Annotated in this window: 415 protein-coding genes, 5 pseudogenes and 2 riboswitches (1 of these 422 cut by a window edge); of the genes and pseudogenes, 186 read left to right on the forward strand and 234 right to left on the reverse strand. The window is 72.0% G+C overall.

Going from position 1 to position 453,109, the window contains the following annotated elements:
* The coding region (locus ABUW04_RS19840) for a transposase (protein WP_380565998.1) at positions 1-215 on the forward strand (215 nt) is incomplete at its 5' end.
* Here ABUW04_RS19840 and ABUW04_RS19845 read toward each other — a convergent pair.
* Positions 158-1,705, reverse strand: coding sequence for a COR domain-containing protein (locus tag ABUW04_RS19845; RefSeq protein ID WP_380565999.1), 1,548 nt, complete (start codon positions 1,703-1,705; stop codon positions 158-160). The two genes, ABUW04_RS19840 and ABUW04_RS19845, sit on opposite strands and share 58 nt — an antisense overlap.
* A gap of 412 nt (positions 1,706-2,117) precedes the next feature.
* Here ABUW04_RS19845 and ABUW04_RS19850 point away from each other — a divergent pair.
* A pseudogene (locus ABUW04_RS19850) lies at positions 2,118-2,359 on the forward strand (helix-turn-helix domain-containing protein); the annotation flags it as partial.
* A 177-nt stretch (positions 2,360-2,536) separates the two neighbouring features.
* Here ABUW04_RS19850 and ABUW04_RS19855 read toward each other — a convergent pair.
* A complete protein-coding gene (locus ABUW04_RS19855) occupies positions 2,537-3,442 on the reverse strand; it encodes an ABC transporter permease (protein WP_380566000.1) in 906 nt (301 codons plus the stop codon).
* Positions 3,439-4,350 (reverse strand): ABC transporter ATP-binding protein, encoded by a 912-nt coding sequence (locus ABUW04_RS19860; protein ID WP_380566001.1) that lies wholly within the window; start codon positions 4,348-4,350, stop codon positions 3,439-3,441. Before ABUW04_RS19860 ends, ABUW04_RS19855 begins: the two co-directional genes overlap by 4 nt.
* Before the next feature lie 131 nt (positions 4,351-4,481).
* Here ABUW04_RS19860 and ABUW04_RS19865 point away from each other — a divergent pair, with 131 nt between their 5' ends.
* Both ABUW04_RS19865 and ABUW04_RS19870 read left to right on the forward strand, forming a co-directional pair.
* Complete coding sequence (locus ABUW04_RS19865; protein ID WP_380566002.1) at positions 4,482-5,735, forward strand: sensor histidine kinase; 1,254 nt, start codon at positions 4,482-4,484, stop codon at positions 5,733-5,735.
* A complete protein-coding gene (locus ABUW04_RS19870) occupies positions 5,735-6,412 on the forward strand; it encodes a response regulator (protein WP_380566003.1) in 678 nt (225 codons plus the stop codon). Before ABUW04_RS19865 ends, ABUW04_RS19870 begins: the two co-directional genes overlap by 1 nt.
* Positions 6,413-6,470: 58 nt before the next feature.
* Here ABUW04_RS19870 and ABUW04_RS19875 read toward each other — a convergent pair whose 3' ends face one another.
* Together ABUW04_RS19875 and ABUW04_RS19880 are read right to left on the reverse strand one after the other, a co-directional pair.
* On the reverse strand, positions 6,471-7,574 hold the full coding sequence (locus ABUW04_RS19875) for a sensor histidine kinase (protein WP_380566004.1): 1,104 nt from the start codon (positions 7,572-7,574) through the stop codon (positions 6,471-6,473).
* On the reverse strand, positions 7,571-8,233 hold the full coding sequence (locus ABUW04_RS19880) for a response regulator transcription factor (protein ID WP_380566005.1): 663 nt from the start codon (positions 8,231-8,233) through the stop codon (positions 7,571-7,573). Before ABUW04_RS19880 ends, ABUW04_RS19875 begins: the two co-directional genes overlap by 4 nt.
* Positions 8,234-8,365: 132 nt before the next feature.
* Here ABUW04_RS19880 and ABUW04_RS19885 point away from each other — a divergent pair, with 132 nt between their 5' ends.
* From ABUW04_RS19885 to ABUW04_RS19935, 11 genes are all read left to right on the forward strand, one after another.
* On the forward strand, positions 8,366-9,082 hold the full coding sequence (locus tag ABUW04_RS19885) for an ABC transporter ATP-binding protein (protein WP_380566006.1): 717 nt from the start codon (positions 8,366-8,368) through the stop codon (positions 9,080-9,082).
* Positions 9,079-10,080 (forward strand): hypothetical protein, encoded by a 1,002-nt coding sequence (locus ABUW04_RS19890; RefSeq protein WP_380566007.1) that lies wholly within the window; start codon positions 9,079-9,081, stop codon positions 10,078-10,080. The genes ABUW04_RS19885 and ABUW04_RS19890 overlap by 4 nt, the downstream gene beginning before the upstream one ends.
* 87 nt (positions 10,081-10,167) lie before the next feature.
* Positions 10,168-10,998: an enoyl-CoA hydratase/isomerase family protein gene (locus ABUW04_RS19895; protein ID WP_380566008.1), complete on the forward strand. Its 831-nt coding sequence runs from the start codon at positions 10,168-10,170 to the stop codon at positions 10,996-10,998.
* Positions 10,988-11,980: an acyl-CoA dehydrogenase family protein gene (locus ABUW04_RS19900; RefSeq protein ID WP_380566009.1), complete on the forward strand. Its 993-nt coding sequence runs from the start codon at positions 10,988-10,990 to the stop codon at positions 11,978-11,980. Before ABUW04_RS19895 ends, ABUW04_RS19900 begins: the two co-directional genes overlap by 11 nt.
* Positions 11,977-13,179 (forward strand): acyl-CoA dehydrogenase family protein, encoded by a 1,203-nt coding sequence (locus ABUW04_RS19905; protein ID WP_380566010.1) that lies wholly within the window; start codon positions 11,977-11,979, stop codon positions 13,177-13,179. The genes ABUW04_RS19900 and ABUW04_RS19905 overlap by 4 nt, the downstream gene beginning before the upstream one ends.
* Before the next feature lie 25 nt (positions 13,180-13,204).
* Complete coding sequence (locus tag ABUW04_RS19910) at positions 13,205-14,800, forward strand: FadD3 family acyl-CoA ligase (protein ID WP_380566011.1); 1,596 nt, start codon at positions 13,205-13,207, stop codon at positions 14,798-14,800.
* A gap of 10 nt (positions 14,801-14,810) precedes the next feature.
* A complete protein-coding gene (locus ABUW04_RS19915) occupies positions 14,811-16,007 on the forward strand; it encodes a CaiB/BaiF CoA transferase family protein (protein ID WP_380566012.1) in 1,197 nt (398 codons plus the stop codon).
* Positions 16,004-16,825 carry an enoyl-CoA hydratase/isomerase family protein gene (locus ABUW04_RS19920; protein ID WP_380566014.1) on the forward strand — a complete coding sequence of 274 codons (822 nt, stop codon included), beginning with the start codon at positions 16,004-16,006 and terminating at the stop codon, positions 16,823-16,825. Before ABUW04_RS19915 ends, ABUW04_RS19920 begins: the two co-directional genes overlap by 4 nt.
* Entirely contained in the window at positions 16,818-17,972 is a 1,155-nt protein-coding gene (locus ABUW04_RS19925; protein ID WP_380566015.1) for a thiolase family protein, read from the forward strand. Before ABUW04_RS19920 ends, ABUW04_RS19925 begins: the two co-directional genes overlap by 8 nt.
* 13 nt (positions 17,973-17,985) lie before the next feature.
* Entirely contained in the window at positions 17,986-19,134 is a 1,149-nt protein-coding gene (locus ABUW04_RS19930; protein WP_380566016.1) for an acyl-CoA dehydrogenase family protein, read from the forward strand.
* 16 nt (positions 19,135-19,150) lie between these two features.
* Positions 19,151-19,921, forward strand: a complete 771-nt coding sequence (locus ABUW04_RS19935; RefSeq protein WP_380566017.1) for an SDR family NAD(P)-dependent oxidoreductase — start codon at positions 19,151-19,153, stop codon at positions 19,919-19,921.
* Positions 19,922-20,078: 157 nt separating this feature from the next.
* Here the strand turns inward: ABUW04_RS19935 and ABUW04_RS19940 are convergent, their stop codons facing one another.
* The 7 genes from ABUW04_RS19940 to ABUW04_RS19970 are packed head-to-tail and all read right to left on the reverse strand — an operon-like array spanning position 20,079 to position 26,401.
* Positions 20,079-20,804 carry an enoyl-CoA hydratase-related protein gene (locus tag ABUW04_RS19940; RefSeq protein ID WP_380566018.1) on the reverse strand — a complete coding sequence of 242 codons (726 nt, stop codon included), beginning with the start codon at positions 20,802-20,804 and terminating at the stop codon, positions 20,079-20,081.
* Positions 20,801-22,108: an amidohydrolase family protein gene (locus ABUW04_RS19945; protein WP_380566019.1), complete on the reverse strand. Its 1,308-nt coding sequence runs from the start codon at positions 22,106-22,108 to the stop codon at positions 20,801-20,803. Before ABUW04_RS19945 ends, ABUW04_RS19940 begins: the two co-directional genes overlap by 4 nt.
* Positions 22,109-22,123: 15 nt before the next feature.
* Positions 22,124-22,444, reverse strand: coding sequence for a hypothetical protein (locus ABUW04_RS19950; RefSeq protein WP_030260279.1), 321 nt, complete (start codon positions 22,442-22,444; stop codon positions 22,124-22,126).
* Complete coding sequence (locus tag ABUW04_RS19955; RefSeq protein ID WP_380566020.1) at positions 22,410-22,850, reverse strand: hypothetical protein; 441 nt, start codon at positions 22,848-22,850, stop codon at positions 22,410-22,412. Before ABUW04_RS19955 ends, ABUW04_RS19950 begins: the two co-directional genes overlap by 35 nt.
* The gene (locus ABUW04_RS19960) at positions 22,847-23,554 is read right to left on the reverse strand and encodes an ABC transporter ATP-binding protein (RefSeq protein WP_380566021.1); all 708 of its coding nucleotides are present in this window, start codon (positions 23,552-23,554) and stop codon (positions 22,847-22,849) included. The genes ABUW04_RS19955 and ABUW04_RS19960 overlap by 4 nt, the downstream gene beginning before the upstream one ends.
* Positions 23,551-24,261, reverse strand: a complete 711-nt coding sequence (locus ABUW04_RS19965) for an ABC transporter ATP-binding protein (protein ID WP_380566022.1) — start codon at positions 24,259-24,261, stop codon at positions 23,551-23,553. Before ABUW04_RS19965 ends, ABUW04_RS19960 begins: the two co-directional genes overlap by 4 nt.
* Positions 24,242-26,401, reverse strand: a complete 2,160-nt coding sequence (locus tag ABUW04_RS19970; RefSeq protein ID WP_380566023.1) for a branched-chain amino acid ABC transporter permease — start codon at positions 26,399-26,401, stop codon at positions 24,242-24,244. The genes ABUW04_RS19965 and ABUW04_RS19970 overlap by 20 nt, the downstream gene beginning before the upstream one ends.
* 140 nt (positions 26,402-26,541) lie before the next feature.
* Between ABUW04_RS19970 and ABUW04_RS19975 the strand changes: the two genes are divergently transcribed.
* The 4 genes from ABUW04_RS19975 (at position 26,542) to ABUW04_RS19990 (ending at position 29,413) form a co-directional block, all read left to right on the forward strand.
* The gene (locus tag ABUW04_RS19975; RefSeq protein ID WP_380566024.1) at positions 26,542-27,033 is read left to right on the forward strand and encodes a pyridoxamine 5'-phosphate oxidase family protein; all 492 of its coding nucleotides are present in this window, start codon (positions 26,542-26,544) and stop codon (positions 27,031-27,033) included.
* Positions 27,034-27,102: 69 nt separating this feature from the next.
* On the forward strand, positions 27,103-27,516 hold the full coding sequence (locus ABUW04_RS19980; protein ID WP_232242497.1) for a nuclear transport factor 2 family protein: 414 nt from the start codon (positions 27,103-27,105) through the stop codon (positions 27,514-27,516).
* On the forward strand, positions 27,513-28,619 hold the full coding sequence (locus tag ABUW04_RS19985) for an acyl-CoA dehydrogenase family protein (RefSeq protein WP_380566025.1): 1,107 nt from the start codon (positions 27,513-27,515) through the stop codon (positions 28,617-28,619). Before ABUW04_RS19980 ends, ABUW04_RS19985 begins: the two co-directional genes overlap by 4 nt.
* A 2-nt stretch (positions 28,620-28,621) precedes the next feature.
* Entirely contained in the window at positions 28,622-29,413 is a 792-nt protein-coding gene (locus ABUW04_RS19990) for an acyl-CoA dehydrogenase family protein (protein WP_380566026.1), read from the forward strand.
* Positions 29,414-29,433: 20 nt separating this feature from the next.
* Here ABUW04_RS19990 and ABUW04_RS19995 read toward each other — a convergent pair whose 3' ends face one another.
* Positions 29,434-30,234, reverse strand: coding sequence for an enoyl-CoA hydratase (locus ABUW04_RS19995; RefSeq protein WP_380566027.1), 801 nt, complete (start codon positions 30,232-30,234; stop codon positions 29,434-29,436).
* A 58-nt stretch (positions 30,235-30,292) separates the two neighbouring features.
* Here ABUW04_RS19995 and ABUW04_RS20000 point away from each other — a divergent pair, with 58 nt between their 5' ends.
* The 3 genes from ABUW04_RS20000 (at position 30,293) to ABUW04_RS20010 (ending at position 32,879) form a co-directional block, all read left to right on the forward strand.
* Positions 30,293-31,300, forward strand: a complete 1,008-nt coding sequence (locus ABUW04_RS20000; RefSeq protein ID WP_380566028.1) for a TIGR03617 family F420-dependent LLM class oxidoreductase — start codon at positions 30,293-30,295, stop codon at positions 31,298-31,300.
* A 75-nt stretch (positions 31,301-31,375) separates the two neighbouring features.
* Positions 31,376-32,182: an acyl-CoA thioesterase gene (locus ABUW04_RS20005; protein ID WP_380566029.1), complete on the forward strand. Its 807-nt coding sequence runs from the start codon at positions 31,376-31,378 to the stop codon at positions 32,180-32,182.
* Between the two features lie 118 nt (positions 32,183-32,300).
* Positions 32,301-32,879 carry a TetR/AcrR family transcriptional regulator gene (locus ABUW04_RS20010; protein ID WP_380566030.1) on the forward strand — a complete coding sequence of 193 codons (579 nt, stop codon included), beginning with the start codon at positions 32,301-32,303 and terminating at the stop codon, positions 32,877-32,879.
* Here the strand turns inward: ABUW04_RS20010 and ABUW04_RS20015 are convergent.
* The 3 genes from ABUW04_RS20015 to ABUW04_RS20025 all read right to left on the reverse strand — a co-directional run bounded on the left by ABUW04_RS20015 (position 32,818) and on the right by ABUW04_RS20025 (position 35,359).
* Entirely contained in the window at positions 32,818-33,561 is a 744-nt protein-coding gene (locus ABUW04_RS20015) for an alpha/beta hydrolase fold domain-containing protein (RefSeq protein WP_380566031.1), read from the reverse strand. The two genes, ABUW04_RS20010 and ABUW04_RS20015, sit on opposite strands and share 62 nt — an antisense overlap.
* Positions 33,551-34,270: an enoyl-CoA hydratase/isomerase family protein gene (locus ABUW04_RS20020; RefSeq protein ID WP_380566032.1), complete on the reverse strand. Its 720-nt coding sequence runs from the start codon at positions 34,268-34,270 to the stop codon at positions 33,551-33,553. The genes ABUW04_RS20015 and ABUW04_RS20020 overlap by 11 nt, the downstream gene beginning before the upstream one ends.
* 90 nt (positions 34,271-34,360) lie before the next feature.
* Positions 34,361-35,359: a 2Fe-2S iron-sulfur cluster-binding protein gene (locus tag ABUW04_RS20025; RefSeq protein ID WP_380566034.1), complete on the reverse strand. Its 999-nt coding sequence runs from the start codon at positions 35,357-35,359 to the stop codon at positions 34,361-34,363.
* Positions 35,360-35,424: 65 nt separating this feature from the next.
* Between ABUW04_RS20025 and ABUW04_RS20030 the strand changes: the two genes are divergently transcribed.
* From ABUW04_RS20030 to ABUW04_RS20060, 7 genes are all read left to right on the forward strand, one after another.
* Complete coding sequence (locus tag ABUW04_RS20030; RefSeq protein WP_380566035.1) at positions 35,425-36,972, forward strand: AMP-binding protein; 1,548 nt, start codon at positions 35,425-35,427, stop codon at positions 36,970-36,972.
* Between the two features lie 29 nt (positions 36,973-37,001).
* The gene (locus ABUW04_RS20035) at positions 37,002-38,177 is read left to right on the forward strand and encodes an amidohydrolase family protein (protein WP_030260243.1); all 1,176 of its coding nucleotides are present in this window, start codon (positions 37,002-37,004) and stop codon (positions 38,175-38,177) included.
* Positions 38,177-39,634, forward strand: a complete 1,458-nt coding sequence (locus ABUW04_RS20040) for a FadD3 family acyl-CoA ligase (protein ID WP_380566036.1) — start codon at positions 38,177-38,179, stop codon at positions 39,632-39,634. Before ABUW04_RS20035 ends, ABUW04_RS20040 begins: the two co-directional genes overlap by 1 nt.
* On the forward strand, positions 39,631-41,226 hold the full coding sequence (locus tag ABUW04_RS20045) for a methylmalonyl-CoA mutase family protein (RefSeq protein WP_380566037.1): 1,596 nt from the start codon (positions 39,631-39,633) through the stop codon (positions 41,224-41,226). Before ABUW04_RS20040 ends, ABUW04_RS20045 begins: the two co-directional genes overlap by 4 nt.
* Complete coding sequence (locus ABUW04_RS20050) at positions 41,226-41,654, forward strand: cobalamin-dependent protein (protein WP_380566039.1); 429 nt, start codon at positions 41,226-41,228, stop codon at positions 41,652-41,654. Before ABUW04_RS20045 ends, ABUW04_RS20050 begins: the two co-directional genes overlap by 1 nt.
* A gap of 75 nt (positions 41,655-41,729) precedes the next feature.
* The gene (locus tag ABUW04_RS20055; RefSeq protein WP_380566040.1) at positions 41,730-42,686 is read left to right on the forward strand and encodes an LLM class F420-dependent oxidoreductase; all 957 of its coding nucleotides are present in this window, start codon (positions 41,730-41,732) and stop codon (positions 42,684-42,686) included.
* Complete coding sequence (locus ABUW04_RS20060) at positions 42,683-43,795, forward strand: CaiB/BaiF CoA transferase family protein (RefSeq protein WP_380566041.1); 1,113 nt, start codon at positions 42,683-42,685, stop codon at positions 43,793-43,795. Before ABUW04_RS20055 ends, ABUW04_RS20060 begins: the two co-directional genes overlap by 4 nt.
* On the opposite strand, the gene ABUW04_RS20065 is transcribed toward ABUW04_RS20060, so the two are convergent.
* The 3 genes from ABUW04_RS20065 to ABUW04_RS20075 form a co-directional block, all read right to left on the reverse strand.
* Positions 43,790-44,212: a hypothetical protein gene (locus ABUW04_RS20065; RefSeq protein WP_380566042.1), complete on the reverse strand. Its 423-nt coding sequence runs from the start codon at positions 44,210-44,212 to the stop codon at positions 43,790-43,792. The two genes, ABUW04_RS20060 and ABUW04_RS20065, sit on opposite strands and share 6 nt — an antisense overlap.
* Positions 44,213-44,322: 110 nt before the next feature.
* On the reverse strand, positions 44,323-45,153 hold the full coding sequence (locus ABUW04_RS20070; protein WP_030260225.1) for an SDR family oxidoreductase: 831 nt from the start codon (positions 45,151-45,153) through the stop codon (positions 44,323-44,325).
* Positions 45,150-45,638: a VOC family protein gene (locus ABUW04_RS20075; protein WP_380566043.1), complete on the reverse strand. Its 489-nt coding sequence runs from the start codon at positions 45,636-45,638 to the stop codon at positions 45,150-45,152. Before ABUW04_RS20075 ends, ABUW04_RS20070 begins: the two co-directional genes overlap by 4 nt.
* 433 nt (positions 45,639-46,071) lie before the next feature.
* Here ABUW04_RS20075 and ABUW04_RS20080 point away from each other — a divergent pair, with 433 nt between their 5' ends.
* Positions 46,072-47,427 carry a hypothetical protein gene (locus ABUW04_RS20080; RefSeq protein WP_380566044.1) on the forward strand — a complete coding sequence of 452 codons (1,356 nt, stop codon included), beginning with the start codon at positions 46,072-46,074 and terminating at the stop codon, positions 47,425-47,427.
* Here ABUW04_RS20080 and ABUW04_RS20085 read toward each other — a convergent pair.
* The 3 genes from ABUW04_RS20085 to ABUW04_RS20095 form a co-directional block, all read right to left on the reverse strand.
* The gene (locus ABUW04_RS20085) at positions 47,344-48,690 is read right to left on the reverse strand and encodes a hypothetical protein (protein WP_380566045.1); all 1,347 of its coding nucleotides are present in this window, start codon (positions 48,688-48,690) and stop codon (positions 47,344-47,346) included. The two genes, ABUW04_RS20080 and ABUW04_RS20085, sit on opposite strands and share 84 nt — an antisense overlap.
* A 179-nt stretch (positions 48,691-48,869) precedes the next feature.
* Positions 48,870-50,201 carry a salicylate synthase gene (locus ABUW04_RS20090; RefSeq protein WP_380566046.1) on the reverse strand — a complete coding sequence of 444 codons (1,332 nt, stop codon included), beginning with the start codon at positions 50,199-50,201 and terminating at the stop codon, positions 48,870-48,872.
* Positions 50,202-50,234: 33 nt separating this feature from the next.
* On the reverse strand, positions 50,235-51,038 hold the full coding sequence (locus ABUW04_RS20095; RefSeq protein WP_380566047.1) for a class I SAM-dependent methyltransferase: 804 nt from the start codon (positions 51,036-51,038) through the stop codon (positions 50,235-50,237).
* A gap of 1,071 nt (positions 51,039-52,109) precedes the next feature.
* Here ABUW04_RS20095 and ABUW04_RS20100 point away from each other — a divergent pair.
* Positions 52,110-52,475 carry an ATP-binding protein gene (locus ABUW04_RS20100; RefSeq protein WP_380566048.1) on the forward strand — a complete coding sequence of 122 codons (366 nt, stop codon included), beginning with the start codon at positions 52,110-52,112 and terminating at the stop codon, positions 52,473-52,475.
* A gap of 7 nt (positions 52,476-52,482) precedes the next feature.
* Here the strand turns inward: ABUW04_RS20100 and ABUW04_RS20105 are convergent, their stop codons facing one another.
* Complete coding sequence (locus ABUW04_RS20105; protein WP_380566049.1) at positions 52,483-54,054, reverse strand: endo-1,4-beta-xylanase; 1,572 nt, start codon at positions 54,052-54,054, stop codon at positions 52,483-52,485.
* A gap of 240 nt (positions 54,055-54,294) precedes the next feature.
* The gene (locus tag ABUW04_RS20110; protein ID WP_380566050.1) at positions 54,295-55,305 is read right to left on the reverse strand and encodes a LacI family DNA-binding transcriptional regulator; all 1,011 of its coding nucleotides are present in this window, start codon (positions 55,303-55,305) and stop codon (positions 54,295-54,297) included.
* A 196-nt stretch (positions 55,306-55,501) separates the two neighbouring features.
* On the opposite strand from ABUW04_RS20110, the gene ABUW04_RS20115 reads away from it, so the two are divergent.
* From ABUW04_RS20115 to ABUW04_RS20140, 6 genes are all read left to right on the forward strand, one after another.
* On the forward strand, positions 55,502-56,845 hold the full coding sequence (locus ABUW04_RS20115; protein ID WP_380566052.1) for an ABC transporter substrate-binding protein: 1,344 nt from the start codon (positions 55,502-55,504) through the stop codon (positions 56,843-56,845).
* The gene (locus tag ABUW04_RS20120) at positions 56,842-57,777 is read left to right on the forward strand and encodes a carbohydrate ABC transporter permease (protein ID WP_030260203.1); all 936 of its coding nucleotides are present in this window, start codon (positions 56,842-56,844) and stop codon (positions 57,775-57,777) included. The genes ABUW04_RS20115 and ABUW04_RS20120 overlap by 4 nt, the downstream gene beginning before the upstream one ends.
* On the forward strand, positions 57,777-58,595 hold the full coding sequence (locus tag ABUW04_RS20125; protein WP_380566053.1) for a carbohydrate ABC transporter permease: 819 nt from the start codon (positions 57,777-57,779) through the stop codon (positions 58,593-58,595). Before ABUW04_RS20120 ends, ABUW04_RS20125 begins: the two co-directional genes overlap by 1 nt.
* The gene (locus ABUW04_RS20130) at positions 58,592-60,976 is read left to right on the forward strand and encodes a beta-xylosidase/alpha-l-arabinosidase (protein WP_380566054.1); all 2,385 of its coding nucleotides are present in this window, start codon (positions 58,592-58,594) and stop codon (positions 60,974-60,976) included. The genes ABUW04_RS20125 and ABUW04_RS20130 overlap by 4 nt, the downstream gene beginning before the upstream one ends.
* A 108-nt stretch (positions 60,977-61,084) precedes the next feature.
* Entirely contained in the window at positions 61,085-62,845 is a 1,761-nt protein-coding gene (locus ABUW04_RS20135) for an RNA polymerase sigma factor (protein WP_380566055.1), read from the forward strand.
* A 119-nt stretch (positions 62,846-62,964) separates the two neighbouring features.
* Entirely contained in the window at positions 62,965-65,013 is a 2,049-nt protein-coding gene (locus tag ABUW04_RS20140; RefSeq protein ID WP_380566056.1) for an autotransporter-associated beta strand repeat-containing protein, read from the forward strand.
* Between the two features lies 1 nt (position 65,014).
* On the opposite strand, the gene ABUW04_RS20145 is transcribed toward ABUW04_RS20140, so the two are convergent.
* Positions 65,015-66,199 carry a glycoside hydrolase family 16 protein gene (locus tag ABUW04_RS20145; RefSeq protein ID WP_380566057.1) on the reverse strand — a complete coding sequence of 395 codons (1,185 nt, stop codon included), beginning with the start codon at positions 66,197-66,199 and terminating at the stop codon, positions 65,015-65,017.
* A gap of 3 nt (positions 66,200-66,202) precedes the next feature.
* A riboswitch (cyclic di-AMP (ydaO/yuaA leader) is annotated at positions 66,203-66,368 on the reverse strand.
* Between the two features lie 236 nt (positions 66,369-66,604).
* Here ABUW04_RS20145 and ABUW04_RS20150 point away from each other — a divergent pair.
* Positions 66,605-67,738, forward strand: a complete 1,134-nt coding sequence (locus ABUW04_RS20150) for an NADH:flavin oxidoreductase (RefSeq protein WP_380566058.1) — start codon at positions 66,605-66,607, stop codon at positions 67,736-67,738.
* Between the two features lie 32 nt (positions 67,739-67,770).
* Here the strand turns inward: ABUW04_RS20150 and ABUW04_RS20155 are convergent, their stop codons facing one another.
* Positions 67,771-69,063 carry an MFS transporter gene (locus tag ABUW04_RS20155; RefSeq protein WP_380566059.1) on the reverse strand — a complete coding sequence of 431 codons (1,293 nt, stop codon included), beginning with the start codon at positions 69,061-69,063 and terminating at the stop codon, positions 67,771-67,773.
* Positions 69,064-69,411: 348 nt separating this feature from the next.
* Between ABUW04_RS20155 and ABUW04_RS20160 the strand changes: the two genes are divergently transcribed.
* From ABUW04_RS20160 to ABUW04_RS20170, 3 genes are all read left to right on the forward strand, one after another.
* Positions 69,412-71,067 carry a cellulose binding domain-containing protein gene (locus ABUW04_RS20160; RefSeq protein WP_380566060.1) on the forward strand — a complete coding sequence of 552 codons (1,656 nt, stop codon included), beginning with the start codon at positions 69,412-69,414 and terminating at the stop codon, positions 71,065-71,067.
* A 131-nt stretch (positions 71,068-71,198) separates the two neighbouring features.
* Complete coding sequence (locus ABUW04_RS20165) at positions 71,199-72,602, forward strand: collagen-binding domain-containing protein (protein WP_380566061.1); 1,404 nt, start codon at positions 71,199-71,201, stop codon at positions 72,600-72,602.
* 149 nt (positions 72,603-72,751) lie between these two features.
* Positions 72,752-73,789, forward strand: a complete 1,038-nt coding sequence (locus tag ABUW04_RS20170) for a sphingomyelin phosphodiesterase (RefSeq protein WP_380566062.1) — start codon at positions 72,752-72,754, stop codon at positions 73,787-73,789.
* Here the strand turns inward: ABUW04_RS20170 and ABUW04_RS20175 are convergent.
* From ABUW04_RS20175 to ABUW04_RS20200, 6 genes are all read right to left on the reverse strand, one after another.
* Positions 73,774-75,168: a sensor histidine kinase gene (locus ABUW04_RS20175; RefSeq protein WP_380566063.1), complete on the reverse strand. Its 1,395-nt coding sequence runs from the start codon at positions 75,166-75,168 to the stop codon at positions 73,774-73,776. The two genes, ABUW04_RS20170 and ABUW04_RS20175, sit on opposite strands and share 16 nt — an antisense overlap.
* A 34-nt stretch (positions 75,169-75,202) precedes the next feature.
* Positions 75,203-75,883 carry a response regulator transcription factor gene (locus ABUW04_RS20180; protein ID WP_380566064.1) on the reverse strand — a complete coding sequence of 227 codons (681 nt, stop codon included), beginning with the start codon at positions 75,881-75,883 and terminating at the stop codon, positions 75,203-75,205.
* Between the two features lie 34 nt (positions 75,884-75,917).
* The gene (locus ABUW04_RS20185) at positions 75,918-76,361 is read right to left on the reverse strand and encodes a hypothetical protein (protein ID WP_380566065.1); all 444 of its coding nucleotides are present in this window, start codon (positions 76,359-76,361) and stop codon (positions 75,918-75,920) included.
* 128 nt (positions 76,362-76,489) lie between these two features.
* Positions 76,490-79,258 (reverse strand): phosphoesterase, encoded by a 2,769-nt coding sequence (locus tag ABUW04_RS20190; protein ID WP_380566066.1) that lies wholly within the window; start codon positions 79,256-79,258, stop codon positions 76,490-76,492.
* Between the two features lie 4 nt (positions 79,259-79,262).
* A complete protein-coding gene (locus tag ABUW04_RS20195) occupies positions 79,263-80,639 on the reverse strand; it encodes an ABC transporter permease (RefSeq protein ID WP_380566365.1) in 1,377 nt (458 codons plus the stop codon).
* A 2-nt stretch (positions 80,640-80,641) separates the two neighbouring features.
* The gene (locus ABUW04_RS20200; RefSeq protein ID WP_380566067.1) at positions 80,642-81,589 is read right to left on the reverse strand and encodes an ABC transporter ATP-binding protein; all 948 of its coding nucleotides are present in this window, start codon (positions 81,587-81,589) and stop codon (positions 80,642-80,644) included.
* 225 nt (positions 81,590-81,814) lie between these two features.
* Between ABUW04_RS20200 and ABUW04_RS20205 the strand changes: the two genes are divergently transcribed.
* Positions 81,815-83,908, forward strand: a complete 2,094-nt coding sequence (locus tag ABUW04_RS20205; RefSeq protein WP_380566068.1) for a SpoIIE family protein phosphatase — start codon at positions 81,815-81,817, stop codon at positions 83,906-83,908.
* Between the two features lie 39 nt (positions 83,909-83,947).
* Here ABUW04_RS20205 and ABUW04_RS20210 read toward each other — a convergent pair whose 3' ends face one another.
* The 5 genes from ABUW04_RS20210 to ABUW04_RS20230 form a co-directional block, all read right to left on the reverse strand.
* A complete protein-coding gene (locus ABUW04_RS20210) occupies positions 83,948-85,699 on the reverse strand; it encodes an RICIN domain-containing protein (RefSeq protein WP_380566069.1) in 1,752 nt (583 codons plus the stop codon).
* A gap of 87 nt (positions 85,700-85,786) precedes the next feature.
* On the reverse strand, positions 85,787-86,599 hold the full coding sequence (locus ABUW04_RS20215) for a carbohydrate ABC transporter permease (RefSeq protein ID WP_380566070.1): 813 nt from the start codon (positions 86,597-86,599) through the stop codon (positions 85,787-85,789).
* Complete coding sequence (locus ABUW04_RS20220) at positions 86,596-87,588, reverse strand: carbohydrate ABC transporter permease (protein WP_380566071.1); 993 nt, start codon at positions 87,586-87,588, stop codon at positions 86,596-86,598. Before ABUW04_RS20220 ends, ABUW04_RS20215 begins: the two co-directional genes overlap by 4 nt.
* A gap of 62 nt (positions 87,589-87,650) precedes the next feature.
* Complete coding sequence (locus ABUW04_RS20225) at positions 87,651-88,904, reverse strand: sugar ABC transporter substrate-binding protein (protein WP_030260152.1); 1,254 nt, start codon at positions 88,902-88,904, stop codon at positions 87,651-87,653.
* A gap of 70 nt (positions 88,905-88,974) precedes the next feature.
* Entirely contained in the window at positions 88,975-90,948 is a 1,974-nt protein-coding gene (locus tag ABUW04_RS20230) for a glycoside hydrolase family 127 protein (protein ID WP_380566072.1), read from the reverse strand.
* Positions 90,949-91,146: 198 nt separating this feature from the next.
* Between ABUW04_RS20230 and ABUW04_RS20235 the strand changes: the two genes are divergently transcribed.
* A complete protein-coding gene (locus tag ABUW04_RS20235) occupies positions 91,147-92,169 on the forward strand; it encodes a LacI family DNA-binding transcriptional regulator (RefSeq protein ID WP_380566074.1) in 1,023 nt (340 codons plus the stop codon).
* Positions 92,170-92,254: 85 nt separating this feature from the next.
* Here the strand turns inward: ABUW04_RS20235 and ABUW04_RS20240 are convergent, their stop codons facing one another.
* The 12 genes from ABUW04_RS20240 to ABUW04_RS20295 all read right to left on the reverse strand — a co-directional run bounded on the left by ABUW04_RS20240 (position 92,255) and on the right by ABUW04_RS20295 (position 103,878).
* Entirely contained in the window at positions 92,255-93,340 is a 1,086-nt protein-coding gene (locus tag ABUW04_RS20240; RefSeq protein WP_380566075.1) for a hypothetical protein, read from the reverse strand.
* Positions 93,333-93,797: a GlcG/HbpS family heme-binding protein gene (locus ABUW04_RS20245; RefSeq protein ID WP_030260143.1), complete on the reverse strand. Its 465-nt coding sequence runs from the start codon at positions 93,795-93,797 to the stop codon at positions 93,333-93,335. The genes ABUW04_RS20240 and ABUW04_RS20245 overlap by 8 nt, the downstream gene beginning before the upstream one ends.
* A complete protein-coding gene (locus ABUW04_RS20250) occupies positions 93,794-94,606 on the reverse strand; it encodes an alpha/beta fold hydrolase (RefSeq protein ID WP_030260139.1) in 813 nt (270 codons plus the stop codon). Before ABUW04_RS20250 ends, ABUW04_RS20245 begins: the two co-directional genes overlap by 4 nt.
* A gap of 4 nt (positions 94,607-94,610) precedes the next feature.
* Positions 94,611-95,021, reverse strand: coding sequence for a VOC family protein (locus ABUW04_RS20255; RefSeq protein WP_380566076.1), 411 nt, complete (start codon positions 95,019-95,021; stop codon positions 94,611-94,613).
* A complete protein-coding gene (locus ABUW04_RS20260) occupies positions 95,018-95,824 on the reverse strand; it encodes a fumarylacetoacetate hydrolase family protein (RefSeq protein ID WP_380566077.1) in 807 nt (268 codons plus the stop codon). The genes ABUW04_RS20255 and ABUW04_RS20260 overlap by 4 nt, the downstream gene beginning before the upstream one ends.
* A 15-nt stretch (positions 95,825-95,839) precedes the next feature.
* Complete coding sequence (locus ABUW04_RS20265) at positions 95,840-97,288, reverse strand: NAD-dependent succinate-semialdehyde dehydrogenase (RefSeq protein WP_380566078.1); 1,449 nt, start codon at positions 97,286-97,288, stop codon at positions 95,840-95,842.
* Entirely contained in the window at positions 97,285-98,247 is a 963-nt protein-coding gene (locus tag ABUW04_RS20270; protein WP_380566080.1) for a VOC family protein, read from the reverse strand. Before ABUW04_RS20270 ends, ABUW04_RS20265 begins: the two co-directional genes overlap by 4 nt.
* A 143-nt stretch (positions 98,248-98,390) precedes the next feature.
* Positions 98,391-99,320 (reverse strand): LysR family transcriptional regulator, encoded by a 930-nt coding sequence (locus tag ABUW04_RS20275; protein WP_030260130.1) that lies wholly within the window; start codon positions 99,318-99,320, stop codon positions 98,391-98,393.
* An 80-nt stretch (positions 99,321-99,400) separates the two neighbouring features.
* On the reverse strand, positions 99,401-101,005 hold the full coding sequence (locus ABUW04_RS20280) for a sugar ABC transporter ATP-binding protein (protein WP_380566081.1): 1,605 nt from the start codon (positions 101,003-101,005) through the stop codon (positions 99,401-99,403).
* A complete protein-coding gene (locus ABUW04_RS20285) occupies positions 101,006-102,235 on the reverse strand; it encodes a sugar ABC transporter substrate-binding protein (RefSeq protein ID WP_380566082.1) in 1,230 nt (409 codons plus the stop codon).
* Between the two features lie 69 nt (positions 102,236-102,304).
* A complete protein-coding gene (locus tag ABUW04_RS20290) occupies positions 102,305-103,297 on the reverse strand; it encodes an ABC transporter permease (protein WP_380566083.1) in 993 nt (330 codons plus the stop codon).
* A complete protein-coding gene (locus ABUW04_RS20295; protein WP_380566085.1) occupies positions 103,294-103,878 on the reverse strand; it encodes a carboxymuconolactone decarboxylase family protein in 585 nt (194 codons plus the stop codon). Before ABUW04_RS20295 ends, ABUW04_RS20290 begins: the two co-directional genes overlap by 4 nt.
* A 194-nt stretch (positions 103,879-104,072) precedes the next feature.
* Here ABUW04_RS20295 and ABUW04_RS20300 point away from each other — a divergent pair, with 194 nt between their 5' ends.
* Positions 104,073-104,483: a cupin domain-containing protein gene (locus tag ABUW04_RS20300; RefSeq protein WP_030260121.1), complete on the forward strand. Its 411-nt coding sequence runs from the start codon at positions 104,073-104,075 to the stop codon at positions 104,481-104,483.
* Between the two features lie 67 nt (positions 104,484-104,550).
* On the opposite strand, the gene ABUW04_RS20305 is transcribed toward ABUW04_RS20300, so the two are convergent.
* The 5 genes from ABUW04_RS20305 to ABUW04_RS20325 all read right to left on the reverse strand — a co-directional run bounded on the left by ABUW04_RS20305 (position 104,551) and on the right by ABUW04_RS20325 (position 111,040).
* The gene (locus ABUW04_RS20305; protein ID WP_232242472.1) at positions 104,551-105,609 is read right to left on the reverse strand and encodes an Ldh family oxidoreductase; all 1,059 of its coding nucleotides are present in this window, start codon (positions 105,607-105,609) and stop codon (positions 104,551-104,553) included.
* Between the two features lie 44 nt (positions 105,610-105,653).
* On the reverse strand, positions 105,654-107,339 hold the full coding sequence (locus ABUW04_RS20310; RefSeq protein WP_380566086.1) for a thiamine pyrophosphate-dependent enzyme: 1,686 nt from the start codon (positions 107,337-107,339) through the stop codon (positions 105,654-105,656).
* Positions 107,336-108,262: an amidohydrolase family protein gene (locus ABUW04_RS20315; RefSeq protein ID WP_380566087.1), complete on the reverse strand. Its 927-nt coding sequence runs from the start codon at positions 108,260-108,262 to the stop codon at positions 107,336-107,338. Before ABUW04_RS20315 ends, ABUW04_RS20310 begins: the two co-directional genes overlap by 4 nt.
* Before the next feature lie 95 nt (positions 108,263-108,357).
* Positions 108,358-109,572, reverse strand: a complete 1,215-nt coding sequence (gene lhgO, locus ABUW04_RS20320) for an L-2-hydroxyglutarate oxidase (RefSeq protein ID WP_380566088.1) — start codon at positions 109,570-109,572, stop codon at positions 108,358-108,360.
* Position 109,573: 1 nt separating this feature from the next.
* Positions 109,574-111,040 (reverse strand): aldehyde dehydrogenase family protein, encoded by a 1,467-nt coding sequence (locus tag ABUW04_RS20325; RefSeq protein WP_030260109.1) that lies wholly within the window; start codon positions 111,038-111,040, stop codon positions 109,574-109,576.
* A gap of 233 nt (positions 111,041-111,273) precedes the next feature.
* Between ABUW04_RS20325 and ABUW04_RS20330 the strand changes: the two genes are divergently transcribed.
* Positions 111,274-111,570, forward strand: coding sequence for a putative quinol monooxygenase (locus tag ABUW04_RS20330; protein ID WP_380566089.1), 297 nt, complete (start codon positions 111,274-111,276; stop codon positions 111,568-111,570).
* On the opposite strand, the gene ABUW04_RS20335 is transcribed toward ABUW04_RS20330, so the two are convergent.
* The 3 genes from ABUW04_RS20335 to ABUW04_RS20345 are packed head-to-tail and all read right to left on the reverse strand — an operon-like array spanning position 111,567 to position 115,419.
* Positions 111,567-112,655 carry an ABC transporter permease gene (locus tag ABUW04_RS20335; protein WP_380566090.1) on the reverse strand — a complete coding sequence of 363 codons (1,089 nt, stop codon included), beginning with the start codon at positions 112,653-112,655 and terminating at the stop codon, positions 111,567-111,569. The two genes, ABUW04_RS20330 and ABUW04_RS20335, sit on opposite strands and share 4 nt — an antisense overlap.
* Positions 112,655-114,208: a sugar ABC transporter ATP-binding protein gene (locus ABUW04_RS20340; RefSeq protein ID WP_380566091.1), complete on the reverse strand. Its 1,554-nt coding sequence runs from the start codon at positions 114,206-114,208 to the stop codon at positions 112,655-112,657. Before ABUW04_RS20340 ends, ABUW04_RS20335 begins: the two co-directional genes overlap by 1 nt.
* Positions 114,205-115,419 (reverse strand): sugar ABC transporter substrate-binding protein, encoded by a 1,215-nt coding sequence (locus ABUW04_RS20345; RefSeq protein ID WP_157623947.1) that lies wholly within the window; start codon positions 115,417-115,419, stop codon positions 114,205-114,207. The genes ABUW04_RS20340 and ABUW04_RS20345 overlap by 4 nt, the downstream gene beginning before the upstream one ends.
* Before the next feature lie 534 nt (positions 115,420-115,953).
* Here ABUW04_RS20345 and ABUW04_RS20350 point away from each other — a divergent pair.
* The 3 genes from ABUW04_RS20350 (at position 115,954) to ABUW04_RS20360 (ending at position 120,063) form a co-directional block, all read left to right on the forward strand.
* Positions 115,954-118,158, forward strand: coding sequence for an MMPL family transporter (locus tag ABUW04_RS20350; protein ID WP_380566092.1), 2,205 nt, complete (start codon positions 115,954-115,956; stop codon positions 118,156-118,158).
* Between the two features lie 109 nt (positions 118,159-118,267).
* Entirely contained in the window at positions 118,268-119,215 is a 948-nt protein-coding gene (locus ABUW04_RS20355; RefSeq protein WP_380566093.1) for a N(4)-(beta-N-acetylglucosaminyl)-L-asparaginase, read from the forward strand.
* Positions 119,212-120,063: a M55 family metallopeptidase gene (locus ABUW04_RS20360; protein ID WP_380566094.1), complete on the forward strand. Its 852-nt coding sequence runs from the start codon at positions 119,212-119,214 to the stop codon at positions 120,061-120,063. Before ABUW04_RS20355 ends, ABUW04_RS20360 begins: the two co-directional genes overlap by 4 nt.
* A 46-nt stretch (positions 120,064-120,109) precedes the next feature.
* Here ABUW04_RS20360 and ABUW04_RS20365 read toward each other — a convergent pair whose 3' ends face one another.
* Positions 120,110-122,080: a sigma-70 family RNA polymerase sigma factor gene (locus tag ABUW04_RS20365; RefSeq protein ID WP_380566095.1), complete on the reverse strand. Its 1,971-nt coding sequence runs from the start codon at positions 122,078-122,080 to the stop codon at positions 120,110-120,112.
* A gap of 274 nt (positions 122,081-122,354) precedes the next feature.
* On the opposite strand from ABUW04_RS20365, the gene ABUW04_RS20370 reads away from it, so the two are divergent.
* A complete protein-coding gene (locus ABUW04_RS20370; protein ID WP_380566096.1) occupies positions 122,355-124,037 on the forward strand; it encodes a xylosidase in 1,683 nt (560 codons plus the stop codon).
* Positions 124,038-124,074: 37 nt separating this feature from the next.
* Here the strand turns inward: ABUW04_RS20370 and eno are convergent, their stop codons facing one another.
* From eno to ABUW04_RS20405, 7 genes are all read right to left on the reverse strand, one after another.
* Positions 124,075-125,358: a phosphopyruvate hydratase gene (eno, locus tag ABUW04_RS20375; protein WP_380566097.1), complete on the reverse strand. Its 1,284-nt coding sequence runs from the start codon at positions 125,356-125,358 to the stop codon at positions 124,075-124,077.
* Between the two features lie 174 nt (positions 125,359-125,532).
* A complete protein-coding gene (locus tag ABUW04_RS20380; protein ID WP_380566098.1) occupies positions 125,533-129,006 on the reverse strand; it encodes a GH92 family glycosyl hydrolase in 3,474 nt (1,157 codons plus the stop codon).
* Positions 129,007-129,149: 143 nt separating this feature from the next.
* Positions 129,150-129,869, reverse strand: a complete 720-nt coding sequence (locus ABUW04_RS20385) for an alpha/beta hydrolase (protein ID WP_380566099.1) — start codon at positions 129,867-129,869, stop codon at positions 129,150-129,152.
* Positions 129,870-129,948: 79 nt separating this feature from the next.
* The gene (locus ABUW04_RS20390) at positions 129,949-130,764 is read right to left on the reverse strand and encodes a PhzF family phenazine biosynthesis protein (protein WP_380566100.1); all 816 of its coding nucleotides are present in this window, start codon (positions 130,762-130,764) and stop codon (positions 129,949-129,951) included.
* Positions 130,765-130,836: 72 nt separating this feature from the next.
* Positions 130,837-132,057 carry an LLM class flavin-dependent oxidoreductase gene (locus ABUW04_RS20395; protein ID WP_380566101.1) on the reverse strand — a complete coding sequence of 407 codons (1,221 nt, stop codon included), beginning with the start codon at positions 132,055-132,057 and terminating at the stop codon, positions 130,837-130,839.
* A gap of 131 nt (positions 132,058-132,188) precedes the next feature.
* Positions 132,189-133,052, reverse strand: a complete 864-nt coding sequence (locus ABUW04_RS20400; protein ID WP_380566102.1) for a hypothetical protein — start codon at positions 133,050-133,052, stop codon at positions 132,189-132,191.
* A gap of 44 nt (positions 133,053-133,096) precedes the next feature.
* Complete coding sequence (locus ABUW04_RS20405) at positions 133,097-133,354, reverse strand: hypothetical protein (protein ID WP_380566103.1); 258 nt, start codon at positions 133,352-133,354, stop codon at positions 133,097-133,099.
* A gap of 669 nt (positions 133,355-134,023) precedes the next feature.
* Here ABUW04_RS20405 and ABUW04_RS20410 point away from each other — a divergent pair.
* From ABUW04_RS20410 to ABUW04_RS20425, 4 genes are all read left to right on the forward strand, one after another.
* Positions 134,024-134,497, forward strand: a complete 474-nt coding sequence (locus ABUW04_RS20410) for a C40 family peptidase (protein ID WP_037596761.1) — start codon at positions 134,024-134,026, stop codon at positions 134,495-134,497.
* A gap of 82 nt (positions 134,498-134,579) precedes the next feature.
* Positions 134,580-135,287, forward strand: a complete 708-nt coding sequence (locus tag ABUW04_RS20415; protein ID WP_380566104.1) for a YoaK family protein — start codon at positions 134,580-134,582, stop codon at positions 135,285-135,287.
* Between the two features lie 94 nt (positions 135,288-135,381).
* The gene (locus tag ABUW04_RS20420; RefSeq protein ID WP_380566105.1) at positions 135,382-136,557 is read left to right on the forward strand and encodes an NAD(P)/FAD-dependent oxidoreductase; all 1,176 of its coding nucleotides are present in this window, start codon (positions 135,382-135,384) and stop codon (positions 136,555-136,557) included.
* Entirely contained in the window at positions 136,554-137,495 is a 942-nt protein-coding gene (locus ABUW04_RS20425) for an RNA polymerase sigma-70 factor (RefSeq protein ID WP_380566106.1), read from the forward strand. Before ABUW04_RS20420 ends, ABUW04_RS20425 begins: the two co-directional genes overlap by 4 nt.
* A gap of 12 nt (positions 137,496-137,507) precedes the next feature.
* Here ABUW04_RS20425 and ABUW04_RS20430 read toward each other — a convergent pair whose 3' ends face one another.
* Positions 137,508-138,782: an aminotransferase class I/II-fold pyridoxal phosphate-dependent enzyme gene (locus tag ABUW04_RS20430; protein WP_380566108.1), complete on the reverse strand. Its 1,275-nt coding sequence runs from the start codon at positions 138,780-138,782 to the stop codon at positions 137,508-137,510.
* 136 nt (positions 138,783-138,918) lie between these two features.
* Here ABUW04_RS20430 and ABUW04_RS20435 point away from each other — a divergent pair, with 136 nt between their 5' ends.
* Positions 138,919-139,365 carry a GNAT family N-acetyltransferase gene (locus ABUW04_RS20435; RefSeq protein WP_380566109.1) on the forward strand — a complete coding sequence of 149 codons (447 nt, stop codon included), beginning with the start codon at positions 138,919-138,921 and terminating at the stop codon, positions 139,363-139,365.
* 48 nt (positions 139,366-139,413) lie between these two features.
* On the opposite strand, the gene ABUW04_RS20440 is transcribed toward ABUW04_RS20435, so the two are convergent.
* The 10 genes from ABUW04_RS20440 to ABUW04_RS20485 form a co-directional block, all read right to left on the reverse strand.
* Positions 139,414-142,335 (reverse strand): glycoside hydrolase family 2 TIM barrel-domain containing protein, encoded by a 2,922-nt coding sequence (locus ABUW04_RS20440; protein WP_380566110.1) that lies wholly within the window; start codon positions 142,333-142,335, stop codon positions 139,414-139,416.
* A 101-nt stretch (positions 142,336-142,436) separates the two neighbouring features.
* Positions 142,437-142,751, reverse strand: coding sequence for a DUF6510 family protein (locus tag ABUW04_RS20445; RefSeq protein WP_380566111.1), 315 nt, complete (start codon positions 142,749-142,751; stop codon positions 142,437-142,439).
* A 4-nt stretch (positions 142,752-142,755) separates the two neighbouring features.
* Entirely contained in the window at positions 142,756-143,487 is a 732-nt protein-coding gene (locus ABUW04_RS20450; RefSeq protein WP_198037562.1) for a ferredoxin reductase, read from the reverse strand.
* A 2-nt stretch (positions 143,488-143,489) separates the two neighbouring features.
* Entirely contained in the window at positions 143,490-144,089 is a 600-nt protein-coding gene (locus ABUW04_RS20455; RefSeq protein WP_030260057.1) for a sulfite oxidase-like oxidoreductase, read from the reverse strand.
* Between the two features lie 120 nt (positions 144,090-144,209).
* Positions 144,210-144,413 (reverse strand): cold-shock protein, encoded by a 204-nt coding sequence (locus tag ABUW04_RS20460; RefSeq protein ID WP_134001919.1) that lies wholly within the window; start codon positions 144,411-144,413, stop codon positions 144,210-144,212.
* Positions 144,414-144,646: 233 nt separating this feature from the next.
* Positions 144,647-145,540 (reverse strand): YhjD/YihY/BrkB family envelope integrity protein, encoded by an 894-nt coding sequence (locus ABUW04_RS20465; protein ID WP_380566112.1) that lies wholly within the window; start codon positions 145,538-145,540, stop codon positions 144,647-144,649.
* A gap of 147 nt (positions 145,541-145,687) precedes the next feature.
* Complete coding sequence (locus ABUW04_RS20470) at positions 145,688-146,212, reverse strand: LeuD/DmdB family oxidoreductase small subunit (RefSeq protein WP_380566113.1); 525 nt, start codon at positions 146,210-146,212, stop codon at positions 145,688-145,690.
* Positions 146,212-147,459 (reverse strand): 3-isopropylmalate dehydratase large subunit, encoded by a 1,248-nt coding sequence (locus ABUW04_RS20475; RefSeq protein ID WP_380566114.1) that lies wholly within the window; start codon positions 147,457-147,459, stop codon positions 146,212-146,214. The genes ABUW04_RS20470 and ABUW04_RS20475 overlap by 1 nt, the downstream gene beginning before the upstream one ends.
* A 5-nt stretch (positions 147,460-147,464) precedes the next feature.
* Positions 147,465-148,334, reverse strand: coding sequence for an isocitrate lyase/PEP mutase family protein (locus ABUW04_RS20480; RefSeq protein ID WP_380566115.1), 870 nt, complete (start codon positions 148,332-148,334; stop codon positions 147,465-147,467).
* Positions 148,335-148,373: 39 nt separating this feature from the next.
* Positions 148,374-149,870, reverse strand: a complete 1,497-nt coding sequence (locus tag ABUW04_RS20485; protein ID WP_380566116.1) for an MmgE/PrpD family protein — start codon at positions 149,868-149,870, stop codon at positions 148,374-148,376.
* 76 nt (positions 149,871-149,946) lie between these two features.
* Here ABUW04_RS20485 and ABUW04_RS20490 point away from each other — a divergent pair, with 76 nt between their 5' ends.
* Positions 149,947-150,636 carry a GntR family transcriptional regulator gene (locus tag ABUW04_RS20490; RefSeq protein ID WP_380566117.1) on the forward strand — a complete coding sequence of 230 codons (690 nt, stop codon included), beginning with the start codon at positions 149,947-149,949 and terminating at the stop codon, positions 150,634-150,636.
* Positions 150,637-150,687: 51 nt separating this feature from the next.
* Here ABUW04_RS20490 and ABUW04_RS20495 read toward each other — a convergent pair whose 3' ends face one another.
* Positions 150,688-151,266, reverse strand: a complete 579-nt coding sequence (locus tag ABUW04_RS20495) for a TetR family transcriptional regulator (RefSeq protein WP_380566118.1) — start codon at positions 151,264-151,266, stop codon at positions 150,688-150,690.
* Positions 151,267-151,364: 98 nt separating this feature from the next.
* Between ABUW04_RS20495 and ABUW04_RS20500 the strand changes: the two genes are divergently transcribed.
* The 4 genes from ABUW04_RS20500 to ABUW04_RS20515 all read left to right on the forward strand — a co-directional run bounded on the left by ABUW04_RS20500 (position 151,365) and on the right by ABUW04_RS20515 (position 154,667).
* On the forward strand, positions 151,365-152,348 hold the full coding sequence (locus ABUW04_RS20500; RefSeq protein WP_380566119.1) for an aldo/keto reductase: 984 nt from the start codon (positions 151,365-151,367) through the stop codon (positions 152,346-152,348).
* Positions 152,349-152,439: 91 nt separating this feature from the next.
* Positions 152,440-152,820 (forward strand): VOC family protein, encoded by a 381-nt coding sequence (locus ABUW04_RS20505; RefSeq protein ID WP_030260033.1) that lies wholly within the window; start codon positions 152,440-152,442, stop codon positions 152,818-152,820.
* A gap of 114 nt (positions 152,821-152,934) precedes the next feature.
* A complete protein-coding gene (gene tmpA / locus ABUW04_RS20510; protein WP_380566120.1) occupies positions 152,935-154,068 on the forward strand; it encodes a 2-trimethylaminoethylphosphonate dioxygenase in 1,134 nt (377 codons plus the stop codon).
* The gene (locus ABUW04_RS20515) at positions 154,065-154,667 is read left to right on the forward strand and encodes a phosphonate degradation HD-domain oxygenase (RefSeq protein ID WP_380566121.1); all 603 of its coding nucleotides are present in this window, start codon (positions 154,065-154,067) and stop codon (positions 154,665-154,667) included. The genes tmpA and ABUW04_RS20515 overlap by 4 nt, the downstream gene beginning before the upstream one ends.
* Here ABUW04_RS20515 and ABUW04_RS20520 read toward each other — a convergent pair.
* Positions 154,644-156,017, reverse strand: a complete 1,374-nt coding sequence (locus ABUW04_RS20520) for a dipeptidase (RefSeq protein ID WP_380566122.1) — start codon at positions 156,015-156,017, stop codon at positions 154,644-154,646. The genes ABUW04_RS20515 and ABUW04_RS20520 overlap by 24 nt on opposite strands.
* Before the next feature lie 316 nt (positions 156,018-156,333).
* On the opposite strand from ABUW04_RS20520, the gene ABUW04_RS20525 reads away from it, so the two are divergent.
* Positions 156,334-157,662 carry an MFS transporter gene (locus tag ABUW04_RS20525; protein ID WP_380566366.1) on the forward strand — a complete coding sequence of 443 codons (1,329 nt, stop codon included), beginning with the start codon at positions 156,334-156,336 and terminating at the stop codon, positions 157,660-157,662.
* Between the two features lie 29 nt (positions 157,663-157,691).
* A complete protein-coding gene (locus ABUW04_RS20530) occupies positions 157,692-158,030 on the forward strand; it encodes a DUF6343 family protein (protein ID WP_380566123.1) in 339 nt (112 codons plus the stop codon).
* A 57-nt stretch (positions 158,031-158,087) separates the two neighbouring features.
* On the opposite strand, the gene ABUW04_RS20535 is transcribed toward ABUW04_RS20530, so the two are convergent.
* From ABUW04_RS20535 to ABUW04_RS20555, 5 genes are read right to left on the reverse strand one after another with little or no spacing between them, the layout of a single operon-like run.
* Positions 158,088-158,861 (reverse strand): ABC transporter ATP-binding protein, encoded by a 774-nt coding sequence (locus ABUW04_RS20535; protein ID WP_380566124.1) that lies wholly within the window; start codon positions 158,859-158,861, stop codon positions 158,088-158,090.
* 4 nt (positions 158,862-158,865) lie between these two features.
* The gene (locus ABUW04_RS20540; RefSeq protein WP_380566125.1) at positions 158,866-159,600 is read right to left on the reverse strand and encodes an ABC transporter ATP-binding protein; all 735 of its coding nucleotides are present in this window, start codon (positions 159,598-159,600) and stop codon (positions 158,866-158,868) included.
* Positions 159,597-160,583 carry a branched-chain amino acid ABC transporter permease gene (locus ABUW04_RS20545; RefSeq protein ID WP_380566126.1) on the reverse strand — a complete coding sequence of 329 codons (987 nt, stop codon included), beginning with the start codon at positions 160,581-160,583 and terminating at the stop codon, positions 159,597-159,599. Before ABUW04_RS20545 ends, ABUW04_RS20540 begins: the two co-directional genes overlap by 4 nt.
* A complete protein-coding gene (locus ABUW04_RS20550; protein WP_380566127.1) occupies positions 160,580-161,458 on the reverse strand; it encodes a branched-chain amino acid ABC transporter permease in 879 nt (292 codons plus the stop codon). Before ABUW04_RS20550 ends, ABUW04_RS20545 begins: the two co-directional genes overlap by 4 nt.
* Positions 161,459-161,465: 7 nt before the next feature.
* Positions 161,466-162,776 (reverse strand): amino acid ABC transporter substrate-binding protein, encoded by a 1,311-nt coding sequence (locus tag ABUW04_RS20555; protein ID WP_380566128.1) that lies wholly within the window; start codon positions 162,774-162,776, stop codon positions 161,466-161,468.
* Between the two features lie 145 nt (positions 162,777-162,921).
* Here ABUW04_RS20555 and ABUW04_RS20560 point away from each other — a divergent pair, with 145 nt between their 5' ends.
* Positions 162,922-163,938 (forward strand): LacI family DNA-binding transcriptional regulator, encoded by a 1,017-nt coding sequence (locus tag ABUW04_RS20560; RefSeq protein WP_380566129.1) that lies wholly within the window; start codon positions 162,922-162,924, stop codon positions 163,936-163,938.
* A gap of 4 nt (positions 163,939-163,942) precedes the next feature.
* Here the strand turns inward: ABUW04_RS20560 and ABUW04_RS20565 are convergent, their stop codons facing one another.
* From ABUW04_RS20565 to ABUW04_RS20575, 3 genes are all read right to left on the reverse strand, one after another.
* Entirely contained in the window at positions 163,943-164,788 is an 846-nt protein-coding gene (locus tag ABUW04_RS20565; RefSeq protein ID WP_380566130.1) for a DedA family protein, read from the reverse strand.
* 5 nt (positions 164,789-164,793) lie between these two features.
* Positions 164,794-165,036: a hypothetical protein gene (locus ABUW04_RS20570; RefSeq protein WP_030260000.1), complete on the reverse strand. Its 243-nt coding sequence runs from the start codon at positions 165,034-165,036 to the stop codon at positions 164,794-164,796.
* 174 nt (positions 165,037-165,210) lie between these two features.
* A complete protein-coding gene (locus tag ABUW04_RS20575; protein ID WP_380566131.1) occupies positions 165,211-166,659 on the reverse strand; it encodes an arabinofuranosidase catalytic domain-containing protein in 1,449 nt (482 codons plus the stop codon).
* Positions 166,660-167,081: 422 nt separating this feature from the next.
* On the opposite strand from ABUW04_RS20575, the gene ABUW04_RS20580 reads away from it, so the two are divergent.
* Entirely contained in the window at positions 167,082-167,927 is an 846-nt protein-coding gene (locus ABUW04_RS20580; RefSeq protein WP_030259996.1) for an SAM-dependent methyltransferase, read from the forward strand.
* An 84-nt stretch (positions 167,928-168,011) separates the two neighbouring features.
* Here the strand turns inward: ABUW04_RS20580 and ABUW04_RS20585 are convergent, their stop codons facing one another.
* The 3 genes from ABUW04_RS20585 to ABUW04_RS20595 all read right to left on the reverse strand — a co-directional run bounded on the left by ABUW04_RS20585 (position 168,012) and on the right by ABUW04_RS20595 (position 170,525).
* The gene (locus ABUW04_RS20585; protein ID WP_380566132.1) at positions 168,012-168,770 is read right to left on the reverse strand and encodes a tyrosine-protein phosphatase; all 759 of its coding nucleotides are present in this window, start codon (positions 168,768-168,770) and stop codon (positions 168,012-168,014) included.
* Entirely contained in the window at positions 168,767-169,333 is a 567-nt protein-coding gene (locus ABUW04_RS20590; protein ID WP_380566133.1) for a DoxX family protein, read from the reverse strand. Before ABUW04_RS20590 ends, ABUW04_RS20585 begins: the two co-directional genes overlap by 4 nt.
* Positions 169,334-169,457: 124 nt before the next feature.
* Entirely contained in the window at positions 169,458-170,525 is a 1,068-nt protein-coding gene (locus ABUW04_RS20595; protein ID WP_380566134.1) for an enoyl-CoA hydratase/isomerase family protein, read from the reverse strand.
* Positions 170,526-170,635: 110 nt separating this feature from the next.
* Here ABUW04_RS20595 and ABUW04_RS20600 point away from each other — a divergent pair, with 110 nt between their 5' ends.
* Positions 170,636-171,058: a DUF3052 domain-containing protein gene (locus tag ABUW04_RS20600; RefSeq protein WP_380566135.1), complete on the forward strand. Its 423-nt coding sequence runs from the start codon at positions 170,636-170,638 to the stop codon at positions 171,056-171,058.
* 9 nt (positions 171,059-171,067) lie between these two features.
* On the opposite strand, the gene ABUW04_RS20605 is transcribed toward ABUW04_RS20600, so the two are convergent.
* The 8 genes from ABUW04_RS20605 to ABUW04_RS20640 form a co-directional block, all read right to left on the reverse strand.
* A complete protein-coding gene (locus ABUW04_RS20605) occupies positions 171,068-171,382 on the reverse strand; it encodes an SHOCT domain-containing protein (protein WP_380566136.1) in 315 nt (104 codons plus the stop codon).
* On the reverse strand, positions 171,379-171,816 hold the full coding sequence (locus ABUW04_RS20610) for a DUF6325 family protein (RefSeq protein WP_380566137.1): 438 nt from the start codon (positions 171,814-171,816) through the stop codon (positions 171,379-171,381). The genes ABUW04_RS20605 and ABUW04_RS20610 overlap by 4 nt, the downstream gene beginning before the upstream one ends.
* Positions 171,817-171,913: 97 nt before the next feature.
* Positions 171,914-172,393, reverse strand: a complete 480-nt coding sequence (locus ABUW04_RS20615; protein WP_380566138.1) for a GNAT family N-acetyltransferase — start codon at positions 172,391-172,393, stop codon at positions 171,914-171,916.
* Positions 172,390-173,250, reverse strand: a complete 861-nt coding sequence (locus ABUW04_RS20620; RefSeq protein WP_380566139.1) for an SAM-dependent methyltransferase — start codon at positions 173,248-173,250, stop codon at positions 172,390-172,392. Before ABUW04_RS20620 ends, ABUW04_RS20615 begins: the two co-directional genes overlap by 4 nt.
* A 186-nt stretch (positions 173,251-173,436) precedes the next feature.
* Positions 173,437-174,897, reverse strand: a complete 1,461-nt coding sequence (gene tnpB / locus ABUW04_RS20625; protein ID WP_380566140.1) for an IS607 family element RNA-guided endonuclease TnpB — start codon at positions 174,895-174,897, stop codon at positions 173,437-173,439.
* Positions 174,894-175,232 (reverse strand): hypothetical protein, encoded by a 339-nt coding sequence (locus ABUW04_RS20630; protein ID WP_380566141.1) that lies wholly within the window; start codon positions 175,230-175,232, stop codon positions 174,894-174,896. The genes tnpB and ABUW04_RS20630 overlap by 4 nt, the downstream gene beginning before the upstream one ends.
* Positions 175,233-175,320: 88 nt before the next feature.
* Positions 175,321-175,647, reverse strand: a complete 327-nt coding sequence (locus ABUW04_RS20635; RefSeq protein ID WP_380566142.1) for an STAS domain-containing protein — start codon at positions 175,645-175,647, stop codon at positions 175,321-175,323.
* Positions 175,648-175,749: 102 nt separating this feature from the next.
* Positions 175,750-176,355 carry a DinB family protein gene (locus ABUW04_RS20640; protein WP_380566143.1) on the reverse strand — a complete coding sequence of 202 codons (606 nt, stop codon included), beginning with the start codon at positions 176,353-176,355 and terminating at the stop codon, positions 175,750-175,752.
* 129 nt (positions 176,356-176,484) lie between these two features.
* Between ABUW04_RS20640 and ABUW04_RS20645 the strand changes: the two genes are divergently transcribed.
* Positions 176,485-177,204, forward strand: a complete 720-nt coding sequence (locus tag ABUW04_RS20645; protein ID WP_380566144.1) for a hypothetical protein — start codon at positions 176,485-176,487, stop codon at positions 177,202-177,204.
* A gap of 27 nt (positions 177,205-177,231) precedes the next feature.
* Here ABUW04_RS20645 and ABUW04_RS20650 read toward each other — a convergent pair whose 3' ends face one another.
* From ABUW04_RS20650 to ABUW04_RS20665, 4 genes are all read right to left on the reverse strand, one after another.
* A complete protein-coding gene (locus ABUW04_RS20650; protein ID WP_380566145.1) occupies positions 177,232-178,248 on the reverse strand; it encodes a LacI family DNA-binding transcriptional regulator in 1,017 nt (338 codons plus the stop codon).
* A 55-nt stretch (positions 178,249-178,303) separates the two neighbouring features.
* Positions 178,304-179,299: an ABC transporter substrate-binding protein gene (locus ABUW04_RS20655; protein WP_380566146.1), complete on the reverse strand. Its 996-nt coding sequence runs from the start codon at positions 179,297-179,299 to the stop codon at positions 178,304-178,306.
* 69 nt (positions 179,300-179,368) lie between these two features.
* The gene (locus ABUW04_RS20660) at positions 179,369-180,367 is read right to left on the reverse strand and encodes an ABC transporter permease (protein WP_157623941.1); all 999 of its coding nucleotides are present in this window, start codon (positions 180,365-180,367) and stop codon (positions 179,369-179,371) included.
* Entirely contained in the window at positions 180,364-181,176 is an 813-nt protein-coding gene (locus tag ABUW04_RS20665) for an ATP-binding cassette domain-containing protein (RefSeq protein ID WP_380566147.1), read from the reverse strand. The genes ABUW04_RS20660 and ABUW04_RS20665 overlap by 4 nt, the downstream gene beginning before the upstream one ends.
* Before the next feature lie 138 nt (positions 181,177-181,314).
* Between ABUW04_RS20665 and ABUW04_RS20670 the strand changes: the two genes are divergently transcribed.
* Positions 181,315-182,316 carry a LacI family DNA-binding transcriptional regulator gene (locus tag ABUW04_RS20670; protein ID WP_332262559.1) on the forward strand — a complete coding sequence of 334 codons (1,002 nt, stop codon included), beginning with the start codon at positions 181,315-181,317 and terminating at the stop codon, positions 182,314-182,316.
* 18 nt (positions 182,317-182,334) lie between these two features.
* Here ABUW04_RS20670 and ABUW04_RS20675 read toward each other — a convergent pair whose 3' ends face one another.
* Genes ABUW04_RS20675 through ABUW04_RS20690 form a run of 4 tightly spaced genes read right to left on the reverse strand, consistent with a single transcriptional unit; the run spans position 182,335 to position 186,575 of the window.
* Complete coding sequence (locus ABUW04_RS20675) at positions 182,335-183,315, reverse strand: acetylxylan esterase (RefSeq protein WP_380566149.1); 981 nt, start codon at positions 183,313-183,315, stop codon at positions 182,335-182,337.
* A 23-nt stretch (positions 183,316-183,338) separates the two neighbouring features.
* Positions 183,339-184,184 carry a carbohydrate ABC transporter permease gene (locus ABUW04_RS20680; RefSeq protein ID WP_380566150.1) on the reverse strand — a complete coding sequence of 282 codons (846 nt, stop codon included), beginning with the start codon at positions 184,182-184,184 and terminating at the stop codon, positions 183,339-183,341.
* A gap of 5 nt (positions 184,185-184,189) precedes the next feature.
* A complete protein-coding gene (locus ABUW04_RS20685; protein ID WP_380566151.1) occupies positions 184,190-185,167 on the reverse strand; it encodes a carbohydrate ABC transporter permease in 978 nt (325 codons plus the stop codon).
* A 34-nt stretch (positions 185,168-185,201) separates the two neighbouring features.
* Positions 185,202-186,575 carry an ABC transporter substrate-binding protein gene (locus ABUW04_RS20690; RefSeq protein WP_380566152.1) on the reverse strand — a complete coding sequence of 458 codons (1,374 nt, stop codon included), beginning with the start codon at positions 186,573-186,575 and terminating at the stop codon, positions 185,202-185,204.
* A 207-nt stretch (positions 186,576-186,782) separates the two neighbouring features.
* On the opposite strand from ABUW04_RS20690, the gene ABUW04_RS20695 reads away from it, so the two are divergent.
* A complete protein-coding gene (locus tag ABUW04_RS20695) occupies positions 186,783-187,772 on the forward strand; it encodes a LacI family DNA-binding transcriptional regulator (RefSeq protein WP_380566153.1) in 990 nt (329 codons plus the stop codon).
* Positions 187,773-187,807: 35 nt separating this feature from the next.
* Here the strand turns inward: ABUW04_RS20695 and ABUW04_RS20700 are convergent, their stop codons facing one another.
* The 11 genes from ABUW04_RS20700 to ABUW04_RS20750 all read right to left on the reverse strand — a co-directional run bounded on the left by ABUW04_RS20700 (position 187,808) and on the right by ABUW04_RS20750 (position 197,415).
* On the reverse strand, positions 187,808-188,587 hold the full coding sequence (locus ABUW04_RS20700) for an ABC transporter permease (RefSeq protein WP_380566154.1): 780 nt from the start codon (positions 188,585-188,587) through the stop codon (positions 187,808-187,810).
* Entirely contained in the window at positions 188,584-189,540 is a 957-nt protein-coding gene (locus ABUW04_RS20705) for an ATP-binding cassette domain-containing protein (RefSeq protein WP_380566155.1), read from the reverse strand. Before ABUW04_RS20705 ends, ABUW04_RS20700 begins: the two co-directional genes overlap by 4 nt.
* Entirely contained in the window at positions 189,537-190,325 is a 789-nt protein-coding gene (locus tag ABUW04_RS20710) for a CatB-related O-acetyltransferase (RefSeq protein WP_380566156.1), read from the reverse strand. The genes ABUW04_RS20705 and ABUW04_RS20710 overlap by 4 nt, the downstream gene beginning before the upstream one ends.
* Positions 190,322-191,983: a class I adenylate-forming enzyme family protein gene (locus ABUW04_RS20715; protein WP_380566157.1), complete on the reverse strand. Its 1,662-nt coding sequence runs from the start codon at positions 191,981-191,983 to the stop codon at positions 190,322-190,324. The genes ABUW04_RS20710 and ABUW04_RS20715 overlap by 4 nt, the downstream gene beginning before the upstream one ends.
* A gap of 171 nt (positions 191,984-192,154) precedes the next feature.
* The gene (locus ABUW04_RS20720) at positions 192,155-193,471 is read right to left on the reverse strand and encodes a M20/M25/M40 family metallo-hydrolase (RefSeq protein ID WP_380566158.1); all 1,317 of its coding nucleotides are present in this window, start codon (positions 193,469-193,471) and stop codon (positions 192,155-192,157) included.
* The gene (locus ABUW04_RS20725; RefSeq protein WP_030259922.1) at positions 193,468-194,193 is read right to left on the reverse strand and encodes a GNAT family N-acetyltransferase; all 726 of its coding nucleotides are present in this window, start codon (positions 194,191-194,193) and stop codon (positions 193,468-193,470) included. The genes ABUW04_RS20720 and ABUW04_RS20725 overlap by 4 nt, the downstream gene beginning before the upstream one ends.
* A 66-nt stretch (positions 194,194-194,259) precedes the next feature.
* A riboswitch (SAM riboswitch) is annotated at positions 194,260-194,388 on the reverse strand.
* A gap of 98 nt (positions 194,389-194,486) precedes the next feature.
* Positions 194,487-194,855 (reverse strand): fluoride efflux transporter CrcB, encoded by a 369-nt coding sequence (crcB, locus tag ABUW04_RS20730; RefSeq protein WP_380566159.1) that lies wholly within the window; start codon positions 194,853-194,855, stop codon positions 194,487-194,489.
* Positions 194,855-195,256 carry a DUF190 domain-containing protein gene (locus ABUW04_RS20735; RefSeq protein ID WP_380566367.1) on the reverse strand — a complete coding sequence of 134 codons (402 nt, stop codon included), beginning with the start codon at positions 195,254-195,256 and terminating at the stop codon, positions 194,855-194,857. Before ABUW04_RS20735 ends, crcB begins: the two co-directional genes overlap by 1 nt.
* A gap of 68 nt (positions 195,257-195,324) precedes the next feature.
* Positions 195,325-195,858: a fluoride efflux transporter FluC gene (locus ABUW04_RS20740; RefSeq protein ID WP_063757614.1), complete on the reverse strand. Its 534-nt coding sequence runs from the start codon at positions 195,856-195,858 to the stop codon at positions 195,325-195,327.
* A 230-nt stretch (positions 195,859-196,088) separates the two neighbouring features.
* Positions 196,089-196,814, reverse strand: coding sequence for a class I SAM-dependent methyltransferase (locus ABUW04_RS20745; protein ID WP_380566160.1), 726 nt, complete (start codon positions 196,812-196,814; stop codon positions 196,089-196,091).
* A gap of 25 nt (positions 196,815-196,839) precedes the next feature.
* Positions 196,840-197,415, reverse strand: a complete 576-nt coding sequence (locus tag ABUW04_RS20750; protein ID WP_380566161.1) for a cupin domain-containing protein — start codon at positions 197,413-197,415, stop codon at positions 196,840-196,842.
* Positions 197,416-197,535: 120 nt separating this feature from the next.
* On the opposite strand from ABUW04_RS20750, the gene ABUW04_RS20755 reads away from it, so the two are divergent.
* From ABUW04_RS20755 to ABUW04_RS20815, 13 genes are all read left to right on the forward strand, one after another.
* A complete protein-coding gene (locus ABUW04_RS20755) occupies positions 197,536-197,946 on the forward strand; it encodes an RrF2 family transcriptional regulator (RefSeq protein WP_030259905.1) in 411 nt (136 codons plus the stop codon).
* Complete coding sequence (locus tag ABUW04_RS20760) at positions 197,943-198,842, forward strand: DsbA family oxidoreductase (RefSeq protein ID WP_380566162.1); 900 nt, start codon at positions 197,943-197,945, stop codon at positions 198,840-198,842. The genes ABUW04_RS20755 and ABUW04_RS20760 overlap by 4 nt, the downstream gene beginning before the upstream one ends.
* 500 nt (positions 198,843-199,342) lie before the next feature.
* Positions 199,343-200,872, forward strand: a complete 1,530-nt coding sequence (locus ABUW04_RS20765; RefSeq protein WP_380566163.1) for an ABC transporter substrate-binding protein — start codon at positions 199,343-199,345, stop codon at positions 200,870-200,872.
* The gene (locus ABUW04_RS20770; protein ID WP_380566164.1) at positions 200,869-201,900 is read left to right on the forward strand and encodes an ABC transporter permease; all 1,032 of its coding nucleotides are present in this window, start codon (positions 200,869-200,871) and stop codon (positions 201,898-201,900) included. The genes ABUW04_RS20765 and ABUW04_RS20770 overlap by 4 nt, the downstream gene beginning before the upstream one ends.
* Positions 201,897-202,787, forward strand: coding sequence for an ABC transporter permease (locus ABUW04_RS20775; protein ID WP_380566166.1), 891 nt, complete (start codon positions 201,897-201,899; stop codon positions 202,785-202,787). The genes ABUW04_RS20770 and ABUW04_RS20775 overlap by 4 nt, the downstream gene beginning before the upstream one ends.
* Entirely contained in the window at positions 202,768-203,793 is a 1,026-nt protein-coding gene (locus ABUW04_RS20780) for an ABC transporter ATP-binding protein (RefSeq protein WP_380566167.1), read from the forward strand. Before ABUW04_RS20775 ends, ABUW04_RS20780 begins: the two co-directional genes overlap by 20 nt.
* Complete coding sequence (locus ABUW04_RS20785) at positions 203,790-204,821, forward strand: ABC transporter ATP-binding protein (RefSeq protein ID WP_380566168.1); 1,032 nt, start codon at positions 203,790-203,792, stop codon at positions 204,819-204,821. Before ABUW04_RS20780 ends, ABUW04_RS20785 begins: the two co-directional genes overlap by 4 nt.
* A gap of 46 nt (positions 204,822-204,867) precedes the next feature.
* Positions 204,868-205,962, forward strand: coding sequence for an LLM class flavin-dependent oxidoreductase (locus tag ABUW04_RS20790; protein ID WP_380566169.1), 1,095 nt, complete (start codon positions 204,868-204,870; stop codon positions 205,960-205,962).
* A complete protein-coding gene (locus ABUW04_RS20795) occupies positions 205,959-207,143 on the forward strand; it encodes an acyl-CoA dehydrogenase family protein (RefSeq protein ID WP_380566170.1) in 1,185 nt (394 codons plus the stop codon). The genes ABUW04_RS20790 and ABUW04_RS20795 overlap by 4 nt, the downstream gene beginning before the upstream one ends.
* Positions 207,144-207,147: 4 nt before the next feature.
* Complete coding sequence (locus tag ABUW04_RS20800) at positions 207,148-208,335, forward strand: LLM class flavin-dependent oxidoreductase (protein ID WP_380566171.1); 1,188 nt, start codon at positions 207,148-207,150, stop codon at positions 208,333-208,335.
* Positions 208,332-209,087: an alpha/beta hydrolase gene (locus ABUW04_RS20805; protein WP_380566172.1), complete on the forward strand. Its 756-nt coding sequence runs from the start codon at positions 208,332-208,334 to the stop codon at positions 209,085-209,087. Before ABUW04_RS20800 ends, ABUW04_RS20805 begins: the two co-directional genes overlap by 4 nt.
* A gap of 75 nt (positions 209,088-209,162) precedes the next feature.
* Entirely contained in the window at positions 209,163-210,314 is a 1,152-nt protein-coding gene (locus ABUW04_RS20810) for an LLM class flavin-dependent oxidoreductase (protein ID WP_380566173.1), read from the forward strand.
* A gap of 49 nt (positions 210,315-210,363) precedes the next feature.
* Positions 210,364-210,867: a flavin reductase family protein gene (locus ABUW04_RS20815; RefSeq protein WP_380566174.1), complete on the forward strand. Its 504-nt coding sequence runs from the start codon at positions 210,364-210,366 to the stop codon at positions 210,865-210,867.
* A gap of 34 nt (positions 210,868-210,901) precedes the next feature.
* Here the strand turns inward: ABUW04_RS20815 and ABUW04_RS20820 are convergent, their stop codons facing one another.
* A complete protein-coding gene (locus tag ABUW04_RS20820) occupies positions 210,902-211,576 on the reverse strand; it encodes a TetR/AcrR family transcriptional regulator (protein WP_380566175.1) in 675 nt (224 codons plus the stop codon).
* Positions 211,577-211,726: 150 nt separating this feature from the next.
* On the opposite strand from ABUW04_RS20820, the gene ABUW04_RS20825 reads away from it, so the two are divergent.
* Positions 211,727-213,322, forward strand: a complete 1,596-nt coding sequence (locus ABUW04_RS20825) for an MFS transporter (protein ID WP_030259867.1) — start codon at positions 211,727-211,729, stop codon at positions 213,320-213,322.
* A 37-nt stretch (positions 213,323-213,359) separates the two neighbouring features.
* Here ABUW04_RS20825 and ABUW04_RS20830 read toward each other — a convergent pair whose 3' ends face one another.
* Positions 213,360-215,309 (reverse strand): ABC transporter ATP-binding protein, encoded by a 1,950-nt coding sequence (locus ABUW04_RS20830; RefSeq protein WP_380566176.1) that lies wholly within the window; start codon positions 215,307-215,309, stop codon positions 213,360-213,362.
* 237 nt (positions 215,310-215,546) lie between these two features.
* Between ABUW04_RS20830 and ABUW04_RS20835 the strand changes: the two genes are divergently transcribed.
* From ABUW04_RS20835 to ABUW04_RS20850, 4 genes are all read left to right on the forward strand, one after another.
* On the forward strand, positions 215,547-216,746 hold the full coding sequence (locus ABUW04_RS20835) for an NAD(P) transhydrogenase subunit alpha (protein WP_380566177.1): 1,200 nt from the start codon (positions 215,547-215,549) through the stop codon (positions 216,744-216,746).
* The gene (locus ABUW04_RS20840) at positions 216,743-217,060 is read left to right on the forward strand and encodes an NAD(P) transhydrogenase subunit alpha (RefSeq protein ID WP_380566178.1); all 318 of its coding nucleotides are present in this window, start codon (positions 216,743-216,745) and stop codon (positions 217,058-217,060) included. Before ABUW04_RS20835 ends, ABUW04_RS20840 begins: the two co-directional genes overlap by 4 nt.
* Positions 217,057-218,472, forward strand: a complete 1,416-nt coding sequence (locus tag ABUW04_RS20845) for an NAD(P)(+) transhydrogenase (Re/Si-specific) subunit beta (RefSeq protein WP_380566179.1) — start codon at positions 217,057-217,059, stop codon at positions 218,470-218,472. The genes ABUW04_RS20840 and ABUW04_RS20845 overlap by 4 nt, the downstream gene beginning before the upstream one ends.
* A 61-nt stretch (positions 218,473-218,533) precedes the next feature.
* Complete coding sequence (locus tag ABUW04_RS20850) at positions 218,534-219,106, forward strand: hypothetical protein (RefSeq protein WP_380566180.1); 573 nt, start codon at positions 218,534-218,536, stop codon at positions 219,104-219,106.
* A 13-nt stretch (positions 219,107-219,119) separates the two neighbouring features.
* Here ABUW04_RS20850 and ABUW04_RS20855 read toward each other — a convergent pair whose 3' ends face one another.
* The 4 genes from ABUW04_RS20855 to ABUW04_RS20870 form a co-directional block, all read right to left on the reverse strand.
* Positions 219,120-219,698 (reverse strand): HutD/Ves family protein, encoded by a 579-nt coding sequence (locus ABUW04_RS20855; RefSeq protein WP_380566181.1) that lies wholly within the window; start codon positions 219,696-219,698, stop codon positions 219,120-219,122.
* A 66-nt stretch (positions 219,699-219,764) separates the two neighbouring features.
* Positions 219,765-220,733: an ATP-dependent DNA ligase gene (locus ABUW04_RS20860; RefSeq protein ID WP_380566182.1), complete on the reverse strand. Its 969-nt coding sequence runs from the start codon at positions 220,731-220,733 to the stop codon at positions 219,765-219,767.
* Complete coding sequence (gene ligD / locus ABUW04_RS20865) at positions 220,730-221,623, reverse strand: non-homologous end-joining DNA ligase (protein WP_030259838.1); 894 nt, start codon at positions 221,621-221,623, stop codon at positions 220,730-220,732. The genes ABUW04_RS20860 and ligD overlap by 4 nt, the downstream gene beginning before the upstream one ends.
* A complete protein-coding gene (locus ABUW04_RS20870) occupies positions 221,623-222,678 on the reverse strand; it encodes a PHP domain-containing protein (RefSeq protein WP_380566183.1) in 1,056 nt (351 codons plus the stop codon). The genes ligD and ABUW04_RS20870 overlap by 1 nt, the downstream gene beginning before the upstream one ends.
* A 93-nt stretch (positions 222,679-222,771) precedes the next feature.
* Between ABUW04_RS20870 and ABUW04_RS20875 the strand changes: the two genes are divergently transcribed.
* The 3 genes and pseudogenes from ABUW04_RS20875 to ABUW04_RS20885 all read left to right on the forward strand — a co-directional run.
* Complete coding sequence (locus ABUW04_RS20875) at positions 222,772-223,665, forward strand: hypothetical protein (protein WP_380566184.1); 894 nt, start codon at positions 222,772-222,774, stop codon at positions 223,663-223,665.
* Positions 223,666-223,724: 59 nt separating this feature from the next.
* Complete coding sequence (gene ku, locus ABUW04_RS20880) at positions 223,725-224,744, forward strand: non-homologous end joining protein Ku (protein WP_380566185.1); 1,020 nt, start codon at positions 223,725-223,727, stop codon at positions 224,742-224,744.
* Positions 224,745-224,928: 184 nt separating this feature from the next.
* A pseudogene (locus tag ABUW04_RS20885) lies at positions 224,929-225,291 on the forward strand (ATP-binding protein); the annotation flags it as partial.
* 61 nt (positions 225,292-225,352) lie between these two features.
* Here ABUW04_RS20885 and ABUW04_RS20890 read toward each other — a convergent pair.
* Both ABUW04_RS20890 and ABUW04_RS20895 read right to left on the reverse strand, forming a co-directional pair.
* Entirely contained in the window at positions 225,353-225,520 is a 168-nt protein-coding gene (locus tag ABUW04_RS20890) for a hypothetical protein (RefSeq protein WP_198037559.1), read from the reverse strand.
* A 15-nt stretch (positions 225,521-225,535) separates the two neighbouring features.
* Positions 225,536-225,892, reverse strand: a complete 357-nt coding sequence (locus ABUW04_RS20895) for a PRC-barrel domain-containing protein (protein WP_030259828.1) — start codon at positions 225,890-225,892, stop codon at positions 225,536-225,538.
* Between the two features lie 139 nt (positions 225,893-226,031).
* Between ABUW04_RS20895 and ABUW04_RS20900 the strand changes: the two genes are divergently transcribed.
* The 4 genes from ABUW04_RS20900 (at position 226,032) to ABUW04_RS20915 (ending at position 228,507) form a co-directional block, all read left to right on the forward strand.
* On the forward strand, positions 226,032-226,541 hold the full coding sequence (locus ABUW04_RS20900) for a mycothiol transferase (protein WP_198037572.1): 510 nt from the start codon (positions 226,032-226,034) through the stop codon (positions 226,539-226,541).
* A gap of 96 nt (positions 226,542-226,637) precedes the next feature.
* The gene (locus ABUW04_RS20905) at positions 226,638-226,898 is read left to right on the forward strand and encodes a hypothetical protein (RefSeq protein WP_380566186.1); all 261 of its coding nucleotides are present in this window, start codon (positions 226,638-226,640) and stop codon (positions 226,896-226,898) included.
* 127 nt (positions 226,899-227,025) lie between these two features.
* Complete coding sequence (locus ABUW04_RS20910) at positions 227,026-227,979, forward strand: DUF2382 domain-containing protein (protein ID WP_380566187.1); 954 nt, start codon at positions 227,026-227,028, stop codon at positions 227,977-227,979.
* A gap of 132 nt (positions 227,980-228,111) precedes the next feature.
* On the forward strand, positions 228,112-228,507 hold the full coding sequence (locus tag ABUW04_RS20915; RefSeq protein WP_030259818.1) for a hypothetical protein: 396 nt from the start codon (positions 228,112-228,114) through the stop codon (positions 228,505-228,507).
* A gap of 19 nt (positions 228,508-228,526) precedes the next feature.
* On the opposite strand, the gene ABUW04_RS20920 is transcribed toward ABUW04_RS20915, so the two are convergent.
* Positions 228,527-228,997 carry a winged helix-turn-helix transcriptional regulator gene (locus tag ABUW04_RS20920; protein WP_232242450.1) on the reverse strand — a complete coding sequence of 157 codons (471 nt, stop codon included), beginning with the start codon at positions 228,995-228,997 and terminating at the stop codon, positions 228,527-228,529.
* A 90-nt stretch (positions 228,998-229,087) separates the two neighbouring features.
* On the opposite strand from ABUW04_RS20920, the gene ABUW04_RS20925 reads away from it, so the two are divergent.
* On the forward strand, positions 229,088-230,536 hold the full coding sequence (locus ABUW04_RS20925) for an MFS transporter (protein ID WP_380566188.1): 1,449 nt from the start codon (positions 229,088-229,090) through the stop codon (positions 230,534-230,536).
* A gap of 58 nt (positions 230,537-230,594) precedes the next feature.
* Positions 230,595-231,404 (forward strand): SAM-dependent methyltransferase, encoded by an 810-nt coding sequence (locus ABUW04_RS20930; protein WP_380566189.1) that lies wholly within the window; start codon positions 230,595-230,597, stop codon positions 231,402-231,404.
* 44 nt (positions 231,405-231,448) lie between these two features.
* Here the strand turns inward: ABUW04_RS20930 and ABUW04_RS20935 are convergent, their stop codons facing one another.
* Positions 231,449-231,889 carry an ATP-binding protein gene (locus tag ABUW04_RS20935; protein ID WP_380566190.1) on the reverse strand — a complete coding sequence of 147 codons (441 nt, stop codon included), beginning with the start codon at positions 231,887-231,889 and terminating at the stop codon, positions 231,449-231,451.
* A 126-nt stretch (positions 231,890-232,015) separates the two neighbouring features.
* Between ABUW04_RS20935 and ABUW04_RS20940 the strand changes: the two genes are divergently transcribed.
* From ABUW04_RS20940 to ABUW04_RS20955, 4 genes and pseudogenes are all read left to right on the forward strand, one after another.
* A complete protein-coding gene (locus tag ABUW04_RS20940; RefSeq protein WP_380566191.1) occupies positions 232,016-232,882 on the forward strand; it encodes an oxygenase MpaB family protein in 867 nt (288 codons plus the stop codon).
* A 68-nt stretch (positions 232,883-232,950) separates the two neighbouring features.
* The gene (locus ABUW04_RS20945; RefSeq protein ID WP_380566192.1) at positions 232,951-233,733 is read left to right on the forward strand and encodes a DNA-formamidopyrimidine glycosylase family protein; all 783 of its coding nucleotides are present in this window, start codon (positions 232,951-232,953) and stop codon (positions 233,731-233,733) included.
* A 132-nt stretch (positions 233,734-233,865) separates the two neighbouring features.
* The gene (locus ABUW04_RS20950) at positions 233,866-234,678 is read left to right on the forward strand and encodes a VOC family protein (RefSeq protein WP_051726029.1); all 813 of its coding nucleotides are present in this window, start codon (positions 233,866-233,868) and stop codon (positions 234,676-234,678) included.
* A 112-nt stretch (positions 234,679-234,790) separates the two neighbouring features.
* Positions 234,791-235,057 (forward strand): annotated as a pseudogene (locus ABUW04_RS20955) (type B 50S ribosomal protein L31); the annotation flags it as partial.
* Between the two features lie 295 nt (positions 235,058-235,352).
* Here the strand turns inward: ABUW04_RS20955 and ABUW04_RS20960 are convergent.
* From ABUW04_RS20960 to ABUW04_RS20970, 3 genes are all read right to left on the reverse strand, one after another.
* Positions 235,353-235,598 carry a DUF2630 family protein gene (locus ABUW04_RS20960; RefSeq protein WP_030259795.1) on the reverse strand — a complete coding sequence of 82 codons (246 nt, stop codon included), beginning with the start codon at positions 235,596-235,598 and terminating at the stop codon, positions 235,353-235,355.
* Between the two features lie 93 nt (positions 235,599-235,691).
* Positions 235,692-236,051, reverse strand: coding sequence for a hypothetical protein (locus tag ABUW04_RS20965; protein WP_380566193.1), 360 nt, complete (start codon positions 236,049-236,051; stop codon positions 235,692-235,694).
* Positions 236,052-236,106: 55 nt separating this feature from the next.
* On the reverse strand, positions 236,107-237,414 hold the full coding sequence (locus ABUW04_RS20970; RefSeq protein ID WP_380566194.1) for an MFS transporter: 1,308 nt from the start codon (positions 237,412-237,414) through the stop codon (positions 236,107-236,109).
* 78 nt (positions 237,415-237,492) lie between these two features.
* Here ABUW04_RS20970 and ABUW04_RS20975 point away from each other — a divergent pair, with 78 nt between their 5' ends.
* The 3 genes from ABUW04_RS20975 (at position 237,493) to pip (ending at position 240,242) form a co-directional block, all read left to right on the forward strand.
* Positions 237,493-238,053 (forward strand): TetR/AcrR family transcriptional regulator, encoded by a 561-nt coding sequence (locus ABUW04_RS20975; protein ID WP_380566195.1) that lies wholly within the window; start codon positions 237,493-237,495, stop codon positions 238,051-238,053.
* 107 nt (positions 238,054-238,160) lie between these two features.
* The gene (locus ABUW04_RS20980; protein WP_380566196.1) at positions 238,161-239,198 is read left to right on the forward strand and encodes a L,D-transpeptidase; all 1,038 of its coding nucleotides are present in this window, start codon (positions 238,161-238,163) and stop codon (positions 239,196-239,198) included.
* Positions 239,199-239,282: 84 nt separating this feature from the next.
* Entirely contained in the window at positions 239,283-240,242 is a 960-nt protein-coding gene (gene pip / locus ABUW04_RS20985) for a prolyl aminopeptidase (protein ID WP_380566197.1), read from the forward strand.
* 23 nt (positions 240,243-240,265) lie between these two features.
* On the opposite strand, the gene ABUW04_RS20990 is transcribed toward pip, so the two are convergent.
* Positions 240,266-241,591 carry a cellulose binding domain-containing protein gene (locus tag ABUW04_RS20990; protein ID WP_380566198.1) on the reverse strand — a complete coding sequence of 442 codons (1,326 nt, stop codon included), beginning with the start codon at positions 241,589-241,591 and terminating at the stop codon, positions 240,266-240,268.
* 300 nt (positions 241,592-241,891) lie between these two features.
* Between ABUW04_RS20990 and ABUW04_RS20995 the strand changes: the two genes are divergently transcribed.
* A complete protein-coding gene (locus ABUW04_RS20995) occupies positions 241,892-245,452 on the forward strand; it encodes a choice-of-anchor D domain-containing protein (RefSeq protein ID WP_380566199.1) in 3,561 nt (1,186 codons plus the stop codon).
* Between the two features lie 48 nt (positions 245,453-245,500).
* Here ABUW04_RS20995 and ABUW04_RS21000 read toward each other — a convergent pair whose 3' ends face one another.
* Together ABUW04_RS21000 and ABUW04_RS21005 are read right to left on the reverse strand one after the other, a co-directional pair.
* A complete protein-coding gene (locus ABUW04_RS21000) occupies positions 245,501-246,736 on the reverse strand; it encodes a PP2C family protein-serine/threonine phosphatase (RefSeq protein WP_380566200.1) in 1,236 nt (411 codons plus the stop codon).
* Positions 246,733-248,346, reverse strand: coding sequence for a sensor histidine kinase (locus ABUW04_RS21005; RefSeq protein ID WP_380566201.1), 1,614 nt, complete (start codon positions 248,344-248,346; stop codon positions 246,733-246,735). Before ABUW04_RS21005 ends, ABUW04_RS21000 begins: the two co-directional genes overlap by 4 nt.
* 239 nt (positions 248,347-248,585) lie before the next feature.
* On the opposite strand from ABUW04_RS21005, the gene ABUW04_RS21010 reads away from it, so the two are divergent.
* Positions 248,586-249,029: a response regulator gene (locus ABUW04_RS21010; RefSeq protein ID WP_037596724.1), complete on the forward strand. Its 444-nt coding sequence runs from the start codon at positions 248,586-248,588 to the stop codon at positions 249,027-249,029.
* Positions 249,030-249,053: 24 nt separating this feature from the next.
* On the opposite strand, the gene ABUW04_RS21015 is transcribed toward ABUW04_RS21010, so the two are convergent.
* The 4 genes from ABUW04_RS21015 to ABUW04_RS21030 all read right to left on the reverse strand — a co-directional run bounded on the left by ABUW04_RS21015 (position 249,054) and on the right by ABUW04_RS21030 (position 252,789).
* On the reverse strand, positions 249,054-250,442 hold the full coding sequence (locus ABUW04_RS21015; protein WP_380566202.1) for an NADP-dependent succinic semialdehyde dehydrogenase: 1,389 nt from the start codon (positions 250,440-250,442) through the stop codon (positions 249,054-249,056).
* Between the two features lie 8 nt (positions 250,443-250,450).
* On the reverse strand, positions 250,451-250,879 hold the full coding sequence (locus tag ABUW04_RS21020) for a DUF5709 domain-containing protein (protein WP_157623951.1): 429 nt from the start codon (positions 250,877-250,879) through the stop codon (positions 250,451-250,453).
* Between the two features lie 112 nt (positions 250,880-250,991).
* Positions 250,992-251,798 carry a hypothetical protein gene (locus tag ABUW04_RS21025; RefSeq protein ID WP_380566203.1) on the reverse strand — a complete coding sequence of 269 codons (807 nt, stop codon included), beginning with the start codon at positions 251,796-251,798 and terminating at the stop codon, positions 250,992-250,994.
* Positions 251,799-251,910: 112 nt separating this feature from the next.
* Positions 251,911-252,789: an RNA polymerase sigma factor SigF gene (locus ABUW04_RS21030; RefSeq protein ID WP_380566204.1), complete on the reverse strand. Its 879-nt coding sequence runs from the start codon at positions 252,787-252,789 to the stop codon at positions 251,911-251,913.
* Positions 252,790-253,003: 214 nt separating this feature from the next.
* Between ABUW04_RS21030 and ABUW04_RS21035 the strand changes: the two genes are divergently transcribed.
* The 10 genes from ABUW04_RS21035 to ABUW04_RS21080 all read left to right on the forward strand — a co-directional run bounded on the left by ABUW04_RS21035 (position 253,004) and on the right by ABUW04_RS21080 (position 261,148).
* Entirely contained in the window at positions 253,004-253,450 is a 447-nt protein-coding gene (locus ABUW04_RS21035; protein ID WP_380566205.1) for an ATP-binding protein, read from the forward strand.
* A 108-nt stretch (positions 253,451-253,558) separates the two neighbouring features.
* Positions 253,559-254,416 carry an STAS domain-containing protein gene (locus ABUW04_RS21040; protein WP_030259754.1) on the forward strand — a complete coding sequence of 286 codons (858 nt, stop codon included), beginning with the start codon at positions 253,559-253,561 and terminating at the stop codon, positions 254,414-254,416.
* On the forward strand, positions 254,413-254,808 hold the full coding sequence (locus tag ABUW04_RS21045; protein WP_030259753.1) for an STAS domain-containing protein: 396 nt from the start codon (positions 254,413-254,415) through the stop codon (positions 254,806-254,808). The genes ABUW04_RS21040 and ABUW04_RS21045 overlap by 4 nt, the downstream gene beginning before the upstream one ends.
* On the forward strand, positions 254,805-255,215 hold the full coding sequence (locus ABUW04_RS21050; protein ID WP_030259749.1) for an anti-sigma regulatory factor: 411 nt from the start codon (positions 254,805-254,807) through the stop codon (positions 255,213-255,215). The genes ABUW04_RS21045 and ABUW04_RS21050 overlap by 4 nt, the downstream gene beginning before the upstream one ends.
* A complete protein-coding gene (locus ABUW04_RS21055; RefSeq protein WP_380566206.1) occupies positions 255,203-256,231 on the forward strand; it encodes a SpoIIE family protein phosphatase in 1,029 nt (342 codons plus the stop codon). The genes ABUW04_RS21050 and ABUW04_RS21055 overlap by 13 nt, the downstream gene beginning before the upstream one ends.
* A gap of 7 nt (positions 256,232-256,238) precedes the next feature.
* The gene (locus tag ABUW04_RS21060; RefSeq protein WP_380566207.1) at positions 256,239-258,035 is read left to right on the forward strand and encodes an ATP-binding response regulator; all 1,797 of its coding nucleotides are present in this window, start codon (positions 256,239-256,241) and stop codon (positions 258,033-258,035) included.
* Positions 258,032-259,699: a SpoIIE family protein phosphatase gene (locus ABUW04_RS21065; RefSeq protein ID WP_380566208.1), complete on the forward strand. Its 1,668-nt coding sequence runs from the start codon at positions 258,032-258,034 to the stop codon at positions 259,697-259,699. Before ABUW04_RS21060 ends, ABUW04_RS21065 begins: the two co-directional genes overlap by 4 nt.
* A gap of 41 nt (positions 259,700-259,740) precedes the next feature.
* Positions 259,741-260,148: an STAS domain-containing protein gene (locus ABUW04_RS21070; protein WP_030259737.1), complete on the forward strand. Its 408-nt coding sequence runs from the start codon at positions 259,741-259,743 to the stop codon at positions 260,146-260,148.
* A 34-nt stretch (positions 260,149-260,182) separates the two neighbouring features.
* Complete coding sequence (locus ABUW04_RS21075; RefSeq protein WP_380566209.1) at positions 260,183-260,656, forward strand: ATP-binding protein; 474 nt, start codon at positions 260,183-260,185, stop codon at positions 260,654-260,656.
* A gap of 168 nt (positions 260,657-260,824) precedes the next feature.
* The gene (locus tag ABUW04_RS21080) at positions 260,825-261,148 is read left to right on the forward strand and encodes a DUF6296 family protein (RefSeq protein WP_380566368.1); all 324 of its coding nucleotides are present in this window, start codon (positions 260,825-260,827) and stop codon (positions 261,146-261,148) included.
* On the opposite strand, the gene ABUW04_RS21085 is transcribed toward ABUW04_RS21080, so the two are convergent.
* A complete protein-coding gene (locus tag ABUW04_RS21085) occupies positions 261,085-262,434 on the reverse strand; it encodes an FAD-dependent oxidoreductase (RefSeq protein WP_380566210.1) in 1,350 nt (449 codons plus the stop codon). The genes ABUW04_RS21080 and ABUW04_RS21085 overlap by 64 nt on opposite strands.
* Positions 262,435-262,470: 36 nt before the next feature.
* The gene (locus ABUW04_RS21090) at positions 262,471-263,496 is read right to left on the reverse strand and encodes an alpha/beta hydrolase-fold protein (RefSeq protein WP_030259724.1); all 1,026 of its coding nucleotides are present in this window, start codon (positions 263,494-263,496) and stop codon (positions 262,471-262,473) included.
* Positions 263,497-263,629: 133 nt separating this feature from the next.
* On the opposite strand from ABUW04_RS21090, the gene ABUW04_RS21095 reads away from it, so the two are divergent.
* From ABUW04_RS21095 to ABUW04_RS21105, 3 genes are all read left to right on the forward strand, one after another.
* Positions 263,630-264,010, forward strand: coding sequence for a hypothetical protein (locus ABUW04_RS21095; RefSeq protein WP_380566211.1), 381 nt, complete (start codon positions 263,630-263,632; stop codon positions 264,008-264,010).
* Between the two features lie 108 nt (positions 264,011-264,118).
* Complete coding sequence (locus tag ABUW04_RS21100) at positions 264,119-265,597, forward strand: MFS transporter (RefSeq protein WP_380566212.1); 1,479 nt, start codon at positions 264,119-264,121, stop codon at positions 265,595-265,597.
* Positions 265,598-265,671: 74 nt separating this feature from the next.
* Complete coding sequence (locus tag ABUW04_RS21105) at positions 265,672-266,298, forward strand: TetR/AcrR family transcriptional regulator (RefSeq protein WP_380566213.1); 627 nt, start codon at positions 265,672-265,674, stop codon at positions 266,296-266,298.
* A 47-nt stretch (positions 266,299-266,345) separates the two neighbouring features.
* Here the strand turns inward: ABUW04_RS21105 and meaB are convergent, their stop codons facing one another.
* The 4 genes from meaB to ABUW04_RS21125 all read right to left on the reverse strand — a co-directional run bounded on the left by meaB (position 266,346) and on the right by ABUW04_RS21125 (position 271,826).
* Complete coding sequence (meaB, locus tag ABUW04_RS21110) at positions 266,346-267,371, reverse strand: methylmalonyl Co-A mutase-associated GTPase MeaB (RefSeq protein ID WP_380566214.1); 1,026 nt, start codon at positions 267,369-267,371, stop codon at positions 266,346-266,348.
* Positions 267,368-269,593: a methylmalonyl-CoA mutase gene (scpA, locus tag ABUW04_RS21115; RefSeq protein ID WP_380566215.1), complete on the reverse strand. Its 2,226-nt coding sequence runs from the start codon at positions 269,591-269,593 to the stop codon at positions 267,368-267,370. Before scpA ends, meaB begins: the two co-directional genes overlap by 4 nt.
* Positions 269,590-271,449, reverse strand: a complete 1,860-nt coding sequence (locus tag ABUW04_RS21120; protein WP_380566216.1) for a methylmalonyl-CoA mutase family protein — start codon at positions 271,447-271,449, stop codon at positions 269,590-269,592. The genes scpA and ABUW04_RS21120 overlap by 4 nt, the downstream gene beginning before the upstream one ends.
* A 146-nt stretch (positions 271,450-271,595) precedes the next feature.
* Positions 271,596-271,826: a hypothetical protein gene (locus ABUW04_RS21125; protein ID WP_030259713.1), complete on the reverse strand. Its 231-nt coding sequence runs from the start codon at positions 271,824-271,826 to the stop codon at positions 271,596-271,598.
* Between the two features lie 157 nt (positions 271,827-271,983).
* On the opposite strand from ABUW04_RS21125, the gene ABUW04_RS21130 reads away from it, so the two are divergent.
* Positions 271,984-273,723, forward strand: a complete 1,740-nt coding sequence (locus ABUW04_RS21130) for a pyruvate dehydrogenase (protein WP_380566217.1) — start codon at positions 271,984-271,986, stop codon at positions 273,721-273,723.
* Positions 273,724-273,804: 81 nt separating this feature from the next.
* Here ABUW04_RS21130 and aspS read toward each other — a convergent pair whose 3' ends face one another.
* Positions 273,805-275,127: an aspartate--tRNA(Asn) ligase gene (aspS, locus tag ABUW04_RS21135; RefSeq protein ID WP_380566218.1), complete on the reverse strand. Its 1,323-nt coding sequence runs from the start codon at positions 275,125-275,127 to the stop codon at positions 273,805-273,807.
* 535 nt (positions 275,128-275,662) lie between these two features.
* On the opposite strand from aspS, the gene ABUW04_RS21140 reads away from it, so the two are divergent.
* The 3 genes from ABUW04_RS21140 to ABUW04_RS21150 are packed head-to-tail and all read left to right on the forward strand — an operon-like array spanning position 275,663 to position 277,922.
* Positions 275,663-276,931 carry an HNH endonuclease signature motif containing protein gene (locus ABUW04_RS21140; protein ID WP_380566219.1) on the forward strand — a complete coding sequence of 423 codons (1,269 nt, stop codon included), beginning with the start codon at positions 275,663-275,665 and terminating at the stop codon, positions 276,929-276,931.
* 36 nt (positions 276,932-276,967) lie between these two features.
* Positions 276,968-277,129 (forward strand): hypothetical protein, encoded by a 162-nt coding sequence (locus tag ABUW04_RS21145; RefSeq protein ID WP_380566220.1) that lies wholly within the window; start codon positions 276,968-276,970, stop codon positions 277,127-277,129.
* Positions 277,130-277,139: 10 nt separating this feature from the next.
* A complete protein-coding gene (locus tag ABUW04_RS21150; protein ID WP_380566221.1) occupies positions 277,140-277,922 on the forward strand; it encodes an MBL fold metallo-hydrolase in 783 nt (260 codons plus the stop codon).
* A gap of 42 nt (positions 277,923-277,964) precedes the next feature.
* On the opposite strand, the gene ABUW04_RS21155 is transcribed toward ABUW04_RS21150, so the two are convergent.
* From ABUW04_RS21155 to ABUW04_RS21165, 3 genes are all read right to left on the reverse strand, one after another.
* Complete coding sequence (locus ABUW04_RS21155) at positions 277,965-279,008, reverse strand: phosphatidylinositol-specific phospholipase C domain-containing protein (RefSeq protein ID WP_380566222.1); 1,044 nt, start codon at positions 279,006-279,008, stop codon at positions 277,965-277,967.
* A 227-nt stretch (positions 279,009-279,235) separates the two neighbouring features.
* Positions 279,236-279,430: a hypothetical protein gene (locus ABUW04_RS21160; RefSeq protein ID WP_030259707.1), complete on the reverse strand. Its 195-nt coding sequence runs from the start codon at positions 279,428-279,430 to the stop codon at positions 279,236-279,238.
* 154 nt (positions 279,431-279,584) lie between these two features.
* The gene (locus ABUW04_RS21165) at positions 279,585-281,303 is read right to left on the reverse strand and encodes a discoidin domain-containing protein (protein ID WP_380566223.1); all 1,719 of its coding nucleotides are present in this window, start codon (positions 281,301-281,303) and stop codon (positions 279,585-279,587) included.
* Positions 281,304-281,448: 145 nt separating this feature from the next.
* On the opposite strand from ABUW04_RS21165, the gene ABUW04_RS21170 reads away from it, so the two are divergent.
* Genes ABUW04_RS21170 through ABUW04_RS21180 form a run of 3 tightly spaced genes read left to right on the forward strand, consistent with a single transcriptional unit; the run spans position 281,449 to position 283,910 of the window.
* Positions 281,449-281,841 carry an ATP-binding cassette domain-containing protein gene (locus ABUW04_RS21170; RefSeq protein WP_380566224.1) on the forward strand — a complete coding sequence of 131 codons (393 nt, stop codon included), beginning with the start codon at positions 281,449-281,451 and terminating at the stop codon, positions 281,839-281,841.
* Between the two features lie 21 nt (positions 281,842-281,862).
* A complete protein-coding gene (locus ABUW04_RS21175) occupies positions 281,863-283,164 on the forward strand; it encodes an RNA-guided endonuclease InsQ/TnpB family protein (protein ID WP_380566225.1) in 1,302 nt (433 codons plus the stop codon).
* On the forward strand, positions 283,161-283,910 hold the full coding sequence (locus ABUW04_RS21180; protein ID WP_380566369.1) for an ABC transporter permease: 750 nt from the start codon (positions 283,161-283,163) through the stop codon (positions 283,908-283,910). The genes ABUW04_RS21175 and ABUW04_RS21180 overlap by 4 nt, the downstream gene beginning before the upstream one ends.
* Before the next feature lie 67 nt (positions 283,911-283,977).
* Here ABUW04_RS21180 and ABUW04_RS21185 read toward each other — a convergent pair whose 3' ends face one another.
* From ABUW04_RS21185 to ABUW04_RS21195, 3 genes are read right to left on the reverse strand one after another with little or no spacing between them, the layout of a single operon-like run.
* A complete protein-coding gene (locus tag ABUW04_RS21185) occupies positions 283,978-284,274 on the reverse strand; it encodes a DUF3349 domain-containing protein (protein WP_380566226.1) in 297 nt (98 codons plus the stop codon).
* A gap of 31 nt (positions 284,275-284,305) precedes the next feature.
* Entirely contained in the window at positions 284,306-284,581 is a 276-nt protein-coding gene (locus tag ABUW04_RS21190; protein ID WP_030259692.1) for a hypothetical protein, read from the reverse strand.
* On the reverse strand, positions 284,578-285,735 hold the full coding sequence (locus tag ABUW04_RS21195) for an inorganic phosphate transporter (RefSeq protein ID WP_037596712.1): 1,158 nt from the start codon (positions 285,733-285,735) through the stop codon (positions 284,578-284,580). Before ABUW04_RS21195 ends, ABUW04_RS21190 begins: the two co-directional genes overlap by 4 nt.
* Before the next feature lie 316 nt (positions 285,736-286,051).
* Here ABUW04_RS21195 and ABUW04_RS21200 point away from each other — a divergent pair.
* Together ABUW04_RS21200 and ABUW04_RS21205 are read left to right on the forward strand one after the other, a co-directional pair.
* A pseudogene (locus ABUW04_RS21200) lies at positions 286,052-287,194 on the forward strand (RNA polymerase sigma factor); the annotation flags it as partial.
* Between the two features lie 6 nt (positions 287,195-287,200).
* The gene (locus tag ABUW04_RS21205) at positions 287,201-287,605 is read left to right on the forward strand and encodes an RNA-binding S4 domain-containing protein (RefSeq protein WP_380566227.1); all 405 of its coding nucleotides are present in this window, start codon (positions 287,201-287,203) and stop codon (positions 287,603-287,605) included.
* Here ABUW04_RS21205 and ABUW04_RS21210 read toward each other — a convergent pair.
* Positions 287,559-288,605, reverse strand: a complete 1,047-nt coding sequence (locus ABUW04_RS21210; protein WP_380566228.1) for a terpene synthase family protein — start codon at positions 288,603-288,605, stop codon at positions 287,559-287,561. The genes ABUW04_RS21205 and ABUW04_RS21210 overlap by 47 nt on opposite strands.
* A 160-nt stretch (positions 288,606-288,765) precedes the next feature.
* Between ABUW04_RS21210 and ABUW04_RS21215 the strand changes: the two genes are divergently transcribed.
* Positions 288,766-289,866 (forward strand): AI-2E family transporter, encoded by a 1,101-nt coding sequence (locus ABUW04_RS21215; RefSeq protein WP_380566229.1) that lies wholly within the window; start codon positions 288,766-288,768, stop codon positions 289,864-289,866.
* 195 nt (positions 289,867-290,061) lie between these two features.
* On the opposite strand, the gene purB is transcribed toward ABUW04_RS21215, so the two are convergent.
* From purB to ABUW04_RS21230, 3 genes are all read right to left on the reverse strand, one after another.
* Positions 290,062-291,492, reverse strand: a complete 1,431-nt coding sequence (gene purB / locus ABUW04_RS21220) for an adenylosuccinate lyase (protein ID WP_380566230.1) — start codon at positions 291,490-291,492, stop codon at positions 290,062-290,064.
* Positions 291,493-291,580: 88 nt separating this feature from the next.
* The gene (locus ABUW04_RS21225; protein WP_380566231.1) at positions 291,581-291,961 is read right to left on the reverse strand and encodes a DUF3037 domain-containing protein; all 381 of its coding nucleotides are present in this window, start codon (positions 291,959-291,961) and stop codon (positions 291,581-291,583) included.
* The gene (locus tag ABUW04_RS21230) at positions 291,958-292,716 is read right to left on the reverse strand and encodes a HipA family kinase (protein ID WP_084714976.1); all 759 of its coding nucleotides are present in this window, start codon (positions 292,714-292,716) and stop codon (positions 291,958-291,960) included. The genes ABUW04_RS21225 and ABUW04_RS21230 overlap by 4 nt, the downstream gene beginning before the upstream one ends.
* Positions 292,717-292,869: 153 nt before the next feature.
* Between ABUW04_RS21230 and ABUW04_RS21235 the strand changes: the two genes are divergently transcribed.
* A complete protein-coding gene (locus ABUW04_RS21235; RefSeq protein WP_030259667.1) occupies positions 292,870-294,228 on the forward strand; it encodes an NAD(P)/FAD-dependent oxidoreductase in 1,359 nt (452 codons plus the stop codon).
* On the opposite strand, the gene ABUW04_RS21240 is transcribed toward ABUW04_RS21235, so the two are convergent.
* Positions 294,212-295,039 (reverse strand): FAD:protein FMN transferase, encoded by an 828-nt coding sequence (locus ABUW04_RS21240; RefSeq protein ID WP_380566232.1) that lies wholly within the window; start codon positions 295,037-295,039, stop codon positions 294,212-294,214. The two genes, ABUW04_RS21235 and ABUW04_RS21240, sit on opposite strands and share 17 nt — an antisense overlap.
* A 181-nt stretch (positions 295,040-295,220) precedes the next feature.
* Here ABUW04_RS21240 and ABUW04_RS21245 point away from each other — a divergent pair, with 181 nt between their 5' ends.
* Together ABUW04_RS21245 and ABUW04_RS21250 are read left to right on the forward strand one after the other, a co-directional pair.
* On the forward strand, positions 295,221-296,681 hold the full coding sequence (locus ABUW04_RS21245) for a glycoside hydrolase family 47 protein (protein ID WP_051726023.1): 1,461 nt from the start codon (positions 295,221-295,223) through the stop codon (positions 296,679-296,681).
* An 81-nt stretch (positions 296,682-296,762) separates the two neighbouring features.
* Entirely contained in the window at positions 296,763-297,674 is a 912-nt protein-coding gene (locus ABUW04_RS21250; protein ID WP_030259659.1) for a cation diffusion facilitator family transporter, read from the forward strand.
* Positions 297,675-297,683: 9 nt separating this feature from the next.
* Here the strand turns inward: ABUW04_RS21250 and ABUW04_RS21255 are convergent, their stop codons facing one another.
* Positions 297,684-298,130, reverse strand: coding sequence for a universal stress protein (locus ABUW04_RS21255; protein WP_449341753.1), 447 nt, complete (start codon positions 298,128-298,130; stop codon positions 297,684-297,686).
* 178 nt (positions 298,131-298,308) lie between these two features.
* Here ABUW04_RS21255 and ABUW04_RS21260 point away from each other — a divergent pair, with 178 nt between their 5' ends.
* Positions 298,309-299,154: a trypsin-like serine peptidase gene (locus ABUW04_RS21260; RefSeq protein ID WP_030259655.1), complete on the forward strand. Its 846-nt coding sequence runs from the start codon at positions 298,309-298,311 to the stop codon at positions 299,152-299,154.
* Here the strand turns inward: ABUW04_RS21260 and ABUW04_RS21265 are convergent.
* Positions 299,140-300,054, reverse strand: coding sequence for a DMT family transporter (locus ABUW04_RS21265; protein ID WP_380566234.1), 915 nt, complete (start codon positions 300,052-300,054; stop codon positions 299,140-299,142). The two genes, ABUW04_RS21260 and ABUW04_RS21265, sit on opposite strands and share 15 nt — an antisense overlap.
* Positions 300,055-300,171: 117 nt before the next feature.
* Here ABUW04_RS21265 and ABUW04_RS21270 point away from each other — a divergent pair, with 117 nt between their 5' ends.
* The 3 genes from ABUW04_RS21270 to ABUW04_RS21280 all read left to right on the forward strand — a co-directional run bounded on the left by ABUW04_RS21270 (position 300,172) and on the right by ABUW04_RS21280 (position 302,749).
* Positions 300,172-300,555 carry an ArsR/SmtB family transcription factor gene (locus tag ABUW04_RS21270; protein ID WP_051726022.1) on the forward strand — a complete coding sequence of 128 codons (384 nt, stop codon included), beginning with the start codon at positions 300,172-300,174 and terminating at the stop codon, positions 300,553-300,555.
* Positions 300,556-300,562: 7 nt separating this feature from the next.
* Positions 300,563-301,318: a DedA family protein gene (locus tag ABUW04_RS21275; protein ID WP_380566235.1), complete on the forward strand. Its 756-nt coding sequence runs from the start codon at positions 300,563-300,565 to the stop codon at positions 301,316-301,318.
* Positions 301,319-301,480: 162 nt separating this feature from the next.
* On the forward strand, positions 301,481-302,749 hold the full coding sequence (locus tag ABUW04_RS21280; RefSeq protein WP_380566236.1) for an alginate lyase family protein: 1,269 nt from the start codon (positions 301,481-301,483) through the stop codon (positions 302,747-302,749).
* Between the two features lie 84 nt (positions 302,750-302,833).
* Here ABUW04_RS21280 and lgt read toward each other — a convergent pair whose 3' ends face one another.
* Both lgt and ABUW04_RS21290 read right to left on the reverse strand, forming a co-directional pair.
* Entirely contained in the window at positions 302,834-303,838 is a 1,005-nt protein-coding gene (lgt, locus tag ABUW04_RS21285) for a prolipoprotein diacylglyceryl transferase (protein ID WP_380566238.1), read from the reverse strand.
* A 204-nt stretch (positions 303,839-304,042) separates the two neighbouring features.
* On the reverse strand, positions 304,043-306,340 hold the full coding sequence (locus tag ABUW04_RS21290) for a glycoside hydrolase family 6 protein (RefSeq protein WP_380566239.1): 2,298 nt from the start codon (positions 306,338-306,340) through the stop codon (positions 304,043-304,045).
* Between the two features lie 284 nt (positions 306,341-306,624).
* Between ABUW04_RS21290 and ABUW04_RS21295 the strand changes: the two genes are divergently transcribed.
* Positions 306,625-308,175 carry a cellulase family glycosylhydrolase gene (locus ABUW04_RS21295; RefSeq protein WP_380566240.1) on the forward strand — a complete coding sequence of 517 codons (1,551 nt, stop codon included), beginning with the start codon at positions 306,625-306,627 and terminating at the stop codon, positions 308,173-308,175.
* Between the two features lie 654 nt (positions 308,176-308,829).
* Here ABUW04_RS21295 and ABUW04_RS21300 read toward each other — a convergent pair.
* Entirely contained in the window at positions 308,830-309,237 is a 408-nt protein-coding gene (locus ABUW04_RS21300) for a Rid family hydrolase (RefSeq protein ID WP_380566241.1), read from the reverse strand.
* A 181-nt stretch (positions 309,238-309,418) separates the two neighbouring features.
* Here ABUW04_RS21300 and ABUW04_RS21305 point away from each other — a divergent pair, with 181 nt between their 5' ends.
* Positions 309,419-310,393: a zinc-binding dehydrogenase gene (locus tag ABUW04_RS21305; protein WP_380566242.1), complete on the forward strand. Its 975-nt coding sequence runs from the start codon at positions 309,419-309,421 to the stop codon at positions 310,391-310,393.
* 2 nt (positions 310,394-310,395) lie between these two features.
* Here the strand turns inward: ABUW04_RS21305 and ABUW04_RS21310 are convergent, their stop codons facing one another.
* Both ABUW04_RS21310 and ABUW04_RS21315 read right to left on the reverse strand, forming a co-directional pair.
* Entirely contained in the window at positions 310,396-311,373 is a 978-nt protein-coding gene (locus ABUW04_RS21310; protein WP_380566243.1) for a DMT family transporter, read from the reverse strand.
* Between the two features lie 231 nt (positions 311,374-311,604).
* The gene (locus tag ABUW04_RS21315) at positions 311,605-312,432 is read right to left on the reverse strand and encodes an enoyl-CoA hydratase/isomerase family protein (protein ID WP_030264794.1); all 828 of its coding nucleotides are present in this window, start codon (positions 312,430-312,432) and stop codon (positions 311,605-311,607) included.
* A gap of 103 nt (positions 312,433-312,535) precedes the next feature.
* On the opposite strand from ABUW04_RS21315, the gene ABUW04_RS21320 reads away from it, so the two are divergent.
* The 4 genes from ABUW04_RS21320 to ABUW04_RS21335 all read left to right on the forward strand — a co-directional run bounded on the left by ABUW04_RS21320 (position 312,536) and on the right by ABUW04_RS21335 (position 315,400).
* On the forward strand, positions 312,536-313,018 hold the full coding sequence (locus tag ABUW04_RS21320; protein WP_380566244.1) for a pyridoxamine 5'-phosphate oxidase family protein: 483 nt from the start codon (positions 312,536-312,538) through the stop codon (positions 313,016-313,018).
* Between the two features lie 72 nt (positions 313,019-313,090).
* On the forward strand, positions 313,091-313,999 hold the full coding sequence (locus tag ABUW04_RS21325) for an acyl-CoA thioesterase (protein ID WP_232242752.1): 909 nt from the start codon (positions 313,091-313,093) through the stop codon (positions 313,997-313,999).
* 152 nt (positions 314,000-314,151) lie between these two features.
* On the forward strand, positions 314,152-314,673 hold the full coding sequence (locus ABUW04_RS21330; RefSeq protein ID WP_030264784.1) for a Rieske (2Fe-2S) protein: 522 nt from the start codon (positions 314,152-314,154) through the stop codon (positions 314,671-314,673).
* Between the two features lie 109 nt (positions 314,674-314,782).
* Positions 314,783-315,400, forward strand: coding sequence for a TetR/AcrR family transcriptional regulator (locus tag ABUW04_RS21335; RefSeq protein WP_380566245.1), 618 nt, complete (start codon positions 314,783-314,785; stop codon positions 315,398-315,400).
* A gap of 46 nt (positions 315,401-315,446) precedes the next feature.
* On the opposite strand, the gene ABUW04_RS21340 is transcribed toward ABUW04_RS21335, so the two are convergent.
* The 17 genes from ABUW04_RS21340 to ABUW04_RS21420 all read right to left on the reverse strand — a co-directional run bounded on the left by ABUW04_RS21340 (position 315,447) and on the right by ABUW04_RS21420 (position 342,084).
* Entirely contained in the window at positions 315,447-317,150 is a 1,704-nt protein-coding gene (locus tag ABUW04_RS21340) for an AMP-binding protein (RefSeq protein WP_380566246.1), read from the reverse strand.
* A 110-nt stretch (positions 317,151-317,260) separates the two neighbouring features.
* Positions 317,261-319,174, reverse strand: coding sequence for a S9 family peptidase (locus tag ABUW04_RS21345; RefSeq protein ID WP_380566247.1), 1,914 nt, complete (start codon positions 319,172-319,174; stop codon positions 317,261-317,263).
* Positions 319,171-320,955: an N-acetylglutaminylglutamine amidotransferase gene (locus tag ABUW04_RS21350; RefSeq protein WP_380566248.1), complete on the reverse strand. Its 1,785-nt coding sequence runs from the start codon at positions 320,953-320,955 to the stop codon at positions 319,171-319,173. The genes ABUW04_RS21345 and ABUW04_RS21350 overlap by 4 nt, the downstream gene beginning before the upstream one ends.
* On the reverse strand, positions 320,943-323,489 hold the full coding sequence (locus ABUW04_RS21355; protein ID WP_380566249.1) for a glutamate--cysteine ligase: 2,547 nt from the start codon (positions 323,487-323,489) through the stop codon (positions 320,943-320,945). Before ABUW04_RS21355 ends, ABUW04_RS21350 begins: the two co-directional genes overlap by 13 nt.
* Before the next feature lie 188 nt (positions 323,490-323,677).
* Positions 323,678-325,297, reverse strand: a complete 1,620-nt coding sequence (locus tag ABUW04_RS21360) for a CehA/McbA family metallohydrolase (RefSeq protein WP_380566250.1) — start codon at positions 325,295-325,297, stop codon at positions 323,678-323,680.
* 149 nt (positions 325,298-325,446) lie between these two features.
* Entirely contained in the window at positions 325,447-326,436 is a 990-nt protein-coding gene (locus ABUW04_RS21365; protein WP_380566251.1) for a zinc-dependent alcohol dehydrogenase family protein, read from the reverse strand.
* The gene (locus ABUW04_RS21370; protein ID WP_380566252.1) at positions 326,433-327,320 is read right to left on the reverse strand and encodes a carbohydrate ABC transporter permease; all 888 of its coding nucleotides are present in this window, start codon (positions 327,318-327,320) and stop codon (positions 326,433-326,435) included. The genes ABUW04_RS21365 and ABUW04_RS21370 overlap by 4 nt, the downstream gene beginning before the upstream one ends.
* The gene (locus tag ABUW04_RS21375; RefSeq protein ID WP_030264759.1) at positions 327,317-328,282 is read right to left on the reverse strand and encodes a carbohydrate ABC transporter permease; all 966 of its coding nucleotides are present in this window, start codon (positions 328,280-328,282) and stop codon (positions 327,317-327,319) included. Before ABUW04_RS21375 ends, ABUW04_RS21370 begins: the two co-directional genes overlap by 4 nt.
* A 16-nt stretch (positions 328,283-328,298) precedes the next feature.
* Complete coding sequence (locus ABUW04_RS21380) at positions 328,299-329,669, reverse strand: ABC transporter substrate-binding protein (protein ID WP_380566253.1); 1,371 nt, start codon at positions 329,667-329,669, stop codon at positions 328,299-328,301.
* A gap of 120 nt (positions 329,670-329,789) precedes the next feature.
* On the reverse strand, positions 329,790-330,557 hold the full coding sequence (locus ABUW04_RS21385; protein WP_030264748.1) for a DeoR/GlpR family DNA-binding transcription regulator: 768 nt from the start codon (positions 330,555-330,557) through the stop codon (positions 329,790-329,792).
* Positions 330,558-330,804: 247 nt separating this feature from the next.
* On the reverse strand, positions 330,805-333,003 hold the full coding sequence (locus ABUW04_RS21390; protein ID WP_380566254.1) for an alpha-galactosidase: 2,199 nt from the start codon (positions 333,001-333,003) through the stop codon (positions 330,805-330,807).
* Positions 333,004-333,041: 38 nt separating this feature from the next.
* Positions 333,042-334,385: an ABC transporter substrate-binding protein gene (locus tag ABUW04_RS21395; protein ID WP_380566255.1), complete on the reverse strand. Its 1,344-nt coding sequence runs from the start codon at positions 334,383-334,385 to the stop codon at positions 333,042-333,044.
* Between the two features lie 121 nt (positions 334,386-334,506).
* Positions 334,507-335,481 carry an acetylxylan esterase gene (locus tag ABUW04_RS21400; RefSeq protein ID WP_380566256.1) on the reverse strand — a complete coding sequence of 325 codons (975 nt, stop codon included), beginning with the start codon at positions 335,479-335,481 and terminating at the stop codon, positions 334,507-334,509.
* Positions 335,475-337,949, reverse strand: coding sequence for a glycosyl hydrolase family 95 catalytic domain-containing protein (locus ABUW04_RS21405; protein WP_380566257.1), 2,475 nt, complete (start codon positions 337,947-337,949; stop codon positions 335,475-335,477). Before ABUW04_RS21405 ends, ABUW04_RS21400 begins: the two co-directional genes overlap by 7 nt.
* A gap of 8 nt (positions 337,950-337,957) precedes the next feature.
* Positions 337,958-338,896 carry a carbohydrate ABC transporter permease gene (locus ABUW04_RS21410; protein ID WP_030264734.1) on the reverse strand — a complete coding sequence of 313 codons (939 nt, stop codon included), beginning with the start codon at positions 338,894-338,896 and terminating at the stop codon, positions 337,958-337,960.
* A gap of 28 nt (positions 338,897-338,924) precedes the next feature.
* Positions 338,925-339,860 (reverse strand): carbohydrate ABC transporter permease, encoded by a 936-nt coding sequence (locus ABUW04_RS21415; RefSeq protein ID WP_380566258.1) that lies wholly within the window; start codon positions 339,858-339,860, stop codon positions 338,925-338,927.
* A 76-nt stretch (positions 339,861-339,936) separates the two neighbouring features.
* Positions 339,937-342,084 (reverse strand): fibronectin type III domain-containing protein, encoded by a 2,148-nt coding sequence (locus ABUW04_RS21420; RefSeq protein ID WP_380566259.1) that lies wholly within the window; start codon positions 342,082-342,084, stop codon positions 339,937-339,939.
* A 327-nt stretch (positions 342,085-342,411) separates the two neighbouring features.
* Between ABUW04_RS21420 and ABUW04_RS21425 the strand changes: the two genes are divergently transcribed.
* The 6 genes from ABUW04_RS21425 (at position 342,412) to ABUW04_RS21450 (ending at position 348,285) form a co-directional block, all read left to right on the forward strand.
* Positions 342,412-343,608: an ROK family transcriptional regulator gene (locus ABUW04_RS21425; RefSeq protein WP_030264724.1), complete on the forward strand. Its 1,197-nt coding sequence runs from the start codon at positions 342,412-342,414 to the stop codon at positions 343,606-343,608.
* 50 nt (positions 343,609-343,658) lie between these two features.
* The gene (locus tag ABUW04_RS21430) at positions 343,659-344,093 is read left to right on the forward strand and encodes a MarR family winged helix-turn-helix transcriptional regulator (protein ID WP_030264722.1); all 435 of its coding nucleotides are present in this window, start codon (positions 343,659-343,661) and stop codon (positions 344,091-344,093) included.
* Positions 344,090-344,557: a hypothetical protein gene (locus tag ABUW04_RS21435; protein WP_030264721.1), complete on the forward strand. Its 468-nt coding sequence runs from the start codon at positions 344,090-344,092 to the stop codon at positions 344,555-344,557. Before ABUW04_RS21430 ends, ABUW04_RS21435 begins: the two co-directional genes overlap by 4 nt.
* Positions 344,558-344,645: 88 nt before the next feature.
* Positions 344,646-346,052, forward strand: a complete 1,407-nt coding sequence (locus ABUW04_RS21440; protein WP_232242748.1) for an SGNH/GDSL hydrolase family protein — start codon at positions 344,646-344,648, stop codon at positions 346,050-346,052.
* 68 nt (positions 346,053-346,120) lie between these two features.
* A complete protein-coding gene (locus ABUW04_RS21445; RefSeq protein ID WP_030264718.1) occupies positions 346,121-346,729 on the forward strand; it encodes an acyl-CoA-like ligand-binding transcription factor in 609 nt (202 codons plus the stop codon).
* A 62-nt stretch (positions 346,730-346,791) separates the two neighbouring features.
* Positions 346,792-348,285 carry an FAD-dependent monooxygenase gene (locus tag ABUW04_RS21450; RefSeq protein ID WP_380566260.1) on the forward strand — a complete coding sequence of 498 codons (1,494 nt, stop codon included), beginning with the start codon at positions 346,792-346,794 and terminating at the stop codon, positions 348,283-348,285.
* 6 nt (positions 348,286-348,291) lie between these two features.
* Here ABUW04_RS21450 and ABUW04_RS21455 read toward each other — a convergent pair whose 3' ends face one another.
* The gene (locus ABUW04_RS21455; RefSeq protein WP_380566261.1) at positions 348,292-348,816 is read right to left on the reverse strand and encodes a hypothetical protein; all 525 of its coding nucleotides are present in this window, start codon (positions 348,814-348,816) and stop codon (positions 348,292-348,294) included.
* A gap of 220 nt (positions 348,817-349,036) precedes the next feature.
* Between ABUW04_RS21455 and ABUW04_RS21460 the strand changes: the two genes are divergently transcribed.
* Entirely contained in the window at positions 349,037-349,321 is a 285-nt protein-coding gene (locus tag ABUW04_RS21460; RefSeq protein WP_380566262.1) for a hypothetical protein, read from the forward strand.
* Positions 349,322-349,343: 22 nt separating this feature from the next.
* Here ABUW04_RS21460 and ABUW04_RS21465 read toward each other — a convergent pair whose 3' ends face one another.
* Together ABUW04_RS21465 and ABUW04_RS21470 are read right to left on the reverse strand one after the other, a co-directional pair.
* Positions 349,344-349,697 (reverse strand): MmcQ/YjbR family DNA-binding protein, encoded by a 354-nt coding sequence (locus ABUW04_RS21465; protein ID WP_037597990.1) that lies wholly within the window; start codon positions 349,695-349,697, stop codon positions 349,344-349,346.
* 776 nt (positions 349,698-350,473) lie between these two features.
* On the reverse strand, positions 350,474-351,451 hold the full coding sequence (locus ABUW04_RS21470) for an oxidoreductase (RefSeq protein WP_380566263.1): 978 nt from the start codon (positions 351,449-351,451) through the stop codon (positions 350,474-350,476).
* A gap of 119 nt (positions 351,452-351,570) precedes the next feature.
* On the opposite strand from ABUW04_RS21470, the gene ABUW04_RS21475 reads away from it, so the two are divergent.
* Positions 351,571-352,164, forward strand: a complete 594-nt coding sequence (locus ABUW04_RS21475; RefSeq protein WP_380566264.1) for a TetR/AcrR family transcriptional regulator — start codon at positions 351,571-351,573, stop codon at positions 352,162-352,164.
* A gap of 28 nt (positions 352,165-352,192) precedes the next feature.
* Here ABUW04_RS21475 and ABUW04_RS21480 read toward each other — a convergent pair whose 3' ends face one another.
* The 7 genes from ABUW04_RS21480 to ABUW04_RS21510 all read right to left on the reverse strand — a co-directional run bounded on the left by ABUW04_RS21480 (position 352,193) and on the right by ABUW04_RS21510 (position 360,345).
* Positions 352,193-353,011 (reverse strand): methyltransferase domain-containing protein, encoded by an 819-nt coding sequence (locus ABUW04_RS21480; RefSeq protein ID WP_380566265.1) that lies wholly within the window; start codon positions 353,009-353,011, stop codon positions 352,193-352,195.
* Positions 353,012-353,171: 160 nt separating this feature from the next.
* Positions 353,172-354,716, reverse strand: coding sequence for an NCS1 family nucleobase:cation symporter-1 (locus tag ABUW04_RS21485; RefSeq protein ID WP_380566266.1), 1,545 nt, complete (start codon positions 354,714-354,716; stop codon positions 353,172-353,174).
* A 123-nt stretch (positions 354,717-354,839) separates the two neighbouring features.
* On the reverse strand, positions 354,840-355,850 hold the full coding sequence (locus tag ABUW04_RS21490; protein ID WP_030264692.1) for a TIGR03842 family LLM class F420-dependent oxidoreductase: 1,011 nt from the start codon (positions 355,848-355,850) through the stop codon (positions 354,840-354,842).
* 41 nt (positions 355,851-355,891) lie between these two features.
* The gene (gene hydA, locus ABUW04_RS21495; protein WP_030264689.1) at positions 355,892-357,301 is read right to left on the reverse strand and encodes a dihydropyrimidinase; all 1,410 of its coding nucleotides are present in this window, start codon (positions 357,299-357,301) and stop codon (positions 355,892-355,894) included.
* A 50-nt stretch (positions 357,302-357,351) separates the two neighbouring features.
* Positions 357,352-358,683 (reverse strand): aspartate aminotransferase family protein, encoded by a 1,332-nt coding sequence (locus ABUW04_RS21500; protein ID WP_030264679.1) that lies wholly within the window; start codon positions 358,681-358,683, stop codon positions 357,352-357,354.
* Positions 358,684-358,690: 7 nt separating this feature from the next.
* Complete coding sequence (locus tag ABUW04_RS21505) at positions 358,691-359,566, reverse strand: nitrilase-related carbon-nitrogen hydrolase (protein ID WP_051726490.1); 876 nt, start codon at positions 359,564-359,566, stop codon at positions 358,691-358,693.
* A 143-nt stretch (positions 359,567-359,709) separates the two neighbouring features.
* Positions 359,710-360,345 (reverse strand): TetR/AcrR family transcriptional regulator, encoded by a 636-nt coding sequence (locus ABUW04_RS21510; protein WP_380566267.1) that lies wholly within the window; start codon positions 360,343-360,345, stop codon positions 359,710-359,712.
* An 83-nt stretch (positions 360,346-360,428) separates the two neighbouring features.
* On the opposite strand from ABUW04_RS21510, the gene ABUW04_RS21515 reads away from it, so the two are divergent.
* The 5 genes from ABUW04_RS21515 to ABUW04_RS21535 all read left to right on the forward strand — a co-directional run bounded on the left by ABUW04_RS21515 (position 360,429) and on the right by ABUW04_RS21535 (position 366,030).
* The gene (locus ABUW04_RS21515; RefSeq protein WP_030264668.1) at positions 360,429-361,232 is read left to right on the forward strand and encodes an acetoacetate decarboxylase family protein; all 804 of its coding nucleotides are present in this window, start codon (positions 360,429-360,431) and stop codon (positions 361,230-361,232) included.
* Positions 361,232-362,128: an SDR family NAD(P)-dependent oxidoreductase gene (locus ABUW04_RS21520; protein ID WP_380566268.1), complete on the forward strand. Its 897-nt coding sequence runs from the start codon at positions 361,232-361,234 to the stop codon at positions 362,126-362,128. Before ABUW04_RS21515 ends, ABUW04_RS21520 begins: the two co-directional genes overlap by 1 nt.
* Before the next feature lie 19 nt (positions 362,129-362,147).
* Positions 362,148-363,473 (forward strand): amidohydrolase family protein, encoded by a 1,326-nt coding sequence (locus tag ABUW04_RS21525; protein WP_380566269.1) that lies wholly within the window; start codon positions 362,148-362,150, stop codon positions 363,471-363,473.
* A complete protein-coding gene (locus tag ABUW04_RS21530) occupies positions 363,470-364,729 on the forward strand; it encodes an amidohydrolase family protein (protein ID WP_030264661.1) in 1,260 nt (419 codons plus the stop codon). Before ABUW04_RS21525 ends, ABUW04_RS21530 begins: the two co-directional genes overlap by 4 nt.
* Before the next feature lie 89 nt (positions 364,730-364,818).
* A complete protein-coding gene (locus ABUW04_RS21535; protein WP_380566270.1) occupies positions 364,819-366,030 on the forward strand; it encodes an SMI1/KNR4 family protein in 1,212 nt (403 codons plus the stop codon).
* Positions 366,031-366,200: 170 nt separating this feature from the next.
* On the opposite strand, the gene ABUW04_RS21540 is transcribed toward ABUW04_RS21535, so the two are convergent.
* The 3 genes from ABUW04_RS21540 to ABUW04_RS21550 form a co-directional block, all read right to left on the reverse strand.
* A complete protein-coding gene (locus ABUW04_RS21540) occupies positions 366,201-367,304 on the reverse strand; it encodes an intradiol ring-cleavage dioxygenase (protein WP_380566271.1) in 1,104 nt (367 codons plus the stop codon).
* Positions 367,305-367,564: 260 nt separating this feature from the next.
* Positions 367,565-368,053, reverse strand: a complete 489-nt coding sequence (locus ABUW04_RS21545; protein WP_380566272.1) for a carboxymuconolactone decarboxylase family protein — start codon at positions 368,051-368,053, stop codon at positions 367,565-367,567.
* Positions 368,050-369,129, reverse strand: a complete 1,080-nt coding sequence (locus ABUW04_RS21550) for an NAD(P)H-dependent amine dehydrogenase family protein (RefSeq protein ID WP_380566273.1) — start codon at positions 369,127-369,129, stop codon at positions 368,050-368,052. The genes ABUW04_RS21545 and ABUW04_RS21550 overlap by 4 nt, the downstream gene beginning before the upstream one ends.
* Before the next feature lie 118 nt (positions 369,130-369,247).
* Between ABUW04_RS21550 and ABUW04_RS21555 the strand changes: the two genes are divergently transcribed.
* On the forward strand, positions 369,248-369,619 hold the full coding sequence (locus tag ABUW04_RS21555; RefSeq protein WP_380566274.1) for a hypothetical protein: 372 nt from the start codon (positions 369,248-369,250) through the stop codon (positions 369,617-369,619).
* Positions 369,620-369,700: 81 nt separating this feature from the next.
* Here the strand turns inward: ABUW04_RS21555 and ABUW04_RS21560 are convergent, their stop codons facing one another.
* Entirely contained in the window at positions 369,701-370,381 is a 681-nt protein-coding gene (locus tag ABUW04_RS21560) for a hypothetical protein (RefSeq protein ID WP_232242745.1), read from the reverse strand.
* 223 nt (positions 370,382-370,604) lie between these two features.
* Entirely contained in the window at positions 370,605-374,630 is a 4,026-nt protein-coding gene (locus tag ABUW04_RS21565) for a hypothetical protein (RefSeq protein ID WP_380522050.1), read from the reverse strand.
* A 223-nt stretch (positions 374,631-374,853) separates the two neighbouring features.
* On the opposite strand from ABUW04_RS21565, the gene ABUW04_RS21570 reads away from it, so the two are divergent.
* Together ABUW04_RS21570 and ABUW04_RS21575 are read left to right on the forward strand one after the other, a co-directional pair.
* Positions 374,854-375,735, forward strand: coding sequence for a sterol desaturase family protein (locus ABUW04_RS21570; RefSeq protein WP_030261909.1), 882 nt, complete (start codon positions 374,854-374,856; stop codon positions 375,733-375,735).
* Positions 375,732-376,412: a lysoplasmalogenase gene (locus ABUW04_RS21575; protein ID WP_037597299.1), complete on the forward strand. Its 681-nt coding sequence runs from the start codon at positions 375,732-375,734 to the stop codon at positions 376,410-376,412. The genes ABUW04_RS21570 and ABUW04_RS21575 overlap by 4 nt, the downstream gene beginning before the upstream one ends.
* On the opposite strand, the gene ABUW04_RS21580 is transcribed toward ABUW04_RS21575, so the two are convergent.
* The gene (locus ABUW04_RS21580; protein WP_030261912.1) at positions 376,337-377,167 is read right to left on the reverse strand and encodes an exodeoxyribonuclease III; all 831 of its coding nucleotides are present in this window, start codon (positions 377,165-377,167) and stop codon (positions 376,337-376,339) included. The two genes, ABUW04_RS21575 and ABUW04_RS21580, sit on opposite strands and share 76 nt — an antisense overlap.
* Before the next feature lie 104 nt (positions 377,168-377,271).
* A complete protein-coding gene (gene ggt, locus ABUW04_RS21585; RefSeq protein ID WP_380566275.1) occupies positions 377,272-379,104 on the reverse strand; it encodes a gamma-glutamyltransferase in 1,833 nt (610 codons plus the stop codon).
* 191 nt (positions 379,105-379,295) lie between these two features.
* On the opposite strand from ggt, the gene ABUW04_RS21590 reads away from it, so the two are divergent.
* Positions 379,296-380,300 (forward strand): cytochrome c oxidase assembly protein, encoded by a 1,005-nt coding sequence (locus ABUW04_RS21590; RefSeq protein ID WP_030261917.1) that lies wholly within the window; start codon positions 379,296-379,298, stop codon positions 380,298-380,300.
* 158 nt (positions 380,301-380,458) lie between these two features.
* Here the strand turns inward: ABUW04_RS21590 and ABUW04_RS21595 are convergent, their stop codons facing one another.
* From ABUW04_RS21595 to ABUW04_RS21620, 6 genes are all read right to left on the reverse strand, one after another.
* A complete protein-coding gene (locus ABUW04_RS21595) occupies positions 380,459-381,241 on the reverse strand; it encodes an ABC transporter ATP-binding protein (RefSeq protein WP_030261919.1) in 783 nt (260 codons plus the stop codon).
* Complete coding sequence (locus ABUW04_RS21600; RefSeq protein WP_030261920.1) at positions 381,234-382,127, reverse strand: ABC transporter permease; 894 nt, start codon at positions 382,125-382,127, stop codon at positions 381,234-381,236. Before ABUW04_RS21600 ends, ABUW04_RS21595 begins: the two co-directional genes overlap by 8 nt.
* A 95-nt stretch (positions 382,128-382,222) precedes the next feature.
* Complete coding sequence (locus tag ABUW04_RS21605; RefSeq protein ID WP_030261922.1) at positions 382,223-383,116, reverse strand: glycosyltransferase family 2 protein; 894 nt, start codon at positions 383,114-383,116, stop codon at positions 382,223-382,225.
* Between the two features lie 50 nt (positions 383,117-383,166).
* Positions 383,167-383,898: a CDP-alcohol phosphatidyltransferase family protein gene (locus tag ABUW04_RS21610; protein WP_030261925.1), complete on the reverse strand. Its 732-nt coding sequence runs from the start codon at positions 383,896-383,898 to the stop codon at positions 383,167-383,169.
* Positions 383,899-383,989: 91 nt separating this feature from the next.
* Positions 383,990-385,057, reverse strand: coding sequence for an iron-containing alcohol dehydrogenase family protein (locus ABUW04_RS21615; protein WP_030261928.1), 1,068 nt, complete (start codon positions 385,055-385,057; stop codon positions 383,990-383,992).
* Complete coding sequence (locus tag ABUW04_RS21620; protein ID WP_030261931.1) at positions 385,045-385,800, reverse strand: phosphocholine cytidylyltransferase family protein; 756 nt, start codon at positions 385,798-385,800, stop codon at positions 385,045-385,047. Before ABUW04_RS21620 ends, ABUW04_RS21615 begins: the two co-directional genes overlap by 13 nt.
* Positions 385,801-386,077: 277 nt before the next feature.
* On the opposite strand from ABUW04_RS21620, the gene idi reads away from it, so the two are divergent.
* A complete protein-coding gene (gene idi / locus ABUW04_RS21625; protein ID WP_030261933.1) occupies positions 386,078-386,650 on the forward strand; it encodes an isopentenyl-diphosphate Delta-isomerase in 573 nt (190 codons plus the stop codon).
* Between the two features lie 147 nt (positions 386,651-386,797).
* Here the strand turns inward: idi and ABUW04_RS21630 are convergent, their stop codons facing one another.
* The gene (locus ABUW04_RS21630; RefSeq protein WP_030261936.1) at positions 386,798-388,909 is read right to left on the reverse strand and encodes a beta-galactosidase; all 2,112 of its coding nucleotides are present in this window, start codon (positions 388,907-388,909) and stop codon (positions 386,798-386,800) included.
* 61 nt (positions 388,910-388,970) lie between these two features.
* Entirely contained in the window at positions 388,971-390,395 is a 1,425-nt protein-coding gene (locus ABUW04_RS21635; protein WP_030261939.1) for a GH1 family beta-glucosidase, read from the reverse strand.
* A 374-nt stretch (positions 390,396-390,769) separates the two neighbouring features.
* Between ABUW04_RS21635 and ABUW04_RS21640 the strand changes: the two genes are divergently transcribed.
* The 6 genes from ABUW04_RS21640 (at position 390,770) to ABUW04_RS21665 (ending at position 397,953) form a co-directional block, all read left to right on the forward strand.
* Complete coding sequence (locus tag ABUW04_RS21640) at positions 390,770-391,774, forward strand: LacI family DNA-binding transcriptional regulator (RefSeq protein WP_030261941.1); 1,005 nt, start codon at positions 390,770-390,772, stop codon at positions 391,772-391,774.
* A 172-nt stretch (positions 391,775-391,946) separates the two neighbouring features.
* Positions 391,947-393,629 carry an ABC transporter substrate-binding protein gene (locus ABUW04_RS21645; RefSeq protein ID WP_030261944.1) on the forward strand — a complete coding sequence of 561 codons (1,683 nt, stop codon included), beginning with the start codon at positions 391,947-391,949 and terminating at the stop codon, positions 393,627-393,629.
* Between the two features lie 114 nt (positions 393,630-393,743).
* Positions 393,744-394,874, forward strand: coding sequence for an ABC transporter ATP-binding protein (locus ABUW04_RS21650; RefSeq protein WP_380566276.1), 1,131 nt, complete (start codon positions 393,744-393,746; stop codon positions 394,872-394,874).
* Positions 394,871-395,851, forward strand: a complete 981-nt coding sequence (locus ABUW04_RS21655; protein ID WP_030261949.1) for an ABC transporter permease — start codon at positions 394,871-394,873, stop codon at positions 395,849-395,851. The genes ABUW04_RS21650 and ABUW04_RS21655 overlap by 4 nt, the downstream gene beginning before the upstream one ends.
* A gap of 3 nt (positions 395,852-395,854) precedes the next feature.
* A complete protein-coding gene (locus ABUW04_RS21660; RefSeq protein ID WP_380566277.1) occupies positions 395,855-396,928 on the forward strand; it encodes an ABC transporter permease in 1,074 nt (357 codons plus the stop codon).
* The gene (locus ABUW04_RS21665) at positions 396,925-397,953 is read left to right on the forward strand and encodes an ABC transporter ATP-binding protein (RefSeq protein WP_232242683.1); all 1,029 of its coding nucleotides are present in this window, start codon (positions 396,925-396,927) and stop codon (positions 397,951-397,953) included. The genes ABUW04_RS21660 and ABUW04_RS21665 overlap by 4 nt, the downstream gene beginning before the upstream one ends.
* 116 nt (positions 397,954-398,069) lie before the next feature.
* On the opposite strand, the gene ABUW04_RS21670 is transcribed toward ABUW04_RS21665, so the two are convergent.
* From ABUW04_RS21670 to ABUW04_RS21680, 3 genes are all read right to left on the reverse strand, one after another.
* Positions 398,070-398,306 carry a hypothetical protein gene (locus ABUW04_RS21670; protein ID WP_380566278.1) on the reverse strand — a complete coding sequence of 79 codons (237 nt, stop codon included), beginning with the start codon at positions 398,304-398,306 and terminating at the stop codon, positions 398,070-398,072.
* A 176-nt stretch (positions 398,307-398,482) separates the two neighbouring features.
* The gene (locus ABUW04_RS21675) at positions 398,483-399,163 is read right to left on the reverse strand and encodes a DedA family protein (RefSeq protein ID WP_380566279.1); all 681 of its coding nucleotides are present in this window, start codon (positions 399,161-399,163) and stop codon (positions 398,483-398,485) included.
* On the reverse strand, positions 399,160-399,372 hold the full coding sequence (locus tag ABUW04_RS21680; protein WP_157624022.1) for a hypothetical protein: 213 nt from the start codon (positions 399,370-399,372) through the stop codon (positions 399,160-399,162). Before ABUW04_RS21680 ends, ABUW04_RS21675 begins: the two co-directional genes overlap by 4 nt.
* A gap of 154 nt (positions 399,373-399,526) precedes the next feature.
* Between ABUW04_RS21680 and ABUW04_RS21685 the strand changes: the two genes are divergently transcribed.
* Positions 399,527-400,666: an NAD(P)-binding domain-containing protein gene (locus tag ABUW04_RS21685; protein ID WP_380566280.1), complete on the forward strand. Its 1,140-nt coding sequence runs from the start codon at positions 399,527-399,529 to the stop codon at positions 400,664-400,666.
* Here the strand turns inward: ABUW04_RS21685 and ABUW04_RS21690 are convergent.
* On the reverse strand, positions 400,656-401,510 hold the full coding sequence (locus tag ABUW04_RS21690) for an SAM-dependent methyltransferase (RefSeq protein ID WP_030261970.1): 855 nt from the start codon (positions 401,508-401,510) through the stop codon (positions 400,656-400,658). The two genes, ABUW04_RS21685 and ABUW04_RS21690, sit on opposite strands and share 11 nt — an antisense overlap.
* 394 nt (positions 401,511-401,904) lie before the next feature.
* Here ABUW04_RS21690 and ABUW04_RS21695 point away from each other — a divergent pair, with 394 nt between their 5' ends.
* The 3 genes from ABUW04_RS21695 (at position 401,905) to ABUW04_RS21705 (ending at position 406,574) form a co-directional block, all read left to right on the forward strand.
* Complete coding sequence (locus tag ABUW04_RS21695; protein ID WP_051726271.1) at positions 401,905-403,071, forward strand: DUF5925 domain-containing protein; 1,167 nt, start codon at positions 401,905-401,907, stop codon at positions 403,069-403,071.
* A gap of 661 nt (positions 403,072-403,732) precedes the next feature.
* A complete protein-coding gene (locus tag ABUW04_RS21700) occupies positions 403,733-404,794 on the forward strand; it encodes a methyltransferase domain-containing protein (protein ID WP_380566281.1) in 1,062 nt (353 codons plus the stop codon).
* A gap of 70 nt (positions 404,795-404,864) precedes the next feature.
* Complete coding sequence (locus tag ABUW04_RS21705) at positions 404,865-406,574, forward strand: ATP-binding cassette domain-containing protein (RefSeq protein WP_380566282.1); 1,710 nt, start codon at positions 404,865-404,867, stop codon at positions 406,572-406,574.
* A gap of 55 nt (positions 406,575-406,629) precedes the next feature.
* Here ABUW04_RS21705 and ABUW04_RS21710 read toward each other — a convergent pair whose 3' ends face one another.
* Positions 406,630-408,102: an aminotransferase class V-fold PLP-dependent enzyme gene (locus ABUW04_RS21710; RefSeq protein WP_380566283.1), complete on the reverse strand. Its 1,473-nt coding sequence runs from the start codon at positions 408,100-408,102 to the stop codon at positions 406,630-406,632.
* Positions 408,103-408,179: 77 nt separating this feature from the next.
* Positions 408,180-410,126 carry a sigma-70 family RNA polymerase sigma factor gene (locus tag ABUW04_RS21715; RefSeq protein WP_380566284.1) on the reverse strand — a complete coding sequence of 649 codons (1,947 nt, stop codon included), beginning with the start codon at positions 410,124-410,126 and terminating at the stop codon, positions 408,180-408,182.
* A gap of 173 nt (positions 410,127-410,299) precedes the next feature.
* Here ABUW04_RS21715 and ABUW04_RS21720 point away from each other — a divergent pair, with 173 nt between their 5' ends.
* The 4 genes from ABUW04_RS21720 (at position 410,300) to ABUW04_RS21735 (ending at position 413,914) form a co-directional block, all read left to right on the forward strand.
* Entirely contained in the window at positions 410,300-411,391 is a 1,092-nt protein-coding gene (locus tag ABUW04_RS21720; RefSeq protein WP_380566285.1) for a thaumatin family protein, read from the forward strand.
* 108 nt (positions 411,392-411,499) lie between these two features.
* Positions 411,500-411,982, forward strand: coding sequence for a peroxiredoxin (locus ABUW04_RS21725; protein ID WP_380566286.1), 483 nt, complete (start codon positions 411,500-411,502; stop codon positions 411,980-411,982).
* Between the two features lie 109 nt (positions 411,983-412,091).
* Complete coding sequence (locus tag ABUW04_RS21730; protein ID WP_380566287.1) at positions 412,092-413,174, forward strand: aminotransferase class V-fold PLP-dependent enzyme; 1,083 nt, start codon at positions 412,092-412,094, stop codon at positions 413,172-413,174.
* A 35-nt stretch (positions 413,175-413,209) separates the two neighbouring features.
* On the forward strand, positions 413,210-413,914 hold the full coding sequence (locus ABUW04_RS21735) for an MBL fold metallo-hydrolase (protein ID WP_380566288.1): 705 nt from the start codon (positions 413,210-413,212) through the stop codon (positions 413,912-413,914).
* 12 nt (positions 413,915-413,926) lie between these two features.
* On the opposite strand, the gene ABUW04_RS21740 is transcribed toward ABUW04_RS21735, so the two are convergent.
* Positions 413,927-416,326 (reverse strand): terpene synthase family protein, encoded by a 2,400-nt coding sequence (locus tag ABUW04_RS21740; RefSeq protein ID WP_380566289.1) that lies wholly within the window; start codon positions 416,324-416,326, stop codon positions 413,927-413,929.
* 304 nt (positions 416,327-416,630) lie between these two features.
* Here ABUW04_RS21740 and ABUW04_RS21745 point away from each other — a divergent pair, with 304 nt between their 5' ends.
* Positions 416,631-417,833 carry a hypothetical protein gene (locus ABUW04_RS21745; RefSeq protein WP_380566290.1) on the forward strand — a complete coding sequence of 401 codons (1,203 nt, stop codon included), beginning with the start codon at positions 416,631-416,633 and terminating at the stop codon, positions 417,831-417,833.
* A gap of 30 nt (positions 417,834-417,863) precedes the next feature.
* On the opposite strand, the gene ABUW04_RS21750 is transcribed toward ABUW04_RS21745, so the two are convergent.
* Genes ABUW04_RS21750 through ABUW04_RS21760 form a run of 3 tightly spaced genes read right to left on the reverse strand, consistent with a single transcriptional unit; the run spans position 417,864 to position 418,847 of the window.
* On the reverse strand, positions 417,864-418,088 hold the full coding sequence (locus ABUW04_RS21750) for a hypothetical protein (protein WP_380566291.1): 225 nt from the start codon (positions 418,086-418,088) through the stop codon (positions 417,864-417,866).
* Positions 418,089-418,116: 28 nt separating this feature from the next.
* Positions 418,117-418,419, reverse strand: coding sequence for a hypothetical protein (locus ABUW04_RS21755; protein ID WP_380566292.1), 303 nt, complete (start codon positions 418,417-418,419; stop codon positions 418,117-418,119).
* Between the two features lie 56 nt (positions 418,420-418,475).
* Positions 418,476-418,847 carry a VOC family protein gene (locus tag ABUW04_RS21760; RefSeq protein ID WP_380566293.1) on the reverse strand — a complete coding sequence of 124 codons (372 nt, stop codon included), beginning with the start codon at positions 418,845-418,847 and terminating at the stop codon, positions 418,476-418,478.
* An 81-nt stretch (positions 418,848-418,928) separates the two neighbouring features.
* On the opposite strand from ABUW04_RS21760, the gene ABUW04_RS21765 reads away from it, so the two are divergent.
* Positions 418,929-419,558, forward strand: a complete 630-nt coding sequence (locus tag ABUW04_RS21765; protein ID WP_380566294.1) for a LysE family translocator — start codon at positions 418,929-418,931, stop codon at positions 419,556-419,558.
* Between the two features lie 35 nt (positions 419,559-419,593).
* Here the strand turns inward: ABUW04_RS21765 and ABUW04_RS21770 are convergent, their stop codons facing one another.
* Together ABUW04_RS21770 and ABUW04_RS21775 are read right to left on the reverse strand one after the other, a co-directional pair.
* Positions 419,594-420,337 (reverse strand): ABC transporter permease, encoded by a 744-nt coding sequence (locus ABUW04_RS21770; RefSeq protein WP_380566370.1) that lies wholly within the window; start codon positions 420,335-420,337, stop codon positions 419,594-419,596.
* Positions 420,338-420,408: 71 nt separating this feature from the next.
* Positions 420,409-421,383 carry an ABC transporter ATP-binding protein gene (locus tag ABUW04_RS21775; protein ID WP_380566295.1) on the reverse strand — a complete coding sequence of 325 codons (975 nt, stop codon included), beginning with the start codon at positions 421,381-421,383 and terminating at the stop codon, positions 420,409-420,411.
* A 328-nt stretch (positions 421,384-421,711) separates the two neighbouring features.
* On the opposite strand from ABUW04_RS21775, the gene ABUW04_RS21780 reads away from it, so the two are divergent.
* Positions 421,712-421,918 carry a hypothetical protein gene (locus tag ABUW04_RS21780; RefSeq protein ID WP_380566296.1) on the forward strand — a complete coding sequence of 69 codons (207 nt, stop codon included), beginning with the start codon at positions 421,712-421,714 and terminating at the stop codon, positions 421,916-421,918.
* A 208-nt stretch (positions 421,919-422,126) separates the two neighbouring features.
* A complete protein-coding gene (locus ABUW04_RS21785; RefSeq protein WP_157624025.1) occupies positions 422,127-422,300 on the forward strand; it encodes a hypothetical protein in 174 nt (57 codons plus the stop codon).
* A gap of 62 nt (positions 422,301-422,362) precedes the next feature.
* Here ABUW04_RS21785 and ABUW04_RS21790 read toward each other — a convergent pair whose 3' ends face one another.
* Together ABUW04_RS21790 and ABUW04_RS21795 are read right to left on the reverse strand one after the other, a co-directional pair.
* On the reverse strand, positions 422,363-423,229 hold the full coding sequence (locus tag ABUW04_RS21790; RefSeq protein ID WP_380566297.1) for an ABC transporter permease: 867 nt from the start codon (positions 423,227-423,229) through the stop codon (positions 422,363-422,365).
* On the reverse strand, positions 423,226-424,137 hold the full coding sequence (locus ABUW04_RS21795; RefSeq protein WP_380566298.1) for an ABC transporter ATP-binding protein: 912 nt from the start codon (positions 424,135-424,137) through the stop codon (positions 423,226-423,228). Before ABUW04_RS21795 ends, ABUW04_RS21790 begins: the two co-directional genes overlap by 4 nt.
* A gap of 132 nt (positions 424,138-424,269) precedes the next feature.
* Here ABUW04_RS21795 and ABUW04_RS21800 point away from each other — a divergent pair, with 132 nt between their 5' ends.
* Both ABUW04_RS21800 and ABUW04_RS21805 read left to right on the forward strand, forming a co-directional pair.
* Complete coding sequence (locus tag ABUW04_RS21800) at positions 424,270-425,490, forward strand: sensor histidine kinase (RefSeq protein ID WP_380566299.1); 1,221 nt, start codon at positions 424,270-424,272, stop codon at positions 425,488-425,490.
* Positions 425,487-426,176 carry a response regulator gene (locus ABUW04_RS21805; protein ID WP_380566300.1) on the forward strand — a complete coding sequence of 230 codons (690 nt, stop codon included), beginning with the start codon at positions 425,487-425,489 and terminating at the stop codon, positions 426,174-426,176. The genes ABUW04_RS21800 and ABUW04_RS21805 overlap by 4 nt, the downstream gene beginning before the upstream one ends.
* Positions 426,177-426,201: 25 nt before the next feature.
* Here ABUW04_RS21805 and ABUW04_RS21810 read toward each other — a convergent pair whose 3' ends face one another.
* From ABUW04_RS21810 to ABUW04_RS21820, 3 genes are all read right to left on the reverse strand, one after another.
* On the reverse strand, positions 426,202-426,816 hold the full coding sequence (locus tag ABUW04_RS21810; protein ID WP_380566302.1) for a DUF4865 family protein: 615 nt from the start codon (positions 426,814-426,816) through the stop codon (positions 426,202-426,204).
* A 23-nt stretch (positions 426,817-426,839) separates the two neighbouring features.
* Positions 426,840-427,391: a GNAT family N-acetyltransferase gene (locus ABUW04_RS21815; RefSeq protein WP_380566303.1), complete on the reverse strand. Its 552-nt coding sequence runs from the start codon at positions 427,389-427,391 to the stop codon at positions 426,840-426,842.
* A 115-nt stretch (positions 427,392-427,506) separates the two neighbouring features.
* Entirely contained in the window at positions 427,507-431,655 is a 4,149-nt protein-coding gene (locus ABUW04_RS21820; RefSeq protein ID WP_380566304.1) for a hypothetical protein, read from the reverse strand.
* Between the two features lie 160 nt (positions 431,656-431,815).
* On the opposite strand from ABUW04_RS21820, the gene ABUW04_RS21825 reads away from it, so the two are divergent.
* The 4 genes and pseudogenes from ABUW04_RS21825 to ABUW04_RS21840 form a co-directional block, all read left to right on the forward strand.
* Complete coding sequence (locus ABUW04_RS21825; protein ID WP_380566305.1) at positions 431,816-432,802, forward strand: helix-turn-helix domain-containing protein; 987 nt, start codon at positions 431,816-431,818, stop codon at positions 432,800-432,802.
* Between the two features lie 374 nt (positions 432,803-433,176).
* Complete coding sequence (locus ABUW04_RS21830; RefSeq protein WP_380566306.1) at positions 433,177-434,019, forward strand: class I SAM-dependent methyltransferase; 843 nt, start codon at positions 433,177-433,179, stop codon at positions 434,017-434,019.
* A gap of 172 nt (positions 434,020-434,191) precedes the next feature.
* The gene (locus tag ABUW04_RS21835) at positions 434,192-436,114 is read left to right on the forward strand and encodes an RICIN domain-containing protein (RefSeq protein ID WP_380566307.1); all 1,923 of its coding nucleotides are present in this window, start codon (positions 434,192-434,194) and stop codon (positions 436,112-436,114) included.
* 51 nt (positions 436,115-436,165) lie between these two features.
* Positions 436,166-436,600: pseudogene (locus ABUW04_RS21840) on the forward strand (RpiB/LacA/LacB family sugar-phosphate isomerase); the annotation flags it as partial.
* A gap of 184 nt (positions 436,601-436,784) precedes the next feature.
* On the opposite strand, the gene ppk2 reads toward ABUW04_RS21840, so the two are convergent.
* Positions 436,785-437,591, reverse strand: coding sequence for a polyphosphate kinase 2 (gene ppk2 / locus ABUW04_RS21845; RefSeq protein ID WP_380566308.1), 807 nt, complete (start codon positions 437,589-437,591; stop codon positions 436,785-436,787).
* 163 nt (positions 437,592-437,754) lie between these two features.
* Here ppk2 and ABUW04_RS21850 point away from each other — a divergent pair, with 163 nt between their 5' ends.
* Positions 437,755-438,036: a DUF3099 domain-containing protein gene (locus ABUW04_RS21850; RefSeq protein ID WP_037597310.1), complete on the forward strand. Its 282-nt coding sequence runs from the start codon at positions 437,755-437,757 to the stop codon at positions 438,034-438,036.
* Positions 438,037-438,054: 18 nt separating this feature from the next.
* Here ABUW04_RS21850 and ABUW04_RS21855 read toward each other — a convergent pair whose 3' ends face one another.
* From ABUW04_RS21855 to ABUW04_RS21865, 3 genes are read right to left on the reverse strand one after another with little or no spacing between them, the layout of a single operon-like run.
* Entirely contained in the window at positions 438,055-438,954 is a 900-nt protein-coding gene (locus ABUW04_RS21855) for an ABC transporter permease (protein ID WP_380566309.1), read from the reverse strand.
* The gene (locus ABUW04_RS21860; RefSeq protein ID WP_380566310.1) at positions 438,914-439,798 is read right to left on the reverse strand and encodes an ABC transporter ATP-binding protein; all 885 of its coding nucleotides are present in this window, start codon (positions 439,796-439,798) and stop codon (positions 438,914-438,916) included. Before ABUW04_RS21860 ends, ABUW04_RS21855 begins: the two co-directional genes overlap by 41 nt.
* A complete protein-coding gene (locus ABUW04_RS21865) occupies positions 439,795-440,268 on the reverse strand; it encodes a MarR family winged helix-turn-helix transcriptional regulator (protein WP_380566311.1) in 474 nt (157 codons plus the stop codon). The genes ABUW04_RS21860 and ABUW04_RS21865 overlap by 4 nt, the downstream gene beginning before the upstream one ends.
* A 175-nt stretch (positions 440,269-440,443) precedes the next feature.
* Here ABUW04_RS21865 and ABUW04_RS21870 point away from each other — a divergent pair, with 175 nt between their 5' ends.
* On the forward strand, positions 440,444-441,511 hold the full coding sequence (locus ABUW04_RS21870; protein WP_380566312.1) for a trypsin-like serine peptidase: 1,068 nt from the start codon (positions 440,444-440,446) through the stop codon (positions 441,509-441,511).
* Between the two features lie 28 nt (positions 441,512-441,539).
* Here ABUW04_RS21870 and ABUW04_RS21875 read toward each other — a convergent pair whose 3' ends face one another.
* Together ABUW04_RS21875 and ABUW04_RS21880 are read right to left on the reverse strand one after the other, a co-directional pair.
* Positions 441,540-442,118, reverse strand: coding sequence for a PadR family transcriptional regulator (locus ABUW04_RS21875; RefSeq protein ID WP_380566313.1), 579 nt, complete (start codon positions 442,116-442,118; stop codon positions 441,540-441,542).
* Between the two features lie 44 nt (positions 442,119-442,162).
* Positions 442,163-444,169: an oxidoreductase gene (locus tag ABUW04_RS21880; RefSeq protein WP_380566314.1), complete on the reverse strand. Its 2,007-nt coding sequence runs from the start codon at positions 444,167-444,169 to the stop codon at positions 442,163-442,165.
* A gap of 154 nt (positions 444,170-444,323) precedes the next feature.
* On the opposite strand from ABUW04_RS21880, the gene ABUW04_RS21885 reads away from it, so the two are divergent.
* Positions 444,324-445,235: an SDR family oxidoreductase gene (locus ABUW04_RS21885; protein ID WP_380566315.1), complete on the forward strand. Its 912-nt coding sequence runs from the start codon at positions 444,324-444,326 to the stop codon at positions 445,233-445,235.
* Positions 445,236-445,394: 159 nt separating this feature from the next.
* Positions 445,395-445,688, forward strand: coding sequence for a hypothetical protein (locus ABUW04_RS21890; RefSeq protein ID WP_380566316.1), 294 nt, complete (start codon positions 445,395-445,397; stop codon positions 445,686-445,688).
* A 13-nt stretch (positions 445,689-445,701) separates the two neighbouring features.
* Here ABUW04_RS21890 and ABUW04_RS21895 read toward each other — a convergent pair whose 3' ends face one another.
* The 7 genes from ABUW04_RS21895 to ABUW04_RS21925 are packed head-to-tail and all read right to left on the reverse strand — an operon-like array spanning position 445,702 to position 450,806.
* Positions 445,702-446,220: an NUDIX domain-containing protein gene (locus tag ABUW04_RS21895; protein ID WP_380566317.1), complete on the reverse strand. Its 519-nt coding sequence runs from the start codon at positions 446,218-446,220 to the stop codon at positions 445,702-445,704.
* On the reverse strand, positions 446,217-447,011 hold the full coding sequence (locus ABUW04_RS21900; protein WP_380566319.1) for an urease accessory protein UreD: 795 nt from the start codon (positions 447,009-447,011) through the stop codon (positions 446,217-446,219). Before ABUW04_RS21900 ends, ABUW04_RS21895 begins: the two co-directional genes overlap by 4 nt.
* On the reverse strand, positions 446,999-447,673 hold the full coding sequence (ureG, locus tag ABUW04_RS21905) for an urease accessory protein UreG (protein ID WP_380566320.1): 675 nt from the start codon (positions 447,671-447,673) through the stop codon (positions 446,999-447,001). The genes ABUW04_RS21900 and ureG overlap by 13 nt, the downstream gene beginning before the upstream one ends.
* A gap of 25 nt (positions 447,674-447,698) precedes the next feature.
* Positions 447,699-448,376, reverse strand: a complete 678-nt coding sequence (locus ABUW04_RS21910; protein ID WP_380566321.1) for an urease accessory protein UreF — start codon at positions 448,374-448,376, stop codon at positions 447,699-447,701.
* Positions 448,377-448,400: 24 nt separating this feature from the next.
* Positions 448,401-450,155: an urease subunit alpha gene (locus ABUW04_RS21915; RefSeq protein ID WP_380566322.1), complete on the reverse strand. Its 1,755-nt coding sequence runs from the start codon at positions 450,153-450,155 to the stop codon at positions 448,401-448,403.
* On the reverse strand, positions 450,148-450,459 hold the full coding sequence (locus tag ABUW04_RS21920) for an urease subunit beta (protein WP_380566371.1): 312 nt from the start codon (positions 450,457-450,459) through the stop codon (positions 450,148-450,150). Before ABUW04_RS21920 ends, ABUW04_RS21915 begins: the two co-directional genes overlap by 8 nt.
* A gap of 44 nt (positions 450,460-450,503) precedes the next feature.
* Complete coding sequence (locus ABUW04_RS21925) at positions 450,504-450,806, reverse strand: urease subunit gamma (RefSeq protein ID WP_030262098.1); 303 nt, start codon at positions 450,804-450,806, stop codon at positions 450,504-450,506.
* An 851-nt stretch (positions 450,807-451,657) separates the two neighbouring features.
* Here ABUW04_RS21925 and ABUW04_RS21930 point away from each other — a divergent pair.
* Positions 451,658-452,131: a C40 family peptidase gene (locus tag ABUW04_RS21930; protein ID WP_380566323.1), complete on the forward strand. Its 474-nt coding sequence runs from the start codon at positions 451,658-451,660 to the stop codon at positions 452,129-452,131.
* Between the two features lie 39 nt (positions 452,132-452,170).
* Here the strand turns inward: ABUW04_RS21930 and ABUW04_RS21935 are convergent, their stop codons facing one another.
* A protein-coding gene (locus tag ABUW04_RS21935; protein WP_380566324.1) for a Gfo/Idh/MocA family protein crosses the window boundary here: on the reverse strand, positions 452,171-453,109 show its 3' portion. 54 nt of this gene lie beyond the right edge of the window; only the last 939 of its 993 coding nucleotides appear in the window; its start codon lies off the right edge, out of view; the stop codon is at positions 452,171-452,173.

The raw sequence follows: 453,109 nt of genomic DNA on the forward strand, positions 1-453,109 counted from the left end.
GCATCAACCGCGAGATCAAACGCCGCACCGACGTCGTCCAGGTCTTCCCCAACGACGCCGCCCTGCTGCGGCTCGTCACCGCCGTGCTCTTCGAACTGCACGACGAATGGATCGCCTTCCCCCACCGCTACCTGCCCGAAGGCAGCATGGAAGAGCTTTACCCCACCGAACTCCCCAAAAGCGCCCCCGCACTACCCAACACCACCACCGACTGATCGGCTACACCACACCAAGGGACACGATCGGAGAGGTCGAAGCGCTCCATCATCGTCACGAAGTGACGGCGCATCTCAGGATCCAGGTCTGCCCAGATCCGACGCTGGTGGTCCTGGGTGAACAGGCCGTAGTAGCCGCGAACGTCGAGTTCCTGATCGTCTAGAACCCGGCTGATGTAGGAGGTGACCCATTGCGGCCGGAGCACGACCAGGTCCTCCAATCCGACCTCCTGCGGGTAGTACAGGATGTCTCCCAGGCTATGCAGGGCGGTCGCGAGCGCATCCTGGTGCACGGGGTCGGCCACCCCGCGCCCGCTCATGATCGCTCGCAGTTGTTCGACCGAAACATGGTTCTCTGGATGCTCTCGGACCGCGTCGGCTGCCTCCAGCCAGGTGCGTGGCCATCGCGTGCCCATCAGCGGCAGTTGGGACGCAACCGTCGCGACGACCGTGCGGAGTTCTGCCAACCCCTCACCTGTACAGCTGTCGACCGACAAGTTCTTCACCATCAGGCTTGGGTAGGCCAGGCGAAGATCGCTGAGGGGAAAGTCCGGCGGACGTGGCCCCAGGTGGGTGGCGACCAGCACCACCGGGGCCTTGGGCGAACGGGCTGCGATCATGTCCAGCCAGTAGTGAAGACGGCTTTCCTCCCACCCCACCTGCGCGTCCCACACCAGCAAGAACAGCGATCGCTCCGACAGGAAGAACTGATGCGTGGCGTGGTAGATGTCCTGGCCGCCAAAGTCCCACGTCGACAGCCGCATCCTCACGTCAGCATGCTCAGGATCCGGATGCGGCACCGCCAGCGTGCCCACACTCAGGCCATGCGTGCTGTCCTCCTGCGGATCAAACGCCTCGCCCCTCAAGGCTCTCAACAACGAGGTCTTTCCTGCCCTGCCTTGACCCACGACCAGGACCTTCGACGCCCACTGCTGCACCGGGTCCCGGGTCACACCGGCCAAAAACGCCACGACCGAGGCCGTCCCCGCCGCGATGATCTCCGGTGGCGGACTGACCAGTGGATTGCCGCCCAAGCGCAGGTCAGTGAGCTGTTCCAGGCGCCCCAACGACTCCGGCAGAGCGGACAGTTGGTTGCCGTTCACATACAAGGTGGTGAGCTGGGTGAGCTTCCCGATCTCCGCAGGTAACGCTCGCAGCCCGTTCCGGGTCAGGTAAAGGGTCGTGAGCTGGGTGAGCTTCCCGATCTCCGCAGGTAACACCAACCGCCCGTTGTGGCTCAGGTCCAGGTACGTGAGCTGGGTCAATTCACCGATCTCCGGTGGTAACACCATCCCGCCGTTGAAACTCACGTTCAAGGTGGTGAGCCGCGTGAGACGGCCGATCTCCGCCGGCAGCGTCGACAATCTGCCTTCGAACGGAGTCGTTTCCAACTTGTTGGAGCTCAGGTCCAAGGCGGTGAGCTGAGTCAGTTCCCAGACCTCGGGAGGAACACTCTCGAGTCCAAGGCTGCTCAAGTCCAGGCTTGTCACCCCCCGCATGCGGGCTTGTTCGATCCGCCTCTGGGCGTCTCGGGATGCATCCGCTGTCACTACTACCCCTGTCCTGCTGCCGAAGACTGTCCCCAATCGTGCTGCGGATCGATGTAGTCCGTCGCAAATCCTCCGATCGCCCCCAAGGATCACCGCACTCGTCCTAGGCTCTCCGTTCACGTCGCGGAGCGCGACGGTCGACGGGTCAGTATGAGCCTGGTTGACTGGATGCGTTCGTCGCCAGGCTCCATCGGACGGTGACGGTGGGGCAGTTGACCACGGTGGCGACGTCACCACCGGGGACATCGCCCCGCAGCCCCACCCGGCGGCCCGATACCGCGGTTGCAGAAGGTGGGCGCTCTCCTGGCAGCCCGCGGTACCGGTGGGCGTGAGTTGGACACAGTCAGTAGACGTTCCCTTCGGGCGAGCGATGATGCTGCTGGCCTCAGCCATGGGTATCGGGGTCCCGGTGATCGCGAAGCTGGTGTAGACCGACGAGGACACCGTCCGCGACGTGATCCACCGGTTCAACGGGATCGGTTTGGCCTGCGACCCTCAGCGGGCGGGAGTCCGTCCCCGCCTGCTCAGTTCTGACGACGAGGACTTCGCCGTTCAGACAGCCACCACTCCCCGACCAAACTTCGCCAGCCCTTCCCGCCTGTCAGCCCTGCCGCGACCCGCAACCTGAGCAGCGGAGCCGTCCTTACCCACCACCCACCTGACGAAGCACTGGAGCATCCGGCCACGCGTCAGCCTCGCCATGCCCAACCACCGAACCCCACTCTGGAGACGATCAGAGCGGCTGAATCAGCCCCAGCTGAAACGCGGAGGCTATACGTCCCGTCGTCTCACGACGACCAGGGCCACGACGGCGCTGATGAGGGCCCAGGTAGCCAGTACCGTCCAGGCTGTGGTGATGGTCGGGGCGTACTTGCCCAGGTCCTGGTGGAGGGCGGGGTCGGGGTCGATCTTCAGGCGTTCCAGGGCGGTGAGGGGCATGCAGTTGCCGATCTGCTTCAGCAGTTTGTAGCGGTCGCCGCCGAAGAACATGGGCAGCAGCAGGAGCACGCCGACCACGGCGATGACGGAGCCCGCCGCGTGGCGGATCAGCGCGGCCAGGGCCATGCCGACGACGGCCGCGACCGGCGCGATCAGCGCGAACGCCGCTACGGCCTGGAGCGCGCCGGGGCTGCCGATCGAGAGGCCGAGATGGCGGGAGGCCAGCATGCCCTGGGCGACGAAGAACGAGATCGCCGAAACCGCCAGCCCGGCGAGGGTCGTGACGGTGACGACGACGAAGAGCTTGGCGGCCACCACCGAACGGCGGTCGGGAACGGCCGCGAAGGTGGTGCGGACCAGCCCGCTGCTGTACTCGCCGAAGACCGTCATGGCGCCCAGGCTGCCGAAGGCGATCATCATCAGGTCACGGGCGATCTTGTTGAGGCTGCTGCCCAGGGGGTCGTACAGGACCCGGGAGGACGTGGTGGCCCCACGCAGGAGCTGCCCCCGTGGCACGAACGGATGGTCGATGTAGGTGAGGTCGTTGTGCACCGCGTTCACGTCGATCGCGATACAGGCGAGCACGGTGACCACGACGATCAGGTAGGTCGAGCGCAGGGTCCACAGCTTCACCCACTCGGCGGTCACCAGGTCGCGGAAGCGGGCTGCAGGCTCGGCGGGGGCTGCCGGCGTCGGCCGGTCCGGGGTCCGGTCCGGGGTCGTCAGGGTGCTGCTCATCGGGCCTCTCCTGCCAGGAATTCGACACTGTCGGCGGTCAGTTCCATGAACGCCTCCTCCAAGGAGGAGGAACGGACGGTGAGTTCGTGCAGCATGAACCGGTGCTCGAAGGCCAGCTCGCCGATGCGCACCGCGGTCAGACCGGTCACCCGGCAGGTACCGTCCTCCCCCGGCACCACCGCCGCGCCCTCGGCGGCCAGCACCGGGGCCAGCTCGACGATGTCGGGGCTGCGGACGAACACGCTCAGCCGGGAACCGCGGGCCGCGAACTCGGTCAGGCTCTCGGCCGCGATCAGTTCGCCCTGGCCGATGACGACCAGCCGGTCGGCGGTGTGCTCCATCTCGGACATCATGTGGCTGGAGACGAAGACGGTCCGGCCTTCCGCTGCCAGCCGGTGGAACAGCCCGCGCACCCACAGCACGCCTTCCGGGTCCAGGCCGTTGAGCGGCTCGTCGAACAGCAGTACCGGCGGGTCGCCCAGCAGGGCGGTGGCGATGCCCAGGCGCTGCTTCATGCCCAGGGAGAATCCGCCGACCCGGCGACGCGCGACGGCGGCGAGCCCGACCTCCTCCAGCACCTCGCCGACGCGCCGCTGGGGAATCCGGTTGCTGTGGGCCAGGGCGGACAGATGGGCCCGCGCGCTGCGCCCGCGGTGGACGTCGTCGGCGTCCAGCAGTGCGCCGACGTGCCGCAGCCCGCGCGGATGGCTCGCGAACGGTCGGCCGTCGATGGTGACGGTCCCGCCGCTGGGTCGGTTCAGGCCGAGGATCATGCGCAGGGTCGTGGTCTTCCCCGCGCCGTTGGGACCGAGGAATCCGGTGACCTGCCCGGACTGCACGGTGAAGGACAGGTTGTTGACGGCGGTGGTCGCGCCGAAGCGCTTGGTGAGGTCCTTGGCTTCAATCACCCGGACAACGCTGCCTGCCGCGACGCCGCGGAACATCTGACCGCGGTCCCTGTCCTCGGGCCCGGGCCCACCCCTGGTCATACGACCCTGGTCCACTGGGCAGCCGACCCGCCCGTGGATACGCTCGCCCCATGTCCGCCACACCGCCCGCGCCGTTGCTCACGCGGCTCTCGCCCGGCGCGTGCGTGGCGCTGGTCTGGGCCACCTTGCTGCCGTTCTCGCTGATCCGGTACTTCACCCTGCCGGACGGGTACCGCATCTACCGGCCCGGCGGAATCACGCAGACGGTCCTCGCCAGGACCGATCTGCTGATCCCGGGCCCCTGGAACTCGGCGTGCCTGCTGCTGTCCGTGCTCATGTCGGTGGCCGGCTGCATCCTGCTCCGGCGCAGACCCATGACTGCGCAGGCCCTGCTGCTGGCCGGGACGGTCCTGGAGGCGATGGGGCTGACCGAGCTCACCCTGCAGGAGTCGCTGGCCTCCTGCATCGCCCTCGGCTTCATCACCGTCAGCTGCCCGCGCCGCTCCTCACTCGCCGCTCTGGCCCTGACCATCGGGGTCGTCTACGTCTACGCGGCGGTGCGGCTGTTCCACGGGTGGGGCGTGGAGCAGTCGACGGAGCTGACGGTGGCGCTGACCGCCGTGGTCGCCTGGACCATCGGCAATTCGATCCGTCAGAACCGGGACCACGCCGAGACCGTGCGCACTCAGGCCATCGCCCGCGCCGTCACCGAGGAGCGGCTCCGGATCGCGCGGGAGGTGCACGACATGGTCGCCCACAGCACCGGCCTGGTCGCGCTCCAGGCAGGGGCCGCGAGCCGGGTCATCGAGACCCAGCCGCTGGAGGCCCGCAAGGCGCTGACGGCCATCGAGACCACCAGTCGGGAGACGCTGACGGGTCTTCAGCGGATGCTCGGACTGCTCCGTGAGGCCGGGCCCGGGCCCGGGACGGGGACGGGGACCGCACCGACGCCGGGCCCGGCACCAGGCCTCGCCGACGTCGAGCAGTTGGCCGCCACCACCGCCGACGCCGGCGTCCGCGTGGACGTGCAGTGGCGCGGAGCCCAGCGGAACCTGCCGGAACTGATCGAGCTTTCGGCGTTCCGCATCATCCAGGAGGCGGTCACCAACGTGGTGCGGCACGCCCAGACCCCGTCCTGCCGGGTCTCGGTGGACTACCGCGACGAGCACCTGGTCATCGAGGTCGTCGACGGCGGACGCGGCCACGGCGGACACGGTCACGGCGGCCCGGCGTCCGCGAACGGATACGGGATCGTCGGGATGCGCGAGCGGGTCGGTCTGCTGCACGGCGACTTCAGCGCCGGGCCGCGCCCGGAGGGCGGCTTCCGGGTGGCCGCCCGGCTCCCTGTGCCGGCGGCGGCCTGATGACGAGCGTCCGGGTCCTCCTCGTCGACGACCAGCCCCTGGTCCGGGCCAGCCTGCGGGTGGTCATCGCCGACACCGACGACCTCGAAGTCGTCGGTGAGGCGGGAAACGGCGCCGAGGCCGTGCGGCTCGCCCGGGAGCTGCGGCCCGACGTGGTCGTGATGGACATCCGCATGCCCGGCATGGACGGCATCGAGGCCACCCGCCACATCCTGACCGGCTCGGGGGCGTCGCGCGTGGTCGTGCTCACCACCTTCGACGACGACGAATTCGTCTACGGCTCGCTGCGAGCCGGTGCGTCGGGGTTCCTGATCAAGAACATGTCGCTGGAGGAGATCCTCGGCGGAATCCGCGTGGTGGCCGCCGGGGACGCACTGATCGCCCCGAGCGTGACCCGCCGCCTCATCAAGGAGTTCGCCGGCCGGACCGAACCCGCCCGGCCGCCACGCCAACTCGACGGCGTCACCGACCGCGAGCGCGAGGTGCTGACGCTGATCGCCCGCGGCCTGTCCAACGCCGAGATCGCCGACAGCCTGATCATCGGCATGGGAACCGTCAAGGGCTATGTGACCCGCCTGCTGGTCAAGCTCGGGGCACGGGACCGGGTCCACCTGGTGATCATCGCCTATGAGACCGGCCTGGTGACGCAGTCCGGGGCGGCCGGGCCGACCGGGTGACGCAGGCCCCCGCGCGGCCGACCTCCGCGAGGCGGCCAAGGTCTGAGGGCCGGGGTCGTCAGCCCGACGTCTCGAAGGTCACCCTGATGTCGAGGCCGCCTTCCGGGCGGGCGTCGGCGGCCAGGTCGGCGCGGTGGGCGCGGGCGATCGCGGCGACGATGGCGAGGCCCAGGCCGTGGCGGTCGCTGTCGGCGCGGTGGGTTCGCTGGGTGTCGAGGCGTTGGAACGGCTGGAAGAGGCGGGCGAGCTCGCTGGGTGGGACCACGGCTCCGGTGTTGCCGACGGAGACGGCTGCCCGGCCGTCGGCGTCGGTGCCGGTGCGCAGCTCTACCCGGCCACCTGGGACGTTGTGGTGCAGGGCGTTGTCCAGCAGGTTGGCGAGCAGGCTGGTCATCAGGCTGGGGTCGCCCGCCGCCGGTGCCGGGGCGAGGGTCGCGTCGATCCGGACGTCACGCTCCCCGGCTTCCTGACGGCGGGTCAGCAACACCGTCCCCGCCAGGTCGGCGAGGTCGAAGGGCTCCGGCTGGTCGAGCTCGCGTTCGCTGTCGGCCAGGGTGAGCAGGGCCTCGATCAGGCGTTGCTGCTGCCTGCCGATGGCCAGCAGATCCTGGCAGGTCGAACGCAGCGACTCCACGGTGGCATCGGGATCGTCGAGGGCCACCTGGAGCAGGGTCCGCTCCACGGTGAGCGGGGTGCGCAGCTCGTGCGAGGCGTTGGCGACGAAGTGCCGCTGCGCGTCGAACGACGCCTCGAGGCGGCCGAAGAGGTCGTCGAGGGTCGCGCCGAGTTCGTTGAACTCGGCGTAGGGGCTGTCCAGGGCGAGCCGTTCCTGCAGGTTGCCGGCCGAGATGCGGCGGGCCGAGGTCACCACGGCGCGGAACGGACGCAGCGCGCGGTCGGCCATCAGCCGGCCGAGGACAGCGGCCAGCCCCGCCGCTACGACCAGCGCGATGCCCGAGTACAGCAGCAGCTCATGGAGGTTGGAGGCGTCGGACCGGCCGGCGGTGGTCGGTGCGCCGGCCGTCCGCGGCGCCGGCTGCGCCGAGTTCACGTCCGCCATCGGCAGGTCGACGAACGCGATCAGCGCGGCGGCTGCCGCGAAGAAGAGCCCCCCGTAGAGCAGGGCCAGCCGGGTGCGCAGGGTGGGGTTCCCGGTCGTCATCCGGGTCCGATCCGGTAGCCCGCCTCACGCACCGTCTCGATCACCGGTGGATCACCGAGTTTGGCCCGGAGCCGGCCGATGGTCGTCTTGACGGTGTTGGTGAACGGGTTGGCCGCCTCGTCCCAGACCCGTTCCAGCAGTTCCTCGGCGGAGACCACCCGGCCCTCGTGGGTGAGCAGGCATTCGAGGACGGCGAACTCCTTGGGGCTGAGCGCGAGGCTGCGCCCCGCACGGGAGGCGGTCCGGCGGCCGGGGTCTAGAGTCAGGCCGCCGCCCTCCAGGACCGGGGGCAGCGAGGTGGCGGGGCGTCGGCCGAGCGCCCGGATCCGAGCCACCAACTCGCTGAAGTCGAAGGGCTTCGGCAGGTAGTCGTCGGCGCCGATGCCGAGACCCTGCACCCGGTCCCTGACGCCGGCGGCCGCGGTGAGCATCAGCACCCGGCTCTCCGGTCGCTCGGCCACCAGCGTTCGGCAGACCTCGTCGCCGTGCACACCGGGGAGGTCCCGGTCCAGCACCACCACGTCGTAGCCGGTGACGGCCGCGCGGTCGAGGGCGTCGCGACCGTCCAGGGCTATGTCGACAGCCATACCGGCTCGCCGCAGGCCGGTTCCGATGGCTGCGGCCAGCAGCTCGTGGTCCTCGACGACCAGCACTCTCATGGGGCCAAGGATGGCAGCCCCCGGGACACAGTGCGGTCACAGCCCGGTGTGACGGTGCTGTGACCCGCCGTCCCGTACTCCTTCTCCCCGTAGGCGACACCCGAAGACGGCGAAGGGCCAACCATGGAGACGGTGCTGCGAGCGAACGGGCTCGGCAAGCGCTACCGACAACGCTGGGCGCTGGCGGACTGCACGCTGGCGATCCCCGCCGGGAAGGTGGTCGGACTGGTCGGTCCGAACGGGGCCGGGAAGACCACCCTGCTGCAGCTGGCAGCCGGACTCCTGCGGCCCACCTCGGGAACCCTGGAGGTCCTGGGTCGGCCTCCGGCGGTCACCCCGGCCCAGCTCGCCCGGGTGGGGTTCGTCGCCCAGAGCACGCCCACCTACGCGTCGCTCTCGGTCGCCGACCACCTCCGTCTCGGCGCCTGGCTGAACCCGCGCTGGGACGGCCGGCTCGCCGAGGCCCGGATCGAACGGCTCGGGCTGGACCGGCAGCGGCGGGCCGGACGGCTGTCGGGCGGGCAGCGGGCCCAGCTCGCCCTCACCCTGGCCATCGCCAAGCGGCCGGAGCTGCTGATCCTCGACGAGCCGGTCGCCAGCCTGGACCCGCTGGCCCGCAGCGAGTTCCTCCAGGAGCTGTCCGCGGTCGTGGCGGAGCACTCGTTGAGCGTGCTGCTGTCCTCCCACCTGATCGCCGACGTGGAGCGGGTGTGCGACTACCTGGTGGTGCTGGTGGAGTCCCGGCTGCGGGTGGCCGGGGCGATCGACGAGTTGCTGACGGCGGGTCGGAGCCTGGAGGACCTGGTGCTCACCCACATGGCACAGCCCGCACGGGAGGCCCGGCCGTGATACGTCTCGCATGGCTCCAGTTCCGGGTGCAGGCCGCGGTCGGCTTCGGCGCGTTGGCCGTCCTCGCCGGCGTCCTGGCGGTCACCGGTCGTCACGACGACAGCCTGCGCCTCTGGCTGGGCGTCCTGATGATGGTGGTGCCCGGGCTCGTCGGGGCGTTCTGGGGGGCGCCGCTGGTGGCGTCCGAAGCCGCGGCGGGGACCCTCCCGCTGGCGTGGACCCAGAGCGTCAGCCGCAGACGCTGGCTGGGCGTCAGAATCGGCGTCACCGCCCTGGCCGCGATGACCGCGACCGGGCTGCTCAGTCTGCTGGTGACCTGGTGGGCGAGCCCGCTGGACCGGGCCGACCGCAGCGTGTTCGCCACCTTCGACCAACGCGGCGTCGTGCCGATCGGCTACGCCGCCTTCGCCCTGGCCCTCGGGATCACCGTCGGTGCGCTGGTCCGCCGGACGCTTCCGGCCATGGCGACCACCGCGGTCGTCCTGCTGGCCGCCCGTGCGGCCTTCGCCAACCTGGTCCGGCCGCACCTGGGCACGCCGATCACCAGGGACTTCGTGCTCACGCCCGCAGCCACCGGCTACGGCTCCCAGGGATCGCTGCTGTCCGTGCTGTTCAGCTCGGGCCGGAGCACCCTCGAAGCGACTCCGCCGACCGTCCCGGACGCCTGGACCACCTCGATCCGGATCGTCGACCGCTCCGGTCGCGGACTCACCGACCAGGTTCTCAGGGCCGACTGCCCCGACATCGGCCAGGGCGGATCCGGGGCGGGCGGCGGATCGGGCGGCGGCTTCTCGCACTCCCAGGTACCCGCCTCGGTCGCGCAGGCGTACGACGCCTGCGTCACCAAGGTCGCCGCCACCTACCACGGTCTGACGACCTACCAACCCGGCAGTCGGTACTGGGAGTTCCAGTGGTACGAGCTCACCGCCTTCCTCTGCGCCGCACTGCTCCTGGTCGCCCTCTGCCTCTGGCTGATCCGCCGTACCCCCGGTCGGTGATCCCCATTGACGCCGCTTCGGGCAGGCCTCTAGCATCTAGCGAGAATTGCATTATCGAAAATTAGAGATGGGGTTCTCATGGGCGACATGAACTCTGTCCTGACCGTGACGGCCGACGGTGGCGTCCGCATCGTCACGCTGAACAGGCCGGAACGGCTGAACAGTGTTTCCGAGGAGCTGCACCGGCGGCTGTCCGAGGTGTGGCGGGAGATCGCCGAGGATCCGCAGGCACGGGCCGTGGTGCTCACCGGCGCAGGTCGGGCCTTCAGCGCCGGCGGCGACCTGGACCATCTGCGGCGCCACCACACCGATCCGGAGCTGCGGGAGTGGTCGATCAACACCGACCGCAGCATCCAGACCCAGATGATGCACTTCCCGCTGCCCGTCGTCGCGGCCGTCAACGGCCCGGCGGTCGGGCTCGGCTGCAGCCTGGCCCTGGGCTGCGATCTGGTGCTGATGGCCGAGGACGCCTATCTGGCGGACCCTCACATCTCCGTCGGTCTGGTGGCCGGCGACGGCGGGGTGACCCTCTGGCCGCTGCACACCAGCATGCTGCGGGTGAAGGAGTACCTGTTCACCGGGGACCGGATCCCCGCCGCCACCGCCGTCGAACTGGGCCTGGCCAACCGCACCGTCCCCGCCGCCGAGCTCCGCGACCAGGCGCTGGCGCTGGCGCACCGCCTCGCGGCCCAACCCGTCGAGGCGCTGCGGGCCACCAAGCTGGCCCTCGCCGTGGTGATGGAGCAGCTCTCCCGGGGCGGCATGGAGGCGGCGCTGATGTCCGAGCAGCTGACGATGACCAGCCCGGACCACGTCCGGATCGTCGCCGAGCTGCAGGAGAAGACGGCCCGGCGGCACGCCGGCAGCGCATCGGCCGCGGGCCGGACCACGAACCAGGAGTCGGGCAGTGCAGGCTGAGGAGTTCATGCTGGTACGGGATCTGGTCCGGACCTTCGCCACCCGGTTCCGGGTGGAGTCGGCCGACCCCGACCCCTCGCACCGGGCCGCCGCCCAGAAGGCACTGGGCGAACTGGGGCTGGCCGAGCTGCGCGGCTCCTCGCCGCCGGCCGCGACGGTGCAGGAGTGCGCCCTGCTGGCCGAGGAGCACGGCAGCCGGCCGCTGACCACCTCCCTGCTGGGCACCGTCCTGCTGGCGCCGGAGCTGCTGCGGCTGATCGGCGACCAGACGTCTCCCGCCCAGGTGTCACCGGACGCCGGCCCGTCGCAGACCATCGCGCTCGCCGCGGACCTGCGGTTCCCGGGGCCCGCGGGCACCGACCTGGTCGCCTGGGACTGCGAGGGTGCCGACCGCGCCCTGCATGTCGCCCCCGACGGCACGGTGACCAGCCTGGCGCTCGGCCGGGCCGTCCCCAGCGCCGACCTGCTGCGCGGCATCCGCTCGGTGCCGCCGGACTCCCCCGCGGTGATCCTGGGCCGGCTGGACCCCGATCGGCTGATGCACTGGCAGGCCTACGCACTGACCCTGCTGAGCAGCGAACTCGTGGGAGCGGCACGGTCGTTCGTCGGGCAGAGCGTCGACTACGCCCGCGAGCGCCGGCAGTACGGTCGCGCGATCGGGTCCTTCCAGGCGGTGCAGCACCTGCTCGCCGACGCCACCGTGCTGGTCGAGGCCTGCACCAGCGCCACCCGGTACGCCGCCTGGTGCCTGGACCACGAACCGCCCGCCCGGGCGCTGACCGCGGCCAGGGTCGCCAAGGCCGAGGTGAACGCCTCCGCGCTGGACGCGGTCTCCATCGGCATGCAGGTCTTCGGCGGGATCGCCCAGACCTGGGAGCACGTGGCGCACCTGTACCTGCGCCGGGTCCTGCTGGGCTCCACCACCCTGGCGACCACGGCCGACCTGCTGACCACCCTGGCCGAACCGGAGCCCGTCCGATGACCGTGACCGTGACCGCTGCGACCGCGAGCGACACCCCGCTGGACTTCGGCGACCCCGCCGATCTGGACCAGCTGCGCCGGCGGTTCCGGACCTGGCTGGCCGAGCACCCGCTGCCCGAACGCGGCGCCGACGAGCCGCTGCCGGTGTTCCTGCACCGCTGGCACCGTCAGCTGCACTCCGGCGGCTGGGTCGGGCTGGACGTTCCGCAGGCGTACGGCGGGCAGGGCCTCAGCACCCTGCACCAGGTGGCTATCAGCGACGAGTTGGGGGCCTGCCAGGCCCCCGGCATCCCGCGGATCGGCTACCTCGCGCACGCCCTGCTGGAGTTCGGCTCCGAGGAGCAGTGCCGGCGCTGGCTGCCCCGGATGCTGTCCGGCGAGGACACCTGGTGCCAGGGGTTCAGCGAACCCGGCGCCGGATCGGACCTGGCCGGCATGGCCACCACCGCCACCCGGCAGGACGGCCACTACCTGGTCCGCGGACAGAAGCTCTGGACCAGCTACGCGCAGTTCTCCGGCCTCTGCCTGCTGCTGGCCAGGACCGAACGTGCCGACCGGGCGACCGACCCGTCGGCCCGGCCGCACGACTCGATCTCCGCCTTCGCCCTGCCGCTGGACCGGGCCGGGGTGACGGTGCGTCCGCTGCGGGCCGCCAACGGGGACGACGAGTTCTGCGAGCTGTTCCTGGACGACGTCAGGATCGAGGAGTCGGAGCGCATCGGCGCCGAGGGGACCGGCTGGCCGCTGGCGATGACCACCGTCTCCTACGAGCGCAACGCGCTCGACACCGGCCACATCTCCCGGTACGGGGTGCTGGTCGAACGGCTCCGCCGCTCCGCCCGCGACCGCCGCGGCGAACTGCCGGACGGGCTGCTCTCCGAGATCGGACGCTGCTACGTGGACTACCAGGTGCTGGTGGCCCACACCCGCCGCCGCACCGCCGAACGGCTGGCCGGACGCACCGCGGGGCCGGAGTCGTCCTACGACAAGCTGCTGATGACCCGCACCGAGCAGCGCCTGTACGAGACGGCGCTGAGGGTGTTCCCCGGCGAGTTCTTCGGTGAGGGCGAAAGCAGTGGAGCCGGCCCGCTCTTCGGCGACTACCTCTACTCCCGGGCCGCCTCGGTGTACGGCGGAACCTCGCAGATCCAGCGCAACATCATCGCGAAGCGGGTCCTGGGCCTGCCCTCCGCCGGGTGAGGAACCCTCAGAAAGGAGCCAGCGCATGCGGTACGACCAGACCCATCTGAGCATCCCCAACACCGTCCGGCTCGCCGCCGAACGCTTCGGGGACGATCCGGCCATCGTCGACGGAGAGCTGCGGTGGAGCTTCCGCGAGCTGGAGCAGCGGATGGTGGAGGCGGTGCAGGCCGCCATGGCGCTGGGCATCGAGCCGGGCGACCGGGTGGGGCTGTGCGCCCCGAACTCGGCGGAGTGGATCGTCGCCGCACTGGGCATCCACGGCGCCGGCGGTGTCGTCGTCCCGCTCAACACCAGGTTCAAGGCGCAGGAGCTCTCCTACATCCTGCGCAAGTCCGGAGCCAAGGCCCTGTTCGCCTCGCCGTTCCTGGGCAACGACTACATCGCCGAACTGACCCGGGCCGATCCCGAACTGCCCGCGCTGCGGCGAACGGTGACGATCCACGGTCCGCAGGGCACGGCCGGGCTGAGCTGGCGCGACTTCCTGCGCGCCGGCGCGGCCGTCCCCGTCTCCCGGGTCCGGGCCTCGATCGACCGGTTGACCCCGGACCACGTCTCCGACGTGATGTTCACCTCCGGGACCACCGGGCACCCCAAGGGCGTGGTTCTGACGCATGGTCAGACCCTGCGTGCCTACGGCTGGATGGCCGAGGAGTACACCTTCCGCCGGTCCGACACCTTCCTGGTCATCCCGCCCTTCTTCCACTGCTTCGGCTACAAGGCGGGCTGGCTCGCCTCCTTCGTCCACGGGGTGACGGTCATTCCGATGCCCGCCTTCGACGCCGGCCGGGCGCTGGACCTGATCAGCAGGGAACGGGTCAGCGTGCTGCTGGGACCGCCCACCATCTTCCGGGACCTGATCAACCATCCGGAGCGCTCCGACTTCGACCTCTCCTCACTGCGGGTCTCCATGACCGGCGGCACCACCATCCCCGAGTCGCTGATCCGCGCCATGAAGACGGAGCTGTCCTTCGACATCGTGCTCAGCGCCTACGGGCTGACCGAGTCCACGGCGCTGGTCAGCACCACCCGGATCGGGGACACCGAGGACGTGGTCGCCCGCACCACCGGGCGGACGATCCCCGACGTCGAGGTCAGGATCGTCGACGAGCAGGGCACCGAAACGCCGGCGGAGCAGCCCGGGGAGATCCTGGTCCGCGGCTACAACGTCACCCGCGGCTACTGGGACGACCCGGAGGCCACCGCCGCGGCCGTCGACCCCGAGGGCTGGCTGCACACCGGTGACATCGGGCAGCTCGACAAGGAGGGGAACCTCTCCATCGTCGACCGCAAGAAGGAGATGTACATCGTCGGCGGCTTCAACGCCTATCCGGCCGAGATCGAGAAGCTGCTGCTCGACTACGGGCCGGTCGCCGAGGCCGCCGTCATCGGCGTGCCCGACGAACGCCTCGACGAAGTCGGCTGCGCCTTCCTGGTCCTGAAGCCCGGTCAGCAGGCCACCGAGGCCGAGGTGATCGCCTGGGCGCGCGGCGCCATGGCCAACTTCAAGGCCCCGCGCCATGTCCGCTTCGTCGACCAGCTGCCGAAGAACGCCAGCCAGAAGGTGCTCAAGGACGTCCTGCGTGCCCGGTTCGACGGAGGCGCGCACGGTGGCGAGTGAGGCGAGTGATGTGGAACCAGCAGCCGGACCCCTGTCCGGAGTCACCGTGGTGGCGCTGGAACAGGCGGTGTCGGCTCCGATCTGCACCCGCACGCTGGGCGACCTCGGTGCCAGGGTGATCAAGGTCGAGAACCCCGAGGGCGGCGACTTCACCCGCTCCTTCGACGACGTGGTCAACGGCCTCGCCGCACACTTCGTCTGGGTCAACCGGGGCAAGGAGTCGGTGACCCTGGACCTGAAGACCCCGGCCGGGACGGCGGTACTGCACCGGCTGCTGGACAGCGCCGACGTGCTGGTCTCCAATCTCACCCCGGGGAGCACCGCCCGCCTCGGCCTCTCCCCCGGCGACCTCGCCGTCAGCCACCCGGACCTGATCGCGGTGGAGATCGACGGCTACGGCCCCGGCGGCCCACTGTCCCACAAACGCGCCTACGACCTCTTGGTCCAGGCCGAGTCCGGGGCCTGCGCGACCACCGGCTCCCCCGGCGCGCCGGCCAAGCCCGGACCACCGATGGCCGACGTCAGCACCGGCCTCTACGCCGCACTGTCGATCGTGGCGCTGCTCTACGGAAGGGAGCGCCACGGCGGCAGCGGACCCGCCTCGGTCGCGGTGAGCCTGTTCGACACCATGACCGAGTTGATGGGGTACTCGCTCAACTACACCCGCCACACCGGGGTGGACCAGCAGCCGCGCGGCATGGGCTCCCCCGCGGTGGCGCCCTACGGCGCCTACGCCACGGCCGACGGCCAGACCGTGGTGCTCGGCACCACCAACGACCGCGAATGGCAACGGCTCGCCCGGGAACTGCTGGACCGCCCCGACCTGGCGGACGACAAACGGTTCGCCCGCAACGCCGACCGGGTCGAGCACCGCGATCTCCTGGACACCGAGATCGCCGCCTGGTGCGCCCGCCACGATCTGACGCACATCCAGGACGGCGCCGACTCCGCCGGGATCGGCAACTCCCGGTTCAACACCCCGAGCGACGTCATCGCCCACCCGCACTTGGTCGCCCGGGACCGCTGGCGCGAGATCGACACACCCAACGGCCCGGTGCCGGCCCTGCTGCCGCCCCCGGTCATCTCCGGCTACGCGCCGCCCATGGGCGCGGTCCCCGCGCTCGGGCAGCACACCGACACGGTGCTCGCGGGGCTCGGGATCGACGCCGACGAGATCGCCTCGCTGCGCGCCGCGGGTGTGCTGTGACCCAGCAGCCGGTTCTGCTCTCCGACGACACCGGTGGGGTGCGGACCCTGACGCTGAACCGGCCGCACCGGAAGAACGCGATCGACCAGGAACTGTGGGACGCCCTGCGGCAGGCCTTGACCGCGGCCGGCAACGACCGCACGGTGCGCGCGGTCGTCATCACCGGGGCCGGTGGCGCCTTCTGCTCGGGCGCCGACATCTCCGGCGGCCTCAGCAGCGCCCACCCGCTGTACCGGATGCGCACCCTCACCGAAGTGGCCCTGCTGCTGCACGAGTTGCCGGTCCCCACCATCGCCAGGGTGTCCGGCGCGGCCGTCGGCGCCGGCTGGAACCTGGCCCTGGGCTGCGACTTCGTGGTGGCCACGCCGGAGTCGACGTTCTCGCAGATCTTCGCCCGGCGCGGACTCTCCCTGGACCTCGGCGGATCGTGGCTGCTGCCCAAGCTGGTGGGCCTGCAGCAGGCCAAACGGCTCGCCCTGCTGGCCGAGACGATCGACGCCGCGGAGGCCCGATCGCTGCAGCTGGTCACCTGGGTGGTGCCGGCGGCGGAGATCGACGGCTTCGTCGCAGACCTCGGCGCCCGACTGGCCGCCGGCGCGCCGATCGCACTGGCCCAGAACAAGGCCCTGCTGAACGAGGGCGCCGACCGAACGCTGCGCGACGCCCTGGCCGGCGAGGCACGCGCGCAGGCCGTCAACTTCGCCACCGGGGACGTGGCGAGGGCGTACGCCGCGTTCGCCGAGAAGCGCGAGCCGAGCTTCACCGGTCACTGGGCCGTACCCAGTCGGGACGAGAACGGGAGCAGCAACCATGCGTGAGGTCGTCATCGTGGAGGCGGTACGCACCGCCGTGGGCAGGCGCAACGGCGGACTGGCCGGCATGCACGCGGCCGACCTGTCCGCGGTGGTCCTGGGCGCGCTGGTCGAGCGGACCGGAATCGATCCGGCCGTCGTCGACGACGTGGTCTGGGGCTGCGTGGGCCAGGTCGGGGACCAGTCCAGCAATATCGGCCGCTACGCGGTACTGGCCGCCGGCTGGCCCGAGAGCGTCCCCGGCACCACGGTCAACCGGGCCTGCGGATCCAGTCAGCAGGCACTGGACTTCGCCGCGCAGGCGGTGATGTCCGGCCAGCAGGACGTGGTGGTGGCCGGCGGCGTCGAAGTCATGAGCCGGGTACCGCTGGGCGCCGCGAAGGCCGGCGGGACGCCGTACGGGCCACGGGTTCTGGCGCGCTACCAGGACTTCTCCTTCAACCAGGGGATCTCCGCCGAACTGATCGCGCAGAAGTGGGGGTTCGACCGCACCCGGCTGGACGAGTTCTCCGCGCTCTCGCACCAGCGGGCGGCGGCCGCGCAGGACCGCGGTGCCTTCGAGGCCCAGATCGTCCCGGTCCCCGTCTCGGCGGACGGAGCCACCGCCGTCACCGTCGACGAGACCCTGCGGCGCGGGACCACGGTCGAGGGCCTGGCCAGCCTCAGGCCGTCCTTCCTGGAGGACGGCCTGATCCATGCGGGCAGTTCCTCCCCCATCTCCGACGGGGCCGCCGCACTGCTGGTGACCACCCGTGAGAAGGCCCGTGCGCTGGGGCTGACGCCGATCGTGAGCTACCGCTTCGGCACGGTCGTCGGAGCCGATCCGGTGCTGATGCTGACCGGGCCGATCCCGGCGACCGAGCAGGTGCTGCGGAAGGCCGGGGTCGGCCTGGCCGAGGTCGGCGCCTTCGAGGTCAACGAGGCCTTCGCGCCGATACCGCTGGCCTGGCTGGCCGAGACCGGCGCCGACCCGGCGCTGCTCAACCCGCTCGGCGGAGCCATCGCGCTCGGCCATCCGCTCGGCGCCTCCGGCGCGGTGCTGATGACCCGGCTGGTGCACCACATGCGCGACCAGGGCATCCGCTACGGCCTGCAGACCATGTGCGAAGGCGGCGGCACCGCCAACGCCACCCTTGTCGAGCTTGCTTCCTGACGGAGGATCACCCGTGCGCCGCGACATCTTCACCGCCGACCACGAAGCGTTCCGGCAGCTGGTGCGGAACTTCGTCGCCAAGGAGGTGGTCCCGCACTACACCGACTGGGAGCACGCGGGGCAGCTGCCCCGTTCCGTCTTCGAGCAGTTGGGCTCGCTCGGGGTGCTGGGCATCCCGATCCCCGAGGAGTACGGCGGGGCGGGGCTGGCCGACTACCGCTACAACGTGGTGCTCCAGGAGGAGGCGGCCCGCGCGGTGGTCACCCTGGGTACCGTGCGCACCCAACTCGACGTGGTGCTGCCGTACTTCCTCGCCTACGCCGACGCCCCGCAGCGCGAGCGCTGGTTCCCCGGTCTGGCGGCCGGGAAGCTGCTGACCGCGATCGCAATGACCGAGCCCGGCACCGGATCCGACCTGGCCGGCATCCGCACCAACGCCGTGCGCGATGGGGACCACTACCTGCTCAACGGCGCGAAGACCTTCATCACCGGCGGGCTGCTGGCCGACCTGGTCGTGGTGGTGGCGCGCACTTCGCACGACCCGGACGACCGGCGGGCCGGGCTCACCCTGCTGGTGGTCGAGGACGGCATGCCCGGGTTCAGCCGGGGCCGCGTCCTGGAGAAGATGGGCATCAAGGTGCAGGACACCGTGGAGCTCGCGTTCGAGGACGTCCGGGTCCCGGTCGCCAACCGGCTCGGCGAGGAGGGGGCGGCCTTCGGCTATCTGGGCCACAATCTGCCGCAGGAGCGGATGACGGTCGCGGTCGGCTCGGTCGCCCAGGCACGGGCCGCTCTGGACACCACCGTCGCGTATGTGAAGGAGCGTCAGGTGTTCGGCTCGCCGCTCTCCTCGTTCCAGAACACCAAGTTCGAGCTGGCCGCGGTGGCCGCCGAGGTCGAGGCGGCGCAGGCGGTGCTCGACCGGGCCGTGCTGGAACTGGTCGACGGCAGGCTCTCCGGGGCGGACGCGGCCAAGGTCAAGCTGTTCTGCACCGAGGTGCAGGCCCGGGCCGTCGACCGCTGCCTGCAACTGTTCGGCGGCTACGGCTACATGCTGGAGTTCCCGATCGCCCGGCTGTACACGGACGCGCGGGTGGCCCGGATCTACGCCGGCACCAGCGAGGTCATGAAGGTCATCATCGCCAAATCCCTGGGACTCTGACTGTGAGGCACAGCGTATGAAGGACTTCTTCGGCCGCCCCGGCGCCGCGTTCGTCGCCGGCGGAAGCGGCGGCATCGGCGCCGCGATCGTCAGGATCCTGGCCCGGCGCGGCAGCGACGTGGCGTTCAGCTACCGCGCCAACCAGGCCGCGGCCGAGGGCGTTGCGGGCGAGGTCAAGGAGCGCGGACGCCAGGCCCTGGCGCTCCAGCTCGACCTGGAGGACGAGACCGCCACCGCCGAGGCCGTGGCCCGGGCGACGGGGGCCTTCGGCGGCCTGCACACCGTGGTCTACGCGGCCGGCCCGCACGTGCCGATGACGCACCTCAGCAAGGTGACGCCGGGTCAGTACCGGGCCCAGCTGGTCGCCGACGCGGCTGCCTTCTTCAACCTGGTGCACCCGGCCCTCCCACTGCTGCGGGAGAGCCGGGGCAGCATCGTCGCGGTCACCACGGTGGCCACCCGCCGGTTCCCGGTCCGTGACGGCCTGTCGTCCGGCACCAAGGGCGCGGTCGAGGCCGTCGCCCGGGCACTGGCGGCCGAGGAGGGCCGCTTCGGCGTCCGGGTGAACTGCGTGGCTCCTGGGATGCTGACGGACGGCATCGCCGCCCGCCTGATCGACTCCGGCGAGCTGGACGCGGCAGCGCTGGAGATCACCAAGCGCAACATTCCGCTGCGCCGCTTTGGCGATGCGGGGGACATCGCCGAAGCAGTGGCCTTCCTGGCCTCCGATGCGGCGGGGTTCATCACCGGGCAGGCGTTGGGGGTCGACGGCGGATACAGCGTGTGAGGTCCGGTTCGAGCTTGTGTTGCCGTGAGTGGGTGGCTTGTCGCGCAGTTCCCCGCGCCCCTAGCAATTGCAACTGACCGTTCGTTGCAATCACCCAGGGGCGCGGGGCTCTGCTTGATTAACTGCGTGCGCGCTCAGCCACCCGCTGCCGGCACGTTCACGCCCCGGTCCACACCGGCGGCCTCCGCTCTGCGAAGGCGCGCGCGCCCTCCGTGGCGTCGGCGCTGCGGAAGACTGCCGTCACCTCCTCAGGCTCGCCCCAGCGGCGTTCCCGCATCAGCTTCTTGGTCATGGCGACGCCCAGCGGGCCGTTCTCGGCGATCCGGCTCGCCAGGGCCAGGGCCTCGGTCAGTACCTGGTCGGCGGGTACGACCCGGTTCACCAGGCCGAACTCGCGGGCCTGCGCGGCGGTGACCGGGTCGCCGGTGAGCCCCATCTCCAGGGCCACGGACAGCGGCGCCCGCGACGCCAGCGTGGTTCCGCCGCCCGCCGCGAACAGCCCGCGCTTGACCTCGCTCATCCCGAGCTTCGCACCCTCGGCCGCGACGACCAGATCGCACGCCAGCATCAGTTCGAAGCCGCCGCCCATCGCCGAACCGTTGAGCGCGGCGACCACCGGGGTGGCGATGCCCTCGCGGAAGAACCAGACCAGTCCGTCGAACTTGCCGCCTTTGGTGAACGCCTTCAGGTCCATGCCGGCACAGAAGACCGTTCCGGCCCCGGTCACCACGACGGCCCGTACCTCCGGGTCGGCGTCGGCTGAGCGCAGCACGTCCGACAGGTCGTCGATCAGCCCGGGGCTGAGGGCGTTCCGCGCCTCCGGCCGGTTGAGGGTGGCGACCAGCACATTGCCGACCCGTTCGGTCAGCACCACGTCGCTCACTTGGCGGCCGCCGAGGCCGCCGCGGTCGCCGCGCGGGCCCGGGAGCGGTAGGCCTCCAGCTTCTCCTCCGGCTCGATCAGCCGGTGGCTGCGGGACTGGATCGACACGTCGTGGCCCTTGGCCAGCGCCCGCAGCGCTCCCACCGTGGCCTGCTCGCGCGGGACGTGCGAGAAGGGGGCGAAGGAGTACCAGCGCATGGCGTTCTCGTGGGTCATCTTGTTGATGTCCGAGTCGGGGACGTCGAAGCGGTTCATCACGCCGAGCAGCTCCTCGGGCGCCTCCGGCCACATCGAGTCGCTGTGCGGGTAGTCGCACTCCCAGGCGATGTTGTCGATGCCGATGTCGTGACGGAGCTTCACCCCCACCGGGTCGCTGATGAAGCAGGTGAGGAAGTGCTCGCGGAAGACCTCCGACGGCAGCTTCCCGCCGAAGTCCTGGAGGGTCCAGGCGGAGTGCATCTCGAAGGTGCGGTCCACCCGCTCCAGGAAGTAGGGGATCCAGCCGGTGCCGCCCTCGGACAGGGCGATCTTCAGGTCGGGGTAGTCCTTGACCGGCTGGGACCACAGCAGGTCGGCCGCGGCCGAGACGATGTTCATCGGCTGCAGCGTGATCATGACGTCGGGGGGCGAGTCGACCGCCGGGATCGCCAGCCGGCCCGAGGAGCCGATGTGCACCGACATCACGGTGTCGGTGTCCGACAGCGCCTTCCACAGCGGGTTCCAGTACGGGTCGTGGAAGCTCGGGTAGCCGAGCACGGCCGGGTTCTCGGTGAAGGTCAGCGAGTGGCAGCCCTTGGCGGACACCCGGCGCACCTCCGCCGCGCACAGTTCGGGGTCCCAGATGGCGGGGATGGCCATCGGGATGAACCTGCCGGGGTGGGCCCCGCACCACTCGTCGATGTGCCAGTCGTTGTAGGCGCGCACCAGCGCCAGCGAGAAGTCCGGGTCCTCGGTGGCGAACAGCCGGGCCGCGAAGCCGGGGAAGGACGGGAAGTTCATCTGGGCCAGGATCCCGCCCGCGTTCATGTCCGCGATGCGCTCGTTGACGTCGTAGCAGCCGGGCCGGATCTCGTCCAGGGCCTGCGGTTCCAGGCCGTACTCCTCCTTGGGCCGCCCGGCCACCGCGTTCAGGGCGGCGGTGCGGATCACCGTCTCGCGGAACGTCCAGGTGTCGGTGCCGTCCTCCTGGTGGACCAGCTGCGGCGCGTCGTCCTTGTAGCGCTGCGGCAGGTGGTTCACGAACATGTCGGGCGGTTCGATGATGTGGTCGTCCACGCTGATGAGGATCATGTCGTCGCGGTCCATGACACTGCCTTTCTCTCAGTCGGAGGCAGGCAGCGGCTTCGCTGCCTTGATGGTCATCGGGACGCCGTCGCAGCTCAGCGCGCCGGAACCGGAGACGGTGCAGAGCAGTTCGAGCGTCCCTGCGGCGTCGGTGTAGCGCTTGCCGATCAGCGTGGCGGCGTCGGCCCCGCCGGAGGGCGCGGGCCGGGCGGTCGCGGCGGCCGCGGCGACCATCGGACTGCCGCCGCAGGCGATCACCGGCTGCCCCTCGGCGGCGCGGATGACCACCACCCGGGTGCTGCAGACGGTGCTGGCGAGCTGGTCACCGGGGCGCAGCCTCGTTGCCGGTGAGGTCATGGCGGAGGTCCCTTTCGAGCAGGCGGTCGGCGAGGAGGGAGAGGTCGTAGGACTGGCGGGCCAGCCAGAAGCGGAGGAACCCGATCAGCGAGTACCGCAGGAACAGGGCGGCGCCCACCACGCTCGCGGTGATCCCGGCGAGCGCGACCGTGAGGGCGTCCCCCTGGGTGAGCGAGTCGGTGGTGCCGCGGGACATCAGATAGGCCGTCACCGCGAGCACCGGGCCGACCAGCATCAGGACGACTCCCAGGCGCAGCCAGAGCGTGGCTCTGCCGGCGGCCGGGTCCGGGATCTTCAGCGCCGCCAGGTCGCGGACGAATCGGTCCGCGCGCGTCTCGGTGGAGGTACCGACGGATGTCTCGCCAGTGCCTGTCTGGGCGGTGGATGTCGGACTGGTGGATGTCACAGCGGACTCCCCATGTAGAGGGCGGAAAGTTCGGCGCGCAACCCGCTGTCCGGGTGGCCCTGCCGTTGGACCCGGCCGCGCACCAGCACGGCCGCATGGTCGGCGATCCCCAGGACGGCCGCCGCGAACTGTTCGACCACCAGCACGGCCACGCCCTGCCGGGCGATCTCGGCCACCTGCTCGTACAGCCGGCCGACGACCAGGGGCGCCAGCCCCATGGAGAGTTCGTCCAGCAGCAGCACGGCCGGGTCGGTGGCCAGGCCGCGGGCGAGGGCCAGCATCTGCTGCTCGCCGCCGGACAGGGTGCCGGCCTGCTGCGAGGCGCGTTTGGCGAGGATCGGGAACCGCGCGAAGGCGATCTCCTCGATCTCGGCGCGGCTGCGGCCGGTGAAGGTCATCATCAGCAGGTTGTCCCGGACCGTCAGGTTGGGGAAGACTCCGCGTCCCTCCGGGATCAGGCAGACCCCGGCGCGGGCCAGCCGGCGCGGATCGGCTCCGGTCACGTCCCGCCCGCCGACCAGCAGCCGGCCTGACGCGGCCGGGTGGACCCCGGCGGCCACCCGCAGCACGGTGGTCTTGCCGGCGCCGTTCGGGCCGAGCAGGGCCACCACCTGACCGGCGGCGACCGCGAGGTCCACGCCGTGCAGCACATTGATCCGTTCATGGGCCGCACGGATGCCGCGCAGTTCCAGCAGTGCGCTCACGCGTCCCCCAAGTAGGCTGCCAGGACCGTCTCGTCGTGCCGGACCAGGTCGGGCGGGCCGACGGCGATGACCTTGCCGAGGTCGAGCACGTACACCTGGTCGCACACGCTCATCACCAGGCCCATGTCGTGCTCGACCAGCACCACGGCGGTGCCCTCGTCGGCCAGTGCGCGCAGCAGGGCGGCGAAGCGCTCGGTCTCCTCGCCGTCCTGGCCGGCTGCGGGCTCGTCGAGCAGCAGCACCTTGGGGCGCATCGCCAGCGCCCGGCCCACCTCGACCAGTCGGCCGACCCCGGTGGGCAGCGAGTCGGGTGAGCTGTCGGCGATCGCGGTCAGGCCGAGCCTGGTCAGCAGTGCGTCGACCAGCACCGCGGCCCTGCGCCGGTCGGGCCCCAACTCGGCGGCGACCAGCAGGTTGTCACGGACGCTCAGCCGGCCGAAGAGCTCCAGCCGTTGGAACGTCCGCGCCAGGCCGTGCCTGGAGCGGCCGGCGGGCCTGGACCGGGTGACGTCCCGTCCGTCCAGGAACACCCGGCCCGAGGATGGCCTGCGCAGTCCTGACACCACGTCGAACAGGGTGCTCTTGCCGGCCCCGTTGGGCCCGATCAGCCCGGTGACGTGGCCTGACTCGGCGGTCAGGCCGACCCCGTCCAGGGCCCGGTTGCCGCCGAAGGCCACCGTCACCCCGCTAACCTGCAGCGATGCCACGGGCGAGCACCTCCTCGTCCTCCGGGCGCCAGGCGCGCCGTATGCCCAACCACTCGACCGGGACCTCCTCCGGTGCAGCCGCTTCCGCTCCGGCCGAGTCGTGGACAGCGGCGGCGGCCAGGACGGCCCGCTGCCGGGCCGCCGCCCACCCCCGCAGTGCCAGCGCGAGGACCAGCGCGACGCCGCAGAAGACCCATCCGTCGATCACGTCGGCCAGCCGCAGCACCCAGGCCGCCGCGATGCCGACCACCAGGACCGGCAGCGCGATCCGGTCCCGGGCCACCGGTGCCCACTCGCTGCGCATGGTGGGCACCACCCCGTCGGGGTTGCGGCCCAGTCCCACCCCGGCCAGTCCGGGCAGCAGCGCCACGGCGTTCTGCGACCAGGGCGCGATGGCGATCAGCGCGTTGATCGGCCCGACGTAGGCCGTCCCGGTGAACAGGCCGCTGCCCACCGCGCCGAGGCCGCCGACCACCGCGACCAGGAAGATCGGCAGCCCGGCCACCAGATTGAACTGGGTGGCCGAGACGGACTGCAGCTGCATCCCGTACAGCGCCCCGCCGAGGCCGGCGATGCCCGAGGCCAGGGCGAACACCAGGGCCTTGGCCAGCAGCAGGTTGCCGCCGAGCGTCGCGTAGGCGGCCTCGCTGTCGCGCAGCGCGATCAGCCGCCGTCCGAACCTGCCGCGGCGCAGCGCCGCCACCCCGATGGAGGCGAGGGCCAGGCAGACCGCGGCGAACACCATCAGCTGCGACTCACTGTCCAGGTGCAGGCCGAACAGGTCCGGCCCGACCGCGGTGACCGAGCCCTGGTCGAACAGTCCGATCTGGACTCCGAACAGCTTGAACGTCGGCAGGGTGAAGATCCACTGATCGAGCACCACCGCGAACGCGGCCGTGCCGAGGGCCAGATAGACCCCGGAGAGCCGGAGCGCGGGCAGCGCGATCAGCCCCCCGGCCACGGCGGAGACCACGACCGCGACCAGCAGCGCCCACAGCTCCCCGTGCGCGCCGAGGTGCGCCCACACGACCGCGCCGATCCCGGCCATGCTCAGCTGGCACAGCGAGATCTGTCCCGCATAGCCGGCCAGTGGCACATAGGACAGCGCCACCACGCCGAGCGAGAAGATCGGGCCGTAGGTGATCAGGTCGGGGGCGCTCAGCACGGTGGCCAGGACCACCCCGAACGCCACCACCGCCAGCGCGAACAGGCCCGTACCGGCCATGGTCGGCACCGGGATCTGCCGCAGCCGCCGGTCGCGTCCGCGCAGCCGCCGGTGCGGGAAGGCCAGCAGCGCCGCGAACAGCAGCAGCGCCGGCGCGGCCAGGCGCAGGCCCGGGAGGTAGGCGTTCTGCGGCAGGTAGCCGGCCAGGTAGCTCTCCATGCAGCCGACCACGATCGCGCCGACGAAGGTCATCGGCAGGCTGCGCAGCCGGCCGAAGACGGCCGCTGTGTAGGCGCTGACGATCAGCAGGGAGAGCTGCGAGGCGTCCAGGGTGACCGTCGGGGCGATCAGGATGCCGCCGACGGCGGCCAGTTGGGTGCCCAGGATCCAGGCGACCTGGTTGGCGCGCACCGGCCTCGCACCGGCGAGTCCGACCAGCGCGCGGTCGTCGACGGTCGCCCGCATCTCCGCGCCGGTCCGGGTCCGGTACATCAGCACCCGCAGCCCGATCGCCACGGCCACCGCGACCGCCATGGTGATGGCCTGATGCCAGGTCACCGTGGCCGGACCGAGGTGGAACGGCTTCCGGTCGGCGAAGAACGTCGGCAGCGGCCGGGCGACGTTGGGGTCCCAGATCCACCGGGCCGCGGCGATCAGACCGCTCAGCATCGCCACCGTCATCACCAGGCGTTCGGCCTCGCCCAACGCCTGGACCGGTCGCAGCACGGCCCGCTCCACCAGCAGCGCGAAGGCCGGTGCGAGCACCAGCAGCACCAGCACCAGGGCGACCGGGACCGGCCAGCCCCAGCCGACGGTGAACTGCCAGTAGCAGAACGCGGCGAGCATGCCCGCCGCACCGTGCGCGAAGTTGAACACGCCGGTCGTGGAGTAGGTGAGCACCAACCCGCTGCCGATCACCGCGTAGATCGCGGCGGTGCTCAGGCCGACGATCCCGAAGGTGATGAACTGGTCCATTACTCGCCGCCAACCGGTCTGGGCAGATCCATGGGATGTCCTCCTCGTTGCAGACTCCAGCAAGTGAGTCTGCTCCTCTCCACAGATGGAAGCTATCTTCTCGCTAATGAAGAATCAATCATTCGGACCAAGGAGGAACCATGGCCAAGCAGCGGTTCGGCACCTCGATCGCGATGACCGACGACGAACGTGACGCGTTCCTGCGCACCCGGCCGGTCTGCCGGGTCGCGACGGTGGGCCCGGACGGGCGCCCGCACGTCAGCGCCCTGTGGTTCGTCTGGGACGGCAGCGCGCTGTGGCTCAACTCACTGACCCGCAGCAAGCGCTGGGCCGACCTCGCGGCGGATCGGCGCTGCAGCGTGATCGTCGACGAGGGCGACACCGACTTCATGGCGCTGTGCGGCGTTGAGCTGCAGGGAAGCGTCGAGGTCGTCGGCGAGGCCCCGCGTCGGGGCGAGCCCCTGGAGCAGCTGCTGACCCCCGAGAAGCTCTTCGCCGACAAGTACATGGGCGGCGGCGACTTCCGCTACGACGGCCGGCACGGCTGGCTCCGGCTGCTGCCGGAGACGGTGGTCAGCTGGGACTTCGCCAAGCTGCGGCAGCGTCCGTTGACGCCGCCGCCGACCTCGTGAGAACCTTCCATCCGTTCAGTGAGAATTAAATTCTCACACATGCCGGTGCCAGGAAGGGCGGTCGGGTCCTTGTCCACTGACGACCTGATGGAGATCCAGCAACTGCTGGCCCGCTACGCGGTGCAGATGACCCGCGGGGACATCGACGGCGTGATCGCCGTCTTCACCCCCGACGGCAGCTACAGCGCCTTCGGCGACAGCTACGGACTGGACGAGTTCCCGGCGCTGGTCGCCGCCGCCCCCAAGGGGCTGTTCCTCACCGGGACACCCGTGGTCGAGCTGTCGGGGGACAGCGCGACCGGCACCCAGCCGCTCTGCTTCGTCGACCACGCCAGCCACGACCTGCGGATCGGCTACTACAACGACACCTATCTGCGCACCGCCGAGGGCTGGCGGCTGCGGACCCGGGCGATGACCTTCATCCGCCGCAGCGGAGCGCACGACTCGGGCCGCCCGCACGCCTACCAGCGCCCGGACGCATGAGCAGCACGCACATGAACGTCGCCGACTTCCGGTCGGGCCTGCGGACCTGGCTGGACCAGCACGACCTGTCCCCCGGGCCGGACCACTCCCTCGACGGACAGGTCGCCCAACTGGCCCGGGTGCGCAGGGCGCTCTTCGACGCGGGCTGGATGCGGTACGGCTGGCCCCCCGACGTCCAGGGACTCGGGGGGCCGGCGGTGCTGCGCGCCGTGCTCGGCGAGGAGGTCGCCGAACGCGGCCTGGCCGAGCCGGGGATCTACTCGATGGTCGAGGTGCTGGTCCCGACGCTGATCTCGTACGCCCCGCCGGCACTGGCGGAGACCATGGTCCCGCGGCTGCTCAGCGGCCGCGAGCAGTGGTGCCAGGGCTTCTCCGAGCCCGGCTCCGGCAGCGACCTGGCCTCACTCACCACCCGGGCGGTCCCGCGCGAAGGGGGAGACTGGGTGATCACCGGTCAGAAAGTCTGGACCAGCCTGGCCCAGTACGCCGCCCGCTGCGTCCTGCTCACCCGCACCGGCCCCGGCCACGGCGGGATCACCGCCTTCTTCGTCGACATGGACACCCCCGGCATCACCGTCAGGCCGCTGCGGACCATGCACGGCGTGGACGAGTTCGCCGAGGTGTTCCTGGACGACGTGGTCGTCCCCGCCGACCGGATGCTCGGCCGCCCGGGCGACGGCTGGCAGCTGGCGATGGACCTGCTCCCGCACGAGCGCTCCACCTGCTTCTGGCACCGCATCGCCCACCTGTTCACCCGGCTGGACCGCTTGCTCGACGAGACCGGGGATCCGGACGACGACGCCCTGGGCGCCGCCTACCTGGCGCTGCACACCGCCCGGGCCCGCTCCCACACGACCCAGCGGCGACTGGCCGCAGGCGCCGTCCTCGGCCCGGAGACCTCGGTCGACAAGGTCCTGCTGGCCACCGCCGAGCAGCGGCTGTTCGACACGGCCCGGGACCTGCTGCCGGGCGTGCTGGAACTGACGGACTCCCCCTGGCGGGAGGAGTACCTGTACTCCCGGGCGGCGACCATCTACGGCGGCACCGCCGAGATCCAACGCAACATCATCGCCCGCCGGCTGCTCGGCCTGGGGAAGGACTGACCGTGGACCAGGCCGAACGGGAACTGCTCGCGGAGACGCTCCGCAAGACGATGACGGCGGCGTCGGGCCGCGCCCTCGACTCGGCCCTGGCCGACCTCGGCTGGGCCGAGCTGCTCGCCGAACTGCCGGACGTCGCAGTCCCCTTGACCTTCCGCCTGCTCGGCGAGACCGGCGCCCACGCCCCACTGCTGAACGACGTCCTGCTCCGCGCGGCCGGACGACCGCCCGGCGGCACCCCGGCACTGCCGTACACCGGCGGCGCGTGGGTGCGCTGGGAGCGGGACGACCGGGAGAGCACGGCGCTGGACGGGGACCTGCCGCTGCGCATCCTCCCGGCCGGGGAGCCGCTCACGGACCCGGCGCTGGCCGCCGGCCGCCGCGCACTCGGCTGGTGGCTGCTGGGCACCGGCCGGGCCATGCTCGCGCTCGCCCGCACCCATGTGCTGGACCGCACCCAGTTCGGCCGCCCGCTCTCCTCGTTCCAGGCGGTACGGCACCTGCTCGCCGAGACCCTGGTCGACCTGGAGGGCGCCGAGGCGACCCTGCTGGCCGCCGAGGACGGGCTCGGCTCACTGCTCGCCAAGGCGGCCGCCGGACGGGCGGCGCTGACGGCGGCCCGGCACTGCCAGCAGGTGCTCGGCGGGATCGGCTTCACCGCCGAGCACGGCCTGCACCGGCATGTCCGGCGGACCCTGGTGCTGGACGGACTGCTCGGCAGCGCACGGGAGTTGACCAGGGAGGCGGGAGCGCTGCTGCGGGAGACCGGCACGGCCCCCCGGCTGGTCCAGCTCTGACGTCACGTCAAACCCTGACCTCAGGCCCGGGTCTGCGCACGTCCGCGAGCGGTGACCTCGCGGCGCCGGGCGGCGACCTGGCTGGTCCCGGGCTGCCAGGTCTCGGCCATGACGCCCTCGATGTGGTGCGCCTCGTCGAGGGTGGCGGTGTTGGCCAGCTGACGGTAGTGCCGGAGCAGCCGGCGCACGCCGCGCTGGTCGTTGCTGACGATGTCGGCGGCCAGCCGCCGGGCGCAGGGAAGCAACTCCTGGTGCGGCACGACATGGTTGACCAGTCCGAAGTCCAACGCCTCGTCAGCGGTCAGGAAATTGCCGGTGAGTGACATCTCGACAGCCCGGCGCAGCCCGACGGACTGGGCCAGCAGCACGGTGGCACCGCCGCCCGGCATGATGCCGAGCCGGGCATGGGTGTCGGCGAACCTGGCCCGCTCCGACGCCACCAGGAAGGTGCACTGCAGGGCCACTTCGAGCCCGCCGGTCACCGCGACGCCGTTGACGGCCCCGATCACCGGCTTGCCGATGACCGGCAGGAACCGGTAGAGGCCGTTGCTGTCACGCTCGGGCCCCTGGCCCGATGCCCGGGGAGCCGCGGTGGCGGGTATCTCCCCCGACACCTCCTTCAGGTCGACGCCGGCGCAGAACGCGGGATCCGCTCCGGTCAGGATCACCGCATCGACGTCGGTGTCCCGCCCAGCCGCGGTGACCGCGTCCCACAGCGCCTGGGTGAGCTCCCGGCTCAGCGCATTGCGGGCCTCCGGCCGGTTCAGCGTCACCGTCGCGACGCGCTCCTCGATGTCGACCAGAACGACGGGCTCGGGCAAGGGACACCTCTTCGCAGAGAACTAGATTCTCACTGAATGCACATCATACTATCCATAAATGAAAATCGATGGTGGTATCACCGGCCTGGCCGGCGCCGCAGCACGGGCCCGCGCCCTGGAGGGCGACGGCTACGACGCCGCCTGGGCGGGAGAGCTCAACCAGGACCCCTTCCTCCCGCTCGCGGTCGCCGCCGAGGTGACCGACCGGATCGAGCTGGGCACATCCATCGCGGTCGCCCTGGCCCGATCGCCGATGACCCTCGCCTACACCGCCGACGACCTGCAACGGCACTCGGGCGGCCGACTGCTGCTCGGCCTCGGCTCGCAGGTGAAGGCCCATGTGGTGCGCCGCTACTCCATGCCCTGGGGCCGGCCCGCGGCGCAGCTGCGCGAGTTCGTCCTCGCCCTGCGGACCATCTGGTCCTCCTGGCAGGACGGCACACCGCTGGACTTCCGGGGCGAGTACTACCGGCACACCCTCATGCCCCCGGACTTCGTCCCCCCGCGCCACGACTTCGGCCCGCCCAGGGTGCTGCTGGCCGGTGTCGGCGAGCTGATGACCCGTACCGCCGGCGAGGTGGCCGACGGCTTCCTCTGCCACGGCTACACCACCGCGCGCTGGATCCGCGAACGGACCCTGCCGGCCCTGCGCGAGGGGCGCGAGCGGGCCGGCGCCACCATGGACGGCTTCGAGGTGGCCAACACCCCGTTCATCGTCACCGGCACCGACCAGGAGATGGAGGCCGCCCTGCCGGTGCTGCGCGCCCGGATCGCGTTCTACGCCTCCACCCCCGCCTACCGGGGCGTGTTCGAGCTGCACGGATGGGGCGACCTGAACCAGGAGTTGACCGCCCTGTCGAAGGCGGGGCGCTGGCCGGAGATGGCCGGCCTGGTCACCGACGAGATGGTCGACGCCTTCGCGATCGTCGCCCGGCCCGACGACCTGCCCGACCGCGTCGCGGAACGCTTCGGCGGACTGCTGACCCGCATCACCTTCACCCCTCCGCCCGGCCTCGCCCGCGATGCCGCCGCGGACCTGGTCGAGCGGCTGCGGGCGTGCTGCTGAGGGTTGCGAAACAACATTCTCGTAAACGAGAATCAGACTTACCCACCTGGACCCCGACCCGCACCGGGAGCACCCGTGACCGACCTCTGGACCGACCTGCTGGCCTGCGTGGACCTGCGCGAGCAGGAGGGCGGACCGGGCCCGCGCTACACCGGTCCCAACCAGCGACTGCCCTACCACCGCCTGTTCGGTGGGCAGTTGCTGGCCCAGTTCGTCCGGGCCGCCTCGCTCGCCTGCCCCGGAAAGACCGTCAAGTCCCTGCACGCGCTGTTCCCCCGGGCCGGAAGGACCGACGAACCGGTCGACTACCAGGTGGAGCGCCACCACGAGGGCGGCACCTTCGCCACGGTCACGGTCGTGGCCCGGCAGACGTCGGGCGTCGTGGCCACCGCCGCGGTGTCGCTGCACGCCTTCGAGGAGGGGCTCGACCGGCAGGGCGACCTGAAGGTCCCTGAGGTCCCCGCGGCCGAGCACGCACTGGCTCTCGACCTGATCCCCTGGGACACCCGCTCGCTCGGCAGCCTGGACACCCCGGACGCCGATCCGGCCGAGTTCGACCTGTGGATGCGCACCCCGCCGGTCGACCCGCAGCTGGCCCCCGCTTTGACCGCCTACGCGACCGACCTGACCCTGATCGGCACCGCGCTGCGCCCCCTGGAGGGGGTCACCCAGAACGACTCGGGCACCGCGTTCACCTCCGCCGTCACCTCGCACAGCCTGTGGTTCCACCGCCCGTTCCGCACCGACGACTGGCTGCTGCTGCGTCAGCACAGCCCGCTGCTGGCGCACGGCCGGTGCTTCGGCCGGGGCGACGTGATCACCCGCGACGGCTCGCTGGTCGCCTCCTACGCCCAGGAGGCCCTGCTGCGCTTCCGGTCCTGAGATCGGACTTCCGGTCCTGGGACCGGAGAGGGCCAAAAGCCTCGTCCGGGCGGGAAGGCGCGCATAGTGTTGCCCCGGGACACGGCGTGGTGTGCCGGAAGGGTGCCGGATGATAGCGATGACGACCCAGCGCGAGGAGATCCTCTTCACCGCCCTGGAGGTGTACGCCGAACGCGGTTACCGGGGCACCTCCCTCGACCTGGTCGCCGAGCGCGCGGGCCTGACCAGGCAGGGCCTGCTGCACCACTTCCCGAGCAAGAAGAAGCTGCTCATCGCGCTGCTCGAGTTCCGCGAGGAACGCAGCCGGGCCTACCTGGCCGCCGACCACGCGGACAAGGACTGGCCGAACCAGCTCGCCGAGGCGCTGACCTTCGACCACCGGATGCCGGTGCTGGCCGAGGTCCACAGCGTGCTGCTGGCCGAGAGCATCAGCGGGAACGACCTGGACCAGCAGTACCTGCACGACCATCAGCAGACCCTGGAGGAGCGCACGGTCGCGCTGTTCGCGGAGCGCTACGGACCCCGGCTGCCCAGCGGGCTGACCCCGCGGACCGCCGCGACGGCGGTCCTGGCCATGATCGAGGGGATGCAGCTGCAGTGGCTGCTGGAGCCGGATCAGACGGACTATCCGGCGATCATGCGGGATACGCTGTCCGTGCTTCTGGGGTCCGCTCCCGAGGACTCCATCGCTGAATGAAGCCGGCCATGGCCGTGAGGACCTCCGCGCGCAGGCTCGCCGCGTCCGCCCGCACATGCAGGTCCACCGTGACGCCGGAGCGGGCCGCGCGGTTGGCGAACTCCACCGAGTCGTCGAGCAGCGGATCGGTGCCGGCCACCAGCAGCTGGATCGGCGGCAGTCCGTGCAGATTGGCGAGCAGCGGGCTGAGCAGGGGGTTGGTCGGCGCGGTGCCGGCGGCATAGCGCTCGGCCCAGCGGCCGAGCTCGGCCACGTCGAAGGTGGGGTCGGCGGTCGCGTTCAGCTGCAGGCTGGGCGCCTGCATGGTGAGGTCGAGCAGGGCCGAGACCAGCACCCCGCAGCACGGTGCCGGCTCGCCCAGGTCCCGCAGCCGCAGCAGCAGCGCGGCGGCCAGGCCCGCTCCCTGACGCTCCCCCACCACGGCCACCGGCCCCTGGCTCCGGCAGTAGTCGTAGGCGGAGTGGACGTCCTCCAGCGCGGCCGGGAAGGCGGTCCGGTGCCGCGGGGCGACGACCACCGCCCCGGTCCGCAGGGCCAGCCGCTCGGCCAGGCCGGGAGCCGACTCCGGCGCGCCGGAGAGCCTCCGGTCACCGGGCAGGTACAGGACGACGCCCCCGGTGGGGTTCGGCGGACGCACGACCACGCCCACCGAGCCCGTCTCGACCCGCGGTTCACTTCGCACGCGACATCACTCCGTCCACTGCCTGCCAGTGCTCGTCGGCCACCCACAGCTGCGCGAAGAGCCGCGCCGCCTGCTCGGCCGAGCCGTCTCCCGTGATCACCTGCTTGATCGCCTGCGCCGGTGCGGTGGCGAGCGACCTGGCCAGCGAGCGCCAGCCCTGCTCGAACGAGGCCCGCGGCAGCACCCGGTCCACCAGGCCGAGGCGTTCGGCCTCGACGGCGCCGACCATGGCCCCCGTGCCCGCGAGCAGCAGCGCCCTCCCCCGGCCGACCAGTGCCGCGAGCCGTTCGGCGCCGCCCCAGGCCGGCATGATCGCGAGCGTCACCTGGGTGAAGCCGATCCTGATGTCGTCGGCGGCCACCCGGATGTCGGCGGCCAGGGCGACCTCGGCCCCGCCTCCCAGGGCATGCCCGTTCAGGGCCGCGATCACCGGGCCGGGGAACGCCGCCAGTCGGTCGCAGATCCCCCGCATCCGCAGGGCCATGGCCATCGCCTCCTCCTCGGTCCGGATCGCGGCGAGTTCCTTCAGGTCCCCACCGGACACAAAGGCCCGGTCGCCCGCGCCGGTGATGACCAGGGCCCGGGAGCCCTCCGCCGCATCGAGAGCCTTGTCCAGCTCGTCCATGGTGCTCAGCGCGATGGCGTTACGGGCCTGCGGGCGGTTGATGGTGACGACGGCCAGCCCTTGGTCCAGCTCCAGCTCTACCATCAAGCTTCTCCATATGAGAGATGCGTATTCTCATTCTGAGCGAACATCATATTCACCGGCAGCGGCGCAGTCCAGACCGGTCCCACCGGATCAGTCCTCGTAGACGACGGTGACGTGCGGAGTCACCGGCTCCCCCTGGCAGGTGAGGATCCAGCCGTCGGCGATCTCGTCCTCCTCCAGCGCGTTGTTCACCCGCATCCGGGCCTTGCCCTCGGTGATCTGGGCGATGCAGGTGGCACAGTTCCCCGCCTCGCAGGAGAAGGGCGGCGCCAGACCGGCCCGGCGCGCGCTCTCCAGCAGGGTCTCGTTGGCGTGCTGGGCGACGGTGTGCCGCTTGCCGGAGAGGACGATGGAGACGGTGCCGTCCAGTTCGCCGTCCGGGGAGCCGTCGCCGGAGTCGACCACTGCGGCCGGGGCGGCGAAGCGCTCCGCGAAGATCCGTGCCGGCTCGGCGCCGTGGGCCAGCAGCGCACGCTCCGTCAGGTCCATGAAGGGCGCTGGTCCGCAGAGGTAGAAGTCCGCGCCCCGGTCGCCCAGGACGAACTCGCGCACCTGGTCCTCGGTGACATAGCCCGACCGGTCGTCCAGGTGGTGCCGGATCTCGAAGCGGGTCGGGTGGCGCCGGGCCAGCTCGTCCATCGCGGGTCCGAAGATGACCGAGTCGGCGTCCCGGTCGGCCGCCAGCACCCGGACCCGTCGCGCCGTCGTCGCCAGCGCGGTCTTGACCAGGGACAGGATCGGCGTGACGCCGCTGCCCCCGCAGAACGCCAGCAGCGGCGCCGGGGTCTCCCGCAGGCAGAACAGCCCGGTGGGACGGGTGGTCTCGATGACGTCGCCGGGCCGCAGGTGGTCGTGCATCCAGTTGGAGACCAGGCCGCCGGGGACCCGCTTCACCGTCGTCATCAACTCGGTGTCGGTGTCCGGGGAGCTCGACATCGAGTAACTGCGCAGGGTGTCGCAGACCTTGACGGTCAGGAACTGTCCGGCCCGGTAGGGATAGGGGACGTCGAGCACATAGGTGCGCGTGTCGGCGGTCTCCTGGATGACTCGGGTGATTCGGGCCGGATACAGGCCCTGGTCTCGTCCCATGTATGGAATTTAGCTTCTCTTGCTGAGAGAGTGCAATTCTCAGCGTCGAGGAAGGAGCACTCGCCATGCGAAAGATCCCCGCCGAACTGGTGCAGCGCTACGAGGCGGAGGGCTGGTGGACCCGGGACACCATCGGCGACCTGCTGGCCCGCGGCCTGGAGGCCGCCCCGGGGACCCTCTTCCGGGTGCACTCGGACGTGCGGCCCTGGACGGGGACCTTCGGCGAGCTCGAACGGACCGCGCGCCGGTTGGCCGCAGGGCTGCGCGAGCGCGGCGTCGGCCCCGGTGACGCGGTCGCCTTCCAACTGCCCAACTGGATGGAGGCCGCCGCGGTCTTCTGGGCCTCGGCGCTGCTCGGGGCGGTCGTGGTGCCGATCGTCCACTTCTACGGGCGCAAGGAGGTCGGCTACATCCTGGACTCGGTCACCCCGAAGGTCTTCGTCACGGCCGAGCGGTTCGGGCGGATGGAGCACCAGCCCGACCTGAGCGCCCGGGTGCCCGTGGTCGGCGTGGTGGGACGGGACTTCGACGACCTGCTCGGCGCCGAACCCATGCCCGGCGTGGTCCGGACCGACCCGGCCGCCCCCGCCCTGATCGCCTTCACCTCCGGCACCACCCGCGACCCCAAGGGCGTCGTCCACAGCCACCAGACCCTCGGCTACGAGACCCGCCAGCTGGCCGGCTTCTATCCGCCGGACCGGGGCAGCCAGCTCACCTCGGCGCCGGTCGGCCACTTCATCGGGATGGTGAACGCCTTCCTGATCCCGGTGCTGGACGGCTCCCCGGTGAACCTCGCCGACACCTGGGACCCGGGCCGGGCGCTGGAACTGATGACGCGTGACGGACTCACCGTGGGCGGCGGTGCGGCCTACTACATGACCAGCCTGCTGGACCACCCCGACTTCACCCCCGGACACCTCGCGCACATGAAGTACGCCGGCCTCGGCGGCGCGTCGGTCCCGACCTCGGTCACCACCCGGCTGGAGGCCCTCGGCATCACCGCGTTCCGCTCCTACGGCAGCACCGAGCACCCCTCCATCACCGGCTCCCTGCACACCGCACCCGAGCGCGAGCGGCTGTACACCGACGGGAAGGCGCTGTCCGGCGTGGAGTTCCGGTTGGAGTGCGACGGCGAGATCCTCAGCCGGGGCCCCGACCTGTGCCTCGGCTACACCGATCCGGCCCTGACCGAGAACGCCTTCGACACCGAGGGCTGGTACCGCACCGGCGACATCGGCGTGCTGGACCAGGACGGCTGCCTGACCATCACCGACCGCAAGGCCGACATCATCATCCGCGGCGGGGAGAACATCAGCGCGGTGGAGGTCGAGGAACTGCTGCTGGCCATGGACGGCGTGGCCGAGGCCGCCGTGGTGGCCGCCCCCGACGCCCGGCTCGGCGAGCACGCCGCCGCCGTGGTCCGGCTGCGGCCCGGCCACCCCGCGCCGCCCACCATCGACGCCATGCGGCGCCACCTGGAACAGGCGGGCCTGGCCCGGCAGAAGTGGCCCGAGGAGCTCCACACGGTCGAGGACTTCCCGCGCACCGCGAGCGGCAAGATCCAGAAGTTTCACCTCCGTCGGGACATTGCAGTGCGCCACGACGGAGAATAAGGTTCTCCTATTCAGCGAAGGAGGATCTCATGCCGTCACGCGAGCTGCCGTATCCGCTGTTCGACGCGGACAACCACCTGTACGAGACCGAGGACGCGCTCACCAGGTACCTGCCCGAGCAGTACCGGTCGGCCATCCAGTACCCGGTGGTGAACGGCCGCAAGAAGATCGCGGTGCTGGGACAGATCAGTGACTACATCCCCAACCCCACCTTCGAGGTGGTGGCCCGGCCGGGCGCGTGGGAGCAGTACTTCCGGGAGGGCAACCCGGACGGCAAGTCGCACCGGGAGCTCTTCGGGGCCCCGATGAAGTCGATACCGGCGTTCCGGGAGCCCGCTCCGCGGCTGGAGCTGATGGACGAGATGGGGATCCAGCGGACGCTGATGTTCCCCACCCTGGCCAGCCTGGTCGAGGAGCGGATGCGGGACGAGCCGGAGCTGATCCACGCGGTGGTCCACTCGCTCAACCAGTGGCTGTACGAGACCTGGGGCTTCAACCACAAGGACCGGATCTACACCACGCCGGTGATCAGCCTGCCGATCCTGGACAAGGCCATCGCCGAACTGGAGTGGTGCCTGGAGCGCGGGGCCCGGGTGATCCTGGTCCGGCCGGCCCCGGTGCCCGGCTACGGCGGGTCGCGGTCGTTCGCGCTGCCGGAGTTCGACCCGTTCTGGAAGCGCGTCGAGCAGGCCGGGGTGCTGGTGGCGATGCACTCCTCCGACAGCGGCTACTCCCGCTACTCCAACGACTGGGAGGGCAAGGGCCAGGAGATGCGACCCTTCGAGGCCCAGGTGTTCCGGATGATGAACGAGTGGCGCCCGGTCACCGACGCGGTGTCCTCCTGGGTCTGCCACGGCGCGCTGTTCCGCTTCCCCGAGCTGAAGGTCTCGGTCATCGAGAACGGCTCGTCCTGGCTGGTGCCGCTGCTCGACCAGCTCGCCAGCGTCTACAAGAAGCAGCCCCGAGGCTTCCTCGGCGACCCGGTCGAGGCGGTCCGGACCCGGATCCACATCAGCCCGTTCTGGGAGGAGGACATGTCCGAGCTGGCCTCCGTGGTGGGCGTCGACCGGGTGCTGTTCGGCTCCGACTGGCCGCACCCCGAGGGGCTTGCCGACCCGGTCACCTACGTCGACACGCTGGCCAAGTTCAACGAGGCCGACCAGGCCAAGATCATGGGCGGCAACCTGGCCCGGCTGATCGCGTAATGCTGACCACGGCAAAGGCCTGGGAGACCATCCCCGACATGGTGCTGAGCGCGGCCGACCGCTTCGGCGACGCCGAGGCGGTGGTGGACGGCCCGCTGCGGCTCAGCTTCACCGAACTGGTCGACCGGGTCCGGGTGGCGGCCGGCGCGTTCGCCTCCGCCGGGATCGAACGCGGCGACCGGGTGGCGCTCTGGGCACCCAACTCCGCCGAATGGATCATCGCGGCCTTCGGGCTGCTGACCGCCGGCGGGGTGCTGGTCCCGGTCAACACCCGCTTCAAGGCGGACGAGGCGCACGACATCATCCGCCGCAGCGGGGCCAGGGCCGTCCTGGTCCAGAGCGGCTTCCTGGGACAGGACTACCCGGCCCCGCCCGGGGTCCCGGTGATCGACCTGAAGTCGGACTTCCTCGCCAGCGGTTCGCCGTTCCAGCGCCCGGTGCTCGGGACCGACATCTGCGACATCATGTTCACCTCGGGCACCAGCGGGCGCCCCAAGGGCGTGATGATGAACCACGCCCAGACGCTGCGGCTGTACGCGGAGTGGTGCGACCTGGCCGATCTGCGGCAGGGCGACCGCTATCTGACGGTCAATCCGTACTTCCACATCTTCGGCTACAAGGCCGGCTGCATCGCCTCGCTGATCCGCGGCGCGACCATCCTGCCGGTGCCGGTCTTCGACGTGGAGCAGGTGCTCGCCCTGGTGGAGCGGGAGAAGGTCACGGTGCTCCCGGGACCGCCCACGCTCTACCACTCGCTGCTGTCCGCACGCGGCGGGCACGACCTGTCCTCACTGCGGGTGGCGGTGACCGGGTCCGCCGACATCCCGGTCGAACTGATCCGACGGATCGTCAGCGAGCTGCCCTTCCGCTCGGTGATGACCGGCTACGGCCTGACCGAGGCGGGGACGGCCACCGCCTCCCGGCCCGGCGACTCCTTCGAGTCCATCGCGACCACGGTCGGCACCCCCTGCGACGGAGTCGAGATCCGGATCGCGGACGACGGCGAGGTGCTGGTGCGCGGCTACACCGTGATGCAGGGCTACCTCGACGACCCGTCGGCGACCGCCGAGGCCATCGACCCGGACGGCTGGCTGCACACCGGGGACCTCGGCACGCTGGACGACGCGGGCAAGCTGCGGATCGTCGGCCGCAAGAAGGACATGTTCATCGCCGGCGGCTTCAACGCCTACCCGGCCGAGATCGAGGGCTTCCTGATGGAGCATCCGGCGGTGGCCCAGGTCGCCGTGGTCGGCGTCCCGGACGAGCGGCTCGGACAGGTCGGCAAGGCCTTCGTGGTCCGCCGCGGCCCGGTGACGGAGCAGGAGCTGATCGCCTGGAGCCGCACCCGGATGGCCGGCTTCAAGGCGCCCCGGTATGTGGACTTCCTCGACGAGCTGCCGCTGAACGCCAGCGGCAAGGTGATGAAGACCCTGCTGATGAAAGACGTACTGAAGTGAACGACTCCGCCCAGAACTCCTCAGCGACGCATACCTCCTCGGGCATCCCGCTCAAGTCGGTCTACGGACCGGCGGACCGGCCCGGGGATCCACCCGACCCCGGCCGCTTCCCCTTCACCCGCGGCAACTACCCCTCCGGCTACCGGGGGCGGCTGTGGACCTTCCGGCAGTACTCCGGGTTCGGCACCGCCGAGGAGTCCAACCGCCGCTACCGCTACCTGCTGGAACAGGGCGGCACCGGACTCTCGGTCGCACTGGACCTGCCCACCCAGTGCGGCTACGACTCCGACGACCCCGAGGTCGGCGAGGAGGTCGGCCGGGTCGGCGTCGCCGTGGACACCCTCGCCGACGCCGAGGTGCTGTTCGACGGCATCCCGCTGGACCGGATCAGCACCAGCTTCACCATCAACGGGACCGCGGCGATCCTGCTGGCCTTCTACGTGGCCGCCGCCGAGCGCCGGGGCATCCCCCGGGCGAAGCTCACCGGGACCATCCAGAACGACATCCTCAAGGAGTACGCCTCGCGCGGCACCTGGATCTGGCCGCCCGACCCCTCGTTGCGGCTGATCGCGGACACCATCGAGTTCTGCGCGGCCGAGGTGCCCAGCTTCAACGCGATCTCGGTGGCCGGCGCGCACTTCCGCGACGCCGGCGCCAACGCGGTGCAGGAGATGGCCTTCACCCTGGCCGACGGGGTCACCTACTGCGACACCGTGCTGGCCCGCGGCCGGATGACGATCGAGCAGTTCGCCCCGCAGATCTCCTTCTTCTTCTACACCCACGGCGACTTCTTCGAGGAGATCGCCAAGTACCGTGCCGGACGCCGCCGTTGGGCGACCATCGTGCGCGAGCGCTACGGGGCGAGCAGCGACAAGGCGTCGATGTTCCGCTTCGGCTGCGTGGCCGGCGGCGCCTCCCTCTACGCCCCGCAGGCCAGGAACAACACGGTCCGGGTCGCCTACGAGGCGCTCGCCTCGGTGCTGGGCGGGGTCCAGTCGATGTTCACCGCCGCCTGGGACGAACCCTTCGCGCTGCCCAGCGAGGAGTCCACCACCCTGGCCCTGCGCACCCAGCAGATCCTGGCCCACGAGACCGGGGTGGCCAGGGTCGCCGACCCGCTCGGCGGCTCCTACTTCGTCGAATCGCTCACCGACGCCACCGAGGCCAGGATCGTGGAGATCATGGCGGACCTGGAGCGGCACGGCGGCATGGTCCGGGCGATCGAGGACGGCTACCTGCAGGGCCTGATCGCCGACGAGGCCTACCGGATCCACCAGGAGGTCGAGTCGGGGACCCGGCCGGTCGTCGGCGTCAACCGGTTCACGGCGGACGAGCCGGCCCCCGAACTGGCCACCTACGAACTGGACGCCGAGGGCCTGGACCGGCAGCTGAAGCGGCTCGCCGACGTGAAGGCGACCCGGGACGCCGCCACCGTCCGCACCACCCTGGCCGAGCTGACCCGCGCCGCGGAAGGGACCGACAATCTGATGCCCCGTCTTATCGACTGCGCCAACGCCTACTGCACGGTCGGCGAGATGGTCGCCGCGCTCAAGGCGGTCTGGGGCGAGTTCCAGCAGCCGGTGGTGTTCTGATGACCACCGCCGCCACCGCCACCGCCACCCGCGTGCTGATCGCCAAGCCGGGCCTGGACGGCCACGACCGCGGAGCCAAGATCGTGGCGCGGGCACTGCGCGACGCCGGCTTCGAGGTGGTCTTCACCGGCATCCGCCAGCGGATCGAGTCCATCGTGGCCACCGCCGTCCAGGAGGACGTGGCCGTGGTCGGCCTCAGCATCCTGTCCGGCGCCCATCTCGCCCTGACCGCCCGCGTCGTCGAGGGCCTGCGGGCCGCCGACGCGGCCGACATCGCCGTGGTCGTCGGCGGCACCATCCCCGCGGCCGACGTCCCCCGGCTGCACGCGGCCGGCGCCGCAGCGGTGTTCCCGACCGGGACCCCGCTGGACGCGGTGGTGGCGGGAGTCCGTGCGCTGACGACCACGGCCGTCGAACCTGCCCTCTGAACCTGCCGTCTGAACCTGCTGTCTGAACCTGCTGTCTGACGACACATCAACTACCGGACAAGAGCTGGAGGCACCGTGCGGGTCGGGGTGATGATCGGACCGGAACGCGGGGACTCCGCGCGCAAGGTCGCGCGGATGATCGCGGACGTGGAGTGGGCCGAGGGCGCGGGGATCGACACGGCCTGGGTGCCGCAGATCCCCACCGACTTCGACGCCCTGACGGCGGTCGCGCTGATGGGGGTGCGCACCTCGCGGATCGAGCTGGGCACCGCGGTGGTGCCGCTGCAGGCGCAGCACCCGATCGCGCTGGCCCGGCAGGCGCTGTCCGCGCAGGCCGCGACGGGCGGGCGGCTGGCCCTGGGCCTCGGCCCCTCGCACCACTGGATCGTTCGGGACATGCTGGGCCTGCCGTACGAACGGCCGGCCGGTCTCACCCGCGACTACCTGGACGTCCTGGACGCCGCTTTGCACGGCCCCGGCCCGGTCGACGTGGAGAACGCGTCGTTCACCGTGCACAATCCGCTGGAGTTGGGCCCGGTGGCCCCGATGCCGGTGCTGATCGCCGCACTGGGCCCGGTGATGCTGGCGCTCGCGGGCGAACGGGCCGACGGGACGGTGCTGTGGATGGCCGACGAGCGCGCGGTGGCCGAGCACGTCGTGCCACGGATCACCAAGGCGGCCGAGGGCGCCGGGCGTCCGGCCCCGCGAATCGTCGCCGGGATCCCGGTCTGCCTGTGCCGGCCGGGCGAGGAGGACGCGGCCCGGGAGCGGGCCAACCGGATCCTCGGGGAGGCCGAGATCTCGCCCAACTACCAACGGCTGCTGGACCAGGGCGACGCCGAGTCCATCGGCGACCTGTGCGCGGTAGGCGACGAGGCCGCCATCGCCGCCCGGTTCCGCCGGTTCGCCAACGCGGGCGCCACCGACCTGTCGGTGCGGCTGCTGCCCATCGGCGAGAACCGGGAGGAACTGGTCGCCTCCAAGCAGCGGACCAGGGAGATGCTGGCCGGACTCGCCACGGAGTTCCGGTGAGCGCGGGCCCGGAGGGCGCGGGCCCGGAGAGCGCAGGCCCGGAGAGCACGGGCCCGCTGGCCGGCGTCCGGATCCTGGAGGTCGGCCATATGCTGGCCGGCCCCTACGCCACCATGATGCTGGCCGACCTCGGCGCCGAGGTCACCAAGATCGAGCCGCCCGGCGGCGACATCTCACGGCAGGTCAGCGCCTCCTACTTCGCCAGCCTCAACCGGGGCAAGCGCAGCATCCGCCTCGACCTGAACTCCGAACCGGGCCGGGCCCGGCTGCACGAACTGGTCGCCGACGCGCACGCACTGCTGGTCAACCTCAAGCCCTCGGCGATCCACCGGCTCGGCCTCACCTACGACGCGCTGCGGCCGTGGAACGACCGGATCGTCTGCGTCGCCCTCACCGGCTACGGGCTGCACGGCGGCGACGACCCGGCCTTCGACTACGTGGTCCAGGCCGCCACCGGCGTGGCCGCGCTCACCGGCGAACCCTCGGGGCCACCGGGCCTGCCCGGGTACTCGGCGGCCGACAACTCCTCAGGTCTGACCGCCGCACTGGGCCTGCTCGCCCAGATCGTCTCCGGCCGCGGCGGCCAAGTGGACGTCTGCCTACGGGATGTGATGCTGTCCCAGCTCAACTACCGGGCAGCGGCCTACCTCAACGACGGGGTGGTGCCGAAGCGCCTGCCCCGGGGCGCGCACTCCTACTACGTACCGGCCCAGATCTTCCCGACCCTGGAGGGCCATCTGGCCCTGTTCATCACCCATGACGGCTTCTGGAAGTCCTTCGCGGCCGAAGCCGGCGTCGCCGGCTTCCCGACGATGGCCGACCGAGCGGCCCGCCGCGAGGAGGTGCTGGCCGCCGTCACGGAGGCCCTGGCCACCGACACGGCCACCTCCTGGGAGTCCCGGCTCCGCCCACTGGGCGTACCGGCGGCCGCCGTCCGCACTCTGCCGGAGGCGCTGGCGGCCACCCCCGAGATGGTGGTGACGGCCGGCGACTACCGCCTGATCGCCGGCTCCGTCCGGATCGCCGGCTACCACCCCGACTACGGCCCGCCGCCGGGCCTGGGCGAGCACGACGGCCCGGATCCGACCCGGACTGACAAACCGTCATGACGTGCACGCCACGCGGAGTTGGGCGGCCGCAGCGTCGATCCTGCTGGAGTCCGGGCTGGTGTCGCCGTTCAGGATGTCGCGGTTGTAGTCGGCGATCGCCTTGTCCAGGTTGTCGACCGCCTTGTTGACCTTGGCGTCGTCGGTCCCGTCGCCGATCTCAGCCAGGTTCCTGTTGATGGTGTCGATCGACTCGTGGGTCCGCGTGGGGTCGTGCGACGAGTCCAGGCCGGCCTCGTGGATCGCGATCAGGCTGTCGGCGATCGTGCCGGCATTGCCGAAGCAACCGACGGAGCTGTTGAGGCCGTTGACGCCGTTGACGCCGTCACAACCGGCGACGAGTCCCCCGGTCAGCAGAACGGCGCTCACGGCGATGGCGATCGTGGACGCGCGGCGTCCGGGTCGGTGCTGCACGGACATCTGAATGGCCTCTTCTTCCTCGGACTGACTCAGTTGGCTCAGGGCATGGCTGCGCCGACCTGCTCCCGCAGGAGCCCCCGCAGGAGCAGGTCGGCGCATCGGACGGGGTGTCAGCTACCGCGAACGGCCGCGAGGACCCCGCCGTCGACCAGGATGTCGATGCCGCTGAGGAAGCCAGCCTCGTCGGAGACCAGGAAGGCGGCCACGGCGGCGACGTCGTCGGACTCGCCGGGCCGGCCGAGCGGGGTCCGGTCGATGAGCCGCTGCATCGACGCCTTGTCGGCCGCCTCCTGCTTCCCCTGCGGCGTGAGGATGACGCCGGGCGAGATCGAGCAGGCCCGGGCCCCGGCCGGGCCGAGGCGGACCGCCTCGGCCCGGGCGAAACGGTGCACGCCGTGCTTGGCCCAGGTGTAGGCCAGCCCGGTGTTCTCGATGTCCGACCCGACGGTGTCGTGCAGCCGATCCAGGAATCCCTCGTCGAGGGGGTCGTCCAGGACCGCGGCGATCTCGGGATCGGGGTCGAGGTCGACCCCGGCGATCATCGGCGCCATCGAGGCGAAGAACACCAGCGCCGTACCGGCGGTGGCGAGCGGGCGCAGGCCCTCGGCCAGCAGCGCGGTGCCGACCAGGTCGACCTCGAAGATCCGGCGCCAGTCGGCCATGGTGGGCGAGATCCCGGCGGCGTGGATCACGGCTCTCAGGGTGCCGTGCTCACGGACCCGGTCGGCGAGCCGGGCGATGCCGTCCCGGTCGGTGACGTCCAGGGCGAACGGCTCGACGACCGCGCCCCAGCCGTCCTCCGAGAGCGACTTGGCGGCCGCGGCCACGGCCTCCCCGTCCCGGTCGACCAGCAGCAGCACGTCCACCTGGTGGGCGAGCCGGCGGGCGCAGTCCAGCCCCATCCCGCGTCCGGCGCCGGTGGCGATACCTACGGTCGTCATGAGCTGTTCCTTCCGGTGTCCGTTGCGGGCGTCGCCGACGGCTGTGCCCAGTACTGCTCCAGGTGCGGCTGGACGCCCCTGGTGACCAGCTCGACCCTGGGCCCCCTGGTGCTGCGAAGGAACGCGAAGAACAGCCCGCCGTCGGCGCCCGGGCGGGTCGCCTCGATCACGTAGCCGTGGTCCTCCAGCTTCAAGGTGTCCCCTGCGACGTCGTCGGACCAGTAGCCGACGTGGTGCAGGGTGGAGCCGGGCACGGGCTCCCAGAGCGTCCCCGGGATCCGTCGCACCACCTCCAACCGGGGCGACGTGCGCGAGAACGTGCACCTCATGTCGAGGACGGCGGCGCCGGTCGGCAGCTCCAGCGCCACCGGGCCACCGGTCTCGTCGCACCAGTCGTATCCGAACAGCGAGGAGAGCTGCTCCAGGGTCCCCTCGAAGTCCTCGACGACGATGCCGACGTGGAACTGGTCCTCAGGGTTCAACATGTGACCACCATCGTGTCTCCCTTGCTTGCGCCACGGCGCGGGGCGTGGACTCCTTCGCATCAGCGAGAATAATGCTCTCGCTGACGGAAAAACACATTCTCGACGCCCTGCGAACGTTCACCAGAATGTCCGGGCCAAGGCCGCGAGGTCGTCGTGCGGCTGCCGACAACCCGGCTACCGCAGTCGCAGTACTCAGCTCGGCGTCATCGTGCTGCGCACGGCCCAGGGCATCGGCTACGTCCTGGCCGGCGCCCCGGTGGCGCTGCTGCTGCGTCAGGACAGCGGCTGACGGACGAGACCGACCGGCTGTCCCGGGTGCGTCCATGGGGCTGAAATCCCGTGCACATGTGCGAGTGCACCGGGGGCCCGGTCCGGGCGGGCGGCAAGGTTCGTATAGATACCGATGATGCCTATCGCGGAGGAGCGCCGCAGAGTGCAGAGGACCTGCAGAACCGAACAGTGGCCGCTGCCGGACATGTCGGTGGCCCGGGGCGACGTGCTGGTGCCGGCCTGGGTGGACCATCCGGAGCGGGGTCGGGTGGCCTGTCCTGCGGCCCGCCTGCTGGGTGGCAGCCTGCTCCGGAACGGACTGGCGGTGCGCTACCAGGACCTGGCCCCGCCTCCGTCTCCGTCTCCGTCTCCCGCCATGGACGCAGACGGGCGGGCGGTGCTGCAGGTGCTGTCCTACCTCGGCCGGGACGGAGCCGCGACCGGCCTGGCGGCGGTGTCCGCGCCCGGCCCTGCGGCAGCCGTGGTGACGGCGGCGCTGGAGCGGTGGGCGGCGGTGATGCGGACCAGACGGCTGGTGGTCGGCGGGGTGGAGCCGCTGTGCGCGGGCGTCCGCCGGGCACGGGCGGTGGTCGACGCGGTGGCGGAGAGCGGGCGACCCACGGTCGTACTGGCTCCGGACCCGGTCGCGGCCGGCCCGGTGATCGGCCGGGGCAGAGCGGTTCGCGGCACGGAATCGGCAATGGAGCTGGAGCGGGTCCTCGACGGCGCAGTCGTGGTGGTCGGCCCGGCCGGTGTGGCACCCGCACTGCGGGCACGGATCGCCGCCCAGGGTCGGACCCCGGTGGACGCCGGATGCCCGCTGGCGCTGGCGGCACAGGCGGAGGTGCGCCGGTTCGCGCAGCAGGGCGAGACCGTGATGCTGGTCGGTCGGAGTGGACACGGAGCAGTGCCGGCACTGCTGGGTCAGGCCGCCGCCGGGTCGGTGCGACTGGTGGAGGACCTGGCGCAGGCACGCCAGTTGGAGGTGGCCGATCCGGGCCGGGTCGCGGTGGTGCTGCAGCCGGGACTGCCGCTCGGCGAGGCCGAGTCGGTGGCCGAGTCGGTCCGCAAGCGCTTCGGTCACGTTCTCCCGCAACACCCGTCGACGTACTGCCATGCGGCGGACGACCGGCTGCGGGCGTTGACGCAGCTGGCCCGCGCCTGCGCGGTGGTGCTGGTGACCGGGCCGGCGGCCTCGGCGCGCGAGACGGTCCGGGTGATCGAGCAGGCGGGTGCCGCCGCGTACGCAGTGCTCGGACCCGAAGGCGTCCGCCCCGGATGGCTCAAGGGACGGGCGTCGGTCGGCGTGACCGCCGCTGCCGGGGCCGAACCGGGCCTGGTGCAGGCACTGGTGCGAACGCTGTCCGGATTGGGGCCCTGTGCGGTGGAGCTCCAGGAGGGCGCCACCGTGGCCTCCACTACCTCTGACGCGATGTCAGCTGTGGCCGGGGGCACGGCTGCGGTCGAGCAGGATCCGGGCCGTGCGCTGGTGCCGGTGCGGACGCAGCCGGGCGCGTAGCCGGGTCAGCGCGTCCTCTATGCGGGCCGAGTGCAGGTGCGGGCGGTCGTCCAGGAAGCCGTGCCAGGTTGCGCATGCCTGCTCCAGCCGGCCCAGGTCCAGCTGCAGTTCGGCGAGCTGAGCGGTGGTCAGGGCCCGGGCCCGGCGTTCGGCGGCGGGACGGTGGCGCAGCGAGGCGGTCAGCGCGGCGACGGCCCCGGCCCGGTCGGCACCCGCGGCCAGCACCTCGGCCTCCTGGTGGGCGAGTGCGGCGGGGTGGAAGGCCCCGATGGTCCCGTGGGCGTCCTGCCCGTGGTCGAGCAGCCGGTGGGCCCGGCTCAGCTGGGACAGCGCGGCGCGCCGGTCCCCGGTCGCGGCGCTGGTGACGGCGAGTTGGCCGGACAGCAGCGCACCCTGTCCGCTGGGCAGTGCGGGCAGGTGACCGGCAGCGGCCTCGGCGAGGTCCCGCGCGTGCGCATGGTGGCCCAGATGGTGGGCCTGGATGCTCAGGGCGCGCAGCGTGGTGGTGTAGCCGCTCAGATCGCCGCTGCGGGCGAACAGCCGCGCGGAGGTGCGGTAGTAGGCCTGCGCGGCTCCTCCCAGGTTCTCGTCGAAGCACATGTAGCCGGCCAGGTAGGTCAGCCGGGCCGCGGCCCGCATCAGCCGACGGTCGGCAGCGGTACGGACGCTGCGCCCCAGGAACGGGGCGATGTCGGCGGCCAGGTAGGCGGACAGGGCCGGGCGGGCCCGGCCGCCCCCCGACTCGGCGTCGGAGGAGGCGAACAGATCCAGCATCAGTTCCGCGCTCTGCGCCAGGGCGAGGACGTCCCGCGCATCCGCCCGCCGCTCCGCCGCGGCCCGGGGCGCCGCGGCACCGGTGAAGTCGGGCAGAGCGGTGGCGCTGACGGAGTAGACCAGGGAACCGAGCACGGTGCGCCGCCGACGGCCGCCTCCTGCCAGCTCGACGAGGCGGGCCACGATGTCCTCCTCGCGTTCCGGAACGGCCTGGGTGGGGCCTTGGCCCGAGGGGCGGGCCAGGGCGGTGTCGCTCAGATCGACGCGCCGCCGCAGCCGGCGTGCCAGGGTCTCCGCGACCATCCGGGCCACCGCCTCGGGAGGCCGACTGCCGGCCAGCCAGTGCGCCACCGAGGTGCGGTCGTACCCGAGGGTCAACCCGCTCTCGGCGCCCGCGGCGTTGACGGCGCGGGCCAGATCCTGACCGGTCCAGCCGGCCTCGGCCAGCAACGCCCGCAACCGCGCGTTCGGCTCTCGCCGCGACACCATGGAATCTCTCCCCGCTCACAGGACCGTTGACCGGTGGGACGGTTGGCCTGGGACCGGGTGGAGCCCCTGCAGCACAGGGTAGGCGCCGCGGGACCGTGGCAGGCAGGGAGCACGGGGGTCGGCGGAGGGGCGCCGGGCAGTGAGCGCACGCCTGCTGCGGTGCTCTGCTGCTGGTCGAACTACGGTGTGCGGGCGGACACCAGGCACCGTGCGACGCTCCGCAGCTTCTCGCAGGTCTCCTCGTGCTCACGCTCGGGAAGGGACTGGCCGACGATGCCGGCCCCGGCCTGCAGCCAGGTGCGGTCGCCCTCCTGGAAGATGCTGCGCAGTACCAGGGCGGCGTCCAGACCTCCTTCGCTATCGCAGACCAGGACCGCCCCCGCGTACAACCCCCGTTCACGGCCCTCCAGTTGGCGGATGACCTGGTAGGCGGGACGCTTCGGGATCCCGGTGGCGGTGACGGCGGGGAACAGCGCGGCGAACGCGGTCCACATCCGGCCGCGCACGGGCAGCCGGCCGCTCACCGTCGAGGCCAGGTGCTGCACGCTGCCGCGTTCCCGGACGGCCATGAACTCGTCGATGGACACGGAGCCGGACTCGCTGACGGCGGCGATCTCGTCCCAGGCGAGTTTCACCGAGACCGCGTGCTCGTAGATCTCCTTGGGGTCGGCCAGGAGCTCGGCGCACAGCTCCCGGTCGGCGGCCGGGGAACCGGTGCGGGCGCGGGTGCCCGCCAGCGGCTGGGTGGTGACCCGTCCGTCGGGAGAGACCACGGCCACCGTCTCCGGGCTGAATCCGGCGGCGCGCATCCGGCCGAGGTCCAGCAGGTAGGAGCGGGCCGGGGTGTTCCCCCGGCGACCGGCGACATAGCTGCCGATCAGGTCCGCCGCGGCGGGCACCTCGACCACCCGGGAGATGATCACCTTCTCCAGGGTGCGCGCACGGATGTCCAGCACCGCTGCGGCGACCGCAGCCCGGTAGTTGTGGCTGTCCTCGACGGCCACGTCGACCGCCGTGTCCGGGACGGCGGGACCCGGGTCTTCGTCCAGCAGGCTCTTCGCCAGGACGTCCAGGAGTTCCCGGTCGGTCGACCGCAGCACCATGCCCTCGGCGGTGATCCGCACTTCGGTCTGCGGCACCACCAGGTGCATCAGGTCCGCGTCGCCCACCTGGTCCCCGGCGCCGGCCAGCAGCTGCGCCATCTCGAAGGCGGCCCAGCCGTACGCGCGCCACTCCGGGACGCCGGTCATGTCGAGGAACTGCTCCACGATCCCCAACGGGTTGCCGGTGCACGGGAATCGCCGGGTGCGCTCCCCCAGTTGCTGCACGGCCCAGTCCCGGGACAGCCGAAGCGAGGCGAGGCTGCCGCCGGCGAAGTGCCAGGCCTGGTCGCTCTCGTAGACCACGTACTGGTCGAACCGGCCCGAACGGGCCAGCTGCGCGACAGTCAGCAGGAGGTCCTTCGGCGGCGGGAGGCGCAACTCCCGATAGCGGACGAGGTCGGTGATCATCAGCAGGGCCTTCTCTCTGCTCGTTCTGTTTCTCTAGTCGTCCCGCTGGTGTGGCCGCCGCCCGCGCACCGTGACCAGGGGGTAGGAGTTGACCGCGAATCCCGGTTCGTCCAGAAGGGACCAGAAGTCCCGCAACTCGGCGGCGGTGACCCCGCCCGCGAGCAGCCGGTCCTCCACCTGCTCGGTGTTGACCCGGTGCAGCCGGATGCCGGCGCCGCCGCCGGCCCAGGCCTCGGCGTGGGTACTGGACGAAAGGTCCGTCAACCCTGCCTGGGACATGGCCCCGTAGACCCGGCGTCCCCACAGCGGATCGGCTCCGGCCTCGCTGAGCAGCCGCATCAGGTGCGCGTGGACCTTCTCGAAGAGCTCCGCGGCGCCGGGGTGCGGCGCCGTCAGCACCGGGACCCATCCGCAGTCGAACTCCTCCAGGACGAGCCAGCCCCCGGGCCTGAGCGCGGCCACCAACCGGTCCAGGACCTGGCGCCGCTGCGGCAGGTGCAGCAGCACGAGACGGGCGTGGACCAGATCGAAGGCGTTCTGCGGCAGGTCGTCGCTGACGATGTCGTGCTGCATGACCGTCAGATTGGTGGGCTCGTCCTGCGGACCCCTGGGCTGCGGGACCAGATCCGTGAGCAGTACCTGGCCGAGGGGCCCCACCACATCGGCCAGCCAGGTCCCCAGCGAGCCACCGCCACCGCCCACCTCCAGGCAGTGCCAGCCGGCCCCGAGCCCGGTCTGCGCGATGCGCAGCCGCGACACCGGGTCGTAGCAGGTCTCCAGCGCGGTGAAGCGATCCGGGGCCTGAACCGCCGAACTGTCGAACACATAGCGGGACATGAACCACCTCCGGGCCGGGCGGCACATCCGCGAAACTGCGAATCTGCGGACTCCAGGACAGCAGTCGCGGGTCCCGCCCAGGGGAAGGTGGGGAGGCCGGGGTTGTTGAATATCCGCCACCGTTGAACGCGACCCGGCCGGCCCGGCTCAGCTCAGCTCGGACGCCACGGTTGTCCCCGATTCGGGGACAGGTTCGGGTCGGCGGGTGGTGCGGCGGGGGGGGGGGGGGGGGGCCGGCACCTGTTGGTGGCTTACATGGCGCCACCGTTGCCGCCCACCCCCGCCCGTGGCTTGTTGCTGTTGCTCGCTACGCTCGCGGCGACAAGGACGGGAGGGGTGCCGGGGTCTCGCCGTTGCCGGGCGGCGGGTCGGTCGGCGGTGCGGCTGGAGAAACGATTCGCCAGGTAGGTGCCCTCTACACTTTGGGTCAATCTTCGGACACTGGGTCAGTTGATCTACGTGAATGCCCGGATATGTCCGACATCTCCGTACGACGAGTGACCCGATGTACGAGAAGTGACCCCAGTTCAGGCCACTCGACCCACCGCACGCCCCCCGCCCCACCCCGCACGCCCCCGCCACGGGCCTACGGCGCCCGGCCAAGCAGTCCCCTCCCTGCTGTTAGCCCGCGAGGCGGAGCCGAGCAACAGCAACAAGCCACGGACGGCGGAGGGCGGCAACGAACCCGCCATGTAAGCCACCCACAGCTGCCGCAAACAACCAGCTACGCCGCCCCGCCTCCCCCGCCCCGACTCAGACGCCCTGCGCGGCGCCGTTGGCCTCGGCGATGAGCTGGCTTCCGGTTGAGTTGGGGAGCAAGAGTCTCAGCAACAACAGGAAAGGGTGCAGCTCGTTGCAGGGTTGTGATCAACGATCACCATCGCAGGGGCCGCCGGCCCCGGTGGGAGATTACGCGTTCACTACACATTGACATCGATTGATGGCAAGGTAGTACCTGTGGCGGCATATGACAGTGTGGATGTCCGGTTACACATCGACCCGCTTGATCCGCTGCCGAACGAGCAACGGGTGCATTTCTTCGAACATCTTCGGGATCCGGAGAGCGGCGAAATGCGCCTACCCGCTCATCCGGCGTCATGTTCACTCGCACGCGAACTCACCCTGGAGATCCTCCAGTCCTGGGGTCTGGAGCATCTCGGTTCCGCCGCCGCGCAGTTGGTGGCCGAGCTGGCCGCCAACTCGATCATCCACAGCGGCGGCAGCATCCTGCGGCTGCGGGTGACCCGGCGCGGGGGCTCGGTCCGGATCGAGGTCCGGGATCCGTCCCAGCAGCTGCCGCTGCTGATCCTGGGCGATGTCGAGGACGACCACGGGCGGGGGATGCACCTGGTCGACGCCCTTGCCGATCGATGGGGTGCGGACCTGCTCCCCTACGGCAAGGGCGTCTGGTGCGACCTGCACATCCCCCGTAACTGATGATGGATCAGCCTGCGCTGCAGGTGGTCCCGTTGAGGGCGAACGAGGCCGGGGCCGCGGCGTTCCCGGTGTGGGTGGCCTGGAACCCGATCGTGGTGGTGGCGCCGGGGGCCAGGGTGCCGTTGTAGCTGAGGTTGGTCGCGGTGACCTTCCCGGTGGACGGACTGATCGCGGCGTTCCACGCCGAGGTGACGGTCTGTCCGGAGGCCAGCGTGAACACCAGCGACCAGCCGTTGACGGTGCTCGTCCCGGTGTTGGTGATGGTGATGTTCTCGGTCAGGCCGGTGTTCCAGGCGTTGACCGCGTCAGCCACCTTGCAGGAGCCGGCCGCCCCGGTCGGACCGGACGTCGGCGACGCCGAGGCGGACGCCGTCGGCGTGGGCGAGGTGGTGGCGGTCCCGCCCAGCGCCGTCACCGAGGCGGTGTAGGCCGGCTTCGGCTGGTAGTTGCTGTCGTACATGGTCGCCGCGCCGTAGCCGGAGAAGGCGCCCGGGATCCAGGAGTCGGCGTCGCCGACGCCCCACTGGGAGACGCCGACGCAGCCGCTGACGCCGAGGCAGTCGTTGATCACGGTCGCGTAGTCGGTGGCCTGCTGGGTCAGGTTGGCGGCGGTGGCCGGGAGCTGGATGCGGTCGTCCAGCTCGGTGACGGCCACGTTCACCCCGAGCGCGGCGAAGCGCTGCATGTTGGCCTTCATGGTCGACGGCACCTGGCCGAGGATGAAGTGGCTCTCCAGCCCCACGCCGTCGATCGGGACGCCCTGCGACTTCAGCGAGGCGACCAGGTTGTACATCGCGTCGCTCTTGGCGTTCTCGCCCTCGATGTTGTAGTCGTTCAGGTAGAGCTTGGCGTTCGGGTCCGCGGCGTGGGCCGTGCGCAGCGCGTCGGCGATGTAGCCGCTGCCCATCGCGGTGTAGAAGACGTCCTGCCGCAGCGTCCCGTCGTCGTTGAAGGGCTCGTTGACCACGTCCCAGGAGTAGACCTGGCCCTTGTAGTGGGTGGCCTCGGTGGTGATGTGCGCCTCCATCGCCGCCTGCACCTGACTGGTCGGCAGACTGCTGACCCAGGAAGGCAGTTGGCTGTGCCAGACCAGGTTGTGGCCGCGCACCCGCATGCCGTTCGCCTTGGCGTAGGAGACGATCGCGTCGCCCGGCGCGAAGTTGTAAGTTCCATTGGACGGCTCGGTGGTGTCCCACTTCATCTCGTTGCCGGGGGTCACCATGTCGAACTGGCTGGAGGCCACCGCGGTGAGGGTGGAGTTGCTGAGGTTGGACTGGGTGAGGGCGGTGCCGAAGTAGATGCCCTTGGCCTCGGCCAGGGACTTCAGGCTGGTCCCGGCTGCCCCGGCCTGCCCGCCCAGGCCGGTGAGCAGCAGCGCTCCGGCGGCGACGGCCGCCGCCGCGACGCCGAGGCCGCGCCGGAACAGGGGGCGGGACGGGCGCGGCGCGGGCTGCGCCTCCTGCTGCCGCGTGAGCTGCGGCGTCGGGTGCTGCGGCGCGGGGTGCTGCGGCGTCGGGTACTGCACCGAGCTGACGCCGGTTGAGCTGCTGCGGCGCCTTCCGTGGTCGTGTGCTGTCACCGTTCATGTCCTTTCCACAGGGGTGGGTGGGGTGTGCGGACGTGCGGTGTTGCAGACGCGGGCATGACAAACTGCTGGTCGGAGCGGCCCGACCAGGCCGTCATGCGGCGGACCGGGAGGGGTGAATGATCGAAAGTTTCGATCATGCTCCCGAATGTCAGCGGTGACCCTAGGCCCGACCCGACGGTCCGTCAACACCCCACCGCCACCGCGCAGTGCGGGCCCCGGTGAAGCCGGCCCTCAGCGCCCGGCCCGGGGCCGTGTCGTGCTGCTGCGCTCCACCAGACTGGTGGCCAGATCCACCCGGAGCGTGCTGGGCTTCCGGCCCCGGGCCAGATCCAGCACCATCCGGGTGGCGACCTCGGCCATCTCGGTCAGCGGCTGGCGCACCGTGGTCAGCGGCGGACCCACCCAGCGGGCCAGCGGCAGGTCGTCGAAGCCGACCACGCTCAGGTCCTCCGGGATCCGCAGCCCCAGCTCCCGGGCCGCCTCGTACAGGCCCAGCGCCTGCAGGTCGTTGCCGGTGAAGACGGCGGTGGGCCGGTCCGGCAGGCGCAGCAGCTCCAGCCCGGCGACATGGCCGGCCTCGTGGTGGAAGTCGCCCTCCCGGACCAGGCCCGGGTCGAACCCGATCCCGGCGGTCTCCAGCGCCGCCCGGTAGCCGTCGGTCCTGGCCCGGCTGCACATCATCCGCGCGGGTCCGGCGATCACCCCGATCCGCCGGTGCCCCAGCTCCAGCAGGTGCCGGGTGGCGGCCAGGCCGCCGTGCCAGTTGGTCGCACCGACGGCCGGCACGTCCTGGCCCGGGTCGCCGGCCGGATCCATGACCACGAACGGGATGTCCCGGCTGGCCAACTGCTCCTGCTGGGCGTGGTCGAGGCCGGACAGCACCAGGACCACCCCCATCGGCCGGCGCGCCAGCACCCCCTCCATCCAGGTCTGGCCGAGGCTGAGACGGCCCGAGGACTCGGACAGCACGACGCTGAGCCCCTCCTCGCGCACCACGTTCTCGACGCCCCGGATGACCTCCATGGCCCAGGCGCTCTCCAGCTCGTGGAAGACCAGCTCCAGCAGCGGGGCCGCCTGGTTGGCGCTGCGCCGGCGCCGGTAGCCGTGTCGGCGCAGCAGCTCCTCGATGCGCTCGCGAGTGGCCGGGGCCACGTCGGCCCGGCCGTTGAGCACTTTCGAAACGGTCGGAGTCGAGACGCCGGCCTCCCGGGCGATCTCCGCCAATGTCGCCGTCCCGGTCACGGCCCCTCCCCTGCTGCCCGTCGTGCCTGCGGTTTCCGTGCCGCGGATGACTTCACGCCAGGGATCGTAGTCCCTGGGAGCCGGAAAATCGCCGGGAGTTGGCCTTGCGCCGACCCTTGACGCCCCCTGCCGCCGGGCCTACGTTTCCCCACGACATTCGGCAAAGTCTCCGAAACAATCGAAGGACAGGCAGGCCATGAGATCCTCCGCTTCTGTGTCTCGCAGCCGTACGTCCCGCAACAGAATCGTTCGCAACAGAGTCGTCGTGTCCACCCTGGCCTGTGCCCTCGTGGCCGGAGTGACCGCCGGCTGCGGATCCAGCGGCGGCAGCTCCGCGAGCAGCTCGGGCACCATCCACATCCTGGTCTACGGCGACACCGGCAACACCGTCGAGAAGCAGATCGTCGACACCTTCAACAAGACCTCGAAGGTGAAGGCGGTCCTGGACACCATCCCCGGCGCCAACTACCAGCAGAAGCTCCAGACGATCATCAACACCCCGCAGGCGCCGGACGTGTTCTTCAACTGGGGCGGCGGCAGCATCGCGCCCTTCGTCAAGGCCGGCCTGCTGATGCCGCTGGACAGCTTCATCGCCGCGGACCCGCAGCTCAAGTCCGACTTCCTGCCGTCGGTCTTCAACACCGCCGTGATCGACGGCAAGGCCTACGGGGTCCCCATGCGCGGCACCCAGCCGGTGCTGCTCTTCGACAACAAGAAGGTGCTCGCCGACGCCGGCATCACCCCGCCCGCCACCTGGGACCAACTCATCGCCGACGTGCAGACGTTGAAGGCCAAGGGGAAGACCCCGATCGCGCTGGGCGGCGGGGACCAGTGGCCGACGCTGATGTGGTTCGAGTACCTCTACGACCGCGTCGCCGGCCCCGGGCTCTTCGCCAAGGCCCTGGGCGGCGACCCCAGCGCCTGGGCCAGCGCCGACAGCCAGAAGGCGCTGGGCATGCTCAAGCAGCTGGTCGACGCGGGCGCCTTCGGCAGCAACTTCGACTCGGTCAAGTTCACTGACGGAGGGTCACCGGCGCTGCTGGCCAAGGGCAAGGCCGCGTTCGAGCTGATGGGGTCGTGGGAGTACGCCACCGAGAAGGCCGCCAACCCGGACTTCACCAAGAACGACCTCGGCTACAGCAACTTCCCGACCGTCACCGGCGGCACCGGCGACCCCAACGACGTCGTCGGCAACACCAACAACTTCTACTCGGTGCTGAAGAACACCAAGCACCCGGACGCCGTCGCGCAGTTCCTCAAGCTGATGTACTCCGACGAGTTCGTCAAGGCCCAGCTGGGCATCGGCAACCTGCCCACCACCACCAACACCCAGCAGTTCCTCTCCACCTCCACCGACCCGGCCTACGACACCTTCCAGTACAACCTGGTGAAGCAGGCGCCCTCGTTCCAGCTCTCCTGGGACCAGGCCTACCCGCCCGCGGCCACCACCGCGATGCACCAGGCGGTCCAGCAGTTCATGGACGGCAAGATGGACGCCGCCGCCTTCATCAAGGCCATGCAGGGGCTGCCGACCTCATGACCAGCCTGACTGCCACCCTCGCCGCCGCGGTGGAGCGCCGCCGGGCGGTACGCAGCGGCGTCGGGGCCACCCGCCCGGGCCTGGCCTGGGCGGTGCCCGCGACCCTCTTCTTCACCCTGTTCGCGATCGTGCCGCTGGTCCTGGTCGCGGTGCTGTCCTTCACCGGCTGGAACGGGATCGGCTCCCCGCAGTGGACCGGGCTGGCCAACTGGACCGCGCTCTGGCACGACCCGGTGATGCTCAAGAGCCTGTGGCTGAGCGCCCTGCTGACCACCCTCGGCGTGGTGGTGCAGACCCCGATCAGCATCCTGCTCGGGGTCTGGGCCGCCGGGCACCAGCGCAACCGCGCGGTGCTGCTGGCGATCTACTTCGTCCCGCTGCTGCTCTCGGCGACCGCGGTCTCGGTGCTCTGGCGGGCCCTGCTGGACCCCAACTTCGGCATCCCCTCCGAGGCGGGCTGGCTGTTCGGCGACGGCAACCTGCTCGGCACCCAGAGCGGCTCCATCGGCGTGCTGGCCTTCGTCGGGGCCTGGCAGTGGACCCCGCTGCACACCCTGATCTACCAGGGCGGCGCCCGCGCCGTCCCGCAGGTGCTCTACCAGGCGGCGGCGATCGACGGGGCGGGGACGGTGCGGCAGTTCTTCCACATCACCCTGCCGCAGCTGCGCAACACCATCATCACCTCCATGGTGCTGATGGTGGTCGGCGGGCTGACCACCTTTGACACCGTGCTGATCCTGACCCAGGGCGGCCCCGGCACCGACACCACCATCAGCGCCTACTACATGTACCAACAGGGCTTCCTGAGCTTCGACTTCGGCGGGGCCTCGGCGATCGCCCTGGTGCTGGTGGTGATCGCCACGCTGGTCTCGCTGGTCATGGTCCGGCTGACCGGCTACGACAAGATGAACAGCACCGCGGAGGGACTGTGATGCGCCACCGCCCCAACTACCTGGCCGGCTTCGGCTCGCTGATCTGGCTCTTCCTGGTCGGCCTGCCGCTGTACGTGATGCTGACCGCGACCCTGCGCACCCAGTCCGACTACTCCACCTCCGGGCCGCTCAGCTTCCCCACCCATCTGACCCTGCAGAACTACCTGGACGACTTCTCCAACGGCTTCGGCCGGGACTTCCTCAACACCATCGTGGTCACCCTGTCCGTGGTCGCCATCGTGCTGCTGGTCGTCCCGCCGCTGGCCTACGCCATCGTCAGAAGCCGCCACCGCACCATGGGCACCGTCTTCCGGATCTTCCTGCTCGGCCTGGCCATCCCCGCCCAGGCGGTGATCGTGCCGATGTTCTACGTCATCAGCAAGGCCGGCCTCTATGACAACCTGCTCGGCATCATCCTGCCCACCGCCGCCTTCTGCCTGCCCATCTGCACCCTGATCCTGACCGGCGCGATGCGGGACATCACCCCTGATCTCTACGAGGCCATGTCAGTTGACGGCGCGTCACCGGCACGGGTGTTCCGGCAGCTGGTGGTTCCGCTGTCCAAGGGCGGGCTGTCCACCATCGTCGTCTTCGCCGCACTGCAGGCCTGGAACGGCTTCCTGTTCCCGCTGGTGCTGACCCAGTCCGACTCCACCCGGGTGATCACCCTGGGCCTGTTCAACTTCCAGACCGAGCACGGGGTCGACGTCCCGGCCCTGCTCAGCGCGGTCCTGCTGTCCATGCTGCCGATCCTGGTCGTCTACCTGTTCGCCCGCCGCGCCCTGGTGCGCGGGCTGATGGGGGTCGGCGGAAAATGAGAGAGCGCGTGAACACCACCCGTACCGCCGTCCCGGACTGGCAGGACACCTCGCTGCCGGCCGGCGAACGCGCCGACGCCCTGATCGCCGCGATGACCCTGCGCGAGAAGCTCGCCCAACTGGTGGGCGTCTGGGTCGGCGCCTCCGCCGACGGCGGCGAGGTCGCCCCCTACCAGCACGACATGGAGGAGCCGGTCGATCTCGACGCCCTGCTCCCGTACGGCCTCGGCCAGTTGACCCGACCGTTCGGCACCACCCCGATCGACCCCGCCCTCGGCGCCGTCTCGCTGATGCGCAGTCAGCGCCGCATCGCCGCCGCCAACCGGTTCGGCATCCCGGCGCTGGCCCACGAGGAGTGCCTGGCCGGCTTCGCGGCCTGGGGGGCCACCGCCTACCCGGTGCCGCTGTCCTGGGGCGCCACCTTCAACCCGGAGCTGGTCCGGGCGATGGCCGCCGCCATCGGCCGGGACATGCGCGCCGTGGGCGTGCACCAGGGCCTGGCCCCGGTCCTCGACGTGGTCCGCGACGCCCGCTGGGGGCGGGTGGAGGAGACCATCGGCGAGGACCCCTACCTGGTCGGCACCATCGCCACCGGCTATGTGCTGGGGCTGGAGTCCGCCGGGATCGTCGCCACCCTCAAGCACTTCGCCGGCTACTCCGCCTCCGTCGCCGGCCGCAACCTCGCCCCGGTCCCGATGGGCCCGCGCGAGCGCGCCGACGTCATCCTGCCCCCGTTCGAGATGGCCCTGCGCGAGGGCCGTCCGCGCTCGGTGATGTCCGCCTACACCGACACCGACGGGATCCCCTCCGCCGCCGACCAGGAGCTGCTGACCACCCTGCTCCGGGACGTCTGGGGCTTCACCGGGACCGTGGTCGCCGACTACTTCGGCATCGCCTTCCTGCGGACCCTGCACGGGGTGGCCGCGGACCTGGGCGACGCGGCGGGCCTCGCGCTGACCGGCGGGGTCGACGTGGAACTGCCCACCGTCAAGGCCTTCGGCGAACCGCTGCTGGCCGCCGTCGGCTCGGGCGCGGTACCCGAGCGACTGGTGGACCGCGCGCTGCGGCGGGTCCTGGTGCAGAAGGCCGAACTGGGGCTGCTGGACCCCGACTGGAACCCGGTCCCGCCCGCCCTGGCCGGCACCGGCACCGACCCGGCGACCTACGACACACTGCCGCCGGGCGCCCTGCGCGGCCGCATCGACCTGGACCCCGCCGCCAACCGGGCGCTGGCCGAGCAGGTCGCCGAACAGGCCGTGGTGCTGCTGCGCAACGACGGCACCCTGCCGCTGGACCGTCCGGGCCGGATCGCGGTGATCGGCCCCAACGCCGACACCCCGCGCGCCCTGCTCGGCTGCTACGCCTTCCCGGTGCACGTCGGCGGCAAGCATCCGGAGGTACCGCTCGGCATCGACCTGCCCACGCTGCTGGACCAGGTCAGCGCCGAGTTCCCGGACAGCGAGGTGGTCACCGCACCCGGTACCACCGTCGACGGCGGCGACACCTCGGGCATCGCCGAGGCGGTGGAGCTGGCCCGGGGCGCGGACGTGGTGCTACTCGCCCTGGGCGACCGGGCCGGGCTGTTCGGACGCGGCACCAGCGGTGAGGGCTGCGATGCCGAGTCACTCGAACTCCCGGGACTGCAACAGCAGTTGCTCGACGCATTGCTGGACGCCGGCACCCCGGTAGTGGTGGTCCTGCTGGCCGGACGCCCCTATGCGCTGGGCCGCGCGGTGGGCGAGGCGGCCGGCATCGTCCAGTCCTTCTTCCCCGGCGAGGCCGGCGCCCGGGCGGTGGCCGGGGTGATCGGCGGCCGGATCAACCCCTCCGGCCGGCTGCCGGTCAGCGTCCCGGGCCGTCCCGGCGTCCAGCCGTCCACCTACCTCGCGGCCAGGCTCGCCCAGGCCAGCGATGTCTCCAGTACCGACCCGACCCCGGCCTACGGCTTCGGCCACGGACTGTCCTACACCGACTTCGACTGGTCCGACCTGGAACTGCTCCAGGACACCGCCGACACCGCCGGGGAGTTCCGGATCGCCCTGACCGTGCGCAACACCGGCCGGCGCAGCGGGACCGAGGTGGTCCAGCTGTACCTGCACGACCCGGTCGCCTCGGTGGTCCAGCCGGTGCAACGGCTGGTCGGCTACCGGCGGATCACCCTGCCCCCGGGTGAGCGGTCCCGGCTGCGGATCACCCTGCCGGCCGACCTGGCGTCCTTCACCGGACGCGAGGGCCGGCGGATCGTCGAACCCGGCGAGCTGGAACTGCGGCTGGCGGCCTCCAGCACCGAGACCCGCCTCGCCGTCCGACTGACCCTCACCGGACCGGTCCGCACCGTCGACCACACCCGGCGCCTGCATCCGGAGATCACCGCCGACTGACCGCCCGACCGGCCGCCGAAATCGGGACAGCAGTTCTTGTTATCCTCACCTGCCTCATCGCATCTGCCCACAGGGGGGTCCGAGAGTCGCGAGAGGATACCGACGGCAGTGCTGCACAATCCGGACACCGAGCTCGTGGCCGCCGCGACCGCCGGGGACCCACGGGCTCTGGACGACCTGGTCGCGGACTGCCTGCCGCTGGTCTACAACGTCGTGGGCCGGGCGCTGAGCGGCCACGCGGACGTGGACGACGTGGTCCAGGACACCATGCTGAGCGTGGTCAACGGCCTGGACCGGCTGCGCGACGCGGAGCGCTTCCGGTCCTGGCTGGTCTCGATCGCCATGCAGAAGGTCCGCGAACGGTGGCGCCGGCAGCAGGCCCGGCCGGCGCCCGGCTTCCTGGACGAGATGCTCGGCCTGCCCGACCCGGACGCGGACTTCGTCGACGTCACCATCATCCGCCTGGACCTGTCGGACCAGCGCCAGGAGTTGGCGGAGGCCACCCGCTGGATCGAGCCGTCCGAGCGCGACGTGCTGTCGCTGTGGTGGCTGGAGGCGGCCGGCCGGCTCACCCGGTCCGAGCTGGCCGAGGCGCTGCACCTCACGCCGCAGCACACGGCGGTGCGGGTGCAGCGGGTCAAGGAACGGCTGGAGGCGGCCAGGGTCGTGGTCCGGGCACTGCGCGGCACCCCGCCCTGCCCGGACCTGGTCGCGCTGACCGACCGTTGGGACGGGATACCGGCCCCGCTCTGGCGCAGGCGGGTGGTGCGGCACGCCACCGACTGCCGGAACTGCTCCCTGCACTGGCGCGACCTGCTGCCGCCGGAGGGACTGCTCGCCGGGATCGCGCTGGTGCCGCCACCACCGGGGCTCGGCGTCGGCACATTCACCTTCCTGCACGGCGGAGCCGCCCATGCCGTCACCGGCCATGCCACCGCGACCCACGCCGCCGGCCTGGGCGGGCGCGCCGCGCACCTGGTGCAGTACCTGATGGCCAAACCCGTCGCCGTCGCCGCCGCGGGCGCGCTGGCGCTGGGCGGCGGCGCCGCAGCCGGGTACGCCGTCCTGGACCGGCCCCCGCACAAGCCGGCGCAGCACCTCGCAGCCACCACCCCGCCCAGCGTGGCCCCGACGGCCGTCAGCACCGCCACGCCCACCACCTCACCCAGCGCCGTTCCGACCCCGTCCGCCTCCCCCACGGCCCCGGTCTACGGCCAGACCGTGGACCAGGCGGAGTCCGCCCCGCCCGCCACCGTGAAGCCCGGCCCGCTGCCGGAGCGGCCGCAGACCGCTCCACTGTCCATCGCCGGCACGTTCGGGGCCCAACACCCCGGCGCCACCGGCGAGATGTACGTGCTGGACCACCGCGGCGACAACCTCACCATCACCGGCCGCGGCTACCTCCTGGTGCGCTGGCAGCTCCCGACCGTGGGTCAGATCCTCCCGCCGACCTGGACCGGGCTCAGCGGCAGGCTGTTCCATGTCGCCTCCGGCGGCGGGCGGCGGATGGACGACCCCAAACCGGGCAGCACCGTCGCCGGCACCTGGATGGGCGACCGCGACCAGGGCTACGACACGCTGGTCGCGGGGGCCCAGCAGATGTGGCAGAACGAGTACTTCTACCTGGACGGCACGGTCACCCTGCACCTGGACCAGGCCGGCCTGCGCTACTCGCTGATCGTCGCCCCCAGCACCTGGCAGGCCGTCAGCGACGACATCGACCAGGCTCCCGACCCGGCGGCCGGCCTGGTCCGCTACGGCCTGGTCCGGGACACCGGCGACGACACCGCCCCGGTACCGCAGTACCTGACCCGCTCCTCCCCCGCCGACCCCTTCTCGGTCGCCCAGCAGTCCCGGCTGACGTCCTGACGCATGTCCTGACGCATGTCCTGACGCATGTCCTGACGAAAGCTGTTATCGCGGCGGCGCCGTCCGCATCTCCCAGGGTGAGCATCGCAATCGATCCGACCATCGGGAGACACGGGCACATGGGCAAGCAGACTGGCGCACACCGGATTCGCCGCGGACGGGTCGTGGTCGCCGGGTCGGTGGCACTCGCGGCCGTGGGCGCGCCGCTCCTGGCCTCGCAGTTGACGGCCTCGGCGGCCACCACCGACATCACCGCCGCGATCCGGGCCGGGCAGGACGTCACCCTCACCGGCGACGCGGTGGTGAACCTGCCCACCGGGACCACCACCTACAATGGCGTCATCAGCGGCGCCGGAACGCTCACCGTGAACGCCCCCGGCGGCTCCGGCACCCTGGTGCTCACCAAGGACAGCGACTTCACCCTGCCCGCGTCGCGCCGCCACCAGACGGTGACCACGACCAGGTCGGCCCATCCGGTGACCACGGTCACCGACCCCGACCAGCCGGCCGTGATCGTCAGCCGCGGCGCCACCCTGCAGTACAGCTCCGGCGGCTCGACCGGCATCATCGGCCACTACCCCTACGGCACCCCGGGCTACGCGCTGAACGAGGACAACATCCGGGTCGACGGCACCCTGGTGCTGCAGACCGTGAACCGGAACTACAACCTCGGCACCATCAGCGGCTCGGGGCTGGTCATCCAACCGCGCTTCACCTGGGGGACCCTGGACCTGGCCGGCACCCACCCGTTCAGCGGCGTCATCTACAACGGCACCGGAATGGCGCTGGCCAAGCCGTGGTACCCGCTGGCGCTGCCCAACGCCAAGGCCATCGTCAACGAGGGCTCGGCCATCGTCGGCACCCCGTACGACTACACCCTGAGGCTGCGTCAGGACTTCTACGAGGACCACTACGGCAACGACATCAACTTCCACACCGCGCGCGGCGGCCTGGTCGTCGTCAGCGGGGTGTACAGCTACGCGGACCAGGGGGTGCCGAACAACCCCTCGTTGAGCGACCCGTCGCTCAACCTCAGTACCTCGGTGGGCAACGCCAACACCCGCGGCGTCAACATCGAAGGCGCGCACGTGCAGTGGGGCGACGGGACCACCAGCCGGTTCTTCCTCCCGGCCACCCCCGCCAACTCCTACATCAACATCCACAACAACGGCACGCTGGCCTTCGACTACGACGGGCCGGTCACCCTGGACACCCCGATATCCGGCGGCGTCTACCACAACTCGCTCAGCACCCCCGCGTACAGCGACATCAGCCTGATCGCCCACCCGGGCAACGCGGTGACCTTCGCGACGCCGATGAACTACCACGGCACCACCGCCATCGGCGCCGGGGCCACACTGACCCTGGGCACCGGGGCCGCAGGCGGCGACTCCAGCCTGCTCACCGGGACGGCCGCGGACAGCATCGACGACCGGGGCACCCTGGTGGTCCGCAACACCGCCAAGGCCGTCTCGCTGTCCCGGATCAGCGGCTCCGGCTCCCTGGTCCAGGCCGGCTCCGGCACCACCACGCTGACCGGCGCGACCAGTTACACCGGCAGCACCACGGTCTCCGCGGGAACCCTCGCCGTCACCGGCGGCAGCCTGGCCACCGGCAGCGGCGTCGCGCTGACCCGCCCGGGGGCCGTGCTGGACCTGCGCAAGGCGGGCGACCAGACCGTGCACAGCCTGTCCGGCGTCCAGGGCAGCACCATCCTGCTCGGCGACAACACCCTGACCGTGGACACCTCCACGTCCACCGTCTTCAGCGGCCGGATCGTCGGCGGGACGCTGAACAAGACCGGCAGCGGCTCACTGACCCTGACCGACAAGGCCGTCCCGGCCGGGCACGGCTGGACCACCGGGACGGCCGCGCAGGCGACGGCCGACGCGCACCCGAGCGCGAGCACCGGCGCCACCGCGGCGGCAACCGGAGCGACGCCGACGGGCAGCACTGCGGCAGCAGCCGCCGCGTCCGCCTCCCCCGCCCAGGTCGCCGGCGCGTCCGGCGACCTGGCGCAGACCGGCAGCTCCGTACCCACCCTCGGCCTGGCCGGTGCGACCGCCGCCCTGCTGGCGACCGGCGCCACCCTGCTGCTGCGCAACCGCCGCAGGTCCGCCGTCGGGGCCGGCGGCGGACACCGCCGGCGCACGGGTCGTCGGCGCTAGGTCAGCGGTAGACCCGGACGTAGTCCGCGGAGAAGCTGATCGGGCTGGTGGAGGTCGGCGCCGAGTGGTACTGCCCGGCGCTGATCGACAGATTGAGGATCAGGTAGGCGGACCAGTTGGCGCCGACGCCGGTGTCGTCCGAGTACACCTTGGTGCCGTTGACGTACCAGTCCACCGAGTTCGCGCCGTAGTAGGTGCCGATGGTCACCCAGCTGCCGGGGGCCACCGCCGAGGCGTTAGTGTAGTAGTCCTGCGCGGCGTTGACGTGGTTGGTCAGCTCCAGCAGATCGGCGTTGTCGGGGTGGTACTCGAAGGAGTCGATCTCCCCGTTGCCGTCCTTCCAGGTCCACAGGGCCGGCCAGGCGCCCGCGGCGGAGGGCAGCTTGACCCGGGCCTCGACGTAGTCGCCGGTCTTGACCTGGAAGCCCTCCTTCGAGCCCTCGGTGGTGAGCAGGCCGGTGGTCCAGGCCTGCTTGCCGTTCTCCAGGGTGTGCGAGGACGGCTGCGCGGTGAAGGTGGCGACGCCGTCGGCGACGCTGACGTCGTTCTGGTCGAGCCAGTCGAGCTTGTTGTCGCCCGGGTTGTGGTCGCCGTAGGCGTAGGAGCTGCTGCTGTCGCCGACCCAGCGCGATCCCCAGGAGATCGGGCTGCTGAACTCGTCGGACCAGGTCAGCGACTTTCCGGCGGCGGCCGCCGCAGTGGAGGTGGTACCGGAGGAGGTGGTGCCGGTGGAGCTGGTACCGGAGGAGGCCGTGCCGCCGGAGGCCGCCGCGGCGGTGACGGTCAGGGTCTGCGAGGCCAGGTTGTGCCAGGCGCCCGCGCTGTCCTGCCAGAAGCCGAACTCGGTGTAGCTCCCGGCGGGCAGCGTGCGGCTGCCGGTGGTGATGGAGACCCCGCCCGGGCAGATCCGGACGTCGGACGCCGACCCGGGGAAGTCCAGGTTGTTCCCGGCCGCGTCGCGGACGCCGACGCCGAGCGTGGCGGCGGTGAAGCAGCGGCTGGAGTGCACCGTGAGCCCGGCGGTCGACGCGGTGCCGGCGGTCAGTGAGGTCGGGGTGAGCCGGTCCTGGGTGACCCTGGTCGCGGCCTGGGCCGGGGTGGCCAGTGAGACGGCGGCCAGCGCGGCGGCACCGGCCATCCCGACGGCCGCGCCGAGGCGTGCGGAGGCAGTGGCAGGTATGCGCATGAAGGGGTTCCTCTGCGACGCCTGCGAGGTGAGCTGTCGGGTTCGGGCACGGAGGACGCCCGGTCGCGTGTGGTGCGACGTTCACCCCTAGCCGGTGGCGCCTGTCACGGCGCTCGGTCCGGCGACTGACCTGGGTCCCCCGCTCCTGCCCGTGGAGCGATTCGAGTTCCTGCCACCGGGCGGACAGGATTCGGCGTCCCGGTGGCGAGGTCCGCGTGCGGCGGAACCAGCAGGCTAGGCAGGCGCTCCGCCCGGAGGCAATGGAATGTGCCGGGGTTCACATAGGCCTTATATCGGACATCTGAGCTGCGGCAACGCCCCGGCGGGGGCGGAATGCCACAGCCCTCGGCACGGTTGTCCGTCCTCGGTAGTCGTTCACCGTTCCCGATCCCTGGAGCCCCACCCGTGTCCGTCAGTCCCTCCAGCCCCTCCGCCGCCCGCGCGGCCCAGCTCCTGTCGCGACCGATCACCATCGGTGGCCTGACCGTGCCGAACCGGATCGCGATGGCCCCGATGACCCGGCAGTTCTCGCCCGGAGGGATCCCCGGCGAGGCCGTCGCTGCCTACTACGCCCGGCGTGCCGCCGGCGGAGTCGGGCTGATCGTGACCGAGGGAACCTACGTCGACCACGAGTCCGCCGGGTCGAGCGACAACGTCCCGCGCTTCCACGGCGAGGAGCAGCTGGCCGGCTGGGCGAAGGTCGCCGAGGCGGTGCACGCGGAGGGCGGCACCATCGTCCCGCAGCTGTGGCACATCGGCATGGCCCGGAACGCCGGCCAGCCCCCGTACGCTGACGCCCCCGCGGTGGGCCCCTCGGGGATCCGGCTGGACGGCACCGAGGGCGCCGGGAAGGCGATGACCCAGGCCGACCTGGACGACGTCATCGCCGCCTTCGCCCAGGGCGCGGCCGACGCCGAGCGGATCGGCTTCGACGGCGTCGAGCTGCACGGTGCCCACGGCTACCTCATCGACCAGTTCCTGTGGCACGGCACCAACCGCCGCGCCGACGGCTACGGCGGCGACCCGGTGGCCCGCACCAGGTTCGGCGCCGAGATCGTGGCCGCGGTGCGCGCCGCGGTCTCCCCGGACTTCCCGGTGATCTTCCGTTACTCGCAGTGGAAGTCCGACAACTACGACGCCCGGATCGCCGCCACCCCGGCCGAGCTCGACGCGGTGCTCGCGCCGCTGGCCGCAGCGGGCGTGGACGCCTTCCACGCCTCCACCCGCCGCTACTGGCTGCCCGAGTTCGACGGCTCGGACCTGAACCTGGCCGGCTGGACCAGGAAGCTCACCGGCAAGCCGGTGATCACGGTCGGCTCGATCGGCCTGGACGGCGACTTCATCCGCGGCTTCCAGGGCGAGAGCGCCCCGGTCCGGGGCATCGACGACCTGCTGGACCGACTGGAGCGGGACGAGTTCGACCTGGTCGCCGTCGGCCGGGCGCTGCTGCAGGACCCGGAGTGGGCCGCCAAGGTCCTCGCCGGCCGCTTCGACCAGCTGGCCGACTACGACCCGGCGGCGCTGCGCACCCTGGTCTGACCGGTCCGCGCACACCCCCGGCCGACCTGCCGTCACCCGTCCTGACCGGGTGACGGCAGGCTGCGCCCCAGTCGGCCCAGCGGGGACAGGGACATGATCAACGGCGAGAGCAGCTGCCCGGCGGCGGCCACCAGCAGCGCCGTGCGCAGCCCCCACTGCCCGGCCAGCCAGCCGCCCAGCAGCGAGCCGAGCGGAGTCAGACCCAGGCCGACGAAATTGAGCGTGGCCACCACCCGCCCCTGGATCCGCACCGGCGTGACCGCCTGCCGTACGGCCGTCACCGTGACGTCGACCAGTTGGCCGCAGGCGCCGAAGACCAGGCTGCCCGCCATCAGCAGCGGGACCGTGACCGCGGCGGATCCGTGCAGGGCCGGCAGCCAGAGCGCCAGCCCGTCGCCGAGCGCCGCCGAGGCCACCAGCACCAGCCCGTAGCCGAGTCGCCCCGGCAGCCAGGCGGCCAGCACCGAGCCCGCCAGCGCGCCCGGGCCCATGGCCGCGAACACCAGCCCCACCTGCGCCCCGGACAGGTGCAGCGCGCGCGGCAGGAACAGCAGGTAGACCGTCATCAGCGCGGCGAAGGAGAACTGGAAGGCGGCCGAGCAGACCGCCACCGTACGCAGCACCGGGTCCGCGGCCACGAACCGCAGCCCCTCCCGGATCTGACGACCCGTCCGGACCTCCCCCGCGGCCGCCGGTGGCACCGTCTCGGCCCGCCGGATCCGCTGGACCGACAGCGAGGACAGCGCGAAGCACAGCGCCGCCGCGAGGACCGCGACCGGCGCCGACAGCAGCGACACCAGCCCACCGCCCAGGGCCGGGCCGCCCAGCTGCGCGGCGGAGCGGCTGCCCTCCAGCGCGACGGTGCCCCGCACCAGCCGGTCCCGCGGCACCAGCCGCACCAGCGAGGCCTGGCAGGCCACCCCGAAGAACACCGAGAGCACGCCCACCACCAGGGCGACCGAGAACAGCACCGGCATACCCAGCACTCGGAGCAGACCGGCGACCGGGACCAGGGCCAGCGCCGCCGCCCGGCCGAGATCCGCCGGCACCATCACCGTTCGGGTCCGCCTGCGGTCCACCCATGCCCCGACCAGCAGCGAGCACAGCAGGATCGGCGCCTGCTCGACCGCGCGCAGGGCGCCGAGCTGTTCGGCCCCCGCGCCGAGCGTGAGTACCGCGACCAGCGGCAGCACCGTCTGCGCGGACTGCTCGCCGAACTGCGAGGCGGTCTGCCCCGCCCAGAGCCTGCGGAAGTCACCGTCCCGCCACAGGCTCCGCGGTGGCGGCTGCGATCGGTCGGAACGACTGGAACGGACACACGACACGGAAACCCCTGAAGCTGCTCAGCACAGAACCGCCGGCGTACCGGCGCGAGAAAGGTCGCTGTGCCGCACTCCACGGGCAGCACGCGATGACAGGTCGGTCGGGACCTACGGCGTCAGCGCGTGCTCGATCGGCCGGGCATTCCAACTCCTCGGGGGTTTCGGGTCGCTCGGAGACTAACCGTCAGCCGGGCGCCCTGGAAAGCGCATTACCGGAACCGGTCATGTACCGGCCATTCCCTTGACGCCGAGTATTGGTCTGGACCATCGTGAGAGGGCCGCGGCAGTACGCCCCCACACACCTCAGCAGCACATGACCTGTGCTGCCCCCACGCTGAGGAGAACCCGCCGATGAGGCGTCCCGCCATGCCCTCGACCGCGGCCCGGTCCAGACTCACCGCCACCGCCACCGCGACGGCAGCCGCCGCGGCCCTGCTCGCTGCGCCGCTCCTGGCTCCCGCCACTGCCCGGGCCGCCTCCGGCCTCACCGGACTGATGGCCGCCTTCGCCGTCACCCAGAGCTGGCAGGGCGGTCTCGAGGGCACCTACACCATCACCAACAACACCAACGCGACCGTCAACACCTGGTCCCTGGTCTTCGACCTCCCCAGCGGCGAAGCGGTCACCAGCGTCTGGAACGGCACCCTCACCAAGTCCGGCAACACCTACACCATCACCGCCCCCAGCTGGGCGTCCCCGCTCGCCCCGGGCGCGACCGCCGATGTGGTCGGTATGGACATCTCCACCGGTGCCACCCAGACCCCGCCGGCCGACTGCCTGATCAACAGTCAGCCCTGCCAGGGCGTCCCGGCCGACACCGTCGCGCCCTCGACGCCCACCGGACTGGCCGTCAGCGGCACCGGGCCCGGCAGCATCTCGCTGTCCTGGAAGGCCTCCACCGACAATGTCGGCGTCGCCGGATACCACCTCTACGAGGGCACTGCGCTGGTGGCGACGGTCACCGCGACCACCGCCAACCTCACCGGACTGCTGGCCGGTAGCAGCCACACCGTCAGCGTCGCCGCCTTCGACGCGGCCGGCAACGAGTCGCCGCACTCGGCCGCGGTGACCGGGGTCGCCGGCAGCGGCACCGTCCCCGGCACCGCCGCGCCCTATGTGGACCTCGGCGCCTGGCCCACGCCCAGCCTGCCGGCGATCGCGGCGGCGACCGGGCTCAAGCAGTTCTCGCTGGGCTTCCTCATCAACGGCAGCACCCCCTGCACCGCCAGCTGGTTCGGCGCCTACGATCCGGCCTCCGGCTGGGAGAAGGCCGACTTCGACGCGATCCGGGCGGCCGGCGGCGACGTCCGGCCCTCCTTCGGCGGCGCCAACGGCACCGAGCTGGCCCAGTCCTGCACCACCGTGGCGGCGCTGGCCGCGCAGTACCAGAAGGTGGTCGACGCCTACGCGCTGGACCGCATCGACTTCGACATCGAGGGCTCCGCGGTGGCCGACCACGCCTCCATCGACCGCAGGTCGGCGGCGATCGCCCAGGTCCAGGCGGCGCAGCGGGCCAAGGGCCGGGACCTCAAGGTCACCCTGACGCTGCCGGTGCTGCCCAACGGCCTGACCGCCGACGGCGTCTACGTCCTGCAGTCCGCCAAGAACGCCGGCGTGGTGGTGAACGCCGTCAACGTGATGGCGATGGACTTCGGCGACTCGGCCGCGCCGTCGCCCGCCGGGAAGATGGGCACCTACGCGATCCAGTCCGCGCAGTCCACCCAGGCGCAGATCAAGCAGGTCTGGACGGGTCTGACCGACGCCCAGGCCTGGGCCATGGTCGGGGTCACCCCGATGCTGGGGCAGAACGACAACCCCAGCGAGGTCTTCGGCCTGGCCGACGCGCAGCAGCTGATCACCTTCGCCAAGCAGGACCACCTCGGGGAGCTGGCCTTCTGGGAGGTCACCAGGGACGCCAACGCCTGCACCGGCGGACTGTCCCAGTGCACCGACATCGCCCAGACGCCCTACGAGTTCTCCAAGATGTTCGCCGGCTACACCGGCTGAACCCGGTCCCTGCACGCGGCCCGGCGGGGTACTCCCCCACCGGGCCGCACGCCTGCTCCGGACGGGTACGTCCGGCCGGAGGGCGGCGCGCCACCGTGGCCCGGGAGGGGCCGCTGGTTAGCGTCCTGCGGGTGATCATCACCCTGCGCAGCCCGCTCTCCCTGTGTGTGACCGCCCTGGGCGGAGGTCTCCTGCTCGCCTCGACGGCAGTGGCCATGACGCCGCCTCAGCTGTCGCCGGCCGCCGGGGCCAGAGCCGGCGGCTACAGCGGCAATCCGGTGGACGGGAGCAAGGGCTTCGGCGTGGTGGTCGAGAACAACGCCGTGCTGGGGAGCACCGAGTCCGAGGGACCGATCGCCATCGGCGGCAACCTGAGCTTCGGTCCGGGGTACAACGTCTCGCTGAACTCCGCCGGGGGCTACACCGCCCCCGGCGACAGCAAACCGACCGCCCTGCTGGTCAACGGCTCGGTGGACTTCGCCGGCAGTTCCCCGACCGGGGTGTTGAAGGTGCTCTCCGGCGGCTACCTCAAGGTGGGCTCGCTGACCGGGGCCGACGTACTGAACACCGACGGCAACGGGGCCTCGGTCAACACCCAGGAGGTGGTCTCCGGCGCCGGCTACAACAGCGTGCCGCGGATCGAACTCAACAGCCAGGAGCCCCTCAGCGCGGTCGGCCCGCACCCCGGCCTGATCGACTTCGACGCGCTGTTCGCCGCCTACCGCCAACGCTCCACGGACATGGCCGCCTGCCCCACCAATGTCACCCTGCTGGACGGCAACGGCGTCGCGCTACCCGACCAGAGCGTGATCCCGGCCGGCTCCAACATCAAGATCCACCTCTCCAGCAGCCACACCAATGTGCTGCACCTCACCGGGGCGATGCTCAACAACATCTCCGAGCTGACCTTCCTGGACCAGCCCAGCAGCAGCGGACCGCTGATGATCGTGGTGGACACCACGGCCACCGGGGGCAAGTTCGTCTGGAACACCCCGAACATGGCCGGACTGCAGAAGACCGCCATCCCCTCACTGCTGTGGAACTTCCCCGACGCCACCGACATCACCGTGTCCACCGGCGACAGCATCGAAGGCACCATCTACGCCCCGCGGGCCCTGCTGACCGACGTCGACCCGTCCAACATCGAGGGCGACATCATCGTCCGCTCACTGGTTCACGGGCCGCTGATCCCGTCCTCCGGATCGGCCGTCAACGCCGGCGAGCTGCACTACTTCCCGTTCACCGCCACCATCAGCTGCACCAGCGCCAGCCCGAGCCCGGCCAACACCGACATCCCGACCCCCTCCGGGTCCGCGTCCCCCACGTCGTCCTCGTCGTCCGGCTCCGGAACCTCGTCGAGCACCCCCGCGCCGAGCAGCGACGAGAACGAAGCGCACACCCACCGTCCGGACCTGGCCGCGACCGGCACCGACCCCACCCAGCCCGAGGTGCTCCTCGGGGCCCTGGCCCTGACCGCTGTCGGCACCGTCACCCTGGCCCTGGTGCGCAGGGACCGCGGCAGCCGGCACCGCTAGGTTCGCCACCGAACGTTCATCTCGGCTGACCAGATGGGTCACTGAGCGTGCATCAGATAGTTACTGGTGGGTATTCCCTTCTTCCCCGTGAACCTCTAGCGTCCTTCTCGTCCTTCACTTGTTCAGACAAGATGACGCTTGGAGTCCCCATGAACGCCAGTCTTCCGATGTGCCGCCTCGGTCACGCGGTCGCCGCGGCGATCACCGTCGCCGGCCTCGCCGCCGCGCCCGCCCACGCCGCCGCGGCGGCGCCGACCACGCTGTCGGTGTTCGCCTGGAACGTGGACCTGGGCACCGCCGTGGTCGACACGGTCGAGAAGGAGAACGCCGCCGGACGCACCCCCACCGTCGAGGCGATCATCCGCAAGAACGACGCCGACGTGGTCATCCTGGACGAGGCCTTCAACAACACCTCCGACGCCAAGATCCCGGCCGCCCTGGCCGACCTCTACCCCTACGCCACACCGGTGGTCGGCAAGGTCTGCTCGGGCGGCGGCTGGACCGGCATCAGCGGCGACTGCTCCAACTCCCCGTTCGTCATCAACGGCGGCACCCTGATCCTGTCCAAGTACCCCATCCTGGCCCAGTACGCGCACATCTTCTCCAACTCCACCTCCGGCACCTGGGACTACAACGCCAACAAGGGCGCGGCCCTGGCCGAGCTCGACGTCAACGGCACCCCCACCTGGGTGGTCGGCACCCATCTGCAGGCCGACCAGTCGGGGACCTCCACCGACACCACCCAGCGCACCCGGCTGGCCCAGCTCGGCGAGATCCGGAGCTGGACCGACCAGATCGTCGGCACCTCCGCGCCGGTCCTGATCGGCGGCGACCTCAATGTCGAGTACTACGCCGGCGCCTCCCGCGGCGACTACGCCAACGCCCAGGCCGCCGTCGGCGGTGTGCTCGGCAGCCCGGCCCTGGACCCGTCCCAGAGCCGGTACACCATGGACTGCCCGGTCTCCTCGTGGTGCCAGTACATGTCCGGTGTCGAGTCGTTCACCAGCACCTACCAGGACGACCTGGACTACCTGGGCTACCTCCAGGACGGCACCCGCCCGGTCCCGGCCGCGCTGCCGACCGTGCACATCGACTTCGACCCGCAGGCCGGCTGGACCAGCGGACAACTGGACACCAACGCCCCCAGCGACCACTACCCGGTCCAGGCCACCTACCTGCTGCCCTGAACCGCCCCCAGCGGTAGTTCCAGGCGCAGCCGCGCACCGCGCTCGGCGGGCAGCACCGCGACGGTCCCGCCGTGGGTCTCCGCGATCTGCCGGACGATGGACAGGCCCAGGCCCGAGCCCGGTCGGGCCCGGGCCGCGGTGGCGCGGTAGAAGCGGTCGAAGACGAACGGCCGGTCGGCCTCGTCGATGCCGGGGCCCTGGTCGGTGACGGTGCAGCAGATCCGGTCCCGTCCGGGCGTGAACGCGACCGCGAGCTCGACCGCGCCGCCGTCCGGGCTCCACTTGGCCGCGTTGTCGACCAGGTTGCCCAGCGCCCGGGCCAGCGCCTCCGGGTCGGCCACCACCACGCAGTCCTCCGGGTCGGACGGCGACAGTACGGCGAAGCGCAGTCCGGGCGAGCGCCGGGCGGCCCGGTCGACCACCTCCTGGGCCAGCAGGTCGACCCTGACCTCCTCGGTGTGCACCTGCGCGCGGCCGTAGCGGGCCAGCTCGACCAGGTCGTTGACCAGGCGCTTGAGCTCCTCGCTCTGCTCCAGCGCGGCCCGTACCAGGGCCGGCGCCTGCGGATCGGCGAGTCCGCCCGGCTCGGCCAGCAGTTCCAGGTTGGTGGTGATGCTGGTCAGCGGGGTGCGCAGCTCGTGCGAGGCGTCCGCGACCAGCTGGCGCTGGGCGGAGACCGAGCCGTCCAGCGCCCCCATCATCGCCGAGAAGGACCGTGCCAGCCGTCCGATCTCGTCCCGGCCACCGATGTCGGCGAGGCCGCCGTCCGCCCGGGAGGTCAGATCCTGAGTCACCGTCACCTGCTCGACGGTCTCGGTCAACCGGCCGACCGGACGCAGCAGCCGACCGGCCAGCAGCCGGGCCGCGAAGGCGGCGGTCAGCGCGCCGCCGAGGACCAGTCCGACCAGCAGCAGCTCCAGCCGGTGCAGCGCGTCCAGGGTGTCCGACAGCGGCTTGGCGACCCGGACCAGGGAGCCGCTGCTGCTGTCGAACTGGGAGGTGTAGACCCGGTAGGCGCGGCCCTGGTAGTCGGCGTCGCTGAAGTAGGCGGACCGGCTGCCGGTGGCGACGGCGGTGTCCTGGACGGTGATGTCGGCCAGTTCCGCCCTGCCGGGCTGCACCGGTGACGGCAGGAACTGCACCAGCGTGCCGCCGATGTCCAGCACGCCGGTGGCCGGGAAGCCGTCGCCGGACTGGGACACCTTCTGCTTCAGCGCCTGGCTGAACCTGGGCGAGCTGGCCGCGGTGGACACCAGGGTGCTGTCCAACTGGTCGTGCAGGTCGCGGTCGGCCGAGGGGTAGAGCACCAGTGCGGCCAGCAGCAGGGCGGCGGCCACCACCAGTCCGCCGGCCAGCGCGACGCGGTTGCGCAGGCTCACCCGCTCACGGCTCCTCGGGTCACGGCTCCTCGGGTCACGGCTCCTCCCGCAGCACATAGCCGAGTCCGCGCACGGTCTGGATCAGCCGCGGCTCGCCCCCGGCCTCCAACTTGCCCCGCAGGTAGCTGATGTAGACCCAGAGCGCATTCGACCCGGGGCCGAAGTCGTAGCCCCACACCGCCTCGAAGATCGCACTGCGGCCCAGCACCCGGCGCGGGTTGCGCAGGAACAGCTCCAGCAGCGCGTACTCGGTGCGGGTCAGCGCCAGCAGCCGGCCGCCGCGGCGGACCCGGCACTGCGCGGCGTCCAGCTCCAGGTCCGCGTAGCGCAGCAGTTCCCGCGCCTCCAGCGTCCGCGAGCTGCGCCGCAGCAGCGCCCGGAGCCGGGCCCGCAGCTCGTCCAGGGCGAACGGCTTGACCAGGTAGTCGTCGGCGCCCGCGTCCAGCCCGGCGACCCGGTCGGCGACCAGGTCGCGGGCGGTCAGGATGAGGATCGGGGTCTCGTCCCCGCGCCGGCGCAGGATCCGGCACACCTCCAGCCCGTTCGGCTCGGGCATCATCACATCCAGCACGATCGCCGCCGGCCGCGCCTCGACGACGCCCGCCAGCGCGGCCGTGCCGTCCGCCGCCTCGGTGACGGTGAAGCCGTCGCGGCGCAGCGCATGACCCAGGGACCGCCGCACGGCCGGGTCGTCGTCGGCCACCAGGATCCGCATCAGCCCATTGTGCTCCGCCCGGACCGGCGCACCGTCAGCTCTTCGCGGACCCGGACGGAGCCGGCATGGCGGACAGCGACTCCTTCATGTGCATCAGATCCGTGTTGAACTGAGTGGGCGTCAGTCCCAGCGAGGCGGCCAGCGAGCGGAACCCCGGGTCGGTGACCTCGACGCCGTGGACGGTCCCGCGGGAGAGGACGTCGAGCCGCTCCAGGACGGCGGTAGCCCGGGCCCGGCTCACGCCGAGGATCCTGGCGAGGGCAGCGCTCTCCTGCGGGTCCGGGGTACCCGGCGGCACCATGGGCTTCTTGCCGCCGGGGCCCGGGTTGGCGGAGCCGCCCGGTGCGGGCGTCTTGCAGGTGACGGTCGGCGAGGCGCTGGACGGGGTGGCGGTCGAGGCCTCGGCGGCGGCCACGCTGCCGCCGGTCAGCAGGGCGATCGCCACGGTCGCGACCGCCAGACGGGTCTTGGAACGCATGGTGTCCTTCTTCCGGTCGAGGTGCCGGGGTCCGTCCCCGACACCTCGACCAGCACACCAACCGCGCCTTCGGGCACCCATCGGCCGGCCTTAACGCCGCCTCAGAGAAGCGGCGTCATGACGGACCGTCAGCCGTCGGTGTCGGAGGAGGGGATGTACGCGCCCGGCACATCGTTCGGGGCGTAGATCGTGGTCTCGCCCGGGTAGGGCGTCTTCCAGTTGTGGGTCTCGTACCAGGTCAGGTGGTTCATCTGGGCCGGGTTGGCGTAGTCGGGCACCGCGTTGGTGCCGGTGAGCCGCTGCTGCGCCTTCCAGCCGGCCCACTTGGCCGCGACCGCCTTCTCACTGGCCGGCGGCGTGGTCGTGGCCGGCACCGTCGCGGCGGCGGGGTCCTGCGGCGCCGGGGTGTCGACGCCGCAACTGGGCGGCGTGGCGAGGCCGTCGGTCAGCGAGGTCCGGTTGGGCAGCGCGGTGAACGGCGTGTAGTTCGGCTTGCTGGTGAAGGCCGCGGTCATCGGGGTGGCCGCGCTGTCCTTCTGGTTCATCGGGTGGATCCCGAGGATCTGCTCGATGGTGCGGATCATCGTGATCTGCGTGTAGTAGTGGTCGTCGACCACGCCGGTGCGCTGGGCGTAGGGGCTGATGATCTGGATCGGGGCCCGGTGGCCGTCGACGTGGTCCAGGCCGGCCTGGGAGTCGTCCTCGACCACGAAGATCGCCGAGTCCTTCCAGTACTTGCTGTGGGTGATCTCGTCGATCATCTTGCCTGTGGCCAGGTCGTTGTCGGCGACCTGCGCGGCCGGGCTCGCCGGGCCGCCGGTGTGGTCGCTGGAGAGCCAGAACATGTTCAGGTTCGCCGGGCCGTTCTTCTCGAAGTCCTGCTTCCAGATCTCGTACCGGTACAGGTCCGGGACGCTGGTGTCGAACTTGGGGAAGCCGGGCACCGACACGCTGTTGAGGGAGGGGATCGGCGAGGAGGAGTTCAGGGTGTAGGCGGTGCCCTGGCCGGTGGCGTCCATGGTCTTGGCGTCGCAGTACAGGTTCTGCCAGCTGGCCGTGGCCGGCTTGGTGAGGAACTGCTGGAACTCGCCGAAGTCCCGCACGGTCTTGCCCGCGGCCTGCGCGCCGGTCCACAGGAAGCCGGACTCCTGGTGCCCGAGCGCGTCGTCCTCGGTGTCGTAGCTGCGCAGGTACTCGCCGGCCGAGGACTCGGTGTACTCCGGGTCGTCGGCCTGCATCAGCCAGTTGTGGCCCTCGGCGGAGTTGGTGCCGATGTCGTAGGTGTTGTCGTAGAGACCGAACTGCTCGGCCAGCGCGTGCTGGTTGGGCGTCACGTTCTCGCCGAACTGGGCCAGCGCGGCATCGCCGTTGCCCTGCGCCATGTCGCCGAACAGCTGGTCGTAGGTGCGGTTCTCCTTGACGATCAGGAAGACGTGCTTGATCGTCGACGGGGCGCCTATCTGCGCCGGGACCGGCACCGGCTTGGCGTGGCTGCTCGCCTTGCCCGTGGCCAGCGTGACCGCGCCCTTGGTCCAGCCGTTCTGCTGGAAGACCTTGGCGGTCTGGGCCCTGATGACACTGTCGCTGGGCAGGGTGAACTGGGTCAGGCTGGAGGTGGTGTCGTGGGTGTCGTGGCCGGCCGCGGTGGTGGGCCGCAGGGCGTCGATGCCACGGGTGTTGGAGACCACCACCTTCGTGCCCACGGTGGTGATCTCGGCGGGGAAGTAGTCGGTCGGCAGCAGGCCGACATAGCTGACCGGCTCCTGCGGCCGGGTGTACCGGTAGACCGCGACCGCGTTGGCCCGGCCGAGCGTCACCAGCAGGTGGCCGTCGTCGGTCAGTGTGACCGCGTCGGGCTCGTAGCCCACCGACGCCTCCGGCCAGGGCTGGGTGGCGATGGTCTGCACGACCCTGCCGCGCTTGGTGTCGATGACCGCGACGTCGTTGCTGGCGGTGTCGGTGACGAACACCGCTCCCTGCTTGGCGTACACCGCAGTCGGGTGCAGGCCGACGTCGATGCTGCCGACGGCGGCGGAGGGGTTCGTCAGGTCGATGACGCTGACCGTGCCGGTGGTGGTGGCACCGGTCACCGGGCTGGCCGGCACCTGGGTGTTGTAGGAGTTGAGGGTGTACTCCCCGGCCTTCGCCGCCCGCCCGCCCTCGTTGCTGACGTAGAGCTTGCCGCCGACCAGGGCCAGGCCGCGCGGGGCGTTGCCCACTGCCCAGCTCTGCTCGACCGTCCCGGTGGCGGCGTCGATGGCCACCACCCGGTTCTGCCCGTTGACGGCGGAGTACACGGTCGAGCCGTCGGCCGAGAACACCGCCGCGCCGACCAGCGCGTGCTTGGCGCCGTCGGCCGGGATCGGCACGGCCACCGGGTTGGCCAGGGTGCCGTCCGGGTTCACGGTGAACCTGGTGTAGCCGTCGGTCTGACCCAGCCACAGCTGCGTGCCGTCGGGCGAGTACGTCGGGCCCTCCTGGCCCACCGAGCTGCTGCTGATGTGCAGGTCGTCCGCGGCGGCGCTGCCGATCCGCTGCTTCACCTGACCGGTCTTCAGGTCCACCACCACCAGCGCGGCGTCGCCGTCGGTGACCGCGGCGGCGAGGTGGCCGCCGTCCGGGCTGACCGTGGACGACATGATCTTGCCGTCGTTGATGACCAGCCGGCTGCCGTACGGGGCGATGTACTGGTCGCTGGAGATGACCTGGCCCTTTGAGGTGACCTGGCCGACCTGCTGGGTGCCGAACTGGTGCGTCGAGGCGAAGGCAGTGCCGGTGGCGGCCAGGGCGAGCGCGGTCACGCATGCGGTGACCAGCGTTGCCCGGCGGCTGACGGATCTTCCGAGGAGGACCAACTGCTCCTTCTCGACATCCCGGCGACGGCGCGTTACCTGCATGGACTCATCCCTTCGGGGAGGCGGGGATCAGCTCGACATCACTGTCGAACTGCCACAGCGGGTTCGGCGCGTCCCCGGTCGGGGTCCGCACCAGGAAATAGCCGTTCACGTCCTTCGGACCGTCACCGTCGGCCTCGATCCGGCCGTCCGAGGTGACGTCGAGCTGGTAGACCGCAGACCCGGGGGCCGCGGCGCCGGGCAGGTGCCAGCTGACGACGCAGCGCCAGTCGTTGCCCGGACCCTCGGGGTCGACCTGGCCGTCGCTGCGGTCGCACACCGCGGTGGCCTGCAGCTGCGCCTCGGTGACGGCGGGGCGCTGCAGCTGCTCGGTCTGCAGCCGGTAGAGGTGGGCGAAGGCGGTGGCCACCGACTGCTGCACCTTGGCCTGCGAGATCCCGGAGCCCAGCGAGGGTGTGGCCACCGCGACGGCGCCGAAACCGACGGCCAGCAGGGCGACCAGCGGCAGCAGCGCGACCGGGAGCGCGCGGCGCCCGATGCCGTCGTCGCTCGCATTGGTGAAGTCCCGCCGCAGGAACAGCCGGTAGGCCAGCCAGGTGGCCACCGCCATCCACACCAGGCTGACCGCGACCGAGATCAGCAGCTCGCGCGGCTGCCCCGGGCTGGTGAACAGCCCGTGCCAGGCGATGAAGGCGTAACCGGGCAGGGCCAGGCGCAGCGCGACCGGCAGCGGCAGCATCTGCGCCAACTGCATCGCGACCGCGACCAGCGCCGGCAGCAGCAGCCCCATCGGGGAGCGCCCCAGCACGACCGACCCGAGCAGCCCGATCGCGGCCAGTGCCAGCGTGGGGGCGAGCACGCAGACCCAGGCGAGCAGCACGTTCCCGGCCGCGCCGGAGGGCGACAGCAGATGACCGTCGAGGCCGACCAGCCGCTGGTCGCCGACCGACAGCAGGCCGCCGACCGAGGCGGACGCCACCAGCCCGGCCACCAGCAGCAGGATGACGGTCAGCGCCGCCAGCGCCTTGGCCGCGAAGATCCGCCGCAGCGAGCGGACCGCCACCAGCAGATGGCGCCAGGTCCCGAGCCGGTCCTCGGCGGCGAACACGTCGCCGGCGACCACCGAGGTGATCAGCGGCAGCGCCCAGGAGCCGGCGAAGCCCAGCACCACCAGCGGTCCGGCCCATCCGGTGGCGTGCATCCAGCGGCCGAAGAGGGTGTCGGTGGGCAGCGTGCTCTGCTGGCTCACCGCGGCGACGAACAGCCCCGGCACGATCCAGCAGACCAGCACCAGCAGCCGGATCCGCCACTGCGAGACCAGCTTGACCAGTTCGAAGCGGTAGGCGCGGGTCACCGGCACCCGGACGGCGTCGGGCTCGGGGCCGGCCTCGGTGCCGTCGACCTGGTCGTCGGCGACGGTCATGGTCATGCGTCGGCCTCCTGCTGCTCGGTCAGGGCCAGGAACGCGGCCTCCAGCGGCGACACCACGGGGGCCAGCTCGCGCACCGCGATGTCCGCCCGCACCAGTGCGGCCACCAGTTCGTCCAGCGCGGGCAGCTGCGCGCTGACGACCAGCGCCTCGGCGCCGCGCCAGGCCGCCGACTCCTCGACCACGCGGATCCCGGCCGTCCCCGCGGCCAGCCGGCGCGTGGCCTCCGGGGCCGAGCTGAGCAGCCGGTACTCCAGCTCACGGCTCTCCCCCGCCAGCTTGTCCAGCGGGCCGGAGAAGCGGACCCGTCCGGTGGCCAGAATGGTGACCTCGGAGCAGAGCGCCTCCAGGTCGTCCATCCGGTGGCTGGACAGCACCACCGTGGTGCCCTCGGCCGCGAGCCGGGTGAGCACGCCGTGGACGTGCTTCTTGCCGGCCGGGTCGAGACCGTTGGCGGGCTCGTCGAGCACCAGCAGCCGGGGGTCGGTGAGCAGGGCGGCGGCCAGACCGAGCCGCTGACGCATCCCCAGCGAGAAGCCGCGCGCCTTGTCGTCGGCGACGTCGGTGAGCCCGACCTCGGCCAGCGCGCCGTCGATCCGCGGCCGCGCCGTCCGGGCGTCCTGGCCGCGCAGGGCGGCCAGCGCGGCCAGGTTCTGCCGGGCGGTCAGCGAGGGGTACAGGCCGGGCCCGTCCACGAATCCGGCGACGCCGCCGGGGGCCGCCAGGGCCCGCCCGACCGGCCTGCCCAGGATCTCGAGGTCGCCGGAGTCGGCGACGGCCAGCCCGAGCAGCAGCCCGAGCAGCGTCGTCTTGCCCGCGCCGTTCGGCCCGACCAGACCGTGGATCCGCCCGGGCAGCAGATCCAGGTCGACACCGTCCAGTGCGACGACATCGCCGAAGCACTTGGTCACCCCACGAGCCCGCACCACACGTTGCGTCCCCATAGCCCCTTCTCACAAGACACTCAGGGAACCTATGACATGACCACACCGCAGTCAGGGGCCGACGGTTGAACGTTCGTGGAACGGCAGACCACCGATTCATCGGGGACCGACACGTCTCCCACCCATCCCCGGCGGAGCAACCGTCCGGCCGGCCGAGTTGCGGCACACCGGAGCGCTGTGATGCTGATGGTGAACCGGCGCAACGGAGCAGGGACGGAGGCGGAGATGCCCGGGAGACGGCCGGCCGCGACCGACACGGCCCTGCTGGACGCCCTGTTCCAGGAGGCCCTGTCCGGCCTGTTCATCCTGGACGACCAGTTCCGGGTGGTCCGCTTCAACCACACCGCCCGCGGCGTCCGCGGCCTGCCCGACGACGATGTGCGCGGCCACCGGCTGGACGAGGTCGCCCCGGACATGATCACCCCGGAGGTGGCCGACCTCGCCCGCGCCGTGCTGGCCTCCGGAACCGCCGTCCGCGGCCGGCTGGTGCGGGGCTTCCCGCCCGGCGACCCGACCCGGGAGATGGTGGCCTCGGTCTCGCTGTTCCGGCTCAGGGACGAGGCGCGGCAGGTGCTGGGTCTCGCCGCCGTGGTCGAGGACGTCACCGAGCGTGAGCAGGCCCTGGAGCGCCTGGCCACCCTGCACGAAGGCCACCGGACCATCGGGACCTCACTGGACCCGGCCGCCACCGCCGACGAGCTGGCGGTGGTCGCGGTGCCCAGGTTCGCCGACACGGTCGTGGTGGACCTGCGCGACGACGCCCTGCGCGGCCAGGAACTGCGCCCGGGCCCGGTGGACGCCGCACTGCCGCTGCGCCGGGTGGCGCACCGCTCCACCGGCGCGCAGCAGCCCGGCTCCGTGCAGCTCGGGGCGCTGACCACGGTGCCGTTCCCCACCCCGTTCACCCAGAGCCTGGAGGACCTGCGGCCGCGGCTGCTCACCGACCTGGCCGAACAGGGACTGGACCAGTGGCCCTACCTGCGCTCCCCCGGCGCCGGCCAGGTGGACGACGCCCTGGTGGACTCGCTGATCGTGGCCCCGCTGGCCGCGCACGGGGTGCTCTTCGGCCTGGTCGGCTTCTACCGGGACCGGCACCGGGAGCCCTTCACCGAGCGGGACCTGGAACTGGCCGGGGAGCTGGCCGCGCGGGCCGCCATGAGCGTCGAACGGGCGCACAGCTTCACCCGGCAGCGCTCGATCGCCACCGCGCTCCAGCGCCATCTGCTGCCCTCCCCGCCCCCGCCGCTGGCCGCGATCACCACGGCCCACCTCTACCTGCCCGCGGGCACCGGCGGCGCCTGGTACGACCTGGTCCCGCTGTCCGGGGCCCGGGTGGCCCTGGTGGTCGGGGAGGTCGCCGGCCACGGCATCGAGACCGCCGCGGCCATGGGCCAGCTGCGCACCGCGGTGCAGACCCTGGCCGCCCAGGACCTGGCCCCGGACGAGCTGCTGGGCCGGCTGGACGAGACCATGCAGCGGCTGGCCCGCGACAGCGGCGGCGAGCCGGCCACCGCCTCCTGCCTCTACCTGGTCTACGACCCGGTCACCGGCGGCTGCGACGGTGCCAGCGCCGGGCACCGCACGCCGCTGGTCCTCGGCCCGGACGGCACCGAGCTGCCGCTGGACGTCCCGGTGGGAGCCCGGCTGGGCTCCGGCGAGGCGGGCTACCCCTCGGCGCAGCTGCGGCTGCCGCCCGGCAGCCTGCTCGCCCTGGCCACCGACGGCCTGCGGGCCGCGGGCGGCGCGAGCGGGAACGGGAACGGGAATGCCGACGGAGCCAGGAACGGGAGCGGGAACGGGAGCGGCCGGCTGGCCCAGGTGCTGGCCCAGCCCGACCAGGACCTGCAGTCGCTGTGCGACGCCGTCGCCTACGCCCTGGCCACCGACCGCCCCGAGCAGGACGCCATCCTGCTGCTGGCCCGCACCAGCGTGCTGGACGCCGACCAGGTCGCGCACTGGACCCTGCCGGCCGAGCCGTCCATCGTCTCCACCGCCCGCGATCTGACCCGGCGCCAGCTCACCGCCTGGGGGCTCGACGAGCTGGTCGACTCCACCGAACTGATCGTCAGCGAGCTGGTCACCAACGCCATCCGCTACGGCCAGGGGGCGGTGACGCTGCGGCTGATCCGGGCCGGCACGCTCTCCTGCGAGGTCTCCGACGCCAGCAGCAGCGCACCGCACATGCGGCTGGCCGCCGACGGCGACGAGGGCGGCCGCGGGCTCTTCCTGGTGATGCACGTCAGCAGCCGCTGGGGCACCCGCTACAACCCCCGGGGCAAGACCATCTGGTCCGAACAGCCGCTGCCCCCGCCGCCCTGAGGTCCAGGACGGCGGGGGCGGGCCGGTGGCGCCGCCGGGTCAGCGGGCGGTCAGGTTCCACAGGTGGTCGGCGGTGCCGTTGTCGTCCCACTGCAGCACCTGGGCGCCGGAGGCGGTGCTCATGTTGCTGACGCCGAGCAGCAGACCGCTGTTGTAGTTGGCGATCTTGTAGTGGCCGCTGCCGGCCGGGATCAGCTGCCACAGGTGGTCCGCGGTGCCGTTGTCACCCCAGATCAGCGCGGTGCCGCCGTCGGCGGTGCCGGCGTTGGTGATGCCCAGCAGCAGACCACTGGCCTTGTTGACGATCTTGTAGAGGCCGGATCCGGCGGCCGTCAGCGTCCAGGACTGGTCGCTGCCGCTGCTGGAGGCGGCCTGGTCGACCAGGGTGCCCTGGGCGGTGCCGGCGCCCGCGGTGTCCAGTGCCAGGCCGCTGTTGACGTTGGTGATCTGGTAGGTCCCGGCCAGCGTGCTGGAGCTGCCGCTGGGGGTGACCACCAGGTGGTAGCCGTAGGCCGCGTTGGTGGCCACCGGCACCGTGATCGAGCCGTTGACGACCGGGTAGTCCGTGTCGGAGATGGTGAACGGGGCGGAGACGGCGGTGGTGCGGCCCAGCGAGGGGGTGTACTCCAGCTTGACGTGCACGGTGCTGCCGAAGGCGCTCAGCGAGCCGAGCCCGTTGACGGTGACCGCGCTGGCGCCACTGCCGCCGCCGAAGACCACGCTGACCTGGTTGCCGGCGCTGTTGACGGAGGCGGCGCCGTCGATGCCGGTCTGCGCGGGCGGCACGGTGGTGACCATGCTGCCGGTCATCGACCCGTACCAGGAGTAGAGCCAGTAGGCGCCGTTCGGTGCGCCGCCGGTGTCCACCAGGGTGTCGCCGAGGGTGCCGTAGTGGTTCCAGAAGGCCATCTCGGCGTTGTTCACCCCGGCGCGCTCGAACTTGGCGACATAGCCGACCATCGCGCCGGGCACGCCGACCTCGCTGGTGGTGCCGTACTCCTCGATGGCGATCGGCCGCGGGCTGATCCCCAGAGTGGTCTCCAGGTTGCGGTAGGCGGCCACGTCCGCGGCGATGTTGGCGTCGCCCTGCAGTTCGTGCCAGCTGACGATGTCGGGGAGGGTGCCGCTGGCCTTGGCGTCGGTGAGGAAGGTGGTCATCCAGCCCAGGTTCCAGGCCGAGTAGCTCGGGCCCTGGATCGGCGTGCTGGTGTCCTTGGCGCGCACCTCCTTGTAGGTGGTGGCCCAGCCGGAGTCGAAGCTGCCCGCCGAGCTGGTGTTCCAGGTCCAGTCGGGCTCGTTCCACAGCTCGTAGGCGCTGATGTTGCTCGCGCCGGACGCCTTGACCGAGGCGACCTGGGTGTCCACGGCGGACAGCCAGTTGCTCCAGCTCACCCACTGGTAGGGGAAGTTGGGGTACCAGTCGGGCATCCGGACCACCACCTTGGCCCCGGCGCCGGCGGCCTCGGCGGCCACCTTCAGCGCGTCGCCGGCCGGGGCCGGCTCGCCGTTGGGCAGCTGGGTACCGCCCGGCGCCATCTGGACGAAGGTGTTGGGGTGCAGCGGCGCGACCACACTCGCGGCCGGGACTCCGGCGTTGGCCAGCCCGTAGAGGCTGCCCGAGGCGACATGGGTGACGGTGCGGAAGGGCTGGTTGGCGTCGACCACCAGGGTGGTGGCGGCGCTGGGTGCGGCATGGGCTGCGGTGCTGCCCAGGGTGGTGGCCGAGACGGCGAGGGCTACGGTGCCGAGCAGGGCGGTTGCCCTGCCCGCACGGGAACCTGCTGTGGTCACGGGTGCTCTCCTGACGGGTGCCGGGTGGGTGGTGCCGGGCGGTTGGTGCCGTGGTGCGGAGGAGCGGTACGAGGGGCCGGCGGCGGTTCAGTCCTTGACCGCACCGGCGGTGACGCCGGCCGCGACATAGCGCTGGGCCAGCACGAGCAGGAGCGCGGCGGGGATCGAGGCCACCACGGCGGTGGCCATGATCGCGTTCCACTCCTGGTTGTTGTTGCCGATGTAGCGGTAGATGCCGAGGGTGATCGGCTGCATGGAGCCGCCGCTGTCGAGGGTGTTGGCGAAGACGAAGTCGGACCAGGCCCACAGGAAGCTGAACAGCGAGACGGTCACCAGCGCGTTGCGGCTGACCGGCAGCACCACCGACCAGAAGGTGCGGACGCTGCCGGCGCCGTCGATCAGCGCTGCGGCGGTCAGCTCGTCCGGGATGCCGGACATGAACGCGGTGAAGATCATCACGCCGAACGGCACGGCGATGGTGGAGTCGGCCACGATCAGGCCCCACCAGGTGTTCATCAGACCGTAGTTGAGGAAGATCCCGTAGAACCCCATGGCCATCACGATGCCGGGGATCATCTGCGCGATCAGCAGCACCATGCCGAGCACCCCGCCGCCCCGGGGACGCAGCTTGGCCAGCGCGTAGGCGGCCGGGGCCGAGACCGCGAGGGTCAGCGCCACCGTGCCCAGGCCGATCAGCAGGCTGGTGAGCAGATAGGGCAGCTGGTCGTTGAGGACGGCCTGGTAGCCCTGGAAGGTGGGATGCAGCGGGAAGAGGTCCGGCGGGTCCTTGCGCATGTCCTGCTGCGGCGTCAGCGAGACATTGACCATCCAGTAGACCGGGAACAGCATCAGTGCGGTGAGCACGACGCCGACGGCCGTCCTGGTGCGGGAGCGGGTCATGCGTTCTGCCTCCTCTGGACGCGGATGTAGAGCAGGCCGAAGACCAGGGCGATCAGGATGAGGATGTTGCCGACCGCGGCCCCGGGGCCGAACTGCGGCAGCAGCGAGCCGAATCCGAACCGGTAGGACCAGGTGGCCAGGGTGGACGAGGCGTTCCCGGGACCGCCCTTTGTCATGATCCAGATCAGGTCGAAGACCTTGAGCGTGTAGACCAGGCCGAGCAGCAGCGTGATCGCCGAGACCGGTCGCAGCAGCGGGAAGGTGATCCGGCGGAACTGCTGCCAGGTCCCGGCGCCGTCGAGCGAGGCCGCCTCGTAGAGCTCGCCGGGGATGTTCTGCAGGCCGCTGTAGAGGATCACCAGGTTGAACGGGATGCCGATCCAGATGTTGGCGACGATCACCGAGGTCAGCGCCCAGCTGGGCGAGGTGAGCCAGTCCACCGGTGCCACCCCCACCAGGTGCAGTCCGTAGTTGACCACCCCGGACTCGCTGTTGAGCATCCAGGCCCAGGTCGAGGAGGAGACGATCAGCGGGAGCAGCCAGGGCACCAGGAACAGCGCCCGCAGCGTGCCGGACAGCCGGAAGCCGCGGTTGAAGAAGACCGCCAGCGCCAGTCCGGCCGCGTACTGCAGCAGGATCGAGACCAGCGTGAACACCATGGTGTTGCGCATGGCCGGCCAGAACGTCGGGTCGTGCAGCACCTGGGAGTAGTTGGCCCAGCCCGAGAACGGGGCGTCGTTGTCGACGAAGGAGCGGACCGTGTAGTGGTGCAGGCTCAGATCGAGGTTGCGGTACAGCGGATAGAGGTAGAAGGCGGCGAGGTAGCCGACCAGGGGCGCGATGAACGCCCAGGCGGTGAGCTGGCTGCGGCGGCGCTGCCGGCGCCGCCGGGTCCGCGCGGCGGGGTCGAGCGGTTCGGTCGGTTCGGCGGGGGTCGCCCTGGACGTGGCTGGTGACCGCTGGAGGCGATCGGCTCGGACGGTGGTCATGCTGACGGGGCTCCTCGGTGCGGTGGCGACGTCCAGGGACAGGCCCTCGAAGGGGGTGCCGGTCAGCCCTGGTGGTTGGCGACGGCGGTCTGCGCCGCGTCGAGGGCGGCCTGCGGGCTCTTGCCGCCGGACAGCGCCGACTGCACCGCGGTCCACATCTGCTCGGAGATCACCGGGTACTTGGTGCCCAGACCGCCGCTGGTCCGCCCCTTGGCCGCGGCCACCGCGGTCACCCAGGGCTTCAACTCGGCGTTGGCCGCCACCTGCTGGGTCTGCACCGCGCTGGTGGGCGCGATGTAGGACAGCGTGGTGTCGGTGGAGAGCAGGTTGGCGGAGCTGGTCAGGCAGGTGACGATCTTCTTGGTGGTGTCGTACCGGGAGGAGTCCTTCTGCACCGGGACGGTGACGAACTCGCCGCCGGTCGGCGCCGGGGCTGCCCCGCCGTTCTGCGCCGGGATGCTGATCACGCCGTACGGGAACCCGGCCTTGTCGGCGTTGGCCAGCTGCCAGGTGCCGTTCTCGCCGAAGGCGTACTGGCCGGTGGCGAACTCCTGCCAGCTGGTGGTCTGGGTGTTGCTGAGCACGTCGTTGGGGGCCAGCCCGTCGGAGACCCAGCCCTTCCACAGCGACAGCGCGGCGGCGCCGTTGGCGTTGTTCAGCTTGGTCAGGTCGCCGCCGGCGCCCCAGAACCAGGGCAGGAACTGGAAGCTGCCCTCCTCGGTGCCGATCGCGGAGAAGGTGATGCCCTTCTTGCCGGCGGCCTTGACCTTGTTCAGCGCCGCGGTGAGCGAGGCCCAGTCCTTGATCGCCGTCGGGTCGACCCCGGCGGCCTTCAGCACGTTCTTGTTGTAGTACAGCGCCAGGGTGTTGGCCCCGATCGGGATGCCGTAGGCGGAGCCGTCGACCGTCCCGGCGCCGATGATGTTCGCCTGGATCGCGGAGGTGTCCAGGCCCAGGTCGCTGGTCTTGTTCAGGATCCCGGCCTGCACCAGCGTGGACACCACCGGGTTGTCGACCAGCATCACGTCCGGGGCGTTGCCCTGCTGGGCGGCGAGCAGGGCCTTGTTGCCCAGGTCGGTGGTGTCCATCCCGGTGCGCTTGACGGTCACCCCGGCCTGGGTGCCGCACGAGGCGACCAGCTTGGCCCAGGCGGAGCCGGCGTCGAACTGCGGGTACGGGTCCCAGAAGGTGTACGTGGACGCCTTGGCGGTTCCGGAACCGGTCGCCGAGCCGCCGCCGGAGGAACAGGCGACTGCGGAGGCGAGCGTGCCGGTGGCCAGCAGGGTGGCCAGGAGGGTACGGCTCAGATGTCTCATGCTGGTAGACCTCGTTGTCTGCGGTGTCGGTACGACACGGGAATGGGACAGGGGTGGTGCTGACGGTTCTTCAGTCGGTCGGCAGCCAGACGCGCATGGCGCCGCTGCTCCGGTTGGCCCAGGCGTAGTACGGGATGGCGGTCAGCTCGATGGCGGTCCCCCCGTCCGGGGCGGGCGCGGGACTGTCGCTCTGCGCCTCCGGGCGGGCGCGGTAGGGCCACCAGCCGGACGCGGTGGGCGGCGGGGTGCTCCGGTTGCCTGCCGCGAGGACGGTGACCACGCCGCCGAGCAGGTCGGGGCGCTCCTTGACGGTGAGCGGGACGGCCGGGTCGATCGACACGTCGTCGAGCCCGCCGCCGGGGTGGTCGGCCTGTTCCAGGCAGTACACCAGCGGGCCGCGCTCGATCGCCGCGCAGCCGCGCACCGCGTCCACCCGCGGGTCGGCGACCACCAGACGCGGGGTCAGGTCGAGCTCCAGGACCAGCTCGTCCCCGGGCGCCCAGGTCCGCTCCACCCGCAGCCACCCCTCGGCGGCGACGGCTTCGGCGACCGGGTCGCCGCTGCCGCCGTGCCGCAGCGAGTAGCGGTCGCACCACTCCGGGATGCGCAGCGACAGCGTCCACGGCTGCCCGGGACTCTGCTCCACGGTGACCCGGATCCGGCCGTCCCGCGGATAGTCGGTGTTAACGCTCACAACTGCGGGCGCGCCGGCGGCGTCCCCGCTGAAACGGCCCGAGGCGTACTGGTGCAGTTGCAGGCCGTTCCCGTCGGTGGAGCTGAGGTAGTGCTCCAGGCTGGCCAGCAGCCGCATCACGTTCGGCGGGCAGCAGGCGCAGCGGAACCAGCGGGTGCGGCGCGACGACTGGTCGCCGCCGGCGTCGACGTAACCGTCGCGCACCTGGAGCGGATTGACGTACAGCCAGGTCTCCCCGTCCAGCGAGACCCCGGCCAGGAAGCCGTTGAACAGGGTGCGCTCGATCAGGTCGCTGTACCGGGCCCGCCCGGTGAGCAGGGCCAGCCGCCAGCTGAACTGGATCGAGGCGATGGCGGCGCAGGTCTCGCAGTAGGCGCGCTCGTTGGGGAGTTCGTAGGGGTCGCCGAAGTCCTCCTTGTCGTGGTGCGCGCCGACCCCGCCGGTCAGATGGGTCTTGGTGGTGGCCATGGCGTGCCAGAGCCGCTCGGACGCCTCGGTCAGCGCCGCCTCGCCGGTCTCCGTCGCCAGGTCGGCGGCGGCGGCCAGCAGGTAGAGCTGGCGCACCGCGTGGCCCTCCACCGTCTCCGCCTCGCGCAGCGGGACCCGGTCCTGGCAGTAGGCCTCGTTGCCGTGCAGCCCGTGGCCGTGCCGGTCCACGAAGTAGCCGGCCAGGTCCAGGTAGCGCTGCTCGCCGGTCTCCCGGTACAGCTCCACCAGGGCGGTCTCCACCTCGGGGTGGCCGTCGAAGCCGTCGATCGGCCGCCCGCTGTGCTCCGGTCCGAAGACGGAGTCGATGTGGTCGGCGAAACGCCGTGCGACGGCGAGCAGTTGCCCGCCCCCGGTGGCCCGGTGGTGCGCGACGGCGGCCTGGATGAGGTGGCCCGCGCAGTAGAGCTCGTGGCCCCAGCGCAGGTCCGAGTAGCGGCCCTCGCCCTTTCCGGTCTGGAACCAGGTGTTGAGGTAGCCGTCCTCCTCCTGAGCCTGCGCGACCAGCGCGATGATGCGCTCGACCTCGGCGGCCAGCGCGCCGGTGTCGCCGTCGCCCTGGGCCAGCTGCCAGGACGCCGCCTCCAGCCACTTGTAGACGTCGGAGTCCACGAAGGGGTAGTGGCCCTCGAAGGCCCCCTCCTCGGCGCCGGCGACCAGACGCAGATTGTGCAGATTGCCCGCGGATTCGAGCAGCTCCGGGCCCTGCGGGATGCTCACCCGGGCATTGGCCAGCCGTCGTTCGGCCCAGAACCCCGCGGTCACCGTCGGCCCGGCGGTGGGTCGCAGAGCGGCCCGCGCCTGCGGGCCGAGCCGGACCGGGCCGGTCGCGGTTGGGGTGGAGGTGGAGACGGTGCGGGACATGGAACTCCCAAGTTCGTTGCCGGGAAAGCAGGAGAGCTGGAAAGCTGAGCAAACCTTTTCCAAGCCGGAAACGTAAGGTCAACCTGGCGGGCCGTCAAGGGCTTGCGCAAGACGGGTTTTCGTCTGCCCACGACTGGTCAGCACGGGTCTTCGCTGGCACTATGAGGGAACCAAGCCCAAGTGAGAAAAGGATTGCCCGTGTCGGACCCGGTTCGCTCTCCCGCCAGGACGAGGGCCACCACCCTCACGGACGTGGCCACGCTCGCCGGTGTGAGCGTCGGGACTGCGTCCAAAGCCCTCAGCGGCAACGGCAGGATGCGTCCCGAGACCCGCCAACGCGTGCTGGACGCCGTCCAGGCCCTGGACTTCCGCCCCAACCCGCAGGCCCAGAGCCTGCACACCGGGCGCAGCTGGACCGTCGGGCTGATGACCACCGACGGCATCGGCCGCTTCAGCACCCCGGTCCTGCTGGGCGCGGAGGACGCGCTGGGCGCGGGGAAGATCTCGGTGCTGCTCTGCGACACCAGGGGCGACCAGATCCGCGAGCAGCACCATCTGGGCAATCTGATGGACCGTCGGGTGGACGGCATCATCGTCACCGGCCGCCGCACCGATCCGCGTCCGCCGCTGACCGGGGTCAGGGAGATCCCCGTGGTCTACGCCCTGTCACCGTCGACCGACCCGGCCGACACCTCGGTGGTCTCCGACGAGAGACACGGCTGCCAGCTGGCCGTGGACTACCTGCTCGGCTCCGGCCGCACCCGGATCGCCCATGTCACCGGACCGGCGCACCACGCCGCCGCCAGCGACCGGGCCCGCTTCACCACCGGGCTGCTCCAGCAGGCGTCCCTCGAACTCTCCACCGGGCGCGTGCACTTCGGCGACTGGAGCGAGGCCTGGGGCCGCCGTGCCGCGGACGCGGTGCTGCGCGCGGCGCCCGACACGGACGCCATCTTCTGCGGCAACGACCAGATCGCCCGAGGGGTCACCGACACCCTGCGCGAACGCGGCGTGCCGGTCCCGGAACAGGTCGCGGTGGTGGGCTACGACAACTGGGACACCATGACCCTGGCCGCCCGCCCCCCGCTGACCACCATCGACGTCGACCTGGTCGAGATCGGCCGGATCGCGGCCCTGCGCCTGCTGGAGGCCATCGACACCAACCCCAGCCCGGGCCTGCACCAGGTCCCCTGCCGCCTGGTGGTACGCGAGTCGGCGTGACCGGGCGCCGCCGTCCGGCGCAACGAAAAAGGTGCTGCCCGGCGAGCGTCCCCCCGGTCGCTCGCTGGACAGCACCCGCCCGTGGTCAGAGCTCGTTGCCCCAGAAGTACCGCGCTGCCATCTCCACCAGCTGCAGCTTGAGCCGCTCCTGATTGGCGGTCAGGCCGCTCTCCGCTGTGAAGGCGCCGTTGGTCGACAGGGCGATGTCGTCGATGTCGAGTTGTTCGGCTGCGGCGTCCACCCGGGCCACGATCTCGTCGACCGACTCCAGTTCGGGGGTGCGGACGTCGACCAGGCCCAGTGAGACCACGACGCCGGGGCGTACCCCGGACAGCGGGAATCGGGCCTGCTCCAGGGCCGGGTACTCGACGCAGATCCGGTCGAACGGCTGGCGCTCCTGGAAGACGGCCAGCGGCGCGTCGGCGTAGCCGGCGGTGAGGTCGGCGGCGCCGCCGGTGCTGAGGTCCAGGCCCAGGTGGAAGGTGTCCGGGGTCTCCAGGCCGTCGAGGACCGCCGCGTCCGCGGCCAGCATCCGCTCCACCAGCTCGACGGCGTCCAGGCCCAGTCCGGCGGCGCGTTCGGCCCCCCGCGCGCTGAGCAGGAAGCCGTAGAGCGGGTTGTGCAGCAGTACGTAGGCCACGCCCTCGGCCGCCAGCGCGGCGACCTCCGCACCGATGATCGCGCCCAGGGCCGCACCGGCCTCCTCGACGGCCTTCGGCTGCTCGCCCTCGACGGCCGAGAGCTCGGCGACGTAGCCGGGCGACGGCAGCGAGACCAGCAGCGGGAACTCGGTGACCCCGCGCAGGGCGCTGCTCTCGTGCTGCGCCAGCCGCGCCGCCCGCTCCAGCGGCCCGACCGCCCTGCGGCGCACCGGGACCGAAGCGCCGAGCAGCTCCGCCACCGGCCCGCCGAGCAGCTCCGGCCCGAAGCCGGAGACACCGTCGTGGACCACGCTCAGCGGGTCGGACCTGCGGAACCAGCCGTCGCTGACCGCCGCCAGGCCCAGCCTGCGCTGGGTGCTGACCGCCTCGGCGACGGCGGCGTCCTCGGCCGCGTCCAGCCCGGCATCGTCCAGCTCGCCGCGCAGGTTGGCGGCCCGTGCCTCCAGCAGCGCGGCCGGCGGGGTCAGGCCCGCATGGTGGTCGATGTGGTACTTGAAGTCGTCAGCCACGGTTCTCGACATCCTTCTTGAGGCCGGCCCAGTCCGGGAAGTCGGTGCTCAGGCCGGCGGCGGCGACGATCGCCCGGACGATGGCCTCGTCCTCGTCGGGGCTGCCGCCGGAGATGCCGACACCGCCGATGATCTCGTCGTCCTGCTTGAGGGTGAAGCCGCCCTTGGTGGCGACGATCGGGTGCTGGCCCATCCGGGCGACCTGGCTGAAGAAGACCGGGTCGCTGGCGGACCAGCCCTGCAGCTTGACGGTCGGACGCTGCATCACGGCCGCCGAGTAGGCCTTGGACAGGGCGATGCTCGGGGTCATCGGGCGGGCGCCGTCCATCCGCTCCACCGCCACGATGAAGCCGCCGTAGTCGACGACGGCGATGCTCAGCGCCTTGCCCAGCTCGGTGGCGTGCTTGCGCGCGTCCTCGATCAACCGGGTGGCCAGGGCCAGGGATGGGGCGCTCATGCGGTCACCGTCTCCTCGTTGGGGTAGGCCAGCTGGAGGAAGCGTTCCAGGGCCGCGTTGAACAGCTCGGGCTTCTCCCAGTACATGGCGTGCGGCGCGTCCGGGACCAGGTCCAGGTGCGCGTGGTCCAGCAGTTCGGCGGCCCGGGTCACGGTCTTGCCGCTGAGCACCGCGTCGTCAGCGCCGGCCAGGAAGTAGATCGGGATGCCGGAGGCGTTGATCTCGGCCACCGTCGGGCCGTCGGTGTCCAGGTTCCGCAGGTCCTGCATCTTGGCCCGGTTGAAGGTGCCCATCTGCCGGAACAGGAAGGTCTTGGCCGGGTCGGTCTCCCGGAAGGCCCGGGTCAGCAGCCGGTCCAGCACCGGCAGCTTCACCGCCTCGGCCCGGTCGGCGGCGACCAGCGGGGACAGCTCGGGGTCGCTGATGCCGCCCAGCGAGTGCGCCAGCACCACCCCGGCCACCAGCCCCGGCTCGGCCAGCGCCGCGCGCAGAGCGGCCACCGCGCCGATGGACTGGCCGGCCAGCACGGCCCGGTCGATCCCGGCGTCCTTGAGCACCGCGATGATGTCGCCGGGGAACAGCCCCGCGTCCAGCCCCTCGCTGAGGTCGACCGCGGCGGCCGCGTCCGAGGTGCGGCCGAAGCCGCGCAGGTCCAGGGTGACCACGGTGTAGCGGCGGCTCAGCGCCGACACCTGCTGCCACCAGGCGGCGTGGTGCCCGCCGGAGCCGTGCACCAGGACGACGGCGGGGCCTTCGCCGTGGGTCTCGTAGTAGACGGACGTGCCGTCAGCAGTCTTCGCGTAAGGCATCGGGTCACTCAGCTCCGTGCGCGGTCGCCGGCTTACCGCCGCCCAGGGGCGGTCGGTTGCCGTGGTAGACCAGCTCGATCATGGTGTGGTCGGGGTCGTGGATGTAGCAGAACTTGGAGTTGTTCTCCGGGCGCTCGATCGGCCGGGTGTGCCGGATCCCCAGCGACTTGAGGTGCGCCAGGAACTCGTCCCAGTCCTCCACCTCCATCGCGAAGTGGTACGGCGACATCCGGTCCATCTCCTCGACCGGGGTGAAGTGCAGGTCGAAGTTGCCGCGCGTCATCAGCACGACCTTGGTGTTGCTCTTGGGCGTGATCCGCTTCAGGCCGAACACCTGGGTGTACCAGGCGGCGGTGCGATCGGGGTCGGTGGTGGGGAAGTTGACGTGGTGGATGTAGGCAGGTCGGGTACTCATGGGTTCTCCTCGGCCGCCGAGGGCGGCTCCTCTTGGACGACGGGATTGCTCAGGACGCCGATACCGGAGATCTCGACGGAGAGCGTGTCGCCGACGTTCATCGCCACGGTCGCGTCGGCGCCCATCCACAGCACATCGCCCGGGTGCAGGGTGATGTAGCGGGAGGTCTCGACGATGTAGTCGTAGGGGTCGAAGATCATGCCGCCGGTGGCGAACTCGGCGGCGGTGACCCCGTTCAGCGTCACCGTGGTGGTGGAGGCCATCGGGTCGACCTCGGTCTCGATCCACGGCCCCATCGGCTTGAAGCTGTCGCTGTTCTTCGCCCGCCAGAACGTGCGGTCGGCGCGCTGCCACTCGCGGGCGCTGACGTCGTTGCCGATCGTCCAGCCGAAGACCCCGGCCCTGGCCTCCTCCCGCGAGCAGCGGCGCAGCCGCCGGCCGATGACCGCCACCAACTCGCCCTCGGCCTCCAGCAGTCCGGTGAAGTCGGCCGGACGGACCACCGGCTGCCCGTGGCCGGTCAGCGCGTTGGCGGCCCGGTAGCCGACCTCGGGCCGCTCGGGCAGGTTGGGCTTCGTCCCCATCCGCTCGGCGACGTGGCGGATGTGGTCGGCGTAGTTGTAGCCCACCGCGTAGAAGGTCGGCGGCACCACCGGTGGCAGCAGCTCGACCTGATCCAGCGTCAGCAGCTCACCGGTGGGCTCGGGTTCGGCCCAGGGCTCGCCGTGCACCGGGTGCACCCCCACCTCGTCCAGTGCGGCGAAGCCGGTGCGCCCACCGGCCCGGAAGCGTATCCACCTCATCTCAGGCCTCCCATGTCAGGCCTGCAGCCGGTGCGAGACCCGCTTGGTGACCAGGTAGCCGTCCAGGCCCTCGGCGCCGCCCTCGCGTCCGTAGCCGCTCTCCTTGTAGCCGCCGGAGGGCGCCTGCGGCACTGAGCCGCCGGTGTGGTTGATCGACAGGATGCCCGCCTCGAAGCCGCGGACCAGCCGGTCCGCGGTGTCGGCGCGGTTGGTGAAGCCGTAGGCCGCCAGGCCGTAGGGCAGCGCGTTGGCCTGCCGCAGCGCCTCGTCCAGGTCGTCGAAGACGATCACCGGGGCGAGCGGGCCGAACGGCTCGTCGGAGAGGATCGCCGCGTCCGCGGGGACGTCGACCAGCACCGTGGGCGGGTAGAAGTAGCCCGGCCCGTCCGGGATCTCACCACCGGTCAGGACCGTGGCGCCCTTCTCCCTGGCGTCGGTGACCAGTCGGTGCACCGCCTCCCGGCGGCGGGCGTTGACCAGCGGGCCCATCTGCACCCCGGGCTCCAGCCCGTTGCCGACCCGGACCGCCTCGCTGGCCTCGACCAGGGCGGTGGTGAACTCCTCGGCGATGGAGCGGTGCACGAAGAAGCGGCTGGGCGAGGTGCAGACCTGGCCGGCGTTGGCGTACTTGCCGCGGGCGCAGGCCACCGCCGCCGACTTGGGGTCGGCGTCCGCGCAGACGATCACCGGGGCGTGGCCGCCCAGCTCCATCGCCGAGGGCTTCATCACCGAGGCGGCCCGCTGGGCCAGGTGCTTGCCCACCGGGATGGACCCGGTGAAGGCGACGAACCGGATCACCGGGGAGACGATCACATGGCTGGACACCTCCTCCGGCACGCCGAAGACCAGGTTGAGCACCCCGGCCGGCAGCCCGGCGTCGTGGAACGCCCGGGTGATCAGGACGGCGGTGCCGGGAACCTCCTCCGAGGCCTTGATGACGATGGAGCAGCCGGCCGACACCGCGGCGGCGATCTTCCGCATCGGGCTCCCGGCCGGGAAGTTCCACGGTACGAAGGCGGCGACCGGGCCGATCGGCTCGCGCAGCACGGTGAGGTTCTCGCCCGGTCCGGTCGGGATGATCCGGCCGTAGGCCCGGCGGGCCTCCTCGCAGTCCCACTCCAGCAGGTTGGCCACCCGCAGCACCTCGCCGGCGGCCTCGGCCAGCGGCTTGCCCTGCTCCATGGTCATCACCCGGCCGATCTCCTGCGCGCGTTCGCGCAGCAGCCGGGCGGCGGTGTGCAGGATCCGCGAGCGGGTCTCGATCGGGGTGTCCCGCCAGCTGCGCCAGCCGCGGTCGGCGGCCTCCAGCGCGGCGTCCAGGTCGGCCGGCTCGGCGAGCGGGAGCTCACCGAGCACCTGCCCGGTGGCCGGGTCCACGACGGGCTCCCGGCGGGTGCCGCTGCCCTGGGTCCACGCGCCGTCGATGTACAGCGCCAGGGGCGGGTAGGAGCTGGTGGCGGTCATGCCTCGCCCTCTCGATCGTTGTCGCGGTTGGTCTGCTCGCGGTTGGTCTGCAGGGTCCAGATGTGGTGCGGCGGCGTGGTCTCGTGCACCCGGGTCTCGAAGCTGTCGTCCGCACGGTCCATGTCGGCCGCGTACTCCACCCGGCCCCCGCAGGGGGCGTGCACGAAGCGGAAGACATTGGAGCCGACCGTGTGCCGACCCAGTTTCCGTGCCTCGCGCCAGCCCTGCTCGATCATGTGGTTGGCGCCGAGCACGACCTCGTCGAAGTCCCGTACCTCATAGGCGGTGTGGTTGAGGCCGGCCCGGTCCGGGCGGTGGCACAGCAGCATGGTGTGCTGGTCGGAGTCGCCCTCGGCACGCATGAAGGTGCCCATCGGCTTGACCACGTCGGTGGCGCGGAAGCCCAGCCGGTCCAGGTAGAAACCGGTGGCCCGCTCGCGCCCCTCCTTGGGGATGTTCAGCGCGACATGGCACAGCCGCAGCGGCCGGACCCGCCCGAAGGGGTCGATCGGGGCGTTCCAGCGCCGGACGTCCCCATGCTGGTTCACCGGCCTGGCAATTGGCTGTGAATCCTCATCATGCGAATCCTGCGGCGCGACGACCGCGAAGCCGATGCCGTAGCCGGTCTCGTCCACGGTGTGCAGCACCCCGTCGCCGTCCACGGTGACCTCGCGGTCCCGGCTCAGCTCGGCGTGCAGCCGGTCCAGGTCGGCCTGGGACTCGACGCCCCAGACGATCTCGCGGATCGTGGACCCGGGCTCGACGCCGGCCGGCAGGTCGGGGTCGTCGAGCGGCCGCAGTTCCACGATCTGACCGGTCCTGGTGGCCAGTTCGACCGACGCGCCGACCGCAGTGTCGGACTTCCGCACCGGGTCGAGTCCGAAATCCTCGAAGAACCTGGTGCACTCGGCCACGTCCTCGACCCCGTACACCGCGCGCTCAATCCGGATAATTGCCATGGGGCCTTCCCGTCGTATTCGGCGAACTCGCGCACTCGGAAATGGGGGCGATACCCCGGAATTGCCGGCCCCGTGAATTCACGGCCAGCCTAGGCGGGGCGGCCCGCACCCTTCAAGGGCGGTGGACGGCAGCAGCCGGCACATTAAGGTTGCACGTCGTGCAGGGTCCCCGCGGTGGTCATCGGGTTCCGCTTGAACCAGGCCGAGATGTAGTCCAGGAACACCCTGACCTTGCGCATCGTGTGCGCGCCGGGCGAGTGCACCGCGTACAGGGACCGGGCCGGGCCCGCGTACTCGGGCAGCACCCGCTCCAGCACCCCGCTCCTGATGTCCTCGGCCACGGTGCGCACCGGCATCAGGGCCAGCCCGCGGCCGCGGACCGCGGCCTTGCGCAGGGTCAGGTAGCTGTTGGAGGAGTACACCGTCGGCAGCACCTTGAGGTGCGTCTCCTGGCCCTCGCGGTAGAGCCGCCAGAGCGGGTCGTTGATGTGCACGAGGCATTCGTGGTCGGCGAGCATGGACGGGTCCACGAGCGGCTGGTGCCGCTTGAGGTAGTCCGGCGACGCGCACAGCATGAAATCGAGGTCGGACACCTTCCGCACAAGGAGGGTGGAATCGCGCAGCCCCCTGGTGTGGAAAGCGACGTCATAACCGCGGTCCAGGAAGTCGAAGGTGCGGTCCGACATTCCGCCCACCTCGAATCGGACATGGATCTTCGGATGGTCGACCGCGAAGTCCGCGATCGCCTCCCCCAGGTCCAGGTTCCCGATCCACTTCGGGCAGATCACCGCGAGCTGGCCCTCGGCCTTGTCCTGCGCCCCCCGCAGCGCGGCGTCCTCGGTGTCGATCTCGTCGATGATGCGCTGGGCGAAGTCGAAGTACCGGCGTCCGGTGGCGGTGAGGGTGACCGCCCGGGCGGTCCGGTTCACCAGCCGGGTCCCCAACTGGTGCTCCAGTTCGGTGATGTGCCGGGAGACCAGCGAGCCGGAGACGCCGAGGCGGCGGGCGGCCTGGCTGAAGCTGCCCTGCTCGCCGACGCTCACAAAGCTCCGCATCACGGTTATGCGATCCACAGGACTCCTTCGTGCTGTGTGCATGGTGCTTGACTGCTGCGCGGAGGAACTGCCCCGCGGGTACCGCTCTGGCCGTGACCCTACGTTCTCCTCGTCCGCTGCGGAACCCTTGACCTGCGCAAAGGTCGCCGCACAGCATCCCGATAGATTGCCTGGACGATCCGCTCGGCGGGCACGTCGTCGGTCAGCTCCTCCGCGATCCGGCCATCGCGGAAGACCAGCACCCGGTCGCAGAGCACCGCCAGTTCGTTCTCGTCGGAGCCGGCCACCAGCACCGCGCAGCCCGCGTCGGCCGCGGCCCTGATCGCCTCGGCGATGGCATGCCGGGCCCCGACGTCCACCGCCTGGGTGGGCTCGTGCAGCACCAGCAGCTGCGGCCGGGTCGCCAGCCACTTGGCCAGCAGCACCTTCTGCTGGTTGCCGCCGCTGAGCTGACCCACGTTCAGTTCGGGGCGCGGCGGCCTGATGTCCAGGGTCCGCACCCACTCCGCCACCAGCTCGCGGTCCTGGGAACGGTCCAGCCGGGACAGCGCGCGGCGGCCCGGGCCGCCGCGCTGCGGCAGCACCAGGTTCTCGGACACCGACAGCTCCAGGGCCAGCCCCTGCCGCTCCCGGCCCTCCGGCACCAGCACGATGCCGGCCTCGATCGCTCCGGCGCAGTCCAGTCCGGCCAGCCGCACGGCCCTGCCGTCGATCGACACCGTTCCCTGCTCCGCCGTCCTGACGCCGGTCAGCAGGTAGGGCAGCTCCTCGTGTCCGGCCCCGGTCAGCCCGGTGACCCCGACGATCTCGCCCCGGGCGATGTCCAGCCCGGCCTCCTGCACGCCCTTGCCGGCCACCGCGCGGATCTCCACCACCGGTCGGTCCGGGTCCGCCGGCTTGCGGGCCCCGGCGCCGTCGAGCGCCCGGCCCAGCAGCGCGTGGACCAGGTCCGCCTCGCTGAGGTCGGCGGTGCGCAGGCCGGACGCCACGGTCCGTCCGTCGCGCAGCACGGTGACCCGGTCGGTGGCGGCGAGCACCTCCTCCAGGCTGTGGCTGATCAGCAGCACCGAGGTGCCGGTGGCCACGACGTCGTCGAGCATCGCGTAGAAGGCCTCCAGCGCGGCCCGGGTCAGCGAGCGGGTGGACTCGTCGAAGACCACCACGCCCCGGCCGTCCTGGGTGTCCTGCAGCGCCCGGGCGATGGCGACGGTGGCGCGCTCCTCCTCGGACAGGCTGCCCACCAGCGCCTGCAGCGGCAGCGGGCGGCCCAGCCGCTCCAGCACCGCCCGGGCCTGCTCGCGCTCGTGCCGCCAGGCGATGTGCCGGGCCACGCCGTGCGCGCGGAACCGGCCCAGCCGCAGGTTCTCCACCACGGTGCGGTCGTCGACCAGGCCCAGGCTCTGGTGCACCACGCCCACCCCGTGGGCGCGGGCGTCCAGCGGCCGCACCGGCTGGCGCAGTGACCGGCCGTCGACCAGGATGGAGCCGCCGGGGTCGGCCGCGTGGTAGCCGGTGAGGATCTTGGTCAGGGTGGACTTGCCGCAGCCGTTCTGCCCGATCAGTCCGTGGATCTCGCCCGCGGCCACCTCCAGGCTCACCTCGTGCAGGGCCCGGTTGGAACCGAAGGTCTTGCTCACCCCGGTCACCTGGAGCCGCGGCACGGCGCCGGGCCCGCCGGGCCCGGCGAAGTGCTCGGCAGTCATCTACGCCGCCCCCCAGAGGGTCTTGAACTTCGAGGTGAAGTCGGTCGGCCCGAACCAGGCGCCGGACGCCTCGTCGGCGCTGTCTATGGTGATCGAGCCGACGTTGTCCCGGGTGAACAGGCGCATCGGAATGGTGTAGTCGGGCAGGGTCTGACCCAGCATCAGCCGCAGCGCGGCGTCCGCGGTCGCCCAGCCCTGGTAGGCCGAGGCCTGGCCGGCGTCGACGTAGAGGAAGTTCTTCGACTTGAGCTGCGTCAGTCCGGCGGTCCCGGCCGCCGAGGAGACGCCCTTGACCGAGGCGGCCTTGCCGGACTGCTGCACCCCGCCCTGGGTGACCTGCAGGTACTGGTCGAACTCGGAGACCACGTACTGCACCCCGGGGGTGCGCAGGACGGTGGAGCTGGTCGAGGAGGCGATCAGCGAGAAGTTGGCCGAGGAGATCTTGTTGACGGTCACCGAGCAGTCCGGGCAGAGCTGCTTGAACTCCTCCTGAGCCTTCGTCACATAGGCGACGGTGGAAGGGGAGTCGGTGCTCTCGTTGAGGACGACCTTGGCCTTGCCGTTGGAGTCGGCGATGATCCAGTCGGCGATGGCGACCAGCTGCGCGCTGCCGGCGCCCTCGATGTAGCCGAGGGTGGAGTCGGCCGGGTGGGCGCTGTCCGCGATCTGGTCGGTGACCAGCACCGGGATCTTCTTGGCCCGGGCCGCGTCCAGGGCGTTGCCGGCCAGCGCGTAGGGGATGGAGTCGGTGACGATGGCCCCGGCCCCGGCGCCGACCGCCTGGTTGACGCAGGCGGCGATGGTCGAGGGGTTGGAACCGCCGTTGCAGATCTGCAGGTTGACACCGACCGAGGCGAGCGCCTGCTTCAGCGCGGTGCCGGTGACCGTGAACTGGGCCGCCTGCTGGGTGATCGGGATGTAGTAGACGGTCTTGCCCTTGAGCGCGGACACCCCGGACAGGGTCGCGGTGGGCACCGGATAACTGCTGAGCGCCTCGGTCAGCTTGGCCACATTGGCGGTGGCGGTGGCGGTTCCGCCGGCGGCCGGCGCGGAACCGGAGGAGCCGGCGCTGCCGCCGGTACCGGTCGACGACGAGGAACAGGCACTCAGCGCCATGGCGACGACGGCGGCCAGCGCCACCGGCGCCGCGGCACGGCGGCCGAGCGGTCCGGTGGAACCGGCGGATCTGGTGGAACGGCCGGAGCGGAACGTCAGAGCGGTTTTACGCATAGCGGTAGCGCCTTCCTCTGTACGGGCCTTGAAGAAAAGGGGGGGTGGGGGTGGGACGGCCGGCGGTGCTCAGACCGAGCGCCTGCGCAGCAGGGTGGAGAGGGTCACCGCGATCACCAGGGCGCCGCCGTAGAACACGTCGGAGACCCAGCCGGCCACACCGAGCAGCTGCAGGCCGAGGATGCCGGTGGCCAGGAAGTAGACGGCGATCAGCGTGCCGAGCGGGTTGAACCGGCCCGGTTCCAGCACGGCCGTGCCGAGGAAGGTGGCCGCGAAGATGGGGAGCAGGTAGCTCTGCGAGATGGTGGGGTCGAACCCGCCGGTGGCGGCCGAGGAGAGCACCCCGCCCACACCGGCGATGGTGCCGGCGGCGATGAAGGAGCCGAACCGGATCCGGTTGACCTGGATCCCGGCCAGTCGGCTGACCTCGCGGTTGGCGCCGACGAAGCGCATGTTGCGGCCCAGCGGGGTCCAGGCGAGCAGGTAGGCGAAGCCGAGCATCAGCACCAGCCCCTCCCAGAAGCCCAGCGGCAGGCCGGCCACGTCCTGCAGGGCGATCAGCGAGAAGCTGTGGCTCAGTCCGCTGACCGGGGTCAGGTTGCTGACCCAGAGCGCGATGCCGAGCAGGAAGGTCGCCATGCCCAGGGTGACCACGATGGTGTTGACGCCCAGGCGCACGATCAGCCAGCCGTTGACGGCTCCGACCAGGGCCGCCGCCGCGATCGCCAGCACTGAGGCGAGCCAGACGTTCCAGCCGTGGTCGACCGTCAGCACCGGTACCAGGATGGCCGACAGGCCCAGCGTCGAGGCCACCGACATGTCCACGAACTCGCCGATGGTGATGGTGCACAGCAGCGCGGCGGTCAGGAACACCAGCGCCTGCTGGCTGCCGAAGATGGTCTGGAAGGTACCGGAGGTCAGGAAGGTGCCCGGCTCGGTGGCGGCGTAGACGACGGCCAGGACCACCCAGACGCCGATCAGTGAGAAGCGCGAACCGATGGTGTGGACCAGGTTCGCCCGGCCGGGCTGTTCGAGCCGGGTGTCCTGGAGGGTGGCGCTCACGCCGTCTTCCGGGAACGGGGCGCGACCCTGGTGTAGCCGCGGATGTCCGGGTAGGGCGGCTCGCGGTCGGCCTGCAGGTCCACCTGGAAGGTGTTCAGCAGCATGGACAGCATGGAGAAGTTGCCGAGGCAGCCGATGATGTCGACCAGGCCCCGCTCGCCGAAGGCCGCGAGCGCCTCGGCGAAGACGGCGTCGGCGACGAAGTGCTCCTGGAGCACCTCGGTGGCGAAGGCGTACAGCAGTTGCTCGTCCTTGGCCTCGAACTGCGGGTCCTCGTCCCGGGCCAGCCGCTCGATCGCGGCGCGGGAGACGCCGGCCTCGACGGCCTTGTCGATGTGGGCGTTCCACGAGTACTGGGCGTCGAAGTGGCGCGCCGCGATCAGCAGCGAGAGCTCGGTCAGCCGCAGCGGCAGCGAGGACTCGAAGCGGCAGTAGGCGCCGAGCGCCTCGACCTTCTCGCACAGTTCCGGGCTGCGCAGCCACACCAGGAACGGGCCACGGGTACCGCCCCGGCGGGCGGTGATTCGGTCGCTTATCTCCTGCTGCCGGGGGCTGAGATCGGTAAGGGGTCCAAGACGCATCGTCGCGTCCTCCTTCGTAAGACCGCCGGAGTTGGTGGTGGGTTAACACTGCTGAAATGCCGAGTGGCTGTCCACAGTCGGCCGATGATTCATGGTGCAGGCGGCGAAACATTAGTGTGCGCGTCCTGCGGCGCTGCTCGGACCGGGTGCGGTCTAGCCTGACCGGGCACCGGAAGAAACCTGGAGGAGACCCCGTGACCATCATCAAAGCAGCGGCTGTGACCAGGCTCAACAGGGGTGGCAGCGTGGAGACGATCCCGTTGGTCACCCGTGCCAGCGCGGTCGAGAAGACCACCTTGACTTCTGGCATCAGTACGTACCCGGTGGGCACCGGGGCGCCTTTGCACACCCACAATTGCGTGGAACACGTCACGATCCTCGGCGGCTCCGCAGAGGTCGAGATCGACGGCGTGACGACTGCGTTGCAGCAGTACGACACGACTTATGTCGAAGCCGGAATACCCCATCTTTTCCGTAACACCGGAGACACCCCGATGACCATTCTGTGGGTGTACGACTCCGGATATGTCACGCGTACTTTCATGGCCACCGGGGTCACCGTGGAGCACCTGACCCCGGAGGACCGGATGGTCGCCGACAGCTGAGGGCCACAACGACGCGGTCCGGACCGGGGTGCCCGCCCCCGGTCCGGACCGTCGCCTTTCGCCGTGCCTAGTGGGGGATCCCCTCCGGTACGGCGACCTTGCGGGCCTGGGCCTGCGCGACCAGCTTGGCCAGCAGCGCGTCCGGCACCGGCACGCCCTTGAGGATGCGCTCGTCGAGCGTGCGGGAGCCGCGCTCACCGGGCAGCAGCAGCCTGCCGTCCGGGTCGCTCTTCGGCAGTGCCTTGATGGTCTCCACGGTCTCGTCGACCAGCGACCGGAACTGCTCGACCGGGGTGAAGGCGGCGATGTCGATGGCCATCAGCAGCGCGTTCTGACGGTGCTTCCGCCCCTCGGGGTCGTCGCTGTGGAAGGAGCTGACGATCGGGTTGGCCGTCAGCCCACTGGCCATCAGCTCGAAGACCAGCGACATGCCAGCCCCCTTGGCCCCGCCCATCGGCAGCGGCACCGCGGCCAGCGCCGGATCGGTGGTCGGCTGCCCGTCCTTGGCCAGGGCGGCCCCCTCGGGCAGGGGCGTCCCGGCGGCCTTGTGCTGGGCGATCCGGCCGAGCGCGATCACCGCGGTGGCCATGTCCAGCAGCACCGTGGGGTGGCGACCGGCGGGGACGGCGACCGAGAGCGGGCTGGTCGCCACGGCCGCGCCGGAGCCGCCCGGGTAGGCCATGTTGGGAACGCCCGCCACGATGCCCAGGCCGATCATCCCGTACTGGGCGGCCCGTTCGGTGTAGTAGCCGATGGCGCCGGTGTGCACGGTTCCGCGCACCGCGACCCAGGCCGCACCGGCCTCGCGGGCCATGGTCACGGCCTCGTCCATGGCCCGGGTCAGTGCGACCGGGCCCGGGGCCGAGTCGGCGTCGACCATGGCGACGGCCGACTTGAACCGGTCCACCTGGATCCGCGGCCTGGCCTTGGCCTCACCGCTCTCCAGGAGCTCCAGGTAGCGCGGGACCCGGGACACCCCGTGGGAGTCCACCCCCCGCAGATTCGCCCAGACCAGGACGTCGGCGACGGTGTCGGCGTGCTCCCGGCTGGTCCCTGACACGACGAAGAGGTCGCTGACCAGCGTGCGCAGCGCCTTCTCCGGCACGATGGTGCGTGGTTTGGCCACAGTAACCTCCATGAGGTCGAGAGGGCTTGATGATTGACGGTTGTTCAGATCGAGACGCGGACGTCCACCAGGGCGCTGACCCCGCTGCGGACGCTCGCCAGCGCCTGCGCCAGGCCGGACTTGAGTTGCTCCGGCTCGGTGAGGCTGAGCCCGAGCACGCCCAACGACTCGGCCACCTTGGCCAGTTCGGGCTGCCCGTCGAGGTCGACGCCGCGGAAGTCGTCCTCGCGCACCGCCGCACCGTCGGGGTAGAAGCGCAGGTGGTTGAGTTTCATCGAGCGGTACTGGCGGTTGTTGAAGACCACGATCAGGATCGGCAGCTCCAACTGCCGGGCTGCCGACAGCGACTGGACGATCGGGTTGTAGAGCATCGCCCCGTCCCCGATGACCAGTGCCACCTCCCGCTCGGTGTCGGCCATCTTGACCCCGAGCGCCACCCCGATGCCCTGGCCCAGTCCGCCCTGGACGTAGCTGTAGCGGCCGGGGCGGTCGGCCCGCAGGCGCTGCTGCACGGTCCGGGCGTGGGTGATGGTCTCGTCGACCACCGCCGCGTCCGGGTCCAGCAGTTCGCGCAGGCAGTCCACCACGTCGCCGGGGTCGATCCAGTGCTCGGCGGGCTGCCGGGGGGCCGGCGCGGTGCGGGGCACGGTCAGCGCGGCGAGCCTGGCGGCCACCTTCCGCTCGTCCACGCCCAACTCCCGAACGGCGCCGGTCAGCGCGCGCAGGGTGGGGCCGATGTCGCCCTCCAGGTACTGGTCGGCGCCCAGCACCTGGTAGTCCACGTAGGGGCGGTGCGGTACGTCGTCGATGACCAGGACGTCCGCGGCCACCGGCCGGTCGCTCGGCGGGTACCAGGGCGCCCGGCAGCAGAGCAGCACCACCAGGTCGGCGTCGGCGACCGCCGCGGCGGTGTCGCCGCCGCGGTGCAGCGGGCTGGTGCGCGGGAAGTTGGCGCACACCGCCGCCTGCGGCTCGATCACCGGGACGGCGAGGGTCTCGGCCAGTTCCAGCAGCGCCTCGAACCCGTCCTCGTGCCGTCCGGCCGACTCGGTCACGATCACCGGACGCTCGGCGGCCAGCAGCCGCCGGGCGGCCTGCTCCAGATCGGCCGCAGTGCTGACCCGCCGGCCGGCCTCCGGGATCGCCCGGCCGACCAGCGCGGGCGGCGTCCACTCGTCGAGCAGCACCTCCACCGGGATGTTCAGGTAGACCGGCCCGGCGGTGGGACGGGCGGCGATCTCCGCCGCCCGCACCACCGAGCCGTACACCGTGGAGACGTCGCCGACCTGCGTGGACCACTTGGTCCAGGGGGCGGCCACGGCCTGCGGGCCGCCCACGATCGAGAGGTTGCGGTACCACTGCGAGCCGGGGTCGGCGCCGTGGCCGTCGCCGTAGGTGGTGGACTCCGAGGAGGCCACCACCATCGGCACCCCGGCCAGCAGCGCGCCGTGCACCCCGCAGGCGCCCTGCAGCAGCCCGGGCACCGCGTGCACCAGCACCAGCTGCGGCCGGCGGGTCACCAGGCCGTAGCCGGTGGCCATGGCCACCGCCAGGGTCTCGTGCAGCAGGTCCACGTAGCGCGGCCCCGCGGTGCCGTCCCGGTCCTGGCGCGCCAGCGCCTCCCAGACCGGGGCCCACTCCGAGCCGGAGGACGCGAAGACCACGTCCACGCCCAGGCTCCGACAGGCGGCCAGGACGGCCTCGCCGCCGTCGAGGCGCTCGTCGGTCATCGCGCGGCCTCCACCTTGGCCGGTGCCTCGGCCGGAGTCCCCGCCACGGCCTCGGCCGGCGCCTGGGCCGGGATCGGCCAGCCCAGCACCTCGCTGATGCCGCGGCCCATGATCCACTCAAGCTGCTCCTCGGTGAAGCCGAAGTGCTCGGTGAACTGGTCGATGGTGTCCTTCCAGGTCAGGCCGTGGCCCATGAGACGGGTGATGTCGGTGCCCCAGAAGCAGCGCTCCTTGCCCATCCGGTCCACCATCGCGTGCACGTACTTGGCGATGTTCAGGTTGGGGAAGGGCTGGGTGGAGTAGCCGGGGATGGCCGAGACCTTGACGTAGATGTTGGGGTGCTCGTACAGGTCAGCGGTCTCCTGGGCCCAGTAGCCGATGGCGTCGTCCACGCAGCGGGCCATGATGCCCATGTGGTCGATGATGATCTTCAGACCGGGGTGGTTGCCGGCGATGGTGCCCAGCTCGGCCTTCCAGACCGGCGCGTGCACCATGGTCGGGATGTCGAGCTCCTCGGCCAGCGGCCAGTACCAGTCATTGGTGCCGTCGATCATCCAGTTGCGGTCGATCGGCCGGTGGAAGGTCAGCCTCGTGCCCTTGACATGCGGGTTCTGGGCGAAGTCACGCATCATCGCGGCGCCCTCGGCCGGCTTGTTCTGCGGGATCCGGGCCATGATGCCGAAGCGGTCCGGGTACGCCTCACAGGCCTCCAGGGAGTAGTCGATCCGGTCGCCCTCCCAGGACGGCGGCAGGATCAGCGCGCGGTCCACGCCGGCCTCGTCCATCAGGCCGATGGCCTCCTGGTAGCTGAAGGCCTCCTCGCGGTGGCCGTTCAGCCGGATCCGCTCACGGGCACCGGGCACCCAGGGGCGGTCCGGGGTCTCTTCCTTCCAGACGTGGATCTGGGTGTCGACGATGAACATGCGGGTCCTCTTTCGTGAATGTCCGCCGGGATGGCGACGAAGTGACAGGTGATCAGATTCAGTAAAGGAGAAGAAGGCCTCGGACCGACGGACCGTCAGGTCGTCGGAGCCAGCCGGTCGACCACGTGCTCGGCGATCGCCATGCAGGAGGTGGCGGCCGGCGAGGGCGCGTTGCGGACGGCGGTGACCGGGCCGACCGTGGATATCCGGAAGTCGTCCACCAGCTGCCCGCGCTCGTCCAGGGCCTGCGCCCGGACCCCGGCCGGGGCCGGCACCAGGTCGTCCGGCCGCAGGTCCGGCACGTACTGCTGGGCGGCGGCGGTGAACACCCGCTTGGACAGCGAGCCGCGCATCTCGCGCAGCCCCATCCGCCAGTGCTCCCTGGCCAGCCGGCGGGTGCCCGGCCAGGCCAGCGCCCGGCCCAGCTCGCGCAGGTTGACATCGCTGCGCCGGTAGCCCTCACGGGCGAAGGCGAAGACCGCGTTGGGGCCGACGTCCACGGTCCCGTCGACCCTGGGGGTGAGGTGGGTGCCGAGGAACGGGTACTCCGGGTCCGGCACCGGGTAGACCAGCCCGCGCACCAGGCCGGCCCGCTCCGGCCGGAGCCGGTAGTACTCGCCGCGGAAGGCGATGATGGCGGGTGACGGCTGGTCACCGGCCAGCCCGGCCACGGTGTCCGACTGCAGTCCGGCGCAGATCACCAGCCGGTCCAGCTGGTACTGCTGCTCCCCGCTGCGGACCGTCACGCCGTGGTGCGGGTCCGGGGTGATCGCGGTGACCGGGCAGCCGAGCAGCACCCTTCCGCCGGCCTCGGTGATCTCGTCCGCCATCGCCCTGGCGATCTGCCGGTAGTCCACGATCGCGGTGGTCGGCGAGTGCAGCGCGGCCAGCCCCTGGACGTTGGGCTCGATCTCGCGCAGCTGTGCCGGCTCCAGCCAGCGCACCCCCGGCACGCCGTTGGCCTCGGCCCGGGTCTCCAGGTCGCGCAGCCGCTCCAGCTCCGCGTCCGAGTGCGCGACGATGACCTTGCCGATCTCCCGGTACTCCAGTTCGTGCTTGGCGCAGAACTCCTGGATCAGCGTCACCCCGCGCCGGCAGAGCACGGCCTTGAGCGAGCCCGGGGTGTAGTAGATCCCGGAGTGGACCACGCCGGAGTTGTGCCCCGACTGGTGCAGCGAGACCTCCGGCTCCTTCTCGAAGACCACCACCTCGTGGCCGCGCTGGGTCAGCAGCCGGGCGACGGCCAGTCCGACCAGTCCCGCCCCGACGACGCCGACAGGCCGCACCTGGGAGGATGGGAGAGTCGCCATGTCAGATCCCCGTGTCGTAGCGGACGGCGACGGTCTTGACCCGGGTGTAGAAGTTCAGTGCCTCGCTGCCCTGCTCCTTGAACGGGGAGCCGGAGTCGCCGAAGCCGCCGAAGGGCATGTGCACGTCCCAGCCCATGGTCGGCAGGTTCACCGACACCTGACCGGTCCTGACCCGGTCGCTGAACGCCTCCGCCTGCCGCAGGTCCCGGGTGAACACGGCCGAACTCAGCCCGTAGACGGAGTCGTTGACGGCCTCGACCGCCGCGTCGAACCCGTCCACCACCTGCACCGCGATCACCGGTCCGAAGACCTCCTCGCGCCAGATGTCCATCTCCCGGTCCACCCCGACCAGCACGGTCGGCCGGACGTAGCAGCCGTGGGCGTACTGCTCGCCCTCCGGCGCCGCTCCCCCGGCGGCGATCCCGGCGCCCTGCGCGGCCGCCCGGCCGATGTGCTCCAGCACGCTGTCCCGGTGCCCCGGGTCCGCCAGCGGGCCGATCACCGTCTCCTTCTCCTCGCCCGGTCCGACCTGCAGCGCATCGGCCTGCGCCACCAGGCCGCTGACGACCTGTTCGGCCACAGCCCGGTCCACCACGACCCGGCTGGTGGCGGTGCAGCGCTGCCCGGTCTGGCCGAAGGCCGCCGACGCGATGGTGCGCACGGCCAGCTCCAGGTCGGCGTCGGCGAGCACCGCCGAGGCGTTCTTGCCGCCCAGCTCCGTCTGCAGCCTGACGTTGCGTCCGGCCAGCCGCCGCTGCAGCGAGCGGCCCACCGGGGTGCTGCCGGTGAAGGAGACCGCGTCCAGCCGGACGTCGTCCAGCAGCGCCTCCTCGATCTGCCGGATGCTGCCGACGGCGACCCCCAGCACACCGGCCGGCAGCCCGGAGTCGTGCAGCGCCCGGGCCAGGTGCAGCGAGACCAGCGGCGTCTGGGTGGCCGGCTTGAGCACCACGGTGTTGCCCGCGATCAGCGCCGGGGCCAGCTTGCGGGCCGGGGTGAGCAGCGGGTCGTTCCAGGGGGTGACCAGCAGCACCACCCCGACCGGTTCGCGGCGGACGCTGGTGCGGGTGCCCGGCCGTCCGTCGGCGAGCAGTTCGCCCCACGGCCGGCGGGCGAAGCCGGCGTAGTAGTCGAAGAAGTCGGCGGCCTTCTCGACCTCCCCCTCGGCCTCGGCCCGGGTCTTGCCCATCTCCGCCACCAGGTCCGCGGCGATCTCCTCGTGCCGCTCGCGCAGCGTGTCGGCGGCCCGGCTCATCACCGCGGCACGGTCGATCGGGGACAGCGCGGCCCAGCCCGCCGCCGCCCCGGCGGCCCGGTCGTACAGCTCGGTCACCTCGGGAGCGGTCATCGCCGGGATCCGGGCGACCACCCGGCGGACGTCGGCAGGGTCGAGCACGTCGAGCGTGCGCCCGTCCGCCGGCATCCGCCACTCCCCGCCGACCAATCGCGGCACTGATTTCACTGACATACGCGCCGAACCTTCTTCCTCAATCCAACCGAGTGACCTGAGCATAGGAGCGAGAAAGCGTGTGCGGACCATGCGGATTTGCAAGCTTTGGTTTACGGTCCGGGCGTGGTCGGCGGCTTCGCCGGCGCCACCGCGTAGGCCACTATGGGAGTCGCTCCGCGCACATCGGCGCACCGAGCACCACCAGCGAGTACCCATCGCGGGCCGCCTGCCCGCGGACGAAACGGATGGCCATGTCGTACGTCGTGATTGCGCGCTACCGCGCCCAGCCGGGTTCCGAGAAGCAGGTCGGGGAATCCCTGCGGAACATGCTGGCACCCACCCGCGCGGAAAGCGGAAATCTGCGCTACGACGTCTACCGCGATCCCCAGGACGAAGCGGCTTTCGTCCTCTGCGAGGAGTACACGGACCAGGCCGCGTTCGAGACGCACCTCGCCTCGGACCATTTCGAGCAGTGGCTGCGGCAGGGGACCCTGCCGTTCCTGGCGGAGCGTCACCGGCACGACCTGGTACCGCTCGAAGCGTCCTAGCGCCTTCGCCGGCGCAGCAGCGTCGACAGCGTCACCGCCACCACCAGCACGCCGCCGTAGAACACCGGCGACACCCAGGCCTGCAGGCCCAGCAGTTGCAGCCCGAGGATCCCGGTCTCCAGGAAGTAGATCCCGATCAGGGTGCCGACGGGGTTGAAGGTCCCCGGTTCGATGATCGCGGTGCCCAGGAAGACCGCGGCAAAGGTCGGCAGCAGATAGCTGTCGGCCGTCGTCGGGTTGTAGCCGCCCAGGGCCGCGACCGCGATCACCGCGCCGACGCCGCAGAGCAGCCCGGCCGCGACGAAGGAGCCGAAGCGGATCCGGTCGACCCTGACCCCGGAGAGCCGGCTGACCTCCCGGCTGGCCCCGACGAAGCGCATGTGCCGGCCCAGCGGCGAGAACGCCAGCAGGTAGGCGAAGCCGGCCACCAGCACCAGGCCGTAGTAGAAGGACACCGGCAGGCCGCCCACCTCGTACAGCGCGATCCTGCCGAAGCCGGCCGACAGTCCGCTGACCGAGTTCAGATGGGACATCCACAGCGAGATGCCGCCGAGCAGGGTGCTCATCCCCAGCGTCACCACGATGGTGTTCACCTCGGCGACGACCACCAGCAGGCCGTTGACCGCGCCGATCGCCACCCCCGCCAGGACCGCGACGGCCGCCGCCGGCCACACCGCCCAGCCGTGGTCGACCACCAGCACCGGCAGCAGCGTCGCGGAGAAGCTGAACACCGCCGGGACCGAGAGGTCGACGAACTCACCGACGCAGATGGTGCACAGCAGGGCCATGGTGAGGAAGACCAGCGGCTGCTGCGAGCTGAAGATGGTCTGGAAGGTCGGCGTCCGCAGGAACAGTCCGGGCTCGGCCGCGGCGTAGACCGCGATCATGGCCGCCCAGACCGCGATCACCGCGTAGCGCGCGGAGACGGTGCGGACCCGGGAGGCCAGGCCGGGCACCGGCCGGCGCGGGACGCCCCGATCGGCGTCGTGGCTGGCGCCCTGGTCGACGCCCTGGCTGATGCCCTGGCTGACGTCCTGGCTGACGTCGTGTTCGATGTTCTGGTCGTGCTGTCGGGCGGCGTCCATCAGCCCACCCACCCCTCTCCGCTCTCGTCGGCTCCGAACGTCGCGTGCACGATGGCGTCCTGGTCCAGGTCGCCGCTGAGTTCCCGGGCGACCCGGCCGTCGCGGAAGACCAGCACCCGGTCGCAGAGCACCGCCAGGTCGACCGCGTCGACCGAGGCCAGGACGACCCCGCAGCCGGCGCGGGCGGCGGCCCGGACCGCGTCGATGATGTCGTGCCGGGCGCCGACGTCGACCGCCTGCGTGGGCTCGTGCAGCACCAGCAGGTCCGGCTTGCCGGCCAGCCACTTGCCCAGCAGCACCTTCTGCTGGTTGCCGCCGCTGAGGGTGGCGACCGGCGCCCCGGGGTCCGGCGGCTTGATGTCCAGCAGCGCGATCATCGCGGCCGTCTCCTCGGCCTGCCAGGCGGCGCCGATCCGCAGCGGGTTGCCGCGGCTGCGGACCCGGGGCAGCGTCAGGTTGTCGGCCACCGACAGCTCGCCGGCCAGCCCCTCCTCCAGGCGGCGCTCCGGTACGAAGGCCACCCCCGCCGCGACGAAGTCCCCGGTGCAGCCTCGCCTGCGGTCCAGCGCCAGTTCGTGTTCCCGGACCGTGAGTCCGCCCGCCCGGGCCCGCCGCGCACCGCCCAGCGCCTCGGCCGCCTCCTGGAAGCCCGAGCCGACCAGCCCGGTGAGCCCCACGATCTCGCCGCGCCGGATCTCCAGGTCCAGTCCGTCCACCGGGCCGACCGCCAGCCCCCGCACCGAGGCCAGCGCCTCCTCCCGGGCCTGGGTGTCCACCCGGTCGTGGGTGACCAGGTGCCGTCCCAGCATCATCCGGGTGAGCGCGGTCTCGTCCACCTCGCGGGTGGGGACGCCCGCCTCGATCACGGCGCCGTCCCGCAGCACGGTGACCCGGTCGGTCACCTCGACGATCTCCTCCAGCTGATGGGAGATCAGCAGCACCGAGGCCCCGCCCGCGATCAGCGACCTGACCAGGTCGAAGAACCGGGACCTGGCCTCCCGCCCCAGCGCCCGGGTCGACTCGTCGAAGATGATCAGCCCGCTGCCGGGGCGGTGGTCCTGCATCGCCCGGGCGATGGCGACCGCCGCACGGTCCTCGGCGGACAGCGCGCCGACCCGCTCGCCGACGTCCAGCGGGCGGCCCAGCCGGGCCAGCACCTCCTCGACCGCGCGCCGCTCCTGCTTCCGGTCGATCCGCCGGGACAGCCGCCCGGCCCGGTAACGGCCCAGCCGCACGTTCTCCCAGACGGTCCTTTCGTCGACCAGGCCGAGGTTCTGGTGCACCACCGAGACCCCAGCCTCCCGCTGCTCCGCTGGGCGCACCGGCAGCGCCAGCCGGCGCCCATCCACCGTGAGGCTGCCGCCCGGGTCCGGCGAGTACACCCCGGTCAGGATCTTCACCAGGGTCGACTTGCCGCATCCGTTCTGCCCCACCAGGCCGTGCAGCTCACCGGGGGTGACCTGCAGCCGGACCCCGCGCAGCGCCCGGGTCGGCCCGAAGGTCTTGGACAGCCCGGCGACCTCCAGCCGGTGCGGCCCCGCAGCGGGCGTCACCCCTGGCCCCACAGCTTGGCGAAGGCGGCCTCGAACGAGGAGTCGCCGAACCACTCCCCGGAGGCCTGGGCCGCCGGGGTGACCTGGACGCTGCCGATGTTCTGCTTGGTGAACAGCCGGGTCGGGAAGGTCTCGGTGACCGGTCCGGACTTGGTCATCATGCGCAGGATCTCGTCGGTGAGCGCCCAACCGGCGTAGGGCTGGTCCACCGCCACCACGGCCTTGACCACGGAGTCGCCCTTGAGCAGCCCCAGCCCGTTCACCGAGCCGCCCGCCACCGACAGCGACATGGACGAGGCCCGCCCGGACTGCTGCAGGCCCTGGACGGTGTCCTGCAGGCTGTCCTCGAACTCGGTGTAGTAGTAGGTCGCCCCGGGGTTGCTGAGCACGTTGGAGCTGGTGGCCGAGGCCAGCAGCGCGTCGGTGGTGGCGGTGATGGTCTTGACGGTGATCTTGCAGTCGGGGCAGTACTTCGCGTAGATCGGCTCGGAGTCGGTCACGTACGTCATCGACGACGTGGAGTCGGCCTCGGCGGCGATGATCTCGTTGCCCTTGCCCTTGGAGTCGGCGATCAGCCACCAGGCGATCTGGCTCGGCTGGTCGACCGCGCCGGGGACGTAGGTCAGCGCGTTGTCGTTGGCCGTGCCGGTCGGCGGGATCTGGTCGGCGACGACGATCGGTACGCCCTTGGCCTTGGCGGCGTCCAGTGCGTTCTTCGCCATGCCGTACTCGATGGCGTCGGTGATGATCCCGGCCGCATTGGCCCCGACCGCCTGCTGCACGCAGGCCGCCACCGCCGACGGCTGGCCCTGGCCGTTGCAGACCTGCAGCGACAGGCCCGCCTTGGCCAGCGCCGTCTTCATGGTCGCGGCGGTGACCACGAAGCCGGGTATCTGCTGCACCAGCGGGATGTAGTACACCGTCCGGCCCTTGAACTTCGCCGTCCCGGACACGCTCGCGGTGGGCACCGGATAGGTCGCGGTCGTCGCCGAGAGCTTGGCCACCTGCTGCTCCGCCATGGCCAGGCCGGCCGCCACCGGATCGCTTCCGGCGGAGGCGCTGCCCGTGCCGGCGCCGCTCCCCGAGGAGCCGCTCCCCGAGGCACCGCCGCCGGCGCCCTGACTGCCGCTCGATCCGCATCCGGCCAGTACCGCCGAGGCGGCGACGAACGCCGCGCAGGACATCAACCGCCGCTTTCCGTAAGGTCTCACTGGTCAAGCCTCCGCAATCCCCGATCCGCGACCCTCGCGTGAACACTGGGTTTCTACTCCGTTGCCCGTGCCCGGTCGTGAAGCCTTAGCTTGTGCAATCAGCGGCAACCGACCCGTTGCCGGGAGGCGCACCGGAATGCCGGAACGCGCTCCCGCCCCTTCCCGGCCGTCTTCTGACGCCCCTTTGGGCCGGAATCGGCAAGATCCCCCCGGCGCGGTGCGGAACCGCACACCCCTTGACGCCCGGTCACGGCTTCAGTACAGGCGCCGGCCCCGGATCCGCCCCGCAGGTGCGAAAACGGTGACCGGATACCGACCCCCGCTACGCGCTCCGGCCGACCGGCACCGTCTACATTGACGTAGACAATCCGCTCAGTACGTGTGCGCCGGACCGGACGCCGACCACCGGCCACCGCCGCCGCGCCCGGATGCCCCCGAATGACCGCCCCGGCGTGCCCCCCGGCCCCGCGCTCCCGATGATGGCTCCAACGGCCCGTCACCCGGGCGGAGCGGGCGCACCTGCGGAGGACCCCGATGTCGACGTACCTGTTCCGGCTGTCCCGGTTCTCGTTCCGGCGCCGCCGGCTGGTGCTGGCGCTGTGGCTGCTCGCCGCCGTCGGCGCGATCCTGCTGGGCCAGCTCAGCGGCGGGAAGACCAACGACAACTTCACCATCCCCGGCACCGAGTCCCAGCACGTCTCGGACCTGCTGGTGAAGAAGGTGCCGGCGCTGAGCGGTGCGCAGACCCAGGTCGTCTTCGCGGCGCCGGTGGGCTCGAACATCAGCGCCGAGCCCTACAAGAGCGGCGTCGAGGCCGCGCTCGCGAACCTGAAGAAGGTCCCGCAGGTGGTCTCGGTCTCCGACCCCTACACGGCGCACGCGGTCTCCCCGGACGGTCGGGTGGCCCTGGGCCAGGTGCAGTACTCGGTCGCCGCCGCGCAGGTGAAGGACGCCTCCCTGGACGACGTGAAGACCGCGGTGAAGCCGGCCCAGCAGGCCGGCGTCCAGGTGGAGTACTCCGGCAGCGTCTACCCCGGCTGGCGGCTGGTGCCCTCCGAGGCCCCCGAGCTGATCGGGCTGGTCATCGCCTTCGTCATCCTGGTGATCACCTTCGGCGCGCTGGTCACCGCCGGGCTGCCGATCCTCACCGCGATCATCGGCGTGGTGATCACCCTGATGGGCGTCACCGCGGTCGCCGCGGTGGTCGACATCGCCTCCGCCTCCACCACCGTCGCCATCATGCTCGGCCTGTCCTGCGGCATCGACTACGGCCTGTTCATCCTGTCCAGGCACCGCAACAACCTGCTCAACGGGCTCAGCGTGGAGGACTCCGCGGCGCTGGCCGCCGGCACCGCCGGCAGCTCGGTGGTCTTCGCCGCGCTCACCGTGATCATCGCGCTGTGCGGGCTGTCCGTGGTCGGCATCCCGTTCCTCACCGTGATGGGCCTCAGCGCCGCGGCCGCGGTGCTCATGGCGATGCTGATCGCGCTCACCCTGCTGCCCGCCATGCTCGGCTTCGCCGGGCACAAAGTCACCAAGTTCATCGACACCCCGCTGCGCCGCGGCCACCACGAGCAGGTCGCCACCATCGGCGCCACCGCCCCGCAGCGCACCTTCGGCGCCCGCTGGGCCCGCTTCGTGGTCCGGTTCCGGGTGCCGATGCTGATCGCCGGGGTGGCCTTCCTGGTGGTGCTGGCGATCCCGTACTGGAGCATGCAGCTGGGCCTGCCCAGCGGTTCCTCCAAGCCCACCTCGGACACCTCGCGCAAGGCCTACGACCTGACCACGGCCAGCTTCGGGGCCGGCTTCAACGGCCCGCTGCTGGTGGTCGCCGACGGGGTCTCCGGCAGCGCCGACACCCAGCAGATCCTCGGCAGGCTGGAGAAGGTCCCCGGCGTGGACACCGCCAGCGTGGCGGTGCAGACCCCGCAGACCGTGGTCTTCCGGCTGATCCCCAAGACCGGCCCCAACGACCCGGCCACCGCCGACCTGGTGCACGGAATCCGCAACCAGCGCGCCGCCGTCGAGGGCAGCACCGGGGCGACCGTCCTGGTCGGCGGCACCACCGCCTCCAACATCGACGTGTCCAGCAAGCTCAACAGCGCGCTGCCGGTGTTCCTGGTGGTCGTGGTCGGACTCGCCTTCATCCTGCTGACCTTCGCGTTCCGCACCATCCTGGTCCCGATCAAGTCCATCATCGGCTTCCTGCTCTCGGTGCTGGCGGCGCTCGGGGCCCAGGTGGCGATCTTCCAGTGGGGCTGGGGCCGGCACATCTTCGGGATCACCCCGAGCGAGACCATCAGCTTCCTGCCGATCCTGATGCTCGCGATCATCTTCGGCCTCTCCAGCGACTACGAGGTCTTCGTGGTCTCCCGGATCAAGGAGGAGTTCAGCAAGAGCGACGACGCCCGCGGCGCGGTCGAGAGCGGCACCGGCCTGGCGGCCCGGGTGGTCACCGCCGCCGCCCTGATCATGTTCTCCATCTTCGTGGCCTTCATGTTCACCAACGACCCCACCATCAAGGCCATCGGCTTCAGCTTCGCCACCGGCGTGCTGCTGGACGCCTTCGTGGTCCGGCTCACCCTGGTGCCCGCGGTGATGGCGATCATCCGCTCCAAACTCTGGTACCACCCCCAGTGGTTCGCCAAGTACGTCCCCGACCCGGACATCGAGGGCAACCGGCTCCAGGAGACCTTCCACCCCGTCCCGGAGGCCGCCCCCGCCCCGCCGACGGCCTGACCGCCGCCGGCGCGGGGACGCCCCGCGGTCCGCGGTGATCATCGGCCGTGCGAGAGTGGCCCGGTACACAACCGGAACGTCACCACCGCACCGTCATCCTGGAGCCCCCGTGCCAGAGGCCGTCATCATCGGAAGCGAACGCAGCGAGGCCGGTCTGCCGACCGGCATGGAGGTGCTCGCGCGGGGCGGTTCCGCCCTGGACGCGGTCGAGGCCGCGATGCGCTGCTGCGAGGACAACCTCGCCGACCACTACGTGGGCACCGGCGGCCTGCCGAACGCCCAGGGCGAGGTCGAGCTCGACGCCTCGGTGATGCTGGGCTCCAACCGCAGGTTCGGCTCGGTGGGGGCGCTGCGCGGCTACCCCAACCCGATCTCGGTGGCCCGGGCGGTGCTGGAGGGACTGCCCCAGCACTGCATGCTGGTTGGCGAGGGCGCCGCGCTGTTCGCCAAGGAGAACGGCTTCCGCCGGGCCGAACTGCTCACCGACGAGGCCAAGACGCTGTGGCGGGAGCAGCTGCGGGCCTCCGGCGAGTCGGTCGAGGGCGAGAACACCGCAGCGCTCGACGGAGACGCGCTGTACCGGCGCACGGCGCTGGACCTGGTCCGCAGGCTGGCACCGCACGAGGGCCCCTGGGGCACCATCAACATCATCGCGCTGGACTCCTCCGGCGAGCTGTGCGTCGGCGTCTCCACCTCCGGATACCCCTTCAAGTACCCCGGCCGGGTGGGCGATTCGGCCGTCCCCGGCGCCGGGAACTGGTGCGACCTGCGCGCCGGCGGCGCGGCCTGCACCGGCCGCGGCGAGCTGAGCATGCGCGGCGGCACCGCACGCACCATCGTCGACCTGCTCGCCACCGGAGCGGATCCGGCCGAGGCCTGTCGCTCGGCACTGGCCGAGGCCGCGACGCTGCCCGACGACTTCCGCGCCGAGCTGCGCGCGCTGGCGCTCACCCCGGACGGCCGCCACGGCGGCGCCGCCGGCCAGCAGGGCAGCACCTACGCCGTGATGACCGAGCACTCCCCCGAGCTGCGGATGCACCCGAGGGCGGTGCTGTGAAGATCTTCGTCTCCACCGACATGGAGGGCACCGCCGGGGTCGTCGACTGGGAGCAGTGCCGGCCCTCGGGGGTCGACTACCCCTACTACCGCGACCTGCTCCAAGCCGAGGTCAACGCCGCTATCGAGGGCGCGATCGAGGGCGCCGCCGAAGGCGCGGGGGACGGCTCCGCGGTCGGCTTCCTGGTCAACGACTCGCACGGACGGATGGCCAACCTCCGCCCCGACACCCTGTCAGGACGCGCCCGCTACCTGTCGGGCCGGCACAAGCCGCTCTACATGATGCAGGGCCTGGACGCCTCCTTCGACGCCGTCTTCTTCGTCTCGTACCACGGCTCGATGGCCACCTCCTCGGCCCTCTCGCACACCTACAACCCGGCAGCCATCAGCGAGGTGCGGCTGAACGGGTCGGTCGCCGGCGAGAGCGCCATCAACGCGCTGGTCGCGCTGGGGCACCGGGTCCCGGTGGTGCTGATCACCGGTGACGACACCACCGCCGCCGAGATCGAGCCGTTCTGCCCCGACGTCCACGCCGCCGTGGTGAAGACCTCGGTCTCCCGCTTCGCCGCCGACAGCCTGCACCCGGCCGACGCCCGCGAGGCGATCCGCACCGCCGCCCACCGGGCCGTGTCCGGGCTGTCCACCGCCTCGCTCCCCCGGATCGACCTGCCCGCCACCCTCACCGTCCGCTTCCGCAACCCGGACCTGGCCGAGATGGCGACCTGGATCACCGGGGTCGCCCAGGACCGGGCCGACCCCACCGTGGTCCACCTGGACGACCACGACCCGATCCGCCTCTACCGCACCTTCGTGACCGTGGTGCTGCTCACCCGCGGCATCGCCGAGTAGCCCCGACGAGCAACACCGCCGAGCAGCCCCGCCGGCGGGGTGGCCCTCAGCGCGGATGCGCGGCGAAGACCTGGTGCAGGATGTCCATGTACGCCCCGTGGCCGCTGGCACTGGACCAGGCCGTGGCGGACTCGACCGCCGTACCCTCGCCCCATTCGTTGTAGGTCACCACCAGCTGGAACGGGGCGCCCGAGGTGGCGACGGTGGTGGCGTCGTTGCGGAAGCGGGCGAGGTCGCGCGGGACCGCCGGGGTCTTGGCGTCGTTCTTCCAGAACCCGGGCGACAGGATCGCCGAGAAGCCCTTCTGCACGTCCAGCACGTCGGCGTACTGGTGCCAGCCCTGCGGCTGGTCGGCGCAGCCGAGGTAGCCGCCGAAGACCTTCAGCACCACGTAGTAGCCCTCGCCCTGGTTGGCCTGCGCCCAGCGGGTGGCCATGCCGCAGCCGTCGGTGCCGGAGGCGTAGACGAAGATCACCGGCTTGCCGTCGATGTGCAGCCAGGCCTTCTGGTCCGAGTACGTGCGCAGGTACTGCAGGTCGCTCCGGATCGCCGTCACCGAGGGGTCGCCGTACGCCTCCTGCTCGTAGTACACCGTCCAGGAGAAGCCGAGCTTCGCGCCCTCGGACAGCAGCAGCGGCAACCGCTTGTCCTCGCGCTTGCCCGCACCCCACCAGGAGGAGATGCCGGCCTGCAGACCGCCGTACTGCATGTCCTCGATCTGGCGGTCGACGGTGGCCGGGACGTCCACCGAGTACTTGCCCGCCGAGGGCGTGTACTGGCTGCCCGCGCCGCTGAAGTTCTCCGGGTACCAGGGGTAGTAGAAGGCCGCCCGCACCGGCAGCGCGGTGTTGTCGACCGCCGCCGGCTTCGGCGCCGCAGGCTTGTGCGACGGCGAGGGGCTCGGCTTGGCGCTGGGCGAGGGCGTGGGGGTCGGCGCGGGCCGGGTGGCGGAGGGCGCCGCGGCGACCGTGCGCGCCGCCGTCGCCACCGGCGCGGCGCCGCCGGCGTGGGCCGGCCCGGCCAGCCCGAAGGCGTAGGCGGCGGTCGCCGCGGTGGCGGTGACCAGCGCCACCGAGGAGAGCACCGCGCCCTTGCCGACCGAGACACCGCCCGTCTTCCAGGCGGCCCGCCTCGCCGTGCTGACCGCACCGCGGCCCGCGGCGGCCACCGTGTGGGCCCCGGCACCGCCCGCAGCGCCGCCTCCAGCTCCCGCTCCCAGTCCCGAGGCGGCCAGCCCCAGCAGCAGCACCGGCGGGACGGACACCAGCGCCACATCGGCCAGCAGCCGCTCCGCCGGAACCAGGTCGACCGGCACGCCGCCGCACATCTCGCAGGTGCGCACATGCCGGGCCAGCCGCTTGCGCCACAGGCCGGTGGGCCGCCCGTCCCAGCCCCGCAGCACCCGGTCCGTCTCCGGACACCGCGGCACCGCCCTGAGCGCGCGCACGATCGCCCGCGCCACGTCCAGCTGCGCCTTCATCCGCTGCACCCGGACCGCGGCCTGCGGCAGCGGCAGCTTCATCGCGGCGGCCAGTTCGCTGCGGGTGAGCCGGCCGGCCACCTCCATCCACCACAGCGACAGCAGCTGCCGGTCGTCGGCGTCCAGCCACCGGGTGGCCTCGGCCGCCTCCCGCCGCTGGCCCGACAGGCCCAGCACGGTGATCGTCAGATCGACGAAGTCGGCTCCCGGATCTGCGAGTTGCGATGCCTCGTCGAGGCCGTCGATGCCGTCGGTGACCGGGGCGCTACGGCGCAGCCGCCAGTGCCGGCGCACCTCCCGCATGGCGATGGCGACCAGCCAGGACCGGAACGCCTCGGGATCGCGCAGCTTCCGCACGTCGCGGATCATCTGCAGCATGATCTCCTGCACGACGTCGTCGGTGTCGGCAGGGACCCCCAGCGCACGTCCCACGATGTTGTAGATCAGCGGCAGATAGTCGGCCACCAGGACGTCCAGGGCGTGCTGGTCACCCCGTTGCGCGGCACGGACCACCGCGGTCTGCGAATTCTCGGTCATGGTCAGAGGAGGGTTCCCGGTCGGCGGCGGCATAACAGAAAGCCGCGGAACAGCTTCGCACAGGTGTGCCCAGCATGGGCTTCCGGTCCCTGGCGCCCGCCCTCGCGCAGGGACCCCACCGCTGTCACGGATAACAGATTCCGGTGCGATCGAGCGGTATCCCACACCGGTCCGGAGTTCCTTGACCCGCTGTCACACACGCAAGTTGAATCCCTTCCGACCTCCCCCTCGCTCTCCCCTCCCCCACTCCTCCCCCCACACGGAGAACCACGCAATGTCAGTGAACCACCGCAGGCAGACCTGGTCCCGCCGCAGGGTCCTCACCACCGCGCTCGGCGGCACCGCCGCCGCCGCGGCCGGCGCGTTCGGCATCGCCAAGGCCGCCACCGCGGCCAGCAGCTCGGCCAGCGCCGCCGGCGACGTGGTCGGGAAGATCACCGTCGGCTACCAGGGCTGGTTCGCCGCCATCGGCGACGGCGCGCCCATCAACGCCTGGTGGCACTGGAGCCCCGACTCCAGCAAGGCGCCGTCCCCGTCCAACACCGGCATCAAGTGCTGGCCCGACAACCGGGAGTACACCAAGACCTACCAGACCGGCTACGCCGCCCTGGGCAACGGCCAGCCGGCCACGTTGTTCTCGTCCTACGACCAGCAGACGGTGGACACCCACTTCCTGTGGATGCAGCAGAACGACATCGACACCGCCGCTCTGCAGCGCTTCAACCCCACCGGCGGTGAGGGACCGACCCGCGACGCGATGGCCACCAAGGTCAGGAGCTCGGCGGAGAAGTACGGCCGCAAGTTCTACATCATGTACGACGCCACCGGCTGGACCAGCATGCAGTCGGAGATGAAGGCCGACTGGACCAACAAGATGAAGGCCCACACCGCCTCCAGCGCCTACGCCATGCAGAACGGCAAGCCGGTGGTCTGCATCTGGGGCTTCGGCTTCAACGACAGCAACCACCCCTGGGACGCCGCCACCTGCCTGGACGTCGTCAACTGGTTCAAGAGCCAGGGCTGCTACGTCATCGGCGGCGTACCGCGGGAGTGGCGCACCGGCGTCGGCGGCTCCCGGGCCGGCTTCTCCGGCGTCTACCACGCCTTCAACATGCTCTCGCCGTGGATGGTCGGCGCCATCGGGAACGCCGCCGACTCCGACTCCGCGTACCAGAACATCAACGTCCCCGACCAGGCGGACTGCAACGCCAACGGCGTCGACTACCAGCCCTGCGTGCTGCCCGGCGACGTGTCCGCCAGGCAGCGCGCGCACGGCGACTTCATGTGGCGGCAGTTCTACAACATGGTCCGGGTCGGCGCCCAGGGCATCTACATCTCCATGTTCGACGAGTACAACGAGGGCAACCAGATCGCCAAGACCGCCGAGTCCCAGGCCTGGACCCCCACCAACTCCGGCTTCCTGGCCCTGGACGAGGACGGCACCGCCTGCTCCTCCGACTACTACCTGCGCCTCACCGGCGACGGCGGCCGGATGCTCAAGGGCCAGATCGCCCTCACCGCCACCCGCCCCACCCAGCCGGTCGTCGTCACCGCGCCGGCGCTCCGGACGGTCTCGCTGCGGGCCAGGGCCAACAGCGACTACGTCACCGCCGAGAACGCCGGCGCCTCCGCACTGATCGCCAACCGCACCTCGGTCGGCACCTGGGAGCAGTTCGACGTGGTCGACGCGGGCAGCGGCAACATCGCGCTGCGCGCCAAGGTCAACGGCATGTACGTCACCGCGGAGAACGCCGGCGCCTCGGCACTGATCGCCAACCGCACCGCGATCGGCCCGTGGGAGAGCTTCAAGCTGGTCACCAACTCCAACGGCACGGTCAGCCTGCTCGCCCAGGTCAACGGCAAGTACGTCACCGCCGAGAACGCCGGCGCCGCTCCGCTGATCGCCAACCGCACCGCCATCGGCACCTGGGAGCAGTTCGACCAGGCCACCGTGTGACCGCGGCGCCCGACCCGTGCGGCGCCCGCCGCCGCGGCTACCGGCGCAGGCCGAGGGCCTCCCGGCCGGCGTAGCGCGCCTGGGCGCCCAGCTCCTCCTCGATCCGGATGAGCTGGTTGTACTTGGCGGTGCGGTCCGAGCGGGACAGCGAGCCGGTCTTGATCTGGCCGCAGCCGGTGGCGACGGCGAGGTCGGCGATGGTGGTGTCCTCGGTCTCCCCGGAGCGGTGCGACATCACCACGGTGTAGCCGGCCCGGTGGGCGGCGCCGACGGTGGCCAGGGTCTCGGTCAGGGTGCCGATCTGGTTGACCTTCACCAGCACCGAGTTGGCCACCCCGGTGCGGATCCCCTCGCGCAGCAGCGCCTCGTTGGTGCAGAAGACGTCGTCGCCGGTCAGCTGGCAGCGATCGCCGAGTCGCGTCATGAGCAGCCGCCAGCCGTCGAGGTCGTCCTCGGCCATCGGGTCCTCGATGGAGGCGACGGGGTAGCGGGCGACCAGGTCGGCCAGGTAGTCCACCTGCTCCTGGACCGTCCGCCGCAGCCCCTCGCCGGTGTAGTCGTAGACCCCGTCGCGGAAGAACTCCGAGGTGGCGGGGTCCATCACCAGGGTGATGTCCTGGCCGGGCTTGTAGCCGGTGCGCTCGATGGCGCCGAGCACGAACTCCAGCGCCTCGTCGGCGGTGCGCAGGTTCGGGGCGAAGCCGCCCTCGTCGCCGACGGCGGTGCTGTGACCGGCCGCCAGCAGGTCCCGGCGCAGGGTGTGGAAGACCTCGGAACCCATCCGCACGGCCTCGGCGAAGGTGGCCGCACCGATCGGCGCGATCATGAACTCCTGGAAGTCCAGCGGATTGTCGGCGTGCGCGCCGCCGTTGACGATGTTCATCATCGGCACCGGCAGCAGCCGCGCGTCCACCCCGCCGACGTAGCGGTACAGCGGCAGCCGGTGGGCCGCCGCCGCGGCCTTGGCCACCGCGAGCGACACCCCCAGGATCGCATTGGCGCCCAGCCGGGCCTTGTTGGCCGTCCCGTCCAGCTCGATCAGCACGCCGTCGAGGACCGCCTGCTCCTCGGCCTCCAGGCCGAGCACGGCGTCGGCGATCTCACCGTTGACGAAGCCCACGGCGCCCTGGACGCCCTTGCCGTGGAAGCGCCCGGGATCCTCGTCGCGCAGCTCCACCGCCTCGCGGGCCCCCGTGGACGCCCCTGAGGGCACGGCGGCCCGTCCGAGCGAACCGTCCGTCAGCTCGACGTCGACCTCGACGGTCGGGTTGCCCCGGCTGTCGACGATCTCGCGTCCGGTGATCCTGGCGATGGCGGTCATGCTTCTCCCTTGGGACGAGATTGAGAGCGGGTTCAATCACCCTCTCGCGCTCCTCCCGCCGGTGACAGCGGCGTGATCGCCATGGTTCGAAAGGATCACGCCAAACCCCTCGGAGCTGCCGTCGGCGGTCCTGACCTGGACCGGACCGCCGACGGCACGGGGCCGGGCGCGGAATCAGCCGCTCTGCTCCGGGGTGAGCGCCTGGAGTGACAGCGCACTGGCGTACAGGTCCACGGAGCCGGTGCCCCCCGTGCGGACCTGCAGATGGGTACCGCCAGCGGCGGCCACCGTGCCCTGCACGGTGACGGTCTGCGGGACGGCGGACAGCTGCACGGTCTGGCTGGTGACGTCCTGCGCACCGGTCCAGAAGTCCAGGTAGACGGTGCCGGTCCCCTCCAGGGTGATCGAACCCTGGTAGCTCTGACCCGCCGTCGGCTGCGTCGTCGGGTCGGTCCAGATCCAGGTGTCGGGGGCCGCGTAGGACTCGGTCCAGTGCTCCGCGCTGGCGCCCTCCGGCGAGGTGGCGGACACCAGCGTGCCGGCCACCGGGCCGACGCCGTTCTGCACCGGTCCGGCCCAGGAGAGCTGGCCGGTCGGGGTGGAACCGGACAGGTTGGGGCCGCTCGGGGTGAGGATGACCGGCTTGCGTCCCGGCGGGAAATGCAGCGTACCGGCCGGGTAGGACGGCGGGGCGTCGGCGGCCGCGGCCGCCCAGGTCGGATCGGCGGTGTCGGTCAGGGTGAACGCGATCCGGTTGCTGCCGGCCCGACCTGACGCACGGTCGGCTCCGGTGATCAGCGAGGCCGACAGCCAGGCCGGCGCCCAGGACTTCCCGTTGACCGTGACGCCGTGGACGTACGCGCTGGTGGAGGCGCCCGGCGCGGTGATCGTCAGCCGGTGGCCGCCGGGCACGGCGATCTCGGCCGCGGGGAAGACCGGCGCCCCCAGCGCGAGCACCGGGGTGCCCGGGGTCGCCGGGTACATACCGAGGCTGGACCACACGTACCAGGAGCTCATGGCACCGAGATCGTCGTTGCCGGGCTCACCGCCGGGGGTGTCCGCGTAGACCGTGTCGAGCAGCTTGTGCACGATCGCGGTGGTCTTGTAGGGGGTGCCGGTGTAGTCGTAGATCCACGGGGTGCCGAAGGCGGGCTCGTTGCCGGCCCACTCGTACGGCAGGTTGGGACCGGCCTGGAGCTGGGTGAAGTAGGTGTCCAGCCGCTTGTTCGCAGCGTCGTCCCCGCCCAGGCCGGTGATCAGCCCCTGGATGTCCTGCGGGACGGACCAGGTGTACTGGGCCGCGTTGCCCTCCTGGAAGCCGGACTGCCCGAAGGCGCCCACCCCGTCGGTGGTCGGGTCGAACTCGGGGAACTGCCCCTGGGCGTCCCGCGGTTGGATGTAGCCGGTGGCGGTGTTGAAGAGGTTGGTCCAGTTCTGCGACCGCTGCAGGAAGGTGCTGTAGGTGTCGGTCTCCCCCAACGCCTCGGCGAGCGTCGCGATGCCGAAGTCGGCGGTGGCGTACTCGATGGTCTCGGAGGCTCCGTTGGGCTCGGGCGAGAGCGAGCTCTGGGTGGTGTTCGGGATGTAGCCGAGCTTCTGGTAGGCGTCGAGTTGGGGCCGCTCGACGTACCAGCCCTGGCCCATCTCGGCGGTGCTGGTCGGCACCGTGGTGGCGCCCTTGACCATGGCGGCCAGCGCGGCCCGGGCGTCGAAGTCCCGCGCCCCCATGGCGTAGGCCTCGGCGATCATCGGATCGGCCGCGTCCCCGTTCATCACGTCGGTGTAGTCGTCGGCGAAGCCCCACTTGGGCAACCAGCCGCCCTGCGCCTGGTCGTTGAGGAGCGAGGTCATCATCTGGCTGGTCTGCTCGGGCAGGATCGTGGCGAGCAGCGGTATCTCGGAGCGGTAGATGTCCCAGCCCGAGAAGTTGGCGTACTGCTCCTTGCCGCGCGCGGTCCGGTGGACCTGGTCGTCGAAGCCCAGGTACTGGCCGTTGTCGTCGGAGAAGACGCTCGGCTCCAGCAGGGTGTGGTAGAGCGCGGTGTAGAACTCCCGGCGCTGGGCCGCGGATCCGCCGCCGATCCGGATCCGGGAGAGCAGGCTGTCCCACTGTGCGTAGGTGCGCGCGGCCACGGCCGGAACGCTCCAACCGGGGTCCTCGGCCCTGAGGTTGGCTGCCGCGTCGCCCTGGCTGACGTAGGACAGCGCGACCTTCATGGTCACCTGCTGACGGGTCGTGGTGTCGAAGGTGACCCAGGCGCCGGACTGCAGTCCCTGGGTGCCCGCGACCTGGGTGCGCGACTGTGCGCCCTTGGCCTCGGTGCCGCGCGGGGCGACCTTGGTGCCGGCGCCGGCCGCGGGCCTGCCGTCGGGCGCGGCCGGCTGCCGCTGCGGGCCGGGGCCCTTGGTGCTCACCTTGGCGGCGCCGGGCGACTTCACCACCGCATCCAGGCGGATGGACGCCGCAGAGGCGGTGAGGTCCACCGGGCCGGTGCCGGCGGTGCGCACCTGGAACTGCGGGCTGCCGATCGGGCCGGTGGGTACGGCGGCGTCCACGGTCAGCGTGACCGGCGTCGAGCTGAGCTGGACCGGCTTGCCGCCGACGTCCTGCTGCCCGTTGTAGAAGTTGAGGTAGACGTCACCGGTGCCCTGGAGGGTGACGCTGGCCTGGTAGCTGTCGCCCTGGGTGAGCGCCGGGGGCGTGGCCTGGATCCAGGTGTTGGCCAGCGCGTCGGTCTGGCTCCAGGAGACGGCGCTGTCCCCGGCCGCCGTGGTGGTGGGGGCGATCGTGGCGGCGGTGCCGCCGCTGGCCACCTCGTGGTAGCTCCAGTCGAGTTGGCCGGTGGGGGTGGTGAAGACATTGGCGCCGGTCGGCGCGGTCTGCCAGGTGCCGTAGGAGGAGAACGGGCGGTTGAAGGTGGCCACGAAGTGCACCGGGTAGGTGCCCGGCGAACCGCAGAACTGGCCTGCGGTCTCGGTGCCGGCCACCTGGTCGTCGCCGATCACCTGGACGCTGGCCGCCTGGTTCCCTGACTGGGCGTCACCCATCTTGAACAGCAGGTTCGCCGCGGTGGTGCTGGGGTAGGTGAAGGTGCCGATGCCGGTCCGGGTGGTCGCTGCGAGGTCCGCCTGGACGGCGGCGGCGGGCGTCGACGGGTTGAGTTTCACCGAGTACGAGCCGGGTGTGGCATGCTCGTCGCTGTGCTGGAAGGCAGCGGTGCTGTTGGCCGGGTCTGCGCTCAGCGCGCCCACGGTGGGGAGGACGGGGAAGTCGCCCATCGCTCCGCAGCCCGGGCCCGACATATGGGTGAGGCTGAAGCCGGTGGTGGCCGAATCGTCGTAGTTGTAGCCGCCTCCGTCCGGACGCGACGGTGTGTCAGGGCTGAAGGACATCATGCCGAAGGGCGCCGTCGCCCCCGGATAGGCGTCCACCTGGCCGACGGTGGCGCCGCCGGAGCCGGTGCCGATCATCGGGTCGACCAGCGCCGCCGGATCCTTCACCAACGCGACACCTGCGGTGGCCGGCCGAACCGGGGACGTCGCAGGCAGGGCCGAGGCCACCCCGCCGCTCGTCGCGAGCACCCCTGCGGCCACTGCCGCGACGAGGGTGGCCTGTAAGCGTCCTGACTGCCTGTAGCGAAGGAGCATGGGGGTGGCCTCTCCTCTGACAACGTTATCAACGAGGTTTCTATCCCCAACTGCGCCACCCCACAAGCCTTTGGATGCAACCTGCTACTCAGGCGCCACTCAGACACGGGCACAGAGGTGGGCGCGGGCGCGGGCGCGGCGTCTCAGCCCGCGAGTTCGACCAGGCTGCGGGCGGTGGCCTCCGGGTCGACGATCTGGTGCAGGTGCTCCCCCGGCAGGTGTGCGACCCGCCAACCGCGGTCCCGCGCCTCGGCTGCCTCGGCCTCGTAGGGCGGGCCGAACAGCAGGTAGGAGCAGGGGTGGTCGTCCCAGCCGGCCGGGACCGGGATGGTCTGCCGGTAGTACGCCAGCGGCAGCCTCGGCTGCTCGTCGACGACGGTCCGACGGGTCGTGGCGTCGGCGAACATGGGCGCGATGTCGGCCTCGTCCCACCAGTCCGTCCAGCGCGGCAGCAGGCCGTCCACGCTCTTGCCGCGCAGGAACTCCAGCAGCTCGGGCGGGGCCACCGGCGTCGCCCCGTCCCGGGCGGGCAGCGCCGCGTCGACGAAGACCGAGCCGACCACCTGACGCCGGGGCCGGCCGTCGCCGCCGTCAGTGCCGTCGAGGCCCGCGCGGATCAGCGGAAGGAACAGCCCGGCGTTGCTGTGTGCCACCAGCACCAGCGGCCGGTCGGCGGGCACCGCCGTCAGGTCCTCGCGGACGGCGGCCACGACGGCCGGCCAGTACGGCGGCGGCCCGGTGCCGACGTCCAGCAGGGACGGAACCCGGGCGTCGTAGCCCGCCTCGGCGAGCCGTTCCGCCACCGGACGCCAGGTCGAGGGCCCCACCGAGGGGCTGTGCACGAGTACGAAGAGCGGTCGCATGCCCAGATCCTGACGCCGCGCCGGCCCGGACGCGAGCGGATCTGCCGACAGCAGACCGCGCACGGGTACGGCGCACCGGTCACGGCGCCGAGAACAGCTCGCCCTCGATGACGGTCACCGCGTCCCCGGTGAGCAGGGTGCGCTCACCGCGCAGCGCGGTGCGGACCAGGCCGGAGCGGGCTGAGGCCTGCAGTCCGGTCAGCTCGGAGCGGCCCAGGCGGGCCGACCAGAACGGCGCGAGCGCCGTGTGCGCACTGCCGGTGACCGGGTCCTCGTCGATGCCGACGTTCGGGAAGAAGCAACGCGAGACGAAGTCGTACCCGCGGGCCGGGTCCTCGGCCACGGCGGTGGCGATGATCCCGCGCTCGGCCGCCCCGCCCAGCGCACCCAGGTCCGGGACCAGGGCGCGTACCGACTTCTCGTCCTCCAGCTCCACCAGCAGGTCGCCGATGTGGGCCGCGGTCCCGTGCACCGAGACGACCCGGGCGCCGAGCGCCCGTGGCAGGTCCTCGGGCGTCGGCTGCGGGGTGAGCGTCGAGGTCGGGAAGTCCAGGGTGATGCTGCCGTCGTCGTCCGCCGTCGCCGCGAGCACACCGCAGCGCGCGGCGAACCGCACGGTGCCGGTCGCGCTGCCCGTCTCCCGCAGCACGTGCGCCGTCGCGAGGGTGGCATGGCCGCACATGTCCACCTCGGTCGCCGGAGTGAACCAGCGCAGCGCCCAGTCGGCGTCGCCGCCCGGCGGCAGCGGGTGCGCGAACGCGGTCTCCGCGTGGTTGACCTCCCGCGCCACCTGCTGCATCCAGCCGTCCTCCGGAAAGTCCCGCAGCAGCACGACCCCTGCGGGATTGCCGGCGAACGGACGGTCACTGAAGGCGTCCACGATCCAGATGCGCATGCACAGCACCCTAGCCGCACCGGTCCTGTCCCGGTTTCCGGGACACGTTCGGGCGGCTGTCCCGGCGTCAGTTCACTCGGGCAGCGGGATGATCGCCGCCGGGGGCAGCACCGTGTGCCGCAGGGACGGGTCGACCGGGTTGTTGTAGGGCGGGTACTTGGGTCCGCCCGCCGCGCGGCGGTAGACCTCGGTGGAGATCTCCGGGCTGCTGTCGAAGTTCGGGATGACCTGGTTGCCGAAGAGCTCGATCATCTCCAGGCTCTCCTCGTGCGACAGCCCGCCGGTGACGCCGAACACCAACTGGTCGCAGCCCACCTGCTGATAGGCGGCCACCTGCTCGCACACCTCGTCCGGGGTCCCGCAGAGCAGGTAGCCGCCCGCGATCAGCTCGTCCAGCAGCTCCTCGCCGCCCAGCGCGCCGAGGTGGATCGGCGGGTCCGGCCAGGTGATCTCGTCCAGCGACTTGGGCATGGTGTCGTGGTAGAGGTTGACCAGCGTCACCAGGTAGCCCAGCCCCGCGGACAGGGCTATCTCCCGGGCCCGGGCGCGGTCGCTCAGGCAGATCACGCCGTTGGTCATCATCACGTTGTTGTTCTGGTAGTCCCCGAGGATCTCCACCGGGTTCTCGGCGGCCTCCTTGTAGGCCTCGATCCGGCCCTTGAGGTTGTAGATCGGCTCGAAGTTGAAGGCGATGCCGCCGATGCCCAGCGATCCCGCCTTGGCGAAGGAGCCGGGGTTGCCGCAGGCCATCCAGATCGGCGGGTGCGAGTGGCCGTAGGGCTTGGGCAGGATGTTGTGCGGGGTGGGCACGGTGAAGTGCTCGCCCTGGAAGGAGTAGTCGTACTGCTCCCACATCCTGACGATCTCCCGGGAGACCTCGTCCCACTCGGCCCGGGTGGACTCGGTGTCCATGATCCCGAAGGTGGCCACCTCGTGGCTGCCCGCGCCGCGCCCGGTGCCCCACTCGAAGCGGCCCTCGGTGATGTGGTCCAGCATCGCCGCGCGCTCGGCGTAGCGGACCGGGTGCTCCTTGCGCGGCGAGAGGCTGTTGATGCCGGTGCCCAGGTGGATCCGCTCGGTCCTGGCGGCGACGTAGCCCATCGCCACCTCGGGGGCGGACATGTGGCTGTACTCGGTGAGGGTGTGGTGCTCGCCGAACCACACGTACTTCCAGTTGTGCTTGTCCGCCTTGACCGCGAGCTCCAACTCCCGCTTGAGGGCCAGGTGCTCGGACGGGCGGTCGTGCGCGGCCGGGCCGGGTACGAATCCATTCAGGAAGATGCCGAACTCCATCAGGGGCCTCCTGGGCGGTCAGATCCTGCGGCGGAAGGGGCGTCGGACGGTCCGGGCCGGCATCGCTATCTGACGGTCCGTCAGTTTCCTTCTCGCATAGCTATCACACCCCGGTTGTCGGCCACAAGGGATCAGGCGTCGATCGGTCGCCCCGACCCGTCCGGCCACCGGGCCAGGAACCGGTGCAGCGAAGCCGTCACAGCGGCGACGAAGGCGTCGGCGACCGGCCCGCCGACCCGGTCCAGCGACAGGTAGGGGTTGAGGTCCTCCAGTTCGACCAGCAGCAGCCCGCCCTCCCGGGTACGGCAGGCGTCCACCCGCTGGACGCCGTGGTCCAGGGTGTTCCAGTCGATGAAGCGCCGCGCGAAGTCCAGGTCGTCCCCGCTGGGACGGTACGGCTCCAGGACCCAACGGCGGTCGGGGTCCGGGGCGTTGAGGGCGTACTGGAAGGTGTCGTCGACGAAGTAGAACGAGACCTCGTAGCGGAAGTCGATCCGCGGCTGCACCAGCAGGTCGCCGCTCCCGAGGTCCAGGCCGGCCAACTCGCCACGGGGGACGAAGTGCAGGCCGGCCGAGTCGGCTCCGGCCTTGGGCTTGACCGCGTACTCGTCGGCGTCGGGCAACCGGTCCAGGTCGGCGAGCCGGTCCACGGTGGGGATCACCGGGTACCCGGCCGCGGTCAGGTCGAGCAGGTACTGCTTGCCCGCCATGTCCCCACGGCCGTTCAACGGGTTGTAGACCCGGGTGCCGCGCTCACCGGCCGCGCCGCGGAAGGCCTGGTACGCCTGCTGGTAGTGCAGCACCGGACCGCTGTTGCGGACCACCACCAGGTCGAAACCGTCCATCAGCGCGGCGGCGTCCAGCGGGTGGCACAGGGCGGTGTCGAAGTCCTGCCGCAGCCGCGAGGAGAGGAATATGTCCTCGTCGCAGTAGCGCCGCCCTCGGGCCTGGTAGCCGAGATCGGTGACGAGCAGAACGCTGGGACGACCGGACACATGTGCCTCCTGGCTGGGCGGTCGGTGATCGATGGCGCCCCAACCTACCCGCGCGGCCAGACCCCGCTCCGCTCGGACCGGCCCTGCGGCGGGACCTCGGGCCGCTCCTCGTCGGGGAAGCGCAGCCGCCCCCACCACCGCAGCAGCGTGTCCAGGGGGTGCTCGTCCGCCATGGCCGTCGTGTCCGCCACGGCCCCCGCCTCGGCCCCCGCCTCGACGCCCGGCGCGGTGGCCGACCAGACGCCGGCCTGCGCGACGAGGCGTTGCAGCGCCCCTTCATCGTCCTGATCACTCGCAGTCATGAGCCGCTGATTACCCCCGAATTGCCCAGGTAACGTCATCAAACGGTCACGAAACTGCCCCGTCCCGGTCGCGACACGCCCAGAGAGTCGCTCACTTTCGGGCCGTCACCCCACCTCGCGCGGACGGCGGAACCCCGGTCCGAACCCCGCTGATCGAACACCGGCCCGCGCGGACCCGGCACCACCCGAACAGGCGCGGGCCGGGCGTCCGGCAATCGAGTGGACCGTGCTCCCCGACCGTCGGCGTTCCGGCAGCTCACAGCCTGATACCGAAATGGGCAAAGAATATTTTCCCGGCCGGGCCGCATGAAGCCGGCACCACCACCACTGCGATCACCCAGCGTCACCACCGACCGTTCCGCGGCAGGCCCCGCACACCCGCCGGACCGTCCGTCCACCCAGATGACCCGATGCCGACGTGGCAATACTGACGGCTGACCGACCAAGTCCCCGCCGCCGTGGCGGGGCGGTCCGCCCGGACGCCCAGTCTCGCCGCCGGTCGGACGTCAGCTCCGCACCCACCCATCGGCGAGAGCGGGAGACCCGAGCACGGCGGGACGGCCTGGAGAGGACCGTCCCTTGGGGTGCAGCCACCGCACGGTGGCCGGGCAGCTTTCGGAGCCCGAACCCGACAGGACACCTTCCGCAGGCGGTTCCGGAGGAACCCGCGTGACCGAGTCCTCGAACACCCTTGCGCGCCCCCATACCGGGCGCATCCGAGCCGGCGTGGTCACCGTGGTGACCCTGTCGGTGCTCACCGGCGCCGGACTGGCGCCACCACCGGCCCAGGCGGCCACCCTGCAGGCCAGAGCCCTGAGCGTGGCCGCCTCCAAGCAGGGGGACCCCTACCGCTACGGTGCGGCGGGCCCCGACAGCTTCGACTGCTCGGGCCTGACCTTCTTCGCCTACCGCCAGGCCGGCACCCGCCTGCCGCGCACCGCCCAGGCCCAGTACGACAGCGCCCACCACATCCCCCGCAGCGACCGGCGCCCCGGGGACCTGGTCTTCTTCCACTCCGGCCGGAGCGTCTACCACGTGGCCATCTACGCCGGGAACGACCAGGTCTGGCACGCCCCGCACCCCGGGGCCGACGTGCGCCTGGAGCGCATCTGGACCGACGCCGTCTGGTACGGCCGCCCCTGACCGCGGCCGCCGAGCCCGCACACTCCGGGGACCGACGGCCCGGTTCCTCCTGCCGGACGCACCGTCAGGAAACAATGGCCGGATGAGTTCCACCCCCGCCACGCCCCCATCCACCCCCGCCGCGCCCCCGTCCGGGCCCGCCCAGCCCGCCGGAGCCACCGCGTCCGCCACCCCGGACGAACCGGTCCAGCTGGTGCTGTCGGCCGCCTCCGGCGCCACCGACGCGTTCGCCTTCCTCTGCCTGGGCAAGGTGTTCGCCGGGGTGATGACCGGCAACCTGGTCCTGGTCGGGGCCTCGGTCGGGGTCGGCGACCACCAGGTGGTGCCCAGGGCCCTGGCCGCCCTGGGCGGGTACGGGCTCGGCGCGGCGGCGGCCGGCCGGGCCCGGCCCGGGGTGCCGGTCCGCGCCCTGCTGGCGGCCGGGACCGGGCTGCTGGCCGCCGCCGCGGTGGCGTGGGCACTGGGGTCCGGCCGGTCCCTGCCCGCACAGCTGGTGCTGATCGTCGCCGTCTCCCTGGCCATGGGACTGCAGGCGCAGACCTGGCCGGTGCCCACCACCTACTTCACCGGCACCTTCACCGCCCTGCTGAGCCGCGCCGGGCGGCGGCAGCTGCTGCACGAGGACCGCTGGCCGGCGCTCCGGCTGGCAGCCGTGGTCGTCGGCGCCGCGGCCACCTCGCTGCTCGCCTGGTGCTGCCTGCCCGCCGCCGGCACGGCCGCCGCGGCACTCTCCGCCCTGGCCCTGGCGCTCACCCTCGCGCCCCGTCGCAACACCCCGCCAGCCATGTGACCTGGATCACATCGATCGCATGTCACGGTCGCGGCCGCCGCATCCGTCTTGGGCCTGTCAGAGCGATTCGGACAACCCGAACAGGGAGACGGACATGAACAGGATCATCATCCTCGGCGCAGGGTACGCGGGCATGACGACGGCGATGAGCCTGGCCGCCCGCACCCGCAGGCGTCAGGACGTGCACATCACGCTGGTCAACCCGCAGCGGCGGTTCACCGAACGGCTGCGGCTGCACCAGATCGCCTCCGGCCAGCAGCTGGCCGACCTGCAGATCCCCGAGCTGATGGCGGGCACCGGCATCGAGTTCGTCGAGGGCTGGGTGACCGCCGTGGACGCGACCGCGCACACCGTACGCATCGACGACGAGCGGACGCTGGCCTACGACACCCTGGTGTACGCGCTGGGCAGCGTCGCCGACACCGAGACCGTGCCCGGTGTCGACGACCACGCGCACACCCTCACCAACGCCGCCTCGGCCCACGCGCTGGCCGCCACGCTGGGGCGGCTGGACCCGGGCGCGACCGTGGTGGTCGGCGGCAGCGGGCTGACCGGCGTCGAGGCAGCCGCCGAGATCGCCGAGCAGCACCCGGACCTCACCGTGCTGCTGCTGGGACGGGCCGAACCCGGCTCCATGATGGGCACCAAGGCGCAGGCCTACCTGCTGGCCGCGCTGGAGCGGCTGGGCGTGCGGGTACGGGCCGGGGCGGAGATCGCCAAGGTGCTCCCGGGCGGCGTCGAGCTGGCCGGCGGCGAGCACATCGGCGCCGACGCGGTGCTGTGGACCACCGGGACCCGGGTCTCGCCGCTGGCCGCCGCGGCCGGGCTGACCGTCGACGAGCGGGGCCGGATCGTGACCGACGACCGGCTGCGCTCGGTCTCCCACCCCGACGTGTACGCCATCGGCGACGCGGCCGCGATCCGGCAGAGCTACGGCGTCATCCACGGCACCTGCCAGAGCGGGATGCCGACCGGCGCCTACACCGCCGCCGCGATCGCCGCGGAGTTGAAGGGCCGTCAGGCCGAGCCGTTCCGGTTCGGGTACCTGCACCAGCCGGTCAGCCTGGGCCGCCACGACGCGGTGATCCAGTTCACCCGCCCCGATGACACCCCCGGCCGTTTCCTGCTCACCGGCAGGAGCGCGGTGTTCTACAAGGAGACCGTGAGCAGCGCCCCTTGGGGCGTCTTCGGCCGGGTCCGGAAGTACGGCGCGGGGATGACGGCGCTGTGGCGCAAGGGCGGTCGCAGCACTAAGATCACCCAGTCGTGACCACCACCGACGACCAGCAGACCTTCGCCGACCACCGGAACCTCCTGTTCTCGGTCGCCTACCGACTGCTGGGCACCGCGATGGACGCCGAGGACGTGGTGCAGGACGCCTGGTTCAAGTGGTCGGCGGCCGACCGTTCCCAGGTCGCCGACCCCAAGGCCTACCTGGCCAGGATCGCGACCAATCTGGCCATGGACCGGCTCCGGTCGGTCCAGCGCAAGCGGGAGTCGTACGTCGGCCCCTGGCTCCCGGAGCCGATCCTCACTGCCGGCCTCCCGGAGCCGGCCGACACCGGCGCCGACACCCTGGACGCCGTGGAGCGCGCCGACTCGGTGTCGACGGCGATGCTGGTCGTGCTGGAGACGCTCAGCCCGCTGGAGCGGGCGGTGTTCGTGCTGAAGGAGGTCTTCGCCTTCAGCTACGCGGAGATCGCCGGCATCGTCGAACGCACCGAGCCGGCGGTACGCCAGGCCGGGCACCGGGCCCGGGAGCACGTCCAGGCCCGGCGGCCGAGGTACACCGGCGCCACCGCGGCCAGGCAGCAGGCCACCGAGCGGTTCCTGGCCGCGTCCACCGGGGGCGACATCAACGCGCTGATGGAACTGCTCGCCCCCGACGTCACGCTGTGGACCGACGGTGGCGGCAAGGTTCGCCAGGCGCTGCACCCGGTCGAGGGCCGCGCCAAGGTCGCCGCCTGGATGGCCGGGGTAGCCCGCCGCCGGACCTACGAGGGCGTCGAGATCAGCGACATGACGGTCGCCTTCGTGGAGATCAACGGCGGCCCCGGCATCACCTTCACCGGGGCCGGCCGGGTCATCTCCGTCATGATCGTCGACCTCGACGACGAGGGCCGGATCCGCACCGTCCACAACATCGCCAACCCCGACAAGCTGCAGGCCGTCGCCGGGGGCAGCGTCCACGAGATGGACACCCGGTGACCGCCTGACCCGCTAGGCCTCCGTCGACCGCTGCTCGTAGCCGACCAGCCGCACGCAGGCGGTCAGGCCGAGGATCGCCTGCTCCAGCTCCTCCAGGGTCGGGTAGCTGGGCGCGATCCGGATCAGGGCGTCGCGCGGGTCGTCGCCGTACGGGTGGGTGGCCCCGGCCGGGGTGAGCACGATGCCGGCTCCGGCGGCGCGGCGGACGACCTCCTTGGCGCAGCCGTCGGCGACCTCCAGGCTGACGAAGTAGCCGCCCTTGGGGTGGGTCCAGGTGGCCAGGCCGGTTCCGCCCAGCTCGGCCTCCAGGATCCGCTGCACCGCCTCGAACTTCGGCTGCAGCAGCGCCCGCTGACGCTCCATGTGGGCCCGCACGCCGTCCGCGTCGCGCAGGAACAGCACGTGCCGCAGCTGGTTGACCTTGTCGGGTCCGATGGACCGCTTGGCGTTGTTGCCGAGCAGCCACTGCACATTGGCGGCCGAGGCGCCGAAGAAGGCGACCCCCGCGCCGGCCAGGGTGATCTTGGAGGTCGAGCCGAACACGAACACCCGGTCCGGGTTGCCCGCCGCCTCGCAGGCCGCGAGCAGGTCGGCGATCTCCACCTGCTCGTCGGTGAGGTGGTGCGCGGCGTAGGCGTTGTCCCAGAACACCCGGAAATCGGGGGCGGCGGTCCCCATCGCGGCCAGCCGGGCCACGGTCTCGTCGCTGTAGCAGGTCCCGTCCGGGTTGCTGTACTTCGGGACGCACCAGATGCCCTTGACCGAGGCGTCCTCGGCGACCAGCCGCTCCACCACGTCCATGTCCGGCCCGGACCCGGTCATCGGCACCGGGATCATGTCGATGCCGAACCGCTCGCAGAGCGCGAAGTGCCGGTCGTAGCCGGGGACCGGGCACAGGAAGGCGATCCGCTCCTGGTCCACCCAGCGGGAGTCGGCCCCGGGCACCCTGCTGAGCAGCGCGTGCACCAGGCAGTCGTGCATCAGCTCCAGGCTGGAGTTGCCCGCCGCGAGCAGCTGCGCCACCGGCACCTGCAGCACCCCGGAGAAGATCTCCCGGAGCTCGGCCAGCCCCTGAAGCCCGCCGTAGTTGCGCACGTCGGTGCCGTCGGCGGCGCTGCGCCGGCCCCCGGGAAGGCTCAGCAGGTCGTCGGAGAGGTCGAGTTGGGCCGGTGCCGGCTTGCCCCGGGTGAGGTCGAGCGACAGCCCGCGGCCCGCGAGGGCCTCGTAGTCCTTGCGTGCCCGGTCGAGGAGATCATCCAGGGTGGTGGAGCTCAACTCGGTGGTCATGGGTTTCCTCTCGCAGGGCCCGCACGCGCGGCGGGTGTCACCTGCTGAGCATACAAAGCAGCGGACGCCGCCGTTCCGTGGGGCGCTGCGCAAAAACCACTGGCCGCTCCACCAGCCGCTTTGCTTGGATGCGGGCATGACCAACGACCTGCCGGACGGCGGCCTCCCCGACGGCTACGAGATCTCCACCGACCCCGCACGGCTCGACGCCGCCCTGATCCACCGGTGGCTGTCGCAGGACGCCTACTGGGCCCTCGGCCGGGTCCGGGAGAAGCAGGACGCCGCCATCGCCGGCTCGCTCAACTTCGGCGTCTACGACCTCGCCTCGGGCGCCCAGGTCGGCTACGCCCGCGTCGTCACCGACCGGGCCACCTTCGCCTGGCTCTGCGACGTCTACATCTCCCGCGAGGTCCGCGGCAAGGGCCTGGGCACCGCGCTGGCCGATGCGGTCCGGGACGAGATGGCCCCCTACGGAATCCGCCGGATCCTGCTGGCCACCGCGGACGCGCACGCCGTCTACGCCAAGGTCGGCTTCGAGCCGCTGGCCGAGCCGGGCAAGTGGATGGCGCTCGGCCTGCAGTGACCAAACGGTGCCGGCGGACGGGCCGTGCCCGTCCGCCGGCCCTGCCGATCAGGACGGCCGCACCTCCGAGGCCGCCGACACCTCCGAGAACAGCAGGGTGAAGGTGGTGGCCCCGGCGGAGAGCCGGTGCTGCGGCAGCGCGCCCGGGCCGCAGGATCCGCTGCCGATGCCCTGGTGCGCCTGGTCCAGGGTGAGGAAGACCTGGTCGCGCGGGTGCAGATCGGCGGTGTGACGCGCCGCGTCGAGGTCCTCGCTGGTCCACGGCCGGGCGGTGAAGTCGAAGAACGGCTCCCCCTCCACCCGCAGCCCCGAGCCGTCGGCGTCCAGGAAGGTCGCCCAGCGCACCTCCGAGCGGTTGCCGTTCTCCTGCGGCATCACATAGGGCGTCTGCAGCTCCGCCACCGGCGCGGCGAACCGCCCCACCCGGACGGCCTGCCGGGTGTCCCGGTAGGACTCCCCCGGGCCGAGCCCGAACCAGGCCGCCCGGTCGAACGCCGCGGGCAGCGCCATCCGCAGCCCCAGCCGGGGCAGGGTCAGCGCGTCCCAGTCGCCCTCGGGGACCACCGAGAGGTCCAGCCGCAGCCGGCCGTCCTCCAGGCTCCAGCGGTACTCGGCCTGCAGCCCCAGATCGGTCGCCGCGGGCGCGACCCGGCTGCGGACCACGAACGCGCCGTCCTCCGGGCCAGCGGAGACCGTACGGTGCCGCATCCGGTCCAGCCCGGCCCGGCGCCAGGCGCGGGCGGTCGAGCGCTCACCGCCGCCGAGGTCGTTGTCGGTGGGCGCCCGCCAGACGTCCAGCCGCGGACCGCTCACCGCCAGCCCGCCCAGCCGCAGCAGCACCCCGGAGGCGGGGTCGAACCGGGCCGGACCGAGGGCCGCCCCGTCCTGCCGCTCCGACCTGTCCGACCCGGACGGCACCGGGGTACGCAGCGGCCGCTCGGCGAGCTGCAGCTGTCCCCAGGCCACCTCGTGCCCGGCCGGGGCCCAGGGCTGGTCCTCGGCCAGGGTGGCCCGCACGGTCAGCCAGGACTCCCCCGCCGCCGCGGGGACCTTGGGCAGCGGCAGCTCGACACCGGTCCCGGCCGGCACCTCCGGCACCGTGAGGGTGCCCCGGGCCACCGGCACGCCCTCCTCCTCCACCGTCCAGTCGAAGGCGAGGTGCTCCAGCGAGCGGAAGTCGTGCAGGTTGTCGATGCGCAGCCCTCCCGCGCCGTCCCCCGCCGCAGTGCCGCCGATCCGCACCGGCGCCACCACCTTCCGGAACTCGACCAGCCCCGGCGAGGGCGTGCGGTCCGGGAACAGCAGTCCGTCGGCGATGAAGTTGCCGTCGTGCAGCGGTTCGCCGAAGTCGCCGCCGTAGGCGTAGTAGGGGGTGCCGTCCGGGGTGCGCTGCGGAATGCCGTGGTCGATCCACTCCCAGACGAACCCGCCCTGGAGCCGCTCGTACCGCTCGAAGAGCTCCTGGTACTCCGTCAGGCCGCCGGGGCCGTTGCCCATGGCGTGGGCGTACTCGCACTGGATGAACGGCAGGGTGCGCCGGTGGGCGTCGCGCTCGGGGGTCGAGGCCGGCGCCTCCTCGCGCCGCCCGATGGCGAGCACCTCCTCGTGCGAGGCGTACATCCGCGAGTAGACGTCGACGTAGGAGCTGTCCCAGTCGCCCTCGTAGTGCACCGGCCGCTCCGGGTCCCGGTGGTGGCACCAGGCGGCCATGGCCTCCAGGTTGGCGCCGTGCCCGGCCTCGTTGCCGAGGGACCAGAGCAGGATCGCGGGGTGGTTCTTGTCGCGCTCGACGGTGCGCTCGATCCGGTCCAGGCAGGCCTCGTGCCACATCGGGTCGTCGGTGGGGTTGCGGCGCCAGCCGACCTCGGTGAAACCGTGGGTCTCCAGGTCGCACTCGTCGATCACCCACAGCCCGTACTCGTCGCACAGGTCCAGGAAGTCCGGATGCGGCGGGTAGTGGCTGGTGCGGACGGCGTTGATGTTGTGACGCTTCATCAGCAGCACGTCCTGCAGCATGGTGGCCCGGTCCAGGGCGCGGCCCCGCTCGGGGTGCCACTCGTGCCGGTTGACGCCGCGGAACAGGATCCGCCGCCCGTTCACCCGCAGCACGCCGTCCTCGATCGCGATGCTGCGGAAGCCGATGCGCAGGCTGACGGTCTCCTGCGGGGTGCTGAGCACGGCGTCGTACAGCCGGGGCTGCTCGGCGGACCAGGGCTCGACGCCGGGGATCCGGTGCGGTCCGGCCGGATCGACCCGGTCCAGGCCGAGTTCGGGGATGCTCAGGGTGGCCGGCGCGGAGGTCTCCACGGAGAGGACGCCGGTCCCGGTGGCGTGCTCGTAGCCGGCGTGGACGAAGTGGTCGTCCAGCGCCGCCTCGGGCCGGGACAGCAGGGTGACGTCGCGGAAGATCCCGGACAGCCACCACATGTCCTGGTCCTCCAGGTAGCTCCCGGAGGACCACTGGTTCACCCGCACCGCGAGGGTGTTGCGGCCGGGGCGCAGCAGCCGGCCCACCTCGAACTCGTGGGCGAGCCGGCTGCCCTTGGCGTGGCCCAGCGGCTCGCCGTTCAGCCAGACCCGGAAGCAGGAGTCCACACCGTCGAAGCGGAGCAGGGTCCGCGCGCCCTGGTCGGGTCCGGGCCAGTCCGCCGGCAGGTCGAAGCCGCGGCGGTAGTCGCCGGTCGGGTTCTCGTCGGGCACGTGCGGGGGGTCGACCGGGAAGGGGTAGCGCACATTGGTGTAGGCGGGCGAGCCGTGGCCGTTCAGCTGCCAGTGGCCGGGCACCGGGATCTCGTCCCAGCTCCGCTCCCAGTCGGCGTCGAAGCCGGGGGCGGGCTCGGCCGCGGTGGGCCGCAGCTGGAAGCGCCAGGTGCCGTTGAGGCTCAGTGCCGGCGCGTTCGAGCGGGTGGCGGTCCGGGCGGGCTCGAAGCCGAGGCCCGGCCCCGGGTCCTCGTAGTAGGGCAGGTCCACGGAACTCCTCGGGAACGGTCGTGTCGCGGTGGTCGGCTCGGCGGGTTCTCCTGCCCGAATCTAGCCCGTCACCATCGGACCGGGTACCGGCAGCCCAGGGGTCAGTCGCCGAGCGGGATCCGCAGGCAGCGGGTGCCGGTCAGGTCCAGCCAGGCCTCCTCGGGGCCGCGGACCAGCCGCAGCACCACCGCCTCGCACCCGGGGCAGCGGGCCACCAGGGGTCCCGGCGCCCGCCCGTAGACCAGCAGCGACGCCAGCGGACCGTCCAGGCCGCAGGCCGTGCAGCGGCCGAGCGCGGCGGTGACGTCCACCCGGAAGATCTCCGCCAGCGGCCCGGCCAGCGCATTGCCGTCCAGCGCGCTGCTGTCCATTGCGCTGCCGTCCATTGTGCTGCCGTCCTGGTGACGTTCGGTCATGCGATCAGCCTCCGCCGGCTCCGAAGCGCTCGGTCCTGACCCGGCGCGGGTCGTGGCCGAGCTTGGTGAGGATGTCGGCGGCCGCCTCGACGAAGCCGGTCGGCCCGCAGACGTAGCAGGCCGGCTCGAACTCCGGGGGCCAGCCGTGGCGCTCGACGTCCTCGGCGTTCAGCCGCGCCGGGATCCGCGACGAACCCGGCGGCCCGGACCGGGTGTGCAGCAGCGTCACGTCCGCCCCGGCGTCCCCGGCCGGCGGCCGGCGCAGCTCCTCGGCGTAGTAGAGGTCGGCCGGGGTCCGCAGCGAGTACAGCAGCCGGAACGGGGTGCGGCTGCCCTCGGCCCTGCGGGTCCGCACCATGGCCATCAGCGGGACGATGCCGGCGCCCCCGGCGATCAGCAGCACCGGCGCCGGATCGGCGGGCCGCCAGACGAACCAGCCGCCCACCGGGCCGCGCACCTCGATCGGGTCGCCGATGGTCAGCACCTCGGTCAGGTAGGGGGAGACCTCCCCGTCGGGGACCCGCTGCACCGTCAGCTCGATCCGGTCGCCCCTGGCCGGCGCCGACAGCGAGTAGCTGCGCTGGGCCTGGTAGCCGTCCTCGGCGGTGAGCTGCAGGTCCACGTGCTGCCCGGCCAGGTGCCCGGGCCAGCCGGGGACGTCGAGCACCAGGGTCCGCGCCGTCGCCGTCTCGTCGTGCACCCCGGCCAGCCGCGCCACCCGCCATCCCGCCGCCATGCTCAGTCCCCCTGGTAGCGCTGCTCGCGCCACGGGTCGCCGTAGTCGTGGTAGCCGGCGCTCTCCCAGAACCCCGGCTCGTCCCGGGTCAGCAGCCGCAGGCCGCGGACCCACTTCGCCGACTTCCACAGGTACAGGTGCGGCACCAGCAGCCGGGCCGGGCCGCCGTGCTCGGCGGACAGGTCCTTGCCGTCGTAGCCGTAGGCGATCCAGGCCTGACCGTTCCTCAGGTCCTGCAGCGGCAGATTGGTGGTGTACCCGCCGTAGCTGTCGGCCAGGACGAAGTCCGCGGCCGTCTCCACCCCGGCCAGCAGGGTGTCCAGGGACACCCCCTGCCACCGGGTGCGCAGCTTGGACCAGCGCGTCACGCAGTGCAGGTCCACCGTCATCCGCTCGCTGGGCAGCGCCATCAGCTCCGGCCAGGACCAGCGGTGCGTCGTCCCGCTCTCGGTGGTGACGGAGAACTCCCACCGGTCCAGCGGCACCCGCGGCGTCGGCCCGGCCGACAGCACCGGGAAGTCCTCCACCAGGTACTGCCCCGGCGGCAGCTCCACCTCCCGGCCTCTCGGCCTGCCATGGAACCCGGGCGAGACGATCCCCACGGCAGCTCCTCTCCCACGCGGTGCACTCCCGTCGAGGCTACGGCCCGCCGGGCCGCACCGCGCGGGATACGGCGAGGCGCCCCGCACCGGTTCGGTGCGGGGCGCCTCTGGAGCCGGAGATCAGGCCGGGACGATGTTCTCCGCCTGCGGGCCCTTCTGGCCCTGGGTGACGTCGAAGGTCACCTTCTGGCCTTCCTGGAGCTCGCGGAAGCCCTGGGCGTTGATGTTGGAGTAGTGGGCGAAGACGTCGGCGCCGCCGCCGTCCTGCTCGATGAAGCCGAAGCCCTTTTCGGCGTTGAACCACTTCACGGTACCGCTGGCCATGCTGTTCTCCTTGATGCGCACAGTCGCCCCAGCGTCCGCATGGTGCGGCGCCACGCCCCGGTGCGCCCCGGCAGTGACCGATCCCGGACAGCAGAAACGCCCGTGATCGCGATCACGGGCGAGACGGACTCGGGAACCACGACTGCTACTGGGCCTAACGCTACTGCCCCGGAGTCGCACCCGCTACGCGATACGCAAACCAGAACCGTGCCGGGTGACCCGGCACCGGGTCCTCAGGGCGATTCCGCGGTGGTCAGGTAGCGGTTGAGCGGGGGTTCCTGGGCCAGCACCGCGCCGATGGTGATGGCGAAGGTGACGGCGGCGCAGAGCACGATCAGCCAGGACAGCACGGCGAGAACCAGGCCGAGGGCGCCGTAGGCGGACAGCGAGCGGTTCAGCGCGCTGGGCATGTAGATCCGCGCGGTCAGGGCCAGGGCGGACATCGCCGCCGAGGCCAGCAGGGCCCCGGGCAGCAGTGGCAGCCAGCCGACCCGGGCGGCGAGCAGCAGGTGCTGGGTCCACCACCACAGCACCAGCCCGGCCAGGAAGCTCACCGGTACCCCCAGCCAGATCCCGACCCCGAAGCCGTCCCGCAGCGGCCCCTGCACCAGGACCAGCAGCAGGATCGACACCACCCAGAGCAGCCAGCGCCAGGCGGCGATCCTGGTTCCGGACTTGGGCAGCAGCCAGGCCCGCTCGCAGACCCGGGCCATCGCCCGGCTGAAGCTGGTCGACGACACCAGGGCCATCAGCACGCCGATGATCCCGGTGGTCTGCCGCAGCTGCTCGTCGCCGGTGCCTCCGCTCAGGGCCGCGTTCAGCTGCTGGTCCGACGCGCCGGTGAGTCCGAACACCGAGCGCAGCGAGTCCAGCAGCTGGTCGCGCACCCCCTGCGGGGCGAACGCGCCGAGCGCGAACAGCAGCGGCACCGAGGTCAGGAAGGCCTGGGCGGCGAGCCGGGTGCCGGCGTCGAGCAGGTTGGCCGACAGCAGACGGTTCGTCAGCTCGGTCAGCACCGGCATCCGCCGCTCGGCCCGGGCGCGCAGCTCCTCCGCCCGGGTGCGCAGGCCTTCGGCGCGGACGTGCACCCGCTCCGAGGCGTGCCTCCAGGCGGTCGTCAGGAACATCCGCCCCTCCCCTCGCCTCACCGCGCCCCGCGTGGGCGTACCCTCCCAGCCTCGGCGACCGGACCGGTGACGGCCATTCACAGTCCCCCGGCCAGCCGTCGGCACCACCCGGACGGCCCAAGCACCGGGTCAGCGGCTCCTCAGCGGTCAGGAGCGGTGCGGTCCGGTGGTGGGCGGGGCGACGTAGCCCTCGCGGGCCAGCTTGGGCAGGATGCCGCCGGCGGCGAGGATCTGCAGCACCATCGGCGGCAGCGCCCCGCCGGGCAGCCGGGTGCCGGTGGCGGTGTTCTCGATCCAGCCCTCGGCGAAGTCCAGCCGCGCGGTGTCGCCGTCGGCGAAGGCCGCGGTGGCACCGGGGACGGTCAGCGCCGGCAGGCCGTGGTTGATGGCGTTGCGCAGGAACAGCGAGTTGAACTCCTCGGCGACCAGCGCGGCCACGCCGAGCTCGCGGAACAGGGCGGCGACCGGACGGGAGGACCCCAGGCCGAAGTTGCGGCCCGCCACGACGATGTCGCCCGGTCCGACCTGCTCGGTCCAGCCCGGTCGCAGCTCGTAGAAGATGTGCCTGGCGGCCTCGGGGACCGGCAGCTTCATCGCGAAGGCGGGGTACATGGCGTCGGTGGTGACACTGTCGCCGACCACCCAGACCCGTCCGCTGAGCAGGGTGTCCATCAGTTCAGCTCCGTTCGCGGGTCGGTGACGTACCCGGTCAGTGCGGAGGCCGCGACGGTCGCCGGCGAGGCCATGTAGATCTCGGCGTCGGGGCTGCCCATCCGGCCGGTGAAGTTGCGGGTGCTGGAGGTCAGGCAGACCTCGCCCGGGGCGAGCAGCCCCATGTGGTAGCCGAAGCAGGCACCGCAGGTGGAGTTGGTGACCACGGCGCCCGCGTCGGCCAGGTCCTGCAGGTACCCGGCGCGCAGCGCGTCCCGGTAGACCTGCTGCGAGGCCGGGGTGACCAGCAGCCGAACGCCGGGGGCGACCGTGCGGCCGCGCACGATGGCGGCGGCGACGGCCAGGTCCTCCAACTGGCCGTTGGCGCAGGAGCCGATGAAGCACTGGTCGACCTTGCGGCGCTCGATCTCGGTGACCGGGAAGGAGTTCCGGCTGACCGTGCCGGGCCGGGCCACCTGCGGCACCAGGGTGTCCAGGTCGACGGTCCGCACCGCCGCGTAGACGGCGTCGGGGTCCGGGTCGGCGGCGGTGAACGGGGCGCCGCCGGGCGAGTGCTGCTCGATGAAGTCACGGCACAGCTCGTCGGCGGGGAAGGTGGAGAAGTCGGCGGAGATCTCGGCGCCCTGGGTGGCGATGGTGCGCCGGTCGCTCATCGGGATCGAGGCCAGGCCGGGGCCGCCGTACTCCAGGTTCTGGTTGGTGGCGTCGCCGTAGGCCCCGGCGATGTGCAGGAAGACGTCCTTGCCGGAGACCGCGGCGGGTCTGGTGCCGGTGAACTCGTAGCGGACGGTGGGAGCGACCTGGAACCAGGTGGATCCGGTGCACAGGATCGAGTAGACCTCGGCCGGGCCCAGGCCGCGGGCCGCGGTGTTGTAGGCGCCGGCCGCGCAGGTGTGGGAGTCGGTGCAGGCCAGGATCTCCCCGGGACGGGCCAGTCCGTTCTCGGCGATGACCTGGTGGCAGATGCCGTGCCGGCCGACGTCGTAGAACCTCCCGATGCCGAAGTCGCGGGCGAAGGCGCGGGCCCGGGTGCCGCCGGCGGCGTCGTGCACCGAGGGGGCCGGCACCGCGTGGTCCATGACCACGGCGACCTTGTCCGGGTCGTTGATCCGCAGCGGCGGGGTCCACGCCGTGGCGAACTGGAGGTCGATCATCACGGTCATGTCGACCTCGCAGACCACCGTCTGACCGGCGCTCACCTGCGCCAGGCCGGCCTTGCGGGCCAGGATCCTCTCAATCATGGTCATGCCCATCAGACGTTCACCTCGCGGTGGCGCTCGCCGATCGCGGACCAGTCGCTCAGCCCGACCAGTTCGAACAGGCCCTGCGGACCCGCGCCCACCTCGGGCAGGGTGCCGCCCAGCCGCACCAGGGCGTCCAGGCCGTGCAGGACGTAGGGGGCCAGCAGGGCGCCGGGGTGGATGGCGATGCGGTAGCCCAGGGCGGCCAGCGTGGCCGGGGCGGTGTCGGGGGTCAGCCCGCCCTGCACCATGTTGATCAGCAGCGGGGCGTCGACCTCGCGGGCGATCCGCTCGATCTCCCCGATGCTCCGGGGGGCTTCCACGAAGACCACGTCCGCGCCGGCCCGGGCGTAGCGGTTGGCGCGGTCGATCGCCTCGTCGACACCGAGCGGGCCGCGGGCGTCGGTGCGGGCGACCAGCACCAGGTCCGGGTCGGTCCGCGCGTCCAGGGCGGCCCGGAGCTTGGCCTCGAACCGCTCCGCCGGGACGAGTTCCTTGTCGGGCAGGTGGCCGCAGCGCTTGGGGAAGGCCTGGTCCTCCAACTGGATCGCGGCCACGCCGGCGCGCTCGTAGGCACGCACGGTGCGCACCACGTTCATCGGTTCGCCGTAGCCGGTGTCCGCGTCGGCGATCAGCGGGACGTCGCCCAGGGTGTCGGCGACGATCCCGGCCCGCTCGACCATCTCGGTGGCGGTGAGCAGGCCGATGTCCGGCAGTCCGAAGCCCGCGACCGAGACGCCCGCGCCGGTCAGGTACGCGGCGCCGAAGCCGGTGCGGGCGACCAGGGCGGCGCCCAGGCCGTCGTAGACGCCGGGTGCGGTGACCAGGTCGCCGCCGGACAGCAGGGCGCGCAGCCGCGCGCCGGGGGTGGAGGGGTTCATGACGGCTCCTCAGCAGGGACGGGTGGGGGCGACGCGCGGTCAGCCCAGCGCACCGCGGGCGGGGGCGGCGAGCAGGTCGATCAGCGGCCGCAGGTCGGGCTGCTGCTCCAGGCCGAGCACCAGCCGCTCGATCTCGGCGGCGCGTTCCGGGTCGACCGCGTGGGCGGTCAGGGTCCGGTACTTGGCGCGGATCTCGGCGTTGGTCAGCGGGTAGTCCGGGCCGCCGTGCGGCTGGTTCAGGGCCCGGGTCAGGGTTCCGCCGCCGTGCAGGGCCAGGGTGACCCGGGTGTTGTAGCCGGGCTGGTCCCAGCTGGGGTCCTGCTGCTCGTCGACCTGCTCGACCCCGGTGCGCCCGATCAGCGACCACACGTCGTCGGCGTCGATCCGGGCGGCGGTGAACTGGGCCGGGCCGACCTGCCCGTCCAGCAGGGCCACCGAGGTGGCGTAGGCGATGTTCATCTGCGCGCCGATGGTGGTCAGCGGGCGCTCGGGCTGCCACCAGCCGTGGTGGTACACCGTGCCGGGGACCTGGATCCGGACCGCGTCGACGTCCCGCGCGGTGATCCCGTGCTCGCGGACCAGGGCGAGCACGGCGTCGATCGCCGGGTGCAGTCCGCCCATCGCCGCATGGATCTTGACGGTGACCGCCTCGGTGTTCCAGACCTTCCCCAGGTCGCCGCTGATCCGGGCGGCATCGGGGTGGTGGCCCTCGCCGAAGGTGGACAGGAAACCGCCGTAGGAGCGCTCGAACACCCGCTTGATGCCGGTGTAGCCGCCCTCGGCCAGCCCAGCGGCGTAGAAGCCGTTGCGGGCGGCGAAGCCGTGGTGCATGCGCTTGGACATCGCCTCGTACTGGGCCGCCATCAGCCCGGCCGACTGGGTGGCCGCCAGGCCCAGCGCGTCCTCGAAGGCCGCCCCGTCCAGGCCGCGAAGCACCCCGCAGGCCGCCGCGGCGGCGTGGGTGCCGAAGACCGGCCCCGAGTGCCAGCCGCGCAGCAGCATCTCCGGGCCGTTGAGGGCCAGGCCGACCCGGGTGCCGGTCTCGATGCCGGCGATCACGGCATGCAGGAAGTCCGCACCGGTGACGGCTCCGGTGCCGGTGCCAGTGCCGGTGCCGCGTCGGGAGGCGGTGGACAGCAGCGCCGGCAGCACCAGGGAGGCGCAGTGCAGCGGAGCCCTCGGGTAGTAGTCGTCGAGTTCGAAGCCCTGGATGAAGGTCCCGTTCAGTACCGCCGCCGCGGCGGCGCCGGTGCCGCGGCCCCAGCCGATCAGCGGGGTGTCGCCCTCCCCCTCCAGTGCCAGTACCGCCTCCACCGCGGTGCGGGACCACGGCAGTTGGGCGCCGATCAGCGCGCAGCCCAGACCGTCCAGGACCAGGTGGGCGGCGCGCTCGCGCACCTGGACCGGGATCCGGTCCAGGGTCGACGCCGCCAGCCACTGGGCGAGTCGGCCGGTGGGGCCGTCCGGGTCGGTGGGGCCGTCCGAGTCGGTGGGTCCCGCTGCGTCGGGGGGTCCCGCTGCGTCGGTGGTCAGCATGGTCTCGCCTCACTTCATCGTCGATATTAGAATTTATAACATCTAGTTTTGTGCGGCGCCACGCTAGCATGGGCCCGTGGCACTGAAGCGAACCTCCTTCCCCCGCACCGCCGAGGCCGTGGCCGTGGTCGAGCTGCGCAACGCGATCGTGCGCGGCGACCTGCCGCCCGGTGCGCAGATCCGTCAGAGCGCGGCCGCCGAGGAACTGGGGCTGAGCGTCATCCCGGTACGCGAGGCGCTGAAGACGCTGGCCGGCGAAGGGATCGTCAGTTATCTGCCGCAGCGCGGCTACACGGTCACCGAGCTGCGCCCGGAGAGCGTGGACGGGATCTTCCGGCTGCGCGAGCTGCTGGAGACCGAGGCCGAGGCGGTGGCCTCCACCCGGCTGCGCCCCGAGGACCTCGCGGCGATGCGCGCCGCCGTCGACGCACAACTGGCGGCCACCCTGGCCGGCGACGGCTGCGCGGCCATCGTCAGCAACCGTGCCTTCCACTTCGCACTGCTGGAGCGCTGCGACAACGAATGGCTGCTGCGCTTCGTGCGGCAGCTGTGGGACGCCCTGGAACCCCACCGCGCCCTGGCCTACCGGCGCACCGCCCTGAAGGGCGACGCCGCCCGCGCACACGCGATCCTGCGCGAGCACGAGGCCGTCCTGGACGCCTTCGAGTCGGGCAGGACGCAGGAGGCGCTACGGCTGCTGGCGGAGCACCGGGCCGAGGGACGCGAGGACTTCCACCGCCTGCTCGCGACGACCGCCGAGACCTGACCCGACCTGCCCCGACCCGCCCCGACCCGCCTCGGCCGTGCCTCGTGCCGGTCAGGCCCTCGGCTCGGTCATCCGGCGGGCGGCCTCGACGACCGCCGCGCGGTGCAGGGCCAGCCGCTCGGTCGGCCACGCCTTGCCGACCTCCTGGGGGTCGACGCCCTCGGCGGCCCAGAACCAGGCCTGGGCCGCGGCCAGGACCAGGGTCAGCAGATCGTCGGGCTCCATCCCGGGGGCGACGTCGCCCCGCTGCTGCGCGGCGGCCACGGCGGCAGCCTTGCCGCGGAAGGCGTCATGCTCGAGTCCGGTGGCGGAGGGGCGCTCCAGCAGCTTCCACAGCCGCAGACGCATCAGGTCCGGCCTGGCGACCAGATGGTCGAAGATCGCACCCGCGTAGCCGGGCAGGTCGTCGACGTCGAACGGCACCGACTCGGCACCCTCCACCAGCGCCCGCCGCAGGACCTCGTCGAACAGCTGCTCCTTGTTGCCGAAGTAGACGTAGATCAGCCGCTTGTTCGCACCCGCCGCCTCGGCGATCCGGTCCACCCGGGCGCCGGCGATGCCGTAGGCGGCGAACTCGTCGAAGGCGGCGTCGAGCAGCCTGGCCTTGGTGGCGCTGGAATCCCGTGGCATACCGACCATCCTACCAATTAACTATCTAGTTATTGACATAGCCGATCCACAGACCTAGGGTATGTATCTATCCAGTTAGTTAGAGAAGGAGAACCGCAATGGAACAGCTCGCACTGGGCAGCCAGGGCCTGACCGTCGGGGCCCAGGGCCTCGGCCTGATGGGCATGAGCGTCTTCTACGGCGCCACCGACGAGACCGAGTCGCTGGCCACCGTCGACCGGGCGCTGGAGCTCGGCGTCACCCTGCTGGACACCGCCGAGAGCTACGGCCCCTTCGTCAACGAGCAGCTGCTCGGCAAGGCGCTGGCCGGACGCCGGGACGCCGCCGTGGTCGCCACCAAGACCGGCGTCGAGATCACCGACGACGGCCGGGTGCTGGACCTCAACGGCCGGCCGGAGTACGTCCGCCATGCCCTGGACCGCTCGCTGCGGCACCTGGGCACCGACCACGTCGACCTGTACTACCTGCACCGCATCGACCCCAAGGTGCCGATCGAGGAGACCGTCGGCGCCCTGGCCGAGCTGGTCGCCGAAGGCAAGATCGGCCACATCGGCCTGTCCGAGGCCTCCGCGCAGACCATCCGCCGGGCCCACGCGGTCCACCCGGTCACCGCCGTCCAGACCGAGTACTCGCTCTTCGAGCGCGGTATCGAACAGGACGGGGTGCGCGACACCCTGCGCGAGCTCGGGATCGGCCTGGTCGCCTACTCCCCGCTGGGCCGCGGCTTCCTGTCCGGCGCGATCACCAGCCCCGACGACTTCGCCGCGGACGACTGGCGCCGGACCGACCCCCGGTTCCAGGGCGAGAACTTCGACCGCAACCTGGCCGTGGTCCGCGAGGTCCGCCGCATCGCGTCCGACAAGGACGTCACCCCCTCCCAGCTGGCCCTCGCCTGGGTCCAGCACCAGGGCGCCGTCGCCATCCCCGGCACCAAGCGCCGCCGCTACCTGGAGGAGAACGTCGCCGCCACCGGGGTGACGCTGACCGCCGACGACATCGCCGCGATCGAGGCGGTGGCCCCGCACGGCGTGGTCACCGGCGACCGCTACGCACCCGAGTTCATGGGCACGCTCAACGGCTGACAGCGCCGACGGTGTCGAATCCGGGCGGCCGGTTCCGACTCAGGGGTGAAGACTGACCGACACACCCCGTGACGCGAAGGGAACCACCGCCATGGACTACCGCCTCGAACTCATCCCGCTCCCGGTCGCCGACGTCGACCGCGCCAAGGCGTTCTACGCCGACCTGCTGGGCTTCAAGGTCGACCTGGACTTCAGCCCGAACGAGGCGTTCCGCGTGGTCCAGCTGACACCGCCAGGGTCGTCCTGCTCGGTGGCCATCGGCGTGGGCGTCGTCGGCACTCCCCCGGGCTCGGTCCAGGGACTGCACCTCGTCGTGGACGACATCCACGACGCGCGGGCCGAGCTGGTCGGGCGCGGGGTCGAGGTCGCCGAGGTCGTGGACATGAGCGCGCCGGGCAAGCCGACCGTGTCCTACGCGGCGTTCACCGATCCGGACGGCAACGGCTGGACCCTGCAGCAGCTCCCCCGCTGAGCGGCCACGACCCGTACGGTGCGTTCATCCGGGACCACCCGGCCGTTGGCCACGGCTTCATCCGGAGCGGCGAAGTTGTCTGTACAACTTTCCCCGACCTCGGAAGGCCGACGGATGTCCGACCCCGCTTCACTGCCGTCCGCGTGGCTGCGCGACAACTGCTGCTGCGCCCGCTGCCGCGATCCGCGCAACGGTCAGAAGCTGTTCCAGATCACGGATCTGCCCCGGGATCTCGCCGTCTCGGCGCAGTCGCGCACCACCGTGGACGGCGCGCCCGGCTGGGAGGTGGTCTGGGAACCCGACGGCCATGTCTCCGCCTACACCGAGGCCTGGATCGCCGGCACCCAGGACCCCGGCCTCGCGGCAGCGACCGCCGTCGACGAGCGGACCGAGGACGCCAAGACCCTGTGGACCGCCGCGGACCTGGCCGGCGCGCTCCCCGCCGCGGACTGGTCCGACTACCTGCGGGACCCGGACACCCGGCTGCGCACCCTGGAGGCCGTCGCCCGGCTGGGCTTCGCGGTCCTGCGCGGCGTCCCCGTGCGCGAAGGCCAGGTCACCGAGGTCGCCCGGACCTTCGGCTTCGTGCGGGAGACCAACTACGGGCGGATCTTCGAGGTCCGGGTCGAGGAGACCCCGAACAACCTCGCCTTCACCTCCGAGCGGATCGGCCCGCACACCGACAACCCCTACCGCGACCCGGTCCCCACACTGCAACTGCTGCACTGCCTGGTGAACAGCGCCGAAGGCGGCGACTCCGGCCTGGTGGACGGCTTCACCGCCGCCGCGCTGCTGCGCGCGGAGAACCCGGCCGCCTTCGACGTGCTGACCCGCACCCCGGTGCCGTTCAGCTTCGCCGACGCCACCACCCGGCTCAGCGCCCACCGCCCGACCGTCGGCACCGACGCCCACGGCCGGATCCGCGAGATCCGCTTCAACAACCGCTCCACCGGCACCCTGCGGCTGCCCGCCGCAGCAATCGAGGCCTTCTACGCCGCCTACCGCTCCTTCGCCGAGATCCTGCTGCGGCCCGGGCTGCAGCTCGACTTCCGCCTCGCCCCGGGCGACTGCCTGATCTTTGACAACACCCGGCTGCTGCACGCCAGGACCGCCTTCGCGAGCAGCGGCGGACGCCACCTCCAGGGCTGCTATGCGGACCTGGACGGCCTGTTCAGCACCATCGCCGTCCTGCACCACGACCGACCCGGCGGTGCCGGGACCGACCCTCGCCGAGGAGCCGCAGCATGACCCCCGCTCAGATCCCCGACGTCCTGTCCGAACTGTCGGAGCTGTTCGAGGGCCAGGGCAGCGCCGAGTACTTCGGCGAGGACGTCACCCAGGCCGAGCACATGCTGCAGACCGGCGCGCTGGCCGAGGCCGCGGGCGCCGAGCCGGCGCTGGTCGCCGCCTCCCTGCTGCACGACCTGGGCCACTTCCACGGGGAGGCCACCGGCCACGACCTGATGGCGGGGACCGACAACCGGCACAGCCACACCGGCGCCGACCGGCTGGCCCGCTGGTTCGGCCCGGACGTCACCGAGCCGGTACGGCTGCACGTCGCCGCCAAGCGCTACCTGTGCGCGGTGGAACCCGACTACGCCGCCACCCTCTCGCCCGCCTCGGTGCACACCCTCGCGGTGCAGGGCGGTCCGATGACGCCGGCCGAGGCCGCCGCCTTCGCCGCACACCGCTACGGCGCGGACGCGGTGCGGCTGCGCCGCTGGGACGACGCCGCCAAGGACCCGGAGGCCCCCACCCCCGGATTCGACCACTTCCGCCCGCTGCTGGCCCGGTTGCTCACCGCGCCGCCGTCCGAGCAGCCGTCAGGAACCCCCGCGGCGCCCTGAGCGCCAGACCTCGGCGTAGCCGCGCAGGAACTCCGCCTCCACCTGGGCCATCCGCTGGATCTCGGTGGGGTCCACGCTCTCGTCCGGCGCGTGGATCGCGCAGAGCGGCTCCTCCACGCCCATCAGCACGATCTCGGCCTCCGGGTAGGTCCGGGCCAGGACGTTGCAGAGCGGGATGGAGCCGCCCTGCCCGACGTAGGCCAGCGGCTTTCCGTAGACCTCGCGGGCGGCCCGGTCCAGCGCCGCGTACGCCGGGCCGCTGGTGGTGGCGCTGAACGGGGAACCGGTGGACTCGCGCTCCACCTCCACCCGGGCGCCCCAGGGAGCGGCGGTGCGCAGATGCGCCGTCAGCGCCTGCAGCGCCGCCTCCGGGTCGGTGCCGGGCGGCACCCGCAGGCTCACCCGGGCCCGGGCGGTGGCCGGGACCGCCGCGGCCGAGCCGACCACCGGCGGGCAGTCGATGCCGAGGACGGTGACCGCCGGCCGCGCCCACAGCCGGTCGGCGACCGTGCCGCCGCCGATCAGCGAGACGCCGTCCAGCACGCCCGCGTCGGCCCGGAACTGCTCCTCGTCGTAGCCCTCGCCGCTCCAGCTCCCGGTGCAGTCCAGGCCCTTGATGACGGTTCCGCCCTGCGGTCCGCGCAGCGAGTCCAGGATCCGGATCAGCGCCGCCAGGGCGTCCGGGGCGGCCCCGCCGAACATCCCGGAGTGGACGTCGCCGCGCAGCGTGCTGACCGTGACCACCAGGTTGGCGACGCCGCGCAGCGAGGTGGTGGCGGTGGGCACGCCGACGGCGGCGTTGCCGGTGTCGGCGATCAGCAGGGCGTCCGCGAGCAGTTCGTCGATGTGGCCGGGGACGTACTGCTCCAGGCCGCCGGTGCCCTGCTCCTCCGAGCCCTCGGCGACCAGTTTGACGCCGACCGGCAGATCCTCGCCCAGGGCGCGCAGAGCGGTGAGGTGCATGACGATGTTGCCCTTGCAGTCCGCCGCGCCGCGCCCGTACCAGCGGCCGTCGCGTTCGGTCAGCCGGAACGGCGGCGAGGTCCAGGCGTCCTCGTCGAGCGGGGGCTGGACGTCGTAGTGGCAGTACAGCAGCACGGTCGGGGCGCCGGGCGGGGCCGGGCGGTGGCCCAGCACCGCATGGCTGCCGTCGGGGGTCAGCGCCAGGTGCACATCGCGCAGTCCGGCCTCGGTGAAGGCGTCGGCCACCCACTGGGCGGCGCGGCGGCACTCCTCGGGCGGGTACTGGCGCGGATCGGCCACCGAGGGGATGGCGACCAGTTCGGCGAGGTCCGCCTGGGCGCGCGGCATGAGCGCGGCGATGCGCTCGGCGAGGTCGTCACTCATCATCGATCGTCTTCCCGGTCCTGGGGTCGTCGTTCCGGTGTGCTTCCTGCTGCATGACGCGTCCCAGCCTGGGCGAGAGCGGCCGGGACGGCCACTCGTGGGCCGTCGAAGAGGCTACACACCACCCCGAACCGCCTCGGGGGCCGGTCGGGGACGGGAAAAACGGATGGCGGGCGGTCCTGGCCCGGACATAGCCTGAACGGTCGTGACCGATGATCAGAAGGCGCTCGCCGAGCGGCTGCCGTCGAGGGCCGGGGCGACCGCCGAGGGGCTCTTCTCCCGGCCGCACGCGGCCGTCACCGCGAGCCTGGCCGCGGTGATGTTCCTGACCGGCTTCGCCGCGCTGGCGGTGGTGCCGACGCTGCCGGTGGCCGCCCAGGACCTGCACGGGGTGTCGCTCTATCCGCTGGTGGCCGGCTGCTTCGTGGCCGCGAGCCTGTTCGGCGGGGTGCTGGGCGGCGACTGGTCGGACCGGGCCGGGGCGGACCGGCCGCTGGCCGCGGGCGTGGCGCTGGCCGTGGCCACCTTGCTGGTCTCGGCCACCAGCACCTCGATCTGGCAGCTGGCGGCCGGTCGGTTCCTGGACGGGCTGTCGGCCGGAGTGGTCGCGGTGGCCGTCAACACCGCCATCGCCCAGGCCTACCCGGACCGGCTGCGGGCGCGGGCCCTGGCGCTGATGAGCACCTGCTGGATCATCCCCTCGCTGGCCGGTCCGCCGCTGGCCGGGCTGGTGGCCGCCTGGTGGTCCTGGCGTGCGGTGTTCTTCGGCCTGGCCGCGCTGAACCTGCTGCCGGCGCTGGCCGTGGTGGTGCTGCTGCGCCGCCGCGCCGGACGGTCCGCCCCGCCCTCCTCCAACGCCATCGGCTCCACCGGCGTACGGCCGCCGCGCCCCGCGCTGGCGGTCGCCGCCGCGGTGAGCGCCGGCGCGGCGCTGGCCCAGTACGCCGTCTCCGGCTGGGACCTGCTTCATCTGCTGTGCGCGGGCGGCGGCCTCGGCCTGCTGGTGGCCTTCGCGCCGCGGCTGCTGCCGCCGGGCACCTGGCGGGCCGCCCGCGGACTGCCGGCCTCGGTGCTGCTGCGCGGGCTGGGCTCGGGGGTGTACTTCACCCTGGAGGCCTTCGTCCCGCTGCTGCTGGTCACCGTCCGTCATGTGCCCGCGGCGGTGACCGGTCTGGCCTTCACCGCCGCCGCCCTGGCCTGGGCCGCGTCCTCCTGGGCCCAGGGCCGGCTGCTGGAGCACGTGCCCCGGCACCAGTTGGTGGCGGCCGGGGCGCTGCTGCTGGCCCTGGCCGCGGCGCTGGCGGCGGTCGGGACGCTGCCGGCGGTGCCCGCGCTCACCGCGGCGTCGGCGATGGTGGTCGCGGCGCTGGGGATGGGCCTGCTCGCCCCCTCGCTCACGCTGCTCTCGATCGCCCACAGCCCGCCGGACCGCCGCGGCTACGCCGGAAGTGCGATGCAGACCTCGCAGAACCTGGGCCAGATCGCCGTCCTGGGCGCCGCCTCGGCGCTGTTCAACACGGTGCTGCGGACCCGGCTGCCCGACCCGGCCGGCTACGCCGCCGCCTTCGTGCTGCTGCTCCTGCCGTGCGTGCTGGCCGCGCTGTTCGCCGCCCGGGCCGGCGGTGTCCCGGCCGAAGGGCCTGGGTAGGGGACCGGTGAGAGGCCCGGGAGGTTCCCATGCGACATGTCACCGGCCACTTCGGCGGTCGCTTCGACCGCGGCGTCCATCTGTCCCGGGGGGAATGGCGGCGCTTCGCCAACGACGGTTCCGAGCCGCTGACGGCCCGCAGCGACCTCCCGGCCCGCCGGCTGCTGGCCCGGGTCTTCGGCGCGCTGTTCCTGGCCGGAACGGTCCTCTTCTGCCTGCTGGCCGCCGGCGCCCGGCCGGGCAGCAGCCCGGGGCGGACCTTCTTCGCGGTCTACGCGGCGGTCTGCGCCGCCTTCGTGCTGGTCGCCCTGGTGGACCTGGCGGTGGTCCGCCGCCGGGTCCAGGAGCAGCGCCGCTGGGGCCGCTGAGCCCGCCCGGCGGGCAGACCGCCCGGCGGGCAGACAGCGGTGGCGTTCGACGGCTGCTCACCGCTCCCGGCTGTGCGGGTCCGGCTGCTGTGCCTGCGGCTCCCCGCCCGCGCCCAGGTAGAGCCGGGCCACCCGGGGGTCGGCCAGCAGCTCGGCGCCGCTGCCGGTCAGCCGTACCCGGCCGCTCTCCAGGACGGCGCCCCGGTCCGCGGCGGCCAGCCCGGAGCGGGCGTTCTGCTCCACCAGCAGGATGGTGCGGCCGTCCGCCGCCAGCGCGCCGACGGTGTCGAAGACGGCCCTGCGGGCCCGGGGTTCCAGCCCGATGGAGGGTTCGTCCAGCAGCATCAGGGCGGGTTCCAGCAGCAGCGCGCGGGCCAGTTCCACCTGTTTCTGCTCGCCCCCGGACAGCGACCCGGCGCTGGCCCGGCGCCGCTCGGCCAGCAGCGGGAAGCGTTCGGCCAGGGCGTCAGCGCGCCGACGGACCTCGCGGCGGCCGCTGCGGGTGCCGTCCAACAGGTAGCCGCCCATCAGCAGGTTGTCCCAGACCGTCATCGCCGGGAACAGGCTGCGCTCCTGCGGCACCTGGACGATGCCGCGCAGCAGCCGCTCGCGCGGCGACAGCCGGTCGACCGGTTCGCCGCGCAGCAGCACCCGGCCGCGCCCGGTCCGCAGCAGCCCGCTGACGACCCTGAGCACGGTGGACTTGCCCGCCCCGTTGGGGCCGATCAGACAGAGCACCTCGCCCTGATCGAGCGTCAGGTCGACGCCGTGCAGCACCTCCCCGGCGCCGTAGCCGGCGGTCACCCCGCGCAGTTCCAGCAGTACCGGCACGGCGTCAGCCCCCCAGGTAGGCGTCGAGGACCCGCGGGTCGGTCTGCACCGAGCCGGGCGGTCCCTGGGCGATGACCCGCCCGCCGTCCATCACCACCACCGGGTCGCAGAGCCGCATCACCAGGCCCATGTCGTGCTCGACCACCAGGAAGGTGGTGCCGGTGGCGTGCCGGGCCCGGATGTGCCGCTCCATGGTGCGGACCATGGTCGGGTTGACCCCGGCGGTGGGTTCGTCGAGCAGCACCAGGGCGGGCGCGCTCATCAGCAGCGCGGCGAACTCCAGCAGCTTGCGCTGGCCGTAGGAGAGCTCCTCGGCCGGGTCCGCGGCCAGTGCGGCCAGGCCGAACTCGGCCAGCAGCGCCTCGCCGGCAGCCCGGTCCCCGGCCCGGGCCCGGGGGCCGGCCAGCGCGGGCCAGCGGTGGCCGGAGGCGACCAGCAGGTTCTCCAGCACGGTGAGGTCGGGGAAGACCCGGGGCTGCTGGAAGGTGCGGCACAGGCCGCGGCGGTACAGCCGAGCCGGATCGGGCCGGGCGATCCGGCGTCCGTCCAGCAGGATCTGCCCGGCATCGGCCCGGAGGTAGCCGGTGACCAGGTTGAACAGGGTGGTCTTGCCCGACCCGTTGGGGCCGATCAACCCGGTGACGGTGCCCCGCCGCACGCCGAACGAGCAGCCGTCGACGGCGGCGACCCCGCCGAAGCGCTTGCCCAGCCCGCGGACCTCCAGCAGCGGCGCGGTCACGGCTGCTCCACCGCGACGTCCGGACCGACGTCCGCCCGCAGCCGCCGGCGCCGCCACCGGTCCGTCAGCGTCGGCAGGACGCCGCGCGGCAGCACCAGCATCACCAGGACGAACAGCGCGGCGTAGCCGAGCAGGTAGAGCTGGCTCGCGCCGTACTGGTAGGCGAGGTACTGCTGGGCCGGGGCGATCACGAAGGCCCCCAGCACCGGCCCCCAGAGCGTGCCGCGGCCGCCGAGGAAGACCATCAGCACCATGGCGATGGTCACCAGCGGGTCCACCGCGAACTGCGGGTAGATGAAGGAGAGGTAGTAGGCCCACACTCCCCCGGCCATGCCGGTGATCCCCACCGACAGTGCGAAGGCGCCGAGTTTGGCGGTGCCGACCGGCACGCCCACCCCGCGCGCCTTGTCCTCGTCGGCGCGGACCGCCAGCAGCGCCAGGCCCAGCCGGCTGCGCAGCACCGCCCAGGAGAGCAGCAGCGCGAACACCAGCAGCGCCAGCATCGCGTAGTAGAAGGGCCGTTCGAAGGTGGCGGGGGCGAAGTCCGGTACCGGCATGGCCATTCCCTGCGCGCCGTGGGTGATCCCGCGCAGGTTGTAGGCCAGCGTCTGGGCGACGAACAGCAGGGTGATGGTGACGATGGCGAAGACGTCCGAGCGGGTGCGCATGGCGATCCAGGCCACCGGCAGTCCGGCCGCGGCGACCGCCAGGCCCACCAGCGGCAGTACCGCGAAGGGGGCCAGCCCCGAGCCGATGCCGTGGTGCTGGAACCAGATCGCCTCGGCGTAGGCGCCGAGCCCGAAGAAGGCGGCGTGGCCCAGCGACGGGTAGCCGGCGTAGCCGCCGACCAGGTTCCAGGCGCTGGCCAGCACCGCGTACATCAGCGTGAACAGGGCGATGGTCATCAGCCAGGGCGCGGTGACCAGGAACGGGAAGGCGGCGAGCAGGGCCACGAAGCCGGCCACCGCCGCGGCCGTCCTCACAGCGCCCCCCGCAGCCGGGCTCCGAACAGCCCCTGCGGGCGCACCAGCAGCACCGCGAGCAGCACCACGAAGAAGCTGAAGTCCGACCACACCGGTGAGATCAGCGCGCCCACCAGCGCCGAGACCACCCCCATCGCGAGCGCCGCGACGACGGTGCCGCCCAGGCTGCCGAGCCCGCCCAGGACCACGATGGACAGCAGCCGGGAGATCAGGTCGTAGTGGCTGTTGGGGTTGAAGGAGTACACCATCCCGTAGACCGCCCCGGCGGCGGCCGCGGTGGCCGCGCCCAGGCCGTAGCCCAGCGCGGCCACCCGGTCGCCCTCCACCCCCAGCAGCCTGGCCGCGGTCGGGTTCTGCACGGTGGCGCGCACCGCGCGGCCGAACCGGGTGCGGCCCAGCAGCAGCGCCAGCGCGCCCAGCACGGCCAGCGACAGCAGGCAGGCGGCCAGCCGCACCTCGCCGACCCGGTACCCGGCCACGGTCCAGGACCGGTTGGCGTAGCTCGGCTGGATGGTGCGGTAGTCGGACTTGTAGACCAGGGTGAGCACGCCCTCGATCCCCAGCGCCACCGCGAAGGTCACCAGCAGCGACAGCTGCGAGGCGTCCGAGCGGTGCAGCGGCCGCAGCAGGCACCACTGCACCGCCGCTCCGAGCAGGAACAGCGCCGGGGCGACGATCGGCACGGTCAGGAACGGGTCGATGCCGAAGGAGACGAAGAGGCTGGAACTGAGATAGGCCGCCAGGATCACCAGCGCCCCCTGGGCCAGGTTCACCACCTTCAGCACGCCGAAGATCAGCGTCTGGCCGCTCGCCATCAGCGCGTAGACGCCGCCGGTGAGCAGTCCGAGGATGATCGCCTGGATGGTCTCGTGCACGCCGCGATCACCCGCTCCAGGGCAGCTTGCCCAGGACCGGAGCCGACTGCGCCCGGTCGGCCGGGAAGACCGGCAGCAGCTTCCCGCCGATCCACTGGACCAGCACGTAGGAGGCGTTGGCCGCGCCGTCGGAGTTCCAGCTGAGGTCGCCCTCCAGGGTGGGCCAGCTGCCCGAGTGCAGGGTGCTGATCAGCGTGGCGTTGTCCACCTTGCCGGTCTTGGCGGCGACCTCCTGGACCAGTTGGCCGCAGGAGTACGCCTCGGCGGAGGTGCTGTCGATACTGGTCGCCGCGCCCCCGTAGGCCGCCGTGTAGGCGGCGACGAAGGCGCTGTTCCCGCTGGTGGTGGCGGTGGGGAACCAGTCGCCGGAGGAGAAGATCCCGTTGACGTTGCCGGCGCCGACGTTGCCGGGGAAGTTCAGCGGGTCGTTGGCGCCGTTGGACAGGTAGAGCAACTTCGGCGCCCACTTGAGCTGCACCATGGCCTTGACCAGGGCGTAGGCGTCGGCGGACTGGGTCCCGGCGACCACCAGGTCCGGCTTCTTCGCGGCCATCGCGGTGACCACCGAGGACAGGTCGGTCGCCTCGGCGGGGTAGATCTGCTGGTAGACGGTGCGGATCCCGGCGGCCTGGAGCCGGGTGCGCACCTCGGCGGCGATCGGCGAGGCGAAGGGGTCGTCCAGCGCCGGGTAGGCGGCGGTGGTCGGACGCTCGGACGCCGGCAGCGACAGGATGTAGTCGGCGAAGACGTCGCCCTGCTGGACCACCGGCGCGGGCTGCACGAAGAACAGGTTGTGCAGGTGCTGGCTGAACACCGCCGGGCCGCCGCCGGCGGGTTCCAGGAACGCGTAGCCGTAGCGCTTGGCGACCTGCGAGGCCGGGACGGTCAGCAGGCTGGAGAAGGGGCCGAAGACCAGGTCCACGTGGTTCTTGGTGATCAGGTTCTGATAGTTCGTCACCACCTGGGTGGGGCTGGAGGTGTCGTCGACGATGTCCAGCACCACCTTGCGTCCCAGCACCCCGCCGGCCGCGTTCACGGTACTGGCCCAGAGCTGGTAGCCGCGCTGCGCCGACTTGCCGGAGTCGGAGAAGTCGCCGGTGAGCGACAGTGAGATGCCGATGGTCAGCGCCGGTCGGGCGCCGGACGAGGCGGAGGGTTTGGCCGCCGAACTGCTGCAGCCCGCCAGCGCCAGCCCGGCCGCCGCCAGCGCCGCAGCGGCGGCCCGGACCCGGGTCCGCCCGGCGCCCCCGGCCGTGCCCCCGCCAGTGCCTATGCCCGTGCCTCTGCCTGTGTCCCTGCCCCTGCTGCGATTGCTCATGGTCCGCCGTCCTTCCTGAACGCGGCCAGAACACTGCGAACGATTGCAGTGGAGTCTGCTGCCGAGCTGATGGAGTGTCAACAATGTTGGGGCATCAGCAGTGCAAAGGATTGCGGCGGTTCCCGACCGCCCCTACGGTGACGCCATGGCCGGTCGACGCCCCACCCTCGACGACGTGGCACGCGCCGCCGGCGTGCACAAGGCGACCGCCTCCCGCGCGCTGAACCCGGAGACCCGGAACCAGGTCAAGTCCGAGACCGCGCACCGGATCACCGTCGCCGCCCGCCGCCTCGGCTACGTGCCCAACACCCTGGCCCGCGGACTGCGCACCAGCCGGTCCACCGCCGTCGGGGTGCTGGTCCCGGATCTGACCAACCCGCTGTTCCCGCCGATCGTGCGCGGCATCCAGGACCGCCTGGACGCCCACGGCTACACGGCGCTGCTGGTGAACACGGACAACGACGAGGCGCGCGAGCGGGCCCAGTTCGCCGAGCTGGCCAGCCGCCGGGTGGACGGCTTCATCGTCGCCACCGCCCGCCGGCAGCACCCGCTGCTCGCCGAGGCGGCCGAACGCGGCACCGCCCTGGTGACCGTCAACCGCACCGTGGAGCTCCCGGGCACCCCCGCGGTCGTCGGCGACGACGCCGACGGCGTCGCCCAGGCCGTGGCCCATCTGCGCCTGCTCGGCCACACCCGGATCGCGCATCTGGCCGGACCGCAGTCGGTCTCCACCGGCGCGGTCCGGCTGCGCGCCTTCCTGCAGCAGGCGGGCCCGGCCGGTGGCGCGGTGGTGGAGTGCGCCGGCTACACCGAGCAGGCCGGCCGCGCGGCGACCCGCCGGCTGCTGGACCAGTACCCGGGGACGACGGCGGTGCTGGCCGGAAACGATCTGATCGCCCTGGGGGCGCTGGCCGAGCTCGCCGCGCGGGGCCGCCGCTGCCCCCGCGACCTGTCCGTGGTGGGCTTCAACGACATGCCCTTCGCCGACCGCTTCCAGCCGCCGCTCACCACCGTGCGGGTCCCGCACCACGAGATGGGCGTGCAGGCGGCCCAGTTGCTGGTGGATCTGCTGACCGGTCCGCAGACCATCGCCCGGACCGTGGTGCTGCCGACCCAACTGGTCGTCCGCGACTCCACCGCGGCCCCGCCGCCCCCGCCCTGACCGGTCAGCGGTCCGAGCCCGCCCTGCTCCGCTCCCCCCGCTGCGGGACCGCCGCAAGAACCGCCCTGTTCCGGCGGTGCAGCGGCAGCCGCACTCCGGTCGCCCGGCGCGGATGCGGCCGCCGGGCCTGGGCGCACAGCGACGCCCTGGCGGTGGGGGGACGCGCCGCCGGCCCGGCCGCGACCAGGACCCGGTCCGGGCCGTCCGGCAGCACCGCCGGCTCCTCCGTCAGGTCCTCCGTACCGGCCGTCACCGCGACGCCGCCGGCCGTACTACGACGGCGCACCGCCGGTACGACGACGACCATGGCCAGCAGAACGGCGACGAAGACGGCCGCGCCGACCACGCCGACCGTGCGCACCAGTTGCTCGACCGAGGGGCCCAGGTAGTAGCCGGCCGCCACTGTGCCGACGCCCCAGAGCACGGCGGCCACCGCGCTGTAGGGGAGGAAGCGGCGGTAGGGCAGCCCGGAGCCGCCCGCGGCGAAGGGCACGAAGGAGCGGACGAAGCCGACGAAGCGTCCGGCGAACACGGCCGGGCCGCCGCGGCGCTGCAGGAAGCCGCGGGCCCGCGCGGTCCGCCGCCGGGTGCGCTCGGCGCCGGGGCGCCGTTCGAACCAGCGGCCCAGGGCGTACCCGGTGCTGTCGCCGATGACGGCGGCGACCACCACCACCGCGGCCAGCACCACCGGGTCCAGGTCGCCCCGGGCGGCCAGCGCGCCGGCGACCAGGATCAGCGACTCACCGGGCATGAAGACGCCGAAGAAGGCGCTGGTCTCCGCGGCGGTCAGCAGGAAGACGACGGCGTAGGACCAGAATCCGGCTGCCTCGACGATCTCGTTGGGGTTCACCGCGCTCACCCCCGGGTCGAGGCGCTGGGCCTCCGGGGCCGGGACTGCCGGACGGTGAGCCGCTGGGAGGCGAACCAGGCCAGCAGCGCCAAGGAGACGCTGGCGACGGCGACCGGCAGCCGGTGGTTGGTGATCAGTACGGTCGCCAGCGCGTCGCCCACCAGGGCGACCGCCCCCGCCGCCGCCCGGATCCAGGCGCCCGACGGCAGCGGGCGCGGACGGTGGGTGCCGTGCGTCATCGTGCTCATCGAATCGCCTCCTGGCCGGCCCGGCGCCCCCGCCCGTGCGAGCGCACGGACGGAGGACAGCCTCGTCAGCAGGGTCAACCGGAGGACTTCCTCCACCTATTCCCGAAATCTTGGATCAGGTGGGCGATTTTCGGCCGCAGTACGGCCGCACCGCGGCTGCACTGCCGCCGGCCGCTAGCTGAGCGTCCACTGCTGGTTGCTGCCGCCGTTGCAGGTCCACAGCTCCGCCAGGGCGCCGTTGGCGGTGCTCGCCCCGGTCACGTCCAGGCACAGGCCGGACTGGACCCCGGTGACGGTGCCGTTGGAGTTGAGCGTCCACTGCTGGTTGGTCCCGCCGTTGCAGGTCCAGGTCTCCACCTTGGTGCCGGCCGTGGTCTTGGCGCCGGTCGCGTCCAGGCACAGCGTCGAGCTGCCGCTGTAGACGGTCAGCTGGTTGGCGGAGCTGTGCGTCCAGGTCTGGTTGGTCCCGCCGCTGCAGGTGTAGATCTGCAGCTGGACCCCGGCGGTGGTGCTGGAGTTCGGCACGTCCAGGCACTTGCCCGCACCGACCGCGTGCAGCGCGCCGGTGCTGGACGCCGCGGCGGTGTAGCCGACCGAGACGATGTTGGCCTGGACGGCGTTGTCGGCCGCGTCGGTCGGGTAGCCGGTGGTCATCACGCCTTCGAAGAAGGAGCCGGCCGAGGAGTTGCTGTTGTCGCCGCCGGTGCCCAGGATGATCGCGCCCTCCTGGCTCATCGGGATGTACCCGCCGGTGGTGGGCAGCGAGCCGTTGTACCAGGTGGTGAGGGACCCGGACTGGGCGTTGCCGCCCTTGAGGGCGTAGGTGCTGGTGCCGTTGTTCTTCAGCAGCGCGGTGACGAAGGCACTGGAGTTGCCCGCGTTGGCGGTGTTGGAGCCGTTGCCACCGGCGAACAGGCCGTTCTCCAGGTCGGCCTGGACCCAGGGTCCGGAGCCGGTGCAGGGCGAGAACCAGCATTCGGTGCCGAAGTTGATGGCGTCCATGTGGCCGTTGCCGGTGTCGTCCCCGGAGGTCTCGGCGTTGCCGTAGTCGAAGCAGCAGCCGCTATTGACGTGGGTTCCGCTGGTGACCATGTAGGCGCCCTGGGCGGTGCTGCCGGTGGGCACGCCGCTGGTGCTGTTGTTGCGGTAGCCGACCCCGGGCGTCACATAGACGCCGTAGACCGAGTGGCCGCCGACGGTCAGCGGGAGCGCGTTGGCGATCGCGCCGACGTCCTGGCCGCCGTTGCCGCCCGGGCCCGCGATCGTGAGGTTGTTGTGTTCGGAGGTCTGGTCGTAGATCTCGGTGATGGTGCAGACGGTGCCGGCGCAGAAGGTGTCCTGGGCGGCGGCGTTGGCGTAGCCGCCGGCGGTCAGCGTGCCGATGTCGGTGGTGGTGCTGTCGGAGGCCCGCTTCACCTGGTAGAGCGAGCCGCTGTAGGCGGCGAAGAGCGCCCGCACGGTGCTGTGCGCGGCCACGCAGGGCGTGCCCGCGGCGGCGTAGATGTCACAGGGCAGGGAGGTGGCGGCCTGCGCCGTCCCCGCCGTGCCGGCCAGGACGGCGGCAAGGAGCGCCACGATGGTGCCCGCGGCCAGGAGTGCCTTTCTCAGGTGCCGGAGAATCACTGCGAACCTCTCATCCAGAGCGTGAGGAGCTGATGCAAGTGTGTTAGCGCTAACATGCCGTCATGGACCGTCGGGACATGGGGAAGTGTGCTGACTGATCGGATGACGTGCGCTACCGCCGCACCCCGGTGGAAGGTGCGGGAACTGCGCTGTTGCCAGGAAAGTGACGCTTGTTAGCGCTAACAAACGCGATGCCCAGGTACTGGCCCCGGCATGAGCATGCCGGGTGGCTGACGGCTACTCACATTTTTTACGCCTTGATCTCGAACAGGTCAACGGGTTGAAAATTATCCGTACATGACGACTCATCACCGTGAAAGCACCCACCAACGCTCAGATTCGACCGTTACCATGCACACCACGACGTGCCACCACCGGAGTTGGTGTCGGTTCTCTCAGCAGGCAGACGGAAGAGGCGAATGATGTCAGGCACCGACCCGATGGCCCAGGAGCCGCAGGACGACCGCTCGCCCGGGGTGGACCTGCGCATGGACATCCCGCATTCGGCTCGGGTCTACGACTACCTGATCGGTGGGAAGACCAACTTCGAGGCGGACCGGGTGGCCGCCGAGGCGTCGGTGCGGGCCTGGCCGGCCCTGCCGATCTCGATGCGCACCACCCGCACCTTCATGCAGCGGGTGGTCCACCACCTCGCCGAGGAGCACGGCGTCCGCCAGTTCCTGGACATCGGCACCGGCATCCCCACCTCGCCCAATGTGCACGAGATCGCCCAGGGCATCGCCCCCGAGGCCCGGGTCGCCTACGTCGACAACGACCCGATCGTGCTGACCCACGCGCGGGCCCTGATGTCCAGCACCGCCGAGGGCAGCACCTGCTACATCGACGCCGACCTGCGCGACGTCGACTCGATCATCGGCTCCCCGCGGCTGCGCGAGGTGCTGGACCTGAAGCAGCCGGTGGCGCTGTCCCTGATCGCCATCGTGCACTTCATCCTGGACGAGGACGACCCGCAGGGCATCGTCCGCCGGATCATGGACGAGCTGGCGCCGGGCAGCTTCCTGGCCCTGACCGTCTTCACCGGCGACACCGACCCGGTGGGCGTCGGCGGCGTCGGCCGCGAGTACAACGCGCGCGGGATCCCGCTGCAGATCCGGGACCGCAAGGAGTCCCTCGCCTTCTTCGACGGCTACGACCTGCTCGACCCCGGGGTCACCCTGGTCCACCAGTGGCGCCCGGAGCAGGACGCTCCGAGGATCCGCGACCAGGACATCGCCATGTACGGCGGAGTGGCCGTCAAGCGCGGCTGAGCAGCGGCGGGGCCGGGCCGGCGGGGCAGCGGGCCGGGCTGCCCCGGCCCGGCCCGCTGCTGTCCGACGCCACGACGACGCCCGCTACGGTTCGACCAGCGCCGCCCGCAGGTCCTGCAGTTCCGCCTCGGTCAGCCCCTGGCGGAGCAGCCAGCCCGCGCCGCCCCCCGAGCCGGTCCGCAGGGTCTCCAGGAACCGGTGCATCACCGCCGGGTCCGCGGACATCAGTCCGTGCTCCACGGCCGGCAGCCGCCCGTACGAGGGCAGTCGCGCCAACCGCTCGCCGATCCGCGCGGTACGGGACGCACTCAGCGCGTAGTCCTCGGCGATCGCGTCGGCGGGCACCCCCACCGCGTCCAGCAGCACCGCCGCCAGCAGTCCGGTGCGGTCCTTGCCCACGGCGCAGTGGAACAGCACCGCGTGCCGCTCCCGGTCGGCGACGATCCGTGCGGCGGCCAGCACCGACGGACCGCTGCCGGCCAGCATGGCCAGGTAGAAGTCGGCCAGCCGGCTGCCGCTGACGTCCGGCACCGCGTCGGCGGCCACCCCCCGCTCCTGCCGGACCGGCAGGTTGACCCGGCTGAGCCCGGTCCGTTCCAGCAGCCCGTGGCCCTCCCGGGCCGACTCGCGCGGACCGCGCAGATCGACGAGTGTGCGCAGCCCGAGCCCGTCCAACAGCACCTCGACATCGGCGGGCGTCGCCTCCTGCACGGTGCTGGCCCGGAACAGCACGCCCCTGCGGGTGGCGCCGCCGCCGCGCACCGGCAGGCCGCCGAGGTCCCGGACGTTGTCGACCTCGGCCAGCTCCACCCAGCGGGCCGCGTCGGCGGAACGGCCCGTCACTCCCCGTCCGCTTCCACCGGCTTGGCGTCCTGCACCGGCTTTGCGTCCTCGACGGCCGGCTCGTCGGGCCGGTAGGACAGCGCCAGCAGTGCGGCGGCCGCCGCACTGCCCAGGCCGGCGGCCAGCAGCGCCGGCACCGGTCCCTCGCTGCGACGCCGCAGCAGGCGGTCGACCGAGTAGCGCCCGTGCCCCAGCGCGGCCAGCGCGACCGCGGCCCCGGCGACCACGCCGGTGTACTCCCAACCGCCCTTGAAGACGAAGAAGCCCTTGCCCCGGTGATCGGTCCGGGCCGCCACCGCCATCAGCCCGACCACCGCCGCGGCCGGCAGCGGGTTGGCCAGACCCACCGTGAGCGCGACCCCGGCCGCCATCTCGGTCCCGGCCGCCATCCGGGCGTGCACCGCGGCGGGCTTGAGCCCCAGCGACTCGAACCACCCCGTGGTGCCCTGCAGACCGCCGGGCCCGGAGACCTTGTTCCAGCCGTGCACGAAGAGCATCGGCCCGAGCGTGGCGCGCAGCGCCAGCGCGGCGGTGTCCCTGGGGTGGTGCTGGGGTTCGCTCATGTGTCTTTCCTTTGGCGTCCGGTGACACTACGTCAGTGGAGTGGAAGGGTCGGAAGCGGGTGCTGGAAGACAGGTTTGCGCTTCTCGGCCCGGTCCGCCACCGTGCGCGATGGTGATCCGCGCCTCAGCCGATCCGTTCGATCCGGTCGACCAGCCCCCAGTCCAGCGCCCGCTCCGCCCCGACCGGTGCGCCGGACAGCACCAGGTGCAGGGTGCGCCAACGGCCGATGCGGCGCGGGATGCTCACCGTCCCGCCGGCTCCGGGGATCAGGCCCATGCCCAGTTCCGGCAGCAGGAACCAGGCGTCGGGATCGGCGACGACCCGGCCGGCGAAGGCGGGCAGTTCGATGCCGGCACCGACGCAGCTGCCGTGCACCAGCACGGTGATCCGCTCGCGCAGCCGGTGCAGCGGGGCGGCCGCGCCGCCGCGGGTGCGCACCAGGTGCGCCGTGGCCAGGTCCGGGGCAGTCCCGAACTCCGCCAGGTCGCCGCCGGAGCAGAAGCAGGGACCGTTGCCGTCCAGGACCACGGCGGTCACGCTGTCGTCGGCCTCGGCGATCCGCAGCGCCTCGACCAGGGCGTCGCGCAGTTCCCGGCCGTGGGCGTTGCGGCGCTCGGGCCGGTTCAGGGTGAGGTGGAGGGTGTCGCCCTTCCGCCGGACCAGTACCGTCTCGGTGGCCGCCGGGGGCGGGGCGGCCCGGTCCCCGCGGGCGGCCAGCCAGTCGGCGAACTCCTGGCCGCCCAGCAGCGTGGAGTAGGCCAGCGACTCGGCGTCCAGGGCCTCGCCCACGGTCAGCCGGGGACCGACCCTGAGCAGCCGGCCCAGCACCAGCGCGGCCTGCGGGTGGGCGAGGACGTTGGCGTGCAGGGTGCGCGCCTCCGCTGCGGGATCGTCGACGGCGACTAGGTGACGGTTGCCGCCGTCGTCGGGCCGGGCCGGGGGCAGGGCCAGGGTCAGGTCCAGCGCCTCGACCAGGGCGTCGGGTACCGACGCCGGCCCTCGCTCGCTGATGCCGACCAGCAGTCGGTCGCACTCCCGCGCCCGCTCGACGGCCTGGCGCAGCACCGCTTCGTGGCGGTCTCCGGCGAGGTCGACGAGCAGCAGCGGGTCCACCACCGTGCCGCCCTCGGCCAGCAGCGGGGCGTGGGCCGCACCGGCGGCCAGGTCGTCGAGGGAGATCGTCGAGGGCATCGGCAGCATGGCCCTGGCTTAGCATCCCGCCACGGTCGTTGGCGAGACCGAGGTGATCACATCAGCCCGGCGGGCTTGCACGACCGGCTCTGCTGGATGACTGTTGGCGGGTGGCCGAAACCGCTCCCTCCCCGCTGCCCCGCAAGCTCGGCATCAAGCCCGAGGCCAGGGTCGCCCTGCTCGCCGCCCCCGCCGGTCTGGCACCGCTGCTCGACCCGCTGCCGGGCGGGGTCAGCGTGTCCACCGCACTGGACGGGACCGAACCCTTCGACGTCGTCGTCGCCTTCACCACCCGGCGCGCCGAGGTGGCCGACGCCGTCGAGTCGGTGCGTCCGCTGATGGCCCCGGCCGGCGGGCTGTGGATCGCCTGGCCCAAGCGCAGCTCGGGCGTGCCCACGGAGGTCACCGACGACCTGGTACGGGAGATCGCGCTGCCGACCGGCCTGGTCGACAACAAGGTGTGCGCCATCGACTCGACCTGGACCGGCCTCCGCCTGGTCATCCGCCGGGAACTGCGGCCGCGCGCGACCTGACGGCCGCTGTCAGGGGGCCAGGATGCGCTGCTTGGCAGTGCTGAACTCGGCGTCGGAGAGCATGCCCTGCGCATGCAGGGTGCCGAGCCGCTCCAGGTTGGAGAGGGCCTGCTCGTCGAGGGCGGGGGCTGCCGCGGGGGCGGGCTCCGAAGCGGTGACAGGTGCGGGGGCCTGCTGGGCTGCTGCCTGCTGGGCCGCTGCCTGCTGCTGGCGGGCCGCCACACGTCCGCTCACCGCGGAGGCCGTCCCGGCCACGACCGCGGTGCGGGCCGCGACACCGATGAGTCCGGGGCGACCGCCCCGGCCGACACGTCGACCGATCATGACAGCGCCCCTTCCCGGGCGATCGCCTGCAGGTCCAGCTCCACCAGGGCCTCGGGCACCCGCTCGTGGGCCACCACCACCCCGCCCGCCGCCCGGACCGCCGCGGTCATCGGGGCGGCCCAGGTGTTCTCCCACACCAGCAGCGCCGCCGAGGATCCCGCCGGGATCTCCTCGGCCATCACCGCCAGGTCCTCCTCGCTCAGCAGACCGCCGACCTCGCCCTCGATGTCGGCGAACATCGCCGCCTCCTCCGCGTCCAACGAGTCCAGCTCCAGGAAGCTGACCACACCGTCCTCGTCACGTTTGACGAAGGTCAGGTCGAGGATGTGGATGACACCTCCGTCGACCAGTCTCTTCAGCTCCGGCAGCAGGTCGCCCCGGAACCGGGATCCCGGGAACGCCACCACCAGGTACTCGACAGGTCCGACAGCCATGGCGGACACCTCTCCGGACAGACGGAATCGACGCTCGGTCACCTCGATCCTCCGCCCGCCGCCATCCCCCGGCCACTCGGCGAGCGCCGACCGGGCGTCAGCCCCGGCCCGGCCGAACCTCCATCAGCGGCAGGACGCGTCCCGGGATCGAGCCCGAGGGCACCTCGCCGACCCGCACCGCGCCCATCGCCAGGTAGAACGGCTCGGCATGCGGGTCGGCGGCGATGGTCAGCAGGTCGAAGCCGAGCTCGCGGCCCCGGTCCAGGACGTGCCGGAAGAGCAGCCCGCCCACGCCCCGGCCGATCGCCGCCGGCTCGACGAAGAGCATGCCCAGCTCACCCTGCGGGGCCTCGCCCTCCAGGGTGGTGAAGCCCAGCAGCGTCCCGTCCTCCTCGGCGACGGTTGCCCTGCGGGCCGCCAACGTGTCCGGTTCCATCCGGAGTTCGTCGGCGCAGGCGTCCAGGAATGCCTGGTCGTAGCCCCAGTGGCCCTTAGAGCGCAGTGCCAGCCGGCTCAGCGCCTCTGCCTCCTCCTGCCGGGCCGGACGCAGTCGTACCGAGGGCGGTACCGCCGTCACGCCGGTCCCGGCTTGCGTCCGACGGCGCCGTAGGAGGAGATCTCGGCGTCGGTGAGTGCGGCGAACGGGCTGTCTGCCGGCTCCGGCCACCAGCGGGAGATCAGGTCGACCCCGGGGGCGGGCACCTCCAGGCCGTCGAAGAACTTGGCGACCTCGGCGTGGTTGCGGATCTTCGTACGGATCCCGGCCGCCGCGTAGGTGGCCTCGACCTGGCCCCATTCGTCGGGGGCGAAGTCATGGGTGACCTGGGACAACGCCAGGAAGCTCCCGGCCGGGAGGGCCTGCAGCAGTTCGTCGACCAGGCCGTAGGGGTTCTGGTCGTCGGGGATGAAGTGCATGATCGCGATCAGCATCAGCGCCACCGGCTGGTCCAGGTCCAGGGTGTCGAGGAGCTGCGGCGAGGACAGTATCGCGGCCGGGTCCCGCAGGTCGGCGTCGATGTAGGCGGTGCGGCCCGGCTTGGCGCTGGTGAGCAGGGCACGGGCGTGGGCGAGCACCATCGGGTCGTTGTCGACGTAGACCACCCGTGCCGCCGGGTCCACCGCCTGGGCGATCTCATGGGTGTTGGGCGAGGTGGGTATGCCGGTGCCGATGTCCAGGAACTGGCGTATCCCGTGCTCGGCCGCCAACTGGTGCACGGCGCGGCGCAGGAAGCGGCGGTTGGCGCGGGCGGCGTGGGTGACGAACGGCGCGTTCTGGATGACCTTGTCGCCGGCCTCACGGTCGGCCGGGAAGTTGTCCTTGCCGCCGATGAAGTAGTCGTACATCCGGGCCGTGTGCGCCACGTCGGTGCGCAGGTCGATCCTGGGCGGGGCCTCGCCCAGGTCCGTCTTCATCCACTCCGTCGAATCCGCCATCTTCGCTCCCGGAGCCTGGTTCTGATGAATGATCAACGACTCTAGCAGGCCCACCTGTGCCCACAGAGATCTCCCCACCCCCGCCCACCGTCAACCCCGGCCGGCAGAATGGCGCGATACCGTTGCTTTGATCCTCGAGGAATCTCAGCATTCCCGGCCTTTCGGTCGGGAAGGTCCGTACCGGTGTCACCAGAGCGTGAGGGCTTGGGTGTCCTGATGACGGTGTCCCGTTTCCGTCCCGCGCTGGGCGGGGATTGCGCCACCTGCCCGCCCGGACCGAGCAAGCTCGGTCCGGTTGCGGGTCTTCTGGTCGGCTCCACGGGCTTTCGACGCTTGCGCGTCCGGGTCTCCGGCCACTCCGGTACCCGTCTGTACGGCTGACGCGAGGTCGGCGAGGTTGCGTGCGGCGTTCTCGTCCCGGTCCAGGACCAGGGCACAGTTGTCGCAGGCGAACACTCGGACACCGAGGGGCAGTTTGGCTTTCACTGTCCCGCAGGCCGAGCAGGTCTTGGAGGACGGGTACCAGCGGTCCGCGACCACCAGGTTCCCGCCGTTCCAGGCGGTCTTGTAGGTCAGTTGGCGGCGAATCTCGCCGAACCCGGCATCAGCGATACGTCGGGCGAGTCTGTGGTTGCGGAGCATCCCGGTGACGTTGAGGTCTTCGACCACGACCGTGCCGTACTGGGCCGCGATGTCCGTGGTGAACTTGTGCAGGCCGTCGGCGCGCAGGTGCCGCACCCGGGCATGGGCCTTCCCCAGGTCGGCCTTCGCCTGCTGCCAGCCGGTCGAGGGGGTGCGGTACCCGCACCTGCGGCCGGTGTCGGGATCGATGACCGTGGGACCTTGCCGGCGCGCCATCACCCGGTTGGCACGGCGCAGGCCTGCGAGTGCGACGTCCAGGTGTTTCGGGTTGGGGACGTAGCGCACGGCGCCGTCGGAGTCGGCCAGGACCGCCAGGACCTTGATGCCCAGGTCTACGCCGACGCACGTCCCGGGCCGGGAAGCGGTTGCCACGGTGCGCTGAACTTCGACCTGGAACGAGCAGAACCAGCGCCCCGAGGACTCGCGCCGCACCGTCGCCGACAGGATCCGTGCCCGGCCGTCCGCCAGACGCCGCTCCAGCTTGCGGGTGTTCTCATGCGTGCGGATCGTTCCCAAGCGGGGCAGTGTGACGTGGCGGCGGTCCGGCTCGACGCGGATGCTACCGGTGGTGAACCGGCATGCCTGCGCCGCCTTGTGCTTCTTCTTGAAGCGCGGGAACCCGACCCTTTTGCCCTTGCGTTGGCCTTTGCGGGAGTCGTTCCAGTTCTTCATTGCCGCAGCGGCGTTGGCCAGCCCGGTGCTGTAGGCCTCTTTGGAGTTCTCGGCCCACCACGGTGCGGCCTCGTTTTTCGTCGCGTTCCAGTCCCGGCGCAGCGCGGGCAGCGACCAGCCCTGCCAGGGCGTCAGATCATCGCCGGTCATCTCGTACGAAGCTTCGGCGGCGCGCTGGTCCCAGTTGGCTTTGATCCGGCCGATCGCCCAGTTATAGGCGCGCCGCGCAGCCCCGGCATGGGAGGACAGCGCGGCGGCCTGCACGGGCGAGGGGTCCAGGGCGAAGCGGTACGCCTGCACCACGCAGCCCTCAGCAGTCTGGAACTTCTTCACACGCCGTCCTCGGCGATCGCGCGGGCAGCGTGGTTCTTCGCCGAACGCCGCCTGTACAGGCGTGCGCACATCGACGTCAGCACGTCGGTGATGTCGCCGACCAGGTCGTCAGTGGTCTCCTCCGGCTCCAGAACCACCAGCCGGCGTCCCGACACGGACAGGACGACCCGACAGTACGCCACGACCTTACCCGGCACCTGCTCGGCGGGTTCGGCGACAAGCCACATACCAGACGGCGTCTGCACGACGGGAACCGGTATCCGGCCCTCCTTCGCCCACCTCCACGCCGTCTGGTAGCGCACGCCGTTGTGCGCAGCCCACTCGGAAAGCCTCACCTGATCAGGATAAACCCGCAGGAAGGCTGAGACTCCTCGATGAAAAGCACAGCAGTTACCAACGCCCATCCCCATCCCTTACGCACCGTCACTCCGGGTCGGCGAGCGAGCGCCACACCTCCGCGCAGTCCAGCAGCCGGTGCAGCGGCGGGCGCACCTGGACCAGGCGCAGGCGGACCCCGAAGTTCGCGGCCCGCTGCCGGACCCGGAAGAGCGCTGCCACGCCGCAGGCGTCGACATACGACAGCCCGGCGACGTCCACCTCGATCCGCACCACCTGCGGGTCGATGAGCACCCCGGCCACCACCTCCGACAGCGCCCGGTCCGCGGTCGCGTCGAGATCGCCCGAGAGCAGGATCTCCACCGTCGGACAGTCGTCCAGAACGAGCATGCTCAGTGCAGGTCTTTCGGCCATCGAGACCCCCGTTGTCCCAATTATGAGGGGGCTCAAGCTAGTTGAACGAACGACAAGGCGAACACAGATTCTTCACGATCCGCGGCAACCGTTGCCGTGCCGTTACGCCGGCAGCCCCGGATCGGCCGTCTTCGCCTCCTTCGCCGCCTCCTCCAGCCTGTTCCGGTACTCCTCCCACCCGGAGGGATCGCCGCCCAAGTTGTCGTTCCCCTCCCGCAGCCCGGCCGAGCCGTCGACCAGCTCACGGACGATGTCGGCGTGTCCGGCGTGCCGGTCGGTCTCCGCGATCAGGTGGACCAGGATCTGGTGCAGTGTCACCTCGCTGCGCTCGGCCGGCCACCACGGCACCCGGCCGACGGCGTCGAGCGGCAGCTCGGCGAAGACCGTCTCGGCGTGCTGCCACGAGCGGCGGTACAGGCCGACGATGTCCTCGCGGGACTCGTCGGGGGTGGCCCACATGTCCGCATTGGGTTCGGCGTCGTCCTCGAACCAGGGCAGCGGCTCGCCGGAGGGCCGGCCGAAGGTGTCGCCGAAGTAGCCCAGCTCCACGCTGGCCACGTGCTTGACCAGCCCCAGCAGATTGGTGCCGGTCGGCGTCAGCGGGCGCCGGACGTCGTACTCGGAGAGCCCGTCGAGCTTCCAGACCAGGGCCTCGCGGGCGGTCTGGAGGTAGCGGACCAGGTCGGCCTTGGCCTTGTCTTCGTTCATGGATCGAGTCTTCCACCCGGTACTGACAATCGGCGCTCACGACGGGCAATCACGACGGGTACCGACGGCCGGCCGCGTTTGGCCGGCCGTGGCATCGGGCATCGCTCGCTCGTACGAGGGGGGCGGGGAATGGCCGACCGTCGCGAGCGACCTGAGCGGGTCGGACAGGTGGGCCCGCTCGAAGTACCCGGCGAGGAGTCCGCGGACGTCCCGTCCGGTCCGCCGGAGGAGGCGTCCGCCGAGGCGTTCCAGGGGCGGCTCGGGGCGTGGTGGCACGGCCTGGGCAGGTCCACCCGCCGTACCCTGCTCGCCGCGGCCGCCGTCGTGCTGGGCGTCCTGGCGGTTCCGGCGCTGCAGGCCGGGCAGCACGGGGTACCCGCGCCCGCGCCGTCCTCGCCGCTGCCGGAGCTGGCCCCCTGGCCCTCCGAGATCACCGACGTCACCTACGCCGGCATCATCCCGGAGGACCTGAGCGGACGCAGGTTCGTCATCCTGCTGCAGATCGCCGTCAGCGGGCCGATCCCGGTGACGGTCAGTCAGTTCGGGCAGTTCCACGCGGGCATGCTGCTCACCCCCGGCGACGGGCTGCCGCTCACCATCACCCCGGGCACCTCGCGCATCGTCCATGTGCTCGCGGACGTCCAGGACTGCGGCCGGGCCCCGGGCCAGTACGACCTGCCCTTCATCGACGTCACCCTGACCGACGAGCGGGCGACGCAGACCCAGAGCGAGTTCCTCGGCGGCACCTACGGGGACGACCTGCACCGACAGATCGCCCGGGGCTGCGCCGGCTACCCCACGTCCTTCGCCCCGGCCGCCCCCGCGCCGATCGTCAGTCCGGCGGGCTAGCGGGCCACCGGGCCAACGGCCACCGGGCTAGCCGGGGGCGACCGTCTCGCCGGAGCCGCGCGGGATCAGCCGGGTCGGCAGGCGGACCGTCCTGGGCGGGGTGGTGTCCCCGTCCAGGCGGCGGAAGAGCAGGTCGGCGGCGGTGCGGCCGAGGCCGGCCGGGTCCTGGGCGACCACGGTCAGGCCGGGGACCAGCAGTTCGGCCAGCTCCAGGTCGTCGAAGCCGACCAGGGCCGGGCGGTACGGCAGCGCCGGCAGCCGCCGCAGTACCTCCAGGGTGATCCGGTTGTTCCCGGTGAGCAGCGCGGTGACCGGGTGCGGGCCGCTGGTCAGCCGCTCCAGCGCGGCGGCGACGGTCGCCGGATCGGTGGGACCCATCGCCACCTGGTCCGGGTCCACCGGCAGTCCGGCCGCGGCCATCGCCTCCCGGTAGCCGCGCAGCCGCTCGGCGGCGGTGTGGATCTGCGGCTGGTCGCCGACGAAGCCGATCCTGCGGTGGCCGTGCCGGATCAGGTGCTCGGTGCCCTCCCTGGCGCCGCCCGCGCTGTCGCTGAGCACGGCGTCGGCCTCGATCTGCTCGGCCGGGCGGTCCACGAAGACGGCCGCGGTCCCGGCCGCCAGTTCCGGCAGCAGGTAGCGGTGGTCGTCCCCGGCCGGCACGATGACCAGCCCGTCCACCCGGCGGGCGCAGAAGGCCATGGCCAGTTCCCGCTCGCGCTGCGGGTGCTCCGCGCTGGAGCCGGTGAACAGCAGCGACCCGTGGAACCGGGCCACCGCCTCCACCGCCCGGCTGAGCACCGAGTAGAAGGGGTCGCCGATGTCCTCCAGCAGCAGTCCCACACTGGCGGTGCGGCCCTTGCGGAGCATCCGCGCGCTGTCGTTGCGGCGGAAGCCCAGCTCGGTGATGGCGCTGCGGACCCGGTCCGCGGTGGCCGGGGTGACGCCGGGCTCGTCGTTGACCACCCTGGAGACGGTCTTCAGCCCGACCCTCGCCCTGGCCGCGACGTCCTTCATGGTGGGACGGGTGCCGTACTGGGTGGTCATGCCACGGAGCATACGACGACCACCCAGCACAGCGGGCGAACTGCGTCGGCACCGGTCAGCAGGCGGCCTTGTAGAAGTACTTGCTGACGGCCGGGTCGTTCATGTTCTGCTGGGTGATCGCCACCATGGTGGTGCCGATGGAGGCGGTCACCGGCTTGCCGTCGAAGGCGGCGACCAGCTGGTCGACGGCCTGGGTGCCGATGGCCGCCGGGTCCTGGGCGACCAGTACCTGGATGGTGTTGGCCTTCAGCGCGGTGACCTCGTCCGGCTCGGCGTCGAAGGCCACCACCTTGACCGAGCCCTGCTTGCCGGCCTGCTTGAGGCCGGTGGCGATGCCCTGGGCGGTGTTGGTGTTGCCGGCGAACACCCCGCCGAGGTCGGGGTGGGCCGCCAGGGTGGACTGGATCTGCGAGGCGGCGGTGGCCGGCAGGTCGTTGTCGTAGAGGGTGGGGATGACGGAGATGCCCGGGTACTTGGCCATCTCCTGGGTGAAGCCCTTGATCCGGTCGTCGGTGGTGGAGACGCCCGGCTTGACGCTGATCACGATCACCGAGCCCTTCTCCCCCATCTGCTTGGCCAGCGCGTCCGCCGCGACCTGGCCGCCCTTGACGTTGTCCGAGGAGATCCGGGTGATGCCGATGGAGGGGTCGGTCACCGAGGTGTCCACCAGGCCGATCTTCGTCCCGGCGTTCTGGATCTGCTTCAGCGAGGGGGTCAGCGCGGTGGTGTCCACCGGCGACACCAGCAGGCCGGCCGGCTTGGCCGCCGCCACCGAGTCGATCAGCGGGCGCTGCACCGAGACGTCCCACTGCGCGGAGCCGTCGGCGGTGAAGCCGACGCCCTTGGCCTTGGCCTCGGCCTGGGCCGCGCAGGTCATGGTGATGTAGAAGGGGTCGCTCTTCACCCCGGTGATCAGGGTGATGTTCTTGGCGCCGCCCGAGCCGCCCGAGCTGCCCGATCCCGAGCTGCAGCTCGACAGGGTGAGCGCCAGTGCGGCCGCCGCGCCCAGCGCCAGCAGGGCTCTTGTGTTGTCTCGTGCCGTCGTTCCCATCGCGTCCGGTCTCCTTCTGCTGAGGGGTTTCTGACTGCTGAGGTCCGCTCGGGTCCGCTCGGGAGCCGCTCAGGTCCGTTCGCGGGTCTGCTTGCGGATCTGGTCCAGGTAGACCGCGCCGACCAGCACCGCGCCCACCGCCACGTCCTGCCAGTACTGCTGGACGCCGACGACGATCAGGCCGGTGGTGAGCACCGCGGGGATGAACACGCCGATGACCGTGCCCAGCACCGAGCCGCGCCCGCCGAAGAGGCTGGTGCCGCCCAGCACCACGGCCGTGATGACCTTGAGGTTGTCGGTCGAGTGCCCGGCGATGGAGGTGGTGCCGTAGGAGGCCAGCCACATCACCGCGCCCAGCCCGGCCAGCAGCCCCATCAGCGCGTACACCTTCACCAGGTGCCGGCCGACCGGGATGCCGGCCCGCCGGGCGGCGGCCGGGTTGGAGCCGATGGCGAAGGTGTGCACGCCGAACCGGGTGCCGCCGAGCAGCAGCCCGAAGACCACGGTGACCACCGCGGCGAGCACCACCAGCCAGGGGATGCCGAGCACCTTGCCGTAGCCGAGGCTGTTCTGCAGGTGCGTGGCGGCGGCGCCGGAGGGATCCTGGCCGCCGGTGGCGATCTCGGCCAGGCCGAGGGCGGCGCCGAGGCCGCCCAGGGTCACGATCAGCGCCGGGATCTTGCCGGTCGCGACCAGCGCGCCCTGCAGCGCGCCCCAGGCCGCGCCCACCGCGAGGGCGATCACGATGCTGACGGCGACGGTGAACCAGCCGGCCCCGGCCGCGCCGTGGTGGATGGTGTACTCGCCGGCCGCCACCGCGGCCAGCACCAGCACCGAGCCGATGGACAGGTCGATGCCGGCCGTGATGATCACATAGGTCATGCCGACGCCGAGCACCAGGTAGATGGCGGCGTTGACGGCGATCTGGGTGATGTCGTAGACGGTGAAGAACTTCCCCGGGGCGGAGATGGAGAAGTAGGCGACCAGGACCACCAGGATCGCGAAGGTCCAGGCCTCGTTGCGGCGCAGGGCCCTGCGGGCCCACTCCGGGAGTTGACTGCGGGTCACTCTCCTTCACCCCCATCGCCGTTGGCACCGCTGCCGTTGCCGCCGTTGCCCGCGTCGGGTTCGTCCAGCGATCCGGTCATCGCGCCGACCAGTTCCTCGATGGAGCTGTCCGCGGCCCGGAACGAGGCCACCCGGCGGCCCAGCCGCAGCACCTCGACCCGGTCCGCGACCGACAGCACCTCCGGCATGTTGTGGCTGATCAGCACCACTCCCACGCCGCGGTCGCGGACCCGGCGGACGGTGTCCAGCACCCGCCCGCGCTGGACCACGCCCAGCGCGGCGGTCGGCTCGTCCATGAAGATGACCTTGCGGGCGAAGGCCACCGCGCGGGCGACCGCCACCGACTGCCGCTGCCCGCCCGAGAGTTCGCCCACCGGCGCGTTCACGTCCAGCAGGGTCACCCCCAGTTCGGCGAAGGCCTGGACGGCCGCCCGGCGCATCGCCGGCCGGTCCAGCGCCTTGAAGGGGCGCAGGAAGCCGCCGCGGAGGATCTCCCGCCCCAGGTAGAGGTTGGCGGCGGCGTCCAGGTGCGGGGCCAGCGAGAGGTCCTGGTAGACGGTCTCCACGCCGTGCCGCTGGGCGTCCATCGGGCCGGTGAAGCTGACCGGCCGGCCCTCCAGGGTGATCTCCCCGCCGTCCGGCTGGACCACCCCTGAGAGGATGTTCACCAACGTCGACTTCCCCGCTCCGTTGTCGCCGATGAGCGCGACCACCTCGCCCGGGTAGGCGGTGAAGTCGGCCCCCTGCAGGGCCTGGACGTGTCCGAACCGCTTCACCACGCCGCGTGCCGCAAGCAGTGGATCGGGCATCGTTGCCACTCCTGTCGACATCGTTGTCAGCTTGGTATCGTTAACAGCGCTCCGATCCTCAACCTGTGTCTGATGCGACGTCAATAGCCTTGCAGGCGTTGTATCGTTACCGTTCGATCTCGCCGGAGGGGAACGGTCGTGCCCGCTCGACCCACGATGAAGGACGTCGCCCGGCAGGCCGGCGTCAGCACCATGACGGTCTCCCGGGTGGTCAACGGTGAGCCCGGGGTGATGCCCGAGACCGCCGCCCGGGTGCACCGCGCCATCCGCTCCCTGGGCTACCAGCGGGACGACGTGGCACGGCAGTTGCGGCGCAAGGGCCAGCTGACCCAGACCGTCGGCATCCTGCTGGACAACGTCGCCGACCCGTTCATGGCCTCGCTGGCCTCCGCGGTCGAGGACGTGGCCCGGCAGCAGGGCAGCGTGGTGCTGATCGGCTCCTCCCGGGACGACCCGGTCCGCGAGCGCGAGGTGGTCTCGGCGTTCACCTCGCGCCGGATCGACGGGCTGATCCTGATCCCGGTGGCCGGGAGCCACCGCTTCCTGCGCAACGCCGTCGCCACCGGCACCCGGGTGGTCTGCGCGGACCGCTCCGCCACCGGACTGAAGACCGACGCCGTGGTGGTGGACAACCGGGGGTCGGCCAACCGGGCCATCGCCCATCTGATCGCCCACGGCCACCGGCGGATCGCCTACCTGGGCGACCGGTTGGACATCTGGACCATCGAGGAGCGCTACGCCGGCTACCTCACCGCGCTGGCGTACGCGGGCATCCCGGCCGACCCCGCGATCGTGCGGCACGGGCTGCGGCTGGCCGACGACGCGACCGCCGCGATGACCGGGATGCTGGCCGAGGCGGACCCGCCGACGGCCGTGCTGGCCAGCAACGGCATCGTCGGACTCGGCGTCAGGGCCGCGCTGCCGGCCGGCACCGCGCTGGTCAGCTTCGACGACTTCCTGCTCGCCGCGCAGCTGGACCCGCCGGTCACGGTGATCGCCCAGGACCCGGTGGCCATGGGCAGCACCGCCGCCCACCTGCTGTTCTCCCGGATCCACGGGGACAGCTCGCCCCCGCGCACGGTGGTGCTGCCGACCCGGCTGGTGGCCCGCGGCTCCGGCGAGATCAGCGGACCCTACTGAGCCGCCGCCGCGCGGACGCTACCGGACCGGCCCCCGGCCCATCAGCGTCCCCAACCAGTCCAACTGCATCCGGCTCTGCCGCGACCCGCCTCCCTCGTGGTCGTTGTACGGGTACACCGTGATGGCCTTCCGGTCACCGCCGTAGTGGTTGTAGGCGGCGTAGACGGTCGACGGCGGGCAGGTTCGGTCCATCAGCGCGACCGAGAAGAGCGCGGGGGCCTCCGCCTGGGCGGCGAAGTTGACGCCGTCGAAGTAGCGCAGCGTGGCCAGGGCCCGTTCGGCCAGCTCGGGGCGGTTCGCCAGCAGCGCTGCGACGTCGGCGTACGGGGGCCGCTCGGCCAGCCGGACGGCACGGGGCCAGTGGCAGAGGAAGGGGATGTCCACCATCAGCGCGGTCACCGTCGGTTCCAGCGCGGCCACGGCCAGGGCCATCCCGCCGCCCTGGCTGGCACCGCAGACCGCGACCCGGGCCGCGTCCACCGCACCGAAGTCCCGCACCGCCTCGACCGCCCGGACCGCGTCGACCAGCAGCCGGCGGTAGTAGTAGCCGCGGTGGTCCTGGGTGCCCCTGGTGACGTAGGCCACCTCGCCGGGGGACGCGGCCGGGAAGCCGCCCGGGTCCTGGGTGTCGCTGCCCTGGCCCCGGGTGTCCATGACCAGGTGCGCGTAGCCCGCGCTGGCCCACAGCAGGTGGTCCCCGGGCCAGCCCCGGCCGCCGCCGTAGCCGAGGTACTGCACCACGGCGGGCAGCGGGGCCGCGACCGGCTCGGCCGGAAGGATCAGCCAGGCGTGGACGCGTTGCCCCTGGTAGCCGTTGAAGGAGACGTCCAGGGTGCTCAGCCGGGTCAGGCCGACGTCGACCGGAACGGCGCGCAGGTCCAGCGGGCGGCTGCGGCTGTCCGCCAGTGTGTCCTTCCAGAACTGCCGGAAGTCCTCGGGCTCGTCCCGCTCCGGCCGGTAGCGGATGAGCTCTTCCAGGGGGAGATCGAACTCGGCCATCGGTGCTCCTCGGTTCTCGGCTCCTACTTGACGGCGCCGGCCAGCAGGCCCCGAACGAAGTAGCGCTGCAGGGTCAGGAAGATCAGCAGGGGGAAGGCCATGGACACGAAGGCGGCCGCGGTGAGCAGTTGCCAGCCCTGGCCGGTGTTGGCGTTGACCAGGTTGCTCAGCGACACCGTCACCGGGGCCACGGCCGGGTCGCCGCCCAGGAAGATCAGCGCCAGCAGCAGGTCGTTCCAGACCCAGAGGAACTGGAAGATGGCGAAGGACGCCAGTGCCGGCGCGCTGATCGGCAGGGCGATCCGCAGGAACACCGTCGGCGCCGAGGCCCCGTCCACCGCGGCCTGCTCGAAGACCTCCTCGGGCAGGCCGGCCATGAAGTTGCGCAGCAGGTAGACCGCGAAGGGCATGGCGAACCCGGCGTGCACCAGCCAGATCCCGGGGAAGGTCCCGGCCAGGTGCAGGGTGTTGTAGAGGCGCAGCACCGGGGCCAGCGCCATCTGGGCCGGCACCACCAGCAGCGCGATCAGCAGGATGAACACGGTCCGCCGCCCGGCGAAGCGCATCCGGGCGAAGGCGTAGGCGGCGACCGAGCCCACGGCGGTCATCACGGTCACCGCGGGGACGGTGATCAGCAGGCTGTTGACGAACGCGCGGCCCAGGCCGCCGGTCGTCAGTACCTGGGTGTAGTTGTCGACGGTGAAGCGGTAGGGCGGCAGCAGTCCGTGCCACCAACCGGAACTGCTGATGTCGTAGGGCGTCCGCACCGAACTGACGAGCAGTCCGACGACCGGGACGAGCCACGCCAGGCAGAGCAGGACCAGGGTCAGATGGACGGGCAGGCGTCGCGCCGGGTTCCTGGCGGCCATCGGTGCTACTCCCTTCCCTCGCGGCGAAGGGTGCGGACGTTGATGGCCAGGATCGGCGAGATCACCGCGGTGAGCAGCACCGCCACGGCGCTGGCGCGGCCGAAGTCCTGGTTGATGAACAGCTGCTGGTAGAGCAGGTTGGCGATGACGTCGGTGTGGTAGTTGCCGTTGGTCATCACGTAGACCACGTCGAAGGCCTTGAAGGCGCTGATCGCGAGCAGCGTGGCGACCACGGTGAGGGTCGGCCGCAGTTGCGGCAGCAGGACGTGGCGCAGCAGTTGCCAGCTGTTGGCGCCGTCGATCCGGGCCGCCTCGGTGAGCTCGGCGGGGACCATCTTCAGCGCCGCCGAGATGATCACGGTGGCGAATCCGGTGGTCATCCAGATCCCGACGGTGATCAGCGCCGAGTTGTTGGTGGAGGTGTCGACCAGCCAGGCCACCGGTGGCTGCCGGCTCACCGTGGTCCAGGCGGCGTTGAGGGTGCCGGTCTGGGCGAAGCCGGCCGGCTGGTAGTCGAACATGAACTTCCAGATCACCGCCCCGGCCACGAAGGACACGGCGGTGGGCATGACGACGATCGACTTCACCCCGACCTCGTAGCGCACCCGGTCGGCGAGCAGCGCGATGGCCAGGCCGAACAGCAGGCAGCCGGCGGTGAGCAGGACCACCCACATCAGGCTGTTGCGCAACGCCGAGTGCGCCTCGCCGTCGTCCAGCAGGTAGCGGAAGTTGGCGAGCCCGGCCCAGCGGCCGGAGTCGGCGTCGCGGAAGCTCAGCAGCACCGTGTTGAGCATCGGGTAGAAGAGGAAGACGCCGATCAGGATCAGGGCCGGGGCCAGCCAGGCCCAGGGGCGAAACCGGCGCCTGGTGCGTTCGCTGAACGGCGTCAGGGCCTTCTCCACGGTCCAGAGGTAGCCGAACAGTGCGACGGGGACGCCGACGGTGACGCCGGCGGCGAGGAGTGCGGTCGTGGGCAGCGTCATCGCGGCGTCCCCTCCAGCAGGTGCTCGACCGGGGTCACTTGGCGTAGGCGGTGGCCGCGGTCCGGTCCAGTCCGGCCAGGATCGAGTCCAGATGGGCGGGGGTCTTCACGTAGTCGAGGACCGCGCTGAAGAACGCCGTCTCCATGGCGAGCGGCATCGAGCCCTGGGCGGTGTAGCGGACGTCGGGTGCGCTGTCGTAGGCCTGGGCCGCCTTCTGTTCCAGCACGGTGGAGTAACTGGTCGACGGGACGCTCTTGTTGGCGGCCAGCCACTGTCCGCTGGAGGCGACCATGGCGGCGAACTGCGGCGTGGCCAGGTAGCGCATGAAGGCCCGGGTCTGCGGGGTGTCGCGGAAGGTGGCCAGCATCTCGCCGGAGGTCTCGATCACTCCGCCGTCGCTGGTCCCGCCGCTGCCGACGGCCGGGAAGGTGAAGAAGTCGATGTCGTTGACCGGGGTGACCCCGGGCACCGTCTGGGCCAGGGTGTTGCCGAGCCAGTCGGCCTGGACGGTGAGGGCGCACTTGGCCGGCTTGGAGTAGAGGCCGTTGGGGCTGGTGCTGAAGCTGGTGGTGAGCACCGAGGTGGGGGCCCCGACCACCATCCTCGGATTGGTCGCGACCTGCCCGAACGCCTGGAAGGCGGCCTTGACCTGCGGCGAGGACCAGGCGAGCTTGCCCTGCCACCAGGCGTCGTAGGCCGCGGTGCCGGCCTGCCGGAGCATGAACTGCTCGATCCAGGCGGCCCCGGGCCAGCCGCTCGCCGAGCCCGACTCCAGGCCGACGCACCAGGGCGTGTGCCCGGCCGCGGCCTGCTGGGTCGCCCAGTCCTGCAGCTGGGTCCAACTGGTGGGCGGCTTGGGCCCGGTGTAGGTCTTGGGGTCGTACCAGACCAGGTTCTGCACCGAGGTGTTGTAGAACAGCCCGTAGAGGTGGCTGCCGGAGGTGCCCAGGTTCAGCAGTCCGGCCGGGAACTGGGACTTGACCTGGTCCATGTTCAGCCAGGAGTCGATGGGCGTCAGCTTGCCCTGCTGGGCGAGGGTCTGCAGTTGGCCCGCGCTGGGGTCGGAGACGACGTCCGGCGGCTTGCCGCCGCTGATCCTGGTCTGCAGCACCGCGAACAGGTCGGCCGTGGTCTCGTACTTGACCGTGATCCCGGTGGCGTCCTCGAACGGCTTCAGGGTGGCCAGATAGGCCTTGAGCTGAGCCCCGGTCAGTTCTCCCATGAGGTCGAGCGTTCCGCCGGGGTGCTTGCCCTCGGCGGCGGTACTGGCCGCGGCCTTCGCCGCGGCGACCAGCCCGCCCGAGGCGGTCGGCACCGGTGCGGTCGTCGGTGCGCTACTGCTGCACGCCGTGACCAGCAGTGCCGATCCCAGTACGACGGCGGTGGGTTTCCATCCGATCCTGATCATCGCGGCCTCCGGCCCGAGTGTTTCTCTGAAGTGCCTCACCCGATCATCGAAGTGCTACTGTCGAAGTTCTTCGAGTTGAGCACGGGGGCCTGGGGCCGTCAATAGAATGCGAGCTCAGCGCATATGCCAGCCGGGGCAGTTGGCGGAAAAAGAGCTACGATAGAACTTCGATCGTGAGGGGACCGTGTCTTGACGAATCGTCAGAAAGTGACTATCTACGACGTCGCGGCACAGTCCGGCGTGAGCATCTCGACGGTCTCGCTGGCCTTCAACAACCCGGGACGGGTCCGGCCGGAGACGCTGCACCGGATCCTGGACGTCGCCGAACGGCTCGGCTTCCAGCGCCGGGCCGAAGCGGTCAGCCGGGCCAAGCGGTCCCACAGCCGGGTCGGCGTGCTGGCCCCGTTCACCTCCTACACGTCCTTCGCCCTGCGGCTGAACGGGGTGCTCAGCGGCTTCGCCAGGAGCCCGGTCGACGTCGTCGTCTACGACCACAGCTCGGCCGCGGCCAGCGACTCCCCGTTGCTGGCCAGCCTGCCGCTGAGCGGAGCCCTGGACGGCCTGATCATCATGGGGCTGCCGATCGCCGACGAGGTCGCCGAACGCCTGGCCCGGCAACGGCTCAACGTGGTCCTGGTGGAGACCGAGCGCCGCGACTTCAGCAGCGTCTGCGTCGACAACGTCGGCGGCGGGGAGTCGGTGGCCCGCCATCTGCTGGCGAAGGGGCACCGAAGAGTGGCCTACCTGGGCGAGGAGCAGGTCTCGCACCTCTACCGGTCACCCTCCGAGGAGCGCTTCGAGGGGTTCACCAGAGAGTTGCGCCGGGGCGGGCTGGCCGAGGCCGACATCATCAAACTGATCGTCCCGCACAGCGTCGACGGTGCCATGCGGGCGGCCCGGGAGCTGTTCGACCTGCCGGACCGGCCGACCGCGCTGTTCGCCTACGACGACGCGCTGGCCAGCGGGGTGCTCCGGGCCGCGGCGCAGCGCGGGCTCTCGGTCCCGGGCGACATCGCGGTGGTGGGCTTCGACGACCTCGACCTGGCCGGCGCCCTGGGTCTGACCACCGTCAGGGTGCCGTTCGCCGAGTCCGGCAGCGCGGCGGCGGAACTGCTGACCGCGCAGGTGCTGCACCCGGAGCACAGCGCACGGCAGGTCAGTCTGCAACTCGCCCTGGTCCAGCGAGAGACAGCCTGACCTGCCGCGGAGGGGAAGACGGGTACGGCTCGGTCTCAGTCGGTCCGGTAGTAGCGCCGGACCGCCAGCGGGACGGCGACCAGCAGCGCGCCGGCGGTCCAGGCCAGGGTGACCGGCAGCGCCGATCCCGGCTGCTGACCCTGCATCAGGGCCCGGGCCGCGTCCACCGCCTGCGAGATCGGCTGGTGCGCGGCGAAGGGCCGCAGCCACTGCGGCATGGTGGACACGGGCACCAGCGCGCTGGAGGCGAACATCAGCGGGAACACCCAGATGAAGCTGGCCGCCAGTGCCGCCTCGGCGCCGCGGACGGTCAGCCCGATCAGCGCGAAGAACCAGTTGAAGGCATAGCCGAAGAGCACGATCAGCAGGATCGCCGCGGCCACCCCGGCCGCTCCGCCACGTGGCCGGAAGCCCACCGCCGCACCGGCCGCCGTCATCAGCAGCACCACGAACAGGTTGCGGCAGGCGTCCGCGAGGGTGCGCCCGGCCAGCGCCGCCGCCGGGGACATGGGCAGCGAGCGGAAGCGCTCCACGGTACTGGTGCTGACATCCTCGGCGATGCCCACCGCCGTCTGGGTGCTGTCCCAGGCGACGGTCTGCACCAGCACGCCGGGCACCAGGAAGTCGATGTAGCGCATTCCCGGTGTGGCCACCGCACCGCCGAAGACCTGGGCGAACAGCACCACCAGGATCACCGGCTGGACCGTGGAGAGCAGGGCCAGCTGCGGCTGTCTGATCCAGTGCCGGAGGCTGCGTCCGGTCAGCACGGAGGTGTCGGAGACGAACGCCGCGGCACTCGCGGTCGCGGCGCTCACTCGGAACCGCCCCGGAGGGTGAGTGCCAGGAACACGTCGTCCAGGGAGGGCCTGAGCAACTCGGCGCCGTCCAGGACGATCCCGGTCCCGTCCAGCCCGTGGATCACCTCGGTGAGCAGCCGGGCGCCGTCGGGAGTGCAGGTGGTGACCTCCCTGGCGACCGGGTCGGCGACGGCGGTGTGACCGCCGATCCGCCGCATCGCCTCGCTCACCGTGAACAGCTGCTCGAGCTCGTGGACCCGTACCGACAGCCGCTCGGAGCCGATGCTGCGCTTCAGTTCCTCGGGGCTGCCCTCGGCGACCACCCGGCCGTGGTCGACCACGGTGATGTGGTCGGCGAGCCGGTCCGCCTCGTCCAGGTACTGCGTGGTCAGCAGCACCGCGGTGCCGTTGCCGACCAGTTCGTCCACCAGGTCCCACAGATCGGAACGGCTGCGCGGGTCGAGACCGGTGGTCGGCTCGTCGAGGAACAGCACCGGGGCGCGGCTGACCAGGCTGGCGGCCAGGTCGATCCGGCGGCGGGTGCCGCCGGAGTAGCTGTGCGCCGGACGGTCCGCGACCGGGACCAGGTCGAAGCGCTCCAGCAGTTCGGCGGCGCGCCGCCTGGCCTCGCGGTGGGACAGCCGGTGCAGCCGGCCCACCATGATCAGGTTCTCGCGACCGGTGAGCCGGCCGTCCACGGCCGCGTGCTGCCCGGCCAGTCCGATCGAGGCCCGGACCAGGTGCGCCTGGCGGATCACGTCGTAGCCCGCCACCTCGGCACGGCCCGAGTCCGGCGCGGTGAGGGTGGTCAGGATGCGCACGGTGGTGGACTTGCCGGCTCCGTTGGGCCCCAGCAGCGCCAGCACCGTGCCGGCGCCGACCTCCAGGTCCACCGCGGCCAGGGCCCGGGTGGATCCGTAGCACTTGCTCAGCGCGGTGGCCCGGATCGCGGGCCCTGCCCCGGGCCTCATGTCACGACTCCGGCGGGCTGCTCGGGCCCGTCGGCCTGTTCGGGCGCCGCAGCGTCGGGGACCGGCGCACCGGGTGGCACCTGCTCGGCCGCCGCTGCTGCGGGCCGTATCGCCAGGGCGTACAGCCTGCTGAGGCTCTCCGCGTCGAGCGGCTGGCGGAAGAGTTCCAGATTCTCCTTGATCAGTGCCGGGGGCCACTCCCACCAGCGCAGTTCGAGCAGCTTCTGGATGACCGGATCGGGGAACCGCATCCGGATCCTCCGGGCCGGGATACCGCCGACCACCTCGTAGTCGGCGACATCACGGGTGACCACAGCACCGGCGCCGACCACCGCGCCGCAGCCGACGGAGACTCCCGCGCGCACCGTCGCTCCGGCCCCGATCCAGGCGTCGGCCCCCACCACCGTGCGCGGCACCTTCGGCCAGGGACCCTCGTAGAATCCGAACTCGGCGTTGAACGGGAAGACATGACTGGTCGGCAGTTCCGGCCAGTGCGGGCTGGCGCCGATGGTGACCTTCTCGGCGATCCCGCAGTAGGCGCCCACGTCGGTGTTGAAGACGGAGGCGTAGCGACCGACGATCGAGTAACGGCCGATGGTGCTCTGCCAGATCAGGGCGTACTCCATGACCAGGGCGTTCGGTTCGACGACGGCGTCCTTGAGCTCCACGTCGTGCAGGGCCACCGTGGCACCGCGGTAGCGGGCGCCGAGCACGGCGCGGAGGTTCTCCAGGGAGTGCCGGCGAGGCCAGGCATTGACCGTCCTCGGCATCGGACTGCGGTTCATCGCGCCTTCCTTTCACCGTGCATGGGGTTCTGTTGGCAGAGACCGGATCGGTCGAACGCGCCGGCGGCGCTCCCGCAGGAACCGTCCGCCAGCAGCAGGCGGAGCCGCCGCTTGTCGGCCCTGCCGAGCATGGACCGGGGCAGGTCGTCCACCACCACGATGCGGCGCGGCGCCGCCGGCCCGTGCCGGCCCCGGACATAGGCGCCGAGCGCCTCCGTGGCGAGGCCGGGCTCGGCCCGCACCACCGCTGTCACGCACTCGGTCAGCACCGGGTGCGGCACGCCGACCACGGCCGCCTCGATGACACCGGGGTATTCCATGATGCTGGCCTCGACGTCCAGGCTGGACACCTTCAGGCCGCCGGTGTCGATCAGGTCCGGGTCGCGGTCGACGAGGGAGAAGCAGCCGTCCGCGTCGAGCACGCCGATGTCCCCGGTTCGGGTCCACCCGTCGGCGAGGAACACCTCGGGGGCGCCGCTCTCCCCGTCGTAGCGCCGCTGCGGAGCGTCACCGCGCAGCTGGACGTCCCCGGCCGCCCCTGGCGGAGCGACCCGGCCGTCGGCGCCGACGATCCGCAGCTGTGATCCCGCCGAGGCATGCCCCAGCGACTTGGGCCGGGCCGGATCGTAGTCGGCCGCCATGCGGCGCGGCCACGACTCCGTGGTCGCGTAGACATTGCGGATCCGCGCGGTGGAGAACAGCTGCGCGAGCCGCTCCAGGGTGGCCGGGTGGATGGGTGCACCGGTGGTGCGGACCTGACGCACCGAACCCAGGTCGTAGGCACCGCCGGCCGCGGCGTCGACCAGCGCGATCGCCATGGCGGGCACCAGCACCACGTGGCTGGGCCGGTACTGCTCGACGGCCCGCAGCAGTGCCCGGGGGCCGAAGCGTGGCAGCGTCAGCACGCTGTGCGGGTTCGGCCCGAGCGGTTGCACCAGCAACCCCTGGCCCACCGTGGTCCCCGGCGGCAGGGAGTGCAGGGCAGTGCCGGCCTGCCGCGCCAGCGAGTGCATCAGCGGATACAGGATGTTGCCGTGGCTGGCGACAACTCCCTTGGGAGTCCCGGTGGTTCCCGAGGTGTAGCTGATCTCGGCGTCGGACGCGGGGGTGAGCGCCACACCGTGCCGGGTGGTCGGGATCCCGAACGTCGCCGTCGACCGGCCCTCGGCCAGCTCGGTGACGCTCGCGGCCCAGCCGCAGCGGAGTCCTGCGGGGACCGCCCCGACGGCACCCACGGCCCGGGACGCGCGGAGCACCGCGGCGGTCCGCCAGGCTCCGGCGGCCTGCGAGACCGGCACCGCCACCGCTCCGGTCTTGAGCACCGCGGCCCAGGCCACCGCGTAGTCGATCCAGTGCGCGGTGGAGCAGGGGAGCAGGACCCGGTCGCCGGGGCGGACTCCCCGCTCGACCAGCCCCCTGGCCACCGCGTTGGAGGACTCCTCCCAGGCGGCCATGGTCAGCGCGGCCCCGCCGACGATCCGGTGCGCCACCGCCTCCGGCCGCTCGGCGGCCCGCTGCCGCAGCTGCGCGGGGACGGTCCAGTCCAGCGGGCAGCGGTCCGGGTCGGCCCGGTACGGGCTGACCGTGTGGGCGGCGAACGGATACGGGGTGGTCGGGTGCGGGGCGGTCGAATGCGGGGTGGTCGGGTGCGGGGTCATGGCGGATTCCCTCCGGCAGGGCCGACAAGCCCCCTGCCGGAGCCCGGGAGTCCGCCTGCCACGCAGCGTCGCGTTTCAGTACCACGACGCTATGCCCGTGCCATTGGCATTGTCTTCCGGCATATGACGGAATCTCGGATCCGCCGTAAGGCGGACGGACCGCCCGTCACCTCAGCAGCTGCGCAGGAAGCGGTCCAGGACCCTGACGCCGAACTCCAGCGCGTCGACCGGGACCCGCTCGTCCACCCCGTGGAACAGCGCGCTGAAGTCCAGTTCCGGCGGCAACCTCAGCGGTGCGAAGCCGAAGTGACGGATGCCCAGGCGCTGGAAGGACTTGGCGTCGGTGCCGGCCGAGAGCATGTACGGCAGGATCCGGGCGCCCGGGTCCTCCGCGCCGATGGCCAGTGCCATGGCGTCCACCAGGGTCCCGTCGAAGCTGGTCTGCACCGGCGGCAGGCTGTCCCACTCGCGCTCCACCCCGGGGCCCAGGATCTCGGCGAGTTCGGCCTCGAAGGCCTCCTCCCGCCCGGGCAGCATCCGGCCGTCCACCGTCGCCCTGGCCGTCGACGGCACCACGTTGGCCTTGTACCCGGCTTCGAGCATGGTGACGTTGGCGGTGTCGCGCAGCGTGGCGCCGATCATCCTGGACAGGTTGCCGAGTCTGGCGACCGCCGCCTCCGGGTCCCGCTCGTCGAACGGGACGCCGGTCAACTCGGCGACGCCCTCCAGGAACTGACGGACCGGCTCGGTCAGGATCAGCGGGAAGCGGTGCGCGTCCAGCCGGGTCACCGCAGCGGTGAGCCTGGCCACGGCACTGTCCTGGTGCAGCATCGACCCGTGCCCGGCCGTGCCGGTGGTCCTCAGCCGCAGCCACATCACCCCCTTCTCGGCGGTCTCGACCAGGTAGGCGCGGGCGCCGCCGTCGAAGGTGACCGAGAAGCCGCCGACCTCGCTGATCGCCTCGGTGACCCCTTCGAACAGTTCCGGCCGGTGGTCCACCAGCCAGCGGGCACCGAGGAACCCCCCGGCCTCCTCGTCGGCGACGAAGGCGAAGACCAGGTCCCTCGGCGGCACCACCCCGTCACGCTTGAACTGCCTGGCCACGGCCAGCGCCATGGCGACCATGCCCTTCATGTCGACCGCACCTCGGCCCCAGACGTAGCCGTCGCTGACCTCGCCGGAGAACGGGTGGACCGACCACTCGCCGGGATCCGCCGGGACCACGTCGAGGTGGCCGTGGACCAGCAGCGCGCCGCGCCTGGGGTCCGCACCCGCCAGCCGGGCCACCACATTGCCGCGGCCGCGGGCTCCGGACTCGACGTAGGTGGTCTCGTAACCGACCTCGGCGAGCTTGGCGGCGACGTACTCGGCCGCCGCGCGCTCGGTCCCCACGGCGGCCGGGTCGCCGCTGTTGCTGGTGTCGATCGCGATCAACTCACTGGCCAGGGACACCACTTCGGACACGGCTGAGATCTCCGCAGAGCTCACGCCAGCGCCTCCGCGGCCTCGGCCGGGATCCGGACGGCCATGAAACGCACCTCGCGGCGCTGCCGGAACCCGAGCGACTTGTAGAGCCGGATGGCGTTGGTGTTGCTCGCGGCGGCGTGCAGGAACGGGGTCTCCCCGCGGGCCCGGATGCCGTGCGCGACGGCCAGCACCAGCCGGCCGGCAAGGCCCTGGCCGCGGTGGCTGTCGGCGGTGCAGACCGCGCTGATCTCGGTCCAGCCCGGCGGGTGCAGCCGCTCGCCGGCCATCGCCACCAGCCGCCCCTCGCGGCGGATGCCGAGGTAGCTGCCCATCTCGACGGTGCGCGGCAGGAACGGACCCGGCTTGGCCTGCTCCACCAGGGCCAGCATCTCCGGGACGTCGTCCGGCCCCAGCCGGACCGCCTCGTCGTCCGGGGCCGCGGCGACTCCGTCGTCGACCAGCTGGACACCGGGCAGGTCCATCACCGTCTCCCAGTCGGCCGGCGGCGCGCCCGCCATCCCGGCCACCGGCACCACCGCGCCCGGCCCCATCAGCGCGGCCACATCGCGCCAGGTCTGCTCGTCGGGCTCGTCCGGCAGCGCCACGAAGACCGTGACGTCGGCGGGGTAGCGGAGCACCTCCCCCTTCCGCTCCGCGAAGTGCGCGTGCGGTCCGAGCAGCGAGGCCCGGGCCGGATTGTCCAGCGGATGGGCGGCGGCGCTGTCTGGGGATTCTGCGGGCATGGCAGGAAGCCTCTCCGGTCATGGCGGTCGGTGGTCGTACCGCCGGGTTCGACGGGACACCGGCGGGCTTCGCGCTTACAGGACCCCTCGCACCTACCGGACCGGGGCGTCCTGTCGGGTCATCACCTGGAGCACCCCACCGCGGACGAGGGTTGCCGGTCAGCAAGCCAGGGCTTGACGCTGACACTCATGACCACAGATCACGGTAACCGCTCCGCCCAGTCCGGGCAATCCCCACTCAGCCAGTGGACATTGCCCGCTCCGGCGCAGGTCGGAGCGGGATCGGAGCCGGGTCAGAGCCAGGTCAGCAGCCCGTAGCCCAGCGCCGCCGCGGCCAGGCCCAGGCCCAGGCTGCCGACGGCGTTCAGCCCGGCCTCGGCCAGCGAGCCGTCCTCCATCAGCCGCACCGTCTCGTAGGAGAAGGTGGAGAAGGTGGTGAACCCGCCGCACACCCCGGTGCCCAGCAGCAGGCCGAGGTCGGGCACCAGGTGGTGGTGCGCGGACGCGGCGCCCAGGGCGCCGAGGACGAAGGACCCGGTGACATTGATGACCAGGGTGCCCCAGGGGAAGACGCTGTCATGGCGCCGCTGCACGGCCCGGTCGGTCAGGAAGCGCAGCGGCGCGCCGACCATCCCGCCGAGGAAGACCATCAGGACCGGCATCAGGGCTCCCTCGCCGTCGTGGCCGACGGATCGGCGGGCGGGTCGGCGGGCGGGTCGGCGGGCGGGTCCGCCGGCGGATCGGCCGGGGCGACGACCTCGACCTCCTCGACGGTGACCAGACTGTGCGGGCTGATCCGGCGCAGCGTGGGCAGGAAGCCGCGGATCCGCTCCGGGGTGTCGATGATCACCACCAGCAGCGGCAGGCTGTCGGCCAGGTCCAGCAGCCGGGAGGTGTGCACGATCCGGGAGTTGCGGCCGAAGCCCTCCATCCCCCGGAAGACGCCGGCCCCGGCCAGCCCGGCGCGGTGCGCCCGGTGCACGATCTCGGTGTAGACCGGACGGTGCTGGAACTGCTCGCCGTCGGCCAGGTGCACGGTCAGCCGCAGGGCCGTCCCGGTCAGTTCCTCGCGCGGCTCGGCCGACCGGTCCTCGTCCCGGTCGTGGTCCCGGCGGCGGTGCAGCAACGGGCTCATCTGGACACTCCTTCGGCTTCGGCGGAGGGCTCCTCGGCGGGGCGGCTCGCGCGGGGCGGTGCGGTGGCGGTGCGGCCGCTGTCGCTGCGGCGGCTGGGGCCGCGGCGCACCGGGAGCCCGAACAGCCGCCGGACCAGGGCGACCCCGGTCCAGACCGCCGCCAGTCCGGCGATCAGGCTGCTCAGCGCGTAGGCGTCGGCGAGCGAGAGGTGGCCGGTGGCGATCAGGCCGCGGGTCTCGTTCATGTAGGTGGAGAAGGTGGTGAAGCCGCCCAGGATGCCGACCCCGAGGAACGGGCGGCGGTAGCGCGAGGGCGGCCAGACCTCGATGACGCAGACCATCAGCGCGCCCAGCAGCAGGCTGCCGAGCACATTGGTGGTGAACGTCGCCCAGGGGAAGCCGCCGGCGGGGGTGGCCCAGGCCTGCGCCAGGCCGTAGCGGGCGACGCTCCCCAGGCCGCCGCCGATGGAGACGACGGCCAGGACATCCCAGAGCCGGGTCCGCCCCGGCTCCGGTTCGGATACGGGCATCAACGCTCCACGACGAGGTGAACGGGGCATGGCTCTCCTACCTGAAATCAGGGTCGCCGAAAGGTCGACCGCCAGGTAGGGACCGTTGGCAGCGGAATGCTGCGGTTCTACGGCGAGCCCCTCCGCCGTGGGTACGAGGATAGCGGGCGCCCACACCGGAAGCGCGCACCACCCCCGCCGCCGTGCTCCGGCGTGGCGTGCGGCGCTGCCCGGACCGCGTCCGGCGCTGCTCAGGCCGGGCGGCGGGCCAGTACCAGGCGGCAGCGCGGGGCGCCGTCGGGGAGCTCGCCGAGCGCGGTCAGCGGGACGGTGGAGACGGCGAAGCCGGTCCGCTCCAACTCGGCCCGTACCGCCGGGAGCGGGAAGGTGCGGTAGTACATCACGAAGGTCGGGCGCAGCAGTGCGTTGCGGACCCGCATCCCCGCGTCGAATCCCCACAGCGCCCAGTACGGCCACGAGCCGACCCGGGGCGGGGCCGGGACCGGGAAGGCGAACAGGCCGCCGGGCCGCAGCGCCGCGTACGTCTGGGCGAACAGCCCCGGACGCTCCCGGGGCAGGAAGTGGCCGAAGGCGCCGAAGCTCACCGCCAGGTCGAACTCCGAGGCGAACGGCAGCCGGCGGACGTCCGCACGCACCCATTCCGTGTCCGGTTCCGTGTCCGGCACGGCCGCCCGCGCCACCTGCAGCATGCCGGCGCTGAAGTCCACCCCGACCACCCGCTTCCCGCACAGCTCGCGCAGCACCGCGGTGCCCGCGCCGGTGCCGCAGCAGAGGTCGACCCCGGCGCCGAACGGCCCCAGCGGTTCGAGCGCGCCGGCCACCGCGTCGAGCACCGGCTCGGAGGTGCGGAACGGGGTCCGGTCGAAGCTGGGGGCCAGCAGGTCGTAGCCGTGCTCGATGGAGGAGAGCGCCTGGACGGTCAGTTCGCGAAGCGTGGGGCCCTGCGGAGAGAACACCCCGGCAGCCTAGCGCTCGGTGCCGTCAGTGGGCGTGCGACTGCTCCGGGCGCAGCACGTGCAGTCCGGGCAGGTTGACCACCACGGCCTCCTGGGTGCTGCGGGCGATCACCACCACGGCCTCGTCGTCCGGGTCCGGGTTCTCCTCGCGGTGCGGGACGAACGGCGGCACGAAGATGTAGTCGCCCGGACCGGTCCGCAGCCGGACCTCCCGCTCGAAGCCCCCGCCACCGTCCCCGTCGCCGTCGCCGTCGGCCAGGAAGACGAACTCCGGGTGTCCGCTGACCACGTAGATCGCCGTCTCGGAGGCGCCGTGGTGGTGGTCGGCCGAGGCGGTCGCCGGGGCGACATGGGTCTGCCCCATCCACATCCGCTCGGAGCCGACCCGGGCGCCGCTGATCGCGGCGAACCGCCGCATCCCGCCGGTCTGGGCGGTGTCCCCGTCCAGGTCGTCGGCGCGGATGTGGTGCACCTTGAAGCGGGCCGCCGGGTCGGCGCCGGCCGCGGGACGGTCCGGCAGGTCGGGGTGGAAGCCGTCGCAGGACGCCGGGCCTGCCGCGGCTGCCGCGGTGCTGCCGGGGGTGGCGGGCTGCGTGGTCATCGGTGCCGTCCAGGGGCTGCGGGAGGGGGCGGGGACGTCTGCGACCGTAGGAGCCGGACGGAAAGGATGTCAAGAGGTGTCCATTGCCCGCAGGGGCCGTGGCACGGGATACTGACGACCATGCACATATCCGCGAAGGCGGACTACGCCGTGCGGGCCCTGCTCGAACTCGCCCAGGACACGGCGCGTCCGCTCACCTGCGAGAGCATCGCCTCCTCCCAGGAGATCCCGTTCCGATTCCTCAAGTCCGTCTTCGGCGACCTGCGCCGGGCCGGCCTGGTCCGCAGCCAGCGCGGCTGCGAGGGCGGCTACTGGCTGGGCAGGCCCGCCGACCAGATCAGCCTGCTCGACGTGATCCTGGCCGCCGACGGTGAGTTGATGACGCTGCGCGGCGAACCGCTGGGCGCGCTGGACTACCCCGGCGCGGCCTCCGGGGTGCCCGACGTCTGGCGCGACATCGAGGAGAGCGCCCGGCGGATCCTCGGCGGCACCACCCTGGCCTCGCTGCCGGCCGCTCGGGTCGCGGTGTGACGGCGCCGGTGCTGGAGGTCGTCGAGTACACCGACCCGCTCTGTCCCTGGGCCTGGGGCTCCGAGCCGGTGTTCCGCCGGCTGCGGCTGGAGCTGGCCGGGCGGGCCCGCTGGCGCCGGGCCTACGCGATCCTGTTCGACACCGACGACGACCCGGCGCCCGACCCGGAGGCCGAGGCGCTCTGGTACAGCCGCTACGTCGCCGAGGTGGCCGCGCACACCGGGGCCCCGCGCACCGAGCGGCTGGACCGGGTGGCCCGCTCCAGCTGGCCCTCCGCGCTGGCGGCGCGCGCCGCCGAACTGCAGGGGCCGGCCGTCGCCGAGCGGGTGCTGCGGCGGCTGCGCGAGTCGGTGTTCGCCCTGGGCCGCCCCGCCGACACCGAGCAGCGGGTGCTGGCCGGCCTGCGCGCGGTCCCCGGGCTGGACCTGGACCGGTTGCACGCCGACGCCCGGTCCGACTTCGTGCTGGCCTCGGTGCGCTCGGACCGCGCCGAGGCGCGCGCACCGCTGCCCGAGGCGATGGACCCCGAGGACGCCACCGGACCGCACCCCGGCCGCGCCAAGGAACTGGACGACGGTTTCCGCTACGCGCTGCCGACCCTGCTGCTGCGCGGTCCGCTGGGGTACCGGGTGGTGCCCGGATGGCGCCCGCACAGCGCCTGCGCCGAGGCGGTGCGGGCGGTCGGCGGCACCCTGGACGCGGCCCCGGAACTGCCCTCGGCCGATGCCGCGCTGGAGCTCCACCGAAGCCTGACCGGACCGGAGTTGGCCCTGCTGACCACCCCCGGCACATGCCCTGAGCAGGGCCTTCGGGTGGACACTGCCGGCGGGCCGCTGTGGCTGCACCCGGACGAGGCGGCCGGGCATCCGGCGCTGACCGGATCGGCCGTCGGCTGACGTCCACTCAAAGAGACACCTCTTGGTGTCCATTGACAGCGGGCCTCCCGGCCCGCCACGATAGGCACATGCTTACGACGCACCCCGCCGTGGTGTGCCGCTACGTGGACCTGCGGCGCACCTCCAGCGCCCTCTGTCGCTGACCCGCCGCCCCGGGCCCATCCGGCCGCCGCACACCCGCGGCCACCGCGCCCCGGCCGTCCCGCGCCCCTCGTACTCGTGCTCCGACATTCCGGGGAGCGACCGGTCCCCTTCGGTTGAAGCCGAGTAGTCCACTGCTCCGCAGAGCATCTCCCGCAGACATCCGCAGGCAGCTGCGTCCCACTCGACCGACACCGCCGTCGGTCGGCGCCGCCCGCACCGCCCCGTCTGCCGCCTGCTGCTGCCCTCCCCCATGCCTGCCCGCGCCGCCGGCCGCCAGAGGCCCGGCGCCCCGCGCTGCCCGTGCTCCCCCGCCAGGGGGCGATTCGGCGCGCCCCGACCGAAGGTGACGCCCCATCATGACTTCTGCTCTCGCCAGACGCTCGTTCCTCGGACTCGGCCTCGGGGCCGGTGCCGCCGTCGCTCTGACCGCCTGCGGCAGCTCCAGCGGTGCGGGCGCCTCCGGCACCGGGACCGGCACGCTGAAGTGGGGCTGGGAGCTGCCGACCTCCTGGGACCCGGTGTTCTCCTCGGCCGGCTGGGACGTCCACGACCTCTCGCTGGTCTACGCGGCGCTGACCAAGCTCGACGCCAACGGCAACCCGGTCCCGGCGCTGGCCTCGCACTGGTCCTACAACGCCACCGGCACCGAGATCACCTTCACCCTGCGCTCCGGACTGACCTTCAGCGACGGCAGCGCGCTGGACGCGACCGCGGTGAAGAAGAGCCTGGACCGGGGCCGCACCGACCCCAAGTCGCTGGTCGCCGCACAGCTGGCGCACGTCTCCCAGGTGACCGTGGGCAGCCCGACCACGGTGGTGCTGAAGCTCACCCAGGCCGACTACCAGATACCCAGCCTGCTGGCCGGGAAGACCGGGATGATCGTCAGCCCCAAGGCCTTCGAGGCGAACGCCGCCGGGCTGGCCACCCAGCCGGTCGGCGCGGGTCCGTTCACCCTCAACTCCTACACCCAGAACGCCAAGGCCGTGCTGCGGCGCAACCCCGGCTACTGGGACGCGGCCAACATCAAGCTCACCGGCTTCGAGGTGTACCCGCTGCCGGACGCCTCCACCGTGGTCGCCTCGCTGCAGTCCGGCCAGTACAACGTGGCCCAGATACCCGGCAGCCAGGTCGCCGCCGCCAAGGCGGCCGGCCTGGAGGTGCAGGTGATCCCCTCGATGGTGGTCGCGGTGCTGGACGTCAACTCGGGCAAGGCCCCGCTGACCGACCCGGACGTCGCCCTGGCGCTGCAGTACGCCATCGACCGCCAGGCGCTGCTGAAGACCGCGCAGTTCGGCTACGGCACCGTCAGCAACCAGCCCTTCCCGCCCGGCTACGTCGGCCACGACACCGCCTCCGACAGCCTCTACCCCTACGACCCGGCCAGGGCCAAGGCCCTGCTGGCCAAGGCGGGACACGCCGGTGGCCTGGACCTGACGCTGACCACCACCGCCGCCGAGGGCGTCCCGGAACAGATCCAGGCGCAGCTCAAGGCCGTCGGCATCAACGCGAAGATCTCGGTGATCCCGGCCGCGCAGGCCACCCAGGTCGCCTACGTCCAGCACTCCCAGCAGGTCTTCGTGGACCAGTTCGCCGGACGCGACTCCGCGGCGCAGGCCTTCCAGGTGCTGTTCGGTCCGCAGGGGCTGATGAACCCGGGCCGCAGCACGCCGCCGGAGCTGCTGGCCGCGGTGGCGAAGGTCTCGGCGACCCCGCTGGACTCCCCCCACTACGCCGAGGTGCTGCAGGCGGCCACCGCGCTCGCGGTGCGCACCATGCCCAATGTCTTCCTCTACACCGTTCCGCGCATCCTGGCCCGGCACAAGAGCGTCTCGCAGCTCCCGGCCGACGTCGTGGTGCAGCGCTTCGAGGGGGTGACCGTCTCGTGAGCGCCGCCCTGCCGGCCCGCATCGCCCGGGCCCCCAAGCCGCTGGCCCAGGGGCTGCTCACCACCGCGACGGTGTTCCTGCTGGCGTCGGTGCTGACCTTCGGCCTGGGCGCGCTGTCCAGTGCCAACCCGGGTGCGGCGGTGCTCGGCGACACCGCCACCCCGGCCGACATCGCCCGGATGAACCATCAGTTCGGCCTGGACCGCCCGCTTCCGGTGCAGTTCCTCAGCTGGCTGGGCCACGCCCTCCACGGCGACCTGGGCCGTTCCTGGTTCACCACCGTGCCGGTGGCCCAGAGCGTCTGGCAGGCGCTGCCGGTGGACCTCTCGGTGGCCGGTCTGGCGCTGCTGATGGCGGTGCTGCTCGGCGGGGCCGGCGGGATCGCCGCCGCGCTGAGCAACGGCGGCAAGGTGGACCGGGCGGTGACCGCGGTCTGCGCGGTGCTGGGCACGCTGCCGGCGTTCGTGATCGCCATCGGCCTGATCGCGGTGGTCTCGGTGCAGTTGGGCGCGCTGCCCTCGGGCGGTTACGTCCCGTTCGGCCAGGACCCGGTCCAGTGGCTGCGGTTCTCGCTGCTGCCGGCCTTCGCGCTCAGCCTGGAGGCCGCCGCCGGGATCGCCCGGCAGCTGCGCACCTCGCTGGTGGGCGCGCTCCGGGAGAACTACGTGACCGGGGCGTCGATGCGCGGACTGTCCTCGCGCCGGGTGCTGTTCGGCCATGTGCTGCGCAACGCGGCCGGACCGGCGCTGACGGTGCTGGGGATGAGCGTGCCGATGCTGATCGGCGGCGCGGTGGTGACCGAGCGGATCTTCAACCTGCCCGGTATCGCCCAACTGGCGCTGCAGGCGGCCCAGGAGCACGACGTCCCGGTGATCCAGGGCACCCTGCTGGTCACCACGGGCGTGGTGCTGATCGCCAACCTGGCCGTCAACGCCGGGCTGGCGGCGCTCAACCCGGCCGCGCGGCGCGGGCGCACAGGCTCCAACGAGCCTGTTGCGATCAGCCTCCCGGAAGGGGCGACGGCATGAGGACGCTGCGCAACACCCTGCGGGTCCCGGTCGCCCGCGGCGCGCTGGCGGTACTGCTGCTGGTGGCCCTGCTTGCGGTGTTCGGCGGGCAGTTGGCGCCGCAGGACCCGCTGGCCCAGGACACCGCCCACGTCCTCCAGGGACCCAGCGGCGCCCATCTGCTGGGCACCGACTACCTGGGCCGCGACGTGCTCAGCCGACTGCTCTCCGGCACCGGACTGTCGGTGGCCGGCGCGCTGGAGGCCGTCGGGGCGGCGCTGGTGCTCGGCATCGTCCCCGGGCTGGCCTCGCTCTGGCTCGGCCGGGTCTTCGAGTGGACCGCGCTGCGCGCCGTCGACGCGCTGATGGCACTGCCGTTCACGCTGTTCGCCATCGCGGCGGTCGGTGTGCTGGGCAACGGACTGCACCAGGCGATGCTGGCCCTGGGCGTGCTGCTGGCCCCGCTGTTCTTCCGGGTCACCCGGGCCGCCGCGCTGGGGCTGCGTCAGGTCCCCTACGTGGAGGCGGCCGAGCTGATGGGGGCCTCGCGCAGCTGGGTGCTGCGCCGTCACATCTGGAGCAAGGTGCTGCCGACCGTGGCGGTGACCACCGCCCAGGCGCTGGCGACCAGCCTGCTCACGGTCACCTCGCTGACCTTCCTCGGTCTGGGGGTCCAGCCGCCCGCACCCACCTGGGGCGGGATGCTCGCCTCCGACCTGGGCTTCCTGGCCCAGCAGCCCTGGGCCCCGGTACTGCCCGGGGTGCTGATCATGCTGACCGTCGGTGCGCTGCACCTGCTGGCGGACGCCCTGCGGGACGGCGGCGCCGCGGACGCGGTGCGTCCGGTCCGGGCCGCGGCCGCCGTCCCCGTCCGAGAGGAGAAGGCCGATGCCGCTGTCGCCGCCTGAACAGGCCCGGGAAGTGCTGGCCGTGGAGGGTCTGCGGATCACCGTCAACGGCGGCCGGACCGAGGCCGTGCGCGACGTCTCCTTCACGGTCAGGGCCGGGGAGTCGGTCGGTCTGGTCGGCGAGTCCGGCAGCGGCAAGACGCTGACCTGCCGCTCCGTCCTCGGGGTGCTGCCTCCCGGCTGCGCCGTCGCCGAGGGGACGGCCCGGCTGGGCGACACCGAGCTCACCGCGCTGGACCGGCGCGGCTGGGAGCGGCTGCGCGGGCAGCGGCTCGGCGCGGTGTTCCAGGACCCGGCCTCCTACCTCAACCCCTCGCTGACGGTGGGTCGGCAGCTGGCCGAACCGCTGCGGGTGCGCCAGGGCCTGTCCCGGTCCGAGGCCCGGGAGCGGGCGGTGCAGCTGCTGGGCGCGGTCGGGCTGCACCAGCCGGAGGAGGTGTTCCACCGCTACCCCTTCGAACTGTCCGGCGGAATGCTGCAGCGGGTGCTGATCGCCACCGCGGTCGCCGGCGACCCCGAGCTGCTGGTGGCGGACGAGGCCACCACGGCGCTGGACACCGTGGTCCAGGCGGAGGTGCTGGACCTGCTGGCGCAGCTGCGCGCCGAGCGCGGCCTGGCGCTGCTGCTGGTCAGCCACGACCTGGCGGTGGTCGCCGAGGTCTGCGACCGGATCCTGGTGTTCTACGCCGGCGAGGTGGTCGAGGACGGCCCCACCGAGCAGGTGCTGGCCGCCCCCGCCCACCCCTACACCGAGGCGCTGCTGCGGGTGGCCTCCATCGGCGACTGGGGGCGGCGCGAGCTCGCCGTCATCCCCGGACGGCCGCCGGAGGCGGGCGAGGCCCCCACCGGCTGCCGGTTCGCGGACCGCTGCGAGTACGCGGCGCCGCAGTGCCGCAGCGACCAGCCGGTGCCACTGCGCCAGGCCGGCGAGGGCCGCAGGACCCGCTGCGTGCGCGCGGACGACTTGGCGCTGGCCGGAACCGGACGCGAGGAGGTGACCGCATGACCGCGGAACAGAGCACGGACGCGTTGCTCCAGGTCGAGGACCTGAGTGTGGCCTTCGGCCGGCGTGCCGGCCGGCCCGGGCAGGAGGTGCTGCACGGGGTGTCGCTGCGGGCCCGGGCCGGCGAGATCCTGGGCGTGATCGGCGAGACCGGCTCGGGCAAGACCACCCTGGCCCGCTCGGTGGTCGGGCTGTCCCCGGTCACCGGCGGACGGGTCCTGGTCGACGGCGCCGAGGTCACCGGTCTGCGCGGACGGGCGCTGCGGGAGTTCCGGCGCTCGGGCGCGGTGCAGTACCTGTTCCAGGACCCGCTGCGGTCGCTGGACCCCGATCTGACGGTACGTGAACTGATCGGCGAGCCGCTGGCCGTCGCTGCCGGACGGGCCGGCCGCGAGGAGCGGGCCGACCGGGTGCTCGGGGCACTGCAGCAGGTCGGCCTGGACGCCGCCCTGGCGGACAGGCTGCCCGGTCAGCTCTCCGGCGGCCAGCGGCAGCGGGTCGCCATCGCCCGCGCCGTGGTCACCCGGCCCCGGCTGCTGCTGGCCGACGAGCCGGTCAGCGCCCTGGACGCGTCCAACCGCAACCATGTGCTGCGGCTGTTCGACCGGCTGCGGACCGAGCTGGACCTGGCGGTCGTGGTGATCTCGCACGACCTCAGCTCGCTGGCCGGGATCGCCGACAGGATCGCGGTGCTCTATCGCGGCCGGCTGGTCGAACAGGGCCCGACCGCCGAGGTGCTGTCACGACCGCTGCACCCCTACACCGCGCTGCTCACCGCCTCCGCGCCGAGCGTGCGCCGCGAGCACGACCTGCACCCGGCCCAGCTGCGGGCGGGGCTGCCGCGCCCCGCCTGGACGCTGGCGCAGCCGGCCGAGGGCTGCGGCTTCGCGGCCCGCTGCCGGTTCGCCGAGGACGCCTGCCGCGCGCAGCCCTCCGTGCAGCCCCGGGTTGGCGGTCGCGAGGTGGCCTGCCACCACGCGGACGACTGGCGGGCCGGGCTCACGAAGACCGAGCCCGTGCTCACCCACTGACGACTGATCAATTAATCGACAAAGATCCAGAACAGAAGGGACAGCCATGTCCATCGAGTTCATCGGCATAGCCGCCACCGCCCCCTTCAGCGAGTCCGGCGGCGGCAGTTCCTGGAACGCCATCGACCCCGGCTATGTGAAGGAGCTGGCCCGGGCGCACGAGACGGCCGGCTTCGACCGGGTGCTGGTCGCGCACTCCTCCGCCAGCCCCGACGGCTTCACCGTCGCCGACCAGGTACTGACCCACACCGACAGGCTGGGCGTGCTGCTGGCGCACCGCCCCGGCTTCGTCTCGCCCACCCTGGCCGCCCGCAAGTACGCCACCCTGGACGCCTTCCACCCGGGCCGGATCGCGCTGCACGTGATCACCGGCGGCGACGACGCCGACCAGGCCAGGGACGGCGACCTGAGCGACAAGCCGACCCGCTACCGGCGCACCGACGAGTTCCTGGACGTGGTCAGGAAGACCTGGACGGCCACCGAACCCTTCGACTACGACGGCGAGTTCTACCAGGTCCGCGGCGGGAGGTCGGCGCTGCTGCCGTCCCGTCCGATCCCGGTGTACTTCGGCGGGGCCTCCGACGACGCGGTGCGGGCCGGGGCCAAGCACGCCGACGTCTACGCGTTCTGGGGCGAGCCGCTGGCCGGCATCGCCGAGCGGATCCAGCAGGTGCGCGAGGCCGCCGCGCCGCACGGCCGCGAGCCCAGGTTCAGCGTCAGCCTGCGCCCGATCCCGGCCGCGACCGAGGCCGAGGCCTGGCAGCGCGCCGAGGAGATCCTGCGGCTCACCAAGGAGCGCGCCGGCGAGCTGCGCAAGGTCATCAACCTGGACCACTCGGCCCAGGAGGGCTCGCAGCGGCTGCTGAACGCCGCCGCCAAGGGCGACGTCCACGACAAGCGGCTGTGGACCGCGGTGGCCAAGGCCACCGGCGCCGCCGGGAACTCGACCGCGCTGGTCGGCTCCTACGAACAGGTCGCCGAGTCGCTGCTGGACTACACCGCGCTGGGCGTCGGCACCCTGCTGATCCGCGGCTTCGACCCGCTGGCGGACGCCCGCGACTACGGCACCCTGGTGTCCCTGGTCCGCGAGCAGACGGAGCGTCAGCAGTTCGTCGGCAACCGGGTGCTGGTCGACGCATGAGCTCCCCGCCGCTGCTGGAGCTGACCCCACCGGCCCTGGACCGGCTCCCGGAGCTCACCGCCGTCCTGGCGGCCGACGCCGCCGAGCACGACCGCGACGCCCGCTTCCCCCACCGGGGCGTCGCCGCGGTCCACCAGGCCGGGCTGCTGACCGCCACCGTCAGCCGTGCCCACGGCGGCCCAGGCGCGGGGTTGGCCGACACCGTGCGCATCCTCCAGGCGCTCGGCGCCGGCGATCCCGCGGTCGCCCTGGTGACGGCGATGACCCTGTTCACCCATGCCGCCCAGGCCCGCTCCGGCGACTGGCCGCAAGAGTCCTACGAGCTGCTGCTGCACGAGTCCGCCACCCGCCCGGTGCTGGTCAACGCGCTGCGGGTGGAACCGGAGCTGGGCTCGCCGGTGCGCGGCGGGCTGCCGCGGACGGTGGCGGTGCCGCGCGGCGACCACTGGGAGCTGACCGGCCACAAGATCTTCTCCACCGGCGCCGAGGCACTGGGCTGGATGCTGGTCTGGGCCCGCACCGACGAACCGGTGCCCCGGGTCGGATCGTTCCTGGTCCGGGGCGGCAGCGAGGGCGTCACCGTGCTGCCCACCTGGAACCACCTGGGCCTGCGCGCCTCGCGCAGCGACGACGTGCTGCTGGAGGCGGTGCGGGTGCCGCTGGGCCAGGTCGCCGGGCTGGCCGAGCCTGGCAGCGGCGGCGGCCGGGACGAGACCGGCGGGGCCTGGAACTCGCTCGGGCTGACCGCCCTCTACCTGGGCGTCGCCCGGGCCGCCCAGCAGTGGCTGACCGGCTTCCTGCACGAGCGCGTCCCCAGCGCCCTCGGCGCCCCGCTGGCCACCCTGCCCCGCTTCCAGACCGCGGTCGGCGAGATCGACATCGCCCTCAGCGGTGCCGAACGCCTGGTCCGCGCCCTGGCCGCGGACGTCGACGCGGGCGACCCGGCGGCGGCCCGGCAGGCTGGCGGCGCCAAGGTGCTCGGCACCCGCGCCGCCATCGGCGCCGTCGAGCAGGCCGTCGCCCTGGTCGGCAACCACGGACTCACCTATGACAACCCGCTGCAGCGGCACCACCGCGACGTCCTCTGCAGCCGGGTGCACACCCCGCAGGACGACATGTCCCTGCTCGCCGCCGGACGGGCCGCACTCGGCCCGGTCGCCCCTTCTGTGAAAGGCAACTGACCCCATGCCAGTCGAGTTCATCGGAATGATCGGAACTCGGGACGTCTCCGAGACCCGTCCGCCCAGCGGCCCGGTCGTCGACCCCGACTACACCCGCCGCTTCGCCCAGGCCCACGAGCAGGCCGGCTTCGACCGGATCCTGATCGGCTACGGCTCCAGCAGCCCGGACGGCACCCAGGTCGCCGCCCATGTCGCGGCCCACACCGAGCGGTTGGGACTGCTGGTCGCGCACCGCCCGGGCTTCGTCGCACCGACCCTGGCCGCCCGCACCTTCGCCACCCTGGACCAGTTCTCCGGCGGCCGGGTCGCCGTGCACATCATCACCGGCGGCCACGACGCCGAGCAGCGCCGCGACGGCGACCACCTGCCCAAGGACGAGCGCTACCAGCGCACCGACGAGTACCTGGACATCCTCACCCGCTCCTGGACCGAGGACGAGCCCTTCGGGCTGGACGGGACCTACTACCGCTTCGCCGACTTCCACTCCGAGGTGAAGCCGGCCCAGCAGCCGCGCATCCCGCTGTACTTCGGCGGCTCCTCGGCCGCCGCCTACCGGGTCGGCGGCAAGCACGCCGACGTCTTCGCGCTGTGGGGCGAGCCGCTGGCGGAGACCGCCGAGCAGATCGCCTCGGTCCGCTCCGCCGCGCTGGCGGCGGGCCGGACCACCCCGCCGCGGATCAGCGTCTCGTTCCGGCCGATCCTGGGCGCCACCGAGGAGGCCGCCTGGGAACGCGCCCACGGCATCCTGGACACCATCAGGTCCCGGGGTGCGGCCGGCTCCTTCGTCGGCAGCCGCCGGGACATCCTGCCCACCGGCCCCGGTGCGCAGCCGCAGAACGCCGGCTCGCAGCGGCTGCTGGCCGCCGCGGCCAAGGGCGAGCTGCACGACCGGGCGCTGTGGACCGCCCCGGCCGCCGCCACCGGCGCCGCCGGCAACTCGACCGCGCTGGTGGGGACCCCGGAGACGGTGGCCCAGGCGCTGCTCGACTACGTCGACATCGGGGTGACCACCCTGCTGATCCGCGGCTACGACCCGCTGGAGGACGCGCTGGACTACGGCCGCGAACTGCTGCCGCTGGTGCGCGCGGAGGTCGCCCGCCGCGACCGCGCCGCCGGTGCCGCCGCAACCGGTGCCCCCTCGACCGGTGCCGGCTCCGCCGACGCCCGGGTCGCCGTGGCGGGTGCCCGATGACCGCCCCCGTCGCCACCCGCACCGCCAGCTGGTACCCGTCCGAAGGCCTGCTGCAGCGCGGCACGGTCGTGCTGCTCCCCGGCCGCGGCGAGCACCCCGGGGTGTACGAGCGGCTGGGCCGCAGGCTGTCGGCCGACGCCTATGTGGTGCACGTCCTGGAGCTGGACCGGGCCTCCGACACCGAGCGGACCGCGGCCGACGTCGCCCAGGTCGCCCAGGGGGCGGCCGCGCCGCTGGTGCTGGCCGGCTCCGACACCGGGGCGCTGCGGGCCCTCGCCGTCGCCGCCCACCCGTCGGCCGCACCGGACGCGCTGCTGCTGGTGGGCGTCCCCACCACCGGTGACGCACCGTCAACCAGCAACTGGGACGAGCAGTTGACGGCCCGTACGGCCTGCCCGACGCACCGCGGCCGGCTGGCCGCCGACCCGCTGTTCGACCGGACCGCGCTGGACGCCCCGGTCCCGCCGGACCTCGCGGCCGAGGCGGCGCAGGCCGTCGCAGGGCTGGCCGCGCTGCCGGTGCTGCTGGTGCACGGCGAGGCCGACCCGGTCAGCCCCGTCGCCACCGCGCGGGAGTTGGCGGCGCGGCTGCCGGAGTCCGCGCTGGCCACCGTCGCGGACGGGCGGCACGACTCCCTCAACGACATCTCGCACCGCAGTGTCGCGGCGACGGTCGTGCTGTGGCTGGAGCGGCTGCGGGCCGGTTCGCACCGCACCAGCGTGGTCACCCTCCACCAGCCGTCGACCGACTGACGACCCGTCCGCAGCACCATGTCCCCGCACCCTGTCTCCGCAGCATCCGTCCGTTCGCCCGAGGAGGACCGTTCCATGGCCCTGCATCCGCACTGGTACCTGCCCACCTCGGGCGACGGCCGGGACGTGGTCGGCTGGGTGCACTCCCGCATCGCCACCGCCGCGCCCCGCCCCACCGACCGGGCCCCGGACATCGACTACCTCGCCGACGTGGCCAGGGCCGCCGAGCGGCTGGGCTTCGAGTCGCTGCTCACCCCGGCCGGGACCTGGTGCGAGGACCCCTGGATCACCACCGCCGCGCTGCTCAGGGAGACCCGGCGGATCCGCTTCGTCGTCGCCCTGCGCCCGGACGCGCTCAACCCGACCCTGGCCGCGCAGATGGCCGCCACTTTCCAACGGGTCTCCGGCGGCCGGCTGCTGCTCAACGTCGTCACCGGCTCCGACGACGAGGAGCAGCGGCGCTTCGGCGACTGGCTGGACCACGACGCCCGCTACGCCCGCACCGAGGAGTGGCTGACCGTGCTGCGCGGCGCCTGGTCCGGCGAACCGCTGGACCACGACGGCGAGCACTACCGGGTGCGCGGCGCGACCGTCGCCGAGGCGCCCGACCCGCTGCCCCCGGTCCTGCTCGGCGGCTCCTCCGCGCCGGCCCTGCGGATCGCCGCCGCCCACGCCGACGTCCACCTCAGCTGGGGCGAGCCGCCCGGCGAACTGGCGCCGAGGCTGGCCTCGGTACGGGAGCTGGCGCAGCGTCAGGGCCGCAGCGTCGGCTTCGGCGTCCGGGTGCATGTGATCACCCGGGACACCGCCGCCGAGGCCTGGGCCCAGGCCGAACGGCTGCTGGCCGCGATGGACCCGCAGGCTGTCGCGCTGGCGCAGGCCCGGGCCGCGCGCACCAGCTCCGAGGGGCAGCGCCGGATGACCGCCCTGCACGGCGGCCGCCGCGACGCGCTGGAGGTGTCGCCCAACCTCTGGGCCGGCTTCGGCCTGCTGCGCCGGCACGCCGGGACCGCCCTGGTCGGCAGCCACCAGCAGGTCGCCGAACGGCTGGCCGAGTACCACGCCCTGGGCGTGGAGCACGTCCTGCTCTCCGGCCAGCCGCACCTGGAGGAGGCGCACTGGTTCGGCGAGGGGGTGCTCCCGCTGCTGCGCCGCGAGGGGTTGCTGGCCGCGGAGCCGTCCCGCACCCGTCACCTCACCCCGGTGCCGACCACGGCAGACCTCTGACCAGGACAGCAGACCGCCCCCGATGACCACCAGAGACAGGGAACCCGCCATGACCTCGACCACGGACCTCTCCGCGCCCGCCGACCTCAGCCCGGCCGACCTGCTCCGCCGCACCCTGCGCCGGCACGCCGCCGGGGTGACCGTGCTGACCGTGCCCGGGCCGGCCGGCTTCACCGCCACCTCGTTCACCTCGGTGTCGCTGGAGCCCTCCCTGGTCTCCTTCTACCTCTCCAGCACGGCCTCGACCGCCGCCGCGGTGCTGGCCGCCGACATCTTCGCGGTCCACGTCCTCGGCGAGGACCACCGCGAGCTGGCCGAACGCTTCGCCCGCAGCGGCACCGACCGCTTCGCCGGCACCGGCTGGTCCCCGGGACCCCGGGGCGTGCCGCTGCTGGACGGCGTCCCGGCCTGGCTGACGGCGCGTCCGGTGCTGCGCCAGGAGGTCGGCGACCACCTGCTGGTGGTCGGCGAGGTGCTGGACGCGGGTGGCGACGGCGAGGCCCCGCCGCTGCTGCACCACAGCGGCTGCTTCGGCTCCTTCCGCCCGCACTGAACCGGCGGCGTTGAGCGGGAGGGGGTGCGGCGGGCTACCGCCAGTCGGCGGTGAGCGCGGGGCCGAGCTGGTCGAAGTGCCGGTCCAGCACCTGGACCAGGTCCTCCACGTCCACACCGCGGTCGGCGACGCCGGCGGCCCACTCGTGCTGGGCGGTCCGTCCGACCGCGCTGAACACCGCGGCCAGCACCCTGGGCCGCAGGTCGACGGCCGGGTCGACGCCCTCGCGCTCGGCGAGCACCTCGGCGATCAGCTGCTGCTGCTCGGCGAGCCGGTGCAGGTAGGCGGCGAGCAGCGTCGGGGTGCACTCGATCAGCTGGAATATCTCCAGCGCCGCGGTGGCGGGGGAAGCCCCCGGCTCGGAGATGTCGCGGCTCTCCCAGGTCTCCCGGGTCGCGGCGCGCAGGGCCTGGAGCGGGTTCTCATGGCTCGGCCGGGACCGCAGGTAGTCGACGAAGTCGTCCGCGCCGTCCTCCATCAGGGCGAGCGCCACCTGCTCCTTGTTGGCGAAGTAGCGGAAGAAGGTGCGCTGCGAGACGTCGACGGCCGCGGTGATCTCGTCCACCGTGGTGCGGGCGTAGCCCTGACGGAGGAAGAGCTTCTGGGCGGCTTCCAGCAGCTGGCAGCGGGTGCGCTGCTTCTTGCGCTGGCGCAGTCCCGCGACGGGCCCGACCACGCGGTCCACGGGGGCCGCAACCTGCTGGACCAAGGGATGCCACCTCCATAAAACCGCCCCCGGGTTTCTGCCGACTATACCTCGCTGACACATGTCATTAACATGCATAAGTCAGTCTTTGCCAAGTGTCAGTAGCTGACATATTGTGACGGGAGACAGCACCGACCAAGGAAGTCAGGCAGCATGACTGAGCGCGTGGTTGAAGCAACCGAGGACCGGCTCGACGCAATACCCGACGGCCGCCGGGGGCTGCGCGGCCACCCCTGGCTGACGCTGCTGACCGTCGCGGTCGGCGTGATGATGGTGGCGCTCGACGGCACCATCGTGGCCATCGCCAACCCCGCCATCCAGACCCATCTGCACGCCTCGCTGGCCAGCATCCAGTGGGTGACCAACGGCTACCTGCTGGCCCTCGCGGTCTTCCTGATCACCGCCGGGAAGATCGGCGACCGGTTCGGGCACCGCACCACCTTCCTGGTCGGCGCGGTCGGCTTCGCGGCGGCCTCGGCGGCGATCGGCTTCTCCGGCAGCATCGAGCTGGTGATCGTCTTCCGGGTGCTCCAGGGGCTGTTCGGGGCGCTGCTGCAGCCCGCCGCGCTGGGCCTGCTGCGGGCCACCTTCCCGCCGAACAAGCTGAACATGGCCATCGGCATCTGGGGCGGCGCCATCGGCGTCTCCACCGCGGCCGGACCGATCGTGGGCGGGCTGCTGGTCCAGCACATCAGCTGGCAGTCGGTCTTCTTCGTCAACGTCCCGGTCGGCCTGCTCACCCTCGGCCTCGGCCTGTGGATCCTGCGCGACGCGCGCCCGCAGAAGAGCGGCCAGTCCTTCGACATCCCCGGCATCGTGCTGCTGTCGGTGGCGATGTTCCTGCTGGTCTTCGGCATCATCAAGGCCCCCGCCTGGGGCTGGGGCGACGCCCGCACGCTCGCCTTCCTGGGCGGCGCGGTGCTGCTCGCGGCGGCCTTCACCTACTGGCAGACCCGGTCCTCGCACCCGCTGCTGCCGCTCAGCCTGTTCCGCTCGGTGTCGCTGTCCGCGGGCACCGTGCTGATGATCCTGATGATGTTCGGCTTCTTCGGCGCGCTCTTCTTCGTCACCTTCTACCTGCAGAACGTGCGCGGCATGTCGCCGGTCGCGGCCGGGGTGCACCTGCTGCCGATGACCGCGATGCTGATCGTCGGCTCGCCGGTCGCCGGGCTGGTCATCGGCAGGATCGGTCCGCGCATCCCCATCGTGGCCGGCATGCTGATCACCGCCACGGCCATGTTCGGGATGTCCGCGCTGCACACCGGGACCAGCACCGTGCTGCTGTCGCTGTGGTTCGTGATGCTGGGCCTCGGACTCAGCCCGGTCATCGTGGGCGCCACCGAGATCATCGTCGGCAACGCCCCGGTGGAGCTGGCCGGGGTGGCCGGCGGACTCCAGCAGTCGGCCATGCAGGTCGGCGGCACCCTGGGCACCGCCGTGCTGGGCGCGGTGATGGCCGCCAGGGTGGACAGCGTGCTGCCCGGCAAGTGGGCGGCCGCCAAGCTGCCCGCCGTCTCGGCGCAGGACTACGCCGGACTCAAGCAGGCCGTCCAGGTCGGCACGGCCCCGATCGCCAAGGGCACCCCCACCCAGACCGCCCAGGCCATCACCCAGGTCGCCCACGACTCCTTCCTCAGCGGGATGTCGCTGGCCTTCACCGTCGCCGCCGTGGTCGCCCTGCTGGCCAGCGCCGTCGGCCTACTGACCAAGCGCGGCGCCACCGACTCCGGCCCGGCCGTGCACATCTGAGCTACCGTCACCGCGACGACCGGCACCGTGCCGACGGTCAGTCGCCCCGCAGCGCCCCGTCCACCCCCGACGGGGCGCTGCGGTCCTGCTGCAGCAGCCAGAGGTCCCGCATCAGGCCGGGACGGGTGGTCAACTCCTGGAAGCTGCCCTGCTGGACGATGCGTCCCCGGTCCATCACCACGATCCGGTCCGCGATCACGGTGTTGGACAGGTTGTGGGTGACCAGCACGACGGCGCGGTCCTCGGCCAGCCGGCGCAGGCCGGTGAAGATCCGGTGCTCGGCCCGCGGGTCCAGGTCCGAGGTGGGCTCGTCCATCACCAGCAGGCCCGCGTCCCGGTGGGTGGCCCGGGCGACGGCGATGCGCTGCCACTGGCCGGAGGAGAGCGCCACGCCGCCCCACCACTCGCGTGCCAGCAGCGTGTCCAGACCGCTGCGCAGCCGGGCGACCACGTCGTCGGCGCCGCTCGCCGCAGCCGCCCGGCGCACCTCCTCGTCACCGCCGGGACGCGGCTGGCCCAGGTGGATGTTCTCCCGCGCCGACATCGGCCAGCGGGCGAACTCCTGCGGCACCACCGCGGTCTGCCGCCACAGCGCGTGCGGGTCCAGGTCCCGGGTGCTGACGCCGTCCCAGGCGACCACGCCCTCGGTCGGCAGGTTGAGCCCGGACAGCAGCTTCATCAACGTGGTCTTGCCCGAGCCGTTCTCCCCCACCACCGCGACGATCTCACCCTGCCGCACCTCGAAGTCCACCTCGTGCAGGGTGTCCTCGTCCGCCTCGGGGTAGCGGTAGCCGACCCGGTGCAGGGCGACGTGGCGGGGCCGCCCCGGTACCAGCGCGCCGCGGTCCAGCCGCTGCCCGGCGGCCTCCTCCACGAACGACTCCCAGTCGTCCATGTAGCGGCCGGTGCGCATCAGGTCGCTGCCGTAGCCGACGATGCCCTGCAGCCCCTGGGCCGCCGAGCGCAGCGCGAAGACCACCGTGCCGGCCGAGGCCGCGCCGATCCGCCCGGTCCCCAGCAGGAACATGACGCCGCCCCACATCAGCGCGGCCGCCAGGCCCCCGGCGGCGGAGCCGAGCAGGGTGACCCGGGCGCGCTGCCAGGCCGCTCGGTCGTTGGTCCGGTCCACCTTGGTCCCGCTGGCCCGGTACTTCGCCAGCAGGTACGGCGCCAGGGTGTCGGTGCGGATCTGGTCCGCCTGGTCCTTGTGGGTCAGGTTCCAGCGCAGCATGTTCAGCATCCGCCGGTCGTGGAAGGTGGCCAGGAACGACAGGTAGGTGATCCGCTCCCCCTTCACCGAGGCGAGGGCCTGCGGCACCGCGGTGAGCAGCAGCAGCGGGAGCAGCACCGGCGCGAGCGCGGTGATGACCACCGCGGCGGCGACCAGGGTGGCCAGCGAGGAGACCAGGTTCTGGCTCTGCCCGATCATGTCCCGGCTGACCTCGACGCCCCGGTCGGCCTTGTCGTAGCGGTCGTTGAAGCCCGGGTGGTCGTAGGCGGCCATCTCGGCGTTGGTCGCCGCCTCCAGCATCCTGAACTCCGCCTCCCGCGAGATCCGCGGTGCCAGCCGGTTCGACAGGCCCTGGATCGCCACGCCCAGCACCGCCCGCACCCCGGCCGCGGCGGCCAGCACCAGCACCGACGGCACCGCCGAGCCCAGGTGCCCCGGGTTCTGCGCGGCCCCGATCAGCGCGCCCAGCGCCCGCGTCGTCGCGAACAGCCCCAGCGCACCCGAGAGCCCGGACACCAACTGACACACCAGCAGGGCCACCACCGCCCCCCGGTCCACCGCCCAGGCCAGCGCGAACGACCGACCGACCAGCCTCGGCAGCCGACTGCCCAGCCTGCGCCCGGTCAGATCGCCGGCCCACTCCTCGGAGTCCCCGCCGCTGTAGGCGAACCTGAGCTCCTCGCCCGACTCCCCCGTCCCGCTCGACTCCCCCGGCTGCTCCGCACCGGTGTCGGCCACAGCGGTCTCGTCCGCCACCCCGCCGTCCCCCTCCCACCCTCGGGCCCAGCCTGCCGACCCGGACAGCACCGCGTCTGCGGCGTGGAACCGGCGCATCGTGGACCCAACGGGCGCACTCCGGGTGCGCGCCGCCCGAACGGGCACCTGGCAGGCCACCCGTGGTTCCCGGCCCCTTCTCTGACGGCCCGTCGCGTTGGAGATTGGAGTCAGGCAGGCACGCATGCACGCATGCACGCTCCGGCGAAGGGACAGCGGATGGGAAGCGTCACCGTCGGGGTGCTGCGGGAGCGGGCGCGCGGGGAGTGCCGGGTGGCGCTGGTGCCGGAGTCGTTGGCCCGGCTGGCGCCGGGGGGTGTGCGGGTGCTGGTCGAACCGGGAGCGGGAGCTGCCGCCTGGTTCGCGGACGCCGACTACCTGGCGGCGGGCGCGGAACTGGTCCCGGCCGCCGAACTGCTGCAGCGGGCACGGGTGCTGCTGTGCGTGGGCCCGCCGGACCCGGCCACTACGGCCGGGCTGCGGCCGGGAACGCTGCTGGTCGGTCTGCTGGACGTACTGCGGAATCCGGTCACGGCGGGAGCCTGGGCCGAGGCCGGGGTCACCGCGCTGAGCCTGGACCTGCTGCCGCGCACACTCAGCCGGGCCCAGCCGATGGACGCGCTGACCTCGCAAGCGAACATCGCCGGGTACAAGGCCGTGCTGGTGGCGGCCGATACCTTCACCCGCTTCTTCCCCATGCTGACGACCGCGGCCGGTACCTCGAAACCGGCGGCGGTCCTGGTCCTGGGCACCGGAGTGGCCGGACTGCAGGCCGTCGCGACGGCGCGGCGGCTGGGAGCCGTGGTGACCGGGTACGACGTGCGGCCGGAGTCCAGGGAGGAGGTGGAGTCACTGGGTGCGCGGTTCCTGGAGATCCCGGCGGTACCCGCGGTCCGCACCGGCGTCGACGGCTATGCCGGACGGCTGGCCGAGGCCGAGCAACTCGCCCAGCAGCAGGCCCTGGAGGAGGCCGTGGCCCGCGCCGACGTGGTGATCACCACCGCGCAGGTGCCCGGCGGGCGGCCCCCGGTGCTGGTCACCGCCAGGGCCCTGGACCGGATGCGGCCGGGGTCGGTGGTGGTCGACCTGGCGGCGGGCGGGTCCGGCGGGAACGTGGAGCGCTCCGAACCGGACGCCACCGTCGTCACGGCACAGGGCGTCACCGTGATCGGGGCCGGCCACCTGCCCTCCGCCATGGCCGCGGCGGCGTCCACGGCCTACGCCCGCAACGCCGAGGCGATGCTGACGTACCTGCTCCATGACGGCCACGACGGCCACAACGACCACGACGGCGGTCCGACCGTCGACCTCAGCGACGAGATCCAGGCCGCGGTCGTGGTGACCCACGCCGGTTCCGTCGTCCATCCGGCCGTCGCCGCACTGCTCGACGGCCGAGCCCGCCTGGGAGGCAGCCGATGAGTCTCGACCTGTCCACCGCGATCACCGTCTTCGTCCTCGCCGTACTGGTCGGCTTCGAGGTGATCAGCAAGGTCCCGGCGACCCTGCACACGCCGCTGATGTCCGGGGCCAACTCGATCCACGGCATCGTGGTGATCGGCGCCATGCTGATCGCCGCGCAGGCCCACGGACCCCTCGGCTACGTCCTGGTCTTCGTCGCGGCGGCCTTCGGGGCCATGAACGTGGTCGGCGGATACGTCGTCACCGACCGGATGCTGCGGATGTTCCGGACCCGGCCGCCGGAGCAGGGCGCGGACCAGGGGCCACGCGAATGACCCCGGTGGAGTCGGCCGTCAGGTACGTCCTGCTCGCCGCCGCTGCCTGCTTCGTCTTCGGCCTGCACCTGATGAACTCGCCGCGCTCGGCCCGGCGCGGCAACGCGCTCTCGGCCGGGGCCATGGCGGTGGCCGTCGTCGCCACCGCCGTGCTGCTGCTGGACCGGGGCTCGGTCACCGGCACGGGCTGGCTGGTGCTGGTCCTGGGCGGTGCGTTCGGGTCCGGCTGCGGGCTCTACGCGGCGCGGTCGGTCGAGATGACGGCCATGCCGCAGCTGGTGAGCCTGTTCAACGCGGTCGGCGGCGGAGCCGCGGTGCTGATCCCGCTGCAGGACCTGCTCGGCAGCCCGCACCCGGCCGCACTCGGCGCGCGGGTCACCGTCCCGGGCGCCCTGGACGTGGTGATCGGCACCGTCACCTTCGCCGGCTCCCTGGTCGCCGCCGGCAAGCTGCAGGGCACCGTTCCGGGCCGGCCGCTGGTCTTCCCCGGTGCCCGGGCGCTCGCGGTGCTGCTGCCGCCGGCCTTCGTGGCGGGCACGGTGTGGCTGGTCCTGACGCCCGATCAGACCGCGGCCCCGCTGGTGCTGCTGGCGCTCGCGCTGGTCTTCGGCGTGGCGATGGTGCTGCCGATCGGCGGTGCGGACATGCCGGTGGTGATCTCCCTGCTCAACGCCTTCACCGGGACGGCGGTCGCGATGGCGGGCTTCGTCCTCAGCGAACCGGCGCTGATCGTCGCCGGGGCCCTGGTCGGCGCGTCCGGCACCATCCTCACCAAGCTCATGGCGGACGCCATGAACCGCTCGGTCGCCGCCGTCATGGTCGGCGGCTTCGGCACCGACGGCGGTGGGGCCGCGACGGACGCGGGCGGCGGCGCGGCGTCGGTGCGGCCGCTCTCCGCGGACGACGTGGCGATCCAGCTCGCCTACGCCCGCAAGGTGATCGTGGTCCCCGGCTACGGCCTGGCCGCCGCCCGGGCCCAGCACGAACTCGGCGACCTGGTCCAGCTGTTGGAGGCGCACGGGGTGGAGGTCAGCTACGCCGTCCACCCGGTGGCCGGACGGATGCCCGGCCATATGAACGTGCTGCTGGCGGAGGCGGACGTGCCCTACCCGCAGCTGAAGGAGATGGACGAGGTCAACCCCGAGTTCCCGCAGGCGGACGTCGCCCTGGTGGTGGGGGCCAACGACGTGACCAATCCGGCCGCCCGGCGCCCCGGCACCCCAGTCTCCGGCATGCCGATCCTGGACGTGGACCGGGCCAGGAGCGTGGTGGTGATCAAGCGTTCCATGGGACACGGCTACGCGGGGATCGACAACGAGCTCTACACCGACCCGCGGACCGGGATGTTCTTCGCCGACGCCAAGCAGGGGCTGATCGAGCTGCGGGCCGCGGTCCGGGCCTTCGTCGGGTGACCGGGGGCCCGGGGCGCCGGGGGTGCCGGGGCCGCTGGGTCACCCGTGAGATCCTGGTGCGGTGACGCAGGCGTTCGGAGTGCAGGAGTTCCAGCTGGTCCTGCTGCGGCGGATGGCCGACTTCCAGCCGGTGCTGGTCGAGCGGGCGCGCAGCGGGATGGGCGTGTCGGTAGGCGAGATGCGGCAGGTCAACGCCGCCTGGCAGCGCTTCGTCCGGGCGAAGGGCGCGCCGCGCGGGATGTCCCGGCTGGTCGCGGTGCTCGGACCGCAGCTCTCGGTGCGGGAGCAGCGCACCGGCGACCTCACCTGCCGGCTGCACCAGTGGGCGCTGCCGCTGTGGCCGGCGCTGCGCTTCGAGGCGGTCGCGGGTCCCGACGGCGGGGTCTGGCAGGAGTGGCTGGTCCGCGCCCCGGAGACGGCCCCGCCACCGGTGCCCGCCGCCGGCGAACTCACCCCCTGGGAGTACGTGGTCAGCGATCTGGAACGGCTCTTCCCTGAGGTCCGGCACCTGCCGGAGGACGCACCCAGCCGCTGGACCAGCCGCTTCGCGGCCCCCGACGGGCAGGGCGGCACGCTCCGGCGCCAGGCCCGCTTCGTCCACGGCCTGCTGCAGGAAGTCACACCGGTCGACTGACGCCGGCCGGCGCCTACCCGTCCGCCCCCGCCGGCGTGAAGACCAGCACCGCCGCCGTGCCGCGGAGGTCGAGCACGTCCCCGGCGCCGCCGACCAGACGGACCGCGTCCAGCGCCCCCAGCTCGGCGCCCTCCCGCTCCAGCCCCGCCGTGCCGTCGAGGAGGACGACAAGGGTGTCCGGACCGCTGAGCACCGTCCGCCCGGTGACGATGTCCACGCGGGCCGCGACACGGTCCCGACGGGTCATCACATTGAAGTCCAGCAAAGGTCCTTGGAGCAGACGGCAGTCGGTGTCCGCGTCCCCGGGGAACGCGAACGGACGGTAGCGCTGGTCGATGCGGTGCTCGACGCCGTCGACGGTCAGCACCATGCCGGCGCCCCGGACCACGGTGATCACCCGGTCCACCCCGCTGAACGCCGAGAACGGCCCGCCCCGCGCGACATCGGCCAGGCTCACCCGCCAGTGGAACCCGTCCAGCCCCGAGCCCTCGGGATGCGCCGCCACCTCCCGGGTGACCCCGCCGCCGTTCTTCCACGGCGCGGCCTCCCGCTCCGCCGCCCGCAGCACCGTCACACCCGAAACGCCCGCCATCGACCGCACTCCTCGCCTGTGCTCTGCCCTGCCCTGCCCGGCCGACCCCCACCGGTGATCATCACCCTATTCGCCGGCCAGCCCGCGCAACCCCTTCCAGGCCGGCTGCCGCAGGCTGCCGCCGTCGGTGACCTCGGCGTACTGCACCTCGCCCCGGAGCAGCGGACGGACCCAGCGGACGTCGGCCGGAGGCCGGGCCAGCCGCGGCAGGTCCAGCCCCGCCGTGAAGGGCGACTCCGCCGCAGCGGCCTCGGTCAGCAGCGGCAGCAGCAACTCCCGCTGGACGGCGGAGAGACCGGACCCGACCGAGCCGACGTACCGCAGACCGCCCGACACCTCCCGACCGACCAGCAGCGAACGCGGCTCGCCGCGCTCGTCGGCCAGCCAGCCGCCGATCAGGACGTCGGCCGTGGGACGGAACTTCACCTTGATCCAGTCCGGGGACCGCCGGCCCGGCTGGTAGCCGGAGGCCAGGCGCTTGAGGATGACGCCCTCCATCCCGCGCTCCCGGGTCCACTCGATGCCGATCGCCACATCGGCTCCGATCCAGGCGGGCGGCGCGACGACCGAGCCGTCCGCCGGGAGGTCGAGCCGTTCCAGCAGCGCGCGCCGCTCCAGGTAGCCGCGGCGGGTGACCGCCGTTCCGCGGTGCCGCAGCACGTCGAAGGCCATGAATGTCACCGGGGTCCGCAGCCGGGCGGCCGCGATCCGGTCCTGCTGACGCAGCGTCATCCGCTGTTGCAGCCGCTCGAAGGAGGGGACTCCGGTGGCCGGGTCCAGGGCCACCGCCTCGGCGTCCAGGACCAGCGGCGCGACGGCCGCCAGACGGCCCAGTGACTGCAGTTCGGGGTAGCGGGCGGTGGCGTCGGCGCCGGAGCGGGCGAACGCCCGGACCGTGCCCCGCTCGTCCACGCTGACGACGACCCGCATGCCGTCCCACTTCACCTCCGCCGCCCAGCCGCTGGTGTCGGCCGGCACCGGACCTTCGCCGGCCAGCATCGGCGCGATCCAGCCCGCTGCCGCCGCCCCGCTCATCCGGGCAGCCTCCGGGCCACCGAGGGGTCCAGCAGCGGCGCATGCAGGTCGCCCAACCGTGCGAGCCGCTCCGGGAGGTCGTCGGCGGTGAACGACAGCTCCGCCGGGTCCCGGCAGTCCGCGATCTCCTGCCAGCCGACCGGCGTCGACACCGTCGGCTCGGCCAGGGCCCGCAGCGAGTAGGCGGCGACGGTGGTCTTGGCGGAGGCGTTCTGGGACCAGTCCAGCAGCACCCGGTCGCGCCGCAGCTCCTTGCCCATCCGACTGACGATCAGCTGCGGGTACGCCGCCTTCAGCCGCTGGGCCAGCCGCTTGGCGTAGGCGTTCACCTGCACCGCGGGCGCCGGAACCAGTGGCACCGTCAGATGCAGCCCCTTGGATCCGGAGGTCTTGGCCCACACCTCGAACCCGTCCTCGGCCAGCACGGTCCGCACCGCCAGGGCGGCGGCGCAGCAGTGCAGCATGTCGGCGCCCTCACCGGGGTCCAGGTCGACGATCAGCCGGTCGTGCAGCTCCGGGGCGTCCCGCCACTGCGGCACATGGAACTCGATGGTGTCGAGGTTGGCCGCCCAGATCAGCGTGGCCAGGTCGGCGACCACCACCTGGCTGGCGGGGCCGGTGCGGAGCTCCACCTCCAGGTCGGAGATCCAGTCGGGAGCGCCCGGCGGCACCCGTTTGGCCCAGAACCGCTCCCCGTCCACCCCGCCGGGGCAGCGCACGAAGCTGGCCGGCCGCCCGTCGAGGTGCGGCAGCATCAGCGGCGCCACCTGCCCGTAGTGGTGCAGCACGGCCGCCTTGGTGAACCCGCTCGCCGGGTACATCGGCTTGTCCAGGTGCGAGAGCGACAGCCGCCGGCCCTCCACCTCCACCACGGTGCGTTCGGCCGGCATCACGCCTCCCGAGTCCGGGCCGGCACCCGCCGGGTGCGGGTCCAGGTCAGCAGCTCGCGGGCGGTCCAGGTGGTGACGACCCGTTCGGCCGGCACCCCGGCCTCCTCGGCGCGGGCGCAGCCGTAGCCCTGCCAGTCCAGTTGCCCCGGGGCGTGGGCGTCGCTGTCGATGGCGAACAGCACGCCGGCGTCGAGGGCCTGGCGCAGCAGCCGCCGGGGCGGGTCCAGCCGGTCCGGGCGGCAGTTGATCTCGACCGCCGTGCCCCGTTCGGCGCAGGCGGCGAAGACGGCCTCGGCGTCGAAGACCGACTCCGGGCGCGGCTTGGCGCCCAGCAGCCGTCCGGTGCAGTGGCCCAGGATGTCCACCCGGGGGTCCGACACCGCCCTCAGCAGCCGCCGGGTCATCGCCTCCCGGCCCATCCGCAGCTCGGAGTGGACCGAGGCGACCACCACGTCCAGCCGCTCCAGCAGGTCGTCCTCCTGGTCCAGCGCCCCGCCGGAGAGGATGTCGCACTCGATACCGGTCAGCAGCCGGAACGGGGCCGTCCCGGCCTCGGTGCCGGACTGCTCGTTGTACCGGGAGACGACGTCGAGCTGCTCGCGCAGCCGCTCCGCGCTGAGCCCGCGGGCGATCCGCAGCCGGGGCGAGTGGTCGGTGAGCACCGCCCAGCTGTGGCCGAGGCCGCGGGCCGCTTCGGCCATCGCCTCGATCGGGCTGCCGCCGTCCGACCAGTCGGAGTGCAGGTGGCAGTCGCCGCGCAGCGCGGCCCGCAGCTGCGCACCGCCGTCCGCGAGCGGCTCGGCGGCCCGTTCCTCCAGGTCGGCGAGGTAGTCGGGGGTACGTCCCGCGGCGGCCTCGGCGATCACCCGGGCGGTGGTCCGGCCGATGCCCTCCAGGTCCGTGAGCCGTCCGCCCACCGCCCGCTGCAGCAGTTCCAGCTGCGACAGCCCGGCCACCGTCCGGGCCGCGTGCCGGAACGCCTGCACCCGGTACCTGGGCGCGTCCTCGCGCTCCAGCAGGAACGCGATCCGTTCCAGGGCTTCCCTCGGTTCCATCTCCGGCATATCCCCGGCTCCCGGCCCACTCAACCGATTCCGGCATAACAGGACAGAATGGTCGGACGGCAGCGAGTCGGAGGAGGTGTGGACATGGACTTCGACGAGGACACCGACCAGGATTTCGACGAGGTCGCCGACCGGCTCTACGCCCTGCCCCCGCCGCAGTTCACCGCGGCCCGCGACGACGCCGCCCGGCGCGCCGCCGACGCGGGCGACACCCCGGCGGCCGCACGGATCCGCGGGCTGCGCCGGCCCACCCTGGGCGCCTGGCTGGCGAACCTGCTGGTGCGCGAGCACCGCACCGAGTCGCAGGCACTGCTCACGCTCGGCACCGACCTACGGGCCGCCCAGGACCGGCTCGCCGGCGAGCGTCTGCGTGAACTCACCGCCGGGCGCCGCGCCGTGGTCGGCGCGCTGGTCCAGCAGGCGAAGGCGGCGGCGGTACGGGCCGGCCTGCCGGTCGGCGAGGGCCCGCTGGAGGACCTGGAGCAGACGCTCACCACCGTGCTGACCGACCGGGAGGCCGCCGAGGCCTTCGCATCAGGCCGGCTGACCAAGCCGCTGACCGTGCACGCCCCCGCCGCCGCGCCCGCACCACGACGCGGCCCGGCAGCGCCCGCGCCGACCGCCGGACCGACCGCCGGGCCGCGCACCGATCCGGACGTCCTGGCCCGGGCCCGCCAGGGCCTGAAGGAGGCCGAGCGGCAGGCCGCCTCCGCCGCCACGGCCGCTGCCTCGGCCCGCAAGGCGCTGGACCGCGCCACCACCCGGCACCAGCGCGCCCGCAGCAGCGCGGAGGAGCTCTCGGCCCGGCTGGACCGGGCCCGCGCGGCCGAGCGCACCGCCGCGGAGGAGGAGCGCACGCTGCGGACCCGGGTGGAGACCACCGACCGCGACGCCCGCAGGGCCGCCGGCCGCGCCAGGGACGCCGGCGTCCGCGTGCGGCATCTCGACAACAGGCGTATCAGGGATGAGAAGCAATAGATCGACAGCTCGATTGCTCGACGACCCGATCAGTCGACCGACCGCGGAGGAGCAGAACCATGGCCCGAGCGACCTGGACCGGCGCACTGACCTTCGGCCTGGTCACCGTCCCGGTGTCGATGTTCTCGGCGACGGAGGACCACACCACCCGCTTCCGCCAGATCCAGCGCGGCACCGCCGACCGGGTCAGGATCAGGCGCACCAACGAGCGCACCGGCGACGAGGTCCCCTTCAACGAGATCGTCAAGGGCTACGACCTGGGCGACGACCAGTACGTGGTGATCGAACCGAGCGAGCTGGACGAGATCGCCCCGGGACGCTCCCGGCTGATCGAGGTCTCCGGCTTCGTCGACCTGGCCGCCGTCGATCCGGTCTACTTCGTCTCCGGCTACTTCCTGGCGCCGCGCGGGGAGGAGTTCACCCAGGTCTACTCGCTGCTGGTGGAGGCCCTGGAGGAGTCCGGACGGGCGGCCGTGGCGACCATGGTGATGCGCGGCAGGCAGTACCTCACCGCCATCCGTCCCACCGGTGACGTGCTCGAACTGCACACCCTGCACTGGGCCGACGAGGTCCGCGACCCGGCCGAGGAGCTGCCGAACCCGCCGGTGCGCACCCGGGTCTCGGCCGAGCAGCTGAGCGCCGCCAAGCAGCTGATCGAGGCCATGAGCGTGGAGTGGACGCCGACGGAGTACCGCGACGACTACGAGGACCGGGTGCGCGAACTGATCGACGCCAAGCGTGCCGGGCAGGAGATCGTCACCGCCGAGGCCGCCCCCGAGGCCACCAATGTCATCGACCTGATGGAGGCGCTGCGCCGCAGCCTGGACCGGTCCGCCGGCGCACCGGCCGCAGAGGCCGCACCGGCCGGGCGGTCGAAGGCCACCGCGGCCAAGAGGCGTTCGCCGAAGGCGGTCTCCACGGCCAGGAAGAAGGAGGACCTGGGCGCGCTGAGCAAGGCCGAGCTCTACCAGCGGGCCGCCGGTCTCGACCTGCCCGGGCGTTCCAAGATGACCCGGGACCAGCTGGAACGCGCCATCGCCAAGGCCGCCTCGGCCAACCGCCCCAAGGCGGTGGCCTGACCCCTGACTCGGGCCGGCGACCGCGGCCGGCCGCACGGCGGAACCAGCGGAACCGGCGGGACCCGTGGGACGGTTCGGCCATGGCGCGATTGGGACCGTCCGGCAGGGGGAGAAGACCTCCCGGGCCGCGCAGGCACGGCACCCGGGAGGACACACGGTGGAGTTCCAGCTGCTGACCGAGGGCGTGGGCGCCCCGCAGCTCCGCCTCGACCTCGACGGCGGCAGCGGAACGGCGGGCCGCGCCAGGGCGGCCGTCGCCGCCTTCCTGCGCGCCCTCACCCGCAGCTGCCTCCCGACCGACCCGGGTGCGCCCGGGGACGTCCTGCTGGTGGTCTCGGAGCTGGTCACCAACGCGGTGCGCCACGCCCCGGGCGCGTTGACCCTGTGCCTGGCCCGGCAGCCCGGCGAGGTGCAGATCACGGTCCGTGACGGCAACCCGGTGGCGCCGCTGGCCCGCCCACCGGACCTGGGAGCCGGGACCGGCGGCTTCGGCTGGCCCACCGTGCAGCGCCTGGCCCGGGAGGTCAGGGTGGTCCCGCACCGGGACGGCAAGGAGATCCACGCCTTCGTGCCCTGGGACCCCCGGGACCCGGCCGGGCCGGGCGGCGCTACCGCACCGGACGGCGGTGGTTGCGGGACCAGCGCGCCCCCATCCAGACCAGGTCGGCGGCCAGCAGCAGACAGCCGATGACCAGCAGGTAGAGCAGCCCGTGCACCACGAAGCCGATGATGCCCAGCACGATCGCGATGATGATCACCGTGAGGAAGACCGTCATGGCCGCATCCCCTTCTCAGCCCCGGGCGAGCTGGCGCTCGCCGTCCGTTCCCTGCTGGTACGGGAGCTCGTAGTGGTCGAACACCGCTTTCTCGTTCTCGGCCGCCAGCACGTCGTCGGTGCCCATCGACGGCGCGCTCTTCACCAGGCTCTTGGCGTAGGGGACCTTGACGTAGCCGGGGCCCACCACCGCCTCGGCCAGCGGCACGAACACCAGCCGGCGCCGGGACGGCAGGCCGATCAGCACCGTCGCCATGGCCGGCTGGTCCGTTCGGGTGTCCACATAGACCGCCTCCAGCGAACCGATGCGATGTCCTGATGTATCGACCACGTCATGGGTGCGCCACTCGCGGATGTCCCCGACCTCGATCACTGCGATTCCTCTCCGAACCTTCGGTGCCGCTGCGTCGGACGTAGTGTTTGTCTGCTGTGTTATCTGCCCCCGGTCCGCCCCGCGCACGCCCTGGCGGAGCGACCGGCCGCCCTACCGGGAGGACACCGCCATCATGGCCGTGACAAGCACCGATCTGCTCGCCGACGCCTTCGGCCGGATCAGCGGGACCGTCACCGACGTGCTCCAGGATCTCAGCGGCGACGACCTGGTCGCCCGGGTCGGCCCCCGGGCCAACTCCATCGGCTGGCTGGTCTGGCACCTGACCCGGGTCCAGGACGACCACATCGCCGCGGCCGGCGACCTGGAGCAGGTGTGGCTCGCCGACGGCTGGCAGGAGCGGTTCCGCCTCCCCTACCCACCGGAGGCCATCGGCTACGGCCAGTCCAGCACGGAGGTGGGCGACTTCCAGGGCGTCTCGGTGCACCTGCTGCAGGAGTACCACCACGCGGTGTACCAGCAGACCCTGCGCTTCCTCAAGGGCCTGGGCGAGGGCGAGTTGGACCGGGTGGTGGACAGTTCCTACCGTCCGCCGGTCACCCTCGCGGTCCGGTTGGTCAGCATCGTCTCCGACGACCTGCAGCACGTCGGCCAGGCCGCCTACGTCCGCGGGCTGCTGCGACGGCGCTGACGCCGCCCCGGGTGACGTACCGTCGGATGTGTCACGCCGTTCGCGGCGGGCAGGGGCCTTGGCGAGCCCGATCCGTCCGGCAGGGGGTTGTGGACCATGCGCGCAGGGAAGCTCTGGCGGTTCCGGTCAAGCACGGCGCGGCGGGAGCCGGAGCCGGCCGTGCGCTACGGCATCCCCCAGGTGACGCCGGCGCACCCGGTGGCGGGCCTGGACCACGCCCTGGCGCAGGCGACCGCGCTGCTGTCCCGGGCCCGCTCGGCCCGGGACTGGGCCGAGGTGCAGCGGCTGCTGGGGTGGATCGACGCGCACCTGGACCAGCGGCTGCGGCTGACCAGGCCGCCCACGCCCGCGCCCTGAGTGACGGACGGGGCACCCCGAGTTGCGGGTCCGAGGGGTCGGGCGCACCGTCGAGGCGTGGCGTTTCTCTGTCGCTGTGCGGATGCCGGCGTGGCCGCCGCACCCCCTCACCTCCATGGAGGTAGTTGTGAGTACGACGCTTGACCCGGCCCGGGTGATCGGGCACAAGGTTCTCGACGCCGAAGGCCACAAGATCGGGCAGGCCGACGAGGTGTACCTGGACGACAGCACCGGCACCCCGCAGTGGGTCACCGTGAAGGGCGGTCTGTTCGGCGGCAAGGGCCATTTCGCCCCGCTGGGCGGCGCGGTCCTGGTCGACAACGACGTCCGGCTGGCCTACGCCAAGTCCCAGGTCGACAGCGCCCCCGAGCTGGAGACCGGACGGCACCTCTCGGTGGAGGAGGAGATGACCCTCTACCGGCACTACGGGCTGGGACAGCCGGAGGCCGCCGGCAAGGGCATGAACGGCACCGCCGGCGCGGCGGGCACGGCGACCGGCACGGCGACGGGCACCGCGGACGGCAGGACCGCCGGCGGGACCGACACCATGGCGAACGGCATGACGACGAGCGGCATGGCCGGCGGTATGGCCGGCGGCATGACCGCCCCGACCGGGATGGACCGGCTCGGCACCACCGACGCCCACCCCGACGCGGTCCAGGACCAGTTGGCCATGGGCGCCCGGGACGGCCGGGTGATGACCCGCTACGAGGAGCGGCTGCACATCGGCACCGAGCGGGTCGAGGCCGGCCGCGCCCGCCTGCACAAGACCGTGACCAGCGAGAAGGTCGAGCGCACCGTACCGCTGATGCACCAGGAGATCCGGGTCGAGCGTGAGCCGATCCCGGACGGTGAGCACGGCGCCGCCATGGGCGACGCCGACTTCGCCGAGTCCGAGCTGGACGTGACGCTCTACGAGGAGCGCCCCGTGGTCAGCAAGGAGGCGGTCGCCGTGGAGCGGGTCAGGGTGCGGGTGGAGGACGTCACCGAGCAGGTGGTCGTGCACGAGGAGGTCCGCATGGAGCGGATCGACCTGGTCGACGACCCCAGCGCCGACGCGAAGGCCCGCAGGGACATGTGACCCTCCCGGCCGTGCCGACCGGCGCCGCTCCCGCCCGCGTGTGACCCGTCACACCGGCGCGGGAGCGGCGTCTGCGCGGGCAGGGGGCAAGCGACAGGTGACAGGTGACAGGTGACTGGCAGAAGGAGAGACATGGACGACTTCGCCGTACCCACCCCCCAGGACCAGGTCTCGCTCTATCTGGAGGCCCTCGAACTGCACATGGACCCCGACCAGTTCCGGGTCCTCGGCGCCCTGCTGGAGGGCGCCGGCCAGCTGTACGAGTCCGGCCTCGAACAGGTCGACACCGCGGTCGACGAGGCCGACGAGGAGTTCCTCACCGAGGACGTGATGGAGGAGTTCCTGGTCATCGTGGGCATGCTCACCACCGGCCGGATGGACCAGCAGGTCGTCGACATCGGCGGCGGGATCACCACCGTGGTGACCCAGGACGTCGCCACCGACCCGGTGCGGATGCGGGAGCTCCGCAGCTGGGCCGCCGAGCAGCGCGAACTGCGCGACGCGGACGGGCCGACCCCGGACGCCTGACGGGCTGCCGGGCCCTGGGTCAGCCGGTCGGCTCCGGGCTGACCCGCAGCGACGCCCGGTCGACGGGCTCGCCGCAGTGCCGGCAGACGCTGACCGCGTCCAGCGGATGGCCGCAGTCGTGGGCGAACTCGGCGGTGCCGCCGGGGCCCCACTTCTGCCCCCACTGGGCCAGGGCCTGCAGGATCGGGCCGATCTCCTCGCCCGCGGCGGTGAGGTGGTACTCGTGGCGCGGCGGGTGCTCGGAGTACTGGCGGCGTTCGACCACGCCCGCGGCCTCCAGCTTGCGCAGCCGGTCGGCCAGGATGTCGCGCGAGGCGCCGGTGAACCTGGTGATCTGCTCGAAGCGGTGCACCCCGTAGCGCATCTCGCGGACGGCCAGCAGCGTCCAGCGCTCCCCCAGCAGCTCCAGCGAGGCCGCGGCCGGGCAGGGGCGGGGCCTGGGCTCCCGGTCGGCCATGGTCTCCATCCCGACCATCGTGTCGATGTCCATACGACCCATCGTAGTCAGTTGTGGTTTCCAACGCACATGGCTATCGTCGAAGAGTCCGTAGGAAATCACAACTGACTCCGTGGAGCCGCCATGTCCGCCACCGACTCGACCGCGCGCGGACTGGCGGAACCACCGCCCCGGGCGCAGGCCGACCCCCATGACGACCCCGCGGTCCGCAGGCACGCCCTGCGCGTGCTGGCGCTGGGCAGCCTGGGCGTCTTCGTGGTCTTCCTCGACACCACGATCGTCAACATCGCCTTCCCGACCATCAGCCGCAGCTTCCACACCGGCCCGGCGCACCTGTCCTGGGTGCTCAACGCCTACAGCCTGGTCTTCGCCGCGGTACTGGTCCCGGCCGGACGGCTGGCCGACCGCTACGGGCGCAAGCGCGTCTTCCTCACCGGGATGCTGGGATTCGCCCTGATGAGCGGGCTCTGCGGACTGGCCACCGGCACCGACGTGCTGATCGCGGCCCGCGCCCTGCAGGCGGTGTTCGCCGCCCTGGTGGTGCCGACCTCGCTGGCGCTGGTGCTGCCCGAGTTCAGCGCACCCCGGCGCCATGTCGCGGTCGGCACCTGGGGCGCCATGGGGGCCGCGGCGGCCGCACTTGGACCGACCATCGGCGCACTGCTCACCGAGTACGCCTCCTGGCGCTGGATCTTCCTGGTCAACGTGCCGATCTGCGTGCTGGTCGCGGTCCTCGGCCGGCGGCTGCTGCCGGAGACCCGCGACCCGGCGGCCACCGGCATCCCCGACCCGCTCGGCGTGCTGCTGGTCGCCGGCGCCCCGGCGATGCTGAGCCTGGCCATCGTCGAGGGCCCGGACTGGGGCTGGTCCGACCCCCGGGTGCTCGGCGCCTTCGTCCTCTCCGCGTTGCTGCTCGCGGCCTTCCTGCGGCGCTCGGCCACCGCCGCCCAGCCGGTGCTGGACCTGTCGCTGTTCCGGGAGCACCAGTTCCGGGTGGTCAACGCGGCGACCCTGCTCTTCTCCACCGCGTTCTACGGGATGCTGCTCGCCAATGTGATCTTCCTTCAGACCGTCTGGCACTACTCGGTGCTGCGCTCCGCACTGGCCAGCGCCCTCGGGCCGATGCTGGTCGCGTTGATCGCCCGGACCTCCAGCCGGATCGCGGCGCGGACCGGGCACCGTCCGGTGCTGCTGGCCGGAGCGGTCGCCTGGGCGCTGGCCGCCGCCGGATTCGCCACGGTCGCCGGCGGCTCCCCGCACTGGCTGACCCACTGGCTGCCGTGGACGCTGCTGATGGGCCTGGGGATCGGACTGACCCTGCCGGTCCAGTCCGGCGCCGCGGTCAAGCACCTGCCGCCGGAGCGCTTCGCCATCGGATCGGCCGTCAACTCCAGCTTCCGGCAGCTCGGTGCGGTGCTGGGGATCAGCATCTTCGTCGCCGTCCTGGGTGCCCCGGCACCGTCCGCCGCCGTCGCCGCCTTCGACCACGTCTGGTGGGTCTTCGCCGGCCTCGGTCTGGCCGCCGGACTGGTCCAACTCCTGCCTGCGCGAGGTCGGATGACCCGGCCCTGATCTGCCGTCATTCCCCTCTACACTGGGGCTCACCCCCTCGGAGAGCCGGAAGGACGCGATGACCGATCAGGCCTGGATCCCGGAGGACGTGGACGCGGAGCGACCCAGCATCGCCCGTATCTACGATTTCCACCTCGGCGGGAACCACAATCTGCCGGTCGACCGCGCTGCCGCCCGTGAGGTGGTCGCGGTGATGCCGGAACTGCCCGGCATCCTGCGGGCCAACCGGGCCTTCCTGACCCGGTGCGTGGGGTACCTCGCCGAACAGGGCGTCAGGAAGTTCCTGGACCTGGGCTCCGGCATCCCGACCGTGGGGAACGTGCACGAGATCGTCCAGGCGGCGCACCCCCGGGCCGCCGTGGTCTACGTCGACAACGACCCGGTCGCGGTGGAGCACAGCCGGCGGATACTGCTGGGCAACGACCGTGCCGAGGCCGTCGACGGGGACCTCAGGGACCCGGTCTCGATCCTGGCCGACCCGGTGGTCGAGCGACTGCTGCTGGCCGACGACGCACCGGTCGCCGTGCTGATGAGCGCCGTACTGCACTTCGTCCCGGATGACGCCGAGGCGGCCGACCTGGTCGCGGCCTACCGCGACGCGGTCCCGGCCGGCAGCTGGCTGGCGGTGTCGCACGGCAGCCACAAGGAGGAGTCCGCCGCCCGGATCGGGCGGGCGGCGGAGCAGTACTCCCGCACCGTCGCACCGATGCGGCTGCGCTCGCTCGAGCAGGTCACCGACCTGCTGAAGGGTTTCGAGATCGTGGCGCCCGGCGTGGTCTACTGCGAGCAGTGGCGCCCGGGCCCCGACGACGACCCGGCGCCGGTCTACCCGCTGCCCCAGCTCTGCGCGCTGGCCCGCAAGCCCTGACGGCGGCCCGCCCGGTTCCGGATGCCCGGTTCCGGATGCCCGGTTCAGAGCTCCAGGTCGACCTGGACCCGCTTGCCACCGGCCTGGCGCTCGACCTCGAAGCGCCGGCACAGCGCCAGCACGATCTCCAGGCCGTGCCGGCCCACCCGGGCCGGGTCGGCCTCGCTGGGCACCGGCAGCGACGGCTGGGTGTCCCACAGGGTGATCCGCAGGATCCCGGCGTCGAGCTCCAGGTCCAGGTCCAGCAGGCACGGCCCCGGCGCGTACTTGGCGGCATTGGTCACCAGCTCGCTGGTCACCAACCGGGCGTCCTCCAGCAGCGCGGCGGTGACGGCGACACCGTGCTCGTTCTGCGCCCGGTCCAGGAAGTCGGAGACGAAGACGCGTGCGGCGCCGACGGTCCCGCGCCTGCCGTCGTAGGTCGCCCCCTCGCTCAGCCCCGTCCGCCGCGGCCACACCACTTCCCGCGCCTGCTGGCCTTCCATCGGCTCTTCCTGCCTCTCGCACCACCTGTCGGCCCGCCCATGATCGGTGGCCGACAGCCGCACGTCTACCCTCGTTGCCGGCGTCCAATCCGGTCCGGCCGCCCGTTCCGCGGGTAGGAGCCCGGCATGGAGCGCGAGACGAGCAGGACCACGGACGAACCACCGCAGCGACAACCGGACTTCGGGCTGTTCGGACCGCAGTCGGTGACCTGGCGGGTGCACGCCGACCCGATGATGCTGCCGGCCGGGCTGCGCGCGCTGCTGCTCCAGGCGCTGCACCCGCTGGCGATGGCCGGGGTGGCCGAGCACTCCCGGTACCGGGAGGACCCCTGGGGGCGGCTGTTCCGGACCGCGCAGTACGTCGGCGCGGTCACCTACGGCAGCACCGCGCAGGCCGAGGCGGCGCTGGCCCGGGTGCGCGCGGTGCACCTGCGGGTGCGCGGGACCGACCCGGACACCGGCGCCGGCTACCGCGCCGACGACCCCGAACTGCTGACCTGGGTGCACTGCTGCGAGACGGACAGCTTCCTGCGGGTCACCCGGGCCGGCGGGCTGCGGCTGACCGCCGCCGAGGCGGACCGCTACGTCGCCGAGCAGCGGGAGACGGCCTGGCGGCTCGGCGTCCCCCGGACGGCTCCGCTGCCGGCCACCGTGGACGAGCTGGACGACTACTTCGACCGGATCCGCCCGGAGCTGCGGGCCGGTCCAGCGGCCCGCGAGGCCGCCCGCTTCGCGGTGCTGCCGCCGATGCCGCTCTGGGTCGCGCTGGCCACCCCCGCGCGGCCGGCCTGGACCGGGATAATGGCGCTGGGCGTCGCCTCGCTGCCGCGCTGGGCCAGACGCCTCTACGGGCTCCCGGGCTGGCCGGTGGCGGACCTGGGCGCACGGGTGGCGACCCGCTCGCTGCGCACCTCGCTGCTGGTGCTGCCCGCCGCACTGCGCGAGGGCCCGCACCTCAAGGAGGCACGGGCCCGACTCGCCGCCCACGGGTAGCGGGGCCGCGGGGAACAGGACGCGGGGAACAGGACGCGGGTGGCAGGACACGAGAGAGGGAGGAAGCCGTGCCCGAGGGCGACTCGGTGTTCCGCACCGCCCGGATGCTGCACTCCGCGCTGGCCGGACAGCGGCTGACCACCGCCGATCTGCGGGTACCGGCGCACGCGACCGCCGATCTGACCGGCCGCCAGGTGCTGGAGGTGCTGCCGCGCGGCAAGCACCTGCTGGCCAGGTTCGAGGGCGGGCTGACACTGCACACCCACCAGCGGATGGACGGCCGCTGGTCGACCTACGGCAGCAGCGAGCGCTGGGACGGCGGCCCGTCCTGGCAGATCCGGGCGGTGCTGGGGAACGCCGGGCACACCGCCGTCGGCTACCGGCTTCCCGTGGTCGAACTGCTGCGGACCGAGGACGAGCAGCGCGCGGTCGGCCATCTGGGTCCCGACCTGCTGGGACCGGACTGGGACGCCGCCGAGGCGCTGGAGCGGCTGTCGAAGGACCCGGGCCGACCGCTGGTCCTCGCCCTGCTGGACCAGCGCAACCTGGCCGGCATCGGCAATGTCTACGCCAACGAGCTCTGCTTCCTGGCCGGAGCGGCCCCGTGGACCCCGTACGGCGAGGTGGCCCGCCCGGAGCGGACGGTGGCGCTGGCCCGCCGGCTGCTCTGGCTGAACCGGCTCCGGCCGGGACACACCACCACCGGGGACACCCGCTCCGACCGGCGGAACTGGGTCTACGGACGCACCGGGCAGCCCTGCCGCCGCTGCGGCACCCGGATCGCCCGCTCCACCGCCGGCGACCCGCCGCAGGACCGGGTCGCCTTCTGGTGCCCGCGCTGCCAGCCTTAGCCCCCCTTGGCGCAGCCCGGGGCCCCGGGGCCGTCTGCGGACTCCGGGGCGCTGCTGTCGCGCCGAACGGAGCATTCGCCCGAAACGGTCTAAAGTCGTCGCGGTGGGCAAACCTGAGTCCAGGAGGAAGCGATGACGGCACCGGCCGAGAACCGGACCACCCCTCGGGTCCCCTGCATTCCGGGCGCCCCCAGCTGGGTCAGCCTGCTCGCCCGTGACCCAGCCGCCCAGCAGGCCTACTACGGCGCGCTGCTCGGCTGGCACTACGAGGAGGTCGACGAGGAGTGGTGGGGCTCCTACGCCTTCGCCGTGGCCCAGGGCCAGCGGGTGGCGGGTATCGGCTCGCAGCCGCAGGGCTGGGCGACCGCCCCGACCACCTGGACGGTGTTCTTCGGCGTCGAGGACATCGACGGCGCCGCCCAGCGGGTGCGCGAGCGCATCGGCACGGTGGGCGTCGGCCCGGTCGACGTCAGCGCCGGACGGGTGGCCATCGCGGTGGACCCGTCCGGGGCGGTGTTCGGCCTGTGGCAGGGGACGCCAGGGCCCACCCGGATCCTGGAGATGTCCGGCGCGCCCTCCTGGATGGAGCTGCGCACCGACCCGTTCGCGGCCGCGCTGTTCTACGGCGAGGTGCTCGACTGGGCCGGACAGGACCGCGCGCACCTGGACGTGCACTGGGAGAACGAGCGGGTGGTGCTGCGGGCCGGCGGCCACCGGATCGCCGCCCTGCGCGAGGCGGACCCGCTGCTCGCCGGCGGCTCCGTGCAGGCGGAACGCCCGTACTGGCACGTCTCCTTCGCGGTGGACGACGCCGACAGTGCCGCCGAACGGGCGGTCCGGCTGGGCGGCAGCTCGGTGGTGCCGGTGGTCGACTCCCCCTACGGGCGCGTCGCCGAACTCCGGGACCCCGAGGGCGCCCGTTTCGCGCTGATCAGCAACGACTGACCCCGGTCCGCGGGGCGGTCCGGGCCGGACTTCCGGAAGCCGCGCCGATCCGGGCCGCTTGTGGCACTGTCGTGTCCGTGGACCATCCGTCTCCTGATTACCTGGAGTGAGCATGCGACAGGACTCCCACCCCGACTACCACCCCGTCGTGTTCCGGGACCGGTCGGCCGGCTACGCCTTCCTCACCCGGTCCACGGCGACCAGCGAAGAGACCATCGAGTGGGACGACGGCGCTACGTATCCGGTGGTGGACGTCGAGATCTCGGCCGAGAGCCACCCCTTCCACACCGGCCGGGCCCGGACCGTGGACCCGCAGGGTGAGATCGCCAAGTTCCAGCGCCGCTACGGCGGCGGTGGCACCGGCAGCGCCGGCGGGGGCGGTGGCGCCAACGACGGCGGCGGTGACGACGAGGCGGTGCGCACCCCCACTCCGGGCGAGGTCACCCCGGACGCGCTGCTGCACACCGGCAGCGACGGCGAGCTGTCGCCGGAGGACCTGGTGCTGGCCAGCGGACGGGACGTCACCCCGGCGACGCTGGAGTGGGCCCGCCGGCGGCTGGCCGAGGAGGGCCGGGCGGCCCTGGACAAGCAGCTGCCCTGAACCGGACGCGGACAGGGGCCCGGTGACGGTTCGTCACCGGGCCCCTCGGGTTCACCGTCTGCGGCAGGACCGCTCAGGACCGGTAGCCCTCGACCTCGGACGCGGGCCGGATCGCCGCGGCGTCCTCGCCCTGCCCGAACTCGCGCAGGGCCCTGCGCTGGCGCAGCAGGTCCCAGCACTGGTCCAGCTGCACCTCGATCTCGGCGAGCTGCTTGTGCGCCTGGTCCGGGTCCGCCTCCCCCGAGGCGACCTTGGCCCTCAACTCGTGCTCGGCGGTGACCATGCTGGTGATGGCCTCCAGGATGTCGGGGTCGGGCATGCGCTCCTCCTGGTGCTTCCTGGTGGGGACTGCCCCCGATGCCCCATCCTGCCCGCGCCGCCCGCACTGTGCACGGCGATCAGGGCACGGCACTCACGCCGCGCGGCCCCAGCCGTCCTCAGCTCCGGGCCGGTCGGCCCGGCGGCGCTCCACCCCGAGCCGGGGGATCAGCACGGTACCGGCCAGGAGCAGCAGCAGCACGACCGCGACCAGGGCGGCCGGCCCGGGACGCCCGGGGACCTCGGCCGCCAGCAGCACGCCGGCCGCGACCACCAGTACCAGCGCGACCGCGCCGCGCGAGCCGCGCAGGAACAGCCACAGGTGCCACAGCCGGTGCAGCCGCATCGTGCTCAGTCTCCGGTCCAGCTCGGTGTCGGCACGCAGCCGTTCCTCGATGCCGTCCAGGATCCGCTGCTCCCGCAGGGTCAGTGCCGGTCCGTCAGTCATCGCCATGTCCGCAATCCCCGCCCTCCGCCATGGAATGCGGCTTCCCGGACCGGGCGCACTTCTAACCTCCGGACACCACCCGGTTCTCCCGGGCCTGCGTCGCCACCGGCTCGGGCACCGGCTCAGGAGCCTTCTCGGACACCGGCGCGGAGGAGGCCACCAGGACGGAGCGTCCGACCGCGGGACCGCGGCTCTGGCGGACCAGGCCGAGCAGCGCGAGCGCGGCCAGGGCCATCACGGCGACGCCGTACTCGCGGGTGGTCGCCAGCAGCCCGCCGCCGTGCACCACCAGCACCCCGCCGATCACCGCGGGCAGGCCCATGGCCAGGTAGGACACCACGTAGAGGGTGGACAGCAGGCCGGACCGCTCGTGCGGGGCGGCCAGCGGGACGGTGGTCCTGATCGCGCCCTGGAAGCCGCCGCCGAAGCCGGCCCCGGCCAGCGCGGTGGCCAGGAAGAACCCGGCGGTGGAGCGGTGGTCGACCGAGAGCAGGGTGCCGCCGACGCCCAGGATCAGTGCGGCGATGCCGAGCAGCATCACCAGCCGCGGCCGGGCGTCGCGCAGCAGCAGTACGGTCAGCGCGCCGCTGCCGGCCAGTACGAACAGGGCCAGGCCGCCGAGCAGCGAGGAGTCGGAGCCGACGACCACCCGGACCACGGCGGGCGCCACCGAGCCGTAGAAGCCGGCCAGCGCCCACACCGCCACCAGCACCGGCACGGCGGTCAGCACCGGGCCCACGGCGGTCCTGGGGATGCCGAGCCGGGGCCGCAGCGAGGCCAGCGCCCCGGGCTTGGGCTCGGAGGTCTCCGCCATCAGCCACACGCCCACGCCCTGCAGCAGGAAGACGCCGAGCAGGGCCAGGTAGACCAGGTGCACCGGCCAGGGCAGGTACTGCACCAGCAGGCCGGAGGCGATGGAGCCGGTGGCGGTGCCGGTCATCGGCGCCACGGCGTTGGTGATGGTGCCCTTGGCCTTGTCGATGTCCAGCATCCCGGCGCCGACCGCGCCGACGGCCAGTCCGGTGGCCAGGCCCTGGACCACCCGGGCCAGCAGCAGTTCGGGCACCCCGCCCGCGGTGGTCAGCACCACCATGGTGACGGCCTGCAGGGTGATGCCGGCCAGCAGCACCGGACGGCGTCCGACATGGTCCGACAGCGAGCCGACGACCAGCAGCGCGGCGAGCACCGCGAGGGCGTAGACGCCGAAGACCACGGTGGTGGTGATCGGGGAGAAACCCCATTCGCCCTGGTAGACGGCGTAGAGCGGGGTCGGGGCACTGGAAGCGGCGAGGAAGGAGACCACGATCGACGCCTGGAGGTAGAAGGCGACGCCGCGCGGCAGGTGCCACCGTCGGGTGTGCGAGGTCACGGGTGCTCCCAAGATTAGTCAGACAGGTCTGTCTAGTAGCCCCTTACACTAGACAGACCTGTCTGTTAAAGTCAAGGCATGGCTACCACCGCGCGGGAGCGGCTCCTGAACGCCGCCACGGAACTGTTCTACGAAGAGGGCGTGCACACGGTCGGCATCGACCGGGTGATCGAGCGGGCCGGTGTGGCCAAGGCGACCCTCTACAACACCTACGGCAGCAAGGACGGGCTGATCCGCGCCTACCTGGCCGACCGCCACGAGTCGCGCCGGCGCCGGATCACCGCCAAGGTCGAGCAGCACCAGGACCCCCGGGCGCGGCTGCTCGCGGTCTTCGACGCGCTCGCCGACTCCATCGCCGCCCCCAACTACCACGGCTGCGCCTTCGTCAACGCCAGCGCCGAGGCGAGTCCGGACAGCGGGATCCAGGAGGCCACCGCCGAGTACCGGGGCTGGGTGCGCGGCCTGCTCACCGACCTGTCCAGGGAGGCGGGCGCCGAGGACCCCGAGCGGCTGGCGCGGACCCTGATGCTGCTCTACGACGGCACCTCCATCTCGGCCCGGATGGACCACGACCTCACCGCCGCCGAACTCGCCAGGAGCACAGCCGAGGCGCTGCTGGACGCGGCCGCACCCCGCTGAGCCCGAATCTTTACCCAGCCTTTACGTGTCCTCTGCAACCACATGCGTAGAGTTCCGACTCTTTGGACTCGGATATCCAAATGCCATGACGTGAGTGGAGCGAGTACGTGCGGCGGATCATGAACACCATCGGGATAGCCCTGGTGGCCGGTGCGGTGCTGGGGAGCGCGAGCGCCTGCGGCCCGACCTCGACGGCGAAGAGCGCGGGGTCGTCGGACGTGAGCGTGGCCCCCGGGACCAGCGCGAGCGCCGGGGCCGGCACCGGTGCCGGAGCCGGGACCAGCAGCAGCGCCTCCCCCAGCGCCAGCCCGTCGCCGACGCACCCGGCCGGACCGGCCATGCTGCTGGACTCGATCACCCCGGCCGACACCGCCAACGTCGGCGTCGCGATGCCGATCTCGATCGTCTTCACCAAGGCCGTCGCCACCTCCGCCCGCAAGGCCATCGAGCAGCACCTCACCGTCTCCGCCTCGGTCCCGACCACCGGCGCCTGGCACTGGTTCAGCAGCCGGCGGGTGGACTGGCGGCCGCAGAACTACTGGAAGTCGGGAACCAAGGTCTCGGTCACCGCCGACCTCACCGACGTGGGCGACGGCAACGGCGACTACGGCACCCACTCCTACCAGCACACCTTCACCATCGGCAGCGACGTCGAGACCACGGTCTCGGTCACCGGCCACTCGATGACGGTCAGCAACGCCGGCAAGGTCGTCCGCACCATGCCCATCGACGCCGGCAGCTCCGCCTGGCCCTCCTGGGACGGCACCATGGCCGTGATCGACAAGTCGAAGGAGGTGCGGATGACCTCCTGCAGCGTCGGCATAAGCTGTGACAAGTCCAGCCCCGACTACTACGACCTGACCCTGCCCTGGGACGTGCACCTCACCGACTCCGGCACCTATGTGCACTACTCCACCGGCGACCCCCAGCCGGGCCACAGCGTCGGCTCGCACGGCTGCGTGCACCTCTCGCTGACCAACGCCGAGTGGTTCTACAACTACGTCAAGCAGGGCGACCCGATCACCATCACCGGCTCCCCCCGCGGCAAGGCCGCCGCCGACAACGGCTACGCCTCCTTCAACCTCAGCTGGTCCCAGTGGCTGGCCGCCAGCGCCACCGGCGCCCAGCAGACCGGCACGCTGTAGCAACCGCGCGCCTGCGACGTACCTGCCCCTTCCCGGACCCACGGGGAGGGGCAGGCTCGCGTTGGCTCCGTACAATCGGCGCTCATGGCTGACCTCTACGCTCCGACGAGTCCCTACGACAGTGGTTTCCTCGACACCGGGGACGGCAACCGGATCTACTACGAGCAGTTGGGCAATCCCGAGGGGAAGCCGGCGCTGAACGTGCACGGCGGGCCGGGGGCCGGGGCGCCGCGCCGGCCGACCCGGGCCTGGGACCCCGAGCGCTACCGGGTCGTCCGCTTCGACCAGCGCAACTGCGGTCGCAGCACCCCGCATGCCAGCGACCCGGCGGCGGACATGAGCCTGAACACCACGCAGCACCTGGTCGACGACATGGAGCGGCTGCGGGTGCACCTCGGCATCGACAAGTGGCTGCTGAACGGCGGCTCCTGGGGATCGACGCTGATCCTGGCCTATGCGCAGCAGCACCCCGAGCGGGTCAGCGAGATCGTGATCCCGGCGGTGACCACGACCCGCCGGGCCGAGACCGAATGGCTCTACCGGGGCGCCGGGCGGTTCTACCCCGAGGCCTGGGACCGGTTCCGCGACGGCGTCCCCGCCGACGAGCGGGACGGCGACCTGCTCGCGGCGTACGCCCGGCTGATGGAGAACCCCGACCGGGCGGTCCGGGAGCAGGCCGCCGCCGACTGGCTGGCCTGGGAGGACGCGGTCATCTCCGACGAGCCCAACGGCGTGCCGGGCATGTACAGCGACCGCGACGTCGATGCGCAGATCGCGTTCGTACGGATCTGCGCCCACTTCTTCAGCAACGGCGCATGGCTGGAGGAGGACCAACTGCTGCGCGACGCCCACAAGTTGGCGGGTATCCCGGGGGTGTTGGTGCACGGCCGGCACGACATGGGCTGCCCGGTGCAGACCGCCTGGGAACTGGCGAAGGCATGGCCGGACGCGCGGCTGCACATCATCGAGGACTCGGGCCACGGCGGGAGCGAGACGATGCAGTGGACCGTCCGGGCGGCCATCGAGGAGTTCAAGGACCGGTGATCCGGCGCTGCGACCGGGCCGGATCAGGTGCAGGTCGGAGTCGGTAGCGGTTGGTCGGCGCCGTTGACGACCATGCCCCAGGTGGTGGAGGCGCCGGGGCTGAGGGTGCCGTTGTAGGCGGCGTTGGTGGCGGTGACCGCGTTGCCGGTCTGGGTGACGGTGGCGTTCCAGGAGTTGGCGACGGTCTGGGAGCCGGCGAAGGAGAAGCCGACCCTCCAGGCGGCGATCGGCGCGGTCCCGCTGTCGGTGACGGTGAACTGGAGCTGGTAGCCGCCGGTCCAGGAGCTCACCAGGCCGGCCGTGACGGTGCAGCCGCCGGCGCCGGCCGAGGCCGACGGAAAGGCTGACGCCGAGGCCGAGGCCGAAACTGACGGCGACGCGGAGGGGCTGGGTGACGTGCTGGTCGGGGTGCTCGTGGAGTAGGTCGCCGCCGTGTACGGCTGTCCGCAGGACGAGGCGCAGGAGGCCGGCAGCGAGAAGGAGTAGATCCTGCCGCCGTTGAGGAGGGCGTCGGAGGCGTCCACCACCTGGATCTGGTACTGCGAACCGCCCGCCGTGGTCGGGGCGATGATGTAGTCGTCGCCCATGTCGCTGTTCATCGCGGCGCTCTGCCAGCTCCCGGCCGAGTAGTAGCGGATCCCGTGGATGCCGTTGGGCAGGTGCGAGACCGCGATGGCCGGCCAGTAGACCTGTGCCGACTGCAGGAAGCCGATGTTGATGTCACCGGTGTAGTCCGGGGCGGGGACGAACTGCCAGGACACCTGGCGGTTGTTCCAGTGGTTCGGGTACATGTCCCCGACCGCCTTGCCGTTCAGCACGAACTGGTTGAGCGCGGCCTGCGCCAGGTCCACGTGGTAGGGGTCGTCCCGGCACCAGGCGTTGGAGTCGCCGCAGCTGTCGGCGACCACGAAGGTCAGCGTGGCCCCGTTGTAGGCGTCCGTGGTCCAGCTGCCGTTCCGGCAGAAGGGCTGGTTCTGCGCGCCGTCGTTGGTGCCCGAGCAGTAGTCGCCGACCGTCACCCGGACGTAGCGGCCGCAGTTCAGCCCGTTGTCGAACATCCCGATGGTGCCCGCCGCCGAGGCCGGGATGGGCCGGGTCAGACTGCCGTAGTTCCCAGGGGTGTTGAAGACGTTGAGGGCCAGGAAGTCCTGGCTGTCCAGCTGCGCCTGGGGCAGGCCGCAGCCGCCGTAGGGCGACCCCAGCGAGCTGAACCAGGTGGCGTTGCCGGTCACCGGTGTCGAACCGCCCGTCACATCCAGGGCCCGGGCGGTCAGTTGGAAGGACAGCACCAGGGCGAAGGCACACACGGCGGCGGCCAGTGACATCCAGACTCTCTTGTCCGTGTTCATAGGAGGTTCCTAGGAGCACCGGGGGCCGCGGCGCAATCGGTGACCGTCCTCTCCGGACAGGGGCGCAGGTCAGCGGAGTGCGGGCGCGGGCAGAAGGTGAAACTTTCGCCCCGATCGGGCCAGGTCGACTCTTGCGACCAAAAGTTAGAATCCAGCGAAGATGTGTCTAGATATTGCGCCGAGTTGTCGACACCGTTACGGTCCAGCGTGCACCCGTCAACCCTCTCCTGTGTTCCCCTCCACCCCACCTGACTGCGGAGCCGCTTCGGGTCCGGCCCTCCGCGTCGAAGGGAGCAGAAGGTGTTCCATTCCATCCACCGGCTGAGGCGAGCTCTCGCCATGGCGGTCGGCACCGCGGTGCTGGCCGCGATCAGCCTGGTCGCGCTGGCGGTCCAGCCCGCCTGGGCCGCCGCCACCGGCGGCAGCGGCGCGAGCCTGCCCTACGTAGAGGTACAGGCGGAGAACTCCGCCACCAACGGGACGGTCATCGGCCCGAGTTACGCCCAGGGCCAGCTGGCCGACGAGGCGTCGTACCGCAAGGCCGTGACCCTGCAGGGCAGCGGCCAGTACGTCACCTTCACCACACCGGTGGCCACCAACTCCATCGACTTCCGGTACAGCATCCCCGACACCTCGGGCGGGTCGGTCTACAACGCGCCGCTGTCGCTCTACGTCAACGGCACCAAGCAGACCGACTTCACCCTCACCAACGCCTACAGCTGGTACTACGGGAGCTACCCGTTCACCAACTCCCCTGGCAGCAACCCGCACCACTTCTACGACGAGGTGCACCGCCTGTTCAGCACCACCTATCCGGCCGGGACGACCTTCAAGCTGCAGGTCGACTCGGAGGACACCGCCTCCTCGTACACCATCGACTTCGCCGACTTCGAGCAGGTCGGCGCGGCGCTGACGCAGCCGGCCGGTTCGGTCTCGGTCACCAGCGAGGGCGCCGACGCGACCGGCGCGGCCGACGCCACCAGCGCCTTCAACGCCGCGATCAGCGCGGCAGGTCCGGGCGGAACGGTGTGGATCCCGCCGGGGACGTTCAACGTCCCGGGCCACATCAGCGTCAACAACGTCACCGTGGCCGGCGCCGGCATGTGGTACTCCACCGTCACCGGTACCGCGCCCGGCTTCTACGGCAACTCGGCCCCGTCCCCGAGCACCAACGTCCACCTGCAGAACTTCGCGATCTTCGGCAATGTCCAGGAGCGTGACGACAGCGCGCAGGTCAACGGCATCGGCGGCGCGTTGAGCAACTCCTCGGTGTCCAACATCTGGATCGACCACATGAAGGTCGGCGCCTGGATGGACGGCCCGATGGACAAGCTGACCTTCAGCGGGATGCGGATCCGCGACACGACCGCCGACGGCATCAACTTCCACGGCGGCGTCACCAACTCCACCGTCACCAACAGCGACATCCGCAACACCGGTGACGACGGCGTGGCCACCTGGGCGGACTCCTCGCTGGGGGCCGACGCCAACGACACCATCTCCAACAACACGGTCCAGCTGCAGATCCTGGCCAACGGCATCGCGATCTACGGCGGCCACGACAACACCGTCAGCGGAAACCTGGTGCAGGACACCGGGATCTCCCAGGGCGGCGGCATCCACGTGGGGCAGCGCTTCACCTCCACCCCGGTAGGCACCACCACCATCTCCAACAACACCCTGGTCCGGGACGGCGACCTCGACCCCAACTGGCAGTTCGGCGTCGGCGCGCTGTGGTTCGACGGCAGCCAGGGCGCCATCACCGGGCCGATCAACGTCACCAACGCGCTGATCGAGCAGAGCCCCTACGAGGCGGTCCAGTGGGTCGAGGGAACGATCAGCGGGGTCTCGCTGAACAACGTGACCATCGCCGGCACCGGGACCTTCGCCCTGCAGGAGCAGACCGGCGGCGCGGCGAGCTTCACCAACGTCACCGCGACCGGCGTCAACGGCCCCTCCCCCGTGTACAACTGCGAGGGCGGCAACTTCGTGGTGACCGACGGCGGGGGCAACTCCGGCATCAGCGGCACCCCGTACTGCAGCGGCTGGCCGACCCCGGTCTTCCCGCCCTACCCGGCCACCGGGGTGACCGCCACCCCGAGCGCGCTGAACTTCGGTTCGGTGGCCACCGGAGCGACCAGCACCGCGCAGACGGTGACCGTCTCCAACCCCACCGGCTCGGCCGCGGCCGTCTCGTCCATCGCGGCCAGTGGTGACTTCGCCCAGACCAACACCTGCGGTTCGTCGATCGCGGCGAACGGCTCCTGCACGGTCAGCGTCACCTTCAAGCCGACCGCGACGGGCAGCCGCTCCGGCAGCCTGACCGTCAACGCCGGCGGGGTGACCAACACCGTCGCCCTCTCCGGGACCGGCACCGCGCCGGGTCCGGTACTGAACGCCTCACCGGCCAGCCTGAACTTCGCGGGCACGGTGGTCGGCTCCTCGGCCGCCGCGCAGAGCATCACCGTGACCAACTCGGGCACCACCTCGGCGACCGTCTCCGGCGTCTCGGTGACCGGTGACTTCAGCCAGACCAACAACTGCTCCACCATCGCGGTCGGAGCCTCCTGCACGGTCAACGTCGGCTTCCAGCCCACCGCCGGCGGCTCCCGCTCCGGCACGCTGACCGTCACCAGCAACGCCAACAACAGCCCCACCACCGCCTCGCTGACCGGCACCGGCATCGACAGCAGCACCAACATCGCCGCCGCCCGCCCGGCCACCGCGAGCTCCAGCAACGGCGTCTACACCCCCGCCAACCTCACCGACTCGGACGCGTCCACCTACTGGGAGAGCGCCAACGGCTCCTTCCCGCAGTGGGCCCAGGTCGACCTCGGCGCGAGCTACAGCATCGGCAAGATCGTGCTCAAGCTCCCGCCGGCGACCGCCTGGAGCGCCCGCACCGAGACCCTGTCGGTGCAGGGGTCCACGGACGGATCCACCTTCAACACGATCGTGGGCTCGGCCGGGTACACCTTCGACCCCAACGCCAACAACAACACGGTGACCATCCCCTTCAACGCCGCCACGGCGCGCTACGTCCGGGTGAACATCACCGCCAACACCGGCTGGAGCGCCGGCCAGCTCTCGGACTTCGAGATCTTCCCCAGCGGCAGCGGCGGCACCACCCCGTCCGCGACGCTGTCGGCCAACCCGGGCTCGCTGACCTTCGGCACCCAGGCGCTCAACACCAGCAGCACCGCGCAGTCGGTCACCGTGAGCAACACCGGCACTGCGGCCGCGTCGGTCTCCGGCGTAGCCGTCACCGGTGACTTCTCGCAGACCAACACCTGCGGCACGTCCATCGCGGCGGGCGGCTCCTGCACGGTCAGCGTCACCTTCAAGCCGACCGCGTCCGGCTCCCGCACCGGCAACCTCACCGTCTCCGGCAACGCCTCCAACAGCCCGACCACGGTCGCGCTGACGGGCACCGGGGCCGGCACGGTGGCCACCAACCTGGCGGCAGGAAAGGCCACCAGCGAGTCCAGCCACACCGACGTCTACCCCTCCTCCAACGTCACCGACGGCAACCAGAGCAGCTACTGGGAGAGCGCCAACAACGCCTTCCCGCAGTGGGTGCAGGTCGACCTCGGCTCGGCGCAGAGCGCGGCCCGGGTCGTGCTCCAGCTCCCGGCGGGCTGGGGCGCCCGCGACCAGACGCTGTCCCTGACGGGCAGCACCGACGGTTCCACCTTCAGCACGCTGAAGGCGTCGGCCACCTACACCTTCGACCCGAACGCCAACAACACCGTCACCATCACCTTCCCCGCGACCACCCAGCGCTACTTCCGGGTGACCGTCACGGCGAACACCGGATGGCCGGCCGGACAGGTCTCCGAGTTCCAGGTCTGGAACAGCTGACCTGAAACGTGACTGTGCCGCCGAGTACGGGGGTACTCGGCGGCACAGTCACGTCCAGCTGAGGTGCAGCACCGCCAGGTCGTCCGCGTGCCGTCCGGCGTTGAGCGTGTTCGCGGTACCGATCAGGTGGTCCAGCAGCGGGTCGGGGTCCTGCTCCGGGGCCCGGGCGATCAGCTCGACCAGGCCCTCGGTCTCCAACCGCTCCTTGCCGGGGCCGCGGTAGCCCTCGATCAGGCCGTCGGTGTAGAGCAGCAGCGCGCCCTTGTCCGGCAACGGCACCTCGGTGGGACGCCAGCGGCCGCCGCCGGGGACGATCCCCAGCGCCGGGCCGTGGGCCGCCCGGACCACCCTGGCCGCCCCGTCCGCGCACAGCAGCGGCTCGTGGTGGCCGGCCAGGTAGACCGTGGCGGTGCGCTCCCCGGGGTCCAGGGTGACCGTGCTGCAGGTGGCGAACATGTCGTCGCGCGGGCGTTCGGCGACCAGCACCTGTTCCAGCAGGCCCAGCAGTTCGCTGCCGCGGTGCCCGGCCAGCACCAGGGCGCGCCAGGTGATCCGCAGGCAGACGCCCAGCGCGGCCTCGTCCGGGCCGTGGCCGCTGACGTCCCCGATCACCGCGTGCACGGTGCCCTCGCCGCCGGTCTGCACCACGTCCAGGAAGTCGCCGCCCAGCAGCGCCCGCTGACGCCCCGGCAGATAGCGCATGGCGGCGCCGACCCGGTCGTCGTGCAGCAGCGGGGCGGGCAGCAGGCCGCGTTCCAGCCGGGTGTTCTCCTGGGCGTGGATCCGGTTCTCGCGCAGCTCCGCGTTGGCCCGCTCGGCCTGCTTGCGGTGCACCGCGTAGCGCACCACCCGGTTCAGCAGGTCCGCCGTCACCTGTCCCTTGACCAGGTAGTCCTGGGCGCCGTTGGCCACCGCCTGCACCCCGGCGCGGGACTCGGCCAGCCCGGTCAGCACGATCACGGCGGTGTGCGGGCAGGCCGCCTCCAGGGTCTGGATGGCGCCCACGCCGCTGGCGTCGGGCAGGTGCAGGTCCAGCAGCACGCAGTCGGGCGTCTGCCCGCCCAGCTCGGCCAGGGCGCCGGCCATGGTCTGGGTCCAGGTCAGGCTGTGGGTCAGCCCGGTGTCCGCCAGCAGCTCCTCGACCAGCAGGGCGTCGCCGGCGTCGTCCTCGACCAGCAGGATCCGGTAGCTCTCGGTCGGGGCCGCGGCCTGGGCCGGGATCCCGGCACCGGTCACGGCGCCGGTCAGCGCGCCGGTCAGGGCGGCCCGGACGTGCGTGCTCATGCGACCACCTCGGTGCGCTCGGGCTCGCCGGGGTCGGCGACCGGGACGGCGGGGGCCAGCGGCAGGGTGAAGCTGATCCTGGTGCCGCTGTCGGTGTCCGGGTCCACCGCGATGGTGCCGCCGTGGAACTCGACGATCTTCTTGCACATGGCCAGGCCGATCCCGTTGCCCGGATAGGCCTCCTTGGTGTGCAGCCGCTGGAAGATCACGAACACCCGGTCGGCGAACTCGGTGCCGATGCCGATGCCGTTGTCCTGCACCGCGAACTGCCACCGGTCGCCGTCCCGCACGGCCGACAGCCGGACCTCCGGGGCGCGGTCGGGGGCCCGGAACTTGATGGCGTTCCCGATCAGGTTCTGGAACAGCATGCCGATCTGGGTGCGGTCGGCGGTCAGCACCGGGAGCGGGTCGTGGGTGATGACCGCCCCGGACTCCTCGACCGCGATGCTCAGCGCGTCGACCGTGGCCGTGAACACCTGCTCCAGGTCCACCGGGGCGTACTCCTGGTGCATCCGGCCGACCCGGGAGAACGCCAGCAGATCGTTGATCAGGGTCTGCATCCGGTTGGCCCCGTCCACCGCGAAGGCGATGTACTGGTCCGCGCGCTCGTCCAGCTTGTCGGCGTAGCGGCGCTGGAGCAGCTGGCAGAAGCTGGCGACCTTGCGCAGCGGTTCCTGCAGGTCGTGCGAAGCCACGTAGGCGAACTGCTCCAACTCGCCGTTGGACCGCCGCAGTTCCTCGGCCTGCTCGTCCAGGCGGGCCCTGGCCTGGTCGGAGAAGGCCAGTTCGTCGGCGAGCCGGCGGCGCATGCGCTCCACGTCCTCGGCGAGCAGGCGCAGGTCCGCGGGGCCGGTGGTGGCGGAGACCGCGTGCGAGAACTCGCCGGCGCCGACCTCCCGGACGTCACGCTGGAGCCGCTCCAGCGGCGCGGTCACACCCCGCCGCAGTGCGGTCACCACCAGGGCGGACAGCAGCAGGATCACCAGGGCGACGGCGCTGAAGACCCAGTTGCTCTGTCGCTGCGCCGTCTGCAGCTGCTGGGCGGCGGTGTTCCTGGCGGCCTGCAGATGCGTCTGCTGCACGGCCGCGGCCGCCCGGATCGCGTCGAAATCGTTCTTGCCCTGGTCGGACCGCTGCGCCGCCAGCTCCACCGGGGCGCCCGGCGGGGCGGCCGCGACGGGGGCGGCGAAGTCGGTCTGCCAGGTCCGGATCCGGGCCAGCACCGTGTCCAGGTCCGCCGCCGCCTTCGCGTCCCCGGCGGTGAGGGTGCGCAGCTTGGTGACGGCCGCCTTCTCGTCGGCCATTCCCTCGGTGTAGGGGTCCAGGAACGAGGACTGACCGGAGAGGCCGTAGCCGCGGATCCCGGTCTCCTGGTCGAGCATGGCCGACTCCAGCCGGACCGCGGTGGTCAGCGCCGGCGAGCTGTGGTTGACCAGGGTGTCGGTGACCGAGGAGGCCCGGTCCAGCGCCCAGAAGCCGAGCAGGCCGAGCACCAGCAGCACGGTCAACGAGCCGGCCACCCCGACGGACAGCCACCTCCGGGTGGTCCAGCGGCTCCAGGCCGTCGCTATGGACCCGCCCGCAGACTGTTCCGCAGTTCCTCGCGCCACCACGTGGATTCCCTCCCTGAAGCAGCCGCGCCACGGCTCGCGGCACACACCTTACCGCCCATCAGGACAACAGTTGTTGTCCGTGGGCGACCCGGGGGCCTAGGGTGGCCTGACACGCTCTGACCCGAGCTCAGACCGGTGCCCCGCCCCGTGCTCAGCCCCCTGCTCTGACCGATGTTCTGACCCATGTTCTGCCCGACGACCCGCGCAGTCCACGCCCCGACCGACCGGAGCCCCCGATGGCCGCTCTCGCAGCCCCCCGCCCCTTCGACATCCTGCTGGTCGAGGACGATCCGGCCGACGCCATGCTCATCGAGGAGGCGCTGCTGCAACGCGGCGCCGACCGCACCATCGCCCTGGTCGCCGACGGGATCGCCGCCCTGGAGCGGCTGCGCGACCCCGCGGTCCGACTGCCCGACCTGATCGTGCTCGACCTCAACATGCCGCGGATGAACGGCCGGGAGCTGCTCAACGTCCTCAAGAACGACGAGGAGCTGAAGGTCATCCCGACCGTGGTGCTGACCACCTCCAGCGCCCCTGACGACGTGTCGGGCGCCTACCGGGGCCACAGCAACGCCTACATCACCAAGCCGGTCAACCTGGACGACTTCATCCAGGCCGTGCAGAGCATCGACGCCTTCTTCCTGGACACCGCGACGCCCCCGCGCAACCCGGAGCTCTAGGGCCGGAGCGCCGGCAACGGGCCGTCAGGCGTACCAGACGGTGGTGATGTTGCAGAACTCCCTGATCCCCTGCGCCGAGAGCTCGCGCCCGTAGCCGGAGCGCTTGACGCCGCCGAAGGGGAAGGCCGGGTGCGAGGCCGTCATGCCGTTGAAGTAGACGGCGCCGGCCTGGAGTTCACGCTCCAGCAGCTCCTGCTCCTGCGGATCGGTGGTCCAGGCGTTGGAGCTGAGGCCGAAGGAGCTGTCGTTGGCCAGCGCCACGGCCTGCTCCAGGCTGTCGACCCGGTAGAGGGTGGCGACCGGGCCGAAGCACTCCTCGCGGTGGATCCGCATCTCCGGGGTGATCCCGGTGAGCACCGTCGGCTCGTAGAACCAGCCCGCGGGGCGGTCCTCGGGCCGGCGCCCGCCGCACTGCGCCTTGGCGCCGTGCCGCAGCGCGTCGTCGACCAGTTCCTCCAGATCGGCCCGGCCGCTCTCGGTGGCCAGCGGGCCCACGTCGGTACCGGCCGCCATCGGGTCGCCCACCCGCAACGCGGACATTCCGGCCACGAAGGCGGCGGCGAACTCCTCGTAGACGTCCGCGTGGACGATGAACCGCTTGGCGGCGATGCAGGACTGACCGTTGTTCTGCACCCGCGCGGTCACCGCCACCTCGGCCGCCCGCCGGACGTCCGCCGAGGGCAGCACCAGGAAGGGGTCGCTGCCGCCCAGTTCCAGCACGCTCTTCTTGATCTCGTCCCCGGCGATCGCGGCGACCGAGCGGCCCGCCCCCTCGCTGCCGGTCAGCGTCACCGCGGCGACCCGGGGATCGCGCAGCACCGCCTCGATCGCGCCGGAACCCACCAGCAGCGTCTGGAAACAGCCCGTCGGATAGCCCGCACGGGTGAAGAGGTCCTCCAGCAGCAGCGCCGTCCTGGGGACGTTGGAGGCGTGCTTGAGCAGCGCGGTGTTCCCGGCCATCAGGGCGGGCGCGGCGAACCTGACCACCTGCCAGAGCGGGAAGTTCCACGGCATCACCGCCAGCACCGGGCCCATCGGCCGGTAGCGGACGTGCGCGGCCGAGCCGCCGGAGTCGGCGATGTCGGCCGGGTCCGGGTGCTCGTCGGCGAGCAGCGCCTCGGCGTGCTCGGCGTACCAGCGCATGGCCCGGGCGCACTTGTCGACCTCGGCCAGTGCCTGCGCCAGCGGCTTGCCCATCTCCTGGGTGAGCAGCGCGGCGTCGGCCTCCCGCTCGGCCGACAGCAGGTCGGCGGCGGCCCGCAGCAGCGCGGCGCGCTCGGCGAAGCCGGTGCGGCGGTGCACCTCGAACGCGCTCGCGGCGCGGGCCAGCCGGATCTCGATGCCGGCCGGGTCCAAAGCCTCGAAGGTCTCCAGGGTCTCCCCGGTGGCGGGGTCGATGGTGGCGATCGCCATGGCGGCGGTCACCACTCCCCGTCGGGAACCACGTGCACGGCGGCCTCCTCGGCGGAGGCGCCGGCCCCGTCGATGCCCTGGTCGTAGGCGATCAGCCCGTCCGTCTCCAGGTGCGAGCCCTCGCCCGGGGCGACCAGCCGACCGGCCCGGACGTCGCCGACCTCGTCGTCGATCTCCTCGCCGTCGGTGTCCCAGGTGTCGCCGACGCCGTCGCCGCGCTCCGCCTCGACCTCGGGCAGTTCCTCGGCCAGCCGCTCGTCCAGGCTCTCGTCGCCCTCGTAGCGGTTGACCGCCAGCGGGCGGTCGGGCGGCGAGTAGCCCTCGTCCAGGGCGTCGTCCAGGCCGCGGTCGATCAGGGTGTCCTCGGAGTCGAGCAGCCCGTTGTCGTCGTGCTCGTCCTCGCCGGGATCGGGCTGGTAGACCCCGTCACCGGTCATGTCGTCGCTCACGGTCGCTCCTCCTCGTTCGGTGCGCCTGGTCGTTCGGTACCGCTGCTCCATCCAATCGTGCCTCGCCCGCCCGCGCCCGGCAGTCGCCCGGATTCGCCGGTCAGCCCGCCTCGAAGGCGGTGAACCACGAGGCCGGCTCCTCCAGTGCCGGAGATATGGCCTCGTAGCGCAGCAGTACGTCGGCGTGGCGGAAGAAGGTGGCGCGGCAGCCGCTCCAGTCGTAGTCGTAGACGCTGACCGGCAGGCCGGCGACGTCGCTCTCGACGCCCTCGGGGACGTCGGAAAGCGCTTCCTCGGCGTCCAGCAGGGCCAGGTGCAGCGCCATCTCCTCCGCCGGGCAGCGCGGCCGCGGCCACTTCCCCGCCGCCAGGTCCGCGGCCAGGGCGCAGAAGGAGGAGATGAAGCGGGTGCGCCAGTCGGCGTCCTGGCCCCAGGTGGGCTTGGGCAGGGCGGCGAAGACCACGCCGCTGCGGGTCTCCGGGCGGACCGGGGCGCCGCCGAGCTCGTCCAGCTCGTTGCGGGCGCAGTCGGCGAGTATCCGCAGTTGGCCGTGGAGCACCGCAGCGGTGCGCGGGGTGAGCAGCCAGGGGTTCTCCGACCCGGACGGCGGGGTCAGCGGGAACAGCGCGCCGAAGTCCGGGGCCTGGATGCCGCCGAAGCTTCCGGGCGCGCCGACCGCGACCACCGAGGTCACCGCCTCGACGCTGTCGATCCCGGCCAGCAGCCGGTCCGGGTCGATGAGTACGGCGAGCGCGCCGTAGGGCCCGGACGCGACCTGTTCGGCCCTGGCCCGTACCTCCTCGGCCCCGGCTCCGCGGGACACCGCGCCGAGACCGGCCGCCCGCAGGCCGTCCCAGTCGGTCAGCCGTACCCGCAGGGTCAGGCTGACTTCAATCTCCTCCGACATGACCACAGGATAGGTCGACCCGCGTCCACTGCATCCGTCGCAGGTGTAATGGTCACGCAAAAGCTGGGTGCTTCCTGGGCGTCTTCTCCCTTTCTCCCTTTTCGTCTTCTCCCTATTCGTCGACCAGAAGTCTGCTCCTCAGCCGCCCCAGCGCCCGCGACAGCAGCCGCGAGACGTGCATCTGGGAGATGCCGAGCCGCTCGCCGATCTGGGACTGCGTCATGTCGGAGACGAAGCGCAGCGACAGGATCAGCCGCTCCCGGTCGCTGAGCTCGGCGATCAGCGGTTTGAGCGACTCCAGGTTCTCGATGCCCTCCAGTCCCGGGTCCGGTTCGCCCAGCCGCTCGGCGAACGAGGAGCCGTCGTTGGCGTCCTCGGCCGAGGCCAGTCCGGCGTCGATGGAGCTGACGGAGTATCCGTTGGCGGCGACCAGGCCCTCGCGCACCTCGTCCTCGGTCAGTCCGAGGTGGGCCGCCAGTTCGGCGGGGGTGGGCGCGCGGTCCATCGCCTGGGACAGCTCGTCGGTGGCCCGGGCCAACCGCAGCCGCAGCTCCTGCAGCCGGCGCGGCACGTGCACGGCCCAGCTGGTGTCCCGGAAGAAGCGCTTGATCTCGCCGACGATGGTGGGCATGGCGAAGGTGGGGAACTCCACCTCGTGGTCCAGGTCGAACCGGTCGATGGCCTTGATCAGGCCGATCGTGCCGACCTGGACGATGTCCTCCATCGGCTCGCTGCGGGTGCGGAACCGCCCGGCGGCGAACTTCACCAGCGCCATGTTCAGCTCCACCAGGGTGTTGCGCACGTACTGGTACTCGTGCGTGCCCTCCTCCAGCGTCGCCAAGCGGGCGAACATCACCTTGGACATGGCCCGGGCGTCGGTGGGACTGACCCCGGACGGGTCGGAGAGGTCGAAGTCGGGGAAGAGTGCGGGTCCGGCCGCTGTCTGCCGCGTGCCGGCGTGCTGGAGCACTGCCTGCGTGCTGGCGTTCATGGAGCCCCTCCCGAGGGTTCGTCGTGCGATACGAATCGAACCGTGTTGGTGCGCGTCTGCAAGGTCGCGTACCCCGGGGTCCGGTTCCCATGCCCCGTCAACTGGTTCTTCTTTCGTCCAGGTTCGCCCGCATCCCGGTCCGCGGCAGGGGTAGGCGGGTTCCGGACAGAACTTCAGTCTCCAGCCGTCACACCGACCTCCTCGGGGGCACAGCGTGAGCACCGACCGCCCAGGAGCGGACCTCCGCGTTCGCAGCAGCCGTCTGCCGCTGAGCGGAGCCGCGGGCACCTCGCCACGGGCCCGGGACCACACCCGGGCCTTCCTGGAGCACTGCTCGCCCCCGCTGGCCCCCGAAGTCCTGGACGACGTCCTGATCGCGTCGGGCGAGCTGGTCTCCAACGCGCTGCGGCACGCCCCCGGCCCCTGCGTACTGCGGCTGACCGACGACGGCAGCCGCCTCACCGTGGCCGTCAGCGACTCCAGCACCGAGGCGCCGGTACCACGGCGCCCGGACCTGACCGCTGGGGGCGGCGGCTTCGGCTGGCACCTGCTGCTGCGGATCGCGGCCGACGTGGAGGTCGACCGGGACCCGCTGCGCGGCAAGACCATCACGGTGACGGTGCCGGCGAGGTCTCCCACCTGCGGCCGCTCCGATGACTGAGGAGCGCGCCGAGAGCGCGTCACGATGGCATACGCTGCGACGGCAGCTCACCCGGACGGCCGCATCCGCGCCGTCCCCCACCCGAGCTCGACGAAGAGGAGCGCCCCCGTGGCCGACCCCGACAACTCCCGGCAGCTGATCGACCTCCTGTCCGCAGACGCCGAGGACCTCTCCGCCGAGTGGGTCCGCATCGTCTCGACGACCCTGCGCGGACGGGTGAGCACCGCCGAGATAGACCAGGAGCTGCGCGAGCTGTACTCGGCCCTGCTGGCGGCGCTGCGCACCGGCTCCCTCGCCGCGAAGGACGATGCCTTCGCCGAGGTGCGGGCGCTGCTGACCGAGCTGTCGCGGACCCGGGCCCGCCAGGGCTTCACCCCCAGCGAGACCGCGATCAGCGTGTTCGCGCTGAAGCAGGCGCTGGAACCGGCGCTGGCCAAGGACCCGGACGGCGGATCGCTCCGCAGCTACCTCCAGCTCTCCTCGCTGCTGGACGATCTGGGCCTGTTCACGGTGGAGACCTACGCCCGTGCCCGGGAGGAGCTGATCAGCTCCCAGTCGGAACAGCTGCTGGAACTGTCGACACCGGTGGTCAAGCTGTGGGACGGGGTGATCTGCGTACCGCTGGTCGGCACGCTGGACTCGGCGCGCACCATGGTGGTGATGGAGAAGATGCTCCAGGCCCTCATCGACACCGGGTCCGAGCAGGCCATCATCGACATCACCGGGGTGCCCGCGGTGGACACCCAGGTCGCCCAGCACCTGCTGAAGACCGTGGTCGCGGCCCGGCTGATGGGCGCCGAGTGCACCATCTCCGGCATCCGCCCGCAGATCGCGCAGACCATCGTCGCCCTCGGCATCGACTTCGGGGACATCGCCACCAAGGCCAGCCTGGCGGACGCGCTGCGGCACGCCCTGCGGCGCTCCGGCATCGAGATCGGCCGCCGCGGGGACCGGGTGGCGAAGTGAGCGAGCGCGTGCCGATCCTGCAGATCGGCGACATCCTGCTGGTGTCGATCCAGACCGACCTGGACGACCAGTCCGTACTGAACCTCCAGGACGACCTGGCCGCCCGGGTGGTCGAATCGGCCGCGCACGGCGTGGTGATCGACATCAGCGCGGTGGAGATCGTCGACTCCTTCGTCGGCCGGATGCTGGCGACCATCGCCGCCATCTCCCGGATGCTGGACGCCGAGACGGTGGTCGTGGGCATGCGCCCGGCGGTCGCGATCACCCTGGTCGAACTGGGGCTGTCGCTAGGCGGGGTGAGCACCGCGCTCAACCTCGACCTGGGCCTGCGGCTGCTGGAGCGGGCCCGCGGCGGCCGCGACGGGCTCACCGCAGAACCGACCGCGTCGTGACCGTCGAGGCCGGGGAGGGACTGCTTCCGATCGTCGCCAACGACGACGTGGTCCGGGCCCGGCAGCTGGTCCGGACCCTGGCCCAGGACTGCCGGCTGTCGCTGGTGGAGCAGACCAAACTGGTGACCGCCGCCAGCGAACTGGCCCGCAACACGCTGGTGCACGGCGGCGGCGGGACGCTCCGCGGCGAGCTGATCCGGAACGGGCTGCGCCGGGGCGTCCAGGTGGTGTTCCGCGACTCCGGCCCCGGCATCGCCGACCTGGAGCTGGCCCTCACCGACGGCTGGAGCTCGGGCACCGGAATGGGGCTGGGCCTGAGCGGCTCGCGCCGTCTGGTGGACGAGTTCGCCATCGAGTCCGAACCGGGCCGCGGCACCACGGTGACCATCACCAAGTGGGCCAGGTGAGCATCCTGCTGCTGGAGTCCGAGGACATCGCCTGGTTCCGCAGCGAGCCCGGGGCCGCCCGGGGCGCGGCCGCGGCGCTGGCCCGGCGGGTCGGGCTGGACGAACGGCGCTCCGGCGAGGTCGCGCTGGCCGTCTCCGAGGCGGCGTCCAACCTGGTCAAGCACGCCGTCGACGGGGCCATCCTGCTCCGGGTGGTACGCACCGAGCACCAGGCCGGAGTGGAGTTCCTGGCCGTCGACTCGGGCCCGGGCATGGCCGACGTGCCCGAGGCCATGCGGGACGGCATGTCCTCGGCCGGGACCCTGGGCATCGGCCTGGGCAGCGTGGCCCGCCTCGCCGACGTCTTCGACGTCCACTCACTTCCCGGTCGGGGCACGGTGATCGCCGCACGCTTCTGGGCGACCCGGTCCGCCGGGCAGCAGCGCGAGCCGTCCGTGGCCGGGCTGACCCGGGCCATCAGCGGCGAGCAGGTCTGCGGCGACGCCTGGGCGGCCCGGATCGACGAGGGCAGCGGCCCGGCGGCCCTGCTGATGCTCTGCGACGGCCTCGGGCACGGTCCGATGGCCGCCCTCGCCGCCGCGGCCGCCGTCCAGGCGTTCCGCTCCGGCAGGGCCCGGCAGCCGGCGGACGTGCTGGACGAGATCCACCGCGCGCTCCGCGGCACCAGGGGCGCCGCGGTGGCCGTCGCCAGGGTCGAGCCCGACGCGGGACGGCTGCTGTACTGCGGCGTCGGCAATGTCGCGGCCGCGCTGATCGGCGACGACACCCGTTCCAGCCCGCTGTCCCACCCGGGGATCGTCGGCCACCGGATGCCGCAGCTGCGGACCTTCGAGTACCCGCTGCCTCCCGGCGGCGCCCTGGTGATGCACTCCGACGGTCTGACCGACCGGTGGGACCCCGACTCCATGCCGGGGCTGCTGCGGCACCTCCCGGTGGTGGTGGCCGGGCACCTGCTGCGGCAGGCCGGGGTGCGCAGGGACGACGCCGGGGTCCTCGTCGCCAAGGGAATGTGGTGAGCCGACGGTGAGTCAGGACCACTGGGAGACCGCCCCGGACAGCGCCGAGACGCTGCTCGTCATGGCCGTCGGCGTCGAGCGGGACGTCTTCGTGCTGCGCCGCACCGCCAAGGACTGCGCCGGGGCGGCCGGACTGGAGAACCAGGACCGGGTGCGGCTGGCCACCGCGCTCAGCGAGCTGGGACGCGACCTGCTGCGGCCGCAGCCGCTGCGGGCCGTCTTCGCCCTGGGCCACCGGGAACTGGCCGTCAGCCTCGACTGGACCGACGCGCGCACCCCCGGGGCCGAGACGCTCGCCGCGGTGGCCCGGCTGCTGCCGCAGGTGCGCTGGGAGCCGGCCGGCGGCGGAAGGCCGGGCGGCAGCGTCGTCATCGCCTGGCCGCTGCCCGCGTCCCCGGAGCCCGTCGCCGACCGGGCCGCGCGGATCCGCGAGGCGCTGCGGACCGTCGCCGGCAGCGGTGACAGCCTGACCGAGGACCTGCGTGCGCAGACCCTGGACCTGATGGCCGCGCTGGAGGAGTCCCGCCGGCAGCAGGAGGCGCTGCACCTGCTCAACCAGGAGCTGGAACAGACCAACCAGGGTGTGGTGGCGCTCTACACCGAACTCTCCGAGGAGTTGGAGGAGACCAACCGGGGTGTCGTCGCCCTCTACGCGGAGCTGGACGAGAAGAGCCGGCTGCTGCGCGAGGCCAGCGAGTCCAAGACCCGGTTCTGGTCCAACGTCAGCCACGAGCTGCGCACCCCGCTCAACTCGGTGATCGGACTGAGCCGGCTGCTGCTGGACCCCGCCGCCGAGCCGCTGACCGCCGAGCAGCGCCGCCAGGTCGCCCTGGTCGGCTCGGCCGGCAGCATGCTGCTGGTCCTGGTCGACGAACTGCTGGACGTCGCCAAGGCGGAGGCGGGCCGGCTGGAGCCCCGGCCGGCCCCGGTGGACCTGCGCGCGCTGCTGGCGCAGGTGCGCGGGCTGATGGTCGGCGCGGCACCGCGCGGCGAGGTGGCCCTGGTGGTCCCGGACCGCGAGGACCTCCCGGAGCTGCTGACCGACGAGGTGATGCTGGCCCGGATCCTGCGCAACCTGCTCTCCAACGGCCTGAAGTTCACCCGCAGCGGCGAGGTGCGGCTGGAGGTCGGCACCGAGGACGAGTGGCTGGTGCTGGTCGTCAGCGACACCGGCGTGGGCATCCCCGAGGACCAGCAGACCCGGGTGTTCGAGGAGTTCTACCAGGTCCCCGGCCCGCACCAGCGCAACCGGGCGGGCACCGGCCTCGGCCTGCCGTACGCCCGCAGGCTGGCCGAACTGCTGGGCGGCAGCCTGCAGTTGGCCAGCCGCCCGGGCCAGGGCACCACGGTGACGCTGCGGCTGCCGCTGCGCACCGTCGCCGCGCCCGCGCCGGTGCGGCGGCTCGGCACCCTGCTCACCGTCGACGACGACCCGGTGTTCGCGGAACTGTTCCGCCCGGTGCTGGAGCAGTTGGCCGAGCAGGTGGTGCAGGTTCACGAGGGTGCCCGGGTGGTGGCCGAGGTGCGCCGGCTACGGCCCGACGCGGTCCTGCTCGACCTGCAGATGCCCGGAACCGACGGCTACGCCGTGCTCGCCGAGCTGTCCGCCGATCCGGAGCTCAGCACCGTGCCGGTGGTCGTGATCACGGCGGCGGACCAGGCCGAGCGCGCCACCGAACGGCTGGGCCACGCCCGCGCGGTCCTGTCCAAGCACGGCGCCACCGCCGCCCGGCTGGCCGACATCCTCTACCCGGCCGTCCGGGCCGGCACTCCCCCCGACACGGACGAAGGACGGCGATCATGACCCACGCCGAGGGCGACGACATCCCCGCCGTGGTGCTGATCGTCGAGGACAACGCCACCAACCGCTACATCCTGGGCAGTTGGCTCTCCCGGGCGGGCCACACGGTGCTGGAGGCCGAGGACGGCGGCCAGGGCCTCGCCCTGCTCGAGGAGCGCCGCAGCAGCGGCGAGCCGATGCCCGAACTGGCCGTCGTGGACGTGCACCTTCCCGACATGAGCGGCTTCGAGGTCTGCGAGCGGATCAAGGACGATCCGTTCACCACCGGCATCCCGGTGATCCATGTGTCCGCCACCGCGATCGGCACCGGCGACCGCACCCAGGGCCTCTACCGGGGCGCCGACGCCTACCTCACCGAGCCGATCGCCCCCAGCGAGCTGCTGGCCACGGTCACCTCGGCGCTGCGCTACAGCCGGGCCAGGTCCCGGGCCGAGCGGCTGGCCCAACGGCTGACCACCCTCAACGAGGTGACGCTGGAGATCTACGCGGCTCCCGGCGCGGAGACCCTGGCCGCCGCCGCGGCCCGTGGCGCGAGCGCGTTGATCGGCTCGGCCGCGGCCGTGCTGACCCAGTCGCCGCACGCCGACACCGTCCATCTGACGCACATCACGGCGGCCGGTCGGCCCTCCTCCGGCCAGGCCACGACGGAGCTGCTGGCCCGGCTGTCGGCGCCGGGCCTGGGCAGCCGTACCGGGGTGGCCGTCACCGACCTCCCCGAGGTCGGTGCGCTGCCGTTGCAGGGCGCGGTCACCTTGGTCGCCGCCCGTACCAAGCGCGGCCGGCCCCCGGTCTGCATCGCCGTGGAAGCCGCCGCGGCGACCACCGGCGAGGACCGCAAGCTGCTGACCCAGTTCGCCCAGGCCTGCGCGCTGGCCCTGGAGGCGCTGCGCAGCTACACCGAGGAGCACACCCTCGCGGTGACCCTGCAGCGGGCCTTCCTGCCGGGCCGGCTGCCGCAGCGGCCGGGGGTGCGGCTGGCGGTCCGCTACATCGCGGCCACCGCGCAGAACGAGATCGGCGGCGACTTCTACGAGGCCGTGGAGACGCCGACCGGGCTGCTGCTGGCGGTCGGTGACGTGGTCGGCCACTCGCTGGAGGCCGCCGTGGTCATGGGCGAGCTGCGGCACGCCCTGCGTGCCTACGCCATCGACGGCCACGGACCGCGGGCCGTACTGGAGCGCCTGGACACCCTGCTGACCACGGTGCGACCGGGGTGGACCGCGACCATCTGCCTGGTCCTGGTCGCGCCGGACGGCGGGAGTGTGGAGATCGCCAACGCCGGCCATCTGCCGCCGCTGCTGCTGGAGCCCGTCGGCGGCGAGGGGCGGTTCGTCCGCGAGCACGGCCCGCTGCTCGGCCTGAACCTGCCCCAACCCGACTCGGTGCGCCGGGAGATCCCCCCGGGTACGGTGCTGCTGCTGGTCACCGACGGCCTGGTGGAGGTCCGCGGAGTGGATCTGACGGTCAGTCTGGAGCAGCTGCGGACGGCCGCGGCCGGCGCGCCCCGCGATCCCGAGCAGCTGTGCCGGGCCCTGCTGGACTCCTTCGACCGGCCCCAGGAGGACGACATCGTGCTCTTCGCCGCCCGGATCGGGGCCGTCACCGCGGCCCATGAGCCGCCCGGGGCTCCGGGGACCGTGACCATGACGACCGGCGCTGGGGCATGATGGGCAACGACGCAACGGGCAGCGGGCGAGGAGCGAACTGCATGGACCGAGGAGTCGCGGGAGCGACCGACCAGGGCGCCGACGGCGGGCGCTTCACCGTCTCCGTCGACCCCGCTCCGGACGCCACCGTGCTGCGGCTGGCCGGGGAGTTGGACCACGACACCGCCGACGTGCTCAGCGGCGCCCTGGAGACGGTGCTGGACGGGGGCACGCCACGGGTGCTGGTGGACTGCGAGGGCCTGGAGTTCTGCGACTCCACCGGTCTGAACGTGCTGCTGCGGGCCCGGCTGTCCGCCGCCGACGCCGGCACCGCCGTGGAACTGTCCGGCCTGCGCGCGGCCGTCGCCCGGCTGTTTGAGATCACCGGCGCCGACGGGGTGTTCCGGACCTACCCCACGCTCGCCGACGCGCTCAACGGTGGCGCCACGGCCGGGGTGGAGGAGACATGACGGGGCGCAGCCGCTGCCCCCTGCGCGGTGCACGGTGAGCCCGGACGCCCGGCCGGGTCTGCCTGCGGGCGGGCAGACCCGGCGGCTGGCGCTGTCCGGCGGACGGGGCCTGATCGGACGCTGCCGCGACTTCACCCGGGCCGCCCTGACGGACTGGCAGTGGATCCCGGCCGACGAGTCGACCGACACCGCCCAGGAGCAGCTGCTGGTGGTCGAGGACGTGCTGCTGCTGGTCTCGGAGCTGGTCACCAACGCCTGCCTGCACGCCGGCGGTCCCGAGGAGCTGGCCCTGCACTGCACCGACGAGCGGCTCCGGGTCGAGGTCACCGACCCCAGCCCGACCGCTCCGTCCCCGCGCGCGGCCAGGCCCTCGCTCCCCGGCGGCCACGGGCTGCACGTGGTGGAGCGGCTCAGCCGCGAGTGGGGTACCACCCCGCGCGGCTCCGGCAAGGCGGTCTGGGTGGAGGTCGCCTCCCCGCTGCGGGCGGCGGTCGTCAGCGAGGACTGAGGTCCTGGGGTCCCAGGGACGGAAGGGGGGCATGGGCCGGGTGATCGGGGGCAGACGACCGTCCAGCCTGTCCCGCCACGCACAGAACGGTCTCCCACCTTGACGACGGCCCCCAGTACCAGCGCCCGTTTCGACACCCCGCGCTTCGAACTGACCTTCGCCCAGCCCCTGTCCGGGGCCGACCGCCCGGCCCCCGACCGCCCGGCCCCCGACCACGCCGCTCCAGACCACGCCGCCGCCGACCGCAGGTCCCCGGACGGCGTGGTGGTCCACCGCACCAGCAGCCGGGGCCCCGGCGGCCACCCCGTCTACGCCGACGACACCGGCATCATCCGCGCCGAGATCAGCGACCGCGGCGAGGTCCGGATGCTCGCCACCAGCGCCCATCAGCGCCCGCGCCGCCCCTCGGGCTGCCGCCCGCTGCCGGCTCAGAGCAGTCGGCGGGCCGCCACCTGCACCGGGTCCCAGACCGGCGAGAACGGCGGCGCGTAGCCCAGGTCCAGCGAGACCACCTGATCGACCGTCATCCCCGCGGTCAGCGCGACGGCGCCGATGTCCACCCGCTTGGCCGCGCCCTCGCGGCCGACGATCTGCAGGCCCAGCATCCGCCCGCTGCCCCGCTCGGCGGTCATCTTGACCGTCATCGGGGCGGCGCCCGGGTAGTAGCCCGCCCTGCTGGTCGCCTCGATCACGGCCGACTCGTAGGCCAGCCCGGCCGCCTCCGCCTCGCGCTCCTTCAGCCCGGTGCGGGCGATCTCCAGCGCGCACACCTTGCTGACCGCGGTCCCCACCACGCCCGGGAACACCGCGCTGCCGCCGCCGAGGTTGATGCCGATCACCCGGCCCTGCTTGTTGGCGTGCGTCCCCAGCGCGATGTGCCGGTACCGGCCGGAGACCTGGTCCAGCACCTCGACGCAGTCCCCGCCGGCCCAGATCCCCTCCTGCCCGCGCACCCGCATGGTGTCCTCGGTGCGCAGCCCGCCGGACTCCCCCAGCGGCAGCCCGGCGGCGCGCGCCAGCTCCGTGCGCGGCCGCACGCCCAGACCCAGCACCACCACGTCGGCCGGGTGCTCCCCGGCGCTGCTGACCACCGCCCTGGGCCGCCCGTCCGGGCCGAGCAGCACCTCCTTGGCCTCGGCGCCGGGCACCACCTCCATGCCCATGCCCTCCATGGCCTCGCGCACCAGCCGTCCCATGTCCGGGTCCAGCGTGGACATCGGCTCGGGCGCCCGGTGCACCACGGTGACGTCGAGCCCGCGCCGCACCATGGCCTCGGCCATCTCGATCCCGATGTAGCCGCCGCCGACCACCACCGCCCTGCGGCAGTCCCGCTCCAGCGTCCGCAGCAGCGCCTGGCCCTCGTCCAGGGTCTGCACACCGTGCACCCCGGGCGCGTCGAAACCCGGCAGCGGGGGCCGGACCGGCTCGGCCCCGGTGCCGATGACCAACTGGTCGAAGCCGGTCCAGGCCTCGCTGCCGTCCTCCAGGTCGCGGCTGCGCACCCGGCGCCGGTCCAGGTCCAGCTCGACCACCTCGGTGCGCATCAGCAGATCGATCCCCTGAGCGCGGTGCTGCTCCGGGGTCCGCGCGATCAGCGCGTCCCGCTCGGGCACGTCGCCGCCGACCCAGTAGGGGATGCCGCAGGCCGAGTACGAGCTGAAGTGCCCGCGCTCGAACGCGGTGATCCGCAACCGCTCCGGCCCCCGCAGCCGTCTCGCCTGCGCCGCCGCGCTCATCCCCGCTGCGTCCCCGCCCACGACCACCAGATGCTCCGTCATGCTCCGGAGACTAACGGCTCGGTCGGGGCCGGCCGCTCAGGGCTGGATGCGGCGGGCGAGCCAGTCCAGGGCCAGCGGGTAGCGGTAGTCGATGCCGCCGTGGCCAGCCTCGAAGAGCTCGAAGTGGATCGACTCCTCGGGCAGTCCGGCGGCCAGCACCGCACGGTGGAAGGCCTCGGCGCCGATGTCCAGGTAGTACTCGTCGCGGGTGCCGGCGTCGATCCACACCGCGCGCAGCGAGGAGACCGCGGCGGCGTGCTCGGGGACCATCCGCACCGGGTCCAGCGCCAGCCAGCGCTGCCACAGCTCCGGGAACAGCTCGCCGGTGCGGGTGTCGAAGGGCAGCCGCGGGGTGCCGTCCGGGTCCGCGGAGAAGCAGGCGGCCACGCCGAGGGCGGAGAGCACGGTGTCGTCGCCGGGCCTGGTCAGCGCCGGGCGACCGCGGAAGTCGTCCCACCAGGCCGCGACGTCGCCGTCCCAGGGCCGCAGCGCCCGGACCACCTGGGGGAACTCGGCGATGTAGCAGTACTCGTAGAGGGCGTCGCCGGCGTGGGTGGCCAGGGCGCCGAACAGGTCGGGGCGCAGCATCGGGGTGATCATCGCGCCGAAGCCGCCGCTGGACTTACCGGAGATGGCCCGGTGGTCTCGGTCGGCCAGGGTGCGGTAGCGCGCGTCGACGAAGGGGACGACCTCGTCGCAGAGGTAGGAGTGGTAGCGGCCGGTGCCGGGCGAGTCGACGAACTGGCTGCCGCCGTAGGAGGTCCAGGCGTCGACCAGGACCACGATCACCGGCGGTGTCCCGGCGGCGAACAGCGCGTCCGCGGTCTCCGGGAAGGGCTGCCGGAACGGGGTGCGGTTGTACCACATGCCCAGGTGGCCGGTGTAGCCCTGGATCACGTAGACGGCGGGGTAGCGGCGGTCCGGCTGGTCGTCGTAGCCGGGCGGCAGGTAGACGTGCAGCGGGCGCTCGAACGGGTCGCCCAGGTGGTTGTCGCGCAGCAGGTCACTGGTGACGACCTGTTCGTCGATCCGTCCGGCCAACTCGGCGGACCAGGGCAGCATCGGTGCTCCTTCGGGGCAGGTGGGTACCCGGGCGGGCACCGGCCCCACCCTGCCACACCGGGTCGGACGGCCGGTCAGGCCACCAGGGGTCCGGCACAGGCATTCATCGCGGTCCCCGGGTCAGACGACAGCCATGACCGATCCCAGCGCACCCGTCCGGGCCGAGGACTTCATCGGCACCCGCCCCCGCACCGACGTCGAACAGGCCTTCGCCGAACTGGAGGCCGCCGCTGCCGCGCCGCAGTTGCAGACCCAGTACTGCCGAGGCGCCCTGGCCGCCTACCTCTGGGCCCTGGGCCGGGGCAGCAGCGCCCCGATCACCGGCGCCCGCCCCGACTTCGACATCCCCGACCTGGCCCACATCACCGCCGAGGTGGACGCCTCGGTGGCCCAACTGGACGACCGGCTGCACCGGATGGCCCCGCGCGACTACCTCCAGGGCGCCCATGACGCCCTGGCCTGGCTGTGCGGGCTGACCGACGACATCCCCTCCTCGAGCTCCGGAGCCGTGTGAGCTTCGTCGCAGACGGCCGGGACGAAACGGAACCGTCATTCCGGGGGCGTAGGGTCAGCAGCGGCGGAATGACCATTCCGCTTCTGTTTGCGGTGAATGAGGAGTTCCATGGCGTCCGAGTCCCGGCGCACGCACCACCAGGTGACCTTCGCGGTCCTCGCGGCGGGCGTCGCCGCCTATGCCCTGCTGCAGTCGCTGGTCACCCCCGTCCTGCCGACGATCCAGGCCAATCTGCACACCACCCAGTCGACCGTCACCTGGGTACTGACGGCCTATCTGCTCTCCGCCTCGATCTTCACCCCGATCATGGGCCGGATCGGCGACATGATCGGCAAGGAGCGCGTCTTCGTGGCGACGCTGATAGCCCTGGCCGCCGGCTCGCTGCTGGCCGCGCTGGCGAGCAGCGTCACCGTGATGATCGTGGCCCGGGCCATCCAGGGCGTCGGCGGCGGCGTGCTGCCGCTGGCCTTCGGCATCATCAGGGACGAGTTCCCGCGCGAGAAGCTCAACGGCGCGATCGGCGCGATCGCCTCGCTGAGCGCCGTCGGCGCGGGCCTGGGCATCGTGCTGGCCGGACCGATCGTGGACGCGCTGGACTACCACTGGCTGTTCTGGCTGCCGATGATCCTGACCATCGCCGCCGCCGCGGCCGCGCACTTCCTGGTCCCCGAGTCCCCGGTGCGCACCCCGGGCCGGATCAGCTGGGCCCCGGCGCTGCTGCTGTCCGCCTGGCTGGTGGCGCTGCTGGTGGCCCTCAGCGAGGCACCCACCTGGGGCTGGGGCTCCGGCAAGGTGATCGGCCTACTGGTCGCCGCCGTGCTGCTGGCCGCCGGCTGGGTCCTGGTCGAGCTGCGCGCGGCCACCCCGCTGATCGACATGACCATGATGCGCCGCAAGGCCGTGTGGACCAACAACCTGGTCGCGCTGCTGATCGGCGTCGGCATGTACGCGGTGTTCGCGTTCCTGCCCGAGTTCGTGCAGACCCCCAAGGCCGCCGGGTACGGCTTCGGCGCCAGCATCACCCAGTCCGGGCTGATCCTGCTGCCCTCCACAGTCACCATGTTCGCGATCGGCATGGCGGCCGGCGGCCTCTCCCGCCGGATCGGCGCCAAGGCCGTGGTGCTGCTCGGCTGCCTGGTCAGCGTCGTGCCGATGCTGCTGCTGGCCTTCGCGCACACCCACACCTGGGAGCTCTACCTGGCGACCGGGATCATGGGCATCGGCTTCGGCCTCGCCTTCGCGGCCATGTCCGGTCTGATCGTCGCCGCCGTCCCGCCGGAGCAGACCGGCGTGGCCAGCGGGATGAACGCCAACATCCGCACCATCGGCGGATCGATCGGCGCCGCGCTGATGGCGAGCATCGTCACCGCCAACGCCCAGCCCAGCGGGCTGCCGCGGGAGGCCGGCTACACCCACGGCTTCGCCATGCTGGCCGGTGCCATGGTCATCGCCGCACTGGCCGCCGTGGTGATCCCGGCCTCCCGGGCCGGACGCAAGGTCGCCTCCGCGCTGCCCGCGGACGAGCCGGCCCACCCGGAGCTCGGCGTGGTCGCGGGGGGCACGCTGATCGGGGACAAGCCGGAGTAGCGGCCGCGGCCCCTAAACTGCGACTCAGCAGCTCAGGACGCCAGCAGCACTCCACGACCAGGAGGACGGATCCGATGGACCAGCCGGAAGGGCGCCCCATGCGACGCGACGCCGCCCGCAACCACCGGCTGGTCCTGGACGCCGCCCTCGACGTCATCTCCGAGCACGGCACCGACGCCAGCATGGAGCTGATCGCCTCCCGCGCGGGGGTGGGCGTGGGCACGGTCTACCGCCGCTTCCCCAACAAGGAGGCACTGATCGACGCCCTGGTGGTGACCCTGATGGAGCAGCTGATCGACGCCGCCCGGCAGGAGTTGACCCAGGACGACGGCACTGGCCTGGAGACCTTCCTGCGGATCCTGGGCAACCGCTTCAGCCGGCACCGCGGCTACATCGACAAGCTGGTCAGCCACACCAGGGCGGAGTGCGCCGAGCACCTGCGGGACCTGATGGGCGAGCTGCTGGCGCAGGCGCAGCGACACGGCCGGATCCGACCGGAAATCACCCTCGGCGACGTCCAGGCCACCATCTGGGGGGTGCGCGGCGTGGTGGAGTCCGCCGGGGCGGTCGCCCCGGACGCCTGGGAGCGGCACCTCGACATCCACCTCGCCGGACTGCGCGCCCCCGAGCCGCCCAGCACCCGGCCCCCCGTCAGCCGGGCCGACCTGGCCCGGATCAGCGGGGCCCCGCGCGGCGCCTGAACCCGCCGCACCGACCTCGCCGGCCTGGCCGACCTCGCCGCCCCGGCCTACCCGGTGGTGGGCTCTCCGCCGCCGAAGGCCGCCAGGATCTGCTCCGCCGCCAGCGTCGCCGTCAGCTTGCCGTCCCTGACCCGCTGTTCCAGATCCGGCGTCAACTCCCGCACCGCGGCGTCCTCGTGCAGCCGGGTCAGCAGCTGGTCGCGGACCATCGCCCAGACCCACTCCACCTGCTGCTCGCTGCGCCGTGCGGCCAGCGACCCGGTGCCGTCCAGGATCCGGCGGTGCTGCTCGACCGTCTCCCAGAGCTCGTCCAGCTCCAGTCCCTCACGGCCGCTGCAGGTCAGCACCGGCGTGTTCCAGGCCGCGTCCGGGGAGCGCATCAGCCGCAGCGCGCCGGCCAGTTCGCGGGCGGCCGAGCGGGCGGCGACCAGGTGCTCGCCGTCGGCCTTGTTGACCGCGACCAGGTCCGCCAGCTCCAGCACGCCCTTCTTGATGCCCTGCAGCTGGTCGCCGGTCCTGGCCAGGGTGAGCAGCACGAAGGTGTCCACCATGTTGGCGACGGTGGTCTCCGACTGCCCCACCCCGACGGTCTCCACCAGCACCACGTCGTAGCCGGCCGCCTCCATCACCACCATGCTCTCCCGGGTCGCCCTGGCCACCCCGCCCAGGGTGCCCGAGGTCGGCGAGGGGCGCACGAAGGCGTTCGGGTCCACGGCCAGCCGCTCCATCCGGGTCTTGTCGCCGAGGATGGAGCCGCCGGTCCGGGTCGAGGACGGGTCGACGGCGAGCACCGCCACCCGGTGGTCGCGGCCGGTGAGCAGGGTGCCCAGCGCGTCGATGAAGGTCGACTTGCCGACACCGGGAACCCCGGTGATGCCCACTCGGACCGCCCGGCCGGAGTGCGGCAGCAGCTCCACCAGCAGCCGCTGCGCCGCCTCCCGGTGGTCCGCGCGGGTGGACTCGACCAGGGTGACCGCCCGGGCGATCCAGGCCCGGGAACCGGCCAGCACCCCGGCCGCATAGGCCTCGACGTCCACCGGCCGGGGCCGCCCCGGGTTCTGCCGAGCCGTCACGTCAGCTCGTGGCCGAGCGATTCGGCCAGGGTCCGCAGCAGGTCGATGGCCGCCTCCGGGATCACCGTGCCGGGCGGGAAGACCGCCGCGGCGCCGGCCGCGTAGAGGGCGTCGAAGTCCTGCGGCGGGATCACCCCGCCGACCACGATGGTGATGTCCTCGCGCCCGGCCTCGGCCAGCGCCGCGCGCAGCGCCGGCACCAGGGTGAGGTGCCCCGCCGCCAGCGAGGAGACGCCGACCACGTGCACATCGGCCTCCACCGCCTGCCGGGCCACCTCCTCCGGCGTCTGGAACAGCGCGCCGACGTCCACGTCGAAGCCCAGGTCGGCGAAGGCGGTGGCGATCACCTTCTGGCCGCGGTCGTGGCCGTCCTGGCCCATCTTGGCCACCAGGATGCGCGGCCGCCGGCCCTCCGCCTCCTGGAACGCCCGCACCAGCGCACGGCTCTGCTCCACGGCCCCGGTCGCTCCTGCCTCCTCGCGGTACACACCGGTGATGGTACGGATCTGTCCCGCGTGCCGCCCGTACACCGCCTCCAGCGCGTCGGAGATCTCCCCGACCGTGGCCATCGCCCGGGCCGCGTCCACCGCCAGCGCCAGCAGGTTTCCGTCCAGGGTGCCGTCGTTGCGGGCACCGGCCCGGGCCGACTCGGTGAGCGCCCGCAGCGCCGCCTGACAGGCCTGCTCGTCGCGCTCGGCGCGCAGCCGGCGCAGCTTCTCGACCTGCTGGGCGCGGACCGAGGAGTTGTCGACCTTGAGCACGTCGATCTTCTCGTCGGTGGCGACCCGGTACTTGTTGACCCCGATCACCGGCTGCCGCCCGGAGTCGATCCGGGCCTGGGTCCTGGCCGCCGCCTCCTCGATGCGCAGCTTGGGGATGCCCGCGTCGATGGCCTTGGCCATCCCGCCGGCCGCCTCCACCTCCTGGATGTGCTGCCAGGCCCGCTCGGCCAGGTCCTGGGTCAGCTTCTCGACGTAGGCGCTGCCGCCCCAGGGGTCGATCACCCGGCAGGTGCCGGACTCCTGCTGGAGCATCAGCTGGGTGTTGCGGGCGATCCGCGCGGAGAAGTCGGTGGGCAGCGCCAGCGCCTCGTCCAGGGCGTTGGTGTGCAGCGACTGGGTGTGGCCCTGGGTGGCCGCCATCGCCTCCACACAGGTCCTGGTGACGTTGTTGAAGACGTCCTGCGCGGTCAGCGACCAGCCCGAGGTCTGCGAATGGGTGCGCAGCGAGAGGGACTTGGGGTTCTGCGGGTCGAACTGCCGCACCAGCTTCGCCCACAGCAGCCGGGCCGCGCGCAGCTTGGCGATCTCCATGAAGAAGTTCATGCCGATGGCCCAGAAGAACGACAGCCGCGGCGCGAAGGAGTCCACGTCCATGCCGGCCGCCAGCCCGGCGCGCAGGTACTCCACCCCGTCGGCCAGGGTGTAGGCCAGCTCCAGGTCGGCCGTGGCCCCGGCCTCCTGGATGTGGTAGCCGGAGATGGAGATGGAGTTGTAGCGCGGCATCCGCTGCGAGGTGTAGGCGAAGATGTCGGAGATGATCCGCATCGAGGGCTGCGGCGGGTAGATGTAGGTGTTGCGGACCATGAACTCCTTGAGGATGTCGTTCTGGATGGTCCCCGCCAGCTTCTCGGGCGGCACCCCCTGCTCCTCGGCCGCCACGATGTACAGCGCCAGCACCGGCAGCACCGCGCCGTTCATGGTCATCGACACCGACATCCGGTCCAGCGGGATGCCGTCGAACAGCTGGCGCATGTCGTAGATGGAGTCGATGGCCACCCCGGCCATGCCGACGTCACCGGTCACCCGGGGGTGGTCGCTGTCGTAGCCGCGGTGGGTGGGCAGGTCGAAGGCGACCGAGAGCCCCTTCTGACCGGCCGCCAGATTGCGCCGGTAGAAGGCGTTGGACTCCTCGGCGGTGGAGAACCCGGCGTACTGACGGATCGTCCACGGCTGGTTGACGTACATGGTGGGGTACGGGCCGCGCAGGAACGGCGCGATGCCCGGGTAGGTGGACAGGAAGTCCACCCCGGCCAGGTCGTCGCCAGTGTAGAGCGGTTTGACGGCGATGCCCTCCGGGGTGTCCCAGACCAGCTCCGCGGAATCGCCGTCGCCGGCGGCCTTTCCTGCCGCCTGCTCCCAGGCCGAGCGCCAGTCCTCGTCGGTGGCGGCCGGGCCCGGCTGCTCGCCGTCGAGCGGCACCTCGGTGAAATCGGGGATCATCGCACCGCTCCGATCAGGTCCAGGGTGGAAGTGAGGACGGCAACGGCGTCGCAGCCGGTGAACACATGGTCGTCCACGCCACTGACAGTCCCCGCCACTCCACCATGTGGCTGTCCGGCCAGCAGCACCCGCTCGGCGCCGGCCTCCCGCAGCTGCGCCACCGCCTGCTCGCCCTGCTCGGCGTAGAGCCGGTCGCTGGAGCACAGCACCGCCACCGTCGCGCCGCCGGCCCGGAACGCCTCGGCGCCCTCGCCGGTCACCGTCTCGATGCCGCCGGCCTGGAACAGGTTGGCGGCGAAGGAGGACCGGCCGGTGTGCACGGCCGCCGGGCCCAGCGTCGCCAGGAACACCCGGGGACGGGCCCCGGTCGCGGCCAGCTGCCGGTCCGAGCGGGTCCGCAGCGCCTCGAAGGCCTGCGCGCTGCGCACCCTGGGCAGGCCACCGCCCGGCGGCTCCGGCGCGGGTTCGCGCCGCACCGGGGGTTCGGCCAGGTTGGGGAACTCGCTGACCCCGGTCACCGGCTCGCGCCGGTGCGCCAGGTCCTCGCTGCGGGCCGCCCAGGTCCGCGCGATCCGCTCCCCCACCAGCCCGGACGACAGCGCCGCTGCCTGGCCGCCGGCCCGTTCGATCTCCTGGAACCAGGCCCAGGCCGCCCGGGCCAGCTCATCGGTGAGGCTCTCCACGTACCAGGAGCCGCCGGCCGGGTCGATCACCCGGGCCAGGTGCGACTCCTCCACCAGGATCGCCTGGGTGTTGCGGGCGATCCGGCGGGCGAAGGCGTCCGGCAGGCCCAGCGCGCTGTCGAAGGGCTGCACGGTCACCGCGTCCGCACCGCCGACCCCGGCGGCCAGGCAGGCGACGGTGCCCCGGAGCATGTTCACCCAGGGGTCGCGCTCGGTGGCCATCACCGAGGAGGTGACCGCGTGCTGGCGCTGCGCGGCCCCCGGCCCGGCGACCCCGCTGACCTCGGCGACCCTGGCCCAGAGCCGGCGGGCGGCCCTGAGCTTGGCGATGGTGCTGAACTGGTCGGCGGTGGCGGCGTAGCGGAACTCCAGCTGCGCCGCCGCTTGATCGACGGTCAGCCCGGCCGCCGTCAGCGCGCGCAGATAGGCGACACCGGTCGCCAGCGAGCAGCCCAGCTCCTCCGCGGTCGAGGCGCCGGCGTCGTGGTAGGCGAGGGCGTCCACGGTCAGCGCGCGCAGCCCGGGGTGGTCCCGGACGCAGCGCACCGCCAGCGCGGTCGCCTCGTCGGTCGCGGCGAACCGCTGGTCGCCGGTACGGGCGGACAGCCCCAGCGGGTCGGCGCCCAGGCTGCCCCAGGGGGCGTCCGCGGGAATGCCGCGCTCCTGGTACACCCGAAAGAGTTGCTCGGCGGCGGCGGTGGTCTCGCTGCCGGCGTCCAGGACCACGCCCGCGAGGTCGAGGTAGACCCCTTCCAGGGCGGTCGGCAGCCCGGCCACCGGCAGTCCGGCCGCGCCGACGGTGAGCCAGAGCGAGCCCACGCCGTTCTCCAGGTCGGCGAGGACCGCCTCGTTGGCCCGGCGCGGATCCGGGTGCGCGTGCTGCTGCCGCACCTCCCACCCCCCGGGCACCGCCCCCTGCGCCCGGCTGCCGCGCACGAACGGGGCGAAGCCGGGATAGCCGCTGGTCACGGCCGGGGCGTCGGCGGAGGTGTAGAGCGGCCGGACCGTGATGCCGTCCTGGAGCCGGGTGCTGAGCCTGCTCTCGGCCTGCACGCCCGAGACATCCTCCGCACCCGACTTGCGGAGGACACCTTCGACGAGGCGCTGCCACTGCTCCCGACTCGCTTCCGGGAACTCGGCGGCCAGGGAGAGCCCTTGGGGCGAGACCGTCATGCTCGTAGGTTAGAGGCGGTTAACTGCTGATTGCAGGTCAGCCAACTGTGACCTTGACCTCTTGCACTCCTGGCGCCGCGGAGTGCCATCCGGGAGTGCCGAGCGGTCTGCCGAGCGGTCTGCCGAGGGGTGTGCCACCGTGCCCGCTACCTGGGCCACTCGCGGGGGCGGTCGCTCCAGAACACCTGCTCCGGATCGTCGAGGTCGATGTCGGGGAAGACCTGCCGTACCCTCAGCTCGAACTCGTCCTCCGCCAGCGGCTCCCAGCCGATGCCCTTGAACCTGACGAGCCGGAAACGGGTGTCGGCGTGGTAGCCGGCCACCTCGATCAGATGGTGCTCCGACGGTGACGGAAGGGGTGCGGTGTCGTCGCTCATACCCCCAGACTGCCCCCGTCGCGGCGCTCGGGGCACCCCGGGTGGGCCGGTCGGGCGTGTGTCGCGGGACACAGGTGATCTCCCGGCGATTCCGGGTATCAGGCGTCGTGCACGCGTTCCCCCGCACCCGCGGCCGCACCGACCCCGAGGAAGTCCCATGGCCCGCTCCAAGGTCGCCGACCAGTTCGTCCAGGTCCTGCTCCAGTCCGGCGTCGAGCGCATCTACGGTGTCGTCGGCGACAGCCTCAACCCGCTGGTCGACGCCATCCGGCGGACCGACGGGATCGAGTGGGTGCACGTCCGCAACGAGGAGGCCGCCGCCTTCGCCGCCGCCGCGGAGGCGCAGGTCACCGGCAGGCTGGCGGTCTGCGCGGGCTCCTGCGGCCCCGGCAACACCCATCTGGTCCAGGGCCTCTACGACGCCCGGCGCAGCAGCGCCCCGGTGCTCGCCATCGCCTCGCACATCCCCTCCACCCAGATCGGCACCGGCTACTTCCAGGAGACCCATCCGGAGCAGCTCTTCGCCGAGGCCGCCGACTACTGCGAGCTGATCTCCCAGCCGGCCCAGATGCCGCGGATCGCCAGGATCGCGGTGCAGCACGCGGTGGCCACCCCCGGCGTCTCGGTGCTGGTGCTGCCCGGCGACATCGCCGACGAGCCGGCCGCCCACCCGACCGGCAGCTCCGCCCCCGCCGCGGTGCTCGCCCCGGTGGTGCCCGAGCCGGCGACGGTGCGGGCACTGGCCGACCGGATCAACGCCGCCGAGCGGGTCACCCTGTTCTGCGGCGCCGGCACCCGCGACGCCCACGCCGAGGTGATGCGGCTGGCCGAGACCGTGAAGGCCCCGGTCGGCCACACCCTGCGCGGCAAGGAGTGGATCCAGTTCGACAACCCCTACGACGTGGGAATGGTCGGCCTGCTCGGCTACGGTGCCTGCTACGACGCGCTGCACGAGGCCGACCTGATGCTGATGCTGGGCGCCGACTTCCCCTACGACGCCTTCCTGCCGCAGGCCCACACCGTCCAGGTGGACCGGGACGCCCGCCGGCTGGGCCGCCGCACCCCGCTGGAGCTGGCCGTGCACGGCGACGTCGGGGCGACCCTGCGCGCGGTGCTGCCGCTGCTGGAGGTGAAGGGGTCGCGCCGGTTCCTGGACGAGATGCTGCGCAAGCACGAGCGGGCGCTGAGCGGAGCCGTCAGCGCCTACACCCGCAAGGTGGAGAACCACGTCCCGATCCACCCCGAGTACGCCGCCTCGGTCCTCGACGAGCTGGCCGCCGACGACGCCGTGTTCACCGTCGACACCGGCATGAACAACGTCTGGGCCGCCCGCTACCTCACGCCCAACGGCCGCCGCCGGGTGATCGGCTCCTTCGCCCACGGGTCGATGGCCAACGCCCTCCCGCACGCCATCGGCGCCGCCTTCGCCGACCGCGACCGGCAGATCGTCTCGATGTCCGGCGACGGCGGCCTGGGCATGCTGCTCGGCGAGCTGATCACGGTGCGCCAGCACGACCTGAACGTCAAGGTGGTGGTGTTCGACAACTCCTCGCTCGGCATGGTCCGGCTGGAGATGATGGTGGACGGCCTGCCGGCCTTCGGCACCGACCACCCCGCCGTCGACTACGCCGCCGTCGCCGCCGGGATCGGCATCCCCAGCGTCCGGGTGGAGAAGCCCACCGAGGTGCACGCGGCCCTGGCCGACGCCCTGAACACCCCTGGCCCGGCCCTGGTCCAGCTGGTCACCGACCCCAACTCGCTGTCGGTCCCCTCCCACATCGAGCTCTCCCAGATCCGCGGCTTCGCCCTCTCCGCCGGCCGCACCGTCCTGGACGGCGGCGTGGGCACCATGCTCGCCCTGGCCCGAGCCAACCTCCGCAACATCCCCCGGCCCTGACCACTACGGTGGGCTGGTCCGTGTCGATGGCCCGGCCCGGCGGAGCACCGTCACGTACTGACGCACCGGCACTCAAGGACCCTACGGGGTGAGCCGGTTGGGCCCGCGGAACAAGAACGTCGCTTCCCGGATCGAGTCGAGGCCGAGCATCACCATGAGCACGCGTCCCAGCCCCATGCCCAAGCCGCCGTGCGGCGGGCACCCGTAGCGGAAACAGTTCAGATAGTCCCGCAGCGACTCGGTTCCTACTCCCTTTTCGGCGGCCTGTTCGAGCAGCAGATCGTAGCGGTGCTCGCGTTGGGCACCGGTGGTGATCTCCAGGCCCTTCCACAGAAGGTCGAAGCTCGACGTCAGGCCGGGCCGGTCGGCCGGCCGCATGTGATAGAAGGGCCGGATGCTTGCCGGGTACTCGGTCACGAAAACGAACTCGTGCCCGGTCTCCTCCATGACGTGCGCGGCCAAACCCCGCTCGCCCTCAGGGTCCAGGTCCTCCTTGACCCCCTGGGGATCCCATCCCCTTGCTCTGAGGATCTGCTGGGCCCCGGCCATGGTGATGCGCGGGAACGGCAGCTCCGGCACCGTCACCTCCACGCCGAAATGCTCCCGAATGGCGTCACCGTGGAGGTTCTTCACCGTCGTCAGCGTGTGAACCAGCATGCGCTCTTCGAAGTCCATCACGTCCTCGACGCTGTCGATCCAGGCGAGCTCGACGTCCACCCCGGTGAACTCGGTGGCATGGCGGGAAGTGAACGAGGGCTCGGCGCGGAAGACGGGGCCGACCTCGAAGACCCGGTCGATGCCGGCGGCGATCGCCATCTGCTTGTAGAACTGGGGCGACTGGGCCAGGTAGGCGTTGCGGTCGAAGTAGCCGAGCTTGAATACTTCCGCCCCGGACTCCGAGGCGGTCCCCATCAGCTTCGGGGTGTGCATCTCGGTGCAGCCCTCGCGGTAGGCGAACTCCCTCATCGCCTGCTCGACCGTAGTCTGCACGGCGAACAACAGCTGTGCGGCAGGACGCTTGCGGACGTCGAGGAACCGCCAGTCGAGCCGGTGCTCGGATCCCGTGTGCTCGTCGATGGGAAGCGGGGCCTGGGCCCGGTTGAGGACCTCCATGCCCGTAGGAACGAGTTCAAGGCCGCCCAGGTTGACCACAGGGTTGTCGAGGACCCGGCCGGTGATCCGCACCGCCGACTCCAGGGAAATCTCTTCGAGCTGACGTTCCAGCAGGTCACCCTCGCCGCCGCGCCTGTGGGTCACCTGCGTCATACCTGTGTGGTCGCGGACCAGGACGAATTGCATCTTGCGTTGCAGGCGCAGGGTGTTCACCCAGCCGGAGACCGAAACGGTCTCTCCAACGTGTTTGCGCAGGTCTGCGACCAGTACGCGTCTCGCAGGGTGGATCATCGCAGTCCTCCAGTGGACCTTGGCTGATCCCTTGGAAGTGCGGGCGAGAAGGGTGACTCGCGGTGCCACCGCACTTTCACCGCTGCCTGTGAGCAACGGCCTCATCGTGGCCCGGTGACGGAGGCCGACCGGCGGGGCATTTCCTCCCCGCACTCAGGAGTGTCTTCGCTGCGGGATGCGAGGCTGCCGTCTCAGCTGGTGGCAACTCTCTCAACTCGCAGGGTTCCGCAGCTACTCGTCTCCCTCGTCGCGTTGAGACATCAGGCTAGGGATGCCCTGCTGCGCGTGCAAGCGAGATACGCAGGCCAGAGGCCATCTTGGGGCCGAACACCAGAACCAGGCTCATCATCCGCCCGGGCTTCAGCTTCCGCAGCCACGAAGCGATCATCGCCCTCCCAGCAGAAGAGCCTGATTCCGGAGGGCGCGCGCAGGTTCGATTCGCATCTGTTCATGCTGGTCAGAGCCGGTATTGGGGCGGATTTTGACGGCTGGGTCACAGTAGAATCAGGAGTATACGGAGCACCTGGAGGGGGTGGTGTCGGTGGACCGGTTCGTGGGGGCCGATGCGGTGGCGGCGGAGCTGGCGCGGGCGGTACCCGGGGCGGACAGTGTCGCCGGGATCGCCGCTTTGTACGGCACGGCGCTGTCGGCGGCGGGGCGCATCGATGCCCTGGTTGCCGTCCAGCGGGCGCGGTGCTGGCTGGAGGCGGTCCAGATCGGCATGCTGGCCGGACTGCAGGAGCATCCGCTGACCTGCATCCCCGGGCATCCGGATGCGTTGGGGGATTTCCTGGAGACCCAGGAGCAGGTGGCCTGTGCCCTGCGGATCTCCCCGGACACCGCACGGGGGCGGCTGGTCGAAGCCCAGCAGCTCACGAGCCGGTTCCCGACCGCTGTGGGGCTGCTGGCCCAGGGCCAGGTGCAGATCATGCACCTCAAGGCCCTGCTGGAGCACACCGTCGCCCTCGATGACGAGACCGCCACGCGCGTGGAGGCCCTGGTCCTGCCCAAGCTGCCGACCCAGACGGTGGGCGCGGCGCGTAAGGCCATCAGCCGCGCGGTGATCAAGGCCGACCCGGCCGGGGCCGAGCAGCGCCACACCCGCGCCCGGGAAGACCGGCGCACCACCCTTCAGCCCCACCCCGAGGGCATGGCCTGGTACGGCGCCCTGCTGACGGCAGGCGACGCCGCCCTGGTGGACGCCGCCGTCACCGCGCACGCCCACACCCTCGATGCGGACGGCCGCACCCTGCCCCAACGCTGCGCCGACGCCCTGGTGGAACTTGTCTCCAAAACGGGGACAACGTCAGCCGCCCCTGCCCCGACGATCATCGTGACCGTCCCCTACGACACCCTGATCGGCACTGCCGAGGAACCCGCCGACCTCCAGGGCCACGGCCCCATCACCCCGGCCCAGGCCCGAGCACTGGCCACCCACCCCGGCAGCATCTGGCGCCGCCTACTCACCCACCCCACCACCGGCCAGGTCCTCAAAACCGACCCCACCACCTACCGGCCGACCACCGAGGTCACCCGCCACGTGATCGCCCGCGACCCCCACTGCCGCTTCCCCGGCTGCACCCGCCCCTCCCGCCGCTGCGACCTGGACCACGTCACCCCCTTCAACCACACCAACCCCCACACCGGCGGCCTGACCACCCCCGACAACCTCATCCCCCTCTGCCGCCGACACCACCTCACCAAACACCGCGCCGGCTGGCACATCGGCTACCAGTCCGGCACCGTCACCTGGACCGCCCCCACCGGCCACACCTACACCGACCAACCCACACCCGTGGCCTAGGCCCCCTGTGCGGCAAGGCTCGGTCAGGACCACGCCGTGGCCGCCCCCGAAGGTGCGGATCGCATGCTGGCCGAGGGCGGCATCCGGGCCACCGTCACCGCACTGCTCACGGCGCAGTCGTCCTCGGGCTCCGCGACATCCCACGACCCTGACCGCATCCACTCCTACCGCTCGCCAGAGCCCCGCCACCGCGAGTAGCGTCGTTCGCATGGAGACGCGTACGGACGAAATCGCCGACGGCATCTACCGGATCTCCACCTTCGTCCCCGAGGTGGCACCGCCCGCCGGCTTCACCTTCAACCAGTTCCTGGTGGACGCGGAGGAGCCGCTGCTGTTCCACACCGGGATGCGGCAGCTCTTCCCGCTGGTCTCGGCCGAGGTCGCCCGGCTGGTGCCGCTGGCCTCGCTGCGCTGGATCGCCTTCGGGCACGTCGAGTCCGACGAGTGCGGGGCGATGAACGAGTTCCTGGCGGCCGCTCCGCAGGCGCAGGTGGCCCACGGGCTGCTGGGCTGCCTGGTCTCGCTGAACGACCTGGCCGACCGTCAGCCCGTCCCGATGGCGGACGGCGAGACGCTGGACCTGGGCGGCAAGGAGGTGCGGCGCCGGCAGGTGCGCCACCTCAACACCCCGCACGTGCCGCACAACTGGGAGGCCCGGGTGCTCTTCGAGGAGACCACCCGCACGCTGTTCTGCGGCGACCTGCTCACCCAGGTCGGCAACGGCCCCGCGGTCACCGGCGAGGACCTGGTCGAACAGGCGCTGGGCGCGGAGGCCGCCTTCCGGCAGACCTCCTGCCTCACCGCCGCCGCGAGGACGCTGCGTTCGCTGGCCGACCTGGAGCCGACGACGCTGGCCGTGATGCACGGCTCCTCGTTCCACGGCGACGGCGGCGCCGCGCTGCGGGCCCTCGCGGACGGCCTGGAGCAGCGCTTCAGCCCCGAGAGCGACTTCGCCGCGCAGCCCAGCGTGCTGGCGGGGCCGCCGGCCTAGTCGCGGCTCCGGCGGCCCCTCCCGGCACGATCCGACCGGGCGTCAGCCGCGGGGCAGGGCCTCGGACTGGACCGTGGGGAGCTTGGTCCAGTCGCTGGAGACCACGCTGGCGTGCGCGGCCGCCAGCTGGGCCACCTTGGCCTCGGCCTGGGCCTCGGTCGGGTTGGTGTCGTCGATGGCCGGCGGGACGTTCTGGGCGTCGGTCATCACCAGCAGGTAGTGGTTGGTGTCGTACCAGGAGGTGTCGATGCTGCCGTTGAGGTAGGTCGAGGCGTCACCGTCGAAGACCACGAACCAGGGCCGCAGCGTGGTGTCCGAGTAGCGCGTGCGCGGGTCGCCGGCCTGGGCGTTGTGGACCGCGGGGAAGATCTGGGCCTGGCTCAACTGGCCTGCGGCGGAAAGGGTGTTGAGGTGCTGGGCGTACTCCTTGTCGGTCCACAGGGTGTCGGTGGGGTTGGCCTCCTCCACCGTGCCGGGGATGATCTCCAGGATCACCTTGCCGGCCAGCGCGCTGCGGGTGGGCCAGTTGTTGGCCTTGGCCGCCGCGTCCAGCGTGGCGTACTGGCCGCCGCCGGGCTTGGCCAGCAGGTCGGCGGGGCGGAAGACGTCGCTGCCCAGGTGCGCGGCGATGGTCTGGTCCAGCTGGGTCGGGCCGAGGCCGTAGGTGGCCTGGAAGCCCGCCTTCAGCTCGATCTTGATCATCAGCGGGGCGTGGCCGGGGTGCGCCGCCAGCCAGACCCTGACGTCGTCCAGGCAGCTGCCCAGGTCCTTGTTGGCGCCGCCGCTGTAGAGCTGGGAGGCGCTGCTGGCGTCCACGCAGTTGTTGCTGTTCCCCAGCGGGTTGGAGTGGCTGACCTTCCACTCCTTGGTGATGAAGTCGTCCCAGACGTCCAGCTCGATCATCGAGGTGCCGGTGTCCAGCGCGTCCGCCAGGTAGGGGAACGCGCTGGGGTCGTAGGTGTTGTGGATGCCGACGGTGGTGGCACTCGCCTCGCCGAGGGATCCGGTGTCGACGGCGCTGCTGGTACCGGCCGGCACCAGCAGCGCCGCGGCGAGCAGCGCGAGGAACGGGAGACCACGGCGCATGGGGCGGGACATACTGCCTCCTGGACGGGGACGGAGCGCGGCGACTGCCGCGCAACCGGACTAGACCATCCTGAGGGTCCCGAGGGAATAGCCAGTGACATGACAATGACGTCGGCCTGGCCTTCCGGCGTCGGCGTCCCGGCGCCCCCTCGCGCCGCGGGGCCGCCGACCGGCCGGGCGCTGCGCCCGTCCGACCCGCGGCCCCATAGGACTTCGGCCGCCTCCGCTCAGCGGCAGAGGTACAGCCGTCGCGGCGCCAGCCGCAGCCGGGCCGCCGTCTCCTGCTGCTTGGGCGACATCAGTACCCCGCAGGGCAGGCAGGGGGTGCCGTTGCGGGTGCGCCCGCTGCCGTGACAGGTCGCGCACTCGTCGTCGACCAGTGCGCGGTAGCCGTCGCCGTACCCGTACTGCGTTCTGATCAACCACCGATCCATGGATCCCCCTGGCTTCGAAGCAGCTCTGATCGCAAAGGAAGGCCCCTTGCCGGGCGTTCCGCGAGGCGTTCGTAGCTGTTACGCGTCCGGATGGGTCCGGGATCACGGAAATCACAGAAATTTCCGAGCAGTTGAGTGAGGGTCAGGACGCGTACACCTGGAACCCGGATGCCTGCCCCGCCGGCCAGCCGGTATTGGCGGTGAAGGTGAGCCGGAGGTACCGGGTGCTGCTGCCGGAGGGCAGAGTGGCGGTGGCGGTGTTTCCGGTCGCCGGGTTGAAGGTGTAGCCGGCCGAGCCGAGCAGGGTGGCGAACGAGGAGCCGTCGGTGCTGCCGGACACCGTGATGGTCTGCGTCCTGGTCCCCCAGGCCGTGGCGGGCGGCAGGGTGAGCACGATCCGGCCCACCGCACGGGTGCTGCCGAGGTCGACCTGGAGCCACTGCGGGAAGGCGTTGTTGGCGCTCTCCCAGTAGGTGTTGGGGTCGCCGTCCACCGCGTTGCCGCTGCTGTAGACCTGGGTGTGGCTGCTCTCCGAGGTGGGCTGGTGCAGCGCCAGGTCGGTGCTGGGCGGCGGGGTGGTGGGCGGCGGGGTGGTCGGTCCGCCGGCGGCGGTGGGCGAGGTGGGGCGGGTGGCGGTCAGGGCGATCTGGCCCTTGAGCATCCGGCCGCCGTCGGCCGTCAGCCGCAGGTAGTAGTCCGAGGAGCAGGCGGTGCCGTCGGCGTCCAGGGCCAGCAGCCCGGAACCCGCCGGGACGCCCGCCTGGGTCTCAGCGGTCTTGGCGATCTGGTTGCCTTCGCCGTACTCGTCGAACATGGAGATGTAGATGCCCTGGGCGCCGACCCGGACCATGTTGTAGAACTGCCGCCACATGAAGTCGCCGTGCGCGCGCTGGTTGCCCGAGACGTCGCCGGGCAGCACGCAGGGCTGGTAGTCGACGCCGTTGGCGTTGCAGTCGGCCTGGTCCGGGACGTTGATGTTCTGGTAGACCGAGTCGGAGTCGGCGGCGTTTCCGATGGCGCCGACCATCCAGGGCGAGATCATGTTGAAGGCGTGGTAGGTGCCGGAGAAGCCGGCCCGGGAGCCGCCGACCCCGGTGCGCCACTCCCGCGGCACCCCGCCGATGACGTAGCAGCCCTGACCCTTGAACCAGTTGATGACGTCCAGACAGGTCGCCGCGTCCCAGGGGTGGTTGGCGTCGTTGAAGCCGAAGCCCCAGATGCACACCACCGGCTTGCCGTTCTGCCGCGCGTAGGCCGACGAGGCGGTGTGCGCCGACATCTTGTTGGTCCAGTCGGCCTTCATCTCCGACTGCATGTTGGTCCAGCCGGTGGCGTCGTACATGATGTAGAACTTGCGGCCGTAGGTCTCCGCCGAGCTGCGCACCTTGGCCGCCATGGCGTCGCGGGTCGGCCCCTCGCTGCTGTTGGGGTTGAACCGCTGCAGCGCCGCGGTGTCGCAGCCGTTCTGCTGCATCCACAGGAAGTGGGTGTCCACCGTCTGCTGGTCGTAGGACGAGAACAGCGTCGCCGGCTGGCCGTTGCCCAGGGCGGCGTAGCCGGTCTGGTAGACGTGGGTGTACTCGCGCATGTCCGGCCAGGCCTTGATGGCGTTGTTGCTGGTCGACGGCGCCTGGGACCAGTTCTGGCTCCAGTGCCACCAGCCGTTGATCGGGGCCCCGTCCCCGATGCAGGCGAACCAGCCCTGGTAGCCGACGGTGATCTTCCCGACCACGTCCCCGGCCGGGCTGGCCGCCGGAACGACGGCGGCGTCCGCGGCGCGCAGTAACTGGGTCCCCGTCACCGCCATGACGGCGGTCCCTCCGAGCACGGACGCCATGAACGTCCGTCGTGACATTGGCATGAGTGGTCCTCACGGGTGGATGGACGATGAACAGTCAAATCGTCGTGGATTTACCCGATGCTGTAAATAGATTGCGAAATTCTGTCGACGCCGCATAGCTTCTCGGTTACCCGCACGACCGGACGGCGCCGAGGGAGACAGACAGTTGAACGAACATCAGGGCGCGCCTCTGGTGGTGGCCGAGGGGTTGCGCAAGGTCTACCAGCCCTCCGGCTTCACCGCCGTGGACGGCATCGACTTCGCCCTGGCCCCCGGCGAGGCCTTCGGCTTCCTGGGACCGAACGGGGCCGGCAAGTCCTCGACCATGCGCATGATCAGCTGCGTCTCCCCGCTCAGCGGCGGCTCGCTCCGGGTGCTCGGCCTGGACGCGGCCACCCACGGCCCCGAGATCCGTGCCAGGATCGGGGTCGTCCCCCAGGAGGACACCCTGGACGAGGAGTTGACGGTCCGGGAGAACCTGCTGATCTACGGCCGCTACTTCGGCCTGCCCCGCAGTCCCGCCATCTGCGCTGGGAGTTTCTCCGACCCTGGCCAGTAGTGGTCCAATAGAGTGGTCTGCATGAGTGAGCGTGGTGTGGAACGGCGGCAGTTCGGGCATCGCGCCGAGCTGGCACTGTCGCCCGTCCAGTGCGCGAAGCTCGACGCGCAGGCGCACGCTGCTCGCGCAATGTGGAACCAACTGCACGACCTGTGGCTGATGACCCCCAAGTGCCAGCGGTCACTTGCGCGCCTGGACCAGACACTGCGTCAGGCCCGCAAGGACTTCGACTGGTATGCGGTGCTGCCCGCCCAGGCGGCGCAAGCCGTGTTGAAGACCTACCTGCAGGCGTGGAAGAACTGTTGGGAGGGGCGTGCGGAGGGGCCGCACTTCAAGACCCGTCACCGGACCGCGCTGACCGTGGACATCCCGCAGGGCCGTGACCTGAACATCAGCCGGGTGCACCGGCGCTGGGGCATGGTCAACATCCCCAAGCTGGGGCGGGTTCGCTTCCGCTGGACCCGTGACCTGCCGGTGGGCAGGCACGCCGACACCGCTAACAGGATCACTGGCGCGCGGCTGGTCAGGGACGATCTCGGCTGGCACATCGCCTTCCGCGTCCAGACCCTGGAACCCGCCCCCGCCCCGCACCCCGGCCCCGAGGTCGGCATCGACGTCGGCGTCACCGTCGCGCTGGCCCTGTCCGACGGCAACCACCACCGCCACGGCGCCTGGCTGACCGACACCGAGCAGGCCACGCTCCTGCGACTGGAGCGGCGGGCCGCCGGGCGCAAGGCGCACCGCAAGCCAGGGACGCGGACCTCGCGTCGCCTGCACCACACCTACGACCGGATCCACGGGTTGCGCGCGAGAGCCAAGCGACGCCACCAGGACTGGCAGCACCAGACCACCACGCGCATCGCCGCAACCTACGGCACCGTCGTGGTGGAGCAGTTGCAGATCACGAACATGGTCAAATCCGCCAAGGGCACCCTCGAGCGACCGGGAACAAACGTCGCCCAGAAGTCCGGCCTCAACCGCGCCATCAGTAGCGAGGCCTGGGGCCGCACCGTGACGATGCTGGCGTACAAGACCACCCGACACGGCGGCACCCTGCACAAGGTCCCCGCCCCGGGCACCTCACGGCGCTGCTCGCACTGCCAGGCCACCACCCCCGGCAGCCGCGAGAGCCAGGCCCTGTTCGTGTGCAAGAACCCCGGCTGCGGCTGGACCGGCAACGCCGACCACAACGCCGCACGCAACATCCTGCACCTGTACCGGACGGGCCACGCGCTCGTCCCGGCTGCCGGAAGGGCAGTCGCCAGGCGCGCTCGTCGCGTCAAACCCACCGGCGCAAGCCAGGCGGGAAACTCCCCCCGATAGGGAGGAGTGAGCTTCAACGTCATACCTGGTACCTGCTGCTGGCCGAGGTGCTGGAGCCGATGCTCTACCTGCTGACCATCGGCGTCGGCATCGGCCAACTGGTCGGCCACGTCCCCGGACTGGACGACCACGGACCGGCCGGCGGCATCGGCTACTCGGTGTACGTCGCCCCGGCGCTGCTGGCCACCGCGGCGATGAACGGCGCGATGAACGAGACCACCTTCAACATGTTCTCCAAGCTGAACCTGCAGCGCGTCTACGACTCCATCCTGGCCACCCCGATGACCGTGTACGACGTGGCGGTCGGCGAGGTGTGCTGGGCGCTGCTGCGCGGGGTGCTGATCACCCTGGGCTTCCTGGCCGTGGTCGGCGCCTTCGGCCTGGTCCACTCCGTCTGGATCCTGCTGGTGGTCCCCGGCGCCGCACTGGTCGGCTTCGCCTTCGCCTCGGTGGGCCTGGCCGTGGTCACCTACCTGCGCAACTGGGCCGACTTCCAGTTCATCCAGCTGGCGATGCTGCCGATGTTCCTGTTCGCGACCACCTTCTACCCGCTGGGGGTCTACCCCCGGCCGATCCAGATCGCGGTGGAGTGCCTGCCGCTCTACCAGAGCATCCAGCTGATCCGGCTGCCCGCCCTCGGTCAACCCGGGACCGCGCTGCTGCTGCCCGCGGTGTACCTGCTGCTGATGGGCGCGCTGGGGCTGCGGATCGCCCTGCCCCGGATGCAGAGGCTGCTGCTGCACTGACGACTCGGCAGCAGCGGTCCCGGCAACCGGGGCGGGGCAGAGCGGACGGGGTCGCGGCCGGGGTCGGTCAGACCTCGGGTCGGGCCAGCGGCCAACCACCGGCCGCCAGCCTGGACTTGACCCTGGCGACATCGCCGTCGGCGAGCGGGCCGTTGGAGGTGGCCTCGGCCGCCTCACGGATCGCCTTGGCGGTGATCGGGTCACTGCCGCCGGCCAGCTCCTCGGCGATCGAGCTGACCTGATCGTCCGTCAACTGGCTGGCGAGCAGCGCGAACAGGGGAATGTAGTCACGCTCGGGCACCCCTTCGGGGTAACCGGCGCGGAGCCAGCCCACGATGGACGACAGTACGGGTGGCAAGGGCATCTGCTTGGTCCCTCCTTCGATTGGGCCGGTGTCAGGTGGCGGCGACGATCAGGTAGATGCCCCAGCCGACCGCGGCCAGGACCACCGCGAAGCAGAGCACGGCGACGGCCAGTCCCAGCGTGCTGCCGCCGATGACCCGGTCGTCGTCGTCCTCCGCGCCCGCTGTGGCGGCCGCCGCGGCGCCGCCCCCGCCGGGGAGGCTGAGCGCGCGCAGGCCGACCGCGAAGAGCGCCGGCAGTCCGGCCCCGGCCAGCAGGCCGATCACCACGATCTGCCACAGGGCGTGCAGATTGATCCAGTCGTTCATACCGCCGCGACCTCCTTCGGCGCCTCGGTCGGCGGCGCGACCGTTCCGGTCCACTCCGCGTTGACGTTGTTGTGGCTCACCGCGGTGCGGCGGGACCTGACGTAGATGAGGCCGGCCACCGCGAGCAGCAGCACCAGCACCACCACGATCCCGAAGTTGCCGCCGATGACGTGGGCGAGCCCGTAGGCGCCGGCGCCGACCAGCCCGGCCGCCGGAAGGGTGAACAGCCAGGCGACGGCCATCCGACCGGCGACGTTCCAGCGGACCTCGGCGCCCTTCTTGCCGACGCCGGTGCCCAGGATCGAGCCGGTGGCGACATGGGTGGTCGACAGCGAGTAGCCGAAGTGGCTGGAGAGCAGGATGATCGCGGCCGAGGAGGACTCGGCCGCCATCCCCTGCGGGGACTCGATCTCGACCAGCCCCTTGCCCAGGGTCCGGATCACCCGCCAGCCACCCATGTAGGTGCCCAGGGCGATGGCGATGGCACAGCTGAGGATGACCCAGAACGGCGCCTTGGCCCCGGAGTGCAGGCTGCCGTTGGCGATCAGGGCCAGGGTGATGATGCCCATGGTCTTCTGGGCGTCGTTGGTGCCGTGCGCCAGCGACACCATCGAGGCCGATCCGATCTGGCCGATCCGGAAGCCGTGGCTGCGGGCCTTGGGGTGCACCCCGCGGCTGATCCGGTAGACCAGCCAGGTGCCGGTGGCGGCGACCAGCCCGGCGATGACCGGGGACAGCCCGGCCGGGATGATCACCTTCTGGAACAGCCCGTGCCATTTGACCGCGTGGCCGCCCGCCGCGGCGATGGTCGAGCCGACCACCCCGCCGATCAGGGCGTGCGAGGAGCTGGAGGGGATCCCCAGGAACCAGGTGAGGAGGTTCCAGATGATGCCCCCGGCCAGTCCGGCGAAGACCACGGTGAGAGTGACGAGGTTGGTGGCCACCAGGCCGCTGGCGATCGTCGCCGCGACGCTCAGCGAGAGGAAGGCACCGACCAGATTGAGTGCCCCGGACAGCGCGACCGCTGTCCTGGGACCGAGGGCGCCGGTGGCGATGGACGTCGCCATGGCATTGCCCGTGTCGTGGAATCCGTTGGTGAAGTCGAAGGCCAGAGCCGTGACGACCACCAGAGCAAGCAGAGTGTCGTTACCCACACCGGCAGTGTCCCGAGGCGCGGTACGGCCGTCGAGACGCCGGGCCGAGACTTGGCCGACTGGCCGTACCCTCGTCACCCGATGTCCATCTCGTGCGCATTTCCGACACCCGTACCGGCGCTCGGACCGGGCCGGGACGGCGTTCGGGCGGCGTTCGGACGGTGTTCGAACCGGCCGGGGGACCGGTGTGCGACACATCACTCTTTCGCCGATGTAACGAATATGCGCCCTTCACCGATAAACCCATCGGTGCTGCTTGGTATGCAGCACCGGATGCGTGTCCTGCGCAGCCTCGAGCAGGTCCTATGAGGGAGGCACAGCGCTGATGGTGGCCGTTGCCAAGACTTCCGCGCCCGTACGGAAAAGGCCCGTGAAAGCTGCCGGGAAGAATTCCGAGGCAAAGCCGGAAGCCGTGGAGCAGCCCGAGCAGTCGGACCAGCCCGAGCCGGCTGATCTGTCCGAGGCTGCCGAGCCGACCGGCCAGGAGGTCTTCACCGTCTCCGACGAGGACGAGGACGACGCTCCCGCGCAGCTGGTGACCGTCGCCGGGGCCACCTCGGACCCGGTCAAGGACTACCTCAAGCAGATCGGCAAGGTCCCGCTGCTCAACGCCGAGCAGGAGGTCGTCCTCGCCAAGCGGATCGAGGCCGGGCTGCTGGCCCTGGCGATGACCGAGGGTGACGACGAGCTCACCCCGGAGCTGCGCCGCGAACTGGAGATCATCGCCGAGGACGGTAGCCGCGCCAAGAACCACCTGCTGGAGGCCAACCTCCGGCTGGTCGTCTCCATCGCCAAGCGCTACACCGGCCGCGGCATGCTGTTCCTGGACCTGATCCAGGAGGGCAATGTCGGCCTGATCCGGGCCGTGGAGAAGTTCGACTACACCAAGGGCTTCAAGTTCTCCACCTACGCCACCTGGTGGATCCGGCAGGCGATCACCCGCGCCATGGCCGACCAGGCCCGCACCATCCGCATCCCGGTGCACATGGTCGAGGTCATCAACAAGCTCGCCCGGGTGCAGCGCCAGCTGCTGCAGAGCCTGGGCCGGGAGGCGACCCCGGAGGAGCTGGCCAAGGAACTCGACATGACCCCGGAGAAGGTCGTCGAGGTGCAGAAGTACGGCCGCGAGCCGATCTCCCTGCACACCCCGCTCGGCGAGGAAGGCGACAGCGAGTTCGGCGACCTGATCGAGGACTCCGAAGCCGTGGTCCCGGCCGACGCGGTCAGCTTCACCCTGCTCCAGGAGCAGCTGCACGAGGTCCTGGACACCCTGGCCGAGCGCGAGGCCGGCGTGGTCTCGATGCGCTTCGGCCTGACCGACGGCCAGCCGAAGACCCTGGACGAGATCGGCAAGGTCTACGGCGTGACCCGCGAGCGGATCCGCCAGATCGAGTCCAAGACCATGTCCAAGCTGCGCCACCCCTCCCGCTCCCAGGTCCTGCGCGACTACCTGGACTAGGACCCGATGACGACGACTGCCCCGGTTCCCCCGCCCGGCTCCGACCCGGGGCCGGTCAGGGTGGACAGCTGGATCTGGTCGGTACGGCTGACCAAGACCCGCTCGCTGGCCGCGGCCGCCTGCAAGGCCGGCCACGTCCGGGTCAACGGCGAGCGGGCCAAGCCGGCCCAGCCGGTGCGCCCCGGCGACGAGGTGCGGGTGCGCGAGGGCGGCGGCTACGAGCGGGTGGTCACCGTGGCCAGGATCGTCCGCAAGCGGGTCGGCGCCCCGGTCGCCGCCGAGTGCTACGTCGACACCAGCCCGCCGCGGCCGCCGCGCGAGGAGGTCGTGCTGGTGGCCGTGCGGGACCGCGGCGCGGGCCGTCCTACCAAGCGGGACCGCCGCGAGCTGGAACGGCTGCAGCGGTACTGACCCGGAACTCGGTGCGGTCCGGGTGCAGCACCATCAGGTCGGGCAGGGCCCCGGCGGCCCCGTCCCACAGCCAGCCGCCCTCCGCCCCGTTGTAGCGGGGGCAGGAGAGCGACCAGGCCAGGTTGCCGCTGAGCATCAGTCCCCAGGCCGCCAGGTACGGCTCCAGCCCGGGTCGGTCGCGGTACGCCCGCCGCAGCCGGTCGGACTCGGCGAAGAAGGCGGCCTCGGCCCCGGCCAGCCGGGCGCACAGCTCGTCCACCGCCTGCTGCAGGTCCAGGCCGCGGGTGCGGCAGAGCACGCCGACCGCGTTCATCGGCTCGTCCAGCACGTACTCCTTGCGGTACGACAGCAGGTCGTTCACCAGGATGGTGTGCTCGAAGCAGGCGTCCAGGAAGCCGGCCAGCTCCCCGGCGGACGGCCCCGGATCGCGATCGCCCTCCAGCCCGAGGCCGTGCGCGATGGCCACCCCGACCAGGTCGAACGCGGCGTCGGCGCGGCGCACCGCCAGGTAGCCGGGGTAGTCGGCCACCGGTGCGGCCGACTTCACCGCGGCGGTCCGCACCACCTCGGAGAACCCCTCCACGAACCGGGCCCACAGCTGCGCCGAGACGCCTTGGCGGACCCGTTCCAGGGTCTGCGCCAGCAGCCGCAGATGCGCCGAACCGCCCTCGGCCGATGCCCCGCCCAGCACCGCCAGATAGCGCTCGGCCTGCGAGGTCTCGGTCGAGTCACCGTCCGTCACATCGTCCAGCAGGAACAGCACCGAGGCGGCCAGGCAGATGCCGAGCAGCCGGTCGGCGTCCGCCCCTGGCAGCACCCGGCACATCAGGCTGACGCCCTCGCACTCCCGGAACAACCGGTGCTCCAGCGGCAGTCCGACGCCCGCCATCCGCTCCCGGAACCAGGCGTCGTGCTCGCGCCGCAGCCGGGCCCGGTCGGGATGGTCACCGGGGTCGGGAAGCCGCCCCCCTGGCAGTGCCAGCGTCAGTTCGATCGTCATTCGGTGCTCCCACGGTCCGAGATCCGCCCTGCTCTGCAAACCCAACGACACACCCTTCCCCGCGTTGCTACGGTTCGCACGGGTGCGCGGGTGCACAGGGCCGTTCGGGGTAGGCGCCTGCTCCCGGCAGCCCAGCCGGGCCCTGAACGCGAGGAGTACCGTGAGCACGGACCAGGCCGACACACCGTCAGCACCGGCCCCGGACGAGGGGTCCACCGCACGGCCCGGCGCCGACGCCGCCAGGCGCTCCTGGTACACCGTCGGACTGCGGCTGGGGCTGGGCCTGCTGACGGCCTATCTGCTGATGCAGGCGGTGCTGAAGATCCAGAGCGTGCTGATGCTGGTGCTGCTCTCGCTGGTGATCGCGGTCAGCCTGGAGCCGATCGTCGGCTGGTTCACCAGCAGGGGCATGGCGCGGCGCTGGGCGGTGCTGACCGTGATCGTCGGCCTGGTGGTGGTGCTGGGCTCACTGATCTCGCTCTTCGTGCCCCCGGTGACCAGCGAGGTCAATGCGCTGGTGAAGATCATTCCGACCTGGCTGCAGCAGCTCCACGACCACCACTCCTTCCTGGGCCGGCTGGAGGACCGCTACCACCTGATCGCCAAGGTGAAGACACAGCTCGGCGGCAGCGGGGCGGGCACCGTCGTGAACGGCCTGATGGGGGCGGGGCAGCTGCTGATCAGCACCCTCACCGGCTTCTTCCTGGTGATCACCCTGACGCTGTACTTCCTGGCGAGCCTGCCCGCGCTGAAGCGGTTCTGCCTGCGCTTCGTCCGCGGCAGCCGGCGGGAGCGCGCCGAGGCGATGACCGACGAGGTGCTGCAGCGCACCGGCCGCTACATGCTTGCCAATGTGGCCACCTCGGTGATCGCGGGCCTGGCCACGCTGATCTGGCTGGTGGCCCTGGGCGTGCCCTACCCGGCGGCGCTGGGCGTCTTCGTGGGCCTGATGGACCTGATCCCGGTGGTCGGCTCGACCATCGGCGGCATCGTGGTCTCGCTGGTGGCACTGGTGGTGTCGTTCCCGGTGGCGGTGGCCACGGCGGTGTTCTACATCGTCTTCCGGATCGCCGAGGACTACCTGATCGTGCCCAGGGCGATGAAGTTCGCGGTCGAGGTGCATCCGCTGGTCACCATCCTGGCGGTGCTGGCGGGCGGCGCGCTGATGGGGGTGATCGGCGCGCTGATCGCCATCCCGGTGGCCGTCGCGGTGGGCCTGTTCCTGGACGAGGCGGTCTTCCCCGGAATCGCCGCGCGCTGAGGGCCGGCTCAGGAAAATCTGATGCGTCTTCAAGGTTTCAGCCCCCCAGTGCGGGTAGGCGTACTGTGCGGCTGGACCGGGAGGCACCAATCCCCCCTGGACTCCCGATCGCCGCCCCGGAAGGTCCTCTGCTCTCCCCCCAGCAGGGGACCTTCCGCATGTCACGTCACGTCGGGAGCGTCACGTCACACGGCGTCAGAGAATGGCGCCCGGGGTGTACTTGGCGGCCTCCGGGTAGCGCGCCGCCACCTGCTCCACCTGGCCGACGACCGCCGCGACCTGGCTCGCCGCCGCACCGGTGAAGGACAGTCGGTCCGCGAGCAGCGCGTCCAGCTGGGCCCGGTCCAGCGGGATCCGCTCGTCCTCGGCGAGCCGCTGCACCAGCTGGTTCTCGCGCACCCCGGCCCGCATGGCCAGCGCCGAGGCCACCGCGTGCTCCTTGATCGCCTCGTGCGCGGTCTCCCGGCCGACGCCGGCCCGGACCGAGGCCATCAGCACCTTGGTGGTGCCGAGGAAGGGCAGGTAGCGGTCCAGCTCGACGGCGATCACGGCGGGGAAGGCACCGAACTCGTCCAGCACCGTCAGGAAGGTCTCGACCAGGCCGTCGAAGGCGAAGAAGGCGTCCGGCAGGGCCACCCGGCGCACCACCGAGCAGGAGACGTCGCCCTCGTTCCACTGGTCGCCGCCCAGCTCGGAGACCATCGAGGCGTAGCCGCGCAGGATCACCGCCAGGCCGTTGACGCGCTCGCAGGAGCGGGTGTTCATCTTGTGCGGCATCGCCGAGGAGCCGACCTGGCCCTCCTTGAAGCCCTCGGTCACCAGCTCGATCCCGGCCATCAGCCGAATGGTCTTGGCCAGGCTGCTCGGTCCGGCCGCCAGTTGGACCAGCGCGGAGAGCACGTCGTAGTCCAGCGAGCGCGGGTAGACCTGGCCGACGCTGGTGAAGCCCTGCTGGAAGCCCAGGTGGCCGGCGACCCGCCGCTCCAGGTCGGCCAGCTTGTCCTGGTCGCCGCCGAGCAGGTCCAGCATGTCCTGGGAGGTGCCGACCGGGCCCTTGATGCCGCGCAGCGTGTAGCGGGCGATGAGCTCCTCCAGCCGCCGGAAGGCGACCAGGATCTCGTCGGCGGCCGAGGCGAAGCGCTTGCCGAGGGTGGTGGCCTGGGCCGCCACGTTGTGCGAGCGACCGGTCATGACCAGCTCGCCGTGCTCGGCCGCCAGCGCGGCCAGCCGCACCAGCAGCGCCACGGTGCGGTCCCGGACGTGCTCCAGGGACTGCCGGATCTGCAGCTGCTCGACGTTCTCGGTGAGGTCGCGCGAGGTCATGCCCTTGTGGATCTGCTCGTGCCCGGCCAGGGCGCTGAACTCCTCGATCCTGGCCTTCACGTCGTGCCGGGTGACCCGCTCGCGCTCGGCGATCGAGGCCAGGTCGACCTGGTCCAGCACCCGCTCGTAGTCGGCGACGGCTCCTTCCGGAACCTCGACCCCCAGGTCGGCCTGCGCCTTGAGCACGGCCAGCCACAGCTGCCGCTCCAGGACGACCTTGTGCTCGGGGGACCACAGGCGGGTCAACTCGCCGGAGGCGTAGCGGGAGGCGAGGACATTGGGGATCTTCGGCTTGACGGTCACGCTTCGCAAGCCTAACAGTCCAGGTCGGAGCGGTCGGCCGGGGCCACCGCCTGGGCCGCCGCAGACGTCGCCGGGGCCGTCGCCGGGGTCAGCGCACCAGCAGGTCCAGCAGCCGCTCCGCCTCGGCCGCCGGGTCGGCGCTCAGCCCGCAGTGCACCGGACCCGGCTGCACCACGGTGCTGCGCGGCGCGGTCAGCCAGCGGAAGCGGCGGCCGGGGTCGTCCGCCGCCGCCTGCCCGGCGTCCGCGCCGCCCGAGCAGACCGCGGCGACGGCCGCCAGCGCGCTGCGCACCGCGGTCACGTCCGCCTCCGGGTCCAGCGCCAGCAGCCGGCCCTCGTCCAGGTGGATCACCGCGCGGACCAGTCCGGCCTGGCGGCTGTAGACCAGCACCCCGGCGTTCATCCGCTCCCCGCGCTCGACCCGGGGCACCACCCGGACCAGCGCGTACTCGTACACGTACTCGGTCATCCCGCCACCTCCGGCAGCCAGTTCCGCGGGCCCGACACCCGGGCGGCGAGCTGGGCCACGTAGGCCTCCCTGACCTCGGCCGCCGAGCCGAAGCCCGGCTCGTCCTCCAGCCAGACGCCGGGGACCAGCGCCAGCACCTCCCGGAGCAGCTCCTCGGTGACCGTCCCGGCCAGTGCGGCGTCGGCGGCCCCGAGGTCCGGGGCGAACCGCAGCAGTGCGTGGTCCGAGGCGTCGTAGGGCCGGTCCACCGCCGCCGCTGCCCGGGGCCAGTTGTGGTGGAAGATCAGGCTGGCGCCGTGGTCGATGAGCCACAGCTCGCCGCGCAGCACCAGCAGGTTGGGGTTGCGCCAGGACCGGTCCACATTGCCGGTCAGCGCGTCCAGCCAGAGCACCCGCCCGGCGGTCACCGGGTCGACCGGGAAGGCCAGCGGGTCGAAGCCCAGGGCCCGCGGCAGGAAGGCCACCCCCAGGTTGGTGCCGCCGGAGGCCTTCACCAGGTCCTGCACCCGCTCGTCCGGTTCGCCCACCACCAGCAGCGGATCGACCTCGACGGTGGCCAGTTCCGGCACCCGCAGGCCGAGCCGGCGGGCCAGCTCGCCCGAGACCACCTCGGCCACCAGCGCCTTGCGCCCCTGCGCCGCGCCGGTGAACTTGGCCACCCAGTGCCCGCCGTCGCCGCCCTCCACCAGCCCCGGCAGCGAGCCGCCCTCCCGAAGCGGCGTCACATACCGGACAGCCCGCAGCTCAGACAACATGGGCCCCACCCTATCCGGCGGCCCGCCCCTCGGTGCGGCCACCGACTTGGCCGTTCCCGGTGGCAGCGCACTGGTGTGCGTGCCAGGGTGGCGGGCAGGAATAGGCCCATATGAACATGCGACGCACTATGACGACATCCACTAGGAGTGAACATGGAACGACCTCGGATCCTGGTGGTCGGCGGCGGTTTCGCCGGCGTCGAGTGCGCCCGGAGGCTGGAGCGGAAGCTGGCCCCCGGTGAGGCCGACATCGCCATCGTCGCCCCGTTCAGCTACGAGCTGTACCTCCCGCTGCTGCCGCAGGTGGCCGCCGGGGTGCTGACCCCGCAGTCGGTCGCGGTGTCGCTGCGCCGGATGCTGACCCGGACCCGGATCATCCCCGGCGGCGCCATCGGCGTCGACCCCAGGGCGAAGGTCTGCGTGGTCCGGAAGATCACCGACGAGATCGTGAACGAGGAGTACGACTACATCGTGCTCGCCCCCGGCAGCGTCACCCGCACCTTCGACATCCCCGGGCTGAGCGACCACGCGCGCGGGATGAAGACCCTCGCCGAGGCCGCCTTCGTGCGCGACCACGTGATCAGCCAGCTGGACCTGGCCGACGCGGCCACCAACCGGGAGGAGCGGATCTCCCGGCTGCAGTTCGTGGTCGTCGGCGGCGGCTACGCCGGCACCGAGACCGCCGCCTGCCTGCAGCGGGTGACCACCTCGGCGGTGAAGCGCTATCCGCGGCTGAACCCCAACCTGATCAAGTGGCACCTGATCGACATCGCCCCCAAGCTGATGCCGGAGCTGGGCGACAAGCTCGGCGCCACCGCGCTGGACGTGCTGCGCAAGCGCGGGATCGAGGTCTCGCTGGGGGTCTCGGTGGCCGAGGTCGGCGAGGAGTCGGTGAAGTTCACCGACGGCCGGGTGGTCCCCTCGCGCACCCTGATCTGGACCGCCGGCGTCGCCGCCAGCCCGCTGATCGCCACCCTGGACGCGGAGACGGTACGCGGCCGGCTGGTGACCACCGCCGAGATGAAGGTCCCGCAGTTCGAGGGCGTCTACGCGCTGGGCGACGCGGCCGCCGTGCCCGACCTGGCCAAGGGCGACGGCTCGGTCTGCCCGCCGACCGCGCAGCACGCCCAGCGGCAGGGCAAGGTCGTCGCCGACAACGTCGTGGCCGCGCTGCGCGGGCAGGAGGCCAAGCCCTACTTCCACAAGGACCTGGGCCTGGTGGTGGACCTGGGCGGCGCCGACGCGGTGTCCAAGCCGCTCGGGGTGGAGCTCACCGGCGTGGCCGCGCAGGGCGTGGCCCGCGGCTACCACCTGATGGCGCTGCGGACCAATGTCGCCAAGGTGCGGGTGATGACCAACTGGCTGCTCAACGCGACCGCCGGGGACGACTTCGTCCGCACCGGCTTCCAGCGCGGCCGCCCGGCCACGCTGCGCGACTTCGAGTACACCGACTCGTACCTGACCAAGGACGAGATCAAGGCCCACACCGAGTCGCTCAGGGCGCGCCAGTGAGCCCCTCGGGCACGTAGGCGGGGAAGCCGGGCGTCCACCACGCCCGGCCCTCCGCCGTGACGGCGAAGCCCTCCAGCCCCGGCCGCGTCTCCAGCCAGGCCCGCCCGGCGCCCGGGCCCATCGCGAAGGCCGTGGTGGCGGCGATGTCCGCGGCCGTCAGCGACGCCCCCACCACCGACACCGACAGCAGTCCGGCCGGGACCGGCCGACCGGTGTGCGGGTCCAGGATGTGCTCGCCCCGCTCGGCCGTCCCCGAGGTGGCCAGGGCGATGCCGCTGCCGCGGACCACGGTCGCGAACGCCCCCGGGTGCAGCGGATGGGCCACCGCCAGGCTCCAGCCCCGCCCCGGCTCGGGCTCCCCCGCGGTCTGCACGTCCCCGCCGCCGTTGACGCTGTGGTCCGCCGAGCCGGCCTCCAGCAGGATCCGCGAGGCCCGCTCCACCGCCCAGCCCTTGACCACGCCGGAGGGGTCGAGACCGCCACTGGGGCCGTCGGGTCCGCCGGGCCGCACCGAGAAGAAGCCGTCGCCGTCCCGCTCCGCCGCCGCTCCCAGCGCCAGCACCTCGGCGACGTCGGGATCGCACTCACCGACCGTCAGTTCGCCCCGCCCCAACCGGCTGATCTGGCTGTCCGGACGGTAGGTGGAGAAGACCCGGTCCACCCGGTGCAGCCAGGCGACCGCCCGCCGCAGGCCGTCGACGGCCCGGTCGTCCGCCCTCCTGAGGTCGAAGGACACCACGGTGCCCATCACCTGCTCGGCATGGCGCAGCACGGCCCGCTCCATCCCGTCCTCCTGTCGCCGCACGGTCATATCTCCAGAAAATACGTCAGCCTGATCATGCGTCAGAAAGACGAAGCGCCTCACTCCTTCGAGTGAGCCGAAACCTCCCCCTCGAAGGGCATCCTCGCAGCCCAGCCGGGTGACTCCGGACGCCACGCCGCCCTGCGGCCAATGGACGCCACGGTACGTTGACAGGCTTAGTCCTGTAGCCATGCGCCAGAACTCCTCATCACTCCGCGACCTCCTCCCCTCGCGGCCGCTGTCCCGACGGACCCTGATCGGGACGGCCGTGGCCGGCACCGCGGCCACCGCACTGCTCCCCGGCACCGCCGCAGCCGCCATCGCAGCCGCCCCGGGCAGCGGCCTGCCCTCGGACCGGACCGCCGCGGCCGAGGTGCACGCCGAGTTCCTGCACGGCTGGCGCGGCTACACCGAGCACGCCTGGGGCTACGACGAGGTCTGCCCGGTGAGCCGCCGCCACCACGACTTCTTCGCCCCCGGGCACACCTTCGGCCTGTCCATGGTGGAGGCCCTGGACACCCTCTACCTGATGGGCGAGGACGCCGAACTGACCCGCAGCTGCGACTGGATCGACGCCCATCTGGACCCGGCCCAGAACGTCCAGGTGCAGCTGTTCGAGGCGGTCATCCGGCTGGTCGGCGGGCTGCTCGCGGGCCATCTGGCCACCGGCAGGTCCAGCCTGCTGGCCCGGGCCAGGGAGCTGTCCGACCGGCTGCTGCCCGCCTTCACCAAGTCGCCGACCGGCATCCCGTACACCCGTGTCAACCTGCGCACCGGCGCGGTCTCGGGCACCACCGTGCCGCTGGCCGAGGCCTGCACCAACGTCATGGAGTTCGGCCTGCTGTCCGACCTCACCGGCGACCCGCGCTACTACGACGCCTCGATGCGCGCCTACCGGGCCGTCATCTCCCGCCGCAGCTCGCTGGGGCTGCTGGGGTCGACCATCCACGCCGAGACCGGCCGCTGGATCGACACCACCGCCGCCGCCCCCAACCCGCCGGTGGACTCCTTCTACGAGTACCTCTGGGGCGGCTCGGCCCTGCTCGGCGACCGTCAGCTGTCCACCTGGTACCGGCAGCTGACCGCGGCGATCACGGCCCACCAGGCGGTCACCGTCGGCGGCCGGCTGTGGTTCAGGTCCGTCGACTTCCGCACCGGGAGGCCCGTCGGCGGCACCGCCCAGTCCGAGCTGGGGTCCTTCTACGCCGGCCTGCTCGCCAAGGGCGGCGACCTGAAGCGCGGTCAGGCGTACTTCCGCACCTGGTCCGACGTGCTGGCCCGGCACCCGGTGCTGCCGGAGACGGTGGACCCGGCCACCCTGGCCGCGGTCGACAAGGGCAGCCAGCTGCGCCCCGAGTACGCCAACGCCGCGCTGGACCTCTGGCGGCTGACCGGTGACGCCGGCTACAAGCAGGCCGCCTACCGCCTCTTCACCGGGATGCGGGCCAACCAGCGGGTGGCCGACGGGTACACCGTCTCCGGCGATGTGACGGTGCGTGGGATGCAGCCCGGGGACCTCACCCCCGCCTACTGGTTCGCCGAGAACATGAAGTACCAGTGGCTGCTGTTCTCCGCCACGCCCCGGTTCGACTACCGGTCCGGCATCCTCTCCACCGAGGGCAAGGTGCTGTCCGGGCTGCTGCGCCGGTAGCCGATAGGCTTCCTGCTCGGGCTAGGTTAGAGCGCGGTAAGAGCCGGCGCGGTGAGAACGGTCGAGGGGACAGCGGGAAGCATGAGTGCAAGCGGCGGTAGCAAGGCGATCGTGGCGGCGCTGGGGGCGAATCTGGCCATCGCGCTGGCGAAGTTCGTGGCGTTCGCCTTCAGCGGGTCCTCCTCGATGCTCGCGGAGGGCGTGCACTCGGTCGCCGACTCGGGCAACCAGGCGCTGCTGCTGCTCGGCGGCCGCAAGGCCAAGCGGGCGGCGACCGAGGAGCACCCCTTCGGCTACGGCCGGGAGCGCTACGTCTACGGGTTCCTGGTCGCCATCGTGCTGTTCAGCGTCGGCGGCCTGTTCGCGCTGTACGAGGGGGTCGAGAAGGTGCGGCACCCGCACTCGCTGGACCACTGGTACTGGCCGGTCGGCGTGCTGCTGTTCTCGATCTGCGCGGAGGGCTTCTCCTTCCGCACCGCGGTGAGGGAGTCCGGGGAGCTGCGCGGCTCGCAGAGCTGGGTCCAGTTCATCCGCCGGGCCAAGGCGCCCGAGCTGCCGATCGTGCTGCTGGAGGACTTCGGCGCGCTGATCGGCCTGGTCCTGGCGCTGTTCGGGGTGGGGCTGAGCCTGGCCACCGGGGACGGCGTCTGGGACGGCGTGGGCACGCTCTGCATCGGCACCCTGCTGGTGTGCATCGCGGTGGTGCTCGGCATCGAGACCAAGAGCCTGCTGCTCGGCGAGGGCGCGGGGGCGGCCGACAACGCCTCGATCCGCGCCGCGCTGGTGGACGGGGACGTGGTCACCGGGGTGATCCACATGCGCACCCTCTACCTGGGCCCGGAGGAGCTGCTGGTGGCGGCCAAGATCGCGGTGCAGCACGACGACACCGCCGCCGAAGTGGCCCGGGCCATCGACGCGGCCGAGGCCCGGATCAGGGCCGCGGTGCCGATCGCCCGGGTGATCTACCTGGAGCCGGACATCCGGCGGGCCTGAGCGGCCCGGTCACGGCCCGACGGCGGCGCGACCGGCACGGCCCGCCTTCACCAGCCGCACCGCCACCGAGCCGAGGATGCGGTGGCCGGCCTTCTCCGACGCGCCGATGACCACCGCGTCGGCCTTCAGTCGGTCGGCGTGCTCCACGATGCCCGCGTAGGCGTCACCGGGCGCGGTGTGGAACTCCCAGCGGATGCTGGGGCCGTGGCTGCCCTGGTCGACGCCCTCGCGGATCTGCCGCTCCAGGTCCGCGGCGACCTCGTGCCCGGCCTGGTTGATGGCGACGCCCACGTCGGCACCGCCCATGGTGCCCATCGGCTGTATGTAGACCAGCGCGAGCATCGAGCCCTGCCGCCGGGCCAGCCCCGCCGCGTAGGCCGCGGCGCGCATCGAGGACGGCGAACCGTCCAGTCCGGCGACGATCACGGAGGGGCCGTCGGTCCCCAGCTCGAACATGCGGGCTCCCTCATCCATCGAATCGCTGTACGCACTGAGCATTATGCCGTCGTGGAGCGCCATCGGGCCGGAGCGTCGACTTGGTGGACCCGGTCGGCATGGCCGACTTGTACGATTCTCAACGATTACTCATCAAATCACCGGCCCGGGCACAGAACTGATCTGGGAGCGTAGCGGCGTGAGGGTTCTCCGACCGCGGGCTGCCGCCCGATCCGCCGCCCGCTGGGTCGTCACCGTGCTCGCCTGGCTGCTGGTGATGGCCGGTGGCAGCGCCACCGCCGCGGTCGCCGCCACCCAGGGGCCGGGCAGCAGCGGTCCGGTCATGCCCTCGGCCAGGTCGGCACGGGTGGGCGCGCTGTTCGACGACAGCAGCATGTCGTACCACTACTGCTCGGCGAGCGTGGTGCACAGCCCCGGCGGCGACCTCATCGTCACCGCCGCGCACTGCCTCTCCACCGACCCGGGGACCACGGTCTTCGTCCCCGGCTACCGCGACGGCACGGCTCCCTACGGGGAGTGGAAGGTGGTCGACGTCGTCGAGGACACCCGCTGGACCGCCGACGACGACACCGACCTCGACGTCGCCTTCGCCGTGGTGGCACCGCTGCACGGCCGCACCCTGGAGCAGGTGGTGGGGGCGAACCGGCTGGAGACCGATCCCGACGTGGGCGACGGCGCGTCGGTCGCGGTCACCCTCACCGGCTATCCGCAGGACAAGGACGCGCCGATCACCTGCAGCAACACCGCGAGCCGGTTCGCCGACACCCAACTGCGGGTGGTCTGCGCCGACTTCACCGACGGCACCAGCGGCAGCCCCTGGGTCGTGGCCGCGACGGGCAAGGCCGCGGACAGCGTGGGCAGGCAGGGCGATGCGATCGTGGGGGTCATCGGCGGCTTCGAGCAGGGCGGCTACACCGCCGGCATCTCCTACAGCAGCTACTTCGACCAGGACACGCTGGCGCTCTACCAGCAGGCCGTGCGGTCCGCCGCCCGGCTCGGCCGGTCCGGGTCAGGCCGTCTCTGAGACGTCCACCGAGGACGCCGCCGACTCCGTCCGTGCCTCCTCCTCCGGCGCGCCGCTGCCCGACTGCAACCGGGACAGGCCGACCACACCCAGCAGCACCAGCCCGACCCCGAAGATCTCCGGCACCAGCCACCAGCCGACCCGCACCGACTCCGAGTACAGCGTCACCCCCAGGGACAGGCTGATAAGCGCGTCGCCCAGGGTCAGCGCGGGCTGGGACGCCACCAGCGGTCCCGCCTGCATGGCGTTCTCCAGCAGGAACAGCGCGCAGACGCCGACCGCGGCGAAGGCGTAGGTCTGCCAGGCGGTGAAGAACGCCCTGACACCGCCGTGGTCGAGGGTGTCGGTGGCCGACTTCATCAGGGCGGCGGTGAGGGCGTAGCCGATGGCCGCCGCCGTCCCCAGGCAGGCCGCGCGGGCCCGGCCGACCGGCCGCTTCAGCGCCGCGCCGGCGAGCACCACCATCATCCCGCCGCAGCAGAGCAGCGCCAGCAGCCAGAGCGCCGCCGGAGGCTGCAGCTCCCCGCCGCTGGGGGCGGCCGCGGCCAGCGCGGTGCCCAGACCGACCACGATGCAGGCCACCGACAGCCAGCCGCTGCGCGGCATCGGCTTGCGGAAGACCAGCCCCGAGATCAGCAGCGCGAACGGCAGCTCCAGCACGAAGATCGGCTGGACCACCGCCAGCGGGCCGGTGACCAGCGCCAACCCCTGGAAGACCGCCGCGAAGATCACCCCGAGGATGCCGAAGAACCAGATCGGGGTCCGCAGCAGGTCCCACATCAGCTGCAGCTGGAACCCGTTCGACTGCGGGACGATCAGTGCGGCGCGCCGCTGCAGGACCGTGCCCAGCGCATTGCTCACGGCGGCGAGCACGGCGAAGACCACCGACAGTGTTGCCATCAACGACACGGCTCTCCCCCTCCCTCGCAGCGCCCGGGCCCCATCCATCGGTACACGGCTCGATGCTACCGGCTGACTTGGAACCACCGGTGACATGCCACTGAGTACGATGTGAGCATGGGCCAGCCGAATGAGCAGCGCGATCCGCGCCCCGGGCGCCTCGACCCGGCGGCCGCCGCCCGGGTGGCCGGAACCCTGCAGGCCCTGGCCACCCCCTCCCGGCTGCTGATCCTGGCCCGGCTGCGCGAGGGCGCCTGCGCCGCCACCGAACTGGCCGCCGAGGTGGGCCTGGAGCAGTCCGCCTGCTCGCACCAGCTGCGGGTGCTGCGCGAGCAGGGCCTGGTGGTCGGCGAGCGCCGCGGACGCAGCGTGGTCTACGCCCTGTACGACTCCCATGTCGCGGCCCTGCTGGACCAGGCGGTGCACCACGTGGAGCACCTGCACCAGGAACACGCGCGGCCCGCGAGCCTCGGCCTGTCCCCGGTGCCCGGACTCCTATGATGGCCTGATGCAGGCGATCACCGACTGGTTGCAGCACCTGTCCGGACCCCTGGTCTACCTGGTCGTCGCCGCTCTGGTGTTCACCGAGGACGCCCTCTTCTTCGGCTTCGTGCTGCCCGGCGAGACCGCCGTGGTCATCGGCGGGGTCATCGCCAGCGCGCACAACGGGGTGAACCTGCCCGCGCTGATGGCGGTGGTGGTGCTGGCCGCCGTGGTCGGCGACTCGGTGGGGTACGAGGTGGGCCGGCGGTTCGGCCCCGCCCTGCTGTCCACCCGGCTCGCGGTGCGGTACCAGGACCGGATCGAGCGCTCGCGCACCTTCATGCGCGAGAAGGGCCCGGCCGCGGTGTTCCTGGGCCGCTTCGTGGCCCTGTTCCGGGCCATGGTCCCGGCGCTGGCCGGGCTCTCCCAGCTGCCGTACCGGCGGTTCCTGCTGTTCAACGCGGCGGGCGGGCTGATCTGGGGCGTCGGCTACACCCTGCTGGGGTACCTGGCCGGGGCGGCCTACGCGAGGACCGCGCACACCGTGGGGACGGTGGCCGCCGGCGTGGTCGGCGGGATCGTGCTGATCGCACTGTGCGTCTGGCTCTGGCGGCGCCACCACCGCGCGCCCGAGACGGAGGCGGCCGCTGCCGAGGCGGCTGCTGCGGAGGCGGCTGCTGCGGAGGCGGCTGCTGCGGAGGCGGCTGACGGCGCGGACGCTGCGGAGGCTAAAGGCGCTGCGGACACCGAAGACGCTGCGGACGCGGACTCCGACAGCTGAGCCCGGCTGCGGCCCGGCCTCCGGCTGCGCACTGACCATTCGTCAGCTCTGATCCTGTCGAGCCCATTGTGCCCGGCGGGGGCTGCTGCCTATCCTCGCTGCGGACACATTCATGACCGTCGGTCATATACATGAACTTCCTCCCACCGCACGAGGAGTCCCATGAGCCGCCGCATCACCGCCGCACTGGTCGCCGTCGGCGCGACCGTCCTCGCCCTGCTCGCCCCGGCGTCCGCCTCCGCGAGCGCCCGCCCCTCCCCCGTGCCCCGCACCGTCGTGCTCGACGGCAACCGGCTGGCGCTGACCCGGCTGCTGGTCAAGGCCGGCGTCCCGCAGCTGCGCAGCGAGCTGCGGACGCTCACCGGACAGGCCGACGGCTACCTCACCCAGGGGCCCTGGTCGGTGATGGACAAACCGCAGACCGCGCCCAGCGGGGACAAGCACGACTACCTCAGCGAGGCCCCGTACTGGTGGCCCAGCCAGCCGCAGACCGCGGCCAACCCGTGGGGCTGCCCGTACGTCCAGAAGGACGGGGTGCGCAACCCCGCCATCGACACCATCACCGACCACAGCGAGCGCGGCGAGATGTTCAACGCCGTCTACACCCTCACCCTGGCCTGGTACTACACCGGAAAGGCCGGCTACGCCGAGCGCGCCGCGCTGGACCTGCGGACCTGGTTCGTCGACCCGGCGACCCGGATGAACCCCAGCCTGAACTACACCCAGTTCATCCCCTGCAAGGTGGACGGACGCGGGATCGGCATCATCGACTTCTCCCAGCAGTTCACCGACATCCTGGACGCCACCGCGATCCTGGACACCGGCGCCCCGGGCTGGACCGGCGCCGACCACACCGGGATGACCAGCTGGGACAGCCAGTTCCTCAGCTGGCTGCAGACCAGCCAGAACGGCTCGGACGAGGCCGCCGCGACCAACAACCACGGCTCCTTCTTCGACATGCAGGAGGCCGCACTGGCCCTGGCAACCGGGCAGAAGGCACTGGCCACGAGCATCGTGAAGGGCGCCGAGAGCAAGCGCCTGGACGTCCAGCTGGCCGCCGACGGCAGCCAGCCGCTGGAGCTCACCCGGACCACCAGCTACCACTACTCCGACTTCAATCTGCTGGCGCTGACCCGGCTGGCCCAGATCGGCGAGCACGTCGGCGTCGACCTCTGGCACTACACCACGCCCGCCGGCGGCAGTCTGCTGAAGTCCGTGGACTTCGTCGTCCCGGCCGCGACCGGCGCCGCCGCCTGGACCTATCCGGAGCTGAACTTCCAGGCCTTCGCCGCCAACGACGTGATCCGCGCGGCGGCGGACGCGGGCGACCGGACCGCGCTCAGGGCGCTGCCCGAGCTCTCCGCGCAGCCCGGCGGCGACGTCTGGCTGCTGCGCCCGGCCGCGGAGCAGCTGGACCCGATCAGCGGGTGACGGCTCCGGCCATGAGCTGAGGGAGGCGTGGTGCCCTCGGGCACCACGCCTCCCTCAGCTCAGCGATCGGTGGGTGTCAGGGCGTCAGACCCGGGGGGTGTGCTTCTCCGGCTGGTCCGCCGACCGGCCGTCCGCCTCGGCCGGTTCCGCGTCGGGCTCCGGGTCCGGTTCCGCGTTCGGCTCCGTGTCGGGCGTGTCGGGGACGTCCTTGGTGAAGGCGACGCTCGAGTCGCCGATGGTCGCGTCGTCCGCGGGACCCTCCGGGGCCAGCCGGGACCTGCCCAGGCGGTTCTCCGGTTCAGGGCGGTTTCGGGACAGGATCAGATAGCCGACGGCGACCACGAAGCAGATCAGCGAGGTCCAGTCATTGAGCCGCAGGCCGAAGAAGTGGTTGGCGTGGTCGGTGCGCAGCGACTCGATCCAGCCGCGGCCCGCCGTGTAGCAGGCCACGTAGAGCGCGAACAGCCGCCCGGAGTGGAAGTTCCAGCGGCGGTCCGCGTAGAGCAGCAGTGCCACGCAGGCCAGGTCCCACAGCGACTCGTAGAGGAAGGTCGGCTGGAAGACGCCGTGGGCGATGTCGCCGTTGGCGTCGGTGTAGGTGATCTTGAGGCCCCAGGGCAGCGTGGTGGGGTCGCCGTAGAGCTCCTGGTTGAAGTAGTTGCCCCAGCGGCCGATGGCCTGGGCCAGGATCAGCCCCGGCGCCAGCGCGTCGGCGAAGGCCGCCAACGGGACCCCGCGGCGGCGGCAGCCGATCCAGGCGCCGAGCGCGCCCAGCGCGACCGCGCCCCAGATGCCCAGGCCGCCGTCCCAGATGTAGAGGGCGCGGATCGGCTGCTCACCGGACTTGAAGTAGAGCTCCGGGTCGGTGATCACGTGGTAGAGCCGGCCGCCGACGATGCCGAACGGAACCGCCCACAGGGTGATGTCCACGACGTCGTCCGGGTTGCCGCCGAGCTTGATCCAGCGGCGCCGGGTCAGCCACAGGGCGGCGGCGATGCCCAGGATGATGCACAGCGCGTACGCGCGGATCGGCAGCGGGCCGATGTGCCAGACGCCCTGTGAAGGGCTGGGGATGTACGCGAGTTCCATCAGGGCCGATTCCCTCGAGGCCGGGCGGGTGGGGGCCTCCCGCTGCTGTGCCGGTCTGTGCTTGTGCGGCCCCACATTACATCCGCCGGGAAACGGTTGGGCCACCCGCGTGATCATGCCGCGCGGTGGTGCGGGATCGGCCCGCGCGCCGCTGCGGCGCGGCCCGGGGAGGGGGCCGCGCCGCAGCGTGCTGGAGCTGCTCGGTCAGCTCGCGGTGCAGGTGAGCGTCGGAGCGGTGTTGGTGCCGGAGTAGGTCGCCCCGAAGCCGAAGCTGGTGTTGCCCCCGGCGGCGATCACATTGTTGTAGGGCTCGTTGGCCGCGGTGACGGCCGAGCCGGAGTGGGTGTAGACGGCGTTCCACATGCTGGAGACGGTCTGGTTGCCGGCCCAGGTCCAGGTGACGGTCCAGGACTTGGTGGCGGTGGTGCCGGTGTTGGTGACGGTGACGTTGGCGTTGAAGCCGGCGCCCCAGTCGCTGCTGATGCTGTACGTCGCGGTGCACCCGACGCTGCCTCCGCCGCCGCTGGAGGCGGAGGTGGTTCCGGTGACCGTCGCCGAGGAGGCGGAGACGTTGCCGGCCGCGTCCTGGGCGGTGACGTGGTAGCTGTACGCCGTCGAGGCGGTCAGCCCGGTGTCGGTGTAGGAGGTCGTGGTCACCGTGGCGACCTTGGTCGAACCCCGGTACACCGCGTACCCGGTCACACCCACGTTGTCCGTGGACGCCGTCCAGGTCAGCGACACACTGCTGCTGGTCGTCCCACTGACCGCCAGGTTGGTCGGAGCGGAGGGAGCAGTGGTGTCACCGCCGCCGCTGGAGGCGGAGGTGGTTCCGGTGACCGTCGCCGAGGAGGCGGAGACGTTGCCGGCCGCGTCCTGGGCCGTGACGTGGTAGCTGTACGCCGTCGAGGCGGTCAGCCCGGTGTCCGTGTAGGAGGTCGTGGTCACCGTGGCGACCTTCGTCGAACCCCGGTACACCGCGTACCCGGTCACACCCACATTGTCCGTGGACGCCGTCCAGGTCAGCGACACACTGCTGCTCGTCGTCCCGCTCACCGCCAGGTTGGTCGGAGCGGAGGGAGCAGTGGTGTCACCGCCACCGCTGGTGCTGCCGAGCGCCGGGTAGGCGTTGGTGACCAGCTGCTGGAACTGGGCCGCGAACCAGTTGCCGGCCGGGATGTCGTAGCCCGGGATGGCGTCGGTCGGGTAGGTGCCGCCGTTGCCGTCGGTCTGGGTCCCGCTGGGGTCGCAGTGCGGGTCGCCATGGGTGTGCGTGCCGCTCGGGTAGTCGCCGTCGGACTCGCCCGGGGGCTTGATCCAGACGTAGGCGATGATCGGGTCGCTCGCCCCGTACGGCTGCGCGGTCGGCCGCGAGCCGATGCCGGCGCCGTTGACGTTGCACCAGTCACCGCGGAACGGCCGCTGGTCGATCTTGTTGGCCGTCACGTAGGAGTTGACGTCGGTCGGGCTGGAGTTCAGCGAGGTCGGCCGGGCCGATCCGCCCCAGCCGTTGCGGGAGGTGTCGATGAGCATCCCGACCGAGCTGGGGAAGCCCGCCGAGACCAGCGAGGCGTGCATCGCCTCGTCGTAGGTGTGCTCGTCGAAGTACGGGTTGTACTGGTAGAAGTTGGCCGAGTCCAGCGGCTGCCCGCCCACCTGGAGCGTGGAGTTGGGCAGGAACGGCTCGTCGGTGGGGGTGGTGTTGGCGGTGTCGCTGATGAAGCCGTCCACGCTGGCCACGCCGGCGGTGGTGGCCTTGGCGACCTTGGCGAACTCCTGGGCGGCCGGACCCATGTTGCTGGACCAGCCGAGCCAGCCGGAGTGGCCGATGTCCAGGTAGGTGTAGACGTTGGGGATGGCGTGCAGCTTGTTCAGGGTGTACTCGACACCGGTCTCGTAGTACGGGGTGGCGGTCGCACAGGCCGCCTTGCTCTGGTTGGTGACCGCGTTGGGCAGCGAGTCGGGCTCGATGATCGTGGAGATCCGCAGGTTGCTGTAGGTGCTGCTGCCGAGCAGCGCGGCGATCGGGTCGACGTACTGCGACTCGTACTCGGTGAGGCCGGCCGCCGTGGCCGGGATCTCGCCGTTGGAGGCGAGGGCGGCGCAGTCACGGCCGGGGAGGTCGTAGATGACCACCTCGAAGAGCACCGGGGTGGAGCTGCTCGCGGCCTGCGTCTCCGCCTTGTCGAGCTGGGCCTTCAGGCCGAGGTGGGTGCTGTCGCCGGCGATGGCGCCGATGTGGTCCATCCAGATGGCGGTCTGGTAGCTCGCGACCTTCGCCTCGGTCGAGCCGGTGGTGCCGCCGTCCGCGGTCGCCTGGGCGTTGACCTCGGCGACGTAGTCCGGATTGAGGTAGGGCGTGGAGCCGACGTACGGGTTGGCGACGTGGGTGACCGCGGCGCTCGCGGACTGGGTGGCGGCGATGGGGACCAGCATGGCCGCACCGAGGGCGGCCGCAGCGGCGGCCGTTCGGAAGCGGGCGAGCGGGCGGGGGGGATGTGGCACTTCACGGTCCTTTCGGGTGGGTGGATCGTGATCGACAACCGGCCGAAACCGGGTGAACGGGGTGGGAGCGCTCCCATTCGAAGCAGGCTTACGACTCCTGCCGACGGCGGCAACCAGTGGGAGCGCTCCCGATCGTCCGGCGGTTCTGACGGCACGTCAAGACCCTTGACGATGAGCAGAAAATTTCTGACTGTGGGACTGTTGTGAAGCCGGCGCTTCCGCTACCTTGACGCCCGGCAGCCAGTGCGAGCACCCCACCCAGCCAACAGAATCGGGTGCTCCCCATGCGATCCCGCACCACACTCCTGCTCGGCACGGCCGCCGCGGTCGCCGGATTCACCGCGGCGCTGCTGCCGATCGCGGCGTCCAGCGCTGCGGCGGCCACGGTGTCCTGCAGCGTCAGCTACTCGGTCAGCAACGACTGGGGCAGCGGGTTCACCGCCGCCGCGACCATCACGGACACCGGCACCGCCGCCGTCCAGCCCTGGACGCTGACCTACACCACCACCGGGAACCAGACCCTGCAGAGCGGCTGGAACGGGACCTGGTCCCAGTCCGGCCACACCGTCACCGTCACCGCACCCAGCTGGAGCACCAGCATCGCAGCCGGCGGCTCGGTCACCACCAACGCCAACTTCGGCTACTCGGGCACCAATTCGGCGCCGACCGGCTTCGCGGTCAACGGCGTGGCCTGCGGACCGACGTCGACCCCGACGACGGGGGCACCGACGACGGCGCCGCCCACCACCGCGCCGCCGACCACCGCACCGCCCACTACGGCCCCACCGACCACTGCACCGCCGACCACCGCGCCGCCCAGCGGGTCGGCGCCCGCGCTGCACGTCTCCGGCAACAAGTTGGTGAACGCGAGCGGCAGCACGGTCACCCTGCACGGGGTGAACCGCTCCGGTGCGGAGTTCGCCTGCGTCCAGGGGACCGGGCTCTTCGACGGACCGGTCGACCAGGCCTCGGTGGCCGCCATGGCGAGCTGGCACATCAACGCCGTGCGGGTGCCGCTGAACGAGGACTGCTGGCTCGGCGAGTCCAATGTCCTGGCCGCCTACTCGGGTGCCAACTACATCAACGCGATCAAGAGCTATGTCGCGCTGCTGCACCAGAACGGCCTGGTCGCCATCCTGGACCTGCACTGGACCGACGGCGTCTACACCGGCAACTCCTCCGCCTGCAGCAGCGCCACGGCCACCTGCCAGAAGCCGATGCCGGACGCCGCGGGGGCGATCCCGTTCTGGACGTCGGTCGCCAACACCTTCAAGGGCGACAACTCGACCGTCTTCGACCTCTTCAACGAGCCCTACCCGGACCGCGCCACCAGCACCACCGCCCAGGCCTGGACCTGCTGGCGGGACGGCGGGACCTGCTCCGGGATCGGCTACCAGGTCGCCGGGATGCAGTCGATGGTGAACGCGGTACGCGGCACCGGCGCGAGCAATGTGCTGATGCTCGGCGGGCTCGCCTACTCCAACGACCTCACCCAGTGGCTGACCTACGAGCCGACCGACCCGGACCACAACCTGGCCGCGTCGTGGCACTCGTACAACTTCAACACCTGCAGCAACAGCTCCTGCTGGACCAGCCAGATCTCCCCGGTGCTGGCCCAGGTCCCGCTGGTGACCGGCGAGTTGGGCGAGAACGACTGCGCCCACGGCTACCTGGACACGCTGCTGCCCTGGCTGGACAACGCCGGCGCCTCGTACCTCGCCTGGACCTGGAACACCTGGGACTGCTCCTCCGGCCCGTCCCTGATCAGCGCCTACGACGGCACGGCCACCGCCTACGGCGCCGGGTTCAAGGCCCACTTGGCGGCACTGGGGTAGGCGGGTTGGAGGTGGGGCGGGGAAGCGGGGGCCGGGGAGGCGCGGCCGGGGAGGCGGGGCGTCGCCGCCGGTGCGGCGGGATCCCTCCATCGGCCGAGCCCCCGTCCCGCCCCCGTCTCCGACGTGCGCGTTCGCTCCCGCTGAACCACCATCACCTCCCTGGGGCACGCCGCTCCATGCCGGGCTGGGGTGGCTCGCTGCCGCTCGCGGCCAACAACGAGGAGCGGGGAGGGCGGCGGGGCGTGCGATGCCGGGCGGCGCGCCCCTGCCCTCCCGGTGCGGGGCGGCGCTGCGGCGGTGCGGAAACGTTCCTGCGAGGCGCCTTCGGTTGAACCGGGGTCACTTTTGGGACGCCGGGTCATTCTTGGTACGGGCATGTGCGGATGAATCGGGCATAACGGCAAGATCAAGTGACACCTTGTCCCGAAAGTGACCCCGGTTCGCCCGTTCGCCCGTGTTTTGGGGTCACTCGCCCTGTCTCGCGCCCAGGCGCCAGCCCCACGCCCCCGCCGCACGCTTCGCGCCGGGCCCAGGCACCCCCCGCCCTTGTCGCCGGCGCGAAGCGCCTTCTTTCCGGGCGCGAGCCCGGGAGACGGCGGGCCAGGTCGCGACAGCAACAGTGCCGTTGCAGGCGTGGGGCGTCCCGCTTCGCCGCTACGGCAGGGACGCGGTGAGGTCGACCTCGACGAGTTGGCCCTGGAAGCCGAGGCGGGCTACTCCCAGCAGGGTGCTGGCGCTGGTGAAGGCCTCGCCCAGGGCCGACTCCGTGAGGTGATGCCAGGTGGCGGCCAGGGTCGAGACGTCGTCACTGACCACGTAGACCACCGAGCGGACGACGTCGCTCGGCGCTGCGGCCACCGCGGCCAGGGCGATCAGGGCGTTGGTCACCACCTGGTCGATCTGGGCGGGTAGATCGGCGGGGCCGACCAGCTCGCCCGATGGGCCGATCGGGCACTGGCCCGCCAGATGGGCGGTGCGCCCGGCCTCCACCACGGTGATGTGGTGGTAGCCGGGAGGCTGGTGGAGCTGGGGTGGATTGCTGCGGGTGATCCGGGTCGTCATGGGCGCGAGTCTGGGCGACCTGCGGTGGTCGCGCATCGGGTTTTTGCGGCGGCGGGGCCGGGAGGTGGGGAGGTAGGACCATCGGCTGAGGCCGTCCCCGTCCGGCGGCCGATGATCAGCGGCTGCGTTGGAGCGAGACTGATGTCCTTCCGGGGGTCGGTTCAGCGAAGGTGGCGGCGGGATGCGTGCGGTGTGGTTGCGGGAGTTCGGCGGGCCCGAGGTGCTGGTGGCCGGGGAGGCGGCGGATCCGGTGGCGGGGGCCGGCGAGGTGGTGGTGGAGGTCGTGTACGCCAACATCACCTTTGTGGAGACGCAGTTCCGGGCCGGGGGGAAGGGTCCGTTCCGGGCGGAGCTGCCGATGGTGCCCGGCAATGGGGTCGGTGGTGTGGTCGCCGCTGTCGGCGAGGGGGTGGACCGAGCGCTGCTCGGGCGGCGGGTGGTGAGCAGCACCGGTGGGTCCGGTGGATACGCCGAGCGGGTGGCCGTGCCGGCGGTGGGGCTGTACCGGGTGCCGGAAGGGCTGGCTCTGGACGATGCCGTCGCCCTGCTGGCCGACGGCCGGACCGCGGCCATGGTGCTGGCGGCCGCCGAAGTCGCTGCCGGGGACACGGTGTTGGTGGAGGCGGCGGCGGGCGGGGTCGGCAGCCTGCTGGTGCAGTTGGCCCGGGCGGCCGGGGCTCGGGTCGTCGCGGCAGCCGGCGGGGAGCGCAAGCTCGCCCTGGCCCGGGAGCTCGGAGCGGACCTCGCCGTGGACTATCGCGAGGACGGGTGGGACGGGCAGCTCCGGGAGGCTCTGGCCGGCGGCGAGGTGGATGTGGTCCTGGACGGCGTGGGCGGGGTGATCGGTCGGACCGCCTTCGGGCTGCTGGGGCGTGGTGGTCGCATCGTCAGTTTTGGGCTGGCCAGCGGGGAATGGGCTGGCGTGCCGGAGCAGGAGGCGGTCGCGCGGGGCGTCCGGATCCTGTCGGCGAAGGCCTCGCCGGAGGCGATGCGGGGGTTCACCGAAGCGGTGCTCGCCGAGGCCGCCGCCGGGCGGCTGCGGCCGGTGATCGGGCAGAGGTTCCCGCTGGACCGCGCCGCCGACGCGCACCGGGCGATGGAGACGCGGTCCTCTCTGGGGAAGACGCTGCTGGTGGTCGGCGACGACGACCGCTGAGCTCAGTCGCGGAGCAGGGCGACCGCCGCCAGCAGGGTGGCGGTGCCCGCTGCGGCGGGGAGGGTTAGGCGTTCGCTCAGGAGGGTGATGCCGAGGAGCAGTGCGGCCACGGGTTCCAGCATCATCATCACCGACACCGCCGTCGCCCGGACCACGGTCAGCGCCGCGAAGAAGAGCGAGTAGGCCAGCGCGGTGGGCACCGCGCCGAGGTAGCCGAGCAGGACGACGGCGGTGGCGAGGTGGTGCCCGGCGGGGAGCAGCGGTCCGGTCGCGGCGGCGAGGGCCAGCAGGCCCAGGGCCCCGACGGCGAAGCCGCTGAGCGCACGGTCGTAGGCGTCGTGGGCCCGGCCGTCCCGGGTCTGGGCCTGGGTGAGCAGGTTGATCGCCGCCGAGCCCGTCGCCGAGCCGAGGGCGCAGAGCAGGCCCCAGAGCGGAGCGGTGCCGCCGCCTGACGCGGCGTCACTGCCGAAGGCCAGCAGGGCGAGGCCGGTGACCGCCAGGACGATGGTCGCGACGCCGCGGCGGCCGAGCCGTTCGCCGAAGACCGCGCGTGCTCCCAGGGCGGTGAGCACCGGGGCGGCGCCGAGGGTGGCGGTGGTGCCGAGGGCGAGGCCGGCGAGGTCGACGGAGGCGAGGTAGCAGGTCTGGAAGACCGCCATCAGGATGCCGGTGCCGATCAGGGCCGGCAGCCCGGGGCGGAGCGTGTCGGTGGGGCGGCGCAGGAACGGCCTGGCGGCCACCAGCAGCAGTGCGCCGATGGCGAAGCGCCAGAACGAGACGGCGATGGGGCCTAGGCCGCTGCTGCGGTGGAGGATCGCGGCGACGGCGCCGGCACTCCCCCAGGAGGCCGCGGCCAGGCCGACCGCGAGCAGCGCACGGCGGCGGGCTCTCGTCGGGTGGGGGGTGGGGGTCGCTTCGGTCGGTACCGGGTGCGCGGCGAGGGCGCGGGGGCGTGCGGGCAGGGCAGGCTGAGAGGGCATGGCAGGGCTCCGGAGGTGGTCGCTGAGGTCCGCGGATGGCGAGCACGCGGGCAGCGTTCACCGTGCCGACGACCCCGGTCGGAAGCCCGAGGAGGGTGACGCCGGTCAGCCTGGAGGTTGCCGCCCGCTATCGGCGGGGCGGCGGAAGGACGGCGAGCGAGTACGGAGCCATGGGTCGGACCCTATCCCCTGCTCCACTTGTCAGGGAACCGCCTGCTGGAGCCGTCAGGGTCACCGCAGCCGCCACGGCGTGCGGGTGCCGGAGTTGAAGGCGGCCTGGCCCTCGGCGAGGGCGGCCGGGTCGTCGCCGAGGGTGACCAGGGTCTTGGCGACCTCCAGGGCCTGGCGGTAGCCGAGGTCCTGGGCGTACCAGACAGCGCGCAGGGTGGCCTGGACGGCGAGCGGCGGCTGGGAGGCGATCACTGCGGCGACGCGCCGTGCGGCGTCCAGGAGTTCGGGGCCCGGGACGACCTCCTGGACCAGGCCGATCTGATGCGCCCGCTGAGCCGAGAGCCGTTCGTGCGCGCCGGTGAGCTGCATCCGCATCACCTCGCCGAGCGGCATCCGCTGCAGCATCGCCATCGACTCGAAGACCGAGGCCATGCCGAAGCTGGTGTGCGGGTCGAAGAAGGTGGCGTGGTCGGCGGCGATGATGAACTCCACCTGTCCGAGCAGGTAGAAGGCGCCGCCGCAGGCCATCCCGTTGACCGCGGCGATGACCGGTTTCCAGAGGTCGCCCGAGGTCTTGGGGCTGATCCAGTCGCCCGGGTCGTCGAAGTGCAGCGGGGTGCCGCCGCGGATGCCGATGGGCTGGTCGTCGGTGCCCGGCTCGGCGGTGTCCAGGGTGCCGCGGTCGAGCCCGGTGCAGAAGGCCCGGTCGCCGGCGCCGGTGAGGATGACCACCCGGACCTTGTCGTCCTCGCGCAGCCTGCGCCACAGCTCGCGGAGCTCCTGCATCATCCGCAGGTCGAAGGCGTTGTGGACCTCCGGGCGGTCCAGCGTCACCGTGGCGACGTGGTCGCTCTCCTCGTAGCGCAGCGTGCTGAAGTCGGTCTCCATGCGCATTCCTCCGGTCGCGGCCCTGGCACATCAATTGAGAACACGTTCTACTTATCAGCCCGGGCCATCGTCCCGGTCGGCCGCGTCGGAGGGAAGAGGCAGGATGCGCGAGCAACGGCACGGCAGGCGCGTGATGATGGCCGAGGACCAGCGGGACGCCTTCCTGCGCGGGCAGCGGACCTGCCGGGTGGCCACCGTGGCCGCCGACGGACGGCCCCACGTCACCCCGCTGTGGTTCGTCTGGGACGGCTCGGCACTGTGGCTGTACTCGATCACCCGCAGCCGGCGCTGGGGCGAGCTGGAGCGCGATCCGCGGGTCGCCGTGGTGGTCGACAGCGGCGAGGAGTACGGCGAGCTGCGGGGCGTGGAGCTGACCGGTTCGGTCGAGCAGGTGGCCGAGGCGCCCAGGACCGGGCTCGACTACCGCGGGCCCTACCAGCTGGAGTCGGCCGAGAAGCTCTTCGCCGCCAAGTACGGGTTCGGCGCGACCATGTACCACGACGGACGGCACGGCTGGCTGCGGCTCGCCCCGGCCACCCTGACCAGTTGGGACTTCCAGCGGTTGAACGGCGACTTCGCGCGCTGATCCGAACTGCCGGTCCGTCAAGGTGCCGCAGGTCACACGGGTCCGCCCGGGCCGATCTGACAGGATGCTGCGATGGCAGAAGCTCCGATGGCCACCGAATCCGGTCAGCCCCGCGTGATCTCCGACTTCGTCGACCTGCTGCGTCTGGACGACCTCGACCTCAACCTGTTCCGGGGCTGGTGCCACGCCGGTGCGCCGCTGCGCGCCTTCGGCGGGCAGGTCGCGGCCCAGGCGCTGGTGGCGGCCGGGCGCACGGTGGAGACCGGGCGCCCGGTGCACTCGCTGCACGGCTACTTCATGCGCCCCGGCGACCCGCGCCGCCCGCTGGTCTACGAGGTGGAGCGGCTGCGCGACGGCCACTCCTACTCCACCCGGCGGGTCACCGCGATCCAGCGCGGGGAGGCGGTGTTCACCCTCTCGGCCTCCTTCAAGCGGCCCGAGGAGAGCCCGGAGCGGCAGGCCGTGATGCCGCTGCTGCCCGGGCCCGAAGGGCTGCCGAACCCCTACGCGGAGTGGGCCGAGAGCGGGTCGGAGAGCTACTGGGCGACCACCGGACGGCTGACCCTGGACATGCGGATCATGCCGCCCGGCACCGAGGGGCTGCCCGGCCGGCCGGCCGGGGTGGAGGAGCAGTTCGTCTGGCTGAAGTCCGCCTCCAAGCTGGCCGCGGACGACGCGCTGCTGCACGTCTGCGCCCTCGCCTACCTCTCGGACCTGACGCTGGCTTCGACCGCGGCCCTGCACCTGCAGCTGCCGCGCTCGCAGCGCAACGAGGCGCCGCCGACCGTCAACCTGGCGTCGCTGGACCACGCGATGTGGTTCCACCGGCCGTTCCGCGCGGACGAGTGGCTGCTGTTCGCCCAGCGCAGCCCGTCCGCCTCGGACGGTCGGGGGCTGGCCCAGGGCGAGTTCTACACCAGGGACGGCAGGCTGGTCGCCTCGGTGGTGCAGGAGGCGCTGGTGCGCGAGAAGCGGCGCTGATCCGCCGGCCCGGAGATATCCGGAGATATTACGTCCCGGCCGACAGGATCTTACGTGGCTCATCGGTGCTGAACCTCCGGGCGGACCGGTGCGTATGGTCTCCCGACAGCGGGCTTCAGTCCCTCCAGCCTCAGCTCTCTACAGGAGTAACCATGGCCGAAGAGTCCCAGCAGACCACCGCCCGTCGAACCGTGCTCGCGGGCGTCGGGGTGGTGGGCGCCGCCGGCGTCCTCGCCGCCTGCGGATCGAGCGGGAGCGGGAGCAGCAGCGCCGCCGGCGCCGCCACCACCCCGGCCGCCGACCCGAGCACCACGGCGGCGGGCGGCGCCACCAGCAGCGCCCCCGCGGCCGGCAGCTCCAGCAGCGCGGCGGGTGGTTCCGGCGGGGGCACGGTCCTCGGTGCGACGTCGGAGATCCCGGAGGGCGGCGGCAAGGTGTTCGCCGACCAGAAGGTGGTGGTGACCCAGCCGAGCGCGGGCACCTTCAAGGCGTTCACGGCGGTCTGCACCCATATGGGCTGCACCGTGGGCAGCGTCTCCGGCGGCACCATCAACTGCCCCTGCCACGGGAGCAAGTTCAGCATCGCCGACGGCTCGGTCGCCGGCGGACCGGCCCCCTCGCCGCTCGCGGCCGAGACGATCGCCGTCAGCGGCGGCCAGATCAAGCTTTCCTGAAACGAGAACATCGTTTCACCGGTGTGGACCCGGCTGACGGGTCCACACCGGTCAAGTGATCTGATACGGCGTCATACACCTGCAACACCGTTCCCGGTACCATGGCGGGGTGTCCAAGGTAGACCTGTCCCCCCGGCCGGTCGAGGCTATGTCTCCCCGCCAACTGGAACGCCGGAAACACCTGATCAGGGCCGCGATCGATCTGGTGGCCGAGATCGGTGTCGAACGCGTCCAGATGAAACAGGTGAGCGAACGCTCAGGGGTCGCCCTAGGGACGACCTACCGGTACTTCTCCTCGAAGGACCATCTGCTGGCCGCAGCCGTCTCGGACTGGCGCGGAATGCTGATGACGGATCTCGCCGCGGAGCTGCGCGGCTCCCCGGTCCCGCTGGCCGGCACGGACCGGGTGGTCCGCTTCGTGCACCGGGGCATGCGGGCCTTCCAGCGGCAGCCGCACCTGGCCCATCTGCTGGTCGCGGTGACGGTGTCCACCGACCCGTTCGCCAGCGAGGCGGTGGACGAGATGGCCAACGCCGGGCGGGCCTCGCTGCTGGCGGTGATGCCGCAGGTGCCGCCGGCGGCGCGCAGCGTGGTCCCGCACATCATCGACGCGGCCTGGCAGAGCGAACTGGTGGCCTGGGTGACCGGGCGCAGCACCCTCGGCGACGCCTACCTCCGGCTGGAGGAGGTCATCCGGGTGGTGCTGGCCCCGTACGCGGCGGCCTGACCGACCGACGGCCCGGTCCGGGCGGCGGGTCAGGTCCGGTCGGCGGTCAGCTCCAGGCGGTGCGGCCGTGTTCGGCGAAGAGTGCGTCGATCTTCTCCAGGTCGTCGCCGGTCAGCGGACGGTAGCCGGCCCCGGCGTCGGCCGCCGTGCCGTACGGCCGCCAGAGGACCGGGTCGTCGGTGCGCCAGCGCTCGGCGCGCAGTCCGGTCTTGGCGGTCTTGTGGGTGGCGGTGGCCGGCATCCGGGCGACGAAGCGGACGAAGCGCGGCGGCATCTTGGTGCCGAGGTCGGGCTGGGCCGCCAGGAACTCCGCCAGCCGCCGGGCCAGCCCCGCCGCCACGGTGTCGGCGCCGGGCCGCAGCTGCACCGCGGCCATCACCTGGTCCCCGGCGACCGGGTCGGGGACGGCGTAGACCGCCACCGCCTCGGCCTCCGGCCAGCGGCCGAGGATGTTCTCGATGTCGGCGACGGCCAGGTTCTCGCTGTCCACCCGCAGCCAGTCCGCGCTGCGCCCGGCGAAGTGGAACCAGCCCTCGGCGTCACGGTGGAACAGGTCCCCGGTCCAGTACCAGCCGCGGCGGACCCGGGCGGCCCCGGCCTCGGGGTTGCGCCAGTAGCCCTCGAAGCCGGCCCGTGCGGTGCGGTTGACCAGTTCGCCGATGGCCTCGGCGCCGTTGAGCAGCCGGCCCGAGGCGTCGAAGCGGGAGCGCGGGCGCTCCTCCCCGGTCTCCGGGTCGACCACGGCGAGGTCGTCGTCGGGGCCCGAGCCCTCCCGGCCGACCGCTCCGGCCGGGGCCGCCGGGTCCTGGCGCAGGTTGCAGCCGCCCTCGGAGGAACCGTAGCCCTCGACCAGGCGGCAGCCGAAGCGCGCCTCGAACCGCGCCGCGTCGACGGCCCCGGCCTCGGTGCCGAACCCCAGCCGGAGCGGGCTGTCGGCGTCGTCCGGACGTTCCTCGGTGGCCAGCACGTAGGAGATGGCCCGGCCCACGTAGGTGAAGTAGCCGGCCCGGTAGCGGCGGACGTCCTCCAGGAAGCCGGAGGCGGAGAAGACCGGGCGCAGCGCGACCGTGCCCCCGGCGAGCAGCATCGGCGCCCAGAGCGCCATGGTGGCGTTGCCGTGGAACAGCGGCATGCAGGCGTAGCCGGTGTCGTCGGCGGTCAGCCGGTACATGGTGCGCAGCTTGTCGCCGGCCCTGGCCAGCCGCTGCTGGCTGCAGACCACCGCCTTGGGGGCGCCGGTGGACCCGGAGGTGAAGGTCAGCAGGACCCGGGTGTCGGGCGCGGGCAGCACCGCGGGGGGTGCGGCGTCCCGGTGCTCGGCGAGCAGCGCCGCATACCCGGGGCCGTCGCTGTCGCTGTCGAGCACCGGTACGGTCAGGGCCAGTCCGTCGAGCAGCGGCAGCCTGCGCCGTCCGGTGACGACCAGGGCGCAGTCGGTGTGCCGGATGTCGCGCAGCAGGTCGGGTCCGCGCCGGGTGGGGTTGATCCCGACGGCGGTGGCGCCGGCCAGGGCACAGGCCTGGAGCCAGTAGGCGTACTCGGGGGTGTTGTCCAGCAGCAGGCCGACGTGCGGGTACGGCGCCCGCTGCTCGGCGAGCAGCCGCACCAGCAGCGCGGCGCGGGCGCAGGCGGCCCGGAACACCTGGTCGTGGCTGTGGCTGAAGCCGTCGCCGACCAGCCCGGGGGCGTGCCGGCCGCGCTGGGCGAACACGGCGTCGAGGAGGGTCGGGCTCGGTCCGGGTGCGGGCATGGGGGCTCCCAGCGTCAAGCTCCTGACGATCCGTCAGCTTCCAGCCGTTGATACCCTCCTGGCCGCCGACGCACAAGACCGCGGCACCGCCCGGTCAGCCGATCGCCCGGTCATTGGAGATGGCGTTCGAACCAGTCGGCCACCTTCTCGCGGACCAGGGCCCGGCTCTGCTCGTGCACGAAGTCGTGGCCCTCGTCCGGCAGTTCCAGCAGCGAGGCGGTGACGCCGCGGGCCCGGGCCGCCGCGACGATCTGTTCCGACTCGCCGATCGGGACGTTGCTGTCCTGGGCGCCGTGGACGGCCAGCAGCGGCGCCCGCAGGGCGTCGACGCCGGTCATCGGCGAGAGCTGCCGCAGCAGCAGGCGGTCCCGTTCCGGGTGGCCGTACTTGGCCGCGGCCGACTCGGCGATCCAGGGCTCGGTGCCGGCGAAGAAGGTGGCGAAGTCCGAGATCCCGCAGATGTCCACCCCGGTGCGGAACAGCTCCGGATGCCGGACCAGGGCGGCGAGCACCAGGTAGCCACCGTAGGAGCGGCCCATGACGGCGAGTCGGCCGGGGTCGGCCAGGCCGAGGCCGACCAGGTGCAGCGCGCAGTCGGCCACGTCGTCGACGGCGGCGAACCGGCCTTCGCCGAGGTCGGCGTCGACGAAGGAGCGGCCGAAGCCGGAGGAGCCGCGGACGTTGGGGGCGAAGACGTCGAAGCCCCGGGAGAGCAGCTGCTGGAACAGCGGTTCGAGGACCGGGCGCTCCTGGCTCTCCGGGCCGCCGTGCAGGTGGACGACGCAGGGCGCGGGCCCGGCGTCGTCGGGGCCGGATGCGGGGGCCCGGTAGTACCAGCCGCTGAGCGGCAGGCCGTCGCGGGCGGTCAGGCCGATCGCCCGGGGACCGACGGCACCGGGGACGGGCTCGGAGATCCAGGGGGCCGGCTGCGGTTCCGCGCCGGGGGCAGCGGGCAGCGACCAGATCCCCGGGCGGCTGCGCGAGCCGGACAGGGACAGCAGCAGGCCGCCGGTCCCGTCGGCGTCAACGCTGGTCAACACCTCGTGGGGCAAGGGAATCTGACGCATCGTCGTCGCCGCACCCGGTTCCGGGCCGAGCCGGACCAGCTCGGCCGAGCTGCGGCCCTGCTGGTTCCAGCCGAGCAGGGCGGTGCCGCCGTCGGGCGCGACCGTCAGCAGTTCCAGATCGGCGCCGGACCGCTGGGCGGCCACCCGCACCGTCCGTGCGCCGGCCGGGCCGGGGCTGCCGTCAGGGTCCAGGGCGACCGCGAGCAGCGCCGCGAACTCCCGCTCCGCGTCGCTGCGCAGCCAGAGGGTGCGGCCGTCCGGGGCGAAGCGGCCGATCCAGGGGTCCCCGTCGGCGACCGGGAAGGTCCCGGCCTCGACGAGGTCGGCGAGCCGCAGCAGCACGGCCTCGCGGTGGCCACGCGGGCCGCGCCGGAGCAGGCCCAGCCGGCCGTCCGGGGTGAGGTCGCAGACCCGCAGGGTGGCCGCGCCGGACTCGGTGGCCAGCCGCCGGGGCGGGCGGACGCCCTCGGGGTCGACCAGCGAGGCCGCCAGCAGTCCGTGGCTGTGCCCGGAGCCGTCGCCCACCGGCACCACCTCGGTCACCGCCAGCGCGGAGCCGTCCCGGCTCCAGCAGCCCAGGTAGGCGGCGGCGCGGGGGTTCGCGCCGGCCAGCAGCCGGCGGCCGGTGCCGTCCGGGCGGATGCAGAGGACCCGGCCGTGCTCGGCGCCGTCGGGGGCGGAGGTGTAGGCGATCCAGCGGCCGTCCGGGGACCAGGAGACGGCGGTGACCGGATCCGGCGCGGGGTCCAGCAGCCGGGGTCCGCCGCCACCGCTCAGCGGTCCGGTCCACAGCTGGGGCACCCCGCCGCGGTCGCAGATGTAGGCGGCCGCCGTACCGGTCGGGTCGGTGGCCGCCTGGGCGCAGCCGTGCCGCGGCAGGCAGGGGTCCGGGCCCGGGGCGTCGGAGGCGGTCGGCTGCGTCGCGGTGTGCTGACCTGTCACGTGCTGCGCTCTCATCCGATTCCGTGTGTCTGCAGCCAGATTTCCAGAAGGGCGGCCTGCCAGAGCGCATTGGAGCCCAGCGTGGTGCGGTGCGCGTCGGGGGCGCTGAGCAGTTCGGCCAGGTACTCCTCGCGGAACAGGCCGCGGGCCCGGGCCTCCGGGGCGGCCAGCGCCTCCTGGACCCGGTCCAGCACCGGACCGGCCATGTGACGGATCGCCGGGACCGGGAAGTAGCCCTTGGGCCGGTCCACGATCCCGGTGGGCAGCAGCTGCCGGCCGGCGTCCTTGAGCACGCCCTTGCCGCCCTGGGCCAGCTTCAGCTCGGGCGGGCAGGCGGCAGCGAGCTCCACCAACTCGTGGTCCAGGAAGGGGACCCGGGCCTCCAGGCCCCAGGCCATGGTCATGTTGTCCACCCGTTTGACCGGGTCGTCCACCAGCATCACCCGGCTGTCCAGCCGCAGCGCCGCGTCCAGGGCGGTGTCCGCGCCGGCGGCCGAGGTGTGGGCGCGGACGAAGTCGCCGGAGGCGTCGTGGTCGATCAGGTACTCCGGGTGCAGCATGGCCGCCAGCTCGCCGTGCGGGCGGTCCACGAAGACCCTGCAGTACGCCTCGGCGGTCCGCGCCCGGGGGATCCCGGCCAGCGGCGGGTACCAGTCGTACCCGGCGAAGATCTCGTCGGCGCCCTGGCCGCTCTGGACCACCTTGACCTCCTTGGAGACCTCCTGCGACAGCAGGTGGAAGGCGACCGCGTCATGGCTGACCATGGGCTCGCTCATGGCGTCGATCGCCTGGTCCAGTGCGGCCGGGAGCCGGTCCGAGGCCACCATGATGCGGTGGTGGTCGGTGGCGTAGCGCTCGGCGACCAGGTCCGAGTAGGCGAACTCGTCGCCCTGCTCGCCGCCCTCGGCCTCGAAGCCGACGCTGAAGGTCGCCAGGTCGCGGGCGCCGGACTCGGCGAGCAGGGCGACGACCAGGCTGGAGTCCAGACCGCCGGAGAGCAGCACGCCCACCGGCACGTCGGCGACGGTGCGCCGGCGCACCGCGGTGCGCAGCCCGTCCAGCACGGCGTCGCGCCAGTCGGCGGCGTCCATGCCGACGTATCCGGGCAGCCGGGTGTGCGGGGGGTTCCAGTACAGGCGGTCGTGGTGGGTGCCGTCGGGCTCGACCACCCGGACGGTGGCCGGCGGGAGCTTGCCGACCCCCGCCAGTACGGTGCGCGGCGCGGGCACCACGGAGTGGAAGCTGAGGTAGTGGTGCAGTGCGACCGGGTCGATCGAGGTGTCGATCCCGCCGCCGGCCAGCAGCGCCGGCAGCGAGGAGGCGAAGCGCAGCCGGCCCGGCCCTTCGGCCAGGTAGAGCGGCTTGACGCCGAGCCGGTCGCGGCCCAGGACCACCCGGCCGGACTCGTGCTCCACCAGGGCGAAGGCGAACATCCCGGCGAAGCGGTCGACGCAGTCCAGGCCCCACTCCCGGTAGGCCTTCAGCAGCACCTCGGTGTCGGAGTCGGAGAAGAAGCGGTGGCCGGCCCCCTCCAACTGGCGGCGCAGCTCGCGGTGGTTGTAGATGCAGCCGTTGAAGACGACGGTCAGACCCGCGCCGGGGTCCGTCATCGGCTGGGCCCCGCGCTCGGACAGGTCGATGATCTTGAGTCGCCGGTGGCCCAGCGCGACCGCGCCCTGCGACCACAGGCCGCGCCCGTCCGGGCCCCGGGCCGCCAGCCGGTCCGTCATCCGCTCGACGGCGGCCAGGTCGGGTCGTGATCCGTCGAAGCGGACCTCTCCGCTCAGTCCGCACATGCCGGTGCAGCTCCTATCCAGGTGTCCTTGGCGCCGCCGCCGCGCGAGGAGTTGACGATCAGGCTGCCCCCGGCGGCGACCCGGGTGAGCGCGGCCGGCAGCACGGTGGGCCGCAGGCCGACGGCGCCCGGACCGCTGCCGTCGCGCTCGGCCAGCACGAAGGCCCTGAGGTCGACCACCCGGGGTTCCAGCCGCTCGCCGTCGAAGGTGGGATGGCTGGTCAGCGAGACCACGTCCTGGGCCACCCAGCGGTCCGGGGCCTCCAGCAGCGCGGCGCGCAGCCGGGCCAGCTCCTCCGGGGAGGCGTACGGACCGATGACGACGCCCGCGCCGCCGTGCCCGTCCACGGGTTTGACGACCAGTTCGGGCAGCCGCTCCAGGATCTCGTCGAGCCGGCCGTCGTCGGTCGGCAGCAGCGTGGGGACCTGGGCCAGCAGCGGCTCCTCGCCCAGGTAGTAGCGGATCAGCCGGGGGACGAAGGCGTAGAGCGCCTTGTCGTCGGCGACCCCGTTGCCGGGGGCGTTGGCCAGGGCGAGCCGGCCCGACTCCACCGCTGCCAGCAGTCCCGGCCACAGCGGGACGCCGTCCTCCCCCATGGCCTTGGCCAGGTCGTCCTCGTCGATCCGGCGGTAGAGCACGTCGACCGGGCCGCCCCCGGCCCTGACCCGGCCGTCCTGACCGATGGTCAGCTGGTCCGGGGTGAACACGCCGACGCCCATGGCCGCGGCCAGGGTCCGGTGCTCGTACCAGGCGGAGTTCTGCGGCCCGTCGCTGACGATGGCCAGCACCGGGTCCGCCGCCGCCAGCGGAGGCGCGGCGGCGAGCAGGGTGCGTCGCAGCAGGTCGGGGACGGTGTCCAGGGAGAGCGTGCCGGGCCCGGGGCCGAGCACCCCGAGGCCGCGGGCGGCCAGGGCGTAGGCGATCCCCGAGGGCACCCGCAGATTGTCCTCCAGCACCAGCCAGCCCTGCGCGGCATCCCTGACCAGGTCCATTCCGGCGACGTGGATCCGGACCGAACCCGGCAACGGCGCCCGGCCCGCGTCGCGCAGACCGGCCGAACCCTCCAGCAGCCGGGCGGGCAGCACCCCGTCGCGGACCGCCGTGCGCTCGCCGTAGGCGTCGTGGGTATAGGCCTCCAGGGCGCGCAGCCGCTGCGCCAGGCCCAGGCTCAGATCGCGCCACTCGCCGCCGTCGACCAGGCGTGGCACCACGTCGTAGGGGAACAGCCTGGCCTGGTCCTCGCCGTCGACCCGGAAGGTGACGCCGTCCCGCCACTGCCGGGCGTCGCGCTCGCGGATCCGGCTGCGCAGACCGGCGGACTCCTGCCGCTCCAACTGCTCCAGCACCGCCCGGTAGGGTTCGCGGCTCTCGCCGGTGACGGTCACCGCCTCGTCCTGCTCGGCGCGGTAGCCGCGCAGCAGGCCGCGGTGGGCCGACTGGTCCCGGCCGCGGCGGTCGCCGCGGGTCTCGGCGACCAACAGGTCGACGGCGGCCCGCCGGCCCTCGCGCAGCGCCAGCCGGCGCAGCCGGTGCGCGGCGCTGCCCCGGCCCAGGGCCGCCTCGGCCAGCTCGACCACGGCGTCCCAGTCGCCGGTCTGCTCCAGCGCCGGGCGCAGCCGGGTCAGCAGCGAGCGCACCACCCGCGGGGCGGGCACCGGGAGGCCGGTCGCCGGGTCCACCAGGTCGCCCTCCAGACCCGAGCGGGCCGCCCGCCAGGTCGCCGCGCGCAGCCACTCCTGCCCCCGGCGCGGCGGCTCGGCCCCCGCGGCCACGTCGGCGCAGGCGTCCACGACCAGCGCACGGAACAGTCCGGCGATCATCACCACGGTCTCGGCGCGCGGGCAGGCGTCGCAGATCCGCAGCTCCAGGGTCTGCAGATGGGCCGAGGGGCGGACGTCGTAGTAGACCATCCCGGTGTCGCTGATCACCCCCGAACGCACCAGGCCGGCGATGGTGGCGTCGTACTCGGCGGCACTGGCGAAGGAGCCGGCCGGTCCGGTGGTGGGCCAGCGCTGCCAGAGCAGGGTGCGCCAGCTGGCGTAGCCGGTGTCCGAGCCCAGCCAGAACGGCGAACTGGCCGACAGCGCCAGCAGCACCGGCAGCCAGGGGGCCAGCAGCCCCATCGCGATCACGCCGGTGTCCCGGTCCGGGACGTCGACGTGGACCTGCGCGCCGCAGATCAGCTGCTCCTCGGCGACCACCCGGTAGTTCTCCGCCATCCGCCGGTAGCGCGGGTCGTCGGTGGGGTCGATGCTGCCCAGCTGGGCCAGCGGCGCCGTCCCCGCCGCGACCAGGGCCAGGCCCAGCGGCTCGGCGGCGGCGTTCAGCGCCCGGCGGGACGCCTGCAGATCCCTGAGCAGTGCCGCGAGGGAGCGGTGCGGACGGCTGTTGGCCTCCACGATGGACTGCTGCAGCTCCGTGGTGAAGCCCCGTTCGGGGAGGCGGTCCAGGACGGCGCGGGCCCGGGGCACCAGCGTTCTGGACTCGACATCGACGACATGGAACTCCTCCTCGACCCCGACCGCGACGACCACGCTGCTCCCCTTCCGGTTGGACCGCGCTGCTCGGGCCGAGGCTAGGGCAGTCGAGGACCGCCCCGATTACGGGCATGTCACATGCCGGGGCGTCCGTGACAGCCGCCTGCCCCCGCGGCCCGCCGGTATGCCGACGGGTAGCGGCGAGCAGGCGGCGTGGCCGGGCGGCAGGAGCAGGCGACGGGGCGTCAGCCGACCCGCAGGAAGACCGGGTTGGTGAGCGCCGCCATCGGACCCCAGACCAGCGCCGGGCCCATGGTGTTGCCCTGGCCGGGGCTGCCGTCGGCCATCGGGTGGCGCACCTCGGCGCGGACATAGGCCGCCAGCGAGGTGGTGGTGCGCCAGACCACCGTGCCGGTGCCGGAGTCGGGCAGCGACTCCTGGTGCATCTGCCCCTCGTCGGTGATGAAGCGGACCGTGCCCTTCGGCACGCCGGACACGTCGATCCGGACGTCCACCGGGGCGTCGGCCGCCGCGGTCAGCGTGCCGCCGATCCCGGCCTGCCGGCCGCCGCCGGTGACGGTGAAGTCCAGCTGCACCGCCGAGGACTCGGCGATCCAGCTGTGCCCGGCCTTGATGCCGGCCAGCACGTCGGGGGTGGTCAGGTCGTCGGCCAGGACCACGTTGTGCGGCAGCCCGATCACCTGCGGAACACTGTGGGCGTCGCTGTTACCCATGGCCGGGGTCCAGCGCCGGCCGGTGCGCACGGCCTCGCCGAGCCTGGCGTCCCAGGTGTCGACCGCCGACTCGTCGTCGTAGGTCCAGGGGCCGTTCCAGACCTCCATGGCGTCGGCGTCGTCGTAGCCGGACTTCCACTGGCAGGCGATGTACGGGCAGTACGGGTGCGCCGGCACGACCAGGCCGCCGGAGCGGTGCACCTGGCCGGCGAAGCGGGCGAAGGCGTTGTCGCGGGAGCGGTAGCGCCAGTCGATCCACTCCCCGGCCGGCAGGCCGAGCGCCAGCCAGTGGCCGTTGCGGGTGGTGACCTCCTCGCCGGTGACGATCAGCAGGTCGGGACCGGAGTACTGGCCCCAGACGGCGTGCGAGGAGCTGGTGTTGTGGTCGGTGGAGACCATGAAGTCCAGCCCGGCGGCCCGAGCACCGGCCGCCACCTCGGAGGGCAGCCGCCGGCCGTCGGAGTAGACGGTGTGCAGGTGGCCGTCGCCCCGGTACCAGGCCCGGCCCCGGCCCTTGGCGCGCTGCGGCGGGTAGTTCGGCACGAAGGCCGGGCCGGGCGCACCGAACGTCAGCGTCACCTGGACCTGGTAGTCCAGGCCCTGCGGCGCGACCTGGTAGGGGCCGAGGACGACGTGCCAGGTCCCGGCGCCGACCGGTCCCGGTAGGTAGCCGGGGGTCGCCTCGGTGTTGCTGATCTCGAAGGAGGTGCGGAAACCGCCGGACCAGCCGCGGAAGCCCTTCCCGCCGAGGGCGGTGCCGCGCTGGTCGAAGACCCCGATGTCGCAGGAGTTGGCCGGGGTGCCGGCCGGAACGGTGGGCTTGTCGTAGGAGTACTGCACCGCGAACTGCTGCACGCCCTCGGGCACCTCGACCGGAAGGTAGACGAAGTCGGCGGCGCCGGTGTCGAGGTGTCCGCTGACGGTGCGGGTGACGGTGCTACCCGGGGCCGGGGCAGCCGCTGACGTGCCCTCAGCCGCCTGGGCGGACGCGGCCGGGCCGAAGGCGACCGGGGCCAGCGTGATCGCCGCCGCCCCGGCCGTGACGCCGAGCAGCATCCGGCGGCGGTCGAAGGCGTGCTGCTCGCAGGGCTCGTCGGCTGAGTCGGTGGGGATGGTGTCCTCGGGGTGCATGGTGTCCTCCACGGGGTCGACCGGCTGTGCACGATCGGTGCACGGACCCTTGACACCTTCGTCCGCCCGCGTGAACACCGGACGACAACCCACCGTCCGCAACCTGATCCGATGTCGACGACCACGCCGGCCCCGGCCCCCACGGATCGTCAGGGCACGACCTGGATCTTCCGTCCCTTCCCGGCCCGGAACTGCTGGAGCGCCGCCGCGTAGTCGTCCAGCGGCACCCGGTCGCTGATGAACACCTCCGGGTCCAGCACCCCGGCGGCGAAGAGGTCGGCGGCCCGTTCGAAGCTGTGCAGGACCGCCATGGAGCCGGTGATGGTGATCTCCTGGTTGTAGATCCGGTAGGGCTCGATGGTGGCCCGCGCGGCGTAGTCGGAGACGCCGAACTGCAGGTAGGTGCCGCCCTTGCCGACCCGTCCCAGCGCGTCCTGGATCGCCTCCTGGTTCCCGGTGGCGTCGATGACGACGTCCCAGCCCCTCGGCCGCTGGATCTCGTCGGCGGAGGTGGCCGCCTCGGTGCAGCCCAGGGAGCGGGCGGTGGCCAGCCGCTCGCTGTTGACGTCGACCACGTCGACCACCGCCGCCCCGGTGCGCTTGGCGAGCTCCAGCATCATCAGGCCCATCGTGCCGGACCCGTAGATCAGCACCTGGGTGGCGAGCCGGCTGCGCAGCACGTCGTATCCGCGGACGGCGCAGGACAGCGGCTCGATCAGTGCCGCGTCCCTGGTCCGGACGTGGTCCGGCAGCCGCACGCAGTTGGCGGCGGGGGCCACCGCGTACTCGGCGGCGCCGCCGGGCGCGGTGACGCCGATCGCCGCCCAGCGCTCGCAGAGGTTGTTGCGGCCCTGGCGGCAGTAGTGGCACTCGTGGCAGTACAGCGAGGGGTCGGCCGCCACCCGGTCGCCCACGGACAGCTCGCGGACCTCGGAGCCCAGCGCGACCACCTCGCCGGCGAACTCGTGGCCGGGGACGATCGGCAGGGTCGGCGCGAACTCGCCCTGCAGGATGTGCAGGTCGGTCCCGCACAGGCCGCAGGCGGCGACCTGGACCACGACGTCGCGGGGACCGGGCGTCGGGTCCTCGACGGTCTCGATCCGCACCACCCCGGGCGAGCTGATGACGGCTGCCTTCACTTGACTGCTCCAAGGGAGAGGCCCTGGACCAGCTTGTCCTGGGCGGCGAACCCGGCGATGAGCACGGGCAGGGAGATGCAGACGGCGGCGGCGCACACCTTGGCCAGGAACAGGCCCTGGCTGGTGACGAAGCTGGTCAGGAACACCGGCGCGGTGCCCGCCACCACACCGGTCAGCACCTCGGCGTAGAGCAGTTCGTTCCAGCTGAAGATGAAGGCGATCAGCGCGGTGGCGGCGATGCCCGGGGCGGCCACCGGGGCCACGATCCGGCGCAGGGTGACCAGCAGCCCGGCCCCGTCGATGGCGGCCGCCTCCATGATCTCCTTGGGCACCTCGGCGAGGAAGGAGCGCATCATCCAGACCGCGATCGGCAGGTTCATCGAGGTGTAGAGGATGACCAGCAGCCAGATGTCGTCCAGCATGCCGGCGTACTTGGCGATCAGGTACAGCGGCAGCAGCCCGGCCACCACCGGCAGCATCTTGGTGGAGAGGAAGAAGAACATCACGTCGGTCCACTTGCGCACCGGCTTGATCGACAGCGCGTAGGCGGCCGGGATGGCCAGCAGCAGCACCAGCACGGTGGAACCGATGCTGGCGGTCAGCGAGTTGATCAGCGGCGGCCAGGGGCTGACGCCGGTGGTGGCGCCGAAGAACTCCCGGTAGCCCTGGAGGGTCGGGCTCGCGCCGAGGCTCGGCGGGTTGGTGGCGGCGCTGGACTCGCTGTGCAGCGAGGTGAGCACCATCCAGGCGAAGGGCAGGAAGAAGACCAGCCCGCACAGCCAGGCCAGCAGGCCCAGCAGGCTGCGGTTGCGGTTCTCCCGGTTGCGGCGGGCCTTCGCCGGCCGAACCCCTGCGGGGCGGCCGACTGCCGCGGTGGCGGTCACAGCGTCTCCTCTCGGAACAGCGATGAGACGGTCCTCAGCGCGAAGGTGGCGATCAGCAGCGAGCAGGCGACCACGATGACGCCGTCCGCGGACGCCTCGCCGTAGTCGTGGCCCTGGTAGAAGGTCTCGTAGACCTTGTAGGGGAGGTTGGCGGTGCCCAGGCCGCCGGAGGTCAGCGTGAACACCGCGTCGAAGTTCTGCACCACGTAGACGCTGCCGAGCAGGGCGGCGAGTTCCAGGTAGCGGCGCAGGTGCGGGAAGGTCAGGTAGCGGAACACCTGCCAACTGCTCGCGCCGTCCACCCGGGCGGCCTCGACCACGTCCAGGGCCCGGCTCTGCAGCCCGGCCAGCAGGATCAGCATCATGAACGGCGTCCACTGCCACACCAGCGACGCCTCCACCGAGATCAGCGGGACCACCGACAGCCAGTCCGGCTGCGGCGCGTGCCCGCTGCCGAACAGGCTCCAGACCCAGGTCAGCACGCCGTCCAGGAGCCCGTACGAGGCGTTGTAGATCGCGTGCTTCCAGAGCAGCGCCGAGGCCACCGGCACCACCAGGAACGGGGTGATCAGCATGGTGCGGACGATGCCGCGGCCGCGGAACCTGCGGTCCAGCAGCAGGGCCAGGCCGAGGCCCAGCACCAGGCTGACCAGGACCACGGTGGCGGTCAGCACCACCGTGGTCACGATGGCCGAGCGCAGCGTCGGGTCGGAGAAGGCGTTGCGGTAGTTGGACAGTCCGCCGAAGCCCCGGTCGCCCGGGTCGAGCGCGTTCCAGCGCATGAAGGAGATGACCAGGGTGCCCACGAAGGGCAGCTGGGTGACCACGATCATGAAGATCAGGGCCGGCAGCAGCGGACCCCTGCGGGCCCAGGCGCCGCGCGGCCGGGCCGCCGCCCCCGGGCTGCCCTGCCGGGCCGACCAGGAGAAGCGCTGCTGCCGCGGGGTCGAGAGGGTGCTCATGGTCTGCCTCCGCCCGTCACTGGCCGGCGTACTTGGCGCCGACCTTGGCGGCCAGGGCCTGACTGGCCTTCAGCGCGCTTGCGACGCTGGTCTGTCCGGCGATCGCGGAGCTGATCTGCTGGGAGACCTGGGTGCCGAGGTCCTCGAACTCGGGGATGCCGACGAACTGGATCCCGGGGGCGGGGCGCGGCTGCACGCCCGGGTCGGCCGGGTCCGCGGAGGTCAGCGCGGTCTTGGTGGCCGCGGCGAAGGCACCGGCCGACTTGAGGTAGTCGGGGTTGCTGTAGGTCGAGGTGCGCTTGCCGGCCGGCACCTGGGACCAGCTCAACTGGGCCCCGACCAGGTCCTCGTACTGCTTGCCGGAGGCCCAGGAGATGAACTTCCAGGCGTCGCTCTGGTGCTTGCTCGCCTTCTGCACGCCCCAGGCCCAGGTGTAGAGCCAGCCCGAGCTCTTGGTCTGCTCGACCGGGGCGGGCACGTAGCCGATCTTCCCGGCCACCGGCGAGCCCGCGCCCTCCAGCGACCCGGCCGCCGAGGTCGCGTCGTACCACATGGCGACCTTGCTCTGCTCCATGTCGTTGAGGCACTCGGTGAAGCCGGCCTGGGGTGCCCCGGCCTCGCCGTGGGCACGCACCAGGCCGACGTAGAAGTCGGTGGCCTTGGTGAAGCCCGCGCCGGTGAGCTGGGCCGACCAGTCGGAGTTGAACCAGGTCCCGCCCATGGTGTTGACCACGGTGGTCAGCGGGGCGATGAGCTCGCCCCAGCCCGGCTGGCCGCGCAGGCAGATGCCCTTCATGCCGGACTCGGCCCCGTCGGCCTTCGCGGCCAGGGCGGCCACCTGGTCCCAGGTCGGGTTGGCGGGCATGGTCAGGCCCTTGGCCGCGAAGACGTCCTTCCGGTACATCAGGAAGGAGGACTCGCCGTAGAAGGGCTCGGCGTAGATCTGACCGTTGACGGTCAGTGACTTGGCGATGCTGGGCAGGATGTCGCTCTGGTCGAAGGCGGTGTCGCCGTCGGCGAGCGTGGTGAGCGGGGCCAGCCAGCCGTTCTTGGCGTAGAACGGCGTCTCGTAGTTGCTGATGGTGGCCACGTCGTACTGGCCGGCCTGGCTGGAGAAGTCCTGGGTGATCTTGTCGCGGACGTCGTTCTCGGGCAGCACGGTGAAGTTCACCTTGATGCCGGTGGTCTTGGTGAAGTTGGCCGCGGTCAGCTTCTGCAGGTCCAGCATCTGCGGGTTGTTGACCATCAGCACGTTGATGGAGTGCGAGCCGCTGCCGCCGCCCGCGGAGCCGCCGCCGGCGCCGCTGCACGCCGCGAGCATGGCCCCGCACAGGACCACGGCCCCCAGCGGGACGGTGCGACGCAGGACGGAATGTCTGTTCGTCATGGTGGTTCCCTTCGTGGATCCGGTCCGGTGGACCGGGGGTGGGTGCCGGTTCGGGACGTGCCTGATCGCGCCGCGTGCAGCCGGGCGGCCGGGCGGGAAGGTCGGTGCGGGAGGTAGGGGTCAGACGCGGATGACGCGCGGTCCCATCAGCGCGTAGCGGTGGGCCTCGGCGGCGGTCAGGCCGGTGCTGGTGACGATGGCTTCGAAGTCGCCGACCTCCGCGAAGCGGCAGAAGCTGCTGGCCCCGAACTTGCTGTGGTGGCCCAGGAAGATCCGTCGGCGCGAGACCTCCAGCGCCTTGGCCTTGACGTCCGCCACGACCGGGTCCGGTGTGGTCAGGCCGAGCTCCCTGGAGATGCCGTTCGATCCCAGGAACGCCACGTCGATGACGAACCCCGCCAGCATGGCCGAGGTCCAGGAGCCCACGGTGGCCAGGGTCCTGGCGCGGACCCTGCCGCCGAGCAGCAGCACGGTGATGTTGGCGGACTCCGCGATCGCCGCAGCGGTCGAGAGCGACGCCGTGACCACCGTCAGCGGCCGGTCCGAAGGCAGCAGCGCGGCCAGGATCTGCGGGGTGTAGCCCTCGTCCACGAACACGGTGTCGGCCTCGCCGAGCAGCTTGACGGCCTCGGCGGCGATCCGGCGCTTGTCGTCCACGTGCGAGTTCACCCGGTGCGCCAGGTCGGTCTCGAAGCCGGCGCCCTCGACCGGATAGGCGCCCCCGTAGGTGCGCCGGACCAGGCCCCTGCGCTCCAGTTCACTGAGGTCCCGTCGGATCGTCTCCGGCGCGACCGCGAAGTCGACGGCCGCGGCGGCGACCTCCAACTGACCCTGGTGGCGCACCAGAGCCAGGATGCGGTGCTTGCGCTCCTCCGAGTTCAACTCCATCACCGGCCCCTTTGATCCGGTCCGGGCACGGTGCGCCCGGTTTTGCCCGCATGAGATTTATATCAACGGGCATGTCCGGTGGAGCTGCCCGGACCGGAGAAGATCTGCCCGGTGATGTCCGGTTCGGTTGCGCGAAAGGCCAGTTCAGCGGTGGGGGCCGAGCAACTTGACCGTGTACAGCGCCCGGCCGCCCGGCGCGGATGCCCGATTGGGCTCGTGACGGGCGGCCGGGCTGCCGGGGCGGTGCTCAGCTCAGCCGCTGCACCTCGATGAGCATGGCCTGCTCCGGGTTGAGTGTCGGCATCGGCAGCCCCGCCAGGGCCAGTACCGCGCCCGGGAGTTGGACCCAGCCGTCCAGGGCGCGGGTGGTCCAGGCCGGTCCCGCGGTCTGGTGCAGCGAGGGCAGGCCGAGCTCGGTCCGGATCCGGACCCGGTAGCCGGCTCCGGCGTCCAGACCCGGCAGGCGTACCCGGCCGGACTGGCCGGCCGGGGAGGTGGTCAGCCTGGCCCAGCAGTACAGGGCCTCGGCGGCCCCCTCGGCGACCACTCCGTGCAGCAGGGTCGCCTCGTCCGGCAGGTCCGCGCGGACCACCCGGCCGCTGTGCAGCAGCGGGCGGAACTCCCGGTACAGCCGCGACCAGGCGCTGAGCCGCGCCAGCTCCCCGGGTGTGCAGCGGGTCAGCTCCTGCTCGATCCCGGCGTGCCCGAACAGCGCGGTGACCAGGCGGAAGGTGTCGGAGCCCGGCCGCCCCGTGGTGTGGCTGGGCGAGGGGCCGACATGGGTGCCGACGAGTTCGGGCGGCACCAGCTGCCCGGTCCAGCGCTGGATCGACTGGCGTTCCAGCGCGTCGTTGCAGTCGGAGGGCCAGATCCGGTCGGTGCGCGCCAGGATGCCCAGGTCGACCCGGCCGCCGCCGCTGGCGCAGCTCTCGATCTCCAGCCGCGGATGGCGCTGCCGCAGTGCGTCGACCAGCCGGTACAGCGCGTCCACCTGCGCCCGGCCGCCGGGCCGGTCGGCCCCGCCGGGGCCGCGACGGACCGCCTCGTGCAACTCCCGGTTGTGGTCCCATTTCAGGAAGTCGACGGCGTAGTGACGGACCAGGTCGTCGAGCGCGGTCAGCAGGTACTGCCAGGCGTCCGGGTCGGCCAGGTTGAGCGTGTACTGGTTGCGCGCGGTGGGGCCGAGGCCGGCGGAGGGTCCCAGGATCCACTCGGGGTGGCTGCGGGCCAGGTCCGAGTCGGGGCTGACCATCTCCGGCTCCACCCACAGCCCGAACTCCATGCCCAGCGAACGGACGTGGTCGACCAGGGGTGACAGTCCGTCGGGCCACACCTCCTTGTCCACGGTCCAGTCCCCCAGCCCGGAGGAGTCGTCGCGACGGCCGGTGAACCAGCCGTCGTCCAGCACGAAGCGCTCCACGCCGATCACGGCGGCCCGGTCGGCGAGCTTCAGCAGGCGGTCCAGGTCATGGTCGAAGTACACCGCCTCCCAGCTGTTCAGGATCAGCGGGCGCGGGCCGCGCGGATGCCCGGGACGGGCCCGGAGCATCCGGTGGAAGCGGTCGGCGAGACCGTCCAGGCCGGCGGCGGACCAGGAGAAGTGGCAGACCGGGGTGCGGTGGCTCTCGCCGGGGCCGAGCCGGACCTCCCCGGCCCGCAGCAGTTCCCCGCCGCCGAGCACGGCGGCGTGGGTGCCCGCACCTTCGGGCAGCCGCTGCACCAGGTAGCGCTGGTCCCCGCTCCAGCCGACGTGCAGGCCCCAGACCTCACCGTGCCCGAAGCCGAAGCCGGGGGTGCCGACGGTCATCAGATAGGGCGAGTCCACCCCCGGCTTTCCGCGCCGCACCTCGCGGTTGTAGCCACCGAACCCCAACTCCCTTCGCTGCGGCGACCGTTCGCGGCTCCACTTGCCGGTGAAGTCCAGCACCTCGGTGGCCCTGGCCGGCAGCGGCAGCAGCAGGGTCAGCTCCGAGAGGTCGTACGGGGCCGAGCCGTCACCCGCAGCGGACCTGTTGGCGACCTCGGCCTGCACGCCGAGCACCCCGGCCGGGTCGAGCCGGTAGCTGACGGTGATGTCGAGATCCGCGTCCGCATCGTGCAGACGGATCGTCAGTTCACCACCGCCGTCGGCCCCTTCGCTGTGCTCGACGCCGGTGCTGGTGACCCTCGGGGTGGTCCCGGTGCCGGCCCGGTGCCCCTGCTGGGCAGGGGTGCCGGACCAGCCGTCGGCCTCGGTCGGCCAGACGGTGAACCGGCGCGGCAGGTCGACGGAGTTGTTGAGCACGGCGGGCTCGGCGGTCAGACTCAGCGCGGCGCCGTCCGCGTCCGAGAGATCGCCGAGGTCCGCGCCCCAGTGCAGGACTCTGGGCACCGGCTCGGTGAGCTCGACGACGAGTGCGGCGCCTGCCGCGCGCAGGGAGACGATCCGCGCGGGGATGCTGGGCATGTAGTGAGTCCTTTCCGCATGCCGGTACCAGGGGGGGGTCAGTTGTTGCCGGCGAGGATGCTCTTGCTCTTGCTCTGCATCGTCGCGAACACGTCGTCGTTCTTCTGGCCGGCGAAGTATGCCTCGAACAGCGGCTCCATGGCGTCCTGCATGGCGGCTCCGTTGCCGTAGACCGTCGCGGCGAAGAGGACCTTGTTGGTCATCATGCCGGTGAACACCGACAGGTCGACACCCTGGGCCGCCATGGCCTTGGCCGAGGAGTTCATCGCGGCCGGGATGGACGGGAAGAAGGTGCCGGTGGTCGAGGCCGCGCTCTGGCACTCCTCCGAACCCATGTAGGAGACCCACTTCCAGGCCAGGTCGGGGTTCTTGGTTCCGGCCCAGATGTTGTTGCCGTTGGAGTTGCTCATCACGGCGCGCTTGCCGTCGGGGCCCAGCACGGTGGGCGCGATGCCGACCTTGACGCCCGGGATCTTGGCGAAGGTCGACGCCTCCCAGGAGCCGCCGGTCTCCATGGCGACCTTGCCGGAGGACAGCTGGTCCACGTCGCTGGTGGTGAAGGTGCCGATCTTGGGCGCGTAACCCTTGTCGGTGAGCGAGCGCACCCAGTCCATGGTCTGCACGAAACGCGGGTCGTCGTAGTTGAAGACGGTCGGCCAGGTGGCCTTGTCGCCGAGGGTCCACCCGGTGGTGGCGACGAAGGAGCTCCAGGTGGACTCGCCGATGAAGTCCTTGGCGGCGATCGCGCCGAAGCCGTACGTCTTGACGTGCGCCTTGTCGAAGCCGGGCTGGTCGCCGCGCACGCCCTTGTCGTCCACGGTGAGGTGGGCGACCATCTTGCCGAACGTGCCGCCGTCAGTGGGGTTCCAGGTCATCGAGTCGACCTGCTGCTTGGTGTAGCCGGCCTGGGCGAGCTTGGTGGCGTTGTAGTACATGCCGGTGGCCGCCCAGTCCAGCGGCAGCGCGTACTGCTTGCCGTCGGTGAACTTCCAGGCGTCCACGCCGACCGAGAACTTGGACATGTCGAACTTGCTCGCGGCGATGTCGCTGTCCAGCGCCAGCAGTTGGTGCTGCGAGGCGTACGCCTGGAAGAACTGGACGCTGTTCTGGAAGGCGTCCGGGGCGTTCCCGGCGACGAAGCCGGCGGTGAGCTTGGTGAAGTAGTCGGCGACGTCGTACTGCGAGATCTTGACGGTGACGCCCGGGTTGGCCTTCTCGAAGGCGGTGGCACAGGTCTGGTAGGCGGCGGCCTGCTTGTCGTCCCAGGTCCACCAGTTGATGGTCTTCGAACCGGAGGCGCTGCTCGACGAGCTGGCGCAGCCGGAGACGACGGCGGTCAGGGCGACGGCCACGGCGAGCGCGGGAAGGGTGCGGATTCTCATGGTTGGTTCCTCGATTCATCGGCCGCGCCGGGAGGACGCGGGCAGGAGGGATCCCGGCACCGGCCGGTGCGGCCGGCGCCGTGGGGTGGGGTGAGGTGGGATCGGTTCGGGTGGGCGGCGCTCAGCGCCCGTGCTTGAGCAGGTCCCGGAAGGCGGGCAGGACCACGGCCAGGTCGTCGCTGCCGCCGGCGTCGTGGCCGTTGTACTCCCAGGCCCGGATCTGCTTGGCGCCCGCGTAGGCGTGGAAGGCGCCGAAGGCGGTGGACGGCGGGCAGACACCGTCCATCAGTCCGGCGGAGAACCAGGCGGGTGCGTCGGCTCGGCGGGCGAAGGCGATCCCGTCGAAGTAGCCGAGGGTGGCGAAGACCTGCTCGACCCGGTCCCGGCGGGCGGCCAGGTAGCCGGCGAGCTCCGTGTAGGGGCCGCTGCCGGTGATCCGCGACGCACGCCGGACGTCGCACAGGAACGGCGCCTGGAAGTGGGCCGCGCCCAGCTCCGGGACCAGTCCGGCGACCGCGAGCGCGATGCCGCCGCCCTGGCTGGCCCCGACCACCCCGACCCGGCCCGGGTCGACCAGCGGCGACTGCCGCACCGCTTCCACGGCGCGCACCGCGTCGGTGAACACCCGCCGGTACACGTAGTCGCGCGGATCCTCGATGCCCCGGGTCAGGAAGCCGGGGTGGGAGGGGCCGCTGCCCGCCGGGTCGGGGGTGGCACCGCCGCCCGCGTAGGCACCGCCCTGGCCGCGTACGTCCATCACCAGGTGGACGAAGCCGGCCGAGGCCCACAGCAGGTCGTCCAGCGGATGTCCGCGCCCGCTGGCGTAGCCGTGGAACTGCACCACCGCCGGCAGCGGCCCGCTGCGCTGCCGAGGCGCCCGCAGCCAGCCGCGGACCGGATGGCCGCCGAAGCCCGCGAAGGTCAGGTCGAAGACCTCCACGGTCTCCAGCGGGGTCTCGACCGGGGTCAGCGTCGGCGCCAGCTCGTGGCCGCGGGCCTCGGCCAGGGTGCCGCTCCAGAAGTCGTCGAAGTCGGCGGGTTCCTGGAAGCTGCTGCGGTACTCCCACAGCGCGGGGAGGTCCAGATCGGTCAGCACGGTGCCGTCACCTCCCCGGGGACCTCCCGCAGCCCGGCGTCCAGCACGGCCTGCTCCCCCACCGCCAGCTTCAGCGTCACCGTCCGCTCGGCGAAGCGCACCAGCACCGGTTCCGCGCCGTCACCGCTCACCCGACGGACCGTCACCAGTGCTGGCACGCCCCCGGACCAGGCGAAGTCGACCTCGACCCCGCCGCGGCAGCGCAGCCCCCGGGCCCGGCCCTGCGGCCATTCGGCCGGGAGGGCCGGCAGCAGGTGGACCGTGCCGGCGTGGCTCTGCAGCACCATCTCGGTGAGCGCCGCCATCAGCCCGTAGTTGCCGTCGATCTGGAACGGCGGGTGGGTGGAGAAGAGGTTGGGCAGCAGCCCGCCCCACTGCGAGCCGTCTACCGGGGCGTCGGTGTCCGGGTCGGCCGCCAGCGGCCCGGACGCCTCCAGGAAGAGCGCGCGGGCGGTGGCCGCGTCGCGCAGCCGGGCCCGCAGCACGGTCTTCCAGGCCCACGACCAGCCCATCGCTCCGGGGCCGCGACGGTCCATCAGCCGCAGTGCGGCGGCGGCCAGTTCCGGCGTGGCGTCCGGGTCGATCTGCCCCAGCGGGTGCACCGCGATCATCTGGGACAGGTGCCGATGGCTGGGGTCCACCTCGGGGAGGTCCTCGGCCCACTCCTGCAGCCAGCCGCCGGCGGAGACCAGCGGCGGGCGCAGCCGTGGCAGCGCGGCGCCGATCTCCGCGGTCACCGGGTCGTCGTCGAGCCCCAGCAGTTCCGCCGTGCGCAGGGTGCGCTCGAACAGCGCCCGGATCAGGGCGCTGTCCATGGCCGGGGAGCGGGTCAGCGACCGCGGGCTGCCGTCGGCGGCGCGGAACAGGTTCTCCGGCGAGGTGCCGGGGAGGGTGTCCAGGAAGCCGTTGCCGTCGTCGACCAGCCAGTCCAGGCAGAACAGCGCGGCGCCGCGCAGCACCGGCCAGGCGCGGTCCCGGAGGAATCCGGTGTCCCGGGTGAACTCGTAGTGGTCCCAGAGGTGTTGGGACAGCCAGACGCCGCCCGTCATCCAGATCGCCCAGGAGGGGTTGCCGTGGCCCATGCCGACCGGCAGCGCCCAGCCCCACATGTCGGTGTTGTGGTGGGTGACCCAGCCGCGCGCGCCGTAGAGCTCGCGGGCGACCGGGGCGCCGGTCAGGGCGAGCCGGTCCAGCAGGTCGAACAGCGGCTCGTGGCACGGGCCGAGCCCGGCGGCCTCGGCGCCCCAGTAGTTCATCTGGGTGTTGATGTTGACGGTGTAGTTGGACGACCAGGCCGGGCGCAGCTCGGCGTTCCAGATCCCCTGCAGGTTGGCCGGCGGTCCCGCCCCCGGGCGCGAGGCCGAGGCCAGCAGGTACCGTCCCAGCTGGAACAGCACGGTGGCGGTGAGGAGTTCGTCGCCGCCGCCGAGGACGTCCCGCTCCACGTCGAAGGTTCCGGCCCGGCGCGGCCCGATGGTCAGTTCGGCGGAGCCCAGCAGGGCCCGCAGATCGGCCCGGTGCTGGCGCAGCAGTTCGTCGGCGCCGAGGGCCAGGGCGCCGGAGGCGGTGGCGGCGGCCGCCTCCCGGTGCTCCTGGCGGGTCCGGGACCGGTGGCCGGCCCAGTGGTCGGCGGCGCTGGTGGAGCTGGCCACGGTCAGCAGCGCGTACGACATGCCCTGGACCGACCAGCCGCCGTCGTCCGCGCCGACCCGGCCGTCGGTGGCGATGCTCAGCGCGACGGCGCCGTAGGGGTCGTAGCCGTCGACGGGTGCGTCGGCGTAGCGCAGCGGTTCGGCGACGGAGGGCTCGTGCGAGGGGGCGCCGTCCACGGGTATCTCGACCCCGAGAACGCCGCCGGCGTGGTCGTAGCCGGAGTGCACCACCCGCAGCGGGGAGGTCAGCGCGAGCCGCAGGTCGGTGCGTCCGCCCTCCACGGCGAGGGACACGCACAGCGCACCGGCGGGGGCGCTGGCCCAGGTGAGCCGGCGGACCCGGAGGCCGTCCAGCTCCAACTCCTCCTCCACCACGCCGTCGTCCAGGTCCAGGGTCCGGCCGAGGTAGGCGGCCTCGCCGGGCCCGTCGCCGTCGGTTCCCAGCGTCATCAGCAGGTCGGCGTAGGGCAGGTACTCCTGGCTGTAGTCGCCCTGAAAGTCCATCAGTAGTGCTTCGGCGGTGGCGTGGTCCTGCTTCCTGAGCGCCTCGCGCACCTCGGCCAGCCGCTCGGGACCGGCGCCGCGGGCGAGGACCTGCTCCAGCGCGGCGGCAGGTCCGCCGGGCGTGCCGGACCAGACCGTGGAGTCGTTGATCTGGATGCGCGCGCTGTGCGCGCCGCCGAAGACCATCGCTCCCAGCCGGCCGTTGCCGACCGGGGCGGCCTCGTTCCAGACGGCCGCGGGGCGGGGCCAGGAGAGCCGGAGCCGGTGGTCCTGCTCCTCGGACGGGGCAGGGGAATCGGGGATGGGGTTCATGGGGTGACTCACTTGATTCCGGAGAAGCCGATGGAGTTGACGATCCGTTTGCCGAAGACGGCGAAGAGCAGCAGCATCGGCAGGGCGGCGATGAGGGTGGCTGCCATCAGTCCGGCCCAGTCGGGCGCGGCCTGCGGGGAGGACTGCTTGAAGACGGCCAGGGCCAGGGTGAGCGGGCGCACGCTGTCGTCGTTGGTCACCAGCAGCGGCCAGAAGTAGTCGTTCCAGGTGGTGATGAAGGTCAGCATGGTGAGCGTGGTCAGCGGCGCCGCGGTCATCGGCAGGGTGATCCTGAACAGCACCCGCAGCGGGCCGGCCCCGTCGATGATCGCGGCTTCCTCGATCTCGGTGCTCAGCCCGAGCATGAACTGGCGCAGGAAGAAGATGTTGAACGCCGAGAAGAAGGCGCCCGGCAGGATCATCCCGGCGAAGGTGTTGGTCAGGCCGAGGTCCTTGATCAGGACGAAGTTGGGCAGCAGGGTGAGGATTCCGGGCACCATCAGCGCGCACAGCAGCACCGAGAAGACCGCGTTGCGCCCGCGCCACTGCAGCCGGGAGAAGGCGTACGCGGCGATGGCCGAGCAGAAGACGATGCAGGCGGTCAGCACCCCGGCGTAGATCACCGAGTTGCGCAGGAACAGCGCGGTGTCCAGTGAGGCCCCCGAGCCGCCCTGGGCCTGGGCCTCCGCGACGCTCGATATGCCGAGGGCGCGTTCGAAGCCGCCGAGGGTGAAGCCGACCGGCAGCGGTGAGGACGGATCGGTGGCCAGCGCGTAGTTGTTGGACAGCGCCGTGCGCAGGATCCAGTAGAACGGGAAGATCGTGACGAGCACGACGCCGGCGATGTAGAGCCAGGCCAGGGCGCGGCCCGGGGAGAAGCCGGCCCTGCGGGCACTGCCCGAGGTGTGCGGGGTACGGGTGTCGTGGGGCGTACTGCGCCCCGGCATCGTCGCGGTGGACAAGGTCACGCCTCCTTCAGTTCAGGTCCGACTCGTTGGCGCGGGCGAGCCGCATCTGGGTGAAGGTGATCGCGATCAGCATCACGAACAGGGCCAGCGACATGGTCGCGGCGTAGCCGAAGTCGAACTGACTGAACGCCTTGTCGTAGATGTACATCTGCAGCACGTTGGACGCGTCGGCCGGACCGCCCTTGGTGGTGACCTGCACGATGTCGAACACCTGGAACGAGCTGATCACGCTGAGGATGACCACCATCACCAGGATCGGCCGCAGCAGCGGCACGGTCAGCCGCCGGAACATCTGGAACTCGCTCGCGCCGTCGATCCGTCCGGCCTCGTACACGGTGGCCGGGATGGTCTGCAGTCCGGCGAAGATGAGGACCGCGTTGTACCCCATCGACTTCCAGACGCTGATCAGGGCCAGCGAGGGGACCGCCCAGGAGCTGGTGCCGAAGAACATCACGGTGTGACCGGTGAGCTTGTTCAGGACCACGTTCACGATGCCCAGTTGGGGATCGAGCATCCAGGACCAGACCAGTGCGGCGACCACCCCGGAGATCAGGAACGGCAGCAGGATCAGCGCACGGATCACCGTCGACCTGGTGAGCCGGTGCAGCACCACCGCGGTCACCAGCGAGACCAGCACCCCGACCACCACCGACAGCAGCACGAAGTAGAGGGTGACCCGCAGTGAGTGCCAGAAGACGTCGTCCCCGACCAGCTCGCGGAAGTTGGCCAGGCCCACCCACTTCGGGGGTGTGAGGACGTGGAAGTCGGTGAAGCTGAGGTAGATGCCGCGCACCGTCGGATAGGCGAAGAAGACCAGGAATCCGACCACGGCCGGGGTGATCAGGATCAGGGCGAGCCGGCCGTCGTGCCGGTGCGCCGCGGACGCGCGCCCGGACGTGCTGCCCCGTGCTCTGCCTCTTCCCTGCTCGATGACCTGCGCCACGGTGTGCTCCTTTGCTACGGCTGCGGCGGTGCGGCCGGTCGGCGGCCCGCCGGATGGGGGCGGGCCGCCGCCGGTACTAGAGGGTGATCTTGTCGATGTCCGACACGTAGTCGGTCGGGTTGCCGAACTCGATGCTGTTGGCACCGGCCTTCAGCTGGATCGGGACGGTGACGGTCTGCGGGGTGCCCCAGTCGTTGTTGTTGGTGCCGGACAGCGGGAGCTTGAAGGAGGTCCCGTTCACGGTGACCACGACGGTGCGGCTGGAGTCGCCGTCCACGTAGGCGATGTCGACCAGGTAGGTGCCGGCGCTCGCCACGGTGATGTCGGGGAAGGTCAGCGTCCCGGTACCGCCCAGGTTGCCGACCTTCTTGCCGCCCGAGCAGTTGCTGCAGTCGGCGATCGAGGCGTTGCCGGTGAGCGTGTTGGCGGAGGACTCCGCCTCGTAGCCGACCGCGCCGCCGGATCCCTTGGTGGTGAGCGTCAGCGGCGTCCCGGCCGCCGACCGGTGTCCGGACCTGTCGACGGCCAGCACGGTGAAGGTGTGGGTGCTGGAGTACCCCAGGCCGTAGACGGTGGCCGAGGGCCCGCTGACGGAGACGGACTTCTTCCCGTCGGTGTAGACCTCGTAGCCGGTCACGGCCGAACTACCGGCCGCCGAAGGAGCCCAGGCCAGCGAGACGCTGGACGACGTCGAGGCGGTGCCGTGCACGTTCGCCGGGATCGTGGGCTTGTTGCTGCCGGCCGGGGTGATCCGCAGCAGCCGCGAGCCGTGGGCGGGCAGCGCGGCGCTGAAGCTGCCGTTGGACTGGCCGAGGTTCTGGTGGCTCCACAGGTCGCGGACCGCGGCCGAGCCGCTGATCCCCAGGTCGCTCCAGTTGGCGGTGGTGGTGGCCGGGTCGCTGCCGAGGTTGAACAGGGCGACCGTGTAGCTGCCGTCGGCGTTGCGGGTGTACCAGGTCTCCTGGTCGGAGCTCTGGCTGACCGGCGTGGCCGGGGTGCCGGCCTGGTCGACGGCGAGCACCTCGTCGTTGGTCAGCAGCGACAGACCGTAGCTGTCCAGCTTGGTCAGGTCGTCACCCGAGTACAGCGGCGCCGACTCGATCGCCCAGAGGGTGGCGTAGCTCTGCCGTTCGGCGTCGGTGAGACCGTCCATGGCCCCGTTGCCGACGTCGAGCGAGTCCAGGTTGTTCCAGTGCCCGGGCCCGGCGTCGGGGATCCACTGGACCACGTCGTTCCAGCGCTGCTTGACCGAGTTGTTCCAGGTCACCAGCGTGCCGCAGTAGCACTCCACGTCGGTGTCGATCCGCCAGCCGTTGGAGTTGGCCTTCCAGACGTCGGCCTGGTTGTGGCTGAGCGCCCAGGAGATGGTGAACTGGATCGGACGGCCGGTCTGCTTCAGCGCCTGGGACCAGGCCTCGACGTCGGCGGTGTTGTCGTAGTTGGCGCCGCCCTGGAAGGAGCCGGGGCCCACCCCGTCGAGCTTGAGGAAGTCCACGCCCCAGCCGGCGAACTCGTCGGCGATGGAGTCGATGTAGGCCTGGGCGCAGGAGCTGGAGAAGTCGATCTTGTAGGCGCTGTTCCAGCCGTTGGTGGTGCGCAGGTCGGGGTAGACGATGTCCTTGGTGGTGCAGCCGGCCGCGCCGTAGATCGGGGTGGTCCCGGTGCCGTAGGCCTTGGGGTCCAGCCCGACCGCCAGGTAGATGCCCAGCTTGAGGCCCTTGCCGTGGACGTAGTCGGCGACATGGGCGATGCCGTCGGGGAAGGTCGTGGTGTTGGCCAGCGGGCGCCCGTAGCCGTCGAAGCCGTTCTGCCAGCCGGCGTCGATGTTGACGTACTGGTAGCCGTGCGACTTGAGCTTGGCGGCCACCACGTCGGTCTGCTGCAGGATGTGGGCCTCGGTCAGCCAGCTGGCCGAGCCGGTCGTGTTGACGCCCGGGTAGTTCGTCGACTCCAGGCTCCAACTGCTCCAGCCCAGATAGGGCTTCTGGGCCAGGACCGTGGACGGATGCGAGGCCGGGGCGGCTGCGGGGGCGGCTGCCGGGGCCGGCGCGGCGGCTGTTCTGGCGGCGGTGGGCACCGCCGCGACGGCCGTGGTCGGCGCCGCGAAGGCGGCCACCAGCGCGGCCGCCGTCAGCACGGCGGGGGCGAGGGTGCTCCGCAGTCCGCGCCGGAACGGCGTACGGGTGGGTCGGAGGCGTACGGGTCCTGCTGGAGGAGGTGCCATGACTACTCCATCTCGGCGCGCTGTTTACTGATCGGGACCTGACAAAGCCCCGATCGTGCCCGCGCACGATCGGCCGTCCGGAAAATGGGTGGAAGAGCAGAAGCGTCCGCGGCCGGGGGGTGGGGGTGGGGTGGGAGCCGGCCGCACTCGGAGGCAGAGCGGACTGTCCTGGTCCACTCTGCTGTGGATTGCGGCGACTGTAGCCAGGGTTTCCTTCCAGCGTCAACATAGTCGGCACCACGTTTCGCGGATTCCTGAGAGAAACTCTTAGGGAGTGGCGACAACCAGGGACTTCTTTACTTTCCTGCAGAAAGGTATGGTCAGCCCGTGACACTCTCCGACCAGCCACCCGCCGCAGCGCTGGTGTTCCAGACCCTGCTCGCCCACGGACCGCTCACCCGGGCCGAGACCGGCAGGCGCACCGGGCTCTCCCCCGGCGCCGTCACCAAGGTCGCCACACCGCTGCTGGCCGACGGATGGATCGCCGAACTGGCCGAACCCGCCCCGAAACGGGCCACGGGCCGGCCCGCCACGCTCATCGCGGTGCGCGGGGAGCGCGCCCGCTTCATCGGGGTCAAGGTGACCGCCGACGAACTCATCGGCGTGGTAGCCGATCTGACGGCCCGTCCACTGGTCACCCGCCGCGCCGTACTGGACTCCAGGGACGTCGGCACGGTCGTGCTGGCCATCGCCCGACTGGTCGAGGAACTGCGCGCCGCAGTCCCCACCGGACCGGACGGCAGCGGCGGGGGCGGCGGGCAGGACGGCAGCGTCCAGGACGGCGGGATCCACAGCATCGGGGTGACCATCTCCGGGGACGTGGACGGGCAGACCGGCGTGGTGCAGTACTCCCCGTTCCTGAACTGGCACCGGGTGGCCCTGGCCCAACTGGTGGAGACGGCCACCTCGACACCGACCGTGATCGAGAACGACGTCCGCGCGCTGACCGTCACCGAGCAGTGGTTCGGCGCCGGGGCCGGCCTCTCCTCGTTCGCACTGATCACCGTGGGAGCCGGCATCGGCTGCGGGCTGTCCATCGGCGGCCGCGTCGTCTCCGGGGCGCACGGCGTCTCGGGCGAGGTGGGCCACCTGCCGGTCGGCGGCACCGAGCGCACCTGCACCTGCGGCAACACCGGCTGCGTGGAGGCCGTCGCCTCCACCCATGCGATCACCGAACAGGCCCGGGCCGCTACCGGCGACCCGGGGCTGACCATGACCCAGGCGGTCCGCCTGGCCCACTCCGGGGATCCGGAGGTCCGCGCGGTCTTCACCCGGGCCGGACACGCACTGGGACTGGCCATCGCCTCGGTCGCCAATCTGATCGGCCCGGAACGGATCATCATCTCCGGGGAGGGCGTGGCGACCTACGACCTCTTCGCCGACCAGGTCCGCGAGACCTTCGCCGCCCGGGCCTTCGGCGCCGCCGCCGAGTGCGACCTGCTGCTGCGGCCGCTGCCGTTCGAGGAGTGGGCCCGCGGTGGCGCCGCCGTCGCGGCTCAGCACCTTTTCGCCCCGCCCAAGTAGCCCGGCTGTCGCATGGACCAACTAGCTACGAAAGCGTATTATCCGAAAGCGTGAAGTCCGAATCCGTCCCTCCAGGACCCTCGGTGCTGCTCGCACTGCAGCGCGCGACGCACATCACGCTGCAGCTGCTCGCCGCCGAACTCGCCGAACTCGAACTGACCGCATCGGAGATCAACGCACTGGCCAACCTGGCCGACGACCGCGGCCGTACCGTCTCCGAGCTGGGCGCCGCCATCGGCACCCGGCCGACGACGCTGACCAGCGTGCTGGACCGGCTGGAGCGGCGCGGCCACATCACCCGGGGCGCCGTGCCCGGCGACCGCCGCGCCGTGCTCGTCGGGCTGACGCCGTCCGGCCGTGCCGCGGCCGCCGTGATCCGGCGGACCCTGGCCGATCTGGAGCAGCGAGCACTGAGCGACCTGCCCCCCGAGGCGGTCTCCGGGTTCCACACCGTCCTGGACTCCCTGACCGAGGGGGAACGATGAGCGACCATCCAGTCGGCCCCGAGTCTGTCGACACACCCGACTTCCAGACCCTGATGCGGGAGGTGATGGCGGACGCCGACCGCTTCGGCCACCGCCAGCACATCCGGCTGACCTGGCTGGCCGTCCGGAGGTTCGGCACCTCCGCGGCAGTGGAGCTGGTGAGCGAGGGCATCCGGAGCACCGCGCGCTACGCCGGCGCACCGCAGAAGTACAACGCCACGGTCAGCCGGGCCTGGGTCGAGCTGGTGGCCCATCATGTCCTCGAAACGAGGACAAGTTCCGGGACTTCCGGCGCCCCGGACACCTTCGACGCATTCGACGCCTTCGCCGAGCACCACACGGCGCTCCTCGACAAGCGGCTGCTCACCCGCTTCTACCGGCCCGCGACGCTGGCCGGGACGGGGGCCCGAACCGGCTGGGTGGAACCCGACCTCGCGCCCTTCCCCTGGCAGCCGCCCCGGTAGCCCCGCCCCCGGTCGGCCCGCTTCGGGTTTGGGACGGCCGGCAACGGCTAGGGGACTGCGGTAGCGGTCGTCGCTCGGAGGGGAACTCGTGCACCTCTGGATCCGCCGAATCCTGGCGGCGCTGGGCGCCGGTGCCGTCGTGCTCGTCGCCGCAGCACTGGCCGTCTGGCTGTCCGTGCAGGTCACCCCGCTCCAGTCGGTGACCGCCGTCGGGCAGAGCATCCAGGTCGGCGCCGCCTCACCGGACCTGAGCCTGTCCGGCCCGGGCGAGCTGGACCTCTTCGGCGAGGAGATCCCGACCCGGCCGCAGTTCGACGGGCCGATCCGGCCGCGCCTGCGGCTCACCCACATCGACCTCAACGCCCAGGCCAACTCGATCACCAAACCGGACCAGCAGCAGTCGGCCGAGGCCGGCATCAGCCGGGCGCTGTCCTCCGGCTGGACCCGCTACCTGGTGTGGGAGACCCTGGTGGCCGCCGGCTTCGCGGCGCTGCTGGCGGTCGCCGTCGCCGGGGTCCGCCGCTCCAGCCGTGCGGCCATGCTGAAGATGCTCGCCGCCTCGGTCGCGGCGGTGGTCGTGCTGAACGCCGTCGGCGTCTACCTGATGGCCTCCTCAACCCCGAAGGTGCTGCGGCAGGTCCGCACCATCGCCGACCTGGTCGGCGAGGACCCGACGGCCCCGCCGCCGCCGAGCGGACCGGCCATCAAGGGCATCCAGGCCGTGGTGCTCGGCGACTCCACCGCCGCGGCCATCGGCAACCCGCTCGTGGACCATCCCGATGCCCTGGACCGGGCCTGCGGACGCAGCAGGGACTCGTTCGCGGCCGACCTGAGCCTGGTGAACGGCTGGAAGGTGCTCAATCTGGCCTGCAGCGGCGCCACCATCCCCGGCGGCCTGCTGGGCCCGCAGCGGCTGGGCGACGCCGAGGCGCCCACGCAGTTCTCGCTGGCCCGGCAGGCGGCCCCGGCCTCGGTGTTCATCGTCAGCATCGGGGCCAACGACATCCACTGGTCCGCCATAACCGAGCTGTGCGCGGCCGCGAACGCCTGCGACGACAAGGCCTCCACCGCCTACTTCCAGCAGCAGATCGCCGGGTTCACCGCCGACTACTACGAACTGCTGGGCGACCTGGCCGCGCTGCCGCAGCACCCCACCGTCCTGGTCAACGAGTACTACAACCCCTTCGGCGAGAACCTCGGCTGCCTCGCCGCCCAGGGCATCACCAGCGCCAAGGCCAAGGTGCTGCAGTCCCGGCTGGACGACCTCAACACCGTGCTCCGCCAGGGGGCGCGCACCTTCGGCTTCATCGACGTGCCGCAGCACTTCGACGGCCACCAGCTGTGCAGCGACCAGTCCTTCGTCCAGGGCCCGGACGCCAACGCGCCGCTGCACCCCACCGCGGCCGGCGAACTCGCCATCGCCCTGGCCGACCAGCAGGCCCTGACCCGCGCCGCCCAGGCCACCCCCAGCCCCTCGACCAGCGCCACCCCCTGATCTCCTCGCTCCAAATATTGCGGGGTGCGCATATTTGCGTGCCGCGCATGTTTTGCTAGGCTCACTGCATGGGACTCCGGGAGCGCAAGAAGGCCGAGACCCGGGCGGCGCTCAGCTGGGCGGCGATCCGGCTGACCGTGGAGCGCGGGTTCGACCAGGTCAAGGTGGAGGACATCGCCGAGGCCGCCGGAGTCTCGCCGCGCACCTTCAACAACTACTTCTCCAGCAAGGCCGAGGCGGTCGTCGCCCGCCAGTTCGACCGGTACCTGCGCATCGCCGAGGCACTGAGCGAGCGTCCCGCCGAACCGCTCTGGGACGCGATCACCCACGCGGTGCTGCCGCAGTTCGGACCGGACGCCGAGACCGCCGCCCACCCGGTCGGCGACGCGGCCCGGTGGCGCGCGGGCGTGTACGCGATGATCGCCCAACAACCGGCCCTGCAGGGCGAGATGCTGCGGGCCGGGTCCGCCGCCGAGGCCCGCATCGCCGAAGCCGTCGCCGAGCGCACCGGCACCGACCCGGCGAAGGACCTCTACCCGCACCTGGTCGCGGCCGCGGTCCTGGCCGCGGTCAACACCGCCCTGACGCACTACCTGCGCAGCGACCCGCCGGTACCGGTGGAGCGCCTGCTGACCGAGGCCATCACCCGGATCGCGGCGGGCCTGCCGACGCCCTAGGCGCCCTCTCGCCCAGGCAAGTCTCCTGCCCACCGCGCCCTGTCCAGAAGGGGATTCCACCCATGATCGACGTCGTGATCGCGGGCGCCGGGCCCAACGGCCTGATGCTCGCCTGTGAACTCGCCCTGGCCGGCGTGCGTCCGCTGGTCCTGGAGCGCCTCACCGAGCCCTCCCCCGAGCAGCGCGCCAACGGCCTGGTCGGCCAGGTCGTGCGGATGCTGGACCGGCGCGGTCTGTACGAACGGCTGGCCGCGCCCGGCGCCGTACCCGGCCCCACGCCCCGCTTCCTGTTCGGCGCCTTCCCCCTCGACCTGCACGACCTACCCGACAACCCGCTCTACACGCTGATGGTGCCGCAGCGCCGGATCGAGCAGATGCTCGCCGAGCGCGCGGTCGAACTCGGGGTGGAGATCCGGCGCGGCCACCAGGTGACCGGCCTGGCGCAGGGCGAGAAGTCGGTGACCGTCGAACTGCACGGGCGCGAGCCGATCGAGGCGGCGTTCCTGGTCGGCGCGGACGGCGGGCACAGCGTGGTCCGCAAGCTCAGCAGGATCGCGTTCCCCGGTGTGACCAGGGACAGTTCGGTGTCGCGGGCGGGACATGTGAGCGTGGCTCAGCAGATGGTCGGCCCCGGCGGCGAACTCGTCGTGCCCGGCTTCGGCGTGGTACCGCCGTTCCAGCACCTGCGCACCGAGCACGGACTGATCGCCTGGGCGCCGTTCCCCGGCGGCGATCCGCTGATCAGCGCGGTGGAGTGGGGTCAGCCCGCCGAGGGCGAGGCCTCGCTCGACGAACTGCGGGACAGTGTCGGCCGGGTACTCGGAGCGGACCTGCCGCTCGGCCCGCCTACCGGGCCCGGACCGCATGTGATGCGGCGGCTGTTCGGCGGCAACACCCGGATCGCGGACCGGTACCGGGCCGGCCGGGTCCTGCTGCTCGGCGACGCCGCGCATGTGCACTCGGCGATCGGCGGCCCCGGACTCAACCTGGGCCTGCAGGACGCGGTGAACCTCGGCTGGAAGCTGGCGGCGGAACTGCGCGGCCACGCCGCCGAGGGGCTGCTGGACACCTACCAGTCGGAGCGGGCGCCGGTGGCCCGGCGGGTCGCGATGCACACCCAGGCGCAGTCGGTGCTGATCCAGCCCGGCGGCGATGTGACGGCGCTGCGCGAACTGTTCGGCGAACTGCTCGCCCAGTCCGGGGTACGGCAGCACCTCGCCGACCTGCTGTCCGGAGCGGACATCAGCTACGACATGGGCCCGGCGGGCCCAGCGACCGGTCCCCTGGTCGGCCGCTGGGCACCCGACCTGCCGGCCCTGCCCGACCTGCGCCGACTGACCAGCACCGGCCGCCCGCTGCTGCTCGATCCCAGCGGCGTTCTGGACCTGGGCCGCTGGGCCCCACTGGTCGACGCCGTACCCGCCCCGGGACTGGACACCGCACTCCTGCTCCGCCCCGACTGCTACGTCGCCTGGCAGGGCAGGCCGGCCGGCGCAGGCCGCAGCGCCGGCGACGGCCTGCACGAGGCGCTGGGCACCTGGTTCAAGGCGCCCTGAGCTCCGTCAGGCCAGGCCGACCACGGCCAGCGCGGTGGTCCAGTTCTTCGCGATGGCGGAGCGGGCGGCGGCGAGCGTCACCGTGCCCTTGCACACCGCGTTCTTCAGCTTGGTCTCCACGCCGTCCTTGGTGGTCGCGGTCTTGGTGCCGTAGCGCGGCTCGGGCCACAGGTTGTGCACGTCGCGCGGCGCGCCGCCGAGCTCCAGCGGGACCAGGTGGTCCTCCTCGTAGTCGGCGGTCGAGGTGTCGGTGTAGCCGTACTGGGCGATCTGAGTGACCTTCAGCGGGTCGGTGTACGAGGTCGGCGGGCGCACCGTGGCCGTCCAGCCGGACACGCATATCGTGGAGCCGATCGTGGACTGGGTGACGTCCGGGTTGTAGGCGCCCGGCTGGCAGGTCGGGTCGGGCAACGGCAGGTAGGCCTGGGAGCAGCTGGTGGCGGCATGGGCGCTGCCACCGGTCGCGAGCAGCAGGCCGCCGGCGGCCAGCGCGAGGGCGGTGGTGGTCGCGGTCAGGCGGTGACGGGACATGGGAACGCCTCCCTGGGAGTGGTGCCACACGGGCAGCAAAATGCGATGCGTCCATGACAACACCGAAAGGGTTACGCGTGTAGACCCCTGCGAGTAAACAGTGGATGCACCTTCGGTCCCATGCAGGATTGAGCGCGTTTTCATCGTCCCCACATGCACGGCGCACATCGTGGTACCCACAAGCCCCGGAAGGGGAGCCAGCCAGGTCACGGAGGCAGCCATGAGCACCAGCGTCAAGGTCGACCAGCAGGACAGCACGTTCCGCCCCGAGGGGACCGTCGGCACCGTCGCCTGGTCGGTCGGCGGAGAGCGGCGCACCGCGACGCTGCGGATCGTCCGCCGCGAGACCGCCGACCTGCCGCGCCCCAGCGACCTGCTGACGTTCACTCAGGCAGCGCCGGCACCGACCGGGACGTCCGCCGAGCAGCCGACCCGGATCACCGACCGGCGCAGCAGGCGCCAGTCACCCAGGACCCGCACCCGCCCGGTGCACGAGGCGGCCTGACGGGTCGGGCATCAGTCGGGCGTCAGCCGCCCGCCCCCGGCGGGGGCAGCAGGTCCGCGAGTTCATCCGGTGCGGCCTGCCGCCAGGAGTCGACCACGATGTCGCGGAGCTCGTCGAGGTCCTCCAGCGCCGCCAGCCGGGCCCGCACCCAGGACGAGTTGGCCTCGTGCGGCGGCACCCAGAACTTCTCCGGCTCGGAGGCGATCAGCTCGAACCGGTCGACCCTGGGACAACGCACCGCGAAGGACGTCCCGTCGTCCGGGACCGTGACGAACATGCGGCCCGCGACGTGGAAGGTCGGGTGGTTCCACATCTCCTTCTCCACCGTCTGCGGCAGCGACAGGGCGATCTGGCGGACGTCGTCGGCGTCGAGCACGGGCACTCCCTTCGGCTACCGGACTCCGGGGATCAGATTCTACGGCGACGACCACCCGCCGGAGCAGCAAGCGGCCGGACTCGCCGCACCCGTGGGACTGCAGGTGGGGTGACGGACGCGGTCTGTCCGCGAAACGGGGACAGGTTCCCGATCGGGGAGGCTGGACGGCGTCGCCGGTAGTCTGCGGAAACTGTAGGTGGCTTACATGGCGCCACCATTGCCGCCCACCCCCGCCCGTGGCTTGTTGCTGTTGCTCGCTACGCTCGCGGCGACAAGGACGGGGAGGGGTGCGGGATCTCGCCGTTGCCGGGCGGCGGGCCGGTGCGGGGTGCTCGCAGAAACGATTCCCCAGCCAGATGCCCTATCCACTTTGGTCACTCGACCGAGAGGGCTGTCCGGGCATACAGGCAGTGACCCAGAAAGCCGGGCCTTGGACTGAACCGGGGTCGATTTCGGGACAAGGTGTCACTTGATCATGCCGTAATGCCCTATTTGCCCTGGTCCTGGCGTACCAAAAGTGACCCGACGTACCGGAATCGACCCCGGTTCGCCCGAAGCCGTTCAGCAGAACCGTTTCCGCGCCCCATCCCCCGACGCCTCACCCGGCAACGGCGCCCGACACCGGCCCCGCTCCCCCGCTGTAGTTGGCCCGCGAGGCGGAGCCGAGCAACAGCAACAAGCCACGGACGGCGGAGGGCGGCAACGAACCCGCCATGTAAGCCACCTACAGCTTCCGCAAACAACCGACTACGCCGCCCCGCCTCCCCCGCCAGGCGTCATTCCCCACTCACGCTGCCCGCCGTGTCGCCCGCGAACGCGTAGCGGACGCCGGTCAGGCGTTCGGACTCCTGCCAGAGGCGTTGCTGCGCCTCGGTGTCGTAGGAGCGCGGGCTGGACTGCACCCGGGTCGGGTAGCCGGTGAACTGGGCCCTGCCGGGAGGGCCGTAGTAGTCGCCGCCTTCGACGTCGGGGTCGGTGGCGGCGCGGAGTGTCGACAGGGCGCCCATCTGCGGGGACTGCAGCAGCCACGACGTGAACAGCCGCATCCGGGGATGCATCACGGTCCTGGCCACCACCGACATGTCGCGCCCGAACTCGGTGCGGGCGTTGCCCGGGTGGGCCGCGACCGCGATGGTTCCCGCTCCGGACGCCGCCAGCCTGCGCTGCAACTCGTAGGTGAACATCAGGTTGGCGAGCTTCGCCTGGAAGTAGGCGGTCTGGAAGCGGTATCCGTGTTGGAGGTCGAGGTCGTCGAAGTCGATGGTGCCGCGCCGGTGGCCGATGCTGCTGACCGTCACGATCCGCGAGCCGGGCGTCGCCAGCAGCTGGTCCAGCAGCAGGCCGGTGAAGGCGAACGGGCCGAGGTGGTTGGTGGCGAGGGTCAGCTCGAAGCCGTCCTCGGTGACGTCGTGGCTGGGCCGTACCCCGCCGGCGTTGTTGATGAGCAGGTCGATCCGCGGAAGGTCGGCGCGCAGTCGCTCGGCCGCGCTGCGGATCGACGCCAGCGAGGCCAGGTCCAACTCCAGGGTGCTGACCTGCGCCGCCGGTGCGCCGACCGCGATGCGCGCCCTGGCGTCGGCCGCGCGCTCGGGGTTTCGGCAGGCCAGTACGACCGTGGCGCCCCGCTGGGCGAACACCTGGGCGGTCTCGAAGCCGAGGCCGGTGTTGCCGCCGGTGATCACCACGGTTCGTCCCCGCTGGTCCGGAACGTCCGCCGAAGTCCACTCTGCTGACGGTGCCGTGTTGCTGTTCATCGTGGTGCCTCCTCCGATGCACGGCGATACAATCGGGATGGACGTCCCGCTTAGTTGAAATATACGGGACTCTCATCCCGTTTGTCCATGAGAAGTGAAGAGGGAGGCCCCGCTCAGTGATGGCGAAGCAACCGCGCGCCGACGCCCGACGCAACCGTGCCCGCGTGCTGGAGGTGGCGGCGGAGGTCTTCGCGACCGATGGGCTGTCGGTCCCGGTCCATGAGATCGCCAGACGCGCCGGGGTCGGCACCGGCACCGTCAGCCGGCACTTCCCCACCAAGCAGGAGCTGTTCGCGGCGATCCTGCTGCAGCGCCTGGAGCAGCTCATCGCCGAAGCGGAACTGCTGGCCGAGGAACAGGAGCCGGGCCCCGCGTTCTTCACCTTCTTCGCCACCCTGATCCGCGAGGGCGCGGCCAACCGGGGGCTGGCCGAGGCCCTCGCCGGGGGCGGCTACGACCTGGAGTCCGCGGCCGAGACCGCCGGCCTGGACCTCACCGGCGGACTGTCCGCCCTGCTCACCCGCGCCCAGGAGGCCGGATCGGTCCGCCCCGACGTCGACTACGCCGACGTCAAAGCCCTGATGAACGGCTGCCTGACACGCACCGGCGCCGGAACCGGCACCGACCCGGAAGCCGACGCCGCCGCGCTGGATCACCTCACCGCCGTCGTCTGCGACGGGCTGCGCAGCAGGGCCGGATCCGCGATCGACTGAGCCGCGACCGACTGAGCCGCGGTCAGGTTCAGCTTCTGCGGGCGAGGACGCCGAACATGGTCACCGACATGTGCAGCGCCCCCTGTTCCGCCGCTGCCGCCAGATCCGCGTAGAGGGCGTCCCGCTGCTCGGCGGTGATCAGCTCGCGGCGCAGGGCAGTCTCGGCCAGCATCCGCACGAGTGGCCAGGTGACCACCCGGTGGTCCTGGACCAGGGCCTGCGAGCCGATGTCGTCGACCACCAGACCGGCCCCGGTCACATCGCCCAGCAGCCGCCGACCGGCGTACGGGTTGGCGGCAGTGGCGAGGGCGCAGCTGCTCAGGGCCGCGACAACGGCGGGGTCGCCGGGGTGCAGGATGGTGGTGGCCCAGTCGGTGTCCAGCAGGGCGACCCGGCCGCCGGGCCGGAGCACCCGGGCGATCTCCGCCGCGGCCCGCTGCGGCTCAGCGAGGTGCTGGAACACCCGCTCGCACCAGACGACGTCGACCGACGCGTCGCCGAAGGGCAGGGCCAGCGCGTCGCCGTCGACGAAGCGCGCCGCGTTCCCCGCCTCGGTCGCCCGCTGCTCGGCGACCGCCCGCAGTCCGGCATTGGGCTCGACGCCGACCGCCCCGCCGCCCGGCCCGACGGCCGCCGCCAGCACCTGGGTCTCCGAGCCGGTGCCGGCGCCGACGTCCAGCGCTCGCTCCCCCGGGGCTGCCGCGAGGCCGGAGTGCGCCCAGGCCCGCAGGCGCCGCACCCCCGCGCTGGCCCCCTGCGCGTCCAGCGCGCCGACCAGTCTGCCGGTCATCGAATCGGACATGTTGTCGGCATGGAACGCGGAGGTCGGCCGTGCGTCAGCACTCATGGCGCCAACTCTAGGACGGGGCCCGGGGTCGGACGTGCAGGCACAGCCGTCCGGGAATGCGGCTGCCGCCCCGACGGCGAGACGGGGCGGCAGCGGTTCAGGGGTGACGTGCGGGTGACGTACAGTCAGACATGCAGTCAGAGGTCAACCCGACTAACCGTCAGACGCGTTCGCTCCGGTTGAGGCTGAACAGGGTGTACAGCAGCATCGCCGAGGCGAGGCCGACCGCCCAGCCGTAGTCGGCCAGCGGTTTGAGGAACGGGATCAGGCCGTGCACCGGGAAGGGGCCCTGCTTGACGCCCTTGGCGTCCAGCGCCGAGTAGGAGCCGCCGACCGCCAGCACCGCGCCGACCAGCAGCGCGACCACCGCCCGCCAGTTCCAGCCGCCCGCGTACCAGTAGCGTCCGCTCTCACGGTACAGCTCGTCCACGTGCAGGCTGGTGCGGCGCAGGATCCAGTAGTCGGCGATGAGGATGCCGGAGACCGTGCCGAGCAGGCCGCCGACGGTGCCGAGCCAGGTGAAGATGTAGACGTTGGGGTTGGAGTAGAGCTTCCACGGGAAGATCACGATCCCGATCACACCGGTGATCAGGGCCCCGGTACGGAAGTTGACGAAGCGCGGCAGCAGGTGCGCCAGGTCGTAGGCGGGGCTGACCACATTGGCCGCGATATTGGTGGAGAGGGTCGCGATCAGCACCACCAGCAGCGCGAACAGGGTGCCCGGGATGCTGTCCATCTTCCCGGCGAGTTCGATCGGGTCCCAGATCGGGGCGCCGTAGACGGCCTGCGAGCCCGAGGTGACCAGCACCGAGAGCAGCGCGAAGAGGGTCATGGTGGTGGGCAGGCCCAGGGCCTGGCCCCAGAGTTGGGCGCGCTGGCTGCCGCCGAAGCGGGTGAAGTCGGGGATGTTCAGCGAGAGCGTGGACCAGAAGCCGATCATGCCCATCAGCGAGGGGAAGAAGACCTTCCAGAAGCCGCTCCCCCAGCCCAGCGCGGACGGCTGGTCCAGCAGCGGGCCGAACCCGCCCGCCTTGACGGTGATCCACACCAGCAGCGCGACCGCGCCGACGATGACGAAGGGCGCGGCCCAGTTCTCGAAGCGGCGCAGGGTCTCCATGCCGCGGGCGATGATGGCGATCTCCAGCACCCAGAACAGCAGGAACGACAGCCACAGCGTCCAGGCGTAGCCGCCAATCGTGGAGGCGTTGGCCCAGCCGTGGCCGAAGGCCTTCCCGGCCAGGACGAAGATGCCCGAACCGCCGATCCAGGTCTGGATGCCGAACCAGGCGCAGGCCACCGCGGCCCGCATCATCGCTGGCAGGTTGGCCCCGCGCACCCCGAAGGAGGCCCGCGCGAAGACCGGGAAGGGTATCCCGTACTTGGTGCCGGCATGGCCGTTGAGCAGCATCGGCACCAGCACGATCAGGTTGCCCAGGGCGATGGTGAACACCGCCTGCTTCCAGTCCATGCCGAGCGCGACCAGCCCGGAGGCCAGCGTCCAGGAGGGGATGCAGTGGGACATCCCGACCCACAGGGCCATGTAGTTGTAGGTGGTCCAACGGCGCTTCTCCAGCGGCACCGGCAGCAGGTCGCCGTTGGCGAAGCGGGGGTCGTCCAGGACGACGTCGGGAGCGAGTTCCACCCGGCCGTCCGGGGCGGTGAGCTGTCTGGACGTCAGATCGGTGGGCTGGGCAGTAGCTGACATGGGCACCTCGGATCGCGGGGGTCTCGTGCGGGGGCTGGAACGAGGCGGTGCGTGGTGCGGGTGGGCAGTGCTGCGGGTGGGGGCCGTGCTCCGCCTGTCCGAGCAGGCTGGAGCCGGTGTGTTTCAGGTGAAGGCGGGGATGATGTCGGATCCGTAAGCGTCGATGGTGCTCTCGACGGCGTCGTGCATGGCGTAGACGGCGAACTGGTCCACGCCCAGGGCGCGCAGCTGCTCCAGCTTCTCCAGGTGCGCCTCGACCGGGCCGAGCAGGCAGAACCGGTCCACGATCTCGTCCGGGACGAACGCCGTGTCCGGGTTGCCGGCGCGGCCGTGGTGACTGTAGTCGTAGCCGGCCCGGTCCTTGATGTAGTCGGTCAGCGCCTCCGGGACCATGTCCGAGTGCTCGCCGTACCGGCTGACCAGGTCGGCGACGTGGTTGCCGACCATGCCGCCGAACCAGCGGCTCTGCTCCCGGGCGTGGGCGAGCTGCTCGTCGCTGCCGTCGGTGACGTAGGCAGGGGCGGCGACGCAGATGCTGATCGCGTCGGGATCGCGACCGGCCTGCTCGGCGGCGCTGCGGACCGCCTTGACCATCCACTCGGTCAGGAAGGGGTCGGCCAACTGCAGGATGAAGCCGTCGGCCTGACGGCCGGTCAACTCCAGTGCCTTGGGCCCGTAGGCGCCCATCCAGATCGGGAGCGAGCCGTCCTTGACCCAGGGCAGCCGCATCGCGGTGCCGTCGACCACGGTCTCCCGGCCCTCGGCGAGCTCCTTGATGGCGTGCATGGCCTCGCCGAGGCGGGCCAGGGTGGCCGGCTTTCGTCCGGCCACCCGCATCGCCGAGTCGCCGCGGCCGATGCCGCAGACGGTGCGGTTGCCGTAGGTGTCGTTGAGGGTGGCGAAGAGGGAGGCGGTCACCTCCCAGGTGCGGGTGGACGGGTTGGTGACCATGGGGCCCACGGTCATCCGCTCCGTCTCGGCGAGGATCCGGGCATAGGTGACGAAGGGCTCCTGCCACAGCACCACCGAGTCGAAGGTCCAGCCGTAGCCGAAGCCTGCCGTCTCGGCCCGCTTCATCCGGTCGATCAGCAGCTGTGCGGGCGGGTCCGTCTGCAGTACCAGGCCGAAGTCCATGCTGTCGCTCCATTCCTGAGGTTCTGTCAGTTGATGAGGTCTCAGATCAGATACTGCGAGGTGCCGCGCGGCAGGTAGGTGCCGTGGCCGGGGCGGCCGACGTACTCGCCGTCGTGGACCACCGCGGCGCCGCGCGACAGCACGGTCCGGGCCCGGCCGGTGACCTGCTTGCCCTCGTACGCCGAGTAGTCGACGTTCATGTGGTGGGTGGCGGCGGACATGGTGTACCGCTCGTGCGGGTCGAAGATGACGATGTCGGCGTCGGCGCCGGGAGCGATGGTGCCCTTGCGCGGGTAGAGGCCGAACATCCGGGCCGGGGTGGCGCAGGCCAGCTCGATCCAGCGGCGGCGGGAGATGTTCCCGTCCAGGACCGCCTGGTGCAGCAGGTCCATCCGGTTCTCCACCCCCGGCATCCCGTTGGGGATCTTGGAGAAGTCGCCCCGGCCCAGCTCCTTCTGCCCGTTGAAGCAGAACGGGCAGTGGTCGGTGGAGACCACCGAGAGGTCGTCGGTGCGCAGCCCGCGCCAGAGCGCGGCCTGGTGCTCGCGGGGCCGCAGCGGGGTGCTGCAGACGTACTTGGCGCCCTCGAAGTCGGGCTCGGCCAGGTTGTCGGTGGAGAGGAACAGGTACTGCGGACAGGTCTCGCCGAAGACGTTGAGGCCCAGCCGCCGGGCGGCGGCGATCTCGGCGACGGCCTGCTCGGCCGAGACGTGGACGATGTAGAGCGGCGCGCCGCCGGCCACCCGGGACAGCTGGATGGCGCGGTGGGTGGCCTCGGCCTCCAGCAGTTCGCGGCGCACCTCGCCGTGGTAGCGGGGGTCGGTGCGCCCGGCCGCCAGCGCCTGCTCGACCAGCACGTCGATGGCGATGCCGTTCTCGGCGTGCATCATCACCAGACCGCCGTTGCCGCCGGCCCGCTGCATGGCGCGCAGGATCCGGCCGTCGTCGCTGTAGAAGACGCCCGGATAGGCCATGAACAGCTTGAAGGAGGTGACCCCCTCCTCGACCAGGACGTCCATCTCCTTGAGCGAGTCCTCGGTGACGTCCGCCATGATCATGTGCAGGCCGTAGTCGATGGAGCAGTTGCCCTCGGCCTTGGCGTGCCAGGCGTCCAGGCCGTCGCGCAGGGTGCCGCCGACCGACTGGATGGCGAAGTCGATGATGGTGGTGGTACCGCCCCAGGCGGCGGCCCGGGTGCCGGTCTCGAAGGTGTCCGCGGCCTTGGTGCCGCCGAAGGGCATCTCCATGTGGGTGTGGGCGTCGACGCCGCCCGGGACGACATAGCGTCCGGTGGCGTCGTACTCGGTCTCGGCGGTCCAGGCCTGGGCCGCGGAGCTGCCGGTCGCGGCGAGGGCGACCACCCGCTCGCCCTCGATCAGGACGTCGGCGTGGACCTCCTCGGCGGCGGTGATGACGAGACCGTTGCGGATCACGGTGCGGGGCAGTGACATGCGGGTCGGCTCCCTTCAGGAGATGGCTTCACCGTGGATGCTCGGCGGCTTCACGGTCGGGGTTCGGGGCCGAAGGTCTGCGCCTGGGCCCGGCGCAGCGCCTCGACCAGCAGGTCGGCGCCCTCGACAGCCTCGCCCTCGGTGAGCGAGAGCGGCGGGGCGACACGCAGGACGTTGCCCGCGAGTCCGCCCTTGCCGATCAGCAGGCCCAGCTCGCGGGCGTGCTCCAGGGTTGCGGCGGCCGCGGCGGGCGAGGGTTCGCCGGCCGCGTCGACCAGCTCCACCCCGATCATCAGACCCTTGCCGCGCACCTCCCGCACCACCGGCAGGTCGGCCGCCAGCAGCCGCTTGACCAGCAGCGCACCGGTGCGCCGGGCGTTGCCCTGGAGGTCGTGCTCCAGCAGGTGGCGCAGGTTGGCGAGGGCGCCGGCGGTGGTGACCGGGCTGCCGCCGAAGGTGGAGATGGAGTTGGCGTCCAGGCAGTCCATCACCTCGGCGCGGGCGACCACGCCGCCCATGGCCAGGCCGTTGCCGATGCCCTTGGCGAAGGTGAGGATGTCGGGCGGCCCGGCCTCGGCGTGCGCCTGCCAGCCCCAGAAGTGGTCGCCGGTACGGCCCCATCCGGTCTGCACCTCGTCCGAGATCCAGAGGATGCCGTGCCGGTCCAGCACCCGCTTGAAGGCGGCGAACAGTCCGTCAGGACCGTGGGTGAACCCGCCGACGCCCTGGATCGGCTCGGCGATCAGCGCCGCCACGTTGCCGCCGACCTGGCCCAGCAGGTCCTCCAGGTCCTGGGTGCAGGCGGCGATGAAGTCGGCGTCCGAGAGGTGCGCGAACGGGCCGCGGGTGCGCACCCCGCCGTGCACGTAGAGAGTCTGCAGCGGGGAGAGGCTGGTCGGCGACCAGGCGCCGTTGCCGGTGATCCCGATGGTGGTGAAGGAGCGGCCGTGGTAGCTGTTCCGCATCGCCAGCACCTGGTTGGAGTGGCGGTACGCGGTGGCCAGCAGCAGGGCGGCGTCATTGGCCTCGGTGCCGGAGGTGGTGAAGAAGACCTTGGCGTCCGGGATGCCGGAGAGGCCGGCGATCTGCTCGGCCAGCTCGACCATGCCGGAGGAGAGGTAGAGCGTGGAGGAGTGGATGATCCGCCCGGCCTGCTCGGCCACGGCCTTGGTGACCTCGGGCAGGGCGTGGGCGGTCATGGTGGTGAGGATGCCGCCGAAGAAGTCCAGGTAGCGGTTGCCGGCCGAGTCCCACACATGCCGGCCCTCGCCGTGGGTGAGCTCGATCGGTTCGCTGTAGTACGTGGCCAGCCAGGCCGGGGTGACGGCGCGGTGGCGCTGGTGCAGGCTCGGGGTCTCCGGTGCGCGGCTCTGGTCGGACATGGTCGGCTCAGGCCTCCGCGAGCGGGCCGTAGGCGTCCGGGCGCCGGTCCCGGTAGAAGGCCCACTGGTGCCTGACCTCCTCGATCAGCCCGAAGTCCAGGTCGCGGACCACCAGCTCCTCCTCCTTGTCGGAGGCCGGGTCGCCGACGAACTGGCCGCGCGGGTCCACGAAGTAGCTGGTGCCGTAGAAGTCGTTGTCGCCGTACTCCTCGACGCCGACCCGGTTGATCGCAGCGACGAAGTACTCGTTGGCGACGGCGGCGGCCGGCTGCTCCAGCTGCCACAGGTAGGCGGACAGGCCCCGGCTGGTGGCGGAGGGGTTGTAGACCAGCTGCGCCCCGGCCAGGCCCAGCGCCCGCCAGCCCTCAGGGAAGTGCCGGTCGTAGCAGATGTAGACGCCGATCCGGCCGACGGCGGTGTCGAACACTGGCCAGCCCAGGTTCCCCGGCTTGAAGTAGTACTTCTCCCAGAAGCCCTTGACCTGCGGGATGTGGTGCTTGCGGTACTTGCCGAGGTAGCTGCCGTCGGCGTCGATCACGGCCGCGGTGTTGTAGTACACGCCGGGCTGCTCGACCTCGTAGACCGGGACGACGATGACCATGTTGAGCTCGCGGGCGAGGGCCTGCATCCGGGTGACGGTGGGCCCGTCCGGCACGGCCTCGGCCCAGCGGTAGTGCTCCTCCTCCTGCACCTGGCAGAAGTAGGGCGCGTTGAAGACCTCCTGGAACCCGATGATCTGCGCGCCCTGGGCAGCGGCCTCGCGGGCGTAGCGCTCGTGCAGGTCGATCATGGAGGCGCTGTCGCCGGTCCACCTGGTCTGGACGAGTGCGGCACGGACGATCTGGGTGGGACCCTGGGACTGGCTCTGAGCGGGGTTGGACATGACACACCCTCACCTTCTACCGACGGGCTGACATATCGACCCGTCTGTCTACGTGCGTAGACCGTAGGACGATCAACGTAATCCTGGCAATACGTCGGGCGTAACACAGCGAAGACATTCGTGTTTCCCGCAGCGCGTGGAGATCACTCCTTCGGACGCGGGATACCCCAGAGCGAGGCGATCAACGCGCGGGTGGAGAGTTCGAAGAGCCGCTCCGGGTCGGGCGCCCCGCCCAGCGTCGCGGCCAGGGCCGGATCCTGCTCCGCCGTCTCCGCGTCCCACAGCTCCGGCTCCCCCGGCTGCTGCCGGGGCGCGCGCTCGCGGTTGCGCTCCACCAGGACGAATCCGACGACGTGGAACTGCAGCACCCGGACCGCCTCGGCCGCCGCCGTACCGCGCAGCCCCGCCGCATGCGCCTCGTGCACCAGGGCGCGCTGGGCCGGCAGCATCATCAGCTCGGTCAGCCCGCGCTCGTGCACCAGCGCGATCAGATGCGGACGCTCCCGGAGCTTGCGCCGCAGCGCCAGCGCTACCGACTCGGCCCGCGCCGCCGGGGTGGCGCCGCGCGCCTCGATCTGACCCATCTCGGCGACGGTGCGCTGCACCAGCTCGTCCAGCAGCGCCTCCCGGTTCCCCACGTGCCAGTAGATCGCCGTGACGGCGGCGCCCAGTTCCGCCGCGAGCTTGCGCATGCTCAGCCCCGCCGGCCCCCGGTCGCGCACCAGCGCCTCGGCGGCCAGCAGCACACTCTCCCGGTCGATCGGCTGACGATCCGTCATCTTCCTTTGTCCTTCGCTCTTTACCCTTCACGCCTTTCGGAGTAACAGTGTTACAGACCCCAACGCAGCAAGGGAGACCGCCCATGGCACGCGTACGCTACGGTCCGCGCACCGAAGCCGACATCGCCGCGACGAAGAGCAGCCGCGCCGTCCTGCCCGACATCTGGTCCACCGGTGTCGTCGCCGTCTGGGAGAGCGACCCCGACGCCGTCGCCCAGGTACTGCCGCCGCCGCTGAAGCCGGCCGAGCGGTCCCTGGTCCGGGTCAACATCAGCCAGGTCGACCTGTTCGGCTCGCCGCTCGGGGCCGGGTCCTTCGCCGTCAGCGCCCAGCACGGCGCACACACCGGCTGGTACCCGCTGGTGATGCCGATGACCACCGAACGGGCGCTGATCGGCGGCCGGGAGGTGTTCGGCGAGCCCAAGAAGCTCGGCGAGGTGGCCGTGGAGCGGGACGGCGACCGGGTCCGCGCCACGCTGACCCGGCACGGGATCACCTTCGTCGAGGTGGTCGGCCGGATCACCGGCGAGCTGCCGGTACCGGAGCCGGTGGAGAAGCTGGACTTCTACCTGAAGTTCCTGCCCGCCGTGGACGGCGAGGGCTTCGACCTGGACCCGGTGCTGGTGCACTGCACCCGCAACGAGCGGGTCCGCCGGCTCGAAGCCGTCGACGGCGAGGTGCTCCTGCGCGAGTCGGCCTTCGACCCGGTGGCGGACCTGCCGGTGCGCCGGCTGCTGGAGATCACCATCGGCGAGAAGACCTCGGACCAGCGCGGCAGGGTCGTCGAACGGGTCAGCGCGCAGGCCCTGCTGCCCTACGTCCACCAGCGCTACGACGACCCGATGCAGGTGCTGGACGCACCCCCGCTGCCCGGCGGTGGTGAGTGATGGAGCTGCTACCCGGACAGGTGGCCGTGGTGACCGGCGCCGCCAGCGGCATCGGGCTGGCCATGGCCGAGCGCTTCGCCGCCGAGGGTCTCCAGGTGGTGCTCGCCGACGTCGAGGAGCCCGCCCTCGACAAGGCCGTCGCCGGGCTGCGCGAACGCGGCGCGGAGGTGGTCGGCCAGCTGGTGGACGTCTCCGAGCGGGAGAGCGTGGACGCCCTGGCCGACGCGGCCTACCGGGCCTTCGGCGCGGTGCACGTGCTGTGCAACAACGCCGGGGTCGGCTCCGGCGCCGAGGGCCGGATGTGGGAGCACGAGCCCAACGACTGGAAGTGGGCCTTCGCGGTCAACGTCTGGGGCGTGTTCCACGGCATCCAGGCCTTCGTGCCCAGGATGCTGGCGGCCGGGACGCCCGGACACATCGTCAACACCTCCTCGGGGGACGGCGGGATCGCCCCGCTGCCCACCGCTTCGGTCTACGCGGTGACCAAGGCCGCGGTGGTCACCATGACCGAGTCGCTCTACGCCCACCTGCGCGCCGAGCAGGCGCCCGTCAGCGCGTCGGTGCTCTTCCCCGGCCCGCACATGCTGCGCACCGGGCTGTGGGAGTCGCACCGCAACCGCCCCGAGCGCTTCGCCAAGCAGCGGCCCCGGAGGACCCCCTACCGCAGCCTGGCGGGGTGGGAGGCAGCCATGGAGGCGGCAGGGCAGCAGGTCGAGTTCACCCCGGTCGAGGAGGTGGCCGGGACGGTGGTGGACGGAATCCGCGCCGACCGCTTCTGGATGCTGCCCCCGAGCGAGCACAGCGACCGGCAGATCCGGGCCCGCTCGCAGTCGATGCTGGAGCGCAGCAACCCGACGTACCTGGAGAACTTCATCCAATGGGATGAAAAGGCATGAGCATCATCGGAGATGACTGATGACGGTACGTCAAGAAGGTTACTCGGAGCCCTACCTGATCGTCTCCTCGGACTGCCACGCCGGGCTGCCGACCGAACAGTACCGGCCCTACCTGGAGGCCGCGCACCACGAGGCCTTCGACGGCTTCCTGGCCGAGGCCGCGCACCGGCGCGAGCAGGCGACCCGGCTCGGGGTGCGCAACGAGGCCTTCGCGCAGAAGTGGTTCGAGGACCACGAGGAGGGCCTGCGCGGCGGCTGGGACGCGGCCCAGCGCGACAAGGAGCTGGACGGCGACGGGGTCGCCGGCGAGGTGGTCTTCCCGGACGCGGACGCCGTGGACAGCCGGACCGCCGCCCCCTTCGGCGTCGGCCTGGGGCTGAGCGGCGACCAGGACCCGGTGCTGGGCATGGCCGGCGCCAAGGCCCACAACCGCTGGCTGGCGGAGTTCATCCGCGACAGCGCCGAGCCGGAGCGGCACGCCGGGGTGGCGCTGCTGCCGATCACCGCCGAGGTGGAGGCGGTCGTCGCCGAGGTGCGCCGGGCGCACGCCTCCGGGCTGCGCGCCGTGATGATCCCCTCGATGTGGGTCGACGGGCCGCCTTACCACGACCGCCGCTACGACCCGGTCTGGGCGGTCTGCGAGGAGCTGCGGATGCCGGTGGTCACCCACTCCGGCGCCGCCCCGCGCCACGAGTACGGCGACCACCTGGGCATCTACGTCACCGAGGTGACCTTCTGGCCGTCCCGTCCGCTGTGGTTCCTGCTCTGGTCAGGCGTGTTCGAGCGCTTCCCGGGGCTGCGCTTCGGGGTGGCCGAGTCGGGCTGCTGGTGGCTGCCCAACCTGCTGTGGTTCATGGATCGGCTGTACCTGGGCGCGCACGGCGGGAAGAAGCTGTCGCCGTTCTCCGAGCTGACGATGGCTCCGAGCGCCTACGTCGACCGCAACTGCTTCATCGCCGCGACCAACACCAAACGGCGCGAGCTGGCGCACCGCTACGAGATCGGCGTGGACAACATCTGCTGGGGCAGCGACTTCCCGCACCCCGAGGGCACCTGGCCGAACACCCGGCAGTGGATGCGCACCACCTTCCACGACGTCCCGATCGAGGAGACCCGGCGGATGCTGGGGCTGTCCTGCGCCGAGGTCTTCGGCTTCGACACCGACCGGCTGGCCCCGATCGCCCGCCGGATCGGCCCCACCCCGGCGGAGTTGGGCCAGCCCGAGGACCAGTCCGCGGTGCGCGCCGCCTGGGCACCCGCCGGGGAGGTGGGCCGGCACTGGCTGACCGGGCACGACTTCCCCTTCATCGGCACGACGGCCCCGACCGAGGGGAGCACGCTGTGACGGACCGTCAAGACCGTCAGGACACCGCTCCGCCCGAGCGTTACACCGTCGTCTCGGCCGACTGCCACGCCGGGGCCGACCTGCTGGACTACCGCCCCTACCTGGACCCGCGGCACCACGAGGACTTCGACGCCTGGGCCGCGACCTACGTCAACCCCTTCGCCGACCTCCAGGCCCCCGAGGCCGACCGCAACTGGGACTCCGACCGCCGGCTCGCCGAGCTGGAGCAGGACGGCATCGTCGCAGAGGTGGTCTTCCCCAACACCGTCCCACCGTTCTACCCCAGCACCTCGCTCACCGCGGCGGTGCCCACCCCCGAGGAGTACCGACTGCGCTGGGCCGGGCTGCAGGCCCACAACCGCTGGATGGCCGACTTCTGCTCGCTGGCGCCGGGCCGCCGGGCCGGGACCTTCCAGGTACTGCTCAACGACGTCGACGCGGCCGTCGCCGAGGTCCGCCGCTGCCACGCCGCCGGGCTCACCGGCGGGGTGGTCCTGCCCGGCGTCCCGCCCGGGTCGCCGGTCCCCGAGCTGTACTCCACGGCGTACGACCCGCTCTGGGCGGTCTGCGCGGAGCTCGGCGTCCCGGTCAACCACCACGGCGGCTCGGCCGGACCGGTGCTGGGCGAGGAGCCGGCCGCCCGGGCGGTGTTCATGGTGGAGACCACCTGGTTCTCGCACCGGGCGCTGTGGCACCTGGTGTTCGGCGGCGCCTTCAGGCGTCACCCGGGCCTGCGGCTGGTCCTCACCGAGCAGGGCTCCGGCTGGATCCCGGGCGTGCTGGACATGCTGGACTACTACCACGGACGGCTGGTCGGGGCGGCCACCCGGGCCGCGACCGCGGAGTCCAAGTTCGGGGCTGGGCTGGCCGAGGCGATGGGCGCGGGTCCGCGCGCGGTCTGGGAGTCCAACTGCTTCGTCGGCGCCAGCTTCATGCGCGCCCACGAGGTGCCGCTGCGCGAGCGGATCGGCCTCGACAAGATCATGTGGGGCAGCGACTTCCCGCACGACGAGGGCACCTGGCCCTACACCACCGAGGCCCTGCGCACCGCCTACGCGGGCCTGCCGTACCACGAGGTCGCCGCCATGGTCGGCGGCAACGCCGCCCGCGTCTACGGCTTCGACCTCCCCGCCCTGGACGCCCTCGCCGCCAAGACCGGCCCCCTGGTCAGCGACGTCGCCCAACCCCTCCCCACGCCCCCACCCGGCGCCACCAGCCCGGCCTTCGCCAAGGGAGGCTCGGTCCGGGTCTGGTAACGGCGTCCGGTGACGGACGGTCCGTCGGATGTCGGACCCCTGTGATGGGGTGGGGTCCGACAGTCGGGGCGACGGACGGGGTGACCTTGATGGACCGTGAGATGTGGCGGCCGTTCCTGGAGCAGTGGAGCGGGGAGTGGATCGCCGGGCGCGACCCGGACCGGGACGCGCCCCTCGACGAGGAGGTGGTGCGCGACGCCTGGCTCGGCTTCGGGCCGGCAAGCGAGGCCGAACTGGCCGCGGCCGAGGCCCGGCTGGGCCGCCGACTGCCGCCCTCGCTCAGGGAGTTCCTGCTGGTCACCAACGGCTGGCGGGACGCGGGCAACTTCATCTACCGGCTGGCCGGCACCACCGAACTGGACTGGCTCAGGGACACCGACGACCGCACCTGGATCGACGCCTGGGAGGACCTGGTCGAAGACGAGGACGACGAGGAGGAGAACGGTGTCGAGGAGGACCCCACCGCCCACGAGGCGCGCGTCCTCGCCCGCTCCCTGCGCCTGTCGCTCGAGGGCGACGCGGCGGTGATGCTCCTCGACCCCGAGGACGTGGACGAGCAGGGCGAGTGGGCGGCCTACTGGCTCGCCTCCTGGTCCGGCCGCGGACCGGAGCGATGCAACTCCTTCGTCGACCTCATGCAGCGGCAGTGGATGTCCTTCCACGCCCTGCGCAGACCGCCCGGCGCCACCCGGGACCACTGGGACGCGGAGGTCGAGCGCGCCCGCCAGGAAGCGCTGACCGGCGAGGTCGACGCACCCCTGGAGGTGTTCGCCCGGGCCCACGCGTTCGGGCGGGATCGCGCCGACGTGCTGAGCCTGCAGATGAAGATGCTGCTCGGCGACTGGCGCCGCCACATCGCCGGCACGCTCTGGTACCGCCCGCACCTGGACGACCTGCTCCTCGGTCCGCTGTTCGCCACCGAGCTGCTGCCGCTGCTGCTCCGGCACGACCAGCTCGCGGCACCCCACGACCTGCGCCCTCTTCCCCGCCTCAAGGAGCACGCCCCCGAACCGGTACGAGCGCTCATCGCCGACTACGAGGCACGAGCCGCCGAACCCGGCTTCCGCCTCTCCTTCGGCGCACCCGATTTTGACGCAGCCGTACACGCCGTCACCGACCGCCCCGGCGACGACGCCTGGCCCGACCTGCTGACCGCACTACAGCTGTGGCGCCCGGTGGACGACGACCACATCGCCCCGGTCTCGCTGCTCGCCGACCCGATACTGGCCCAGTTGATCACCCCTGACCGAGGCCGCCAGATCCTGACCACCCCGCGCCCCCGGCCCCGGGAAAGCCGGTAGATCGGGGCCTGCCGATGCTCCCGAACTGAACGCCCGTCAGCGCACTGGGTGTGGCCAAGGGAGGCTCGGTCCGGGTCTGGTGACGGACGTGGCCCCGGACGTCAGCGCGACGCGGACGTCCGGGACACGACGGCGGTGCCGCGAGGGCAGCACCGGCCCTCAGGACCGACTCAGGTGGTGGTGGCCGAAGCGGTGGCCGAGGCCGAGGGCGCCGCCGGTGCGGACGCCGTGGTGGAGGACGTCGACGTGGTGACACCCAGGTCCAGGGTGGCCAGGTAACCGTCCGACAGCTTCCACTCGCTGTGGTGCCTGCCGTTGGTCCGCTTGACCACAGTGAGCAGGCCCGAGGTGACCCCGCCGCCGTCGTAGACCATGTCCTCGCTGAGCACGGTGCGCTCGGCGGTGTGCGTAACGTACGGATCGGAGGCGGCCACGACCGTGGTCACCTCCTCCGGGAAGAAGAGCTGGCCGGTGTGGACCGAGGTGCCGCCGATGTAGTGCCGCTTGACCCGCTGCCCACCGGTGTGGACCTTGACGTGGATGTGGATGGCACGGGGGATGTACCAGCCCGGGTAGATGGTCTTGAACTCCACCTGCCCGTGCTCATTGGTGAACAGCACCCCGCGCAACCAGCGGTACTCGTCGGTGGGCGTGTTGGAACCCCCGGTGCTGGTCGTGGTCCCGGGCCCGCCGGAAGAACTCGCGGAGGCGGAGGCGGAGGCGGAGGCCGCTGCGGTGTCGGTGCTCGTCGCGGACGCCGAGTCCGAAGCGGACGGCGAGTCCGAAGCGGACCCGGTGGGCGGGGCACCCGTCGGCGGAGTGCCGGTGGGAGCAGCTCCGCCGCCACCACCGCCGAGGCTCTGCCAGCCGATGAAGCCGGAGTAGTCGCCGGTGGCGTCGCAGTGCCAGATCTCGACCGCCGCGTTCCGCAGCGGACGGCAGTGCTCGGTGTCGAGGACGGTCAGCCGCAACCGCAGCGGCACCCCGGTCCGGTCCTCGGTGATGTCGGAACGGATCGCCTCGTCATCGATGTAGTACGGGCCCTCGGTGACCTCCTCGGTGAGGGCGCAGGTGGTGGCCGGCCCCTTGGGCTTTCCCTTCTTGCCTCCGGCCTGCTCGGCCTCGGCGGCGAAGGCCGAGTCCAGGGCCCCGGGCGCGGCGAGTCCCGCTGCCCCCAGCGCGATCCCGGCACCGCCCAGCGTCAGGATCTTGCGGCGGCTGGTGGGGACGGACGCTGTGGTCCGCTCCGTGTGGGTGAGTTGACGCTTAGTCATACCCTGACCCTATGAAGCTAGCCTGTCATGGCCATGTGTAGACGTTAGCAGAACATAAGCAGACGGCTGCTCCGCGCCCACTGCCGGGGCCGACCCTCGAGGCGAGCTCGGGGTCGGCCCTTCTCGCAGAGCGGCGCCGCTGTCGGGTGTCCACCCGAGCGGGGTTCATCAAGGCGGTGAGGACCGTGCGGGTGGGCCTCACGGACTGACCGGTGCCACCGTCAGGTCACGGACCTGACCGGTGCTGCCCGTGGTCCGGCTCAGCCGGCGTGGTGGCTGGGGAGGACGCAGACGGCGTCCAGGCCGAGGACGTGGTTGAGACGGCCGAAGGCGAGCCAGGAGCCGAGGCACATGGTGAGCTCGACGACCTCGGCCTGGGTGTAGTGCGTGAGCATCCTGGACCAGAAGGCGTCGTCGATGCCGTGGTGGTCGGTGGCGTAGCGCTCCGCGTACTCGGCGGCCAGCCGGGTGCGGTCGTCGAAGGCCTCAGCGGTGCGCCAGTCGGCGACAGCGTCGAGGAACTCCGGCTCGACCGTCGCCCCGTCGCGCTCGGTACGCCAGTCCAGGCAGAACAGGCAGCCGTTGATCTGCGCGATGCGCAGCCGCGCGGCCTCGAACTCGCGCAGGCCGAGCGTGGTGTGCTCGTAGACGGCCAGCGAGAAGCCAGCCGCGGCGACCCCGATGCCGGGCACCAGCTCGCCCCAGACGTAGGCGATGGGGTCCTTGTCCTGCGGAATGTCGACGATCATCCTTGCTTCCCTCCGAGTCGGCCGACGGCGGGCCGCAGCGGCACGTCCAGCGCGTCGTAGAGGCCGGGTCCGGCCTGGACCAGCCAGTCGACGGCGTTGACCAGGCGGCCCGCGGCGGTGGCGTTGCCCCCGGCGGAGCGGTTCTCGCCCTCGTCGGAGGCGGTGACGGTGACCTCGATCCGCGGCCGGCCCTCGACGACGACACGGTGGGCGCCGTGGTCGTCCGGCGGTGTGGGCCAGTCCGGGGCGCAGCCGGGGTGGATCCGGGTGATGTGCTCGACCACCAGGCGGACCTGGCCGTCGACGACGCCCTGCACCTCGAAGCGGACCGCCCCCTGGGTGCCCGCCTCGAACTCGCCCATGGTCCGGGTGGCGACCGTGGTCTCCAGCGCCCGGCGTTCGACCTGCTCCCTGACCTCGTCGAGCTCGACCCCCAGTGCCCGGGCCAGGAGCCGCAGTTGGCCGCCCCAGACCATGGTCGGTATCCCGGGGGCCAGCATCGGCGGCTCGTAGTCCATCGGCTGGCCCATGCCGACCAGGTAGCGCACCGAGTCCGGCTGGTCGTAGCTGGAGTAGTCGAAGATCTCCTGGCAGCGGATCGCGTCCACGGTGCTGCCCAACCCGCTGACCAGCAGCGGCAGTACGTCGTTGGCCCAGCCGGGGTCCACGCCGGAGACCAGCAGCGAGCCGCCGCCCTCGGCGATCGCGGCCAGCACCGGATCGCGGAACTCGGGTGGGGCGCTGCGCGGGTCGTAGAGCGGGTAGAGCGCGGAGGTGACCACCACCGCTCCCGCCCGGACGGCCAGCAGCACATCGGCCAGGGCCTCGTCGGGGCGGATGTCGCCGGTCGCCGCGTAGACCACCGCCTGCGGGTGCGCGGCCAGCACCGCCGCGACGTCGTCGGTGGCTGCCACCCCCAACCGCCGCCCGAGCCCGGACAGTTCGCCCGCGTCCCGGCCGACCTTGGCCGGGTCGTGCACGAGCACCGCCGTGAGTTCCAGGCCGGGGTGGGCGGCCACCGCCCGCACCGCCGCCCGCCCGAGGTTCCCGGTCCCCCAGACCACCGTGGAAATCATGCCCGGAGGCTAACCGCAGGGCCTCGCGGTTCCCATAGCCGCGACACAGGCAAAACCTGATCCCCAGGCCCCAGGCCCCTGGCGCCGGTGGGCGGAAAGGCGAGGGTAGCGTCATGGCGTGATCCGCATCCTGCTGACCCGGCGCTGGGTAGTGCTGACGCTGGTCTTCGCCGCCCTGGTTCCGGTGCTGGGCGAGCTCGGCGTCTGGCAGTTCCACCGCTACCAGCAGACCAGCCGCAGCGACAGGATCATCAACGCCAACGTCAGTGCGCCGGTGGTCCCGTTCGCGTCGCTCGCGATCCAGTGGTGGCTGTTCGCGCTGCTGGTGCTCGTCGCCTGGTGGACACTGCTGCGACGCGACCTCAGGGACCACGCGGGCGACGGCGGCACCGCCCCAGGACGAGCCCCCGCCAAGAAGATCACCGTGGACGAGTACCTGGCCCAACAACGCGCGGCAACCGACGCGGCCAAGGCCGGGTCCGACCGGTGAGGCCCGGTCCGGGGACCACCTCGACCGCGCCCTCCGGGGTGCCGTCGGGTGGGCCGACCGTCGAGGAGCCGGCCCCTCTCCTCAGACCGGAGGGGCGGCGTCGGCGGCGAGGCGGGCGCGGAACACTCCGGCGAGCCAGCGGCAACGCTGCCGCAGCGTCCAGGCTCCGGCCAGGCCCATGGCCAGGCCGACCAGGCCGAAGACGACACCGGTCGCGGTGTTCTGGAAGTTCTGCGCACCGAACACCTTGGTCGGATCGTCGCTGCGGACCAGGATGGGCAGCTGGTCGCCGGGGCGGGCGGTGCGCTCGGGAAGTTCGCCCCGGTAGACGTGCCCCGCGACCACCCAGCTGCCGTCGCACTCCACCGCAGGACTGTTCCGGCCGCCCTTCAGGACGCACTGGGAGACGGTGGCGGTGACGGGGGTGGTGGGCACCAGCTGCCTGGCGAAGGCACTGACCGGCGCCATCAGCAGCAGCGGCGCGAGCAGGACGCCCACAGCCGCCGCTACCGTCGGCGCCCGGCGCTCGCCGCGCAGCTCGGCGAAGCTGCCGACGTACACCCTCTGCGGCCCGGACCTCGCAGCGGAGAGAAAGCGGTGCGTGGGGACGGCCCTGACCATGAACAGCACAGCGCTGACCGGCAGAGTGAGAACGGGGCTCAATGCCTGCCACCCGCTGAGATCGCCGAGGACGGTCCAGGGCAGCACCAGCGCCCCGGAGACGAACACCGCCCAGAACGGCACAGCGGTCGCCCTGCGCACAGCCCGAGCCCGCCGCGCCAACCGGTCCAACCGGTCTGCGTCGACAGTGGCGGACGGCAATGCCGGCGGCCACGGCTGCACCGCCCAGCCTCGCGCGTCTGCGCTCATACGATCCTCCCAAGATCCGAGGAACGCAGCTTAGACCGCCCATTGCCGGCAGCAGCCCGGCGACGGCGGCCGTCCGGGCCCCCAATGCGGGAGCCCGGACGGCACATGGTCTGCGCTACGAGGTGTACCAGCCGTCCACGTCGGCGATGACCTGGACCGTTCCGCCGGAGCCGTTGTAGAAGTCGATCGCTCCGTCCACGACGGGGACCACCACCAGGTTGGGGATGGTCTGTCCGGCGCTGAAGTTGAGGTTCGACACGGTCGGCAGGGGCTGGCCGTCCGGAAGCACGGTGACGTATCCGGCCTTCTGGGGAGCGGTGACGGTCACGTTCAGGACGACGGAGATGACATTGCTCGCGACCGGCGCCCCGGGCAGATCGGAGATGTTCAGCACCGCCGCGGTGCCCGGGGCGATCGCTCCCCCGGCGCCGCCGGCCCCGCTCCGGGTGTCCATCCCCCGGATCGGGGAGACGGCCTGGAAGGTGGAGCCGGCGGCGGAGTAGTAGCCGGCGATGTCGGCCAGCAGGTCGACCGCTCCGCCGGAACCGTTGTACAGGTCCACCTTGCCGTCCACCACCGGAACCATCACCAGATTGGGAATCGTCTGCCCCGCAGCGAAGTTCAGGTTCGACACCGTCGGCCGCGACTGCCCGTCCGGAAACACCGTCACATAGCCCGCACCCACCGGAGCCACCGCCGTCACATTCATCGCAACCGCCGTCACCCCACTCGACGGAACCCCCGCCACACCCGCCACCTGCAACCGCACCGTCCCACCCGCGACAACCCGCGCCTTCGACGCACCCCTACCCGACCGCGTGTCCAGGATCCGCGAAGGACCAACCGTGGTGAGCGCGGAGCCCTGGCCACCCGCGGTGTAGTAGCCGGTGATGTCGGCCAGCAGGTCGACCGCACCGCCGGAACCGTTGTACAGGTCCACCTTGCCGTCCACCACCGGAACCATCACCAGATTGGGAATCGTCTGCCCCGCAGCGAAGTTCAGGTTCGACACCGTCGGCCGCGACTGCCCGTCCGGAAACACCGTCACATAGCCCGCACCCACCGGAGCCACCGCCGTCACATTCATCGCAACCGCCGTCACCCCACTCGACGGAACCCCCGCCACACCCGCCACCTGCAACCGCACCGTCCCACCCGCGACAACCCGCGCCTTCGACGCACCCCTACCCGACCGCGTGTCCAGGATCCGCGAAGGACCAACCGGAACCAGCCGGCTGCCGGGCGGAACGGTCGGTGCGGCCGTGACCCGGAAGGCCGCCGGCAGGTAGCCCGGCGACGGCGTCCCCGGGACGTAGCTCGCGCCGTCCAGCACCAGGTCATAGCTGCCCGGACTGACGCCGTAGGTGATCAGCTGTCCGGTCAGCGCGGTACCTGACGAGTTGACGGACACCGGCCGGTAGTTGCCCGCGCTGATGCCGCCGGTGGCGAGTGACACCGCGGTGCCCATGCTCAGACCGGTGCCGTGCAGCACCACCTGGTCGACGCTCCCGGCCGGCCCGACGGCCGGCGAGACCGAGCTCAGCGTCGCGGCCGGGGGACGGGTGCAGCCGCTCCGGCAGACGCCCTGGAGGTAGTAGGAGAACGGGGTCGCTGACGTGTAGGGAGTGACCAGCAGAACCTCCTGCCCGGCCGGGTCGGTCGACTGGGTGCCGCAGCTGTAACTGAAGCTGCCCACGTTGTCGCCGTGGCAGAGCCCGATGGGGTCGGTCCAGGAACCGCTGGCGGAAACGCTCACCCACGGAAGGCCCGAGCCCGATCCGTACACCCCGATCGTCTGCGAGGGCTTCATCTGGACCACCGCGCAGTAGGCGGTCGTGGTCTCGGTGAGGGTGCCGCTCTGCGGGCCGAAGCCGTTCACGGACAACGGGTGCGCGGTGCACTGCGGAGCCCATCCGGCCGCGGTGCCCACCCGCCAGGTGTCCACATGGGCGGAGATCCCGATCCCCGAGTAGTTCTCGGCGGTCACGATGACCTGGTACGAGGTCGATCCGGTGACCTGGCAGGAGACACCCCACTGGCGGCAGACGATGGCGCCCTTGGCGTCCGCGACCTGCAGCACCGCACCAGCCGGGTGCGGAGCAGTGGCGCGCACGTCGATCCAGAGCTTGTCGGCGGCCGCCGCGGTGACCCGCTCGCAGACGGTGTCCAGGGCGGAAATCAGCACATGCGCGGTGGACGGTCCGCCGACCGTGGTGGAGACCGGCGCGGAGCACGAGGCCGTCTGCGAGACGTCGCGGCGCACCACCCGGTAGGTGTCACCGCTGCCGACGGTTGACACCAGCGCGGTGTAGGCGACTCCCGGGGTGTAGGAGCAGATGCCTGTGCTGTTGCCGAAGCAGATCTGCTTGCCGGTGGGGTCGTAGACGTTGATCGACCCGTTCACCTGGTTCGCGGTGTTGGTGTAGTCGATCATCTCCCCGGTGGAGTGCTGGTTCGCCGGGATGCTCAGGCATCCGACCTTGTTCGAGGCCGTCAGCGTGACCTGGGCACCCCAGGAGCCGCCGTAGCCGGACTGGGGCCAGACCGCGCATCCGGCTGCGGAGTCGGTCCGCTGCACCAGCAGCCGGTAGGAGGTGTTGAACGCCTGCGCCGACAGGACCGCCCGGAACGGCGCGGTACCGCTCAACGTGCAGATCGCGTAGCTGAAGTCGGCGTTCGGGCACTGCGGTACACCGGTCGCGTCGACGACCTGCGTCGGCACGGTGTTCCCGTCGGCGGCGGGCTCGTCGAACATGTAGTCCGCCCGCCCGGAGGCCGTCGGCAGGGTCAGGCAGACCTCCTCGCCGACGCCCTGGAAGCCGCCCGTGGCGGCACCGCTCGCGAAGTCGGTGTCACCGGTCGTCGTGCAGCCGCGACTCTCGTTCGCCGCGATGAAGACCGTGCCGACGTGCGCGGTGACGGCCGGGTCCACGCTCACCACGAGGTTGTAGTCACCGACGGCGAGTTGGCAGAACGGGCCGGAGTTGCTGCAGGTCGGTGTGCCGCCGGGGAGGTAGAGGGTGCTGCCGACGCCGGCGTCGTCCGGGGTCACCGCATGGATCTGGTACTGCCCCGCGGTGCTGACGTGCAGTGCGCTGCAGCGCACCGTGGACGTGGTGTCCGGCACGGTTCCGTAGGTCTGCTGAGCCACCGTCAGACAGCCCTGCGGCTGGGTGACGCTGTTGAGCTGCAGGGAGAGGGTGTCGGCGTTGCCGTAGGTGTCACCGGCCAGCACCCGGTAGGGGGCCGTGCCGGTCAGGGTGCAGTCACCCAGGTCGTCGATGCAGACCTGGGCGCCGGTGGCGTCGAAGACGGCCACGATCGGCTGGAGGAACTGCGCCGACGCCACGGCGGCGTGCAGCACACTGCCGCTGGCCATGGCCAGCGTGTAGCAGGCGCCGGTGGCCCCCGCGGCGAGCGGGGAGTGCAGTGCCGGAGCGGCGAACGAGGGGTCGGCGACGGCGCAGGTGGTGTCGGAGAGCAGCGCGGTCAACGCCAGCGTGTAGGAGGCGACGCCCTGGTTCTGGACCTGCACGGTGTAGCTGCCGGCCTGGGCGGTCGGGCACTGCGGGATCTGGAACCAGTTGGGCTGCCGGCAGCCGACGGCGCTGCCGTCGGGCCCGATGACGCTGATCGGCAGCATGTTGCCGTCGGTCCCTGCGGCGCGCACCAGCAGCAGGTCGGTCGCCGAGGGGAGGGTCAGCGTGTAGCTGTCGGTGCCTGCGGCCGCGGGCGAGGTGCAGGGGTACACGGTGTCCGTCACGACGGTGCCGGAGCAGGTGTCCGGGACGGCGGCGGTGTGCGCGAGGGCGCTGTGCACCGCGGCCGCGCGGAGCTTCTGCTCGTCCGCGGGCCGGGCCGGGAGCTGTGCCTTGGCCGGTGCCGTCGGCTTGACCGCCGCCGTGGCCTTGGCCGCCTTGGCCGCCTTCGCGGGCCCGGCCTGACCTGTGGTCTTCGCCGTCGCACTACCGCCGGCGGCTGCCGGTGCGGCAGCGGCAGCCGTACTGCTGGTGCCCCCGGCGGGCTGGGTCGCGGCCCCGTAGGCGACTCCGGTCGGACCGATGAGTGCGGCGAGGACGCACAGCAGCAGGACACAGAGCCCGGGCAGGCGCCTGGCTCCGCGGGTCGTGGACGGTGGCATGATGGCGCCTTCCCCCTGGATACCGCTCACCCCGCTCCTGTGACAGCCACAGGAGCCGCATAGGGCAGCGGGATCCTAGCAAGGCCGTTCGAGTACCGAGCGGGCACCCCAGCCCATCCGGGAGCGGGGACGGCCGCTGACCGCCGAGCCCGACCCGGTCCGGCGCCTACGCGTCGGTAACAACCCCTGTACAGGGGTTCTCTGCGGCTCTACGCTCCCGTTCATGCCGAACCTGCCCGATGCCGTGCTCTGGTCCGTGCCCGCCTTCGTCCTGTTGACCATCGTCGAGATGGTGTCGTTCCTGGTCCATCCGGACGAGGACGAGCAGGGGTACGCCGGGAAGGACACCGCCACCAGTCTGACCATGGGGCTGGGGAGTCTGGTGACCAATCTGGGGTGGAAGATCCCGGCGTTCGCGCTGTACAACCTGGTGTACGCGCTGACGCCGCTGCGGGTGCCGGTGCTGTGGTGGACCACGGTGCCGTTGATGCTGCTCGGGCAGGACCTCTGCTACTACTGGTCGCACCGGAGCACGCACCGGGTGCGGCTGCTCTGGGCGCAGCACGTGGTGCACCACTCCAGCAGGCACTACAACCTGTCCACCGCGCTGCGGCAGCCGTGGACGGACCTGACCTTCGGGATCTTCTACTTGCCGCTGGTGGTGCTCGGGGTCTCCCCCGCCGCCGTGGCGTTCTGTTCCTCCGTCAATCTGGTGTACCAGTTCTGGATCCACACCGAGCGGATCGACAAGCTGCCCCGCCCGGTGGAGTTCGTGTTGAACACCCCCTCGCACCACCGGGTTCACCATGCCTCGCAGGGCGGCTACCTGGACCGCAACTTCGGCGGGATCCTGATCGTCTGGGACCGGCTGTTCGGCAGCTTCACCGCCGAGGGCGACCGGCCCGTGTACGGGCTGACCAAGAACATCAGCACCTTCAACCCGCTGCGGGTGGCCACCCACGAGTACGCCGCGATCGGCCGCGACCTGGCCGCCGCGCGCAACTGGCGCGAGCGGGCCGGGTACCTGTTCCGGGGCCCCGGCTGGCAGCCGGCCGACCTGACAGAGCGGCAGGCGTCCGCGCAGGAAGCCAAGGTCGCCGCGTGAGGCTGCGTGCGTACGCGGCGCTGTCCCTCGCCCACCTCGTGTTCGTCCTGCTCGGCTGGGGTCTGGCCCGGGACATCAGCAAGCCGCTGCTGATGCCGGTGCTGGCCGCCGCCGTGGTCACCGCGGCGCCCCGGTTGCTGCTCGGCGCGCTGGTCGCGTCCTGCGCCGGGGACACCTTCCTGATCTTCGGCGGCAACTGGTTCCTGCTCGGCATGGGCGGCTTCGCGGTGGCCCACGCCTGCTACGTCACCCACTTCGTCCGCACCGGCGCGCTGCGCGACCGCCGCCGGCTGCTGCGCACCGCGGCGCCCTACGCGGTGGCCTGGGCCGTGCTGATCACGCTGCTGTGGCCGGACCTGGACGCGGGGCTGCGCATCCCGCTGGCCTGCTACAGCCTGCTGCTCACCGGCACCGCCGTGACCTCCGCCTGCGCCGGTCCGCGCACCGGCCTCGGCGGCGGGCTGTTCCTGCTCTCCGACTCCCTGATCGCGAGCGGCCTGGCCCACTGGCCGCAGCCGCCGGCCGCGGACTTCTGGGTGATGCTGACCTATCTGACGGGCCAGTACCTGCTCGCGACCGGCATCGCCGGCCGGTCCGGGCGCTACAGCGCCAGGTCGACGACGACCGGGGCGTGGTCGGAGGTGCCCTTGCCCTTGCGGGCCTCGCGGTCCACGTAGGAGTCGGTGACCGCCTCCACGAAGGGCTTGTTGGCGTAGGTGAAGTCGATCCGCATGCCGTAGTTCTTGGGGAAGGCCAGCCCCCGGTAGTCCCAGAAGGTGTAGGGGTGGTCGTACTTGAGGGCGCGCGGGAAGACGTCCGCGAGGCCGACGTCGCGGAGGTCGGCCAGGGCCTGCCGCTCCGGGGCGGTGACATGGGTCTGGCCCTCGAACTTGGAGACGTCCCAGACGTCCTGGTCGGTGGGCGCCACGTTGAAGTCGCCGAGGACGGCGAACGGGCGGGGGCCGGCGGTGTCGTCACGCACCGCGTCGCGCAGCGCGGCCAGCCACTCCAGCTTGTAGGCGTAGTGGGCGTGGCCCACCTCGCGGCCGTTGGGCACGTACACCGACCAGACCCGGACCGGGCCGCAGGTCGCGGCGATGGCCCGGGGCTCCTGCTCGGGCTCGGGCTCCAGCAGCGAGGGCTCGGCGTCGGGGGCGGGATCGGCCAGGTAGCCGGGCTGGTCGGGCAGGCCGCGCACCACGTCCTCGATGCCCAGCTTGGAGAGGATCGCCACGCCGTTCCAGCGGCCGGTGCCGTGCGCGGCGGCCTCGTAGCCGAGCTCGCGCACCGCCTCGTAGGGGAAGGCGTCGGTGGCGCACTTCAGCTCCTGCAGGCAGAGCACGTCGGGCGCGGCCGAGCCCAGCCATTCGAGCAGCTTGGGCAGCCGGGCGTTGACCGAGTTGATGTTCCAGGTGGCGACGCGGACGGTCATCGGTGGTAGCTCTGCTTCCTTGCGTTGGAACGGCGGGCAGTGGGCGGTGGAACGGCGGGCGGTGGGCCGCTATCAACCTACCGCCCGCCACTGACAGCGGCCCGCTACTGCGCTCCGACCGGCCACACCACCGCGGCCGCGCCACCGCCCCGGCGCACCGGTTCGGCCGCGGCCTGGAGCCGTCCGTCCGGGAGCGCCTGGATGCCGGTCGCCGCGCCGATCTCGGCCGGGCTGGACGAGAACGCCTCACCGAGCGCGGTCAGTGCCGCCGCGTCCGGCGTGGCCAGGAAGGCCGGCTCCACGTCCGAGACGGCCGCGTTGCGCTGGCTGACCCGGGGCGCGGCGATGGCCTGCTCCAGGGTCAGGCCGCGGTCGACGTGGCCGAGCAGGGTCTGCAGCACGGTGGTGATGATGGTGGAGCCGCCCGGCGAACCCAGCGCGAAGTCGAAGCGCCCGTTCTTCAGGACGATGGTCGGCGACATGGACGAGCGCGGCCGCTTGCCCGCCGCCGGCAGGTTGGGGTCGGGCACCCCGGCGACCGGGGCGGTGAAGTCGAAGTCGGTGAGCTCGTTGTTGAGCAGGAAGCCGCGACCCGGGACGGTCATGGCGCCGCCGCCGGTCTGCTCGATCGTCAGGGTGTACGAGACCACGTTGCCCCAGCGGTCGGCGACCGTCAGATGGGTGGTGTTGGTGCCCTCGTAGGTGGTCGGCGCCGGGGTGCCGGCGGTGGAGCAGCCGCTCGACGGGTGCCGGGGGTCGGCCGGGGCCAGCGGGCTGGTGAGGCTGGAGTCCGGCTTGATCAGGCAGGCGCGGGAGTCCGCGAACCGCTGCGAGAGCAGGGCCCGGGTCGGTACGTCGACCTGGCTGGGGTCGCCCACCCAGCGGTTGCGGTCCGCGAAGGCGATCCGGGAGGCCTCCAGGTAGTCGTGCAGGTACTGGGCGGACGAGGCGTCCTTGAGGTCGAAGTTCTCCAGGATGTTCAGCGCCTCGCCGACGGTGGTCCCGCCGCTGGAGGAGGGGGCGATGGAGTAGACGTCCAGGCCCCGGTAGCCGACCTCGGTCGGCGCCTGCTGCTTGACCCGGTAGGCCGCCAGGTCGGCGGCGGACAGCTGCCCCGGCCGGGCGTTCCAGCCCGAGGCCGGGTCCACCTGCGGCTTCTGCACCAGCGAGGTGATGTCCCGGCCGATGTCGCCCTGGTAGAGCGCGGCGGTGCCCTTGGCCTCCAGCTCGCGGTAGGTGGCGGCCAGGTCCGGGTTGCGGAACACGCTGCCCACCGCCGGGGGCTTGCCGCCGGGCAGGAACAGGGCGCGGGTGGCCGGGAAGGCGGCGAAGCGGGTGGCGTTGGCGGCGGTCTGCTGGGCGAAGGTGGCGTCGACGACGAACCCCTTGTCGGCGAGCTTCTCGGCCGGCTTCAGCGAGTCGGCGAAGGAGCGGGTGCCCCACAGCTGCAGCGCCCGGGCCCAGGTCTGCGCCGTCCCGGGGGTACCGACGGACAGCCCGCTGCTGACGGCGTCGGCGAAGGCCAGCGGTTTGCCGTCGGAGCCGATGAAGAGGTTCTGGTCGGCGGTCCGGGGTGCGGTCTCCCGGCCGTCCAGGGTGCTGACCTTGTGGGTGCGGGCGTCGTAGTAGACGAAGTACCCGCCGCCGCCGATCCCGGAGGAGTAGGGCTCGGTGACGCCCAGTGCGGCGGCGGCCGCGACGGCCGCGTCCACGGCGTTGCCGCCCTTGCGGAGCACCGCGATCCCGATGTCGGTCGCCTCCGCCGAGACGCTGGAGACCGCGCCGCCGTACCCGGCCGCCTCCGGCTGCTTGGCCGCCGGAGCAGCGGAAGGGGCGGCGGCTGACGGCGCGGCGGCGGTGGACGGGACCGTGCCCGCCGTCGCGACCAGGGCGACGGCGACGAGCAGGGGTGAGGCCAGGCGTAACGCTGAACTCATGCGTACCTCCGGTGAGGGTGGGAGCGGAGCCTGATGACGGTGTACAGACCATTGCGTCACAGTCCACAGCGATCCCACAAGAACTCCCACGGGTGACAGCACCGGGTCGGTGCGGGCGCCCCGGAGGCCGTCGGTCATGATGGTGGACGGCCGCCCGACGGCGGACGGCAGCACTGAGGAGGGCGACGGCGATGGCGGTACTGGCGGGAGTCGGCTACTCCGGGCCGCCGGCCTGGACGCTGGGCCGGGTGTTCAGCGACTGGCAGGTCGAGCCGGTGGTGCTGGCCCTGGCGGTGCTCGGGACCGTCGGCTACCTGGTCGGTGTCGCCCGGATCCGGCGCGGCGGCGGTACCTGGTCCTTCGGCCGCGGCTTCGCCTACCTGCTGGGCATGGCGCTGTGGGTGTTCACCACCTGCTCCGGACTCGGCGTCTACGAGAAGGTGCTGTTCACCGACCGCGCGGTGCAGGCCGTGGTGCTGCTGATGGTGGTGCCGCTGCTGCTGGCCATGGGCGCGCCGGTGACCGTACTGGTCGAGGCGGCGCCCGAGCGGATGCGGGAGCGGCTGCGGGCCGCGCTGCGCGGCAGGGCCGCGCAGGTGCTGATGTTCCCGCTGGTGTCGACGGTGCTGCTGATCGTGCCGCCGTGGCTGCTGTACTTCAGCCCCTGGTACCGGCTGTCCCTGACCAGCACCGGTTTCAACATCCTCTTCCACGTCGGCTTCGTGCTGTTCGGCCTCGCCTACTTCTGGCCGCGGCTGCAGATCGACCCGGTGGCCCGGCACTACCACCCGCTGCTCGGGATCACCATCACGGTGGCCGAGGTGATCTTCGACGCCGCGCTGGGTTTCATCCTGGTGTTCGGCTCGCACCTGCTGCTGCCGCACTACTGGCAGACGCTGGACCGGCCCTGGGGCATGTCCGCGCGCACCGACCAGTCCTGGGGCGGGGCGGTGCTGTGGGGGCTCGGCGACATCGCCGGGGTGCCCTTCCTGATCGCCCTGATCATCCGGGTGATCCGGGAGGAGCGGGTCCGCACCGCAGAGGTGGACGCCCAGCTGGACCAGGAGGCCGAGGCCAGGCACGAACGCCAGCGCACCGAGGGCGTGCTCGCCGAACCCGAGGACATGATGCGGCCCTGGTGGCTGGACGACCCCAACCTCGCCCACCGCTACGGTCAGCAGGAGCAGCGGGGGTAGGGCATTCGGCTGCGGACCGTAGCGGGCTTGTCGCGCAGTTCCCCGCGCCCCTCAGGTAGGTGCCACTTACTCACAGTGGGTCAGTTGCAGCCCCCAGGGGCACGGGGAACTGCGCGACCAGCCAGGCACATGCGGCAGCCGGGAGTCGGCGGGACGCCCTAGCGGCGGTCCTTCATGTACTTCTCGTACTCGGCGAGGATCTCCTCGGTGGGACCGTCCGCGCGGATCACCCCGGCCTCCAGCCAGATGGTGCGCTCGCAGGTGTCCCGGATCGAGTTGTTGTTGTGCGACACCAGGAACACCGTGCCCGCCGACTCCCGCAGCTCCTTGATCCGCTGCTCGCTGCGCCGCTGGAAGGCCGTGTCGCCAGTGGACAGCGCCTCGTCGATCAGCAGCACGTCATGGGTCTTGGCCGCGGCGATGGAGAACCGCAGCCGCGCCGCCATACCCGACGAGTAGGTCCGCATCGGCAGCGAGACGAAGTCCCCGCGCTCGTTGATCCCGGAGAAGTCCACGATGCCCTGGTACTTCTCCCGCACCTCGGCGTAGGACATGCCCATCGCCAGGCAGCCCAGCACCACGTTCCGCTCGCCGGTCAGGTCGTTCATCATCGCCGCATTCACGCCCAGCAGCGAGGGCTGCCCGTCGGTGTAGATCGACCCCGAGGCGGTCGGCAGCAGTCCGGCCACCGCCGCCAGCGTGGTCGACTTCCCTGACCCGTTGGAACCGATCAGACCGACCGCCTCGCCCTTGTAGGCGATGAAGCTGATGCCGCGGACCGCGTGCACCTCGGAAATGGCCGGCGACGCCTTCCGCCGCACCATCCGCGACAGCGCCGAGGTCGCCGAACCACGACCGGCACCGGCACCGTAGATCTTGTAGACGATGTGGACCTGGTCCGCGATGACGGTCGGGATCCGCTCGCCCCCGCCGTCAGCCACGGCCGTACTCCTCCTCCGCCTTCCAGAAGAAGAAGTAGCCGCCCAGGCCCACCACCAGGGACCAGGCCAGGCTGGACAGCCAGACGTGGCGCGGCAGGCTGGTCGAGGACACCGAGTCCATCAGCGCGTAGCGCATCAGGTTGTTGAAGATCAGCGCGGGATTGGCGTTCAGCACGTCGGCCACCCACTTGGGGGCGTGGGCGGTGAAGGTGGTGACGCTCCAGAAGACACCCGAGGTGTACATCCAGGTACGCATCAGAAAGGGCATCAGCTGGGCCATGTCGGTGGTCTTGGCCCCGATCCGGGCCATGAACATCGCCAGTCCGGCGTTGAACACCGATTGCAGGAACAGGATCGGCAGGATCAGCAGCCAGCGCAGCGTCAGCGGCTCCCCGGTGACCAGGATGATCACGCCGAGCACGCCCATCGAGAACAGCAGTTCCTGCAGCTGGATCACGGTGAAGGCGATCGGCAGGCAGGCCCGGGGGAAGTGCAGCGCCCGGATCAGACCCAGATTGTCGGCGATCGAACGGGTGCCCGAAAGCACTGCCGACTGGGTGAACTGGAACACGAACACACCAGTGCACAGATACGCGATGAAGTTCGGGATTCCCCGGTTGGTGCCCAGCAGCAGACCGAAGATCAGGTAGTAGACAGCCGCGTTGAGCAGCGGAGTCATCACCTGCCAGACCTGTCCCAGCCGGGCCGCCGTGTAGGTCGCGGTCAGCCGGGCGGTGGCGAAGGCCACGATGAAATGGCGCCGGCCCCAGAGTCTCCGGGTGTACTCCAGCAGCGGGGGCCGCCGCCCGCTGACGGCCAGTCCGTAGCGCTCCGCCAGTGCCGCGCTGCTCAGGGCGGTGTCCGCGCTGCCGTGGTACTCAGTCACCCTCAGACGTTCTCATGCAGTCGGAGGCTCAGCAGCACGGACGCAGCAACGAACACCGAATGGCGCAGTAGTGGACACCTCAGGTTCACCTACCGTCAGACCACCGGCGGGCGCCCCAGCCTGGTCATCCGCCAGACCGTGCGCCAGCGGATCGGCCGGCGCGGGCCGCAGGGGGTGCGCCAGCCCTCGGTGAAGCCGGAGAACCAGGCCCTGAGCGCGGGCCCGGAGGGGCGCCGGGCCAGGGTGAGCAGCAGCCAGACCCCGGTGTACACCGGTACCAGCAGCGCGGGCAGGTTGCGCCGGGCCAGCCAGACCCGGTTCCGGGCGATGTTGTGGTTGTAGACGGCGTGCCTGCTCGGCGGGGTCTTCGGATGGTGCAGCAGGATGTCGGCCCGGTACTCGATGTCCCAGCCCGCGTCCAGGGCGCGCCAGGCCAGGTCGGTCTCCTCGTGGCCGTAGAAGAACTCGCCGGGGAGCTGGCCGGAGGTCGCGAAGACGTCGCTGCGGACGGCGCTGGCGCCGCCCAGGAAGGTGGTGACCTTGGAGGAGTGCATCGGGTCGGCGGCGCGCAGCCGGGGCACGTGCCGGCGCTGGGTCTCGCCGCTCTCCGGGTCGGCGATGCGGAAGCTGACGATGCCCAGCCGCGGCTCGGCGGTGAAGGCGGCGCGGATCCGCTCGGCGTCGTCGTCCTGCGGCAGCAGCCCGTCGTCGTCCAGGAAGAGCACCACGTCGACGTCGGAGCCGTTGCTGCCGAATGCCTCGATCCCGACGTTGCGCCCGCCGGGGATGCCGAGGTTCTCCGCGGTCTCCACGCCCCGGACGCCCTCCGGCAGTTCGGGCAGGTCCGCCAGCGGGACGCCGTTGGCGACCACCACGCTCTGCACGGCGGGGCCGCGCTGGGCGGCGACGGAGTCCAGCAGCGCCTTGAGCTCCACCGGGCGGGTGCCCTGGGTGAGGATGACCGCCCCCAGCCGCAGCGGCGCGCCCATCTCCGCCGGGGCGCTCGCCTGAGCCGGGGCGCCCGCCCGGGCCCGCGCGCTCACTTGAGCCTGCTTGACAGCACAATGCTAACCAAGTGCAGTACGGTCTGGAGCATCGCGATCCCGGCCAGGATCGCGACCGCGAGCCTGGTGAAGAACAGGTCTCCGTGCGCGAAGTCGGCGATCCCGGCTGCCAGGAGCACCAGCGACGCCTCGACCCCGCCGATCAGCCGGTGGAACTTCAGCCCGGCGGCCAGCTTCCGGGCCGTGGCGACACCGGAGACGCGCGGGACCGAGGCGGAGTCCTTGACCGCGGTCAGCCCGCGGCGGATCCGGGCGACGTCGACCAGGTCCGTCTCGGCCTTGATCATGATCGCCCCGAGCGCGGCCAGCGTGCCGAGGAAGGCCCACATCCAGTTGACGGCGCCGACGTGCTTGAACAGGTCGGCGGCCCGCAGTCCGGCGCCGGTGAGCAGCGCGGCCTCGGACATGTAGTGGCCGACCCGGTCCAGGTAGACCCCGGTGGTCGAGGTCTGCTTGCGCCAGCGGGCCAGCTCGCCGTCGACGCAGTCCAGGCAGAGGTAGGCCTGGATCAGCAGCGCGGCGAGCACCGCCCCGGTCAGGCCCGGGACCAGCAGCGCGGCGCCGCCGATGATGCCGGTGAGCATCATCAGCCAGGTCAGCTGGTTGGGGCTGACCGGCGCGTCGATCAGGTGCCGGGTGATCCGGGACGAGATCTTGCGCATGTAGAGGCGCCCGGCCCAGTGCTCGTCGGAGCGGCGCTGGAGCATCCCCTCGGGATGCGCCACGGCGCGGAACTCCGCCAGGGTCGGCTTGCCGCCCTTGGCGCCCTTGCCGTCGCGGTCGCCGTGCTCGCCGTGGTTACGCGGAGGTGCTGACGTGTTTGACATAGTCGGTGTACGCGTCCCGGATGGCAGTGGGGTCGAGGTCGAGGTGCTCCAGGATGGTGAAGCGTCCTGGGCGTGTCTGCGGAGCGTAGTGCACCGCGGCGATGAACTCCTCGTCGGTGAAGCCGATCTGGTCGGCCGTCACCGGCAGGTCGTGCCGGGACAGCACCGTCGCCATCTGCGCGCAGAGGTCCAGATCCCCGCGCAGGAAGGTGGCGAAGGCGCCGCCGAGTCCGACCTGTTCGCCGTGCTGGGCGGAGCGGGTCGGGTAGAGCAGGTCCAGCGCGTGGCTGATCTCGTGGCAGCCGCCGCTGGCGGGACGGCTGCTGCCGGCCACGTTCATGGAGATGCCGGTGAGCACCAGCGCCTCGGCGAGGGCGCCGAGGAAGTCGTCGTCGGCCAGGCTGCCCGGGTGGCGCAGCATCATGTTGCCCGAGGTGCGGGACATGGCGGCGGCCAGGCCGTCGACGGCCTCGCCGGTCTCCCGGTAGGACAGCTCCCAGTCGGCGATGCAGGAGATGTTGGAGACCGCCTCGCCGATCCCGGCGGCGACGAAGCGCGGCGGGGCCTGCCGGATGACGTCCAGGTCGACGATGATGCCGATCGGGCTGGGCACCCCGTAGGAGCCCCGGCCCGCGTCGTTGTCCAGGGTGGACACCGGCGAGCAGAGGCCGTCGTGGGCCAGGTTGGTGGCCACCGCGACCATCGGCAGGCCGACCCGGGCCGCGGCGTACTTGGCCGCGTCGATGATCTTGCCGCCGCCCAGGCCCACCACCGCGTCGTAGTGGCCCGAGCGCATCTGGTCGGCCAGCAGCACGGCCGAGTCCAGGGTGCCGCCGGCCACCGGGAACCAGTCGGCGCCGGGCAGCTGCGGTGCCAGCCGCTCGCGCAGCGCCGCGCCGGAGCCGCCGCTGACGGTGACCGCCAGCCGGCCCGAGGCCGAGATGCGCTGGTCGGCCAGGATCGTGCCGAGGTCGTCCAGGGCCCCCGCCCTGATGTCGACGACCAGCGGGGAGGGGACGAGTCGGGTCAGTACCGGCACGCGATCTCCCGCCCCTTGGCCAGGTCCTCGTGGTTGTCGATCTCGACCCAGGACACCTCGCCGATGGGCTGCACGTCGACGCGCTGCCCCCGGTTCACCATCTCCTGGTAGCCGTCCTCGTAGTACAGCTGCGGGTCGCGCTCGAAGGTGGCCTGCAGCGCGGACGCCAGGTCGTCGGCGGCGTGCGGGTTGATCACGGTGAGACCGATGTACTCGCCGGTGGCCTCGGCCGGGTCCATCAGCTTGGTGATCCGGCGCACCCCCGTGGCCGGGTCGACGACGACCTTCATCTCCTCGTCGGCGAGCTTCTTCACGGTGTCCAGCGCCAGCAGGATGCCCGGGGCGGCGCCGGCCGCGGTGAGCCGCTCGTTGGCGTCCAGCATGGTGCGCTGCACCGAGGCGGGGTGCACGGTGTCGCCGTTGGCCAGCAGCAGGCCCTCGCGGAACAGCTCCCGGGCGCACCACAGCGAGTAGGCGTTGTTCCACTCCTCGGCCTTGTCGTTGTCGACCAGGGTGAGGTTCAGACCGTACTTCCGCTCCAGCCCGGCCTTGCGCTCGTACACGGCCCCGGCCTGGTACCCGACCACGATCGCGACGTCCTTCATCCCGACCTCGGCGAAGTTGCCCAGGGTGAGGTCGAGGATGGTCCGCTCGCCGTCCACCGGCACCAGGGCCTTGGGCAGGGTGTCGGTGTAGGGGCGCAGACGGCGTCCGGCGCCGGCGGCCAGAACGAGGCCGATCATGGGTTTCTCCGGTCCTAGGGGGCGTACGGTGGCTCGCCTGGGGGCGGGCGTTCCGTTGCGATCGTAGGCGCTCCCGGACGTCCGGCCGAAAACGGCGGTGTCGATCATCATCGCGGACGGCGGCACCGGCCGACAAGCTCGGCCCCCGGTCGGGCCGACCCCGCCCGTCCAACCTGCGGTATGTCGCCGACCTCGGTTGCCCGGTACGGCAGACTGTTCCGCAGCAAGGGGCACGCCCGCCACGCCTGCCGCTCGACCCACGCCGAAAGGTCCTGCATTGTCGACCACTGAACCGACCACCCTGACCGCGACCGAGATCCTGCTGGAACTGGTCGACGAGCAGGGGCGGACCATCGGCACAGCGGAGAAGCACGCCGCCCACCAGGCTCCCGGACAGCTGCACCGGGCCTTCTCCGTATTCCTGTTCGACGCCGAGGGCCGGATGCTGCTGCAGCAGCGGGCCCTGGCGAAGTACCACTCCCCCGGTGTCTGGTCGAACACCTGCTGCGGGCACCCCTACCCCGGCGAGACCCCGTTCGCGGCCGCGGCCCGGCGCACGGCCGAGGAGCTCGGCGCCGCGCCGGTGCGGCTGCAGCAGGCGGGGACGGTGAGCTACGACCACCCGGACCGGACCACCGGCCTGGTCGAGAAGGAGTACAACCACCTGTTCGTCGGGATCTCCGCGGCCGAGCAGCACCCCGACCCGGACGAGGTCGCGGACGTGCGCCTGGTGACCCCGGCCGAGCTGGCCGCGCTGCGGGCGGAGAAGCCCTTCTCGGTGTGGTTCGGCACAGTCCTGGACGCCGCGCTGCCCGCGGTCCGCGAGCTCCTGCCGGGGGCGGGCTGGTAGTCCCCTCGGGGGCTCGGTGCGGACCGTAAATGGCTGGGCGCGCAGTTCCCCGCGCCCCTGGATAGTGCAACTTGCCCACGGCGGGAAGTTGCACCTACCTAGGGGCGCGAGGAACTGCGCGCCCAGCCCGGCACAGGCCGCAGATGCCTAGTGGGTCAGCACCCGCAGCCTCCCGCCCACCCGGGCGAGATCGGCCGGAACCTGCCCGACCACCTTCTCCCCGTCCACCGCGACCATCGGGACGACCGCCGAGGACAGGAACGAGTTCAGCCCGGTGAGCAGGAAGTCGCCCAGCCCCCCCGAGACGATCCGCAGCACCGCCGCCCCGCCCTTGGCGCCCTGGACGGTCACCTCCGCGGTCCGGCCCCCGCCCAGCGGCAGCGAGACCGTGACCGGGCCCTCGTTGTCGCTCTGGATGAGGACGGTGAGGTAGCCGGTGTCGGCGGCCCCGGCCACGGTGCGCCAGTAGGCGTCGGCGCTGCCGGTCACCACCTGCGGGCCGTCGAACAGCTCGCTCCCGGCCGCAGCCGCGGCCGCGGCGCGGCCCGGGGCGGCCAGCGCCTGCGCCAGCACCGTGCACGGCCGCAGCAGCTCGTCCAGCTGCGGCACCTCGCCGCCCAGCAGGTCGACCCGGTGGCCGGCCGCCAGGTGCCCGGCCAGCAACTCCTGCACCCGGCGGTGCATGAACGCGCCGCCGTGCAGCACCAGGTGCGGATGGGCGGCCAGCGAGTCCGGGTCGGCCGACTCCAGGTCGACGATCCGGTAGTCCCGGCCCTCGGTGCGCATCCGCTCGTGGAAGGCCCGCAGCGGGCGTCCGCAGGCGGCGCCGCCCAGCGCCTCGGACGGCTGCTCCTCGGGCGTCCAGGCGGCCACCGCGGCGTACGGCGCGTACAGCGCCCAGCTGGGGCCGGTCACCTGACCCGCCGACAGGAACTCGGCGCCGTGCGCGTCGAAGAAGTCCGCCAGCATCCGGACCGTGCCGGCCTTGTCGGTGGGACGGCCCTCGGCGTCGATCGGCGGGCAGTCCGGGTAGGGCGGGGCGTGCATGATGTCCATGTCCTCGCCCCAGCCCGAAGTGGCCACCCCGGTGTACACGTTGATGCCGGTGGCACCGGCCGCCAGCGCCAGCACGCTCTGGTGGAAGCTGGTGGCCCCGGCCGCGTACGCACGGTCGTAGAGTTCCGAGAAGCCCCAGTTCTCCTCCATGTTGGGGCCCGGGGCGCGCTTGGCCGCCAGCACGTAGCGGGCGTGCGAGTCGTGGTCGGTGGAGACCACGCCCATCCAGTTGGTGAAGCCGTAGTTGATGCCGTTCCAGCGCTCCGGACGGACCCGGGACAGCCAGCTGTCGAAGGAGTACACGTGCTCGGCCGGCGGGTTGACGTTGACCAGCACCGGCACGTCCGGGCCCAGCGCCTCGGTCCAGCCGTGGTAGGCCGCGGCCAGCAGCTCGGCGTGGTAGCGGCCCCAGTCGGCCCGGGCCAGCTGCTCCTGCACCGACGAGGCGGTGCGCCGCTCGCGCGGCGGCTCGACCTGGCCCCAGTCGGTCAGGCCGGTGCCGTGCGCCTGGTTGTAGGCGTCCAGGCTGCCGTAGTGCTCGCTCAGCCCGGTGCGGAAGAAGGCCAGTCCCGAGGCGCTGTAGTCGTAGGCCCACAGCGGCAGCGAACCGTCCGTGAACAGGCCCTCGTTGGCTATCTGCACCAGCACGACCGGACCCTCGGGGGTGGTCGTGGTCTGCAGCACCTCCTTGCCCACGGCCCGCATCCAGTCGCCCACCCGGGCGGTGAAGTGCGCGCCGAGCGGGGCGGGCAGCGGCCAGCGCTCGACCTTGCCGTCGGCGCCGAGCCGGGACCCGGGCCACAGGCCGGGGTTGCCCTCGGCGTCCAGGATCGGCTCGACCTCGGGGTTGTGCGCCGGGCAGATCCAGTCCGGCAGCCCGCCGTAGTTGGTCTCGGCGTGGATGAACGGGCCGGGCTTGACGATCACGCTCAGGCCCAGCTCCGCGCAGATCCGCAGGTAGCCCAGCACGTCCCGGTCCGGGCGGGTGGAGCCGTTGAAGTCCGGCAGCACATCGGGTTCGGGCTGGTGGTGCCGCCAGGGGATGTAGCTGGTGACGATCCGGATCCCGGTCTCGTCACGAAGGGTTCGCAGCCGATCCCGCCACACCGACGGGTTGTCCCGGTAGTACGGATAGTCGGCAGTGGCGAGCAGGCCGGGGGCGCCGTCGGTGTGGAGCACGCCGTCTCGGAGCTCGATGCGCACAGGGGGTCCTCTCGGGGCGGGAAGTCGTGGTCGGTCGTTCTGCTGAACTGCTGATGGGCCGTCAGCCCTGGCGGCTGCGGCGGATGTTGTCGCGGAACCAGCGGCCGCTCTGCTTGACGGTGCGCTTCTGCGTCTCGTAGTCCACGTGGACGATGCCGAAGCGCTTGTCGTAGCCGTAGCTCCACTCGAAGTTGTCCAGCAGCGACCAGGCGAAGTAGCCGCGGACGTCGGTGCCGGCGTCGCGGGCCGCGGCCACCGCCTCGATGTGCTCGGCGAAGTACGCGGTGCGGTCGGCGTCCTCGACCTCGCCGTCCTGGTCCGGCGCGTCGTCGAAGGCGGCGCCGTTCTCGGTGACGTAGAGCGGGATGCCGGGGTAGTCGGCGCCGAGCCTGGTCAGCATGCCGGTCAGGCCGAACGGGGTGATCTCCCAGTCCATGGCGGTGACCGGGTAGCCCTGCGGCACCAGCCGGGTCAGCGCCACCCCGTCGGCCGTGGCCTCGACGCCCGAGTCGTCCTCGGCGGTGCCCGAGAAGTAGTGGCTGGTGTAGTAGTTGACGCCGAGGAAGTCCAGCGGCTGGGCGATCACCGAGAGGTCGCCGTGCTGCACCGGCAGGTGCACTCCGCGCGCCGACAGCTCGTCGACCACGTCGGTCGGGTAACTGCCGAGCACCAGCGGGTCGGTGTAGATCCGGGTGCCGAAGCCGTCGGCGCGGCGCGCCGCGGCGCGGTCGGCGTCGCTGTCGGTGGCCGGCAGGGCGTGGGTGGTGTTCAGCGTGATGCCGACCTGGATCGGCTCCGGCGCGGCCTCCCGCAGCCGCTGGGTGGCCAGTCCGTGGCCGAGCAGCAGGTGGTGCACGGCGGCCATGGAGTCGCCGAAGTCCTGCCGGCCGGGGGCGTGCCGACCGGTGTCGTAGCCCAGGACGGCGGAGCACCAGGGCTCGTTGAGCGTGGTCCACCAGCGCACCCGGTCGCCCAGCCGGTTCATCGCGATCTCGGCGAAGTCGGCGAAGCGGTAGGCGGTGTCCCGGGCCGGCCAGCCGCCGGCGTCCTCCAGCTCCTGCGGCAGGTCCCAGTGGTAGAGCGTGACCCAGGGCAGCACCCCGCGCTCCAGCAGCCGGTCGACCAGGCGGTCGTAGAAGGCGATGCCGCGCTGGTTGACGGCGCCCCGGCCGCCCGGCTGGATCCGCGGCCAGGACAGCGAGAAGCGGTACGAGTCCACGCCGAGGCCGGCGATCAGGTCCACGTCCTCGGGCATCCGGTGGTAGTGGTCGCAGGCCACGTCACCGTTGTCGCCGGCGTGCACGGCTCCGGGCACCCGGCTGAAGGTGTCCCAGATGGAGGCGGTCCTGCCGTCCTCGAAGGCGGCGCCCTCGATCTGGTAGGCGGAGGTGGCGACGCCCCACAGGAAGTCCACGGGGAAGCGGGAGCCCGCGTCGGAGCGCGGCTCGGGCGCGGACGCGGACGAGCGGTCGAGGCTGGTCGTCATGGTTCTCCAGTTCGGGCCGGGATGGCGTACTGCGGCAGGACACTGCGGGAGAGCGCTCTCTCGCATATGGGGAGTGTTGCGCCCAGCCTCCGTGACCGTCAAGAGCCCTGCTGGAAGACCTGCTTGTCCGCGACTTGTCTCCGAGAGGTGAAGCCAGGTCACATCCGTGCAACACCGTTGACTTCGAGTCTTGACAGCAACCACGCCCGGGGGCAAGCTCCGGGCAAGCGGAGAGCGCTCTCTCTGCTCGGTCGGCGAGTTAACTCTTTGTTGCCGGAACGTGATTGACGTGACGCAGATTACCCTGCTTGACTCCCCGACGAAACCGGTTACGGAACCGGTTCCCCACCGATCAATGACGAACGGAGGCGGACGTGCCGATCACCATCGCCGACGTGGCCAAGCACGCCGGGGTCAGCAAGACCACGGTCTCGCGGGTCCTCAACGGCAAGGGTGAGCTCAACGCGGCCACAGCCGCCCGGGTGCGCCAGGTGATCGCCGAGCTCGGCTACGTCCCCAGCGCCGGCGCGGTCGGTCTGGCCCGTGGCCGGACCCAGATCGTCGGCATGCTGGTCCCCTCGCTGACCTGGCCGTGGATCGGCCAGGTGCTCCAGGGCGTGGTCGACGTCGTCGAGGCGGAGGGCTTCGGACTGCTGCTGTTCACCTGCAACCGCGGTGAGGAGTCGCTGCGCCGCTTCGCCCAGCAGGTCTCGGCGAAATCCTTCGACGGACTCCTGGTGATAGAACCCGAGGGCACCCTCGACTACATCACCGAACTCCACCAAGCAGGCCTCCCGGTCGTCCTGATCGACGACCGCGGCCACCAGCCGATCTTCCCCTCGGTCGCCACCACCGACCGCTCCGGGGGCGCCTCGGCCGCCCGTCACCTGCTGGAACTCGGCAGGCGGCGCCCGGTCGTGGTCACCGGACCCGAGAGCTTCGGGTGCGTCCAGGACCGGCTGGCCGGATTCGCCGACGAGTACGCGGAGGCGGGCCACCCCCTGCCACCGGAGCACGTGCTGCTCGGCGACTTCACCTTCGAGCAGGGCCGCAGCGCGGTGGGCCGGCTGCTCGCCTCGGGCGCCTCCTTCGACGCGGTGTTCGCCCAGAACGACCTCTCCGCCTCCGGCGCGCTGCTGGCCCTGCGCGAGGCCGGGCTGCGGATCCCGGAGGACGTGGCCGTCGTCGGCTTCGACGACGTGCCGCTGGCCGCCTACAGCGAGCCGGCGCTGACCACCGTGCACCAACCGCTGCGCGAGATGGGCGACGCCGCCGCCCGGATGCTGCTCGCGCACTTCAAGGGCACCCCGCTGCCGACCGCCGCGGAGGTCCTCCCCACCCACCTGGTCGTCCGCGACTCCACCCGGTCCCGGACCTGATCGCAGCGCCTGTCGGCCGCTGCACCACGAGCCGCACCACCCGAGAACCGAACCGCAGTACCGACACCGCAGTAACGCAGTCGCACCACCCCCTTGAACAGGCAGGACCGCCCACGGTGCCCTGCCGCAGTGAGCCACACCCTCAATCCGACACCTTCCGAAGTGGGGATCAATGCGCGTCAACCGCACCGCCACCGCACTCTTCGCCGGCGGCCTGGCGATAACCTGCCTCGCCGCGTGCAGCAGCAGCAACCCGGGGACCAAGAGCAACAACGGCTCCTCCAGCGGCGCCACCGTCCTGAAGATCGGCATGCCCGATGCGACGCTGACCGCCAACAACAACCCCTACCTCAACTCCTCCGCGGCAGCGGCCCTCGGCTACCGCTTCATGATCTACGAGCCCATGGCGATGCCCAACGACGCCAACCCCGCCGCCGCGGCCAAGCCGTGGCTCGCCACCAAGTGGGACTGGACCAACAACTACAAGACCGTCACCTTCACGCTGCGTAGCGGTGTGACGTTCTCCGACGGCTCCCCGATGACCGCCGACGACGTGGCCTACTCCTTCCAGATCCTGAAGGACAAGCCGGCGCTGAACTTCAACGCGCTCGACATCGCCAGCACCAGTGCCAGCGGCAGCACGGTCACCGTCAACTTCAACACCTCCCAGTTCGTCACCCAGGCCAAGGTGCTGAAGACCTTCGTCATCCAGAAGAAGCAGTGGTCCGCGATGTCGGACCCGACCACGGACGTGGTATCCAACCCGATCGGCACCGGCCCCTACACGCTGAAGTCGATCAACACCCAGAACGCCATCCTGGACGCCCGGGCCAGCGGCTACTGGCAGACCGCGCCGAAGGTCAAGGAGCTGCAGTACACCTCGTACTCCGGCAACGACACCATGACCACCGCGCTCACCAGCGGTGCGGCCGAGTGGTCCTACGTCTTCATCCCCAACGCCAAGACCATCTACGCGGCCAAGGACCCGGCCCACAACCACCTGTACTTCCCGCCGAACCTGAGCGCGGACGGCCTGTGGATCAACACCACCGTCAAGCCGTTCGACAACCCGGCGCTGCGCGGTGCGATGGCCATGGTCATCAACCGCGAGGACATCTTCAACCAGGGCGAGTCGGGCTACTTCAAGCCGCTGGTGAACAGCGTCACCGGGCTGCCCACCCCGGCCGGCAACTCCTTCATCGCCCCGCAGTACCAGGGCAAGACCGCCACCGTGGACGTGGCCGGCGCCAAGGCCAAGCTCACCGCCGCCGGCTTCAAGTACAACGGCAGCAACCTGGTCGACCCGAGCGGCAAGCCGGTCTCGATCACCCTGACCGACCCGGCCGGCTGGTCCGACTACCAGACCGACCTCAGCATCATCGCCGACAACTTCTCCAAGATCGGCATCAAGACCACCATCGACAAGGCCGACGAGAACGCCTGGACCAAGGCGATCGGCGCCGGCAACTTCCAGGCCGCGATGCACTGGACGAACGGTGGCTCCACGCCGTACGACTTCTACGAGAACATCATGGACGGCGCCAACCTCAAGCCGATCGGCACCGACAGCCCCAACGGCAACTACGGCCGCTTCAACAGCCCGCAGGCCACCCAGGCGCTGAAGGACTACGCCAACGCCTCCGACGACGCCTCCCGCGCCAAGGCTCTCAGCACCATCGAGGACATCATGGTGCAGCAGACCCCGATGATCCCGACCTCGGCCGGCAACGTGGGAGCCGAGTACTCCACCAAGAACTGGAGCGGCTGGCCGGACGACTCCAACGAGTACGCGGGCGGGCAGCCGACCATCCCCAACGCGCTGCAGGTCGTCCTCTCGCTGACCCCGGCCAAGTAGCACGCCCCACGGCAACACCCGCACCACCGCACAGATCGCCCTCCCGCGCTCCGGTCCCGCCCCGTCTCCCCACGGGGCGGGACCGGGGGCACCGACCCACGAATGGATACCGGGATGACGCTGACTCACACGTCAGATCAGCCACCGGCGCCGCCGGACAACGACACCGTCCTCGAGGCCGACGGGCTCACCAAGCACTTCGCGGTGCGCAGAGTGGGACGCCAGGCCATGACCCGCGCTCCACGGGTGGTCCACGCCGTCGACGACGTCACCCTGACGCTCCGCCGGGGACGGGTCACCGCCCTGGTCGGCGAGTCCGGATCCGGTAAGTCCACCGTGGCGCGGCTGCTCGCGCAGCTCTACCCGCGCACCGGCGGCGACATCCGGCTGCACGGCACGTCGGTGACGGTACGCGGGGGCAGGCGCTTCCGGGCGTACAACCGCAAGGTCCAGATGATCTTCCAGGACCCGTTCGCCTCGCTCAACCCGGTCCACACCATCCGCTACCACCTCAGCCGGGCGCTGCGGATCCACGGCCACGGCGGCAACGGAGCGGCGGAGCTGCAGCAGGCGCTGGAGGAGCTGCTGGAGCGGGTCCAGCTCACCCCGGCCACCCGCTACCTGGACAAGTTCCCGCACGAGCTGTCCGGCGGCCAGCGCCAGCGCGTCGCGATCGCCCGAGCCCTCGCGGCCGATCCCGAAGCGCTGCTCGCCGACGAGCCGGTGTCCATGCTGGACGTCTCCATCCGGCTCGGCGTGCTCAACCTGCTCCGGGACCTCAAGGAGCGGCTGCACCTGGCCATCCTCTACATCACCCACGACATCGCCTCGGCCCGCTACTTCGCGGACGACACCCTGGTGATGTACGCGGGGCGGATGGTGGAGGGCGGCGACAGCGAGACCGTCACCCAGAACCCGGCGCACCCCTACACCCAGCTGCTGATCAGCTCGGCGCCCGACCCGGACCGCATCGTCGGCGAGGGCACCCCGGACGACACCGTGGACGCGTCGGGCGGCGAGCCTCCCAGCCTGATCGACCCGCCGGCCGGCTGCCGCTTCAACCCGCGCTGCCCGCACGCCATGGACATCTGCCGCACCGAGCTGCCGCCGCGGCTGCCGGTGGACGGCAACCCGGACCACTGGGCCTCCTGCTGGCTCTTCGACGCCGAGCACGGCCCCGCCAAGGCGGAGTCCGCGGCGAAGGCGGAAACCCCTGCGGAAACCCCCTCGGAGGTGTCCGAGTGAAGTACTTCCTGCAGCGGCTGGCGTTCTACCTCTTCACCGCCTGGGCCGCGATCACCATCAACTTCTTCATCCCCCGGCTGATACCCGGCGACCCGGTGATGGCCCTGATCAACAAGAACCGGGGCCAGATCGACTCGCACGCGATCGCCTCGCTCTACATCCTGTTCGGGCTGAACAAGCACCAGAGCCTGTGGGACCAGTACACCGCCTACCTGGCCAAGCTGGCCCACGGCGACCTGGGCATCTCCTTCTCCAACTTCCCCACCCCGGTCTCCACCATCCTGGCCAACGCGCTGCCATGGACCATCTGCCTGGCCGGCGCGGCGACCATCATCAGCTTCGCGCTCGGCACCTTCCTGGGTGTGCTGTCCGGCTGGCTGCGCGGCTCCCGGCTGGACTTCGTGCTGCCGGTCACCACCTTCATCTCCTCGATCCCGGCGTTCTGGCTGGGTCTGCTGACGGTGGCCACCGTCATCGCGGTGGGCAGCACCTTCCCGGTCTCCGGCGGCTACGACCCCGGGCTGATCCCGCACGCCGACACCACCTTCATCGGCAGCGCCATCGAGCACAGCTGGCTGCCGCTGGGGATGCTGGTGATCACCACCATGAGCGGCTGGATCCTCAGCATGCGCAACATGATGGTCACCGTGGGCTCCGAGGACTACATCACCGTCGCCCAGGCCAAGGGCCTGTCGGACCGCCGGGTGATGTTCAGCTACGCGGCCCGCAACGCGCTGCTCCCCAACGTCTCCGGGTTCTCGCTGGCGATCGGTCAGATCCTGGGCTCCACCGTGCTGGTGGAGATCGTCTTCAACTACCCGGGCATCGGCTACGAGATGCTGCAGGCCGTCGGCTCCACCGACTACCCGCTGATGCAGGGCGTGTTCCTGTGCATCACGCTGGCCGTGCTGGTGGCCAACCTGCTGGCGGACATCGCCTACCTGATCCTCGACCCGCGCACCCGCAAGGAGGGCTGAGCGATGGCCACCGCCGCGTCCAACACCGCCCTGACCTCGGGTGGTTCCGTAGCCCCGCACGATCCGGAGGCGACCGCGCCGGACTCCACCCGGTCCAGGCGCCGCCATCTGCGCTTCCTGTCCAGCCCCAAGGCCGCCGTCGGCGCCGGACTGCTGCTGTTCTTCACGGTCCTGGCGATCGTCGGCCCCTACATCACCCCCTACGACCCCAGCGCGCGCAGCAACGACCTGCTGCAGGCGCCGTCCTGGCACCACTGGTTCGGCACCACCCACCTCGGCCAGGACATCTTCAGCCAGGTCGTCGACGGCACCCGCAGCGTGATGTACGTCGGGTTCCTGGCCGGCCTGGTCGCCAGCGCGCTGGCGGTGCTGATCGGGGTGACCTCCGGCTACCTGGGCGGCTTCGCCTCGGACCTGCTGTCCGCGCTGACCAACGTGTTCCTGGTGATCCCGGCGCTGCTGCTGATCATCATCATCACCTCCAGCCTGCCCACCGGCGGCGAGACCGTGGTCGGCCTGGTCATCGGCTTCACCTCGTGGGCCTGGGGCGCCCGGGTGCTGCGGGCGCAGACGCTGTCGCTGCGGCGGCGCGACTTCATCGAGGCGGCCCGCGCCACCGGGGAGTCGACCTGGCGCATCATCGCCTTCGAACTGCTGCCCAACCTCAGCGCGGTGATCATCTCCGGTTTCATCGGCACCATGATCTACGCGGTGATGAGCGAGATCATCCTGGCCTTCATCGGCGTCCCCGGCCTGGCCGACTGGAACTGGGGCACCGTCCTGTACTGGGCGCAGAGCCAGCAGGCGCTGGCCCAGGGCGCCTGGTGGTGGTTCGTCCCGGCCGGGCTCGCCATCGCGATCCTGGGCACCTCGCTGTCGCTTGTGAACTTCGGCATCGACGAGTTCGTCAACCCGCGGCTGCGGAACAACGGCGAGCGCGGGGCCAAGGGCGCCGACGGCCGCCCGGTGCGGATGCGGGTCGGCTTCACGCCGGTCGTCATCCCGATCCCGGACGAGCCCGAAGCCGGCACCGGCGTGATCGGATCCACCAGCACGAGTGAGGATGTCGCCCAGTGAGCAGCAAGGTGTCCGGCAAGGAGCCGGTCCTGGAGATCCAGAACCTGTGCGTCGACTACGGCCTCGGCAAGGAGTCGGTCCAGGCGGTCCGCGACGTCAGCCTGACGCTGCACCGCGGCGAGGTGCTCGGCCTGGCCGGTGAGAGCGGCAGCGGCAAGTCCACCCTCGCCTACGGCCTGACCCGGCTGCTGCCCCCGCCCGGGGTGATCACCGGCGGCAAGGTGATCTACCACCAGCCCGGCGGCGACCCGGTGGACGTGCTGCGGCTGAGCGACGCCGGCCTGCGGCAGTTCCGCTGGGCCGAGACCTCGATCGTCTTCCAGGGCGCGATGAACTCGCTGAACCCGGTGCACACCGTGGCCTCGCAGCTGATGGACGTCATCGCCGCGCACGAGCCGAAGATGAGCAAGTCGGCACGGCTGGCCCGGGCCAAGGAACTGCTGAAGCTGGTGGGCATCTCCCCCGACCGGCTCGGCAGCTACCCGCACCAGCTCTCCGGCGGCATGCGCCAGCGGGTGATGATCGGCATGGCCCTGGCGCTGGAGCCGCAGGTCGTCATCATGGACGAACCGACCACCGCGCTCGACGTGGTGATGCAGCGTCAGATCCTGCGCCAGCTGGTCGACCTGCGCGAGCGGCTGGGCTTCTCGGTGCTGTTCATCACCCACGACCTGTCGCTGCTGGTCGAGTTCTCGGACCGGATCGCCATCATGTACGGCGGCCGGATCGTGGAGGAGGCCCCGGCGGCCAAGCTCTACAAGGACCCGCTGCACCCCTACAGCCACGGCCTGCTCAACGCCTTCCCGCCGCTGCGCGGGGAGCGGCGCGAGCTCAGCGGCATTCCCGGCTCCCCGCCGGACCTGCGCTCGATGCCCACCGGCTGCGCCTTCCACCCGCGCTGCCCCAAGGCCTTCGACCCGTGCCGCACCGATCTGCCGCTGCTCGCCGCTCCGGCGGACCGGACCGAGGAGGACCGCACCGGCGGCGAACGCACGGTCGCCTGCTGGCTGCACCCCGGGGCCTGAGGACCCCGCACCAGCCCGACCCGGCCGACGGCTCTTGAGGGGGAGCCGCCGACCGGGTCGTCCCCTTTTCCCGGTCAGCTCCCGTGGGTCAGTTCGAGCAGGTCAGCTCCCAGGGGTCAGCCGCTCGTCACGTCGCAGGCATCGGCGGCCGGCACGGGTACGTGCAAGGCCACGGGTACCGCCACCGGCCGCCTGCTGGGGAACTCGGTCAGTGCGTGCTGCGCATGGGCCTTGCCGTGCTGCGCCGGTACCGAGCGGGGATCGGGCGGTCCGTCGGCCCGGGCGGCGTGCACGGGCCAGAACGCCAGCAGGGCGGCGAGGGCCAGGGAACCGATCACGCGAGCAAGGCTCACGGTCTACCTCCAGAGGTGCCGGTACGGGGGGCCGGATGGATTCCGGGGCTGCACCCGCACGTGGCGAAGGTAGGGGAACCGATTCTCCGGGCCTCCTGGACACACTCAACGGCGCATCAATTTGTCGACAGATGGGCGAATAGGCATTCATTGTCACTAATTGCACCCGTACGGCGTCACTCCGCAGGATGACCGGCCAGCGAGGGTTCGAGCTCCCGGGCGGAGACGGTCTGCCGCGGAATCGCCAGGGGCTCGGCAACCCGCGCACGCGCCCTGCGCCGCAGCACCAGTACGGTCGCCAGCACCAGGACCGCAGCAGCCGCTCCGAGCAGCGGTCCCAGCGAGGTCAGCCGGCTGTACGAGGCGCCGACCTCGTACCCCGTCACCGACTCGGCCGAGGCCCAGACCACCCCGGCGACCAGGCTGTACGGCGCGATCCTGCGGTACCCCAGTCCGGCCGCACCGGCCAGGTGCGGCGCCAGGGTCCTTACCACCGGCATGAACCGGCAGACCAGGACCGCCGCTCCACCGCGCCGGGCCAGCAGCCGGTAGGTGCGGGTCAGCATCGCCGCCGGCACCCGCCGTCCGATCCGGCCGGTGCCCAGCCGGGGTCCCAGCGCCCGTCCGGTGCGCTGCGCCAGCAGATCCCCCAGCAGCACGGCGGCCACCGCGGTGGCGATCACCAGCGGCAGCTGCACCGTTCCGCTCCGCGCCAGGAAACCCGCGATCAGCAGCGTGGTCAGGCTCGGCGCGAAGGCGCTCAGCAGCAGCACCGACTCGGCCAGCACCACGGCCGCCACCGCCCCGTACACCGCCGGCGGCGGCAGTTGCAGCAGCACCTGCTGGACCCAGCTCATCGCGGGGCTCCTCCGGACACCGGCGGCACCCGGGCCGGCCGCCGCCGACCCGGGGGCCCCGGGCGCAGCGCCGACTTCCAGGCCGTCCGCAGCGCCACCAGTCCGCCCTGCGCCGCCTCGACGAGGAACAGCCACCCGTCCGCGTCCCGCTGGGCCAGTACCCGACGGTCGATGATCGCCTGCTCGCTCGTACGCTCCATGGATCCCATGGATCCAAGCTAGGAGCAGGCGGCGCTCAGGTGATCCGCCCTGAGGACCCGGCCTACCCCTAGGAATCTCGGGGTCCCCCCGTACGGCGTCCTACCACCCGAGGACTACGCGGAGCGGAAGAAGCTCACCCCTGCGGATTGTTCAAGCTGTGTGATGGTTGCCCAGGAAGCAGTACAGCATCGAAGCGACACCCGAAGCAGTGACGTCGTGGTGATCGGCGCCGGGCAGGCGGGCCTGTCGGCGGCGTTCCATCTGCGGCGGCGCGGTCTGCTGCCCGGCACCGGCTTCACCGTGCTGGACGCCGGTGCGGCCCCCGGCGGGGCCTGGGCGCACCGGCCGCCCACCCTCACCATGGCCGCCGTGCACGGCTTCCACGAGCTGCCCGGCATGCCGCTGCCGCCCTTCGCTGACCAGCGCCCGGCGCGCGAGGCACTGCCGGAGTACTTCGCGGCCTACGAGCGCGCCCACGACCTCCGGGTGCTGCGCCCGGTGCGGGTCCGCGCGGTACGGGAGGGCGGTGCCGGGCGACTGCGGGTCGAGACGGACTCGGGCACCTGGACCACCAGGGCGCTGATCAACGCGACCGGGACTTGGACCAGGCCGTTCGTCCCCGCGGTCCCCGGCGCCGCGGACTTCAGGGGCCGGCAGCTGCACAGTTCGCAGTACCTGGGTCCGCAGGAGTTCACCGGGCAGCGGGTGCTGGTGGTGGGCGGCGGGGCCTCGGCCATCCAGGTCCTGGCCGAGACCGCGGCCGTCGCCGACACCCTCTGGGTGACCAGGCGTCCACCGGTGTTCCGCGAGGACCGGTTCACCCCCGAGATCGGCCGCGCCGCCGTCGCCATGGTGGAGCGCCGGGTCCGCGCCGGGCTGCCGCCGGCCAGCGTCGTCTCGGTCACCGGGCTGCCGCCGACGCCGGCGCTGCTCCGGGCCAGGGAGCTGGGCGCGCTGCACCGGCTGCCGATGTTCGAGCGGCTCACCCCGGAGGGGGCGGTGTGGCCGGACGGCCGCACCGAGCGCTTCGACGTGGTGGTCTGGGCCACCGGATTCCGCCCCGAGGTGGGTCATCTGGCACCGCTGAACCTGCGCTCCCCCGGCGGCGGCATCCGGCTGGACGCGACCGGGACCGGGGTCGTCGCCGACCCCCGGATCCAGCTGGTCGGCTACGGCCCCTCCGCCAGCACGGTCGGCGCCAACCGGGCCGGCCGCGCGGCGGCCGTGGCGGTGCACCGCCTGCTGCTCGCGGAGGAGGCGGGCAGCGGGGCCGCGACCACCGGGCTCGCCGCTACAGCTTGAGCGCCACGCCGCCGTAGGCGTTGGCGTGCGAGCGGGGCAGCACGGTGTCCTCCAGGTCGCCGTCCGGGCGCCACTCGTGGACCGGCACCACACCGGGCTCCAGCAGCTCCAGGCCCTCGAAGAGGCGCAGCACCTCGGCATGGGTGCGCGGGGTGAGGCTCACCCCGGAGCTGTTCACCGTCTGCAGCGCCGCCGCGGCCGCGGCCAGCTTCTCGGCGTCCATCAGGTCACCGGTGGCGTGCGAGAGGATCACCACGCTGCCTGGCGCCAGCTCGGAGGTGTAGCGGGCGAGCACGTCGGCCGGGTTCTCGTGGTCCGGGATGAAGTGCAGCAGCGCCACGCAGATCAGCGCGAGGGGCTGGCTGAAGTCCAGCAGTTCGCGGCTCTCGGCCGAGCCGAGGATCTTCTCCGGGTCGCGGACGTCCGCGTCCACGTAGCCGGTCCGCCCCTCCTGGGTGCCGCGCAGCAGGGCGCGGGCGTGGGCGAGCACGATCGGGTCGTTGTCGACGTAGACCACCCGCGACCGGGGGTCGACGGCCTGGGCCACCTCATGGGTGTTCCCCGCGGCCGGGATGCCGGTACCGATGTCGAGGAACTGCCGGATGCCCAGCTCGGCCGCGGAGCGCACGGCCCGTCCCAGGAAGCGGCGGTTGGCCCTGGCTCCGGCCGGGACGTGCGGCAGCAGCTCCACCACCTGGGCCGCGGCGGCGCGGTCGGCCGGGAAGTTGTCCTTCCCGCCCAGGTAGTAGTCGTAGAGCCGGGCCGAGTGCGGTATGTCCGGCCGCAGATCGTGTGAGGGGGCCCGGTCCGGGTCGCTGTCCTCGTGCAGGTGATCGGCTGACATCTCGGACACGCTGTCCCTACCCTCTTCCACCGGACGGTTCAACTGATCGTACTGTCCCTCGAAATGATCCCGCATCACGGGTCGCCCCGTAGCGAAGTCGGCGCAGGAGGGGCGCCCGGGTCACTCCGTCCGGCGTCTGATGTGTTCAACTCATGAATAATGACAACGCTATTGACGATGCATCACGTTGATGGCTTGATGTGAGTCACGTCGCACCGCCCTTCCCGGCGACGAGCCCCGAAGCGCGGCCCGACCCAGCCGAGCCACCCCTCGGCGCCCCCTCGTGACGGCTTCCCACGCCACCTGGGGGCTCCGGGCCGGCCGTCGGCGGCACGCGGTGATCGACTCCAAAAACCGCTGTGCCGAGGGCTGCTCGTAGCGGATCATCTCCTGCATGACTCTTCTGCATCAGGCCGGTCCGAGCGACGGGACGGCCGCCTCCGTCGAGCCCGCCGACCTGCTGCCGCTGCGCATCAGCCTGGACGACGGGGACGGCCCCGGCGACGTCGTGGACGCCCTCGCGCTCGCCTCCTTCAGCACCGGTGCCCAGCCCTGGGCCAGGTCGGCCTCGGTCAGCCCGGCCAAGCCCGACGCGACACTGCTGCCGCCCGGGGCCCGGGTGATCCGCCGCAGCGAGGCGGACAGCCGTACGGTGCTGCTGGCGGACGGCCCCGGCTGGACCCTCAAGGCGTCCTGGTGGCGCAACGGCGGGACGGTCAACGCGGACGTCACCGTCACCGCCGCCGACGACGAGCTCGCCCGGGACATCCTGGCGCAGGCCATCGACGGCGCGGAGGAGGAGAAGCCCACCGAGGAGGACGTCGTCGCCATGGGCTTCTGGCACCTCGCCGCCGGCCGCGGACCGGTACGCGCCCGCCGCCGGATCGAGGCGCCCGGCTGGGACGCGGTCCGCGCCAACTACACCCGCAGCGTCGTCGACTCCTTCGACGGCCTGATGCGGCTGCAGCCCGACCAGGTGATGGGCCGGCTGCTGCTGATGCACGGTCCGCCCGGCACCGGGAAGACCACCGCGCTGCGGACCCTGGCCCGGGCCTGGCGCGAATGGTGCTCGGTGGAGTGCGTGCTCGACCCGGAGCGGCTGTTCTCCGACCCCGGCTACCTGATCGAGGTCGCCCTGGGCCCGCAGCGCCAGCACCACGGCGGCAACGACGACAGCGGCGAGGAGCAGTGGCGCCTGCTGCTCCTGGAGGACTGCGACGAACTGATCCGCGGCGGCGCCAAGCGCGCGGCCGGCCAGGCCCTCTCCCGGCTGCTGAACCTGACGGACGGTCTGCTCGGCCAGGGCCGCAAGGTGCTGGTCGCGGTGACCACCAACGAGGACCTGGAACGGCTCCACCCCGCCGTGGTCCGCCCGGGCCGCTGCCTCGCCCGCATCGAGGTCGGCCCGCTCACCGAAGCCGAATCCACCACCTGGCTCGCCTCCGCAGCCCCCACCCCACCGGGCGGCGCGACCCTCGCCGAGCTCTACGCCCTCCGCCAGGGCCCGGGAATGCTGCTCCAGCCCCAGACCGCGGTGGCCCGGGACGGGTTGTACCTGTGAGGTGAGTGCGGGGGCGGCGCGTTCCAGGGAGGGGTCCTGTCTCCGTTTCGGGGACAGGTTCGGGTGCGGCGTAGCTGGTGTGCGGAAGCTGCAGGTGGCTTACATGGCGGGCTCGTTGCCGCCCTCCGCCGTCCGTGGCTTGTTGCTGTTGCTCGCTGCGCTCGCGGGCCAACAGCAGGGAGGGGACTGCTTGGCCGGTCGCCGTAGGCCCGTGACGGGGGCGTGCGGGGCGGGCAGGGGGCGTGCGGCGGGTCGAGTTGCCTGAACTGGGGTCACTTCTCGTACATCGGGTCACTCGTCGTACGGAGATGTCGGACATATCCGGGCATTCATGTAGATCAAGTGACCCAACGTCCGAAGAATGACCCAAAGTGTAGAGGGCATCTACTTGGCGAATCGTTTCTCCAGCCGCACCGCCGACCGCCCCGCCGCCCGGCAACGGCGAGGCCCCGCACCCCTCCCGTCCCTGTCGCCGCGAGCGAAGCGAGCAACAGCAACAAGCCACGGACGGCGGAGGGCGGCAACGGTGGCGCCATGTAAGCCACCCACAGCTGCCGCAAGCAACCCGCCACGCCGCCCCGCCTCCCCCGCCCCATCCCCATAGTGCATACTCCTCCCCAACCACTAACACGCACCGCGTGTCATTGAGGGGGCAACAGCCATGCGCACCAACGATGCCCAGATGCTCGTCCTGTTCGTCCTCGCCGACGGTCCACCGCTCCACGGATATGCGATCAACACCGCCATCGAGAAGCTGACCGGTGCCCGCCTCGGCCGTGGGAGTCTGTCGGGGGCCCTCGCCCGGTTGGAGGCCAAGGGGCTGATCGAGCGGATGGAGCTGCGGGGGCGTCAACTCCCGTTCCAGCTCACGCCTTCCGGACGGGAGACGCTCGAACGGGAGTTGGCTTCCACGGCCCGGGTCGCCGAGCAGCTCTTCGAGACCGCGGTGCCGGACCGGATCGGCTACCAGGACCGGATCGCCGCAACGGAGTTCGCGCAGTCGTACAAGCAGCTGGCGGTCGAGACCCTGAACGTACGTCCGGGGCAGACCGTGCTCGACCTGGGTTGCGGCCCGGGAACCGACCTGGCAGCACTCGCCGAGGCCGTCACGCCGTCCGGGGCGGTATTCGGGATCGACGCCAACCCCGGGATGCTGGAGCGGGCGCAGGCCAGGACCGCGGAACTGGCCCAAGTGACGGTGCAGCAAGGTGACATCCATGCGCTCCCGTACGCGGACGCGAGCGTCGACCGGGCGCACACCGACCGGGTGCTGCAGCATGTGGCCGACCCGGGCCGGGTGCTGGCCGAGGCCCGGCGGGTGCTGCGACCAGGCGGGCGGCTGGTGATGGCCGAGCCGGACTGGGAGGCGCTCGCCATCGACCACCCCGACCTGGAACTCTCCCGCGCCTACACCCGCCACATCGCCGAACGGATCGTCCGCAACGGCGCGCTGGGACGGCAGTTGGCCCGACTGGCGACGGGGGCCGGGTTCACGGTCTCCGCCGTCCTTCCCGTCGTCACGGTGATTCGGGACGTCCGGGAGGCCGACCAGGTGCTCGGCATCCAGCGCAACACAGAACGGGCAGTCGCAGCCGGCTATCTCAGTGACGGGGAGGCGCAGCGCTGGCTGGAGCATCTCGCCGAGGGGCCCTTCCTGGCATCGGCGACGCTCTACCTGACCGTCGTCGACGTCCCGTCGGGGGGCGGCTCGCGCAGCAGCTAGGCTCTGGCTCCAATCGGATCCGGCGGTGCAGCGGCAGAGGTGGCGGGGAGTCAGATGCGGGGATGTTCAGATGCAGGGATTTGACGAGACCACCCGGTCCGGGGCGGTGGCCGTGCCGGCGCGGATCGTGGCCCGGGGGGTGGGGGTCGTTGCCCGGGGCGGTGGGGAGATCCTGCGTGGGATATCGCTGGCGGTCGAGCCCGGACGGCTGCTGGCGCTGGCGGGGAGCAGCGGGGCCGGGAAGACCACGCTGCTGGAGGTCCTGGCCGGGGTCCGGGCGCCGGACCGCGGGACGGTGCTGCGCGCGGACGTACCGGCGGGCGGCTCGCAGGCCGAACTCGGGTTCGTGCCGCAGGACGACATCATCCACCGTGACCTCCCGCTGGCCCGGACCCTGGCGTACGCGGCCCGGCTGCGGCTCCCGGCCGGGACGGGCAGCGCCGAGGTGCAGTCCGCCGTGGACCGGGTGCTCGACGCACTCGGGCTGACCGGGCGCGCCGGGGTGCGGGTCGGGCTGCTGAGCGGGGGCGAGCGCAAGCGCGCGAGCATCGCGGTCGAGCTGCTGACCCGTCCGGCCGTGCTGTTCCTGGACGAGCCCACCTCCGGCCTGGACCCCGCCACCGGGGCCGAACTCATCACCCTGCTCCGGGATCTGAGCCGCCGGGGTACGGCGGTGGTGCTCACCACCCACACCCCCGCGGACCTGTCGCGCTGCGACACCGTGGGCTTCCTCAGCCCGGACGGGCGCCTGGTCCACCTGGGTCCGCCGGAAGGGCTCAGCGCACACTTCGGGGTGGACACCGTCGAGGAGGTGTACGGCGTGGTGACGGCGGACACGCCCGACCTGGCCGATGAAGGGCCCGGAGCCGACGAACCCACGGCCGAGGCCCGGTCCGCGCCCGCTCAGCCGCCCCGCCCGCTCGGCGCGTTGGGCCAGTGGGCGCTGCTCACCCGGCGGAGTGCGGACATCATGATCCGCAACCGGCTCTCGGTCGCGGTGCTGGCCGGATCGCCGGTGATGATCGTCATCATGTTCGTGATGCTGTTCCGGGCCGGGGCGTTCGACCCGGCCGATCCGAGCCCCGGCACGGCGGCGATGATCCTCTTCTGGATCGCCTTCGGTGCCTTCTTCTTCGGCCTCACCTATGGCCTGCTGCAGATCTGCACCGAGATCGCCGTGGTCCGCCGGGAGCGCCTGACGGTGCTTCGGCTGGGCCCGTACGTGCTGGCCAAGGCGACCGTGCTGCTGCCGGTGCTGGCGGCGGCCGATGCGCTGCTGCTGGCGGTGCTGCGGGCACTGGACCGGCTGCCGGCCGCCGGCTGGTCCGTCTACGGCTCGCTGTTCGCCACCACGGTGCTGGCCTCGGCCGCGGCGCTGGCCCTCGGCCTGCTGGCGTCGGCGGCGGTGTCGGAGCCCGGACAGGCCACGCTGATGCTGCCGTTGCTCTGCTTCCCGCAGGTGCTGTTCTCCGGGGCGTTCGTCCCGGTGCCGCAGATGGCCTGGCCCGGCTGGGCGTTGAGCTGGGCGATGACCAACCGCTGGGCGTTCGAGTCCCTGGGCAGCGGCATCGGCCTGAACGCGCTCTGGGCACACGGCCGTTCACCGCTGGGCCCACCGCTGCTGGCCTCCTACGGGGACACCTTCGGCGGGCCGACGGCGCGCGGCTGGATCTGGCTGGCCGGCTTCACCGTGCTGTTCCTGACCGGGGCCTGGGCGCTGCTGGCCCGGAGCTGCCCCCGGGCCCGCGCCGTCGCCGAGACCGCCGCACCGTCGCCGTGACCGTCGCACCGTCGCCGTGACCGTCACTCCGTCGCCGTGACCGTCACTCCGCCGCTCAGCAGCGCAGTCGCGGGCTGAGCTGTTCGTCCCCGCGCCGCCGGTCCCGGTAGACCTCGGCCAGGAAGCCGAGGAGGGCGTCGACGTCGGCCTGGTTGGAGCTGAGGCCCAGCGAGACCCGGACCGCGCCGCCGGAGGGCAGTCCGAGCCGGGTCAGGTAGTCGTCGATGGTGCCGGTGGTGCGGCGGACCGCGCCGGAGAGCAGCCGGCGCGGGATGCCGAAGGCCCCCTCCCCCGCGCCCGGATTGCAGAAGCAGCCGGTGCGCAGCGAGATGCCGCGCGCGCTGCTCTCCCGGCTGACGATGCGTTCGTCCACCACCGTGCCGTCCGGGTGCAGCAGGTTGAGGGTGACGCTGCCGCCGCGGCGCTCGGTGGTCTCCGGTCCGTAGAGCCGGACCAGCGGCGCGCCGTTGCCGTGGCGAAGGGCACGCAGCCCCTCCAGCAGACCGGCCGTCAGTCCCGTCACATGGTCGTGCACGGCGTCGATCCCGATGCCCTGGACGTAGCCGAGCCCGGTGGCCACGTCCGGGATGCTGAGGAAGTTGAGGGTGCCGTCCTCGAACGCGGTCTCGTCGTCGGTCATCCGGTGCCACTCGCCCTGGGCGCTGACGACCTGGATGGTGCCGCCGGAGAACCAGGGGCGGCGCAGCCGGGCCAGCGCCTCGCGCCGGGCGACCAGGCAGCCGATGCCGGTGGGGTAGCCGAAGACCTTGTACCAGCTGACGGTCACGAAGTCCGGGTGCACCCGGCCGAGGTCCAGCCGGTTGCTCGGCAGATAGGCGGCCGCGTCCAACAGCACGTCGTAGCCCAGCCGTTGGGCCGCCTCGATCCACTCCAGCGGGTGCTGCACCCCGGTGAAGTTGCTCTGCGCGGGGTAGGCCAGCAGGCCGTTGCGCGCCCCGGCGCGTGCACCCGGCCGACGCAGCAGCCCGCGCGGACCCGGTCGCGGGCCGAGGGCCTGCAGCAGGGCCTCCTCGGAGATCCGCAACTCCTGCCCGGCGAACGGCACATGGACCGTGCGGGCGCCCTTGGCACGGGCGAACTCGCGCAGGCCGTTGACCGAGTTGTGGTTGTCCAGCGGCAGTACCAGCCGGCTGCCGCGGCCGAACCGGTACGCCTCGCCGACGACCCGGCAGGCACCACTCGCGTTGGCGGTGAACACCGCCGCGTACTCGTCCGGGTCGGCGTTGAGATGCCGCAGCACGGCCGCACGGGTCTCCGCGACCAGCCGGTCCGAGGCGGCCGCGGTGGGGTTCTCCGAGTGCGGGTTGCCGAAGCAGTCGCCGGTTATTCGCGCGGCGTGGGCCGCGAGTTGTGACTCGGCCGGCAGCCCGGCGCCGGTGTGGTCGAGGTAGACGTGGCCCTTGCGGTCCAGGTAGCCGTACTCCTCCGCGCGCAGCCGCGCGAAGGAGGCGCCTGGGCCACCGGATGTACCGGAGGCACCGGACGCGGGTACGGAAGTGACGGACATGACTCCTCCTCCGGCAGGGCGGTCTGAGCCCCCCTCAGCACCGGACTCCGCAGCCCGTCATCCCCGCCGCACCCGCATTATCCACCCGCGCTCTCGAACGCCTTTCCGGCATCGGTGGCCACCGGGCCGCTGCGGAACAGCCCGGTGCTGGGCGCCGTGTCCGAGGCGGGGAGGGCGAACCAGGCGTAACGCTGCAGATAGGACAGCCCGGACAGCATCTTCGTGGACGCGGTGACGAAGGCTGCCTGCTGCGGCCCGGTCGGGTAGCTGGTGCCGCCGGAGAAGTTGATCAGGGCGTACTCGGTCAGCCAGATGGGGAGGTGGTAGCGGTCGTAGACGGCCTGGAGGTAGCCGCGCAGTTGGGACACCGCGTCGGTGGTGGTGAAGTCGCTGCCGTACCAGTGCAGGGCGATGAAGTCGACGCGGTAGCCCTTCGCCTTGGCCCCGCTCATGAACCTGTCCAGCCATCCGCCGGCGGTGTCGCCCCCGTAGGCGACCGCGGGGCTGCCGAGGATCTTCCCGGTCGCCTCCAACTGCGGCCACAACTGCAGTGCCTGATCGACCGTCATATTGGACTGCGCGGACATGTCCGGCTCGTTGAAGCCGAGCAGGTAGGGTCCGGCGCTCTTGGCCTGCGCCAGCGCGGTCGCGGTGACCGACCCCGACCCCCAGATCATCGGGACGAAGCCGACGTTCGCCGGTGTGCTGATGCCGGAGTGGGTGGTCGACCAGGTGTAGTACCAGCTGGCCCCGGACTGGGTCAGCGCGCTGTCGACGCCGGAGAAGCTCCAGGCGCTGACCCCCTTCTTGGACGAGCTCACCGGGGTGACCGGCGCCTGCACCGCCGGGGCGGCCGGCGACGCGGACGGGGTACGGGACGGGCTCGCGCTGCGGGAGGCGGTGGCGCTGCGGCTGGCCGCGGAGGGCGAGGGCCTGGCCGAGGATGTGGTCGGCGCGGGTGCCGCCGGCAGGGCGGAGGCCGCCGCGGTGGACCGGTCGGCCGCGATCGGCCGGGTGGCTGCGGCCGGGCTGCCGCCCAGACCCGACACCACCAGTGCGCCCGCGGCGACGGCGGCCACCCCGGTGGCTGCGGCCGAGACCGCCAACGCCTTACCGTGCAGCAGCGCCCGGCCGCGGGTCAGCGCCCGTCCCTTCGGCGCCGCACGGTGCCCGCGCCGCAGCGAGGCGATCTGCGGCAGCGTGCTGTGCGCGCCCGCTCCGCCCCAGGCGGCCAGGGTCGGCGGCACCGGGAGCAGCGGCAGTCCGCCGAGCAGCTGCCCGACCGGGTAGAGCGACGCGCTCTGTCCGTTGCAGACCGAGCACTCGCGGATGTGCCGCGCCAGCCGCTTGCGCCACAGCGGTCCGGGCACGCCGTCCCAGCCCCGGGTCAGCTCGTACAGGCCGGGGCAGCCCGGCTCGGCCCGCAGCGCCCGGACGATGGTCCGGGCGGTCTCTATCTGCTCCTTCATCCGCTGGACCCGGACCGCGGTGTGCCGACCGGAGAGCCCCAGCGCCTCGGCCAGCTCGGCCCGGTCGATCTCGCCGGTCTCCTCCAGCCACCAGAGCGCCAGCAGCTCCCGGTCGCCCTGGTCGAGCCAGCGGGTCGCCTCGGCCACCTCGCGGCGCTGGTCGGTCAGGCCGAGCCTGAGCACGGTGAGCGCGGTGAAGTCGGAGGCCGGGTCGGGCACCTCGGCCACCGTGTCCAGACCGGCCTGGTGACCGCGGGAACTGCTCCGCTCCCGCTCCCGGTCGCGCACCTGGCGCACCGCGATGGCGACCAGCCAGGACCGGTAGGCCTCGGGCTCGCGCAGGTCGCCCAGTCCCCGGACCACCCGCAGCAGGGTCTCCTGGACCACGTCGTCGGTGTCCGGATGCCCGTCCAGGGCACGGCCGACGATGTTGTAGACCAGCGGCAGCGACTCGGCCACCAGCAGGTCCAGGGCCCGGGCGTCGCCCGCGCGGGCGGCCAGCACCGTGCCTTGGCTCGCCGGGCCGTTCCTCCTGGTCCGTCCGCCTGCGCTCATCTCGCTCCGTATCCCTTCGGCCGGTGTGCGGGGCCCCGTGCTGCCGGATGGTCCGCTGCACCAGGGGGCCCCGCTGTAACAGGAGACGGAGCGCGGCACCGCCGACAACGGAAATGTCCGAGGGTTCCCGGGGGATTTCTGTTGTCGCGCGGTGCCCCGCACGTCTCCTGTGCATGGGAACCAGAGGACTGGGCAGTTCAGGACTGGGCGGTACAAGACTGGGCAGTACAAGACGCCGTTCCGGACGCTGGAAGTGGTGGGTGGCCCTGGCCGCCGCCGGGGTGGCGGCGTTGTGCCTGGTCGTCGCCAACACGTCGGGACGACCCGGCTCCGCCTCGGCCGGCGTCGCGGTGGTGGATCCGCCGGTCGCGAGTGTCTCCACGTCCCCGCCGGCCTCCGCCTCCCCGTCCGCCTCCGCCGCCTCCCCCGGCGCTTCTGCCTCCGTGCGGGCAAAGGCTACCCCCGCCCGATCCTCCGGCTCCCCGGCAGCCCGTACCTCCGCCGCCTCCTCCTCCCGCGCACCGTCCGCGGCCACGGGAGCCACCTCGGCCTCCCCCGCCGCCGCGGGCCATCGCAACGTCACCTTCGTCAACGCGGTGTCGCAGACCATCTGGGTCGGCTCCGGCGAGCAGACCGCCCAGCCCGCGCTGACCACCACCGGATGGGTGCTGAAGCCGGGCCAGTCGCTGACCGTCTCCGTTCCCGACCACTGGAACGGCCGCTTCTGGGGCCGCACCGGATGCACCTTCAGCTCCTCGGGGACCGGCCACTGCCAGACCGGTGACTGCGGCGGCAGGTTCCAGTGCACCGGCTACGGAACCATCCCGGCCACGCTGGCCGAGTTCAACCTCAACTCCTGGGACGGGCTGGACTTCTACGACGTCAGCATGGTCGACGGCTCCAACCTGCCGATGTGGATCAACCAGGTCGGCGGCACCTCCAAGGACGCGATCAGCGCCGACGGCTGCTCGGCCGCCGGCTGCACCAAACCGGTGGTCTGCCCGGCCGCGCTGCAGATCCACGCCGGTGGCGCGGTGGTCGGCTGCGAGTCGCCGTGCGGGGTGTTCGGGACGGACCAGTACTGCTGCCGGGGCCAGTGGGCGGCACGCTCGGCCTGCGACCCCACCAAGTGGCCGGTGGACTACGCGGCCGACTTCAAACGGGCCGAGCCGTTCGCCTACTCCTACGTCGACGACGACGCCACCAGCACCTTCACCGCCACCGGGGAGGCCGGCTACCGGATCACCTTCGGCCTGTCGCCATGAGCACCCACGGGTCGGCCGGCGCCAGGGCGGCGGGCTGGTCTTTTCGGTTCCGCAGGAGAATGATCCGTTTGACCCTCACTCCTGCGCGATGTGCTTACGGAGATCCGAATGGCGAAATCCCCCGAGGTCGGCAGCCCCGCCCCCGACTTCACCCTGCCCGCCGTGCAACTGGTCGACGGCGAGCTGGTCCACTCCGACCTCACCCTCTCCGCCGAGCGCGGCCACCCCGTGGTGCTGGCCTTCTACCCCGGCGACGAGACGGCCGTCTGCACCAAGCAGCTGTGCTCCTACTCCTCCGGCTTCGAGGCCTTCACCGACCTGGGCGCCACGGTCTGGGGCATCAGCCCGCAGGGCATCGAGAGCCATGAGGGCTTCGCCCGCAAGCACCAGCTGCGGATGCCGCTGCTCGCGGACACCGGGCGCACCGCGGTGGCCGCGTACGGGATCGGCCTGGGCAGCATGCTGCGCCGGGCCGTCTTCGTCGTGGACGCGGACGGTGTGCTGCGCTGGAAGCACGTGGCCGCGCTCGGCCTGACGTTCCGTGACGTCCCCACGCTCACGGCCCAGCTGGAACTGCTGAAGCAGCCCTGAGGCAGCGCTGAGGCAGCCCTGAACCAGCGCTGAAGCATAAGCGTTCCTTGGTGTCGGCATGGACAAATCGCCGTTGTCTTATCGATCGGCGGCGGCGATGCTGGATTCCATGAGCCCTGACCCGATCCCCTCCCTCGCACCGGACGAGTTCGCGCCGGAGACCGCCTACCTCAACACCGCCTCGATGGGCCTGCCGCCGGCCCGCACCCGGGCCGTGCTGGCCGAGGACCTCGCCGAGTGGGCGGCCGGGCGCGCCAATCCGGTGCGCTACGACATCCCGGTCGGCACCTCCCGCGCCTCCTTCGCCCGGCTGGTGGGGGCGCGACCCGAGCAGGTGGCGATCGGCTCGCAGGTGTCGTCGCTGGTCGGGCTGATCGCGGCGGCCTTGCCCGCCGGGGCCGAGGTGCTGCTGGGGCAGGGCGACTTCACCTCGCTGACGCAGCCGTTCCACGGCCGCGGCGACCTGAAGGTCCGCACCGTGCCGCTGGAGGAGCTGGCGGCCTCGGTCGGACCGGCCACGGCCCTGGTCGCGGTCAGCGCGGTGCAGTCGGCGGACGGACGGGTCGCCGACATCGCCGCGCTCAGGGCCGCGACCGCCGCGCACGGGGCCCGGCTGCTGGTGGACGGCACCCAGGCGGTCGGCTGGCTGCCGATCCGCGCCGATCAGGTCGACTACCTGGTCTGCGGCGCCTACAAGTGGCTGCTGGCGCCGCGCGGCACCGCCTTCCTGGTGGTCTCCCCCGAGGCGGCGACGAACCTGCGGCCGATCGCCGCCGGCTGGTACGCGGGCGAGGACCCCTGGGCGGAGTGCTACGACACGGTCCGGCTGGCCACCAGCGCACGACGGTTCGACGTGGCCCCGGCCTGGCACGCCTTCGCGGGCACCGCCCCCTCACTGGCACTGATCGAGGAGCTCACCCCGGCCCGGATCGGCGCCCACAACCTGGCCCTGGCCGACCGCTTCCGCGCCGGTCTGGCCGGGCTGGGACACCGTCCGGTGCCCGGCGAGTCCGCCATCGTGTCGACCCCCGGCCTCGGCACCGCGGCGGCCGAGCTGGCCCGGGCCGGAGTGGTGATGTCCAACCGCGCAGGCAACCTCCGCGCCGCCTTCCACCTCTACACCACCTCAGCGGACGTGGACCGCGCCCTGGACGTGCTCTCCGGACTCCCTTCGCCCGCAGCAGAAGCGTAGGAGAGCGGCCGGGGCGGCGGCCTAGGCTGCTGTTCATGGATGCCTCCGTGATCGTCCCCGGCCTCTTCCACCTCCCCTTCCCCGTCGGCCACGCGTACCTCTGGAACGACGGCGGCGAGCTGACCCTGATCGACACCGGCATCGTGGGCTCCGGCCCGGCCGTCGCCGAAGCGATCAGGGGTCTGGGCCTGGACCCGGCCGGGCTGCGCCGGGTGGTGCTGACACACTGTCACCCGGACCACTACGGGGCCGCCGCCGAGATCGGCGCCTGGGCCGCCGACACCTCCGTCCTGGCCCACCGGGCGGACGCACCGGTGATCCGCGGTGAGATCCCGATGTCGCCGCCGGTGCTGCTCGACTGGGAGCTCCCGATCGCAGCCGGCCTGCCCGCGCTCCCGCCGACCCCGCCGGCCCGGGTCGACCGCGAGCTGGACGACGGCGACGTCCTCGACTTCGGCGGCGGGGCGCGGATCGTCGCCGTGCCCGGACACACCGACGGCAGCATCGCCGTCCATCTGCCGCTGCACGGGGTGCTGCTCACCGGGGACGCCGTCGCCAACGTCGACGGCCGCACCATGCTGGGGGTGTTCAACACCGACCGGGAGCGGGCTGTCTCCTCCTTCCACCGGCTGAGCGCGCTGGAGGACGTGGACACCGCCTGCTTCGGACACGGCGACCCCCTGGTCGGCGGGGCCGCCGAGGTGCTGCGGGAGGTGGCGGCCGCACTGCCCCGCCCTTGAGCACCGGCCCGGTCAGCGCTGCGCCGCCAGCCCGCGCTGCGCGGGGAGCCTGACGGTTCCGGCGCCGGCACCGGCTCGGAGCGCGTCGGCGAGACCGGCCGCCGAGGTGCCGAATCCGGTCGGCCGCAGCGCGGCGCCCCCCGCGGGGAGCGGAGGAACTGCCGCCCCCGCGCGGCGCAGCAGCGTGGCCTCGTCGTAGCGGTAGCAGCCCCGGTGCCAGTTGAGGATGCCGGCCAGCCAGTCCTTGAGCCCGGCGGCATAGCCGTCCAGCGTGCTCCTGGCCTCCTCGGACAGGTCGAAGTCCTGGTAGAGCGCGGGCAGTTCCAGCTCGACGATGTGCTGGAACTGCTCCATCCTGGCCGTCATCAGGTTGTTGACGACCTCGGCCGCGGCCTCTCGGTCGCAGTCCAGGAAGTTCTCGACGACCAGCACCCCGTTGTGGACCTCGCCCTCGAACTGGATCTCCTTCTGGTAGGAGAAGACGTCGTTGAGCAGGCAGGCGTAGTCCGCGGCGGCGTTCTCCATGGCGCGCACCGGACGGCTGCGGTAGACCTCGGGCGGCACCGTCCCGCCGTGGGAGATCCGCGACAGACTCATCGTCAGGTCCGAGCCGAAGGTCCTGCGGCGCATCTCGATGTAGTCGACCGGGTCGGGGATGCGGTTCAGCCGCTGGTTGTCCAGCTCCCACAGCCAACTGCTGGTCATCGCCTCGACGGTGTCCCGGAAGCGGCGCCGCGCCGGCACGTCCATCGGCGCGGCGGTACGGGCCCACAGGTCGGCCAGGCCGGTCTCCAGCGGACTCGTCGGCACCGGCGTCGACAGCGGCACCGGGCCGTCCGTCTCCAGCGGCATGAACAGGGACAGCCGTTCGGTGCACGCCTTGGCCGCGACCGCCCCGCCGGCGCCGCGGCCGAACAGGACCGGATAGAGGTCGTCGCCGTAGGTGCCCCAGGCGAGCCAGTCGCTGGTGAGGTCCAGCTGCTCCCGGGTCGCGTCCGGGTGGATCCCGGCCGAGCACAGCGCGAAGTCGTAGCCGCGCATCTCGTCCACGGTCCAGATGCCGGTCCCGGTCAGGCCGATCCGCGCGGCCCAGTCCAGGGTGTGCGCCCGGGAGGCGTCCAGGTGCGGGCTCATCCGCAGCTCGAAGGGCATGGTGAAGTCCGGCAGCGGCAGGTGGCCGACCGGCCGGTACGGGACGTTGCCGTGCTGCCTGGCCCGGCGCGGCAGCGACTCCGCGATCGAGCCCAGCAGCCGGGCCGCCGAGGTACCGATCCCGAGCGGCCCGGCCAGCAGCCGCGCGGCCGCGGCGTCCGTACCGGAGGCCCCGGTCACGCCGGCGGCACCGGTCACGCCGGCGAGACCGCCAGCACCGGCGAGACCGGCCGCAGCACCCGCAGCGCCCGCGTGGCCGTTCATGTACCGGCTGGAACGCATGTGCCACTCGTGGCCGCCGGCCTGCCAGTCCTGGAGGCCCTTCACATACAGCCCGACGTCCAGGCAGGACTGCGGGTCGGCCCCGCTGTCCAGCAGCAGCGGCGGCACCTCGGCCAGCGCGGTGTGCTCGAACTGCCGCAGGCGCGAGCTCAGCAGGTCGTTGGTGGCCTCGGCGGCCTCCTGGGTGCTGCAGCCCAGGAACTTCTCCAGCACCAGCACGCAGTTGGCGAGCTCGCCCTCGTCCTCGACCTCGCGCTGGTAGGAGAACAGGTCGTTGCGCAGGTGCACCCCGTCCGCGAAGGTGTCCTTGAGCACCTGCATCGGCCGGCTGGCCGCGATCGCGGCCGGCACCTCGGCGCCGACGGCGTGCTCCACCAGGTCCGCCGACCAGGGCGCGCCGCCGACCTTGCGCCGCATCTCGATGTACTCGACCGGGTTGGACAGCCGGCCCTCGTTGATGTTGCCCAGCTCCCAGAGCGACTCCTCCAGCAGCGCCCGGGTGCTCTCACGGAACCGGCCGCACCAGTCGGCCGACATCGACGGCACGGTCCGGGCCCAGAGGTCGGCCAGGCCCTGTTCGACGGCGTTGCCCGGCTCCGGCGCACCGCCGGCTCCCGCCGCCGCCCCGGCCCCGGCCGCGGGCATGAACAGCGGCAGCCGGTCCAGATAGGCCTTGGCCCCGGCCATGTCCCGGGTGCGCTTGAAGATGTCCAGGAAGTGGTCGTCGAAGAAGAACACCCAGACGTACCAGTCCGTGACCAGCGCCAACTCCTCGGCCGAGCAGTCGGGGTGGGTGTAGGCGCAGAGCAGGGCGTAGTCGTGGGCGTCGAAGGTCGCCTCGTCCCAGATCCCCGATCCCTCGATCATGACCATGTCGCGCGCCCAGGCCTTGGAGTGCTCGCGGGCGCTCTCGAGATGCGGGTTGAGCCGTGCCGGGTACGGCATGTAGAAGTCAGGAAGCGTGAAGGGCTGAGGCATGCGCGGGCCGGGCCTTTCGTCGAGCGGTCCCACCATGGGATCCGTACGTGGATTCCGTACCTGGGATCCGTACCTGGATCTCTCCTCACGCTAGGTCGCACACACCTCGCCGGGTCCCCGGTCCGGGAGAGCTCGCCCGATCAGGTGAAATCCCGGCCCGACCGTTTCGGAGCCGGTTGCGCCGTCCCTGCGGGCCGCATGTGGAAAGCTGAGTCCCGTCCCGGGCAGCGGGGCGACTCCCAACCGACCGACCCCACGCAACCGACCCCACCCGACCGACCCGACCCGAACGGCTCGACCGACGATGACCAGCAGCACCACCGAAGCGGACGCCGCCGCGGCCGGCGATGCCCCGGCACCGCAGCACGCCGCGCCGCCCCGGAGCCGGACACGACGGGTCGCCCTGCTGGTCTGGCCCGCGCTGGCGGTCTACGCCGCGTCCACCGCCGCGCACCTGCTGCTGCTGTCGGCGATGATCCCGGCCGGCGGCCCGAGCCTGCGGAACCGGCTGACCACCTGGGACGGCGGCTTCTACCTGGACATCGCCACCCACGGCTACCCGCACGGCTTCAGCTACGACCCCTCGGGCAAGCTCACCGGCAACACCCTGGCCTTCTTCCCGCTCTACCCGATGCTGGTCCGGGCCGTGCACGAGGTCACCCGGCTGGACGTCCCGATGGCCGGCATCGTCACCGCCAACCTCGCCCTGATCGCGGCGCTGATCGTGGTGCTGCAGCTGTTCACCCGGCTGTACGGACGGCGCACCGCGGTCGTCGCCATCGTGCTGCTCGCCGGGGCGCAGCCGATGGCGCTGGTCTTCCTGATGTCCTACAGCGAGTCGCTGTTCCTGGCGCTGGCCGCCGGGATGCTGCTGGCCGCCCATCGGCGGGCCTGGCTCACCGCCGGCCTGCTCGCCCTGCTGGTCGGCCTGACCCGGCCGGCCGCCGTCGCCGCCGTGGTGGCGCTGGGGGTGGCGGTGCTGCTGCACCTGGTGCGGGAGCGCCGGATCAGCTGGCGCCCGCTCGCCGCGCTGGTGCTGGGCTGTGCCGGGACCCCGCTCTACCTGCTGTGGGTGGCGCTGCGGGTGGGCCGGGCCGACGCCTGGTTCCAGATCCAGGGCGCCGGCTGGGGCACCCAGTGGGACAACGGCCGGGCCATCTGGGACTTCCTGGTGCAGACCCTGGCCACCGGCGACGGCTGGGTCCCGGTCAGCACCGCCGTCCTGCTCATCGCCCTGGTCTGCGCGACCCTGGTCACCTGGCAGCGCGGCAGCTGGCCGCCGCTGGTGGTCTACGGCACCAGCATCGTGGTGCTGACGCTCTGCCAGAGCAACTACTACCACTCCAAGCTGCGGCTGCTGCTCCCGGCCCTGGTGTTCCTGGTCCCGCTGGCCCGCTCGATCGCCCGTACCCGCAGCCGTACCGCGGTGCTCACGCTGGCGGCGGCCACCGTCTTCGGGTGCTGGTACGGCGCGTACATGATCACCGTCTGGAGCTACGCGATCTGACCGGGTCGGCCCGGGCGCTGCCTGTGCGGGTCAGTTGGTCGCGACCCAGGTCACCCGTCGCGGCTCGCCCTGCGGCATCCCGATGCCGATGGTGCCCGCGTCCGCGAGGTCGCGCAGCGCCTGCTCGGTGGCCCGCCCGTCGTAGGACTTGAACCGGCACAGGTCGGTGACCGTGGGATGGAAGGCCACTCCGGCGCTGAGGAAACTGCGGATCGACTTCAGGACGTCCGCCCGGATCTCTGCGGTGCTGTTCATGCCACCCACGCTAAGCCGGATCGACTCGTCACGCCTGGTCAGCACCGTCCGAGGGCCAGGAGATCGGACCGCCGTCGGGCCAGCTGCCGCCCGGCGCCGACGGCCCCGGCTGCGCCGACGGCCAGTCGTCCGGGCCGCCGAGCCGCCACTCGACGATGGTGGGGTCCAGCTCGAACCACTCGGTGAGGCCGGCCATGTCCAGCAGCTTCTCGACATCGGCCAGGCTCTCGGCCAGCGCCACCACGTTGTGGCCCAGTTGGACCCTGCGGCCGGTGCCGTCCGGACCGGTCTCAGGGGGGAGGACGATGACGATCGGGTCGGGATTCTCCATGGATCAAGGCTGCGCGACCCCGGCACGGTCCGCACCCGGGAAGATCCACCGGTGTCTCAGGAGATCAGCGTCCGCTTCTCGCGCAGCACGCAGAACTCGTTGCCCTCGGGGTCGGCCAGCACCGTCCAGGACTCCGTTCCGGTCTGGCCGATGTCCACCCGCCGGGCCCCCAGCGCGAGGATGCGGGCGATCTCCGCCTCCCGCTCCCCCGGGCCGGGGTTCAGGTCGAGATGGAGCCGGTTCTTGCCGGCCTTGCCCTGCGCCGCCGGCATGAAGCAGATCCCCACCGCGGCGTCGGGGGCGGGCCCGATGACCACCTCGCGCTCGCGCTCGGAGAGGATCCGCCAGTCCAGCACCGCCGCCCAGAACCGGGCCAGCCCGGGCAGATCGGTGGTGTCGACCACGATGTGGTGCAGTGAGACGGTCATACCGCCAGTGTGCGGGTGGCGCGGCGTCTCGTTCCCCGAATATGGCTTGCCCGGCCGCATCCCCGGCGCAAGCATCGGCCCATGCCAGTCGACCAGCACCTCTTCGTCCTGTTCCTGCTCACCACTCTCGTCGCGATGGTCAGCCCCGGCCCCGACATGCTCTTCGTGCTCGGCTGCGGCATACGCGGCGGTGCCCGTGCCGGGCTGCTCGCCACCGCCGGGGTCGCCACCAGCGAGGTCGTCCACATCACGCTCGCCGCCGCGGGACTCTCCGCCTTCTTCGCCGCCGCGCCGACCGCCTTCACCGCGCTGCGCATCGTCGGCGCCGCCTACCTGGTCCACCTCGGCGTCCAGGCGATCCGCCACCGCGGCCAGGACCGGCCGGAGGCCGCCGGTGCGACCGGGATGTCCGGCCGCCGCGCCTACCTGCGCGGCCTGCTGACCAACCTGGTCAACCCCAAGATGGTCACCTTCACCATCGCCTTCCTCCCGCAGTTCGTCGACCCTGGACTCGGCCGGGTCTGGCTGCAGTTCATGGTCCTCGGCGCGGTCTTCGTCGCCCTGGAGTTCCTGGTCGACGGAACCGTGGGCCTCTTCGCCGGCCGCATCGGCAGCTGGCTCGGCCGCCGCCGGACCGCCCGCCGCCGCCTGGACGTCGCCACCGGCGGCGTCTTCATCGGCCTGGGCGTCCGTTTGGCAGCCGAGCGCTGACGCTGCAGCCGGCCTCCACTCCTCGGCCCCCGGACTCAGGCGTCTCGGCGGCGGAGGACGAACCAGCCGCCCAGGAGTGCGGCGGCCACCCAGAGGACGGTGATCAGCAGGCCGGTCCAGGGGCCGTAGGCGTCCTTGGACTGGTGGTGGATCTGCAGGAAGCGCTGTCCGGCCTGGTCGGGCAGGTACTGGGTGGCCGCCGTGACGCCCGGGATGGCCTGCAGGATGCCGGACACCAGGAAGAAGAACGGGACCAGGATGCCCAGGGCCAGGGTCTGCCGCCGGAGCATCGTCGCCACGCCCAGCGACAGCAGGGCGATCAGCATCAGGTAGGCGGCGCCGCCGAGCACCGCCCGCAGCACGCCCGGATCGCCGAGCGACACGCCGTGGTCGCCGAGCATCGCCTGGCCGACGAAGAACGCCGTGAACGCGGCGACCAGACCGACCAGGAAGGTCACCCCGGCCAGCACCGCGGCCTTGGCGGCGTAGAAGACCGTGCGGTTGGGGACCGCGGTCAGCGAGAGCCGGATCATCCCGCTCGCGTACTCCCCGCCGATCATCGTCACGCCGAGGACGACCATGGCGAGTTGGCCCAGGACCAGGCCGGCGAAGCTGGTGCGGACCGGTTCGAACGGCTTGCCGTCGGAGACCACGCTGGCGAAGTTGCGGTTCATGAAGAAGCAGATCAGGGCGCCGACGCCGACGGTGGCCAGCAGACCGGCGAGCAGGGTCCAGCGCGGGCCGCGCAGGGTGCGGAGTTTGGTCCACTCGGCGTTCATCGCGTCGGACCACCGGGGCGGGGTCGCTGCGCGTGCGGGCTGCTGCGCCGCCCCGGTGAGGATTGCCGTGGTCATGAGGTGGCTCCCGTCGTTGTCGTCGCCGATCCGGTCCGGTCCGCGGCGGGCCGGACGCCGTTGGGGGTGGCGTCGGCGTGGTACTCCACCGCGTCCGCGGTCATCCGCATGAACGCCTCCTCCAGGGAGGCGCGTTGCGGGCTCAGCTCCTCCAGGACCACACCGCCGGCGCCGGCCAGCGCCGCGATCGCGGCCGGGTCGCTGCCCTCGACCTCCCAACTGCCGTCCGGGGCGCGGACGGCGGTGATGCCCCGGGAGTCGAGTGCGTCCAGCAGGGCCTGCGGCTGCGGGGTGCGGATCCGCACGTAGCTGCGGGCGTTGCGGTCGATGAACTCCTCCATCGGCACGTCCGCGAGCAGCCGTCCGCGTCCGATGACCACCAGATGGTCGGCGGTCAGCGCCATCTCGCTCATGAGGTGGCTGGAGACGAAGACCGTGCGGCCCTCGGCGGCCAGCCCCTTCATCAGGTTGCGGATCCACAGGATCCCCTCGGGGTCCAGCCCGTTGACCGGCTCGTCGAACATCAGCACCGGCGGATCGCCCAACAGCGCCGCGGCGATCCCGAGCCGCTGCCCCATGCCCAGGGAGAACCCGCCGGAGCGCTTGCGGGCCACGTCCTGCAGGCCGACGGCGGCCAGCACCTGGTCCACCCGCCGGTCCGGGATCCGGTTGCTCCGGGCCAGCCAGAGCAGGTGGTCGCGGGCGGTCCGTCCGCCCTGCGCGGCGGACGCCTCCAGCAGCGAGCCGATGTGCGTCAGCGGAGCGGGCAGCTGTGCGTAGGAACGCCCATCCACCAGCACCTGGCCGCCGGTGGGCCGGTCCAGGCCCAGGATCAGGCGCATGGTGGTGGACTTGCCCGCGCCATTGGGGCCCAGGAAGCCGGTGACCTGGCCGGGCCGGATGGCGAAGCTCAGCGAGTCCACCGCCGTCTTGTCTTCGTAGCGTTTGGTCAGCTCCCGTAGCTCGATCATCGCTGGTCCGCCTCTGCGGGTGGCGTGCTGAGGTCCATGGCTGTAACTCCTTCACGCGCGGTGTGCAACTGTCCCTTTCAGGAGACCGCGCGCAGGGGTCGACCCGCGTCGGGCCACGGGCGACACCTGGGCTACTCCCTGTGCGGTACGGCCTGCATCGCCCTCGAGCTCCGGGCCGCCATGGCGGCACTCACCGGGACGGGCTCGGACTTCATGAGGCCGCAGGAGGATCCGACCGTGCGGTAGCACCGGGTCCACCGTCCGGTGGACGGGGCGGTCCACCGTTCGCTGCTCATGGCGTGGTGGTGGCCCCGGGCATGCTGAGTCCATGGACATCCAGGGACCTTCCGCCAACCGCCGCTCCCACCTCCTCATCGGCATCTGCGCCTCCCTGCCGCTGAGCATCACCTGGTCGGCGCTGCTGCTCACCCACGCGGTCTCCGGTGGGGCGCTCACCGGAATCGCCGTCTCCGTGGCCGTCACCGGACTGCTCTCCGCGCTCATCGTCAGGTCACGGTTCCACTGCGACAACTGAGCTCTGCTGAACGGCTGCTGACCTTCCGTCAGGCAGAGTGGGCCACAACACCCCCGGCCCGTCGCGCCGGAGCGGTGCCAACCGCCGCCCCCGGGGTGGTAACGCTGCGTAACGCTTCGAGATGCGGACCGCCACGGCTGCTGCCACGGTGGGAATGCACCTGCCCCATGCGGGTGCTGTGCATCCGAGACCATGCAGGAGACATCTCATGTCGAAGGTCAAGAACCGCGAACGCAAGCAGCAGAAGGCTCTCGCCACCGCCGCCCGCCCCGGGCAGTACGCCCAGGACCCGGCGCTCGAGAACACCGAGCCGATGCTGATGCCGTCCTCCATGCCGCAGCCGGTGGCACGGAAGAAGGAGAAGCGGTACGGCCACAACTGACCGTCCGCGGTGACCTGTGAGGTGTGCGGGCCGGCATGCCGGCCCGCACACCGCCGTCGCGTTCACAGATCGCGGCGGTGCACCACCGTCAGCGCGACCACGACGGCGACCAGCGGCCAGACCGCGTAGACGGTCCAGGAGCCGGCGACCGTGGCCAGGTGGTAGCCGGGCGTGCCGGGAGGAAGGTACTCCGGGCCGACGTCCTTGAGCCGCTGCCAGGCGCGCAGCACCAGGGCGTGGTTGAGGTCCGCCTCCCAACGGTGGTTGTCGGTGAGCAGGTTGGGCACCAGCAGCAGGAGCACCACCACCGTCACCATGGTGGTGGCACTGTGCCGGATCAGCGCGCCCAGGCCCATCCCGACCAGCGCGCTCACCGGCGCCAGCAGCGCGGAGACCAGCACGAAGCGCACCGCGCCGGGATAGCTGATGGAGATCCCGGCGTGCCGTCCGGACAGGATGGCCTGGGTGATCCAGAACGACGTCCCGGCGACCACGAGGCCGTAGGCCGTCATCACCGCCGCGACCACGGTGATCTTGGCCGCCAGCAGCGACCGGCGCGCGGGGACCGCCGCGAAGCTCACCCGGATCAGTCCGGTGGAGTACTCCCCCGCGACGGTGATCGCGCCGATGCAGCCCGCGGCGAGCAGCAGGCAGATACCGGTGTTGTTGCTGAAGGCGTCGCCCAGGGACCACCCCGGGACGAAGGCGGCCCTGATCGACCGGGAGTAGTGGGGCCAGTTGTTGTAGTCGGCCAGGGCGCCGTTGGCGTTCATGGCGACCAGGGCCAGCCCGCTGAGCCCGATGGCCCACCAGGTCGACCGCAGCGTCCACAGTTTGAGCCACTCGGCGGCGAGCAGGTCACGGAACCGGGCCGGCGGTTCGCCGCCGGACGGCGCGGCGGCTCGGGGGGCGTGTGTGAGTGCGGTCATCGGGGGTCTCCGGCGAGGTATTCGACGCTGTCGGCGGTGAGTTCCATGAACGCCTCCTCCAACGAGGCAGTACGGGTGGCCAGTTCACGGAGCAGGATCCGGTGCTCGAAGGCCAGTTCGCCGATCCTGGCGGCGTCGAGCCCGGCGACCGAGAGGCCGCCTTCGCCGTCGGGCCGCACCACCGCGCCCTCGGCCGTGAGCAGTCCGGTCAGCGCCCCGGCGTCGGGCGTCCGGACGGTGACGCTCAGCCGGGTGCCGCGGGCGGCGAACTCGGCCAGCGGCTCGTCGGCGATCAGTTCGCCACGGCCGATGACCACGAGCTGGTCGGCGGTGTTCTCCATCTCGCGCATCATGTGGCTGGAGACGAGCACGGTGCGGCCCTCCCGGGCCAGCCTGCGGAACAGGCCGCGCACCCAGAGCACCCCTTCCGGGTCCAGGCCGTTGAGCGGTTCGTCGAACAGCAGCACCGGCGGGTCCCCGAGCAGCGCGGCGGCGATGCCGAGCCGCTGCTTCATGCCGAGCGAGAAGCCGCCGACCCGGCGCCGGGCGGCCTCGGACAGGCCGACCTCCCGCAGCACCTCCTCGACCCTGGTCGACGGGATGGCGTTGCTGCGGGCCAGGACCGCGAGATGGGCCCGGGCGCTGCGGCCGCCGTGGACGTCGCCGGCGTCGAGCAGGCCGCCGATGTGGCGCAGTCCGCGCGGGTGGTCCCGGAACCGGTGCCCCAGCACGGTGACGCTGCCGCTGGTCGGCTGGTTCAGACCGAGGATCATGCGCAGGGTGGTGGACTTGCCCGCCCCGTTGGGGCCCAGGAACCCGGTGACCCGGCCGGGGCGGACGGTGAAGGTGAGGTTGTTGACGGCGGTGGTGCGGCCGTATCGCTTGGTCAGCTGATTGACTTCGATCACCCGGCCAACGCTGCCCGGTCGCGGTGGTGCGCGGCATCGGACCGGCGTCGGCATTCGCGTCCCCGGATCGGACCGCGGATGTACAACCACGGTCCGATGCCCCGCGAAGAGCGCCGCGGTTAGCATCGGCCCATGTCCGCCACTGCGCCCCGTCCCCTGCTCAAGCGTGTTCCACCGGGTGCGTGGACGGCACTCGCGTGGAGCGCGGCCACCGCGTACTCGATCATCGTGCTGGTCAGGCTGCCCGGCGAGGGGTACTTCCCGCGCCACTACAACCCGTTGGAGATGCCGCCGGGGAACCGGCTGAACCTCCTGATCGCCACGGTCCTGGCCGTTGCGGGCAGCGCCTGGCTGCGCCGCCGGCCGATGGCGGCGCTGTCACTGCTGCTGCTCGGCGCGGTGGCCGGGGCGATGGTGCTGAACTCGACGGAGATCAACTTCCTGCAGTTCCTGACCGTCGACGTCGCCCTGTGCCACATCGCGGCCACCCGGCCGCGGCGCGTCTCGGTCCCCGCCGCCGGTCTGGCGATCGGTGTGCTGGTCGTCTACGCGGCGGTGCGGGTGCTGGTCCACTTCGTGATCGGCACCTCGACGATGCTGACGGTCGCCCTCACCGTCGCCGTGGCCTGGCTGATCGGCGACTCGGCGCGGCAGAACCACGAGCACGCGGAGACGCTGCGGGCCCAGGCCGCGGCCCAGGCGGTCACCGCCGAACGGCTGCGGATCTCGCGGGAGCTGCACGACATGGTCGCGCACAGCATCGGCATCATCGCGCTCCAGGCAGGAGCGGCCCGCCGGGTCATCGAGACCCAGCCGACGGCCGCGCGGGACGCGTTGGGCGCCATCGAGGGCGCGGGACGGGAGGCGCTGGCGGGGCTGCGCCGGATGCTCGGGGCGCTGCGGCAGGCCGAACCGGAGGCCGCCGGGGAGGGGTCGGCGCTGCGGCCGGCGCCGGGTCTGGCCGATCTCGACCGGCTGGCGGAGGCGACCACGGCCGCGGGGGTCCGCGTCGAGCTGGAGTGGCACGGGGAACGGCGGCCACTGCCCCCGGACATCGAGCTGTCCGCCTACCGCATCGTCCAGGAGTCGATCACCAATGTGGTGCGCCACGCGGGGACGGCCTCCTGCCTGGTGTCCATCGGCCACGGGCCCGAGGAGCTCTCCATCGAGGTGCTGGACTGCGGGTCCGGACCCGGCGGGCCGGGACGGGAGGCCGCCGCGGCGGCCGGCTACGGCCTGGTCGGCATGCGGGAGCGGACCGCGCTGCTGCACGGGGAGTTCCGCGCCGGCCCCCGCCCCGAGGGCGGCTTCCGGGTGGCCGCCCGGCTGCCGCTGCCAGTGGGGGTCCGGTGACGGTCAGGGTGGTGCTCGCCGACGACCAGCCGCTGGTGCGCGCCGCGCTGGGCATGGTGATGGCCGACGCCCCGGACATCGAGGTGGTCGGCGAGGCCGGGACCGGCGCCGAGGCGGTCACCCTGGTCCAGGAGGTCCGGCCGGACGTGGTGGTGATGGACATCCGGATGCCGGGTATGGACGGGATCGAGGCCACCCGACGGGTCACCGGCGGCCCCGGCTCGACCCGTGTCGTCATACTGACCACCTTCGACGATGACGACTACGTCTACGGCGCGCTGCGGGCCGGCGCGTCCGGCTTCCTGGTCAAGGACATGGCCCTGGAGTCCATCCTGACCGCGGTGCGGGTGGTGGCGGCCGGCGACGGCCTGATCGCGCCGAGCGTCACCCGGCGGCTGATCGCCGAGTTCGCCGGCCGCCCCGAACCGTCCCGCACCCGGACCGCCCCCGGCGCGCCCGGGACCGCCGGGCGCAGGCTCGACGGCATCATCACCGAGCGCGAACACGAGGTGCTGACCCTGGTCGGACGCGGCCTGTCGAACACCGAGATCGCCGCCGAACTGGTCATCAGCATCGCCACGGTGAAGACCTATCTGACCCGGCTGCTGGCCAAGCTCGACGCGCGGGACCGGGTCCAGCTGGTGATCATCGCCTACGAGGTCGGCCTGGTGGCGCCGAACTCCTGACGCCTCGCCACCCTCGCCACCCTCGCTACCAGTGACGGCCGTTCGGCAGGTCGGCGAGGCCGGGGGCGGACAGGTGCAGCACCTCGTAGCGCTCGGCCCCCTGCTGGTCCGGCGGGACCGAGTCCTGCCACAGGACGAACCTGACCAGTTGCCAGTGCTGGGTGTCCACGGCCAGGGCGGCGGTGTGGACGTCCTCGCGACGCGCCAGTTCGGCGAGCGCGTCGATCTCCTGCTGGATCCGTGTCGCCAGGGCCAGGCCGGTGGACTCGGGATCGGCCTCCGGCGGCAGTACGGTGAGCTGCCGGGACGCCGCGCGGGGGGTCGTGCCGCGAGCGGGTCCCGACAGGCAGGCCAGGCCGCTCCACTGGCGCACCGCCGGGCGGCCGAAGAAGCGGATGATCCGCTCGAACCCTCCGCCTCCGACCAGGAATCCGGCCATCGCCCCCGGGTCGTTCCACAGGTAGAAGCAGGAGTACTCGTTCACCGGAGAGCCGTCCCTGCCGCGCTCGCGGAACAGGTAGGCCTTGAGCCCCAGTCCGTCGAGGTCGTCCAGGGTGTGCCAGGCCGCGGCGATGCGCTTGCGCAGCATCGGGAGGTCGTAGTCGGCGGGCAGGGTCATCTCGTACTGGGAAGCCAGCATGCCGTACATACTAGTAGGTACAGTCAAGACTTCCGAGCCACCGCGTACTCCTCCCGCGTGATCGCCAGCACCCGGACCGGCTTGTCGTGGGCGGGGACGGTGGTGAGCCGGTCCTGACGCAGGCCCAGCTTCTCCATCACCCGGCGCGAGGGCTCGTTGTCCACGTGGCAGATGCTGACGACCCGGTCCAGCTCCGCCTCCTCGAAGGCGAAGCGCAGCGCCTCCCGGGCCGCCTCGGTGGCGATGCCGCGGCCCCAGTGGCGCGGCAGCAGCCGCCAGCCGATCTCCACGGCCGGCATGATCTCGGGCAGGAACCGGGGCACGGCCAGACCGACCCAGCCGGTGAGTTCACCGGTCTCCGCCAGCTCCACCGCGAACAGGCCGTAGCCAAGTTCCGCCCAGGCCGCCCGGATCCGCTCGAACCAGGCGGCCGCCTCCTCCCGGCTCTTGACCTTCCCGTCCCCGACGTAGCGCATGACCTCGGGGTCGGAGTCCAGCTCGACCAGCGTCTCCAGGTCCTCGTCCCGCCAGCCGCGCAGCACCAGCCGCTCGGTACGCAACACGACCTCGGCCATCGCACCCACCCCATCTCTCCATCGTCCGACCTCGGGAGACTATCCCGGTGGGCGACCGGGTGAGGGCCCGGCATCCGCTGATGCCGGGCCCTCGGTCTGCTCCTGCGGTTCGCCGCTACTCGGCGGCGAGGGCCGCGTCCACCCCCGCCCGGGGCGAGCCCAGGCCGGTGGTGAAGTCGTACCCGGGGCCCGCCGTGCACTGGGCCCCGCACCTGCCGTTGCTGCCCGAGACCACGTCGAACAGGGCGCTGCCCAGCCCGTAGACGGCCTTGTGCACGGTGTCGCCGTCGGCGCCGACCGCGGCCAGCGGCGCCTTGCCCGCCGCAGCCCGCAACTGGTCGGCCGAGGCCAGGATCCCGGCCCAGGACGGGGCCGAGAGGCTGGTGCCGCCGACCTGCATCCAGGTCGGGGTGCCCGAGGCGCTGGTGAAGACCGCGACCCCGGTCGCCGGGTCGGCCAGGAAGCTCACATCGGGCGTGCCGCGGAAGGCGGACGACTGGACGCCGTCCTGGTAGGCGGGGCGCTGCTCGAAGAAGCTCTGGCCGCCGCCGGTGGACCGCCAGGCGGTCTCCGGCGCGGTGAGGGCGCCGCCGGCGTCCAGGTGCAGGGTGGTGCCGCCGATGGCCAACGCGTAGCTGCTGGTGGCCGAGTAGCCGCTGGGCCAGCCCGCGTCACCGGTGGACTGGGTGCAGACCGCGGACGTCAGCGCGCAGTGCTGGTCGTAGTAGCCCTCCTCGGAGAACTCCGTCATCCCCCAGCTGTTGCTCACCACGGCGGGGTGCAGCGCCGCGGCGACGTCCACCGCGTGGTAGAGCGCGGCCGCACCGGCGTCGTCCGCCTCCACCAGGTCGATGGTGGCCTTCGGCGCCACGGCGTGGGCCCACTCGATGTCCAGTGCCTCCTCCTCGTTCCAGCCGGCGTCGACCGGTGGCTGCCCCGTTCCCGCATAGGACTGGTGGAAGGTGAAGCAGTCGTCGCCGGCCCCGGCCGAACCGCAGGTCTGCGGCAGGCCGAAGCGGGCGCTGAAGTGGTTGAGGTCGTCGGTCGCGGTGGCGTAGTGGTAGGCGTCGACGATGGCGATGGCCTGCCCCGCGCCGTCGCCCTTGAGTCCCAGGTGAGCGGTGATCTGGGCCGGCACATAGCCCTTCACCGGCTCGGCGGCGGTGTCGGCGGCGGTGGCCGCCGGGGTGACCGCGGTGCTGGAGTCGACGATGACGTTCGGGGTGGCCGTCCCGGTCCCGAGGGCCGGGTCGCTCACCCGGGTGTCGCCGCGGACGTTCTGCGACTGCCAGGGCACGGTTTCGGCCTGTGGCGCCGCCTGGGCCTTCAGGGTCGCCCCGGTGCCGGAGGCCGCGCTGGTGCCGGAGGCCGCGCCGGTGGCGGCTGCCGCCGTGCTGACCTGGTAGACCGAGATCCCGTGCCGGTAGGCGTCGGTGTCGTACCAGCCGAAGCCGCTGTTCTGCTGCAGCAGGTCGCTGAGCCGCATGTTCACGGTCAGGCCCACCACGTCGTCGCTGCCAGGGGTGAGTTGAACGGTCGTCAGGTTCTGCGCGTACAGCGCGAAGTCCTCAGCCGTGAACTCCGCGTACTCGCCGTCGAGGTCCGGCATCGCCGGGTCCCAGGTGAACAGCCCGCCCGATGCGGTGACCAGCGACTGGCCGCCCTGGACGGTTCGGACGAAGGCGCCCGAGCGCGGATCGAGGTTGAGGTTGACGTCGTAGGCGGCTCCGGTGGGCGGGAACACCGTCACCTCGTAGCTGTGCAGTTCGACCAGCCCGGTCGTCGGCGAGGAGACGAAGCCGTCGAAGGTCGACGCCCCGTCGGACACCTGGGAGGTGACCAGCGCGCCGGTACGGCTGTCGCGGATCTCCACCAGGTGGTCGTCGTTGAGGGACGCGCCGTTGCCGCCCCAGGCGAAGGCGACGCCGTGGCCGTCCGCGCCCGGGATGTCCTTGCTGAGGTAGACGCCGCCGTCGAGCGTGGCCGAGTCCGCATGCGGATCGTCGGGCTTCGCGGTCCACACGGCATGGCCGTCGGCCAGGTCCAGGCTCACCGCCGTCGGGTCGGCCGCACCGGTGCCGGAGCTGCGGGGCCTGCTGGAGGAGGTGATGGCGTGTCCGGCGCCGTCCAGCACCACATCGGCGAAGTTCACCGGGTCACCGCCGGGCCGGTAGCTCCACAGCCGGCTGCCGTCGGCCCGATAGGCCGTCACCGTGTCGGTGGGGACCAGCAGTTCACTGCCGCCGTCGGGCCGGGGCGCCACCGTGACCGAGCCGACCACGGCGCTGCCCAGGGAGATGGTGCTGCGGGTGCGTCCGGAGGCGAGGTCCAGTACCGCGACGCCGCCGGTGGCGGCGACCACCACCTGCTGGGCCCGGCCGTGCCCGAGCCGGGCCACCTGCAGCTGGTTGACCTGGCCGCTGACGGTCGCGGTCCAGAGGATCCGCGGCACCGCGTCCTTGAGGGTCCGGCCGTCGAGCGCGAAGACGCCGCGACTGGCGCCGCCGACCACCAGATCCTGGACACCGTCGTGGTTGACGTCGGCGGCGACGGCCGTGTAGGCGTCGCCGAGCAGCGGCCGGGCGGCCGCCTGTCCGCTGTGCGGGTCGACCTGATAGGCGGTCTCGTCGTAGCCGACGGTCAGTACGCCGCCCCGGTACGGGGTCAGCCCGTCGGCCGTGGCCACTGCGCCGTCCCGGCTCCAACGGACCTTCCCGGTACGGGAGTCGAGGCCGAGCAGTTGGGTGTGCTCCGGGCCCGCCGGGTGCTGCGGGGTGTCCGGCACCGGGTCGGAGACCGCGTCGACCACGGTGTCACCGCTGATCAGCAGCGCCCCGGTGGCGACGTAGGCCCCGCCCACGGTGCTGCTGTCGGTGCGGGTCCACAGGGTACGGCCCTTGCTGTCCCAGCCGGAGACGGTCCTGGACCCCTCGCTGAGGTCGGCGTTCAGGCCCTGCTCGGAGACCGCGTAGGCGAGGCCGCCGCGCGCGGGCGAGTCGGCGACCCGCAGCGCCACCGGGACGGTGTTGTCGCGGGTGGCCAGCACGCCGCGGCTGCCGTCGCCGAGGGAGAACGCGGCCAGGTCCCAACGCACCTCGTCCAGCGGGTCGTTCTGCTCGACGACCAGCAGCCGGTTCGCGTTGGGGTCCTTGATCAGCATCCGCGGGTACTCGGCCGTTTTTACGTCGTAGCCGACCTTGCCGGTACGCGCGTCCAGCAGCATCACATGGCCGTCGGCCGGGCGCGGGTCGCCCAGGCCCATCGGGGTGTCGGTCCAGGCCGCCGCGATCCGGTCGCCGCCGGCCGACTCGACGTCGGTCCAGTAGGCCCAGGGGGCGTTGGTGCTGTAGGTCCAGGCGACCGAGCCCTGCAGGGTTCCGTCGGCGCCCGGGGTCAGCTGAAGCGCGGTCAGCGAGGAGCGGCTGTCGCCCTGTTCGGCGACGGGGTTGCCGTACCAGTCGTAGCCGGTGCGGTTGGCGACGATCAGCCTGCCGTCCGCGACGGTCATGTTGCCGACGTAGCCGGGGAAGAGCTTGGAGTAGAGGGTGTGGCCGTCGCGGCCGTCCAGCACGGTGACGAAGGTGCCGCTGCTGAGCGTGGACCCGGCGACGGTGAAGGGACGGGCCGGGCTGGAGCCCACCGAGTAGGCCACCGCGATGTCGTCGGTGCCGTCGTGGTTGAAGTCGGCGCTGAGGTAGGGGTGCTGTCCGGTGGTGGACGGCTGGTAGGGGTTGTACCCGGCGTAGAGCTGCGGCAGGTACTCCTGCGACTGGTAGACGACCTTGTTCTTGACGCCCCAGTCGGCGTACAGCGAGTGGCTGGTGCGGTCCCAGACCCGGGCGCCGGACGCCGTCGACCTGGAGATCTCGCCCGCGGTGGAGACGCCGACCCAGTCGGCGGTGCCGCCCAGGGCCAGGGTGCGGACCACGCCCTGGGTGGTCTCCCAACTGCCCTCGTTCTGGAAGGTGGTGGCTCCGGCAGCGGCGACCGGAGCCGAGGCCGAGGAGGATGCCTGCGGTTTGGCTGTGGCAGCCGCAGCGGCTGTGGAGGCTGTGGAGTCCTTGGCGACCAGGGCTTCCTGGATCGCCGATCCGTCGGTCGACGGGGTGTAACGGGCGCTCAGCCGGGCCAGAGCGGCCGCGGTCAGCCGGACCGGCTTGCTGCCGTTGTCGGCGTGCGCCGTCACCGGTCCGGTGAGGGCGGCGCCGACCGCAAGGACGGCGGCGATCGCCGCCGTCCGTATGCCCTGTGCAGGCAATCTCATGTGCTTCCGTCTCTTCCGCTTGGTGCCGCTGCGTACAAGATGAACGGAATGGTGACAGCAGGAGCACGACAATGTGCAGATCAACTGGTGGCCGGTTGCGGCCACCCGCCGCTTCCGGCCACCTGCCGACACCGGCCGGCCGCCTGCTAGCGTGCCGCTCATGCTGGAGTCCGTCGGGTTGTCAGTCTTCGAGGAGCAGGTCTACCGGACGCTGCTGCAGACCGGTTCGACCACGGCGGTCGAGGTCGCCGCGGAGGTCGGCTGCAGCCTCCCCCGGGCCAGGGCCGCGCTGTCGGCGCTGGCCGCCGCGGGCGTCGCCGACCGGCTGCCGGGGCGTCCGGCCGGCTACAGCGCGGTCGATCCGCAGATCGGCCTGGCGGCGCTGATCCGGTCCCGGCGCTCCGAACTCGACCTGGCCACCCGCACCCTGGCCGGCTTCTCCGCCGACTACCACGAGCGGATGCTCAGCAAGGACCCGCACCGGCTGGTGGAACTGCTGGAGGGTCCGGCCCTGATCGGGGCGCGGCTGTCCGAACTGCTCGCGGCGGCCGAGCAGGAGGTGCTGGCCTTCGACACTCCGCCCTATGTGACGGCGGACCACACGGCGTCCCGGATCGAGCGCGATCTGCTGGAGCGCGGGGTGCGCGCCCGCGCGATCTATGCCTCCGAGGTCCTGCTGATTCCCGAACGGGTGGGCATGATGCAGGAGTTGGCGCAGCTGGGCGAGCAGGCCAGGGTGCTGCCCAGGGTGCCGATGAAGATGGTCGTGGTCGACGGCCGGAACGCGTTGATCCCGCTGACCGCGAGCGTCGACGGCATCAGGACCACCGCCGCCCTGGTGCACCGCTCCAGTCTGTGCGACGCACTGGTGGAGCTCTTCGAGACGCACTGGTCCATGGCCACCCCGGTGTTCGCCCCGGCGGGCGAGGACGCCCCCGAGGTCGCGGGGCGGCATCCGGAGGTCTCCCGCTCCGACCAGGACCTGCTGCACCTGCTGAACGCCGGCCTCAAGGACGACGCGATAGCGCGGCAACTGGGGCTCAGCGAGCGCACCCTGCGCCGCAGGATCACCGATCTGACGGTCCGACTGGGCGCCACCAGCCGCTTCCAGGCGGGCGCCCAGGCCACCCGACGCGGTTGGATCTGAGCAGACGGGACCCGCCCCCGCATCGGCATGCCGTGATTCTTTCGTGACTCGACTGACAGTCGGCCCGTGACCATGCATACTGGTTGGCATGTCAGCTGATGCTGATCGCCCGGCCCCGTCGCATCCCCCGTCGACGGGGCCGACGCATGTCCCGGCCCCCGAACGGCACCGCAAGCGTGTGGCGCCCCGCACCGGGCGTTGACGGGGCGCCACCAGCAGCATGGCATGTACGCGACCGATTAGGCCAGACACGAGCCCACCGAACCGGCGGATCCGTGCAGCGGCGCGCCGTTGCGGTCCGGAAGGGGAAGTAGCGGGGGCGGGTGGGATTGAATGGGTCCCCGTCAGGACGGGCGAGCGGACGGGGTGGCACGGTGGCGGACGGGGAGAGCTGGAAGGTGCAGCTGGACGGGGTTCCGGAGACGCTGCTGTGGAACCTCTACCACCGGGCCCACGAGGCGTCGCAGCCGCGGCCGGTGCTGGCGGACCCCAAGGCCGTCGAGCTGGTCGAGCGCATCGACTACCCGTTCCAGGAGACCTTCGGCCCCACCAACGACTGGCTGGCGCAGGGGCAGGCGCTGCGGGTGCGCAGCTTCGACCTCGCGGTGCGGTCGTTCCTGACCGAGCATCCGGACGGGACCGTGGTCGCGCTCGCGGAGGGGCTGGAGACGCAGTACTGGCGCGTCGACAACGGACGGGCCCGCTGGCTGTGCGTGGAACTGCCGGAGACGGCCGAGGTGCGCCGGTCGCTGCTGCCCGAGGAGGACCGGCAGCGCATCCTGGCCCGCTCGGCGCTGGACCTCTCCTGGCGCGACGAGGTCGACCCCTCCCGCCCGGTGCTGATCACCGCACAGGGCCTGCTGATGTATCTGCGGCCGCCGGAGGTACGGGAGTTGATCGCCGGCTGCGCCGAGCGCTTCGGCGGCGGCGCACTGGTCTTCGACGCCGTTCCGCGCTGGTTCAGCGCCCGCACCCTGCGCGGCGAGATGCGGACCACCGCGGGCAGCGGCTACACCACCCCGCCGATGCCCTGGGGGCTGGACGCCGGTGAGCTGCAGCGGGTCCGCACCGCCCACCCCGCCGTCGCCGAGGTCCGCGCCCTTCGGCTGCCGCGCGGCCGGGGGCTCTACTACGGCGCGGTGGCGCCGGTCCTGGGCCGCGTCCCCGCCGTCCGCAACCTGCGCCCGACGATGACCGCGATCGCCCGGTTCAGCTGACCCCTGTTACATCATTTTGTTTCACCCACGGACACCCGCGCCTCCGCCAGGTTCCGGAACCGGCCTTCCCGCGTCAGCTATTGACAGCACTCTGCCAACTGGTCTTTGCTCTGTTTCAGTTGGGTTCCAGAGGTGTTTCATTCTGTTTCAGGAACGTCGGGAAAGGAGCACTGTGTCCCGCATCAGGTTCATCTCCGCGTCGCTGGCGACGGCCGCGCTGTTCTCGGGGTCGGTCATGGCCCTGGGAGCCGCCCATGCCGCCACGGCGGCGGCAGCGACCGCCGTCTCGGTCTGGGAGACCACCGCAGACCAGAGCAAGCTGCTGGCCCCACAGGCCGGTGCGGCCTTCGCCACCGGGGCCGGAACGGCCAGTCAGACGATCACGGTCAACCCGTCCAGCACGTACCAGACCATGACCGGGTTCGGGGCCTCGCTGACCGACTCCTCGGCCTGGCTGATCGCCAACTCCCCGCAGCGCAACACCATCATGTCCAAACTGTTCGACCCCTCCGCGGGCATCGGACTGGACTTCCTGCGCCAGCCGATCGGGGCCTCGGACTTCGCCCGCTCGCTCTACAGCTACGACGACGTGGCAGCGGGGCAGACCGATACCGGCCTGTCGCAGTTCTCCATCGCCCACGACAACGCCTACATCATCCCGCTGCTGCAGCAGGCCCTGCAGCTCAACCCGTCCACCACGGTGATGGCCACCCCCTGGAGCGCCCCGGGCTGGATGAAGACCAGCGGCTCGATGATCGGAGGCACCCTCAACACCGCCGACTACCAGGCCTTCGCCAACTACCTGGTGAAGTTCCTGCAGGCCTACAAGGCGGCCGGGGTACCGGTGTCGCTGATCACCCCGCAGAACGAGCCCGAGTACTCGCCGTCCAACTACCCCGGCTCCACCTTCACCGCGAGCGCCGAGGCGACGCTGATCGCCAACTACCTGGGCCCGGCGATCAAGGCGGCCGGTCTCAGCACCGGCATCCTGGCCTACGACCACAACTGGGACGACACCACCTTCCCCTCCACGATCCTGGGCAACTCCGCCGCCGCGCAGTACACCGCCGGCGTGGCCTGGCACTGCTACGGGGGCGTCCCCAGCGCGCAGACCACCGTGCACAACTCCTTCCCGACCAAGGACACCTACTTCACCGAGTGCTCCGGCAGCCAGTCGGCCAACACCGCCAACACCTTCTCCGACTCGCTGGACTGGCAGACCGAGAACCTGATCATCGGCGCCACCCGCAACTGGGCCAAGTCCGTGGTCACCTGGAACATGGCGCTGGACCCCAGCGGCGGCCCGTCGATGAACTGCACCACCTGCACCGGGGTGGTCACCGTCAACAACAGCACCGGCAGCGCCGCCTACAACGCCGAGTACTACGTGCTCGGGCAGGCGAGCAAGTTCGTCAAGCCGGGCGCGGTGCGGCTGGACTCCAACACCTTCGGCAGCGGCAACGTGGAGGACGTCGCCTTCCGCAACCCGGACGGGTCGACCGCCCTGGTGGTGCTGAACTCCGACACCGCCAACGCCCACACCTTCAACGTCTCCGAGAGCGGGCAGTCCTTCAGCTACACCCTGCCGGCCAAGGCGGTGGCCACCTTCACCTGGCCCGCGCTCGGTACCGGCACCGGGACGGGCATCAGCTCCAGTGCCTGGTACCAGGTGGTGAACACCAACAGCGGCAAGTGCGTGGACGCCACCGGCGGCGCCACCGCCAACGGCACCGCCGTGCAGCAGTGGACCTGCGGCAGCGGCAACACCAACCAGCAGTGGCAGTTCCAGCCCACCGACAGCGGCTACTACAAGGTGGTCACCCGCAACGCGACCACCGTCGGCTGGGACGTGACCGGCGGCTCCGGGGCGACCGGGGACGGCGTCCCGATCCAGCTCTGGTCCTACGGCGGCGGGACCAACCAGCAGTGGCTGCCGGTCCAGCACGCGGACGGCAGCTACAGCTTCAGCCCGCGCAGCAGCACCGGCGAGTGCCTGGACGTCACCGGTGTCTCCACCGCGGACGGCGCCCGGCTGCAGCAGTGGAGCTGCACCGGCGGCACGGCCCAGAGCTTCACCCTCAGCGCCCAGGGCTGAGCCGCCCTGGGCTGAGCCGCCCGGGCGGCTGACCGGCACTAGAGTCGGGCCATGCGAATCTCGGTCTCCTCGGACATGAACGAGGGCGTGGCCCGACTGCTGGCGGTGGAACTGGAGCGGCGCGGGCACTCGGTGCTCCCGCACGGCGCGCTGCGTCCGGACGAGCGGGACGACTGGGCGTACTGCAGCGAGGCCGCGGCACGGGACGTGGCCGAGGGCCGGGCCGAGCAGGCCGTGGTCTGCTGCTGGACCGGGACCGGGGCGTCCATCGCCGCCAACAAGGTGCCCGGGGTCCGTGCGGCACTGTGCACCGACGCCTACACCGCCGGCGGAGCCCGCCGCTGGAACGACGCCAACGTCCTGGCCCTGAGCCTGCGGCTGACCTCCACCGCGCTGCTGACCGAGATCCTGGACGCCTGGTTCGACGCCGCCCCCAGCCAGGAACCCGACGACCGCGAGAACATCAGCCACATCACCGGCATCGAGCAGCAGCCCGCCGCCGCTCCCGGCCCGGCCGCCTTCGTGCTGATGCGCCAGGACGACAACGGCAACCGCTACGTCGTGGCCCGCTTCGCGGAGCACGCCGAGGCCGAGGCCGCCGCCGAGGAGTTCGAGTCCCGCGGCCACAAGCAGCTCTACTGGGTGCAGGCCGCCGACTCCTAGCCCCCGGCTAGCTCTGTTTGCCCAGGCCGGCGGCCACGTCCGGGACGTAGTGCTGTTCGTCGCGCGGGGGGCGCTGGTAGCCGCGGGAGGGCGGGCGTTCGGGGAACTCGATCGGCGTGGTGGGGATCTCCTCGTAGGGGATCGCGGAGAGCAGGTGCGAGATCATGTTGATCCGCGCGCTGCGCTTGTCGTCGCTCTCCACCACGTGCCAGCGGGCCTCGGGGATGTCGGTGTGGACGAACATCTCGTCCTTGGCCCGGGAGTAGTCCTCCCAACGGGTGATGGACTCCAGGTCCATCGGGGAGAGCTTCCAGCGGCGCATGGGGTCGTCCCGGCGGGCCCGGAACCGGCGCTCCTGCTCCTCCAGGCTGACCGAGAACCAGTACTTGAGCAGGTGGATGCCCTCCTCGGCCAGCCCCCGTTCGAAGATCGGGCACTGGTGCAGGAAGCGGTGGTACTCGTCCGGGGTGCAGAACCCCATCACCCGCTCGACCCCGGCCCGGTTGTACCAGCTGCGGTCGAACAGCACGATCTCCCCGGCCGCCGGCAGGTGCTCGATGTAGCGCTGGAAGTACCACTGGGTGCGCTGCCGCTCGGTGGGCGCGGGCAGGGCGGTGACCCTGGCGACGCGGGGGCTGAGGTGCTCGGTGACCCGCTTGATCGCACCCCCCTTGCCGGCGGCGTCGCGGCCCTCGAAGACCACCACCACCCGGGCCCCGGCGCTGCGGACCCATTCCTGAAGGACCACCAGTTCGGTCTGCAGCCGGAAGAGTTCACGCTCGTAGGGCTTCTTCTTGAGCCTGGTCTCCGCCACGCCTGGGGCACCCCTGTCCGCTCGCCGGTTCGACTGATCGTCACACCGTACGTCCGAACCGGGGGCCGTCGCCCGCATCGCCGCGCCCTTCGTTGCGCCGTTCGTTGCGACGATCGCCGCGCCGATCGTCGCGCCGGAGGACCCGCGGTCGTAGCCTTGAGGTGTGCAGGCTCACCGGCGCCACGTCCGCTACTTCGTCATGATGGGCGTCTGCATCGGGCTGTTCGTCATGGCGTGGGGAGTCGTGCGCTTCTACTCGGTCGGCGCCGCCATCGGCATGTGCGTGGTGGCGATGGTGATCCCGCCGGTCGCCGCGGTCCTGGCCAACTCCAGGGACCGCGACGACGACTGGTGGGACGACCCCCGCTGGGACGACCCGCGCTGGAACGACAAGGGTCACGACCGGGATGCGCCCGACCACGAGGAGCGACCCCCGCACCCCTGACCCCTGACCCCTGACCCTCTACTTGGCCAGCCGGCCCAGCAGGGCCGAGGCCGCGGAGATGCCCAGCACCGCGGCAAACGCCAGCACCGCGATGTCCGTGCCCAGGTGCGCCGGACTGCCGAGCAGCAGCCCGCGCAGCGCGTCCACCTGGTAGCTGAGCGGGTTGGCCTTGCTGACCGCCTGCAGCCAGCCGGGCATGATGCTGACCGGGTAGAGCGCGCTGGAGCTGAAGAACAGCGGCATGGTGATGGCCTGGCCGATCCCCATCAGCCGGTCCCGGGTGAGCACGATCCCGGCGATGGTCACCGACAGGCAGGAGAAGAACGCCCCGCCGAGCACGACCACCAGCACCACGCCGAGCAGCTTCAGCGGGTTCCAGGTCATGCCGACCCCCAGGATCGCCGCGAAGACGATCACCACCAGGGCCTGGATCACCGACTTCACCCCGGCCGCGAAGGCCTTCCCGGTGACCAGGGCGAACCGCGGGGTCGGGGTGACCAACAGCTTGGTGAGCACGCCGGCGTCCCGCTCCCAGATGATCTGGATGCCGTAGAAGATGGCGATGAACATCGCGGACTGGGCGATGATCCCGGGGGCCAGGAAGTCCAGGTAGGGGACGGAACCGGTGGGGATGGCGTGGATCCGGTTGAAGGTCTCGCCGAAGATCAGCAGCCACAGCGCGGGCTGCACCGCCCGGGTGTAGAGCTCGGTGCGGTCGTGGCGCAGCTTCTGCAGCTCCACGATGCACATCGCCAGGACCCGGGCCGGCACCAGCTGCCAGCCGGTACGGGCCCGCGGCGGCACCAGCAGCAGCGAGAGCGAGGCGGTCGATCCGGCGGCGGCCACGGCCCCGGCGGGGGCGGGCCCGGCTGGGGCCTCAGCCGACACGGGTGGCGGTACGGCGGGTACGGCGGACATCGCGGAAATCCTCTCCGTCGCTGGAGTCGGCGGACGACCCGCCGTGCAGGCCCTGGCCGGCGTGGTGGCGGAAGACGTCCTCCAGGGTGGGCGCCTCCAGCTCCCCGGCCAGGTCGGCCTTGAGCTGCTCGGGGGTGCCGAGGGCGCGGATCCGGCCCCGGTGCATCAGCGCGACCCGGTCGCAGTACTGCTCGGCCTCGTCCATGTAGTGGGTGGTGACCAGCACGGTCATCCCGGTGGCCTGCCGGATCTCGTCGATCCGGTCCCAGACGCTGGTGCGGGCGATCGGGTCCAGGCCGATCGTGGGTTCGTCCAGGATCAGCAGACGCGGGGCGCTGACCAGGGCCTGGGCCAGTTCCAGACGGCGGATCATGCCGCCGGAGTAGGTCCCCGCCAGGCGGTCTGCGGCCTCGGTGAGGGCCACCGCCTCCAGCGCCTCGGCGACCCTGGGGGCCCGCTCCCGGCGCGGCACATCGTAGACCCTGGCGAACAGCGAGACGTTCTCACGACCCGTCAGGCCGCCGTCCGCGGACAGCTGCTGGGGCACGTAGCCGAGCAGCCGGCGGACCGCCATCCGCTCCCTGGCGGTGTCGTGGCCGAAGACGGTGACCATCCCGGCCGGGACCGGGAGCAGCGTGGTGATGGCCCGGATCGCCGTGGTCTTGCCGGCTCCGTTGGGTCCGAGCAGGCCGAACACCTCACCGGTGCGCACGGTCAGGTCGAGGTTGTCCACCGCCCTGGTGGCGCCGAAGGCGTACTCCAGTCCGCTGCAGCGGACGGCCGCGGCGGCGCCCTCCGCAGCGGCTTCGTCGGTGGGTGGGTTCTCGGGCAGCCGTACGGTCATATCGCCTCCAGCTCGTCGTGCAGTCCTTCGGTGAGCCTGCGCAGCGCCGGCAGCGCTGCGGTCAGGGCCTTCCGGTCCTCCGCCGGGAGTCCGGCGACATGGCGGGTGATCAGTTCGCTGCGCCGGGCGTCCCACTCCCCCATCCGCTGCCGGGCCGCCTCGGTGACGGTCAGCTGCGCGGCCCTGCGGTCCCTGGGGTCCGGCCTGCGCTCCAGGTATCCGGCCGCCACCAGCTGGTTGACCAGGGTGGAGACCGAGTTGCCGGCCAGGTGCAGCTCCTTGGCCGCCGCGGCCACCCCGATCCCGGGCCGGCCCCGCACCAGGCGCAGCAGCTCCACCTGCGCGCCCCGCAGCCGCGCGGTGCCGAGATCGTGGCGCAGCCTGCGACGCATCAGCCGATGGATGCCCACGAGCAGCTCGGCGAGTTCGTTCGCGTCCTCGGCTTGATCGGTTCGATCGTGCTCGGCCATACCTGGATTTTACCTCCTTAGGAGAGGTAATTTTCCAGACCTTCCGCGATGATCAGACAGTTCTTACTTTTCTCACACAGCTGTCTCAGCACCGCCCACCAGGATCGGATGGTGCTGTCCGGTTCGACCCTGCCCCCGAAGGTGTCGATTCCGGCGCCGAGGTAAGGAGCAGCCCATGAAGGACGCCGAACCAGGAAGTCGTCTCACCCGGATCCGATCCGGGCGCAGGTCCCGACGCCGCATCGTGATGGGGATCACCGCCGGGATCATGGTCGGCGGCGGACTCGTCGTCGCGACGACGGGGACGGCGGGCGCGAGCGTCAATCTGCTCCGGTCCATCGACACGGCCAAGAAGGTCTCGTCGACCACGGCAGCGGCTGCTGGCACCGGCGCGAGTGCCGCCACCAGCGCCAGCCCGAGCGCCAGCCCGAGCGCCAGCGCCAGCGCGTCGGCGGGCAGCAGTGACAGCACGACCAGGAGCGCGAGCAAGGCCGCGACCACCAAGGCGGCATCCTCCGCTGCGACGGCCTCCGCGAGCGCCACCAAGTCCACCGCCGCGGCGCCGATCACCACCACCGGCCAGTCGGTCACGCTGACCAGCGACGAGCAGCCCAGCCAGGTCGGCGCGATCTTCTCCGGCAGCATCTCGGACGGCCACACCTGCACCGCCAGTGTGGTGGACAGCCCGGCCGGCGATCTGATCGTCACCGCCGCGCACTGCCTCAGCAGCGGCAGCAGCACCGCGACCTTCGTCCCCGGCTACCACGACGGCACCGCTCCGTACGGCGAGTGGAAGATCACCGACGTGATCGAGAGCTCGGCCTGGACCGACAACCAGTCCGAGGACGACGACGTGGCCTTCGCCGTGGTGCAGCCGCTGAACGGCAAGAGCCTGCAGTCCGTGGTCGGCGCCTACAGCCTGGACACCAGCGGGGTCACCGACACCACCGTGCAGATCACCGGCTACCCCTCCGACACCGACGAGCCGATCACCGGCACCTGCCTCAGCACCGCCTTCAGCTCCACCCAGTTGCAGGTCGCCTGCACCGGCTACCCGGGCGGCACCAGCGGCAGCGGCTGGCTGGAGAACTACGACGCCAGTACCGGGTCGGGCACCCTGATCGGTGTCATCGGCGGCTACCAGGAGGGCGGCGACACCGACGACGTCTCCTACGCGGCCCTGTTCGACGACTCCGTGCAGAGCCTGTACCAGCAGGCCGTGACGGCGGCGGCCAACGGCTGACCGGTCCGGGGGACGACGTCGCCGCAGGTCAACCGGCGATCCCCGGCTGCCCGGGCCCAGCGGCCTCATCCGCGGCCGGTACCCCGGCCAGCTCGCCGACCGCCTCGGCCAGCCACTGCACCCAGAACGTCTCCAGCGCGATCCCGGCCTTCAGCACCAGGTGGTGCAGCCGGTCGCCGCCGCCCGACCCGTCCGCCGGGAAGTCCCGCTGCTCGATCTCCAGGTACTCCTCCAACTGCCGCCGGTGCTCCGCCAGATGGCGCTGCAGCTCGACGTCCAGCCCGGCCGTCCCGACCACCGCGGCGGCCCGCAGCCGCAGCAGCAGCGGATCCCGGACCGGCTTGGGGTCCTGCCCCTCGGCGACCCAGCGCACCAGCTCGGCCCGGCCGTCCGGCAGCACCCGGTACTCCTTGCGCTGCCCCCGCGACGGCGGCTGCGGCACCGCCTCGATCAGGCCGCCCTGCTCCAGCTTCCCCAGCTCGCGGTAGATCTGCTGGTGCGTGGCCGACCAGAAGTAGCCGATGGACCGGTCGAACCGCCGGGTCAGTTCCAGACCCGAGGACGGCCGCTCCAGCAGGGCGGTCAGAATGGCGTGCGGCAGCGACATCGACGAGGGCTCTCCCGTGTTCCCGGCAGCTGCAGGGCGGCTGCCTACAGGGCGGCTGCCAGCGTGGTCCCCTGCAGTATGGCCCGCTTGGCGTCCAGCTCGGCGGCGACGTCCGCGCCGCCGATCAGATGCGCCCGGACCCCGGCCTCCAGCAGTGCCGCGTGCAGGTCCCGGCGCGGCTCCTGCCCGGTGCAGAGCACCACCGTGTCCACCGCCAGCACCTGCCGCTCGCCCTCGGCCGTCGTCAGGTGCAGGCCCTCGTCGTCGATCCGCTCGTAGGTCACCCCGGCGACCATGACCACGCCCCGGTGCTTCAGCTCGGTCCGGTGGATCCATCCGGTGGTCTTCCCCAGCCCGGCGCCCACCTTGCTGCTCTTGCGCTGCAGCAGGTACACGGTGCGCGGCGCGGTCCCGCGCTGCGGACTGCGCAGCCCGCCCCGCTCCCGGTACCCGGTGTCGATGCCCCAGGCCCGGTAGAAGTCACCGTCCTGATCGTGCGTCAGGAACTCGGCGACGTCGAACCCGATGCCGCCCGCCCCCAGCACCGCGACCCGCTCCCCCACCGGCGCGCCGTCCCGCAGCACGTCCAGGTAGCCCACCACGCTGGGGTGGTCCACCCCCTCGATCTCCGGAACCCTCGGCAGCACCCCGGTGGCCAGCACGATCTCGTCGAACGCGCCCTCCAGCAGCGTCCCGGCGCCGACCTCGGCGCCCAGCCGCAGCTCCACCTGACGCAGCGCCAGCTGGCTCCGGAAGTAGCGGACGGTCTCGTCGAACTCCTCCTTGCCCGGCACCCGCCGGGCGGTGTTCAACTGGCCGCCGATGTCCGCCGCGGCGTCGAACAGGGTCACCGCATGGCCGCGCTCGGCCGCCGACACCGCACAGGCCAGCCCGGCGGGCCCGGCCCCGACCACGGCGACCCGCTTGCGCGTCCGGGTCGGCGTGAGCACCAGCTCCGTCTCGTGGCAGGCCCGTGGATTGACCAGGCAGGAGGTGATCCGACCGCTGAAGGTGTGGTCCAGGCAGGCCTGGTTGCAGCCGATGCAGGTGTTCACCGTCTCGGCCCGCCCCTGCGCCGCCTTGGCGACGAACTCGGGATCGGCGAGCAGCGGACGCGCCAGCGACACCATGTCGGCGGCGCCGTCCGCGAGCAACTGCTCGGCCAGCTCCGGGGTGTTGATCCGGTTGCTGGTGACCAGCGGGATCCCGACCGACCCCATCAGCTTCTTCGTCACCCAGCCGAACGCCCCGCGCGGCACCGAGGTGGCGATGGTCGGGATGCGCGCCTCGTGCCAGCCGATCCCGGTGTTGATCAGCGTCGCCCCCGCCGCCTCGACCTCCTTGGCCAGTGTGGCCACCTCGTCGAACGTCGAGCCGCCGGGCACCAGGTCCAGCATCGACAGCCGGTAGACCAGGATGAAGTCGGCCCCCACCCGCTCACGCACCCGGCGCACGATCTCCACCGGGAAGCGGATCCGGTTCCGGTAGTCGCCGCCCCAGCGGTCCGTCCGCCGGTTGGTGCCGGCGGCGATGAACTCGTTGATCAGATACCCCTCCGAGCCCATCACCTCGACCCCGTCGTACCCGGCGAACCTCGCCAGCTCGGCGGCGCGGACGAAGTCCTCGATGGTCCGCTCGACCTCGTCCTCGCCGAGCGCACGCGGAGTGAAGGCGCTGATCGGCGCCTGCAGCGCGCTGGGGGCGACCAGGTCGGCGTGGTGGGCGTAGCGGCCGAAGTGCAGGATCTGCATGGCGATCCGGCTGCCCTCCCGGTGCACCGCCTCGGTGACCACCCGGTGCTGCTCCGCCTCCGCCTCGGTGGTCAGCTTCGCCCCGCCGGACCACGGCCGGCCCTCCTCGTTAGGCGCGATCCCCCCGGTGACCATCAGGCCGACCCCGCCCCGGGCCCGGGTCGCGTAGAACTCCGCCATCCGCTCGAACCCGCGCTCGGCCTCCTCCAGCCCGATGTGCATCGACCCCATCAGCACCCGGTTGGGCAGCGTGACGAAGCCCAGGTCCAACGGCTCCAGCAGATGGGGGTACGCGCTCATGTCCGAGCCTCCTCGCACGGTGGTGTCCGGCCACGGTAGACCGGACCGCCTCGCTTCTGCAACAAAGTGCATAACGGTTTTCGGATGCCCCGGCTGCCGGACCGTGCGAGTCTCGACCGGTCGACAAGTTCCCGCCGAGCGTTGGAGGCGCAGCATGACCGACCCGAACCGGCCCCTGGACGGGACGGTGGCCCTGGTCGCCGGCGGTACCCGGGGCGGCGGGCGCGGGATCGCGGTGGAGCTCGGCGCGGCCGGGGCCACCGTGTACGTGTCCGGCCGGAGCAGCACCGCGGGCCGCTCCGACCTCGACCGCCCGGAGACCGTCGAGCAGACCGCCGACCTGGTCACCGCCGCCGGAGGCACCGGCATCGCGGTCCGCACCGACCACAGCCGGCCGGACCAGGTCCGCGCGCTGGTCGAACGGATCTCCACCGAGCAGGACGGACGGCTGGACCTGCTGGTGAACTGCGTCTGGGGCGGCGACCCGCTCAGCGACTGGGAGCACCCGATCTGGGAGCAGGACCTCGACCAGGGCTTCCGGCTGCTGCGCCGGGCCGTGGACACCCACATCATCACCAGCCGCTACGCACTCCCACTGCTGGTCGCACGCCGCCGCGGCCTGGTCGTCGAGGTGACCGACGGGAACTCGGCCCGCTACCGCGGCTCGCTCTTCTACGACCTGGCGAAGTCCTCGGTGATCCGGCTGGCCGTGGCGCAGGCGGCGGAGCTGCGTCCGCACGGTGTCGCGGCCGTCGCGCTCACCCCGGGGTTCCTGCGCTCGGAGGCGATGCTGGACGGGCTCGGGGTGACCGAGGCGAACTGGCGCGACGGCGCGGCCAAGGACCCGCACTTCGCGCAGTCCGAGTCGCCCGCCTACCTCGGCCGCGCGGTGGCCGCGCTGGCCGCCGACCCGGACGTCATGGCCAGGACCGGCCGGGCGCTGGCCACCTGGGACCTCTCCAAGGACTACGGCTTCACCGACGCGGACGGCAGCCGACCCGACTTCGCCGCGTACTGGGCCGAGACGCTGGAACCGGAGTACGGCCCGATGGGTGAGGCGCTGTAGCAGGCACTGGCCGGTGGTGCGGCCGGCGGTGCGGTCGGCGCCGGAAGTCCGAACCTCTGGATTCGATCAAATCAGGTGGGATCGTGCGTACGGCTGGGCACCCTGATCCCACGCCGCACCGACGACCGGTCGGGGCGCCGTTCAGGGGGATGATCGTTCATGGTCTTCATCATTGTCGTCGGTGTCCTGGTCGGGCTCGCCTTCCTCAACTTCATCGTCAAGTCCATCGTGCGCGCCGGACGCCAGACGCGTCCGTACGCGGACACCCGCCGCACCCGGGGCGTGTGGGAGGACGGCACCACTCCGTACGGCATCGACACGGCTGTGCCGCCGCACGGCGGTCACCACGGCGGGGGTCACCACCACGGCGGTCACCACCAGCACCACGACATCGGCTCCACGCCCACCCACACCAGCCACGACATGGGCGGTGGCGGCCACCACCACGGCTGATCCGGCAGGTGCCTCAGCGCGGCTCGTTGGGGACGTACCCCAGATCGATCGGCTGCGCCGGCGGCCCCTCGCGGCGCAGGTCGGCCAGCAGCCGGACCAGCTGAGGGGGCCACAGCACCTCGGCGCAGTCGGCCAGTTCGTCCGGGGTCCACCAGCGGCAGGTCATGATGCCGTCGTGGGCGAAGGACTCGGTGAGATCGCCGATCGGGTCCCGGCGCGGGGCCGAGCCCAGGAAGATGACCTCGTGCTGGCGGGTGGGCACGCCCGACCGGGTGTAGTCGTGCTCCCAGATCCACAGCGCCGGGCCGGGGACCACGTCCGTCCAGCCGGTCTCCTCGACGGTCTCCCGCAGTGCGCCGGCGAGTTCGTCCTCGCCCGGGTGCAGGCCGCCGCCGGGGAGCACCCAGTGCGGCCCGACCTCGATGTCGTCGTGGAGCTGGAGGAACACCGCGCCCTCCGGGTCCAGCACCAGGATCCGGGCGGCGCGGCGGGAGATCCGCCCGCGCTCGTTCTCCTCGGTCTCGTCGCTCATCGCAGCACCCTATCGATCGCCCTGCGCAGCCGCAGGCCGTCCGGGGCCGCAGCGGTGACCAGCAGCGCCGGGGCTCCGGCGAGCGGGAGCAGCGCGGCCTCCGCCGCCCCCTCGGCGAGGAACCGGGCGGTGGCCGGCTTCTCGGTCAGGGACGGTTCGCAGAGCAGCAGTTGGCCGAGCGCCCGGTGCTCGGCCAGCACGGCGGGGCCGTCCCAGCCCGGGGCGCCCGGCCCGAGGTCGGTCTGCTGGTCCAGCACCGTCCGGCCGTCGTGACGCAGGGTCAGCCGGGCGGTGAGGCGGCCCGGGGCCTCGCCGCTCCGCCCGAGGACCTGCTCCTCGCGCAGCAGCAGCCGGGCGCCCGCCGCCAGCGTCACCCTGGTCGTCATCCGCAGCACGCTGCCCTGCGCGGCGATCACCGGCTCCGGCAGCCACTCCAACTCGCCGCCCTCGGCCACCGTCAGATCGAGGTCGTAGTGCGCCGGCGCCGGAATCCGTCCCGGCAGGCTGACCGTGGCGGCGGCGCTGGTGACCCGCAGTCGGGCCCCGGCCGCGACGGCGACCTCGATCCGCAGCCGGTCCCCGCCGAGCGGGGCGGCCATCGCACCGACGATCGTCACCTGGGCCGCGCCGCCGCCCTCCGGGTGCGAGGTGCGCCGCAGCGCCAGCGGTCCGTCCCCGGTGAGCAGGGGCAGCGCGGTGCCGCCGCGGCCGTCCGGCTCGGCCGCGATCCGCGCCACGGCCCGCACCGACGAAGCGCCGACCGGGGCACCGCCACCGCTCACTTGGTCCACTCGAGCAGCCTGCCGCGGACCCACTCGGCGATCGGGGCGACGCCGTCCGCCGCCGCGAGCGAGCAGAACACCACCGGCAGGTCGCCACGCTGCGCCCTGGCGTCGCGGTCCATCACCCCCAGGTCGGCGCCGACCAGCGGGGCCAGGTCGGTCTTGTTGATGACCAGCAGGTCGGAGGTGGAGACCCCGGGGCCGCCCTTGCGGGGGATCTTGTCGCCGCCGGAGACGTCGATGACAAAGATCTGGTAGTCGACCAGCCCCTTGCTGAAGGTCGCGGTGAGGTTGTCGCCGCCGCTCTCGACCAGCACCAGGTCCAGCGGCCCGACCTCGTCCTCCAGGTCCTCGACCGCCTCCAGGTTGGCGGAGATGTCGTCGCGGATGGCGGTGTGCGGGCAGCAGCCGGTCTCCACCGCGGTGATCCGCTCCGGCGGCAGGACCGCGTTGCGCAGCAGGAACTCGGCGTCCTCGGTGGTGTAGATGTCATTGGTGACGACGGCCAGCGAGAGCTCGTCGCGCAGCACCCGGCACAGCGCGGCGACGGTCGCGGTCTTGCCGGAACCGACGGGTCCGCCGAGGCCGATCCGCAGGGCGCGGCGGCGGCCGTCGGCGCGCAGCGGCTCCACCCCGGGCAGCGGGGCGGGGAGGTCGTGGTCACGATGCATGGTCGGTCTCCTCTGTGAAGAAGGGTCAGGAGGCGAAGAGGCGCACGGCCCAGCCGGCGTGCTGTTCGGCGTAGAGGTCCAGCAGCGGGGCCGAGGCGGCGGGGAGGGCGTCGAGGTCCCCGGTCGCCCCGGCCTCGGCCGCCGCCTCGCCGGCCCGCGCCGCGACCTCGGCGAGTTCCGCGGTCAGCCCGGCCAGGACCGCGGTGGCCCGGAACGGGTCGAGTCCCAGCAGCCGCACGCATGCGGTGACCGGCCCCGAGACGCTCTCGTAGGCCGCGGCCGACGCGGCGTCGGCCGGGGTGAGACCCGCCGCCGCCGCGGTGAGGCCGAGGACCACCGGCTGGTGCACCCCGCGCGGCCGTTCCGCCGCCAGCCGCTCCAACGCCGCATCGGGCCAGACCGTCCGGGCGGCGCGGATCAGCTGCCGGCCCAGGCGGCGCGAGGCGGCCCGCAGCGCCGGGGAGGGCATCCGGGCGTCCGCGGCGCCGTCCAGGTCCAGCGGGTCGATCCGGCCGCCGGCCGCCGCGGCGAGCGCGGCGGCGGTCAGTCCGGCGGTGTGCAGCCGTCCGGCGCAGAACGCCGCGAGGCCGGCGCTGTCCCGGATCCGCCCGGCCTTGACGGCGGCCTCGGCACCGCCCGAGTGGGCGTGGCCGCCGGCCGGGAAGCGTCCGTCGGCGAGGACCAGGAGGGCTGGGTTCATCATGCGGGCACCTGTCGCCGTCGCTCGTCAGAACAGGAAGTAGCGCTGGGCCATGGGAAGTTCGGCCGCCGGCTGCGGCTCCACCACCTCGCCGTCGATGCGGACGGTGAAGGTGTCCGGTTCGACGGTGACCTCCGGTCTGGCCGTGTTCTCGTGCAGGTGGTCCTTGGTGACGCCGCGGGTGTTGCGGGTCGCCGTGAACGTCTTGCCGATGCCCAGTTCCTCGGCGAGCCGCTCCGGCAGCTGGTCGTCGAGGGCGGACTGGGTGACGAAGTTGAGCGAGTTGGCGGCCGGGGCACGGCCGATGGCGCCGAACATGGGCCTCGGCAGCACCGGTTGCGGGGTGGGGATGGAGGCGTTGGCGTCGCCCATCTGGGCCCAGGCGATCTGACCGCCCTTGACCACCAGATCGGGCTTGACGCCGAAGAACGCGGGGTTCCACAGCACCAGGTCGGCCAGCTTCCCGGCCTCCACCGAGCCGATCTCGCCGTCCAGCCCCTGCGCCACCGCCGGGTTGATGGTGTACTTCGCGACATAGCGCCGGGCCCGCCGGTTGTCGGCGCGGCCGTCGCCGGGGAGCGAGCCGCGACGGCGCTTCATCACATGGGCGGTCTGCCAGGTCCGCATGATCACCTCGCCGACCCGGCCCATGGCCTGGGAGTCGGAGCTGATGATCGAGATCGCGCCCAGGTCGTGCAGGAAGTCCTCGGCGGCGATGGTCGAGGGACGGATCCGGGACTCGGCGAAGGCCAGGTCCTCGGGCACGCTGGGGCTGAGGTGGTGACAGACCATCAGCATGTCCAGGTGCTCGTCCACGGTGTTGCGGGTGTGCGGACGGGTCGGATTGGTCGAGCTGGGCAGGACGTTGAGCTGCGAGACCACGGTGATGATGTCCGGGGCGTGCCCGCCCCCGGCGCCCTCGGTGTGGTACGCGTGCACCCCGCGGCCGGCGATGGCCGCCAGGGTGTCCTGGACGAACCCGGCCTCGTTCAGGGTGTCGGTGTGGATGGCGAGTTGGGCGCCGGACTCCTCGCAGACCCGCAGACAGGCGTCGATGGCGGCCGGGGTGGAGCCCCAGTCCTCATGGATCTTGAAGCCCAGCGCGCCGGCCCGCAGCTGCGCGCGCATGGACTCGGTGGAGACGGTGTTGCCCTTGCCCAGCAGCCCGAAGTTGACCGGGTACTGCTCGGCCGCCGCGAACATCCGCGCCAGGTGCCAGCTGCCGGGGGTGATGGTGGTGGCCTTGCTGCCCTCGGCCGGTCCGGTGCCGCCGCCGAGGAGCGTGGTGACGCCGCTGGCCAGGGCCTCCTCGAAGATCTGCGGGCAGATCAGATGGACGTGCGCGTCCACCGCACCGGCGGTGAGGATCCTGCCGTTGCCCGCGATCACCTCGGTGTCCGGGCCGATCACCAGGTCGGGGTGGACCCCGTCCATGGTCTCCGGGTTCCCGGCCTTGCCCAGTGCGGTGATCCGTCCGTCGCGGATGCCCACGTCGGCCTTGACGATGCCCCAGTGGTCCAGCACCACCGCGCCGGTGATGACCGTGTCGGGGGTGCCCTCGGCCCGCGAGGCGCGGGACTGGCCCATGGACTCGCGGATCACCTTGCCGCCGCCGAACACCGCCTCGTCGCCGCCGGCGCTCAGGTCCTGCTCGACCTCGATCAGCAGATCGGTGTCGGCCAGCCGGATCCGGTCCCCGGTGGTCGGCCCGAAGAGCTGCGCGTAGCGGCGCCGGGTCAGCGTCAACGCGGCGGCCGGGCGTGGTGCGGTCGGGTCAGTCATCGAGGCTCCCCTTCGTCTCGCCGCGCAGGCCCAGCACCTCGCGGCGCCCGCCCAGCGGGATCAGCTCGACCTCGGCCGGAATGCCGGGCTCGAAGCGCACGGCCGTGCCGGCCGGGATGTTCAACCGCTGCCCGCGGGCGGCCGCGCGGTCGAAGGACAGCCCCGGATTGGCCTCGGCGAAGTGGTAGTGCGATCCGACCTGGATCGGCCGGTCGGCGGCGTTGACCACGGCCAGCACGGTGACCTCACGGCCCAGGTTCAGCTCGATGTCGCCGCTGCCGAGCAGGATCTCACCGGGGATCAGGGGCGCGTCGGCGGCGCTGCGTTCGGCGCCGGTGCGGTCCGCGCTCATGCGATCGGCTCGTGCACGGTGACCAGCTTGGTGCCGTCCGGGAAGGTCGCCTCGACCTGGACGTCGTGGATCATCTCCGGGATGCCCTCCATGACGTCCTCCCGGGTGAGCACCTTGCGCCCCGACTCCATCAACTCGGCGACGGTGCGCCCGTCCCGCGCGCCTTCCAGGACGTGCACGGTGAGGATGGCGACGGTCTCCGGATGGTTCAACCGCAGCCCGCGTTCGCGCCGGGCCCGGGCCACGTCGGCGGCCACATGGATGAGCAGGCGTTCCTGCTCGTGCGGGGTCAGTCTCATCGGCGTACACCTCTTGCGGGGCGTCCCATGCATGCTGCCTGGGGAGTGGGACGCGGGCACGCCCTTGTGCCGCGGAATGAGCCGACGACCCCACCCGGTGCGCAGCGGGGGTACCGGCCGCGGACGGCGTCGCACACGGGCCGCACTGCCCGCCGCCGCCACGGCCGATCCGCGCCCGTGGCCTGGATCGTGTGCCGACACGTTAGCGGAACGAAAGGGTTTCCGGTGAGGGGGCGCGTCACACGGAGGCGTTCTGCCGGGGCCGGCACAGCCAAGGCGTGCGCACGCCAAGTCGTCCGCAAAAGCGGAACCCGGACGGCCGGAATATGAGGCTCCGTCATTTGTCGCCCCGTTCGGACGGACGAGAACCGGACACGCAGAATGGCGCATCATCACCCCTCGCACTCCGCATTACCGTTGACATCAGTGCAGGTCAGTCGGTACTTCCGGGAACAGTGTGATTTTTGCCAACTCCCCTGAACAATCCCAATAAATGATCGTCAGAGCGCTGATCGTTCATGTTGTGGACGCATAGGAAACGCAAAGTGACAAGAGTCACAGATATCCGTTGGATCGTGAAGATCCCATAAAAACGTGCCAATACTGTCGGCCGAACGGAGAAGTCCTCGCCGCCGTGGCGAGGCGGTCCGGCCGGACGCCGAGTCTCGCCACCGGTCGGACGCCAGGTGCCCACACACCTGACAGGCGAGAGCGGGAGACCCGATCAGGGCGGGACGGCTCGACCGTCCCTTGGGGTGAAGCCGCCGCGTGAACCCACGCGGCGGACGGGCAGCTTTCGGAGCCCGAACCCGACAGGGAGACCTTTCGTAGGCGGTTCCGGAAGGAAACGCATGACTGCGTCCGTGCTCAACCATGCCCCCAACCGCCGCTGGCGGGCCGGCGTCACCACCGCGCTCACCGTCGCCGCCTTCGCCGGCAGCACCCTGCTGGCGAGCAGTCCCGCCGACGCCGCCACGATCGAGGCCAAGGCACTGAACATCGCCGCGTCCAAGCACGGCGACCCCTACCGCTACGGCGCCGCGGGACCCAACCGGTTCGACTGCTCCGGTCTGACGTACTACTCCTTCAAGCACGCGGGCAAGTCCCTGCCCCGTACCGCGCAGGCCCAGTACAACAGCGTCCAGCACATCTCCAAGGCCGCCCTGCGCCCCGGGGACCTGGTCTTCTTCCACTCCGGCGGCTCGGTCTACCATGTCGGCATCTACGCCGGCGGCGGCAGGATCTGGCACGCCCCCTACACCGGCTCCTACGTGAAGCTGGAGAAGATCTGGACCAGCGCGGTCTGGTACGGCCGCATCCGCTGACAGCCGGTCCGAACCGAGGCGTCCGGACCGGCCCGTCCGCTACTCGCCGGGGTAGCGGACGCCGATCCGCTCGCGGGCCGCGTCCAGGACCTCCATCACCTCGACGGTGTCCTGCCAGGTCACCAGGGGGCTCTCGACCAGCCCGGCACGCAGGCAGCGCATCGCCTCCTCCGCCTCGTGGGCGAAGCCGATGCCGGTGACCGGCAGGTTGAACTCCTCCGGCCGGTCGTCGTCACCCCCGTTGCGGTAGAGGGTGAACGAGTCCGGCCGCAGGAACAGCGGCGGTACCTCGATCCGTCCGAGGGATCCGCCGACATAGGCGCGGCCGGGGCTGCTGGCGACGATGCCGCAGCTCAGCGTCGCCAGCGCGCCGGAGTCGTAGCCGAGCACCAGCCCGGTGTTGAGGTCCACCCCCTCCGGGGAGATCGAGGCGTGGGCCGCGACGGTGTCGGGCTTGCCCAGCAGCAGGTGCGCGAAGGAGACCGGGTAGACGCCCAGGTCCAGCAGGGCTCCCCCGCCCAGCTCCGGATTGCGCAGCCGGTGTAGCGGGTCGGTCGGGCCGGGGAAGCCGAAGTCGGCGTGCACGATGCCGACCTCGCCGATGGCGCCGTCCGCGATCAGGTCGAGCATCTTCCTGATCGCCGGGTTGCAGCGCATCCACATGCCCTCCATGAGGAACACCCCGCGCTTGCGGGCGAGCTCCACCAGCGCCCGGGAGTCCGCGGCGTTGAGGGTGAACGGCTTCTCGCACAGCACGGCGCGCCCGGCCTCCAGGCAGAGCGCGGTCGCCTCGTAGTGGGCCTGGTGCGGGGTGGCGACATAGATGATGTCCACCTCGTCGTCCGCGGCGAGCTCGGCCCAACTGCCGTGCGCACGCGGGATGTCGAAGCGGTCGGCGAAGGCCCGGGCGGAGGCCTCGGTACGCGAGCCGACCGCCACGAGCTCGGCGTCGGGGAGCAGCTTCAGGTCATGGGCGAA

The organism is Streptacidiphilus jeojiensis (genome assembly GCF_042510965.1).
Taxonomy (GTDB): Bacteria; Actinomycetota; Actinomycetes; order Streptomycetales; family Streptomycetaceae; genus Streptacidiphilus; species Streptacidiphilus jeojiensis.

Coding starts and splice junctions, on each gene's coding strand:
- ABUW04_RS21300 (WP_380566241.1), bottom strand. CDS start 309,237: ATGACGACCCGGATCACCCGCAGCAATCCACCCCAGCTCCACCAGCCT.
- ABUW04_RS20260 (WP_380566077.1), bottom strand. CDS start 95,824: ATGAGGTGGATACGCTTCCGGGCCGGTGGGCGCACCGGCTTCGCCGCA.
- ABUW04_RS20385 (WP_380566099.1), bottom strand. CDS start 129,869: ATGCGACCGCTCTTCGTACTCGTGCACAGCCCCTCGGTGGGGCCCTCG.
- ABUW04_RS21175 (WP_380566225.1), top strand. CDS start 281,863: ATGAGTGAGCGTGGTGTGGAACGGCGGCAGTTCGGGCATCGCGCCGAG.
- ABUW04_RS20750 (WP_380566161.1), bottom strand. CDS start 197,415: ATGACCACGCAGCCCGCCACCCCCGGCAGCACCGCGGCAGCCGCGGCA.
- ABUW04_RS20315 (WP_380566087.1), bottom strand. CDS start 108,262: ATGTTCATCGTCGACACCCAGATCCACGTCTGGAAGGAAGAGACCCCG.
- ABUW04_RS21880 (WP_380566314.1), bottom strand. CDS start 444,169: ATGAGCGCGTACCCCCATCTGCTGGAGCCGTTGGACCTGGGCTTCGTC.
- ABUW04_RS20780 (WP_380566167.1), top strand. CDS start 202,768: ATGCCGCTGTCGCCGCCTGAACAGGCCCGGGAAGTGCTGGCCGTGGAG.
- ABUW04_RS21620 (WP_030261931.1), bottom strand. CDS start 385,800: ATGATCGGCCTCGTTCTGGCCGCCGGCGCCGGACGCCGTCTGCGCCCC.
- ABUW04_RS20605 (WP_380566136.1), bottom strand. CDS start 171,382: ATGATCGGTCGACGTGTCGGCCGGGGCGGTCGCCCCGGACTCATCGGT.
- ABUW04_RS20200 (WP_380566067.1), bottom strand. CDS start 81,589: ATGGGGACGCAACGTGTGGTGCGGGCTCGTGGGGTGACCAAGTGCTTC.
- ABUW04_RS21125 (WP_030259713.1), bottom strand. CDS start 271,826: ATGAGCGACGACACCGCACCCCTTCCGTCACCGTCGGAGCACCATCTG.
- ABUW04_RS21405 (WP_380566257.1), bottom strand. CDS start 337,949: ATGAACCCCATCCCCGATTCCCCTGCCCCGTCCGAGGAGCAGGACCAC.
- ABUW04_RS20905 (WP_380566186.1), top strand. CDS start 226,638: ATGCGCGCAGGGAAGCTCTGGCGGTTCCGGTCAAGCACGGCGCGGCGG.
- ABUW04_RS20890 (WP_198037559.1), bottom strand. CDS start 225,520: ATGACGGTCTTCCTCACGGTGATCATCATCGCGATCGTGCTGGGCATC.
- ABUW04_RS21725 (WP_380566286.1), top strand. CDS start 411,500: ATGGCGAAATCCCCCGAGGTCGGCAGCCCCGCCCCCGACTTCACCCTG.
- ABUW04_RS21505 (WP_051726490.1), bottom strand. CDS start 359,566: ATGTCCAACCCCGCTCAGAGCCAGTCCCAGGGTCCCACCCAGATCGTC.
- ABUW04_RS21185 (WP_380566226.1), bottom strand. CDS start 284,274: ATGCCCTTGCCACCCGTACTGTCGTCCATCGTGGGCTGGCTCCGCGCC.
- ABUW04_RS20195 (WP_380566365.1), bottom strand. CDS start 80,639: ATGACCGTCGCCGACGACCAGGTCGACGGCACCGAGGCCGGCCCCGAG.
- ABUW04_RS20140 (WP_380566056.1), top strand. CDS start 62,965: ATGGGCAAGCAGACTGGCGCACACCGGATTCGCCGCGGACGGGTCGTG.
- ABUW04_RS20495 (WP_380566118.1), bottom strand. CDS start 151,266: ATGCCACGGGATTCCAGCGCCACCAAGGCCAGGCTGCTCGACGCCGCC.
- ABUW04_RS21255 (WP_449341753.1), bottom strand. CDS start 298,130: ATGTTCGAGCTGGGGACCGACGGCCCCTCCGTGATCGTCGCCGGACTG.
- ABUW04_RS20525 (WP_380566366.1), top strand. CDS start 156,334: ATGTTCCTGACCGGCTTCGCCGCGCTGGCGGTGGTGCCGACGCTGCCG.
- ABUW04_RS20870 (WP_380566183.1), bottom strand. CDS start 222,678: ATGGAACCGAGGGAAGCCCTGGAACGGATCGCGTTCCTGCTGGAGCGC.
- ABUW04_RS19970 (WP_380566023.1), bottom strand. CDS start 26,401: ATGGACCAGTTCATCACCTTCGGGATCGTCGGCCTGAGCACCGCCGCG.
- ABUW04_RS21820 (WP_380566304.1), bottom strand. CDS start 431,655: ATGAGATTGCCTGCACAGGGCATACGGACGGCGGCGATCGCCGCCGTC.
- ABUW04_RS20470 (WP_380566113.1), bottom strand. CDS start 146,212: ATGGACACCCTGCTCAGCGGACGGGTCTGGGTGGTCGGCGACAGTGTC.
- ABUW04_RS21735 (WP_380566288.1), top strand. CDS start 413,210: ATGGATGCCTCCGTGATCGTCCCCGGCCTCTTCCACCTCCCCTTCCCC.
- ABUW04_RS21870 (WP_380566312.1), top strand. CDS start 440,444: ATGAAGGACGCCGAACCAGGAAGTCGTCTCACCCGGATCCGATCCGGG.
- ABUW04_RS20095 (WP_380566047.1), bottom strand. CDS start 51,038: ATGTCCCGCTATGTGTTCGACAGTTCGGCGGTTCAGGCCCCGGATCGC.
- ABUW04_RS21780 (WP_380566296.1), top strand. CDS start 421,712: ATGGACATCCAGGGACCTTCCGCCAACCGCCGCTCCCACCTCCTCATC.
- ABUW04_RS20120 (WP_030260203.1), top strand. CDS start 56,842: ATGACCAGCCTGACTGCCACCCTCGCCGCCGCGGTGGAGCGCCGCCGG.
- ABUW04_RS20010 (WP_380566030.1), top strand. CDS start 32,301: ATGACGACCCAGCGCGAGGAGATCCTCTTCACCGCCCTGGAGGTGTAC.
- ABUW04_RS20845 (WP_380566179.1), top strand. CDS start 217,057: ATGACCCCGGTGGAGTCGGCCGTCAGGTACGTCCTGCTCGCCGCCGCT.
- ABUW04_RS20500 (WP_380566119.1), top strand. CDS start 151,365: ATGGAACAGCTCGCACTGGGCAGCCAGGGCCTGACCGTCGGGGCCCAG.
- ABUW04_RS21015 (WP_380566202.1), bottom strand. CDS start 250,442: ATGGCGATCGCCACCATCGACCCCGCCACCGGGGAGACCCTGGAGACC.
- ABUW04_RS20075 (WP_380566043.1), bottom strand. CDS start 45,638: ATGTTGAACCCTGAGGACCAGTTCCACGTCGGCATCGTCGTCGAGGAC.
- ABUW04_RS21695 (WP_051726271.1), top strand. CDS start 401,905: ATGACTCTTCTGCATCAGGCCGGTCCGAGCGACGGGACGGCCGCCTCC.
- ABUW04_RS20685 (WP_380566151.1), bottom strand. CDS start 185,167: ATGACGCTGCCCACGACCGCACTCCTCGCCGCCGGCGTCACCGTCGGC.
- ABUW04_RS21775 (WP_380566295.1), bottom strand. CDS start 421,383: ATGATCGAGCTACGGGAGCTGACCAAACGCTACGAAGACAAGACGGCG.
- ABUW04_RS20785 (WP_380566168.1), top strand. CDS start 203,790: ATGACCGCGGAACAGAGCACGGACGCGTTGCTCCAGGTCGAGGACCTG.
- ABUW04_RS20610 (WP_380566137.1), bottom strand. CDS start 171,816: ATGGCTGTCGGACCTGTCGAGTACCTGGTGGTGGCGTTCCCGGGATCC.
- ABUW04_RS20325 (WP_030260109.1), bottom strand. CDS start 111,040: ATGTCAGTGAAATCAGTGCCGCGATTGGTCGGCGGGGAGTGGCGGATG.
- ABUW04_RS19880 (WP_380566005.1), bottom strand. CDS start 8,233: ATGAGAGTGCTGGTCGTCGAGGACCACGAGCTGCTGGCCGCAGCCATC.
- ABUW04_RS20370 (WP_380566096.1), top strand. CDS start 122,355: ATGTCAGTGAACCACCGCAGGCAGACCTGGTCCCGCCGCAGGGTCCTC.
- ABUW04_RS20450 (WP_198037562.1), bottom strand. CDS start 143,487: ATGGCGGCGGGATGGCGGGTGGCGCGGCTGGCCGGGGTGCACGACGAG.
- ABUW04_RS19985 (WP_380566025.1), top strand. CDS start 27,513: ATGAGCAGCACGCACATGAACGTCGCCGACTTCCGGTCGGGCCTGCGG.
- ABUW04_RS20415 (WP_380566104.1), top strand. CDS start 134,580: ATGAGTTCCACCCCCGCCACGCCCCCATCCACCCCCGCCGCGCCCCCG.
- ABUW04_RS20230 (WP_380566072.1), bottom strand. CDS start 90,948: ATGTCCCGCACCGTCTCCACCTCCACCCCAACCGCGACCGGCCCGGTC.
- ABUW04_RS21885 (WP_380566315.1), top strand. CDS start 444,324: ATGACCGACCCGAACCGGCCCCTGGACGGGACGGTGGCCCTGGTCGCC.
- ABUW04_RS20390 (WP_380566100.1), bottom strand. CDS start 130,764: ATGCGCATCTGGATCGTGGACGCCTTCAGTGACCGTCCGTTCGCCGGC.
- ABUW04_RS21770 (WP_380566370.1), bottom strand. CDS start 420,337: ATGAACGCCGAGTGGACCAAACTCCGCACCCTGCGCGGCCCGCGCTGG.
- ABUW04_RS20180 (WP_380566064.1), bottom strand. CDS start 75,883: ATGCGGATCCTGGTGGCCGACGACGACCCGGCCGTGCGGCGGTCCCTG.
- ABUW04_RS20650 (WP_380566145.1), bottom strand. CDS start 178,248: ATGACCACCCAGTACGGCACCCGTCCCACCATGAAGGACGTCGCGGCC.
- ABUW04_RS21590 (WP_030261917.1), top strand. CDS start 379,296: ATGGCGGTACTGGCGGGAGTCGGCTACTCCGGGCCGCCGGCCTGGACG.
- ABUW04_RS20775 (WP_380566166.1), top strand. CDS start 201,897: ATGAGGACGCTGCGCAACACCCTGCGGGTCCCGGTCGCCCGCGGCGCG.
- ABUW04_RS20860 (WP_380566182.1), bottom strand. CDS start 220,733: ATGAGCGGGGCGGCGGCAGCGGGCTGGATCGCGCCGATGCTGGCCGGC.
- ABUW04_RS21715 (WP_380566284.1), bottom strand. CDS start 410,126: ATGAGCGCAGGCGGACGGACCAGGAGGAACGGCCCGGCGAGCCAAGGC.
- ABUW04_RS21645 (WP_030261944.1), top strand. CDS start 391,947: ATGCGCGTCAACCGCACCGCCACCGCACTCTTCGCCGGCGGCCTGGCG.
- ABUW04_RS21070 (WP_030259737.1), top strand. CDS start 259,741: ATGGACCGAGGAGTCGCGGGAGCGACCGACCAGGGCGCCGACGGCGGG.
- ABUW04_RS21270 (WP_051726022.1), top strand. CDS start 300,172: ATGGGCCAGCCGAATGAGCAGCGCGATCCGCGCCCCGGGCGCCTCGAC.
- ABUW04_RS20740 (WP_063757614.1), bottom strand. CDS start 195,858: ATGCCCGTATCCGAACCGGAGCCGGGGCGGACCCGGCTCTGGGATGTC.
- ABUW04_RS20485 (WP_380566116.1), bottom strand. CDS start 149,870: ATGCTGACCACCGACGCAGCGGGACCCCCCGACGCAGCGGGACCCACC.
- ABUW04_RS21800 (WP_380566299.1), top strand. CDS start 424,270: ATGTCCGCCACTGCGCCCCGTCCCCTGCTCAAGCGTGTTCCACCGGGT.
- ABUW04_RS21325 (WP_232242752.1), top strand. CDS start 313,091: ATGGCAGAAGCTCCGATGGCCACCGAATCCGGTCAGCCCCGCGTGATC.
- ABUW04_RS19875 (WP_380566004.1), bottom strand. CDS start 7,574: ATGACGACCGGGAACCCCACCCTGCGCACCCGGCTGGCCCTGCTCTAC.
- ABUW04_RS21435 (WP_030264721.1), top strand. CDS start 344,090: ATGAGCGACCATCCAGTCGGCCCCGAGTCTGTCGACACACCCGACTTC.
- ABUW04_RS21360 (WP_380566250.1), bottom strand. CDS start 325,297: ATGCACCCCGAGGACACCATCCCCACCGACTCAGCCGACGAGCCCTGC.
- ABUW04_RS20990 (WP_380566198.1), bottom strand. CDS start 241,591: ATGAACACGGACAAGAGAGTCTGGATGTCACTGGCCGCCGCCGTGTGT.
- ABUW04_RS20690 (WP_380566152.1), bottom strand. CDS start 186,575: ATGATCAGGATCGGATGGAAACCCACCGCCGTCGTACTGGGATCGGCA.
- ureG (WP_380566320.1), bottom strand. CDS start 447,673: ATGCATCGTGACCACGACCTCCCCGCCCCGCTGCCCGGGGTGGAGCCG.
- ABUW04_RS20050 (WP_380566039.1), top strand. CDS start 41,226: ATGACCACCGCCGCCACCGCCACCGCCACCCGCGTGCTGATCGCCAAG.
- ABUW04_RS20335 (WP_380566090.1), bottom strand. CDS start 112,655: ATGGACGCCGCCCGACAGCACGACCAGAACATCGAACACGACGTCAGC.
- ABUW04_RS21490 (WP_030264692.1), bottom strand. CDS start 355,850: ATGGACTTCGGCCTGGTACTGCAGACGGACCCGCCCGCACAGCTGCTG.
- lhgO (WP_380566088.1), bottom strand. CDS start 109,572: ATGGCGACTCTCCCATCCTCCCAGGTGCGGCCTGTCGGCGTCGTCGGG.
- ABUW04_RS21915 (WP_380566322.1), bottom strand. CDS start 450,155: ATGACTGACCCGACCGCACCACGCCCGGCCGCCGCGTTGACGCTGACC.
- lgt (WP_380566238.1), bottom strand. CDS start 303,838: ATGGAACTCGCGTACATCCCCAGCCCTTCACAGGGCGTCTGGCACATC.
- ABUW04_RS20130 (WP_380566054.1), top strand. CDS start 58,592: ATGAGAGAGCGCGTGAACACCACCCGTACCGCCGTCCCGGACTGGCAG.
- ABUW04_RS20925 (WP_380566188.1), top strand. CDS start 229,088: ATGTCCGCCACCGACTCGACCGCGCGCGGACTGGCGGAACCACCGCCC.
- ligD (WP_030259838.1), bottom strand. CDS start 221,623: ATGCCGGCCGAACGCACCGTGGTGGAGGTGGAGGGCCGGCGGCTGTCG.
- ABUW04_RS20855 (WP_380566181.1), bottom strand. CDS start 219,698: ATGGCGGGCGTTTCGGGTGTGACGGTGCTGCGGGCGGCGGAGCGGGAG.
- ABUW04_RS21150 (WP_380566221.1), top strand. CDS start 277,140: ATGGAGACGCGTACGGACGAAATCGCCGACGGCATCTACCGGATCTCC.
- ABUW04_RS20170 (WP_380566062.1), top strand. CDS start 72,752: ATGAACGCCAGTCTTCCGATGTGCCGCCTCGGTCACGCGGTCGCCGCG.
- ABUW04_RS20025 (WP_380566034.1), bottom strand. CDS start 35,359: ATGGGACGAGACCAGGGCCTGTATCCGGCCCGAATCACCCGAGTCATC.
- ABUW04_RS21785 (WP_157624025.1), top strand. CDS start 422,127: ATGTCGAAGGTCAAGAACCGCGAACGCAAGCAGCAGAAGGCTCTCGCC.
- ABUW04_RS20595 (WP_380566134.1), bottom strand. CDS start 170,525: ATGCCCTCGACGATCTCCCTCGACGACCTGGCCGCCGGTGCGGCCCAC.
- ABUW04_RS20030 (WP_380566035.1), top strand. CDS start 35,425: ATGCGAAAGATCCCCGCCGAACTGGTGCAGCGCTACGAGGCGGAGGGC.
- ABUW04_RS19950 (WP_030260279.1), bottom strand. CDS start 22,444: ATGACCTCACCGGCAACGAGGCTGCGCCCCGGTGACCAGCTCGCCAGC.
- ABUW04_RS20680 (WP_380566150.1), bottom strand. CDS start 184,184: ATGGCCGCCAGGAACCCGGCGCGACGCCTGCCCGTCCATCTGACCCTG.
- ABUW04_RS21740 (WP_380566289.1), bottom strand. CDS start 416,326: ATGCCTCAGCCCTTCACGCTTCCTGACTTCTACATGCCGTACCCGGCA.
- ABUW04_RS21165 (WP_380566223.1), bottom strand. CDS start 281,303: ATGCCAATGTCACGACGGACGTTCATGGCGTCCGTGCTCGGAGGGACC.
- ABUW04_RS21320 (WP_380566244.1), top strand. CDS start 312,536: ATGCGCGAGCAACGGCACGGCAGGCGCGTGATGATGGCCGAGGACCAG.
- ABUW04_RS19895 (WP_380566008.1), top strand. CDS start 10,168: ATGAACTCTGTCCTGACCGTGACGGCCGACGGTGGCGTCCGCATCGTC.
- ABUW04_RS20395 (WP_380566101.1), bottom strand. CDS start 132,057: ATGGAGTTCGGCATCTTCCTGAATGGATTCGTACCCGGCCCGGCCGCG.
- ABUW04_RS21745 (WP_380566290.1), top strand. CDS start 416,631: ATGACCAGCAGCACCACCGAAGCGGACGCCGCCGCGGCCGGCGATGCC.
- ABUW04_RS19945 (WP_380566019.1), bottom strand. CDS start 22,108: ATGGACCGCGACGACATGATCCTCATCAGCGTGGACGACCACATCATC.
- ABUW04_RS19910 (WP_380566011.1), top strand. CDS start 13,205: ATGCGGTACGACCAGACCCATCTGAGCATCCCCAACACCGTCCGGCTC.
- ABUW04_RS20085 (WP_380566045.1), bottom strand. CDS start 48,690: ATGGTGTCGCGGCGAGAGCCGAACGCGCGGTTGCGGGCGTTGCTGGCC.
- ABUW04_RS20705 (WP_380566155.1), bottom strand. CDS start 189,540: ATGAGGCCCGGGGCAGGGCCCGCGATCCGGGCCACCGCGCTGAGCAAG.
- ABUW04_RS19935 (WP_380566017.1), top strand. CDS start 19,151: ATGAAGGACTTCTTCGGCCGCCCCGGCGCCGCGTTCGTCGCCGGCGGA.
- ABUW04_RS21010 (WP_037596724.1), top strand. CDS start 248,586: ATGGCCGCTCTCGCAGCCCCCCGCCCCTTCGACATCCTGCTGGTCGAG.
- ABUW04_RS21385 (WP_030264748.1), bottom strand. CDS start 330,557: ATGGAGTTGAACTCGGAGGAGCGCAAGCACCGCATCCTGGCTCTGGTG.
- ABUW04_RS20020 (WP_380566032.1), bottom strand. CDS start 34,270: ATGGTAGAGCTGGAGCTGGACCAAGGGCTGGCCGTCGTCACCATCAAC.
- ABUW04_RS21895 (WP_380566317.1), bottom strand. CDS start 446,220: ATGAGCGACGAGACCGAGGAGAACGAGCGCGGGCGGATCTCCCGCCGC.
- ABUW04_RS21730 (WP_380566287.1), top strand. CDS start 412,092: ATGAGCCCTGACCCGATCCCCTCCCTCGCACCGGACGAGTTCGCGCCG.
- ABUW04_RS20515 (WP_380566121.1), top strand. CDS start 154,065: ATGACCCCCGCTCAGATCCCCGACGTCCTGTCCGAACTGTCGGAGCTG.
- ABUW04_RS20965 (WP_380566193.1), bottom strand. CDS start 236,051: ATGGCGATGACTGACGGACCGGCACTGACCCTGCGGGAGCAGCGGATC.
- ABUW04_RS21100 (WP_380566212.1), top strand. CDS start 264,119: ATGGCGTCCGAGTCCCGGCGCACGCACCACCAGGTGACCTTCGCGGTC.
- ABUW04_RS19870 (WP_380566003.1), top strand. CDS start 5,735: ATGACGAGCGTCCGGGTCCTCCTCGTCGACGACCAGCCCCTGGTCCGG.
- ABUW04_RS20215 (WP_380566070.1), bottom strand. CDS start 86,599: ATGACCCGCTCCCGCACCAGGACGGCCGTCGGCGTCGTGCTCACCGCA.
- ABUW04_RS20580 (WP_030259996.1), top strand. CDS start 167,082: ATGTCAGGCACCGACCCGATGGCCCAGGAGCCGCAGGACGACCGCTCG.
- ABUW04_RS21710 (WP_380566283.1), bottom strand. CDS start 408,102: ATGTCCGTCACTTCCGTACCCGCGTCCGGTGCCTCCGGTACATCCGGT.
- ABUW04_RS19865 (WP_380566002.1), top strand. CDS start 4,482: ATGTCCGCCACACCGCCCGCGCCGTTGCTCACGCGGCTCTCGCCCGGC.
- ABUW04_RS21315 (WP_030264794.1), bottom strand. CDS start 312,432: ATGGAGACCGACTTCAGCACGCTGCGCTACGAGGAGAGCGACCACGTC.
- ABUW04_RS20250 (WP_030260139.1), bottom strand. CDS start 94,606: ATGCCTTACGCGAAGACTGCTGACGGCACGTCCGTCTACTACGAGACC.
- ABUW04_RS20160 (WP_380566060.1), top strand. CDS start 69,412: ATGAGGCGTCCCGCCATGCCCTCGACCGCGGCCCGGTCCAGACTCACC.
- ABUW04_RS20665 (WP_380566147.1), bottom strand. CDS start 181,176: ATGCCCGATCCACTGCTTGCGGCACGCGGCGTGGTGAAGCGGTTCGGA.
- scpA (WP_380566215.1), bottom strand. CDS start 269,593: ATGATCCCCGATTTCACCGAGGTGCCGCTCGACGGCGAGCAGCCGGGC.
- ABUW04_RS20715 (WP_380566157.1), bottom strand. CDS start 191,983: ATGACCCCGCACCCGACCACCCCGCATTCGACCGCCCCGCACCCGACC.
- ABUW04_RS21030 (WP_380566204.1), bottom strand. CDS start 252,789: ATGAACGCCAGCACGCAGGCAGTGCTCCAGCACGCCGGCACGCGGCAG.
- ABUW04_RS21765 (WP_380566294.1), top strand. CDS start 418,929: ATGCCAGTCGACCAGCACCTCTTCGTCCTGTTCCTGCTCACCACTCTC.
- ABUW04_RS21000 (WP_380566200.1), bottom strand. CDS start 246,736: ATGAGCACGCACGTCCGGGCCGCCCTGACCGGCGCGCTGACCGGCGCC.
- ABUW04_RS21250 (WP_030259659.1), top strand. CDS start 296,763: ATGAGTGCAAGCGGCGGTAGCAAGGCGATCGTGGCGGCGCTGGGGGCG.
- aspS (WP_380566218.1), bottom strand. CDS start 275,127: ATGATCCACCCTGCGAGACGCGTACTGGTCGCAGACCTGCGCAAACAC.
- ABUW04_RS21345 (WP_380566247.1), bottom strand. CDS start 319,174: ATGAGAGCGCAGCACGTGACAGGTCAGCACACCGCGACGCAGCCGACC.
- ABUW04_RS20520 (WP_380566122.1), bottom strand. CDS start 156,017: ATGATGAGTGACGACCTCGCCGAGCGCATCGCCGCGCTCATGCCGCGC.
- ABUW04_RS21660 (WP_380566277.1), top strand. CDS start 395,855: ATGGCCACCGCCGCGTCCAACACCGCCCTGACCTCGGGTGGTTCCGTA.
- ABUW04_RS21390 (WP_380566254.1), bottom strand. CDS start 333,003: ATGCCCAGCATCCCCGCGCGGATCGTCTCCCTGCGCGCGGCAGGCGCC.
- ABUW04_RS20725 (WP_030259922.1), bottom strand. CDS start 194,193: ATGCCCGCAGAATCCCCAGACAGCGCCGCCGCCCATCCGCTGGACAAT.
- ABUW04_RS21605 (WP_030261922.1), bottom strand. CDS start 383,116: ATGGGCGCGCCGCTGCGGCTGGGGGCGGTCATCCTCACCCAGGGCACC.
- ku (WP_380566185.1), top strand. CDS start 223,725: ATGGCCCGAGCGACCTGGACCGGCGCACTGACCTTCGGCCTGGTCACC.
- ABUW04_RS20310 (WP_380566086.1), bottom strand. CDS start 107,339: ATGACCGACGAGCGCCTCGACGGCGGCGAGGCCGTCCTGGCCGCCTGT.
- ABUW04_RS21275 (WP_380566235.1), top strand. CDS start 300,563: ATGCAGGCGATCACCGACTGGTTGCAGCACCTGTCCGGACCCCTGGTC.
- ABUW04_RS21700 (WP_380566281.1), top strand. CDS start 403,733: ATGCGCACCAACGATGCCCAGATGCTCGTCCTGTTCGTCCTCGCCGAC.
- ABUW04_RS20070 (WP_030260225.1), bottom strand. CDS start 45,153: ATGACGACCGTAGGTATCGCCACCGGCGCCGGACGCGGGATGGGGCTG.
- ABUW04_RS21330 (WP_030264784.1), top strand. CDS start 314,152: ATGGCCGAAGAGTCCCAGCAGACCACCGCCCGTCGAACCGTGCTCGCG.
- ABUW04_RS20505 (WP_030260033.1), top strand. CDS start 152,440: ATGGACTACCGCCTCGAACTCATCCCGCTCCCGGTCGCCGACGTCGAC.
- ABUW04_RS21720 (WP_380566285.1), top strand. CDS start 410,300: ATGGGAACCAGAGGACTGGGCAGTTCAGGACTGGGCGGTACAAGACTG.
- ABUW04_RS21500 (WP_030264679.1), bottom strand. CDS start 358,683: ATGTCCGACCAGAGCCGCGCACCGGAGACCCCGAGCCTGCACCAGCGC.
- ABUW04_RS21510 (WP_380566267.1), bottom strand. CDS start 360,345: ATGACGGATCGTCAGCCGATCGACCGGGAGAGTGTGCTGCTGGCCGCC.
- ABUW04_RS20065 (WP_380566042.1), bottom strand. CDS start 44,212: ATGTCCGTGCAGCACCGACCCGGACGCCGCGCGTCCACGATCGCCATC.
- ABUW04_RS20590 (WP_380566133.1), bottom strand. CDS start 169,333: ATGAGCGAACCCCAGCACCACCCCAGGGACACCGCCGCGCTGGCGCTG.
- ABUW04_RS20555 (WP_380566128.1), bottom strand. CDS start 162,776: ATGAGCAATCGCAGCAGGGGCAGGGACACAGGCAGAGGCACGGGCATA.
- ABUW04_RS21790 (WP_380566297.1), bottom strand. CDS start 423,229: ATGACCGCACTCACACACGCCCCCCGAGCCGCCGCGCCGTCCGGCGGC.
- ABUW04_RS21760 (WP_380566293.1), bottom strand. CDS start 418,847: ATGACCGTCTCACTGCACCACATCGTGGTCGACACCACCGATCTGCCC.
- ABUW04_RS20365 (WP_380566095.1), bottom strand. CDS start 122,080: ATGACCGAGAATTCGCAGACCGCGGTGGTCCGTGCCGCGCAACGGGGT.
- ABUW04_RS21810 (WP_380566302.1), bottom strand. CDS start 426,816: ATGCTGGCTTCCCAGTACGAGATGACCCTGCCCGCCGACTACGACCTC.
- ABUW04_RS20805 (WP_380566172.1), top strand. CDS start 208,332: ATGACCGCCCCCGTCGCCACCCGCACCGCCAGCTGGTACCCGTCCGAA.
- ABUW04_RS20635 (WP_380566142.1), bottom strand. CDS start 175,647: ATGGCCGAAAGACCTGCACTGAGCATGCTCGTTCTGGACGACTGTCCG.
- ABUW04_RS21225 (WP_380566231.1), bottom strand. CDS start 291,961: ATGACCGAGTACGTGTACGAGTACGCGCTGGTCCGGGTGGTGCCCCGG.
- ABUW04_RS21245 (WP_051726023.1), top strand. CDS start 295,221: ATGCGCCAGAACTCCTCATCACTCCGCGACCTCCTCCCCTCGCGGCCG.
- ABUW04_RS21565 (WP_380522050.1), bottom strand. CDS start 374,630: ATGCCACCGTCCACGACCCGCGGAGCCAGGCGCCTGCCCGGGCTCTGT.
- ABUW04_RS21455 (WP_380566261.1), bottom strand. CDS start 348,816: ATGTCCCGTCACCGCCTGACCGCGACCACCACCGCCCTCGCGCTGGCC.
- ABUW04_RS21650 (WP_380566276.1), top strand. CDS start 393,744: ATGACGCTGACTCACACGTCAGATCAGCCACCGGCGCCGCCGGACAAC.
- ABUW04_RS20620 (WP_380566139.1), bottom strand. CDS start 173,250: ATGGCGGATTCGACGGAGTGGATGAAGACGGACCTGGGCGAGGCCCCG.
- ABUW04_RS21855 (WP_380566309.1), bottom strand. CDS start 438,954: ATGTCCGCCGTACCCGCCGTACCGCCACCCGTGTCGGCTGAGGCCCCA.
- ABUW04_RS20430 (WP_380566108.1), bottom strand. CDS start 138,782: ATGACCACCGAGTTGAGCTCCACCACCCTGGATGATCTCCTCGACCGG.
- ABUW04_RS20645 (WP_380566144.1), top strand. CDS start 176,485: ATGGCCGACCGTCGCGAGCGACCTGAGCGGGTCGGACAGGTGGGCCCG.
- ABUW04_RS21235 (WP_030259667.1), top strand. CDS start 292,870: ATGGAACGACCTCGGATCCTGGTGGTCGGCGGCGGTTTCGCCGGCGTC.
- ABUW04_RS21305 (WP_380566242.1), top strand. CDS start 309,419: ATGCGTGCGGTGTGGTTGCGGGAGTTCGGCGGGCCCGAGGTGCTGGTG.
- ABUW04_RS21570 (WP_030261909.1), top strand. CDS start 374,854: ATGCCGAACCTGCCCGATGCCGTGCTCTGGTCCGTGCCCGCCTTCGTC.
- ABUW04_RS21755 (WP_380566292.1), bottom strand. CDS start 418,419: ATGGAGAATCCCGACCCGATCGTCATCGTCCTCCCCCCTGAGACCGGT.
- ABUW04_RS21340 (WP_380566246.1), bottom strand. CDS start 317,150: ATGCCCGCACCCGGACCGAGCCCGACCCTCCTCGACGCCGTGTTCGCC.
- ABUW04_RS20350 (WP_380566092.1), top strand. CDS start 115,954: ATGTCGACGTACCTGTTCCGGCTGTCCCGGTTCTCGTTCCGGCGCCGC.
- ABUW04_RS20295 (WP_380566085.1), bottom strand. CDS start 103,878: ATGCGTCTTGGACCCCTTACCGATCTCAGCCCCCGGCAGCAGGAGATA.
- ABUW04_RS21635 (WP_030261939.1), bottom strand. CDS start 390,395: ATGACGACCAGCCTCGACCGCTCGTCCGCGTCCGCGCCCGAGCCGCGC.
- ABUW04_RS21375 (WP_030264759.1), bottom strand. CDS start 328,282: ATGAGCACCCTCTCGACCCCGCGGCAGCAGCGCTTCTCCTGGTCGGCC.
- ABUW04_RS20530 (WP_380566123.1), top strand. CDS start 157,692: ATGCGACATGTCACCGGCCACTTCGGCGGTCGCTTCGACCGCGGCGTC.
- ABUW04_RS20115 (WP_380566052.1), top strand. CDS start 55,502: ATGAGATCCTCCGCTTCTGTGTCTCGCAGCCGTACGTCCCGCAACAGA.
- ABUW04_RS20810 (WP_380566173.1), top strand. CDS start 209,163: ATGGCCCTGCATCCGCACTGGTACCTGCCCACCTCGGGCGACGGCCGG.
- ABUW04_RS21890 (WP_380566316.1), top strand. CDS start 445,395: ATGGTCTTCATCATTGTCGTCGGTGTCCTGGTCGGGCTCGCCTTCCTC.
- ABUW04_RS21525 (WP_380566269.1), top strand. CDS start 362,148: ATGACGGTACGTCAAGAAGGTTACTCGGAGCCCTACCTGATCGTCTCC.
- ABUW04_RS21350 (WP_380566248.1), bottom strand. CDS start 320,955: ATGTGCGGACTGAGCGGAGAGGTCCGCTTCGACGGATCACGACCCGAC.
- ABUW04_RS21815 (WP_380566303.1), bottom strand. CDS start 427,391: ATGGCCGAGGTCGTGTTGCGTACCGAGCGGCTGGTGCTGCGCGGCTGG.
- ABUW04_RS20265 (WP_380566078.1), bottom strand. CDS start 97,288: ATGACCGCCACCAGCTCCTACCCGCCCCTGGCGCTGTACATCGACGGC.
- ABUW04_RS21460 (WP_380566262.1), top strand. CDS start 349,037: ATGAGCACCAGCGTCAAGGTCGACCAGCAGGACAGCACGTTCCGCCCC.
- ABUW04_RS21065 (WP_380566208.1), top strand. CDS start 258,032: ATGACCCACGCCGAGGGCGACGACATCCCCGCCGTGGTGCTGATCGTC.
- ABUW04_RS21875 (WP_380566313.1), bottom strand. CDS start 442,118: ATGTCGCTGCCGCACGCCATTCTGACCGCCCTGCTGGAGCGGCCGTCC.
- tmpA (WP_380566120.1), top strand. CDS start 152,935: ATGTCCGACCCCGCTTCACTGCCGTCCGCGTGGCTGCGCGACAACTGC.
- ABUW04_RS20145 (WP_380566057.1), bottom strand. CDS start 66,199: ATGCGCATACCTGCCACTGCCTCCGCACGCCTCGGCGCGGCCGTCGGG.
- ABUW04_RS21690 (WP_030261970.1), bottom strand. CDS start 401,510: ATGTCAGCCGATCACCTGCACGAGGACAGCGACCCGGACCGGGCCCCC.
- ABUW04_RS20090 (WP_380566046.1), bottom strand. CDS start 50,201: ATGATCACCGACCTCGTCCGCTATCGGGAGTTGCGCCTCCCGCCGCCG.
- ABUW04_RS20035 (WP_030260243.1), top strand. CDS start 37,002: ATGCCGTCACGCGAGCTGCCGTATCCGCTGTTCGACGCGGACAACCAC.
- ABUW04_RS21445 (WP_030264718.1), top strand. CDS start 346,121: ATGGGACTCCGGGAGCGCAAGAAGGCCGAGACCCGGGCGGCGCTCAGC.
- ABUW04_RS21090 (WP_030259724.1), bottom strand. CDS start 263,496: ATGCTGCCCTGGTCCGCCGAGTTGGCCGGACGGATCGACGAACAGGTC.
- ABUW04_RS20475 (WP_380566114.1), bottom strand. CDS start 147,459: ATGACCATGATTGAGAGGATCCTGGCCCGCAAGGCCGGCCTGGCGCAG.
- ABUW04_RS20875 (WP_380566184.1), top strand. CDS start 222,772: ATGGACTTCGACGAGGACACCGACCAGGATTTCGACGAGGTCGCCGAC.
- ABUW04_RS20330 (WP_380566089.1), top strand. CDS start 111,274: ATGTCGTACGTCGTGATTGCGCGCTACCGCGCCCAGCCGGGTTCCGAG.
- ABUW04_RS21675 (WP_380566279.1), bottom strand. CDS start 399,163: ATGAGCTGGGTCCAGCAGGTGCTGCTGCAACTGCCGCCGCCGGCGGTG.
- ABUW04_RS20040 (WP_380566036.1), top strand. CDS start 38,177: ATGCTGACCACGGCAAAGGCCTGGGAGACCATCCCCGACATGGTGCTG.
- ABUW04_RS20405 (WP_380566103.1), bottom strand. CDS start 133,354: ATGACTGCGAGTGATCAGGACGATGAAGGGGCGCTGCAACGCCTCGTC.
- ABUW04_RS20675 (WP_380566149.1), bottom strand. CDS start 183,315: ATGGCCGAGTTCGATCTCCCCCTGGAAGAGCTCATCCGCTACCGGCCG.
- eno (WP_380566097.1), bottom strand. CDS start 125,358: ATGACCGCCATCGCCAGGATCACCGGACGCGAGATCGTCGACAGCCGG.
- ABUW04_RS21210 (WP_380566228.1), bottom strand. CDS start 288,605: ATGACGATCGAACTGACGCTGGCACTGCCAGGGGGGCGGCTTCCCGAC.
- ABUW04_RS21450 (WP_380566260.1), top strand. CDS start 346,792: ATGATCGACGTCGTGATCGCGGGCGCCGGGCCCAACGGCCTGATGCTC.
- ABUW04_RS20420 (WP_380566105.1), top strand. CDS start 135,382: ATGAACAGGATCATCATCCTCGGCGCAGGGTACGCGGGCATGACGACG.
- ABUW04_RS21095 (WP_380566211.1), top strand. CDS start 263,630: ATGACCGATCCCAGCGCACCCGTCCGGGCCGAGGACTTCATCGGCACC.
- ABUW04_RS20815 (WP_380566174.1), top strand. CDS start 210,364: ATGACCTCGACCACGGACCTCTCCGCGCCCGCCGACCTCAGCCCGGCC.
- ABUW04_RS20790 (WP_380566169.1), top strand. CDS start 204,868: ATGTCCATCGAGTTCATCGGCATAGCCGCCACCGCCCCCTTCAGCGAG.
- ABUW04_RS21705 (WP_380566282.1), top strand. CDS start 404,865: ATGCAGGGATTTGACGAGACCACCCGGTCCGGGGCGGTGGCCGTGCCG.
- ABUW04_RS21580 (WP_030261912.1), bottom strand. CDS start 377,167: ATGACCGTCCGCGTCGCCACCTGGAACATCAACTCGGTCAACGCCCGG.
- ABUW04_RS21395 (WP_380566255.1), bottom strand. CDS start 334,385: ATGAGAATCCGCACCCTTCCCGCGCTCGCCGTGGCCGTCGCCCTGACC.
- ABUW04_RS21380 (WP_380566253.1), bottom strand. CDS start 329,669: ATGACGAACAGACATTCCGTCCTGCGTCGCACCGTCCCGCTGGGGGCC.
- ABUW04_RS20380 (WP_380566098.1), bottom strand. CDS start 129,006: ATGCTCCTTCGCTACAGGCAGTCAGGACGCTTACAGGCCACCCTCGTC.
- ABUW04_RS21020 (WP_157623951.1), bottom strand. CDS start 250,879: ATGACCGGTGACGGGGTCTACCAGCCCGATCCCGGCGAGGACGAGCAC.
- ABUW04_RS20950 (WP_051726029.1), top strand. CDS start 233,866: ATGACGGCACCGGCCGAGAACCGGACCACCCCTCGGGTCCCCTGCATT.
- pip (WP_380566197.1), top strand. CDS start 239,283: ATGGCTGACCTCTACGCTCCGACGAGTCCCTACGACAGTGGTTTCCTC.
- ABUW04_RS21680 (WP_157624022.1), bottom strand. CDS start 399,372: ATGGGATCCATGGAGCGTACGAGCGAGCAGGCGATCATCGACCGTCGG.
- ABUW04_RS20920 (WP_232242450.1), bottom strand. CDS start 228,997: ATGGACATCGACACGATGGTCGGGATGGAGACCATGGCCGACCGGGAG.
- ABUW04_RS21470 (WP_380566263.1), bottom strand. CDS start 351,451: ATGAACAGCAACACGGCACCGTCAGCAGAGTGGACTTCGGCGGACGTT.
- ABUW04_RS21685 (WP_380566280.1), top strand. CDS start 399,527: ATGGTTGCCCAGGAAGCAGTACAGCATCGAAGCGACACCCGAAGCAGT.
- ABUW04_RS20460 (WP_134001919.1), bottom strand. CDS start 144,413: ATGGCCAGCGGTACCGTGAAGTGGTTCAACGCCGAAAAGGGCTTCGGC.
- ABUW04_RS20445 (WP_380566111.1), bottom strand. CDS start 142,751: ATGACCGAACGTCACCAGGACGGCAGCACAATGGACGGCAGCGCAATG.
- ABUW04_RS21520 (WP_380566268.1), top strand. CDS start 361,232: ATGGAGCTGCTACCCGGACAGGTGGCCGTGGTGACCGGCGCCGCCAGC.
- ABUW04_RS21105 (WP_380566213.1), top strand. CDS start 265,672: ATGGACCAGCCGGAAGGGCGCCCCATGCGACGCGACGCCGCCCGCAAC.
- ABUW04_RS20560 (WP_380566129.1), top strand. CDS start 162,922: ATGGCCGGTCGACGCCCCACCCTCGACGACGTGGCACGCGCCGCCGGC.
- ABUW04_RS21410 (WP_030264734.1), bottom strand. CDS start 338,896: ATGCCGGGGCGCAGTACGCCCCACGACACCCGTACCCCGCACACCTCG.
- ABUW04_RS21825 (WP_380566305.1), top strand. CDS start 431,816: ATGCTGGAGTCCGTCGGGTTGTCAGTCTTCGAGGAGCAGGTCTACCGG.
- ABUW04_RS20710 (WP_380566156.1), bottom strand. CDS start 190,325: ATGAACCGCAGTCCGATGCCGAGGACGGTCAATGCCTGGCCTCGCCGG.
- ABUW04_RS21515 (WP_030264668.1), top strand. CDS start 360,429: ATGGCACGCGTACGCTACGGTCCGCGCACCGAAGCCGACATCGCCGCG.
- ABUW04_RS20205 (WP_380566068.1), top strand. CDS start 81,815: ATGCCCGGGAGACGGCCGGCCGCGACCGACACGGCCCTGCTGGACGCC.
- ABUW04_RS21930 (WP_380566323.1), top strand. CDS start 451,658: ATGACTGCGTCCGTGCTCAACCATGCCCCCAACCGCCGCTGGCGGGCC.
- ABUW04_RS21310 (WP_380566243.1), bottom strand. CDS start 311,373: ATGCCCTCTCAGCCTGCCCTGCCCGCACGCCCCCGCGCCCTCGCCGCG.
- ABUW04_RS19975 (WP_380566024.1), top strand. CDS start 26,542: ATGGCCAAGCAGCGGTTCGGCACCTCGATCGCGATGACCGACGACGAA.
- ABUW04_RS19905 (WP_380566010.1), top strand. CDS start 11,977: ATGACCGTGACCGTGACCGCTGCGACCGCGAGCGACACCCCGCTGGAC.
- ABUW04_RS20245 (WP_030260143.1), bottom strand. CDS start 93,797: ATGAGCGCCCCATCCCTGGCCCTGGCCACCCGGTTGATCGAGGACGCG.
- ABUW04_RS21025 (WP_380566203.1), bottom strand. CDS start 251,798: ATGTCGGAGGAGATTGAAGTCAGCCTGACCCTGCGGGTACGGCTGACC.
- ABUW04_RS21190 (WP_030259692.1), bottom strand. CDS start 284,581: ATGAACGACTGGATCAATCTGCACGCCCTGTGGCAGATCGTGGTGATC.
- ABUW04_RS21295 (WP_380566240.1), top strand. CDS start 306,625: ATGCGATCCCGCACCACACTCCTGCTCGGCACGGCCGCCGCGGTCGCC.
- hydA (WP_030264689.1), bottom strand. CDS start 357,301: ATGTCACTGCCCCGCACCGTGATCCGCAACGGTCTCGTCATCACCGCC.
- ABUW04_RS21545 (WP_380566272.1), bottom strand. CDS start 368,053: ATGATCGTCGACATTCCGCAGGACAAGGACCCCATCGCCTACGTCTGG.
- ABUW04_RS21865 (WP_380566311.1), bottom strand. CDS start 440,268: ATGGCCGAGCACGATCGAACCGATCAAGCCGAGGACGCGAACGAACTC.
- ABUW04_RS21265 (WP_380566234.1), bottom strand. CDS start 300,054: ATGGCAACACTGTCGGTGGTCTTCGCCGTGCTCGCCGCCGTGAGCAAT.
- ABUW04_RS20125 (WP_380566053.1), top strand. CDS start 57,777: ATGCGCCACCGCCCCAACTACCTGGCCGGCTTCGGCTCGCTGATCTGG.
- ABUW04_RS20800 (WP_380566171.1), top strand. CDS start 207,148: ATGCCAGTCGAGTTCATCGGAATGATCGGAACTCGGGACGTCTCCGAG.
- ABUW04_RS21480 (WP_380566265.1), bottom strand. CDS start 353,011: ATGAGTGCTGACGCACGGCCGACCTCCGCGTTCCATGCCGACAACATG.
- ABUW04_RS20280 (WP_380566081.1), bottom strand. CDS start 101,005: ATGACTGCCGAGCACTTCGCCGGGCCCGGCGGGCCCGGCGCCGTGCCG.
- ABUW04_RS21420 (WP_380566259.1), bottom strand. CDS start 342,084: ATGGCACCTCCTCCAGCAGGACCCGTACGCCTCCGACCCACCCGTACG.
- ABUW04_RS21280 (WP_380566236.1), top strand. CDS start 301,481: ATGAGCCGCCGCATCACCGCCGCACTGGTCGCCGTCGGCGCGACCGTC.
- ABUW04_RS20435 (WP_380566109.1), top strand. CDS start 138,919: ATGACCAACGACCTGCCGGACGGCGGCCTCCCCGACGGCTACGAGATC.
- ABUW04_RS20270 (WP_380566080.1), bottom strand. CDS start 98,247: ATGGCAATTATCCGGATTGAGCGCGCGGTGTACGGGGTCGAGGACGTG.
- ABUW04_RS21205 (WP_380566227.1), top strand. CDS start 287,201: ATGACGACGACTGCCCCGGTTCCCCCGCCCGGCTCCGACCCGGGGCCG.
- ABUW04_RS20480 (WP_380566115.1), bottom strand. CDS start 148,334: ATGAACCCCTCCACCCCCGGCGCGCGGCTGCGCGCCCTGCTGTCCGGC.
- ABUW04_RS19925 (WP_380566015.1), top strand. CDS start 16,818: ATGCGTGAGGTCGTCATCGTGGAGGCGGTACGCACCGCCGTGGGCAGG.
- ABUW04_RS21085 (WP_380566210.1), bottom strand. CDS start 262,434: ATGACGGAGCATCTGGTGGTCGTGGGCGGGGACGCAGCGGGGATGAGC.
- ABUW04_RS20655 (WP_380566146.1), bottom strand. CDS start 179,299: ATGGGAACGACGGCACGAGACAACACAAGAGCCCTGCTGGCGCTGGGC.
- ABUW04_RS19855 (WP_380566000.1), bottom strand. CDS start 3,442: ATGAGCAGCACCCTGACGACCCCGGACCGGACCCCGGACCGGCCGACG.
- ABUW04_RS20940 (WP_380566191.1), top strand. CDS start 232,016: ATGGAGCGCGAGACGAGCAGGACCACGGACGAACCACCGCAGCGACAA.
- ABUW04_RS20225 (WP_030260152.1), bottom strand. CDS start 88,904: ATGAGACATCTGAGCCGTACCCTCCTGGCCACCCTGCTGGCCACCGGC.
- ABUW04_RS21860 (WP_380566310.1), bottom strand. CDS start 439,798: ATGACCGTACGGCTGCCCGAGAACCCACCCACCGACGAAGCCGCTGCG.
- ABUW04_RS20765 (WP_380566163.1), top strand. CDS start 199,343: ATGACTTCTGCTCTCGCCAGACGCTCGTTCCTCGGACTCGGCCTCGGG.
- ABUW04_RS21550 (WP_380566273.1), bottom strand. CDS start 369,129: ATGATTTCCACGGTGGTCTGGGGGACCGGGAACCTCGGGCGGGCGGCG.
- ABUW04_RS20640 (WP_380566143.1), bottom strand. CDS start 176,355: ATGAACGAAGACAAGGCCAAGGCCGACCTGGTCCGCTACCTCCAGACC.
- ABUW04_RS20825 (WP_030259867.1), top strand. CDS start 211,727: ATGACTGAGCGCGTGGTTGAAGCAACCGAGGACCGGCTCGACGCAATA.
- ABUW04_RS21120 (WP_380566216.1), bottom strand. CDS start 271,449: ATGACGGTCTCGCCCCAAGGGCTCTCCCTGGCCGCCGAGTTCCCGGAA.
- ABUW04_RS21535 (WP_380566270.1), top strand. CDS start 364,819: ATGGACCGTGAGATGTGGCGGCCGTTCCTGGAGCAGTGGAGCGGGGAG.
- ABUW04_RS21155 (WP_380566222.1), bottom strand. CDS start 279,008: ATGCGCCGTGGTCTCCCGTTCCTCGCGCTGCTCGCCGCGGCGCTGCTG.
- ABUW04_RS20190 (WP_380566066.1), bottom strand. CDS start 79,258: ATGCAGGTAACGCGCCGTCGCCGGGATGTCGAGAAGGAGCAGTTGGTC.
- ABUW04_RS20220 (WP_380566071.1), bottom strand. CDS start 87,588: ATGACCACCGTCCGAGCCGATCGCCTCCAGCGGTCACCAGCCACGTCC.
- ABUW04_RS21540 (WP_380566271.1), bottom strand. CDS start 367,304: ATGACTAAGCGTCAACTCACCCACACGGAGCGGACCACAGCGTCCGTC.
- ABUW04_RS21910 (WP_380566321.1), bottom strand. CDS start 448,376: ATGATGAACCCAGCCCTCCTGGTCCTCGCCGACGGACGCTTCCCGGCC.
- ABUW04_RS20465 (WP_380566112.1), bottom strand. CDS start 145,540: ATGTTCCTGACGACCGCCTGGAGGCACGCCTCGGAGCGGGTGCACGTC.
- ABUW04_RS20930 (WP_380566189.1), top strand. CDS start 230,595: ATGACCGATCAGGCCTGGATCCCGGAGGACGTGGACGCGGAGCGACCC.
- ABUW04_RS21750 (WP_380566291.1), bottom strand. CDS start 418,088: ATGAACAGCACCGCAGAGATCCGGGCGGACGTCCTGAAGTCGATCCGC.
- ABUW04_RS20795 (WP_380566170.1), top strand. CDS start 205,959: ATGAGCTCCCCGCCGCTGCTGGAGCTGACCCCACCGGCCCTGGACCGG.
- ABUW04_RS21485 (WP_380566266.1), bottom strand. CDS start 354,716: ATGTCAGCTACTGCCCAGCCCACCGATCTGACGTCCAGACAGCTCACC.
- crcB (WP_380566159.1), bottom strand. CDS start 194,855: ATGCCGGTCCTGATGGTCTTCCTCGGCGGGATGGTCGGCGCGCCGCTG.
- ABUW04_RS20975 (WP_380566195.1), top strand. CDS start 237,493: ATGGCTACCACCGCGCGGGAGCGGCTCCTGAACGCCGCCACGGAACTG.
- ABUW04_RS21130 (WP_380566217.1), top strand. CDS start 271,984: ATGGCCCGCTCCAAGGTCGCCGACCAGTTCGTCCAGGTCCTGCTCCAG.
- ABUW04_RS20100 (WP_380566048.1), top strand. CDS start 52,110: ATGCGCCTACCCGCTCATCCGGCGTCATGTTCACTCGCACGCGAACTC.
- ABUW04_RS21610 (WP_030261925.1), bottom strand. CDS start 383,898: ATGCTCCAGCGCCGCTCCGACGAGCACTGGGCCGGGCGCCTCTACATG.
- ABUW04_RS21475 (WP_380566264.1), top strand. CDS start 351,571: ATGGCGAAGCAACCGCGCGCCGACGCCCGACGCAACCGTGCCCGCGTG.
- ABUW04_RS20960 (WP_030259795.1), bottom strand. CDS start 235,598: ATGCCCGACCCCGACATCCTGGAGGCCATCACCAGCATGGTCACCGCC.
- ABUW04_RS20755 (WP_030259905.1), top strand. CDS start 197,536: ATGCACATATCCGCGAAGGCGGACTACGCCGTGCGGGCCCTGCTCGAA.
- ABUW04_RS20570 (WP_030260000.1), bottom strand. CDS start 165,036: ATGAGCACGATGACGCACGGCACCCACCGTCCGCGCCCGCTGCCGTCG.
- ABUW04_RS20255 (WP_380566076.1), bottom strand. CDS start 95,021: ATGAGTACCCGACCTGCCTACATCCACCACGTCAACTTCCCCACCACC.
- ABUW04_RS21240 (WP_380566232.1), bottom strand. CDS start 295,039: ATGACCGTGCGGCGACAGGAGGACGGGATGGAGCGGGCCGTGCTGCGC.
- ABUW04_RS20915 (WP_030259818.1), top strand. CDS start 228,112: ATGGACGACTTCGCCGTACCCACCCCCCAGGACCAGGTCTCGCTCTAT.
- ABUW04_RS20000 (WP_380566028.1), top strand. CDS start 30,293: ATGAAAATCGATGGTGGTATCACCGGCCTGGCCGGCGCCGCAGCACGG.
- ABUW04_RS21925 (WP_030262098.1), bottom strand. CDS start 450,806: ATGAGACTGACCCCGCACGAGCAGGAACGCCTGCTCATCCATGTGGCC.
- ABUW04_RS20840 (WP_380566178.1), top strand. CDS start 216,743: ATGAGTCTCGACCTGTCCACCGCGATCACCGTCTTCGTCCTCGCCGTA.
- ABUW04_RS21230 (WP_084714976.1), bottom strand. CDS start 292,716: ATGTTGTCTGAGCTGCGGGCTGTCCGGTATGTGACGCCGCTTCGGGAG.
- ABUW04_RS20835 (WP_380566177.1), top strand. CDS start 215,547: ATGGGAAGCGTCACCGTCGGGGTGCTGCGGGAGCGGGCGCGCGGGGAG.
- ggt (WP_380566275.1), bottom strand. CDS start 379,104: ATGAGTTCAGCGTTACGCCTGGCCTCACCCCTGCTCGTCGCCGTCGCC.
- ABUW04_RS20285 (WP_380566082.1), bottom strand. CDS start 102,235: ATGCGTAAAACCGCTCTGACGTTCCGCTCCGGCCGTTCCACCAGATCC.
- ABUW04_RS20185 (WP_380566065.1), bottom strand. CDS start 76,361: ATGCGTTCCAAGACCCGTCTGGCGGTCGCGACCGTGGCGATCGCCCTG.
- ABUW04_RS20935 (WP_380566190.1), bottom strand. CDS start 231,889: ATGGAAGGCCAGCAGGCGCGGGAAGTGGTGTGGCCGCGGCGGACGGGG.